Annotated in this window: 276 protein-coding genes, 12 tRNA genes, 5 rRNA genes, 2 other RNA genes, 11 pseudogenes, 1 CRISPR repeat array, 1 riboswitch and 1 other annotated feature (2 of these 309 only partly in view); of the genes and pseudogenes, 211 read left to right on the top strand and 95 right to left on the bottom strand. The window is 46.9% G+C overall.

Annotated features, from left to right (window positions below):
• The 12 genes from ACQ4MX_RS14485 to ACQ4MX_RS14430 all read left to right on the top strand — a co-directional run.
• Window positions 1–1,139 (top strand): 23S ribosomal RNA (locus ACQ4MX_RS14485); it begins 1,788 nt to the left of the window's first position.
• 134 nt (window positions 1,140–1,273) lie between these two features.
• A 5S ribosomal RNA gene (rrf, locus tag ACQ4MX_RS14480) occupies window positions 1,274–1,390 on the top strand.
• A 317-nt stretch (window positions 1,391–1,707) separates the two neighbouring features.
• On the top strand, window positions 1,708–3,165 hold the full coding sequence (guaB, locus tag ACQ4MX_RS14475; protein WP_431091340.1) for an IMP dehydrogenase: 1,458 nt from the start codon (window positions 1,708–1,710) through the stop codon (window positions 3,163–3,165).
• Between the two features lie 320 nt (window positions 3,166–3,485).
• A complete protein-coding gene (locus tag ACQ4MX_RS14470; protein ID WP_431085598.1) occupies window positions 3,486–4,874 on the top strand; it encodes a D-alanyl-D-alanine carboxypeptidase family protein in 1,389 nt (462 codons plus the stop codon).
• Between the two features lie 142 nt (window positions 4,875–5,016).
• Entirely contained in the window at window positions 5,017–5,898 is an 882-nt protein-coding gene (gene pdxS / locus ACQ4MX_RS14465; protein WP_134911705.1) for a pyridoxal 5'-phosphate synthase lyase subunit PdxS, read from the top strand.
• A 16-nt stretch (window positions 5,899–5,914) separates the two neighbouring features.
• Window positions 5,915–6,481 carry a pyridoxal 5'-phosphate synthase glutaminase subunit PdxT gene (gene pdxT / locus ACQ4MX_RS14460; RefSeq protein ID WP_431085597.1) on the top strand — a complete coding sequence of 189 codons (567 nt, stop codon included), beginning with the start codon at window positions 5,915–5,917 and terminating at the stop codon, window positions 6,479–6,481.
• Between the two features lie 36 nt (window positions 6,482–6,517).
• Window positions 6,518–7,801: a serine--tRNA ligase gene (serS, locus tag ACQ4MX_RS14455; RefSeq protein WP_149096305.1), complete on the top strand. Its 1,284-nt coding sequence runs from the start codon at window positions 6,518–6,520 to the stop codon at window positions 7,799–7,801.
• A 90-nt stretch (window positions 7,802–7,891) separates the two neighbouring features.
• Window positions 7,892–7,980, top strand: a tRNA-Ser gene (locus ACQ4MX_RS14450).
• A 143-nt stretch (window positions 7,981–8,123) separates the two neighbouring features.
• Window positions 8,124–8,465 carry a hypothetical protein gene (locus ACQ4MX_RS14445; protein WP_149096306.1) on the top strand — a complete coding sequence of 114 codons (342 nt, stop codon included), beginning with the start codon at window positions 8,124–8,126 and terminating at the stop codon, window positions 8,463–8,465.
• Between the two features lie 27 nt (window positions 8,466–8,492).
• Window positions 8,493–8,663: a hypothetical protein gene (locus tag ACQ4MX_RS14440; protein ID WP_187644973.1), complete on the top strand. Its 171-nt coding sequence runs from the start codon at window positions 8,493–8,495 to the stop codon at window positions 8,661–8,663.
• Window positions 8,664–8,735: 72 nt separating this feature from the next.
• Window positions 8,736–8,891: a small acid-soluble spore protein P gene (locus ACQ4MX_RS14435; RefSeq protein WP_134911701.1), complete on the top strand. Its 156-nt coding sequence runs from the start codon at window positions 8,736–8,738 to the stop codon at window positions 8,889–8,891.
• 200 nt (window positions 8,892–9,091) lie between these two features.
• On the top strand, window positions 9,092–10,168 hold the full coding sequence (locus tag ACQ4MX_RS14430; protein ID WP_431085596.1) for a hypothetical protein: 1,077 nt from the start codon (window positions 9,092–9,094) through the stop codon (window positions 10,166–10,168).
• Between the two features lie 90 nt (window positions 10,169–10,258).
• Here the strand turns inward: ACQ4MX_RS14430 and ACQ4MX_RS14425 are convergent, their stop codons facing one another.
• Both ACQ4MX_RS14425 and tadA read right to left on the bottom strand, forming a co-directional pair.
• Window positions 10,259–10,858, bottom strand: coding sequence for a GNAT family N-acetyltransferase (locus ACQ4MX_RS14425; RefSeq protein WP_431085595.1), 600 nt, complete (start codon window positions 10,856–10,858; stop codon window positions 10,259–10,261).
• Between the two features lie 93 nt (window positions 10,859–10,951).
• Window positions 10,952–11,452: a tRNA adenosine(34) deaminase TadA gene (gene tadA / locus ACQ4MX_RS14420; protein ID WP_431085594.1), complete on the bottom strand. Its 501-nt coding sequence runs from the start codon at window positions 11,450–11,452 to the stop codon at window positions 10,952–10,954.
• A 328-nt stretch (window positions 11,453–11,780) separates the two neighbouring features.
• On the opposite strand from tadA, the gene ACQ4MX_RS14415 reads away from it, so the two are divergent.
• Both ACQ4MX_RS14415 and rluF read left to right on the top strand, forming a co-directional pair.
• Entirely contained in the window at window positions 11,781–14,084 is a 2,304-nt protein-coding gene (locus ACQ4MX_RS14415; RefSeq protein WP_431085593.1) for a PAS domain S-box protein, read from the top strand.
• 24 nt (window positions 14,085–14,108) lie between these two features.
• Entirely contained in the window at window positions 14,109–14,810 is a 702-nt protein-coding gene (rluF, locus tag ACQ4MX_RS14410; protein WP_149096309.1) for a 23S rRNA pseudouridine(2604) synthase RluF, read from the top strand.
• 134 nt (window positions 14,811–14,944) lie between these two features.
• On the opposite strand, the gene motB is transcribed toward rluF, so the two are convergent.
• Window positions 14,945–15,772: a flagellar motor protein MotB gene (gene motB, locus ACQ4MX_RS14405; RefSeq protein ID WP_044646837.1), complete on the bottom strand. Its 828-nt coding sequence runs from the start codon at window positions 15,770–15,772 to the stop codon at window positions 14,945–14,947.
• Entirely contained in the window at window positions 15,765–16,559 is a 795-nt protein-coding gene (gene motA / locus ACQ4MX_RS14400; RefSeq protein ID WP_431085592.1) for a flagellar motor stator protein MotA, read from the bottom strand. The genes motB and motA overlap by 8 nt, the downstream gene beginning before the upstream one ends.
• 187 nt (window positions 16,560–16,746) lie before the next feature.
• Between motA and ACQ4MX_RS14395 the strand changes: the two genes are divergently transcribed.
• Window positions 16,747–17,040 carry a hypothetical protein gene (locus ACQ4MX_RS14395; protein ID WP_431091339.1) on the top strand — a complete coding sequence of 98 codons (294 nt, stop codon included), beginning with the start codon at window positions 16,747–16,749 and terminating at the stop codon, window positions 17,038–17,040.
• 119 nt (window positions 17,041–17,159) lie between these two features.
• Window positions 17,160–17,459: a 4a-hydroxytetrahydrobiopterin dehydratase gene (locus ACQ4MX_RS14390; protein ID WP_007428083.1), complete on the top strand. Its 300-nt coding sequence runs from the start codon at window positions 17,160–17,162 to the stop codon at window positions 17,457–17,459.
• 75 nt (window positions 17,460–17,534) lie between these two features.
• Here ACQ4MX_RS14390 and ACQ4MX_RS14385 read toward each other — a convergent pair whose 3' ends face one another.
• The 4 genes from ACQ4MX_RS14385 to ACQ4MX_RS14370 all read right to left on the bottom strand — a co-directional run bounded on the left by ACQ4MX_RS14385 (window position 17,535) and on the right by ACQ4MX_RS14370 (window position 22,127).
• Complete coding sequence (locus tag ACQ4MX_RS14385) at window positions 17,535–18,041, bottom strand: GNAT family N-acetyltransferase (protein ID WP_431085591.1); 507 nt, start codon at window positions 18,039–18,041, stop codon at window positions 17,535–17,537.
• A gap of 305 nt (window positions 18,042–18,346) precedes the next feature.
• Entirely contained in the window at window positions 18,347–18,847 is a 501-nt protein-coding gene (locus ACQ4MX_RS14380) for a C40 family peptidase (RefSeq protein ID WP_431085590.1), read from the bottom strand.
• A gap of 5 nt (window positions 18,848–18,852) precedes the next feature.
• Window positions 18,853–18,990: riboswitch (cyclic di-AMP (ydaO/yuaA leader) on the bottom strand.
• Window positions 18,991–19,275: 285 nt separating this feature from the next.
• Complete coding sequence (locus ACQ4MX_RS14375; RefSeq protein ID WP_431085589.1) at window positions 19,276–20,103, bottom strand: hypothetical protein; 828 nt, start codon at window positions 20,101–20,103, stop codon at window positions 19,276–19,278.
• An 11-nt stretch (window positions 20,104–20,114) separates the two neighbouring features.
• Window positions 20,115–22,127 carry a M1 family metallopeptidase gene (locus tag ACQ4MX_RS14370; protein ID WP_431085588.1) on the bottom strand — a complete coding sequence of 671 codons (2,013 nt, stop codon included), beginning with the start codon at window positions 22,125–22,127 and terminating at the stop codon, window positions 20,115–20,117.
• A gap of 124 nt (window positions 22,128–22,251) precedes the next feature.
• On the opposite strand from ACQ4MX_RS14370, the gene ACQ4MX_RS14365 reads away from it, so the two are divergent.
• The 3 genes from ACQ4MX_RS14365 (at window position 22,252) to ACQ4MX_RS14355 (ending at window position 25,546) form a co-directional block, all read left to right on the top strand.
• Window positions 22,252–22,758: a YwhD family protein gene (locus ACQ4MX_RS14365; RefSeq protein ID WP_431085587.1), complete on the top strand. Its 507-nt coding sequence runs from the start codon at window positions 22,252–22,254 to the stop codon at window positions 22,756–22,758.
• Between the two features lie 415 nt (window positions 22,759–23,173).
• Window positions 23,174–24,427 carry an RNA-binding domain-containing protein gene (locus ACQ4MX_RS14360; protein ID WP_431085586.1) on the top strand — a complete coding sequence of 418 codons (1,254 nt, stop codon included), beginning with the start codon at window positions 23,174–23,176 and terminating at the stop codon, window positions 24,425–24,427.
• 84 nt (window positions 24,428–24,511) lie between these two features.
• Window positions 24,512–25,546, top strand: a complete 1,035-nt coding sequence (locus ACQ4MX_RS14355; RefSeq protein ID WP_431085585.1) for an IS630 family transposase — start codon at window positions 24,512–24,514, stop codon at window positions 25,544–25,546.
• Window positions 25,547–25,958: 412 nt separating this feature from the next.
• On the opposite strand, the gene ACQ4MX_RS14350 is transcribed toward ACQ4MX_RS14355, so the two are convergent.
• Window positions 25,959–26,246: a hypothetical protein gene (locus tag ACQ4MX_RS14350; protein ID WP_431085584.1), complete on the bottom strand. Its 288-nt coding sequence runs from the start codon at window positions 26,244–26,246 to the stop codon at window positions 25,959–25,961.
• Window positions 26,247–26,401: 155 nt separating this feature from the next.
• On the opposite strand from ACQ4MX_RS14350, the gene ACQ4MX_RS14345 reads away from it, so the two are divergent.
• Window positions 26,402–26,614, top strand: a complete 213-nt coding sequence (locus ACQ4MX_RS14345; RefSeq protein WP_431085583.1) for a helix-turn-helix domain-containing protein — start codon at window positions 26,402–26,404, stop codon at window positions 26,612–26,614.
• Between the two features lie 234 nt (window positions 26,615–26,848).
• Here ACQ4MX_RS14345 and ACQ4MX_RS14340 read toward each other — a convergent pair whose 3' ends face one another.
• Window positions 26,849–27,598 carry an MBL fold metallo-hydrolase gene (locus tag ACQ4MX_RS14340; protein WP_431085582.1) on the bottom strand — a complete coding sequence of 250 codons (750 nt, stop codon included), beginning with the start codon at window positions 27,596–27,598 and terminating at the stop codon, window positions 26,849–26,851.
• Window positions 27,599–27,771: 173 nt separating this feature from the next.
• Here ACQ4MX_RS14340 and ACQ4MX_RS14335 point away from each other — a divergent pair, with 173 nt between their 5' ends.
• Entirely contained in the window at window positions 27,772–27,837 is a 66-nt protein-coding gene (locus ACQ4MX_RS14335) for a helix-turn-helix domain-containing protein (protein ID WP_431091338.1), read from the top strand.
• A gap of 271 nt (window positions 27,838–28,108) precedes the next feature.
• Window positions 28,109–28,615 carry a PTS sugar transporter subunit IIA gene (locus ACQ4MX_RS14330; RefSeq protein ID WP_431085581.1) on the top strand — a complete coding sequence of 169 codons (507 nt, stop codon included), beginning with the start codon at window positions 28,109–28,111 and terminating at the stop codon, window positions 28,613–28,615.
• Between the two features lie 163 nt (window positions 28,616–28,778).
• On the opposite strand, the gene ACQ4MX_RS14325 is transcribed toward ACQ4MX_RS14330, so the two are convergent.
• Window positions 28,779–29,720 carry a helix-turn-helix transcriptional regulator gene (locus ACQ4MX_RS14325; protein WP_431085580.1) on the bottom strand — a complete coding sequence of 314 codons (942 nt, stop codon included), beginning with the start codon at window positions 29,718–29,720 and terminating at the stop codon, window positions 28,779–28,781.
• 187 nt (window positions 29,721–29,907) lie between these two features.
• Here ACQ4MX_RS14325 and ACQ4MX_RS14320 point away from each other — a divergent pair, with 187 nt between their 5' ends.
• Both ACQ4MX_RS14320 and ACQ4MX_RS14315 read left to right on the top strand, forming a co-directional pair.
• Window positions 29,908–30,225: a hypothetical protein gene (locus ACQ4MX_RS14320; protein WP_431085579.1), complete on the top strand. Its 318-nt coding sequence runs from the start codon at window positions 29,908–29,910 to the stop codon at window positions 30,223–30,225.
• A 28-nt stretch (window positions 30,226–30,253) separates the two neighbouring features.
• Window positions 30,254–31,117: an NAD(P)-dependent oxidoreductase gene (locus ACQ4MX_RS14315; RefSeq protein ID WP_044646849.1), complete on the top strand. Its 864-nt coding sequence runs from the start codon at window positions 30,254–30,256 to the stop codon at window positions 31,115–31,117.
• Window positions 31,118–31,194: 77 nt separating this feature from the next.
• Here ACQ4MX_RS14315 and ACQ4MX_RS14310 read toward each other — a convergent pair whose 3' ends face one another.
• The 3 genes from ACQ4MX_RS14310 to ACQ4MX_RS14300 form a co-directional block, all read right to left on the bottom strand.
• Window positions 31,195–32,043, bottom strand: coding sequence for a pentapeptide repeat-containing protein (locus tag ACQ4MX_RS14310; protein ID WP_431085578.1), 849 nt, complete (start codon window positions 32,041–32,043; stop codon window positions 31,195–31,197).
• Window positions 32,044–32,393: 350 nt separating this feature from the next.
• Window positions 32,394–32,468: a putative holin-like toxin gene (locus tag ACQ4MX_RS14305; protein ID WP_431091337.1), complete on the bottom strand. Its 75-nt coding sequence runs from the start codon at window positions 32,466–32,468 to the stop codon at window positions 32,394–32,396.
• 81 nt (window positions 32,469–32,549) lie between these two features.
• Window positions 32,550–32,957, bottom strand: a complete 408-nt coding sequence (locus ACQ4MX_RS14300) for a VOC family protein (protein ID WP_431085577.1) — start codon at window positions 32,955–32,957, stop codon at window positions 32,550–32,552.
• A 252-nt stretch (window positions 32,958–33,209) separates the two neighbouring features.
• Here ACQ4MX_RS14300 and ACQ4MX_RS14295 point away from each other — a divergent pair, with 252 nt between their 5' ends.
• Entirely contained in the window at window positions 33,210–33,656 is a 447-nt protein-coding gene (locus ACQ4MX_RS14295; protein WP_431085576.1) for a transporter, read from the top strand.
• Window positions 33,657–33,737: 81 nt separating this feature from the next.
• On the opposite strand, the gene ACQ4MX_RS14290 is transcribed toward ACQ4MX_RS14295, so the two are convergent.
• Window positions 33,738–35,795 carry a transglycosylase domain-containing protein gene (locus tag ACQ4MX_RS14290; protein ID WP_431091336.1) on the bottom strand — a complete coding sequence of 686 codons (2,058 nt, stop codon included), beginning with the start codon at window positions 35,793–35,795 and terminating at the stop codon, window positions 33,738–33,740.
• Between the two features lie 332 nt (window positions 35,796–36,127).
• Here ACQ4MX_RS14290 and speE point away from each other — a divergent pair, with 332 nt between their 5' ends.
• Both speE and ACQ4MX_RS14280 read left to right on the top strand, forming a co-directional pair.
• The gene (speE, locus tag ACQ4MX_RS14285; RefSeq protein ID WP_431091335.1) at window positions 36,128–36,955 is read left to right on the top strand and encodes a polyamine aminopropyltransferase; all 828 of its coding nucleotides are present in this window, start codon (window positions 36,128–36,130) and stop codon (window positions 36,953–36,955) included.
• A 272-nt stretch (window positions 36,956–37,227) separates the two neighbouring features.
• Window positions 37,228–38,520 carry an MFS transporter gene (locus ACQ4MX_RS14280; protein WP_431085575.1) on the top strand — a complete coding sequence of 431 codons (1,293 nt, stop codon included), beginning with the start codon at window positions 37,228–37,230 and terminating at the stop codon, window positions 38,518–38,520.
• A gap of 495 nt (window positions 38,521–39,015) precedes the next feature.
• On the opposite strand, the gene ACQ4MX_RS14275 is transcribed toward ACQ4MX_RS14280, so the two are convergent.
• Together ACQ4MX_RS14275 and ACQ4MX_RS14270 are read right to left on the bottom strand one after the other, a co-directional pair.
• Window positions 39,016–40,755, bottom strand: a complete 1,740-nt coding sequence (locus tag ACQ4MX_RS14275) for an ABC transporter ATP-binding protein (protein WP_431085574.1) — start codon at window positions 40,753–40,755, stop codon at window positions 39,016–39,018.
• Window positions 40,752–42,497: an ABC transporter ATP-binding protein gene (locus ACQ4MX_RS14270; protein WP_431085573.1), complete on the bottom strand. Its 1,746-nt coding sequence runs from the start codon at window positions 42,495–42,497 to the stop codon at window positions 40,752–40,754. Before ACQ4MX_RS14270 ends, ACQ4MX_RS14275 begins: the two co-directional genes overlap by 4 nt.
• A 150-nt stretch (window positions 42,498–42,647) precedes the next feature.
• Between ACQ4MX_RS14270 and ACQ4MX_RS14265 the strand changes: the two genes are divergently transcribed.
• The 3 genes from ACQ4MX_RS14265 to argS all read left to right on the top strand — a co-directional run bounded on the left by ACQ4MX_RS14265 (window position 42,648) and on the right by argS (window position 45,749).
• Complete coding sequence (locus ACQ4MX_RS14265) at window positions 42,648–43,538, top strand: LysR family transcriptional regulator (protein WP_431091334.1); 891 nt, start codon at window positions 42,648–42,650, stop codon at window positions 43,536–43,538.
• Between the two features lie 94 nt (window positions 43,539–43,632).
• Window positions 43,633–44,073: a DUF1934 domain-containing protein gene (locus tag ACQ4MX_RS14260; protein ID WP_134911674.1), complete on the top strand. Its 441-nt coding sequence runs from the start codon at window positions 43,633–43,635 to the stop codon at window positions 44,071–44,073.
• The gene (gene argS, locus ACQ4MX_RS14255; protein ID WP_431085572.1) at window positions 44,070–45,749 is read left to right on the top strand and encodes an arginine--tRNA ligase; all 1,680 of its coding nucleotides are present in this window, start codon (window positions 44,070–44,072) and stop codon (window positions 45,747–45,749) included. The genes ACQ4MX_RS14260 and argS overlap by 4 nt, the downstream gene beginning before the upstream one ends.
• Before the next feature lie 84 nt (window positions 45,750–45,833).
• Here argS and ACQ4MX_RS14250 read toward each other — a convergent pair whose 3' ends face one another.
• Complete coding sequence (locus tag ACQ4MX_RS14250) at window positions 45,834–46,694, bottom strand: hypothetical protein (protein ID WP_431085571.1); 861 nt, start codon at window positions 46,692–46,694, stop codon at window positions 45,834–45,836.
• 127 nt (window positions 46,695–46,821) lie between these two features.
• A complete protein-coding gene (locus tag ACQ4MX_RS14245) occupies window positions 46,822–47,715 on the bottom strand; it encodes a LysR family transcriptional regulator (protein WP_431085570.1) in 894 nt (297 codons plus the stop codon).
• A 201-nt stretch (window positions 47,716–47,916) separates the two neighbouring features.
• Between ACQ4MX_RS14245 and ACQ4MX_RS14240 the strand changes: the two genes are divergently transcribed.
• The 4 genes from ACQ4MX_RS14240 to ACQ4MX_RS14225 are packed head-to-tail and all read left to right on the top strand — an operon-like array spanning window position 47,917 to window position 53,025.
• On the top strand, window positions 47,917–48,921 hold the full coding sequence (locus tag ACQ4MX_RS14240; RefSeq protein ID WP_431085569.1) for an ABC transporter ATP-binding protein: 1,005 nt from the start codon (window positions 47,917–47,919) through the stop codon (window positions 48,919–48,921).
• Window positions 48,922–48,942: 21 nt separating this feature from the next.
• Window positions 48,943–50,013 carry an ABC transporter substrate-binding protein gene (locus ACQ4MX_RS14235; RefSeq protein ID WP_044646869.1) on the top strand — a complete coding sequence of 357 codons (1,071 nt, stop codon included), beginning with the start codon at window positions 48,943–48,945 and terminating at the stop codon, window positions 50,011–50,013.
• 4 nt (window positions 50,014–50,017) lie between these two features.
• Window positions 50,018–51,688: an ABC transporter permease gene (locus ACQ4MX_RS14230; RefSeq protein ID WP_431085568.1), complete on the top strand. Its 1,671-nt coding sequence runs from the start codon at window positions 50,018–50,020 to the stop codon at window positions 51,686–51,688.
• Entirely contained in the window at window positions 51,685–53,025 is a 1,341-nt protein-coding gene (locus ACQ4MX_RS14225) for an MBL fold metallo-hydrolase (protein ID WP_431085567.1), read from the top strand. The genes ACQ4MX_RS14230 and ACQ4MX_RS14225 overlap by 4 nt, the downstream gene beginning before the upstream one ends.
• Window positions 53,026–53,046: 21 nt before the next feature.
• Here the strand turns inward: ACQ4MX_RS14225 and ACQ4MX_RS14220 are convergent, their stop codons facing one another.
• Complete coding sequence (locus tag ACQ4MX_RS14220; protein WP_431085566.1) at window positions 53,047–54,207, bottom strand: S8 family peptidase; 1,161 nt, start codon at window positions 54,205–54,207, stop codon at window positions 53,047–53,049.
• A gap of 405 nt (window positions 54,208–54,612) precedes the next feature.
• On the opposite strand from ACQ4MX_RS14220, the gene rpoE reads away from it, so the two are divergent.
• The 52 genes from rpoE (at window position 54,613) to ACQ4MX_RS13960 (ending at window position 99,509) form a co-directional block, all read left to right on the top strand.
• Entirely contained in the window at window positions 54,613–55,161 is a 549-nt protein-coding gene (gene rpoE, locus ACQ4MX_RS14215) for a DNA-directed RNA polymerase subunit delta (protein WP_431085565.1), read from the top strand.
• A 402-nt stretch (window positions 55,162–55,563) separates the two neighbouring features.
• On the top strand, window positions 55,564–57,165 hold the full coding sequence (locus ACQ4MX_RS14210; RefSeq protein WP_431085563.1) for a CTP synthase: 1,602 nt from the start codon (window positions 55,564–55,566) through the stop codon (window positions 57,163–57,165).
• A 213-nt stretch (window positions 57,166–57,378) separates the two neighbouring features.
• Window positions 57,379–57,747: a response regulator gene (locus tag ACQ4MX_RS14205; RefSeq protein ID WP_431085562.1), complete on the top strand. Its 369-nt coding sequence runs from the start codon at window positions 57,379–57,381 to the stop codon at window positions 57,745–57,747.
• A 246-nt stretch (window positions 57,748–57,993) separates the two neighbouring features.
• A complete protein-coding gene (gene fba, locus ACQ4MX_RS14200; RefSeq protein ID WP_431085561.1) occupies window positions 57,994–58,848 on the top strand; it encodes a class II fructose-1,6-bisphosphate aldolase in 855 nt (284 codons plus the stop codon).
• A 208-nt stretch (window positions 58,849–59,056) separates the two neighbouring features.
• Window positions 59,057–60,310: a UDP-N-acetylglucosamine 1-carboxyvinyltransferase gene (locus ACQ4MX_RS14195; protein WP_431085559.1), complete on the top strand. Its 1,254-nt coding sequence runs from the start codon at window positions 59,057–59,059 to the stop codon at window positions 60,308–60,310.
• A gap of 257 nt (window positions 60,311–60,567) precedes the next feature.
• Window positions 60,568–61,902: a transcription termination factor Rho gene (gene rho / locus ACQ4MX_RS14190; RefSeq protein ID WP_431085557.1), complete on the top strand. Its 1,335-nt coding sequence runs from the start codon at window positions 60,568–60,570 to the stop codon at window positions 61,900–61,902.
• 156 nt (window positions 61,903–62,058) lie between these two features.
• Window positions 62,059–63,330, top strand: a complete 1,272-nt coding sequence (locus ACQ4MX_RS14185) for a radical SAM protein (protein WP_431085555.1) — start codon at window positions 62,059–62,061, stop codon at window positions 63,328–63,330.
• 157 nt (window positions 63,331–63,487) lie between these two features.
• Window positions 63,488–63,685 carry a 50S ribosomal protein L31 gene (rpmE, locus tag ACQ4MX_RS14180; protein ID WP_134911660.1) on the top strand — a complete coding sequence of 66 codons (198 nt, stop codon included), beginning with the start codon at window positions 63,488–63,490 and terminating at the stop codon, window positions 63,683–63,685.
• A 107-nt stretch (window positions 63,686–63,792) separates the two neighbouring features.
• Window positions 63,793–64,059: signal recognition particle sRNA large type (ffs, locus tag ACQ4MX_RS14175), an RNA gene on the top strand.
• A 157-nt stretch (window positions 64,060–64,216) separates the two neighbouring features.
• Window positions 64,217–65,971, top strand: a complete 1,755-nt coding sequence (gene dnaX / locus ACQ4MX_RS14170) for a DNA polymerase III subunit gamma/tau (RefSeq protein WP_431085552.1) — start codon at window positions 64,217–64,219, stop codon at window positions 65,969–65,971.
• 45 nt (window positions 65,972–66,016) lie between these two features.
• Window positions 66,017–66,328 carry a YbaB/EbfC family nucleoid-associated protein gene (locus tag ACQ4MX_RS14165; RefSeq protein WP_013308226.1) on the top strand — a complete coding sequence of 104 codons (312 nt, stop codon included), beginning with the start codon at window positions 66,017–66,019 and terminating at the stop codon, window positions 66,326–66,328.
• 26 nt (window positions 66,329–66,354) lie between these two features.
• Complete coding sequence (gene recR, locus ACQ4MX_RS14160) at window positions 66,355–66,954, top strand: recombination mediator RecR (RefSeq protein ID WP_025683200.1); 600 nt, start codon at window positions 66,355–66,357, stop codon at window positions 66,952–66,954.
• Window positions 66,955–67,167: 213 nt separating this feature from the next.
• Window positions 67,168–67,479 (top strand): DUF2508 family protein, encoded by a 312-nt coding sequence (locus ACQ4MX_RS14155; RefSeq protein WP_025683201.1) that lies wholly within the window; start codon window positions 67,168–67,170, stop codon window positions 67,477–67,479.
• A complete protein-coding gene (locus ACQ4MX_RS14150) occupies window positions 67,476–67,751 on the top strand; it encodes a pro-sigmaK processing inhibitor BofA family protein (protein WP_431085551.1) in 276 nt (91 codons plus the stop codon). Before ACQ4MX_RS14155 ends, ACQ4MX_RS14150 begins: the two co-directional genes overlap by 4 nt.
• 440 nt (window positions 67,752–68,191) lie before the next feature.
• Window positions 68,192–69,749, top strand: a 16S ribosomal RNA gene (locus ACQ4MX_RS14145).
• Window positions 69,750–69,867: 118 nt separating this feature from the next.
• Window positions 69,868–69,984 (top strand): 5S ribosomal RNA (gene rrf, locus ACQ4MX_RS14140).
• Between the two features lie 38 nt (window positions 69,985–70,022).
• Window positions 70,023–70,099 (top strand) — tRNA-Ile (locus ACQ4MX_RS14135).
• A 21-nt stretch (window positions 70,100–70,120) separates the two neighbouring features.
• Window positions 70,121–70,196, top strand: a tRNA-Ala gene (locus tag ACQ4MX_RS14130).
• Window positions 70,197–70,452: 256 nt separating this feature from the next.
• Window positions 70,453–73,379: ribosomal RNA gene (locus tag ACQ4MX_RS14125) — 23S ribosomal RNA — on the top strand.
• The 16S, 23S and 5S rRNA genes sit together here with 10 tRNA genes alongside, the layout of an rRNA operon.
• Window positions 73,380–73,512: 133 nt before the next feature.
• Window positions 73,513–73,604: transfer RNA gene (locus ACQ4MX_RS14120), tRNA-Ser, on the top strand.
• A gap of 31 nt (window positions 73,605–73,635) precedes the next feature.
• Window positions 73,636–73,712 (top strand) — tRNA-Met (locus ACQ4MX_RS14115).
• 10 nt (window positions 73,713–73,722) lie between these two features.
• Window positions 73,723–73,798: transfer RNA gene (locus ACQ4MX_RS14110), tRNA-Val, on the top strand.
• A gap of 4 nt (window positions 73,799–73,802) precedes the next feature.
• Window positions 73,803–73,878, top strand: a tRNA-Thr gene (locus tag ACQ4MX_RS14105).
• A 16-nt stretch (window positions 73,879–73,894) separates the two neighbouring features.
• A tRNA-Asp gene (locus tag ACQ4MX_RS14100) sits at window positions 73,895–73,971 on the top strand.
• Between the two features lie 77 nt (window positions 73,972–74,048).
• A tRNA-Phe gene (locus tag ACQ4MX_RS14095) sits at window positions 74,049–74,121 on the top strand.
• A gap of 9 nt (window positions 74,122–74,130) precedes the next feature.
• Window positions 74,131–74,216 (top strand) — tRNA-Tyr (locus tag ACQ4MX_RS14090).
• A 7-nt stretch (window positions 74,217–74,223) separates the two neighbouring features.
• Window positions 74,224–74,296 (top strand) — tRNA-Lys (locus ACQ4MX_RS14085).
• Between the two features lie 164 nt (window positions 74,297–74,460).
• Window positions 74,461–75,609: a PucR family transcriptional regulator gene (locus ACQ4MX_RS14080; protein ID WP_431091211.1), complete on the top strand. Its 1,149-nt coding sequence runs from the start codon at window positions 74,461–74,463 to the stop codon at window positions 75,607–75,609.
• A 103-nt stretch (window positions 75,610–75,712) separates the two neighbouring features.
• A complete protein-coding gene (locus ACQ4MX_RS14075) occupies window positions 75,713–76,837 on the top strand; it encodes an ABC transporter ATP-binding protein (RefSeq protein WP_431091210.1) in 1,125 nt (374 codons plus the stop codon).
• A gap of 347 nt (window positions 76,838–77,184) precedes the next feature.
• On the top strand, window positions 77,185–78,123 hold the full coding sequence (gene hprK / locus ACQ4MX_RS14070) for an HPr(Ser) kinase/phosphatase (RefSeq protein WP_134911655.1): 939 nt from the start codon (window positions 77,185–77,187) through the stop codon (window positions 78,121–78,123).
• A gap of 43 nt (window positions 78,124–78,166) precedes the next feature.
• A complete protein-coding gene (gene lgt, locus ACQ4MX_RS14065) occupies window positions 78,167–79,225 on the top strand; it encodes a prolipoprotein diacylglyceryl transferase (protein ID WP_431091209.1) in 1,059 nt (352 codons plus the stop codon).
• Window positions 79,222–79,875 carry a pyrophosphatase PpaX gene (ppaX, locus tag ACQ4MX_RS14060; RefSeq protein WP_192512684.1) on the top strand — a complete coding sequence of 218 codons (654 nt, stop codon included), beginning with the start codon at window positions 79,222–79,224 and terminating at the stop codon, window positions 79,873–79,875. The genes lgt and ppaX overlap by 4 nt, the downstream gene beginning before the upstream one ends.
• Complete coding sequence (locus tag ACQ4MX_RS14055; protein WP_431091208.1) at window positions 79,872–80,366, top strand: acyltransferase; 495 nt, start codon at window positions 79,872–79,874, stop codon at window positions 80,364–80,366. Before ppaX ends, ACQ4MX_RS14055 begins: the two co-directional genes overlap by 4 nt.
• A 148-nt stretch (window positions 80,367–80,514) precedes the next feature.
• Complete coding sequence (locus tag ACQ4MX_RS14050) at window positions 80,515–81,657, top strand: acyltransferase (RefSeq protein WP_431091207.1); 1,143 nt, start codon at window positions 80,515–80,517, stop codon at window positions 81,655–81,657.
• Window positions 81,658–82,002: 345 nt separating this feature from the next.
• Window positions 82,003–83,208 carry an ATP phosphoribosyltransferase regulatory subunit gene (locus ACQ4MX_RS14045; RefSeq protein ID WP_431091206.1) on the top strand — a complete coding sequence of 402 codons (1,206 nt, stop codon included), beginning with the start codon at window positions 82,003–82,005 and terminating at the stop codon, window positions 83,206–83,208.
• On the top strand, window positions 83,205–83,849 hold the full coding sequence (hisG, locus tag ACQ4MX_RS14040) for an ATP phosphoribosyltransferase (RefSeq protein ID WP_025683469.1): 645 nt from the start codon (window positions 83,205–83,207) through the stop codon (window positions 83,847–83,849). Before ACQ4MX_RS14045 ends, hisG begins: the two co-directional genes overlap by 4 nt.
• Before the next feature lie 59 nt (window positions 83,850–83,908).
• Window positions 83,909–85,216 (top strand): histidinol dehydrogenase, encoded by a 1,308-nt coding sequence (gene hisD / locus ACQ4MX_RS14035; RefSeq protein ID WP_431091205.1) that lies wholly within the window; start codon window positions 83,909–83,911, stop codon window positions 85,214–85,216.
• The gene (gene hisB, locus ACQ4MX_RS14030) at window positions 85,206–85,814 is read left to right on the top strand and encodes an imidazoleglycerol-phosphate dehydratase HisB (protein ID WP_431091204.1); all 609 of its coding nucleotides are present in this window, start codon (window positions 85,206–85,208) and stop codon (window positions 85,812–85,814) included. Before hisD ends, hisB begins: the two co-directional genes overlap by 11 nt.
• Window positions 85,815–85,817: 3 nt before the next feature.
• Window positions 85,818–86,447 carry an imidazole glycerol phosphate synthase subunit HisH gene (gene hisH, locus ACQ4MX_RS14025; RefSeq protein ID WP_431091203.1) on the top strand — a complete coding sequence of 210 codons (630 nt, stop codon included), beginning with the start codon at window positions 85,818–85,820 and terminating at the stop codon, window positions 86,445–86,447.
• Between the two features lie 43 nt (window positions 86,448–86,490).
• Entirely contained in the window at window positions 86,491–87,222 is a 732-nt protein-coding gene (hisA, locus tag ACQ4MX_RS14020) for a 1-(5-phosphoribosyl)-5-[(5-phosphoribosylamino)methylideneamino]imidazole-4-carboxamide isomerase (protein ID WP_044645048.1), read from the top strand.
• An 11-nt stretch (window positions 87,223–87,233) separates the two neighbouring features.
• Entirely contained in the window at window positions 87,234–87,992 is a 759-nt protein-coding gene (hisF, locus tag ACQ4MX_RS14015) for an imidazole glycerol phosphate synthase subunit HisF (protein WP_025684761.1), read from the top strand.
• Complete coding sequence (gene hisIE, locus ACQ4MX_RS14010; protein WP_431091201.1) at window positions 87,989–88,729, top strand: bifunctional phosphoribosyl-AMP cyclohydrolase/phosphoribosyl-ATP diphosphatase HisIE; 741 nt, start codon at window positions 87,989–87,991, stop codon at window positions 88,727–88,729. Before hisF ends, hisIE begins: the two co-directional genes overlap by 4 nt.
• A 36-nt stretch (window positions 88,730–88,765) precedes the next feature.
• A complete protein-coding gene (gene hisJ, locus ACQ4MX_RS14005; protein WP_431091199.1) occupies window positions 88,766–89,590 on the top strand; it encodes a histidinol-phosphatase HisJ in 825 nt (274 codons plus the stop codon).
• 231 nt (window positions 89,591–89,821) lie between these two features.
• Entirely contained in the window at window positions 89,822–91,600 is a 1,779-nt protein-coding gene (locus ACQ4MX_RS14000) for a tetratricopeptide repeat protein (RefSeq protein WP_431091198.1), read from the top strand.
• 39 nt (window positions 91,601–91,639) lie between these two features.
• Window positions 91,640–92,593 (top strand): thioredoxin-disulfide reductase, encoded by a 954-nt coding sequence (gene trxB, locus ACQ4MX_RS13995; protein WP_431091196.1) that lies wholly within the window; start codon window positions 91,640–91,642, stop codon window positions 92,591–92,593.
• 290 nt (window positions 92,594–92,883) lie between these two features.
• Window positions 92,884–93,834: an ROK family glucokinase gene (locus ACQ4MX_RS13990; protein WP_431091195.1), complete on the top strand. Its 951-nt coding sequence runs from the start codon at window positions 92,884–92,886 to the stop codon at window positions 93,832–93,834.
• 51 nt (window positions 93,835–93,885) lie between these two features.
• Complete coding sequence (rapZ, locus tag ACQ4MX_RS13985) at window positions 93,886–94,785, top strand: RNase adapter RapZ (RefSeq protein ID WP_013308254.1); 900 nt, start codon at window positions 93,886–93,888, stop codon at window positions 94,783–94,785.
• Between the two features lie 12 nt (window positions 94,786–94,797).
• Window positions 94,798–95,784: a gluconeogenesis factor YvcK family protein gene (locus tag ACQ4MX_RS13980; RefSeq protein ID WP_134911640.1), complete on the top strand. Its 987-nt coding sequence runs from the start codon at window positions 94,798–94,800 to the stop codon at window positions 95,782–95,784.
• Between the two features lie 5 nt (window positions 95,785–95,789).
• Window positions 95,790–96,734, top strand: a complete 945-nt coding sequence (gene whiA, locus ACQ4MX_RS13975) for a DNA-binding protein WhiA (protein WP_431091194.1) — start codon at window positions 95,790–95,792, stop codon at window positions 96,732–96,734.
• Window positions 96,735–96,869: 135 nt separating this feature from the next.
• A complete protein-coding gene (locus ACQ4MX_RS13970) occupies window positions 96,870–97,139 on the top strand; it encodes an HPr family phosphocarrier protein (protein WP_013368811.1) in 270 nt (89 codons plus the stop codon).
• 269 nt (window positions 97,140–97,408) lie between these two features.
• Window positions 97,409–98,167 carry an SIMPL domain-containing protein gene (locus tag ACQ4MX_RS13965; RefSeq protein ID WP_431091333.1) on the top strand — a complete coding sequence of 253 codons (759 nt, stop codon included), beginning with the start codon at window positions 97,409–97,411 and terminating at the stop codon, window positions 98,165–98,167.
• A 229-nt stretch (window positions 98,168–98,396) separates the two neighbouring features.
• On the top strand, window positions 98,397–99,509 hold the full coding sequence (locus tag ACQ4MX_RS13960) for a PdaC/SigV domain-containing protein (protein ID WP_431091192.1): 1,113 nt from the start codon (window positions 98,397–98,399) through the stop codon (window positions 99,507–99,509).
• A gap of 130 nt (window positions 99,510–99,639) precedes the next feature.
• Here ACQ4MX_RS13960 and clpP read toward each other — a convergent pair whose 3' ends face one another.
• Complete coding sequence (gene clpP, locus ACQ4MX_RS13955; protein WP_025686039.1) at window positions 99,640–100,236, bottom strand: ATP-dependent Clp endopeptidase proteolytic subunit ClpP; 597 nt, start codon at window positions 100,234–100,236, stop codon at window positions 99,640–99,642.
• A 209-nt stretch (window positions 100,237–100,445) separates the two neighbouring features.
• Window positions 100,446–100,520, bottom strand: a tRNA-Arg gene (locus tag ACQ4MX_RS13950).
• Between the two features lie 235 nt (window positions 100,521–100,755).
• Here ACQ4MX_RS13950 and ACQ4MX_RS13945 point away from each other — a divergent pair.
• From ACQ4MX_RS13945 to ACQ4MX_RS13855, 19 genes and pseudogenes are all read left to right on the top strand, one after another.
• Complete coding sequence (locus tag ACQ4MX_RS13945; protein WP_134911637.1) at window positions 100,756–101,793, top strand: sugar-binding transcriptional regulator; 1,038 nt, start codon at window positions 100,756–100,758, stop codon at window positions 101,791–101,793.
• Window positions 101,794–101,882: 89 nt separating this feature from the next.
• On the top strand, window positions 101,883–102,893 hold the full coding sequence (gene gap / locus ACQ4MX_RS13940; RefSeq protein WP_134911636.1) for a type I glyceraldehyde-3-phosphate dehydrogenase: 1,011 nt from the start codon (window positions 101,883–101,885) through the stop codon (window positions 102,891–102,893).
• 121 nt (window positions 102,894–103,014) lie between these two features.
• On the top strand, window positions 103,015–104,196 hold the full coding sequence (locus ACQ4MX_RS13935; RefSeq protein WP_431091191.1) for a phosphoglycerate kinase: 1,182 nt from the start codon (window positions 103,015–103,017) through the stop codon (window positions 104,194–104,196).
• A 59-nt stretch (window positions 104,197–104,255) separates the two neighbouring features.
• The gene (tpiA, locus tag ACQ4MX_RS13930; RefSeq protein WP_044645033.1) at window positions 104,256–105,008 is read left to right on the top strand and encodes a triose-phosphate isomerase; all 753 of its coding nucleotides are present in this window, start codon (window positions 104,256–104,258) and stop codon (window positions 105,006–105,008) included.
• 1 nt (window position 105,009) lies between these two features.
• Window positions 105,010–106,554 carry a 2,3-bisphosphoglycerate-independent phosphoglycerate mutase gene (gpmI, locus tag ACQ4MX_RS13925; protein ID WP_431091190.1) on the top strand — a complete coding sequence of 515 codons (1,545 nt, stop codon included), beginning with the start codon at window positions 105,010–105,012 and terminating at the stop codon, window positions 106,552–106,554.
• A 63-nt stretch (window positions 106,555–106,617) separates the two neighbouring features.
• A complete protein-coding gene (gene eno / locus ACQ4MX_RS13920) occupies window positions 106,618–107,904 on the top strand; it encodes a phosphopyruvate hydratase (protein WP_044645031.1) in 1,287 nt (428 codons plus the stop codon).
• A gap of 337 nt (window positions 107,905–108,241) precedes the next feature.
• Window positions 108,242–108,475, top strand: coding sequence for a preprotein translocase subunit SecG (gene secG, locus ACQ4MX_RS13915; protein ID WP_013368823.1), 234 nt, complete (start codon window positions 108,242–108,244; stop codon window positions 108,473–108,475).
• Between the two features lie 187 nt (window positions 108,476–108,662).
• Window positions 108,663–111,290, top strand: a complete 2,628-nt coding sequence (gene rnr, locus ACQ4MX_RS13910; RefSeq protein ID WP_431091189.1) for a ribonuclease R — start codon at window positions 108,663–108,665, stop codon at window positions 111,288–111,290.
• A 204-nt stretch (window positions 111,291–111,494) separates the two neighbouring features.
• Entirely contained in the window at window positions 111,495–111,974 is a 480-nt protein-coding gene (smpB, locus tag ACQ4MX_RS13905) for an SsrA-binding protein SmpB (protein ID WP_134911630.1), read from the top strand.
• A 345-nt stretch (window positions 111,975–112,319) separates the two neighbouring features.
• Window positions 112,320–112,684, top strand: a transfer-messenger RNA (tmRNA) gene (gene ssrA, locus ACQ4MX_RS13900).
• 628 nt (window positions 112,685–113,312) lie between these two features.
• A complete protein-coding gene (locus tag ACQ4MX_RS13895) occupies window positions 113,313–113,987 on the top strand; it encodes a hypothetical protein (protein WP_431091188.1) in 675 nt (224 codons plus the stop codon).
• Window positions 113,984–115,399, top strand: coding sequence for a phage baseplate assembly protein V (locus ACQ4MX_RS13890; RefSeq protein WP_431091186.1), 1,416 nt, complete (start codon window positions 113,984–113,986; stop codon window positions 115,397–115,399). The genes ACQ4MX_RS13895 and ACQ4MX_RS13890 overlap by 4 nt, the downstream gene beginning before the upstream one ends.
• A 76-nt stretch (window positions 115,400–115,475) precedes the next feature.
• Window positions 115,476–116,771, top strand: a complete 1,296-nt coding sequence (locus ACQ4MX_RS13885) for a pentapeptide repeat-containing protein (RefSeq protein ID WP_431091185.1) — start codon at window positions 115,476–115,478, stop codon at window positions 116,769–116,771.
• 14 nt (window positions 116,772–116,785) lie between these two features.
• Complete coding sequence (locus tag ACQ4MX_RS13880; protein ID WP_431091332.1) at window positions 116,786–117,292, top strand: hypothetical protein; 507 nt, start codon at window positions 116,786–116,788, stop codon at window positions 117,290–117,292.
• Window positions 117,293–117,307: 15 nt separating this feature from the next.
• Complete coding sequence (locus tag ACQ4MX_RS13875; protein ID WP_431091183.1) at window positions 117,308–117,724, top strand: DUF4280 domain-containing protein; 417 nt, start codon at window positions 117,308–117,310, stop codon at window positions 117,722–117,724.
• 76 nt (window positions 117,725–117,800) lie between these two features.
• Window positions 117,801–118,426: pseudogene (locus ACQ4MX_RS13870) on the top strand (contractile injection system protein, VgrG/Pvc8 family); the annotation flags it as partial.
• A 661-nt stretch (window positions 118,427–119,087) separates the two neighbouring features.
• Window positions 119,088–121,427, top strand: a complete 2,340-nt coding sequence (locus ACQ4MX_RS13865) for an S-layer homology domain-containing protein (protein WP_431091182.1) — start codon at window positions 119,088–119,090, stop codon at window positions 121,425–121,427.
• Window positions 121,428–121,762: 335 nt separating this feature from the next.
• A complete protein-coding gene (locus tag ACQ4MX_RS13860) occupies window positions 121,763–121,990 on the top strand; it encodes a DUF896 domain-containing protein (protein ID WP_134911621.1) in 228 nt (75 codons plus the stop codon).
• Between the two features lie 70 nt (window positions 121,991–122,060).
• On the top strand, window positions 122,061–122,459 hold the full coding sequence (locus tag ACQ4MX_RS13855; protein WP_431091181.1) for a DoxX family protein: 399 nt from the start codon (window positions 122,061–122,063) through the stop codon (window positions 122,457–122,459).
• 90 nt (window positions 122,460–122,549) lie between these two features.
• On the opposite strand, the gene ACQ4MX_RS13850 is transcribed toward ACQ4MX_RS13855, so the two are convergent.
• Window positions 122,550–123,776 (bottom strand): MFS transporter, encoded by a 1,227-nt coding sequence (locus ACQ4MX_RS13850; RefSeq protein WP_431091179.1) that lies wholly within the window; start codon window positions 123,774–123,776, stop codon window positions 122,550–122,552.
• A gap of 228 nt (window positions 123,777–124,004) precedes the next feature.
• Here ACQ4MX_RS13850 and ACQ4MX_RS13845 point away from each other — a divergent pair, with 228 nt between their 5' ends.
• The 7 genes and pseudogenes from ACQ4MX_RS13845 to ACQ4MX_RS13815 all read left to right on the top strand — a co-directional run bounded on the left by ACQ4MX_RS13845 (window position 124,005) and on the right by ACQ4MX_RS13815 (window position 132,632).
• Window positions 124,005–124,583 carry a TetR/AcrR family transcriptional regulator gene (locus ACQ4MX_RS13845; protein WP_431091177.1) on the top strand — a complete coding sequence of 193 codons (579 nt, stop codon included), beginning with the start codon at window positions 124,005–124,007 and terminating at the stop codon, window positions 124,581–124,583.
• Window positions 124,579–124,862: pseudogene (locus ACQ4MX_RS13840) on the top strand (aldo/keto reductase); the annotation flags it as partial. The gene ACQ4MX_RS13845 and the pseudogene ACQ4MX_RS13840, both read left to right, overlap by 5 nt.
• Window positions 124,863–125,043: 181 nt before the next feature.
• Window positions 125,044–125,700: a PspA/IM30 family protein gene (locus ACQ4MX_RS13835; RefSeq protein WP_431091331.1), complete on the top strand. Its 657-nt coding sequence runs from the start codon at window positions 125,044–125,046 to the stop codon at window positions 125,698–125,700.
• Window positions 125,701–125,726: 26 nt separating this feature from the next.
• On the top strand, window positions 125,727–126,758 hold the full coding sequence (locus tag ACQ4MX_RS13830) for a TFIIB-type zinc ribbon-containing protein (RefSeq protein WP_431091176.1): 1,032 nt from the start codon (window positions 125,727–125,729) through the stop codon (window positions 126,756–126,758).
• Window positions 126,758–127,549 carry a TPM domain-containing protein gene (locus ACQ4MX_RS13825; RefSeq protein ID WP_431091174.1) on the top strand — a complete coding sequence of 264 codons (792 nt, stop codon included), beginning with the start codon at window positions 126,758–126,760 and terminating at the stop codon, window positions 127,547–127,549. Before ACQ4MX_RS13830 ends, ACQ4MX_RS13825 begins: the two co-directional genes overlap by 1 nt.
• 18 nt (window positions 127,550–127,567) lie before the next feature.
• Window positions 127,568–128,560: an SPFH domain-containing protein gene (locus ACQ4MX_RS13820; protein ID WP_431091172.1), complete on the top strand. Its 993-nt coding sequence runs from the start codon at window positions 127,568–127,570 to the stop codon at window positions 128,558–128,560.
• Window positions 128,561–128,891: 331 nt separating this feature from the next.
• Window positions 128,892–132,632 carry an alpha-L-arabinofuranosidase C-terminal domain-containing protein gene (locus ACQ4MX_RS13815; RefSeq protein WP_431091171.1) on the top strand — a complete coding sequence of 1,247 codons (3,741 nt, stop codon included), beginning with the start codon at window positions 128,892–128,894 and terminating at the stop codon, window positions 132,630–132,632.
• A 148-nt stretch (window positions 132,633–132,780) separates the two neighbouring features.
• Here the strand turns inward: ACQ4MX_RS13815 and ACQ4MX_RS13810 are convergent, their stop codons facing one another.
• From ACQ4MX_RS13810 to ACQ4MX_RS13785, 6 genes are all read right to left on the bottom strand, one after another.
• Window positions 132,781–133,146: a cupin domain-containing protein gene (locus tag ACQ4MX_RS13810; protein ID WP_431091330.1), complete on the bottom strand. Its 366-nt coding sequence runs from the start codon at window positions 133,144–133,146 to the stop codon at window positions 132,781–132,783.
• Window positions 133,147–133,476: 330 nt separating this feature from the next.
• Window positions 133,477–133,695, bottom strand: coding sequence for a helix-turn-helix domain-containing protein (locus ACQ4MX_RS13805; protein ID WP_431091170.1), 219 nt, complete (start codon window positions 133,693–133,695; stop codon window positions 133,477–133,479).
• Window positions 133,696–133,705: 10 nt separating this feature from the next.
• Complete coding sequence (locus tag ACQ4MX_RS13800) at window positions 133,706–134,188, bottom strand: DUF2975 domain-containing protein (RefSeq protein ID WP_192512734.1); 483 nt, start codon at window positions 134,186–134,188, stop codon at window positions 133,706–133,708.
• Window positions 134,189–134,766: 578 nt separating this feature from the next.
• Complete coding sequence (locus ACQ4MX_RS13795) at window positions 134,767–135,219, bottom strand: VOC family protein (protein ID WP_047679368.1); 453 nt, start codon at window positions 135,217–135,219, stop codon at window positions 134,767–134,769.
• 475 nt (window positions 135,220–135,694) lie between these two features.
• Window positions 135,695–137,095: a phytase gene (locus ACQ4MX_RS13790; protein ID WP_431091169.1), complete on the bottom strand. Its 1,401-nt coding sequence runs from the start codon at window positions 137,093–137,095 to the stop codon at window positions 135,695–135,697.
• Window positions 137,096–137,208: 113 nt separating this feature from the next.
• Window positions 137,209–138,084, bottom strand: coding sequence for a helix-turn-helix transcriptional regulator (locus ACQ4MX_RS13785; RefSeq protein ID WP_134911611.1), 876 nt, complete (start codon window positions 138,082–138,084; stop codon window positions 137,209–137,211).
• A gap of 197 nt (window positions 138,085–138,281) precedes the next feature.
• On the opposite strand from ACQ4MX_RS13785, the gene ACQ4MX_RS13780 reads away from it, so the two are divergent.
• The 3 genes from ACQ4MX_RS13780 (at window position 138,282) to ACQ4MX_RS13770 (ending at window position 143,288) form a co-directional block, all read left to right on the top strand.
• A complete protein-coding gene (locus ACQ4MX_RS13780) occupies window positions 138,282–140,225 on the top strand; it encodes a glycoside hydrolase family 127 protein (RefSeq protein WP_431091168.1) in 1,944 nt (647 codons plus the stop codon).
• A 27-nt stretch (window positions 140,226–140,252) separates the two neighbouring features.
• Window positions 140,253–141,620: a glycoside-pentoside-hexuronide (GPH):cation symporter gene (locus tag ACQ4MX_RS13775; protein WP_431091167.1), complete on the top strand. Its 1,368-nt coding sequence runs from the start codon at window positions 140,253–140,255 to the stop codon at window positions 141,618–141,620.
• A 276-nt stretch (window positions 141,621–141,896) separates the two neighbouring features.
• The gene (locus tag ACQ4MX_RS13770; protein WP_431091166.1) at window positions 141,897–143,288 is read left to right on the top strand and encodes an MATE family efflux transporter; all 1,392 of its coding nucleotides are present in this window, start codon (window positions 141,897–141,899) and stop codon (window positions 143,286–143,288) included.
• Window positions 143,289–143,373: 85 nt separating this feature from the next.
• On the opposite strand, the gene ACQ4MX_RS13765 is transcribed toward ACQ4MX_RS13770, so the two are convergent.
• Window positions 143,374–144,363, bottom strand: coding sequence for a zinc-binding dehydrogenase (locus ACQ4MX_RS13765; protein ID WP_431091164.1), 990 nt, complete (start codon window positions 144,361–144,363; stop codon window positions 143,374–143,376).
• A 135-nt stretch (window positions 144,364–144,498) separates the two neighbouring features.
• On the opposite strand from ACQ4MX_RS13765, the gene ACQ4MX_RS13760 reads away from it, so the two are divergent.
• Complete coding sequence (locus ACQ4MX_RS13760; RefSeq protein ID WP_431091163.1) at window positions 144,499–145,371, top strand: LysR family transcriptional regulator; 873 nt, start codon at window positions 144,499–144,501, stop codon at window positions 145,369–145,371.
• Window positions 145,349–146,477: pseudogene (locus ACQ4MX_RS13755) on the top strand (RDD family protein). Before ACQ4MX_RS13760 ends, ACQ4MX_RS13755 begins: the two are co-directional and overlap by 23 nt.
• Window positions 146,478–146,634: 157 nt before the next feature.
• On the opposite strand, the gene ACQ4MX_RS13750 reads toward ACQ4MX_RS13755, so the two are convergent.
• The gene (locus ACQ4MX_RS13750) at window positions 146,635–148,836 is read right to left on the bottom strand and encodes a beta-L-arabinofuranosidase domain-containing protein (RefSeq protein ID WP_431091329.1); all 2,202 of its coding nucleotides are present in this window, start codon (window positions 148,834–148,836) and stop codon (window positions 146,635–146,637) included.
• A 191-nt stretch (window positions 148,837–149,027) separates the two neighbouring features.
• Between ACQ4MX_RS13750 and ACQ4MX_RS13745 the strand changes: the two genes are divergently transcribed.
• From ACQ4MX_RS13745 to ACQ4MX_RS13720, 6 genes are all read left to right on the top strand, one after another.
• Complete coding sequence (locus ACQ4MX_RS13745; RefSeq protein WP_431091162.1) at window positions 149,028–149,921, top strand: AraC family transcriptional regulator; 894 nt, start codon at window positions 149,028–149,030, stop codon at window positions 149,919–149,921.
• 172 nt (window positions 149,922–150,093) lie between these two features.
• Window positions 150,094–150,549 (top strand): PTS sugar transporter subunit IIA, encoded by a 456-nt coding sequence (locus ACQ4MX_RS13740; RefSeq protein ID WP_431091161.1) that lies wholly within the window; start codon window positions 150,094–150,096, stop codon window positions 150,547–150,549.
• Between the two features lies 1 nt (window position 150,550).
• Window positions 150,551–150,868: a PTS fructose transporter subunit IIB gene (locus ACQ4MX_RS13735; protein ID WP_137061234.1), complete on the top strand. Its 318-nt coding sequence runs from the start codon at window positions 150,551–150,553 to the stop codon at window positions 150,866–150,868.
• A gap of 119 nt (window positions 150,869–150,987) precedes the next feature.
• On the top strand, window positions 150,988–152,103 hold the full coding sequence (locus ACQ4MX_RS13730) for a PTS fructose transporter subunit IIC (protein ID WP_431091328.1): 1,116 nt from the start codon (window positions 150,988–150,990) through the stop codon (window positions 152,101–152,103).
• A gap of 55 nt (window positions 152,104–152,158) precedes the next feature.
• Window positions 152,159–154,834 (top strand): mannosylglycerate hydrolase, encoded by a 2,676-nt coding sequence (gene mngB / locus ACQ4MX_RS13725; protein WP_431091160.1) that lies wholly within the window; start codon window positions 152,159–152,161, stop codon window positions 154,832–154,834.
• Window positions 154,835–154,880: 46 nt separating this feature from the next.
• Complete coding sequence (locus ACQ4MX_RS13720) at window positions 154,881–156,848, top strand: BglG family transcription antiterminator (protein ID WP_431091159.1); 1,968 nt, start codon at window positions 154,881–154,883, stop codon at window positions 156,846–156,848.
• Window positions 156,849–156,920: 72 nt separating this feature from the next.
• Here ACQ4MX_RS13720 and ACQ4MX_RS13715 read toward each other — a convergent pair whose 3' ends face one another.
• Window positions 156,921–157,325: a type II toxin-antitoxin system death-on-curing family toxin gene (locus ACQ4MX_RS13715; protein ID WP_431091158.1), complete on the bottom strand. Its 405-nt coding sequence runs from the start codon at window positions 157,323–157,325 to the stop codon at window positions 156,921–156,923.
• On the bottom strand, window positions 157,322–157,585 hold the full coding sequence (locus ACQ4MX_RS13710; RefSeq protein WP_013308294.1) for an AbrB/MazE/SpoVT family DNA-binding domain-containing protein: 264 nt from the start codon (window positions 157,583–157,585) through the stop codon (window positions 157,322–157,324). The genes ACQ4MX_RS13715 and ACQ4MX_RS13710 overlap by 4 nt, the downstream gene beginning before the upstream one ends.
• A 195-nt stretch (window positions 157,586–157,780) precedes the next feature.
• Between ACQ4MX_RS13710 and ACQ4MX_RS13705 the strand changes: the two genes are divergently transcribed.
• The 3 genes from ACQ4MX_RS13705 to ACQ4MX_RS13695 all read left to right on the top strand — a co-directional run bounded on the left by ACQ4MX_RS13705 (window position 157,781) and on the right by ACQ4MX_RS13695 (window position 161,083).
• On the top strand, window positions 157,781–158,719 hold the full coding sequence (locus ACQ4MX_RS13705) for a YwqG family protein (protein ID WP_431091157.1): 939 nt from the start codon (window positions 157,781–157,783) through the stop codon (window positions 158,717–158,719).
• Window positions 158,720–158,964: 245 nt separating this feature from the next.
• On the top strand, window positions 158,965–159,483 hold the full coding sequence (locus tag ACQ4MX_RS13700; protein WP_431091155.1) for an RNA polymerase sigma factor: 519 nt from the start codon (window positions 158,965–158,967) through the stop codon (window positions 159,481–159,483).
• Complete coding sequence (locus ACQ4MX_RS13695) at window positions 159,467–161,083, top strand: DUF4179 domain-containing protein (protein WP_431091154.1); 1,617 nt, start codon at window positions 159,467–159,469, stop codon at window positions 161,081–161,083. The genes ACQ4MX_RS13700 and ACQ4MX_RS13695 overlap by 17 nt, the downstream gene beginning before the upstream one ends.
• Before the next feature lie 127 nt (window positions 161,084–161,210).
• On the opposite strand, the gene ACQ4MX_RS13690 is transcribed toward ACQ4MX_RS13695, so the two are convergent.
• The 8 genes from ACQ4MX_RS13690 to ACQ4MX_RS13655 all read right to left on the bottom strand — a co-directional run bounded on the left by ACQ4MX_RS13690 (window position 161,211) and on the right by ACQ4MX_RS13655 (window position 172,666).
• Window positions 161,211–164,255, bottom strand: a complete 3,045-nt coding sequence (locus ACQ4MX_RS13690) for a glycoside hydrolase family 2 TIM barrel-domain containing protein (protein WP_431091153.1) — start codon at window positions 164,253–164,255, stop codon at window positions 161,211–161,213.
• Between the two features lie 54 nt (window positions 164,256–164,309).
• Entirely contained in the window at window positions 164,310–165,134 is an 825-nt protein-coding gene (locus ACQ4MX_RS13685; protein ID WP_342416306.1) for a carbohydrate ABC transporter permease, read from the bottom strand.
• Window positions 165,131–166,027, bottom strand: a complete 897-nt coding sequence (locus tag ACQ4MX_RS13680) for a carbohydrate ABC transporter permease (protein ID WP_025686098.1) — start codon at window positions 166,025–166,027, stop codon at window positions 165,131–165,133. Before ACQ4MX_RS13680 ends, ACQ4MX_RS13685 begins: the two co-directional genes overlap by 4 nt.
• Before the next feature lie 101 nt (window positions 166,028–166,128).
• The gene (locus tag ACQ4MX_RS13675) at window positions 166,129–167,418 is read right to left on the bottom strand and encodes an ABC transporter substrate-binding protein (protein ID WP_431091152.1); all 1,290 of its coding nucleotides are present in this window, start codon (window positions 167,416–167,418) and stop codon (window positions 166,129–166,131) included.
• 385 nt (window positions 167,419–167,803) lie between these two features.
• Window positions 167,804–169,594 carry a cache domain-containing sensor histidine kinase gene (locus ACQ4MX_RS13670; protein WP_431091150.1) on the bottom strand — a complete coding sequence of 597 codons (1,791 nt, stop codon included), beginning with the start codon at window positions 169,592–169,594 and terminating at the stop codon, window positions 167,804–167,806.
• A gap of 38 nt (window positions 169,595–169,632) precedes the next feature.
• Complete coding sequence (locus ACQ4MX_RS13665; protein ID WP_431091148.1) at window positions 169,633–171,192, bottom strand: response regulator transcription factor; 1,560 nt, start codon at window positions 171,190–171,192, stop codon at window positions 169,633–169,635.
• Window positions 171,193–171,433: 241 nt separating this feature from the next.
• Window positions 171,434–172,069, bottom strand: coding sequence for a uridine kinase (gene udk, locus ACQ4MX_RS13660; RefSeq protein ID WP_192511796.1), 636 nt, complete (start codon window positions 172,067–172,069; stop codon window positions 171,434–171,436).
• A 75-nt stretch (window positions 172,070–172,144) separates the two neighbouring features.
• Entirely contained in the window at window positions 172,145–172,666 is a 522-nt protein-coding gene (locus tag ACQ4MX_RS13655) for a ClbS/DfsB family four-helix bundle protein (RefSeq protein ID WP_431091147.1), read from the bottom strand.
• Window positions 172,667–172,991: 325 nt separating this feature from the next.
• Here ACQ4MX_RS13655 and ACQ4MX_RS13650 point away from each other — a divergent pair, with 325 nt between their 5' ends.
• The gene (locus ACQ4MX_RS13650; protein WP_431091145.1) at window positions 172,992–175,085 is read left to right on the top strand and encodes a family 16 glycoside hydrolase; all 2,094 of its coding nucleotides are present in this window, start codon (window positions 172,992–172,994) and stop codon (window positions 175,083–175,085) included.
• A gap of 105 nt (window positions 175,086–175,190) precedes the next feature.
• Here ACQ4MX_RS13650 and ACQ4MX_RS13645 read toward each other — a convergent pair whose 3' ends face one another.
• From ACQ4MX_RS13645 to ACQ4MX_RS13635, 3 genes are all read right to left on the bottom strand, one after another.
• The gene (locus ACQ4MX_RS13645) at window positions 175,191–175,535 is read right to left on the bottom strand and encodes a hypothetical protein (RefSeq protein ID WP_431091143.1); all 345 of its coding nucleotides are present in this window, start codon (window positions 175,533–175,535) and stop codon (window positions 175,191–175,193) included.
• A gap of 101 nt (window positions 175,536–175,636) precedes the next feature.
• Window positions 175,637–178,654, bottom strand: a complete 3,018-nt coding sequence (locus tag ACQ4MX_RS13640; RefSeq protein WP_431091142.1) for a DEAD/DEAH box helicase — start codon at window positions 178,652–178,654, stop codon at window positions 175,637–175,639.
• Window positions 178,651–180,315, bottom strand: a complete 1,665-nt coding sequence (locus ACQ4MX_RS13635) for an SWIM zinc finger family protein (protein ID WP_431091141.1) — start codon at window positions 180,313–180,315, stop codon at window positions 178,651–178,653. Before ACQ4MX_RS13635 ends, ACQ4MX_RS13640 begins: the two co-directional genes overlap by 4 nt.
• Window positions 180,316–181,219: 904 nt before the next feature.
• Here ACQ4MX_RS13635 and ACQ4MX_RS13630 point away from each other — a divergent pair.
• Window positions 181,220–181,399 carry a hypothetical protein gene (locus tag ACQ4MX_RS13630; RefSeq protein ID WP_431091140.1) on the top strand — a complete coding sequence of 60 codons (180 nt, stop codon included), beginning with the start codon at window positions 181,220–181,222 and terminating at the stop codon, window positions 181,397–181,399.
• Window positions 181,400–181,442: 43 nt separating this feature from the next.
• Here ACQ4MX_RS13630 and pgmB read toward each other — a convergent pair whose 3' ends face one another.
• From pgmB to ACQ4MX_RS13615, 3 genes are all read right to left on the bottom strand, one after another.
• Window positions 181,443–182,102: a beta-phosphoglucomutase gene (pgmB, locus tag ACQ4MX_RS13625; protein WP_431091138.1), complete on the bottom strand. Its 660-nt coding sequence runs from the start codon at window positions 182,100–182,102 to the stop codon at window positions 181,443–181,445.
• A 24-nt stretch (window positions 182,103–182,126) separates the two neighbouring features.
• Entirely contained in the window at window positions 182,127–184,409 is a 2,283-nt protein-coding gene (locus ACQ4MX_RS13620; protein WP_431091136.1) for a glycoside hydrolase family 65 protein, read from the bottom strand.
• Between the two features lie 139 nt (window positions 184,410–184,548).
• On the bottom strand, window positions 184,549–185,571 hold the full coding sequence (locus ACQ4MX_RS13615) for a LacI family DNA-binding transcriptional regulator (protein ID WP_431091135.1): 1,023 nt from the start codon (window positions 185,569–185,571) through the stop codon (window positions 184,549–184,551).
• Window positions 185,572–185,814: 243 nt separating this feature from the next.
• On the opposite strand from ACQ4MX_RS13615, the gene ACQ4MX_RS13610 reads away from it, so the two are divergent.
• Both ACQ4MX_RS13610 and ACQ4MX_RS13605 read left to right on the top strand, forming a co-directional pair.
• Entirely contained in the window at window positions 185,815–187,479 is a 1,665-nt protein-coding gene (locus ACQ4MX_RS13610; RefSeq protein WP_134911585.1) for a PTS transporter subunit IIBC, read from the top strand.
• A 5-nt stretch (window positions 187,480–187,484) separates the two neighbouring features.
• The gene (locus tag ACQ4MX_RS13605; protein WP_431091134.1) at window positions 187,485–188,306 is read left to right on the top strand and encodes an endonuclease/exonuclease/phosphatase family protein; all 822 of its coding nucleotides are present in this window, start codon (window positions 187,485–187,487) and stop codon (window positions 188,304–188,306) included.
• Window positions 188,307–188,333: 27 nt separating this feature from the next.
• Here ACQ4MX_RS13605 and ACQ4MX_RS13600 read toward each other — a convergent pair whose 3' ends face one another.
• Entirely contained in the window at window positions 188,334–189,533 is a 1,200-nt protein-coding gene (locus ACQ4MX_RS13600) for an MFS transporter (RefSeq protein ID WP_431091133.1), read from the bottom strand.
• Window positions 189,534–189,712: 179 nt separating this feature from the next.
• Window positions 189,713–190,210 (bottom strand): DinB family protein, encoded by a 498-nt coding sequence (locus tag ACQ4MX_RS13595; RefSeq protein WP_431091131.1) that lies wholly within the window; start codon window positions 190,208–190,210, stop codon window positions 189,713–189,715.
• A gap of 244 nt (window positions 190,211–190,454) precedes the next feature.
• Between ACQ4MX_RS13595 and ACQ4MX_RS13590 the strand changes: the two genes are divergently transcribed.
• On the top strand, window positions 190,455–190,955 hold the full coding sequence (locus tag ACQ4MX_RS13590; protein WP_431091129.1) for a hypothetical protein: 501 nt from the start codon (window positions 190,455–190,457) through the stop codon (window positions 190,953–190,955).
• 110 nt (window positions 190,956–191,065) lie between these two features.
• On the opposite strand, the gene ACQ4MX_RS13585 is transcribed toward ACQ4MX_RS13590, so the two are convergent.
• Entirely contained in the window at window positions 191,066–191,518 is a 453-nt protein-coding gene (locus ACQ4MX_RS13585) for an AbrB/MazE/SpoVT family DNA-binding domain-containing protein (protein ID WP_431091127.1), read from the bottom strand.
• Window positions 191,519–191,743: 225 nt separating this feature from the next.
• Between ACQ4MX_RS13585 and ACQ4MX_RS13580 the strand changes: the two are divergent.
• Both ACQ4MX_RS13580 and ACQ4MX_RS13575 read left to right on the top strand, forming a co-directional pair.
• A pseudogene (locus ACQ4MX_RS13580) lies at window positions 191,744–193,033 on the top strand (helix-turn-helix domain-containing protein).
• A 212-nt stretch (window positions 193,034–193,245) separates the two neighbouring features.
• Complete coding sequence (locus tag ACQ4MX_RS13575; protein WP_431091126.1) at window positions 193,246–193,473, top strand: Spo0E family sporulation regulatory protein-aspartic acid phosphatase; 228 nt, start codon at window positions 193,246–193,248, stop codon at window positions 193,471–193,473.
• A gap of 404 nt (window positions 193,474–193,877) precedes the next feature.
• On the opposite strand, the gene ACQ4MX_RS13570 is transcribed toward ACQ4MX_RS13575, so the two are convergent.
• A complete protein-coding gene (locus tag ACQ4MX_RS13570) occupies window positions 193,878–194,807 on the bottom strand; it encodes a response regulator (protein WP_149095457.1) in 930 nt (309 codons plus the stop codon).
• A 5-nt stretch (window positions 194,808–194,812) separates the two neighbouring features.
• On the bottom strand, window positions 194,813–196,114 hold the full coding sequence (locus ACQ4MX_RS13565; protein ID WP_431091124.1) for a sensor histidine kinase: 1,302 nt from the start codon (window positions 196,112–196,114) through the stop codon (window positions 194,813–194,815).
• 207 nt (window positions 196,115–196,321) lie between these two features.
• Between ACQ4MX_RS13565 and ACQ4MX_RS13560 the strand changes: the two genes are divergently transcribed.
• The 9 genes from ACQ4MX_RS13560 to ACQ4MX_RS13520 all read left to right on the top strand — a co-directional run bounded on the left by ACQ4MX_RS13560 (window position 196,322) and on the right by ACQ4MX_RS13520 (window position 206,056).
• Window positions 196,322–197,575, top strand: coding sequence for a cation:dicarboxylate symporter family transporter (locus tag ACQ4MX_RS13560; RefSeq protein ID WP_014279281.1), 1,254 nt, complete (start codon window positions 196,322–196,324; stop codon window positions 197,573–197,575).
• A gap of 259 nt (window positions 197,576–197,834) precedes the next feature.
• Window positions 197,835–199,346, top strand: a complete 1,512-nt coding sequence (locus ACQ4MX_RS13555) for a methyl-accepting chemotaxis protein (protein ID WP_431091122.1) — start codon at window positions 197,835–197,837, stop codon at window positions 199,344–199,346.
• Window positions 199,347–199,476: 130 nt separating this feature from the next.
• Window positions 199,477–199,839, top strand: coding sequence for a DUF1304 domain-containing protein (locus tag ACQ4MX_RS13550; RefSeq protein ID WP_431091121.1), 363 nt, complete (start codon window positions 199,477–199,479; stop codon window positions 199,837–199,839).
• A 159-nt stretch (window positions 199,840–199,998) separates the two neighbouring features.
• Window positions 199,999–201,618 carry an ABC transporter substrate-binding protein gene (locus tag ACQ4MX_RS13545; RefSeq protein WP_431091119.1) on the top strand — a complete coding sequence of 540 codons (1,620 nt, stop codon included), beginning with the start codon at window positions 199,999–200,001 and terminating at the stop codon, window positions 201,616–201,618.
• A 73-nt stretch (window positions 201,619–201,691) separates the two neighbouring features.
• Window positions 201,692–202,642, top strand: coding sequence for an ABC transporter permease (locus ACQ4MX_RS13540; protein ID WP_149095462.1), 951 nt, complete (start codon window positions 201,692–201,694; stop codon window positions 202,640–202,642).
• Between the two features lie 4 nt (window positions 202,643–202,646).
• A complete protein-coding gene (locus tag ACQ4MX_RS13535) occupies window positions 202,647–203,492 on the top strand; it encodes an ABC transporter permease (protein WP_431091118.1) in 846 nt (281 codons plus the stop codon).
• A 65-nt stretch (window positions 203,493–203,557) separates the two neighbouring features.
• Window positions 203,558–204,586 (top strand): ABC transporter ATP-binding protein, encoded by a 1,029-nt coding sequence (locus ACQ4MX_RS13530; RefSeq protein ID WP_431091116.1) that lies wholly within the window; start codon window positions 203,558–203,560, stop codon window positions 204,584–204,586.
• Entirely contained in the window at window positions 204,567–205,550 is a 984-nt protein-coding gene (locus tag ACQ4MX_RS13525) for an ABC transporter ATP-binding protein (protein ID WP_431091115.1), read from the top strand. The genes ACQ4MX_RS13530 and ACQ4MX_RS13525 overlap by 20 nt, the downstream gene beginning before the upstream one ends.
• Window positions 205,551–205,600: 50 nt before the next feature.
• Window positions 205,601–206,056: a hypothetical protein gene (locus tag ACQ4MX_RS13520; protein ID WP_431091114.1), complete on the top strand. Its 456-nt coding sequence runs from the start codon at window positions 205,601–205,603 to the stop codon at window positions 206,054–206,056.
• A gap of 69 nt (window positions 206,057–206,125) precedes the next feature.
• Here the strand turns inward: ACQ4MX_RS13520 and ACQ4MX_RS13515 are convergent, their stop codons facing one another.
• Window positions 206,126–206,740 carry a hypothetical protein gene (locus ACQ4MX_RS13515; protein ID WP_431091113.1) on the bottom strand — a complete coding sequence of 205 codons (615 nt, stop codon included), beginning with the start codon at window positions 206,738–206,740 and terminating at the stop codon, window positions 206,126–206,128.
• A complete protein-coding gene (locus tag ACQ4MX_RS13510; protein WP_431091112.1) occupies window positions 206,733–207,608 on the bottom strand; it encodes a hypothetical protein in 876 nt (291 codons plus the stop codon). The genes ACQ4MX_RS13515 and ACQ4MX_RS13510 overlap by 8 nt, the downstream gene beginning before the upstream one ends.
• Window positions 207,609–207,726: 118 nt before the next feature.
• On the opposite strand from ACQ4MX_RS13510, the gene ACQ4MX_RS13505 reads away from it, so the two are divergent.
• From ACQ4MX_RS13505 to ACQ4MX_RS13480, 6 genes are all read left to right on the top strand, one after another.
• Window positions 207,727–208,761, top strand: a complete 1,035-nt coding sequence (locus ACQ4MX_RS13505) for an iron chelate uptake ABC transporter family permease subunit (protein ID WP_431091111.1) — start codon at window positions 207,727–207,729, stop codon at window positions 208,759–208,761.
• Window positions 208,762–208,880: 119 nt separating this feature from the next.
• Window positions 208,881–209,435, top strand: a complete 555-nt coding sequence (locus tag ACQ4MX_RS13500) for a GNAT family N-acetyltransferase (protein ID WP_431091110.1) — start codon at window positions 208,881–208,883, stop codon at window positions 209,433–209,435.
• 317 nt (window positions 209,436–209,752) lie between these two features.
• Window positions 209,753–212,425, top strand: a complete 2,673-nt coding sequence (ppdK, locus tag ACQ4MX_RS13495) for a pyruvate, phosphate dikinase (protein WP_431091109.1) — start codon at window positions 209,753–209,755, stop codon at window positions 212,423–212,425.
• Between the two features lie 241 nt (window positions 212,426–212,666).
• On the top strand, window positions 212,667–213,965 hold the full coding sequence (locus tag ACQ4MX_RS13490) for an ABC transporter substrate-binding protein (RefSeq protein ID WP_431091108.1): 1,299 nt from the start codon (window positions 212,667–212,669) through the stop codon (window positions 213,963–213,965).
• A gap of 414 nt (window positions 213,966–214,379) precedes the next feature.
• Window positions 214,380–214,787, top strand: coding sequence for a LytR/AlgR family response regulator transcription factor (locus ACQ4MX_RS13485; protein ID WP_431091106.1), 408 nt, complete (start codon window positions 214,380–214,382; stop codon window positions 214,785–214,787).
• Between the two features lie 60 nt (window positions 214,788–214,847).
• Window positions 214,848–215,018: a hypothetical protein gene (locus tag ACQ4MX_RS13480; protein WP_431091327.1), complete on the top strand. Its 171-nt coding sequence runs from the start codon at window positions 214,848–214,850 to the stop codon at window positions 215,016–215,018.
• A gap of 282 nt (window positions 215,019–215,300) precedes the next feature.
• On the opposite strand, the gene ACQ4MX_RS13475 is transcribed toward ACQ4MX_RS13480, so the two are convergent.
• The 4 genes from ACQ4MX_RS13475 to ACQ4MX_RS13460 all read right to left on the bottom strand — a co-directional run bounded on the left by ACQ4MX_RS13475 (window position 215,301) and on the right by ACQ4MX_RS13460 (window position 219,007).
• Window positions 215,301–216,461 (bottom strand): alpha/beta hydrolase family protein, encoded by a 1,161-nt coding sequence (locus ACQ4MX_RS13475; RefSeq protein WP_165149242.1) that lies wholly within the window; start codon window positions 216,459–216,461, stop codon window positions 215,301–215,303.
• Window positions 216,462–216,683: 222 nt separating this feature from the next.
• A complete protein-coding gene (locus ACQ4MX_RS13470; RefSeq protein WP_431091105.1) occupies window positions 216,684–217,739 on the bottom strand; it encodes a HAMP domain-containing sensor histidine kinase in 1,056 nt (351 codons plus the stop codon).
• Between the two features lies 1 nt (window position 217,740).
• Window positions 217,741–218,436: a response regulator transcription factor gene (locus tag ACQ4MX_RS13465; protein ID WP_431091103.1), complete on the bottom strand. Its 696-nt coding sequence runs from the start codon at window positions 218,434–218,436 to the stop codon at window positions 217,741–217,743.
• A 415-nt stretch (window positions 218,437–218,851) separates the two neighbouring features.
• A complete protein-coding gene (locus ACQ4MX_RS13460; protein ID WP_431091101.1) occupies window positions 218,852–219,007 on the bottom strand; it encodes a hypothetical protein in 156 nt (51 codons plus the stop codon).
• Window positions 219,008–219,222: 215 nt separating this feature from the next.
• On the opposite strand from ACQ4MX_RS13460, the gene ACQ4MX_RS13455 reads away from it, so the two are divergent.
• Both ACQ4MX_RS13455 and ACQ4MX_RS13450 read left to right on the top strand, forming a co-directional pair.
• Entirely contained in the window at window positions 219,223–219,576 is a 354-nt protein-coding gene (locus ACQ4MX_RS13455; protein WP_431091099.1) for a hypothetical protein, read from the top strand.
• Between the two features lie 358 nt (window positions 219,577–219,934).
• Window positions 219,935–220,228 (top strand): annotated as a pseudogene (locus ACQ4MX_RS13450) (helix-turn-helix domain-containing protein); the annotation flags it as partial.
• A gap of 516 nt (window positions 220,229–220,744) precedes the next feature.
• Here the strand turns inward: ACQ4MX_RS13450 and ACQ4MX_RS13445 are convergent.
• Window positions 220,745–221,581 carry an AraC family transcriptional regulator gene (locus ACQ4MX_RS13445; protein ID WP_431091098.1) on the bottom strand — a complete coding sequence of 279 codons (837 nt, stop codon included), beginning with the start codon at window positions 221,579–221,581 and terminating at the stop codon, window positions 220,745–220,747.
• A gap of 140 nt (window positions 221,582–221,721) precedes the next feature.
• Between ACQ4MX_RS13445 and ACQ4MX_RS13440 the strand changes: the two genes are divergently transcribed.
• On the top strand, window positions 221,722–223,008 hold the full coding sequence (locus tag ACQ4MX_RS13440) for a Gfo/Idh/MocA family protein (RefSeq protein WP_431091096.1): 1,287 nt from the start codon (window positions 221,722–221,724) through the stop codon (window positions 223,006–223,008).
• A 112-nt stretch (window positions 223,009–223,120) separates the two neighbouring features.
• On the opposite strand, the gene ACQ4MX_RS13435 is transcribed toward ACQ4MX_RS13440, so the two are convergent.
• Window positions 223,121–223,957, bottom strand: coding sequence for a carbonic anhydrase (locus ACQ4MX_RS13435; protein WP_431091094.1), 837 nt, complete (start codon window positions 223,955–223,957; stop codon window positions 223,121–223,123).
• A gap of 217 nt (window positions 223,958–224,174) precedes the next feature.
• Between ACQ4MX_RS13435 and adhP the strand changes: the two genes are divergently transcribed.
• Window positions 224,175–225,191 carry an alcohol dehydrogenase AdhP gene (adhP, locus tag ACQ4MX_RS13430; RefSeq protein WP_431091093.1) on the top strand — a complete coding sequence of 339 codons (1,017 nt, stop codon included), beginning with the start codon at window positions 224,175–224,177 and terminating at the stop codon, window positions 225,189–225,191.
• 80 nt (window positions 225,192–225,271) lie between these two features.
• On the opposite strand, the gene ACQ4MX_RS13425 is transcribed toward adhP, so the two are convergent.
• Window positions 225,272–225,637, bottom strand: a complete 366-nt coding sequence (locus tag ACQ4MX_RS13425) for a winged helix-turn-helix transcriptional regulator (protein WP_013308345.1) — start codon at window positions 225,635–225,637, stop codon at window positions 225,272–225,274.
• A gap of 188 nt (window positions 225,638–225,825) precedes the next feature.
• Between ACQ4MX_RS13425 and ACQ4MX_RS13420 the strand changes: the two genes are divergently transcribed.
• The 5 genes from ACQ4MX_RS13420 to ACQ4MX_RS13400 all read left to right on the top strand — a co-directional run bounded on the left by ACQ4MX_RS13420 (window position 225,826) and on the right by ACQ4MX_RS13400 (window position 232,241).
• Window positions 225,826–227,022 carry an MFS transporter gene (locus ACQ4MX_RS13420; RefSeq protein ID WP_431091091.1) on the top strand — a complete coding sequence of 399 codons (1,197 nt, stop codon included), beginning with the start codon at window positions 225,826–225,828 and terminating at the stop codon, window positions 227,020–227,022.
• Window positions 227,023–227,053: 31 nt separating this feature from the next.
• Window positions 227,054–227,896 carry an aldo/keto reductase gene (locus ACQ4MX_RS13415; RefSeq protein ID WP_431091089.1) on the top strand — a complete coding sequence of 281 codons (843 nt, stop codon included), beginning with the start codon at window positions 227,054–227,056 and terminating at the stop codon, window positions 227,894–227,896.
• A gap of 169 nt (window positions 227,897–228,065) precedes the next feature.
• On the top strand, window positions 228,066–229,097 hold the full coding sequence (locus ACQ4MX_RS13410; RefSeq protein ID WP_431091088.1) for a LacI family DNA-binding transcriptional regulator: 1,032 nt from the start codon (window positions 228,066–228,068) through the stop codon (window positions 229,095–229,097).
• 181 nt (window positions 229,098–229,278) lie between these two features.
• Window positions 229,279–230,754, top strand: a complete 1,476-nt coding sequence (locus ACQ4MX_RS13405; protein ID WP_431091086.1) for a glycoside hydrolase family 32 protein — start codon at window positions 229,279–229,281, stop codon at window positions 230,752–230,754.
• 68 nt (window positions 230,755–230,822) lie between these two features.
• Complete coding sequence (locus ACQ4MX_RS13400) at window positions 230,823–232,241, top strand: sucrose-specific PTS transporter subunit IIBC (protein ID WP_431091084.1); 1,419 nt, start codon at window positions 230,823–230,825, stop codon at window positions 232,239–232,241.
• Between the two features lie 729 nt (window positions 232,242–232,970).
• Here the strand turns inward: ACQ4MX_RS13400 and ACQ4MX_RS13395 are convergent.
• Together ACQ4MX_RS13395 and ACQ4MX_RS13390 are read right to left on the bottom strand one after the other, a co-directional pair.
• Window positions 232,971–234,389: a transcriptional regulator gene (locus ACQ4MX_RS13395; protein WP_431091083.1), complete on the bottom strand. Its 1,419-nt coding sequence runs from the start codon at window positions 234,387–234,389 to the stop codon at window positions 232,971–232,973.
• 303 nt (window positions 234,390–234,692) lie between these two features.
• Window positions 234,693–235,463: a CRISPR direct-repeat array (repeat unit 32 nt; unit sequence ATTTCAATCCACGCACTCATATAGAGTGCGAC).
• Between the two features lie 297 nt (window positions 235,464–235,760).
• On the bottom strand, window positions 235,761–236,549 hold the full coding sequence (locus tag ACQ4MX_RS13390) for a helix-turn-helix transcriptional regulator (RefSeq protein WP_431091081.1): 789 nt from the start codon (window positions 236,547–236,549) through the stop codon (window positions 235,761–235,763).
• Window positions 236,550–236,751: 202 nt separating this feature from the next.
• Here ACQ4MX_RS13390 and pyk point away from each other — a divergent pair, with 202 nt between their 5' ends.
• Entirely contained in the window at window positions 236,752–238,167 is a 1,416-nt protein-coding gene (gene pyk / locus ACQ4MX_RS13385) for a pyruvate kinase (RefSeq protein WP_283654221.1), read from the top strand.
• Between the two features lie 68 nt (window positions 238,168–238,235).
• On the opposite strand, the gene ACQ4MX_RS13380 is transcribed toward pyk, so the two are convergent.
• The 7 genes from ACQ4MX_RS13380 to ACQ4MX_RS13350 form a co-directional block, all read right to left on the bottom strand.
• Window positions 238,236–238,634, bottom strand: a complete 399-nt coding sequence (locus ACQ4MX_RS13380; RefSeq protein WP_431091079.1) for a hypothetical protein — start codon at window positions 238,632–238,634, stop codon at window positions 238,236–238,238.
• Window positions 238,635–238,890: 256 nt separating this feature from the next.
• Entirely contained in the window at window positions 238,891–240,012 is a 1,122-nt protein-coding gene (locus tag ACQ4MX_RS13375; RefSeq protein ID WP_431091078.1) for a GerAB/ArcD/ProY family transporter, read from the bottom strand.
• A complete protein-coding gene (locus ACQ4MX_RS13370; protein WP_431091077.1) occupies window positions 240,002–241,153 on the bottom strand; it encodes a GerAB/ArcD/ProY family transporter in 1,152 nt (383 codons plus the stop codon). Before ACQ4MX_RS13370 ends, ACQ4MX_RS13375 begins: the two co-directional genes overlap by 11 nt.
• Window positions 241,154–241,168: 15 nt before the next feature.
• Entirely contained in the window at window positions 241,169–241,420 is a 252-nt protein-coding gene (locus ACQ4MX_RS13365) for a hypothetical protein (RefSeq protein ID WP_431091076.1), read from the bottom strand.
• Between the two features lie 23 nt (window positions 241,421–241,443).
• Window positions 241,444–242,649, bottom strand: coding sequence for a Ger(x)C family spore germination protein (locus ACQ4MX_RS13360; protein WP_431091074.1), 1,206 nt, complete (start codon window positions 242,647–242,649; stop codon window positions 241,444–241,446).
• Window positions 242,650–242,689: 40 nt separating this feature from the next.
• On the bottom strand, window positions 242,690–244,285 hold the full coding sequence (locus ACQ4MX_RS13355; protein ID WP_431091072.1) for a spore germination protein: 1,596 nt from the start codon (window positions 244,283–244,285) through the stop codon (window positions 242,690–242,692).
• A 153-nt stretch (window positions 244,286–244,438) separates the two neighbouring features.
• The gene (locus ACQ4MX_RS13350; RefSeq protein ID WP_431091070.1) at window positions 244,439–244,783 is read right to left on the bottom strand and encodes a DUF805 domain-containing protein; all 345 of its coding nucleotides are present in this window, start codon (window positions 244,781–244,783) and stop codon (window positions 244,439–244,441) included.
• A 212-nt stretch (window positions 244,784–244,995) separates the two neighbouring features.
• On the opposite strand from ACQ4MX_RS13350, the gene ACQ4MX_RS13345 reads away from it, so the two are divergent.
• The 5 genes from ACQ4MX_RS13345 (at window position 244,996) to ACQ4MX_RS13325 (ending at window position 250,477) form a co-directional block, all read left to right on the top strand.
• Complete coding sequence (locus ACQ4MX_RS13345; protein WP_431091068.1) at window positions 244,996–245,952, top strand: helix-turn-helix transcriptional regulator; 957 nt, start codon at window positions 244,996–244,998, stop codon at window positions 245,950–245,952.
• Window positions 245,953–246,063: 111 nt separating this feature from the next.
• Window positions 246,064–246,522 carry an SRPBCC domain-containing protein gene (locus ACQ4MX_RS13340; RefSeq protein WP_431091066.1) on the top strand — a complete coding sequence of 153 codons (459 nt, stop codon included), beginning with the start codon at window positions 246,064–246,066 and terminating at the stop codon, window positions 246,520–246,522.
• Window positions 246,523–247,091: 569 nt separating this feature from the next.
• A complete protein-coding gene (locus tag ACQ4MX_RS13335; protein ID WP_431091064.1) occupies window positions 247,092–249,530 on the top strand; it encodes a LamG-like jellyroll fold domain-containing protein in 2,439 nt (812 codons plus the stop codon).
• Between the two features lie 399 nt (window positions 249,531–249,929).
• The gene (gene cspD / locus ACQ4MX_RS13330; RefSeq protein WP_013308356.1) at window positions 249,930–250,130 is read left to right on the top strand and encodes a cold-shock protein CspD; all 201 of its coding nucleotides are present in this window, start codon (window positions 249,930–249,932) and stop codon (window positions 250,128–250,130) included.
• Between the two features lie 131 nt (window positions 250,131–250,261).
• The gene (locus ACQ4MX_RS13325; RefSeq protein WP_013308357.1) at window positions 250,262–250,477 is read left to right on the top strand and encodes a cold-shock protein; all 216 of its coding nucleotides are present in this window, start codon (window positions 250,262–250,264) and stop codon (window positions 250,475–250,477) included.
• Window positions 250,478–250,605: 128 nt separating this feature from the next.
• Here ACQ4MX_RS13325 and ACQ4MX_RS13320 read toward each other — a convergent pair whose 3' ends face one another.
• On the bottom strand, window positions 250,606–251,427 hold the full coding sequence (locus ACQ4MX_RS13320) for an alpha/beta fold hydrolase (protein ID WP_431091061.1): 822 nt from the start codon (window positions 251,425–251,427) through the stop codon (window positions 250,606–250,608).
• Window positions 251,428–251,614: 187 nt separating this feature from the next.
• Here ACQ4MX_RS13320 and ACQ4MX_RS13315 point away from each other — a divergent pair, with 187 nt between their 5' ends.
• Window positions 251,615–251,929 (top strand): hypothetical protein, encoded by a 315-nt coding sequence (locus ACQ4MX_RS13315; RefSeq protein ID WP_431091059.1) that lies wholly within the window; start codon window positions 251,615–251,617, stop codon window positions 251,927–251,929.
• On the opposite strand, the pseudogene ACQ4MX_RS13310 reads toward ACQ4MX_RS13315, so the two are convergent.
• Both ACQ4MX_RS13310 and ACQ4MX_RS13305 read right to left on the bottom strand, forming a co-directional pair.
• Window positions 251,861–252,446: pseudogene (locus ACQ4MX_RS13310) on the bottom strand (GNAT family N-acetyltransferase). The gene ACQ4MX_RS13315 and the pseudogene ACQ4MX_RS13310 sit on opposite strands and share 69 nt — an antisense overlap.
• A gap of 225 nt (window positions 252,447–252,671) precedes the next feature.
• Window positions 252,672–253,256: a hypothetical protein gene (locus ACQ4MX_RS13305; protein ID WP_431091057.1), complete on the bottom strand. Its 585-nt coding sequence runs from the start codon at window positions 253,254–253,256 to the stop codon at window positions 252,672–252,674.
• A gap of 214 nt (window positions 253,257–253,470) precedes the next feature.
• Here ACQ4MX_RS13305 and ACQ4MX_RS13300 point away from each other — a divergent pair, with 214 nt between their 5' ends.
• From ACQ4MX_RS13300 to ACQ4MX_RS13275, 6 genes are all read left to right on the top strand, one after another.
• Complete coding sequence (locus tag ACQ4MX_RS13300; protein WP_431091056.1) at window positions 253,471–253,884, top strand: GntR family transcriptional regulator; 414 nt, start codon at window positions 253,471–253,473, stop codon at window positions 253,882–253,884.
• Window positions 253,881–254,594 carry an ABC transporter ATP-binding protein gene (locus ACQ4MX_RS13295; protein WP_431091054.1) on the top strand — a complete coding sequence of 238 codons (714 nt, stop codon included), beginning with the start codon at window positions 253,881–253,883 and terminating at the stop codon, window positions 254,592–254,594. Before ACQ4MX_RS13300 ends, ACQ4MX_RS13295 begins: the two co-directional genes overlap by 4 nt.
• Window positions 254,591–255,358 (top strand): ABC-2 transporter permease, encoded by a 768-nt coding sequence (locus tag ACQ4MX_RS13290; RefSeq protein ID WP_431091053.1) that lies wholly within the window; start codon window positions 254,591–254,593, stop codon window positions 255,356–255,358. Before ACQ4MX_RS13295 ends, ACQ4MX_RS13290 begins: the two co-directional genes overlap by 4 nt.
• 39 nt (window positions 255,359–255,397) lie before the next feature.
• Window positions 255,398–255,883 carry a cytochrome c biogenesis protein CcdC gene (locus ACQ4MX_RS13285; RefSeq protein ID WP_431091052.1) on the top strand — a complete coding sequence of 162 codons (486 nt, stop codon included), beginning with the start codon at window positions 255,398–255,400 and terminating at the stop codon, window positions 255,881–255,883.
• A gap of 354 nt (window positions 255,884–256,237) precedes the next feature.
• Window positions 256,238–257,461: a stalk domain-containing protein gene (locus tag ACQ4MX_RS13280; protein WP_431091051.1), complete on the top strand. Its 1,224-nt coding sequence runs from the start codon at window positions 256,238–256,240 to the stop codon at window positions 257,459–257,461.
• 95 nt (window positions 257,462–257,556) lie between these two features.
• Window positions 257,557–258,234, top strand: coding sequence for a hypothetical protein (locus ACQ4MX_RS13275; RefSeq protein ID WP_431091326.1), 678 nt, complete (start codon window positions 257,557–257,559; stop codon window positions 258,232–258,234).
• A 98-nt stretch (window positions 258,235–258,332) separates the two neighbouring features.
• Here ACQ4MX_RS13275 and ACQ4MX_RS13270 read toward each other — a convergent pair whose 3' ends face one another.
• The 3 genes from ACQ4MX_RS13270 to ACQ4MX_RS13260 form a co-directional block, all read right to left on the bottom strand.
• Complete coding sequence (locus ACQ4MX_RS13270) at window positions 258,333–259,337, bottom strand: LacI family DNA-binding transcriptional regulator (protein WP_431091325.1); 1,005 nt, start codon at window positions 259,335–259,337, stop codon at window positions 258,333–258,335.
• Between the two features lie 79 nt (window positions 259,338–259,416).
• Window positions 259,417–262,857 (bottom strand): GH36-type glycosyl hydrolase domain-containing protein, encoded by a 3,441-nt coding sequence (locus tag ACQ4MX_RS13265; RefSeq protein WP_431091324.1) that lies wholly within the window; start codon window positions 262,855–262,857, stop codon window positions 259,417–259,419.
• 13 nt (window positions 262,858–262,870) lie between these two features.
• On the bottom strand, window positions 262,871–265,045 hold the full coding sequence (locus tag ACQ4MX_RS13260) for a glycoside hydrolase family 3 N-terminal domain-containing protein (protein ID WP_431091323.1): 2,175 nt from the start codon (window positions 265,043–265,045) through the stop codon (window positions 262,871–262,873).
• Between the two features lie 490 nt (window positions 265,046–265,535).
• Here ACQ4MX_RS13260 and ACQ4MX_RS13255 point away from each other — a divergent pair, with 490 nt between their 5' ends.
• The 10 genes from ACQ4MX_RS13255 (at window position 265,536) to ACQ4MX_RS13210 (ending at window position 277,545) form a co-directional block, all read left to right on the top strand.
• The gene (locus ACQ4MX_RS13255) at window positions 265,536–266,789 is read left to right on the top strand and encodes an extracellular solute-binding protein (protein ID WP_431091050.1); all 1,254 of its coding nucleotides are present in this window, start codon (window positions 265,536–265,538) and stop codon (window positions 266,787–266,789) included.
• Window positions 266,790–266,825: 36 nt separating this feature from the next.
• Window positions 266,826–267,710 carry a carbohydrate ABC transporter permease gene (locus tag ACQ4MX_RS13250; RefSeq protein ID WP_137061145.1) on the top strand — a complete coding sequence of 295 codons (885 nt, stop codon included), beginning with the start codon at window positions 266,826–266,828 and terminating at the stop codon, window positions 267,708–267,710.
• Window positions 267,711–267,722: 12 nt separating this feature from the next.
• The gene (locus ACQ4MX_RS13245) at window positions 267,723–268,583 is read left to right on the top strand and encodes a carbohydrate ABC transporter permease (protein WP_431091049.1); all 861 of its coding nucleotides are present in this window, start codon (window positions 267,723–267,725) and stop codon (window positions 268,581–268,583) included.
• Window positions 268,584–269,191: 608 nt separating this feature from the next.
• On the top strand, window positions 269,192–270,613 hold the full coding sequence (gene papB / locus ACQ4MX_RS13240) for a PapB family radical SAM/SPASM ranthipeptide maturase (protein WP_431091048.1): 1,422 nt from the start codon (window positions 269,192–269,194) through the stop codon (window positions 270,611–270,613).
• Window positions 270,603–271,481, top strand: coding sequence for an ABC transporter ATP-binding protein (locus ACQ4MX_RS13235; protein WP_431091046.1), 879 nt, complete (start codon window positions 270,603–270,605; stop codon window positions 271,479–271,481). The genes papB and ACQ4MX_RS13235 overlap by 11 nt, the downstream gene beginning before the upstream one ends.
• A gap of 4 nt (window positions 271,482–271,485) precedes the next feature.
• Entirely contained in the window at window positions 271,486–272,175 is a 690-nt protein-coding gene (locus ACQ4MX_RS13230; RefSeq protein WP_431091045.1) for an ABC transporter permease, read from the top strand.
• Entirely contained in the window at window positions 272,172–273,317 is a 1,146-nt protein-coding gene (locus tag ACQ4MX_RS13225; RefSeq protein ID WP_431091044.1) for a hypothetical protein, read from the top strand. The genes ACQ4MX_RS13230 and ACQ4MX_RS13225 overlap by 4 nt, the downstream gene beginning before the upstream one ends.
• A gap of 66 nt (window positions 273,318–273,383) precedes the next feature.
• A complete protein-coding gene (locus tag ACQ4MX_RS13220; RefSeq protein WP_431091043.1) occupies window positions 273,384–275,231 on the top strand; it encodes an ABC transporter ATP-binding protein in 1,848 nt (615 codons plus the stop codon).
• A 264-nt stretch (window positions 275,232–275,495) separates the two neighbouring features.
• Window positions 275,496–276,746: an ISL3 family transposase gene (locus ACQ4MX_RS13215; protein ID WP_431091042.1), complete on the top strand. Its 1,251-nt coding sequence runs from the start codon at window positions 275,496–275,498 to the stop codon at window positions 276,744–276,746.
• Window positions 276,747–276,903: 157 nt separating this feature from the next.
• Window positions 276,904–277,545, top strand: a complete 642-nt coding sequence (locus ACQ4MX_RS13210; RefSeq protein ID WP_431091041.1) for a hypothetical protein — start codon at window positions 276,904–276,906, stop codon at window positions 277,543–277,545.
• Between the two features lie 129 nt (window positions 277,546–277,674).
• On the opposite strand, the gene ACQ4MX_RS13205 is transcribed toward ACQ4MX_RS13210, so the two are convergent.
• The gene (locus ACQ4MX_RS13205) at window positions 277,675–278,541 is read right to left on the bottom strand and encodes an Rpn family recombination-promoting nuclease/putative transposase (protein ID WP_431091040.1); all 867 of its coding nucleotides are present in this window, start codon (window positions 278,539–278,541) and stop codon (window positions 277,675–277,677) included.
• A 138-nt stretch (window positions 278,542–278,679) separates the two neighbouring features.
• Here ACQ4MX_RS13205 and ACQ4MX_RS13200 point away from each other — a divergent pair, with 138 nt between their 5' ends.
• The 5 genes from ACQ4MX_RS13200 to ACQ4MX_RS13180 all read left to right on the top strand — a co-directional run bounded on the left by ACQ4MX_RS13200 (window position 278,680) and on the right by ACQ4MX_RS13180 (window position 286,351).
• Complete coding sequence (locus tag ACQ4MX_RS13200) at window positions 278,680–280,443, top strand: sulfatase-like hydrolase/transferase (RefSeq protein WP_431091039.1); 1,764 nt, start codon at window positions 278,680–278,682, stop codon at window positions 280,441–280,443.
• 217 nt (window positions 280,444–280,660) lie between these two features.
• Complete coding sequence (locus ACQ4MX_RS13195; RefSeq protein ID WP_431091038.1) at window positions 280,661–282,175, top strand: alpha-N-arabinofuranosidase; 1,515 nt, start codon at window positions 280,661–280,663, stop codon at window positions 282,173–282,175.
• Between the two features lie 420 nt (window positions 282,176–282,595).
• A complete protein-coding gene (locus ACQ4MX_RS13190; protein WP_431091036.1) occupies window positions 282,596–284,428 on the top strand; it encodes an HSP90 family protein in 1,833 nt (610 codons plus the stop codon).
• A 26-nt stretch (window positions 284,429–284,454) separates the two neighbouring features.
• Window positions 284,455–285,516 carry a hypothetical protein gene (locus tag ACQ4MX_RS13185; protein ID WP_431091035.1) on the top strand — a complete coding sequence of 354 codons (1,062 nt, stop codon included), beginning with the start codon at window positions 284,455–284,457 and terminating at the stop codon, window positions 285,514–285,516.
• An 88-nt stretch (window positions 285,517–285,604) separates the two neighbouring features.
• Entirely contained in the window at window positions 285,605–286,351 is a 747-nt protein-coding gene (locus ACQ4MX_RS13180) for a glycerophosphodiester phosphodiesterase (RefSeq protein ID WP_431091034.1), read from the top strand.
• Window positions 286,352–286,528: 177 nt separating this feature from the next.
• Here ACQ4MX_RS13180 and ACQ4MX_RS13175 read toward each other — a convergent pair whose 3' ends face one another.
• From ACQ4MX_RS13175 to ACQ4MX_RS13155, 5 genes are all read right to left on the bottom strand, one after another.
• Window positions 286,529–287,356 (bottom strand): class I SAM-dependent methyltransferase, encoded by an 828-nt coding sequence (locus ACQ4MX_RS13175; RefSeq protein ID WP_431091033.1) that lies wholly within the window; start codon window positions 287,354–287,356, stop codon window positions 286,529–286,531.
• A gap of 174 nt (window positions 287,357–287,530) precedes the next feature.
• A complete protein-coding gene (galU, locus tag ACQ4MX_RS13170; RefSeq protein WP_431091032.1) occupies window positions 287,531–288,406 on the bottom strand; it encodes a UTP--glucose-1-phosphate uridylyltransferase GalU in 876 nt (291 codons plus the stop codon).
• On the bottom strand, window positions 288,403–288,825 hold the full coding sequence (locus ACQ4MX_RS13165) for a GtrA family protein (RefSeq protein WP_431091030.1): 423 nt from the start codon (window positions 288,823–288,825) through the stop codon (window positions 288,403–288,405). Before ACQ4MX_RS13165 ends, galU begins: the two co-directional genes overlap by 4 nt.
• Window positions 288,826–288,828: 3 nt before the next feature.
• Window positions 288,829–289,920 carry a glycosyltransferase family 2 protein gene (locus tag ACQ4MX_RS13160; RefSeq protein WP_404521647.1) on the bottom strand — a complete coding sequence of 364 codons (1,092 nt, stop codon included), beginning with the start codon at window positions 289,918–289,920 and terminating at the stop codon, window positions 288,829–288,831.
• Between the two features lie 17 nt (window positions 289,921–289,937).
• Window positions 289,938–292,241, bottom strand: coding sequence for a glycosyltransferase family 39 protein (locus ACQ4MX_RS13155; protein ID WP_431091029.1), 2,304 nt, complete (start codon window positions 292,239–292,241; stop codon window positions 289,938–289,940).
• 289 nt (window positions 292,242–292,530) lie between these two features.
• Between ACQ4MX_RS13155 and ACQ4MX_RS13150 the strand changes: the two genes are divergently transcribed.
• The gene (locus ACQ4MX_RS13150) at window positions 292,531–293,217 is read left to right on the top strand and encodes a response regulator transcription factor (RefSeq protein ID WP_431091028.1); all 687 of its coding nucleotides are present in this window, start codon (window positions 292,531–292,533) and stop codon (window positions 293,215–293,217) included.
• Entirely contained in the window at window positions 293,214–294,704 is a 1,491-nt protein-coding gene (locus tag ACQ4MX_RS13145; RefSeq protein ID WP_431091026.1) for a sensor histidine kinase, read from the top strand. The genes ACQ4MX_RS13150 and ACQ4MX_RS13145 overlap by 4 nt, the downstream gene beginning before the upstream one ends.
• Window positions 294,705–294,785: 81 nt before the next feature.
• On the opposite strand, the gene ACQ4MX_RS13140 is transcribed toward ACQ4MX_RS13145, so the two are convergent.
• Window positions 294,786–299,078 carry a S8 family serine peptidase gene (locus ACQ4MX_RS13140; RefSeq protein ID WP_431091025.1) on the bottom strand — a complete coding sequence of 1,431 codons (4,293 nt, stop codon included), beginning with the start codon at window positions 299,076–299,078 and terminating at the stop codon, window positions 294,786–294,788.
• Window positions 299,079–299,439: 361 nt separating this feature from the next.
• Here ACQ4MX_RS13140 and ACQ4MX_RS13135 point away from each other — a divergent pair, with 361 nt between their 5' ends.
• Window positions 299,440–300,375 (top strand): manganese-dependent inorganic pyrophosphatase, encoded by a 936-nt coding sequence (locus ACQ4MX_RS13135; protein WP_431091024.1) that lies wholly within the window; start codon window positions 299,440–299,442, stop codon window positions 300,373–300,375.
• A gap of 80 nt (window positions 300,376–300,455) precedes the next feature.
• Here the strand turns inward: ACQ4MX_RS13135 and ACQ4MX_RS13130 are convergent, their stop codons facing one another.
• From ACQ4MX_RS13130 to ACQ4MX_RS13110, 5 genes and pseudogenes are all read right to left on the bottom strand, one after another.
• The gene (locus tag ACQ4MX_RS13130; RefSeq protein ID WP_431091023.1) at window positions 300,456–301,379 is read right to left on the bottom strand and encodes an alpha/beta hydrolase; all 924 of its coding nucleotides are present in this window, start codon (window positions 301,377–301,379) and stop codon (window positions 300,456–300,458) included.
• Window positions 301,364–301,906 (bottom strand): MarR family winged helix-turn-helix transcriptional regulator, encoded by a 543-nt coding sequence (locus ACQ4MX_RS13125; protein WP_431091022.1) that lies wholly within the window; start codon window positions 301,904–301,906, stop codon window positions 301,364–301,366. The genes ACQ4MX_RS13130 and ACQ4MX_RS13125 overlap by 16 nt, the downstream gene beginning before the upstream one ends.
• A 111-nt stretch (window positions 301,907–302,017) precedes the next feature.
• Window positions 302,018–302,452: pseudogene (locus tag ACQ4MX_RS13120) on the bottom strand (DNA ligase); the annotation flags it as partial.
• Between the two features lie 131 nt (window positions 302,453–302,583).
• Window positions 302,584–303,534 (bottom strand): DNA ligase, encoded by a 951-nt coding sequence (locus ACQ4MX_RS13115; protein WP_431091021.1) that lies wholly within the window; start codon window positions 303,532–303,534, stop codon window positions 302,584–302,586.
• A 170-nt stretch (window positions 303,535–303,704) separates the two neighbouring features.
• The gene (locus ACQ4MX_RS13110; protein WP_431091020.1) at window positions 303,705–304,367 is read right to left on the bottom strand and encodes a DGQHR domain-containing protein; all 663 of its coding nucleotides are present in this window, start codon (window positions 304,365–304,367) and stop codon (window positions 303,705–303,707) included.
• Window positions 304,368–304,521: 154 nt separating this feature from the next.
• Between ACQ4MX_RS13110 and ACQ4MX_RS13105 the strand changes: the two genes are divergently transcribed.
• From ACQ4MX_RS13105 to ACQ4MX_RS13095, 3 genes and pseudogenes are all read left to right on the top strand, one after another.
• Window positions 304,522–304,947 carry a MaoC family dehydratase gene (locus tag ACQ4MX_RS13105; protein ID WP_431091019.1) on the top strand — a complete coding sequence of 142 codons (426 nt, stop codon included), beginning with the start codon at window positions 304,522–304,524 and terminating at the stop codon, window positions 304,945–304,947.
• Window positions 304,948–304,997: 50 nt separating this feature from the next.
• Window positions 304,998–305,286 (top strand): annotated as a pseudogene (locus tag ACQ4MX_RS13100) (MmcQ/YjbR family DNA-binding protein).
• A 276-nt stretch (window positions 305,287–305,562) separates the two neighbouring features.
• Window positions 305,563–305,863: a sequence feature (16S ribosomal RNA rRNA prediction is too short), on the bottom strand.
• Window positions 305,864–305,906: 43 nt separating this feature from the next.
• Window positions 305,907–306,035, top strand: a pseudogene (locus tag ACQ4MX_RS13095) (hypothetical protein); the annotation flags it as partial.
• Window positions 306,036–306,074: 39 nt separating this feature from the next.
• Here the strand turns inward: ACQ4MX_RS13095 and ACQ4MX_RS13090 are convergent.
• The gene (locus ACQ4MX_RS13090) at window positions 306,075–307,490 is read right to left on the bottom strand and encodes a carboxylesterase family protein (protein ID WP_431091018.1); all 1,416 of its coding nucleotides are present in this window, start codon (window positions 307,488–307,490) and stop codon (window positions 306,075–306,077) included.
• Window positions 307,491–308,519: 1,029 nt separating this feature from the next.
• Here ACQ4MX_RS13090 and fecE point away from each other — a divergent pair.
• Window positions 308,520–308,721 (top strand): annotated as a pseudogene (fecE, locus tag ACQ4MX_RS13085) (Fe(3+) dicitrate ABC transporter ATP-binding protein FecE); the annotation flags it as partial.
• A 33-nt stretch (window positions 308,722–308,754) separates the two neighbouring features.
• Here the strand turns inward: fecE and ACQ4MX_RS13080 are convergent.
• A complete protein-coding gene (locus tag ACQ4MX_RS13080) occupies window positions 308,755–309,675 on the bottom strand; it encodes an AraC family transcriptional regulator (RefSeq protein WP_431091017.1) in 921 nt (306 codons plus the stop codon).
• Between the two features lie 226 nt (window positions 309,676–309,901).
• Here ACQ4MX_RS13080 and ACQ4MX_RS13075 point away from each other — a divergent pair, with 226 nt between their 5' ends.
• The gene (locus ACQ4MX_RS13075) at window positions 309,902–312,199 is read left to right on the top strand and encodes an ATP-binding cassette domain-containing protein (RefSeq protein ID WP_431091016.1); all 2,298 of its coding nucleotides are present in this window, start codon (window positions 309,902–309,904) and stop codon (window positions 312,197–312,199) included.
• A 23-nt stretch (window positions 312,200–312,222) separates the two neighbouring features.
• Window positions 312,223–312,870, top strand: a complete 648-nt coding sequence (locus ACQ4MX_RS13070) for a sugar O-acetyltransferase (RefSeq protein ID WP_431091015.1) — start codon at window positions 312,223–312,225, stop codon at window positions 312,868–312,870.
• Between the two features lie 581 nt (window positions 312,871–313,451).
• On the opposite strand, the gene ACQ4MX_RS13065 is transcribed toward ACQ4MX_RS13070, so the two are convergent.
• Both ACQ4MX_RS13065 and ACQ4MX_RS13060 read right to left on the bottom strand, forming a co-directional pair.
• On the bottom strand, window positions 313,452–314,069 hold the full coding sequence (locus tag ACQ4MX_RS13065; RefSeq protein ID WP_431091014.1) for a 3'-5' exonuclease: 618 nt from the start codon (window positions 314,067–314,069) through the stop codon (window positions 313,452–313,454).
• 51 nt (window positions 314,070–314,120) lie between these two features.
• Complete coding sequence (locus tag ACQ4MX_RS13060) at window positions 314,121–314,966, bottom strand: radical SAM protein (RefSeq protein ID WP_431091012.1); 846 nt, start codon at window positions 314,964–314,966, stop codon at window positions 314,121–314,123.
• Window positions 314,967–315,475: 509 nt separating this feature from the next.
• Here ACQ4MX_RS13060 and ACQ4MX_RS13055 point away from each other — a divergent pair.
• From ACQ4MX_RS13055 to ACQ4MX_RS13025, 7 genes and pseudogenes are all read left to right on the top strand, one after another.
• Window positions 315,476–316,237, top strand: coding sequence for an AraC family transcriptional regulator (locus ACQ4MX_RS13055; protein WP_431091011.1), 762 nt, complete (start codon window positions 315,476–315,478; stop codon window positions 316,235–316,237).
• A gap of 118 nt (window positions 316,238–316,355) precedes the next feature.
• Window positions 316,356–317,681, top strand: coding sequence for a replication-associated recombination protein A (locus ACQ4MX_RS13050; RefSeq protein WP_431091009.1), 1,326 nt, complete (start codon window positions 316,356–316,358; stop codon window positions 317,679–317,681).
• Between the two features lie 27 nt (window positions 317,682–317,708).
• Window positions 317,709–318,050 (top strand): MmcQ/YjbR family DNA-binding protein, encoded by a 342-nt coding sequence (locus ACQ4MX_RS13045; protein WP_431091007.1) that lies wholly within the window; start codon window positions 317,709–317,711, stop codon window positions 318,048–318,050.
• Window positions 318,051–318,329: 279 nt separating this feature from the next.
• Window positions 318,330–319,486 (top strand): annotated as a pseudogene (locus ACQ4MX_RS13040) (IS3 family transposase).
• Window positions 319,487–319,786: 300 nt separating this feature from the next.
• Window positions 319,787–320,521, top strand: coding sequence for an SDR family NAD(P)-dependent oxidoreductase (locus tag ACQ4MX_RS13035; RefSeq protein WP_014277674.1), 735 nt, complete (start codon window positions 319,787–319,789; stop codon window positions 320,519–320,521).
• Window positions 320,522–320,596: 75 nt separating this feature from the next.
• Window positions 320,597–321,196, top strand: coding sequence for an NADPH-dependent F420 reductase (locus ACQ4MX_RS13030; protein WP_431091005.1), 600 nt, complete (start codon window positions 320,597–320,599; stop codon window positions 321,194–321,196).
• Between the two features lie 972 nt (window positions 321,197–322,168).
• Window positions 322,169–322,723 carry a TetR/AcrR family transcriptional regulator gene (locus ACQ4MX_RS13025; RefSeq protein ID WP_431091004.1) on the top strand — a complete coding sequence of 185 codons (555 nt, stop codon included), beginning with the start codon at window positions 322,169–322,171 and terminating at the stop codon, window positions 322,721–322,723.
• Between the two features lie 184 nt (window positions 322,724–322,907).
• Here ACQ4MX_RS13025 and ACQ4MX_RS13020 read toward each other — a convergent pair whose 3' ends face one another.
• The 3 genes from ACQ4MX_RS13020 to ACQ4MX_RS13010 all read right to left on the bottom strand — a co-directional run bounded on the left by ACQ4MX_RS13020 (window position 322,908) and on the right by ACQ4MX_RS13010 (window position 324,790).
• On the bottom strand, window positions 322,908–323,180 hold the full coding sequence (locus ACQ4MX_RS13020; RefSeq protein ID WP_431091003.1) for a hypothetical protein: 273 nt from the start codon (window positions 323,178–323,180) through the stop codon (window positions 322,908–322,910).
• 614 nt (window positions 323,181–323,794) lie between these two features.
• Window positions 323,795–324,061 (bottom strand): hypothetical protein, encoded by a 267-nt coding sequence (locus ACQ4MX_RS13015; RefSeq protein ID WP_431091002.1) that lies wholly within the window; start codon window positions 324,059–324,061, stop codon window positions 323,795–323,797.
• Between the two features lie 297 nt (window positions 324,062–324,358).
• Entirely contained in the window at window positions 324,359–324,790 is a 432-nt protein-coding gene (locus ACQ4MX_RS13010; RefSeq protein WP_431091001.1) for a hypothetical protein, read from the bottom strand.
• A 255-nt stretch (window positions 324,791–325,045) separates the two neighbouring features.
• Between ACQ4MX_RS13010 and ACQ4MX_RS13005 the strand changes: the two genes are divergently transcribed.
• The 10 genes from ACQ4MX_RS13005 to ACQ4MX_RS12960 all read left to right on the top strand — a co-directional run.
• On the top strand, window positions 325,046–325,321 hold the full coding sequence (locus ACQ4MX_RS13005) for a GNAT family N-acetyltransferase (protein ID WP_134911509.1): 276 nt from the start codon (window positions 325,046–325,048) through the stop codon (window positions 325,319–325,321).
• A gap of 295 nt (window positions 325,322–325,616) precedes the next feature.
• Complete coding sequence (locus ACQ4MX_RS13000) at window positions 325,617–326,180, top strand: DUF420 domain-containing protein (RefSeq protein WP_044646496.1); 564 nt, start codon at window positions 325,617–325,619, stop codon at window positions 326,178–326,180.
• Window positions 326,181–326,365: 185 nt separating this feature from the next.
• Entirely contained in the window at window positions 326,366–327,640 is a 1,275-nt protein-coding gene (locus ACQ4MX_RS12995; protein ID WP_431090999.1) for an ABC transporter substrate-binding protein, read from the top strand.
• Between the two features lie 64 nt (window positions 327,641–327,704).
• Window positions 327,705–328,586, top strand: a complete 882-nt coding sequence (locus ACQ4MX_RS12990) for a carbohydrate ABC transporter permease (protein WP_431090998.1) — start codon at window positions 327,705–327,707, stop codon at window positions 328,584–328,586.
• Entirely contained in the window at window positions 328,586–329,476 is an 891-nt protein-coding gene (locus tag ACQ4MX_RS12985; protein ID WP_431091322.1) for a carbohydrate ABC transporter permease, read from the top strand. The genes ACQ4MX_RS12990 and ACQ4MX_RS12985 overlap by 1 nt, the downstream gene beginning before the upstream one ends.
• A gap of 52 nt (window positions 329,477–329,528) precedes the next feature.
• Window positions 329,529–331,355 carry a beta-N-acetylglucosaminidase domain-containing protein gene (locus tag ACQ4MX_RS12980; RefSeq protein WP_431090997.1) on the top strand — a complete coding sequence of 609 codons (1,827 nt, stop codon included), beginning with the start codon at window positions 329,529–329,531 and terminating at the stop codon, window positions 331,353–331,355.
• Window positions 331,356–331,455: 100 nt separating this feature from the next.
• Entirely contained in the window at window positions 331,456–332,997 is a 1,542-nt protein-coding gene (locus tag ACQ4MX_RS12975) for a DUF4127 family protein (protein WP_431090996.1), read from the top strand.
• A gap of 5 nt (window positions 332,998–333,002) precedes the next feature.
• Window positions 333,003–333,722: an N-acetylmannosamine-6-phosphate 2-epimerase gene (locus ACQ4MX_RS12970; RefSeq protein WP_431090995.1), complete on the top strand. Its 720-nt coding sequence runs from the start codon at window positions 333,003–333,005 to the stop codon at window positions 333,720–333,722.
• On the top strand, window positions 333,700–334,539 hold the full coding sequence (locus tag ACQ4MX_RS12965) for a MurR/RpiR family transcriptional regulator (protein ID WP_431091321.1): 840 nt from the start codon (window positions 333,700–333,702) through the stop codon (window positions 334,537–334,539). Before ACQ4MX_RS12970 ends, ACQ4MX_RS12965 begins: the two co-directional genes overlap by 23 nt.
• A 137-nt stretch (window positions 334,540–334,676) precedes the next feature.
• Window positions 334,677–335,000, top strand: partial view of an ROK family protein gene (locus ACQ4MX_RS12960; protein ID WP_431090993.1) — the 5' end (the start) only. It continues 612 nt past the right edge of the window; only the first 324 of its 936 coding nucleotides appear in the window; the start codon lies at window positions 334,677–334,679; its stop codon lies off the right edge, out of view.

The following is a 335,000-nucleotide window of genomic DNA, read 5'->3' as shown; positions in this document are numbered from 1 at the left end:
TGAAAAGGCCCAAGCGACTGTTTAGCAAAAACACAGGTCTGTGCGAAGCCGCAAGGCGAAGTATACGGGCTGACGCCTGCCCGGTGCTGGAAGGTTAAGGGGAGTGGTAAGTCCTTCGGGGCGAAGCTATGAACCGAAGCCCCAGTAAACGGCGGCCGTAACTATAACGGTCCTAAGGTAGCGAAATTCCTTGTCAGGTAAATTCTGACCCGCACGAATGGCGTAACGACTTGGGCGCTGTCTCAACGAGAGATCCGGTGAAATTTTAATACCTGTGAAGATGCAGGTTACCCGCGACAAGACGGAAAGACCCCATGGAGCTTTACTGCAGCTTGATATTGAATTTGGGTACGATCTGTACAGGATAGGTGGGAGCCTAAGAGACTTGAGCGCCAGCTTGAGAGGAGGCATCCTTGGGATACCACCCTGATCGTATCTAGGTTCTAACTTGGTACCGTGATCCGGTACGAGGACAGTGTCAGGTGGGCAGTTTGACTGGGGCGGTCGCCTCCTAAAGAGTAACGGAGGCGCCCCAAGGTTCCCTCAGAATGGTTGGAAATCATTCGAAGAGTGCAAAGGCAGAAGGGAGCTTGACTGCGAGACCTACAAGTCGAGCAGGGACGAAAGTCGGGCTTAGTGATCCGGTGGTACCGCATGGAAGGGCCATCGCTCAACGGATAAAAGCTACCCTGGGGATAACAGGCTTATCTCCCCCAAGAGTCCACATCGACGGGGAGGTTTGGCACCTCGATGTCGGCTCATCGCATCCTGGGGCTGAAGTAGGTCCCAAGGGTTGGGCTGTTCGCCCATTAAAGCGGTACGCGAGCTGGGTTCAGAACGTCGTGAGACAGTTCGGTCCCTATCTGTCGTGGGCGTAGGAAATTTGAGAGGAGCTGTCCTTAGTACGAGAGGACCGGGATGGACGTACCGCTGGTGTACCAGTTGTTCCGCCAGGAGCACCGCTGGGTAGCTATGTACGGAAGGGATAAGCGCTGAAAGCATCTAAGCGTGAAGCCCCCCTCAAGATGAGATTTCCCAATTAGTAAGACCCCTTGAAGACGACGAGGTAGATAGGTTGGGGGTGGAAGTGCAGTAATGCATGGAGCTGACCAATACTAATCGGTCGAGGGCTTATCCTAAGGATAGAATGCAATGGAGTTTCGGATCCAGTTTTCAGGGTGTAACACCTTGAAGAAAAGCGCATGGCTATTCATTCACACGATTAGTGATGAACCGAATACCCATACGGTAGAATTTGTTTTACAAATTCATGTTTGGTGGCGATAGCGGAGGGGTTCCACACGTACCCATCCCGAACACGACCGTTAAGCCCTCCAGCGCCGATGGTACTTGGACCGCAGGGTCCTGGGAGAGTAGGACGTCGCCAAGCAAAAGGAAGAAGGACCATGATCTCCTTGAGATTGTGGTCCTTTTTTGTATATTACGTTTCAGAACCGTAGCGGATTATTTTTTATAAAAGGGTCGACTTTATCTTGGGAAACGCTTAATTATAAAGGATGTCCTTCCTGTGAGTACACTTGTTTGTACAGGGGAACACTAAAAGTTGTGGCTGCTGAGGAAGGCTTGACACCCCTATACCGCTTTGCTAAGATTGCAATAATATATTTTCAGAGAGCCTTGATTTGTCCATGTCGGACAGACAACAAGACCAATACAGACTAAACAATTTGAAGGAGGATCATCTTGGTGTGGGAAGATAAATTCGGTAAGGAAGGCCTTACCTTTGACGATGTTTTGCTGGTACCTCGCAAGTCGGTGGTTCTGCCGAAAGAAGTAAGCGTAGCGACCCGTTTGAGTGATAACGTGAAACTGAATATTCCTTTGATGAGTGCTGGTATGGATACTGTAACTGAGGCAGTTTTGGCAATTGCCATGGCTCGTGAAGGCGGTATCGGTATTATTCATAAAAATATGTCGATTGAACAGCAAGCAGTAGAGGTAGATCGGGTTAAACGTTCAGAGAGCGGTGTTATCACCAATCCATTTTCATTGACTCCAGATCACTTGGTATCTGATGCTGAAGCTGTTATGGGTAAATATCGTATTTCTGGCGTACCTGTTGTAAATGAAGAAAATAAGCTGGTGGGTATTATTACTAACCGCGATCTTCGTTTTATTCACGATTTTAATCTTAAAATCAGTGAAGTGATGACCAAGGAAAAGCTGGTAACTGCACCTGTAGGTACGACCTTGCAGGAAGCAGAAGGTATTCTGCAAAAGCATAAAATTGAAAAACTTCCTTTGGTCGATGATGAAAATTACCTCAAAGGGCTTATCACTATTAAAGATATTGAGAAGGCTATTCAATTTCCAAACGCAGCGAAAGATGCACAAGGGCGTCTTCTGGTCGGTGCGGCTGTCGGCATTTCCAAAGATACGTTTGATCGGACTGAAGCACTCGTATATGCAGGTGTGGATCTGATTGTCGTCGATTCTGCTCACGGTCATCATATTAACATCATTGAAGCGGTTCGCAAATTGCGTGATGCTTATCCTGATCTGACGATTGTAGCAGGTAATGTAGCTACTGGTGACGGAACGCGTGAACTGATTGAAGCCGGAGCTTCGGTTGTAAAAGTCGGCATTGGTCCAGGCTCTATCTGTACAACGCGCGTGATCGCCGGGATTGGTGTTCCGCAAGTAACAGCTATTTATGATTGTGCGACAGTAGCACGGGAATATAATATTCCGATTATTGCAGACGGTGGCATTAAATATTCCGGTGAAATTACGAAGGCCATTGCGGCAGGAGCTTCTGCGGTAATGTTGGGCAGTCTTTTTGCTGGCACGGAAGAAAGTCCAGGCGAATCCGAGATTTATCAAGGTCGTCGCTTTAAAGTATATCGTGGTATGGGTTCCATGGCTGCGATGAAGCAAGGAAGTAAGGATCGTTATTTCCAAGATGATGATAAGAAATTGGTACCGGAGGGCATTGAAGGACGTGTCGCTTATAAAGGGCCACTTTCCGATACGGTTCACCAGTTGTTGGGCGGTCTTCGTTCCGGTATGGGATATTGCGGCACTGCTAATATTGAGGAGCTTCGTAATGATACGAGCTTTATCCGTATTACGGGTGCAGGTCTGCGTGAAAGCCATCCGCATGATGTGCAAATTACAAAAGAAGCACCAAACTATTCATTATAAAGTTCGACTGTAGCAGACTTGACGACAGGCAGGGCGTATTTCGCTCTGCCTGTCTTTTTTTAGAGATACCCCTGTGATAGAATAGACAAGTGTCCGCTTTTTACAAAATGGGTTGATGAAGTAAGGACACGTTAGGATATAGGACTTACTTAGTACCTGCTCATTCCAAGATAAGAGCAGAGAACGTTGAATAATGGATCCAACTGAGGAAACAAAACCGAATTTTAAAACATTAATTTCATTGGCCTAGTAGAGGCTTTATCCACCGTCTCGTTATACATAACGGATCGGGTTGAGGTACGAGAGGAGTTTGTATTCATTTGAAAGCGAACAATCATAAACAAAATAAGAAACGCAGCATGATTAAAAAGAGCGTAACAGCAGTCATGGTGCTTAATATGATGTATATGTCAGCATTACCGGTTGTGGGCAATTTTGATCCGTCTGTGGCTACGTTTGCCGCCGGAGCGACAACAGAGGCGGTCAATATTACGGGGACAGGCTCTGTTAAACCGCCTAGTCTGGCGCTGCGCTCGGCTATCCTGATTGAGCCTTCCACAGGGCAGGTATTGCTGTCTATGAACCCGGATGAGCCACTCCCACCAGCAAGTATGACCAAAATGATGACAGAGTATCTCGTAGCGGAGCAGGTCAAGCAAGGGAAGCTCAAATGGACGGATAAGGTTACGGTTCAAGAGAATGCTGCCAAGAGCATCGGATCACGTATTTTTCTGGCTCAAGGTGATCAACATACGGTAGAAGAACTGTATATTGCCATGGCGGTAGGCTCTGCCAACGATGCAACGGTAGCTCTTGCCGAGCGTGTGTCTGGAACCGAGCAGGACTTTGTAAAATTGATGAATGAAACAGCTCAGAAAATGGGTATGAAAAATACGTATTTCATCAACTCTACAGGGTTAGACCGTAGCGACATGCCTAAAGGATACCAGCCGGATGCTGATCGGGAAACCGTAATGACAGCGAGAGATGCGGCTACACTGGCTAGTAACATTATTAAGGATCACCCAGACTATACACGGTTTACGACGATTCAATCGTATAAGTTCCGTCCGACGGACAAGGCGCCGATTATTAACTACAACTGGATGTTGGAAGCAAACAAGAATATAACTAACTTTAGAAAGTTCGCTTATCCTGGTCTGGATGGAATGAAAACCGGTCATACGAGCAATGCAGGTAACTGTTTTACGGGAACAGCCGAACGTAACGGAATGCGTCTTATCAGTGTAGTTATGGGGGCAGACTCGGAGCCGCACCGTTTTACGGAGACTGCTAAAGTATTGAACTATGGTTTTGATAATTTTGAAGTGAAGCAGGTTGTGGCTCCAAAGACGGTAGTTAAGGGTGCCGAAAATGTGCCTGTCTCCAAAGGCACGGAAACTGAAGTACCTGTTGTGACCAAAGACGCGGTAAGCTTTGTCGTACCTAAGGGTGCTGGCAATCCAAAAGTGACGTTTACAACCAATATTACACCGGAAAGCTCGCTCGTAGCGCCATTGAAGCAAGGGGCAAAAGTCGGAACGATTAGCTATACGTACAAAACGGATGGTGTGGAAAAAGGTCAGGTGAAAACCGTTGACCTGGTAACTACGACGGATGTAGAAGAGGCTGGCTGGTTCCGTATGCTTTTCCGGGCCATTGGCAATTTCTTTGGTGATTTGTTTCAGGGCATTAAAAACCTGTTCTAATCGTCTGGTTACCAGACAGATAGAGCCGAGGATTCTTGCTATGCCTTACGTATTTTGCTGATTGAAATGATTGTGTATTTGGCGTCTGTGCGGTAAAATATTAAGTTAGAATCTAAACGTAACCCTTACAGGAGGCAACGATATGGAAACGGGAACTTCGCGTGTTAAAAGAGGTATGGCAGAGATGCAAAAAGGCGGCGTAATCATGGATGTCATGAACGCTGAACAGGCTAAAATTGCAGAGGCGGCAGGTGCTACAGCGGTAATGGCTCTTGAACGGGTGCCATCAGACATCCGTGCAGCTGGCGGGGTTGCCCGTATGGCTGACCCAACGATTGTGGAAGAGGTCATGAAGGTGGTTTCTATTCCTGTTATGGCTAAGGCTCGCATCGGCCATTTTGTAGAGGCGAAGGTGCTGGAATCTCTCGGAGTTGACTATCTCGACGAGAGCGAAGTGCTGACACCTGCGGATGAAGTTTTCCATATCGATAAGAAAGAGTTTACCGTTCCATTCGTATGCGGAGCCAAGGATCTGGGAGAAGCACTGCGTCGCATCGGCGAAGGTGCATCCATGATTCGTACAAAGGGTGAGCCTGGAACCGGAAATATTGTCGAAGCTGTTCGTCATATGCGTTTTATCAACGGCCAAATTCGCAAGGTGAAAAACCTGTCGAAGGACGAGCTGTATGCAGAAGCGAAAAACCTTGGCGTTGCTTACGAATTGCTGCTGGAAGTGCATGAGCACGGCAAGCTGCCAGTGGTCAACTTTGCAGCGGGCGGCGTAGCAACACCTGCTGATGCCGCATTGATGATGCATTTGGGCGCTGATGGTGTATTCGTCGGTTCTGGTATATTCAAATCCGATAGCCCTGAGAAATTTGCACGTGCCATCGTGGAAGCGACTACTCATTATACGGACTACAAGCTGATTGCAGAAGTGTCCAAGAATTTGGGCGCTCCGATGAAGGGCATTGAAATTTCCAAACTGGCACCGCATGAACGCATGCAGGATCGTGGTTGGTAAGAAGGAAGGGACCGGCATGAAAATAGGAGTTCTGTCGCTGCAAGGCGCTGTGGCTGAGCATATACGAAGCGTTGAACTTGCGGGTGCGGAAGGTGTGGCGGTGAAGAAGACCGAACAGCTCAATGAGCTGTCCGGTCTTATCATTCCCGGTGGTGAAAGCACGACGATTGGCAAACTAATGCGCAAGTATGACTTTATAGATGCCATACGCCAGTTTTCCGATCAAGGCAAGCCTGTATTCGGCACTTGTGCGGGGTTGATCGTGCTGGCCAAAACGGTTCAAGGGCAGGAAGAAGCGCATCTGGGACTGATGGATATTACAGTGTCACGTAATGCTTTTGGTCGCCAGCGGGAAAGCTTTGAAACAGACTTGGACATTAAAGGGATTGAGGAACCGGTACGTGCTGTGTTTATACGCGCGCCATTAATACAGTCTGTTGGAACGGGAGTAGATGTGCTGTCTAAGTATAACGGCGAGATCGTGGCGGCCCGTCAGGGTCATTTGCTGGCTTCATCCTTCCATCCGGAATTAACGGACGATTACCGGTTGCATCAGTATTTTGTAGATATGGTCCGCGAATAGCGGAAAGTCAGGTTTGTAGTGTAGGAGGGATTACCTGTGTTAGATATAAAGATTTTACGTAATGAGCTTGGTCGGGTTGAAAAAGCTTTGCAAAATAGGGGCAAATCTCTGGATCTGATAAATGGCTTTACGGATCTGGATGTTCGTCGTCGTGAGTTGCTTCAGGAAAGTGAAGCGCTCAAAAATCGCCGGAATGTCGTATCCGGTGAAGTAGCCAAGTTGAAGAAGAATAAAGAAAATGCGGATGACCTTATTGCCGAGATGCGTCAGGTTTCTGACCGTATTAAAGAATTGGATGAGCAAGTGCGCGAGCTGGAGGTTCAGATCGACGAACTGGTGATGTCCATTCCGAATATCCCCAACGAGTCGGTGCCTGTAGGTGCTTCGGAGGAGGATAATGTAGAGATTCGCCGCTGGTCGGAGCCACGCGAGTTTTCTTTTACGCCTAAAGCACATTGGGAGCTGGCACAGGAGCTGGATATTCTCGATTTTGAGGCGGCAGCGAAGGTGACGGGTTCCCGTTTTACGTTCTACAAAGGATTGGGAGCACGTCTGGAGCGTGCGCTGATTAACTTTATGATGGATCTGCATAGCAGTGAGCATGGTTATGAAGAAATGCTGCCCCCATACATTGTGAACCGGGACAGTCTGTATGGAACAGGACAGCTTCCGAAGTTTGAAGAGGATTTGTTCAAGCTGCGTGATACCGAGTATTATCTCATTCCTACGGCTGAAGTTCCGGTAACGAACTATCACCGCGAAGAGATTATGAACGCGGATCAGCTTCCAAAAAATTATGTAGCATACAGCTCTTGTTTCCGCTCTGAGGCAGGATCGGCAGGACGGGATACACGTGGTTTGATCCGTCAGCATCAGTTCAATAAGGTAGAGATGCTTAAGCTGGTTCACCCGGACACCTCCTATGAGGAACTGGAGAAAATGACGAATAATGCAGAGCGTGTTTTGCAACTGCTTGGACTTCCATATCGTGTGCTGGCACTTTGCACCGGGGATATGGGTTTCACGTCTGCCAAAACGTATGATCTGGAAGTGTGGCTGCCTGAGAGTGGCATGTACCGTGAGATTTCTTCTTGTTCGAATACAGAAGATTTCCAAGCGCGTCGTGCAAACATCCGGTTTCGGCCGGAGCCGAAAGCAAAGCCTGAATTTGTACATACACTGAACGGTTCAGGATTGGCTGTAGGACGCACAGTGGCTGCTATTTTGGAGAACTATCAGCAAGAGGACGGAAGCGTTGTGATCCCGGAAGTGCTGCGTTCATACATGCGAGGCGCTGAAGTTATTGCTCCCAAACAGTAATCATTGCATTCGTTTAAAGTCTGTGGTAAAATAATTTTGTTGCGCCCGAGATTATTTTAAATGGGAAGCAACTTTATCCAATTACCACCTGGAGAGGTACCGAAGCGGTCATAACGGGGCGGTCTTGAAAACCGTTAGAGTGCAAGCTCACATGGGTTCGAATCCCATCCTCTCCGCCATATTATAAATGAACCAAGCCATTCGATACGATAGCTGATACATTGGCCTTTACGCGCTGATGATTAGAGATCGTAAAGAATGGCTTTTTTGTTGTATAAAAAGCCTGTTTTTTTCACACGTTATCAGATGTGGAGGTGCTGGCATGAATCGAGAAATGACAGTAGATCAGCAAAAGCTAGTAGAAGCCTGGCAGGAACAACTGGCGAGACTTTTGAATTCAGGGGATAAATCACACGTACAAGCAGATGAAGCAGACAACCGCACTATACGCATCCATATCGAGGTAGAGGGCAGACAAATGTACTCCTTTGATTTTGCATGTACTTATGTAGATTCTCGGGAAGTGAAGGTTAGCTTGGTCGATGTAGAACGGGACGGACAGTCTGTGGATGAACGAACAGATATCATTCAACAGCTGGTGTCCGACTATACTCGGCATATTCATCAGTGTGCTCAGACGTTACAGTCATTGACACATTCGTAGTCATGAAGGTATGAGGGGGGAAGCTACATGACAAAAGCCAAAAACGGACTGGATAAAAACCTGTCTAACATTGTGGATGACTTGGAGCAGCGTCCGGTTAACAGTCATCAGGCACAACAAGTACAGCAGGACCGTAATGACCGCCGTCATCAGGATGCACTTAACCATGATAAAACGGAAGACCTGCACCATCTATAGTCCTATTTTAAATGGTAATAAACGGATTTTGCCGATGTATCAAAATATAGTCTGAGAACGGAGGATGCATAAATGAGCAAGCCTAAAGCCATTCCTGTTCCCGAGGCACAGGACGCCGGTGGAGGAAATGAAAAGCGTGAGCGCAATCATCAGCAGGAGCCATTGTCTGGTTCCAAAAAGGTGAAGCAGCGGAATCACGTAGACCACCACAACAGAGAAGGATCATAAGCAGTTAGACTTTTTGCCTAAAAATTATGGTAAAGTACAGGACACCCTGGTTAAAGAGCCGGGGTGTCTTTGTGCTTATTGTAAGAAAATTTTCCAATAAGTGTTTCATTGCCTGTGAGTATGCGGTAAAATAGGGGGGTGTGTATTTTTTTGTTAGCATTATAAAAAGGGGTTAATTATGAGAGGAGAGAATCTACACAATGAGTAAAAAGTTATCCGTCTTGGTACTCACTATGGTGTTGCTTTTGACGGTAGCCCTAGTAGGTTGTAGCAAGAAGTTAGAACCGAAGGAAGCTGTTACGAACGGTACCGCTAATGCAATGAAACTGACTTCTTATGAATCCAAAAGCCAATTCACGGTTAAGGATTTGACGATTACGTCTGCTTCCGTCCCAAGCGAGCAAAGTGCAATGGTGACGAGCATGCTGAAAAATGCGGACATTACGCTGGATGGTGTATACCAAAAAGAACCTTTACAATCTGAAATGACGCTGGGCATTCATTTGAAAGGTGACCTTTCCACCAGCTTCACGATTCCAATGGTTATGACCAAGGATAAATTGTACGTTAAAATTCCGAACATTCCATTTTACCCGCTTCCACAGGAAGTTGTAGGCAAATTCCTGATTATTGATCCGCAGGAGCTGGCTAAACAGTCCGGACAAGAATTTAACCCTGCATCAATGGATCAGGAAAAATCGCAGAAATTTGCGAATGAAGTAATTGCTGCTATTTTGGGTGAGTATGATCAAGCTACGTACTTCTTTGATATTGATCCTAAGGATGCTAAATTGCCACAAGGCATTAAAGCTAAACAAGTAGTACAATTTAAAGTGACAAATGACAACGTGAAGCCAGCTGTCGATACTTTTGTTACTAAGGCAATCCCTAAAGCGATTGATGTGATGTCAAAAGATGAGTACATCAGCTTGTTCCAATTGAAAAAAGAAGATCTCACCGCAGCAAAACTTGCGGTGGAAACCAACACCAGCGATTTCAGAAAAAAGCTGGATGAGTTGAAAAACTATTTGACGGTGAAACAGTTCGACATTAACACAGCCTTGAACAAGGATGATATTCCTGTGTATCAAGATCTGAATGCGAACGTAGAAATGAATGATCCGACCACAAAAGATAACGTAAAATTGTCTGTAACTGGCTACACGCAATACAGCAAAATCAATGAAAAAGCAACATTTAAAGTGGGTATTCCAACAGGGGACCAAGTCCTGACGATCGAACAATTTCAACAAAAAATGCAAACTGTTGCTCCTTAAATAAAGGAAAGACGCGATTGTAAAGGCATTATCCATAATATGATGTAATGCGAGAAAAACCGCTTGGCTTAGAGCCAGGCGGTTTTTTTGTCATATATGGCTCTGAGCAGATGGTGTACCTGTCCAGGTCTGCCACACGTGATCCTCGGCTAAAAGCCCGAACATCCGATGATCCTGCCATGTCCCTTGAATTTGTACCAGCTTGCGGGCAATACCTTCAGGCTGAAAGCCGCACTTTTGCAGTACACGCTGTGAGCGCTCATTATGCAGCAGGGTTCCGGCTTGTAGACGGTGAAGCGATAGGGCGCGGAAGGCAAATTGTATGGCCAGCTTCAAAGCTGCGGTCATATGCCCTTTGCCTTGTTCATGCTGATCCATCATGTAGCCGATATCGGCGAATTGTCCCATGCCGCGCACAAGATTAGAAATGGAGACATAGCCGATCAGACGCTCGTCCTCCAAGAGAAAGATACCGAACGAATATCCCCGATCCTCCTCTGCTTGACTTAATTTCTGACGGATATACTCCTCCTGTTCTTCCAGCGTGAAAAATGAATCGCCGTGAAGTGGCTCGTACGGCGCATGGGACTCCCTATTTGTAAGCCTGAGGGCAAGTAGAGCTTCACTATCCGCCAGGCTAAATGGCCGTAACAAGATACCTTGAGGCGTATTATACAAGCTCATAGGCATGGGCTGATCTCCTTCCATGGGAAATTAGCAATGAGACGTCAATAACGGCTGCATTACGGTTGTGTATAAGTAAGCGATCCTAACTACCCATCCTCAGGATGAAGATGGTGGGGAAGACAACTTGGCAGCGGTCCTTTTTTGCCGGAGCTGACGGAAAAAATCTGTCAGCAGCGAGGCGCATTCCTCTTGAAGAACGCCGCTGATCACCTCAGTGCAATGATTGAATCGAGGCTCCTGTAGTAAATTCATCAGCGTACCCGCACAGCCTGCCTTCGGATCGGTGGTGCCATAGATCAAATAGGGAACCCGTGATTGTACAATCGCTCCGGCGCACATGGGACACGGCTCCAGAGTGACATACAGCCTGCAATCCAGCAGGCGCCAGGCTCCCAGATGCTCGCTGGCCTGACGAATGGCGACCATTTCGGCATGTGCTGTCGGGTCAGCGTCCGTCTCGCGCAAGTTGTAGCCGCGTCCTATGATTTCATTATCTTTTACGATGACAGCTCCGATGGGCACTTCACCCAACGCTTCTGCCTTAAACGCTTCTTGAATAGCTTCTTTCATCCAATAAGCGTGATCTATTGTGGTCACTGGTAAAAATGCCCCTTTCAAATGCGAATTATCCAACGAACAAATATTCCGTTGTTAACATGATGTGAATAATTTTGTGGATAACACGACACTTGTCCACAGGTTTATCCACAGTTTATAATAAAAGCTGTGTATTTGTGGACGACTTGTGGATGATTATCTTATTATATTGTAGGCAAACGTTCGCATATTGACAACTGTATACAAGCTGTGTGTATTTATGTTTATCCGGGAAATGTAAATGCTGGTATCACAGGCGCTATTACGGTATCATTGAATTAGCAATTGCCAGTAATCGCCAGCATACGGCAAGAGGTGAGAAATCAGTGTGTCGATAAAAATCAAAATTACGATCATTTTGTCGGGGTCCGTTCTGTTTATCCTTTTGTTAAATATTGCACTCAACTATTACACGACCCACGAAAATTTAAGAAGTGACAGCGAAACGAAAATGGTTCTGACGGCCAAGATTATTGGAGGAGCCATTGAACAAACTCAGCAAAGCTGGGTGGCCGTCGACAAGCAGCTTGGATATAAGTTGTGGCTATCTGCCATGCTGGCTGCCAGCCAGCTTGATCCTGATATCGATCATGTTACGCAGGAACAACTCGAACAGCTGACCAAGCGCAGCGGGGATATTGATATTTCCCTGATGGTGCGTGATGGGAAGGGGTACAAAGTTGCCAAATCGTCCAATCCGAAAGAGATCTTGTCGGGCGATCCATTGACAGGCTATTGGAAAAATGCAGTTGATCAATTATATGAGCATGGACAGGCTGGAATGGTACATGGTCAAAATCTGGATCATTTTTGGACTGGAGCATTTGACTATACAGGCTCAGATGCCACCCATATTAACAAATGGGGATTTTATTATGACCAAAAGCGTAACTACATGATCCGAATCTCCTTTCAGGACAGTGAAGTGCAAAATTTTATACCGATCCTCAACCCCGATGAAATCGTAAAGCAAACCCAACAAGTGGATTACCGCATCATGGAGATAACGGGAATTAACCCTACAACCTTCGGTGGCTCTACGATGGACAACCATGGAAACGACCGAAAATATTATTACATGTACAATAAACCTATCCGATTCGGCACTTATCAACTAGCGAGGGTACAGGAGGATCGTTTGGCTGTTTCCAAGGCCATGTTCTCCGGGGAGAGTATTGTACAAGATTGCTATATTAAAGGCGAACGGGTCCTCGTCAGTTACATACCATTTTATCCGGCTAACCGTGACGCCTATGTCATTCGTATTGTTATGAATTATGATACGATCTCTTCCGTTATTTATAAGCAATTAATCAGTCTGATTGCCATCTCTATTGTCTTACTGGAGGTTGTGATCATTGGCAGCTATGTGCTAGCAAGTTTGTTTGTCCGCCCAATTCAGTCGATATTGGGAAAAGTGAACGAGATGGCTGACGGCCATTTTGACACACGACTACAGATTAAGGGTGGTCATGAGCTTGCTCAGCTTGGTGAACGCATCAATGCGATGGCCTACAATCTCGGGATGTATACACGGAGACTCGAACAGATGTATGAGGAGAACCGTTCTGTAAAAGAACATCTGGAGTCTGTTATTAATCAGACCGCTGATGCGATTCATGTGACCGATCAGGATGAGCGTATCATCCGGGTCAATCATGCTTTTGAAGCCCTGTACGGCTGGACCAAAAAAGAGTTGGTCGGACGTAAACTCCAGTTCGTACCGCCACAGCAAGAGGAAGAGTACGAATTTCAGAAGGAAAGATTGCTTCAGGGAGAGAGTATGGTATCTATTGAGTCCATTCGAATGCGCAAGGATGGAAGTACGGTAGAGATTAGTATGAGCATGTCGCCCATTCTGGATGAAGAAGGCGAGATCCTGGGATTCATCAGCGTCTCGCGCGACATTACAGGCCGCAACCGGATGGAGGAATTGCTGCGCAGATCGGAGAAACTGACGACGGTAGGGCAACTGGCGGCAGGAGTTGCGCACGAAATTCGTAATCCGCTGACCACGCTGCGCGGATTCCTCCAGTTACAGCAGCAAAATAAAGTGCTGAATCTGAAGCATAATGATATTATGCTGTCCGAGCTGGATCGTATTAATCTGATCGTCAGCGAATTTTTAATATTGGCAAAGCCGCAGGCTGTACATTTTCAGAAAAAAGATGTGCGTTATATTGTAAGTGACGTCATTTCCTTGCTTGATAGTCAGGCGCATCTGCTAGGCATTGTGTTCAATCTACAGGTAACGGAGGAGCCTGCCCTCGTATACGCCGAAGAAAATCAGTTAAAACAGGTATTCATTAATTTGCTTAAAAATAGTATGGAGGCCATGAGCAAGGGTGGTACGATAACGATTCATTTGTTCTTGGAGGGAGAAAGCGTTAAAATCTTCATACGGGACCAAGGGACGGGTATTCCGGCAGAAATGCTGTCCAAGCTGGGGGAACCTTTTTTCACAAACAAGGAAACAGGTACAGGACTCGGACTTATGGTCAGCCAGCGTATTATACAGAGTCATAAAGGCACACTGGATATTGATAGCATAGAGGGAGAAGGAACAACAGCCCTTGTGCAGCTTCCAACTGCCGAGCCTGAGCCATTGGATGGGCAGCAGAAGGAAGCGTGACAGTAGAAATGGAGGGTACACAGGTTGCGCATTAACAAGTTTATCAGCGAAACCGGTTTTTGCTCGCGCCGGGAGGCGGACAAGCTGGTAGAGAGCGGCCGCGTGACGATTAACGGCGAGGTGGCGGTGCTGGGCAGTCAGGCGGAGGAGGGCGACGACGTCCGTGTGAACGGCAAGCCACTCCGTGAAAAGTCCGGTCACGTATATATTGCATTGAACAAGCCGGTGGGGATTACAAGCACGACAGAAAGCCACATTCGAGGGAATGTTGTCGACTTTGTGGGGCATCCGCAACGGATTTTTCCCATCGGACGTCTGGATAAAGATTCGGAAGGCCTCATTTTACTTACGAATGATGGAGACATTGTGAATAAGATTTTACGGGCGGAAGGCAAGCATGAGAAGGAGTATATCGTAACGGTGGATCGACCCGTCACACCATCTTTCGTGCAGGGGATGTCCACAGGTGTAAAAATACTCGGTCAGCTGACGCTCCCCTGCGAAGTGACGCGTGTATCTGAGTACGTATTCCGCATCATCTTGACGGAAGGGAAAAACCGTCAGATCCGGCGCATGTGTGCTGCCTTTGGCTATGAAGTGAAGAAGCTGCAACGTCTGCGGATTATGAATATTCGTTTGGGGTCGCTTCAGAGAGGCGCCTGGCGTGACCTGACAGAGACGGAGAAGCAGGAACTAGGTGAGATGCTGAATTATACACTCAGCTAAGCCTGAGGGCTTCTCATGGCTGTTAGATGGCAGAGCAATGGATAGGACAAGAGGCAGAGTGGAATAGCACAATGAAAAGGCACCAGCTGCATAAAAAATGCGGCGGTGCCTTTGTCTATATAACATATACATAATCAACCTTCATTCGAGCTTGAGGTAGGACTGATAACTTGTGTGCCGTTCTGATATTTACGTAGTACGGAAATTTCGACACGGCGGTTTTTGGAGCGTCCTTGACCATCCTGATTGCTTGCTAGTGGACGATACTCACCATAACCGATGGATACAAATTTGGTTGGATCAAGCTGCGGATTGAGCAGCAAAATGCGCAGGAAATTCAGAGATCTTTTGGCACTCAAATCAAAGTTGGACGGAAACTGACTATTGGAAATCGGCACATTATCTGTATGGCCTGATACGATGACATCATATCCGGGAAATTGCTGGAGCATGCTGGAGATGGACTTGGCCAGCTTTCGTGCTTCCGGTTTTACCTCAGCCTGACCCGATGAAAACAAGGCGTTATCGCTAATGGTGATCATGAGCTGGGATTGGTTCAGCTTCGTATTGAGCAGCGGAGTCAGACCATTATTTTCAATATACTGATCCATCTGCTTTTTGAGCTTTTTCAAATCTTCTTCTTCCCGCTGGGCGAGTTGCTTTTGCAGTTCAGCCGTAGAAGTGGCTTTAGACTTTATAGGTTGTGTTACCTGTTCTTTATTTTTGCCCATATCTGCGGATTGTGACGATGGATTGGCGGCAGAGTGATCCAGTATGCCAGTGCCGCCACTAAAAGCCGCACTCATGGATTGAGCCATAGTTTCAAATTTTTTGGCGTCGATCGCACTCATCCCGAATAAGACGATGAAAAGAGCTAGCAGAAGGGTCATCAAGTCGGAATATGGCAACAGCCAGCTTTCGTCGGCATGCTCCTCGTGCGGTTCATGTCTTTTTTTACTCACCGGAATCCCCATCCTTCTTGGTCAGGGTAGCCCGTTCGGTTGGAGTCAGGAATATCGTCAGCTTCTGGCTGATCGCAATGGTGGATATACCTGATTGAATTGAGAGCAGGCCTTCGACCATCATCAATTTAAGCTCCACTTCTTTTTTGGATAACCGTTTCAGCTTATTGGACATTGGATGCCACAGGACATAACCTGTAAAAATACCAAGCAACGTCGCAATAAAGGCTGCCGCGATGGCATGAGACAGCTTGGCCATGTCACTAAGATCGGCCAGAGCGGCAATCAGACCTACGACGGCACCGAGTACCCCAAGCGTTGGAGCGTACATACCAGCCTGAGAGAAAATCAGCGCGCCGGAGCGGTGTCGATCTTCAGTAGCATTAATGTCCTCCATCAGAACGTCACGTACGAATTCCTGATCATTACCATCAATAATCATACGCATACCGCCACGCATAAAGGGATCGTCGATCTCCTCTACCTTGGATTCCAGCGCTAACAGGCCTTCGCGACGGGTAATGGATGCCCATTCGGTAAATGTGCCGATGAGCTCTTTACGGTCCAAAAGCTTTTGTTCCGTGAAAATAACCTTGAACAGCTTCGGAATCCGTTTGATTTCTTCCATCGGAAAGGCCATAAAAATACTTGCTGCTGTTCCGACAAAAATAATCATGTAAGCAGCGGGATTGTTGACCAAGTTGATCACTGGCGCGCCTTTGAGAATCATCCCGACGACCAATGACATAATCCCGAGTACAAGTCCGATAATGGTTGAAATTTGCATGATACACCTCATCCATGAGAATAGATTTTGAATCCTTTCATGCCGCCGGGGTCGTCCTTGCCCCAGGCACGTCATTACAAGACGGATTATAGTATTTATCGACAAAACTCTCTTTTTTGTTAAGTACGAATTTCCGGTATAATAAGGTGATTATCTAATGAATGGTGGAAGAATTGGAGGAAATGGCATGGGAGTGAAGCACGGACGGGAGTATGAACAAATTTTGAACGATTTGACAGAGGCTGTGGGACACATTCCGGATAGCTATGAATTTTTCGAAATGGAAGCAGAAGATTGGGACAGGCTGGACCCGGCAGGGCGTCAGGAAGTCAGTGAAGCGCTGGCTGAAGACCTGTTTTATGCGCTGGGTACAGAGCCCGTTATCGCTGTGGGCAGCGGCGTTGTCATCTATGAACCGGAGCAGCACCGTATCTATGTGCTCATTGGGGATGAGGAGCTAACGTCGGTACCTTTGATTTGAACAGGTCCGTCTTATGGATTTATCAACGGGGCCGTGGTAATATGGACACCACTATATCGTAGTTTTGGTCGCATTCAAGCGGCTGAAAGGCTTCCGTATAAACGGGGAGGAGTCGTAACATGCCTTTTACACAAGAAGAGATTGAAGCACATCTGGAGAAGTTGGAGGGCTGGGAACTGGAGGAAGGACGCTGGATTGTCCGCAAATATAATTTTTCCAGTTTTATGAAAGGGATTGCATTCGTGGATGAAGTTGCTGCTATATCGGAAGCATTTAATCATCATCCATTTATTACGATTGATTATAAGACCGTGACCCTGCGCTTAACCTCCTGGGATGACGGTGGCATTATGGCCGTAGATATTAAGGAAGCCCAACAATATAATGAAGCTTTTGAGAAAATGCGTAGCAGTCATTGAGCTGATCATGGTCTGCCATATGATAAAAGCGCCTTCGATATACAACAATGCCGTTGTATGCCGAAGGCGCTTTTATCATTGAACACGAGGCTGGGGGTCAGGATGATATACCATACAATGAAACGGCTTTTTGCCATCAGGGGTCTGACGTTCATAGGTATCCGTAATCTCAAATCCGGCTGCCTTGTAAGCCCGAATGGCGCGCCCATTCCAGGTCAGTACCTCCAGATCAATTTCATTCTCCGGGTTGCGTCGTCTGGCTTCCTCAGCAATGGCACGGACAAAATCGGTGCCTCTGCCATGTCCACATAATTGGGGGTGCATTCCCAGACCCAGCCGGGTCACTCCAATCATCGGGAAATATTGAGCAAATCCGGTTAGCGTGTTCTCGTCATCCAGCACAGCAACATATTGCTCTTGGCGAAGCGTGGGGCTTCCAAATTCGACTTCAAGTGCCTTCATTTGTTCCCAAGGTAGCCAGCCGTATATGTTGTAGGGTGGATCATAGCGCCACTCACATATCGCAGCCGCCTGCTGCTCGTCCATCGGTACGATCCGGTAGTTAGATATTGAGGCCGGCATGTCTTCCCATCCTCCTTTTACAAGTACTTAAACCATTAACAACAGATTGTAGACAAGTTGCAGGGGATTGGCAAGCGGTGTTTATTTCGTACCCAAGTCGGGTATACATTCAATAAGAAGGCTTTACTGCTCATATGCTCCCCCAGCCGTGACGGTAAAACCGACGATGTTCGCAAAATCTGAAACCTTTTGAGGTGTCAGTTCGTCAGTAACGATAACGTTTCTGATGTTGTGGACATAAAAAACCGCAATTCGATTCCGGCCAGAATCAAATTGCGGCTCAGGGTTAGCTTGCTGTTCGTTAGTTATTCTACGTTGTCGTCATCAGGAGTTTCAGAAGCTACAGCGTGGTAAGCGTCTGTGCTCATAATTCTTTTTGCACCGACATAGCGGTTAGCGTAATAGTTTTCGTTCAGTGAGCTAACAACTACACCACGTGAAGATGAGGAGTGGGCAAATTTCCCTTCACCTACGAAGATACCTACATGGGAAATGCCTCTTCCTGTGGTGTTGAAGAACACCAAGTCACCAGGTCTCATTTCGTCGCGGGATACGGAAGATCCCATTTTGAATTGTGATCCGGATTGATGGGGCAGATTAATTCCCAGTTTGTGATATACATACATTGTGAAGCCGGAGCAATCGAACCCGTCGAGTGTAGTGCCTCCGCTTCTGTAGTTCGTTCCTTTGGCATCTTGGATGACCTGGTCCATCTTAGAGTCTGCAAATGCACTTCCTCCACCGAATGTAAAAGATGTAAAGGCAATGGCGAGACCCATGGCTGCGATCGTTAGCTTCTTCTTCAAAAAAAATATACCCCTTCCAATGCCTGCGAGGTTAGCTTAAGGATTCGGTAGAAGGTTCCCCTATGACCACTCTGTTGCGAGATCAATTCACCCAAACTGGTTCCCCCGCTTCCCAGGTGCCAGGAATTAGGCTTAACTTAAGATGTGCACCTTGGAGAGCAGTATTCACGATAACGATGTTTTTAAGGTAAAGGTTACAATAAAGATTACAAAGTTGTTACTATCAGTTCACTGCGATTATTGTAACAAAGTCGGCTGGCTTTGGCAAATGTTTCATCGCAAAAAGTTACAAAAAAATCTGCTCCCTTTATCGCGGGAACAGATTTTGTTAAGAGTATTCAGTTATGTGCCGTTTGCCTGGATATGAATGGAGATGGATAGTTGACTTTGGACAGCCAGAAATTGTTCGGGAGGAACGGAGTGAAGGTTCAACCTCTGCCGGAGATATCGGTATGCCATAGTCGGTACTGTGAACTGATGTGCCATAGCCTGACCAGACTGGTAACAAAATGATACGTTTGCTGGAGAATGAGTGCCAGCATACCAGTCCAAATTATCGCCATCGTGCCGAATAGACCAAGGACGAGCAGTACACCTGCACCGAGCAGAAGCGAAATACCGATAGCCGGGAGGATTTGCCGAAAGAAGGCAAGCAGCGACGATAGTATGGCGTGACCACCTACGGTGCCTAGCTGCATGTACAGGATGCACTGGCGGATGAACCAGCCATAAGCAATCCAACCGATGGCATAGGGCAGCACATGTAGGAGATAGGCGGGAGATTGCAGCGCCCCTGCCACGATAGGGTAGAGCTTAGGAGCCATCCAGAAAGCAGGGAGCAGCAGGAGTCCAAGCTCGATGACGTAATAGATCAGCGATGACAAGCCATGACGTTTCATTCCGCGGAAAAAGGACAGACTCTGTGGCTCGGTCGCATGGGTGTGCAGACTTTGGTATATTCCCGCCCGGATGAAGGGGGTAATCAGTGTACGCAGCACCGTTGCCCCCAGTAGTATCCACAGATACATATGAACCTCTCGGTTGTCCGTCAGGGCAATCTGGCTCTCCATCCAAAACAACGTCTGTCCCAGTTCATTTTGACCCTGATCGGGGTAGCGCAGCAGCAGGGGAGTAACGGCGGATTGTACCAGCCGATAGAGAAAAACGCCCCATAGCAGTCGATACAGAAATAGAATGATGACAATATAAAATTGTATGCGCACAAGCGCCCAGCCTTCTTTTATAACAGTACGCATCTATAGACACCTCACCATGACAGACTTCCAAGCAGTGTCTCCAGCAGCTTGGTAACACTTATGCTCCAACGGGTCTGGGTTTTTTCGTTCAGTTCGGCCTTCAGGCTGTTGTTGATATGCTTGTTCTCCAGCGCAATCGTGTACAGCGGATCAACAATCACATGGGAGACCGGAGATGCACTTTTTAGTCGATAGGTGGTGCTTTTGCCCGTTCCGTCCCATGCCTTGAATATCGTTGTGCCGTCCTTGAAGGTAAATTGAACAGGGACCTTGGGATAATCCGCCCCTTTTTTGCTGAGTGTAATGGTTGCTTCGTATCCGTTGGCCAGCTTGCGGTTCGTAATGCGATCCACTGAAAAATCCGCCATCTGGCCGTCGTATACATATTGTTCAAAATAGTGGCTCCACGAACGTCCGGTGACTCTTTCGACGATACGCTGAAAATTCTGCGAGGATGGATGCTTGAATCGGTAGGTCTGGACGTAGGTACGCATAATGCGATCCATTTTTTTCGCGCCGACCTGTCGTTCAATGCCACGCAGCACCAGCTTGCCCCGAGAATAGGCATTTTGTGCATATTTAGCAGCCGAGCCGTACTTCCAAGACTCACGGTTTAACGGCTGAGGGGATGATACCTGTCCAGACTGTAACGGAAAGTTAGGGATGAGCCCATATTCCTGCTCCATGAGTCGTTCCTCTGCATAAGAGGTAAAGCCTTCATCCAGCCATGGTTCCTCGAATTCGTTGTTTGCCACCATTCCATAGAAATATTGATGCCCAATCTCATGAACGACCGTCCGCTCCAGACTATAGCCGGGATTCGGATTATCCGCCGCTGCAGCCGTAATGAGTGTGGGATACTCCATGCCACCCGCGCCGCTGCCTGCTTTGGGTGGTACAACGATGGACAGGGTCGAGTATGGATAAGGCCCGTACCACTTGCTGTAATAGGAAAGGGCGGCCTTGGCTGCGCTCATATAGCGTCCCTTGAGCTCCTTGTGCGATGGGTCGAGATACAGCTTGATTTTGACACCCGGCACCTCGGCAGAAGAAAATGGCTCTTCTGCGGCTACAAAATTCGGTGAAGCGGCCCATGCAAAGTCGTGCACGTCATCGGCATAGAATTGATATATTTTTTGTCCATTTTGCCGGACGGCTCCACGGGTGGGAAATCCGGTTGCAGCCACGATGTGTGTTTCAGGCACTCTAATCCGCACACTGTAAATTCCGAAATCTGCGTAAAACTCGGAGTTTCCATGATACTGATGCAGATTCCAGCCTTCCTCGGCGCGTCCGCGCTGTCCTGCGGTTTCGTAGACGCTGAGTTTGGGAAACCACTGACCTGCCATGACAAAATCATCTGTTGCGCCCATACGTGCGAAGATGGCGGGTAGCTTTACCTCAAACTTCATATATAATGTAATGCTTTCACCGCCTCGGACCGGCTTGGGGAGACGTACCTTCATGAGCGAGCGGTCGTTCACGTTACCGTCATCCGGCTGTACGTATTGAGTCCGGTGCAGGAGGGATAAACCGTCTTCCGTTTTAAGTTCAGTTAGTGTCATGGAGCCAAAGCCGTTCTTGGGCATGGTGTCGCCGCGCAGCTTGCCCCCGGATTCCTTCATGAAGGTGGTTTCCATGGAAGAGAAGGCATTGGGGTACAGGTGCAGATACAGATCATTCACGGTTTTGGTGCCCGGATGCTTCCATGTAAGCGTCTCGGTGCCCCGCAAAACCTGTCCTTCTTCCAGGGACACGTCAATGTGGTATTCCACCGCACGCTTGCTGAGAATTTCCGAAGCGAGCTGTGGAGGACTTTGGGGCACGTCAGGCAGGATGTTTGCCCCCAGGGGCTTGCCCATGTTTGGCGCAAGCGCAGACTCCGACTGGGAATCGTACGACGGTTTGCCCAAGGATTGCGGATCGGACTTAGATTCAGGCTGCCAGGCAAACCATAACGTCCCTGCGAGGAGACCGAGGGCTAGTGTAGACAATAAAACGATTTTGGTGCGTGCTGGGGTCATACAATGGATACCTCCCGTTGACAAGCATCTACAGCATGTATATGTTTGCTTTCGGGAGATTATTAGTTAAAATATTTATAGTGTAGAATGAATGTCAAGACGGAAAATGGAGGCCTAGTGACGCATGAGCGAAAATCAGCCGGACGGCAAAAAACAGATTGCACTGAACATTGTCAGTGGCAAGAGTAAACATAAGGGCTTCGGCGCAGGTTCAATCGACCTGAACAGCATGTCCCCGGTCATCATTGACCACGGCGAGGCAAAAATTGATGTCGGTGCCATGCATGCTAAAAGTAAAGTAGAACGTGGAATCAAGTTCTCTACGAATAAAGAGGATGTACCGAACGGACGCCAGGTATGGCTGGTATGGGTAGCCGTGGATCGCACGCCCGAAGGACGTATGTACGGCGGCGCGACTGCCTGTGAGATGCTGATTGACAACAAAGCCAAACGCGGCTGGAAAATCCTCGCCGATCACGTCAACCGTATGGATTACGCGCTCAAGCGTCGTTTCATGCTGGAGGATCTCGGCAGTGAGGACAAAGCAGCACTCAAAAGCCTGCTGATTTCCCATAACGAGGAATGGTGGGACGCTTCGCCTGAGAAATTGAAGCAGGCGCTGGAAGGGTAATAGTGAATATAGCGTAGTTAATATAAAAAAAGCAGCAGCTTTGTTGAGGCCACTGAAAAACTGTTGATTTCCGAAAATACAAAGATTCTAGGGGTACAAATATGTCTCCCTGAACGCGAAACGAGCCTTAGAAGCGATTCTAGAGGCTCGTTTTTCTTTGGATATTCTCTTACTCTCAACAATGGGGACTTTTTCAGTGGCCTCGCTTTGTTGGCTGCTTTTTTTATTGGGAATAGATGAGAGCTTGTGTATCTTGAAAACACCTTAATTGGGAGTTGGATGTACGTCTTTTATAATTAAGATAAAATGAAATAAATGTTGTTAATAAAAAGTTATTTGAAATTAGAACGAAATAAATGGTATATATAAGGTTAGCTAATACACATAAAAAATAAGTTTTCAAGGAGGATTTTTTATGAATACAAGAGCTTTTGAAAAAGGTGAGAAAAGAAAATTACTTACTTTAAAGGAGGACCATTTCAATGATTTAAAGAGCTCTAGAATAAAACCATCTAATTTACAAGAAGCCTTTGTTTCTTTTGCAAATACAGATGGAGGTGACTTGTATATTGGTATAGAAGATATGAAGGTAGAAGGAGAAAGAGTTGTTGGCTTTGAAAAGCAGGAAGATGCTAATGATATTATCCATACTTTGTTAGAAGAAACAAATCCTTCTGTGGAGAATGTTTTAATGGAATTTATAGATTTTGATTCTGAAGGTCTAGTATTACATATTTCAATCCCAAAGAGTCCTAAAGTACATTACACAGCTCAAGGTAAATGCTTTATTCGTGTCAATGCCAGAAAAAAGGAGATAAAAGGGGAGCGAATTACATCCCTTAGTTATACTAAGGGTGCTTTTTCTTATGAGAAGCAACCAATTGATTATATTGAGGTCGAGGATATTGAAGATAGTTCTTACCTCATTGACTATATGTCCAGAATAGATTCAGGTTTGCCTCGCAAATCATTTCTTAGAAAGCAGAGGCTTCTTTCTAAAAAAGAGGATAAGTTTTATCCAAATGCAGGCGGTGTTTTACTATTTGATGAAGAGCCTCAAGCTACCCTTGATAATAGATGTGCAATAAAAGTGTACAGACTTAGAACTTCGGGAGCAGAGTACAGAAGGGAGCAACTGGATGGAAGGCCAGAAACAATTAAAGGCCCCTTAGAGCAGCAGGTTTATGAGGCTTTAGAAAGAATTGGTGAAATTTTAACTGATTCTAGTTACTATGTTGCTGGTAAGCTTGAAAAACTTGTATACCCAACAGAGGCTATTAAAGAAATAGTAGTTAATGCTGTAATTCATAGAGATTACAGCTTAAATGATGATATACACATTAGAATTTATGACAACAGAATTGAAATTCAAAGTCCGGGTAAATTACCGGGATTTATGACAGTCGATAATATCTATGATGAAAGATATTCTAGAAATCCAAACGTGGTAAGAATGTTGCATAATTTGCCCGATCCTTTAAATCATGATATAGGTGAAGGACTGGATACTGCTAGGAATGAACTGAGAAAAATTGGATTAGTCGCTCCTGAATTTAAAGAATTAGACAATGCCTTATTAGTGACAATTAAACATCAAAAATTGGCTACACTTGAAGACATTATTGTTGACTACCTGAAAGGTAATCCTGGTGTATTTATTACTATATAAACCGCAATTAAGAAACCAACAGCATCACACCCATCGCCTAATCGGGTAATGAATAGAAAGATCAAACCCAAGGTGGCGATAAAAATGAAGAGCGAAGAAATCGAGCAACTGAATAAAGCCATGAAAGAAACAGCCGATAAACGACTTTACGAAAGATACCTGGCCGTTCGTCTTCGTCTGGAAGGACACACGTTTTCGGAGATCGGTGATCTACTCGGTCGCATGCGTCAAACCGTCAGTATCTATTGGCAGAGCTACCAAGAGCAGGGCCTTACCGGACTGGAAATAGGACACTCCCCTGGACAACCGCCTAAGCTTACGGAAGAGCAACGCATCCAATTAGCCGCTATGCTGGAGCAGCAACAGCCAGCCGATGTAGGCTTTGAAGCTCGCTATACCTGGACCCTACCGCTCGTAGCGGAATGGATCAAGCAAAAGTTTGGCGTTACGATGAGTGTGCGCGGAATCAGCGCCATGCTTAGACGCATGAACTTCAGCTTCACTAAAGCAACCTATACACTGGCCAAAGCTGATGAGGAGACCCAAGCGGTTTTCCGTAAGCACACCTTCGCCCAGCTTAAAAAGCAGGTGGAAGCCGAAGAAATCGATCATCTGCTGTTTGAAGACGAATCGATGATTCGTTCCTATCAGGCGCTGCAATATAACTGGTTTCCGCGCGGCAAGCAGCGTAAAGTACCAACGTATGGGAAGCATGAAGGAGCCAAGTTATTCGCCGCGATTAACTATGAAACCGGACAGGTGCATCACCGTGAAGAAGAAAAGGCCGATGTGGACGCTTTTATTCGCTTCCTCCAGGATCTTCTGTCGGCGTACCCTAATGGAACAATGGCTATCATTCTGGACAACAGCCGGATTCATCATGCCACCGGGTTACAACCTTTTCTGAAAGAACATCCGCGCCTTCATTTGGTCTTTCTACCGCCCTATAGTCCCAACCTGAATCCGGTCGAGGGACTATGGCTGTGGCTTAAATCCGACGTAGTCAATAACGTCTTTTTTGAAAAGTTCTACAAGATTAAGCTTCATGTCGGCCAGTTTATGAAGCGAATCAATAAGCGGCCGTTGGAAACGATTGATCGCCTGTTGGTCAGGTTATAATCTTAATTGCGGTTTATATAATAAAGATGTTCGCAAAATTAGTGGTGAAGAAGATGTAAATAAAGTTAAAAAGGCATTCCAAAAGTTAAGGAAACAAAACATAATTGAGCCTGAGGATGAAAAGGCCAGAACTTTTGATTTTAAATATAAACTAATAGAGCAATAATTTTATTTACTAACACTCTAGGTCGAGAGATGTTTTACTTAACCTACCAAAACTAGTGACCCGTCCTCAGTTAATTCCTATCTGCGGTCGGGTCGCTATTTGAATGTAAGGATATGCCTGTAAAATAAGATAAGTAATAAGATTCTATATTTGCGATATAAAACAAGTTGTATTCAAATAGTAAAAGAAGCCGTGCGCTAACACGACTTCGATGTATACCCAACTGATTATATAAAAGGCGCAATCCTAATTTAAATTGTGATTTACTTCATCAAGGAGTTGGAGAGCATCTTTAAAACCTTGTAAGTATATGCTATTCTCAAGAATGGCTTGTAATGAAATTTGTGTATCTTCATAAAGAAATATGATGTGCTGCAAATTGTCGGGCACGGACTCACGAATTTGTTTGAAGTATTGGTCACATGAAGTAGATAAATCTATGTAGTCTGTTTTTGATTCTAGAAGATTGGCGTATAATAATTCTAACCGTGTGCGGATAAGCGGTTCAATTAAAACGTCTAAAGAATAGAGCATAATGTACATAACTCCTTTGAATTAACTTTATAGAGTTATTATAAAACCCTTTAAAGGAATTGTAAAGTTGTTTTTTAACTCTTGAAGGTTAGTGAATGATTTTTTAAAACCATCTTATATAAATTGAATATAGTAAATATGGGAGGGGAGATAAAGTGCTAAAGTGTAATATCAGAACGCTTATGGCGGAGCATCGGATTGATGATATCACTGAGTTGATGAGTCTATCCGGTTTGAGTCGTAATTCGATCAATAAGCTATACCGCGAAACAAATATAGAGACAACCAAGCTGGAAACCTTATTCAAGCTTTGTGATGCATTTGATTGCAAGCTTTCGGATTTAATAGAATATGTACCTGACAAATAAAGATAAGCGTAAGGGCGACAAAATTGGTGAGAAAAACTGTATTGACGTTTTAAAATGAGCTATACAGAGGTAAGAGATAGTAAAGGAGTCGTGCGTCTACACGACTCCAGTGTAAAGCCACTGCTTAAAGAGCAGTCGGCAGTAGCTTGTAAAAATGGACCGTTTCCTTGTTGGGGACGGTCCATTTTTTTCGCGTAGGTGGGTAAATACTAGAATGATCATGTTAATCAAAAGCTAGGATTTAGATACTTCAGCTATGCGCTGATTACAATTATCTTCGTAAAGCCCTCCGTGAAAACAAATCACTTTTTTAATATCGTATGTTAACAAATTTCTAAGAGATTCTTTCGCCATATTGAAATCACAGCAGTATTGTGGGTCTGGAGCCAGTAACTCGCCGCTTACTACGCGCAGAGCATCTCCTGCAATCAGGATTTGGCTTGGCTTATGGTAAAAACTTAGGTGTCCCGGTGTATGACCAGGAGTATCTATAGCCACGATCCCTCCACAGAAGGGCAATTCCTCTCCAGCAACGATGATGGAATTGACTACAGCTCTTGGGGGATTTTCAAGCGTACGCTGAAATGCATTTTTCCACTCTAACGGAACAGATTCAGGCATAGAGTTTACAGCTTGAGCTATCGCCTCGGGCGTCAGTTTTATAAGTTGCTTTTCACCCTGTATGTAGGGCTTTTCAATAGAGCCGGCAAGCACTTGAATTGCGGATGAGCAAGCTTGTATCACATCTGGTAAGCTGCCGATATGATCAAGATCTTGATGTGTAATTAATATCAAGGTAAGTTTATCGATTGTAAATCCGATTTTTAAAATAGCCTCTTGTAAAAGTGGCAGTTGCCCGGGGTAAGCTGTGTCTACTAGAATGACGTTATCTGTGTCCCAAATCAAAGTGGGGTAAATGCTCTCCGTCTTTCCCATAATAGTAGAAGAAAGCTGAAGCATGTGTATTCCCTTGTCCAAATGCATCGAATCCCTCCAGAAAGAGTTGATGTAATCCAAGGGAGATCGTATCATGAAAACAAAATTTGTAAACCTACATTATAACACAAAAATAATTATTAGTAAATATGTGATATTTTAAATTTGTGTGACAATATCAGTGATATAAATCTTTTAGCTAACCATCCAAGATTTGATAGATATGTACCGTGTTGGATTGCCAGCCGGGTGATTTGTTGGAGCATATAAAAGTAACGAAATCATAATTCAAATCAAAAACGTGATTTTTCTTTATGTGACAGGAAAAATCGCGTTTTGTACTTCTTAATTATGGGTAGGAATAAGTTGTTGAACTGTGTGATTATTTGACTGATAGCGCCTTGACATCATAGAAAGGCATTCACTATAATTCAGGTAGAAATCTGTTCCAATTAGGTTTTAATTTTCTCTTTTGTGGAACCGGTTCCTATAATGAGGGAAGTTAAGTCTTATTCACTGTTTATGAATGTAATCTGTAAATAAGGTGGTGTTAGTAGAATGTTTAAATGGTTGAAAAAGAAAGCAACTCCACGTGTTGAAGAATTCGACATTGTAGTACCGATTAAAGGACAAATTGTTTCCCTTGAAGAGGTTCCAGATCCTGCGTTCTCTACGAAGGCAATGGGGGACGGTATCGCTATTCATCCGTCTGAAGGAAAGGTTACGGCTCCTTTTACGGGCAAAGTGGTTCATGTGATGGAGAAAAGTAAGCACGCCCTGATACTTGAGCATGAATGCGGTGTACAAGTTTTGATACATGTCGGGATTAATACGGTCTCTCTCAAAGGAAAGGGCTTTAACCCTTATGTCCAAACAGGAGACAACGTTAAAGCAGGGCAATTATTGATGGAATTTGATATGGATTCTATCCAACAGGCCGAATTGTCTCTAATTACTCCGGTCATCATTCCAGACGGGCAAGAGATGATCAGCCATGTGGAAATATTGCAAAATTCGTCTGTTTCTCCAGATGCACCTGTGTTAAGAGTCCATTTGAAAGGCTAGTCAGCATTTAAGTACCTGTTATGCAGGATTATCGGATGAATTTACAGGGTCTAACAGAAGAATGTTTGGGATAAGGCTAACCGGGACTTCTGGTTGGTCTTTTCTTTTTTATGAGCAATACCATTCGACGGGGCAGTAAGTATATATAACTTGTAAGCTCTGGCTAAACATATTGGTTCAGCAGATCATGGAGTTTATTTTTTATTTGTTCACGTACTACTTGGGGTTGCTTTACGTTTGCTTCCATACCAAGCCCAAGAAAAAAATGTACCGCCCATGTCGTAAATGATGAACTCATTTTTGTACGAATCGTGCCTGAGCCATTTTCATGCAATTCGATGGACGGTGCTAACCACAAGTCTGACTGACATCGTCTTATACCTTCGGGTGTTAAATCTACTTCCAATTCCAGCATATCACTTTCATCCATGCGCATAACCCATTGCTCAATATGATCCTCGTTCATATCGATTTGCTTACTTTGGTCCCCTTCATCAGAGAAATCTTTCACTCGGTCCATGCGAAACACTCGATAATCCTCTGCAAGAAAACAATAAGCCTGGCAATACCATAATCCGTTCATTGTATAAATACCGAGTGGCTGGATCATCCTTTCTCGACGCGTGGCTGCTTCGTAAACAATCGTAACGACGCGTTGTTCCAGCGCACCTTCCAGTAAATCTCTCAAAAAAGGCACTTCTATGTCATGTGGAGGTATCCAGAAGATGAGCCGTTGCTGCATTTGCTCAATTTTTTGCTTAAGTTCACTAGATAGATAATGAAAAAACTTGTGCAGGGCCATGTCCACTTCGTTTGTGAAGGGGAGGGATTTGTAATTGCGTAATGATTGGCAGGCAAAAAACAATGCCATCGTTTCATGCTCAGTGAAACTGATTGGTGGTAGGACCTTCTCGCGCAGCACACGATAGCCACCTCCAGGCCCTGTCTGAGAATATAGAGGCACTCCGAGTTCACTTAGCTCCATCAGATCACGAATCATGGTTCGACGTGAAACGCCACATTCGTCGGCTAACTCCTGTATGGTGAATTTTTTGCGTTCATTTACTAACATGATGAGCTGAACGAGCCGTTGTGCTTTGTGCATGTTTTGCTCCTTTTTAAGCAAATAAATATTAGTGACAGTAGTTGGCACTATTATCACGTATGCTTAACCTCGAAGTCAAGGTACACACAGCTGGAATAATAGTGATTCAAACTTATTTCGCATTAAATGACTGTGATATAAGGTGTGATAATGTTTTTTGAATGAAGAGGATGAGGAGAGTTTTAAGATGAAGAATGAGAAATATGTAATGGAGTTAGTACTATTCAAGTTAAAGGAGGGGACGGATAAGGACTCTTTTCGTAAAGCTGCCAATGAATTGAGTGGCGTGCTACAAACCCAATTGCCGGGATTTAAAGAGCGTCAACTGCTACATACCTCTGACGAAACACAATGGACAGACATTGTATATTGGTCTGATATGCAAATGGCAGTGGCGGCGATGGAAAAGCTCAAATCTGTGTCTGCTTTCCAAACGTTTGCCTCTATGATTGATTCTAAAGACATTCATTTACTACATCTGATTCCAGTGAATCTGGAAACGTAAAGAAAAGAGAATGGAGAATGTGAATAATATGAACAGCGTATCTGTAATAGGTTTGGGCTCTATGGGCGTTGCAATCGCTCAATCGTTACTTCAAAGTGGTTATAGAGTTACGGTATGGAATCGGACAAGTGAGAAGGCTGAACTGATTGTGAAGGCAGGCGCGGTTTTGGCCCCTAATGCAGCAGCAGCAATAAGCGCGAGCGCAGTGTCCATTATCTGTGTATCTGATTATGCAGCTTCGTATGATATTCTGGACACGGACGAAGTGAAAGTGGATATGGCAGGACGGATTCTCATCCAGTTAAGCACTGGAAGCCCACAGCAGGCCCGAGATTACGAAGCGTGGACTCAAAAGCACCATGCTGAATATATAGACGGAGCTATAGTAGCTTCTCCTACCCAGATGGGACAGCCAGAAGCTACGATTTTTTCATCCGGTTCTCCTGCTGCATTTCAGAAGTGTGAGCCGCTACTTAAAAGCTTGGCTGGAAATGTATTGTACTTGGGAGGGCAGGTTAGCGCAGCTTCTACGACTGACTTAGCATTTCTTTCGTATCTATTTGGTTCGTATCTCGGTTTTTTCCACGCTGCACGTATTCTTGAATCAGATGATCTTCGTGTGGATACCTTTGGGGCGATGATTGCCCAGATATCTCCCGTTATTGGCGGGGTAATAAAGTATGAGAGTGAGTTAATTCAGAGCGGAGCTTACGATAAGCCACAGAGTTCTGTGAATATGAGTATGGTTACCGTGGATCTTCTCATGGAACAGGCTCGTGAAGCAGGGATGAATAATGAATTCCCCGTATTTGCCCAAGGTCTCTTTAAAAAGGCTTTGGATGCAGGGTACGGTGAAGAGGAAGTGTGTGCTCTAATCAAGGTGATGCGTTAGGATCACGAACAGTCGGGAGTTAGGTTCAACAATAGACCACTATCATAGGTAGCGGTCTATTGCCTTTTGTATAAACTCTAATTTAACCAATGGTCTGGAATGCTTAGAGAAGGGGGTAATTTGGTTTTACAATTGCCTTTAGCCGAATTTAATTGTGCTTGTGTAAGAAAAATACTTCCTTCGAGATTAGCTCCACTTAAATCAGCGTCTCTGAAATCTGCACCGATAAGGTCGGTCATTCTCATATCAGCTTCTCGGAGGTCAGCAGCAATAAGTAAAACTCCTCTCAAATTGGCACCTCTAAGATTAGCCCCTCTTAAATTTGCACCGATAAGGTCTCTTTGCTTAATTTTTTTACTATATTTACTGTGTTCCATGTTTTTCTTAACTTTTTCACGCACTAACTCACTTGTTTGTAAAAGTAAATCATTAACAAGTGCCCTATGGGTTGGTACATGAAGATCTATGAGGGATTTTGGAGTTTGATCCGTAAGTTGCTCGGTTTTCGCCATAGCTTTTTGTAAGTCTGTATAGATGGGTTGAGTTTCTTCTAAGCTAAGGGCTTCATTTAAGTAATAAAGCATTTCGTAAAGCTGTTGCATGATGGGAAATACATTGAACATTTCCTTAGCTATTGCCGGGTTGTCTCGCCAACTTTTTCCGTTGTACATAACTTGAGAAATCTTTTGACCTGCCCCAAAGCAATCATATACAGTACAGCCTCGCAAGCCGTTATTTCTTAGGTTCTTATGAATACCACAACGATAATCCGCTTGCAAGTTTTGACAAGGAGTCCCTCCATCCTTGTTAAAAGCAAAATCAGCAGATTTTGCATAAGGTAAAGCTACACAGCATAAACCAAAACATTTTTCACAATCTGCACTAAAATTTTTTTGAATATTGTTATTGCTTAATTTATTAGACAATTTCACACATCCTTCAACTAACAAATATAAAATTTAATATTATAATCAAAAAAAGATGGATATTGTTTTGATTATACCCGTTCGTATTTAGGAAGAAAAAGATAACCGTAAAAGTTTGGTGTTGTCTCGCTTATTGTAAACAGACAGGAATTGACCAGTATGTTTTTTATTCAATATAACATGCTGTAATTTGTTTGGAACGGAATCGCGAATTTGTTGAAAGTATTGATCGCATGAAGTAGATAATTCTATGTAGTCTGTTTTTGATTCTAGGAGATTAGCGTATAATAATTCTAATTGTGTACGGCAGTAGGGTCGAATGGTAGACTGATACCTTGGTTGGGGGCGGTCTACTTCTTTTTCATGTAGGTAAGAAATGTCAGAATAAACATGCCAAACATGATCATCAAGGTAAAGGTCAGCATGTGATCATGAATACACTTCAACAATAAATAACCCGGCTGAGATCAAAGTTATCTTAGTCGGGTTATTTTGCAATCGGGATATTAGGACATCGTAGGTTGCCCTTTTGCCAAATTTAATTGCCATGAAATTCCGTACTTATCTTGAACCCAGCCAAATAGCTGGCTTACGGGCGAGGTTTCGAGCGACATTAGAACTTGTCCTTCCTGCGATAGCTGATCAAACACGCGGTGAATTTCTTCTTCCGAGTCACAGGTGACGAACAGCGATAGAGCCGGAGTAAAAGGGTGCTTGTCCTGATGGTTCTGGTCAATAGCCATGAAGGTTTGACCTTTTAGAGCGAATACAGCATGTAACACGCTTCCATCCTCTTGATAGAATACGCTAACGATGTTGGACGGCTCAAAAACGGAGGTATAAAATTGCATGGCTTCTTCCGCTTGACCGGAGAACATGAAAAATGTTGTAATTTTTGGACTGGAATCTTGCATAAGGTCAACTCCTTGGACTGATGTTAGATATTAACATCTTCCCTCTTTTTTAATGGAAATATTCAACGATAAAAGAAGCACGTCATGAAGAAAATCATACTCTCGTACAGGGAGTTAATGGGTCAGGATATAAGAATTTTTGATGTAAAAGGACGAAATAGCAAAATGCAATGACAATATGGGGATTCGCCCAGTCCACGGGCTGATGTCCCGCATAGGATACATCAGCCTAGAACACAAGGAGTGAACCGAATGTCTTTAATGCCACAGGGTCCTTTCGGACCGCAAACGGGGTTTCCGGGTCCATCCATGCCGCCAGGAACAGGCCCTTCGAGTCCACAATTTCCTGGTACAACACAGGGGCCTTTTGGCCCGTCAACAGGGCAAGGGTCGTTTTCGCCGCCGCCGGGATCATTCGGTCCGCAAGGAGGACCACAAGGCGTTCAGGCGCCGACTGCTCCACCACCGCAATTTACACCACCGAAGCCGCTGGTCTCGGCCTATGCTATTGATCCCGGAGCCATTTCCGGCTGCTTGTTCCGCAACACGTTTATATGGCTGACGAATGGAGAGCGCTTCTGGCTGTATCCGGTCTTTGTAGGCAGAACATCAGTGGCGGGATTCCGGTGGAACGGCCGTTTCTGGACATATTTTGGGATAGACACCAACCGCATTGAGTCGTTTAGCTGCTATTGGTAAGCATGATGTCGCGGTTGATGTAAAAAGAAAACAAAAAGACTGAGGGAGCGCTGATAGCGTTCCTTCAGTCTTTTTTTGTGATTAATCCATCCACCATCGCTTGAAATTGCTCCACCATGACTTCTTCTCTGCCTGCTGCTCCGCTTGGTCATTGTGCGTTGCTTCCGGAGGGTTGTTCTGCCCCGACAGTGTTTCCTTCGGCTCTGTTCCGCTTACGAACACTTCCAGCCGCTTGTCGGGACTGTCCGGTGCAGCCAGCTTGCCGCTGGCCGGATCAATGTAGGCGCTGACGACGCCGTCAGGAATGGGAAAGATTTTGGGCGGCACATTCTCCAGTGCTTTCTCCGTATACTGTGCGAAAATCGGTGCCGCCCGCCGGGCATCCTGCGTGCTGATGGCCTTACCCTTGTCGTAGCCGACCCAGACGGCGGTGGACAGCTCGGGTGTGAAGCCGACCATCCACGCATCGGTGTTGGTCGTGCCGCTCTTGCCGGCAACCGGTCGCTTGATCAGCTTCGCGACCCGGTTGCCGGTGCCGCCTTCCTCGAACACGCCTTCCATGAGGCGTGTGAGGACGTAGGCGGAGGCGGGCTTCACCACCTGCTCGGGCGCGGCCTGCGGCGCTTCATAGAGCGACCGCCCGGCCGCATCGGTGACGCGCAGCACCGCCACCGGAGCGACCCTTTGCCCGCCGCTGCCGATGACGGAGAAGGCCGAGGCCATCTCGAACGGGCTGACGGGCGACACGCCCAGCGCCAGCGAAGGCACGGGTTTCAGCTCGCTCGTGATACCCATTTTGCGGGCAAGGTCCATGACCTTATCCGTTCCCACCTTCAAAATGGTGCTTACGGCATAAATATTATCGGACGCTGCAATCGCGCGTCGCAGATCAATTTCGCCCAAATATTTGTCTCCAAAATTTTTGGGCTTATAGGTTTTGCGGTTGTTGTCGTAGTGAAACAACGTCGGTTGGCTGTCGAACTTGGACGTACTCGTCAATTCGCCGGAATCAAGTGCGCTCAGATACATAATCGGCTTGAAGGACGATCCAGGCTGCCGGGTCGTGGCGAGCGCATGGTTGTACTGGTTGGCGACATAGTTGGCTCCGCCAACCATCGCTTTGACGTGTCCGCTACGCGGGTCGATAGAGATCAGCGCCGTCTCCAGACCGTTGCTGCTCTTCATGCCTTCGCTTACTGCGGCCTCGGCTGCCTGCTGCATGTGCATGTCCAGCGTGGTATAAATACTCAGGCCGCCATGCTCTAGCACGCCCTCGCTAATCCCAAGCTGATGAATCACGAGCTGGCGAACGTAATCGCGGAACCAGGGCGCGGCTTCGACCGTCCTGCGCTGGCTCTCGGGCCGCAGGGCAAGCATTTCCCCATAGGCCTTGGTGGCTTCGGCCTGAGTGATCTTGCCAGTAAGTGCCATGGAATCAAGTACAACCTTTTGCCGATCCTTGGCGTTTTTCATATGATTATACGGCGAATAGTAGGTTGGTCCTTTCGGAATACCTGCCAGCAGTGCGCTTTCAGCCAGATCGAGATCCTTGGCGGATTTGCCAAAATACATCTGGGAAGCCGCCTCAATGCCGTAGGCACCGTGACCATAGTAGATTTCGTTCAAATACATTTGCAGCAGCTCGTCCTTGGTGTACTTCATTTCCAACTGCGCCGTGTAGATGGCTTCCTTGGCCTTGCGTGTCCAGGTTTTTTCATGGGACAGATACAGATTACGTGCAAGCTGCTGTGTCAGCGTGCTGGCCCCTTGCGACATGTCCCAACGGGTCACATTGACGAGCACCGCCCGGCCCAGACCTTTGAAATCAAACCCGAAATGATCATAAAACTTCCGGTCTTCTACAGCCAGTGTAGCCGCAATCAGATCGGGTGAAATGTGATCCAGTTGGACAGGGATAGACTCCTTGCCTCCGGCAGAGAAGGTGGCAATGACTTTCCCCTGACTGTCGAGCAGCCGTGAATTCCGATCCGTATCCGCGAGCGGAAGACTGGTCGTATATAAATAGGCGAGCAGAATGCAGGCGGCGATGACCGTCAGAATGGTGAGTGACATCAGTCCCTGAAACCATCGAACCCAGAGCGGTTTGCGCTTGGGGGAATGCTTAGTTGTACCGGCCATCATGCCACCTCCTTCCTTGGTTGATGTTCTCAGTATTGTCAATCCGAAAGCGTCTATTCATCAGATGCGCGTACGTGTACATTTTATACGAGATCCAATCTAAAAAGGCTTTTGCAGGCTATCCGGGTATCGCTTATAATGCAAAAAAGTGTGAAAGTGCAGTGTGTTTGGTTACAATAAATATAACAAACCCGGCGGGTTGCAGATATCGTGTTATAGATATAATGAAGTCGCTGTTTATATTGTCATGACCAGAAAGAACTGCGAGGGCGCGGCCTGGATGATAAAGGAATTGTCGGACACATACTTTAATGAGAAAGAAGGTTGAAATGATGGATTTGTGGTTTACGGAGAAGCAAACTTCCTCTTTCGGCATTACGGCAAAAATCAAACAAACCTATGTCTCCGAGAAAACGGATTTTCAGGATCTGGCGATGATGGAGACGGAGGAATTCGGCAATATGCTCATACTGGACGGCATGGTGATGACGACCGTGAAGGATGAGTTCGTTTATCATGAAATGGTAGCGCATCCCGCTCTGAACACACACCCGAATCCAAAGAGGGTTTTGGTGGTGGGCGGCGGCGATGGCGGCGTTATTCGTGAGGTCATCAAGCACCCTGAGGTTGAAAAGGCCGTACTGGTTGAAATCGACGGTAAGGTGATCGAATATTCCAAACAATATTTGCCCGAAATTGCCGGAAAGCTGGACGAGCCTAATGTGGAAGTGCTGGTCAATGATGGCTACATGCATATTTTGGAGCACAAAAATGAATACGACGTCATTATGGTCGATTCCACGGAACCCGTTGGCCCGGCAGCACCGCTGTTCGAACGCGGTTTTTACCAAGGTATCTTTGAAGCGTTGAAGGAAGATGGCATTTTTGTGGCGCAAACAGATAACCCTTGGTTCAAAGCCGATCTGATTCAGAAGGTCAACAAAGATGTGAAGGAGATTTTCCCGATTGTACGTGTGTACGGGGCTAATATTCCGACCTATCCGAGCGGTCTGTGGACATTCACATTGGGCAGCAAAAAGTATGATCCGCTCGAAGTCGACGAGGCACAGATCCCCGAAATGGACACCCGATATTACAGTCCGCGTCTGCACAAAGCAGCGTTCGTGCTGCCTAAATTTGTGGAGGATTTGACGAAGTAGCCCTTGTTAGTAAGCGTCTAGGCATTCTTTGAAACCTGTTTTTGGGTGAAAAAGAGCGCTATAGGCGCTTTTTTGATATTTAATAAAAGGGGCAAATGAGCGTGAGAGCATACTGGACAGCGGATTTCCTTTTAAGATAAAAGAAGGAAATTTAAGGGTGAGTGTAGAATATACAAAAAACCAAACATTTGACAGAATTGAAATATCATCTAGGGGAGGTTTGGTTATGTAAACAAACCAATCGGCAATGTGCGAAAGAGGGGGAAGTTGTTTTGATCAGACGTTCTTTTTATTATCTGTGGGGGTCTCAGACGATCTCCAACGTAGCAGATATCATCTACATGTTGAGTGTAGTGGTATTGGTGTTCAGCTCCAGTAATTCTTTAATGACGACCATTTTAATTCCGTTGTTCCGCTTGTCTGCGCAGGTGCTTAGTGGACTGGTGGCTCCCGTGGTTCTCAGTCGTTTCCGTCTAACGAGGGTGTTGCTGTTTTCCCAATTTGGGCAGTTTGTTATTTTTACATTACTCCTGCTTTACCTGTGGATCACACCTGAGCAGAGGTCGTTTCTGTTCATTTTTGTGATGGTGTTCGGCATGTCATTTTTGGATGGCTGGACCAACCCGGCACGTAATGCGCTTGTACCCCGATTGGCAACTGGCGAGGGGCTGATGCGTGCGAACGGCATGGTGGCGGTCAGTGATCAAGTGGTTAAATGTGCAGGCTGGGCGTTGAGCGGGATTATTGTGGCCTGGCTCGGTTCCCTGAATACGCTTGTGATCGCATCCTGTTGTTATTTGGTGGCTGTAACGGTTACGTCCTTCATTCGTGATCCGCTGGATCAAAAGCAATTAAGCCCCGAATCCTCAGAATCCTCGAACAATTCAACAGAAACAGCAAAGTCAAAGGAAAAAGGCTCTCACTGGAAGGAGCTTGGTGAAGGATGGCAAATCATTTGGCATAACCGCCGCATCCGGTCTCTGATGATCGTGGATAGTGTGGATACCATTGGAGGAACCTCCTGGCTGGGTGTGTTTATTTTGGCGTATGTTACTCAGGTGCTACATCAGGATGCAAGCTGGTGGGGCTTTATGAATGCTTCCTTTTTCTCCGGAACAATTCTGGGCGGGTTGCTTGTCGTTGGCTTGGTTAAGCGGCTGCAAAAGAACAGCTTCCTGTACATGCTCGGAGCGTTGCTTGTGTATGTGCTGATTACGATAGTGTTTGCACTCAATACGATCCCGGTCGCTGCGCTTGTTCTTTTTGCTGTATCCGGCTTACCGGTTCAAATGGCTGGCATCATTCGCCGCACCTTGCTGCAAACGAGTGCCCCGGCCGCTCAGCTTCCCAAAGTGATGGCGGGTATCGATGTGCTTACGAATCTCGCTTTCGGCCTATCTTTGCTGTTCCTGGGCTGGTATGCAGACCGCTTTGGTATGGTGCAGGTGTACCTGCTGGCTGCGGCTATGACGACCATTGCTGTCCTGATCGGCTGGTTCTATCGCCGAGATTTTCAGGAAAGTGAGCAAGTGGACCATCCAACCGCTACGGGCGCAGGGGTTTGAAGCTAAGGCATTCGTGGGACGGGTCAACTGGTATTGATGGACTACATAATAGTTCTACTATTTTCTAGCTTAGGGTAAGAAAATAAGCCAAGCCTGTCATTTCCAAGGCTTGGCTTATGTGTTATATAATTTAAATTAGATTTACACATTATCATATACATATTCTTTTCGTAGATATCTTTCTCAGAAAGGGTTGTTCATTTTGAAAAATCTTGTAATCAACTTAACCCTTACATTTTTCACCGGACTCTTCGCTATATATTTACTTATCGGAAAAGTAGAGGTAAGCGGTTTGATAGTTTGCTTTATAAGCACAGGTTTATTAGCACTAGGATATCTCGCTGTGTATTCAATAAAGAAAGTGCGTAAATGAAACCGCATTTCTAACACCGACTCGATTCCGGAGTTGTTAACGAAGTACCCTCTGTTTTAGCGTACATCACAAAAAAAGCCGATTGCATAAGAGCAATCGGCTTATCCCCTCAACCCCCTATGCTAGGCCGTAGTGAACTGGCTGTTATAGAGCGAGGCGTAATGCCCCCCGCTTGCAAGCAGACCCTCATGGGTTCCGCTTTCGACCACATCGCCGTTTTTCATGTATAAAATCAGATCCGCTTCGCGGATGGTCGATAGTCTGTGGGCGATCACAAAGCTGGTGCGTCCGGCAATCATTTTCATAAACGCCTTCTGAATACGCGCTTCTGTCAAGGTGTCAATACTGCTGGTCGCTTCATCCAGAATGAGCATAGGTGGATCGACGAGAATCACCCGCGCGATGGTGAGCAACTGCTTTTGACCTTGCGACAGGCTGTCGCCTGAACCGCTGATGACCGTATCGTAGCCATGAGGCAGCCGCTTGATGAAGCTATGTGCATTGGCAGCCGTTGCAGCCGCAATAATCTCTTCTTCCGTCGCTTCCGGCTTTCCGTAAGCGATATTGTCCCGAATCGTACCGCTGAACAGCCATGTATCCTGAAGCACCATGCCAAAGTTCGTCCGCAGACTGTCCCGGCTCATGTCATTGATATTGACCCCGTCGATAGATATCGAGCCGCTATCTACATCATAGAACCGCATGAGCAGGTTAACTAGCGTGGTTTTACCAGCTCCGGTCTGCCCGACAATCGCAACACGGGTACCCGGCTTAACCTCCAGACTAAAGTCCGTAATGAGCGTACGGTCCGGGTTATAGGAGAATTTCACATGATCAAAAAGAATCGTGCCCTTGCTGCGTTCCAAATGTACAGCGTTCGATTTTTCCGGCTGCTCAGGCGGTGAGTCCAAAATAGCGAATATGCGCTGGGCAGATGCCGTAGCCGCTTGGAACTGAGTCAGTACCCCTGTGATTTCATTAAAGGGCTTGGCGAACAGGTTAGTATAAATCAGAAAGCTTGACAATCCGCCTACCGAGATGACGCCCAGAATGATGGATATACAGCCGATCATCGCAGTGACCGAGAACGTCATGTTGTTCACCAGACGGGTGGAGGGATTGGACAATGATCCATAAAACTGTGATTTTACCCCTGCTTGATACAATTGGTCATTTTTGGCGGCGAATTCCTCAAACGAACGGTTTTCATAATGAAAGGCTGTAACCACCCGCTGCCCGCCAATCATTTCCTCCACATAACCATTTAGACTCCCTAAAATTTGGGCCTGTTCGCGGAACATGCGTTGGGATCGTGTGGTAATAAACCGTGCTACGCCATACGTAACCGGGGCTGACACCAGCACGACCAACGTCATCAGCGGACTGATATACAGCATGAGCACAACCGAGCCTATAATCGTAATAATCCCGGTAATCAAGGTGGAAAAACCTTGAAGTAATCCATCCGACACGGCATCCATATCGTTCACAAAACGGCTGATGCTGTCACCTTGTGGGTGATTGTCATGAAAGCTTAACGGCAGGATATTAAAATGATCAAATAACTCTCGCCGCATATCATTGACCGTCTGAAAAGCAATACGGTTCGTCAAATAGGTGAGCAGCCAGCTAAACAGGCTGCCTACGGCGTACACAATGCCCAATCCGGCAAGAATCTGCGCGATCCCCCTAAAATCCACCACTCCCTTATCCACCATATGGTCGATGGCCTGACCGATCATATAGGGACCGATCAGACTGGCTAGTACGCTGAGAGTTGCACTGACCATGACCCAAAATGCTGTTTTTTTATATTGACCCACATAGGTTAACAATCTTCTCCAGGTTTCCTTACCGCTCATTGGTCTACCTCCTGCGTTGAGAGCTGGGAATGATTAATCTCCTGATATACATCTGAGGTGCTCATCAACTGTTCGTGTGTGCCGACACCGACAATCCGCCCTTCATCAAACACAATAATTTTATCAGCATGCTGTACACTGCTGACCCGTTGCGAGACAAGCAGGACGGTCATGCTGCTGCTGTTTTCCCGTAACGATTTACGCAAGGCGGCATCGGTTGCAAAATCGAGTGCACTTGAGGAATCATCCAAAATAAGGATTTGCGGATTCCCTACAATAGCTCTGGCGATGGTTAGACGTTGCTTTTGACCTCCCGACAGATTAAGGCCCCCTCGGGCAATCGGAGCATCGTATTTTTCGGGCAGATTGGAAATGAACTCATCCGCTTGCGCGATGGCTGCAGCCCGGGCGACTTCCTTATCGGTGGCGTGTTCATGACCCCAGCGAATATTATCCGCTATGGTGCCGGTGAACAGCAGCGCCTTCTGTGGAACAATCCCGATTTTTTGCCGCAATGGCTCAAGCTTATATTGGCGAACGTCAATGCCATCGACCTGCACATGCCCCTCCACCGCATCATAGAACCGGGGAATGAGATTCACAAATGTTGATTTCCCCGAACCCGTTCCTCCGATGATGCCGACCGTTTCACCAGGGTAGATGTTTACGGTAACATCGTTAAGCGCCAATTGCCCCGTTTTATTGTATCCGAAGGAGACGTGGTCAAAAGCGATAGTCGGTACGGTGTCCTGTTCATTTGATTCAGACTGATTTGTAGTCGTAGTCACATCGGAAATCGAGGCTTGTGTATCCAGAACTTCCTGAATCCGTGCTGCCGAGGTTGCGGCCTTGGTGAACAGAATGATTAAATTGGTCACCACGATCAGAGCCAGCAAAATCTGCGTGATATAATTAATAAAAGCAATAATCTCCCCTTGCGTAAGAGATCCGTATTGAATATGAATGCCGCCGATCCACAGGATCGCAATAATGGCTCCGTTAACCACTAACAAGGTGGCCGGGCTGAGCAAAGCGGAAATACGCCCGACACGAATGGCGGTTTGGGTCAGGTCATCCGATGCTGTGTTGAACTTGACTCGTTCGGCCCCTCTTTTGGCAAAGGCCCGTATGACCCTTACCCCTGTAAGATTTTCGCTTAGCACAAGAGCGATGTTGTCCAGCTTTTTCTGATACATTCGGTACAGCGGTGAAGCCTTCGTAATAACCAGATACAGGATCAAAGCCAGGATCGGCGTTGCTGCCAATAGAACCAAAGCAAGGCGAAAGTCCAAGACCATCGACATGATAATAGCCCCAATACAAATAAAAGGAGCGCGAATGACCAGACGAATCAGCATCGCCACAGCCGTCTGGAGCTGATTCACATCGTTCGTGATCCGATTAATGAGTGAGGGCGTACCAAACTTATCGAGATCGGCATAAGAGAACGATGAAATGTGCTTAAACATCGTATTGCGCAGCGTGGTTCCGAATCCCTGAGAGGCACGGGCTGCGTAGAACTGGCACACCATTGAGCTGCCAAAGCCCAGCATGGTCATAAGCAGCATCAATAGACCCATTTGCCAAATATAATGGGTATCTCCTTTCCCCACGCCATGATTGATCATTAGAGCTACCATGGTAGGCAGCAACAATTCCAGAATCGCCTCAATCAGTTTAAACAGAGGCCCAAGAATGCTTTCCTTTTTATAGGGTTTCAAAAAAACAGCAAATTTCAGCAAATAAACCATCACCTAACCTGAATAATGTATAAAGCCCGTTGACCCAACCTGATAACTGAATATGATTATGGCATATCCCAAACCATATGAATAATATTTAATATATATTAGAGGTATATGTATTACATATATCAGTACCGGAGGTTCATGATGGAATTGAGACATCTCAAGTATTTTTTGGCGATTGCAGAGGCGGGACAAATCACAGCGGCAGCTAAAAAGCTGCAAATCGCACAGCCTCCCCTCAGTCAGCAGCTCATGCAGCTGGAAGAAGAGCTGGGTGTAAAGCTCGTGCATCGAGGCCCGCGAAGCATTCATCTGACAGAGGCCGGAATCATTTTGCAGAACAGGGCCAAGCAGATTTTGGAGCTGACCGATGCCACGACGAGGGAGATAAACGATTTTGCCAAGGGTATGAAGGGAACGCTCACGATTGGAACCGTCTCTTCTTCCGGCGCAGCCCTGATGAAAGACAGGCTTTCCGAATTTCACAAAACCTATGCGGGCGTAAAATTTGAAATTCATGAGGGAAACACGTTCATGATCCTCGATCTGTTGAACAAGGGGATTGTAGAGGTCGGTATCGTCAGAACGCCGTTTAACACCACCGGTCTGGGGTGCAGATATGCAGCCTCCGAGCCGATGGTCGCGGTGATGACAGAAGAGCATGACTGGAACTCTGACCAGAAGACGATTCCGCTGTCTGATTTGAAAGATAGACCCCTTATCGTATACCGCCGCTTTGAGCAATTGATCCACGATGCCTGCATGAAGCATGGCTTTGAGCCGAATTTCTTTTGCAAAAACGATGATGCCCGCACTACGCTTCATTGGGCCAATGAAGGATTGGGGATCGGTATGATTTCACGGTCCGCGCTGTCTCTGGGCAGTAATAACCAGTTAATCGTGAAGGAAATTATGTGTGAAGAATTGCATACTCGTGTGGCGGCTGTCTGGCTCAAGGATAGATACATGTCTTCTCTGGCTTCCCGATTTATCGAAAGCTTTAGCCAGGCATCCGATGAAGTCACTCCGCGGTAGCTGTTTTTTTTGTGGATGAAAGCATCTTTTTGTAAAATCTCATTTGAATTGCAAACGGGAACTGGATATAGTAGTACAGTAGGATAGCGATAGAATGGAGTTTGAACACATGCCACACAATGCAAAGGTCCAAATCCGTCTTCATAGTCATCACGACGGAGAAGATGTGGTACAGGAACTTCCCGGAGAAGCGATCATGCGTGGGAAGCATCTATATATAAGGTACGATGAACCCCAAGAGGGACCTGAGGGCGGAACGACACGGAACACGGTCAAAATCGGACCGGATGAGCTTAAGCTGATTCGCCACGGTGAGGTGCAGTCGGAGCAGTCATTTGCGCTGGGACGAAGATTGCCGGGATTTTACCGATCGCCTTATTTAAGCCTGAACATGTCTGCGCATACGCAGAAGCTCGATATTCGAATGGACGGGTTTACCGGACAGGTGAGCTGGACTTATGATCTGTACGTTTTTGAGGATTTCTCGGGGCACTTTGCCATCAGTTTGCATATACAGGAGGAGCAACAATCATGACAAGCAATCCACTGGAACTCATTAATCAAAAGGTGACCTCAGCTATCGAGGCAGCGGTACTGGCTGCCGGAATCGTGAGCCGCGAAGAGCTGCCGACGATTACGCTGGAGGTGCCGAAGGACAAGTCGCACGGTGATTTGGCTACAAACGCTGCGATGCAGCTCACCCGCATTGCGAAGAAAAACCCGCGTCAAATTGCAGAAGATTTGATCGCAAATATGGACTTGGCTGCCGCCTCGATTGAAAGCGCGGAAATTGCCGGACCGGGCTTTATTAACTTCCGCCTGAACAAGAGCTACCTCTATGCAGTTATTCAGCAAGTGCAGGAACAGGGAGCAGATTACGGACGTGTGCAGGAAGGTGCAGGCAAAAAGGTACAAATCGAGTTTGTCAGTGCGAACCCGACAGGTAGCCTTCACTTGGGCCATGCGCGCGGTGCGGCAGTAGGGGATGCCCTCTGCAACGTGCTTGATTTTGCCGGATACAAAGTAACTCGTGAATACTACATTAATGATGCGGGTAACCAGATTTACAACATGAGCCGCTCAATTGAGGCGCGTTATTTGCAAGAGCTGGGACAGCCTGCGGAGATGCCGGAGGACGGTTATCACGGTGAGGACATCGTCGGGTTTGCCAAGGAGCTGGTGGCTGAGAAGGGTGATTCCCTGCTGTCTTTGACACCGGGCGACCGCGCTGCCTATTTCCGTGACTACGGTCTGGAAAAGGAACTGAACAAGATCAAGCGCGATCTGGAGCTGTTCCGTGTACCTTTTGACTCCTGGTTCAGCGAAACATCGCTGTATGAAAACGGTGAAGTGCTTAAAGCGCTGAACGAGCTGCGTGACCGTGAGGAGATTTACGAGAAGGACGGAGCCACATGGCTGAACACAACCAAGTACGGTGACGATAAAGACCGTGTCTTGATCAAAAATGACGGTACATACACGTACCTGACCCCGGATATCGCGTACCATCGCGACAAATACGCCCGTGGGTATGACACGATCATCAACATTTGGGGAGCGGATCACCACGGCTACATTCCACGGATGAAAGCAGCTATGGAAGCACTGGGTAACGACCCGGATAAGCTCAAAGTGCTGATTGCCCAAATGGTCAGCCTGTTCCAAAACGGAGAAAAGGTGAAAATGTCCAAGCGTACCGGCAAGGCCGTGACGATGGAAGACCTGATGGAAGAAGTGGGCGTGGACGCGATCCGCTACTTCTTCACGATGCGCAGCATGGATTCGCATCTGGATTTTGACATGGATTTGGCGATTTCCACTTCCAATGAAAATCCGGTATTCTACGTGCAATATGCCCACGCTCGCGCGTGCAGCGTATACCGTCAAGCCGAGGAGCAAGGAATTGCCGTACTGCCGTTGGCAGAGGTTGATCTGTCCAAACTGACGGCTGAGCATGAATACGACCTGTTGCGCAAGATCGGCGAGCTGCCGGAGGAAGTATCGGTAGCGGCTGCGAGCTTTGCGCCACACCGTATGATTCGCTACGTCTACGAGCTGGCATCGCTGTTCCACAGCTACTATAAAGCAGAGCGCGTTATCACTGAGGATGCCGCTCAAACGCAGACCCGTTTGGCGCTGTTTGGCGCGGTGCGCACCACCATTGCCAACGTGTTGAAGCTGGTAGGCGTGTCTGCACCGGAACGCATGTAAGCAAACCACTTTAACGATAAAAGGAACCGTCCGTACCATCCCCGGCAGGGTGGCACGTGCGGTTCCTTTTTTGTTCGAATAGGCTTAGTAGCGTTCCAGCACCAAATTCGTTTTCAGGGAATCGGCGGGAACCAGCCATCCTTTGGATTGCAGCAGATTGATCAGCTTGGTGCGATTGCTGGAGGCAACGCTGTAGTCCGAGGTTTTAAAGGAGATTTCAATGATGGTATCTGTACCTGATCCGTTGGCACTGCGGATAGGCCAGACTTCAACATCGGTATCTAATCCTTGGAAGCTGCCTCCATATTTGCTGACCTGTACAGGACCGTGTACTCTGGAGTCTGCCAGGGCTTGTTTGCCCCAGTTGCTGCTTTTCCAGTTTTGCAGCTTGCCCGGAAGATTGTCCAAAAGCTGCTTTAACGCCTGATCCGGAGAAGGAAGGGTTAATCCTTTGGAAGCGTTCGTTTTTTTATCATTGGAGAAGCTCAGCGTCTGTTTGCTATAACCCCAATCCACCTCGGCATCGTAGTTATCGTCGGATGCGCTGAAACCTTCTTTATTGGCTTGGGTGAGAGCTGCGTCGATATTTCCGTTTGTGACCGTGTACCGCTTCTTGTAAGTTAATTCATAATTCTTTTTATCTTCTTTTTTGCGAAATCTGACATTCCAGCCCTCATTGTTCAATTGCAGTTGATCCGTGTCAAAATATTCGACGCTCAATCGTTGCGCATCTTCGCTAATTTGAAACTCGTTGGCTACGCTGCTTTTCAAAGAGCCGTCGGCATTGAGGACCTGAGCTGTATCCAGCAGCAGCTTTACCTCATAGCTTGGTGTTGCATTGGCGGCAGCCTGTGCGGGTTCGGCACCTTTCCATCCCGTTACAAGCAGCACTGCACTTAGGGTTAATACCGACAAAGCCTTTGTGATACGAAGACCAGTTTTCATTCAATCATCTCCTATTCGTCCGAATGGGGGTACACGCTATACTTTACGGGTGTAATGTCAGTCGTATGTCAAGGCAAGCTGGTACTCCGGTTAAAAAATAACATAATTTCTATATGACAGGTAAGATTTACTCTTGGTTCCCTGACAAATATTCAGCAAATTGGCGGATTAGGGCCGAGCGGTGGCGGTCCTTATTGCTAACCATATAAATGTACCGCTCCACACGGTGGCCCGGAATGGGCCGTATGACCAGCATCCCGCGTTCAACCTCGGATTGCACAGCTATGCGGGAGACGAAAGAGACGTGTTCTCCCAGCATGACCGCCTGTTTGATCGCCTCCAGCGAATCTAGCTCCAAATAGGAGGGGAGGCGGCGTCCGCCATGCTCCAGCCATTTGTCAGTCATTTGGCGTGTGCTGGAATCCTTGCCATGCAGCACGAAAGAGGAAGAAGCGATTCGCTCAGGTGTTAAATCGGTTTCGCTTGCGAGTGGGTGACCAGGTGCGCAGATCAGCACCAGCTCATCCTCGCCCAAGGATTCCGACACCAGCGTCGGCACTTGAAATGGCTCTGCTGAGATAACGCCAAGGTCGATTTCGTGCCGAGTCAGCATGTCCTTGATCACCGGAGCTGTTTTCACGGACAGGGCAATATGAATCCCTGGATGTTCACGGGCAAAACGGTGCAGCACTGCAGGAAGCACATAGGTAGCCGGTACATAGCTTGCGCCGATTCGAATACTTCCCCGCTGGAGTGTGTCGAACTCGCAGACGACCCGCTCCGCCTCGGCGGCGAGCGCATTAATCTTGCCGGCATAGTGGAGCAGTGCGTGCCCGGCATCCGTCAGGATGATTTTGCCCATACGCGTGTCGAACAGCTTCACCCCCAAATCCCGCTCCAGATTTCTCATATGAAAGGTAATGGTCGGTTGTTTCAGGCCGAGGAGCTCGGCTACTGTGGTAATTTTATGGTGCTTGTCCAGCAACTCTACAATATGCAGCTTCAGAAGACTTAAATTCACTTGGAATGCCTCGCTTTCAGGTTGATCGGAAACTCATGCCCGCTTCCTGCGCGGCGGTATCAATCCCCTCTATATAGATTAAATCTATGAGTGTTAACACAATTCATTGAAATAATTAATTTTGTTTTAACTTTCCAATAACACAGGCTACGAATTCAAGCTTTACACTGGGGTCAGTCATAAGAACAGGCAGGTAATGCGATGAATCAGGATCTATATATTCACGGGTTGAGTAAAACCTTCGGCCATATGACCGCATTGCACGAGACGAATCTGATCGTACGGCGGGGACAATTCACGACACTGCTCGGTCCGTCCGGCTGCGGGAAAACAACGCTTCTGCGTATGATCGCTGGGCTGGAGACGCCGGATACCGGCACGATCACGATGGGGGAGGAGGTTCTTTTTTCGGCTGAACGAAAAAAGGATGTTCCCGCGCATCTTCGTCATTTTGGCATGGTGTTTCAGGATTTTGCGCTGTGGCCGCATATGACGGTGTTTGAAAATGTGGCCTTCGGCCTACGTGCGGGCAAGCAGGGAAAAGGCCCCGGTTTCGGTAACGGGCGTGGCAAGGAGCTGCGAACAGCAGTATTGGAGGCGCTGGACAAAGTCAGACTGTCGGGGATGGAGGATCGGTATCCTCATCAGCTGTCCGGTGGTCAGCAGCAGCGGGTCGCTTTTGCCCGGTCGGTCGCCATCCGTCCTAGGCTTGTCTTGTTTGATGAGCCGCTCAGTGCGCTGGACGCGGTACTCCGAGAAGAGATGCGCATCGAAATGCTGTCGCTGGTGCGTGATCTGGGGCTGACTGCCTTGTACGTCACCCATGATCAGATCGAGGCCATGTCGATGTCCGATGAAGTGGTCGTCATGAGAAGCGGACATATTTTGCAGACCGGAACACCGGAGATGATCTACGGTCGTCCATCTCATCCAGAGGTGGCTAGGTTCATCGGCAAATCGAACTGGCTGGAGCCGGAACGGACGCTATTCCGGCCCGAGCATGTCCGCTGGGAACAGGATCAAGTGGATCAGTATTCTTTTACAGTGGAGATTCGGCATGTCAGCTATGTTGGGGACCGTTATGAAATCCGCATACGGGCAGAGAACGGCGAGCTATGGACTGCATATCATTCCACCCGCTTGCCTATCGGGGAACAAAAGCAAATTTGGGTATCACCGCAACACATCCACCAACTCGATTCATAGGGAAAAGGGGTATAACACAAGATGATGAACAAGCACGTTTTTCGTACAGGTTGGAAAAAGGGCGCGATGCTCGCATTAACATTGACCTTTGGACTGGCTGTCGCAGGCTGTGGAACGGCTACACCATCCAAGGATGGAGCGCAAGCCACCGGGTCAGCAGGACAAGCCGGGGCGGCATCGACCGATCAGAAGCTGGTTGTCTACAGCGCAGGCCCTGACGGGCTGGCAAAAAAGCTGGTAGCGGGGTATGAGGCGCAAAGTGGAGTGAAGGTCGAGCTGTTCCAGGGAACGACAGGTAAAATTTTGGCCCGGATGGAAGCCGAGAAGGCGAATCCGGTAGCAGACGTGGTAGTGCTGGCATCTCTTCCGTCCGTGCAAGGCTTGAAAAAAGACGGCCTCACGCTGCCCTACCCGGATGCCAAAAACGCGGACAAGCTGAATCCCGATTGGTCCGACAAAGAAGGCAACTACTTCAGCACCAGTGCTTCCGCATTAGGCATCGCGTACAACACGAAGCTGGTGAAGACACCGCCGACTTCATGGGCCGATCTCGCGAAGCCGGAGTACAAGGACCAAATTAACATTCCTGATCCGTCGCTGTCTGGTTCGGCGCTGGATTTTATGACAGGCTACCTAAGTGCGAATGGCGATGGGGGCTGGACGTTGTTCGAGCAGTACAAGGCTAACGGCGTAGCGATGGCTGGAGCCAATCAGGAAGCGCTGGACCCGGTCATTACCGGAGCCAAAAGCATGGTCGCTGCTGCGGTTGATTACATGACTTACAAGGCCAAAGCCAAAGGCGAGCCAATCGACATTGTTTATCCGAAGGAAGGAACAGTCATCAGCCCGCGCCCTGCGGCGATTCTCAAATCGACACAGCATGAGCAGAATGCCAAGGCATTCATTGACTATCTGCTGTCGGACGAGGCACAGAAGCTGGTAGCGGACGCTTCCTTGCTTCCGGGCCGCACGGATGTCAAAGCAGATAAGCGCGCCAATTTGGATGAGATTCCGTTGCTGAAAACCAATTGGGAATGGATGGGCGAGCACGGGCCTGACGTGACGGAGAAGTTCACGCAAATGTTCAAGTAAGCGGATGGGGGTCTTATCCGTCAAACAGATCAGAGCGTGGAGTCTAATACTCGCTCTGATCGCGCTTGCTTTACTGATCGTGCTGCCGTTACTACAAATTTTCATCCAAAGTGTGTATGTAGACGGACAATTACAATGGTCTGCGCCTTTCCAGACGTTGGCTGCATCCCGATTTGCGGGTGTGCTGTTCGGCTCGATCTGGCTGGGCATCTGTGTTATTGCTGGAACGACGGTGCTTGCACTTCCGCTCGCGTGGATCATGTCCAACACGCGTCTCGCTAGCTGGCGCTGGTTGGACGTGGTGCTATTGATTCCGTTTATGACCCCGCCCTATATCGGGTCGATGGGCTGGATTTTGTTTATGCAAAAAAACGGGTATCTGGAGCAGTTGTTTCCGAGCCTGCATTTCTTGACCCCGTTTTTTTTCAGCTTTGGCGGTATGGTGATGATCATGAGTCTGCATCTGTTTCCGTTCCTGTACCTGCTGCTGCGCGGTGCGCTGGTTAGGATTGGCGGTAGTCTGGAAGAGGCCGGAGCCGTTATGGGTGGCGGCTTTCTGTACAGATTCCGCCGAATCATTTTACCGCTGCTGCTGTCGGCTTATGGGATGGGCGCGCTGCTTATTTTCGTCAAAACGATTGCCGAGTTTGGAACCCCCGCCACCTTTGGACGACGTATCGGGTATGAGGTCATGACATCGGAAATTCACAAATACATTTCCAGTTGGCCGATTGATTTCGGCAAGGCGACATCAATGGCCTCGGTGCTTTTAACCGCCTGTCTGCTCGTGTGGTATGTGCAATCGGTAATCAACCGTAAGTATACATACAGGCTGGTAGGTGGTAAAGGCTCTCGTCCTTCCCGTCTTCGTGTATCCGACTGGACTACGGGACTGAGTATCGCATTCATTCTATTGTTGCTAATGGCGTCCATTGGTATCCCTTATTTTTCAATTATCGCCGCTTCCACCATGAAGCTGCGGGGGATCGGCTTGGCTTGGGATAACTTTACGCTCGATTATTACAAGGAACTGCTGTCTTGGGGCTCAGAGAGCATGGAGGCGCTGCTGAACAGCGTATTTCTCTCTTTGGGTGCATCGACGATTGCCGTTGTGCTGGGCACTTGGTTTGCGCTCGTTATTGGCGGCTCACGTACGAAGCTCCAGCGGACAGTGGATGCCTTCAGCTTGCTTCCGAACACGGTTCCGGGGATTGTTATGGTAGTCGGCCTTATTTTATGGTGGAACTCGCCGTGGATGCCGATTCCGTTGTATAACACGTACGGTATGGTCATTCTGACGTATGTTGTCTTGTTTGTTCCTTATACAGTCCAGTATGTCAAAAGCGCCTTTACGCAGGTAGACACCGCTCTTTTTCAGGCAGGACAGGTGTTTGGCGGTCGCCCGTCTTATATATTCCGCCGGATTGTGCTGCCGCTGATTTTACCGGGGATGCTGGCAGGCTGGATGATGACCTTTACCATTGCTTCGCGCGAACTGGTCGGCTCATTGCTGATTTTGCCGCCATCCGTCCAGACGTCTGCAACCTACATATTTGCCCAGTTCGAACAGGGGCAGGTGTCGCTTGGTATGGCAATGGCGGTCATATCGGTCGGATTGACCACGCTGCTGCTGATCTTAATGGAAAGCTTAAACTCGCAAAGAAAGTGGAAATGATGATGACCAAGCTTCGAATTTGGGGCGGTGCGGGCGAACACGGCCGCTCCTGCTATGTTTTGGAAGGAAAGCAGCATCGTATCATGCTGGATTGTGGCGTGAAAAAGGAAGGAACCGGGCAGTATCCGGTTTTTCCGCCGCAGGAGGCGGAGAGGCTGACCGCTGTATTGCTGTCTCATGCACATGAGGATCATTCAATGGCGCTCCCCTTACTGTATAAGTATGGATACCGGGGAGAGGTTTGGACGACAAAGGCCACCGCCGAGCAGTTGGGTTCCTATTTTCGCTCCTGGCATACTTATGTAGAATCGAGAGGCGGCAAATTGCCATACGACGAACGGGATATCGAATCCATCGCTTACCGCTATCTGGAGGATGAGGCGCCGTCAGGGATATGGCAGGAGGCTTGTCCGGGTGTACGGATCATGTGGGGACGCAGTGGACATTTGGCTGGCGCAGTGTGGTACATGGTAGATATGGAAGGAAAGCGGTTGTTCTTTTCGGGAGATTACAGCCGTGAATCCGAGCTGCTCGCTGCCGATGCACCGGAACCTAATCTAGCCGATATCTCCATTATGGATAATGCCTATGGCATGGATATAGATCCGCAGCCTGTGAAGCTGGAGCGGCTGCGGACCGGGATGGGACAGATATTGTCTTCTGGTGGTCATGTGCTGCTTCCGGTACCCGCCTTTGGCCGGGGACAGGAGTTGATTGTGTGGGCCAGCGAGCAGTTCCCTGAACAAGCAATGATTGTAGAGCCGGACATATGGCAGGGATTGCAGCGCTTGAGCCGTTTGAAAGAATGGTTACGCATGGAAGTACCTGCGCGGATAGAACGTGTGCTGCACAGTGGCCGGATCTTTGTGCCTCGTGATGCTGCGGAGCGAGTGCAGCTGCTGGAACAGAATGCTGCGGCTATGATCGTAACCGGGGACGGCATGATGGATTCGCCACGGGCGCGCTGGTACTATCAGTATTTATCAGATCATCCGCCGAGTACGGGGGATGGCGAAGGTAGCGGAAAAAGTAATCATAACGGAGTTATTTTAACGGGACATACTTCAAGCGGTTCTTTTGGTAAACATCTGCTGGAGTATGCAGATCAGAATGACCGTTGTATGGTTCGGCATTTGATTTACAAGGTGCATCAGGGGATATCGGATGTGAGACTAATGTTGAAGGAGTTGCCTGGTAAACAAGTTGTGCTCGTTCATGCGCCCAAGCCGCAGACTGATCTTGTGCGTGACGAGCTGATGAGAGAAGGTTGGACCGAACACGAAAGCTCTGTAAAAGTCATTCACTCTTTGGAGCCGGGCGCAACGTTAAACGTTTAGATGATTCATTTACTCCATCCGTTATTTCGTACCCTCCTGCATTAGTCGGAAGGCATCGATTTCCCCAAGTTTCGTGGATATAGAGTTGCGCCCGATGCTTTTACGAAGGCGCAGCGGTGTAGCGGTACGCTTGAGCAGTGCTTTGATTTCTCTAGGCTCCATCTCCGGTCTCAGTGAAAGGAGCAGGGCAATGCTTCCGGTCACGTGGGAAGTAGCCATAGACGTACCGCTCATTTCGTGATGCTTGCCGTGTATCCATGAGGAAATGATCTTTTCACCCGGTGCGTACACGTCTACGAATTGTCCCCGGTTGCTGAAAGGCGCGATGCGTCTGTATTTATCGGTAGCTCCGACTGAAATGGTTTGGGAATAGCGTGCCGGGTAGTCAATACTCCGGCGCTTGCCCTCGTTTCCCGAGGAAGCTACGATCACGATACCGTTTTGATACGCTTTGTTCACCATATCAAGCAGCGCCTTGCTGCGTGATTTCATACCGAAGCTCATATTGATGATATCGATACGATTCAATACGCACCAATCGATGCCGAGAATAATATCGGAGACGTAGGCGGCTCCGTTATGGTCAAATGCTTTTACAGGATGAATCAGCGCCTGAGGTGCTACGCCAACCATACCCTCATCATAGTTGGATGCCGCGATGGTACCGGCAATATGAGTGCCGTGACCGTTATCGTCATAGGGCAGCATGGTCCGATTAAGCAAATTGATGCCTCTGGCGAGAGAATGCCGCAGATCAGGATGTTGAAAATCCGCTCCTGTGTCGATCACGCCAATCCTGATTCGGTTTCCTGTAGAGGAAGGCCAAGCCTTGTGTGCGCGCACCTGTTTAACCCCCCACGGCATGGGCAGGTTTTTCTCCGCCTTCGGCATCTGGGCTGTTCCTCCATGTACCCTCATGCGAGTATCTTCTTCAACGGTAACACCGTTGTGATATTTGCCCAGCCTGTCTCCCCCTGGAAGCGGGGCGATCAGAGCGCGAATCAGTCGGGCCGGTTGTACTTGCCGCAATCCCGCAAGCTCGGGCTTCAGCTTCCTGAGATAGGACAGGCATTCCCGGTATTGGTGAGGCTTATCGAACGTAATGATCTGTTTGTGCCGTCCACTGCTGGACGGCTCCGAAATGCCCTCGTGCAAACGCTGCAAAAAACCCGGATAGTCCATTTGAGACAGTCCCCCTCCGATGAGCCATGCTGAGGTATTGTATGAGCAAGCATCAGCAGCGGCATGGGAAACCTGCCCCTTTTTTATGGAAATAGGCCTGCTCGTCGTGTCAAAGTGATCGTGGACACATACGATACATGGAGGGCAAAAGCTCTTGTGCAACAACTTTGGGGGACTTCTCCCGGAGCGGGTACAGTCGGAGACGGGGGGGACCCCGTCTTTTTAACGTGCGCCGCCTTGTTCAAGGCATACTACTGCAAATTGTACGGATACCCATGTTTAACTTGCAATTTGCTTCCAAATAGGTTTTACTTAGTTTTGATAATGGATATGTTAGTATTGCATGTATCGTGTATGCTCTGAAACATGTTCTTGTGAATTACGTGTGAGAGGAAGTGTCCCTAGGTGAGTACCCCACTCAACTTGAAGATTGACCCGGAGAAAGTCCACGAGACTCCAATGGTGGATTTGGCATTTATGGTATTGAAAGCGGCCAATACTCCATATTATTACCGTGACCTGATGAATGAAGTCGCCAAATTGCGCGGCATGTCCGACGAAGAAATTAATGACGTTATCGCTCAGCTATATACTGAAATCAACATTGACGGGCGTTTCGCCTGTGTCGGTACGAATCTGTGGGGCTTGAAACGTTGGTATCCAGTGGATAAATCCGAAGATACTCTGACAGGCGCCAAGCGTCCTCGTATCATTAATGACGAAGACGATGACGACGAAGAGGAATATCATGAGGAAGAAGAAACTTACAGCGCCGATGACGACTTCGATGCAGACAGTGAAGACGAGGATGGCGAAGAAGAGCTGTTCGACGGTGAAGATGATGATAGTGATGAAGACGTGGTTATAGACGATGAAGACCTCAGTGATGAGGAAGATACAGAAGATGAAAATGACGACGAGTCGACGGAAGACGACGATGATTCGCTTCGTTAGGATCAGGCTGTAAGGGGAGATGTATTCTCCCCTTTTTCATGACCATTTTATTGAAACTGCCTTCTGATTTGAAGCATTCAGATGGATTCCCTCCAATCTTGTTCAATGGGCAAATTAACACAGATAACTTCCTTGACAGCGGATTGGACACGGGGTAAACTATTGCTTGGGCTTATGATTGATTCACTTATATGTTTGCTTTTTGTATAAAAGTGCCCCGTACTACGGGAGTGCTTTTTTGTTTTTTTATAGGGTGTTTGCACTCATGAAAGAGGGCTAAGGGCGGCGGGCATGGAAAATGATTCCGCTGCCTTCTTCATGGATGATAATCCGTGTAAACGGGTTACGATAACATCATAATGTCGCCTGAATTTTGGACTTTATTTAGGAGGGTTTTAAACAGTGACAAAGTATATTTTTGTGACAGGCGGGGTTGTGTCTTCCTTGGGCAAAGGGATTACGGCAGCTTCACTGGGAAGGCTTCTGAAGAACAGGGGACTGAAGGTAACGATTCAAAAATTCGATCCTTACCTTAATGTCGATCCAGGGACGATGAGCCCTTACCAGCACGGTGAAGTGTTTGTAACGGATGACGGTGCGGAAACGGATCTCGACTTGGGACACTATGAGCGCTTTATTGATATTAATCTGTCCAAGAACAGCAATGTCACGACAGGCAAGGTATACTCCAGCGTAATCAGCAAAGAGCGTCGTGGGGAGTATTTGGGCGGTACGGTGCAGGTTATTCCTCATATTACGAACGAAATCAAGGAGCGCGTATATCGTGCAGGCCGTGAAGCGGGTTCGGACGTAATTATCACAGAAATCGGCGGTACCGTGGGCGATATTGAGAGCTTGCCATTTTTGGAAGCTATCCGTCAGCTCAAAAGTGAGGTTGGACGGGAGAATGTAATGTACATTCACGTAACCCTCATTCCTTATATTAAAGCTGCTGGTGAGGTTAAAACCAAACCAACTCAGCACAGTGTAAAAGAACTGCGCAGCATCGGCATTCAGCCGAATGTCATTGTTTGCCGTACAGAGCATGAACTTTCTTCCGATATGAAGGCCAAAATCGCGCTGTTCTGCGATATTGATGCTAACGCAGTAGTAGAATGCCGCGATGCGTCGACTTTGTACGAGGTTCCATTGAACCTGCGTGAAGAAGGCTTGGACGAGATCGTAGTCAACCACCTCAAGCTGACAACACCTGCACCGGATATGACGGAGTGGGAAGGGCTTGTTGAACGGATCAGAAAGCTGGATAAAACGGTTGAAATCGCCATTGTTGGTAAATATGTTGCACTGCATGATGCTTATTTAAGTGTGGTTGAATCCCTTTCACACGCCGGATTTGATGCCAATGCGGATGTGAAAATCCGTTGGGTGAACGCAGAAGAAGTAACGGACGAGAACGTAGCGGACATGCTGGGCGGCATTGGCGGTATTCTCGTACCGGGCGGCTTCGGTGATCGCGGAATTGAAGGTAAAATCAGCACCATTCGTTATGCACGCGAACAGAAAATCCCGTTCTTCGGTATTTGTCTTGGCATGCAGGTATCTGTCATTGAGGTTGCCCGTTCTCTGGCTGGTCTCGAAGGAGCCAACAGCTCGGAAATCAATCCGGCTACGGATTACCCGGTCATCGACTTGCTGCCTGACCAAAAGGACATCGAAGATATGGGCGGCACCATGCGTCTCGGATTGTATCCGTGCAAACTGACGGAAGGTTCGCTGGCTGCGGCTTGCTACAACGATGAGCTGGTATATGAAAGACACCGTCATCGGTATGAATTCAATAACGAATATCGTGAAGTTATTGAAAAAGCAGGCCTTCGCATTTCCGGTACTTCACCGGACGGACGTTTGGTGGAAATTGTGGAACTGCCTGAGCATCCATGGTTCCTGGCGGTACAATTCCATCCGGAATTTACTTCCCGTCCGAACCGTCCACAGCCGTTGTTCCGTGAATTTGTCAAGGCGGCATTGCAGCTTCAAGGCTAATGCTACAGCCTGTTAGACCTCCTCTGGGAGGTCTTTTTTTATTCCACGCTTCCTGATTATGAAAGAATATTCCACAATTATGTATATGAGAAGGATTTTCTTTTTGCAGGAGCGAATATAGTTTAGGGTATGGGACGGATATTGTACGTCATCGGACGCTGTTATGGCAATAGCTGCATGATCCTCGTTTTAAGATCTTAGGAGGTTAAAACATTGGAAAAGAAAAAAGTATTAATCGTCGATGACCAGAATGGAATACGAATTTTGCTGATGGAAGTGTTCGGAAGTGAGGGTTACGAGACCTTTCAGGCAGCAAACGGAAAAATTGCACTTGAAATTGTTGAAAAGGAACCGCCTGATCTGGTTCTGCTCGATATGAAAATTCCGGGTATGGACGGACTTGAAATCTTGAAGCATCTAAAGACCATGAATCCCGATATCAAGGTTATTATGATGACAGCTTATGGTGAATTGGACATGATCAAAGAGGCGACGGAGCTGGGAGCACTCATGCATTTTACCAAGCCCTTTGATATTGACGAAATGCGGATTGCTGTGAACAAACAACTCAGAGGTAACTAGGTGAGTCACTTTGGTTGAGAACTCTGTTAACACAACAGGGTTTTTTGTTTGTGTTTATGGGAAATACTGAAAGTAAATCCTCTCCTTATACAATTCTATGAAAAAACGGCGTCCTGGGCGTGATTTCGTATGTGTTGATGTGCAAAAGCTTGTTTAGTATTTAACATGGGTTGTGGTATAATAAGCCCGTATGTGATGTCGGCTAAAATATAGACAAACCCAAACACCCTTAGGAGGACTGTAACCATGCCATTGGTATCTATGACAGACATGTTGAACAAAGCACTTGAAGGAAAATACGCGGTAGGTCAGTACAACATTAACAACCTGGAGTGGACTCAAGCTATTCTGGGCGCTGCTGAAGAAGAAAAATCCCCGGTAATCCTGGGCGTATCTGAAGGCGCAGCACGTCACATGGGCGGTTTCTACACTGTTGTTAAAATGGTAGAAGGTCTTATTCATGACATGAAAATTACGGTTCCGGTTGCGATCCATTTGGACCACGGTTCCAGCTTTGAAAAATGTAAAGAAGCCATTGATGCTGGTTTCACATCTGTTATGATTGACGATTCCCACAGCCCAATCGACAAAAACATCGAAACAACGAAAAAAGTTGTTGAATATGCACATTCCAAAGGCGTTTCCGTTGAAGCTGAAGTTGGAATGGTTGGCGGTCAAGAGGATGATGTTGTAGGTGACGTAATGTACGCTAAGCTTGACGATTGTCTGCGTATCGTTAACGAAACAGGTATCGACACATTGGCTCCTGCACTGGGTTCCGTTCACGGACCTTACAAAGGCGAGCCAAACCTCGGATTCAAAGAAATGGAAGAGATCTGCGCTGCAATCAAACTTCCACTCGTTCTGCATGGTGGTACTGGTATCCCAACGCATGATATCAAAAAAGCAATCTCGCTGGGAACTTCCAAAATCAATGTAAACACAGAGAACCAAATCGTGTTCGCGAAAGTAGTTCGTGAAGTGCTTGCTGAGAAACCGGATGCTTATGACCCACGTACATTTATCGCTCCAGGTCGTGAAGCGATTAAACAAACCGTTATCGGTAAAATCCGTGAGTTCGGTTCCAACAACCAAGCGTAAGAATAAGTTGATTGACCGTGCATCTGCATGGTTCAATGTATCTCTTGATTGTAATTGTAGTTCTGCACAGAAGATTTGAATCTGTTCAGTTGAATAGTTTGACTTGGAAAGCACACCGCTTAGCCGGTGTCTTTCCATTTTAACCACCAAAAAGTTGGGATTTTATTATTTGACCGACTGCAAAACAAGTAGGGGGACCCTCAAGCTTATGGAAAAATTGATGATCACCGGTGGACGGCCGCTTCAAGGTACAGTTTCCATCAGCGGTGCCAAAAACAGTGCCATCGCCTTGATTCCCGCCGCCATTCTGGCAGAATCGGAAGTCATTTTGGACAATTTGCCGCTGTTGAGTGATGTGGCGGTGTATTCCGAAATACTGGAGGAACTTGGTGCAAGCGTTGCCTGGGAAGGCAGCCAGATGAGAATAGATCCTTCCTCCATTAAATCCATTCCTATGCCGAATGGACCTGTTAAGAAATTACGAGCATCCTATTATATGATGGGAGCCATGTTAGGCAGATTCAAGGAAGCGATCATCGGTTTGCCAGGAGGGTGTAATTTTGAACCTCGGCCCATTGATCAGCATATCAAAGGTTTTGAAGCACTGGGTGCTACGGTTACGAACGAGCACGGTGCTATTCATTTGCATGCCAAAGAGCTGCGCGGTACCAAGATTTATTTGGATGTCAGCAGTGTAGGAGCTACGATTAACATTATGCTGGCGGCCGCACGTGCCAAAGGCGCCACAATTATCGAAAATGCGGCTAAAGAGCCTGAGATTATAGATGTAGCAACCTTGTTAAACTCCATGGGGGCCATTATTAAGGGGGCCGGAACGGAAACGATCCGGATTGAAGGTGTGTCCGAGCTGCATGGCTGCCGTCACTCCATCATACCTGACCGCATACAAGCGGGCACATATATGATTGCTGCTGCGGCTACTCGTGGTAATGTTTTGATTGACAACGTAATTCCCAAGCATATGGAGGCTCTGACTGCAAAAATGCAGGAAATGGGTATTGGTATAGAGGAATATGACGAAAGTATTCGTGTTCTGGGTTCATCTTCATATGAGCACGTTGATGTTAAAGCCTTAGTTTACCCCGGATTCGCCACGGACTTGCAATCTCCTATGACCAGTTTGCTTACTCAGGCGCAAGGGGTTAGTGTGCTGAGCGATTTTGTTTATAGCAATCGTTTTAAACACGTCCCGGAACTTGTACGAATGGGGGCTAAAATCCGCGTGGAAGGTCGTTCGGCTATTATTGAGGGTGGCAAGCTGAATGCGGCTAAAGTCAAAGCGGCCGATCTGCGTGCTGGTGCAGCGCTTGTCATTGCCGGACTTACAGTAAGTGAAGGCGTAACCGAGGTGTCAGGTGTCGAATACATCGACCGTGGTTATGACCATCTCGTCTCCAATCTGCGTCTTTTGGGCGCGGACGTATGGCGGCAGACAGAATAACAAACTTCGTACATTTTGGGACTCCCGGAACGGATGAACAATAGAATGGATAGGCTCTATGCAGCCGCTGCATGATACAAGATATAGGTCCATACCTAACAATCTTTTATCGGAAAACCGGAATAATTCGGTATAATCCAAGCAGATGGCTGCATAACTTTATTTGTTTTGGTTAAAATTATGTTGATGGCGTTTATGATATCATTGTCTATCATTTAGTTTTGAATGGACTTAATAATTGAATAGGTGGTTATTATATGGATCTGCAAATTTCCGATCTGGAAGAAATGAAGCTGACCGATCTGTACAAGCTGGCCAAGCAATACCAGATCCCGTACTACGGAACGCTCAAGAAAAAAGAATTAATTTTTGCTATCCTGCGTGCACAAGCCGAGAAGAGCGGATTGATGTTTATGCAGGGGGTTCTGGAAATACTTCCTGAAGGTTACGGCTTTCTGAGGCCGATCAATTACCTCCCGAGTACCGAAGATATTTACATCTCTGCTTCACAAATCCGCAAGTTTGACTTGAGAACAGGCGATCTAGTATCCGGTAAATGCCGGACTCCGAAAGAGAATGAACGATATTTTGGATTGCTTCAAGTTAACGCTGTCAATGGAAGAAGTCCTGAACAAGCTGCTGAGCGGCTACACTTTCCTGCACTGACTCCACTGTATCCGCAAACTAAATTAGTCCTTGAAACTACCCCCAATAATTTGTCTACGAGAATAATGGATATACTGGCCCCTGTCGGACTTGGACAGCGTGGACTCATTGTGGCACCTCCCAAAGCTGGTAAAACACTTCTCCTCAAAGAAATTGCCAATAGCATTTCTACCAACAATCCCGAGATTGAGCTGTTTGTCTTGCTGATTGATGAACGTCCGGAAGAAGTGACTGACATGCAGCGTTCTGTTAAAGGTGAAGTTGTTGCTTCCACTTTTGATGAACTGCCTGAGAACCATATCAAGGTAGTGGAATTGGTTCTAGAGCGTGCCCTTCGCCTCGTAGAGCATAAAAAAGACGTGGTTATCCTGCTGGATAGCATTACTCGTCTTGCACGTGCCTACAACTTGGTTATTCCAGCATCCGGTCGTACGCTTAGTGGAGGGATTGATCCAGGGGCCTTCCACCGTCCGAAACGCTTTTTTGGTGCGGCGCGGAATGTGGAAGAGGGCGGAAGTCTTACCATTTTGGCCACAGCGCTCATTGATACAGGATCGCGGATGGATGACATTATCTATGAAGAGTTTAAAAGTACAGGCAATATGGAGCTTCATTTGGACCGCAAGCTTGCGGAACGCCGCATATTCCCGGCTATTGATATTCGTCGCTCCGGTACCCGGCGTGAGGAAATGTTGTTAGGCAAGGAAGAATTGGATACCATTTGGGCCATTCGTAAAAATATGACGGAAAGTCACGATTTTGTGGAGGGCTTCCTAAAGAAATTGCGGAACAGCAGCAATAACGCAGAGTTTTTGGCCTCGTTTGATACAACGGCACCGTCTAGCGGATCACAAAGCAGCTCAAGCACTCCGCAACGGAGAACCACGCGTTCCACCGCAGCATCGGTTCCAGCTTCAACCAACTAAATCCAGCAATATAGCTACAGCTACCCTCAATAACAATGATCAGCCTATGGATAATCGTCATTTCCATGATAGGTATTTATCTGTTCCTCAAGCACGCACCCGTTACGGTTCTGTTTGTTTCAGGCGTGCGCTTGGTGGAACGAAAGGAGCTCCACAATGTATTTGGTGTATGCCGACGAAAAAGGCAATGTATATGATCATGCTTCTTTGTATGGGCTTGCCCGCAGTGCAGACATGATTGTCGAAATCATGGAAGATGAGCTTATTCCGCTACCAGAAGGAGCTACGCTGGTAAGTCTGCCCAACACACGCCCGGTCGGTATGAACCCTGAATCCGGGGAAATGGTTTCCTTGCCAGGCGATATGCAGGCAGTCGGGGCCTTGTTGCCTCAAGGCTTTACACGCTTATGCCTGCCAGGGTATGTGAAGACAGATAAAGAGTATAAGCTCCCCCTTTTTGGCTATTCAGCCGTGGTCTGGAAGGATGGAGCCTTTTATGTAACGGCCGAGCGGAGTGATAATCCGTCCAAATGGAATCCGGAAAATTGTGACCGCCAAGAGGTAAAACAGGGTGTGCAAAGGATGACAGAGCAGTACCCGGAAAATCGGCTGTACCAGCATTTGTCCAACTGTGCCTTAGGCTATGAGTGTCTTACCTCCTCGAACACGTTCCTGAATCGCTGGGAGGGTGGAGTTCCGGTATCTTACTCTTGTAATGCCGGATGCTTTGGCTGCATCTCGGAACAGCCGGATGACAGCGGTTTTGTATCCCCTCAGACGAGAATGAACTTCCGCCCTCGTGTCGAGGAGATTGTGGAAGTCATGCTGGAGCATTTGAAAACACCGGAGTCCATTATTAGCTTTGGCCAAGGGTGTGAAGGGGAGCCTTCTACTCAGGCCAAGTTGATTATAGATTCGATCAAAGAGGTCCGTTCCGTTACAGATATGGGATACATCAATATTAATACGAATGCAGGCTTGAACGATCATATCCGGGGAATCGTAGATGCTGGACTTGATCTGATGCGGGTCAGCACGATTAGCGCACTTGACGACCATTACAATGCGTACTACAAGCCGCGTGGTTACACGTTAGCCAATGTGGAAAAATCACTTCGTTATGCTTCCGAGCAGGGTGTATATACGTCGATTAACTATTTGATTTTTCCGGGTGTGACAGACCGCGAGGAAGAAATCGAAGCGATGATTGAGTTTGCCAAACGCACCAAGCTCAAGCTTATTCAGATGCGCAACCTGAACATTGATCCTGAAAGCTATTTGGAGCTGATTCCACCTGCCCAGGGAGAGATTCTTGGCATGAAGCAAATGCTTGAGATTTACCGGGAGGAACTGCCTGATGTTGTTATCGGGTCTTACACCCACGTACCGCCTCAAGGGCTGGCGCGTCCCAAATTTGCCAAGGCCTAAAATGGTCAATATCAAGTTGAACTACACCTGTTTCACGCCATTTTTGGATACACAAAAGAGTTGTTGAAACGCTCATATTCAGGTGCTATAATGTGAACATGTGTTCATATAACTCTGGGCTGATAGGACGTTCAGGGCGGAAAGAGGTGAAAGTTCAATGCAACAAGCTATTCAACCGAAATTTAACGTAACTAATGTCACTTGTGCTTGCGGAAATACGTTCGAAACCGGTTCTGTGAAAGGTTCTCTGCGCGTGGAGATTTGCTCCGCTTGCCACCCATTCTTCACAGGGAAGCAGAAATTCCTTGATGCTGGCGGCCGTGTGGATCGTTTCAAGAAGAAATACGGTATCTAATCGATTACCGCAGGTTATAAAGTTATTAGAGCCTTCTGCTATTGCAGAGGGCTCTTTTTGTTGTGGATGTTTGCTTTTTGTGCGGCCTTGAGATATACTTATTTTCACCGTGCTAGATGGGGAGGTAGCGGTGCCCTGTAACTCGCAATCCGCTATAGCGAGGTTGAATTCCTGTTAGAGGTGTTGTTGATGTGAGGCTGGTCCCTGCGCACAATGTTGACGGTTGGGTCCTCCGCAATGAGTACTTGTGAACCTGGTCAGGTCCGGAAGGAAGCAGCCATAAGCAGGTCCACTCTTGTGCCGGAGGGTGGCCTAGCCCGAGTTGTTGTTCAGGATTGCCGCTCGGATCACAACGATCAATAACAGGTGCACGGTATATATTGGGAATTAGAACATCTTGGCAGTCATTGCGAAGATGTTTTTTTGTGTTTATAAATTGGAAGGTGTCCGGTTTAGATTCGGACGGGAGTATAGTATAATGAAGTGAACATTAATGTTCATGAAAGTGAATGGGAAAGAGGGTAACGCGCATTGGAACATATAGCGTTGTACCGTGCTTGGCGGCCTCAGTCGTTCAAGGACATGGTAGGACAACAGCATATTATCCAGACATTGCAGAATGCCATCCGCGAAAATCGCACGTCCCATGCCTACCTGTTCAGCGGTCCGCGAGGAACGGGTAAGACGAGTGCGGCCAAAATTTTGGCCAAGGCAATTAACTGTGAGCATGGACCGGCGCCGGAGCCTTGCAACGAATGCGAAGCCTGTAAACGGATCACAGCCGGAGCGGTCATGGATGTACAGGAGATTGATGCAGCCTCCAACCGGGGCGTTGAAGAGATTCGTGATTTGCGCGATAAAGTCAAATATGCGCCGACGGAAGTACGGCACAAGGTTTATATCATCGATGAAGTGCACATGCTGACGACGGAAGCGTTCAATGCGTTGCTTAAGACGCTGGAAGAACCGCCGCCACACGTGATGTTCATATTGGCTACCACAGAACCGCACCGGATTCCGGCGACGATCATTTCGCGTTGTCAGCGTTTTGACTTTCGGCGGGTATCGCTAGAGGAGCAGACGGAGCGGCTTGACCTTATATGTCGACAGGAGAACATAGAGGCTGATTCAGACGCATTACAGTACATTGCGCGTCTGTCAGATGGCGGAATGCGGGATGCACTTAGCGTTCTGGATCAGATATCTTCGTTTACAGACGGTCGGGTTACTTATCAGCAGGTGCTGGATATGACGGGAGGTATTGCGTCTGAACAATTCGGCAAGCTTGCCTTGGCATTGCTGAAAGAAGATGTCGGCACAGTACTTCAAATGATTGAGAACTTTATGCAAGAAGGTAAAAGCGCAGATAAATGCATGGAAAATCTGCTGTACTATTTCAGAGATCTGCTTATGATTAAGATGGTACCGCAGGCAACTAAAATGACAGAGCGCGTGCTGGAGCCGGAGCAGTTCAAGGAAGTGGCAGAAGCTTTTACCAAGGAGCAACTCTTTAGCATGATCGACACGCTTAATCGCTATCAGAGCGAGATGAAGTATGCCGTTCAGCCGCAAACCTTATTTGAGGTAGCTCTATTGAAGCTGAGCAGCATTCCTGGGGAAGCTGGAGCTGCTGCTCAGTCGACCGCGCAGCATTCCGGCGCTGCCACTGCCAATCAGGAAGATGTAGCTGTTTTGAAGCGTCAGCTTGCCGAGCTGGAGAAGAAGCTTGAACGTGCGTTGCAAGGCGGATTGGCTGCCGGGACAGGGCAGGATGCATCGTCGGGGAGCCGTCAGGCCCCCGGAGGGCGCGCTCCCGCTCCGCGGATTTCTGCGCCAGCCAAGCTCCCTTCCCAGTTGGATCGCTATATCGCCGAGAAGTCGGGAGAGGCATTTGCGGCTGCGGGGCGTAAGTGGAGCCAAATTTTGCAGGGAGTCAAAGAAGCGAAAGTCACAGTTCATGCATGGTTTATGGATGGCGAGCCTGTGTCTGTATTAGAGGATAGCGTGCTCGTGGCGTTTAAGAATAACATTCACCGTGAAACTACTGAAAAGCCTGCCAACAAGCAGGTCATTGAGAAGGTTCTGCACGAACAGTTGGGCCATCCCTATCGTTTGGTGACGATGATGCAAAAGGATTGGAATGCTGCGATTGAAGGAGTTCCCGACCAGCCTGCCGAAGAATTCCAACTGGAGCAGGAGCATGACGCGCCGGGAAAGTCCAAGGAGCCCTGGATTGATGAGGCTATTGAACTTTTCGGGGAAGATCTGGTAGTTATAAAGGATTAAAATCAAAGTGTCTGGATGTATACTTCATTAAAGGAGATGATTGAAATGAACAATATGAACCAAATGATGAAGCAAGTGAAAAAGATGCAGGAGCAAATGCTGAAAGCCCAAGAGGAGCTTGGCGGAAAAGTAATTGAAGGTACTTCCGGCGGCGGTGTTGTGACTGTAGAGGTAAACGGACATAAAAAAGTGCTTTCCATCACCATCAAACCGGAGGCTGTAGATCCTGATGATGTGGAAATGCTGCAAGATCTCGTGTTGACTGCGGTCAACGATGCTTTGTCCAAAGCAGATGAACTGGCTAATGATGATATGGGTAAATTTACAGGCGGTATGAAAATTCCAGGCTTGTTCTAGACTGTGCATAAAGGAGAAACACACTATTGTATTATCCGGAGCCGATTGCAAAGCTGATTGATGCATTTACGCGCCTGCCGGGAGTGGGGCCGAAGACGGCTGCCCGGTTGGCTTTTCACGTACTGAAAATGAAGGAAGACGATGTGATTGATTTTGCCAAAGCACTGGTCAATGTGAAACGCAATCTTCACTTCTGTTCCGTCTGCGGCAATATTACGGACACGGACCCTTGTCGGATCTGTCAGGATAAGACGAGGGATGCTTCCGTCATTTGTGTTGTTCAGGATTCCAAGGATCTGGTAGCTATGGAGCGCACCAAGGAGTTTAATGGCTTTTATCATGTGCTTCATGGGGCAATCTCTCCTATGGAGGGAATTGGTCCTGAGGATATCAAGCTCAAGGAATTATTGAACAGACTTAGTGATGAACGCATCAAAGAGCTGATTTTGGCTACGAATCCGAACATTGAAGGAGAAGCGACGGCCATGTACATTTCCAGGCTGGTGCGTCCTTTTGAAATCAAGGTTACTCGTATTGCCCACGGATTGCCAGTAGGCGGGGATTTGGAGTATGCCGATGAGGTAACACTGTCCAAAGCGCTGGAAGGCCGCAGAGAGCTGAACTAATAAGTACATGTATATGTTATAGATATTTTTAGTGTCGATAAATCGTATGGATTGTCTCGACACAATGGGGAGCCGTTATGGCTCCTTTTTATTTTGTGATGATAGGGCTGGTATGGGCAGTTCTTGTTCTAAGTTTGTCCTCTGTTAAATAAGTATGAATAAGGTAGTCTTACAGACTGTGCACATAAATCAGCTTGTGAGGAGGATGAATGGATGTGGGAACGGGTGAAGCAAAATTTTCGTCGACAAGAGCACGGCAAATCGGAAGCAGAGTATCGTCAGGAGTTGTTTGCCCAGATTCGGGCTTCGCACGCAGAATGGTTAAGAGCGCATCGGTTATTTCATGAAGCTACAGGCGAGGACGAAATCGACTATGCCATTTTTGTTCTGGAAGCTGCGGAGCGTAAATATCAGATACATTTAAAATGTGCCAAACAGCAAGGGTTACATCGTTTCCACCTGCCCGCAGACGAACCGGGGTATGCCAATGACGCAGATCGTGTTCATAAACGGAGGGCCGAATGAGAAGTGCTGTCTGGCTTGTTCTGATTGCCTGTGTTGTGGTGCTGTCATATCTTATCCTCAAAAAACGTCTGGGTATCGGCTGGCTTACTGTGTTTGGAGCACATATGGCTCTGGCGGCAATTGCGCTGTATGTCATTAATTATTCGGGGTGGGTCACGCAGGTGTATATCCCGATTAATCCGGTGACGATGGGAGCTGTAACGACTTTGGGAGTGCCAGGAATCGCGCTTTTACTGGGATTGAAAATGATATTGTTTGGACAGGCTATGTGAGTGTGTACAGAGTTTAATCAAGGAAAAGGATTGAATGTATGTGACTTTTCGCGTAAGGGCAAAGCGAAATATGCTTTTGTTTTAAAATATAGTTGACGACCAATTCAATTATATGATACATTAATTCTCGGCCCTTAAAGCCCGGGAATTTTTTTTGTGAGAACAACGCTGAAATGAAATTGAAAAATAATTTTAAAAAAGTGTTGACTTAAATCCCGAATGTATGTTATATTAATCAAGTCGCCGCTGAGATGCGGTGGCGAAACAAAGCAAGAGAATATGAAGGTTTGATCTTTGAAAACTGAACAACGAGTGAGTGAATCGTGAAGGTTTCGGACATGCTGCAAGGCTGAACGGAGCTGGAGCAAAAAGAGATATTTTATCTCGTCAGTTTCAAAATGAGCACATCGCTCTTTCTATATACCAACTTCGGTTGGTCTTTAATGGAGAGTTTGATCCTGGCTCAGGACGAACGCTGGCGGCGTGCCTAATACATGCAAGTCGAGCGGGGTTGTTGTAGAAGCTTGCTTCTACAACAACCTAGCGGCGGACGGGTGAGTAACACGTAGGCAACCTGCCCATCAGGCTGGGATAACTACCGGAAACGGTAGCTAATACCGGATACATCCTTTCCCTGCATGGGGAGGGGAGGAAAGACGGAGTAATCTGTCACTGATGGATGGGCCTGCGGCGCATTAGCTAGTTGGTGGGGTAAAGGCCTACCAAGGCGACGATGCGTAGCCGACCTGAGAGGGTGATCGGCCACACTGGGACTGAGACACGGCCCAGACTCCTACGGGAGGCAGCAGTAGGGAATCTTCCGCAATGGGCGAAAGCCTGACGGAGCAACGCCGCGTGAGTGATGAAGGTTTTCGGATCGTAAAGCTCTGTTGCCAGGGAAGAACGTCTTGTAGAGTAACTGCTATAAGAGTGACGGTACCTGAGAAGAAAGCCCCGGCTAACTACGTGCCAGCAGCCGCGGTAATACGTAGGGGGCAAGCGTTGTCCGGAATTATTGGGCGTAAAGCGCGCGCAGGCGGCTCTTTAAGTCTGGTGTTTAATCCCGAGGCTCAACTTCGGGTCGCACTGGAAACTGGGGAGCTTGAGTGCAGAAGAGGAGAGTGGAATTCCACGTGTAGCGGTGAAATGCGTAGATATGTGGAGGAACACCAGTGGCGAAGGCGACTCTCTGGGCTGTAACTGACGCTGAGGCGCGAAAGCGTGGGGAGCAAACAGGATTAGATACCCTGGTAGTCCACGCCGTAAACGATGAATGCTAGGTGTTAGGGGTTTCGATACCCTTGGTGCCGAAGTTAACACATTAAGCATTCCGCCTGGGGAGTACGGTCGCAAGACTGAAACTCAAAGGAATTGACGGGGACCCGCACAAGCAGTGGAGTATGTGGTTTAATTCGAAGCAACGCGAAGAACCTTACCAGGTCTTGACATCCCCCTGATCGGTCTAGAGATAGACCTTTCCTTCGGGACAGGGGAGACAGGTGGTGCATGGTTGTCGTCAGCTCGTGTCGTGAGATGTTGGGTTAAGTCCCGCAACGAGCGCAACCCTTATGCTTAGTTGCCAGCAGGTCAAGCTGGGCACTCTAAGCAGACTGCCGGTGACAAACCGGAGGAAGGTGGGGATGACGTCAAATCATCATGCCCCTTATGACCTGGGCTACACACGTACTACAATGGCCGGTACAACGGGAAGCGAAAGAGCGATCTGGAGCGAATCCTAGAAAAGCCGGTCTCAGTTCGGATTGCAGGCTGCAACTCGCCTGCATGAAGTCGGAATTGCTAGTAATCGCGGATCAGCATGCCGCGGTGAATACGTTCCCGGGTCTTGTACACACCGCCCGTCACACCACGAGAGTTTACAACACCCGAAGTCGGTGGGGTAACCCGCAAGGGAGCCAGCCGCCGAAGGTGGGGTAGATGATTGGGGTGAAGTCGTAACAAGGTAGCCGTATCGGAAGGTGCGGCTGGATCACCTCCTTTCTATGGAGAATCGTTTCCTGCAACGGAAACATTCAAATATGAAGCGTAAGCTTCAAAACTCAGGTTTAGGCCTGTTACTCACTCGTTGCTCAGTTTTGAGAGCTCAAACTCTCAAACGTTTGGTGGCGATAGCGGAGGGGTTCCACACGTACCCATCCCGAACACGACCGTTAAGCCCTCCAGCGCCGATGGTACTTGGACCGCAGGGTCCTGGGAGAGTAGGACGTCGCCAAGCGCAACCACTAAAGAAGAACTTCTTTGGTGGTTTATTATGGGCCCTTAGCTCAGCTGGTTAGAGCGCACCCCTGATAAGGGTGAGGTCGGTGGTTCGAGTCCACTAGGGCCCACCATATAACTTTATATCACCTTTTGGGGCCATAGCTCAGCTGGGAGAGCGCCTGCCTTGCAAGCAGGAGGTCAGCGGTTCGATCCCGCTTGGCTCCACCAATTACAACTTCATCAAAAAAACTGCATGATGATCATCCACTCTTCGGAGTTGGGCTGATAATCACACAGGTCACTGTTTCCTTGAAACAGTATTGCACCTTGAAAACTGGATACCGAAACGAAATTGCGTTTTAGAATATTCCTTTACGCTGATCTTGTGTAAACAAGTGAAATAAAGGTAGCTGTCTTGAATTTCATTCACACTTCGGTGATGAACCGAAATCCAAAACAAATCGCATTTACTTTGTAAATGCTAGGTTAAGCTACAAAGAGCACACGGAGGATGCCTAGGCGCCAGGAGCCGACGAAGGACGTGGCGAACAACGATAAAGCCTCGGGGAGCTGTAAGCAAGCTTTGATCCGGGGATGTCCGAATGGGGAAACCCGGCTGTCTTCATCGACAGTCACTTTCTGCTGAATACATAGGCAGAACAGAGGCATACCAGGGGAACTGAAACATCTAAGTACCCTGAGGAAGAGAAAACAATAGTGATTCCGTCAGTAGCGGCGAGCGAACGCGGATTAGCCCAAACCAAGGAGCTTGCTCCTTGGGGTTGTGGGACGTCTCACATGGAGTTACAAAGGAACCGGTTAGATGAAGAGGTCTGGAAAGGCCCGCCAGAGAAGGTAAAAGCCCTGTAATTCAAAACTTGTTCCCTCCGAGACGGATCCCGAGTAGTGCGGGGCACGTGAAACCCCGTATGAATCCGGCAGGACCATCTGCCAAGGCTAAATACTCCCTGGCGACCGATAGTGAAGCAGTACCGTGAGGGAAAGGTGAAAAGCACCCCGGAAGGGGAGTGAAATAGATCCTGAAACCGTGTGCTTACAAGAAGTCAGAGCCCTATTAATGGGTGATGGCGTGCCTTTTGTAGAATGAACCGGCGAGTTACGTTCCCGTGCAAGGTTAAGGTGAAGAGCTGAAGCCGCAGCGAAAGCGAGTCTGAATAGGGCGACTTAGTACGTGGACGTAGACCCGAAACCGGGTGATCTACCCCTGTCCAGGGTGAAGGTGCGGTAACACGCACTGGAGGCCCGAACCCACGCATGTTGAAAAATGCGGGGATGAGGTGGGGGTAGCGGAGAAATTCCAATCGAACCCGGAGATAGCTGGTTCTCCCCGAAATAGCTTTAGGGCTAGCCTCGGAATAAGAGTCGTGGAGGTAGAGCACTGATTGGGTGCGGGGCCCGCAAGGGTTACCAAGCTCAGTCAAACTCCGAATGCCATAGACTTAGTTCCGGGAGTCAGACAGTGAGTGCTAAGATCCATTGTCGAAAGGGAAACAGCCCAGACCATCAGCTAAGGTCCCCAAGTGTGTGTTAAGTGGGAAAGGATGTGGAGTTGCACAGACAACCAGGATGTTGGCTTAGAAGCAGCCACCATTGAAAGAGTGCGTAATAGCTCACTGGTCGAGTGACTCTGCGCCGAAAATGTAACGGGGCTAAACACGCCACCGAAGCTATGGCTTGATGCTTTGCATCAGGGGTAGGGGAGCGTTGAATGCGGGTTGAAGGTGTACCGTAAGGAGCGCTGGACTGCATTCAAGTGAGAATGCCGGTATGAGTAACGAAAAGATCTGTGAGAATCAGATCCGCCGAAAGCCTAAGGGTTCCTGAGGAAGGTTCGTCCGCTCAGGGTAAGTCGGGACCTAAGGCGAGGCCGATAGGCGTAGTCGAAGGACAACAGGTCGAAATTCCTGTACCACCGTAATCCGTTATGAGCAATGGGGTGACGCAGTAGGGTAGTGACGCGGACTGATGGATGTCCGTCTAAGCAGTGAGGCTGGTGTGTAGGCAAATCCGCACATCGTAAGGCTGGGCTGTGATGGGGAGCGAAAATTGTAGTAGCGAAGGTCATGATCTCAGACTGCCAAGAAAAGCCTCTAGCCAGGAGAAGGTGCCCGTACCGCAAACCGACACAGGTAGGCGAGAAGAGAATTCTAAGGCGCGCGGAAGAACTCTCGTTAAGGAACTCGGCAAAATGACCCCGTAACTTCGGGAGAAGGGGTGCCTCGGTAGGGTGAATAGCCCGAGGGGGCCGCAGTGAAAAGGCCCAAGCGACTGTTTAGCAAAAACACAGGTCTGTGCGAAGCCGCAAGGCGAAGTATACGGGCTGACGCCTGCCCGGTGCTGGAAGGTTAAGGGGAGTGGTAAGTCCTTCGGGGCGAAGCTATGAACCGAAGCCCCAGTAAACGGCGGCCGTAACTATAACGGTCCTAAGGTAGCGAAATTCCTTGTCAGGTAAATTCTGACCCGCACGAATGGCGTAACGACTTGGGCGCTGTCTCAACGAGAGATCCGGTGAAATTTTAATACCTGTGAAGATGCAGGTTACCCGCGACAAGACGGAAAGACCCCATGGAGCTTTACTGCAGCTTGATATTGAATTTGGGTACGATCTGTACAGGATAGGTGGGAGCCTAAGAGACTTGAGCGCCAGCTTGAGAGGAGGCATCCTTGGGATACCACCCTGATCGTATCTAGGTTCTAACTTGGTACCGTGATCCGGTACGAGGACAGTGTCAGGTGGGCAGTTTGACTGGGGCGGTCGCCTCCTAAAGAGTAACGGAGGCGCCCCAAGGTTCCCTCAGAATGGTTGGAAATCATTCGAAGAGTGCAAAGGCAGAAGGGAGCTTGACTGCGAGACCTACAAGTCGAGCAGGGACGAAAGTCGGGCTTAGTGATCCGGTGGTACCGCATGGAAGGGCCATCGCTCAACGGATAAAAGCTACCCTGGGGATAACAGGCTTATCTCCCCCAAGAGTCCACATCGACGGGGAGGTTTGGCACCTCGATGTCGGCTCATCGCATCCTGGGGCTGAAGTAGGTCCCAAGGGTTGGGCTGTTCGCCCATTAAAGCGGTACGCGAGCTGGGTTCAGAACGTCGTGAGACAGTTCGGTCCCTATCTGTCGTGGGCGTAGGAAATTTGAGAGGAGCTGTCCTTAGTACGAGAGGACCGGGATGGACGTACCGCTGGTGTACCAGTTGTTCCGCCAGGAGCACCGCTGGGTAGCTATGTACGGAAGGGATAAGCGCTGAAAGCATCTAAGCGTGAAGCCCCCCTCAAGATGAGATTTCCCAATTAGTAAGACCCCTTGAAGACGACGAGGTAGATAGGTTGGGGGTGGAAGTGCAGTAATGCATGGAGCTGACCAATACTAATCGGTCGAGGGCTTATCCTAAGGATAGGACGCAATGGAGTTTCGGATCCAGTTTTCAGGGTGTAACACCTTGAAATTACGCTTGGTATTCTAATTCACTATGGTGATATATAGAATAACGCGCGGAATTTTTGCTAAGTGAGTCCATTTATATGGAGAGATACCCAAGTGGCTATAAGGGGACCCTCTGCTAAGGGGTTAGACTGCGAAAGTGGTGCGAGGGTTCGAATCCCTCTCTCTCCGCCATTTAGGACAAGCTGGCGAAATATTATGTTATGGCGGTGTAGCTCAGCTGGCTAGAGCGTACGGTTCATACCCGTGAGGTCGGGGGTTCGATCCCCTCCGCCGCTACCATACATACCCAGGAGGCTTAGCTCAGCTGGGAGAGCATCTGCCTTACAAGCAGAGGGTCGGGGGTTCGATCCCCTCAGCCTCCACCATTGTGCCGGTGTAGCTCAACTGGTAGAGCAACTGACTTGTAATCAGTAGGTTGGGGGTTCAAGTCCTCTCGCCGGCACCATTTTTGAGAAATTCAGGGAACTGTGGTGTAGAGGCCTAACATGCCTGCCTGTCACGCAGGAGATCGCGGGTTCGAATCCCGTCAGTTCCGCCATTTTTCAATATGATAGTTTTACGCACTAAAGTGGGAAGGGGTATCCCTCCGCACTTTATTTTTTTGTTAATGGATATGGCTCGGTAGCTCAGTCGGTAGAGCAGAGGACTGAAAATCCTCGTGTCGGCGGTTCGATTCCGTCCCGAGCCACCTTTATATGGAGGATTAGCGAAGTGGCCAAACGCATCAGACTGTAAATCTGCTCCCTTACGGGTTCGGTGGTTCGAATCCATCATCCTCCACCAGTTTTATGAGCCATTAGCTCAGTTGGTAGAGCACCTGACTTTTAATCAGGGTGTCGAAGGTTCGAGCCCTTCATGGCTCATCGAAAGTCATCAACTTATAGTTGATGACTTTTTTTGTATGCTTTTTTGCATGGATTTAGGTTATGTTTCTTACTAGCTTTTTTATTTTAAGGTATCGACAGGTTATAATAGGTTCATTATGTTCGCTTAGAGGTTATTCTAAAAAAAGTGAAGTGGTGATCGCGTGGCTTTGGATACGGAATGGATACAGCAACAGCTTCAGAATATTATTCAAGCACCTTTTACTATACTGCCTTGGTGTCCGGAAATGATTGCAGAAGGTCAGCCAGCAGAATCAGCTGTACCGGATAAGTCATTTGTACGTGATAGCAAAATATATTTTCCGTTCCGTGCGGTAGCAGGAGAATTGGCTGCCTTTGCGGTAGAGGCAAAGCATTTGACGGATCGTGAACGGAAGCTGGTTGAGGCGCTACTCTGGAACATGGAGCAATTCTGGCAGGATGGGACGGGGACGCAACGACCCGATAATCCGGTATATGCTGAGGAAGAACAAATGAGGCGTTTTGGACAGTGGCTCATACAGCAGGCTGGCAACCTACAGAATGAAGAAGAGGTTCCTGATGAGTTTGGGCTTCGGGATTCGCTGTCGGCGTGTATGGTTCCCATTGTACTGACTGGTGAAGGAACACAGGGAGGCGCTATTGCCTACACGCAGCTACATCGATTGTTAGCCAGTTATTTTGGCGGGAATGTGCTGCTTACTCCACTGGATGAACAGTCTTGGCTGATTATGGCTAAAAAGGAACTACTGTTGGGAACTGACGACGACCGGGATAAGGATGTCGAAACCAGGGATGCGGATTTTGCGGAATCGCTGGAGGAGGTTCTTACGGCTTTCAGCCTGGGTTTATACGAGCTTATCGCAAATGAGTGGGTAGGTGTATTTCATTTGGCGGTATCCAAGCCGTCTATACCATTGCAAAGTCTTCCCAAAGAGCTGAATTTGTTGTGGGAGACGATCCATCTTGGCAAAATTTTTCATGTAACAGAGCACATCCACTTTTCATGGGAGTTGCATTTGGAGAGGTTATTAAACCGTATTCCGAAGGAGCAACGTGTGCAATTTCTGGAGCAGGTGATGCGGTCGTCCGTCATATTGGAGGACACTGAAACGATGGCCACATTGGATATCTTTTTTCAACTGGATTGTAATGTGAGTGAGACGGCTAAGCGCCTATATGTGCACCGGAATACGTTGATCTACCGTTTGGACAAAATTAAACAGGAGACCGGATTGGATGTGCGGACGTTTAATGATGCGGTTTTGGTCAAGCTTTTTCTACTATTGTACAAAGTGACAAAAAGGAAATAGCATTTTTGTGCAGTTTGCGAATAGCCACGCAGTGGGTACTAGGGTAAGATACAAGTAAGAAATGTATTCGATTTCAAAACTTGATCTTGGGGAGGCAAAAGCTATGGCTGGTGTACGCTTAGAGCATATTTTCAAAAAATACCCGGGTGCAGATAAAGCTACGGTTGTTGATGTCAATTTGGACATTCAAGATAAAGAATTCCTCGTATTGGTCGGTCCTTCCGGTTGTGGTAAATCTACTACGCTCCGTATGATCGCTGGTCTGGAAGAAATCTCGGACGGCAAATTGTACATTGGAGATCGTGTCGTGAATGACGTAGCTCCAAAGGATCGCGATATTGCGATGGTTTTCCAATCCTATGCCTTGTATCCGCATATGAACGTATACCAAAACATGGCTTTTGGTCTGAAGCTCCGCAAGGTGAAGAAAGACGAAATTGATAAGCGTGTACGTGAGGCGGCTAAAATCCTGGATATCGAGCATCTGCTGGATCGCAAGCCGAAAGCGCTGTCAGGTGGTCAACGTCAGCGTGTTGCCTTGGGACGTGCGATTGTACGTGACCCACAAGTGTTCTTGATGGATGAGCCATTGTCCAATCTGGATGCCAAACTGCGTGGTCAGATGCGTGCGGAAATCACGAAGCTGGCTAAACGTCTGGAAACGACTGTTATCTACGTAACGCATGACCAGGTCGAAGCGATGACGATGGGTGACCGGATTGTTGTTATGAAGGATGGCATTATTCAACAAGCTGCATCCCCGGATGAACTGTACAACCGTCCAGTAAATCTGTTCGTAGCTGGTTTTATCGGCTCTCCTACGATGAACTTCATCACAGGCAAGCTGGCTGAGAAGGACGGCGCAATGCATTTTTCTGCACCAGGTCTGGATCTGTTCGTGCCTGAAGGTAAGGGACAGATTTTGAAAGCCAAGGGTTATGTCGGTAAAGAAGTTATCCTGGGTATCCGTCCTGAGGATATTCATGAAGAACCTGTATTTTTGGAGGCTTCTCCGAATACGATCTTTATGTCCACTGTGGATGTTACCGAGAATCTCGGTCATGAAATGTTGTTGTACCTGAGTGGTGCGGGAAATGATACGATTATTGCCCGTGTAGACGGACGTTCCAATACTCGTGATGGTGTCAAAGCGAAGTTGGCTGTCGATATGAACAAGGTTCATATTTTTGATAAGGAATCAGAATTGAGCATTCTGGTTGGTGAATAAGATCAACCGATGAAAGAGAGTCGCAGTTTCCCGGCCGGGGGAAGGCGGCTCTTTTTGTATATCCCATACAGCTTCCAGCTTCGGCATTGCATTCATTGGAAAATTCCGATACGATGGGTACATTGGTATGGGTCTGGGCTCAGGTATGGATTGTTGGCTGGATTATTGAAGGCGAACATTGGACAAGTCCAACTGCATGAGCAGAGGTAACCCGAAATCATGTTGAAAAGGTGAGGCTTGAGCTGGCACAGGATGGGCTGGCGATGGGCTGTATGGTTGATAGGGTGACGCTACATAAATAAGATCACGTATAGAATCCGGTCATGCAGGATGAAGGGGAGAATACGATGGCTAAAAAGGTAAAGGTATCTGAGCTTGTACAGCAATTTCAAATGGAGGTTATTTCTGGTGAGAAAGGTCTGCGCAGGCTGATCACGGTGGATGATTTGAATCGTCCAGGGCTGGAGATGGCCGGGTATTTTGAATACCACACACAGGAGCGGGTGCAGCTTTTGGGAAGGTCTGAGCTGGCTTTTCTCGGTATGCTTCCTCCTGAGGAAAGAAAGGATCGGATGCAGCGTCTATGTACGGAGCTGACTCCGTGTATCATCATAACACGGGGTCTGGAAGTACCCGCAGAACTAGTGGAGGCAAGCGCTGAGCGGGATGTCCCTGTATTGCGAACTAATATGGCCACGACGATTTTATCAAGCCGCATTACGGGTTTTCTTGAAAGAAAGCTGGCTCCTACGGCCACCATCCATGGTGTATTGTGTGATGTGTACGGTGTAGGTATGCTCATTACGGGCAGTAGCGGCATTGGTAAAAGTGAAACAGCACTGGAGCTGGTTAAACGCGGTCATCGTCTGGTAGCAGATGATGCAGTGGAAATTCGGCAAACGTCCGATTTTCAGTTGCATGGTACGGCGCCGGAGCTGATTCGTCACCTGTTGGAAATTCGCGGCGTGGGCATCATTAATGTGATGACGCTGTTTGGTGCAGGTGCAGTTCGTAACAACAAGCGGATTACGCTGGTTGTCCGTCTGGAGGCATGGCAGCAGGATAAGCAGTATGACCGTCTTGGTTTGGATGAAGAAACGACACGTATTATTGACACGGATGTTCCGCTCGTTACGATTCCAGTTCGTCCGGGCCGAAATTTGGCTGTTATTATTGAGGTGGCGGCAATGAACTATCGTTTGAAGCAGATGGGCGTGAACGCGGCTCTGCAATTTACGAACAAGCTGACTGCTACAATTTCTGAAGATATGGAAGATATGGATTAAGGTTGAGTCGTTTGTAAGGAAGAACAAGGAGTGAGAGAAACATATGTCAACGGCAACATTACTGCTGAATCCGATTGCTTTTTCAATTGGGGCAATTAAGGTCCATTGGTACGGGCTTATTTTGGGGCTGGCGGCGCTTGTGGGTTTATATCTCGCCATTCGTGAAGGTAGAAGATTTGGCATTCCGCAGGAATTTTTTATGGATATGCTGCTGTTGGGTGTTCCCTCGGCTATTATTGGAGCGCGTATTTATTATGTAGCCTTCAAATGGGAAGATTATCGAGATAATCTATGGGATGTTTTCAAAATCTGGAATGGCGGTATTGCGATATACGGTGCATTGATCGGCGCGATTATATGTGCAGTCATCTATTTCCGCTATAAGGGTTATAATTTCTGGCGGATTGCCGATATTTGTGCGCCGGGTCTGCTGATCGGTCAAGCGATTGGGCGCTGGGGTAACTTTGTCAATCAGGAAGCCTACGGTGGACCGACAGAAGAAGCGTTTTTGCGGAATCAACTGCATCTGCCGGATTTCATTGTAAATCAGATGAACGTTAACGGGGTGTTTCACCATCCTACATTTCTGTATGAATCCCTGTGGAGTATTGTAGGTGTGATTCTGCTACTCGTCATTCGACGTATGAAATTTGTACGTGCAGGCGAAATGTTTGCGTTTTACTTCATTTGGTACTCAATTGGCCGTTTTTTCATCGAACGTGTACGGACGGACAGTTTGGCTTTTCAGGGACCAGACTGGCTGGCTTCCTTTGTGAATGCTTTGTGGTCTCCTATGGTATGGCTGGGGTTTGAACCAGGGCATCTGGACCCGAGTTACGGTAATGTACGGATCTCGCAACTGCTCCCTATTTTCATTGTTGTAGCTGCTGTGATTTTCATCGTGGTTCGTCGTCGTAAGGGTGCATCTGTTCCTAAATATAGCGATCCGATTGTCTCCAGCAAGGTAGGAGTCGATCAGGTACCTGACGTCACGCCGGAACAGGCTTCCCGCCCGGGTCAAGATACGATTCCTCCGACAACGGCTGCGCCGGATAAGCTACACAAGGAAGACATGGACGAGGACAAGAAGGAGCATCTATGATAAATACGGTTTTATTCGACTTGGACGGTACGATTATGGATACGAATGAGCTGATTATCAACTCATTTCTGCACATTTTGAATCACCCGGACGCTGACCCACTGACACGGGAGCATATTATCCCTCATATGGGCGGAACCCTGGATGACCAACTCCGTACCTTCTCGGGATTAAAGGATGTGTCTGAGCTGGTTAAAGGCTATCGTGCTTATAACTTGCTCCATCACGATCAAATGGTGAAGCCATTTCCGTATGTCATCGAGGTTATTCAGGAGTTGCGTGCGCGGGGAATCAAGCTGGGGGTTGTGACGACTAAAATACGTCCTTCTACGATTCGTGTGCTTGATCTGTTCGATATGACCTCCTCTATGGATTATATCGTGACGGTAGACGACGTAGAGCACCCGAAGCCGCACGCAGAACCTGTGCTTAAGGCGCTGGCTGGCTTGAACGCCAAAGCGGAGCATACGTTGATGGTTGGAGACAGTTCCTTTGATATTCTATCGGCTCAAGCCGCAGGTGTGAAATCGGCGGGTGTAGCCTGGTCGCTCAAGGGTGAGGAAACTCTACGGGGCTATGGACCGGATTACATTTTGCATGATATGCGGGATTTACTGAAGCTGGTGCTTCAAGGTGTCGATGTATCGTGAGGAAGGTTAACCGCTATCCTGTGGAAGGCCCCAATGCGCTGTGGCAGATTTACCGGACGGTAAGCCGCTGGAAAGGGATTAAAAACTTTGTTTTTATACAGATCGCCCGGTATTGTCCCATGCTATCCTGGAAGAATGTCATTTACCGCAGAGTGCTTGGGATGAAGGTAGGGCAGCATGCGGCCTTCGGCCTGATGGTGATGGTAGATGTTTTTTTCCCGGAGCATATTACCATAGGGGACAATTCGGTGATTGGATATAACACGACCATTCTGGCTCATGAATACCTTATACGGGAGTATCGTATTGGTAAAGTGAAGATCGGGAATAATGTGTTAATCGGCGCCAATACGACCATTCTGCCCGGTGTTACTATAGGTGATGGAGCTACAGTAGCCGCCGGGGCGGTTGTGCATAAAGACGTGCCGGCCGGAGCATTTGTAGGTGGTAATCCACTGCGCGAATTAAGACGATCGGGTACGGATGTATAGTAAATAGCATAGCAACAAAGGTCCCTTAAGGATTAAGGGGCCTATTTGTGTTGTTTTTTTGTATAATAAGTAAGGGAAACCGTGTTGGTTATAGTTAAAAATAGAAAATAGACATAGTAGTAGCCAGGCGATATAGGAGCGTGTTGATTTGGTCAAAAAGGAACGTATACCAGAGCTTGATATCTACCGGGGAATATTGATCGCAGCCGTGGTTACGATTCATGCGACTTCAATGGCATTGATTGATGCACGTCACTCCCTGTTGTTTTATCCATTTTTATTTTTAAATGTGTTTAGTAGCTTTGCGGTGCCAGCATTCATTTTTGTGAGCGGGTTTGTTCTATTTTACAATTATGTGGATAGGCCGCTTCGTGGCAGCAATATGCTGGTGTTTTTTCGGAAAAGGTTGATGTTTATTGTGTTGCCATATGTTTTGTTCTCTCTTATTTATTATTTGACCTTGGTAACACGCGGGTTGATGCCGATTAGTGATCTTCCGCTTGTGCTGTTAACGGGAAAGGCGTACACGCATCTGTATTATGTCATTATTATTATCCAATTTTATTTGGTCTTCCCGCTGTTGCTGTGGGGAGTACAGCGTTTGCGGCAATGGATATCTAGTCCACGGAGAACGGCTATTATTATTTTGTCAGCAGGGCTGGTTATTCAATGGGGCTTTGTATTGCTGAATAAGTACGTTTGGCAGGTGGAAAGAGGGGGCCTGGCGATTACGTATATCAGTTATTTTGCTCTGGGGGCAGCGGTAGCGATTGGATATGAAGAGTTTAAAAAGTGGCTTCTTCCATCATCAGGCACGTCAATCGGTCGCGGACAGCTAATCAGCTGGTATGTTTTGTGGGCGGCTTGGCTGTTGCTGGGCATAGTCTATGTGCAGATATGGTTTGTAGCGTATCGGGAAGCGATCTATACAGATTCGTTGATCTATGAGCTGTTACGTAATGCACATGCTCTTGTATCTGCGCTGGTGCTGTTTCAGTTCTCGGCTTTCTTATACCGTCACGCTAACTATACGTTGCGAACTTGGGTCAGTTGGCTGGGTGCCTGTTCCTTCGGTATTTATTTGCTCCATCCGGCGCTCTTGCGAGTGTATCGTAAGCTGAATTTGCATGGAACGCCGATAGAGTATATCTTTTCTATTGCCGGAGGTTGGCTGTTAGCGCTGTTTGGCTCATGGCTGATTGTGACACTGTGTTTCCGTTATGTACCTTATTCCTGGGTCGGCCTGGGCACAGTTCCAAAGTTTCCGTCCCGGGGAAAGGTGAACAGGTGAGTGGTTGAATATGTTGATATGACTGTTGGCTGAAAGGCTGACAGTCTTTTTTTTAGATTATAGCGTTTATAAATTTTCAGCGGAGCTGAACAATTCTATAATCGCAAGAAAAACTTCCACTAAGCGCGGTCTTGCTTCCGTGACGATAGATGTTTTTCTTATAGGATTCATGAATTCGGCAATGGATAAAATAAGAGAGGGGGACCGTTTCGCAATACGGCTCTAAAAATGGGCTGACCCGTTCGGTTGACGTTCACAGGCAGGGCATGATAATATATCGAATATACTTTAGTTTATTAGCACTTTACCATGATAAAGATATTGCGAAATCATGAGGTGATAGAGATGACCAAGCCAAAAGGATTTGAAATCCCTGTAGGGGTTCGGGATTACCTTCCGCGTGCGGTGTCGAAGCTGCGGGCGATTGAATTGAATGTACTCGAATGCATGAAGCGTTGGGGCTACCGTCAGATTATGACGCCTACGATGGAATACTACGATACGGTGGGTGTGGCTAGTTCTACTTCGGATCGGAAGTTGTTCAAGCTGCTCAATAACCGGGGAACCACGCTGGTGCTGCGATCTGATATGACTGCGCCGATTGCGCGTGTGGTATCGTCGCTCTTGAAGGAAGAGGAAGTACCGCTTAGGCTCTCCTATCACGCAAATGTATTTCGGGCGATTGAGGAAGAGGCGGGAAGAGAAGCGGAATTCTTCCAGACGGGTGTGGAGCTGGTGGGCGATGACTCGCCCGAGGCTGACGCGGAGGTCGTGGCGCTGGCGATTGCATCATTGCAGGCGGCAGGGGTGTCCTCTTTTAAAATTGCCATGGGGCATGTGGGATTCCTGAACGGTCTGTTCGAGGAAATCATTCCGGGTCGTCAGGCTGAACAGCAAGCGCTAAAGGAGCTGTTATTGAACCGTGATGTGGTGGGCTACCGGACAGCAATTGAAGCCTTGGGGTTGGCTACTGAACATCGGGATAAGCTGGAGGCTATTCTTCGGCTTCGCGGTGGGAAAGAAATTTGCGAACAGGCTACCCGTCTTAGCGTCGATCAGCAGACGATCCAATCCATTGCGCATCTGTGCGAGGTATGGGAAGTGCTGGAGAGTTACGGCGTGTCTGAGCATGTGCTAATTGACCTTACTATGATCGGAGACTTTTCATATTATACAGGAATGACTTTTGAGGGGTATGCGGCGGAAATCGGATTCCCCGTATGTAATGGAGGGCGCTATGACAATCTGCTACAGCAGTTTGGTCGTTCCGTTCCTGCCACAGGATTCGCGTTGAAGACGAACCGAATCGTTGATGGTGTGGACGGTATTCAGATCGAGGCGAAACGCCCAGTGCTCATTCGTTATGACGAGCAGGGACGCAGAGAGGCATTATCCGCCGCGGCACAGCTTCGTGGAGCAGGACGGACTGTGGTGACAGGGCTGAGTGGTGGGCCTGAGGATCGCCGCCGCGAGCAACAGGACTTGTACGCAGAGGTTTACAGCTACACAGTCGAAGAAAGACAACCGGTACAAGGGAGGGAATTGCCATGACGGAGACGCTGAAGGTAGCCATGCCGAAGGGACGGATTTATAAGCAGGCTTCTGAGCTTTTTCGTCGAGCGGGGGTTCCTATTCCAGTAGATGTAGATGATACACGCAGGCTGGTTATTCCGCTGCCTGAACTGGGAATGGAGTTTATTATGGCGAAGCCGGTCGACGTTCCCACGTATGTGGAGTACGGAGCTGCGGATATCGGCATTGTAGGCAAGGATGTTTTGCTGGAAGAAAACAAGGATGTGTATGAGCTGCTTGATCTGGGGATTGCCCGTTGCCGAATGTCAGTCATTGCTTTGCCGGATTGGCAGCCGGGTATTCGTCAGCGGGTGGCTACGAAGTATCCGAATGTGGCTTCCCAGTATTTTCGGGAGCAAGGCCAGCAGGTGGAGGTTATCAAGCTGAATGGTTCTATCGAGCTGGCACCGCTAATCGGATTGGCAGACCGGATTGTCGATATGGTGGAAACAGGACAGACCTTGAGAGAGAACGGATTGGTCGAGCAGATCAGTATTTTGGATATTACGAGTCGGCTGATTGCCAATCGGGTCAGCTACCGGATGAAAAATGGTCCGATTCAGGCGTTGTGTGACCGACTACATCAGGTAATTCCGACTACGGTGGCACCCAGGGACTAAGGTAAAGGTCAAAGGTTAGGAGAACATTCTGCAAGCTGCAAGTAAGGGGGAAGGGACAAATGAAGATCGTATCAGCCCGTGATTTCAATCTCCAGCGGGAGGTAGATTACGGTACACCTGAGCAAAATGAAGCCGTTCGTGCGATTATCCGTTCGGTACGGCAGGAGGGAGATGCGGCTGTCCTGCGGTATACGGAATCGTTCGATGGTGTATCGCTGACGGCGGAGCAGCTCCGTGTGACGGAGGAAGAATTGAAGGCGGCATATGACAAGGTTGAGCCTTCTTTTTTGCAGGCGATTCGGGAGGCGGCGGACAATATCCGTACTTTTCATACGAAGCAAAAACGTAATTCGTGGATGGATTTACAACCGGATGGCAGCTTACTGGGTCAGATTATCCGACCGTTGAAGCGGGTAGGCGTGTATGTTCCGGGCGGTAAAGCAGCTTATCCGTCCTCGGTGCTGATGAATGTGATTCCGGCTCAGGTGGCTGGTGTACCGGAGATCGTCATGGTGACACCCCCGGCAACAGGCGGCAAGGCGGGAATTGATTCATATACACTGGTAGCTGCGGCAGAGGCGGGTGTGACAGAAATGTACCGGGTTGGCGGAGCACAGGCGATTGCGTCTCTCGCTTACGGGACAGATAGTATTGAACCGGTCGATAAAATTTGCGGTCCCGGCAACATTTATGTAGCGCTGGCGAAGCGTGAGGTGTACGGTGCAGTGGATATCGACAGTATTGCAGGACCAAGTGAAATTGTCGTGCTGGCTGACGATACGGCGAACGCCTCTTATGTAGCGGCTGACCTGCTCTCGCAGGCAGAACATGACGAAATGGCCTCGGCCATTCTGGTTACGCCCTCGCAACGCTTGGCAGAGGAAGTTTCAGCCGAGGTGCAGCGCCAATTAGCAGAGCTGCCGCGCAGAGATATTGCTGCTGCATCGGTTGATGCCTATGGAGCGATTATTGTCGTGGACACTTTGCATGAGGGGATCCAGATTGTGAACAAACTTGCCCCGGAGCATTTGGAAATCATGACAGAGAATCCGATGGAGCATGTGGGTCTGATTGAAAATGCGGGAGCGATTTTCCTGGGAGCGTACAGCTCGGAGCCGGTAGGCGATTATTTTGCCGGGCCTAACCACATTATTCCGACCAATGGAACTGCGCGGTTCTCTTCTCCGGTCGATATTGATGATTTTATCAAGAAGTCGAGTATGATCTATTACAGCAAGGAAGCGCTGTTACGCAATGGAGAGACAATTATGCAGCTTGCCCGCCATGAAGGACTGGAAGGTCACGCACGGGCGATACAAGTTCGATTGGACAATGAGAAGAAGGCGGTGGATGGCGATGGGGAATGAAAATAACGGTGCAGGACGTACAGGCAGCGTCAGCCGGAAGACGAACGAAACGGATATTCAGCTATCTTTTGCGGTAGACGGCACAGGGCAAACCGAAATCGAGACAGATGTCCCTTTTCTGAATCATATGCTGGATTTGTTCACCAAGCACGGACAGTTTGACCTGAACGTACAGGCCAGAGGGGATGTTGACATCGACGATCACCATACCGTGGAGGACATTGGTATCTGTCTGGGGCAATCCTTACTCGAATCGTTAGGTGATAAAAAAGGAATCAAGCGCTATGCCAGCGTCTTTGTACCGATGGATGAGGCGCTCGCGCAGGTCGTCATTGATCTTAGTAACCGACCGCATTTTGAGTATCGTGCGGAGTATCCGTCACAGCAGGTAGGGAGCTTTTCGACGGAGCTGGTGCATGAATTTCTGTGGAAATTCGCGCTGGAGGCTCGTATGACGCTGCACGTCATTGTTCACTACGGGCAAAATACCCACCATATGATCGAGGCGGTGTTCAAGGCACTGGGACGTGCACTGGATGAAGCGACATCCATTGACCCGCGGGTGACGGGAGTGCCTTCGACGAAGGGAGTGCTGTAGTCCATGTCCATTGCTATTGTGGATTACGGCAGAGGCAATCTGCATAGTGTGAGCAAGGCGGTTGAGCGTCTTGGCTATGAGGCTGTAGTAACAGGAGATGCGAAAGTGATACGTTCCGCCAGCGGTGTAATTTTGCCGGGTGTGGGGGCGTTCGGAGACGCTATGGACCATTTGCGTTCCAGTGGCTTGGATCGGGTCATTCAGGAGGTCGCGAGCGCTGGACAGCCGTTGCTCGGCGTTTGCCTGGGGATGCAGTTGTTGTTCACTCGTGGCGAAGAATATGGCAGCCATGAGGGGCTGAATATTTTGCCGGGAGAGGTCGTGCGCTTTGCTCCTGATCTGGGTGTGAAGGTGCCTCATATGGGCTGGAATCGTCTGCGCATGACGCAGCCGGAACATCCGTTGGTGCAAGGCTTGGAGGAAGGGCATGTGTATTTTGTGCATTCTTATCATGCCAAGCCGGAGGTGGAAAGCGATTTGTTGGCGGTGACCGATTACGGCGGGCCGGTAACAGCTATCGTGGGCAGAGGCCATGTATACGGTATGCAGTTCCATCCAGAGAAGAGTGGGGAAATGGGAATGCGACTGCTTCGCCAGTTTTTGGAAATGGCGGAGGCGGAAAAGCGAGCGTAATTACACTTAGGTTTTTTTGAATAGCTCACAAGGGGGTCATACTTTGTTCACGATATATCCGGCGATTGATATTCGCGATGGCAAATGTGTACGGCTGGTGCAGGGTGATTATAACCAGGAGACGATATACAACGAAAATCCGGTGGAGGTCGCCCGGGAATGGGAACGCTTGGGCGGCTCCTACATTCATCTTGTCGATTTGGACGGTGCGAAAGCGGGTCAACCCGTGAACGATGAGCTGATCGGACGCATCGCGTCTGCGGTACAGGTACCTGTACAGGTAGGTGGCGGCTTGCGTACGCGCGAGCATGTGGAGCGGCTGTTGTCACTGGGCGTGAGCCGCGTGATTTTGGGCACGGCGGCGATTGAGGACCGTGCTTTTACGGAAGCGGTGCTGGGCACCTACGGTGACCGGATCGCGATCGGTCTGGATGCGCGAAATGGCTATGTAGCGACACGAGGGTGGCTCGAAACCTCGGAGGTGCGGGCGGATGAACTCGCGGCTGAGCTGGCCTCCAAGGGCGCGGAAACGTTCATTTTTACGGACATTTCCCGCGATGGAATGATGCAGGGTCCGAATGTGGAGGCTATCGTGGCACTTGCGAAAAGCAGTGGACGAACCGTAATTGCTTCCGGTGGTGTCAGCAAGATGGACGATCTGATTACGTTAAGTGCCTATGCACAAAAAGGTGTAGGCGGCGCTATTGTGGGTAAGGCATTGTATACAGGCAGCATTGATTTACAGGTCGCCGTACAAGCTGTAGCAAAGGCATAGGGGGAGTAGGCATGCTGGCTAAACGTATTATTCCCTGCCTGGACGTAAAGGATGGCAGGGTAGTTAAGGGCGTCAATTTTGTGAATTTACGCGATGCAGGCGATCCGGTAGAGCTGGCGGCGCTTTATGACCGGGAAGGGGCGGACGAAATCGTATTTCTGGATATTTCCGCTTCGGTTGAAGGTCGGGCCACTATGGAAGAGGTGGTTCGTCAGACAGCGGGGGAAATTGCCATTCCCTTCACCGTGGGCGGCGGGATATCCCATGTCGATGATATGAAGCGCATCCTGCGTGCAGGGGCGGATAAAATCGGCATTAATACGGCGGCTGTTCGTAACCCTCAGCTGATTGCGGAGGGTGCGCGCAGCTTTGGCTCACAATGCATCGTGGTTGCGATTGATGCCAAGTACAATGAGGCGTGGGGCGAGTGGGAAGTATATACGCACGGAGGCCGCACGCCATCCGGTATCCGTGCCTTGGCATGGGCCAAGGAGGCTGAACGGCTGGGGGCAGGCGAAATTCTGTTGACCAGCATGAATGCGGACGGAACCAAGGATGGTTTTGACCTGCCGCTGACCTCTGCGGTGTCGGATACCGTGGGTATTCCGGTCATTGCTTCCGGTGGAGCGGGCAAGCAGGAGCATTTTTATGACGTGTTTACGGCGGGTAAAGCGGACGCTGGCTTAGCGGCAACCATTTTTCACTATAAAGAAATAGGAATTCCCGAGCTAAAACGGGATTTGAAGCGCAGAGGAGTGGAGATACGATGAGCAACGAATTGAACCAGCAGCTATCTCTGGAACAGGTATTGGATAATATCCGCTGGAATGAAGCGGGACTTGTCTCAGCGATTGTGCAGGATGATGCCACGCTTCAAGTATTGACGCTGGCCTATATGAATCGAGAATCGCTGAAGCTTTCTCTGGAATCGGGAGAGACGTGGTTTTGGTCCCGTTCCAGACAGGAGCTGTGGCACAAGGGGGCAACCTCGGGGAATACGCAAAAAATCACCTCTATCCAGTTGGATTGTGACGGTGACGCTCTGCTCATCCGTGTCATTCCGAATGGTCCTGCCTGCCATACCGGAGCAACGAGCTGCTTTTTCCGTGATATTTCCGCGCCAGGAACGGCTGTAGCTCCTGCTTCGGAAAATGCCGGGGGCCAAGCGTCGGTGGCGACTCAAACGGGCACGACTCGTGCTGCAACAGACCGCTTTGAGGTGCTTGCCCAGCTGGAAGCAATCATTAAGGAGCGGGAAGTGACACGACCTGAAGGGGCCTATACGACCTACCTTTTTGACAAAGGTGTGGATAAGATTCTGAAAAAGGTTGGCGAAGAAGCATCCGAGACGATCATTGCCGCCAAGAATAAGGATAATGAGGAGCTTCGTCTGGAGGTCAGCGATCTGATTTATCACTTGCTGGTACTGTTACAGGAGCGCAAACTACCGCTGGATGATGTGCTGGCTGAGCTGAACCGCCGTCATGAGCGTCCTCGTCGTGATTAAAATGGGTGATGTAGCGCTGAAAGAGGGGAGAGCCGCATGAAAATTGACTATCATACGCATCATGCCCGCTGCGGACATGCGATAGGAAATCTGGAAGAGTATGTGCAGCAGGGTATTCGGCTGGGGCTGGATCAGCTCGGCTTGTCTGATCACATGCCGCTATTGCATGTTAACCCGGCCGACTATTACCCGGAGATGGCGATGCCTATGGAAGAGCTGCCCCGATATGTGGAAGAATGTCTGGAATTAAAGGAACGCTATAAGGGACAGATTGACATTCGTGTCGGCTTGGAAGGCGACTACATCGAGGGCTGGGAACAGGAAATCGAAGACATCATCACCGCATATCCGTGGGATTATGTGATTGGCTCCGTACATTTTCTCGGGGAGTGGGATGTAACGGATTTTCGTCAGGTACACCATTGGGAAGGCAAAAATGTGCTGGAGGTGTACCGGACTTATTACGATGCGGTTTCCAAAGCGGTAGCTACCGGGTTGTATGACATCATGGGCCATCTGGATGTCATTAAGCGTTTCGGCCACTATCCGAAGCCGGAGGAAGCGGAGGAGCTGCGTGAGCTGGAGCGCTCTACACTCTCGGCCGTTGCCCGCAGCGGGCGGGCGATGGAACTGAATGCATCGGGGCTATCCAAGCCCTGTGCAGAGATGTTCCCGAGCCGCCGCATGCTGGAGGAGGCGTTGGCGCTAGGCATCCCGCTGACCGTAGGCTCGGATGCCCATGATCCGGCGAAGCTGTCCGAGCATTTGGAGAAGGCGCGCGCGCTTCTGCATGAGGTCGGATACCGTGAGCTTGCCGTATTCCGGCAGCGTGAGCGCTCGTCCGTACTGTTGACGTTTTGAGGTCTATGTTCTGCCTAATATATAGCCCGATAATCAGCCGAACGTTGCCTTTTTACACATGAAGGCGCGTGCGGCTATTTGGCTTATCCACTCATTTTCCAGCGGATGGGTCAGGACAGGGTTCCGTTTTTTGGAATGAGGTATACCCTACTGTCAAGTCGTTTTAAAGTTGTGGTATACTGAAGGGTATGAACATGCCAGTTACAGTTAAAGGAGGTGCCTTTGTTATTTATGAAAGGGAAACATCTGCGAGCTTCGGGACCTAGCCCTAAGATTATTGTTTTGCGTTTCGACGCATCTTTCTTTTTTGAGAAAGCTGTGCGCTCGCTTGATCGCAATCATTATGACAAGGCATTGAAATATTTTCGCAAAGCCGTTGAATATGAACCGGATAATCCGGTGAATCATTGCAATATGGCGGGTATATTATCAGAGATGGGGGATTATGCAGGTTCGAATGAGATCCTGTCCTCTGTTCTGAGCGACGTAGACCCGTCGATGACAGAGTGTTACTTCTATATGGCGAATAATTACGCCAATATGGAGCAGTTTGAAGAAGCGGAGAAAGCCTTGGTCACGTATTTGGAGGAGGACGAAGAAGGACAGTTTCTCGATGAAGCCGAGGAAATGATGGAGCTGCTCTATTATGAGCTGGACCGTCCAACTAAGCTGAACCGCATTAAGGCCCGGCAGGGAGTGGTCGAGCATGATCAGGCCCGTGTCCTGCTGGAGGAAGGGAAGTTTGCTCAGGCGGCCCAATTACTTAAGCAAATTTCAGAGGAACAGCCGGACATGTTCGCTGCGCGGAACAATCTGGCGCTGGCGTATTACTACATGGGACTGTTTCAAAATGCGAAGACAACCGTTCTTCGGGTGCTGGAGGATGAACCAGGTAATTTGCATGCGCTGTGCAACCTGGCGATCTTTTATCAGCATGAGGGCGGCGGCCCGGAATTGGATCGTCTGATTCAAACGTTGACGGTCACCATACCATTTCAGGAGGAGCAGGTATTCAAGCTGGCTACTACGATGGGGATTCTTGGACGTCATGAGGAGGCCTACAGACATTTTCGCAGGTTGCTTCAAGGTGACGGAGAGAATAATGATGATGCCTCCCTGTACCATTATACGGCGGTGGCTGCCAGCAATACGGGAAGATATGCGGAAGCCCGGCGGTTGTGGGGTCATTTGCAAAAGCAGGATGCTTCCTCGGAAGTTCCACGGTTTTTCCTGTCCCGGCTGGAGGAGCTCCAGCAGGAGGGTACACCGCTGCAAGTACTCAGCTACCATTACCATCTCCCCTTTGAGGAGCAATTCCGCATGTGGGAGAAGTTCGGAGCTGACCAGGTGCCTGACAGTATGAAGCGAGATCCGCTAATCCGGTCTTCCTTCTTCTGGGCGTTGCGCCACGGCGATCGAGCGACCCAGCTTCAAGTCATTCAGGCGCTAAGCCTGATCGGTGACGATGAGGTGCGACAGGCATTGGAGTCCTTCGTAGAAGACCCGGATCAGGAAGACGAGTTGAAACGGCGCGCCTTGCAGGTGCTGCAAGAGCTGACGGAGCCGTCAGTTAAGGACATACAAGAGACAAATCAGGAAACGGAACGACTTTTGCGACCAGAGTCAGAGAAGGTTCACCACGTATCCGAAGATGAGGTGTCTGTCCATTCAACTGTCCATCCGGAATGGCAGGCAGTGCTGGATAAGGTACTTGCCGTTATGAGCAAGTCTGATCCGGTCATGCAGCGCGATTTGAGGTCACTTTGGCTGGAATATCTGGATCGGCTTGCCCCGGAAGTCCCAATTGTTCTGCATACTGAGGGATGGGCAGCGGCGCTGGAATACTTGACAGCCAAAATGCACCATCATCCGGTGACCTATCAGGAAGTAGCTGACCGTTATGGTATTTCCGTATCGACCGTAAGTCGCTATGCACGCCAGATTGACAGCGTGTGCGGTATCAAACAGAAGATGAAACAGCCGCTCTCCACGTTTAAAAAGCGGGTCTGAGACCTGCTCCAAACACCACTTAAAGGAGGCAACAAACGTATGTATAAATCCATAATTATTGGTACAGGTCCTGCAGGCTACACAGCCGCTATTTATTTGGCGCGCGCGAACATGAATCCACTGATCATTGAGGGAATGCAGCCCGGCGGGCAGCTTACCACAACGACCGAAATTGAAAATTTCCCGGGTTTTGAGCAAGGCATCCTCGGACCTGAGTTGATGGATAACATGCGCAAGCAGGCCGAACGCTTTGGCGCTGAATTTACTTCCGGCTGGGTAGAGGAAGTGGATTTCAGCAAGCGCCCTTTTAAAGTGAAGGTAGAGGGAAAAGGCATCATTGAGGCGGAGTCAGTGATTATTGCTACAGGCGCGTCCGCCAGATATCTCGGTATTCCGGGTGAGCAGGACAATGTTGGACGCGGAGTCAGCACTTGTGCGACCTGCGACGGCTTCTTTTTCCGTGAGAAAAAGATCGTTGTAGTAGGCGGAGGCGATTCAGCCATGGAGGAAGCGAGCTTCCTGACCCGGTTTGCTTCCAGTGTAACCTTGGTTCACCGTCGTGATGAGCTGCGGGCGTCTAAAATTATGCAGGATCGCGCACGGGAAAATGAAAAAGTACATTGGGCGTTAAATCGGACTCCTTTGGAGGTCGTAACGGGAGAAACGGGTTTAAAGGGCTTGAAGGTACACAATAATGAGACGAACCAGGATGAGCTGATCGAGGCAGACGGTGTGTTCGTGGCCATCGGACATACGCCTAATACGGGCTTCCTGAACGGTCAAATCAGTACAGACGATCATGGTTATATTCAAGTGAAGCCAGGAACGACAGAAACGAACATTCCCGGGGTATTTGCCTGCGGGGACGTGCAGGATAACCGTTATCGTCAAGCCATTACGGCTGCGGGAACGGGCTGCATGGCGGCTATGGATTGCGAGAAATACCTCGAAGGCAGCTCTGTTCATGACTGGAGCGAAACACTGGATCAATAAAGAAAGCTACAGGATACAATTATGGCTAAGGTGAGGGCGATTGATAGGCCCAGTTAAGCCGTGCCTTAGATTCAGGAAGAGAAAGCCTGCTGCATCTGCACAGGCTTTCTCCTTTTTATGGATGATGAGACCTGAAGTTCCGCTAATTCTGCGCTTTCCAACAGGGAAGTGTCCTTGACCGTAACCGGGGCTTCAATTATAGTTGGAACGTAGGTAACTATTATGAAGTCAAGATTTTAATCATATATTTCATACACAGTTTTTAAGTAAACATAAAGGTGGCTTGGAACATGTCTGAAAGTATCTATGTGGGTGTCGATTTGGGCGGTACAGCAATCAAGGTGGGCATTTGTAATGAAGACGGACAGCTTTTGCACACATATGAAGGACCAACGGAAACAGCTAAGGGCGTAGACGTTGTGATCAGCAATATCGAAAAATATGTGCGGCACATTGTTGAGCAATCTCCCTATGAATGGGATCAACTGAAGGGTGTCGGAGCGGGCGTTGCTGGTTTTACGAATGTTCGCAAAGGTATTATAGTCCTCGCTCCCAATATTGGCTTTCGTGACGTACCGATCCGTGCGCTGTTGGAGGAACGGATTGGCAAGCCTGTAAAAATAGACAATGATGCTAACGTCGCTGCACTTGGCGAGGCTTGGGCCGGGGCGGGCAAAGGCATAGAAAACTGCGTATGTTATACCCTGGGTACGGGTGTAGGCGGTGGTATTATTATTAATGGTAAAATATATCAAGGTTTCTCAGGCATGGCTGGAGAAATTGGCCATATGAGCGTCGTACCGGATCTGGAGGCCATTCAGTGCGGATGCGGCAAAATGGGTTGTCTGGAAACCGTATCTTCTGCAACGGGCATTATCCGTATGGCAAATGACGCTGTGGAACGTGGAGATCGGACTTCTCTGGCGCTGGAAGCTCAAATCGCCGCCAAGGAAGTATTTGATGCGGCCAAGGCCGGGGATGAGGTCGCGCTGCGTATTGTGAAGCGGGCTGCCTTTTATTTGGGAAAATCTATGGCAGCGGTTGCCACCGTGTTAAACCCGGAGCTGTTTATTGTAGGCGGGGGTGTTTCCAAAGCGGGTGATTTCTTGTTCGAAGAGATGCGTCTGGTATTTGCCAAACTGGCACCTGAGCCGCTCCAGCAAGGGGTATCTATTGTTCCGGCATCGCTTGGCAATGACGCAGGTATCGTAGGAGCAGCCGGTTTGCTGCTGCGCTCCTGATCCATAGGTTACTGACATAGAGCGAAGAAGCAAAAGGAGAGGGAAGTCCATATGACAGACAACTTAAAAAACGCTGCGCCGTGGGCAACACTCATTATTATTACGGGAATGTCAGGCGCAGGGAAGACCATTGCAGTGCAAAGCCTGGAAGATTTGGGCTTCTTCTGCGTTGATAATTTACCGCCTGTGCTGATTCCCAAGTTTGCTGAATTAATTGAGCAGTCCAACGGTAAGATAGGCAAAGTGGCGCTGGTAATTGACTTGCGTGGGCGAGAATTTTTTACGGCTTTGTCGGAATCATTGAACTATATTAAGGATCATTTTACGATTCATTGTGAAATTTTGTTCCTGAATGCCAATGACGGTGTTCTCGTACAACGATACAAGGAAAGTCGCCGCCGCCACCCGCTTGCTCCGGATGGTATGCCTTTGGACGGAATACGACTGGAGCGCAAAATGCTGGAAGAGCTGAAAAGCTCGGCAACACAAGTCATTGATACAAGTGTGATGAAGCCTGCAACCTTAAAGGCGCGAATTATTTCCCGATTTTCTCATCTGGAGAGCAGTATGCTTTCCGTAAACATTACCTCGTTCGGCTTCAAATATGGTATTCCCATTGATGCCGATCTTATATTCGACGTGCGTTTCCTGCCCAATCCTCACTATGTGGACCAATTGCGACCACACACCGGACAGGACAGCGATGTGTATGATTATGTTATGAAATGGCCTGAGACTCAGGCATTTCTGACCAAACTGTTGGATATGTTACATTTTTTGATTCCGCAATACCGCAAGGAAGGCAAGAGCCAGGTCATTATCGGTATCGGCTGTACCGGCGGTAAGCATCGTTCTGTCGCGATATCTGAATATTTAGGAAAAATGCTGGGTGCCAGTGAAACAGAATCGGTTTCTGTTTCACATCGGGATGCTGATCGCGACCGGCATTAAAGAGGTGAAAACATGAAAGAGACCGGATCACAACGGGAGCGCCCTCGTATTGTTGTTATGGGCGGCGGAACCGGCTTGTCCGTCATGCTGCGGGGGTTGAAACAAAAGCCGCTGGATATTACGGCTATTGTTACAGTCGCTGACGATGGTGGAAGCTCCGGGATATTGCGCAGTGAGCTACAAATGCCCCCTCCGGGGGATATTCGTAATGTGCTGACTGCACTGGCTGATGTAGAGCCGGTGATGTCCGATATGCTGAAATACCGTTTCGGTGCAGGATCAGGATTGGCAGGCCATAGTCTGGGCAACCTGATTTTGGCGGCGATGACCGATATATCAGGAGATTTTGTGACGGCGGTGCGTGAGCTTAGCCGTGTATTTGCTGTACGGGGGCGTGTGCTGCCGGCGGCTGAAGAAGGCGTTGTGCTGAGTGCCGAAATGGAGGATGGCACGGTGGTTACCGGTGAATCCAAAATCCCGGAAGCGGGCGGCAGAATCAAACGTGTTTTTCTTGAACCGACTCACGTGGAGCCGTTGCCTGAGGCTGTAGAGGCCATTAATGAGGCCGATGCGATCCTGATTGGTCCTGGCAGTCTGTACACCAGCATTTTGCCGAATCTGCTCGTACCGAAGCTTGCAGAGGCTGTGGTGAAATCAGACGCTATCAAGATATTCGTCTGCAACGTTATGACTCAGCCGGGCGAAACGGATGGATATACAGTGGGGGACCACTTGCAGGCTATTTATGAGCATGTAGGGCATCATCTGTTTGATTATGTGATCGTCAATAATGGTGAAATTCCGCCTCAGGTACAGGAAATGTATGCCGAGCAGGGTGCCAAGCCAGTTCAAGTAGACATGGGAGAGCTGACTGAGCGGGGGTATAAAGTGGTGGCAGATACGCTTGTTCTGTTCCGCACCTATTTACGGCATGATGCCGACAAACTGAGCCAGCACATTTACCAATTGGTACAAAACTGGATATTAAGAAGGAGGTGAGTCCCTTGTCCTTTGCGGCACAAACAAAAAAAGAGCTTACGATGATTGAAAGCCAGCCCTGCTGTGAAAAAGCGGAACTATCTGCGCTCATACGTATGCTCGGGTCCGTACAACTGTCCAACAAAAGGGTGATATTGGACGTGTCCACAGAAAATGCCGCGATTGCAAGGCGGATTTACTCCTTAATCAAAAAGCATTTTCAAGTTCATATTGAACTGCTTGTACGGAAAAAAATGCGCCTGAAAAAAAATAACGTGTACATTGTCCGCATTCCAAGCGGTGTACAAGAGCTGTTGAAGGATCTTTACATCGTATCAGAAGGGTTCTTGTTCACGGTCGGGATTAATCGGGATATCATTCGGAAAAACTGTTGTAAGCGGGCTTATTTGCGTGGCGCTTTTATGGCAGGCGGCTCTGTGAACAATCCGGAGGGATCGTCTTACCATCTGGAGATTTCCTCGATGTATGAGGAGCATTGCCAGGCGCTGGTCGATCTGGCGAATGAGTTTCATCTGAATGCCCGCTGCATTGAGCGAAAAAAAGGCTTTATTCTCTACATCAAGGAAGGCGAAAAGATCATTGAGCTACTCAGCATCATTGGTGCGCATCAGGCTTTGTTCAAATTCGAGGATGTCCGCATCATGCGCGATATGCGAAATTCCGTGAACCGGATTGTTAATTGCGAAACGGCTAATCTGAATAAGACGATTGGAGCTGCTGTCCGGCAAATTGAGAATATCAAGTTGCTGGAGAGGGAAGTCGGGCTGGATACGCTGCCAGATAAGCTGCGGGAGGTGGCGGAAATACGTCTCGCTCATCCTGATTTGAATTTGAAAGAAGTCGGGGAAATGCTCAAAGGGGTCGTGAGTAAATCGGGTGTAAATCATCGTCTTCGCAAAATTGACGAGATGGCTGACAAAATCAGGGGAGAAAACGGCCTGATTCCATAAAAGGAGTGTCTGTGGGGCTTCTGCTCCGGTTTTTTTAGTTTTTTTTCTAGTGTCTGTCCCGGGTTAATGTTATAATGTGATAAATAAAATGGAGTAAGTAGTGTCCAGATTTATTTGATGAGGGGGTAAGCTGACATGTCAAAACATCCGGTAGTCGTACGCTTGAAAACAGGACTGCACGCCAGACCTGCTGCGTTGTTCGTACAGGAAGCGAATAAATATTCATCTGAGATTTTTGTGGAAAAAGAAGACAAAAAGGTTAATGCCAAGAGTATTATGGGTATTATGAGCCTTGCCATCAGTACAGGTACTGAAATTAACATTAGTGCTGAAGGTGCGGACGCCGAGCAGGCTGTAAACGCTTTAGTAAGTCTGGTTAGTAAAGTAGAGCTAGAAAATCAATAAACAAACATCTGCTTTGTGATATGGTAAAGCTCTTAGTGAAAAGCCCCTTTGGGGGCTTTTTTTGTATCCGGAAAAACAGAGTGGTCAATCCCCTGCTGGGCTGCTCCAATGGGGGTCTCTTTAATACCACTGCTGTGTTTGGCCCAAGCTACAAGTGATTTACATCCTGTGGTGGTACTCTGTTCGGAAATATGGTGCCTAACTGCAACCTTTTCCCTTTGTTTCCGTCTGGAAGGTACACACATCATCAAGAAAAGAGGGCGAATATGATGAAACATTGGACAAAAGCTGCAAATACAGCAGTTCTGGCAGGAGCATTATTGGCAGGAGTAGTAGCGGGAGGATTATGGACAGGAGCAGATCGCGCCTATGCCGCGTCAACATCTACGACGGTAAGCAGTGTAATTAATGTGAGTGGCAGCGGGGAAGTATTGGTTAAACCCGATATTGCCTATCTATCCATTGGCGTACAATCTGAAGGAAATACAGCAGCCGCTGCCCAAAAAGCCAACGCCGCTAAAATAAGTAAGGTCACACAACTGCTGAAAGAAAAGTGGAGCATCAGTGCGGACGACATTCAGACGAGCCAGTTCTACGTGCAGCCTAACTATACCTACGACGAAAAAGCTGGACAGAAGCTTAAAGGCTATATTGCCAACCATACACTTTCCGTTAAATACCGTGATTTGGATAAAATCGGTCAATTGCTGGATGGGGCCACACAGTCTGGAGCGAACAACGTGGATAACGTGCGTTTTTCAGTAGAGAACTCTTCAGCTTATGAAGAAGAAGCCATTGCAAAGGCGTTGGGAAATGCTCAATCCAAAGCGAATGCTGTAGCGAAGGCAACCAAACGAGGGCTTGGAACTCTCCTGAACGTAACAGTAGATGGGGGAGATGCCCAAATCTTCACACAACGTGAGGCTGCTATGAGTAAAGCGCTCTTGGATACAGGCGGCGGAACAGAAATACAATCCGGTCAAGTGACTGTGAAGGTCCAAGTATCGGCACAATACGAATTGAACTAGTACAGATTATAACGAAGCTACAAGCGTCCTGCTTTATTTGCAGGATGACTTGCTGGCTTTTTTATATGTCGAAACTATTTTGTAATGAGTCTGTAATAGCTGGGCCCCCTAGATGTACAGATTGAAATCGGAGAGTGTACAGATTGTAAACAACGAACATTGGGGTATAGATATAATAAGTAAAGTAATCAATACACAGTACACATCTAAAACAGGAGGAATACTACATATGAACAAGCATACAAAAAAATGGGGCTCCGCACTGCTAGCAGCGGGAATTTTAGTAGGAGTCGTAGTTGTTCCTGTTTCCTATATCGAGGCAGCTTCATCCAAACAACAGACTACAGTACAGCAACCAGGTGTTTCTATCCAATGGAATGGTAAAACGTTGGTCACCAAAGGGATTCAGGTGAACGGAAGCACATTGATTCCCGTAGCAGCTTTGCGCGACAGCCTGGGGATTCCGGTGAGTTATGATGCCAAAACAGCGACTTATACCGTAGGCAGCGGGTACAACAAGCTTTACATCATGTCCTCTTCCTCTGATGGTCCCTATGTCAATGTTAACGGAATCAGCACGCGTAGTATGATCGCCAAACAGATCGCCGGGAAGCTGTACATTCCTATGAGTTTGCTGAAAGACTATCTGGGTATCGATGCTCAGTGGAATGCAGCTCAGAAAACAGTAACATTGAGTAAAAGTCAGCTAAATCCGATCACGATTACGTCCCAATCTCTTCCGGTTTCGAGTGATGCAAAGGTTTCCTACAAGGTTAAGTACCCGCAAATCAGCGGTGGCCAGCTAAACCCTGAAGCTCAGCAGGCCATTAATAGCGTGCTCAAAAAGCAAGCGGAGGGAATACTGGCAGCAGGCAAAAAGCAAGTAGCAGAGGGTGAACCTACAGTAGAAAGACCGTACACTTTCAGTAATGATTTTGCTATTGCCTATAACCAACAAGGGATTTTGAGCATCATTATGGAGGATTACTCCGATACGGCTGGTGCTCATGGTATGACGGCCCGTAAAGGATATACGTTCTCACTCGCTGATGGGAAATTGCTGCAATTGTCTGACGTGCTGAAGGCTAATCCTAATTACAAACAGTTTCTTAATAGCGACCTGAAGAAAAAAATTAATGGTCCAATGGTGAATGAAGGCGGTTTTGGTGGCTTCAAGGATATTGCGGCTAATCCGAATTTTTATGTAACGAATAGCGGTGTGACGATTGTGTTTGACTTGTATGAGTATGGGCCTTATGCGTATGGTATTCCTGAGTTCACTTATTCGTTTGGTCAATTGTTGCCTCAAGGCAGCAAGCCTTTTGCTGGACAGAATGAATAGTACAAATGAATCATTTGGATTATTTATACCCAAAAGAACAGTAAACCCAAAAAAAAGCTGCCTACCGGATACAATCATCCGGGGCAGCTTTTTTGGTTTACCAGCTATTCAGAGGCAATAATTCGTTCTCTTATACACCTTCTGGAGAGGAGCTAGTTAGCACTTTATCAATAATACCGTATTCCTTGGCATCATCTGCGGACATAAAATAGTCACGGTCTGTGTCTTTTTCAATGCGCTCCAGTGGTTGGCCTGTGCGATCTGCGAGAATGCGGTTCAATTTGTCGCGCATTTTCAGAATGCGGCGGGCGCGGATTTCAATATCCGTTGCTTGACCTTGTGCGCCACCCAGCGGTTGGTGAATCATAATCTCGCTGTTTGGCAAAGCAAAACGTTTGCCCTTGGCACCTGCGTTCAGCAAGAACGCACCCATGGAAGCCGCCATACCTACACAAATCGTAGACACGTCAGGTTTAATATATTGCATCGTATCGAAAATGGCCATACCGGCTGTGATCGAACCGCCAGGGCTGTTAACATACAAGTGAATGTCTTTTTCAGGATCTTCGGCAGCCAAAAACAGCATTTGCGCAATAATAGAGTTGGCTACAACGTCATTGACGTCCGAGCCCAACAAAATAATGCGATCCTTCAACAGTCTGGAATAAATGTCATAGGCGCGTTCGCCGCGGTTACTTTGTTCTACTACCATAGGAACATAGCTCACGTCAAAAAACCTCCCTTTAATATCGTTAATGGATTTGGTGGACATGCCGATTACACGTCCCTATTTATAAACTGTTACCGTATTAACCACATGATAAACAATTTCAAACAAAAAGTCAAAGAAAGTCAAACTAATGGTCAAAAAAAAGAGCCCTCTGCGCTCTAGTTGGTTAAAATAGTATATAGAAGCATTTAAACACTCATTGAAAATGGCGCGCCCGCGAGGAATCGAACCTCGATCTCAGGCTCCGGAGGCCTACGTCATATCCGTTGGACCACGGGCGCACAGCTAATTGGAAACAAAGTTGATTATATGATATACAGCATTGAATTGCAAGCTTTTATTACGTGCGCATATTCACATAAAAAGTTGAGAAATATAGGTTCAGATAGACTTGCATGTAGAGCAAATATTGGTTAAGATATACGTGGGACTTAAAAAGTTAACCCGGGACGTTTTAAGACCAGTTAGTGATATAGCATTAGAGACAGAACTTAGAAGTGTGCGGGAGTGGAAAGCATGCGAAAGATATTAGAAATACAGAAGCAGCTTCTGCCCGACCTCATGGATGTTTTGAAAAAAAGGTACACAATCCTGCATCAGATTATGCTGTCCGATGTTATTGGACGCAGAACGCTGGCGGCTTCACTAAACATGACCGAGCGCGTGTTGCGCGCCGAAACCGATCTTCTTAAAGCCCAAGGGCTGATTGAGATTGAGAGTGTGGGCATGAAGGTGAGCAAAGCAGGACTGGATCTGCTGGAACAGCTGGAGCCGATTGCGAACAACTTGTTCGGCCTGTCCCAATTGGAGGATCAGATTCGCCAAGCCTATGGTTTGAGGAAGGTGGTTGTCGTTCCAGGGGATTCGGATGCTTCTCCTTTAACGAAGCAGGAGCTGGGCCGTGCTGGGGCAAAAGCGCTGCTGGGCGTTATGGACGACGAGGATGTGGTCGCCGTAACAGGTGGCACGACGATTGCCGACGTGGCGGACCAACTGACACTACCTGCTAATGGCCCACTTAAGGGCGGATGGTTCGTACCGGCACGTGGGGGTTTGGGAGAAAGCATGGAAATGCAGGCGAACACAATTGCTTCCACAATGGCTCGTAAGGTCGGCTCACAATACCGTCTGCTCCATGTACCGGATTTGCTCAGCAATCATGCTTACAACTCCCTGCTTGAAGATACGAATATTCAGGATATATTGAGCCTGATTCGAGAGAGTCGGATCATCATTCACGGGATAGGCAACGCCATAGCGATGGCACGCAGACGCAAGCTTGACCCCGAAACCTTTGCCCAGATCAGCAGTGAGGGCGCGGTTGCCGAATCGTTTGGCTATTATTTTAACGAAGACGGCGTCGTTGTTCACAAAATGCTGACGCTTGGACTCCGTTTGGAGGATATCAGGCGTACCGAGACGGTTCTAGGCGTAGCTGGAGGTAAGAGCAAGGCGGCCGCTATTCATGCAGTGCTGCGTTTCGGGCAGGAAGATATTCTTGTCACCGACGAAGGCGCTGCTGCTGAAATTGTAAGCCATTATTTGAATGGTTAAAGATTTATGAATTGTGTTGTCTTGACGGGCTTTCGGGTCTGTCTTGAATATATAAACTAAACTAAACGAACTTTGGGAGGAACTCACTCATGACAGTTAAAGTTGGTATTAACGGTTTCGGACGTATTGGACGCCTTGCTTTCCGCCGGATTCAAAACGTGGAAGGTATTGAAGTAGTAGCAATCAATGACTTGACAGATTCCAAAATGTTGGCACATCTGTTGAAATATGATACAACACAAGGTACTTTCCAAGGAGAAGTAGAAGTACACGATGGCTTCTTCAAAGTTAACGGTAAAGAAGTTAAAGTTTTGGCTAACCGCAACCCTGAAGAACTGCCTTGGGGAGACCTGGGCGTAGATATCGTTCTGGAATGCACAGGTTTCTTCACAACTAAAGAAGCTGCTGAGAAACATTTGAAAGGCGGCGCTAAAAAAGTTGTTATCTCCGCTCCAGCTACTGGCGACATGAAAACTGTCGTTTACAACGTAAACCATGAAATTCTGGACGGTACTGAAACTGTAATCTCCGGTGCTTCTTGCACAACGAACTGCCTGGCTCCTATGGCCAAAACACTGCAAGACAAATTTGGTATCGTTGAAGGCCTGATGACTACAATTCATGCTTACACTGGCGACCAAAACACTTTGGATGCTCCACATGCTAAAGGTGACTTCCGTCGTGCTCGCGCAGCAGCTGAAAACATCATTCCTAACACAACTGGTGCTGCTAAAGCCATCGGTCTGGTAATTCCTGAACTGAAGGGTAAACTGGATGGTGCGGCTCAACGTGTACCAGTAGCAACTGGTTCCCTGACTGAGCTGGTAACTGTTCTGGAGAAAAACGTAACTGTTGAAGAAATCAACGCTGCGATGAAAGAAGCTTCCGATGCTGAAACTTACGGCTACACTGAAGATCAAATCGTTTCTTCCGACATCAAAGGTATCACTTTCGGTTCTTTGTTTGATGCAACTCAAACTAAAGTCCTGACTGTTGGCGACAAACAACTGGTGAAAACTGTAGCTTGGTATGACAATGAAATGTCCTACACTGCACAATTGATCCGTACGTTGGAATACTTCGCTAAATTGGCTAAATAAGAACAGTCTTATCGCGCAACATCATAGAGCGGAAACAGGTCATTGTTTCCGCTCTTTATATATCAAAATGTGCCTTAAATTCCTGTTTCGTAAAATTAAAAGGGTGCGGAGGAATATGGAGATGAACAAAAAGAGCGTACGTGATATAGAACTGAATGGAAAACGGGTGTTTGTTCGTGTAGATTTTAACGTTCCGGTTGAGGACGGTAAAATTACGGATGACAAGCGTATTCGTGAAACCTTGCCAACGATTAACTACCTGATTGAAAAAGGTGCAAAAGTTATTTTGGCAAGTCACTTTGGACGTCCAAAAGGTCAGGTTGTTGAATCCATGCGTCTGACTCCTGCTGGCGTGCGTTTGTCTGAACTGCTCAAAAAGCCTGTTGTTAAAGTGGACGAAGCAGTTGGTGAGGCTGTTAAAGCGAAAGTGGCTGAACTGCAAAACGGCGACGTGCTGTTGCTTGAAAATGTACGTTTCTATCCAGGAGAAGAGAAAAATGATCCTGAACTGGCAAAGCAATTTGCTGAACTGGCTGACATTTTCGTGAATGATGCATTTGGTGCAGCGCACCGTGCTCATGCTTCCACAGAAGGTATCGCGCATCTTCTTCCGGCTGTTTCCGGCTTGCTGATGGAGAAAGAATTGTCTGTAATCGGTAAAGCTCTTTCAAACCCAGATCGTCCTTTTACAGCCATTATCGGCGGTTCCAAAGTAAAAGACAAAATCGACGTGATTGACAACCTGCTGAACATTGCAGATAACGTAATCATTGGCGGCGGTTTGGCTTATACATTTTTTAAAGCTCAAGGTCATGAAGTGGGTCAATCCCTACTGGATGAATCCAAACTGGACGTAGCTCTTGGATTTATCGAAAAAGCGAAGAAACTCGGCAAAAACTTCTACCTTCCGGTTGATATTGTTGTATCTGACGATTTCAGCGCTACGGCGAACACGAACATTGTGGACATCGACGGCATTCCTGCAGATTGGGAAGGCGTGGACATCGGACCGAAAACTCGTAAAATCTATGCAGATGTTATCAAAAACTCCAAATTGGTTGTTTGGAATGGACCAATGGGTGTATTTGAAATGGAGCCTTTCGCTGGCGGTACGCGTGAAGTAGCGGAAGCTTGCGCAACAACAGAAGCATACACCATCATTGGTGGCGGTGATTCTGCGGCAGCGGCTGAGAAGTTCCATCTGGCTGACAAAATGGATCATATCTCTACTGGCGGCGGCGCATCCCTTGAATTTATGGAAGGCAAAGCACTTCCGGGTGTTGTTGCACTCAACGATAAGTAATCAAACGCACTGCGCGTAATAAACGCTTTAGGGCACCTAATAGTTAGGAGTTGAAACCATTGAGAACACCGATTATCGCGGGTAACTGGAAGATGTTTAAAACCGTACCAGAAGCTAAAACTTTCATCGAAGAGATCAAAGGCAAAGCAGAGGTTGCAGGAGTGGAAAGCGTGATTTGCGCACCATTTACGAATCTTCCTGCTCTGGTTGAAGCAGTAAAAGGTACATCTATCAAAATCGGCGCACAAAACCTGCACTTTGCAGAAGACGGCGCATTTACAGGTGAAATCAGCGGCGGGATGCTGAAAGATCTGGGCGTAGACTACGTTGTGATCGGACACTCCGAGCGTCGTGAATATTTTAACGAAACAGACGAAACCGTGAATAAAAAGGTTCATGCGGCATTCCGCCACGGCCTGACTCCGATCGTATGTGTAGGCGAAAAGCTGGAAGACCGTGAAGCCGGTCAAACCAAAGAGGTTGTAAAAGTGCAAACTGTAGCGGCTTTTGCTGGTTTGGCTAAGGATCAGGCTGCACAAGTGGTTGTTGCTTATGAACCAATTTGGGCCATCGGAACAGGTAAATCCTCCACTTCGCAGGATGCGAATGAAGTCATTTCCTATATCCGTAGTTTGTTGAAAGAACTGTACGATGAAAATACAGCGAATGCTGTACGGATTCAGTATGGTGGCAGCGTGAAACCTGAAAATGTGGCTGAATATCTGGGCCAAAGCGACATCGACGGCGCACTTGTAGGTGGCGCTAGTCTTCAACCAGCGTCTTACATCGCGCTTGTTGAGGGGGCGAAGTAAGATGACAGTACCAAAACCGGTAGCCTTAATTATTATGGATGGATTCGGACTGCGCGAAACTGTGGAAGGCAATGCGGTTGCACAGGCGAACAAGCCGAACTACGACAAATACTTAAGACAATACCCTCATTCAACGCTTACAGCGTCTGGTGAAGCGGTAGGTCTGCCGGAAGGGCAAATGGGTAACTCCGAAGTAGGTCACCTGAACATCGGCGCAGGCCGGATTGTATATCAGAGTTTGACCCGCATTTCGAAGTCCATTCGCGAAGGCGAGTTCTTCCAGAATGAAACTTTGCTTAAAGCAGTACAGCATGCCAAAAAGAACAACACGAAGCTTCATCTGTACGGACTTTTGTCCGATGGTGGCGTGCATAGCCATATTAGCCATCTGTTTGCTATGCTGGATCTGGCGAAAAAAGAAGGTTTAACAGAAGTATACATTCATGCATTTATGGATGGACGCGATGTTATGTCTGACAGCGGCGTGGACTTCATGCAGCAGCTGATCGCCAAAATTCAGGAAGTGGGTATTGGTAAAATCGCGACTGTACAAGGACGCTATTATGCCATGGACCGCGACAAACGTTGGGAGCGTGTAGAGAAATCTTACCGTGCAATCGTGTACGGCGAAGGTCCTCAATATACAGATCCAATGGAAGCATTGAAAGAATCGTATGAAAAATCGGTGTTCGACGAATTTGTGGAGCCGACGGTTATTGTGAAGGCTGACGGAAGCCCTGTAGGGCTGGTCGAAAGCAATGACTCAGTAATCTTCCTGAATTTCCGTCCTGACCGTGCGATTCAATTGTCTCAGGTATTTACGAATAAGGATTTCCGTGGCTTTGATCGCGGACCGAAATTGCCTAAAGATTTGCACTTTGTTTGTCTGACATTGTTCAGTGAAACGGTTGAAGGCTTCGTAGCCTACGAACCGAAAAACCTGGATAACACATTCGGTGAAGTATTGGTGCAGAACAATAAAAAGCAATTGCGTATTGCCGAGACCGAAAAATATCCGCACGTTACCTTCTTTTTCAGTGGCGGTCGTGATGTAGAACTGCCTGGCGAAACTCGTGTTTTGATTAACTCGCCTAAAGTGGCTACATATGACTTGCAGCCTGAAATGAGCGCGTACGAGGTTGCGGATGCTGCTGTTAAGGAGATCGAAGCCGACAAGCATGATGCGATCATCCTGAACTTTGCCAATCCGGATATGGTTGGGCACTCCGGCATGCTGGAGCCAACGATCAAGGCGGTAGAGACGACGGATGAATGTGTTGGACGTGTTGTAGATGCGGTTAAAGCCAAAGGTGGCACTGTTATCATCATTGCCGACCATGGTAATGCGGATATGGAAATTGACGAGCAGGGACGTCCGTTCACAGCTCACACAACTAACCCGGTTCCGTTCATTTTGACTGATGAAAATATCGTTTTGCGTGAGCATGGAATACTGGCTGACGTAGCTCCGACGCTTCTGGATTTAATGCAGCTTCCGCAGCCTGCGGAAATGACAGGAAAATCTATGATTGCATCCCGCAAGTAAGCTTGATTTAATAAGTATAGGCTTGACCAATAAATCATGATCGACAAAGGAGATTAAGTACAAATGACTATTATTTCTGACGTGTACGCTCGCGAAGTCCTCGACTCCCGTGGTAACCCAACTGTTGAAGTGGAAGTATATCTGGAATCCGGTGCTATCGGTAGTGCCATCGTTCCTTCTGGTGCCTCTACAGGCGCTCACGAAGCTGTAGAGCTTCGCGATAACGACAAATCCCGCTACCTGGGTAAAGGCGTTCTGCAAGCTGTTAAAAACGTGAATGAAATCATCGCTCCTGAAGTTATCGGCTTGGACGCTGTAAACCAAGTGGAAATTGACACATTGATGATCAAGCTTGATGGTACACATAACAAAGGTAAATTGGGTGCAAACGCAATTCTGGCGGTATCTATGGCTGTAGCTCGCGCTGCTGCTGAAGCTCTGGGTCTGCCACTGTACACTTACCTGGGCGGATTTAACGCTAAACAACTGCCAGTACCAATGATGAACATCGTTAACGGTGGCGCACATGCGGACAACAACGTTGACGTACAAGAGTTCATGGTTCTGCCTGTAGGAGCTCCTACTTTCAAAGAAGCTTTGCGTATTGGTGCGGAAATCTTCCACAACCTCAAATCCGTACTGAACTCTAAAGGTTTGAACACAGCTGTTGGCGATGAAGGCGGTTTTGCTCCTAACTTCAAATCCAACGAAGAAGCTCTGTCCACTATTATCGAAGCGATCGAAAAAGCTGGTTACAAACCAGGCGTTGACGTATTCCTCGGTATGGACGTTGCTTCCACTGAGTTCTACAAAGATGGAAAATACACACTGGAAGGCGAAGGCAAATCCTTCACTTCTGCTGAATTCGTTGACCTGCTTGCTTCTTGGGTTGATAAATATCCAATCATCACCATCGAAGATGGTTGCTCCGAAGATGACTGGGAAGGTTGGAAATTGCTCACTGAAAAACTGGGCAACAAAATCCAATTGGTTGGTGACGACCTGTTCGTAACCAATACAGAGCGTCTGGGTAAAGGTATCGAAGAAAACATCGGTAACTCCATCCTGATCAAAGTAAACCAAATCGGTACGCTGACTGAAACATTTGATGCTATCGAGTTGGCTAAACGTGCAGGATACACAGCTGTAATCTCTCACCGTTCCGGTGAATCCGAAGACAGCACAATTGCTGATATCGCTGTTGCAACAAATGCAGGCCAAATTAAAACAGGTGCGCCTTCCCGTACTGACCGTATCGCGAAGTACAACCAATTGCTCCGCATTGAGGATCAACTGGGTGAACTGGCTCAATACCACGGCCTGAAATCTTTCTACAACCTGAAAAAATAATATTGCGCAATGATGCTAACGGTGCCAGGCAGCTGTGATTCAAGAACACGGAGTCTGAGCGCTCAAAGCCATTTACGTAATTACAAAACAGACCTGTTCGCTAACGTGAGCAGGTCTGTTTTTTTGTTTTTTCTTATGTGATGTCGGTTATACTCTTTTAAGACTTAATGAAGTGGCTCGGTATAGCTGGTTGTTATCTACTGGAAGCTGTGGTAGAATGAAAATAGTGTTTTGCGTTAATTTCCGGCTATTCATAACATGATATGATCATGTTTTCATAAAAAAGGCTGTGTTGTTTTGCAAAACAGATGTATTAGCTCAGGAGGTGGGATTTTTCATGGAAATCTTTTTGAAAGTGCTGCTCGTTGTATTCTCGATTGCTGTTATTGCAGTTGTTTTACTGCAAAAGGGGAAAAGTGCAGGTTTGTCCGGTGCCATCTCTGGCGGTGCTGAGCATCTGTTCGGCAAGACAAAAGCTCGCGGTATGGATTTGATTTTGCAGCGCGTGACTGCTGTTTTGGGTGCGTGCTTTATGATCGTTTCCGTTTTAGTTGCATTTTTTGCAAAATAAGCTAAATAATAACCTTAAGCCTTCGTTTCACGGGAAACGAGGGCTTTTTTGGATTTTAGATAGGCAGGGATGCCTTCGATTAAATTCGTGTATACTAGGGTATGAGTATATAAAGAGCCTTGTATCAGGAACAAGGAACATGCGGATTATTACTGAAAATTAAAGGTCACCCGAGGTGGACGATATTATGATAACAGAGCAACAATTACTTGATTTTATGCGCGAGACCGCATACAAACCTATGACTTACCAGGAACTTGAGCAGCATTTTGAAATTAAGGATGCGGCGGATTTTCGCGAATTCCTTAAGCTTTTAAATGCGCTAGAAGAAGATGGGAAAATTTTGCTGACCCGCACGAACCGCTATGGTGTGCCGGAACGAATGGATTTGCAGCGCGGGCGTTTGCAGGCTCATGCTAAGGGATTTGCTTTTCTGATCCCGGAAGACCGGGAGCACCCGGATGTGTACATTCATGCTAATGACTTAAAGAGTGCAATGAATGGAGACACAGTACTGGTAAGAGTGACGTCGAGGGGACCTTCGGGTGGCCGATTGGAAGGCGAAGTCGTGCGGATCGTGAAGCGCGCAGTGCTTCAGGTGGTAGGCGTGTTCCAGAGCCACGAAGCATACGGTTTTGTTTTGCCGGATGATAAGCGGATTAACAGGGATATTTTTATTCCAAAAGCCAGCTCCAACGGAGCCGTAAACGGTCAAAAGGTTGTTGTGCGTATTGTGAGCTATCCGGAAGGACGAGCTGCGGCGGAAGGCGAAGTGTTGGAGGTGCTTGGTCACAAGGATGATCCGGGTGTCGATATTTTGTCGGTCATTCGCAAGCATCAGCTACCGGAAGCTTTCCCCGATGAGGTGACAGAGGAAGCAGAGAAGGCTCCCGATGCGATTACCGAAGAGGAAATTGTACGTCAGGGGCGGCGCGATCTGCGCGATAAAACGATTGTTACGATTGATGGCGAGGATGCCAAGGATCTGGATGATGCGGTTAATGTAGAGCGTCTGCCGAACGGTAACTACCGTTTGGGCGTTCATATTGCCGACGTAGGGTATTATGTGCGTGAGAGTTCCAAGCTGGATCAGGAGGCGTATAACCGCGGTTGTAGCGTGTATTTGGTCGACCGTGTTATTCCTATGCTTCCGCATCGGCTTTCGAACGGGATTTGTTCCTTGAATCCGCAGGTGGATCGGCTGACTTTGTCCTGTGAGATGGAATTCAATGAGCATATGAAGGTCGTAAAACATGATGTTTTCACCAGTGTCATTAAAACGAAGGAACGAATGACGTACACCAACGTTCGCAAAATCCTCGAAGAGGAAGATGCTAAACTGATGGAACGGTACAAGGATCTGGTGGAAGACTTCCGCACGATGAAGGAACTGGCGTTAAAGCTGCGGGCTAACCGGATGCGCCGGGGCGCAGTTGATTTTGATTTTGATGAAGCAAAAGTGATTGTGAATGATGAAGGCAAGGCCGTGGATATTGTTAAAAGAGAGCGCACCATTGCCGAGCAGATCATTGAAGAGTTCATGCTGGCAGCCAATGAGACGGTAGCCGAGCATTTTCACTGGCTCAAAGTGCCGTTCCTGTATCGGATTCATGAGGACCCGGACCCGGAAAAGCTGCAAAACTTTATGGCTTTTGCCGCCAATTTTGGACACCAGATCAAAGGTCGGGGGAATTCTATTCACCCGCGTGCGCTGCAAACGTTGCTGGAAGATATCCAGGGCACGAAGGAGCAGACGGTGCTTAGCACCATGATGCTACGTTCGATGAAGCAGGCAAAGTACGATGCGGAGTCGACAGGACATTTTGGACTGGCTGCGGAGTATTATTCTCATTTTACATCGCCGATTCGTCGTTATCCTGACTTGGTGATTCATCGTGTCATTCGTGAGGTATTGGAGAATGGCGGGGCTTTAACGGCCGAGCGTCAGGAGTATTTGACTGCACGGATGCCAGATATTGCGCAGCAATCTTCCGAGCGGGAACGTGTGGCTGTGGATGCAGAGCGTGATACGGAGCAAATGAAAAAGGCTGAATACATGCTGGACAAGGTCGGCGAAGAATTCGAGGGGATTATCAGCAGCGTAACCAGCTTTGGTATGTTCATTGAGCTGGACAATACGGTGGAAGGCCTGACGCGTCTGAGTGCGCTTACGGACGATTATTATCATTTTGACGAGCAGCATATGGCGTTGATCGGTGAACGTACCTCCAAGGTGTTCCGCATCGGAGATGAGGTTAAGGTTCGCGTCGCGCGCGTGAATATGGAAGATTACACGATTGATTTTGAACTCGTCGATATGAAGCAGCAGCAACGCCGTGAGCGCACGGGTGGTTCAAAGCCAGGCGCTGGCTTTACGCGTGGCGGTGAGGGCCGAGGTAAGGGAAAGCCCCATGAGGGGCGCGACCGTAAGGGCGGCAAGGACAAGGCTGGCAGAGAGCGTAAAGGCGGTCGTGATGCTGCCGGGAAGCCTAAAGAAGCTGGTTCAGGCGTAGGCGGCGGGGGTATTAGTACCGCAGGTCGTACGGGCCGTAGCGGCGGAAACGGCGCAGGAGCTGGCTCAGCCAGCGGCTTCGGTTTTGGCAGCGGCAAGGGCGGTTACAACTCGCCAGCATCTGGTGCGGGTAAACGTAAGAAGAAGACGTCAGCCAGTGGTATTTTTATCGGTGGAGCAGCTACACCAGGCAGTGATGCCAGCCCAAGCGGCGACGGCGCTGCACGTCGTAAGCGGAAGAGCAAAGGCAGTGGTGGTGGCGGTAATAGCACCGCTGGATTTGTCCGGAAAAAGAAGAAGTAAGTGGCAGTGGCTTGGGCTTAGGGCGGTTTCTGTCTGATGTTCTGGACGGAGGCCGCTTCGTTTTTAAGACTTGACCTTTCTTGCTTTTACCGTCTGAATTTTGTTACAATATATTTCTAAGCCGCTCATTTGCAGTTATTTAGTGAACGGGCTGGAGATTTCCTTTTACAGAATAGATTACATTAGGAACAAGGAGTGGTATTCATGGGTAAGAAGGCAGACGGGAAAGTGCTCGCCCAGAACAAAAAAGCTTCCCATGACTATTTTATCGAGGACACTTACGAGGCGGGCATGGTGTTAACGGGAACGGAAATTAAGTCTTTGCGTAATGGTCGCTCTAATATCAGTGATGCGTTTGCCACTATTCGTAATGCTGAAATTCACATCCACAACATGCATATTAGTCCTTTTGAACAAGGCAATCGTAACAATCCGACCGATCCGACGCGTACTCGTAAGCTGCTGCTGCACAAAGAGCAGATTCGTAAGCTTATTGGTCTGTCCAAACAGGAAGGCTACACGATTGTGCCGTTAAAGATTTATGTTCGCAATGGCTATGCCAAGTTGTTGCTTGGACTCGGTAGAGGTAAAAAGCAGTACGACAAACGTGATGCTGCGGCTAAACGTGATGCACAGCGTGATATCCAACGTGTTTTGCGTGAGAAGCAGAAAATTGCGAGATAACCTAGCGTAGCTTGAGTCGGAAAACGAAGTGAAGCCAGCGTGTTATTAGGCTGGAGCTAGTTTTTTAGGAACTGCTTCGTTGTTACTTGAATTATTAGGCATGGTACAAATTACGTAAATAAGCTACTTGTTCCTGTAATGGTGCTATTTTATAGAGCTTAAATGGCTTCATTCCGTTTCGTTATGAAGTGTAATATGGTATACTAATGAAGTAGTAAGTTTTCATGTTTTTGTACTTCTGAGTTTGTTCGATTGTTGGATCTCAGGATTCAGCTTCCGATATAGTATCATGCATGCTTATGCTCCGGTATTTCCGGATTTATCCGTGGAGCCCTTTTATAATAAGGGGGCGTTTATGGATTCGACGGGGGTAGTTCGAGCATGGGTAGCGGGTAGTGGGGACGCGTCCGCTTCATCAACGCTAAAGCCTATTAAACGGCAAACAACAAAACAACTACGCTTTCGCAGCCTAAGAAACTGTGTGCGTGCTTCTACCCAGCATCGTCCATGTGACTGGGATAGGGGCTAACAAATAGTGGAATACGCTGTCTCATCTCCGCCTGCGGTGAGCTGAAGAAGATAATCAGGCTGACCCGAAGGGAATCCGGTGACAGGGAGTTTCTAGGGTGACATCAAAACTGTCACTACACCCGTAGAAGCTTATGTGTCGTTATCTTCGGACAGGGGTTCGACTCCCCTCGCCTCCATCTAAAAAACCCGCTCACTGAGCGGGTTTTTGCTTTTTATAGAGTTAGATTGTAGACCACATGTAGACATGAAATTATTAAGGCTCAAATTGTACTGGGGCTTGTAGACATCATGTCTACAACTTGGTTTATAAATTTTTATGCACTGCATACAACTCATTGGTATTGAGTTTTCATTTGCATAAGCTGAATTTGAAGGGGAATAGAGCAGGTAGAAAGAATGCTTGACAAGCAGGCTGACATGGAATTTGCTCCATTTCTATAGAAAAATAGCGACGGTACCGACGTTGGCGTGGAATGACGCTTTCGTCGGTACTGTCGTTTTTTAGGTTCAAAGGGGGTGATTATTTGCCCTTATAAAGAAAAGGAGCATCTGGTGTGTGCTCTACATGATGATTTCTTTCTTGGCTAAGACGGATTTAGTTTGAACGGTAGTCCGTTCCTATTCATCCTCTTTTCCATATTAATTTCAGAAATATGCATTGAAAATAACGCATGTGATGGTTCTTTCTGTAAACATAATCTCTATTCTGGCCGATACATACATAAGATGGGCTATTGTTAAATATCCCCTCTTACTTTTGTATTTTGAAGTAAACTCTCATCTTTTGAAGTAGAAGGGACTACCTCTATGAACTATATGGACGAGCATATCCTAAGTTTCAAAAATAAGCTTAATCATGATGTAGCATCTAATAACGTAAATACGAATCGATCTCAAGCTGATGTACCCGATCAGGACAACTCCGCTGCTGAACAAAACAGGGTGCTGCGGATGGGTGATGAACTGATCCCGTTGGAATGGAAAACGATTTTGGATGGACAAATGGGGGTTAGCGTCCCCAAATTTTTTAGCCTAATGCCATTGGAGCAAGCCCGATTTAAATATCCTTCAGAACATCGTCCTCAGATTATTTACACCTCTTTGGATGGCGGGGTAAACATCACCTTTAATCCGACAGAATCGGTTTTGGAAGTGGACGAGCTTCCCGAGTTTGTAGAACAAATGGCGGATGTATTGCGGTCTGTACAACCCGTTCGTAACTGGATCGGTACGGAAATGATCGTGAATCCTTCCGGGCTGTCCATCGGGCTGGTCCGTTTTGTGGCAGCAGGTGTAGATGTTAATCTGTACAACGAAATGCTGCTATTTGTCCATGAGGGACAGGTGACGATGGGTACGTTTAACTGTATGGAATCGGACATGGAAGCGTGGTTGCCTGTGGCAGAAAATACAGTGCAATCGCTCCATATTGTTCCGTTTCCTTCGAATTCCACATTTGAGAAAGGGGTGGCTTTCCTATGAGCCTTGGTTACGATCAAATTCAAATCTATCCATATGTCATGGTCGATCTGGAGCAGCTTACCCTCACGAAAAAAATCAACGAGCATACCCGGCTCTATTTTACAGGAATCATCTCCGAGGATATGCAGGACAGCTATGTGGAAACGACGGAAAAGAACACCGTCATCCAGGTGAGCCAGCGGGATGAATCGGGCGAAAGTAAGCCGCTGTTCAGCGGGATTGCCTTATCGGTCGAAGTAAAGGTCGTGCGGGACGTGTACTATCTGGAGGTGGAGGCGATTTCCCATACCTACCGGATGGATATCCAGCAGCGTACCCGTTCTTTTCAATATACGAAAATGACCATTCCTCAGATGCTGGAGCAGATCGGCAAGGACTACGAAGGGCTGGATGTGATTGATGGAGCGACAGGTGGAGAGCAAATCGGAAGGCTTGCCATCCAGTATCAGGAGACGGACTGGGCGTTCTTGAGACGTATGGCCTCCCGGTATCATACGAGCCTGATGCCTGTGGCTCGTTTTGACAGCCCTAAATTTTATTTTGGCATTGAGGATAGTCCTGCACAGGTGGTGCTGGATCATACTCGTTATACTGTGCGCAAGCAGATGCTGCCTTTCCGTTATTTTCAGGAAAATGAGCAGGCGAAGGTGACAGAAAATGACTTTATTTTCTATGAGGTAGAAACGGACGAGGTACTGGATTTGGGAGCTCAAATGACCTTTCAGGGACACAGCTTGTATGTAGTTGAAGCCTATACCGAAATGAGGCAAGGGCTGCTGCGGCATCAATATATGCTTGCCTCGTACAAAGGCTTACGGCAGAAAGGCTACTACCAGGAAAAGCTGGCGGGCGTTTCGTTAGGTGGGGTGGTTGTGGACGTGCGTCAGGATCAGGTGCGAATCCATCTGGATTGCGATGAGAAGCAAGATGTGGATAAGGCGCATTGGTTCAACTATTCGACGGTGTATAGTGCGGGAGGTCACACAGGCTGGTACGTCATGCCGGAAAAAGGAGACCCCGTATCGCTGTATTTTCCGGGCAGTCGTGAAGAAGATGGGATCGCGGGGAGTGCGATTAGACGTGCAGGCAGAGGGAGCGGACACAACAAGTTCTCCAATCCGCAGATGAAAATATGGCGAACGCCCCATGGCAAGGAGATTCGTTTGGGGCCGGATGAGCTGGTCGTGACGGGTAAAGACGGTGCTATTTTTATCAAGCTGGATGACAAGGAAGGTATTCATATCATAAGCAGCAAGCAGGTAAATATCTCGGCGGGTGGCAACTTGAGTCTATCTGCTGGTAAAACGATGAGTCTGTCCGCAGGGAGTGAGCTGCGTATGGATTGCAACGGTAGTCATATTCAATTGAGTGGATCAGCGGACATGAAGGGCAGTGAAGTGAAGTCGAATTAGGCTGTGGAGTGGCGGCTGAATGGTGGCAACATGATGATATGAAATATGAAGAGTTTTAGGTGGTGGATGAAGGCAGATGGAGAGGCCCATAGATGAGCTGGACACGCAGCAACAACAAGTCATCTTGAAACAGGCGTGGTTTCTGATCCGTAGAGACTGGGCGCTGAAGTTCAAGGCGACGCAAGAACCACGGATTCAAGCGTGTGTCGAAGCGTTCCGAGGATACTGTCAGAAGATTCGCCAAGAGCAGCAGGAAGGAAGAAAAGGAAAGATCGGTTATATCACGTACTCCATGCTACGTACCACATGGTTGGAGGAGAGGCCTGCTTATCTTGTGGAGGCTTCGGATGCTTTATGGATGCTTGATCCTGAACCGATTCGATTCGAATATGATGCAGAGTGGACGTTCTCTTACTGGAGCGATTTGCAGCGGCAATTGCGAACGGAGGTAGAAAAGCAGCAGGTTTCTCTATCGGAGCTTGAATGGGAGCAGATCATGCTGGAAGCAGCGATACATATTCATGAGCTAGTGATGAATATGATGCGTTTGGCGATGAAACAGGCGGTGCGTTTACCTGAATTTCAGGAGTTGGAGCGGGAAGAAACATTTGAGATTCGTGTTGGAGAGTACCTGGATCAGAGTGTGTCTGTGTATAAAGAAGACCGCAGACCGATGGATGCGAACGTAATCAAGTCCTGGCTGGAGGAAAAAGAAGAACAAGCCTACAGCTATCAGGCGTTGGAGGGCATCCAGCTATCGGACGGGGATTATAGCCAGTTGGATTTTCGGTATACGGCCTTTCGCCAGATCGAGATGGGACATAGTCGCTTGCATGGCTGTGTCTTGGTTGGAACGATGTGGGAGGAAAGTCAACTCGATGGAATCGACTTAACGTACAGCTTGCTTCATGGAGCCGATTTTAGCGGTTGTTCCATGAGAGGGGCGATATTGGATGTTGTTATGGGCAACGCCGGATATGGCTCGGATGCTTCTTTAGATTGGGAACCATTGGGGTTTGCTGGCGTAGATTTCACAGGGACGAGCTTGCAGGGAGCTCATTTTCAAGATGCACAGTTGCGAGGAGCTGTATTTCAAGATGCCCTGCTGCAAAGAGCGTCCTTGAATGGAGCAGATCTAACGGATGCCTATTTTGCGGGAGCGGATGTGTCAGGTGCTTCCTTTGAGGGAGCTTGTTTGCTCCGGGCCGATTTTACAGGCGCAAATGTGCAAGGGGTCATTTTTACCGATGAACAGCGCAGGGAGGCCATTGGATTGAAATTTGTATCCCCTGAGGTATCCCATTCATGGGAAGAGCCTTCTACATCTGCACAGGCGAGGGATGGCGTTAGGAAAAAGGGGTGGTTGCATTGAGATATTTCCGACTAATGATGGACGAACGTGTGAAACATCGGGTAAAACCTGCTGCGCTGTCTCCCTTGCAGGTGGAGGCCATCCTGTCGAATACCCCGATGGAGGAACCGCAGGATGCTCCTCTTTTTTTAGATGTACATACTGATCAACGAACGATATACCCAGATTTTTTGGAATTTCCAATGCCGCTGGTGTCGGATCGGCTGAAAGCATTATTGGAGAAATATATGCCAGGACTGGAATGGGAAGCGGCCATCCTTACCGATTTTCAGCAAGCTAGACAGGACGTGTATTGGATGCTTCGTCCACCGATAGTGGATTGCGTGTCCGCACAAACGGAGTGGTATCCCAATGATGTGTTGAAGCATTTGGTGCTCAAACAGGGGGATATCCCATCGCCTGTTTTTCGGATTGCGGGACTGATCGAACCCCATATCTATATCCATCTGTCGGTGGCAGAAAGTCTGCTGCGTCGATCTTTTACAGGCATTCGAGTACAACGAATCGAGATGGAGCACTAAGGAGGATGGAGTAAGGTGGGAGAAGCCCAAGTGAAACCGGGAACGGGTGCGAAAAAGAGCTATGTCGTGGCAGGAGCAATTTTAAGCTGTAGTTATGGCACGCAGCCTACCCGTTTAAAACGGTCTTTTAGCCATGGGGTCTACGTTAAGAACAAAGCACAAATGAACATTGGAGATTATGTACCGGGTGTGAACATCAAGTCCTTTGGGAACTGCTCCAGTCCATTAAACCCGGCTGTGCAAGCCAGTGACATGGTGGACATCTATGGTGTGAAGAAAGCCCCGTGTGTTCCTGTTTTGACCATGCCGTGGCTGAACGGGAAAAGCGACATGAGGATTGAGGGCCAACCTGCCTTGACACAGAACTGTACCCATCAGTGTCTGTATTGTGGTCATATCCAAATTGAAAATGATGGGCAGGAGCTGGATTAAGGGTCTGTTTCAAAGCCGCTAGGTTTCGGAAGCGACCTCGCGGCTTTAAGCCGCCCGAAAGGAGACATGAACTCACTTGAGTGTATTACAAAACGGAATCGGGTATGAAAGCCTGCGTTTTTACGGTTCCTTTCAGCCTCAACATATAGAGAAGCTTCAAATTACAAGAGCCATCAACGATCATGCTTATTTGATGGTGAGCGGTATGCTGTCGGAAGAACAGGGAGCCGTATGTATTGGACAGAACATGGAGGATGAACCGATCGTCATCCGCCAATTGGATGAGCAGGGACAATCGCTAAGACGATTGTTCCATGGCATCGTTACACGCATGTCGGTGCATTGCACGCGGGGGGTGTATACCTTTGAACTGGAGGCGGCTTCGCATTCGTATCAGATGGATATCAAGCTAAAAAAGCGATCCTATCAAGATATTCCCCGCACCTATGATGATCTGGTCACAACGATGGTTCGAAAATACCAGTATGGAGATGCCATTGATACCGTCACGAACTATGCCAAACTGGACACTTTTGTTTTACAATATGAGGAAACGGATTGGGCGTTTTAAAGCGCCTCACTGCTCGCTTTGGGTCGGTACTTGTGCCGGAGGTCACCGCAGCTTCGCCCAAAGTTTTTTTCGGGATGCCAGAAGGTAAAACGTACAAGGTGGAACGGGATGTATTTTACCGGGAAAGGAGAAAATCGTCAGGCATTACGCGCAGTTCGAGGCTACTTATCGCAAGGAGCTGGGGCTGGAGCCGCCGCAGGAGCTGAGAAGCCAAAAGGCGTCATATTTGGAGTAATCTTGTCCGACCGTTTTTACCGAAAACTGAATACTGGATTAATAAGAAAGTGATTATTCCCAATTGAAGAGTCTATTAGGGAATAGTCTCTTTTTTTCGACATTATTCGTGGTTTTGTGAGAATTTTGTGAGAACAGTTTGATAGAATGTATTGCAATGGGGGGAGGCAATATGGGGCGAGTGAATCAAGCGATACTGTTGGGAGTTTTGGCCAATCGAGCGTTGCAATCCCGATTTATAATCAGGACGAGCAGAAACACGTAAGTAGCGACAGTAGATAGCACTAGAGATATATAGAAGATTATGAAAACTATTAAATGTGGAAAGCGGGAGCATCCCCATTCCGCAATGATGACGGTATTGTTCAGCCGATACATGAATCAGGTGTTAGCAAACAGAGATCCTGCAACGGAAAGACCAGAAGGGGACGTTAGGCATATGGGAAAGTAGTCGGTCTCTGGTCCTCTTGGCGTTGCAGATCGCAGAAGAGTTGAGGCGATTGAAGACTCGTGTGAAGTTCATCATCAAGTATAACGAGAGGCGAGTGAAAGTAGCAGATGATTAGACGGTGTATTTCTTCGTTATTGGTATTATTTCTTATTGCAGGAGTGACCCCTGTACATGCAGCCGCTACTAACTTGGCGTTAAATAAAACTGCAACAGCTAGCAGTATATGGCCCGGTTCTCTTCCAAGTTATGCAGTCGACGGTAATCCACGTAGTGAGTGGGGACCTTCAACCGCAAGCGGTTCTCCTTGGCTTAAGGTTGACTTAGGCTCGGTAACACAATTTAATAGTTATATGGTACAGACATTGTCAGATCGGTACAACAGTGCGATCACATTAGAAACAAGCAATGATGATTCAACTTGGACTGTATTGGATACAGTATCTGGAAATACTAATGTGACTATCAATAAAACATTGCCTCGAGTTGTCAGTGCAAGATATGTGAAGGTTACGATTAATTCGTGGTCTTTTTATCCTGACATTACAGAATTCCAACTATACAATACCACGCTGGGGGCGCCAACCGACGTTGCAGCTACAGCAAGTGATGAGCAAGTAACGTTAAACTGGAGCAGCGGGTTGAATGCAACGAGCTATAAAGTGTATCAAGGAACATCGGCAGGTATATACGATGCAGCTCCGGTAGCGACAGTCAACGGCACAAATGCAACAGTAACAGGGCTGACCAATGGTACAACTTATTACTTTGCGGTTAAGTCTAATAACGAACACGGGGAAAGCTCTTTCTCGAATGAAGTGAGTGCAAAGCCACATATTAACCCGCCTGCGGCACCAACAGGACTCACAGCGACAGCAAGTAACGGACAAGTAGAGTTAAGCTGGAACAGTGTTGCCGGAGCTGTCACCTACGATGTTTACAAGGGAACAACATTGGGGTCCTACGAGTCAACCCCGGTTGCGACCGTGAGCGGGGCGACTTATAGCTACACGGAAACAGGTTTAACGAACGGTGTGACGTATTTTTTTGTAGTCAAGGCAAGCAACGCAGGAGGCAACAGCGACAGCTCCAATGAAGCGAGTGCAACGCCTCAAGTTCCAGTACCTGGAGTGCCGGTGCTGCTACCCGCCACATCGGGAGATTCGCGAGTAAGTCTTACTTGGAATCCGATGATCGATTCTACGGGGTACAAAATATTCAAAAGTACGACTTCTGGGGCTTATGGGTCAGAAGAAACCACGGTAAGTGGCTCGGTATACAGCTATGATGTAACAGGATTGGCGAATGGCACCACATACTATTTTGTCGTCCAAGCAACGAATCCAGCAGGAGAAAGCGCTGCTTCCAATGAAGTGAGCGAAACGCCCAAAACCGTTCCGTCATCGCCAACGGATGTAACTGTAACAGCAGGTGATAAACAAACAACCGTCAGCTTCAATACCCCTGTCGAAGATGGAGGAAGCCCAATAAAACGCTACGAGGTCACAGCCTCACCAGGGAATATCACCGCAATAGGGACGGCAAGCCCGATCACCGTAACGGGGCTGTCAAATGGCACCACGTATACGTTTACGGTGAAAGCTGAAAATGGTGCAGGTAGCAGTGCAGCTTCCGCTGTCTCCAAGGGAGTCACGCCAACAGCGCCATCCAGAAACAGAGATAAATCAGTAACGGATACATCATCTGGATATTCTACATCGACTATATCGTCAACACAGACCACGTCGCCTGCTCCGGCACCAACTCCTGAACCTGTGCAGCCTACTGTTGATGTATTCAAGAGCAGCATTGTTAATGTAGCAAGCTCAGTTAAGGCTATTGAGTCCAAGGTAGCGGAAGCAAAGCAAGCTAATGTCAAGATTGAACTAGCTGACATTAAAGGGCACTGGGCTGAAAAGGCGATCAATACGTTCGTGAAACTGCAGTTTATCAAAGGTTATGGGGATGGACAGTTCAAACCTAATGGCAATATTACACGTGCGGAGTTCGCAATGCTTGTCTCTCGCGTATTCGATATTAGCGGCGATGCTGACCATTCTGCTGCTATGAGCGATATCAGCAGTCACTGGGCTAAGGAAGCTATTGAGAAGCTCGCCAGCGCAGGGGTAATTGGTGGATATGGCGACGGAACCTTCAAACCGAACCAAACGATTAGCCGTGAAGAAATAGTTATCATCCTATCCCGTATTGTGAACTTGAGTAGTGTGAATAAAGATGATTCCAAAGGTAACTTTACAGATTTATCGAGTGCGAGTTCCTATGCAACGAACGCAATTAAGGATGTCGCAGAAGCAGGTATAATCACTGGCAAGAGCGATGGCGTATTTGATCCACAGGGCAATGCCACTCGCGCTGAGGCTCTAACAATTATTCTGAGTGCATTGAGCCTTCATCCACAAGTTAAGAATCTCGTGGGTTCCTTGGACTAATGTCTTACCTGATATAATTCATATGTAACAGCGGAGCTATATGACAAAGGTTATCCCGCAACAGTTGGAAAGGGCTGTTGCAGGATAACCTTTTGTTTTAGCTGCTGATATGATGTTGCCTATGATACCTCATAAATGGATCGGGGGTCCATACTACCTCCCTAAATAGGCTAAGTATTGCGGCGGTGGATTTTATCTCTGGAAGCAACCCAAGGGTTGATCATCTTTTCTTTTGAATAAGTATTGACACGGATAAAAAAATGTTATATCTTTATATCAAGATAAATAAATCAAAGATATAACCGATCAAAAAAATTGAATATGGAGGTATAAATATGATTACAATTTTAAAAAGAATTAATCAGCTTGCAAAAAAAGAAAAAGAAGTCGGGTTAACTGAAATTGAAAAAATTGAACAAACTGATCTTCGCAAAGAATACCTTCAAATATTTCGGGGTTCTATAAAAAGCATTCTCCTGAATGCTACTATTTATGATCCGCATGGAGACGATATTACTCCTGAAAAACTAAAAAAAGAACAGGCTCAAATAGTACAGCAATGAACTTAATTGTATCCAATATCTTTAATTGAATAATCTTAAAATAAATAATATGATATGGAGAGTGATTTTTATGTTGGCAAGTGGATTGTTACTGGTACGTTTGGTGGTTGGATTGTTGTTGGTCGGGCACGGAGCTCAGAAACTTTTTGGCTGGTTTGGCGGCTATGGTCCAAAAGGTACTGGCGGTTGGATGGAATCGGTCGGAATTAAACCGGGAGTATTCATGGCCGTGTCCGCTGGGTTGATGGAATTGCTGGGAGGAGTCCTATTTGCTTTGGGACTACTCACTCCATTGGCTGCATTGTTCATTACGCTGACTATGCTCGGAGCGATTTTCAAAGTACATGGCCAAAACGGAATTTGGGCAACAGCTAATGGCTATGAATATCCGCTAGTTCTGATTGCAGTCGTAGTCGGTATCGCGTTGACAGGGGCAGGCTCATATTCCATCGATGCAATACTTAAATAAAAGTTATGAACCTTTAGAACACAACATCCCCTATTCGTCCTATGTATCTCTAACTACTTAGACGAATAGGGGTAATTTTTTGTTGTATGGTTATTCCGCCGAAGGTTTCTTTTGTACGTCTCCACTCGCTTCTTTCTCAGTGAAAAAGTAAAGCAAAGCTAGCAACGGCAGCGCGACTCCAATGAGAGCACTGAAATTCCAACCTCCTTGCGCATAAGACCAACCGCCTAACGATGATCCAATGGCACCGCCTACGAAAAAAATAGACATGAAGAGTCCGTTCAGACGCCCCCTCGCTTCACTTCCCAAGGAGTAAATCACACGCTGCCCAAGTACAAGATTTCCCGATACGGCCATATCCAGTGTAATCGCTGAAACAAAGAGTAGTACGAGAGCTACGGTTGAATGGTTTTGAAAAAGATAGATTAGCAAAAAAGACAAGGCGGCAATGATCATGGCTAGCCCGGTTAAGAATTTGCTCCAGCCTTTATCAGCCAATCTCCCGGCTATTGGAGCTGCTACTGCGCCGCCCACGCCTACTAAAGCAAACAATGCAATACCTTGCTGGGACATTCCGAAATCATCTGCCAATCGTAGAGGAACAACAGTCCAAAATAGGCTAAAGGCTCCAAATAGACAGGCTTGATATAGGGCACGGCGGCGCAATACGGGCGTTTGTTTTAAAAGAGTGCCTAGAGAGAAAATTAATTTGCCGTAAGATACCGTAGGCGCTGGCTTACGTTCAGGAAGAGCTCGCGAGAGTAGAACCGTCAACAGCGTCACAACAATCGCTGACAAAATAAATATGGCTTGCCATCCCCAAATACTGGTTATAAAGCTTGCCACTGGTCGTGCGAACATAATGCCTAGCAACAGTCCACTCATTACATTCCCGACAACGCGGCCGCGCTGCTCTTCAGATGCTAAGTACGTGGCATATGGCACCAGTATTTGGGCTACCACCGATCCAATTCCAATGAACAGAGATGCGGTCAGGAACAACGGCGCATTGGGGGCGAATGCGGCTGCGAGCAATGCAACGACTGTAATGATTAGCGATACGACCATGAGGCGTCGATTTTCAATAATGTCACTGAGCGGTACGATAAACAGCAATCCCACGACATAACCGATTTGAGTTAAAGTAACAATGAATCCCGCTGCTGTGGAAGAAAGGCCCATAGCAACATGGATCGGCCCTACCAGGGTTTGAGCATAATAAAGATTGGCAACGATAAGGCCGCATGCGGCTGCCAACAGAAACATCATCCCATTTGAAATACGGTTACTTCCTATTGCTTGTTGTTCTCTTTGCATGATAATCCTCCTTATGATTGTTTGGTGATTGTGCAACAACTTCTTAATTCAATACTACCGGAAAATAAATACTGAACGTATAGTTCATTAATTCGATAATCAAATAATATACTGAACGTTTTGTTTTGTAAATAGGTAAATTCGTTTTATTTTTACTTGTCATTTGATATACTGAACGTACAGTTTATTTTTATAGTTATTTATACCTATCAGGAAGGTGGCATTCCAGTGCAGACTAAAAGAGGACGCCCGCGTAATGTCGAGACGCAAAAGTCTATCCTTAACGCTTCATATGATTTACTGTTGGAGCATGGCTTTGGAGCGGTTACGGTAGAAAAAATTGCTGAACGAGCTAAAGTTAGCAAAGCGACCATTTATAAATGGTGGCCTAACAAGGCTGCCGTGGTGATGGACGGCTTTCTGTCAGCTACCATAGCGAGATTGCCTGTGCCGGACACGGGTTGTGTATTAGATGATATTCTCATTCATGCCACGAATTTAGTACGGTTCTTAATAAGTCGAGAGGGTAAAATCATTACGGAGTTAATAGGTGAAGGGCAGCTTGATTCAGGATTATCGGAGGCATACCGGACCCGATATTTTCATCCTCGGCGGCTCGAGGCCAGGCTCCTTTTGGAGCGGGGGATGGAGCGCGGGGAATTGAAGAAAAATCTCGATATTGAATTAAGTATAGATCTCATTTACGGACCGATTTTTTATCGATTGCTGGTAACCGGTTATCCATTAGACGATTCCTATGTGCAACAATTAGTCATGAATGCGTTCGAAGGAATTCGCTCGGACTGAATCGCGGAGTCCTCTGGGCCGTGGTCATAGCATGCTGGAGAATGAAGAGATTGGGAAAATTGCTGCCGCCCATAGCAAAACCATTACACAAACGATTTTACGTTGGCATATCCAACTGGGCGCGATCCCAATCCCGAAGGCATCTTCTTTAAAGCACCAAACTGAGAATTTGGAGATTTTTGATTTTGAGTTGTCGGAAGAGGAAATGAATGTGATTTCGGCGTTCAGCAGTGAGGACGGATATGGGGGCAGGACCCCAAAACCTATGAAGAATTATAAAGCGGAAGGATAGACTCTTCTCCATTTGATGAACCCACTCAGCGAGTGGGCTTTTTATGTTTCATGAGTTAGATTGTAGATGGATTGTAGATCAAACACTCAAATGTCAGGGAAATGAACCCTTTTTCCCAGATTTGATGTATTATATGGTGGAATGTAATCTTTTCGAAGGGAGACCATGATGGGGATTCTGTCGAGATTTAGGGATATTATGAAAATGAATGTTAACGCCTTATTGGATAAGGTGGAGGATCCGGAGAAGACGATTGATGATTATATGCGGAACCTGAACATCGACCTGGGCAGGGTGAAGGCGGAGACAGCTTCAGTGTTGGCGGATGAGCGAAGAGCGAAAAGAGCTTTGGATGAATGCAGAGCCGAGATCAAAAAGCTTCGGAATTATGCTATGAAGGCAGTGGAAGCTGGCAATGACGAGAACGCTCGAAAGTTTCTGGAGAGAAAGGCAACGCAGGTGGAGAAACTGGAACAATTCGAAACCGCTTATGACTTGGCTTCCTCAAACGCCGAAAATATGAAACAAATGCAGAATAAACTGGCGTCCGATATGGACCAATTGGAAGCACGGCGCATCAAACTAAAAGGGAAAATGGCGGTTGCCAAAGTACAGCAATCATTGAACGCCATGGGCGGCCAGGATTCCGTATTCGAAGCTATGGAAGAGAAGGTTAACAGAGCATATGATGAAGCAATGGCTATAGCCGAGCTTAGAGCAGGGACGCAGGACGATCTGGATGATTTATTCGCACAAGTTGAGAAAAGCACGAACGCAGAGGACGAATTGGCTGCAATCAAAGAAAAATTGAAAGATCAGAAATAACAGTTCTTTATGATAGAGGTGAGCAGATGCCGGTTATCGAATATAAATGCCCAAACTGCGGCAGTGGCATGGTCTTTGACAGTGAAACAGGAATGTTATCCTGTCACAGTTGCGGAAGAAAGGACAATATCGAGTATTTTCCAGATCCTCTGACGAATCATGTTTTTCTAGAAGACGAGGCTCAGGAGTACCATTGTACCAGCTGCGGAGCAGTTATTATGACCGAAGTAGAGACAAGCGCGACAGTTTGCAGCTTTTGCGGATCAGCGGTTGTGCTTGGCGAACGACTGACAGGGGAGCTGGCCCCGGCGCAGGTCATTCCTTTTTCGATCAGTAAGGAAGAAGCTATGCAAGCTTTCCGAAAATGGTGCAAGAATGGCCGTCTGACGCCGAATCGATTCATGACAGCAGATCGAATCAAGGGAATCACCGGGATGTATGTGCCCTTCTGGTTATATGATCTACATAATAAAATTGAGGTACATGGTCAGGGTACCAAGGTAAGAACCTATACGAGCGGCGACTATGAGTATACGGAAACACAGCATTTTGATGTATACCGGAAAATCCGTCTGAATTATGTAAAGGTTCCGATTGATGCCGCGGAGAAAATGAATGACGAGCTGATGGATAAATTGGAGCCTTTTCCTTACGAACAGCTAAAAAGCTTTAAAACCCCGTATCTCGCCGGCTACATTGCGGAGAAATACAGTTATAACGACGAGGAGCTTTTCCCGCGAGTGAAAGAAAAAGTGAAGGAATATATTGATGCTTACATTCAGTCTGCGGTGTCAGAGTACACGGCCGTGAACTACACGGAAAAGCAAATTGATACTACATTAAAACAAGCAGATTATGTCCTGCTCCCGGTATGGGTAATACACTATGACTACAATAGATTGGAGCATACGTTTGCCATGAACGGTCAGACAGGTAAGGTAGTCGGCAAGCCTCCGATTAGCAAGGTCAAAGTGACTGCCTGGTTTGCAGGCATTTTCGGTGTCTCTTTCCTTTCATTGAAGCTAATCACTTGGATGATCATGGGGGGGATGTTTTAATGAAAAGGGTTGGACTGATCCTGGCATTCTTGTTTTTCTTCGCTGCTTTTCTAGCCGTTCCCATGGAAGTGAAGGGCGAAGCGGCTACAACGGAATGGAAGTCATTGATTTATGATGAAGCGGGTCTGCTTAATCAGACAGAGTATGATGAGCTGAACACGATGGCTAATCAATACGGGGCCGAAAGAGAAACGGACATTATTATTCTTACCTCCAACAATCCTGACAATATGGATGTTATGAAAATGACGCAGGACTTTTATGATGATCATGGACCTGGATATGACAGGTCTCATGGAAATGCGGTCATTTTAACGATGGATATGAGAAATAGAGAGATTTATTTGGCCGGATTTTACAAAGCGGAGCGGTATCTGGATGACGACAGACTGGATAAAATACGTGACGAGATTAGTCCGTATCTGACGAGCGGTAACTATGAGCTTGCATTCCAAAAATATATTTTAAGTGCACACAGGTATTTGGGAATCCGTCCAGGAGTGAACCCGGACAGTATATTTTATAGTATCGCGTTCCAATTGGTGGTTTCACTGGTATTGGCGGGGGTTATCGTGGGGAAGATGGTTTCCAATTCCGGTGGCCGAGTTACGGTAAATCGGCAGACCTACGAGGATGCGGGCAATTCAGGGATTCTGGAGCATCGGGACCAGTACCTTCACACCACGACAACGAAACGGAAGATTGAAAAGAGCAGCAGCAGTAGCGGCTCAAGCGGGGGCGGAACCACCAGTGGCGGTCATTCGCATAGCGGCAGCAGAGGTTCATTTTAACTGAGGGGATGGGAACGAATGTCGTTCTTTAGAAATCAATTTGCGAATGTTGTAGAGTGGGAAGAATTTAGAGATGATATGATTTTTTGGAAATGGAGCAATCGGGAGATCAAAAAAGGAAGCAAGTTAATGATCCGCTCCGGTCAAGACGCGATTTTCGTTAATAACGGCAAGATTGAAGGGATTTTCGAGAATGAAGGATCTTACAATATAGATTCTGAGATTATCCCGTTTCTGTCCACATTAAAAGGGTTTAAATTCGGCTTTAACAGTGGTATGAGGGTGGAAGTTTTATTCGTCAATACGAAGGAGTTTACCGTCAAATGGGGGACGCAAAATCCGGTTTTGATCCCGACTCCCCAGCTTCCGGGCGGTATGCCCATTCGTGCGAATGGCACGTTTAATTTTAAGGTGGACGATTATGTTACGCTCATAGATAAGGTTGCCGGGATGAAAGACAGTTATCTGGTGGAGGATGTTAAAATCCGGATTACTTCTGTGCTGGATCAGTTGTTAATGAAGTGGATCAGCAAAGAAGGGAAGGACATGTTTAATCTGCAAGCGAATGCTTCCGATATTTCCAAAGGCATTCAAGAAGATCTGGATATGCAAGTGATGGACAACGGGATGACGATTACAGGCTTTCATGTGATGAGCTTCAATTATCCTCAAGAAATTCAGGATATGATTACGAAGACAGCCTCTCATGAAATGATCGGTAATTTGCAAAAGTATCAACAGGTCACGATGACGGACGGTATTGCATCTGGCAACGTAAAAGGCGGCGGCGCTGCTTCGGACATGGCGAGTATGATGATGGGGATGAATATAGCAAATGAAATGATGAAAAATTTGAATCCCAACCAAAATCCTCCGGCCGAGCCTCAAGCTGAATCTGCTGCTGCTGCTCCTTCTCCTTCTGGAGACCATAAAAAGCCTAATTTCTGTCCTAACTGCGGTGTGAAAAACGAAGGAGCTAACTTCTGTCCGAATTGTGGTCAGAAACTCTGAACGTGTAACCCATGAGGTCGGTTTATTTACGAGCTGAAAATAAATTTGTTTAATACTGAATAAGTAGTTAGTCCCAAGGAGTGAATATTGACTAAATCTTTGGGGCAAAAAGTTGTTTCCAATAGAGAATTAAAGCAGTTCATCTAATTGAGCGAAAAATTTACCTTTACAAGGGATGGCCCATCTAAAAAACCGCTCATTGAGCGGTTTTTTTGTCACTATAAAGGATTGAAAAATGTGGGCAGGATAAGGTACTATAGTTATATAGTATATATTTATATTAATTAATTAGTTATTACATTAACAAAATATATGTATAGGAGCAACGAAGATGACCAAATTCCAAGATCAAATCATTGCGCGGTACAAGTTTGATGATGCTGGGAACGTCGGCAAAGATAGCTCAGGGCAAGGTAATGACGGGGTTGCTTCTGGCACAGTAGCACCAACAATCTCCAATGCCAGCGGCAGAATGGCTTTAACGCTTGAGGGAGGTTCTAATGGTACATCGTATATACAGCTTCCTTCCAATTTGCTTAAAGATGTAAGCGATAACACGGGTGTCACGGTGACTGCTTGGGTCAACTTCGGTAGATTCACGGATATGTGGGAACGTGTTTTTGACTTTGGCAAAGCCCATACAGGGCCTTATATGTTCATGACACGGAATCTGCGCGGGACTCTTTTCGCCGAGGCAGATCTGGCTGTAGATCCGGGGAGAGGTTTTGTCCGGGATGAGTGGATGCACATAGCCATGTCCGTGATCGGCACAAAAGGCGGCACATTAAGCAGTGCGGGTCCGGTTGTGTATGTGAACGGCGAAGTCGTAGCGGACGGCTCCATCAGCCAAACCTCCAGCGGCAGCTATGCCAAGCTGCGCAAATGGTTTGAAACGTTTACAGACTCGTCCAACTACAGCAACAATTTTATCGGTCGTTCCCAGCATGCAGCGGATGTGGATTTTTCCGGTTCCCTATCGGACTTCCGCATTTATAAAGCAGGCTTGTCAGCGGACGAAGTCATTGAGGTCATGTGCGAATCGTTGACGGACGAAGAGATTGTGAAGCTCGCCAAAGATAAATACTTGTCCTTCCCAACGACGATTGTAACCAAGGACTTGTCCCTGCCAACGGTCCTCATGGGCGGTAGAGTAGAAGTGACCTGGAAATCCAGCCACCCTGAGATACTCTCTGACAACGGTCAGGTCCAGACAATTACCTCTTCACAGGGGGTAACCGTGACAGCCTTCTTGACGAAGGGCCCAAGCTGTATTGAAAAAAGTTTTGAAGTATCCGTCCTGCCGGAACAGCTACCTCCTTACACTTTGACCATTCATGGAAATAGGGAAGTCATGGATATCAGCGAAGTGATGTACGGCTTGTTCTACGAAGATATCAATAACGCAGCGGATGGCGGAATTTATGCGGAGCTTGTTCAGAATCGTTCCTTCGAGTCCTTCGTGTTCGATACTTATTCCCATGCTTCCGGCGAATGCGGTTGCTCTACGGGGCGTAACCGTAACCCTTTGTTTGCCTGGTCCGGTGATACGGACAAGATGACTCCGCAAAACAGCGGCGGATTAAATGAATTTTTAGGTGCTAAAGACAAAGATGTGAACTCTTATTATGTGACGGTAGCGGATGGTGCGACTATTCGGAATAAGGGCTTTTCGGATTCTAACCAGAATTGTGCCATGTCTATCCAAGCAGGTGACAAGTATAATTTCACCATCTGGGCGAAGGCCGAATCGGCAGGCACAATCACGCTCCAACTGCAAGACGCGAATGAGAAGGGGATTAGTGATTCGGTAGCAGTACAGGTGGAAGGCGGCAACACGTGGAAAAAGTTCGGTATAGATTCCAAACTGGTGCTGACAGGATCGGCTACGGTTCTGGGGCAACTGGTGATGACGTTTGACGGTGAGATTTCGATAGATATGGTTTCCTTGTTTCCACGGGATGTGTGGGGTGCAGGGGAGGAAGCCCGATCCCCATCGGCACACGCCAACTTCCAAGGGAATCCCAACTATAGACTGAGAAAAGATCTGGTGAACGCGCTGGTCGATATGCATCCGAAGTTCCTGCGTTTTCCGGGCGGTTGTATCTCTGAGGGTTCGTTTATTTGGGAAAACGTATACGACTGGAAGGAATCTATTGGCGATATTGAGCTGCGCAAGGAAAATTTTAATGTATGGGGCTATATGATGACCATGGGCCTTGGTTATATGGAGTATTTCCAGTTGGCCGAAGACCTGAATGCAGCTCCGCTTCCCGTTATGGCCTGTGGCGTTCTCTGCCAAGCCCGTTCGGATTACGCTCATCCGGCTGGTGGCGCATTAAGAGAATACTATATCAAGAATTTTACGGACCTGATCGACTTTGCGATTAGTGTGGATTTTGAGAACAATGAATGGGCTGCCATGCGTAAAAAAATGGGCCATGAAGCTCCGTTCGATCTGCATTATTTGGGAGTAGGGAACGAAAACTGGGGTACAGAATTCTTTGCCAACTTTGAAGTGTTCAAAACGTCTATTGATGCGTATATGGAGGAAAACTATCCAGGCTATGAGTTGCATATCATCTCTACGGTTGGCGCTCAAGCAGACGACGATGCATATCAGCAGGGCTGGAAGTTCCTGAGCGGTAATCTATCGGGTTCGGCTAAGGTCGCTTTTGCAGACGGCACCCAAGTGACCGAGGAAACCGTGACATGGTATGAGAAGCAAGAAAACTACATGGACACCATTGCAGATGAGCACTACTACCGTTCCAACGAGTACCTGCTTAATAACGCAGACCGATATAACTATTACTATAGAGCGTATAATACAGACGGCAGCATAAACTGGAAGGAAACGTCCAAGGTGTTCGTGGGTGAGTATGCGTCTACGGATAAAAATACACTGGCAGGCGCAGTAGCAGAGGCAGCGGTGATGACGGGCTTTGAAAATAACGCCGATGTCGTTCTGTTAGCTGCCTATGCGCCCTTGTTCAACAAGGTGCTGACGGACGGAACCTACAGATGGACGCCGGATTGCATCTGGTTCGATGACGAAACCGTGTGGTTCACGCCGAACTACTATGTACAGCAAATGTATGCCAAATATTTGGGCAATAAAGTATTGGCGACCTCATTTTCCACTTACAAAAACGGCAAGTCGATAGACCTCATTCCTCAGGGTGGAATTGAGATTGCGACAGGCAACGCCGAGGTGATCGTTAAGCGTGTGACGGTCACGTCCAACAAGGACGGCTGCGTGCTGCTGGAACAGGATTTTACCCAGGAATGGAATCCGGCTTGGCAGGTCATTCCGGGTTCCGTGGGGTGTGCTGTGGAAGCAGGTAAGGGACTTGTCCTCCAAGCTCAAGACAGCGGTCTGAACGGTCTGTACATTTTGAACGACCAATGGACGAATTACAAGGTGGAGGTCGTCGCTTCCCGTGTTTCTGGCACGGACGGTTTTTATGTGGGCGCAGGTCTTACGGATATTTCCGCAGAGAAAAAGGACGTCTTGGAATATGCCATCGGCTATGGCGGCAAGGCAACGGGCGTGAAGGTTTACAAGCAAGGGGTGGAAGGCTACACCTTGGGCGACTATTCTTCCAGTACAGCGGCAGGCAACCTGAGAGCGGCCAGCTATGAAGAGCTTGCTGACAACACGGATTACACCATCACGGTGAATTACGGCGGTGAAACGGGCAACAGCCTGATCTGTTCTTACACCGACGGAGTGATAACCAGCAAAGTGCTGGACTACAAGCTGGAAGCTTACAACAGAGACGTGTTCAATTCGGTGACCAAAGATGCGGAGCATGTATATGTGAAGCTTGTGAATGCCGACAACGTGGATAAGGCAATGCAGTTGAACCTTCAGGAATTGAGTGTGGAGTCTATCGCCAAGCTGATTACACTAACCGGAGATACTTCGCTAGTTCATGTTCCTAACGTGAATAAGAAGAATGATGAGAAGGTAGTGCCTACCGAGCAGCAGGTTTCGCTCAGTAATAACGCGATCCTTCTGCAATTACCCGCTAATTCGGTGAATGTACTGATGCTGGATCTTAAAGCATAGGCAAACTGAGGCACGTAATCATGTGTAGAAAATTTGAAAAACCCGCTCACTGAGCGGGTTTTCCTTGGATGAAACTAGTGTTCGAGGGAAGTAGAGTATCAGGCTAATCCCAATAGGAATGAAAGCGGTAGCCTGGGGGAAAAAGACGCTATATCCAAATATCATTGGTTGCTGTTAACTTGGATTCAGTCCCGCCAGTGTTAACTACCCCTCTAGGCTCCACCAGCATGATATGGCATTCCTTTTCGGCGAAAGGCTTGTGCTCGACGCCCCTTGGGACAATAAACATCTCGCCCTGGGAAATTTTCACCTGACCATCGCGGAAATCAATGAACATCTCCCCTTCGATCACGATAAACACCTCGTCGGTATCTTGATGGTCGTGCCATACAAAATCCCCAACAATCTTGACGAGCTTAAATTGATAGTCATTCATTTCCCCAATAACTTTCGGAGACCAATGATCTTTGAACTTAGATAATTTATCATTCAGGTTAATAGCTTGGTAATGGATACTAATCCCTCCGATTCTTTTACCTCCATTATACCATTAACGAGGTTTAGGTATTATGAAGATAATACTCATCAGTCGGCATGGGTAACCTGACAATATTTTATTATAAAGTTAGGGTGTTGATGTTCTGTTAAAATAAAGTATTAGACTGGAGTCGTTGATTTAACACGGTTTTTGGATTAAAGAACCGTCAGCTTTTGATAAATAAGTTCTATACTGATCCATTAAAAGAAGCAGCGGCGGACCAAGACTTGATAAATAAAGTATTAGACTGCCGCTGTTCTCATTGAACTAACGTCTCCGTTAGTTCAATAAATTTGTTGTCTGTTTTTATTGAGTGTCTTCGTCGCTTTTGTACTCCAAAATATCACCTGGCTGACAACCCAAATTCTTACATATCGCTTCTAATGTTGAAAAACGAACCGCTTTTGCTTTCCCATTTTTCAGAATGGAAAGATTCGCCATAGTAATTCCAACCCTCTCCGCAAGCTCCGTTACGCTCATTTTTCGTTTTGCTAACATCACATCAATATTGATGATAATCGCCATGTTATTCACCTCAGATCGTTAAATCATTTTCTGATTTTATATTTATAGCTTCCTGTAAAAGTCTTTGGAGAACAGCAGCAAAAACGGCGATCACCATAGAAGCGAAAATAATGACCAATCCGGTGACTGTGATAACTGGAGGGTCAACTCTCCTCGCCATGAGATAGTAGAGTGGCATACCTAGCAGGTACAAGGTACTGATTGTGATGGCACAGTATTTTATATTCTTTAAAGCCTTTACAGATAATTCCGAGAACGCTTTGTTCTTATCAATATAGCTTAAAAGTTTAAAAGCTTGATACAGAGCAAAGTAAAAAGGTATCGCTGCCGCGTACATATCGATTAAAACGAGAGATTTCATATAAGCGATATCTGGATACAATTCTCCAGCAAAATTCCCGATCTTAGGCACTAAAAATATGCACAAAGCAAGAATTGGGATTCCAATAAGAATAACAGCCATCTTCAAAAAGAGTGTTGTTCTCCGTTTCATTAAGAGCACCTCGCTAATTTAATTGTAAAACGACTTTAACACATAATTTATTGTTTTACAATAAATTAATATCGTTTTTTATTATATTGTTATTGTTAATTGAATATCCTTTTTATTTTAAGCAAAAAAATAATAAGCATTTCTCATTACAAAGAAATGCTCTTACTTTAAAATGTTAAATTTACAACTTGTTCAACAAAACTGCCCGTTAGCTTAATGAAAAATAGAGCAGCTGCCGGATCGCAACTGCCCCTTGATTCATTGAACTAAAGTTCCTCGTTAGTTGAGTCCCTTTAATTTGGTTTTGCATTGATTTCCGTTAAAGTTCATGCATCACGAAGTCCCACCGAGTTAAGGCAGCTTGCTGCCGGCCGCGATGCGGTTAGTCGGTGCGGATGTGTCCCGGCAATTACTTCCTCGTTCCTTGTTTCCGGGACCGAGGATCGCCCAGACCCGGAACGTGAATGTGGTGCTTATATGATGCACCCGACTTCTTCGAGATACTTTCACACTGCTTTTCTGTTTCTATTTTTACTCTAGTAATGTATATTTCAGTTAAGTCTTCTTTTAAACGTCACTTATTTATTACCGAGTTGTTCCGCCAAACCGATTAGAAGTCCTTCATTTCCACGAATGTAGCAGAGCCGATACGAGTCCTCGTACTGAACCACTTCGCCAACGAGCTGAGCACCATACTTAGTGAGTCTGGATACCATTTCGTCAATGTCTTCAACGGTGAACATGACGCGTAGATAACCGAGGGCATTTACAGGAGCAGTTCGGTGATCTGATATAGTAGGTGGGGTGAGAAATCGCGAAAGTTCAAGTCGGCTGTGGCCATCTGGGGTAACCATCATAGCAATCTCTACACACTGTGAACCCAGCCCGGTTACGCGACCAGCCCATTCACCTTCGACAGTAGCTCGCCCTTCGAGCTTCAAGCCAATCTCCTCGAAGAAAGAGATTGCGTCATCAAGGGATTCTACAACGATGCCAACATTGTCCATTCTTAGTAATTTGTTTTTTGCCATAGTTTTATCTCCTTATGTGTACAATTTTATTGCCTGATCATCTTCATATTTATTCTATCAAGAATTACTAATTCCTTCCAAACGATTAACATCTGGTCACAGTTCATGATAACAAAGATAAGTCACAGTATAGTGAAATGTGAAATTTGGTTTTCGGATATGTCATATTAACTTTTATTCTACGAAATTCAATTCGTAATTACCGTAATAAGATCGTTTTACGTAATAAAATTACGTAGATACCCCTTTTCTAAACTCCTAATATTTTTATACTTTAACAATTCGGAGTTACGATATTATCTCCTGCTTATTATTTTTGATCATTGAACTAACCTGCCTGTTAGCTTAATGAAGCATCGTCAGTATAATACTATATTTTCTCAGTCTACAACTTTATTTGCCTAGTCTTACACTTTATTTTTCAGTCTAGAATTTTATTTTCTTCTGATAGTTGAGCGGATTTCCCTGACAGGCATTACTTCGTGTCTCTGTTCACCAATTCACGCGGGTTGATGCCATCGTCTATTGTTAGCGGGATGCGTGCACCCTTGGCGATCTGCTCCCAAGGCACCATTTTAAAATTCTGATTCAGCTTTTTGCCGTTTTGAAGATTTTCATCATCTTGTACAACGAAGATACCGTGCGGGAAGTTCTTGCCTAATCCATAGCCAAGAACATCAATACCGTCTGTAACAGAGGTACCGTCGACCGTAGGGCTGGCGTTGATCGTAAAGTTGCTAATATAAGCGTTGTCGCTTTGTCGTTCATAGATCGCATAGCTGCTGTTTCCTTGGCTGGAGGCGATGAGATACCCCTTGCCGTCTTTGCCGTAATACAATGTAAGTCCCTCTATATCATCCTGAAGTCTGCGCCCGTCTGCAACATCTACACGTCGTAGCGGCTCGGAGGAACCGTCTGGCTCGGCATCATATTTCCAAATGGCGTGATCCTCTTCGGCAATGTAAACCGTGCCATATTCATCATCAGCCACCATTCCTTCAGATTGCGTAGCAAGCTTGAACTGGCGGACCAGCTTACCAGCTATTTTGCCATTTCCGTTGTCCGTCAGCTCATATTGTTCAAATTCACCCTCTTTGCCCAAAACGAGTGCGTAAAACTTATCTGTCTTGAGGCTATGGTACAAGCTAAATCCGTACACTTCTTTCATAGATGATTTAATAGGCTGGTCAACCACGTTTGTTAACGTTCCTGATACTCCGTCAATGGCAAAGATATCAACGGTGTTGTTGGTGCGATTGGTTGCTCCTGCAATATCAATCTTTTTGCCGCCCAGTGTAAAACCGTAACGGATATCCACGTTGTTCATTTTGCCGACCTTATAGTTCTGTAATTGCTTGCCTTGCAGATCATAGACCAGAATCCCGCCGCCTTTATTGGTCGCTACAAGTCTGCTTTTCTCCGGGTCCGCCGGATTGAGCCAGATAGCAGGGTCGTCGGCCGCGTCATCTCCATCCTCCACTGCTTCTGTCTCAGCAGTAGGAGTAACCTTGTAGGTAGGAACTGCGTCTTTGGGATCAGTATATTTGCTGTTTTCTGTCTCAAGCGTGGCAAGCAGCTTTGCCGGAAGATATAAATTCCCGCTGACCATCTTGATTTCACGATCTGCTTCTCCGGTTTGGCCTGCCAGACGATAGGTCTTCTCACCGACGGTAAAGGTGCCGACAATGCCGTTTTTCAGCTTGACCGCAGCAGACTTGTCGTCACTGTCCCATGTAATGACCGCTCCCATTTTTTCCGCCTGTGTTCGCAGCGGTGCATACCCGGATGACTGAACGTCTGCCGCCTTGGTTATTTCAGCAGGTGATATCAAAGCCCCGGCCAAGACTGTCAACAGGGCTAGTTTGGTTGTCTTCATATGTATACCCCTTTTCACGATGTAAAATCTATAGCTGACTCAGTATAAAGGGGCAATATAACGGGAGTATGTTAAAAATGTAAAGGAGATGTAATGCCTGTACATTTTTCGATTCAATGAGCCGGCTTCCAATATTGTTGCCTATAGTTTTTCGGGGACATACCGAATTTTTGTTTAAAGCATTTGGAAAAATAGCTGGCTTGGGAGAACCCTGTTTCTTCCGTGATTTGTTGGACGGACCAGTCGGTTTGCAGCAGGAGACTGCGTCCTTGATCCAGACGGTAATCCATTAAATATTCAAGCGGCGTACGGTGGAAAGCGGTCTTCATGCATCTGGCGAGATAGTTTTGATGTACGTGAAAATGGGCCTCCAGGTCTTTGTTGGTGATCGCATTTTTGTAATTCTGTTTCAGGTAAATTTCGATCTGTTCCGCTAACTTAGAGGAGCTGTCTTTATTATTCTGATCATGCTCCAAACTTTGAAAAATATTCACAAACGTCTGTTGGGCCTCCCATAGTGCCAGCTTTCGAGGTTTTAAAGTAGAAGATAGCAAGTAGTCCAGCTTGGAAAATAGCTCATGTGGATTCACTACTTTTTGAATTTTGGGCAAATGAATGGTCGTATGTTCTGAATGAAAATGCAGCTCGGGAATGGGGGTGCTAGGTACAATAAGATCGGGCGAGGATTGTGCGCACCATGTGCTATTGGTTTGAAAGTGGAACCAGTAAAAGGAGGTTTGTTCTGTACATGCCTCAATGGGAAAATGGTGTTTATCCGGCTCAAGAATGAGAGCGTAATTTTCAGTTACCTTCCACGCTTCATCCTCCTCGCCTATGTGCAACAGACCTTCCTTGACAATAATAACGTCAAAATAGCCCAGATTATAACGATTCGGGTGCCAATCCCCTTTTTGGTATGTAGTAATATTCCCCTCAATGAAATAAGGTAGTGGAGGGACGAGAAAGGACAAAAAGTCGGTTTTGCTCATGGAAGCCAGCTCCTTTATGTGTGTGAAATCGTATAACTTTTAGTTAAAGATTGCGATTTTTTTTATAAATTCAGGTTGATAAAATAAGGACTGTAGCAAGGGAAGCACAGGTTAGCTTGGCCGGGTATTTATCTTTACTTTATCCTTATTTTTTCAAAAATGAAAGCGTTCTATTTTCGGGAAGGGATGTTTATCCAATGAAAACAGCAAAGCCAGTAAAACATGTCGTCGTTGAGGATTCATTTTGGAAAAAGTATAAGCAGGTTGTGGCGGAAGAGGTCATTCCTTATCAGTGGAAAGCATTAAATGATGAATTACCAGATACAGAACCCAGTCATGCGATTGAAAACTTTAAAATTGCGGCTGGTGAATCCAGCGGGGAGTATTATGGAACCGTTTTCCAAGATAGTGATATTGCCAAATGGCTGGAAACGGTGGCGTTTAGTTTAAGGGATCATCCGAACCCTGAACTTGAAGAACGGGCGGATGAAGTGATTGCGCTGCTAGGAAGAGCTCAAGCTGAAGATGGATATTTGAATACGTATTATTTGCTGAAAGAGCCCAACAATCGTTGGACCAACTTACGCGATAACCATGAGCTATATTGTGCGGGACATTTTATAGAAGCGGCGGTCGCCTATTACGAAACGACAGGCAAAACGAAGTTTCTTCACATTATGGAGAAATACGTGGACCTGATCCAGCAGATTTTTGGTACGGAAGAGGGCAAACGAAAAGGCTACCCTGGGCATGAAGAAATCGAGCTGGCTTTGATCAAATTATATGATGTGACTGAAAATGATAAGTATTTAAAATTAGCACAATATTTTATCGAACAGCGTGGGCAGCACCCGATTTATTTTGAAGAGGAACGAGAGAACAGAAAACAAATTCAAACAGAGCCCACCTGGAATGATGATAACAATATTAATTTTGGCTTAGGCTTTGAATACCAGCAGGCACACAAGCCTGTTCGGAAACAAACAGAGGCCGTCGGTCATGCCGTAAGAGCGGTGTATCTGTATATTGCAATGGCAGATTTGGCTGCGAAAACAGGAGATGCCTCCCTTTTAAAAGCCTGTGAAACCCTGTGGGACGATGTTACGAACCGAAAAATGTACATTACCGCCGGCATAGGCTCTTCTGTAAATGCAGAAGCGTTCACTTGCAATCATGATCTCCCGAATGACAGCATGTACTGCGAAACCTGTGCCTCTGTAGGGCTGGCTTTTTGGGCCAATCGTATGCTGCGCTTAGCGCCAGACCGGAAATATGCCGATGTGCTGGAACGTGCGCTGTACAATGGAACGATTAGTGGGATGGATCTGGATGGAAAACGATTTTTCTACGTAAACCCACTGGAAGTAAATCCTTTTCAAAAATCCAGAAAAGATCAGGAGCACGTAAAAACAGAACGGCAAAAATGGTTCTTCTGTGCGTGCTGTCCACCCAATTTAGCGCGCATGATCGCTTCGGTCGAAGATAATATGTATACCCAAACCGAGGATACTCTGTATACGCACCTGTATATTGCAAGCAAGGTAAACATGGTTTTATCTGGTCAAAAGGTGGAAATTACACAAACTCATCATTATCCATGGGATGCGGACCTGACCTTTTCGATTCATGCAGCAGAGCCGACTTCCTTTACATGGGGACTTCGGATTCCGGGGTGGTGCAAGCAGGCAGAGGTGAAGGTGAATGGAGAAACCATTTCATTACACCATCTGGAAAAAGGCTATGTAGAAATTCAACGCACCTGGAATGACGGTGATGTGGTAACTCTGCATTTGGCTATGCCCGTTGAACGGATTCGGAGCAATCCTCTTGTCTCCATGAATCAGCAGCAAGTTGCTCTCCAACGCGGCCCAATCGTGTTTTGTCTGGAAGAAGTGGATAACGGGGAGAACCTGGCGGGATTAAGATTGCCCAAGGACAGTCTCATTACCGAAGAGTTTAGCGAAAACCTGCTTGGTGGCATTGTAAAGCTGACCACGGAGGGGTATCGGGTGAAAGGTTCACCGACATTATATAGCTCGGAGCCCCCTGAATTGGTTTCTCAACAAATCACAGCTATTCCTTACTACGCCTGGTGCAATCGGGATAAAGGAGAAATGCGTGTGTGGGTTTATGAATCATAATTCATTCGTATGGGGAGAGAAGAGATCATGAGCACGAGAATTGTGAGTACGGAACCACCCGAGAAAGCAGACAGTACCGTTCCTTTTCATCGTAAAATCAGTTATTCATTAACAGATACGGCGGGCAACCTTTTATACTGTGTCATTTCCAGCTATCTATTATATTTTTATACCGATGTGTTCGGTCTTTCTATTGGGATTGCCGGGACGTTACTATTTATCACCCGCTTCATTGATGCCATTGATGCCCCGATTTGGGGCATCCTGATTGACCGAACCAAGTCAAAATATGGGCAGAGTAGACCTTATTTTCTATGGTTATGTATCCCGTTTGCGGTGTTCATGTTTCTTACGTTCACAACACCCAACTGGAGTGAGTCCGGAAAAATTGCGTATGCTGCGATCACTTATATCATAGCCGGTATCCTGTATACAGGAATCAGTACGCCAATTACGTCCATTCTGCCTAACCTGAGTACCAACTCTAACGAGCGCGTCGTATTGAACTCCTTCCGTATGGTCGGGGGGAATGTGGGCTTCTTCATAGCTACGACGTTTACATTGCCTCTGGTTGCCTTCTTTGGACAGGGGAATGATCAAAAAGGTTTTTCCTTAACGCTCGTTTTATTTGGAATCATGGCTATTATCATGTTTTTGATAGCATTTGCTGATTTGCGAGAAAATGCAGGGGTTAAAACCAAGTCGATTCCCATTGCCAAGAGCTTTACAGCTATCAAACGAAACTGGCCCTGGATGCTCGTCGTAGCTGCTAACCTGTGCTATTGGATTGGCTTGAATATCCGTTCAGCCACGCTTATCTTTTATCTGCAATACAATCTGGACAGCAAAGACCTGGTCCCTTTAATCAACGGACTGACCTCATTACAATTGATCTCGATGGTTCTCATTCCGTTTTTCGCCAGAAAATTAAGTAAAAATAGTATCATGATTATTGGATTGATTTTGGCTGCACTGGGTCAGGTCGTGATTTTAATGGGCAGTACAGACTTAACCCTCATTATTATCGGTTGGATTATTGGTGCGTTAGGATCAGGCTTTGCATGTTCTATGCCGTTTGCGATGTTATCAGATACAGTCGATTACGGGGAATGGAAAAATGGTATTCGGGCAAGTGGATTCCTGACCTCCATTGGAAGCGCATTCTGTATTAAAGCAGGTAGCGGAATCGGCGGATTATTGCCAGCATGGATCATGGGCAGCACCGGTTACATCGCTGGGAAAGTTCAAACCCCTACTGCGTTGTCTGGAATTCAGTTCAGCTTTATCTGGCTACCGTTTATCATCTTCCTGATCGGCATCATTCCTATGTTTTTGTATAAAAAATTCGAAAAGAATGAAGTATCCATTCAACAGGATTTAATTGCGAGAAGGTAATTGTAATTCGTTTAACAAGGATTTAATCATATCGTAAAACATTAATGCTACTTCAAAACCTGTTCACTGAGCTGAGCAGGTTTTTATGTTTTTTTCTATTCAAATGTGAGTAAAACCATTGACAGGATTTTCTTTTGGAGTGATACTTCTATGTAGAGAAAAGTGTACAGAATCAAGAACTAGATACATCTAGCCTTGCAACTTTATACATTTTTTCGCCATGGAAGCTCTTCTGTTGAAGGGTTTTTTTCAATTTGATAAAAAGAATGTGATGATATGAGTCAACTGAGTGTAAGAGTGAGAACACATGGCTTTCTGAATAAGCATTTTTCGGGAGCATCTATTGATTATCGACAGATTATTGCTCTGTTTATCCCGCTTCTGATTGATCAGGCTTTTATCGTGGGTCTTAATTTGGTGAATACGGCAATGATCAGTTCATCGGGTATGGCGGCGGTCAGCGCGGTGAATATGATTGATTCCCTGAATATTTTCTTGATTAATGTATTTGTCGCTGTGTCTACCGGGGGGACGGTTGTCGTGGCACAGTATAAGGGGAGCGGTAACGACCTTATGGTCTCTAAAGCCGCATCCGGCACCATTTCCTCCGTTTCCTTGCTGGCCTTGGCTATCAGTCTGTTTATGATCGTGTTGTACAATCCGATCTTAAGTGTTCTGTTTGGTTCCGCCTCGGCTGATGTATTAGCTAACGGTAAGGTGTATCTGCTGGGAAGCTGTATGTCTTTCGTGGGGATTGCGATCGTTGAGGCGGTGTGTGGAGCGCTGAGGGGGATCGGGAAGACGAGGGCATCGCTGGCTCTTTCTCTCATCATGAACCTCTCGTACGTGTTTCTAAATGTAGTATTCATTAATGTATTGGATATGGGTGTGCTGGGCATGACGATTGCCGTAAACGTGTCCAGATATGCAGGGGCAGTCTGTGCGTTGATCTATTTGGTCAGGGTAGATGACGACTTGCGTGTTCAGCTTAGAGATATGCTTTATTTTAATCTAGCCATGCTTAAAAAGATTCTGTTCATCGGACTTCCATTTGCAGCAGAGCAGATGTTTTTCAATGGGGGTAAAATTTTAACCCAAATTTTCATTGTGAGCCTGGGGACCAATGCGTTGGCGACGAATGCCATTTGCTCATCACTGGCTAACGTGTTCCAAATTCCTGCGAATGCCTTGGCTCTTACGATTGTGACTGTAGTCGGTCAATGTATGGGTCGTCGAAATGTCGAGGATGCCAGAAAGTTTACCAAATCATTTATTTGGCTATCGTCTTCTTCTTTTATTGTAATGGGACTAATCCTGATGCCTTTGTTCAAGCCAATGGTGGGTCTGTTTCATCCTCCTGCTGAAATCGTAGATGACATTTTCATTGTCATACTGATTAATACGTTGGCCCAGATTCCGCTCTGGTCCATTGCCTTTATTACACCCTCTGCGCTTAGGGCAGCAGGTGATTCGAAATTTACGTCCCTCACCTCGATGCTGTCCATGTGGTTGTGCAGGGTGGTGCTTGGGTATATTTTGGGCATTGTGTTCAATCTGGGGATTGTTGGTGTCTGGCTGGCTATGGATATTGAATGGGGCGTGCGGGGGGGCGTTTTCCTTTGGCGCTTCCGTGGCAACAAATGGGTCCAGCATCGTTTGATCGACTGAATAGGTCCACTACCATAAAATTTACTTCTGGATGAAGGCATTTTATAGTAGTGGATTTTTTTCTTCCTGTACTTCGTTCAGGCTCTTACTTCATCCTGATCCCTATATTACCCAACTGTGCTCCCTGCTGCATACGGTGGAAGGCTTGTGCCGTGTCTTGTAAAGGGAATACGCTATCTATAATTGGATGGAGTGCATGGCGCTCCATGAATTGAAGCATATCTGCGAATTCCTCGCCGCTGCCCATGGAGGTGCCGATGATGCTGATTTGAGGGAAAAATATAGACCGCAGCGGAATCTCTATTCGATCTCCTGAGCTTGCGCCAAATGTAACGATTCGACCGTTCGGTTTGAGGATTTCCATGTATTTGTCGAACGTAGCAGGGCCGATACTGTCAAGGATCAGATCCACGGCGTCTCCGTTTACACTTTCTTTCCAATCGCCATGGCTGTCAAATGCATGATTTGCGCCATGGGCGAGGGCAGCTTGTCTTTTCGCTTCGCTACGTGATGTGACGCTGACCCGTGCGCCCGCCGCTAAAGCCATAAGCATGGCATACGTGGCTACACCGCCGCCAATACCGGGAATGAGGACATGCTCACCCTGCTGTAATTGGCCTCTGGTAAAGAGAGCGCGGTAAGCGGTCAAGGCAGACAAAGGTAGCACCCCTGCTTCGTCCCAAGATAGGTAAGCTGGCTTGCGGACGGCATTTTGGACGGGGATGATAACCGATTCAGCGAATGTCCCGTCTGAAGGTCCGCCCAGAATGGCTGGAACCAAGGGAATGTGGTGCGTATGCTCCCATCCGATACATGGATTAATGATTACATCGGTGCCTACCAGCGAGATTGGGACGCCATCGCCCACAGCCTCGATCACGCCTGCGCCATCCGACCCGAGAATGAGTGGAGCATCGTTGGCGGTTCGATCCGCCATGAGGAATAGATCTCGATGATTCAATCCTGCGGTTTGGAGCCTTACCTTCACTTCGTCGTGCCCCGGCTGTCTGTCCGTAACTTCTTTATACATAAGGCCCTCAAGGCCGTTTTTGCTGGCATGTATTATGGCTTTCATTGTAAAACCTCCCGTGGTTCGAATTGAGATGCATTTGCATGTATATTGAATTGTACAGAGCGATAAGCATCCGGTAAAATGAACAAAATCGAACGTGAGTATCATAAATGATCATACCAAGCAGGTGACGTATATATGGAAAGCAGTGATTTGAAAATATTTCAGGCTGTTGCTCGCGAGGGCAGTATCACGAAGGCTGCGCAGGTTTTGAACTATGTACAGTCCAATGTGACCTCCCGGATTCAGCAGCTTGAGGCACAATTGAACGTACCGCTTTTTCGTCGATCTAATCGGGGAATGACGCTAACGCCGGCAGGAGAGAATCTGCTGGAATATGCGGATACAATCCTGACCTTGCTGGACGAGGCTGTAAAGTCCACTCAATATTCGGACCATCCTACGGGACCTTTGCGATTGGGCTCGATTGAGACAGCGGCGGTTACGCATCTGACTTCTTTATTGACGGAATATCACGCTCAATATCCTGATGTCCATCTATCGCTTATGACAGGCAGCACCCATGATCTCGTACAAAAGGTATTGAATTACGAATTAGATGGAGCGTTCGTCTATGGCCCCGTCGATGATCCGCATATGGACCATGTTGCGGCCTATGAAGAGGAATTGGTGCTTATCTCGGAACCTGGGAACAAGAACATGGGCGAGCTGCTTGCCAAGCCTATGCTGTTCTTCGACGTAGGCTGCACGCATCCTACAAGAGCGGAAAGCTTTCTGAGCGAAACAGGTATTAATACCTATCAGATTATGGAATTTGGAACATTGGAAGTTATTTTGGGTGGTGTAGCCTCTGGTCTGGGGGTGTCCATGCTACCACAATCGTCGATTGCAAAGGCAGAGGAGGCGGGAAGTATTGCTTCTCATCGTTTACCTGAAGAATATCGCAAATTAGAGGTGTGGTTTGTTCATCGGCGGGATTCCGTTTGCTCCAGTGCACTGTCAGGCTTGCTTCACTGGATGAAAAAGGATGCTATACTTAACCGGGATTAAATTGACAACAGAGGTGTATCATTTGGAAGAACATGATGTAACGAACAATCCATCTACAGTAGCTTCGGGACCATATACGACGAAGGGCGGCTATCAGAGACGAGAACCGGATAAGATGGCAGTATTATCAGAAACATACGGTGTCTCAATTTTTTTCAGAAGATGGGCCGCCTGGATGATCGACTTCATTCTTATCGTCTTCGGGTATGGAGGGCTGGTTTATTTTACAGCGAAAAAAGTAGCTGAAGCGGAGAGCCCAAATATGGGCATGGTAGTGATGCTCTTCCTGATTGGCTCCTTCTGCTATTATCTGTTACTGGAAGGACTTACAGGCTATACACTGGGCAAGTTTGTACTTCGTATTCAGGTCGTGAATGGAGAAGGAAGGCCGCCAGGCATGGTTAAATCCTTGATCCGCACCCTCATATATCTGGTGGATACGAATCCGCTGCTTTTTTGGGGGCTGCCCGCCGGTATATGTGTGCTGGCGACACCCAAAAAACAGCGGCTTGGCGATATGGCTGCGAATACATATGTGGTTAAGGTACGGGATTTGGGGACAGTGAGCAGAAAAAAACCGGAATTTTTACCGGGGTAATCATCCTGATGACGATCATTTCGGCCATCTTTGCTGTATCCCTTATTTCTTCTCTCATCACACAAGTAACCAAGCCCGACGTTTTTGCCAGTAAGGACGATCAGTTTGAAGTTACGGCTCCGTGGAGCTGGTCACGGGATTATACGATTAATGAGGATGCGGATATCTCCATTAAAAATGAATTTACAGAAAGATACTTGATTGTATTGTCTGAACCGAAAAGCGATTTCGACAGCAGTATGACTCTTCAAGAGTATAAACAGATCATTCAGGGCCATATAGAATCAGGGCTTCCAACATCATGGTAAACGGCTATCCTGCTATTGAATTTACATTAAAAGGAGAAGTGGAAGATACTCCAGTTATGTATAACGTGACTACGATAGAGACTCCTTCGCATTATCATCAAGTGCTTACCTGGACGTACGCCTCCCGATATGGTCGATCACAGCAAGAGTTGCGCAAGATTAGAGACAGCTTCCGCGAAATGAACATTAAAACGGAGTAGGCGGAATGGTGCTGTACAAGCGAAGCGGTCGCTTTCAAAGCCTTCTGTAGGAAAGCTCGCTTCGGAAGCATCACCACCCCCGGATTTCCAACGATGAAGGGCTTTGTTCCAGAAATCCGGTGGGCGATGGGAAGCACTATCCGACTGCGTAGTGGCGCTATAGGTAACTTTTGATTATCCGCAATCCGGCGACTTTCGCCACCTTGCCTTGCTGGTGAGCTGTGAATCGAATCGTAACTTCATTTTTTTGATTCGTTACGGACTGAGGAAGCTCATAGGCGAACGTTTCAAATTTATTCATTTCCTCCGACTCCAGCTTGCCTTCTCCTAACATCTGACCATCTGCGGTGATGTCGAAGTCGTGATGAGAGCTCTTGAAGCGGCTCGAGTCCTTCAGATAGGTTACCGCTAATTGGACAGGCTCATCCGGGAGAACCTTCATCACAAAAGAGAACCAGCCCCCAGGCCATGTATCGCGATATTTGCGATTATAGATGGACCCTAGACTTACATGCTCGCCCGTAAAGGCATGATCCCGTTCCGGCTGCATTTCAGCAGGCTGCACAACATCCACCGTACGTCGTTCCAGCTCCAGCTGGTACGCTAACGCGGCACGGTATTCTGCCTCTGTTGACGCCCATTCCTCCTGGGAAAAGAGATCCCAATAGACGGTATAAGAACGATCATACATCTGATAAAACGGACGAAGCTGCAAGTCTCCGACATAGCCCAAGTCACTCATACGGAATGTATTAGGCTCGTTCCCGTCAGCAATCAGCTTCGTTGTCAAAGAATCGGCCGATCCGATCAGTACAGATGCCAGCAGGCGCTCCTCATTGGACTCCTGTATGACAGGGCCAAGGTCTCCAGCCAGCACAAGCGGACCGTACATAAAGGCAATCCGGCGCGGATTATCCGGCATTTCCTCCACTCTTACTGTCATAGGAATGTCGTACTCGATCGTATCCCCATCGTTCCATTCCCGTTCGATTACAACGTAGCTGGTAGGACAAGCCTCTGTAGCATACTCTTCCCCGTTGATTTTAATCATCATCCCTTGCTCCGCCCAATGCGGGCATCTCAGCTTGATCGTAAAGAGTTTTGACTCCTTGCTGATGACGCGCAGCGTTCCCCGACCATTTTGCGGAAAGAGAGTCTCTTGTTTGAGCTGTACGCCCATCTCATCCCAGGTCACGGTCGAAGGGACATATTGATTGACATAGATCGTTTTTGGCGTGTGAAAGTAGATTGCAGTACCGTACATGGAGTGGCTTTCCATCCCGGACCCGACACAGCATGTAAAATCCTCATATTGAGAATTGAAGGACTTGTGCCCTCCCATTTCCAGCGATACAAAATAGCATACACGTCCATCGACAGGCTGCTGTGAAGCCAGAATATGATTGAACATTGCTCGTTCATAGTAGTCTGCGTACGCTGCATATGCGTCCCATTCGAACATATGCCTCGTTAATTTCAGCATGTTGTAGGTGTTACAGGTTTCACAGGTGCCTTCGCCCAGACGGTCATTCAGCTTCCCCGGCTCCCCAAAATGCTCATTATAGCTATTGCCGCCAATGACATAGGAATGCTTGTGAACAACCCGATCCCAAAAAAAGCGGGAGAGATCCGCATACTGCGGTTTTCCAGTCATTTCATATTGCCGTGCAGCGCCAATGATTTTGGGAATTTGGGTATTGGCATGCCGTCCTGCCAGCGTATCGTGGTTTTCTGCCAGATCGTTCAGCACTTCCCCATGATAAAAGCGTTCTGCCAGCTTCAAGAAGCGCTCTTCCCCGGAATGTTCGGCCAGATCCGTCAGCACCTCGTTCATGCCGCCAAACTCGCAATGAAGCACCTGCTGCACCTGATCATCGTTCAGCCCTTGGAATACATCCTCCAGCCAGTTGCCGAGTTTGATTTCCATCGGCAGAGCCTTGGGATGATGCGCGAGTAGATGAGCGTCCCGCAAGCCTGCGAAGAGCTTATGCATGGTGTATAGCGGTACCCAGCCTCCGTTCAGATCAAAGCCCTGAGAGCGTATATCGCCAGTCTTCACTTCCTCGAAAAGCTCTTTCCCGCGCGGAATCCCGGAAATGTATCCGTTTCCATGGCTGTTTTGGCATATTTCCAGCTCGTCGATGACATAATGTACTCGTGCAAGCAGCTTTTCGTCACCTGTTGAGGCAAACATCAGCGAGCAGCCGGACAGATAGTGTCCGAGAGTATGCCCACTGATGCCGCGGGATTCCCAGCCTTCATAGTGAGCCGCTTTGGGCTCCAGTCCTGCATATTCACGAAAGCGCGATAATAAACGGTCGGGTTCCAAACTCAACAGATAGGCCGCGTTCAGTTCCATAGCATGTAAAAGTGGGCCGGAATCAATGCTTACGTTATGCAAGTCAAGCTTCTGCTTTCAAAATCATCGCTCCTTAGCTAAGATGAAAGTGTATATTTCTCCACTACATTAGCATTGCCATCGCGGTATGTCAGTAGCTTAACCATACAATGGGTGGACAAATCCGAACATGAAGCTAAAGAGGCGATAACATGACCTATCTGAAAGTCAATGTAGATGCTCCCATTCAACTAATCTCGGCAGGCGAGTTTGTTTCCGAGGTGCCCTGGAAGCATATGAGCCGTTCCATTGAGAACTTTGAGCTGATCCTTGGTGTGCGGGAGACGGTATATATACGGGAGGAACAAGAGCATTTTGAGATCGGGGAAGGAGATATTATGTTGCTTTATCCCGGTCGCACACATGGAGGATATCAAGAATCGTTGCCGGGAGTTACATTTTACTGGTTTCACTTTGATGTTCCCACGACCCCAAATGTATTATCTAATGAAGAAATGAAGCAGGAGACCCGTGTTATGGATGCTCATTTGCAGCGCCATGGCTTTGTACGGGATATCTATATACCGCAATGTGTACGCGCAGGCAATGGAGACCGGATTCATATAATCGTCAATCAGATTTTGCATGTAGCCAACTCACATTACCTTACGCATCACAGTGCCAATTATCTGTTCACCTCGCTGCTGATTGAGATATCCGAGCTGGCTCTCAGCCGCTTGACCTCCAGTCCCGCCAGCCCACAGGGGAATATGAGCTTTAACAAGATTATCGAGTGGACCCGTATTCATGCGGAAGAACCGATAACCGTGACGGATTTAGCCCGAAAATTCAATTACAACAAGGATTATATATCCCGTTTGTTCAAGCAAAATACAGGTATGCGCCCCTTGGAGTTCATTCACAGCATCCGTATCAATAAAGCCAAGGAACTGATTTCCCGTACAGATATGAGCATTAGGCAGGTTGCGGAAGAAGCGGGATATACGGATGAGAAGTACTTTATGCGTATGTTTAAAAAAATAGTGAATATGACCCCTTCGCAGTACCGGAATGCCTATCACAAAACATTTATGAACAAAGTCTGACGGCAAGCCAAAGCGCCTAGTGCGCTTTTTTTCTTTTCCATTCCCAAAAATTAACTCTAATGCATTTCCGCTTGGATAGGGAAATTTTATAGGTAAAACATTAGCGGGGAGTCGACTAGAATGGACTTGTAAGCGTTTCACTTATAGATAGAAGGGAGGAGAGACATCCACCATGATTACTAGAGAACAGATTTATCTGGATGAGAAGCTGGAGACAAAATCGGCTGTATTTGAATTTATTGCCCAAGAGGCTGAGAAGTTGGGTGTCACCGTCCATAGAGAGCAGCTGGTGCAGGATTTGTGGGAAAGGGAGAAGGTATATTCGACGGGCCTTCAGGATCAGTTTGCCATACCTCATACGCAGAGCGAAGCAGTCACAAGACCAGCAGTTCTAATTATCCGATTGCAAGATAGTATTGATTGGGCATCTCATGATGGTAAGCCTGTCCAGTATATTTTCAGTATTTTGGTGCCAAAAGGTTCCGTGGATGTATCTCATTTGCAAATTATTTCCTCACTCGCAACCCTTCTATTGGAGGATTCCTTCAAAGAGGCAGTAGCGGGTGCCAAGAGCAGCGACGATGTGTATCATTTGCTCGAACAATATACAGAAGGGTTGGTGTCATAAAATGAAAATTGTAGGCGTTACATCATGTATAGCAGGTTTGGCTCATACCCCCATGGCGGCAAAAGCACTGGAAAAAGCAGCAGCACAGCTCGGTCACAACATTAAAGTGGAACAGCAGGGTGCGCTAGGCCAGGTGAACAAGCTTACGGAGGAAGAGATTGCAGCAGCGGATTTTGTACTGATTGCCTCGGACCAGACGGTAAAGGATGCGGAGCGTTTTGAGGATAAACGGATCGTTCGCGTCAAAATCGGTCATGCGGTCAACAATGCGGAAGCGGTTCTCACCAAAGCGGTGGAAGCCATATCTGCTCAAAAATAAGGCTAAGGCTACAGGGAACAGCGACATGTAGTAAAAAAGAAAAGCAGCAGCGTAGCTGCCTTGAATAACAACCGATTAGCCTTTGGATAACAGTAGTATTCAAGATAGGAGAGAACATGATGAAAAAATGGCTGAGTGAAGTTAGAAAGCATCTAATGACAGGCATTTCCTACCTCCTGCCAGTTATTATTGCAGGTTCCCTGATTGTTGCGGTGTGTAAGATTATTGGACTGACGATGGGGGTCACGGACTTTGGCCCCTATGCCGATAAAAGCGGATTTCTTCATATTTTATACTTGATGGAAAATGTCGGCTGGCGCGGAATCGGGCTGCTGAACATGGTGCTGGCCGGATATATCGCCTACTCGATTGCCGATAAGCCTGCGCTTGCTGCGGGGCTGATTGGTGGCGTACTGGCACAGGAAACGAACGCTGGTTTTCTGGGCGCGCTCGTTGCCGGGTTCTTTGCCGGATACCTCACCCTGTGGGTGAAAAATAAAGTGAAAATCACAGGCCCAGCCGCGGGTTCTGTTCCACTGATTATTCTACCGCTCATTACCGTAGGCTTAACGGGGATTCTCATGTCCGTCATCCTGGGGGGACCGCTCAGTGCGATTAACGAAGGACTGGTTAACTGGATCAAGCATATGAGTGAAAGCGGAACCAGCACCCTCGTGCTTGCCCTGATTTTGGGCGCCATGATCGGGTTCGACCTTGGCGGACCTGTCAATAAAGCAGCCTGGATGGCGGGAAATGCGTTATTCCTGTCAGGTGTGTATTTGCCTAATATTTTCGTAAACATTGCTATCTGTATTCCACCCTTGGGCTATGGGCTTGCGACTCTGATTCTGAAACGTCGTTTTTCCAAAACGTATCGGGAAGCTGGAAAAGGCTCGGTCATCATGGGCGTTATTGGAATCACCGAAGGGGCTATTCCTTTTACGTTGCGCAACCCTGCCAAGCTGATTCCGTTGAACATGATTGCCTGCGCAGCAGGTGCGGCATTGACAGCTTTGTTGGGCGCACATGTCATCATGCCTCCAATCGGCGGCCTGTATGGCGCGATATCTGTAGGTACTCCGTTTGCTTATCTCGCAGGAGGGATTACGGGAGCTTTAATCATTGTAGCGGGAACCCTGCTCGTCAACTTCCGTGAGGAAGAAAAGCAGCATGTAGATACAAAGGAAGCGTCCGTCAAGAAAAATGGAGAAGACATCGAACTGGTATTTGACTAAATTATTCCTGAACTTCACTAGATAGAAGATAGACAACACGGAGGGAGATAGAGATATGAACCGTACGAAAGTGCATGTCATTCCACATACTCACTGGGATCGGGAGTGGTACTTTACCACTTCCAGATCCAAAGTTTACTTGGTAAAGCATGTGAAAGAAGTGCTGGATGCATTAGAAAATGTGGACGAATTCAAATATTACCTGCTGGATGCCCAAGGGTCCTTACTGGATGATTACATCAAATGGTGTCCCGAAGACGAGGAACGCATTCGCAGCCTTGTGACGGACAAGCGCCTGATGACCGGGCCGTGGTATACGCAGACGGATCAGCTAGTCATTTCCGGTGAATCCATGGTTCGCAATCTGTACTATGGCATGGAGACAGCGCAGAAATATGGTCATGCGATGAAGGTCGGTTATGTGCCGGATGCTTTCGGTCAGTCGGCGCAGATGCCGCAAATTTATCAGGAGTTCGGCATTCGCCACTTTCTGTTCTGGCGCGGTGTAGCAGACAATACGAACCCGAAAACCGAATTTTTGTGGAAGGGCTCGGATGGGAGTCAGGTGTTTGCGGTTCAAATCCCGTTCGGGTACTACTATGGCGGCAATATTCCGGAGGAACCGGGAGAACTTGAGGCATATCTGGACAGTCAAATCGGCGCGCTGGAGGAAAAGGCGTCCACTCGCCATGTTTATCTTCCGAACGGCTTCGATCAAGCGCCTGTCCGCCTGAATCTGCCGGAGCTGATCCGCAAGTTCAACGAGCTTGACCCGGAACGAGAATATGTGATGAATGAGCCGGAGCGTTTCCTTGAAGAAATTGAAAAGGACAGCAGTGATCTTCCTGTGCTGGAAGGAGAGCTTATGGAAGCGAAGCATATGCGTATCCATAAGTCGATCTTTTCTACGCGAGCTGACCTCAAGCAGCAAAATAACTATATTGAAAATTTAATCGTAAATACGCTGGAGCCAGTCCTGTCCATCAGTCATGCGCTGGGACATGAATATCCGCATCATATCGTGAAGGATATCTGGAAGCTGATGTTTGAAAATGCTGCCCATGACAGCATCGGTGGCTGCAACAGTGACACGACGAACCGGGATGTGGCTTTTCGCTACAAGCAGGCGCGGGATATCGCGGAAAATCTGCTGGATCTGCATAAGCGCCTGATTGCTTCAAAGATTAAACAGGAGGAGACTTTTGCCTTCACCATCTTTAACACATTGCCTTATCCGCGTAAGGGCGTTACAGAGATTGATGCTTATTTACCGGAGGGAAGCTTTGTAATTCGGGATATGAACGGACAGCAGCTTCCGTATACGATTACCAAAAAAGTGGAACAGACGGACTATGTGCTTGGTCAGCATATTTACCTGAATCCGAGCAAAAAAGTGTATCTGCCTGAACGTGTATTCTGTGCAAAGCTTCTGGTAGAGCTTCAGGAAGTACCTGCTATGGGATATACGCAGATTGTATTTGATTTCAGTTCGACCGGGGATGCCACGGCAGAACGCAGTAATGGAAACTGTATTGAAAACGAATTTTATAGCGTAGCTGTACAGGAGAACGGGGCATTAAGCATTACGGATAAAATCTCGGGACGTGTGTACGCGGATCAGATGGTGTTTGAGGAAAATGGGGATGACGGAGATTCCTATAACTATTCTCCGCCGGAACGTGACCTTACGGTTTCTTCGCTCGGTGCGGATGTAGAGACTATCACCTCTAAAAGTCCGGTAGCCGAGGAGCTGTCCCTCCGTATGAAGCTAAAGGTTCCGTACGATTTGAATGAACGCGCCGCTGCCATAACCTCTGCGGAACTGCCGCTACAGGCATCCGTCTCCCTGCGTAAAGGCGAGCGTCTGATCCGTTTCTCGGTAGATGTGGACAATCGTGTGCTGAGTCACCGTCTGCGGGTGCTATTTGACACCGGAATTGCTTCCAAGCTTTCTATTGCGGATCAACCCTTCGGAGTCATTGCCCGTCCAACAACGCTGGAAGAAGTAGAGGTGTGGGAACGTGAGCAATGGACAGAAAAACCGATCACGATTGAGGCTCTGCAAAGCTATGCTGCGCTGAACGATGGTTCCCGTGGAGTAGCGGTGCTGACCGGAGGCGTACGGGAATATGAAATCATAGGCTCAGAGCATGATACAATAGCGCTGACGTTATTCCGTACTTTCGGGTTTATGGGCAAGGAAAATCTGTTGTACCGCCCGGGACGCGCTTCGGGAGAAAAGATCGTAGAAACGCCGGATGCGCAGCTCATTGGCGAGCTTTCATTCACTTTTGCCCTGCATGTGCATGAGTCCGGTTTTGATGAAGCCAATATAGCTCAAGCTTCCAAGGAATATTTAACGCCGTTGACCAGCTACCAGTTGTCTGACTTCCTGAATGGTCGTTTAATTTTCGCCTTCCGTGACGAAGAAAGAATATTTGAGCAAAACTACAGCCTGCTATCCTTTAGCGAGGATTCGAATGTGATCCTGAGTGCATTCAAGAAAGCAGAGCATACGGATGGATATATTGTGCGTGTATTTAATCCTTATTTGGAGAAGAATGCAATCGGACGGATCGCTTTTGGTGAATCGGCTTACTACGAGCTGGCTTCACTGGATGAGCGCTCCAAGGGAGAAACGTTGACCTCATCGAATGCCGAAGGTGCATCTTTACCGGAGTTGGGGCATTGCAAGCTGTTGACGGTACTGGTGACGCCTGAGTCGAAGTAACGCGGAAACAAAACATGGTTTATCGGAAAGGAGGTCTTGAATCTACATGATTTTTCCCTACAAACGCTTAAAAAAGCTGTACCAGCTCGTCAGTGGAAACGATCAAGGCTGGTCTTGGACCACCAAAGCGCTGTCCGAGCGGCTGGAGGTCACGGAGCGAACGGTCCGCGATGATCTCAAAAAACTGGGCGGCATTCTGAATGAATATGGAGCACGTCTGGAATCCAAGAGGGGCAGCGGCTATACAATCATGGTCGTTGATCCTGAAAGATACCGTTTTTTCGCTGAGGAAGGTCAGGAAGAAACGGAGGTAAACGGGCGGCTACCAGGAGCACCGGAAGAACGCATAAGGTATGAGCTATTCAAGCTGCTGAATACGGGAGAATACGTGAAGATGGAAGACCTCGCCGATGAGCTGTATATTAGCCGGGCGACCATGAATAATGATTTTAAAATCATTCGGCGGATTCTGGATGATTATACGCTCACCCTGCGCACTAAGCCGGGATATGGCGTGAAGGTGGTCGGGGAAGAGAAAAGTATCCGTTACTGTCTCGCTGAGTATGCCGATGTACGCGATGAAGAAGGACAACGCAGCGGTATGCCTTTGGAACAGCAACAGCTGTTTCAGGGGCTGGATTTACCGCGAATCCGTGCAATTATTTTGAAGCATCTGCGTCCCAACGGCATCAAGATGGCGGATTTGGCGCTGAAGGACCTGATCACCCATCTGGCGGTTATGGTACTGCGAGTGAAGGAAGGGCATGGATTGGAGCGCTTTGAAAAGGTGGCAGGCGGTCAGCGAGATATTGAACTGGCTACTACCATTCTGAGTGAGATGGAAGAGGCTTTTGACATCACCTGTCCTTCAGGGGAAATGGATTATGTCCTGCTGCATATCGTCAGCAAAAAGATGGCCGAAACCGAGTGGGAGCGTCTCCAGTCTGACCGTCTTTTCTTGGCTGTGCGCGAGATGCTGACCTTTGTCTATGAGCGCTTCACCTATGATTTGCGTGACGATGAACGGCTGTCCAGGGACTTGTTTGTGCATCTGAAACCGATGCTGACCCGGCTGGAGCATGGCATGAACATGCGTAATCCGTTGCTTGGGCATATTCGCAAATATTACCCGCTTGCTTATGAAATCACGGTCGGTGCGGTAAAAGAACTGCAAAAAGCGTTCCCGTATGAAATCAACGATAACGAAATCGGTTATTTGGCGCTTCATATCGGAGCCGCGTTGGAACGAAAATACAATATTCCGCATCGGCGTCGCAAAACGGTACTGCTGGTGTGCGGCTCCGGTTATGGAACCGCGCGAATATTGGAATCCAGGTTGCGTTCGCTGTTCGCCGAGCTGGATGTATCGCGGGTGGTTTCACTTCGAGAATACGAGGAAATGCCTACTGTCGACGAGGATTTGATCGTATCCACGATCCACTTGCAGCAGCGTAAGGATAAACCGTCGGCGGTGATTAGCCCGATTCCTTCGGAACGGGATATGGAGACGATCACGCGGATGGTGCGTGCCAGCGATGAGGAGCAGGAAATTTCGCTGCTGCGGTATTTTGACCAGGACTTATTTATGACCCGATCCGATCGGCCGAATAAAGATGCTCTGATTGAAGAAATGAGCGGTATTTTGAAGCAAAAAGGAGTTGTGACCGACAAGTTTCTGCCAGCAGTCAAGGAGAGGGAGAAGCTGGGATCTACGGCACTGGATCGAGGTATGGCCATTCCCCATCCCCTGGAGCTAAGCTCTAACCGGACGGTCGTAAGCGTATGTCTGCTGGAAAAGCCGATCCAATGGGATGCCAACCATGAGGTTCATGTTGTATTCCTGCTTTCGATCTGCAAAGAGGACTACGAGCAGGCGATGGGGATTTACGATCTGTTTGTAGAGCTGATTCGCCAGGAAGAGACGCTGGAACGATTAAAGCATTGCCACTCCTTTGATGCCTTTATGCTAATCGCCCGTCAGGTGCTTGCAGTCAAGAGCAATGATTACCATTGAGGAATGACCAGTCTGTAGTCCCACTATATGAGGCAATAAAAAAAGAGATCATTCGCGATCTCTTTTTTCGGTTCACACATGTAGTTTGGATGCATGGAGCTCGATTAATAAAGCTAGCTGATCCAACGAAAATTTATGATTAACCATATCTACAGTAAAGTCTTCGGCTGCTTTCTGATCCATTTTAAACTGAAAGCCATTGTAGCGCAAAAAAATGAGTAATGCAGTAAAAGCTGTTCGCTTGTTTGCATTATGAAAAGGATGGTTTTGCCCTAGGGATTCGAATAATGCAGCGGCTTTGCTGAATATTGTGGGGTACGTATCTTCACTAAAAGCTGATGATTGAGAACGTAGAACAGCAGACTCAAGTAGACTGGTATCTTTGACGCCGATTTGTTCGCCTTTACTGTATCTTTCAACCATAGCGACATTAATAGCTATAACTTCTTGAATGGTTAAGAAACGAATGCTGCTCATCTATCCTTAAGTCCTTTAAGGGTTTCGTCATATGAATCCATTACTTGAGAAAGATTTTCAAGAAAATCATCACTTAACCCTGAGGGCAGAGTTATTTTGTTCGATTTTTGTATAATGATTTGTCCGCTCTTGTGATCTACTTCAACCTGAACTGTATCTCCTTGGCCCAGTCCGAGCTGCTTAATGGCTTCTGTCATAGTAATCCCTAAGCTATTTCCGAATTTAGTAATTTTACGTTCCATTCCAATCACCTTACCCATCTCTTTATCCTCCTTATTATACTATTCAACTGTTATAACAATTATACATGGTTTCATGGTATATAAACATATACTTTTTAATTCAACTTATATCTGCTAGAGAAATAGCTTGTCAGGCTGTGATTTGGTACTCTGAGGTAAGGGTTTAACTGGTTGCAGGCTATGTTATTACTTCATGAAAAAGGGGCGAGCGAGATGCTACAACCACCATTAAGGGATGAACTGACTCGAATACTGGAAGGGCATTCACTGGATGAAGAATTAAAAGAAGAGATTCATCAGGAAGCCCAAGCTGCTATACAATTTCATGTGGAGCATGAGGAAAACTACGAACACATTGGAAATAGTCGGATCGCCGGCTATCCAGATCTGCCACCCACGATAGAGTGGCCTTGTGATTCAGATGGGGAGTATTATACGTTTATTGCTCAAATTAATTTGGGCGAGCTACCTTTTTCACCATTTGAGGGATTGCCTCATCAGGGCATACTTTACTTTTTTCTTGGGCTGGATGAGCCCGCCTATGATATTGACCATAAAATCTTTTACTATAATGGCGACAGTAGCGTTTTGCAGAAAACATTGCCACCGACCGGGAAGGTTGAAGTATGTGCTGAGAACAGGGGTTTCACATCTTATGCAATTTCTTTTCAGCCGATTGTTACCCTTCGGTCGGAGGGTGAGCTAGGAGATGTTCTTGTAGATCAGTATGAAGAGCTGTATGAGCTTGTTTGTGAACAAAGTGACACGGTGTGGGGTCAGCATCAATCTTTTGCCGGGAACACCCTGCGGGATGCTTATCTACGCCGAAACGGGCTAGAGGGTCTTCTGTTTAACTGGCATAAGAGTGAGAGTCAGATTCATAAGGAAATCGAGCAAGCTATGCATAGGGGAAGTACGGATTATGCGGAGCATTTACGATCCGAAGTGCTGCCTCAGCTGCAAGAATATCAGACGAATCGAGAGAAGCACGATCAAGCTTCGGAAAATTGGCATGTTCTGCTCTCGGTATCCTCTTTGGACGAGGTTGGTATGTGCTGGTGGGACGCAGGGTATTTGGAATTTTTGATCGATCAAAGAGACTTGAAGAACCTTGATTTCTCGAACACATATGTCAATCTTGCTACGAGCTAGCCCGGTGCGGCAGACTCATGCTGATTTAGGGCAAATGATGGGGGTTAGAGCAGGGTGTTTTTTTGATTGATAAAAGCAGTGAATTGAGCATGTGGCACAGTAGGTTTGTTTTGCCCGAGTGTCGGAAATCGAACGATCAATAATAGGTGGTCCTATATAGGGCCGCCTTTTTTCGATGTAAATGAACGATTGTACTCCGTTATTAGTCTTAATAAATGAGACCACAACAAGGGAGGTGCACGTATATGACTGATCGAGAGCTGTTTGAACTATATAAGGAGCAGATATATTATTTTTGTTATTATCTAATGCAAAATCAAGCAGATGCAGAAGATGTTTGCCAGGAAGTGTTTGTCAAAGCACTTTTGGCCGACAGGTCCAAAGTACAAGATCTCAAATCATGGATTTTACGAATTGCTTCTAATGAGTGCAGCAATGTGCTTAGAAGGCGGAAAACTGGACTGATGAAGGAAATACGAACTTTTTTATTGTCACGCCCTCATTCATTTAATCCGGTGGAAGAGAGCTTATATCATCAAGAAACTAAGACAGAGCTACAGAAGCTATATAACAAGCTTCCAGATAAAATTCGAATGGTCGTGGTCCTTCGTTATGTAAACGAATTGACTGTGCCGGAGATCTCTAGAGTTATAAATATACCCGAAGGAACAGCTAAATCTAGATTAAATCGGGGGCTTAAACTGCTAAAAAAAATGGTGATATCCCAAGTAAAGGAGATGAGTAGCAGTGAGTCGATATTTTGAAAAAGAACAGAACATTCCTCAACCTGAATATGATGCAATGTGGGTAAATATAGAACAGGAAGCAACCAAACGAAAAGCAACTCTGCAACAGTCACAGGAAGCACCTATGCATAGAGCAAAAGTTGTTCCAGCGAGTATCGTATTCTCATGTTTTCTGCTCGTCGCCATCCCTGTATTCGCTAGTGTGACTATCAATTGGGATAGAATAGGCGGACGTAGTGTAACCAATGCGCTAAATAATGGTATTGGCCAACGGTATGACCTAAAAGCATCCAATGCAGGCATTACGATGAATTTGAATGGTGTTGTAACGGATGGCGAAAAAATGAAAATGCTTATTTCTCTGGATCCAGGAATTGATCCAACCAGTTATATTGGGTTTGCTATAGAGAAAACTACGGTAACTAGCAATTCTGATACCAAGGAACAAGCGCACGGATATTTAAATTACGATCCTAAAAGCCAGAAACTCCTTGGCATTTATGAAACTATTGATACTTTAAAGGAGCGTAAAAAAGATTACACACTTGAGGCACAGAATCTAATTTTTTATCGTAATCAGGATACTCCTTTAAAGACGGATCATCAAGCCGGGGATACCCTCGTTACCGGGATCAAGCAGTATCCTAACATTTATATAGAATCCGTTCGACAAACCAACAACAAGACTGTTGTCCGCTTTAGAGTTGCTGCAGCTCCATCCGATTTAGGACGTGGGAACCCGCATTTGGTAATGAAAGTGGGCGACAAAGAGATAGACGCAATCCCAACCATTCTACCTAGCGACAGCTCAGACTTGCATATTGAGCAGGTATTCAACATGACTGCACAAGATTGGAAAAAGGCAAACCTTCATTTTTGTTATATTGAGGAAGCAAAAAGAATTGAAGGTACTTGGAAGTTCGAATTTGAAGCGGATGGAAAAAAAGCAAGTGAAGCGATTTATTCCAAGAAGCTGCATAGCAGCGCTGAATTCCAAGAAGATACGGGTACTACCTTAGACCAACTGATTATTACCCCCTTGGATATTGAAATTCTAGTAACAGAGCGTGATTCACTTAAAAAAGGAATTGTTCATTATAAAACAGCTCAGCTGGTTATAGGTGATAAAAAAATTAACGGAGGGTGGAATATTAAAGGAGCTGGTCCTGAAAATTATCAACACTTATATCAATTTGAATCTCCAGAGTGGTATAAGGACTGGTCTGATGTTCCAATGAAACTTATATTGAAAGATGCTGTCATTGAGAAACGTGATACGTCTAAGAATTGGATCACTCTTCATAAACCTAAAGAAGAAAAACAGTTCGCTGAGCTTAATGCGGACGGTTATCAAATTGATTTCACATACTATACAGAGGGAAAAGATTTGATTGTCGAATCGAAATCCGGTTCCCCTGGCTTCAAAGGCGTCAACCAAACAACGATGCGAATTAACGGCAAAGAAGTAGTGCCTGAGATCATTGCGAAGGGTATGGTATCCACAGGAGTTAATGTTGACCGTTACAAAGACATTGAATTAGACGGAAAATTGGAACTAAATCCTGGCATCTACAAGTACAGCGATCCTGGACGTGATATTGAAGTTATTTTGAAATAGATATAGCCATCGCTGCCTATTCTGAAGATACGTAAATACAAAAGCCCTTCCAGCTTTAGCTTCTCATGAGGGAAGCAGCGGAAGGGCTTTTGTTATATCTACTTGTCTATACAGTGAGCGTGCTTATTTATACTCGTTGCACGTTAAATTCGAATTCCAGCTTTTGATCGGCTGTAATTTGGTATTCTTCATGTACCGGAGCTCCCCAGCTATCGTCGCCGCCTACGCCCATTTGTTTACCGGCTATGGTGACAACGGTGTAATACACGTTGGGTAGCTCATACAGATGGTAGGCACTTTCCAGCTCAAACGCTGTATATGGCGAAATATTGCATTCCACAGGTGCGGTGGCAGGAGCAGTAATGCGAATACCATGCTGAGAATCGTCGGTAATATCGACACGGCGCACGCCTGTACGGTTGCCGGATTCCTGCGGTACGACATACCCGGATACGTTATCCGCAGCTTCGTTACGGAATACGCCTAGTCTCGCTCCAAAGGCACGGTCGATGTAATTCTCTTCCGGTCCCATCGCGTACCAGTCCAGATGGCGGTAGTCTGCCGGAACCTTGAACGAAAGGGCAAAGATCGGCAGATTAGGCAGTCCTGAGACGCCTTCATAAGTCGATTTTACGTTCAGACTGCCATCCGCCAGGACGGTGTAGGCTACTGTTACCTGTACATCTGCATGGATGCTCAGCGTGTAGCGGAATGTAACGGTTACACGGTCTGTCTGCTCTTCCGTGACCTCAATGTCCACGCATTTACGTGTCAGACTTGCAGCGAACCAGCCACCGGCTTCAAAGCCTAGTGCGGTTCCCCGATCATTGTCTGTGGTCGCCCGCCAGAACAATGGGGCAGGAGGCATGGCGATCATCTCACGTCCGGCGTAGCGAAGTGAAGTCAGGCTGCCTGCTCCTTTGGAGAACATCATACTGAAATCTGCACCGTGAACGCCAATGTTAACATCACCATGCACCACTCGTAAGGCACCGCCCGTAGGGATCTTCAGCGGGTTTGGATCTTCCACGATGAAAATATGCTGTCCGAAGGCCACTTCGTGTCCAGCCTCAGCCCAGAGCGTGGATTCTTTCAGAACTAGAGCGGTGTGAATGACGTACTCACCGGGCTTTCCGTCCGTAATGGGGAACGTCAGTGGAATATAGACTTCGGTCTGAGCCGCCACATCTACATGAATGGCATTACGTACGATTTCTTGGCCTTCATGCAGTAGACTGTATACTAGCTCATAGTCGCCCGTTCCCTCGAACAGGTTTTCATTGCGAAGGGTTACACCGCTGCGATCCGGGGTGAGCTTCAGATTTTGATACAGGAATTTGACCTCCTGCATCTTCGGTGAAACCTTCCGATCCGCATAGACAATTCCGTCCGTACAGAAGCCATAGTCTGTGGCACGGTCGTCAAAGTCGCCGCCGATCGCGAGGTACTCGCGTCCGTAGCGATCTTTTTTCATAACAGCCTGATCAATATAATCCCAAATAAAACCACCCTGATACAGCTCGTATTTGTTCTCCAGCTCTGTATACTTGTGCATGCCGCCTACGGAATTACCCATCGCATGCATGTATTCGCAACTGATATACGGCTTTTGCGGATTGTCGTTCAGATATTGCTCGATATCTGCGGGTTTGGCGTACATCCGGCTCTCCATATCGCTGGTATCATCGTACGTACGGTTGTGAAACACGCCTTCGTAGTGTACCAAACGGCTCGGGTCGGTGGCTCGGAAATAGTTGGCTACATTCCGCAGCACTTCGCCTGCATAGGACTCATTGCCGCAGGACCAGATTAGAATGGACGCATGGTTTTTGTCCCGCTCCAGCATGGAAATGGCGCGGTCCATAACGATATCCTGCCACTCCGGCAGATTGCCGGGAATGTTCCACGAAGGCTCGACTGCGCCAAGCTTTTGCCAGGAGCCGTGTGTTTCCAGATTCATTTCGTCAATCACATACACCCCGTACTCATCGCACAGCTCATACCACAGAGTCTGGTTAGGATAGTGAGAGGTGCGGACCGCGTTCATGTTGTTTTGCTTGAGGGTGCGAATATCCCACAGCATATCTTCACGCGAAATCGCACGTCCAGTGCGGGCGTTGAATTCATGGCGGTTCACACCTTTAAAGACGATGCGTTTGCCGTTCAAGTGCATGACCTTGTTGATCAACTCAAATTTACGGAAGCCAATTTTTTGTGGAATGACTTCCACGAGCGATCCACTGGCATCATAAATTTGAATGAACAACGTGTACAAATAAGGTTTCTCCGCGCTCCAGCGCTGTACTTGCTCCAAGGATGCTGACAGCGAAGCTGTGCCATCCGTAAAGTCAGCTTTCAAAGAAGCTACGACATGGCCGGCAGCATCTTTCACAACGACAGTTGCATAGGCCGTTGCCGGCTTTTCCAAGGTCAATTTCAGCTCCAGAAGGCCCTGTGTGTAGGAAGCATCCAGATCCGCCTTGGCATGCAGGTCACGAACGTGAACCGTAGGGATGGTATAGAGATATACGTCTCTGAAAATACCGGAAAAACGCCAAAAGTCCTGATCCTCCAGCCACGCTCCCGTACTTCTTTGATATACCTCTACCGCCAGCTTGTTTTCGCCTGCTTGCAGGAACGGTGTCAGTTCAAAATCAGACGGTGTAAAGCTGTCCTCGCTGTAACCGACAAATTGTCCGTTCAGCCATACATAGAAAGCCGACTCGACGCCTTGAAAAGAAATGAACACAGGCTGCGCGTCGGAAGCCATATTTTCCGGCAAAACAAAGCTTTTGATATAGCTCCCGACCGGGTTGTGATCCTCCGGAATATGGGGTGGACGAACGTCCGAATGTCCGTCCCACGGATACATCGTATTGACGTACTGCATTTGGCCAAAGCCCTGCGTCTGAATGTGACCCGGCACCTGAATATCGCTCCAGCCACGATACTCAAAGTCGGGGGCATAGAACTCTACTGGGCGGCTGGCTGGATTCGTCGCATAGTTAAACTTCCAGCTCCCATTCAGGCTATGGCGCCAAGCCATATCAGCTTGCTGCTCCGCTTCCTGAAGCGTAGCGTAATATTTGTGATCGGAATAGGCAGGCAGACGATGTACTGCAAACTTGGTTACGTCGGTCAGCCAATCCAGGCTGGGGGTGTGGATGGTCAAGGCGAACACTCCTTATTTTTAAAAATAAAATGAAGGTATTTCACAGCAAGTCTGTTATTTTACCGAGCCTACCATACCTGCTACAAAATGCTTCTGCATCAGGAAGAATACCAGTGCAGTCGGCAACGTGGACAGGACGATGGCAATCATAATCACGCCGTAATCGGGTGCATAGCCAGAGCCGAGGTTCGAGATCAACAGCGGAATCGTTTGATTTTCCGGCGTTTGCAACACGATCAGAGGCCAGAGATAGTTATTCCAGCTCGACATGAACGTGATGATAGCGGCAGCGGCATAAGTTGTTTTCATCGTAGGCATATACACCCGGAAGAACAGACCCAGCTCGGACAATCCGTCCATACGACCGGCTTCCAGCAAGTCCTTCGGAAACATCTTGGTGCTTTGACGGAAAAAGAAGATCAGAAACGCCGTGGTCACCGTCGGAATGACGACAGACGAAAGGGTATCAATGCCGATCCAAGGCAGCGTATTGGAGATACTGCCGAACATCCGATAGAGCGGGATCATGATCGCCGCAAACGGAATCATCATAGACATCAGCAGGATATTGAAGACAACGTCCTTGGCTTTACTTCTGTAAATTTCAAAGCCATAGCCTGCCAGTGAGGCAATGAGCATTGCCAGCAGTGTCGTGGAAATCGAGATTTTCGCCGAATTACTCAGCGCGGTAACGATATCCACTTTTTCCAGCAGATTGTGCATATTATCCATCAGATGAGAGCCAGGCAGGAGTCTGCCCTTCGTCACATCAACCGACAGGTTGGTGGCGCTGGATAGCATCCACAGGAACGGGAAAATCGAAACGAACGATATAATGATCAGAAAGGCATACGTAAATAATCTTTTCGTTTTCATCATTTCTTCTCACCTGCCACTTTGAACTGGATGATCGACAAGATAATGATCATAATGACGATGGAGTAGGATACGGTCGCCGCATAACCAAAGTCGGATGAATACTTGAAGGACAGGTTATAAATATATTGCGAAATGGAAGAAGTCGCGTTCCCCGGTCCGCCTTTGGTGATGTTCATAATCTCATCGAAGAGCTGGAGTGTACCAATCGTCGATGTGATGGAGGTGAACAGGATAATCGGTTTGAGCAGTGGAACCGTAATGCTGAAAAATTGTCGAATGGAGGAAGCTCCATCAATGCGGGCCGCTTCGTAGATCGAGTTGTCGATGTTCTGGAGACCGGACAAGTAAAAGATCATATTGTAGCCGGTCCAGCGCCATGTGATTGCAATAATAATCGTAACCTTGGCCCAGAAGGGATCAGTAATCCATTGAATCGGCGTGCCAATCACGTGCAGATTCAGCAATAAGGAGTTTACCAGACCATCAGCCGAGAACAGATATTTGAATACAACCGAATAGGCTACAAGGGATGTAATACAAGGTAAGAAGATCGCTGTGCGGAAAAAGCCTTTGAATTTCAGGTTTTTATCATTCAGTAGTACGGAAATGAACAGGGCCAGAATCACCATCAATGGCACCTGGAAAATCAAATAGATAAACGTGTTCTTTACGGCGGTTATAAACATGCTGTCGGTGAACAGACGTTTGTAGTTATCAATGCCGTTGAAGGTCAGATTAGACCCTGTACCTGTCTTGAAGGACAAGATGAGCGCCTGGATCATCGGATAGAAATAAAAAGCCACAATCATGATCACTGCGATGGATATGAACAACCATCCTGTCATACCTGCCTTGAAACGTGATGTCGTCATTTTGGGCGCGGCTGTCTTCATACCATGTCAACTCCCCATGCAGCAATAAAACCTTGAACTCGAAAGCCCAAGGTTTTAAGTGCTTATCGTTTTATTGTTTAGCCTTGGCTAGATGGACTGTTTTATTTAAGCTGTGCTTCTGCTTGTCCTTGAGCATCTTTCAGAACTGCATCTACATCTTTGCCGTTCAGGTAGTTTTGAATTTCAACGGTCATAATATCCTCAATGGCGTAAGTGTGCATGCCATAATTGACTTTTGGAACTTGTTTGGTCCATTCTGCGAATTTCTTGTAGACTTTGTCGCCACCGAAGTACGGATCTGTCTCGTCATAAGCTTTACCGCTGGAAGCAGCGTTCAATGAACCGACAATTCCAATTTTGCTCAGCATATCTTGATATAGATCTTGATCTGAACCGAATGTTTCTTTCAGGAAATCAGCAGCGGTATCTTGACCGTCTGTGTTCAGCACATACCAGGAGCTGCCGCCGAGGCTGGAAGCATTCACGGACTCAGGTACATTTTTCAATTTAGGGAAAGGAACAACGGCCCATTTACCCGATTGCGAAGCTTCTGCTTTGATCGATGGTGTAATCCAGTTACCTGTAGGTACGGAAGCGACAGCACCGCTGTTGAAGGCGGCCAGGAATTGGCTCCAGTCGGCATTCATTTTAACAATGTTGGCATCGAACAAGGATTTGTACGTCAAGAGCGCTTCTTTCAGAGCTGTATTGCCAGCCAGGTTTGGTGTTTTACCGTCTTCTTTCAGGTACCATGAACCTGCGGATTGGATCATACCGCGGATCAGACCGAGGTCATTCGGATCTTGAGTGAGCATTTCTTTACCTGTTTTTTGCTTCACGGCTTTACCGATTTCAATGAATTTGTCCCAATCAATGTTGGTCAGGTCAGCTACTTTGTAGCCGGCTTGTTCCAAATAATCCGTTCTTACATACAGACCCATAACACCGGAGTCGAATGGAACACCGTATTGCTTGCCGTTGTAGCTTGTTGGTCCGATTTTGTAATCCGCGAAGTCGGATGCTTTGATCGAGCTGCTCATATCATGGAAGGAATCAGGATAGGCTTGCAGAAAGTTTTGTGCCCGATAATCCTCGATCAGGACCACGTTAGGCAATCCTTTGGTGGAACCGGAGTTGAGACCGGCATTCATTTTTTGTACGATATCATTTTGAGCATATTCTACAATGTTTACGGTTACATCAGGATGTTTGGCAACGTAGCGATCTTTCGCCAGCTTTAGGGCCGCGATATTGAAGTTCGGGTCCCAAGCCCAGACCGTGATTTCTTTCTTGCCGGAATCCGTGGTGGTCGCGGCTTTCTCGGAATTGCTGGAACATGCAGATAGCAAGATCAAGCTTGCGATCAGCAGAAGGAAAGTCATTTTTTTCATTTCGTTCAACCCCTACTCTTTTTTAATGTTGCTTATTCGTGCTAAACCTTTTTAATGAAAGCGGTTACCTTGTTTATAAATCTAGTTTATCATCCTTGTTTTGCAGGCGTTAGGAATATCTTTATACGGATTTGTCTTATTATTATGATTTATCAAAAAAGGCACCGCTTACATTTGCACTTTTTTTGGATTTAGGTACTTTTTATAGGTTGAATTAAAAATGAAAAAAGTGGAACAAGAACGAAGTGGGCGGAATGGTGCTGTACAAGCGCTAGCGGTCGCCTTTGCACCCGGATTTCTACCTTTATAACTTGAATAAAGAAATCTGGGTACAACAGCGATGGGAGGCACCATCCGACCGCGTAGTGGCACTTCGTGTACATCTTTAGTTCAGTGGCAGGGTCATTCTTACTTTGGTACCCTCGCCTTTCTTACTGGAAATGGTCACGCCATATTCTTCTCCATATAAAAGGGTAATGCGGTTGTGTACGTTCTGAATGCCGATGCCCGTGAACAGTTGGCGCTTGCTCTTGGGGTTCGGAAGTCCGTCTTGCACAGCATGTCCGTCCATATCCATACCGTCCCCGTCGTCGACTACCTCGCAGATGAGAGTGTCGTCCGTTTTGGACACCAATATATAGATGTGTCCTGTATTTTTTTCATTAAATGCATGAAAAAATGAATTTTCGATAAAAGGCTGGATAATCAGCTTGGGCACATGGTACTCCAGACAATCCGGCGACACAAAATAATTCACCTGTACCCGCTGCCCATAGCGCACGTGGTTAATAAACACGTAATTTTGCATATTGGCCATTTCCTGCTCGATGGTGATCGTTTCACTTACATTGCTGATCGTATTTTGCAGTAGGGAAATGAGCGCGTTGATCGTCTCGGCGGCGGTCTCCTTGTTTCCTTTGAGCACCAGCATTTTGATCGAAGCCAGTGTATTGTACAGAAAATGCGGATTGATCTGCCGCTGCAGCGCAGCCAATTCTGCATTTCGTTGTCCTTTTTGCGTCTCTAGAAGCTTCTGGATATAGTCATTCAGTTCATCCAGCATGTAGTTGTAGGCATGACTTAACTGTCTAACCTCATAGCTACCCGTTACCGGGAGATAGTTATCAAAATTTTTCTCGCGGACGGTCGACATTTGCTTGACCAGCCGGGTCAGAGAACGAATCAGGCGACGGGAAATCAGAAAAACAATTAACAAAGCAATCAACACGATGCCAATGCAGATCAGTACAACGGATTTGACGTCAATAATCTGTCCGATCGCGGTTTGTCTGTCGATCATGTTCACCAGATAAAAATCATAAGAAGGAATGTAGTTGGAAAGAAGAATGCTCTCCTTGTTCATCACTTCGGCATTGATGTAATTAAGTCCCTGTTCATTAATTTTTGTGGCATAGCCTAGCAGCTCATTGGAACGTTGTCCGATCAGATCCTGACGGTTGCTCGATACAATCAGTCCTGACTTGTCCAAAATGAGTACATCATTGCCGTGGCTTGTGAAGTTATTATAGAAGCGGCGGAATTCCGGCTCGCGAATGGCAATGTAGATCATGCCATACAACGTACCGCTAGTTCGCTCCATAAAAGCCTTGGAGGCGATAATATAGGGTGTCGGTTTCTGCCCGGTATAATTCATTTGCTGACGAAATAGATCCGTATCCAATTGATACATGAGCTGTGTAGGCTGTGCCGCGCTGCGGGCTGTAATCAAACTGTTCTTGAGCTCCTCCGCAGTTACCGGCCAGTAGGACGAGTCGGAATAGAAGCTCCGGCCGTTCATGCCCGTTACGGCGACACTGACATCATAGGCGTCGACATTTGACTTAATCTGCTTCATCTGCTGTGCCATACCGAAGTAGATTCGCGCTGAGTTAATGGAGTCGGATTGCCCTCCTGTCAGGTAGTTTTTGACCGTTCCATTTTCCGAAGCATGGGTTACGGCATTCACGATAGAATCATTGAAGGACTCAAAGCTGGATTGAATCTGACTGAGTACCTTGGCATTCGTAATGCTGAATGTTTCGGCGAACAGTCGTTCAGACATCCGAATCGTCACCAAAGAGGTCAGCAAGGACACCGCAGTGATGCTGACCACCATAACGACAAATATTTTAAAGAACAGACCTTGATATTTGATTTTATGGATATACCTTTTCATATCAATCTCTTTTCTGCTGGCAGATATGCTCTTGCTCTCTAATGGAGATGCTCCCTGCGATATTGGCTGGGTGAGTAACCCGTTACCTTTTTGAACACTTTGGTAAAATAGCTGGGGTCCGAATAGCCGACGGTGCTGCTAATATCCGAAATGGACATCGTCCCCGACCGCAGCAGCTCAGCAGCCTTTTCAACCCGAATTTTGTTCAGATACTCGCTGAAGCCCTCTGTATGGTGTGCTGTAAAATAACTGGACAAGTAAGAGGGATTAAAATGAAAATATTGACCGAGTGTCGTTAAATTGAGCGTTTCCGCGTGATGTTCCTCGATATATTCCAGCAGCTTCTTCATGCTCGTACTGCTTCCTTGCTGTGTTTTGGCCAGAATCTGCATGTTCGCTTCTTCTAAAAAGGTCTCCAGCAATCGCACTGCCTCATGTACGTGAGGGGCATCATTAATTGTTTTGAAATAGGAGTATTTTGCCGCATCCAGTTCCTTCATATCATACCCCTGATTCCCGAGCAAAATCGTAATGTTGAATACGATGTTCCCGAGAAGGGATTTGAATTCAAAAGCGGTGGAGGTATAGTTGCCGGACATAGCGGCTACATAAGACCTCAAATCCTGAAAAGCCGTTTCAAAATGCTCACGCTTCATCTCTTCCGTGAACTGCTTTAAGTTAAACGAGCTGTTCACCTGAACAGGCTTGGGGAGTTCGTCTTCCATCAGGAGCGCGGTTCCCGGGAAGTAAAAGCGATAGCTGAGCAGTTTGGGCAGTTCATCCTGATAGATCTCGCTCATTTGATTAAAATCATCAAACAAACGGCTGATCGCCCAGCCTGTCTGTGGCTCGACTTGCTTCGTCTCCTGAGCTACTTCTCGGACCGCAGCTATCCAGGAGTGTAATTCACGCGGATCAAGATTAGCTAAAAAAACAGCCGCGTTTGCATCAGACGGCAGTTGTCGCAACACGATTTGTTCACAGGCAGATGTCACTCGATCGGTGAGCCTGGAAAATAGGTCCAAGGCAGGGTGGGAGTTGCCTTTCCCCTGTGGTTCCGCCTGCTCCACGCCTATGAGTGTAAAACGGGCATACGGAAATTCCTGCTTCAGCAGTTCTGTGTCATAGTCGATGCTATAGCCGGAAACGAGCTTTTCTATCACATGATCCATCGTAATTTGGTTATTCCCAGCATCCGCCTGATACTGAATGGACGGAATTTTGCGGGCTGTTCTCTGGAGCACTTGAAGCAGCTCATCCGTGTCCAGCTTGGGCTTCAAAATATAGTCAGCAACACCTTGCTGGAAGGTGGATCGCACGTAATTAAACTCGCCGTAGCTACTGAGCACAATGACCTCAATATCAGGATAATTCTGTCTGACAATGCGCGTCAGTTCTTCACCGTCCATGATAGGCATCACGATATCCGTAATGACAATATGGGGGCGCAAAGTCTCAATCAGCGCCAACGCTTCTTTTCCATTAGAAGCCTCGCCTACAATGCGAAATCCATACTGTTCCCACGATAAATGATGCTTGATCCCTTGCCGTACCAATATCTCATCATCTACAATCAAAATATTGCATAGCTCTTTCATGGCAGCACTCTCCGTAATTATACCTATTCAAAAAAAGACCTCCATAAGGCGGACGTCACATCATTGAGACACATAGTTGATAACGCTTCCAACTTAGCTTAAATATAAAGCATTTAATCCTTACATGCTAACATAAACCTCTGTCTAATCCAAAGGTAATTTAGTTCAAATGGCATGTAAAACGACAAAAAAGGCCGCCGAGAAGATCTCGACAGCCTGAGTAAACCGGGCTACCTTTACCTTAAACGGTACCCCATGTCCGATCACCTGCCAAATATTTTTCAGTCAAAATAGACAGCAGTTGAATACCAACCTCATTGTGGCCCCCTTCAGGGAGGATCAGGTCAGCGTATTTCTTGGAAGGCTCAATAAATGCCTCGTGCATGGGCTTAACCGTACTCAAATAGTGATCGTGGATCGACTGAATGGTGCGGCCTCGCTCCTCAATATCCCGAAGTACCCGGCGAAGTATACGCACATCCGGATCGGTGTCGACAAATACCTTGATGTCGAGCAGTTGACGGAGCTTTTCGTCAGACAGTACGTGCAATCCTTCCAGCATGACGATATGATTCGGCAGAAGCTCTACCGTCTCGTCAGTGGAACGGGCATGAACTGTAAAGTCATATACTGGCGCTTGAGTCGCTTGTCCTTTTTTCAGACATTGGAGATGCTCGATAAGCAATTCGTTGTCAAAGGCAAACGGATGATCATAATTGACCAAAGCACGTTCAGCATGGCTCAGATGTGAATGGTCTTTATAGTAGTTATCCTGAGATATGAAAGTCACTTTGTTTGATCCCAGACGTTCAACGACAGCGCGTGCTACCGTTGATTTACCGGAACCCGTACCGCCGGCAATACCAATAATAAGCATGGCGTTTCACTTACCCTTCCCTGAATATATCCCGATACAACTCAAGTATTGTAGCACAACACGCCCTTTTTTTCATCAATGTAGAGCATTGTATTTCTTCCATTTTCGTATCTTGGCTCTGAATGTTTTAAAGGGTGCCACGGAGTTGATGTGAATCCATCTAGCCATGGGCCACTTCGGATTACTGCCTGTCCACTTGTGAACGCCCTGCGTAAAGAGTTCTTCATGACTTAGCGTGTCAATCCAATCCAGCCAATTTTGCTCTGACAGCTTGAATAGTTGGCGCAATTCACTTAAAGAGTGATGGGAGTGGGTCTTGTAGAATGACTGATACAACTCGCCTAATCTATTCCATTTATAATTCGGTGCAGGCATAATGACGTCTTTTCCTTCCTTTTCGTCCCTGTCCCATGACATGACAAGATGAAGCCATCCAAGCTGGTAGGCAATGATTTCCGCAGGTGTTTTATCTACTTCGGGTATCCGGTTATCCTTTTGGTTCTCGTCAACCTCCTTGTATTCACCATCTAACAGTAAGTAGGAGGCATGAATCGCTTCTTTTAACTCGGCTTTGGAAGCGTAGTGGTAGCTGGGCATCTAATCACTCCTATAGGTTCTTTTCATTATACCGACCTCTCTAAATGTATCACTTTAAACATGACAACCTTATGGCTTATTCAAAAAAATGTTTTTTGTGGTTTTATGAAAGGGCAATTGGTATATTCACGAAAAAGGATGCAAAATTAATAGAGAATTTAAACCAAAAGATAAGTAATTCGACATATTTTAATGTTATTTTATAAGTCTATAATTATTAGTGTATTGCGCTAGCGTATATTGTTTGGAAAGGCCGTATGGCACAAACAGCCGTACAGTTATGTTGGTTGGTTCTTATCAATTTATCTAAAAAGGAGACTGTTACATGAAGTCGAGTTTGTTGAAAAAATGTGCAAGTGTAATGTTGAGCAGTACGATGGCTCTGTCTTTGTCGTTACCGTTACTAGGTCATGCACATGCAGATGGGAATTTACAGGTAAGTGATGATTTTGAACAAGGGGAAGCTCAAGGCTGGACAGCAGGTTCAGGGAACTGGTCTGTTGTCTCGAACGGGAATGGCTCTACATACCAGCAATCTAGTCAAAGCGAAAGCCATTCGGTTAAAGGTAATGCATCATGGACGAACTATAGCGTACAAGCGGATGTATATGTAGATGATTTTAATGGCTCCAATCGGGTATATGTTGCAGGCAGATACACAGATTCCAAAAACTTTTATGCTGCATCTTTGTACAACAAGAAGGGTGGAGCACTTGAAATTCGCAAAAAGGTAAACGGTTCTATGAAGACACTGGCTACCAATAACAAATACAAACTGGACACCAATACCTGGTACAGAGTGAAGCTGGAGCTGTCCGGTTCGGAAATTAAGATGTATGTCAATGATCAGCTGGAGCTGACCGCAACAGATTCCAGCCTTGCTTCCGGAGCCATTGGTTTGGTAACCTCCAAGGCGGTTGCCCAGTTCGATAATGTTATCGTATCCGGCGCTTCAACCGAAACAGATCCAGGTACAACACCTGTGAATCCAACACCAGGTACAGATAAACCAACTCCTGGGGTAGATAAAAACGCAACCTCAAATATTAACTATAATCTGGCCGGTTTCTCCTATGGTAATACAGGTGGCGGGGAAATTAAGGAAACCGATACCAATTACAAAAAGGTTTACAACGCTGTAGATCTCAACGAGGCACTTAAAAAAGGTACTAAAGTCAAAGTTATTGAGATCATGAACGATCTCGACCTCGGCTGGAATGAACTCCCTAGTGCTGCCAAGGTAATGCCTTTTAGTGCCAACAACCCTGTGCTGACAAATCCTGTTCTGAAGAAAACAGGTGTGAGCAAAATCTATATAGAAAACTTGAGTGGAATCACGATTTTCTCGGCAAATGGTGCTAAAATCAAACATGCTGGCTTTGTTATCAAAAGAAGCTCTAATTTGATTTTCCGTAACCTCGAATTTGATGAGCTATGGGAGTGGGATGAAGCAACCAAAGGGAACTATGACAAAAATGACTGGGATTATATGACCATCGAAGGTACAAGTTCCAAGGTATGGATCGACCATTGTACATTTAACAAAGCATATGACGGTTTGATAGATGTGAAAAAAGGCAGCAACGGTGTTACAATTTCCTGGTCCTTGTTCAAAGGAGATGACCGCAGCTCCAATAGCTGGGTGACCCAACAGGTTAACGCTATGGAAGCAGACAAATCTTCCTACCCTATGTATGCTTATCTGAGAAGCAGTGCAGTAGGCTTGAGTAAAGAAGATATCATTGATATCGCAGCAGGACAAAAGAAAGCGCATCTGATCGGTGCTACTGAGATGGCCGCTGATAATGCAGATTTGGAAGTTACGTTGCACCATAACTATTACAAGGATATTCAAGACCGTATGCCTCGTTTGCGTGCTGGTAATGCCCATGCCTATAACATCGTTATGGACGATGCCGGATTGGCTAGAGCCAAAAAAAGAATTACATCCGACATGGCTAAAGCGATTGCTGCAAAAGGATACCATTTTGACGTAGTGGGTAACGGTGCGATTTCAACTGAAAATGGCGCAGTACTGCTTGAAAAATCGTATTTAATTGATGTATTTTCACCAGTTCGTAATAATCAAAAAGACCCTAAAAAAGATGACTACACTGGTAAAATCAAAGCAGAAGATGTTATCTTCTCTGACAACGGTAAAGTATTCAGAGGGGGCAGCGACGATGCAAACAGCCCGTTAGCCCCTTATCCTGTAAAAGGCAAGAGCTTCTCGTGGAATGGATTCACAACGTTGCCATACAGCTACACAGCCGAAAATCCTGAAAACCTGGTTGCTCAATTGACAGCCAAGGACGGAGCGGGTGCAGGCAAGCTGAACTGGTCGAGTGAAAACTGGCTTAAAACAGCATACAAGACAGTCGCTTCAAAGGGTGCACAAACGGTGGAAGATTCCGAATAAGTATATTGGAAAAATAGCATTGGAATAAGAAGCAGCCAGGACAGATATACTCTGTTCCTGGCTGCTTCTTTTCGTATACACTTTCAGGACGCGTTCGGCAAGCACTTAACCGATAACAACAAATGAGGATACGCCAGCAGGTACTGATCTAACCTGGAACAACGTTCCATCGTCTCTAAAGGTACGCAGAACAAAAGGCTGGTTCGTGGGTGTGCGTACATTGTTGAATCGGACGGTGCCGAAACTATCGAAATTGGCAGCTTGCACAAAGCTTCCGTCTGTACGCCGGAGGACTGCAAAAAATCCCGTTGTGATAAAAGGTACTCCGTCATTACGAGCCCAGATAACCGTAAACCGACTAAAGGTTTGTGTAGGACTCACATTGCGGTATTTCGTAACAGGAACCTTTCTGCCCGTAGACTTCAAGGTTTGAGGAGGACGAATGGCCACTACCTATCAACTCCTTTGTTGTGATGTGATAGTAGATGCACACAAAGGAGTTTCGGACCGTGCTATAAACTACTTCTTCAAAAATAGGTTTATAGACCTCATCATGCCCAATCGCGTCGTAGCGTAAAGAGTTCTTTCAACGCATCCGTCGACAGCTCGGTAATCCAGCCCTCGGTGCTGGAAATGATCTGGTCACTAAGCTGCTGCTTGCTCTCCAACATTTCGTCAATGCGTTCCTCTAGCGTGCCCAGCGAGATGAACTTGTGTACCTGTACGTCCTTCGTTTGTCCCATCCGGTAGGCGCGGTCCGTGGCCTGATTTTCAACAGCCGGATTCCACCATCGGTCGAAGTGAAAGACGTGGTTGGCGGCTGTCAGATTCAGACCTACACCCCCGGCTTTGAGTGACAAAATAAATACGGATGGCTGCTCGTCAGGTGGCAATGTGTGAGATTGGAACTGGTCAATCATCCGGTCACGAGCGGTTTTGGATGTGCTACCGTTGAGATAGAGCACCGGCTCTTGCAGCTCTTGAGCAAGTACCTGCTGGAGCATACGTCCCATGCCAATATACTGTGTGAAAATAAGGCAGCGCTCGCCTTCTTCTCGCAGCTCCTTGACCATGGCTAAAATACGCTCCAGCTTGGATGAGCGGCTGATGACCGCTTCAAAATCGGACTGACTATAACCGGAAGCCGTGGTATCCGGGGCCGCTTCCTTGGTTAAGAGCGCAGGATGGTCACAAAGCTGCTTTAACTGGGTCAGGGCGGATAAAATGGCTCCCTTTCGCTCAATCCCCTCCAGCTTCTGCATCCGTTCCATGAGTTCTTTAACAATTTGGTCATAGAGCGCACCTTGCTCGGAAGTGAGGTGAATGTACGTTTTCATCTCATTTTTCTCGGGCAAATCAAGCTGTATAGCCGGGTCCTTCTTCTTGCGTCGCAGCATGAAGGGCTGAACCAGTTTTTGCAGGTCTATCGTTCGTTGTTCGTTATGTTCCTTCTCGATAGCATTGATGAACCGATTGCTAAAGGCGCGTGCGCTGCCCAGATAACCGGGATTGATAAAATCGTAAATCGACCATAGCTCGGACAGCCGATTTTCAATAGGCGTCCCGGTCAGCGCAATACGATGCCGTGCAGGGAAGCTGCGAACGGCAGTGGATTGCTTGGTTTGCGCATTTTTAATATTCTGCGCTTCATCCAGGCAAACCGAGTCCCAGGTCATACTTTGCAACAGCTCCTGATCCAGGGTTGCTGTTGCAAAGGAGGTCAGAATAACATCGGCTTGCTCGACTTCCTCACGGAATAAGTCGCCCTGATCCCGCTTGCTTCCATAGTGGAGCATGACCTTTAATGAAGGGGCGAATCGGCTGAGTTCCTTTTGCCAGTTGCCCAGCACTGAAGTTGGGCAGATCAGCAGCGAACTGGAGCGGATGCCCGTCTCTGCTGCGATATTCTGTAGATGCAGCAAATAGGCAATAAACTGCACCGTTTTGCCAAGCCCCATATCATCGGCAAGGCAGGCACCCAGCCCAAAGCGCCGTAAAAAGGCAAGCCACGCGTATCCGTCCTGTTGATACGTCCGCAGCTCGGCTTGCAGTCCATCCGGCACGTCCAGTGCGGGCCATTCCGACTGTCGCCCGAGCTGGCTGATCAGCTTCAGCAGATGCCCGTTCAGCTCGACCTCCAGCCGGAAGCGTGCCGCATCCTCTTGCTGCTCACCCGTAGCGTCGCTCTCCGCCTCATCAGCGTTGCCGAGCAGGTGCAGCTGCAGGATGTCCTGAAAGGACAATCCCTGAGCACTGTCGATCCCGGCCATCGCCCGGCGAATTTGCGCCAGCAGCGCGGGATCAAGCGCGATCCATTGCCCGCGGAAGCGCACCAGCCGCTCGTTGCGGGCCACCAGCTCGGCGAACTCGGACTCGCTCAGATCGGCATCGCCAATGGCAACACGCCAATCGAACTGGACAATCGAGTCCAGTCCGAACAGCGAGCTGCCCTTCGCGCGCTCGCCTCCGCCTTCGCCCGGGCGGACCTTGGCCCGCAGCTTCGGCTTCTTGCGGGTGGCTGCTTCCCACCAAGCGGGCAGCAGCACCTGCCAACCGCCCTCCAGCAAGCGCTGGCTGTCGGTCGTCAGGAATTGCCACGCCGCCTCGTCGGAGAGCGGGCGATCCAGCACGTCATCGCGGCTTCCGCTACGCTGCCCGGCGGGCAAAATCGCGGTCAAGCGTTCCAGCCAGCCGGCTGATCGCTCACGCACATGGGTTGTCCACGCATCAGGCCATGGACCGGATGCATGCCCATCATCGGCGAGCTGTACAGACACCAGCAGCACAGGGTCCTGCTTGTCCTGCAACACAAGCTTGAGCTGCCACGACGGATCGTCGTCCTCCAGCTCTGGCTCCAGCAGTTGCAGGAGCGGGCGGAAGGGCGCGGTATCGGCCTTCCAGCCGATAGCGATAAGCCATGCCCGCGCATCCAGACCTGTCGCGGCCGGGCGGTTTTGGGAGAAGAGAATGGGATATTCTCTTCGCAAATCGGCAGCTTCCGCCTCGGTGCCGTACCAGCGTTGAAACACGGCGGCCGAGAACGCCGCCGCCAGCCCTTCGTGCTCGTCCTTTTCCAAGCTGTCAAGCAGAGCAAGCTCTGCCGCTTCGATGCTTTCAAACCTTTTCCCCGATTCTAGCCCCTCTAACGCCTCTAACGTCTCTCGCGCCTCCAGTACTTCCGCATCCCAAATCCATTGTAGCTTCCCTGTCTGAAATGCCGTGAAGCTGGGCGCGTAGGCTTTTGCTTCAATACAATGGGCAAGTAGAGGGATCAGCCGAAGCCACGGGGCATTGCCCTCGTCCCAGATCCATTCGATATGCTCCAGTAATTGGCGTTCCGCCAGAAAGGGAATCACTTGTTCCGAGGGCAGGAGGATAATATCCGTGTCCTGAACGTGCTGAATCTCCAGCTCGGTGCCATAGAAAGAAGCCTCGTGCCAGGCAAACAAACGCTGCTTCAACATCTGACCGGAAATGCTGTAATTCATGGAGGAATCGCCATAAATCAGCGCGTCTCCATAGGTAGTTAACTGGATGTGTACCGTAATCGTCTCCGTGTATTGGCTCATGATACCAATTTCCCTTTCCGCAATTCCTCCTGTAGCGCCCGCAGGCGGCTATGACGGCTGGTGAAGGTCGCGAAGAACAGCTCCCAACGCGGTTCTTGCTTCATTTTTTTGTATAGCTTGAACAGTCGCTTCAACAGCTTGACCGCTGCTTTATAGCTGGATCTATTTTTTTCCAGCACATATCGTTCCACCGCCTGATGGTAAAAGGGCAACAGCAGCTCTGGTGCGTTCTTTTCAATGGGTTGTAACACGCTCACCCGAAAACTCAAAGGCTCGCTGCGTATACTTAGCTGATAGTCAATCCATTGCCGCCATTTGTCGTGGGCAAGCAGCGCTTCTTCATACATTCCCCCGGCAAAAGGAAGCATACCGACCAGTGTATTCCACATTTCCTGCTCCGCTTCTGGAAGGTGCTGCAAAACCATATCCCAACCATTCATATAATCGTGTAAATGATCGTCCCGATGGCTGTGAAGCAAGGGTCCGATATGCCGTAGTCCATCCTTGAGACGTGGCCATTCCTCGGCTTCACGCAACGCATGCAAGAACAAAAGCAACTGACTCGAAGAGATTTTTAGTGGAAAGGCTTTTTCGGCCTCCTGAAGCAGCGACCAGGCTTGATCATCCTGCGACTGGTAAAAATACATCCAGCTTTGGGCCAGCATCCAGGGAAGCCGGGCCAAAGCTGTACCAAGCTCATCCTCAGCCGCCCGTAAATGCTGTAATTCCTCCGCATATATGCTGGAAGTGGAATCTTTCTGCTGGGGACGCATCCAATTTAGCCAAAATCGGTAGTACGCGTCTGAAAAATAAGTGCCGTTACGCGATTCTGTCAGCATTTTTCGGCGTAAATAGGCCAAGGTCTCTGCCATGCGTGCTTCTTGCATCGGTTCATCGGTTAGGGCAAGCTGGCTCTCAAAATCACGCTCGATAGCTTCTTTAAGCTCATCTGCGGCGATTTGCGTGTAATATCCCATATAGGAATGGGGGGGATAGCCCGGCATAGGTGACTGAGGCACCAGCTTTTCCAGCACACGCAGATGAGCGTGCAGTCCATACAACTGTTGCATGCCGGGTGAAAGCGGCGGCTTCACAGCATATATCGAGGCTAGGGCGCTTTGGACATATTGAGAATTTTGCGTGTTTACATGGTTGAGCGCGATGCACTGATCGAACAGGTCATGCCATTCCGATATGGGCAAATTCAGTATGCGGCTTGCTGTTTTGCTGAGCGTGTTCCTTGCAGTTTCCTTGCGATCCGGTGAAGGAGTGGACCGGGAAGTTGGCGCGGTGGTGCGCACGTCAGATTGGGCAGCCAACCGGGTGAAGCTCGCTGAATGGGCGTTCACCAACGCATGTACGGAACGTTCCTGCTCTTTCGCATAATTCAGCAGTGCAGCAATCATGTGCTTGCAGTTCTTATGAACCGGGCATGTGCATCGGCTGGCAGCAAAAGCGCTCAAGTGCAGATCCACCTCGTAAAGATCGCTTCCATCTACGACAGCCGCGATATGGTCGGCATCAGGCATTGTAAATTCTTTTACCTTTCCTTGCTTAAAATATTGAAAGCCGCGTTTAATCGTCACGTCATTAAAATGGTCAGCCACGTTCTGGATAAGCTGCTGCCATTGTATATCATCCATAAGATAGGTTGGTTTCATATGCATTAGTCTCCTAAGAGAGAATAGTCAATCGATGAAAGCTTAACTCTTCCATTATATCAGTTCATGACCGTAAATTGAGGTGGAGGGAGCAGATGGAAAGTTTTCATGCGGGTTGACATGCGTTCTTTTAGAGAGTGAATTTGTATTATGAATATAAAATAAATATTACTAATATCTTAGTGCTGATGATCCTGTTTAGGATTGTATGAGGAGGAAAAGAAGATGTCATCTTTATATAGCTATGATATTCACCTGCCCAGCCAGCTTGATCCCAACCGCACGTATTCGTATTTATTTCCCACGGCGAATACGATTCCGTATTTCCAGTGAGGATCGGTCATGAGACAGCAGCGTATTTCCAGGTCGGACTTCTTACTGCACTTTTAAAATATATCCAACAGATCATGGCGTTTCCCCCGACAACCAGTGGGATGTGCTCCAATGGCTGCGTGAGGATGCGGGAACCCCGTATTGATGGCAGTACGTATAAATAGTAATATATTTTCAGAGGGTGTAGTAAGCACTCCGGAAAGGAGAACCTAAGACGATGGGGACCGCGATTGTACTTCTACTCACGGCACTGGTTAATCTCGCAGCCGCTTGGATGAACTTCCAAACAGCTACGAAAAACAACCGCCGGGTAAAGTAAAAAGCCCCTTACGCTGCAACGTAAGAAGGCTTGAATCATCAGCAAGGTTGGGGAGTAATCCCCTTCCTGCACCCTATCATCTTATGCTTATCTTACCCTCTTCATTCTCTGTTGTAAAATATATTTTACAAATTCGAGAAACCATAAAGGAGGCATCAGTATGCAAACTGTTACCCTTATCATCGCTTTGGTCGGTCTGGTTATTTCACTGGCTGCTCTATCGCAAGCTATTAAGAATAGGAGGTAATCGCTTTGGCAAGGAATGCGCTATCTTTTAGATTTCCGGAAGAGTTCGCTGCGATGCTGCGTACCTGGTCATTTGTTACCGAAAAGGATCAAAGAACCATTTTGCAAGAAGCCTTCACAGAATATGCAAATAATCACCCGGACACCAAAGAGAAAGTCCTTCAAGTCATAAACACGCTAAAATGACCTGTCACAGAGACAGGCCATTTTTTTATATTTTTTCCCTTTTTCATCCTCTGATAAAATGCGCCTCCAACATGCTCAAAGACAGCTCGGCGGTTGTAGCCACCACGATATCCGCACCTTGCATTTGCGAGGGCGTTCCTACGCCGACCGCGAACATCCCGGCACCCTTGATCGCCTGAATTCCCGCCTGTGCGTCCTCTATACCGATACAGTCGGCAGGCTGAACGCCCAGATTGGAAGCTCCGGTGAGGAAGATTTCCGGGTCGGGTTTGCCATGCCGAATGGCTGTGACATCCACCACACTGTCAAAATAGTGCGTCAGCTCCAGCCTATCCAGTATAAACGCTGCATTTTTGCTCGCAGAGGCCAGCGCGATACCGATTCTGGCGTCACGTAACTCCGTTAGGAGCGCGCGGATTCCCGGTAATACATCTACCGGGGTCAAAGCCGAGATGAGCCGCTGATATTCGGTATTTTTCTGTGCGGCCAGTTGCTGCTTGTCATCGGCTGAATACGCGCTGGACCGATCACCACGCGCCAATATTTTGTCGAGTGACTCTGTACGGCTGATTCCTTTTAACTGCTCATTAAATTCCCGGTCGAAAGGAATACCCAACGTTGCCGCCAAGCTGCCCCATGCCTGAAAATGATATTCGGCGGTATCTGTAATGACTCCGTCCAAGTCAAAAATCACTGCCTTCATTTGGTTTCCCCCTGTCTGTCCGGTTTATGAAACACTGTTTGTCAGTAACGGCTGCCCATGGGTAATGTGCGTTGGCTGTCCATACAGCTCCAGCGTCAGGGGTTCTCCGTCCAACAGCGTAATGATCACTTCATTTTCCTGTACGAGAATGCTTAGCAAGCGACCACGATAGTTGATTTTAAACGTATATTTGCTCCAGCCCTGCGGCAGGAAGGGGGAAAAGCTCAACGTTTCGTTATACGTTCTCATTCCGGCAAAGCCCTGCACAATCGCCAGCCAGCTTCCCGACATGGAGGTAATATGCAGTCCGTCCTCGGTGTCGTTATTATAATTATCCAGATCCAGACGAGCTGTTCGTTTATACATCTCGACTGCTTTTTCCTCCATTTTGAGCTCGGCAGCCAGCACAGCGTGAATGGATGGGGACAGACTGGATTCATGAACGGTCATCGGCTCATAAAATGCAAAATGGCGTGCTTTTTCCTCCAGCGTGAACCGATCTCCGAAGAAATACAGACCTTGCAGCACATCCGCCTGCTTGATGAAGCAGGAACGGAGGATTTTATCCCATGACCATTTCTGATTTAGTGGCAGATGGCTTGGATCAAGGGAGGATACAGGCTGTAAATCCTTATCCAGAAAGGTATCATGCTGTACGAATATGCCGCGTTTCTCATCGTAAGGATAGTACATGCGGTTGATGATATCCTGCCAATGCGCAAGCTCATCCTCGGTAACAGCCAGCTTCTCTGATTTCTCTGAAGAAATTTGAGGCAAGACCGATAACGTATATTTTAAAACCCATGCAGCCAGCGTGTTGGTATACCAGTTGTTATTGACGTTATTCTCATATTCGTTCGGTCCGGTAACCCCGTGGATCATATACTGCTGATGGCGATGGGAAAAATGAACTCGATCCGCCCAGAAGCGGCTAATTTCGACTAGTACATCTATTCCATATTCCCGTAAATAGGCCAAGTCGCCCGTATAGTTGGTGTAATTGTAAATGGCATACGCGATGGCTCCGTTACGGTGAATCTCCTCGAAGGTAATTTCCCATTCATTATGGCACTCCACACCCGTAAAGGTGACCATAGGATACAGTGCTCCACGAAGACCTTGCTGCGTCGCGTTATGCTTGGCACCCTCCAGTTGATGGTAACGGTATAGCAGCAGGTTTTTAGTCACGTCAGGATCTGCCAGCGCCAAATACATCGGTACAGCGTACGCTTCCGTATCCCAATACGTGGCACCGCCATATTTCTCACCCGTAAAGCCTTTCGGTCCGATATTCAGGCGGGCGTCTTCACCGTAGTACGTAGAGAATAGCTGGAAAATGTTAAAACGTATTCCCTGCTGAGCTTCCGTATCCCCTTCGATTTCAACATCCGCTTTGTCCCAACGTCCGGCCCAAGCCGCGATATGCTCATGCTTAAGCAGAGCGTATCCTTTGTTCACAGCTTCCACGGCGAGACGTTCAGCTTGTGGAATCAACGCATCCATTTCTATGTCGCGTGAGGTGGTGACCGCCACGATTTTTTGCAAATGAGCACTGTCACCCGGGGCGACGGTATATTGATAGTGGCGTGCAGCATACAAAAAGCCTTCTTCTGTCGTCTGATGATCCTGTCCCTCGGTCACAATACCCATGGTAGCGTTTACGGTAAAACGCGGAACACCAAATGGATTATCTATCGTCGTTGTGGATAGGCTGATGAATTGTTCCTGAACCTCGCGTGCTTCCTCTAGCCAGAACACCTCATCATAGTTGGTGTCCTCATTTCTCGTATTACCGTCCAGATAAGGAACAAGCTCAATCGTTAGAGGCTGCTCGCTTATATTGGTTGCTTGGTAATCAATCAGGCATAGTTCACGAGTGGTGATGCTTAGAAAACGTTCCGTGGTGATACGAACCTGACCGTTCACGGTACAGGCACGCCGCAGAATACCTTGCTTCATGTCCAGTTCCTGCACAAAATCACTGATGTGTGCCGTAAATAAGTCCACTTCCTGCTGGTTCACGATCAGACCGATGCCGATAAAATTCATGGCGTTGATGACCTTGCCAAAATATTCAGGATAGCCATTTTTCCACCAGCCGACCTTTGTTTTGTCGGGGAACCAGACACCGGAGATATAAGTTCCTTGATGATGATCACCTGAATAGGCTTCTTCAAAATTGCCGCGCATGCCCATATAACCGTTGCCTATGGACATTATGCTTTCTTGTAATCGCATGTGTGTTGTATGTAGAGTGTGGGTTGTCAGTTTCCAGTTATCTACGTCAAATAATCGGTTATAAACCATGATTGCGTACCCCTCTCGGAAAATGAATTCGTTGTTTTAACGAAATCAGTATATGAGCGAGTTCAGTATATAGTGCAACCGATTGCCCTGTCAACGCAAAAAAACTGATTTTATGGATGTCCACAAAATCAGTTTTTGTTCATTCCTTGGAAGATAACAGCGCCTGACTGGATTTGCGTTCTACGATCCGGTGGGGAACAATGATATGTTTGGTCAGCTCCTTGGGGTCTTCGATTTTTTCGATCAGACTTTTGGCCGCCTGATAACCCAGGGTGAAGATATCAATATCTACGGAAGTAAGAGGGGGGTTCATCAGCTCAGCCAGCATCAGATTGTTGAAGCTCACCATGGAAAGCTGTTCCGGCATGGACACGCCCAGTTGGGACAGTGATTTTTGTACCGCCATCGCAACAAGGTCATCATTGACGATCATAGCGGTAGGCGGCGGGGAAACCTGCAATAGCCTCCGCATGTCCTCCAGGGTAAAAGGCTCCCTGACAACATATTCGCCTGGTAGAGGCAGATGGGCCTCCCGTAGCGCATCCTGATAGCCCCTGAGTCTTTCAATATTCACAGTGCGTTCATGATCTCCGCCAACATAAGCAATACGCTGATGATTCAGACGGATCAAATAAGTGACCACGTCCTTGGCGGCCTGGTAGTTATCGTTGTCCACATGGGTGGTTTCACTGATAAATTGCTGAGGCTTACCGATTACGGTATAAGGTATTTTTTCTTTATGGAAATACTCCACGATTTTATCCTCTTGCTTGGAGTACAGGACAATGTAGCCGTCAACACGTCCGGTTCGCGTCATCAGCTTCACGCGAGATAGTAATTCATCGCTCGTTTTTCCTGTGACAATCGACAGTGTATAGTTATGCTCATTCACCCATTCACTAATCCCGCGGAGGCTTTCCGGAAAGAACGGGTTTTGAAAGATTGCCACATCCGATTCTGGCATAATAATGCCAATCGACTGTGTGACACGGTTAGCCAGACTTTGGGCCGAATAATTGGGCTCGTAGCCGAGCGCCTTCATTTCTTTACGGACACGCGCCTTGGTGGCCTCGCTGATTTTAGGGCTGTCTTGAATGACGCGGGACACGGTGGAAGTAGCAACATTGGCACGTTTTGCGACATCTTTGATGGTTACTGCCATCGTCTTCTTCTCCTTTTGCTATCTCAAGCAGGAAATATTATGTTCTATCATACGATATTGCTCGAAAATCAACAAATTCGCGGCTTTTTTCGAGCTTTTACATCGTCATTAACCAAGATATTTACAATCAGGGTATTGCTAATAGAAAGCGATATCATTATAATAATTGTGCAACCGATTGCATATATTTACGAGGTAACAAACAACGCTGTACATACTATATGGATGGAGATTGATGGAGAAATGAAAAAACTTCTATCATTTGATTTTTGGCAAAAGCTTGGGAAAGCACTGCTTGTGGTAGTCGCCGTCATGCCAGCGGCCGGAATTATGATTTCGCTCGGTAAAGTGGTGGCAATGCTGGCTGGTGATGTTCATGTCTGGTTGACCGTCGGTGGGGTCATGGAAAATTTGGGTTGGGGCATCATTAACAATTTACACATTCTGTTTGCGGTGGCAATCGGCGGTTCCTGGGCCAAGGAACGGGCTGGCGGGGCTTTTGCTGCCTTAATTGCTTTTATCCTTATTAATATTTCAACAGGAACGATTTTGGGTGTATCCTCGAAGATGCTAACGCAGGAGGGGGCAACCACCCATACTCTCTTTGGTGCATCCATTCCGGTCAGTGGCTATTTTACTTCTGTATTAGGAGCACCTGCACTCAATATGGGCGTGTTTGTCGGTATCATTTCCGGGTTCGTCGGGGCAGTGGTATTTAACAAATACTACAATTACCGCAAGCTACCGGATGCTTTAGCCTTTTTTAACGGTAAACGATTTGTTCCTTTTGTCGTGATTTTATGGTCTGTCATCGTTAGTTTGATCATGTCTGCCATCTGGCCATTTATCCAGGGAGGGATTAACCAGTTTGGTGTTTGGTTGGCGACCTCTGGGGAATCGGCTCCTTTTGTAGCGCCATTTGTCTATGGTACACTGGAAAGACTATTAATTCCCTTCGGGCTTCACCATATGCTGACGGTTCCTATTAACTATACTCAACTTGGTGGCGTTTACACGACGCTTACGGGTTCCGGGGCGGGCAGCGTCGTTGCTGGACAGGACCCGCTGTGGCTGGCTTGGGCAAGCGACCTGAGTGCGCTTCGTGGTACCGATCCGGCTGCCTACAATAGCTTGTTGGAAGGCGTGACGCCTGCTCGTTTTAAGGTAGGACAAATGATCGGCGGAGCGGGAATCCTTATGGGACTGGCGGTGGCTATGTATCGCCGTGTAGACAAGGATAAGCGAAGCAAGTACAAGTCGATGATTTTTTCAGCCGCCGCTGCTGTCTTTTTGACAGGGGTAACGGAGCCGCTGGAATTTATGTTTATGTTCGTAGCGCCTGTACTGTACGTAGTTTATGCTATTCTTACCGGAATTGCGTTCGGAATGGCGGACATCATACATTTGCGTTTACATTCGTTTGGTATGATTGAACTGCTGACCCGATTGCCGTTGTCTATAAATGCGGGTTTGGTGCAGGATATTATTAACTTCGTGCTGACTTGTGTTGTATTTGCGGTAGCAACCTACTTTATCGCTTATTTTATGATCGGCAAATTCCAAATGGCTACGCCGGGAAGACTGGGAAACTATACGGATGAGGAGCCTCAGGGGACTTCCGAGGTGGGGAGTACGAAGGCAGATGGTGTGGCGGCTGTTTCCCCGCAAAATCAACTGGCTACCGATATCATCAAAACTCTTGGGGGTGAGCAGAACATTGTCGAGGTCGATGCCTGCATGACCCGTCTACGTGTGACGGTGAAGGATACAGATGCCGTCGGGGACGAAAAGACATGGAAAGCGCTAGGCGCTCTGGGCTTGATTAAAGTAGATAATGGGGTACAGGCTGTTTACGGACCGAAGGCCGATGTGCTCAAATCAGATATACAAGACATACTCAACAGGTGATTACTTTGAAATTGTTAACCTTAAATGTACATGCTTGGATGGAAGAAAATCAGCTTGAAAAGCTAAAACAACTGGCCGCTTTTATTCATGAGCAGCAGTTCGATGTCATTGCTTTGCAGGAAGTGAACCAGTCCATAGACGAGGCTCCTTTATCGCCGGACGATTTGGGAGCTTACTATAGTGCTGATCCCGAGGTGGTCATTAAGCGTGATAATTACGCTTATGTGCTGAACGGATTATTGTCCGATACCTATTATTGGACGTGGGCCCCCGCACATATTGGCTTTGCCAAATACGATGAGGGCTTGGCGATTTTGTCCAAAACACCGATTGCAAACACGGTGAGCGAATATGTTTCCTCGCTACGGGACTATGACAACTACCGATCCCGCAAAATTGTGGGCGTGCAAACTACGGTGGATGGAGTATCGGCATGGTTTGTGAGCGGGCACTACAACTGGTGGAATGATGAGGAATCCTTCCGTGGACTATGGGACCGTACAACGGAGGTATTGAATCCTTTTGCACCGACGCCTGTCTTTATGATGGGGGATTTCAACAATGCGGCTGAAGTGCGCGGGGAAGGGTATGACTATGTGCTGCAATCCGGCTGGTCGGACACCTATCCGAACGCAACGGTACGTGATGAAGGCCATACGGTCATCAAAGCCATTGCAGGCTGGGAAAGTAACGCCGAACCGCTGCGGATTGACTATATTTTTTCCAACAAACCCGTACAGGTTCAATCTTCAACCGTCGTGCTGAACGGAAAAACGGGATCAGTCGTATCCGATCATTTCGGGGTTGCAGTTGAATTGGAGCTGTAATTATAGGTAAAGGAACGGGCTGCCTGCTTATGCAAGTGGCCTTTTTCTTGAGGTTTTCGACTTTAACCGAATGAAGTATTGGATAGCGATAGCCATAAGCACTAATATCATATTGTAATAAAAAGGGGCATTTATGTTAAAACGTTCAATGAGTACGCCAGCGATGATTGGAGAAACAATAGCCCCTAATTCCGAGAGGGATACAACGTTGCCGATAAATGAACTTCTGTTTTCCTCAGGAATGACATCCCCCAGTTGCGAGTAAAAAGAATCCAGATAGCTGGCTCCGCCAATGCCCCCGATGAACATCCCCAAGTATACGATCCATGGTTCCTTGAACCAAAGAAACAAGGCTATTTCCACCATGATCAGCAACAGGCCAATAATACTGAGCATTAAGCGATCTTTGAGCAGGTCCGATACCTTGCCGATAAAAGGTGCTGATACAAACGTCGATATCCCGATGATGGTAAAAGCCAGGCTGATTTCTACAGGGCTCCAGTGAAACTTGTAGGTTGCATACACAGAGAAGTACGTTAAAAATATGGCGAAGGCACTCATTTCAAGGAAATGAACGGTGGAATAGAGCAGTAGCTGCTTTGTTAAAGTGGTTTTTCTTTTCGGCTCATGAAGGAGCTCGCGCTGTGGCTGAGGTTTGGAAGGAGGACTGGGGAATGTCATTCTAGAAACGGCGACGAACGATACCAATGAAAACATAGCAACGAAATAGAATGGAACAGATAAAGTAAAATAGGAAACAATCACTCCGCTCATGATAGGTCCCAAAATCGTACCTGCCCCTTCGCTGCTGCTGATATATCCATTGAGGATACCTCTATTCTCCGTGGTACTGATCTGGTTGATGGTGACTCTTACAAAGACGGTTAATCCTATCGCCACCAAGCCTTGAAGGAGTCTAAGGATGGATAGAATGATGAAGCTTTCTGCAATCGGGAACAAGAGCATACAAATAATCTCAGCCAAGAGTAAGCTCAGCCCCAAGCGCTTTGCGCCAATCTTTTCATAAATTCGTCCTGCCAAGCCTCCACCCAGAAATCTTCCCACATAAAATAGAGAAAATAAAATACTCATATTGAGTGCAGATATGCCGAACTGTTCTACATAAATAGCAAAGAGCGGGAGGATCATACTCCCACTCATGTTAGCAATAAGACTGATGACAATCATATAGATGATATTACGGTTTAAATATAAACGCCTCTTCATATCCTCGAAACCTCTCTTTGATTATGCATCATGGGAACCGTTTTTCTGATTGCTCCTGATTACGCATGAAGGACTTCAAATCAAGGTAGGATGAATATGAAGTAAGCAGGGCACAAGGGGAGTGAGTTCTCTCATAGGATACGCAGATGTGTTCCTTGCTGTGCCTAATTCTGTACCCTTTAAGCGGGAAATCCCCCTCCTGGCGGCGGCCAAGCTCCATAGATACGGCGCAGCAGCACGATTTCGCCCAAATGATATGAGTTGTGGGAAGCGATATTCCGCAGCAGTCCCGCTTTTGTTTCACCGGGGAAATGGGCCAGCGAATCATCCAACTGTGCCGTTTCGGCAATCTTTACAGCCTGATCTACGCCCTGTAAAAATTCGTTGATGACAGCTTGCCATGCTTCTTCACTTTGCGGTCCGGCTTCTTCGAGCCAGCTTTCCATCACATTGCCTGGAAGCTGGGGCTTCCGGCCTTCCAAATGCTCCAGCATAAATTGCTGCCAGTAGCTCATATGCTTCAACAGTTGATAAATGCTGTAGGGCATTTCTGCATTTTTCTTCCCTGCCAGTTCGACATCGATGTCCGGCAAAGCCCGAGCCACTCGGATATGTCCACGTTCACCGACCAGCGATTTAACCAGTGCTTGACCAAATAATTGGTTTGCATCTGACATGAATTGATCATCCCTTCTATGGAGAGTATGTTCCTAGCTTGTTCTTATTTTACGATTATACAATTAAATTTTTGGAAATGAAAATTATAGCATGGCAGCTAAGAGATGCGGAAACGCTGTAGTTGTAAAGGTGAAAATAACCCAATACATTCACAAAGTTGCCTAAATATGCATACAACTTTTTTGGGAATTTCATGTAAATATTGATATGTAATCTATTATTATTAGATAGGAGGAACAATTTTTGAAGAAAAAACATGTTATTGCGTCAGCCTTGTCTCTAGGTCTACTAGGCGGAGCTATTGCCGTGCCGAGTGCGATCTTTGCGGATTCAGGTGTAACTGATTCTGCAAGTACATCGACTTACGCGACCCAAAATGAGGTGACAACACCTGTTAATCATGACGGAGTGAGTCTTTTTAGAACAAAAGATCTTTTTAATGTGAACCTTGACGGCAAGTCGCCATTAACAGAGTTCTCCATATCTCCTGGATATGGTCATGTTAAGCTACGTGTAAAAAACAACACCAGGGCGACGCTTACTTTTACCTTAAAGCATGTCGACAGTGGGAAAGATTATTTTACCAAGTATGTGGGTGCTGGTGATACATTTAATTGGTACAGCACGGATGGGTTTTCAAGCGGATTGCGCTCAGGAAACTATGAAATACAGTGGCGCGCTGGCGGAGCTTATGTAGACGCCTCAGCATGGGCTATATCAGCCACTAACCCAGATGAACTCTAATTTTAAGAGATAAGGTTAACGACTCCTAACAAAACAAGAGCTCCAGGCCGGTGAAAGGTCTGGAGCTCTCTTTGTTTATCAAGGTCACATCGTAAGATCACAGAACCGACCTATAATAATTTTTTTATCTGAGATATTCGGGCTTGTGATACGCCAAGCCATTCGGCATATTCGCTCTGCTTGGCTTTGGGATGTTCACGCATTAATTTCCGTAGACTTTTAAGCAATTGTAAAGTAGACCGATGGAGCTTGTGTTCTTTAGACGCAGGTTCCTCCTTAACAGCAGGAACAGGAATGGAAGTAACACCTACGTTTCCTTTCAGGTCGAGTATACATTGCTTACATAAAAGAGAGCTTTTGAAATAGCTTAAATCCTGAGCCGAGCTGCACAATTTACAGGAAGTCCCGTTACTATACTTTCCTAAGCCTATAAAACCGGGTTCAGTATCCACATAAAATTCTAAAGGTTCGTTAATTTCAATCCCCATAGTGTTCCTGATTTCCATAGGGATAACAATCCGGCCTAACGAATCTAAGGGACGTGTCATACCTGTTCTCTTCAATTGAAATCTCTCCTAAATCAGAATTATAGAATCCATCTAAATGATCCTCTAAATCCATTTTGTAATTTTTACATATATAATCCAACGATCTCCTAAAAGAGTATTTATTGTTGTGTTAGAAAATGGTATATTGTAAACAGGCAAACATTTAATTGTATAATAGATTTTCCAATTTTTATTTATGTTTAAATTTTGCACAATTTTACGTGAAGGGTGGTTTTATTCATGGAAGAAATCACACCTATGATTCGCACAGAAATTGAAAAATACCTAAAACAGAACGGCATAACTCTGACCGAGTTTAGTCACATCATTGATTTGAATGTAGGTACATTTAGCAGTATCGTCACAGGCAATCGCTCTGTATCGGTTAACCATTTAGACCGCATTACGGCTGGGATGGAATTACCACCAGACTATTTTTATGAACGTTACATTGAAGAGTGCATCATAGAGTCATCATCTCTGAATTGGCGAAAAATAAGCCCATTTTTATATCGTTGTGCGGAGCTCGGTCGGTTGGATTTCATACAGCGAGTTATGAGTCCGTTGTTAGATACTTCAATGTACCTCCCGTTACTTTTTGAAATGGCTGAGGACTTGTTTCAAAAAGGAATATACCAGGACGCGGCGGCCTGTCTTTATGAAAACGTGGCTGAGAGTGAAAAAAAGCAACATTCAGAACGACTTGCGATCTGCCAATATCGGTTGTTTAGCCTCGGGATCGGAAAAGATCAGGCTCAAAATCTTCAAACGGCTGCCAGGTTTGAACCTTTTGTCGACCGTTTAGACGAAATTGACCAACGTGTATAGGTCATTAAGTATGTGGGATAAGGTCTATAAATTTTCATGTCAAATGTATAAATTAGGACAGATTCAATATGATTTGGTTCATAACTCCAAGCGAGAATTTAAATCGGAAAAGAAACTTAGCAGGCCTCTTTTTGTATACATAGCTTACGCCGATCTGTTGTGTGCTAATGCCTGCGATGCAAAGGGAGATCATAAACAAGCGATAGAGCATCTTCGCGGCTATGCTGATCTAAACTGGGTAAAGGAAAGTGATCCAGACACACTCCAGTGGATGAAGAAATTTCAGCATTGGGCAAAAATTAATACTTACGTGAACAGGCTTATGTCTGGAGATGTGAGTGTCCTGCCGGATTACGTAGAGCATATGACGGGCGAGCAGTATATTTTTAGCGAACTCTTGAATGTTATTGAAGCAGCCAATCAGTACAATCTGGATGTGGATTATATCCTTCAGCGATTTGAACCCCAAATTACAGCCTGAATAAAAGCAGATATTCATATGGCTTTAAATATTTATTAAACGCTTTGGAAAAAGCTGCTACAATAAATAATGTACTGCTAACTTCCAACTGTTCAGGTTTATTTGACCGTTTTAGAGCACATGCCGCTCCTGAAACGCTGGATCAGTACGAAAAATTGTCTCAGGAGGTGTGGGAAAAACATGATAAAAAAGATGGTTTTCTCCTTGACCGTAGTAACTAGCTTGTTACTGGTATTCACAGTACCAGTTCAAGTTGTGAATCAAAACCCCGGAACAATCCAAACTCAGGGACACATTGGTGCAGCTTAATCAAATTGTTAGCATTGGGCCAGCCCTTTGGCTGGTCTTTTTTTTGCTTTTTTTGATAAAAAACGTTCATGATGTAATTGGTCATTTACCCCTAAAATGAAAATAAATAGGGGGGAATGAAGATATGAACATAGATGAATCCTTGAATAAACAGATAGAAAGTGCCAGACAACGATTGAATGATCTTTACGAAGAGTGTGGCTTCGGACATGCATGCGTACTTGAGCAATCTATGATTTTGGACGAACTCATTAATCAGCACAATCGTATGTATCAGACTAAGAAGTTACATCACTATGTTCAGTCAGACCCCCAATCCTTTTTATGCAAAACTATTACTCTTCCCACATAACAATCATAATTATGCTATAAAATGACTTCGGTGATATTTATATACATTTCATCAAGTCAAAAATTGTAAATAATCTGGCGTGGAATTTGGATCAAGCTCCAGACTGTCTTGATAAAGTACCTATAGCAGCACCGGAGGATTGACCGCCGCGGCAAAGTAAAAAAGCAACTCCTTGCATCACCTGAAGGAGCTACTTTTTTACTGAGATTTCTTTCGTGAGAATCTTTGAAGTTCGTAGTGGAAAAGGTATGATGCACACAAGCAGGGTGTAATAAGATGATTAAAACAGAAGGAGTTTAGCCGATAGCCACAACTCATGATCGTCGTGAGAAAGTCGAAAAATCCGCGGAAATCCTGCATGGCTTGCCCTCATATCTAAGCGTTGGCGTTAGGTGGAGGAAAGTTCAATGTAGCAGCCTTTTGGCCTCCATATAGAACACCTGTACAAATTTTTTCGTATTAATACGGGCTTGCGACAGCGAGGGCTCCACATTGTTTTGCAGCTCCAGCATTTTTTTGCGAATTTCTGTAAAATCAAAAAATTTGGACGCATAATTTTCAAATTTTGGGTGGGTGTAATCCGTCAATCCGAGCGACACGATATGGCTTAGCGTCTGGAAAATGGCGCGGCGGACGCGCTGCTCAGATGCCTTGATTTCCTTGCTCAGCTCTGCCGCAGAAGCCGAGCTTCCCAGCCGTTTCAAGGCTACATTCGCGAAGATATCCTTCAGCGGCGGGAACATGTAGGGGGACAGGTTACCCGTTTCCTCCTCATACTGATCCAGATATTCCAGCATGTCCAGCAGATCCATACTCCCCGCTTCGCCGATCATTCCCATTTCGGAGAGCAGAAACTGTCCGGAAGTTGTGATGCTTTTGGTCGGTTCTACCGTTGTCGATGGTCCTGTCGATGCGAACATCGATAGTCCCTGTAGCGTGCGCTGGATATCTGTGATAGATTGCTGCATACGCAAACGTTCGGACACCTTATGAATCACCGCAATAATCTCCAGCCGATTCAAGGGCTTGGCAATGTAGTATTCAATACCGAGTGAGTATGCCTCGCCGATCATATTTTTGGATTCAATGCGGGAAATCATAATGATTTTGCCGCTGAATTGATCACCGAGCGCGCGTACCGTCTGAATGCCATCACGAATCGGCATCAGCAGGTCAATGAGTAATATATCAATCCGGTTAAGCTCCAGTAGATCGCTGCTCACATAGGAACCGTCCTCCGCTTCACCGATAACCTCCCCGAGACCTTCATCTTCAATAATGTCTGCCAGCATAGAACGAATTCCCTGATCGTCATCCACAATATAAAAACGCATCCGGGCTATCTTCCTTTCTCCGTCAGTTTCCGTAAAGGCAATGTGACTGTAAAAGTGGTCCGTACCCTGTCTGTGTGTTCTTCTTCCTGTTGCAGCACAATCGTTCCTCCGAGGCTCTCCGCGACCTCGCGCACATAAAACAATCCCATACCGGTCGAAGGCTGTCCTTCATCATCATACTTGGTTGTATACCCCGGTGTGAAGACCATTTCCCGTTTGCGCTGAGGAATCCCCGGGCCGTTATCCGTGACGCTAAAGGTTACGGTATCCTCTTTTCCCGGTAGAAACCGAATGGAAACGTCAATCCTTCCGTTGTCCTTCATCGCTTCAACCGCATTGGCTGTCAGATTATTAATGAGTGTCAAAACCGTATAAACATGCAACTTCGGCAGTAAAGAGTCAACATGCAGGGTGAAATGAATGGGCTTGTCCAGCGCTTGGGCATATTTGCGGTTCGTTCGGACGATCAGCTCCCCAAGCTCCCGAGAAGGCATGTAATGCACTCCGCTTTCCGCATCAATCAGCTTGGACAGCCCGGCATAAATCCGCTGACTGTCTTTTTTGATCTCATGAACCTGTCCGGAAATACGCAGCGCCTGTCTGGCGTAGTGGTCCCTGTCTTCCAAGGATTCAGCCTGCTGCAACTCCCGATATAGCTCGTAGCTTTCACGGGTGATCTGCTCTGTATGCGACAGGGTTTTGCCGAGCTGGACGGACTCCTCGTACAGATCCGATACCAGAAGCAGAATCCGTTCGGTCTGCTCTCTTTGCGCCTCTTCATGCTGAACGGACTGCTTCAGGCGAATGATATTGTAGAACCCGAGCACGAAGAAGCTACGGATCATGGCGATGAGCACCACCTTGCCCATCTTGAAGATGTCCCAGAATTCCCCGTCAATGCTCCGTCGGACGCTAAGTTCCGCCACGCTTGCCGCAACCTCTATACCCACGGAGAGGATGCCCACCCGGAGAGCGCGGTAAGGCTCGGCATTAATGTTAAGGACCTGAAAGAGCAGGCCGTAGACCATGTAATAAAAAAAGGTAGGCCCGTGCAGGGTCACCAGCTCTTCGAAGGAAGGACCGGGATGGGTGAAATAACTGAGTGAGATGCGAAAGGCCACCACGGCTAAGCCAGTAAGCAGTCCCGATACAGCAGGCGGAATATGACGAATGGATAACAGAAAGAAAAAAAATACAGGCGTGCCGAAGCTGAGACGAAATGTATTAGAGAACGGGTGAATATTTAGCTCGCCCGCCAACGGTACGAACACAAGCATAAGCAGGAAAAGGAGGATATTCAGCTTCATAATTATTCACCTCCTGTGTATTCGAAAAAAAGGCAATGTGAGATAAATTCACAATCTAACATTAAAGTGGTGAATTTATTGAAAAAAAAACAAATACAGGTGTAGATAATTGTCGGTTTTTATAGATCAGACTGTAGTATAAATAACACCATTTGAATATTAAGTACAGCATACTGAAAAAATATACAAATAGGGGGGAGACACAAAGTGAAAAAGATTAATTTGACGATCCAAATCTTTATCGGACTGGCATTAGGTATTATTATTGGTGCCTTATTTTACGGCAATTCAGGGGTGGAAGTCTACTTAAAGCCGATCGGCGATATTTTTATCCGGTTGATTAAGATGATTGTCGTGCCTATTGTGATCTCAACTCTCATTATCGGCGTAGCTGGCGTCGGAGATATGAAAAAATTGGGTAAACTCGGTGGAAAGTCTATTCTTTACTTTGAAATTGTAACGACGATTGCCATCCTTTTCGGACTGCTCGTTGCCAATCTGGTTCGGCCCGGAGACGGCGTGGATATGTCTCATCTGGCCAAGACCGATATTCATAACTATGTGGAGACAGCAGAAAAGACAGGCCACAGCTTTATGGATACGATTGTGCATATTGTACCTACTAATATTATTCAGTCGTTGGGCGAAGGGGATATGCTGGCCATTATCTTCTTCTCCGTATTGTTCGGACTAGGGGTGGCGGCGATTGGTGACAAGGGCAAGCCTGTATTGGGTTTCTTCGAAGGTGTAGCCGACGCCATGTTCTGGGTAACCAATCAGGTGATGCGCCTGGCTCCTTTTGGTGTATTCGCACTGATCGGAACGACAGTAGCCAAGTTTGGACTGGCTTCGTTGTGGCCGTTGCTTAAGCTCGTCTTGTCCGTGTACGGCTCCATGCTGTTATTCATTGTGATTGTTTTTGGAATTATTGCAAAGCTTTGCGGTACCCGTCTTTGGACCATGGTTAAAATTTTGAAAAGCGAGCTGCTGCTGGCTTACTCGACCGCCAGTTCGGAAAGCGTCCTGCCCAAGATCATGGAGAAGATGGAGAAGTTCGGTTGTCCTAAAGGGATTACTTCCTTCGTCATTCCGATTGGATATTCCTTTAATCTGGACGGTTCCACCTTGTATCAGGCACTGGCTGCGGTTTTCATTGCCCAAATGTACGGCATTGACCTGCCAATCACTACACAAATCACACTGGTAATAGTGCTGATTATTTCTTCCAAGGGCATTGCAGGCGTGCCGGGCGCTTCCTTTGTAGTTTTGCTCGCTACACTGGGATCAGTGAACCTTCCGCTGGAAGGCTTGGCCTTTATCGCTGGTATTGATCGTATTCTCGATATGGCGCGTACGGTAGTCAATGTATTAGGCAACTCGCTTGCCGCCGTAGTCATGTCCAAATGGGAAGGCGAATACGATAAGGAAAAAGGCGAGGAATATGCTGCTTCTTTGAAATAAAATCGAATAAACCGAATATTTGCCGAAAAGAACACTCTTGCAGAGTAAGTGCAAGGGTGTTCTTTTCGTTTCCAGATCTGTGAGTTTTCTCTCTTATTCGACATTTTTCGATATTTTATCTATGAATATTTGGGCATATGGTCTTAAAAAATGGTTCTTTTTACCTAATTAATTTCAATTTTATTTATAATGATTATTGATAATATTCCGATATAAAATATACCGTTTCAAACATTGGTCCAGAAGGGAAGATCATATCATGTTTCTCAAAAAAAACGAGGCTCAATTACTTGCTCCTTTAGTGGAAGAAAGCCGCAAATTGTCGCAAAAAATACAGCAGAAAGACTACTCTGCCGCAATACAACTATCCTCTGCATCTTCTGAGGTTCAAGAAATCGCAAACAATGTCAACCAAGCGCTTGAATCCATCAAAAATGAGGCTCGACACACCGACATTCGACTGAAGCTCGTCACCAAGGCCATAGAAGTCGGCTTATGGGATATGGAAGTCATTGCAGGTGATCCCGTCAATCCAAGTAATACGTTCACATGGACAGATGAATTCCGTTCCATGCTGGGGTATCAGAGCGAAAAAGATTTCCCAAATGTATTGGATAGCTGGGCATCCCGGTTACATCCGGAGGATTATGACTGGGTATTGGCAGCGTTGGCGGATCATTTGCTGGATCATACCGGAAAAACTCCTTATGACATTCAGTATCGCGTAAAGCTGAAGCATGGCGAATACCGTTGGTTCCGTGCGACTGGAACAACGATTCGCGATCATCAGGGAGTACCGCTTCGGATTGCCGGTGCTTTGCTGGATGTGCATGATCAGAAGATCAAGTCCGAGGAGCTGGAGGCCATGGTTACAAGGTATGACCTTGTTAACCGTGTATTAATCGAAGCTCCATACGACATCATTCTGGTTGACGGAGATGTAGAGAATCCAAATAGTGAATTTTGGTGGTCACCGCAATTTCGCAAAACGATGGGCTTTAGTGATGAGAAAGACTTTCCGAGTGCGCTTAGCAGTTGGAGTTCACGCTTGCATCCAGATGACGTTGAAATAGCGTTAAAAGCGTTGAACGACCATTTGAATGATTTTTCAGATCGCACTCCCTATGAAGTAACTTGCCGCTTGCAGAATAAAAATGGCGAATACCGCTGGTATTATAATAGTGGTGGAAGCATACGTGACAGTAAGGGAGTGCCAATTCGCATGGCAGGTACTATCCGTGATGTAACGTTGGAAAAACAAAAGCAGTCTGTTGCGGACGAGCTCACGCTCAAAATACAACATCTCTCTGATTCCATTACGGAAATGGTGAATGGTGTCAACTCGGTTAGTAATCAGGCGCAGGAGCTGGCTACGGCACAAGAGCAATCGACTGAGGCGGCTAATCAGGCCAAAGTCAGCGCGGAAGAGACACAAAACATTTCCAACTTCATTAAAGAGATTGCCAACCAAACGAATTTGCTTGGGTTGAATGCGGCGATCGAGGCATCCCGTGCGGGTGAACAGGGACGCGGTTTTGCTGTAGTTGCGGATGAAGTAAGGAAGCTTGCCATTCACAGCGCCGATGCGACCGGAAATATTGAGACCAGTCTGGACGAAATGAAGACGCTCATCGAGCGGATTTTGCATAACATCGGCAATATGTCTACGTTGACGCAGACACAGGCTGCGCTCACGCAGCAGGTGAATGCATCTACGGACGAGATTAACAGCATGTCCAAAGCATTGCTTGATTTTGCGAGAACGATGTAAGGGTTTATGCAGGAATAAGGTCGGGCATTAGGCTCGGCCTCTTTACTGTTTTTGGAAGAACCATTATACTTTTCGGGAATAGATTTAAAAAGTTACCTCATCATAACTTGTGTGGAAAAGAGGAATATACTTGAGCTTGATCAGTTCAATATTGGTTGGGATTGTTGCTCTGGAGCATGTGTATATTTTAATATTGGAAATGTTTTTATGGACGACTCCACGGGCGATTCGCACGTTCGGCACCTCCAAGGAGCTGGCGGGAGTGACCAAGTCACTGGCTGCGAATCAAGGGCTGTACAACGGGTTTCTGGCTGCCGGGCTGGTATGGGGGCTGCTGTACCCGGATACTGCGGTAGGGCAACAGATTCAACTGTTCTTTGTGATTTGTGTTCTGGTGGCTGCGATTTATGGTGCATTGACGGCCAATAAATCCATTTTACTGAAACAAGGTTTACCTGCGTTGCTGGCATTAATCAGTTTGCTGGTCTTCTAAAAGACACCCTAATCGGGTGTTTTTTTGCTAATTTTGATCACATAATGTCTGAACTTCTAATGAAAAGGGGAATAGGTAGTTTTTAATTGATTGTAAATCCGATTATTCCGATTTATAATATTTTTTATTACACACTTAGAGAACTCGGAGGCTAGAGACATGCGTCGTAATTGGACTGGTGTATTTGTATTGATCATATTAATGTTGGTGGTAAGTGCCTGCTCTGGCGGGAATTCCGGTTCTTCGTCTGCGACAAACGAAAGTGCAGCGAATACGAGTGCTACAACAGCGGATAACGGGCAACCAAAGGATGGCGGCAGTCTGATCATCGGTGTACAAGCCGATCCGGTGGTGCTGAACCCGAACTATGCAGGTGACCGAGTGAGTCTGACGATAGATCAGGCGATATTCGCACCTTTGTTTCAGGTGAACAACGGCAAGAAGACATTCTATCTGGCAGATAGCCTGACTCCTTCGGCAGACAAGCTGACGTACACGCTGAAGCTGAAAAAGAATCTGACCTGGCATGATGGTCAAAAGCTGACGGCTGACGATGTGGTTTTCACGATTAATAAAATTTTGGACGAGAAGCAGCACAGCTTTTTGAGAAGTAATTTTATGATCAACGGCAAGCCGGTTCAGGTGAGCAAGGTTGATGATACAACGGTGGATTTCAAGCTTCCGCAGGCAGCTCCTGCTTTTGAAGCGGCGCTGGTACAGGTATCCCCGATTCCGAAGCATATTTTCGAGAACGAAGCGGATATTGAGAAAAGCACGAAAAACAACACTCCGGTTGGATCGGGGCCTTTCAAATTCAAAGAGTACAAGACTGGCGAGTACGTTTCGCTGGAACGGTTCGATAACTATTTTGGCGGCAAGCCTCATCTGGATTCTGTAACGTATCGGATTGTAAAAGATTCGAATGCGGCGAGCTTGGCGCTCCAGAATGGTGAGATCAATGTAAATTATGTCGATCCGCAAAACGTGGATACGATTAAGGCGACCGATAAGTTCGATATTTACCCTTACAGTGAAGGCCGCTTGGCTTACCTGATGTTTAATGAAAACAGTGACACCAAGCAGTTGAACAAAAAAGAAGTGCGTCAGGCGCTCTCTTATGCGCTGAATCAGGATGAGTTGATTCAAGTATCTTATGGCTCCAAGGATTATGCGGATACTGCGAAGTCTGCACTGACACAAGACGTGTTGTATCACACGAACGATGTTCCATTTTTCAATAATGATGTGAACAAGGCGAAAGAGCTGCTGAAATCGGCTGGAGCTGAAGGACTGAAGCTGCGCATTATTATTCCAGGCGGTAATAAGGTGCAAGAGGCACAAGCGCTGTACATTCAGCAGAAGTTGAAGGATATCGGCGTGCAGCTGGATGTAAACAGCATGGATTCCTCGGCTTGGTCGCAAAAATTCGTCGATACGAATGCCAAGGACTTCGATCTGGCGATCAGCGGCTACATTATGGGCTATGACCCGGACGCGTACCGTATTTTGTACAACACCGGATCTTCCTCCAACTATTCGCATTATTCCAACAAGGAAGTGGATAAGCTGCTGGAAGAGGGTGCGGGAGAGTCGGATACGACCAAACGTGGAGAAATCTATAAAAAGGTACAGGAGCTTTTGGCTGATGATGCAGTTATCTACCCGATTGCTTATACCAAAACGATTGTAGCGTTCGACAAGCAGTATGGCGGTATTGATCAGGCTGTGCTGAAACCAGTCGTAATTTTCGAAGATTTGTCCAAAATTTATCACAAATAAGACAGGGTTTTCAAAAAATAAGCTGGGAGAACCAGCTTATTTTTTTCGAGAACAGCAAGGGGAAGAGAAACGTATGAGACAACTCATCGCCAGAAGATTGCTGCAAGTTATACCGATGCTATTTTTCGTATCCATCGTCTGCTTCGGCTTGATCAAGCTGGCTCCAGGTGATCCGGTTCTCTCTTTTGTTACACCGAATATGCATCTGGAAGATATCGAACGTATGAGGCACAGCTTGGGGCTGGATCAGCCTGCCTATGTGCAGTACATGTTGTGGCTCAAAAAAAGCCTGACGGGTGATCTGGGCTATTCGCTCATTAATCACCAGCCGGTACTGGATCAGATTCTGGATCGCCTCCCGGCTACCGCCGGATTAATGGGTGCATCCATTGTACTGGCTGTCCTGATTGCGATTCCACTCGGCTTGACGGCTGCCGCCAATCGAAACCGCTGGATCGACAAGCTGATTAACCTGATGTCATACATCGGGATTTCTGTGCCGTTGTTTTGGCTTGGCATTTTACTTATTTATTTGTTTGCTATTTATCTGCATTGGCTTCCAAGTACAGGGATGCGTACCATTGGAACGGACTCGGCGCTGGATGTGATCAAGCATGGAATCTTACCGTGTTTTGTGCTGGCCTTCGGATTTTTATCTGTGTATGTGAGGTATATCCGTTCCAGTACAATAACGCAGCTCAAGGAAGAATACGTGCAGATTCAATATGCGTTCGGGTCTGGCAAACGACTGGTTTTATTTCGGCATGTGCTCAAGCATGTACTACTGCCTATCATTACGCTGCTTGGTATGTCGGTTGCGGATCTGGTAGCCGGAGCCATCGTAACCGAGACGGTATTTTCCTGGCCGGGTATTGGCTCGCTGGGCATGACGGCGGTAAAAGGGATGGATTATCCCGTTATTATGGGCATTACACTGTTTTCCGCCCTGCTGCTGATCCTGGGCAATCTGCTTGCGGATATTTTGTACAGCATCGCGGACCCGAGAATTAAATCAACGAGGTGAACTCATGAATCGGAGCAAATGGCGCAACATCGGGATCGAGCTGATGACGAGCAAAATGGGCGCCGCCGCCCTCATACTATTGATCGTATTCTCGCTGGGGGCAATCTTCGCTTTTCTGTCGCCGCAGGACCCGAACAAGCTGAACGTGCTGGAACGACTCCAACCGCCGGGAGCGGCACACTGGTTTGGCACGGACGATTACGGCCGGGATTATTTTACAAGGGCGCTGTACGGCGGTCGGGTATCGTTGCTGGTGGGCTTTGCGTCCATGACTATTGCGACCAGTATTGGCGCGATAGTAGGCATTGTGAGCGGCTATTTCGGCGGATGGATCGATAATTTGCTCATGCGGATTTTGGAGCTGATCATGTCGATTCCGTCTTTTTTGGTTATTTTGCTGTTGAGTGTGTTTTTGAAGCCGGGCGTCGGCAATATTATTGTCATTATCGCCCTGCTGATGTGGATGAATATTGCCCGGGTGGTCCGGGCAGAGACGATGACGCTGCGGGAACGGGAATATGTGCTGTATGCCAAAGCTTCGGGACAAAGCACATTCGGGATCATTCTGAAGCACATCGTCCCGAACCTGATTCCGGTAATTATCGTGGGGGCGACGAACAATATCGCTTCGGCGATTATGATGGAATCTTCACTGAGCTTCCTCGGCTTTGGTGTGCAACTGCCGAACGCGACATGGGGAAGTATGCTGAATAATGCTCAAGGGTATATTGCACAGGCTCCATATATGGCCTTATTCCCTGGGCTGCTTATTTTACTGACCGTGCTGAGCTTTAATGTCTTGGGGGACGTGCTGCGTGTAGGCTTTGAACCCAAGCTGGTGAAACGATGATTCGCAACCAGCTACAAGAACCATTACCAATGGCTCCAGGAGCGACAGAAAGGAGCGACAACACAATGACTGAACATCTGCTGTCCGTCGAACAGCTGGAGGTTTCCTTTTTCACTCGTGAGGGGGAGAATCAGGCGGTTCGGGGGGTTAGCTTTCATATTGATGCTGGAGAAACGGTAGGAATCGTAGGAGAATCCGGTAGCGGTAAAAGCGTTACAGCTAAAGCGATCATGTCCATGATTGCCCCGCCGGGCAAACGGCTGAATGGCGACATTCGTTACCGGGGAGAAAGTTTGACGGCTCTAACGGAAAAGCAATGGCGTAAAATACGCGGGAACCAGATTGCGATGGTCTTTCAGGACCCGATGACCTCGTTGAACCCGGTCAAGAAGGTCGGCTATCATCTGGTCGAGGTGATTCGCAGACACCGGGGACTGAGCAAGGAAGCGGCCACGAAAGCTGCTGTGGAGCTGCTGCGACAGGTGGGGATTACCGAGCCTGAACGCCGGATGAACCAATACCCGCATCAATTCAGCGGAGGGATGCGCCAGCGGGTGATGATCGCGATGGCGCTCTCGTGCAGCCCGGAGCTGCTGATTGCTGACGAGCCGACCACAGCGCTGGATGTGACGATCCAGGCGCAAATTCTGGAGCTGCTCAAGACGTTGAAGCAGCAATCCGACATGGCGATTGCCCTGATCACCCATGATCTGGGTGTCGTCGCCCAGGTGTGCAGCCGTGTCATCGTGATGTACGGCGGCATGGTGATGGAGGAGGGGCGCGTGGACGATATCTTTTATCGTCCGGCCCACCCGTATACGCAGGGCCTGCTGCGCTCTGTGCCGCAGCGCACGAACGGCTTCCGCGAGCGGCTGGTGCCGATTGAGGGCACGCCGCCGGATTTGCTGGACCCGCCGTCCGGCTGTCCGTTCATGGAACGGTGCCCGCACGCCTTTGCCCGCTGTGTAGAGCGGCCGCCGATGGTGGAGCTTCGCCCGGATCAACGGGCGGCCTGCTGGCTGAACGAGCCGGACGCTGTGCCTGCCGGAGTCTACGAGACGCCCGAAGTGGGTCATGCGGAAGGGAGGGTTTAACGTGAGTGAAGCGAGTAATGTATTGGGCGAAAGTCATCCCTTGGTGGAGGTACACCAGCTTAAGAAGCATTTTGTAACAGCCAAGGATCTGTTGGGACGCAGCTCCGAGGTACTCAAGGCGGTTGACGGCGTGAGCTTCCAGATCAAGCGTGGTGAGACGTTCGGACTGGTCGGCGAGTCGGGCAGCGGCAAATCGACGGTTGGACGCTGCCTGACGCGGTTATACGATTATACGGAAGGCACGGTGCGCTTTGACGGTCAGGATATTTCCAAACTGAACGATAAGCAGCTCAAGCCGCTGCGTCGGCGCATTCAGAGCATTTTTCAGGACCCGTATTCCTCGCTTAACCCCGGTATGAACGTGCTTGACCTGATCGGTGAACCGATGGATATTCATAGATTGCATCAGGGGAGTGAGCGTAAGGATGCTGTGGTGGCCTTGCTTGAAAAGGTAGGGCTGAAGCGGGAGCATCTGTATCGCTATTCGCACGAGTTCAGCGGCGGGCAGCGCCAACGGATTTCCATCGCTCGTGCTCTGTCCGTGAACCCCGAGTTCATCGTCTGTGACGAGCCGATTTCGGCACTGGATGTGTCCATCCAGGCGCAGGTCATTAACACGCTGGAGGATCTCCAGCAGGAGTTCGGGCTGACGTATCTGTTCATCGCCCATGACTTGTCGATGGTGCGGCATATTTCAGACCGGATCGGTGTGATGTATCATGGAAGATTGGTGGAGGTAGCCGACGCGGATGAGCTGTATGAGCAGCCAGCCCATCCGTATACACAGTCGTTGCTGTCCTCTATCCCGGTGCCTGATCCGAGAGCGGTCGGAGAGCGAGGGGGACTGGGAGAAGGCATGGCCCAACCAGACGGTTCATTAGTATGGGACAAGGATAACAACAGTGCAACCGAGCTGAGAGAAATCAGTCCCGGCCATTATGTAGCATACCCGGTTAACCGTTAGGGTTAAGATCGGTTGTATGATGTGTATGACCCAAAGGAGGTAAAAAAACGATGACTGAATCGACGAAAAGAGTACGTATTTCCCAATGGGACGCGCTCTTGCTGGAATCATTACGCTCTTTAGGCTGGTCCCAAGAGGAACTAATCCGTCGGGTGCAGCAAAATGAGCTGCCAACGAACGGACCATTCGATTTTGATTACACAGAGCTTGTCACCGGGCTGGCGTACAAAGAGCCGGAGGTATTTACCAGCGCAGTAGTGGATGGATATCAAATCAAGTACAATACGATCCGGGGCATTCGTTCGTGGATTGCCGTTGCGTTCGGGCGGGAGCCTGAGCTGTCCCTGGAGGAAGGAAGCGAAGCCGTTACATCCGAACTGACGAAGGCTGAGTATGATCGGCTGGAGAGAGTGCTGTCGTTAGGATGGTTCATCCAGGAAGTACGTCCTGCGGCTGGCGAGACTTCAGGATTATACCGAATTGTACCTGCTTCACAGACGAATTAAATCATGGGGATGGAGTAACACCATTCACCAGAAATGGAAACGAGCTGCCCGTGAAGGCCAGCTCGTTTTTTAATGCAATCCTTCTTCATCTTTTTTATTCAGCATAACCAGACTATTGTGAATGATCCGTGTCATGCAGTAAAAGAAGGCCATTCTGGTGGTTTGCATAATGGCTCCCAACAACATGGACATCGATTCCATATCGGAAAAGTGTCGGATAAGAATCCGGTTAATAATCCCTTCACCAAACCAGACAAAATATAGCGGAACAATCATCTTTTGAATATAACGAGCTTTGCGCTCCAATTCGGGGTGGAGCGCAAAGTACCTATAAATATGGATGAATGTATTAGAGAATCCCCACAAGTTAATAAAAGGAATCATGCGAGCAATGGCCCCCACGGTACGAATCGGATAATCGGAATGCTTTTGCCGGATGGCTTTATGTACTTGAACTAGCCAGATCAGATAGGTAACAAAACACATGTAGTACAGAACAAAGCTAAAAACTGTAAATTTTTGCTCCAGCTTGTATAGATGATCGTAATAAAAATCATTTGCGTAAATATACACTAACGTAAAAATAAGGATGAGAAATTCGCCTATAGTGCCCACCGCTAGCAGGGCTTGATGTACGCTGCCAGCTGTCTTTGATGGGAATGCTTTGGAATCTGAATCATTCAAGATGTACTTCCTCCCAGTCTAGTTGCTTCAAATATACGATAGCATCCTCCAGTGTTTCTACGGGGATAATGCGCAGCTTGAGTCCATGCTCCTTTTGAACTTGGGCAGCTTCTGCTTCGTTGCCTTTCTCACCATACCATTCATAATCTGCCGGTACGAAAAATAGATCAACCTTTGCGGCCTCGGCTCCCAGCAGCTTTTGCTCCAGCCCACCGACCGATCCGACATCTCCGCATTCTTCCATCGTGCCAGAGCCTGCGATTTTGTGACGTCCGCCATCTGAAAAGTCGATGTTATTGGCTTCCTCATACAGTCCGATGCCTGTCATCAGACCCAAGGAATTTCCCGAAAGATCCTGCAAGTGAGTCAATAGCTCCGCATAGCGAGCATCCTCCAATTGGCTAAGATTCGAGAAATTTGCCGTAGCCCCAGCTGTTTCGCTGTCTACGCTTAATTCCGTCGCTGCATGTACGGCTTGCATGGCAGAATATTTTAGCGTGTCCGTCTCTGTGAGGTCCTTCAAATACGAGTCCACTTCATCAGGGGCAAGGGGTTCAAATTTAATCGCTCCCCCGGATACATTTTCACTGGAATATACATTCCAACGCTCCAGGAGATTGTTAGCAATACCCGTTTGAACAGACGCAAAAAATACGCTTCCCTGAACGCCAAGGTCTTTGACCGGATGCATTTCTCCCTGCAAAATATACTGTGCAGGCATAGGCCTTGTTCCAATAAAGGCAGCGATAGCCGGGATCAGCAGCAGTGCGAAGATGAGTATACGTTCTTTGTTTATGCCAAATATCCTTTTGAGGAGATATGGATTACGGCTTGGCACCTCATTCACAACCTTTCCATCTTTTCTCATACGGATATCATCGGTTGAAATGATTAGAAAGGTTACATTTTTCACCATAAATGACCGATAAGAGTATAGTGGTATTCATATTTTATGGTAAATGAGGAAAGGGGATTTTTTAAATCTGATGAGTGAACAAGAAATACATGTGGGTGAATGTGGAGGTGGGACGATTGCTGGCGAACCGAATGCAGCTCCACCACGTCCACAAAGAATTGTTTTGACCTTGGTTACAGGATTTGCTTTATTGATCCTTGGTTTGTTTCTGTCGCTAATCACAGGTATATTTCCTATCAGCTGTGCAGAGATATTGGAAGTGTTTTTCTCTTCAAATCCCAATCCCACATTTGTGGAAGTTGTATACCATATTCGTATGCCATTTGCATTGGATATGTTGTTGCTTGGAGGATGTCTGGCCGTTTCAGGAACTCTTTTACAATTACGAACAGCTAATCGGTTTGCATCACCAACCTTAACCGGACTTATGCCTGGGGCAATGGTAGGGCTATGTGTTGTCCTTTTACTTGGGATGGACATGGACTCTTTTGGTAGTATGACTCTTTGTATTGCAGGAGCGGTGTTTGGGGGATTCATTGTATTTACATTGAATAAAATCCGTTTCATTCGAGGGCGGTCTGCGGGGATTCATTTATTCATGATTGGTTTCATTATTGATGTTGTCCTTCGTTCAGCGTCGGGAGTTATTATGCTACTTGGAGAAAATCAGCAAGAGTGGGCAATCTCTCAGGGAGGGTGGGGAATAAGAGAAGGATCATTCACGTTTTGGCTTGCAGTGCTTACAATTCTCGTTGCGGGCTCTGTCTTTGCATTCCCCAAGCAGCTTAGTCCTTTATACATTCCCTTCGCGATTGTGTTGACCGCCGTTACCGTATGGGCATGTGGTACCATCGGATATATAGGACTTATTGTGCCTTATTTCATGCGTTGTATGATAGGAAACCGTCCACGGCTTCTCATTTTGGGCTCCGTCTTTTGGGGGGGAGGTCTGTTAATGCTGGCCAAAGTCATTTCCGCTAAAATTAACGAGCCGGTTGGGTTTCCCGTAACCCCGGTGCTGGCCTGTATCGGCATACCCTTTTTGATCTTTATGGTGTGGATAGAATGGAAAAGAAGCTCTCTGCTTGAAAGCAGTAGATTTTGAACGAGAAAACTTTTTCCAGATCACTGGACTGTTATCATAGGTGCTCTGCTAGATCATCAGACGCTCTTTTTTTATGCTATATTTTATACATAAGGAAAATCAGAGAGTTGAGGTGCAGCATGACAACACTACAAATTGTCGATCCATTCGTCAATCCGGAATTACTCGCGTTTCAGGCAGGCGCAGAGGATCAGGCTGAGGTTCAGGAATTAATTTTAAAGACGGCCAGATGGCTGCACAGCAAGGGTTCCACTCAATGGGGCAAGTTATTGAAAGGGAAGGATGATCATAATCTGGGAGGCGCTATTTCGCGCGGAGAAGTGATCATTTTCCGAAAGTCAGAGAGGCATTCCTTGGCAGGCTCCATGATTCTGCAACAGCAGCCCAGTGCATGGGACCGTAAGTTGTGGGAATTAAATGAAGCGGATTCCGAGCCGGGAACGGCAGTATACCTGCATCGTTTGGTTGTCGATCGCGATAGCACCGGGAAGGGGCTAGGCCGTGAGCTGATGCAATGGATTGAACAAGGCATCCACTTTACAGGCAAGGATCGAATCCGATTAGACTGTATTGCGGGAAATGACAAACTTAGCGAGTTTTACAGACAATGCGGTTATACGTATATAGGCGAAACGAACGGCTATAATATTTTTGAAAAGATGCTATCGAATTGAGCTGTAAGAAAAGAAAACTGAATTGAGCAAAAGGACGTCTGTACAAACAGACGTTTTTTTGTTTTTTGGAACCCGTCCTGAGTTGCAGGATGGATAGGTATGTTGGGATAGAATCACTCTATCCCAACATACGGCTAACCACGAATTAAAGTGTTTTATAAATGAGGTTTATCGCTATTTAAAACGTCATAAATAAATATAATAAATATATATTACGTGTTATATATTGAAATAACCACTTACTTTGTGTTACAACTTTAAGTAAACCTATAGATCAGTTCAGGCATGTATCTCGATAAGTGGAGGGAATGAATTCAATGCTGAAAAGAGTGTACTCATTTAACGAAGGTAAGTTGGGGATGAAAGCGCTACTAGGAGGAAAAGGCGCCAATCTCGCGGAAATGACGATACTGGGTCTCCCGATCCCTCCCGGCTTTACGGTGACTACCGAGGCATGTAAAGCCTATTTTGCTTCCGGCGGCAAGCTCCCGGAGGGTTTGTTGGGAGAAATCGTCATTGCCCTGCACGACGTTGAGGAAGCCCAGTCGGCTATATTCGGAGATACGGAGCGGCCTTTGCTGGTATCTGTTCGTTCAGGATCAGTAACCTCGATGCCCGGTATGATGGATACGATTCTGAACCTGGGTCTTAATGATGAAACCGTGCGTGGATTGGCCGAGCAGACGGGAAATGAGACTTTCGCCTATGATTGTTACCGCAGATTTATTCAAATGTTTGGCGAAGTGGTGCTGGGTATCGAATCCAATCATTTTGACCAGCTTCAGGAGCAGAGCAAGCAGACCCATGGGCGTGGCAGTGACCAGGAGGTTAGCGCGGAAGAATGGAAGGAACTGATCGGACATTATAAAGATCTTGTCGCAGAGCAGAACGGACAGCCGTTTCCACAGGATGTGTATCAGCAATTGCAAATGGCGGTAGAGGCTGTATTTCGCAGCTGGAACAATATGCGTGCCAAGGTGTACAGGAAGGCTTACGGTATTCCAGATGAACAAGGAACAGCAGTGAACATTCAGGCCATGGTATTTGGCAATCTCGGCAACGAAAGTGGAACCGGGGTGCTCTTCACCCGCAATCCCTCTACAGGTATGAATGAACTGTATGGCGAGTATATGGTAAATGCTCAGGGAGAGGACGTCGTGGCAGGAATAAGAACGCCTAACCCTATTCCTCAACTTTTGGAAGAGCAGCCGCTAGTCTATGGTCGTCTGGAAGAGCTGGCTTCCTTGTTAGAGCGTCATTATCGGGATATGCAGGATATCGAATTCACGATTGAAAAAGGAAATCTGTATCTGTTACAGACGCGCAGCGGCAAAAGAACGGCGCAGGCGGCTGTGAAAATAGCTGTGGATCTGGTGGAGGAAGGGATTATCAGCAAAGAAGAGGCTATCCAACGGATTGAGCCGTCCCACATGGATCAACTGCTGCATCGCTCCATTGATGTTTCCACACCGCTGGTTGCGATTGCCCAAGGTTTGCCTGCCTCGCCCGGCGCAGCGAGTGGGCGCATTGTATTCGACGCCGATACGGCAGAGAACTGGACGAAGGACGGGCAGAAAGTCATCCTGGTCAGTGTGGAGACCTCACCCGATGATGTTCACGGGATCATTGCCGCCGAAGGCGTGCTGACGAGTCGAGGTGGGATGACCAGCCATGCCGCTGTGGTTGCGAGAGGCATGGGTAAACCCTGCATTTGCGGCTGCGACGCGTTGAGCATTGACCTGTACAGCCGGAGCGTTAGCATCGGTAACCTGACTTTTCAGGAAGGGGAAAATATTTCGATCGATTCGACCTCCGGGCAGGTGTATCAAGGCAGTTTGTTGCTCAACGAGCCAGTCATTACACCGGAGCTGCTGAAGCTGCTGGAGATTGCGGATGAAATTCGGACGTTGAAGGTCTACACCAATGCGGACACGCCACTCGACGCCGCCAAAGCTCGGGAATTTGGAGCTGAGGGCATCGGGCTGTGCCGGACAGAGCATATGTTTTTCTCGGGCCAACGGCTGCCTATCGTTCAGGCGATGATTTTGGCCGAGGATCAGGAGGAGCGGGTTCTTCATTTGAATCGTCTGCTCCAAATGCAACAATCCGACTTTGAGGCTATGTTCAGTGCGATGGACGGTTTACCGATGACGATTCGCCTGCTGGACCCGCCATTACATGAGTTCCTGCCGAACCTTGAGCAGCTTCAGGAGCAACAGCGGGAGCTTGAGCTTTCCGGCGGCCTTGTGGAGGAGCTTCAACGTCTTAAAAGAACCATCTCCAAGGTGCACGACCTGCGTGAGATTAACCCTATGCTGGGATTGCGCGGTGTTCGGCTGGGTATTCTGTTTCCGGAGATATACGATATGCAGGTTGAAGCGATCTTTAAGGCCGCGGAAGCAGCACTGCGCAGGGGCGTGGATGTGAGACCAGGGATTATGATTCCGCTGGTCGGTCATTCGAATGAACTCAAGCAGATGAGAGAACTGGTCGATGAGGTGGCAGCTCAGGTGCTTAGCGAAGAGTTTAAGTGGTTCAGGTATCGGGTGGGCACCATGATTGAGGTTCCAAGAGCCGCTCTGCTGGCAGACAGCGTGGCCCAGTACGCCGACTTTTTCTCTTTTGGAACCAATGATCTCACACAAATGACCTTTGGTTACAGTCGGGATGATGCCGAAGGTAAATTCCTCGGCTCCTATATGGAAAAGAATATTCTGGATACGAACCCTTTTCAGGTGTTGGATCAGGATGGCGTAGGCAAATTGATCGAATGGGCTGTTATCAAGGGTAAGGAGAAAAAGCCTTTTCTGGAGACAGGTATCTGTGGTGAGCATGGCGGGGATAGTGAGTCTATTCTCTTTTGTCACCGCAGCGGACTGGACTATGTCAGTTGCTCACCGTACCGGGTGCCATTTGCCCGCATTGCCGCCGCCCAAGCAGCTTTGCTTGTCAGAGCGGAGCAACCTGAGGGAGCCTTGTCCGTTATGTAGCTGAAAGTAGTCTCTACAATTTCAATAACACATTTAAGGTAGCCTTGATCCAAAGGCTGCCTTGTTCATTTTGCACCACATTTTACATACACATATCTCGTCGGGAAGAAAAAAATTATATAAAATTGAAAATGGTGATATCGTGTTCCCTCCTCCTACATATGATGATAGGGAACATTTTTGTAAGCGCTTTAATTAAATAATGACATACAACCATGCGAAGCTACAGGAGGCGGATAAGGTGGACAGTTACATGAGCTGGATAAAAATTGGATTTTTTCTCATCGTTCTGTTTTTACTTGCAGCAGCATGCAGTACCTCTCCCAAGCTGGAAAACACGGAGGGGAAAAAAGTTCGGCTGACCATGCAAGTCTGGGGGAATCCTGCGGAGGTGAAGGTGTACCAGCGTGCGCTCGATGCCTTTGAGAAGGAAAACCCGAATATTGAGGTCAAGCTGGTGCCTGTACCAGGAGATCAGTATGAGCAAAAGCTGCTGACACAGCTTCAGGGAAGCCGCGGGCCGGACGTGTTTTATTCGTATGAACTGACGATTGCAAGTTTGATTGGAGAGAAGCAGGTGCAGCCATTGGGTGAATTTTTAAAAAGTGATGCCAGTGATGTGAAGGCCGAAGATTTTCCGGAGGGATTGTGGGGCCCAGCCAAACGTGATGGGGAAATTTACGGGGTCACTCCTGACTCGAATCCCATGATGATGTACTACAACAAGAAGGTCTTTAAGGATGCCGGTGTGAAGACACCGCAGGAATACTACGACGAAGGCAAGTGGAATTGGGATGCGTTTGAGGAAGTCACATCGAAGCTGAAAGCTGCCGGAAAACAGGGCTATATCGCAGAAAACTGGTGGGCGCACTGGTATTCATGGGTGTGGTCGAATGGCGGACAGATTTTTGATGAACAAGGCAAGTATGTGCTGGACCACAATGAAAAGGGCAAGGAAGCCTTTGGCTTCATGTACGATATGGTGAAAAAGGGAAATGCGGTATATCTCGGCTCACTTCCCAAGGGGCAAGGGGCTGACGCAATGTTTATGTCCAACCAGGTCGGTATGCTGGCGGCGGGAAGATGGCTGGAGCCCCTGTTTAGCCAGAATAAAAGCCTCGACTTTGATTATATTTACTGGCCTTCCAATACGGGCAAAAATGAACCTGTCGCCATTCCGGTCGCCTACGTAGCCGTAAACAAAAACAGTCCGCATCTGCAAGAGGCCATGAAGCTGGCGGCATTCTACGTCTCGGTGAAGGGGCAGGAGGCGCGGCTGGTTGAAGGCGGAAATGCCATAGGTACGCTTGCCGCCGCAGATGAGAGCATTATGAAAAAGGCGACCATTGAGCATTCAAGCTATTTGACCGAGGGACGTAATATAGGGCATGCTCATGGATCTGCATTGGCCTATGATGCTCAGGTGCTGGGGTTAAACTCGGATATCACGGAAACCATCGATCTGATGTTCCTGGGCAAGCAGGATGCTGCGGCAACCATTGAAAAGTTGAATCAAATCATATCCAAGGCGGTCAAGTAGGCACGGATAGGCCGTGACCGGGGAGGAAGGTGACCAGATGCAGAAAAAGCATCAAGCGCTGTGGGGCTGCCTTTTCATTGGCCCCCAGCTTCTTCGTCCGTTATGCTTTTGCTAAAAATTGTTTTCCAGGTTCTGATTAGTTACCCCTTAAAAGGTCAGAATTTCGCCTTAAAAACAAGCAAGGAATTCGAGTCGTCCATGTAGAAGTTGTTGTTGTCGAGGGAAAAAAAGCTTCCAAATAGGTCGTCTCCCGCTACGCCGTATTATGAAGGAAACCCGTCTGAAGATGAATTGCCCGTCCCCGTCATAGAATCACATATCAAGCAATTCGGCAAAGTACCGCAGGCTGTAGCCACCGACCGTAAATTTTCAACACTTGTAGCTTAACTGTACAAATGAAGGAAGTGGTATGCCGTGAAAGTCGTAATTTGTGAAGACGGATGTTTTTGGCGCGATGCGTTAAAAGCGTCTATATCTCGGTGGGCTTTAAATAAAAATATAGAGCTGCAATGTGCTCATTTTTATTCGTCCCAGAAATTAATTCAATATCTTAATGCTCACATAGATATAGACGTAGTTTTGCTCGATATTTCGCTAAGTAGTGAAGAAGATATTGATGGGATGACTACACCAAAGTATATCCGGAAAATGGGGAATCGGGTACCTATCATTTTTGTTACCGTTGATTCTGCTCGTGCTATTGACGGATATTTAGTGGAAGCAATGGGTTTCTTGAAAAAACCTATTGACGAGAAGCGACTTTCGCTATTTTTGGATAGAGTAGTGAAGCAAAAAAACCGGAGCGAGTGTTTACTATCATAGCAGAGTCCACGATAAATTGTGTTCGTCAAAGTGATTTAGTTATTAGGTTGTGACAATTTTATCCAGATACATAGGTCATATGTGATTGCAAAATCTAAAATCTACAGAGTAAAAATAACTTATCCATATTCCGTCGATATTTTTAATGGTCATGAGATTACCAATCTTCCCGTGAGCGGAAATTATATTAATAATCTGCTTGAGGTATACTCAGGTGATGTATTGCCGTGAATATTATGAATCACCAGAAAGGCATACCCAAATGAATGGAGGGTGCCGCGAAACAGCTAATTTACAGCTGATTTGCGACACCCTCTTTTAGTTGTCCGGACGGAAATGTACTCGTATTTCATGCTGTTTACGTCATCAACATACTATCTACGCCAGTCCATTGAAATTTCTTCTGTACTATTTGATAATCTAGACACAACAGAAGAAACGATTGACTCATATTCAAAACTACGAAAGGAGAATGCGAGTGAAATAGACTTTTACGTTATGACGTCTTGGCAATCACTCAGGGCGAGGTGCGGCTGGCCCAAGCCCAATTGAGCAGAGCCAATTCAGCGCTACCTCATGCAGCACGTTGATGTTGTCTACCTGACAGTGTTCTAATCCGCCAAGTCGTCTATCCTCTATCGGGAAGAACGTCTTGTTTTTCGAACCCGCTTGCTCATAATTTTTCAAGGCTTGTGTCAGCGGATTTGGCTGAACCAATATCTCTTCCGCTCCGTGCATTACAAGAAGCGGACATTCTATCTGGTGGAGCACGCCCTCAAGATCATAGGCAAAACGCGGATTACCCGCAAAGTCCTCCAAGCTTTTTGCCCCCAGAATTCTCATGCCATGTGCGGCCAGACTCGGTGGCATCCATTTAAGCATTGCATCCCAATCAAAGGCGTGCGTACCGCCGTCGGAGATGACGGCAGCAATCCTGTGATCGAACGAAGCGAATCGCAAAGAGTCGTAAGCCGCAAAACTCTCACCGTGCACGATAATCTTATCGGGATCGACTTCCGGCCGCGTTAGAAGAAAGTCGATTGCTCGGGAATGGAAAGCCTCACTGTCCGCTCGTCTTCCTTTTCCCTTTTCGTACAGCGAGAGGCCGGTGCCAGGCTGGTCATAGACCAGAAAGTTATATCCACACGAAATAAAAGCGGGACCTAGCCAGAAATAGTTTTCAATTGACCACTCGTCGCCACCGTTGAGAGCAAAAAGGGTCGGCTTCGGACCTTTTATCCAGGAAGGGGAGAAGAAGTAACCATCCAGCTTGACATCTTCGTAATCGACTTGGATCTTCTCCGGTTGGACATCGAAGTACTTTCCGGCAGCTTCGAAGAGTTCATTTACTTTCTTAAATACACGGATTTTCTCGGTGTCATCATCCATCACCGCATATTCCGCAATTCTGTAGTAATTGCAGGCACGAATGTAGCAGTTTCGTGCTGTATACCAGTTTCCAGCCGTTTCGGCCTCCTTGCCGTGTCTTTCCAATGCCTGAGCCGTTATGAGCCATTCCCTGTGCCACGTGTCCTTGTCATCGGGGTCGATTTTTTTGCAGGCCTCGTAGATCTCGGTGACGTCCGTAGCACCGAGGCTTGCCATACCTAAAGCTTTGGTGACTTGGTATGACATCATGTAGTGATTGGGCCAACGGCTGAACTCAATTGACATTGTAACATCCTCCTTTTCCAGTTCTAGTTATTGTAGTTTTTTTACTACAAGTAATTTTTACAACACAAAGATAAAGCTTCTTTAAAAGAAAAATAAATGTTTGTAAAGAGAATATAAAAAATTATAAAACACTGAAAAAAATAAAAATGACTGCTGCCTGGTTGTTCACAGCTGGCAGCAGCCTTTAACTCCTGTAGTAAAAGAAAATGCGCAAAAATAAAATCAGTGTTGTGCGGCCAAGGGAAGGCTGAATCTTATCCCCAAACCGCCATATTCGGAAGGGTAGGCACCAATTTCGCCCCTATGATGTTCAATAATGGATTTACAGCTTGCAAGCCCCAGCCCCAGCCCGCCCTTTTGGGTTTGCCGCGATTTATCCACAGTGAAAAATTTGAGGAACAGAGAAGATATATCCTTATCCGGCACTCCAATTCCATTATCCTCGATTTGAAAAAAGGCATACTGTCCTAGCGGGTATCCGGTCATATACACTTTCAGCTTATTTTTCCCTCCATATCTTACAGCATTGCTAAAGAGGTTGCCGAAAACCCGACGTATCATCGGTTCATTGACCATCAGCAATATATTTTCCGTGAATGAATGGCGGCAAGTAAGCTCGTTGTCAAGTCCCGCCAACTCATACTCATATTCAAGGGCAATGTTTTCAAATAATTTTGATGCTTTTACAGGTTTAGCTACCATAGATTCCAACTCCAGCTTTTCTTTGGTGAAGCTGGAGAAATCATTGATGAGTTCGACCATATATCCTGACTTCTTTTGAATCAAATCATAATATTCCTGCTTTTCAGTTTCTGGTAAATCCTTGTGCGTAGCCAGCAGTTCAGTAAAACCATTAATAGATGTCAAGGGTGTTTTCAAGTCGTGGGCAATTGCCGCGATCATATCGATCTGCTCTTTGTGCGCGAGTTGAAGCCGATGCTCCATCTTATTGAAGTGTTTATAAAGTTCTCCGATCTCGTCATTACTTCTCAGAGCTAGCGGAGGCAGTGGATGTACAATATTTACTTCTTCAAGCCTGGTATTCAGAAGCTGAATGGGTTTCTCTATGCAAAAATGAATATAGATAATCAGAATAATAAATATGAAACAGGCAATTGCAAATATGGGCAGGAGCAATGCTATATATCGCGAGTCCAGCAATGAACTGCGTATAGGGGAATATACTGCAAAGACAAGCTTCAGGTACATTCCAATCGAAAACATGAATATTATAAACATCAGCAGGAACAAAAGAGGAAGCTTTATTTTCAGTTTCATACTATTGCTCTCTTTCCGTGTATTTATATCCTATGCCCCATATTGTTTTAATAAAGTCATATTCAGGACCAAGTTTCTTACGGATATTTTTTATATGAACCGTTACGGTATTTATTTCTCCGTATTCGTCTCCCCAGACGCTTTCATATATCTGCTCACGAGTCAATACATTATTGGGGTGGCGCATGAGGATAGACAGAATCTGAAATTCCTTCGTTGATAAGTCGAGCTTCCTGCTATTCAGGAATGCTTCAAACGTCTTATCGTTCAAAATGAGCCGAGAATCCGCCTTTTCGTTACTGGGACTAAGTTCGTCCCACTCTTTAAAAAGCCTGTCCACTTTTCTGAAGTGAGCCTTTATCCTGGAGACAAGCTCCTGAATACTGAAAGGTTTGGTCATGTAATCGTCTGCTCCTATTTCGAGCCCGACGATTTTATCAATGTCCTTATCACGCGCACTTAAAAACAGAATTGGAACATTATAAGAATTTCGGATACTTCTGCAGACATCAAGTCCATCCATATCAGGCATCACTATATCAAGAACGATGAAATCAATGTGATTTTCTTCCAATGCAGATAAGGCTTCTTTCCCAGAATATGCCGAAAATATTGCAAATTGCTCGTACCTTAAACTCTTTGTGATGAGTTTTACGATTTCTTCATCGTCGTCTACAACTAATATCGTTTTTAGCATATTTATACCTCCCAGCCGCTTTAAATGGACTGAATTTATAAAACAAGAGCCGCATGGACTTCTCGCATTGAAAAAAGTCGCGCTCAAAGCGTCTCTCCAGTCCCGGATAAGCTGGAAAAAGAGCTTGAGCAACGACCTGGGCAATGCTGGCTTTAACAAACTGGCATGCTCTTCAATAGCGGTCGAGCTATGCACATATTCCAGCTTGAAGGCCTGCACATAGCTTTTGACGTAATGTCCGGGAGTGTGTCTAATCAAAAGACAGTGTGAAAAGGCTGAAAACCATCACAAGTTTTGGTTTTCAGCTAACCCCTATCCTCTAGGTACTGGTAGAAAAGACTTCTCTGATTCTCTAATGACGATTTTTGTTCTTCTTTATCTGTCGAAACACGAATATATACTGCACATCTCATAGTTACGCCACCTCTTCACTATGAGATGTATTGGCGTTGCCATCATTATATATTAAGCCTTCCTGATGTTCCATAATTCTGTCAATCTCAGCATCAATCAACGGCATAAAAAGTGTTAGGAAAGAATCTTTACCTATGTAGGTTCTTTCAATTTTCATATTGCATCGCCCCTACTCTTAGTAGTCGTTTTATGTAGGAAAAAAGGTGCGATGGTATTGATTTCCATAATATTCATGAAAGATGATATAATTAGGAAATCCTACTAACTCAAAATGGAGGAAGTACATGTCAAGAGATACCTTTTTAAGAAATGTAAATAGTCTTATTCAAATGCATTCTCAGGGACAACTTGGTGGCGATGTAATGCCTGAAGATGCTCTTAATTGGAATTGTCCCAAAAGAGGAATTACCAAATACATTGACTCTTGGAATGTCCCTAAACTATCAAAGGAACTCATATTCACTATGGGAGTCGATTGCACAAGCATATCTCGATAATGATTCAAGATGGGGATTTAATCCTGAAATTGTATCCGAACGGGGTTTAGATGAATTGCGTAATATCTTAGTTCGTTACCGTGTTGCTTTACAACCCAACCGTCATCCAGAAATTTGGCAACGTGTTTCAAAAGGAATAGCAAAGTCATCCCCTAAATATGAGGTTCTCGGGTTTTACTGGTTATATGTCATGGAATCTTATGCAGGGATAAAAATGGAAGTCGCGTGAACTCATTACGATAGCACCTGATACACACATATTAAAAGCCAGAGTAAAATTGGGGCTATGTTCCGCAGAGGTGTTAAACGGTTCGGATGAAGACCGACAAGCTGTGGCGGAAGCGTGGGAGAGTGCCTTAAAAGGTAGTGGACTTGCACCAATTGACGTTCATACTCCTTTGTGGTTGTGGAGTCGTGCAGGATTCCCTTAAACTATATAGAACGTCATTAAGAAACTAACAAAGTCTCTCCTATCGCCAAATCGGGTAATGGTTCGCCTTCGTCACGAAGAACACACCTTTGACGAAATCGGTGAGTTACTTAGCCGTGCGCGACAAACCATCAGTATGTATTGACAAGCCTACCAAACACAAGGACTGACGGGTCAGGAGATGGATCATTCTCCTGGACAACCGACAAAACTTACGGAAGAACAGCGTCATCGGTTAGCCGCGATGCTGGAGCAACATTCACCCGCCGATGTGGGTTTTGAGGCTCGTTATACCTGGACCCTGCCGCTGGTGGCAGAATGGATTAAACGGGAATTTGGCGTCACCATGAGCGTGCGTGGAATTAGCGCGATGCTGGGACGGCTGACCTTTCCAGAGTCGTATTGTATTATAATCTTTCAACAATCCGCAGCAATGGAAATAATATCTTGACGGACTCCAATGGGGAAATCATGAAACATGGTATACCCCAAATGGGTATTCCGCTAGAGATATGAGCATATCAGTAGTTGAAGCAAAGGGCGTATATTTGGGGTCATTCTCCAGCAATGTCCCCTATTCCGCTCCAAATGCATTACTGATTGAAATCAGTAAGGGATCATGGCTCTATAGTAACAGCTATTATCGTAATCTAAAGGGAGGTGTAACGCACATTTTGGATTACACCGACCCTTCTGGTCTTAAAACTCCGAGAACCTTTGGAACAGGGGATGCCGATTTTTCGTATGGTCTTAGTTACATCGTTATTAACTTGGACACATTCCAGGTTTGTGAGTTTTTAAATCCATTCAATTATTGTTATACTTCAGATAGTGGCCGCACCTATTCGCTTACCAAGCTACAAAAATTTCTTAAATCGAAATCTACATTATTGCCCAAAAGCAATTGCTCAAAAGCAAATTATTGAAGGCATCGCCTTGACGGGAATTAAGGAGTAGGGACATTTCTCTACTCCTTTTTGTATTTTTTTCGGTACTGTAGCGGGGTGTGCCCGGTAAGATGCTTGAATACACGACCAAAGTGAGCGATGCTGTCAAAGCCCGTTTTTTCAGCAATGGAAGTCACTTTCCAGCTCGTTTCCCTCAAATACGCACGAGCCTGCTGGACCCGCACATCCTGAAGATATTCTACTAAGGTAAAACCGGTTGTTTGCTTAAAAATACGGCACAAATATGTGCTGCTAATATAAAAATGCTCTGCCAGCTGATCTAGCGACAGCCTTTCGGCATAATGAGCATGCAGGTATGCAATGACCGAGTACACTCGCTGCTGCTTTTCACTACGTTCCGGTGCAATGGTATCGGCAGTAGCCGATTGTATGCGCCGGATGCGGATAAGGAGCTGGAGTAGCAAGCTTTGGAGATATAGTTGGCGGTAGGCATGTTCTTGGTGGTATTCATCCAGCATTTGCTGGAATAGATGCTCCAGCTCGTATTGTTCTTCCGCGGAGGGGCGAAGCAGAAAGCTTTTTTCTGGCAGAAGAAGCTGGTTCTGATCGCTGGAGGGAGAGACAGCCATTGACGAGGCTGCAAATTCTTCATCAAAGTTAATCAAAATCCGTTCATGGCTACCGCTACCCTTGTTACTCGTACGGTGAAAATCATGTTTGCTGATCCAAATCAGATCGCCCTTCTGAAGCGCGTATACCCGCTGATTAATGTAGTAGTAGCGTTCTCCTGCCAGCAAATAATAGATTTCGTGCGCCTGGTGGACATGGTCGGCGGACATGCTGAACGGCACCGTCCGCAGCGCTTGCTCGATGGCAAAACGGGGCGTAGCGATCACATCGATAGTCTCCTTTTATGAAAGAATACACAAGGATAATATATGTATACTTTATGGGTAAATTCATAATAAAAGCGAAGATTTCGCTCTTTATTATACTATAAAATAAAAGCAATTCATGTAAAGGGTGTGTGAATCAATTGGCTAAAATCAAATATGCACTTGTGGGTACCGGAGGAAGAGCCGAATTTTTTTACGGTGAAGTTGTTACTGTTTTCAAAGATACCTCGGAGCTGATCGCGTTCTGTGACGTCAATCAGACGAGAATGGATTATGCCAATCGGCTGTTGCAGGAGAAATACGAGCATGAGCCGATTCCGACCTATAAAGCTCACGAATTTGATCGGATGATCGCGGAGACGAAGCCGGATATCGTCATTGTCACGACCATTGACCGGGTGCATCATCGGTATATTATCCGGGCGATGGAGCTGGGCTGTGATGTCATTTCCGAGAAGCCGATGACGGTGGATGAGGACAAATGCCAAGACATTCTGGATGCCATAGAACGCACGGGACGAAAGCTGCGCGTCACCTTTAACTATCGTTATGCGCCGCATAATACGAGAATCCGCGAGATTATTATGGACGGAACGCTCGGAGAGGTGCTGTCAGTCAATTTCGAATGGCTGCTGAATACACAGCATGGCGCGGATTATTTCCGTCGGTGGCACCGGGACAAGCGCAATAGCGGCGGTCTGCTGGTGCATAAATCGACGCATCATTTTGATCTAATGAACTTCTGGCTCGGCTCGAAACCGGAGATGGTGTATGCGATGGGGGATCTGAAATTTTACGGCCGGGAAAATGCGGAGCAGCGTGGCGTGACGGAGTTTTATCAACGGGCTTACGGCAGCAAGGCAGCGGAAAATGACCCTTTTGCGCTACACCTGGACCGTAACGAACATCTAAAAAGCATGTATCTGGATGCTGAGCATGAGGATGGCTATGTGCGGGATCAAAGCGTATTTGGCGACAATATCAGCATTGAAGATACGCTGAGTGTCATGGTGAAGTATCAGAACAAGACGGTGATGAACTATTCGCTGAATGCTTACATGCCTTGGGAGGGATTTATCATCGTATTTAACGGCACGAAAGGACGGATGGAGGTTCGGGTATCCGAGCAATCCTATGTTAATTCCGGTGGCAGCAAGGCAGATGAGGGTGCGTTAAAAGAGAAGACCATCACCATCTATCCCCACTTTGCAGCACCTTATGAGGTTGAGGTAGAAGAAGGCGTAGGTGGTCATGGCGGAGGAGATCCAGTTATGCTGAGGGATATTTTCGATAAGCCGGCAGAGGATCGGTTTTATCGTGCGGCCTCACATATCGACGGTGCATGGTCGATTTTAACAGGCATCGCCGCTAACCGCTCTATTCGTACAGGTCAGCCGGTAAAGGTGGAGGAACTGGTGCGCTTGTAATGGACAGCAAATTTCATACCCAAAAGACCCCTCTAACTAGATTGAACAGAGGGGTCTTTTGGGTTGTATTTATATATAGAATGCACCTTATATCGTGCGGCACTTTATTTTATTATTTATCGGCAGTCAGCTCACGAGTTCCCAGTTGTTGTACAGGACGATGGTTATCGGGAAAAATGGCAGCAAACCGGTTGATTTGGTCTGCGGACATTTCAATAGGCTGCTCCAGCACTGTCCAATTTACATGTTCTGTACAGGGCGGGGTAGTCAGAGATCCGTTGTAGCGAACGGAGTGCAGGTCCTTCGGCAGCAGCGTAGCGAGATTTATTTCTTCATCCAGAGCCGCTTCTTGGGAAGTATCTTTCGGCAGTTTGGACCAAATGCGGTTGAAAGCCTTGTTTTCTTTACCACTTTGAATAAGGACCCCTAACACAGCTGTGCTTCCGTTATCGCTTTGATGGACAAAATGAAGCTCCATTTCAGCATTTTTACCATCTATTTGGTGTTCGCTCGGGTGATGAAAATGAAACTGCTTTAAAGTGAATTTAGTACCGTCCAGCATGATGTTATTGCTGGCATCGGCAACATTGATTTGCACCGTGTGCCCATTATTCAAAATGGCTGCTTTCGTATTGGTGTAATGAACCTGCAGCGGTTGCTGCGTTTGCGATGCTTCCAGATGGGTATGCTCTATATTGACAGGAGATTGTTCGTGGCCGTTACCACAAGCAACAAAATCCTTTTCCAGCTCTCCCCAATGTTCCGGTCCCTGGTCTCCTTCATAGGACCAGTGAGGGCCTTTCTGAACAACTGCATGAGCGTTGTTAGCTGATGAGGATGAAGTGTTAGTGGTGCTAGAAATGGTGGATTGTGGATTACATCCTGTTACCGACACAACTAAGATAATGGCCAATATGCTGAACAGGCGACCTCTCCAGTTTTTTTTCATGTTTCTTTATCCTTCTTCCAAAATAGAGTATGTGAAACTTTTTACATTGTAAATTATTGTACAAAGTTCCTACAAGGGTCCAAGGACTTAGAAAGAAGCGTTTTTGATTAAATAGTTTTAAATTAGATTTATATTTGTCCTTTTTGGGCAAAAATTACTATAATAATGGAGTGTTCATTACAAAATAATTCCATATCTATTTAAAGGAGAGATCTACATGAAAGCAGCAATTGTTACAAAAGACAAGAGAGTCAGTATAGAAGAGAGATCTTTACGCTCCCTGAAGCATGGAGAAGCGTTAGTCCAAGTCGAATACTGCGGAGTTTGCCACACAGATTTACATGTAAAAAATGCAGATTTCGGTGATGTCACAGGCAGAGTTCTGGGGCATGAAGGTATTGGAAAAGTCATTGAATTAGGTGAAGGAGTAACCAGTCTTAAGATTGGTGATCGCGTAAGTATTGCCTGGATGTTCGAAAGCTGCGGTCACTGCGAATATTGCCTAACCGGGCGGGAAACGCTGTGTCGTGAAGTTAAAAATGCCGGATATACGGTAGACGGTGCAATGGCAGAGCAATGTATTGTCACAGCTGACTACGCGGTCAAAGTACCAGATAGTCTTGACCCTGCCGCTGCAAGCAGTGTAACTTGCGCAGGGGTTACAACGTATAAAGCAGTTAAAGTAAGTGAAGTCAAACCAGGACAATGGATCGGCATCTTCGGCATTGGCGGCTTGGGTAACCTAGCTGTGCAATACGCCAAAAATGTATTCAATGCTAAAGTTGTAGCCTTTGACATTAGTGATGAAAAACTAGAACTGGCCAAACAAATTGGTGCTGACTATATTGTTAACAGCATGAAAGAAGATCCGGTCGCCCGAGCCAAGGAGTTAACAAACGGTGCTGGTCTGGATGCAACCGTGGTTACTGCTGTTGCCAAAACACCGTTCAACCAGGCCATCGATGTTGTAAAGGCTGGCGCGCGTGTTGTAGCTGTAGGTCTTCCAACCGATAAGATGGATCTGGACATTCCACGTCTGGTTCTGGACGGCATTCAAGTTATTGGCTCCTTGGTCGGCACTCGTGAAGACCTTAAAGAAGCGTTCCAGTTCGCTGCAGAAGGTAAAGTCGTCCCTCTTGTACAAAAACGTCCGCTCGAAGACATTAATGAAATCTTCAAGGAGATGGAGCATGGCAAAATCCAAGGGCGCATGGTCATTGATTTCACGAAATAAAATGATGTCCAATTCGTAACCCTTGAAATTCGGGGAGAGAGAAAGCGCCTGCTGATGTATCGCAGGCGCTTTTTTTTGCTTTACAACTTATTCAGAATGTTATCTTCCAAAACCGCGGATTTATCCCCGTATTCTTTAATAATATGTCTTTCTCCCCAGGCACAAAGAGAATCTAAAATGCCTTTCAGACTACATCCATATTCACTAAGCTCGTACTCCACTTTGGGTGGAACCTGATTATAGCTGATCCGATTGACAATGCCGTCTTCCTCTAATTCACGAAGCTGCTGGGTCAGCATTTTTTGTGTTATGGAAGGCATCATCCGTTTTAATTCACTTGTCCGCATCTTTCCATGTGTCAAATGACACAGAATCACGCACTTCCATTTCCCTCCGATCACCTCTAACGTCGCCTCAACAGAGATATTGTATTTTTTCTTCCCCAATGCTGATCCCCCCATGTGTGTCGCTTTCTGTTATACATACCTTACCAGCCTGTTTTGATTGAAAAGAACTTTATTTAGGGTACTTTTTAGTACCTATATCACTAAAAAGTACGTACTGTTCATATTCGCTTGAATAACTCATAATAACATCTGCTGGTCGAAGATTTCTATAGATAGGAGTGAAAAACATGTCGCCAGAATCAAAACGAAGCATCTGGCCATTACTGGCTTTAGCCATAAGCGCCTTTGCCATTGGGACCACTGAGTTCATCAGCGTGGGACTGCTTCCCCTGATCGCTGAAGACTTGCACATATCTGTAACGATGTCTGCACTAACCGTAACGCTGTATGCATTAGGGGTTACCGTCGGGGCACCTGTCTTGACCTCATTAACGTCAAGTGTTCCCCGTAAAACGTTGCTGCTGTGGATCATGATTATATTTATTGCAGGTAACAGCCTCGCTGCGGTTTCTAGCGGGATTGCCTTGCTGCTGATTGCACGTGTGATCTCGGCGTTCTCCCATGGGGTGTTCATGTCCATCGGTTCCACCATCGCGGCTGATCTTGTGCCGGATGATCGGCGAGCCAGTGCGATTTCCATCATGTTCTCGGGGTTGACCGTAGCCACGGTCACAGGTGTACCTTTGGGTACCTACATTGGGCAGCAATGGGGTTGGCGGGCTGCTTTTATGGCGATTGTGGTCGTCGGTGTAGTGGCACTCATCGCCAATCTGATTCTGCTGCCATCTACGCTGCGCAAAGGGAACAAGACTCTTTTCCGCGAGCAGGTCAAACTGGTTACCAATGGTCGCTTGCTACTCGCATTTATTATTACAGCTTTGGGGTATGGAGGCACATTTGTGGTGTTTACTTATTTATCTCCATTACTTCACGACATAACCGGATTCCAGCAAAGTACGGTAACGTTTATTCTTTTGCTGTATGGAATCGCGATTGCCATTGGGAATGTTATTGGTGGAAAAGCAGCAAACCGCAAGCCGCTTTCAGCTTTGTTTTACATGTTTCTGATTCAAGCAGTGATTCTGTTTCTCCTGTTGTTCACGGCACCTTTTAAAACGGCAGGACTGATTACGATCTTCTTTATGGGATTGCTTGCGTTTATGAATGTGCCCGGCTTACAGGTATATGTAGTCATGTTAGCCGAACGTTTTGTACCCAAAGCTGTAGATGTCGCCTCTGCCGTGAATATTGCAGCTTTCAATGCAGGGATAGCAATTGGAGCTTATGTAGGCGGGATTGTAACGGATTCACTAGGCCTCATTCATACGACTTGGATCGGGGGCATTATGGTTTTTGTTGCGGTTCTGCTCACAGGCTGGAGTCGTATGCTCGAAAAAAGGGATACAACCACCATTACAAGTTAAAGCTTTTAAAAAATAGAGAGGAAGATACAAAATGACACAAAACTTACAAAGCACAACATTGTTAAACAACGGAGTTCACATGCCTTGGTTCGGAATCGGGGTATTTAAAGTGGAGGAAGGCTCAGAGCTGGTCGATGCCATCAAAGCGGCTGTGAAGCATGGTTATCGCAGTATAGATACAGCCGCAGCTTATGCAAACGAAAACAGTGTAGGACAAGCCATCCGCGAGGCTCTTCAGGAAAATAGCCTGTCCAGAGAAGACCTTTTCGTAACGTCCAAAGTATGGAATGCCGATTTGGGGTATGAAGAGACACGGGCAGCCTATGAAGTAAGTCTGGACAAGCTGGGTCTGGACTATCTGGATCTGTATCTGATTCATTGGCCGGTTCAAGGCAAGTATAAAGAAGCCTGGAGAGCTCTGGAGTCCTTATATAAAGAAGGGCGGATCAGGGCTATCGGAGTCAGCAACTTCCAGATTCATCATTTGGAGGACCTTATGAAGGATGCTGAAATCACGCCAATGGTGAATCAGGTGGAATTTCATCCACAATTAACACAAGCCGAGCTGTTGCAATTCTGTCAAAAGAACAACATTCAAATGGAAGCCTGGTCCCCGTTAATGCAAGGCCAACTGCTCGATCATGCGGTACTGCAAGACATAGCGACCAAGTATGGCAAATCGGTGGCACAAGTGATTTTGCGCTGGGATGTGCAGCAGGGAGTTGTCACCATTCCCAAGTCTATCAAGGCGCATCGGATTGTCGAAAATGCCGACATTTTTGATTTTGAATTGACGCAAGAGGATATGGACCGAATTCAGGCGTTAAATGCGAATCATCGGGTAGGTCCTGATCCGGATAACTTTGATTTTTAAACTCTATTTCCATGATACGCTGTTCCTTTCTTCATTGAAGGGAGCGGCGTTTCTTGTCCATGATGGGTCTGGAGCTACAGCATTCCAATCCCGCCATATGGTATTATAGGGTTATGATAAAAGAGACGTTATGGAAGCTTGTGAAAATGAAGACAATCCGGGGGACCTCATGAATAAGACGATTGCAGATATAGCCCAAATGGCTGGCGTATCCAAGAGTACGGTATCCCGTTTTTTGAACGGCGGGGCTGTCAGTGTGGATACAAGACGTAAAATTGAAAAGGTGGTCAAGGCCACGGGTTATGTCCCTAATACCTTTGCCCAGAGCCTCAAAGCGAAGCGGACTAACATTATCGGAACCGTTGTGCCACGTCTGGATTCCTTCGCGACATCCCATACGCTGATGGGTATAGATCAAGAGTTGCGGGCCCAGCATTATCAGATGCTGATCTCGAATACAAGCCAGGATGTGAAGCGTGAAATCGAAGCCATTTACGAGCTGGGTCGGCAAAAGATTTCCGGTATTATTTTACTGGCTGCTGAAATTACCGATGAGCATCTGACCGCGATCCGCGACATTGCGATTCCGGTTTTGCTGGTGGGGCAGCAGCACACGCAGCTTCACAGCCTTATCCATGATGACTACCGGGCGGGATATGATATCGGCGCATATGTTCTGTCACAGGGCCACCGTGAAATTGCCTACGTCGGCGTTACGGAAAAGGATGTCGCTGTCGGTGTGCGGCGCAAGGAGGGCTTTAGGCAGGCTGTTCGGGATGCATTGACCGATCAAGCTCATATGGACGATGTGAAGCAACTAGAGCGATCCGCTGGGTACGATATCAGATACTATGAAACCGGATTTAAAATGTCCGATGCACGGGTGGCTGCGTCTGCGATTTTAGATGGATTCAAGCCATCCTTAATGGTGTGTGCTACGGATAATATTGCGCTTGGCGTGATCAACGCGGCGTATTCCAGAGGGATTACCATTCCATCGGAATTGTCGGTGACTGGCTTCGGGGGATACGATATTACAGAGGTGATTCATCCTGCGCTGACAACCGTGCAATATCCGTACATGGAAGCAGGACGCGTAGCGGCGCAAAATATTGTAAGGCTGGTAGAACACAAACCGGTAGAGAAAGTGACCGTTATGAATTATTCTCTGATAGAGAGAGAAAGCGTTGACAAACGCTGAACAGGTGGATTATAATTTCTTCGAAACCGGTTCCACGGCACTCGGGCACAAGTGGAATCGGTTTTAAATCCATGGATGAGTGTATTTTTTTAATCGTACAGGAACCGGTTCCTATATATTTTTTTCGTTAAATTGGAACCGGTTCCCGAGACAGAAGTTTTAATAAGAATGAGGTACACCTATGAAAATGACAAAAGAACAAAAGTATCGACTGATTGAGCAGGCAGAGCCCGGTGAAATAGCCAGCTTGGAGAAAAAGGTGGAGCAATGTCACTGGCGGCAGGAGTTTCATATTCAGCCACCGACAGGCTTGCTCAATGATCCCAATGGCTTTTCGTATTATCAGGGTGAATATCATTTGTTCTATCAGTGGTTCCCGTTTGGAACCGATCATGGAATGAAATACTGGTATCATTTGAAGTCCAGAGATTTGGTCACATGGGACGATGCAGGCATCGGTATCGCACCGGGAGATTATTTTGATTCACATGGTGCTTATTCAGGTAGCGCGATGGAGCATGAGGGCAAGCTGTATATGCTATATACGGGAAATACACGTGACGAGGACTGGATCAGACATCCTTATCAATGTATGGCCGTTATGGATGAGAGCGGTCTCATTACAAAATGGGAGCATCCCGTTATTCCGAACGTGCCAGAAGGATATACGGATCATTTTCGTGATCCCAAGCTGTGGAAAGACGGAGACAGCTTTTACTGTGTGATCGGTGCCCAGAGAGCGAATGCAACAGGCTGCGCCGTCCTTTATCGGTCAACCGACCTCCATACGTGGCAGTTTCAGGGGGAACTGCGGACAGGGCTGGAGACGTTTGGCTACATGTGGGAATGCCCGGATTATTTTGAACTGGACGGCTCGGGTGTATTGGTATTTTCTCCTCAGGGTCTGGAGCCTTCCGGGGATGAGTATCACAACATTTATCAGTCGGGCTATGTGATCGGCAAACCGCTGGATACCCAAACCAGAATATTGGAGCACGGTGTATTCCGCGAGCTGGACCGAGGCTTTGACTTTTATGCACCGCAGACGATGATCGACCCGCAGGGGCGGCGTATTATGGTGGCGTGGATGGGATTACCGGATATCGATTATCCGACAGATCCGAACGGATGGGCACATTGCCTGACGCTGCCGAGGGAACTTACGCTTCATGAGGGCAAACTCATACAAAGGCCAATACCTGAGCTAACTACGCTGCGTAGAAAGCGTGAGGAACGGGTAGCCGACACATTAACGTCGGAGAGCAAAACCTATACGGGCTTCAAGGGTACGGCTTATGAGCTGATTTGTGAGTATGATCTTTTGAGCGCCAAGGCATGCGGTATTGAATTCCGCGCAAGTGCGACCGAGAAAACGGTGATCCGATATGATACCGTCAGCCGCCAACTTGTGATGGACCGTTCGCAATCGGGGGAGCCTGTCGCTGCTTCGTATGGTGAGATAAGACAGTGCGCCATGAATGGGGACCGTATCAAGCTTCATCTGTTCGTGGATACGTCTTCGGTGGAAATTTTCGTCAATGATGGGGAAGAGGTGTTCACCAGTCGTATTTTTCCGCACCCAGAGAGTGACGAAATACGCTTTTTTGCCGACAAGGGAGAGGCTCTCTTCCAAGCGGTAAAATGGGATTTTACATGAATATTCAACATCATCAAGTGGATCGTTAATCATCAATAAATAACGGAATGAACGAGAGGATGAACATCATGGCGGAGAACCGGGAAATAGCCAAAGAAGTGATCCAAGCAATCGGTGGGAAGGATAATATTGCGTCCTTTGCTCACTGCGCGACACGCCTGCGGATTATGGTGCATGACAAGGAGAAGATTGATCAGAAAAAGGTCGAAGAAATCGACAAGGTCAAAGGAGCTTTTTTCAACTCGGGTCAGTATCAGGTTATTTTTGGTACAGGTACGGTCAATCGGATTTTTGAAGAGGTCGAGAAGCTCGGAGTAACCGGATCATCTAAAGAAGAAGTGAAGAGTCAGGCGAAAAAGGAAGGCAACGTTTTCCAACGCTCCATTCGTACCTTTGGCGACGTATTTGTACCGATCATTCCGGTGCTGGTTGCTACGGGGCTGTTCATGGGATTGCGGGGCTTGCTTACCCAGCCGCAAATTCTGGCCCTGTTCGGCATGACGCCGCAGGATATTTCACCGAATTTCCTATTGTTTACCCAAGTATTGACGGATACGGCTTTTGCTTTTCTACCTGCGCTGGTTGCGTGGTCAGCCTTTAGAGTATTCGGCGGTAGCCCGGTGCTCGGTATCGTTCTCGGTCTGATGCTGGTGAACCCGGCCTTGCCCAACGCCTATGGTGTTGCGGACGGCTCAGCTCATCCCTTGACGATGTTCGGCTTCATCCCTGTGGTGGGTTATCAGGGCTCGGTATTGCCAGCCTTCTTCGTGGGTTTGATCGGAGCCAAGCTGGAACGGGGGCTGCGCAAACGGGTACCCGAAGCGCTGGATCTGATTCTTACGCCATTTTTAACGCTGTTGATCATGATTATACTGGGATTGTTTGCCATCGGTCCGGTTTTCCATTCACTTGAAGAGTGGGTACTGCAAGGAACGACGTTTGTACTGGATTTGCCTTTCGGTATCGCAGGGATTGTCATCGGTTTTCTGCATCAGATTATCGTAGTTACGGGCGTGCATCATATATTTAATTTTCTGGAAATTCAACTGCTTGAAAAGAATGGCGTAAACGCCTTCAACGCGATTATTACTTGCGCTATGGCTGCCCAAGGTGCGGCTTGTCTGGCGGTTGGACTGAAAACGAAGAACGGCAAGCTGAAAGCGTTAGCGCTTCCTTCCTCGTTGTCTGCTTTTCTGGGGATTACGGAGCCGGCTATTTTCGGGGTCAACCTGAGATATATGAAGCCTTTTGTCATGGGCCTCATCGGTGGGGCAGTTGGTGGTTTTATCGCTTCGGTCTTCCATTTGGCGGCTACAGGTATGGCCATTACGGTCATTCCGGGTACATTGCTCTACATGAATCATCAGCTTCCGCTTTATATTTTGGCGAACGTGGCTGCTATGGCAGTAGCTTTTGTCCTGACATGGATGTTTGGCTATAACGATAAAATGCTGGAGGAAGTCAAAACAGCAGGTTCCTCCAATTAACATCACCCAGGTGGCAAGAGGAATGTGGGTAGAGTCCATAAATTCACATGAAGTTATTTAGTGAATTTTGATGATTTATCACGTATTTCACGCGATCTGCTCTAGGTGTTCTTAATAACATATAATGTCAAATTGTACAAAAAAGAAATTATTTATGTTAATAGCTAAACAAAAAAATCCCCACTGACCATTAGGTTAGTGGGGATTTAGATTTTATGTTTTTTTTTCGGAATTATGCTTTTTCTCAGCAATAAGTAAACCTAGCAGTCTATATCCTCTGTACAATGTTCCAATTAATAGTACTCCACCAGCAATAGAAAGTAGGATAATTAACATATTAAGTATAAACGGGATTAAATCAAAAGCCAAAAAAACACCTCACCTAAAAAATGCATTTGGATTGGAATCGCAAAGTAAACAGTCCCTATCAGCACAAGGGATTAACACCGCTCAAACTGACAAAGCCACTGAATTAAATGCGGAAACTTAGCAAGTGATGAATCTTGGAGTAAACGTATATCTTAAACAGGAATCTTATAAAGTGGTAATATGATGGAATAAGCTAGGTTGCTAAGTGTGGTTCAATTTAGTTCAACAGTAGAAACAATCCCCGGCGACCAGTTAAGGTTAGCAGGGAGTTCATTTTTCCTATCCGTTTAAGAACCTCCAACCTGTACTTGAGGGCGTATATCATGCGAGTGAACAGGTACAGTAACAATAAACCAAAAGCTAGCTGCGATGATCAGCAGTACCATTTTTTTTAACATTGTTCATCCACACCTTTTCAATAAGATTTAAGAATGCTGCTTTAGTTACTGGAACCGCATAATCTTGAAAGTGTAAAAATAGACCCATACAATTTATAAAATAAGTCTCATTATTTAGTGTATGATAACTTACCATTGAATACATCAAATGTTTAAAACCATCAATGTAAGAACCTCGATGTAAATAATAATTAGCTAACTCGTAACCAAACCACGCGATATAGTCCGGTATCACCTGTTGGGTATACATATCATCGGATGGAGGTTGTTCAGAAAACGAATTAATCTCCGTTTCAAACCGTTGAAGTATATCATCCACGTCCAATTCAAATCGGTTTGCTGCAATTATAACATTCAACAATTTGGAGATTTCCTCTTGTTCATTAGAGCTTGATGCTGCTGAAATATATTCAACATAATCTTGAAGCACACTTACATCTCCTGATAGGAGTTTATTAACGTAAGTATTACATTCCGCCCAATCTTTATACAGTTTGATCCAATGTAGAGTATCCTCGTCCGTCTCCTTGACCCAATCTAAATTAGCGTAGGCGTATGTATATTGTAGAGCTTGTTGATAATCGCCTTGGGCTTCGCAGACACTTGCACATAGTAAATCGGCATAGGTGATGTACACAAACATGGGACGACTTAACTTCTTAGTAGATTCATTACGCTCTCGGCTCTTCTGTTGGTGTTTCAAAGTATATTGGATTTCCGCTTTATCTCTCATTTTTCTCGCCATTTCATCGACCTTGTCCCATTTACGCAAAGACCTGTACACGTTAGCTAAATCCTTCAATGCGTCAAGCTGATCTATTTCATCTAGGCGCTCAACGAAAGCCTCAAATACCGCTGCTGCTCTGAGATTTTTGCTTTGATCGTCTCCAATCTGAATCGTGAATATACGGTATTGACAGATTGCCAAGCGTTCGGAGTGCTGGTATTTCTCCGCCTCTGCTACATTCTCATAGAGCAGCAACGCAGCAGCATGTCGTCCTTGTGCTAATAGCGTTTCTGCAATGTCAAATAGTTTAGGTGAATAGAGTAGATTGTCCATGATTTGTCTAACGATTCGACTGATCGCATCCAGCTTGTTCAGTTCTGCACAACGATATAGCAACCGCTCAATTCGACGCATATTGGGGGAGCGTTCGATGATGTAGTTTTCTACATATAAGTCGTAGAAGTAGCCTTCCGGTAAACCCATAGCCTCAGTGATTCGGTCAAGCTGGTTAACAGATATAGGACTATTACCAGTTACAATGCCACTTACTATCCCCCTATTAATGCCTGCAATATGCCCAAACTCGGTCATGCTTAAATCTTGTTGTTTTAGATGTTTTTCCAATTCAGCTCTTATCGTAGGTGTGATTTCCATACATAAACCACCCTTCACATAAAAATGCCATAATTTTATATTCTTGCATTCTATTGTTCCCCAAAATTAACCATCTGTCAATATATTATGCAACTAATGTATAAAGGTAAAGTTTGGAATATTAATGCATATGGAAATGGAAAGGAAGAGCGATGGAAGCGGAGAGTAAGAGGATGAAAAACGCACTCCATACAGAGCGCGACTTGTGAGTGAAGCGCTGGGGCATCGGTAATTGATTTCAATCCACGCACTCCACATGGAGTGCGACCTTGATCGTGAGCGTGAATTGCGTAAAGAAGGTTTATTTCAATCCACGCACTCACATGGAGTGCGACTCTCGGATATAAGCAAGGATTTTCGCCCGTATGTATTTCAATCCACGCACTCACATGGAGTGCGACTCCCGGATATAAGCAAGGATTTTCGCCCGTATGTATTTCAATCCACGCACTCATATAGAGTGCGACGTACAAATTTGGTACCTCCCCCCGAAGTTTTAGCGGCATTTCAATCCACGCACTCATATAGAGTGCGACTTCGTGGTTTGGTTGGTGCGCTGCATATGATCCATTTCAATCCACGCACTCATATAGAGTGCGACGTTGTTCATTTGTTCAAATGAAGGCAATACGATTTCAATTTCAATCCACGCACTCATATAGAGTGCGACGCTATTTGGCGCGTCTTTTATCACTACCGGACATTATTTCAATCCACGCACTCATATAGAGTGCGACCTGGTTTGTGTCTGACCGTCTGCATCGTGTTTTGAAATTTCAATCCACGCACTCATATAGAGTGCGACGGTTTTTACAACCTTGAGGCCGACAACCGGGCCATATTTCAATCCACGCACTCATATAGAGTGCGACTTCCGTCGTTTGCTCTACCACGTATCCGATGTAGGTATTTCAATCCACGCACTCATATAGAGTGCGACTAAGCATGCAGCAGACAGTCGATAAGTTGGCTGGAATTTCAATCCACGCACTCATATAGAGTGCGACTATAAATAATGTGAGTCAAGCAATGAATGCAGTTGATTTCAATCCACGCACTCATATAGAGTGCGACAGCGGAAATGTAGTGATTTATACCCTAATGGTATCAATATCATACATTTTCGCAATAAACGATGCCGAAAAGGCTTGAATCAAGCATTGACATTCACCCATTACAACCCATCCAAGCCTTTTTCGACAAATTTCGAGGTGCGAAGGAACCGGGGTTTTTATGTGAGCTTCACATTCGCACTTTATAAAATGAGGTATTTGTTGTCTATCCAGTTGAATCCAACATACATTTAAATACGGAGTTTCGCAACTTTTTCCAGTCTTTTTCTGCCTTCTCTTTCCACTGTACAAGTCACGCCTAAACGATCGAAGACCGTTCATCCAGAAACTCGGATGGGGAGCAGCCTGTCAGCCGTTTGAATATCCGATGAAAATAGGAAACATCACTATACCCCACATACTCTGAAATTTCACGGATCGTCAGTCGGGACTCGGTCAGCATGTAGATGGCGGTTTTAATACGCTGCGTATGTACATGCTCGCTGATGGTTTGGTGTGTTACCTCGCGCAGTAGGGTAGCTGCGTAGTTGGGTGTTTTACGGATCGCGTCTCCCAGCTCCTCCTTCGTCACCTTTTCCCGATAATGATTTTGAATATACTGCTTCATATGCTCTACATGCTTCTCTTTATCGCAAGAAACGGCACCTTTGTCCCATTCCTGATTGATATAAATCATCGCCTCGGTCAGTAAGCAGTCAGCCATCATTGCATAGTAGCTCGGGCGCTCAGTCCATTGGTAGTACACCGACTTGATCCGTTCATGCAGCATATCGTAGCATCCGAGCTTGATCAGCAACGGCTGGTTTGTATTCAGTAGGGGAAGTGTGTGGTTCGTACATGTTTTGTGGCAATGTATCACATACTTGGTATGAAAAAGTGTAGGAATGCTCTTGCCGTAGTAAGGCAAATGTCCGGGCAGAATCAGCGTTTCTCCCTTGCCGAGAATAAACTTGCAACCGTTCACCCAATATACACATTTTCCAAAGGTAACCAAAATGAACAGTAAGTCATCGTCGCTGCTATTCGGGCCAGCCTTTTCGTACCAGTCTATACCATGGTCCTGTCGCATGTCCGTCATTGTAATCACGAGGCCCACTCTCCGATGTCTTAAAAATGTATTGTACTATAGTACCTTCATCATACTATAGTTCATAGTCTTGACGCACGGGTACAAGTAAAATAGAACCATAGAAGTTTAATAGATAGAGAACTGAGGATTTTGCAAAAATTCTGAAGTGAAAGTGGAATAGAAACCAAACAGTAAAGACATTCAGGAGGATGACATTACTATGCTTAAAACGAAAATTATCTGTACTATGGGACCTGCCTGCGACTCCATTCATTTGTTAAAAGAAATGATCCAGGCCGGTATGACAGTAGCCCGCTTGAACATGGCTCACGGGGAGCTGGAAGATCACGTTAAACGTATTGAAAATGTGCGGCAGGCTGCGAAGGAACTGAACACCTTTATTCCCGTCATGATGGATATCAAGGGACCGGAAATTCGGATTGGCAAGCTGAAAGAAGCATCTTGTCTGCTGAAGCCAGGTAGCCAGCTTATTTTGACCACGGAAGAAATTTTGGGGGACGAGCACCGTATTTCGGTCAACTACCCGGATATGCCGAAGGATATCAAAGCAGGCGACCGTATTCTCATTGATGATGGTTTGGTCGATCTGACTGTAACCTCTATTGAGGGAACCGAAATGATCTGTACCATTGTAAGCGGCGGTATTTTGAAACCGAGAAAAGGTGTGAACCTGCCAGGGATTCATACGACCCTTCCGGGCGTAACAGAGCGCGATGTGAAGCACATCCAATTCGGAGTGGAGCAGCGTATCGAGCTTATTGCGGCTTCTTTTGTGCGTAAAGGCGATGATATTCGCGAAATTCGTGAGATTTTGAAGGGCCACAACGCCGAGCATGTACAAATTTATTCTAAAATTGAAAATGCCGAAGGTATGGAAAACCTCGATGACATTATCAAGGCTTCGGATGGAATCATGGTAGCCCGTGGTGATCTGGGTGTTGAAGTGCCGATTCAGGACGTACCTGTGATGCAAAAGGAAATGATCGACAAGTGTAATCTGGTTGGCAAGCCGGTGATCGTGGCTACACACATGCTGGAATCCATGCAGGTAAACCCGCGTCCGACGAGAGCCGAAGTTAGTGACGTGTTTAACGCTGTTATGCAAGGAGCCGATGTGGTTATGCTGTCGGGCGAATCCGCTGCGGGTAAATACCCTGTCGAGTCCGTGCGGACGATGGCTGCCGTAGCCGCCAGAGCTGAATCTCAATTTGATTATCAAGAGCAGTTCGATAAGCGCAGAGCACGCCAAAGCACGAACATTACCGAGGTCATCAGTCAAGGTGCGGTTAGTTCGTCCCTGGAGCTCGATGCCAAAGCGATTATTACTTCTACGGCCAGCGGCTTCACGGCCCGTATGGTGTCCAAATATCGTCCAAAGGCTCCAATTATTGCAGTTACCCCGAACAATACGGTGTTCGCTAAAATTTGTCTGTTATCCGGGGTATTCCCGGTCAAAGGCGATAAAGTAGTGACGACGGATGAAATGTTCGAATCCTCCATCCGCAACGCCCTGAATGCAGGGTATATTCAAAAAGGAGACACCGTTGTCGTGTCGGCAGGCGTTCCTGTTGCCGAGGCCGGTGCCACCAACCTGATTCGAGTACATCAAGTGTAAGTGTAGATACAGACAGCAGAAAGGCGCTGATCCCCAACGGGCTCAGCGCCTTTTTACATGGACTTTTTTTACAGTCCAAACACACTCTTGGCAACGACCTGCGTCAATTCTGCCTTATGGGCTTGGTACTGTTCAGGTGTAATACTCTTGTTGGCCAGCCGCTGATCTAACAGCTCTGTCAACTGAGCCACCTGCAAATCAACGACAGCTTGAGCGTCCCGTTCATTATATTGTGCAATATCTGCCAAGGTTTGACCGTTATACAACGCATCATACAATTGCTCATCCGAGGATACACCCAGTGTTTCCAGCAACTCATCATCCTTGGAAGCCTCACTATCCTGTAGCTGAAGGGCTCTCTCTGGAGCCAGTGCAGAAGCATTGGCCCGACTTCCCCATGTAGAGGACTGCCCAATAGACAACGCCAGTAACAAGGTGCAGATAACCATGATTCGTTTTCGATTCATAAGAGTAAAGTCTCCTTTTGATTTCTTTAAAATTCTGACAGGGTGGAACGGTATATGGATATCCAACGGGAGTAATATTCTTGCCTTTAGCCCATCCGGTTTTTATGTAGTTACCAGATTCTTAAATACATCATACACGCCCAATCTTAGCGCCAGCTTAATACTCGTTTAAAATAAACTAAAAGTGCACATTGTAAACAGGTTACAGCAAAAAAATTTCACTGAGGCTCATAATGGCTCACAGGATGAATAAGGTCTATCCTTCGGACCCTGTTTTTTTTCTGGACCAGAGTTTTCGTATCCCGTGAATACAGAGCAGCAGTAGAGGCAAAAAAAGGCCCATGGATAAGATAAAGGATGTCCATATTTTTGCATCCCAGGATTGCTGGTATGGGACATTTGGATATATGATCACCGACATAACGATCAGGATCATCCCGATAGGGAAGATCAGCGGACGCTCATCTTTTAGATTAAAGATTTGGCTAATGGCTATCATAATCGATTGCATATACAGAGCCAGCCTGAAAAAGAGCGAAATAAACCACATGGCGGCCATGATCGCTTCAATACGCTGAAGAAAATTTCCAATGTTTATTTTTTTGGCTAATGAATAGCTTGGATATATATTTCTTGCTGTTAAATCAGGGCCAAAAACTAAAACGGCCAATACAATGAGCACAACCAGAATCAACCCGCCAATCAGGCTTCCTGTTAAAAAGGCTCTACGGGCTTGATCGGGGCGATCTACAGACGGAAAAATCATGAGTAAAACAATATGGCTCAGAAATGCAATACTGATAAAGGATAAAGCAGCAGGCCAAATGGGTCCAACTCCCTTCTCCAGCATCGGTTGAGCGTTCTCCAGTTTGATATTGGATACTACCAAAACGACAAAAGCCGTGTACAGCAGAAGGAACAACGGAAACAATAGCTCAGCAGAACGGGCCAACGTTTCAAGTCCAAGGCGCACGCCCATCAATACAATAAGCGCGAAAAGGATGTTGACCGCTTGAATCGGCGTTTCCGGCATCATTTGAGTAGTCAAAAAATTCCCCAAATCATACAACACCGCAGCAGGGCCACTCAGAAAAAACGTAATCATAAACAGTAGAGCAATGGATTTCCCCAACCACTTGCCCAAAAGGGTCTCCATGATTTCGATCAGGGTCATCTGCGGATACAGGATGGTGATCGTGTTGTAAAGCCATATCAACAGCAGCCCAGCACCCACTCCGACGATTGCAGCGATCCATGCATCCTGTTTAGCGGTAGCGGCCATAACGGAAGGGATGACGAGAATTGCAGTGCCGATTGTAAATAATATCGTTAAGATCAACAATTGACGTGTGGAGATTTTGACTTGCTTATGCACCATCCTCACCTCTATTTTCACGTTTATCATCTGGCTTGTTATTCTTGTTTGTCCCCAGCCTTTTCAGGACATGTATACTGAGCAGCAGTAAGGGTAAAAACAACCCCAACGATAATACATAAGGAATCCACGTCTTGGTATCATAGGCTTGTTGATAAGGCACATTGGGATATACGATGGTCGACAAGGCGACTAAAAGAATGCCGAGAGGAAGCACTAGCTGGCGGTCATTTTTCAAGCGAAAGATTTGGGCTATGGCTGTCACAATGGAGTGCATATACAACGTGATCCTGAAAAAGAGCGAAATAAACCACATCGTAGCCATGATCGCTTCGATACGCTGTAGAAAATTGCCGATGCTAATTTTTTTGGCTAACGCATAGCTTGGATATATATTTCTTGCGGTTAGATCAGGACCTAGTACCAAAATAGCCAATGAAACGACCACGACCAACATTAATCCGCCAATCAGGCTTCCTGTGAAAATAGCTTTACGGGCTTGATCAAAACGATTGACAGAAGCCGGGAAAATCATGAGCAGAAGGATGTGAGGCAGAAACGCTGTGCTGACAAAGGACAGGGCAGCAGACCAAATAGGCCCCACTCCAGCCTCCAGTACAGGTTGAACATTTTCCAATTTAATATTGGACACTATCAAACCCGTAAAAGAAATATAAAGCAGAATAAATAACGGAAACATCAGTTCGGCAGAACGAGCTATCACTTCCAGTCCCAGCCGGACAGCCAACAATATAATAAGCGCAAAAAGGATGTTGACCGCTTGTATTGGTGTTTCCGGGATCATTTGAGTGGTCATAAAATTCCCCAGGTAAAATAAAACGGGAACAGGAGCATTGATGAAAAATGTGGCGAAAAACAGAAGACCGACAGCTTTGCCTAGCCACTTTCCGAGCAGGGCTTCCATAATTCCAATCAGGGTCTTTTGCGGATACAGCGACGCAAGCTTGATGTACAAATACAAGACGAGAAGCCCGGCCACGACCCCGACAAGCGCGGCCATCCACGCATCCTGCTTGGCTACCAGCGCCATGCCTGACGGGATGATGAGGATTGCGCTCCCGACCGTATATAAAGTCGTCAGGATCATAAGCTGACTTGCTGAGATTCTGATCTGCCCGGGCACTAATTTCACCTCGTCTTATTTTATTAGACCGATATGGGTCAGGAAATCGCTGAATGGCCTATACACGGCTGCGATCCAATCCAGAGGAGTAGGAATAAACCCACTTAATGCCTTGGCACTGCTGATTCCGACCCCAAGAAATAGCAGGATGTAAAACAGCCAAAGCTCTTTTTTTAAACCCTTTTTCCGCATGTAAGGGACCTCAAACATGCTGATTGCAACAGCGACCAGCAGTATGCCCAGCACGTTCATTAATTTAGGCAGCATCTTTTAACACCTTCTTTGGTAGGTTACTCCTTCATATCATTCAGGAATGAGCTGCCAATCGTGCCCAAGCGCCGAATTTTGAAATCGACCTTGATATCTACAGGCAATTCTGCAAAATGCTCACGATCCCAATTTTTTTTCAGTGCGTTCCAGGTCTTCGGATCAGCGCGGTGAATGGCTTCACCGAATCCGAAAATGTCAGATTTGTACGATTTTTGAGCTTTTCTGACGGCTGATTTCATAATCTCTTCGATCTTTTCTTCCAATTTCTTCTCCAGCTCATAAATCGTGCTCACTTTGGTTAAATCCAGGGCCTGACACTCAACTTCTCCCACGTTGGCCTCAACATGCATTTTAATATTGATCCGGGGCTCTCCCCTATGCACGCTTCCTTTTATGGCAGTTTGGGTTCGAATGATCTCTGTAACGACTTTTCCGCCTTCGGGGCAGGCCACAAAGCCGACAGAGCTTTGCACTTTGCCGAGAATGTAGTTGTAGCCCCTGCTTTCCGTTTCGTCTAACCATCCGATTAATTTGTCTTTTCTGAACACTGCAAGTCCCGAGTACTGTAAACGGACAGGTGGGTCGATTTTTTGGACATTGCTGTTCGATTCTCCCATTTCTGTATTGCCAACGATCCGAAGTCCTGTCAAGATAGGCTGCATTCCTTCGCTCGTGAGAGCTGCAATCAATTCATCCAAGGTTACCGTCATACTGGGCGACCAACTTTTCTCCGATGATTCCAGGGAGGAGAAAAGGTCATTCGCCGGAATCGGGTCCAGGGGCGTCATAATTTTCAATGTGTCCTCCGCACTGGTGCCCTTTGACACCACAATATAAAAATCGGTGCGGAACTCATGATCCCTGGAGAGTAAATCCAAAGCTTTTGCCATTCCTTCCGTTGCTATCGACTCACCGACTACGCATATGCGCAGGTGAGAAAAATACATTTTTCGGGGACTAAGCGTCGTAATTTTCCGAATGGCTTCTAACACAGTATCAGCTTCCGTGGTGTACAACGTGGCTGGAGCCCCACCGCCTGCTCCTTTTTTGGATGCTGCTTCTCCGGGGTCCACAACCTGGACGGAGACACGGAATTGATCTCCATGTTTATCGATCCCCATCCCGACGGCGATAGCAAGCTCATTCAGTTCCCTGCGGTTCCAACAGCCCGTTAGAAGCAAGACGAGTGTAAGCATCAGGAACAGAAATGCCGTCTTCTGTTTCATGCTTGTCTACCCCTTTCCGTCTGTTCCTGTCTTCTCCGCTTTATTCCCGTGGTTTCCGGGGCGGGGTGCTGTTTCGGCGATTCACATTCTTCTGATCAATGAGTCGGGGACGTGTAATCATCATCCAGTGAGGAAGCCGAAAGATGGTATCCTTGGTGTCCGACGGTATTAAAGGGGCAAAAGGAGCCATATAAGGAATGCCAAACGAACGAAGGCTGCACATATGCAGGATGAGAGCAATACCGCCGACGATAATCCCGAATAGTCCAAATGAAGCGGCAAGCCCCATCAAAGGGAATCGCAGCATACGGAAAGCAATGGACATATTATAGGCAGGCAGAACGAAGCTGGAAATCGCAGTAATGGATACGACAATGACCATCGCCGCTGATATGATCCCAGCCTGGACTGCCGCTTGTCCGATGACGAGCGTGCCTACGATGGAGACAGCTGCCCCGATATACTTCGGCATGCGGACGCCGGCTTCCCGTAATATTTCAAAAGTCAATTCCATCATGAGCGCTTCGATAAAGGCGGGAAAAGGAACGGACTCCCGCTGTGCCGCCAGACCGATCAGCAGTGAGGTTGGCAGCATTTCCTGATGAAACGTAGTGATGGCAACATATAAGGACGGACCAAGCAGGGAAATAAAGACTCCAGTGTAACGAAGAACCCGAATGAAGCTGCTGATATCGGCACGCTGATAATAATCCTCCGCCGCATGCAGGAAGGAAACAAACAGCGCGGGTACGACAAGCACAAACGGGGTTCCATCCACCAGGATCGCGATCTTTCCTTCCAACAGCTCGGCGGCGATGACATCCGGGCGTTCGGAGTTGTATACTGTTGGAAAAGGGGTAAATGTTTCGTCCTGAATTAACTCCTCGATATACCCGCTTTCAAGAATGCCGTCTACATCAATGCGATTCAGTCGTTCATGCACTTCTTCGACCAATTTATGGTCCGCGATTCCCTTGATATACATGACTGCGACATCGGTTTGGGTCACGCGGCCAATTTGTTTTGTTTCCAGCCACAGGTTCGGATCTTTAATCTTACGTCGGATCAAGGCCGTATTCGTGCGCAGTGTTTCAGAAAATCCCTCTCGCGGCCCACGGACGACATTTTCCGAAGCGGGCTCGGTGACCCCGCGATCTTTCCATCCTCGTGCGCTGGCCACGATTCCCTGCGTCTCACCGTCAACCAAAATGATTGCATCTCCGGACAACAGAGCGTTATATAAGGTTTCAAAGTCGGTTACATCCCGGATGTCCCCGATGGTCAGGGCGTAATCTTTTAAAATCTGCAGAACATGGGAGGAGGTTTGAATACTACTCTCCACGTCGCTGGACAAGCTGCTATCCAGCATCATCGACTCCATGATGAAGTCGGAGACTACGTTTTTATCCGCCAAACCGTCGGTATAGAGGATCGCAATGATTTGTTCACCATCCTTGCCGATACGAACTTCTCTTATGATGATGTCGGTGCTGTTACCGAGTGCTTGTCTGATCCGCTGAAGATTTGACCCGATATTTGCACTGAGCTGCGCCTCTGAATGTGCAGGCTTACTCTCGGTGTGCTGGACAGGTGGCTTTTTAAACTTGTTGTGGCTGCTTCTTTTCCGAAAATGCATGAATGTTCGCCCTCTCCTTGCGGATGCTTTTTAATCCAGTATGGACGCAGTGGGCTTCCCATAAACTTACTATTGGAATTTCGATGATTGGAGGGGGAAGATGAAAAAACCTCTTTCACAAGAGTGAAAGAGGTTCTCAGGCATCTGCACCAATTACAATTTAGGATTTTTTCCATATTTGTTCTCAGCGGGTTGACTGTCTTGGCATAAGAATACAATCAGAATAATTGAGCCAACTAAAGGAATCAAAATGAGTAGAATCCACCATCCGGTTCTGCCTGTGTCGTGCAGTCTACGGGCTATAACGGCCAGAGACGGCAACAGGACAGCCAAAGAATAAAGGTACGTCAAGATCGGAGTTAAGCCCACAAGACCATCGATCAAACCGATTATAAAAGTGGCGATCGTACTGAACAGAACAAACATCCAGTATTCTGTACGTCGTGCTCTACCTTGGAATCCTACATAGTTTTTTAATCCATTTAAATACCATTGCATATATTTTCACCTCCCCAAAAAATTTAAAGGTTTACTTTAAGGTAATTCAAAATTGTCCTTTTAGGTATATCGGCAGGAAAGGTAGGATATGTAATACATTTATTTCATACTATTTGCCATTACTTGCACTCCCTGCCGACACGTAAGTTGGCGATACAAAGTTTTCGCTGTACACTGCTTGTAATTGAACTGTTCAGGGAGGAGATTGTCTGATGTCCAAAGCAGACCATATGCTATCCATCCTCTGGATGTTAAAGCAGCGTAGACGAACCGCAGGCGAATTAGCGGAAGCGCTGGAAATCAGCGTTCGTTCGGTATACCGTTATATAGATGCGTTGTGCGTCAGTGGGGTTCCGGTTATTGCCGATGCCGGACCTGGTGGCGGCTACTGTCTGCCTGATAACTTCGTCGAAGCACCGTTGTTCTTCGACGCCGAAGAGCAGAAGGCGCTTGTCCAAGCAGCCGCCTTCGTCCGTGGGACGGGATATCCGTATGTCCAAGCGCTTGAACGGGCGCTGGATAAGCTGAAGCGATACAGCAACGTCCAACAAATCGAACGGATGGAGAGCCATGAGCGCGGGATTGAAACGCTCCATACGTCTAATGGGGCAATGGCAGAAATTATGCAAGAGCTTGAATCAGGCATAGCGAACGGAGACACTCTGGACATGGAGTACCGCAAGGGGAATGAAGAAACGGTCTCCTCACGTTCCATTGATCCTTATGGGCTTGTACTTTGGAAGGGGCAGTGGTACAGCATCGCGTATTGCCACCAGCGGCAGGAGATCCGTAACTTCCGTGTCGATAGAATTATCGGACTCCGGTGTAGTGGCGCGAGCTTCATACGTCCTGCCGATTTCTCTGCGCGCGATTTTCTCCTGCAGAGCTTGCTTCCTGCCCGGGAAAGAGCAGAGGAGTTGGTTGCCGTGGTAATTGAGTCATCCGAGATGATATTAAATGATCTTTGCGGTCATTGGCTATTCGGGCATACCTTGGATCAGCGGGAGGAGGGATGGGCCCGGTTTCTGCTGGACGAAAACTCATTGCTCACTTATGTCCCATATTTCTTGTTGCCTTATGGGAAAACGCTGTATATTCGGGAGCCAGCGGCGTTGAAGCAGCGGCTGGTGGTGGTTGCCTCGGAAATGGCTCGCCATTACGAAAATTAATTTTGTCTCTTTGGGAACACTGACTGTAGCTGTCAGTGTCCTTTTTGTATAGTGTAAACGAGTCTTAAGTATAAGAAAGTACAAGCACATATTATTAAGGAGGAACAAAACATGAAAGAACTGAAATATGAGGTCTACATTGGGGGGACGCCCGAACAGGTATGGGCATGTCTGGTCTCTCCGGAGTACGTTCAGCAAATCTATTACGGAAGCATAATCCGTTCCAGCTTCAAGGAGGGGGAATTGCTGGAGTATGTTGGACCGGGCGCTGAGGGCGAAGAAACCGTTCATGTGTACGGGACGCTGCTGGAGTATGCTCCCTTGAAGGCCCTGCGTTTTACGCATAAGGTAGGCCCCTCTTACCTGAAAGGGCGAGAGAACTATGAATCCCGGATTTCCTGGCTGATAGAGCCAGTGGGCGGATGCACGAAGTTGTCTCTTATCCATGATGAGTGGCATCCTGACGATCCTTCCTATGGACCGAGTGACAATGCTTGGTGGCATGTTCTAAGTAATACAAAAACGTTAGTAGAGACTGGAAACACGCTTGATTTCGAAGGCAACAAATAACAAAGACAACACGGAAAACAGGAATTGAAGCAGTCAGTACCGTTTGAATTTGGCTGGAATAACAGCGTATGGATTTCAATTGCCGGATTCATAAATACAATAGATTTATATAACAAAGGCAGGATGCGCTGAAGCACATCCTGCCTTTGTCGCTTTAACAGTTAGTTGAAATTAACTCATGTGGAACCATTGAATCTACAGGTGGGATAAGAGGAAGAAGAGACTACGCAAATAGATGAATTAATATAATTAATAATTTTATTAAATAATTCATAAAAATATAAAATTAAGTATTGAATTTTCCATATTGATTGCATAATATAGAGGTACGGTTCACCGTCAGGTTTGAACCTGCCTTCTTAAGAGAAGGGATTTTATTTTTTGAACAAATTGAAAGCGCTTTAATTTAAGAGAAGGGATTTTATTTTTTGAACAAATTGAAAGCGCTTTAATATTTGCCGGGGGTGATGATGAGTATCTATTTCAAGAGGAAAATAAACGAATCAAAATACATTAGAGGCCTGACCGCTGATTAACCAGGTTTGTTCAAATCGAGAGGAGATTAGTTAATGAAACGATTATTTTTCCGCAAAGTAACGACTGTTTCTCTGGCAGGTGCTTTGCTGTTACCTGCCTCTTTTGCAGGCGCGGAGCAAACGCTCCATCCGGGTACAGATGAAGTTCAAAACCCGGGACAGATTACACTTCAAGATCAGAGTCTGGAGAACGTTACAATTCAGAGCAGAAAGGTGACAGCTTCTTTCAAGGAAACCTCCGTGCATGATCCTTCCATTCTGAAGGTGAACGATACCTTTTATATATTTGGCTCTCATTTGGCGGCTGCCAAGTCCAAGGATCTCATGAATTGGGATACGATTGCTACAGGAGTGGCGAACGGTAACGTATTGATCCCGAACGTCAAAGAGGAACTAAAAGAGGCTCTCGATTGGGCACAGACGGACACGCTGTGGGCAGCGGATGTCATTCAACTGGCGGACGGCAAGTTTTATATGTACTATAATGCCTGCAAAGGTGACTCTCCGCGCTCTGCGATGGGTGTAGCGGTGGCTGACAAAATCGAAGGACCCTACAAGAACAAAGGGATTTTCCTGAAATCCGGCATGTGGGGACAACCGAGTGAGGACGGAGCCGTCTATGATGCGACCAAGCATCCGAATGCCGTGGACCCGGATACTTTTTATGATAAGAGCGGCAAGCTGTGGATGGTATACGGGTCCTATTCAGGAGGCATCTTTATTCTGGAAATGGATGAGAAAACAGGGAAGCCGCTGCCCGGACAAGGATATGGGAAAAAGCTGACAGGCGGTAACCATGCCCGTATAGAAGGGCCGTACATACAATACAGTCCGCAAACAGACTATTATTACTTGTTCCTGTCTTATGGCGGCTTGTCGGCGGATGGCGGATACAACCTTCGTGTGGCTCGCTCCAAAACACCGGATGGTCCTTTTTACGATGCTGAGGGCAACGACATGATCAAGGTCAAGGCGAACCCTGACAAACCTCTTTTTGATGACGCCTCCATTGAGCCGTACGGTGTCAAGCTGATAGGGAATTACCTGATCCCAAGGGAAGTCGGTGATCCGGGCACAGGACTGGGTACAGGCTATGTTTCTCCCGGACATAACTCGGCTTATTACGATCCCAAGACCAAGAAGCATTTTCTGATCTTCCATTCCCGTTTTCCGGGACGGGGCGAGCAATTTGAGGTACGCGTGCATGAAATATTCATGAACGTTGACGGTTGGCCCGTAGTTGCTCCTTATCGTTATTCGGGAGATGAGGATTCTCTTAAAAAGTTGTCGGAAAAGGATGTCCTTGGTCAATACTCGTATGTAAATCACGGAAAAGAAATTTCGGCCAATATTAAGCAAGCTCTGACCGTCAGTTTGGATAGCGGCGGCAAACTGTCCGGCGGAGCGAAAGGTACATGGAAGCTTGGCACAGGTAACCAACTGGAGATTATAGCGGATGGTACAAAGTACAAAGGTGTTTTCCTGCGGCACCTTGATCCAGATACGGGCACCAAGACGCTTGCTTTCACTGCGCTATCCTCCAAGGGTGTTGCGGTATGGGGTACGCTAAAGCCTGAACTGAAGGCCAGCAAGATTGTGGCTGCTGTGCAGAAGGATCTGAGTCTGGGCGATTTGAGCAACGTTTTTTATAATCTGACGCTGCCTACTCAAGCTACACAAGATACCACCATTTCGTGGGAGTCCTCACGTCCTGAGAACATTTCCGTGACAGGTGAAGTGTATCGTCCAGAAGCGGGTTCCCAGCCTGCAACGGTCACATTGACTGCGACCATTAAAAAAGGCAAAGCAACGGCGAAGAAAAACTTCCAGGCCATTGTTCCCGAACAGGCTCAAGGTCCGCAGCTCGCGCACTATTCATGGAGCGAGGATCAAGGGACAACGGTCGTGGACAGCACATACAACAACTATGATGGCAAGGCATTTGGGGGAGCCACATGGGACAAGGAAGGCAAATCCGGTGGTGCTCTTACTTTAAACGGCAAGGATGGCTATGTGCAGCTACCGGGTACGGTAACAGATGCGGAGGACTTTACTTTTTCCGCTTGGGTAAACTGGAAGGGCGGCGCAGCCTGGCAGCGAATTTTTGACTTCGGAAACGGACAGAGCCGCCATATGTTTCTGACCCCATCCCAAGGAAGCGATGTGCTACAGTTTACGATCCATGAAGGTACAGATCAAAGCTTGCTTTCCAAAGCACCGCTGCCCTTGAACCAGTGGACGCATGTAGCGGTTACACTGGAGGGGAATACAGGGAAGCTGTATGTAAACGGTGAAGAGGTAGCTGTTAATGACAGCGTTACCTTTAACCCGAGAGAGCTGCTGACGAGCGAGGCTTATCTCGGCAAAAGCCGCTTTGCCGCCGATGCTAACTTTAATGGAAGTCTGGATGAGGTTCAATTGTATGACAAAGCGCTGACAACAGATGAAATTAAGGCATTGGCAGGTTTTTGATGCTGGTTAAAAGGTAACGCAACAGAGTGGATGCAGAAGACGGCATATTTTAGAAAAAGTTCGTCTTCTGCATAATGTTTTGTATATTTATTTTTCATTTGCTGGTATAATAAGAAGCAGTTGCGGATATACTGTTTTAAGTAGGCGTTGATGATTGATTTTCGCCTGATGAATACAGCTTGGACACATAAATAGAGGACAAGAGCACTCTGCATAATTTAAATTCACCAGTGCTTGCGTTTTCAATACACTTATGGTAATATGAGTATATTGAAATTGTGACCTGAGATTCGCATATTGTAGAGGGCTATTGTTTTAGGTTGAAATAACCTTGTACAATATGTGAATTTTTATTTGTAAAAAATAAAGGTCATATAAATACATTTTGGAGGTAATTCCATGCAAACAGGTACAGTAAAATGGTTTAACGCAGAAAAAGGTTTTGGTTTCATCGAGGTTGAAGGTGGAAGCGACGTATTCGTACACTTCTCCGCAATCCAAGGCGACGGCTTCAAATCTTTGGACGAAGGCCAACGCGTAGAATTCAACGTAGTTGAAGGAAACCGTGGACCACAAGCTGAGAACGTTGTAAAACTGTAATTTAAAATTACAGCCTACTTCAGATGCCCCGAACATAGCGTTTGGGGCATTTGTTTTTATCTGTTCACAAGGCCGTTTTTGAACTGATTACATCTTATCGCTTTATAAATCATGAAGAAAGAGGGATGTTTATGTACAATTCACGGAAAAAGCCAATGGATGAGATTCCTGAGGAAATTACAACTGTCTGGAATTGCGCCAGCGATACGTGCAACGGATGGATGCGGGATAACTTCGCTTTTTCTGTCGAGCCGACATGCCCCATTTGCGGTTCTGCCATGGTGAAGGGCGAGAAAAAGCTGGCCGTTTTGAATAATACGAGCTTTAATCATACCAAACAATCCTAATTGGATATATGTTTGTAGTGAAGGATGCCCCATAGCCGCTAACGGCGCTGAGGCGTCTTTTTTGTTTTTTTGGAGAACGCACCGCAAGGTGCTATTTTTTTGCACATATGAATGTCCTGGTTCTCCGATTATGGCATGGGGGAAGGTTGAGATAGTATGCTCAGTAAGGTGGAATTAAATTCGGGGAGCGCATCGTAAAATACAGCATGACCGCTTCGTTCAAAAGGAATAAGCCTTGACCCAGCAATTCCTTTTTGGGTTTCTACAGCCAGTGGGAAAGGGCAGACCTGATCAAGCTTCCCGTGTAAAATCCAGGTAGGTACACGGATATGCGGAAGATCCAGGCGTAAATCAGAATCACGCAGCGAATATAAAGTGAAGGCCATGCTATGGACAGAGGCTGCAAAGCCCTGATCACGTATCCAGTCGCGAAAGCTCTGGCTGACGGGGTTGGCAAACAATAGCTCGCCAAATGAAGTGACCAGTTGCGGTCGATCTGTATAGGCTTGCTTGATGAGCTTATCCACTTCCGTGACCGGAGTGCCTTGAGGAAAGCCGCTGGATGGAGTGAAACGGGGCGTAGCCGCTCCCAGCAGAATAAGCTGATCGACGCCAAATCCCCGGTGCCTGCTCATATAGCGTACAACAATAGCTCCCCCCATGGAAAAACCAATCAGTCGTACCTGTCTTAGCTGGAGCGCCTGAATGACAGCCAACAGATCGTCTGCTAGTCGATCATAGTTGTAGCCTTGCCATGGTCGGTCGGACCTGCCGAACCCCCTAAGATCCACCTGAATACAGCGATACCCGTAGGAAGGCAGCAGAGCTACCTGATATTCGTACATTCGATGATCCAGTGGCCAGCCATGCACCATTAGAACGGGGATGCCGGCTCCTGTATCTTCCACATACAGATTGACACCTCGTTCCACCTCGATATAATATCCCAATGCGTTCACCCCTTTGGAGTCACAAAAATTCGTTCTTTCTCACATATATGTAGTCAGGGCTTAGCTCATTCGAAAAAGGGATAGCAGCAGTCACGATTTAAACATATTGATTGTTAAAAAATGTATGTCATCCCGCATAGCGATAAGATATAATGATGGGATGAAATAGCAACGGGAGAGTGGAACCATGGCACCATCAACAACTTTAAAATGGATTACAGGCGGTTTAGAGCTATTTTTAGCTATTCCTGTTTTGGGCGGACTCATCGTCGTAAACTCCGTGTATACCGTGTTGTTCTTTATGATGATTTTCCATATCGTTACATTAGTGCTATCTGTGGTAAACAAGGAGGCCTATTATGGATCTATCTTGGGCATTGTGACCTCTGTTGTCGGATGGATTCCGTTCGTGGGATGGTTGATGCATTTGCTTTCAGGTATATTTTTGATGGTTACAGCAGCTCAACAAGACCGTAACTCCTATGATGATTATCGCTACTAAGTTACACCCGGCAATGAAATGATAAAAGATCCTGATAATACAGGGTCTTTTTTTTAACTCCCTAAATCTCCCCATGATGATGGTGTTGTAGTATTTACCGTCAGCAAGAAATTTATCGTTTTTTAATATTCCTTCGATTTCGAAGCCAAACCTTTTATAGAGTTCAATAGCTTTATCATTGGTTTCTAAAACATGTATTCCTTTAGAACGCATACTCCAAATTCTACTTTATGAGAGGTTCTGCTCAGAGAATGTCCTTCACATCTTGAAAATCCAACGATTTTATCATGAACTACAGCGACTAAAAAAGATTTCGGCTATTCCGGGTATCTGTTTCAATGAGCCGTTCAAAACCGGGTGTATCTATGAAGGCCTCGCCTTGTTCTCTGTCTAAATTTTCAGTCTCTCCATCAATCTGCACCCGGATTTCAGACAAACTCTTCGCATCTTTATCCATGGCAGATCTAATAATATAGCTTATTCCCTTCACATCAAATTCCTGTTGGTTGGTTTTCATTACATACTCCTTTGGTTTGAAATTGGATTTAGAAATGCTACCTCTTGACCAAGCTAGTCTACCACATATTGTCTTGGTAAAAGAAAAATAAGCCTGTCTCCTTCTACCGTAAAGCAGCAGGGGGACAGGCTTATCTACTCCTCTATCCGTACAGGGAAGCCGGATGGGGATTTATTTAACATGGGGTGGCTATGTTTGATTAACAAATGGTTCTATGAATGTGAATTATTGAGCTAAAGCTTTTTGGAAAACTGGAGCCTTGTTAGCTTCAGCTTTAACAGGAGCTTTGGCTGCATCTGCTTTAGCAGGAGCTTTAGCTGCATCTGTTTTACCTGCTTCTACTGGTGGCTTGGACGGCTTAACGCCGTTTACCAAATCCGTAACCATTTTCTTCAGGTTGGAGACACGTTGGTCATATTCAGTTGCTGTAATTTTGCTGTTTTGTTTTTCAGTGGCCAGTTTCGCTTTCAGATCCGAAACAAGCACATCAATAACAGAATCTACGCTTACGCCTTGTGCTTTAGCAATTGCTGCGAGTGTCTTGCCTGATTTTAACTGTGTATTCAACTCGCTGGAGGACAATTTCAATACTTTCAGAAGAGCCTTGTTCTCAGCAAAATTTCCCCCTACGATGGCAGGACCGTTAGCGTCGCCAGGGTTACCTTTAGGTGCCTGAGTTTTGTCTACAATTGGAGCCTTCTCAGGTGTAGTTGAAGCAGCATGGGCTGCGCCAGTGGAGTACAGTGCTCCACCTCCTAAAAATGCCAATGCCATCGTTCCTGCCAAAATCGCTTTCTTGGTGTTCTTCATCTTCATTTTCCACCTTTCGGTTATGGTTTGTTTGGTACGAGACTTATCATAAGATATGAACTTGAATGCTGTCTGAGCGCAAGCTGAGCATTTGCTGAATAGGTTTTGAACGGCATGACTAAAATTTCAACTGAAAATATACTTGTGTTATGTGTATTAAGTGATATAATACACTACATGCACGATAGATGCAGCGGATTAGGGGGAAACACCCATGGAAGAGCAACGGGTTGGCTCGCTTCGGTTTTTAATTGATTTTAGCCAGCCATTATATGAACAGATATTAAATCAGGTACGAAGCTCCATTGCCAAAGGGGAGATTGAAATGGGAAGCAAAATGCCGTCCGTTCGTGATCTGGCACAGGAATTGCGTATGAATCCGAATACAGTGATGCGGGCTTATCAGGAGCTGGAGCGGGACGGACTGACCGAGAAGCGGCGCGGCTTGGGAACCTATGTTACGTCGTCCAGTGAGCGGGTAGACAATTTTCGGGAACAACTGGCCCTGACGTATATAGATCAGTTCCTGGGACAGATGAGCAGTCTGGGGCTGTCATGGAAGGATGTACAGCGGTATATAGCAAGCAAACAGAACGGGAATGATGAGGAAGGAGGCGAAGGGGCATGACAGAATCTATTGTGGTTGCGAACCATATCACGAAGCAATATGGCAGTAAAAAGGCGCTGGATCAATTGGATGTCGTCATTCCTGCGGGCCGCATTGTAGGGGTGCTTGGGCCCAATGGCTGCGGTAAGTCCAGCTTTTTTCGGGCGATCACCGGATTGATTCAGCCAGACGGAGGCAGTCTTGAGGTGCTGGGGCAAAAGCCCGGCTGGGAAACCAACCGTGGCATATCCTACCTGCCTGACCGGGCTCGCTGGTACCCCAATCATACGGTGCAGCAGACACTGGAGTGGGGACAGTCCTTTTTGCCCGGCTTTAATATGAAGGATGCGCATAAGCTGGCTGATCATATGGACGTGGAGCTGGAGTTGAAAATGGCCGGGTTGAGCCGCGGGCAGGAGGCACGTGTGCTGCTGATTCTGTGTCTGGCGCGTGAGGTTCCGCTTATGATTCTGGATGAACCGTTTGCCGGCATTGATGTCCTTTCCAGAGAAGCAATCGTGGCTGGTATTATTGATTATTTGGAGGATCGGCAGCAATCCATACTTATGAGTACGCATGATATTCAGGAAGTGGAAGGCTTATTTGATTACACGGTGATGATGGACCACGGGCGGGTGATATGGTCCGGTGATTCGGATGATCTACGTGGAGAGCATGGATCACTGAATCAGGTGTTCCGCAATTTGTACAAAAGGGAGTGGAAGGCGTGAATTCAACAGGGCTGTTCAAAGATTTGATACGCCATGAATTTCGAAATAAAGGAAGCTGGAGAAAGCAGAGCCGCAATCGACTGCCCAGATCGTGGAGACTTGTATATTTCTCACTATTTCTAATTGTGGCGTTCGTTATTTCCTTGTATTTCGCGCTTCACAACCAACTCGAATTGACAAGGCTGTGGTATGTCACCCTGGGCTTGCCGTACATGATCATTTTCATGGGTGTGGGAAGTCTGAGAAGAGAATGGGAGAATGACACCTACGGATGGTGGCTGACCCTGCCCTATCCGCGCATGTGGCTGATAAGCGCCAAATGGATTGCTACTATTTTACAAACTATTGTCGTGATATTGCTCCTGTTTGTGGTGGGTTCCCTGTACGCGCTGTTCATCTCGTCGACCATACAGCCTTACACGTTTGCGGATGCAGCGTCCTTTATCATAGCCGGATTGAACTGGTTTGTGATGATTATCGCTTTTACCCCGTTTGTTATTGCGCTTGGTCTGCTTACAGTTAGTACAAAATTCAGCACATGGAGACCGATTAGCCCGATTCTCTGGATTGTGTTGATGGGTGGCGGGAGTGTCTTTTATTGGTCAGGTGATCAGGGGCTTTATGAGCAGTTTGACCATGTTCAGACAGGGCAATGGTTTCCTTTTACTTGGCATTTCCCGGTTGCGGTGTTGATCAGTTGGGTTGCTGCATATGCAATAATCCGGCTGAACGCTTATTTGCTGGAGAAAAAACTGTCGATTTAGCATCGTCTCAAAAGATATATATAGGAAAGGAGTTTCACCATGACGACGATATTCATCTATGCATTGTTGGCTGTTTTGGTGGGGCTGATGATCTGGTTGAGAACCAAAAGACGAGGGGGACCGGTAAAAGGAAACGGAGTCCGTCTTTTGCTCCCGTTGTTTATCACATTCCCACTCATGATGATGTCTGTGTACCAATTGATGCATATTCCCGGTCAAACGCATGCGCTTCCCGCCTTTTGGGAGCTATTGGCTGCCGGGCTGTTAGGTGCGGTGTTTGGTTACGTCATTCTGATGCATACGGCATATGAGAGACGGGACGACGGCCATATTTATCCCAAGCCGAACAAATATTTTAAATACATTATTATTGCCATTATCTTGATTCGCATTATTTTGACCCAGTATCTCAGCAGCTTGGGTACGTCCGAGATTAGTGTATTGGCGATTACGATGGCGCTCGTCTATATCTCCATCTGGCGAATTGGGAGCTTCATTAAGTTTCGGAGAACGTTATCGGTCTAAAGGGTATATGTCGTGTAAAGAAGCGGGTTTTCTGTTCAAAAGCGTTCATTCGCTTGGTGATAGAACCGGCTTCTTTATGGCTTCATCATAAATTCATCTGTTAGCCCATAAACATACATTGTTATTAACCTCTGTATCCTTTATTCTAAGGTTGTAGCTTGCTGTTTTACCGGCTGCAAATATAAAAAATTTGAAAGGAGGGGGCATTGAGGTTTCAAAAGAATCCATCGGGGTTTAAAGGATAGGGTAGGATGTTGTAAATTCTTTTTTTTCGTGGTAAGTTGTAACTCGAATAGTTACATATAAGGAAATCGTTTTCTATAATATTTTACAAGATGAGAGGGGTTTACATTCATGAAAAAACATACGGTTACCGCTGCACTCGCTGGCTTGCTCGTGCTGTCTTCTGCTGTGCCTGCTTTAGCTGCCGAGGTAAAACCCGCTACAGGTATCCAGGTTTGGGTAGATGGCAAGAAAGAAGCTTACAAGATCGCTCCTATCGTGAGAAATAAGCAGGTCTTAATTCCTTTGAGACAATTGGCCTCCAGTTTGGGGATTCCGCTGGATTCCAAGCATATTACGTTCAATACGGCCCGTCAAAGCACGACCATTCGTTATGATCAGGCGACGGTTGTCCTGGTATCAGGAAGTCCGGAAGCGCAAATCAATGGAATTAAGGTGCCACTGTCCACTTCGACGATTTTAACCAAACAAGGGGTGACCTATGTTCCGGTGGATGTCGTTAAGGAGGCATGGGGCAAGCAAGTGACTTGGGACCCGACCAGCCAAACGGTGCAAATCGGGGTGAGCAATAAGGATAAGGTCGTTGAAATCCTGAAAAGCTTTGAAACCGGAGATACAAAAGCGGCTGAGACTTGGATCAGCAAAGATCAGTACATTCAGCACAATCTGAGCTTTGCCAGCGGGAGAGGCGCTTTGCTGCAAGGGATTAGCCAAATGAAAGGAGCCAATGTACAGGTTGAAATCCATCGAGTCATTCAGGATGGCAACTTTGTAGCGGTTCATTATAAAGAGTCCATTGCAGGGAAATCAAGCATTGTCTTTGATATTTTCCGCTTCGATAGCAATGGTAAAATCGTTGAGCATTGGGACAACATTCAAGACTCGGCTCCAGCCAATCCAAGCGGACGTACGATGATTGACGGAGCAACACAAATCACAGATCGCAACCAAACCGAGAAGAACAAAGAGTTGATCCGCAAGTTTGTGGATGATATCCTGGTGGGTAAGAACCGCGCCGCACTGGAAAGCTACTTTAACGGTGATCATTACATTCAGCATAATTCCTTTTTTGGCGACGGTGTTTCCGTTATTAAGCAATTATTCCCCGCAGCAAATGGAAACCAGGGAAATTCCTCTGGATACGATAAGGTGCATATGGTCATTGGAGAAGGGAACTTCGTACTGGCTGTGAGCGAAACCAAATCACCTGAGGGGAACACGACTGCTGTCTATGATATGTGGCGTGTAGAGAACGGCAAAGTGGCAGAGCATTGGGATGTACTCCAGAACGTTCCGCCTCAAGCAGAGTGGAAAAATACGAACGGCAAGTTTTAAAAACGACATTCACGGTATGACTGATACTTAAGGTGATTCCTCAACTACCCTTTCCCTGCTAAAATGATGGAAACATGATGAGTGGGGATGGGATGATGGGGAATTTTAAACAGAGGGTAGGCTGTCTGCATGCGCATCACTCGAACATTGCCTATGTGGAACGGGCTTTTGCCCTTTATGAGGTGGAACTGGAGCATTTTGTGGACCCTGCACTCATGTACAGAGTTTCATCTGATCCAGACTTCTCGGCGGCGGATGCCAGTCGGAAGGTAGAAGAGCAACTGGAATGGATGGCTCAAAGTGGCGTAGATGTAATTTTGATTACGTGCACAAATTATATAGTCTTCGCGGAAAAGGTTCAATTGACAATGCCCACACCTGTGATAACGCTGGATGAGCCCTTTTTCCATGAGATATGCGATGATCCGTTGCCACAAACCTTGGTATTTACGAATCAGGCTACGGTAGAGGGGACGATGAAACGTCTTTATCATATAGCGGCCCGGTTAGGTAAGCCAGATATCTCTTCGTTGGTAGAGGTCAAGGTGGTGGAGCACGCTTTTGAACTGATTATGCAAGGTCGCAAAGACGAATATATGGAAGTGCTGGTCCGTGCATTGCATGAACTGAGAGAGGCTGATCCAGACAGAACGCTGGCTGTGGCGCAGTTATCTATGGTTGATGCTGCATTGCAGGTGGAACTGGAGACGGGTCAGGCGATTGGCAATCCCTTACGGTCGTTGATGAATTTGCTTGAGGATTGGTTAGGTTGAAAAATAAGCATGACTAAAAGAACTTCCAACCCGTGTTCCGGGCAGTGGAAGTTCTTTTTTTGCAGGATAGCGTGTAAATGGGGCTTCTGCGGCGTTCATCAGGCATTCTGTTGATGTGGATTGCTAAATGCTACGCATGCGGATTCCCTTTGGACGAGTGTAACGTACAGCCGTTCATGCTCCACGTCTTCCCCGGCAATGATTTTAAGAACTTGTCCGGCAGCTACTGCGCCCCATTTACGTTTGGAGTAATCAATGGTTGTCAGACGGGGCTGAATATATTGTGCCAGCTCGATATTATCAAAGCCGACGATATGAATGTCCTTGCCGATGGTAAGCTCCGACTGAGCCATTCGATTGTAAAAGCCTACTGCCATCTCATCATTGAGACAGAATACTGCGACGGGTCCCGAATCCGGGCTGACATGTTGCTGCAAAATGATCTCGGCCGCCTGTTCGCCGCCCGATTTCTCAAAATCGCCGCCAATCTCGATCAATTCAGCGGTGCCGCTGCGCTCAATCGTCTGCTTGACCGCCTGCATACGCTGCCATGAATCATAAGAGCCGTCTGGTCCGGTGACAACATACAGCTTGCGGTGTCCCATTTCCAGCAGATGCTCCACCGCGAGAGCGGCACCAGCTTTGTTATCCAGCAGTACCTGGTTAATGTTAGGATGGTTTAACTCGCGGTCAAGTACGACAATTTTATGCCCACGCTCGGCGTAGTTTAGCAGTTCCTGACTATCGAACGTCTGATCCAGTATGATGGCTCCATCGATCATGCGCTCCGGCAGCATTCGGTGAGATTGCTTGCCGCTGCATACGATAAGGTCATAGTCTTTTCGGTTCAAAATCTCCTTGATGCCATACAGCAAATCTCCATAAACGTCTCCACGGAAATCGGTCAGGAAGACGCCAATAATTTTGGTTTCCCTTTTTTTAAGATTACGTGCGGCGGCATTCGGCACATAGTTAAGCTCTTTGGCAATGGCTAAAATACGTGCGCAGGTCTCTTCCGTTACCTTATCACTGCCGTTCAAAGCGTATGAAACGGTAGATATGGAAACGCCCGCCTGTTTGGCGATATCTTTAATGCTGACCACATCGTTTCCTCCTTCTTGACGGGCAAGCAGCAAAGGGCGATCCCGCAAGATCGCCATCGCTTTGTTGCCTATGCCTGATTTATAAAATAATCTCCAGACGGTGTACACCGTCATGTTCCGCTAGCGCCTGCTCGAAATTCTTGCGCTTGATGCGCAGGGCACCTGAACGGTAGCGATTGTCATCGGCTGGCTCGCTTTCCAGCGGTGTTCCGTTCAGTACCGCGCGGCCTTGCTCACTGCTGCTATGCTCTTGTGGCATGCGATAGATGAAGGTAACGGGTTTCCCGGCAAAGGAAAATTCAAATTCCAGTCCGTCAAGATCATCCGGAAGTACAGGGTCCAGGATCAGGTCTTCGCCCGACTGACGGATACCAAGGACATTTGAAATGAGCTGATTCATATAAATCCCTGGACCGCTGGAATAGATTCTCCAGCCGCCTTTGACAGGAACGGCTCCTTCACGCAGTTCACCAAACCGCTCTTGTGCTTCGTAGCGGGTATTAAATTTGCCGTCCGAGCTGCTGAAATACGCGTTGCTCTGACGCCATTCGGCGTTTGGTACGGACGCTCGAATGCCAACTGGGTTGATGAGCTTCAGGCTGTGCCAGGCGTCATCTTTGCGACCGAGCTTGGCCATGGCTTCCGCGAAGCGGATATGGGCATGCACATATTGCAGCCCGACCTCGCGTCCGAAGTTGGCCGCTTGCTCTGCGCGCTTGAAGTGCGAGCTCACGCCACCATCGTACTGTGCGGGGCGGTTCATCAGACGCACGCCATCCGGGCACAGGAATTGCTCGCGGATGAGCTGCTCATGAGCCAATGCTTGTTCCGGCGTGAGCAGCTGGCTGATCATGCTGCGTGTCATCGGCAGCAAGCGGTAGTGAATCCCCGTCTCCGTATCGGACGGATGGAGCATCAGCTTGGGCTGACCAGGCTCTTCCATATACACGAAGCCTGGGATAATACCGCTCTCCAGCATGTAGCGGTTGAAGTCCTTGCGGATGCCTTCGGCCATCTGTTGCAGCTCCTGTGCGATCTCGGCGGCTTCGCTTATGACGCCTGCCGGGGCTTGCTCCAGTGCAGTAGCAAAGTTGCGAACCACCTGATAGGTGAGTGCAACGGTCCAACTGCTCGCCATGTATTGCTTCAGTTGAGCGTTGGCTGGCTGGAGCGTGTCATCCCAATCGCCGTCGCCGTAGGCGGATAAATGTGTGTCATGAAGGAAATTCGCTCGAATATATTCGATTTCCTTCATCGCGTGTTCCATGAGGGTCGCGGTTTGTTTTGTATAATCAAAAGTATGTCGGTTGGTGTAGGGTACATTTTCTTCCAGAATACTGTAATCCCGGGTAGCGGTCAAATAATCTCCCAGTACCTTGAGCGGCCAGACGATAATATCACCGTGGCTCTCTTCTTGTTGAACGCGAGTATAGTTGTCGAACATAAACCATTGCGGCCAGTTTCCGCTATCCTCGTACTGATGGCTGAACACGGTCAGCAGAATGGAACGGACTTCGTCAAACTTTTGTACGGCTGAAAAATATTCCACCGGGCCCTGACATACATCGCGTGTTCCCCAAGCTGCACCACCGTATTGCTCCAGACCATGAGGCACAGAATAGTGGACGAGCATATTGTGGGTATACCACCAGGCTACCGCATTCACACGGAACAGCTCGCTGGTTTCATGTCCGCTATGCGTCAGATGGAAGCCGTTCATTAGTCCGGCAAAATATTGCCGATAGCGCTCGCGCCCAGCCTCAAAAGAGGCATTGCGTTCCGCGTGTGCTTGGCCCTTCCCGGCCGAATGTCCATGCAGCCAGCCTTGCACGGTGCAGGTCCATTCGCTGCTGTCACCCAGCTCCAGCACGACCAGAGATGCATCAGGGGAGGCTGTACCCTGTAGCAGTGCGTGAGCGTCGCTCACTTGCTGTAACGGAGCGCCTTGTACCTGCATCCGGTACAACAGGTCCGGATAGGCTTCGGCGCTCAGGGAGGATGGGTCTGCGCGGAAGAGCAGGGCCTCGCCATCCCGTTCCATATGGAACGGAAGCTCATATTCGTTCACATGCATGGACATTTGCTGAGTCACGAGGAACGGATAGGCTTTGCCGCTTGCCGAGCGCACGTGAAGCTGTACTTCAGGCGTATCGGCGTTAGTATGGTTCGTAATGATGAGCGTATCGTCAGCGGTTTTGTAATACCAGCGCACATAGTTAAAGCCGATCTCGAACAGGGAAGGCATCGTGAGCAGACGGTATTTCCCATCGATTCCGACATAGATACGCTGGCCGGATGTTTTTGGAATATTGAGCGCATTACGCGCGTTTGTGATCATTTTATTGAAATTCGTGTTGCCAATTACAAGCTGGGAGTTGAACACTCCGTACATATAGGAGGTGGTTGTAATGGTTTCTTCCTTACCTCCAGCGTAATGCCCGCCCATTAAAATATGTCCGTGGGGACGCTCTACACGAAGCTCTTTGGATTTGAGTACGACATGTTCATAGCTGTCCGTGAAAAAGGAAAGCAACGTGTCGCCGTCATGTTCTTCTTCCTGTCGTTTCGGGAAGAGCTGATCCAGCTCGGCTGCGGTCATATCCAGCGTGCGCAGCGGCTCCCCGATGTTCTGGGCTGGAGCTACACGCCCAGCCTGGAGACGGCTTGTGACGTGCACCGGGATGGCGGTGTCGGAAGCAGTCTCCAGAATAGTCGATACTTCTTCGCGTGCTTTCGTCACCAGTTCCTGGTACTCCAGCTTTGTAACGGCAGTCGGATGATTGGGTTGGAACAGGCCGTAAAAGGTAAAGCGTGCTTCCCCGGCGAGCTTTACCCGCTCGGATTGCAGCGCCGTATAGGCGAATTCGTACTGGTACACTTCATTGGCGAGCGAATCACGGCGCAGTGCTTCCGGCTCGTTTGTTTCTTTGTACGAAAGCCCAAAGAATTGAAATCCGTCCGTCGAATAACCGACGGTGCGGGTCAGCGAGCCTTGCTGGATGTAAGGGAATACCTGACTTTGCGGCTGGTTTTGACGGGAACAAACCGTATAGCCTCTTTGTTCGTCATGGTAGACGGTATGGTCGATATATTGAGACAGATAAGCTTCATTACTGCGTACAGCCGCTGTATCCGCAATGCCGATATCCTGACCGTACACGATATCAGCTTCCACGTCATCGCCCTGTAAAGTTACATCCCAAAACCATACCCCGAGACGGCTTAGCGTGAATGTCACCTGATAGCCGACACCTGACGTAATGCCTTCCCAAATAATCTGTTGATCCGTTTGTTGTACAACTCCGGGTGAACGGACTCCAAGCAGGGGAGTGATGCTGACGCCGGACGGACGGTACAGTCGCAAGTACAGGTTATTCAGGGAACCGTCGACGGAATTGGTCAGCAGTTGATTGATCATGGTTGAGCCGTGGGCAATTTTGTATACATCACCGCTGCTCAAGAAGGTGAATGACAGGTCTCCTGCCCGCAGCAAAATATTTTGATCCAGACTTGTATTCATCAAAGGTTACGCCTCACTTTCCTGTTTCTTTCACTAAACGAAAACGTCCTTCGGTAGTATCTCGGCTGTTAGGTCCTGTAAAGACGGCGAATTCACCGCTGTCACTATCAAAGCTCAGGTCTGCATGGTGATAGCGCAGTTGAGTCTCGATCAATGCAAATTCCACTTCCCGGCTTTCGCCCGGGGCAAGAAGAACCTTGCGGAAATCTTTCAGCTCTTTCATCGGGCGAACCGTATCTCCGCTGATATCACGGATATAGAATTGAACCGTTTCCTCGACAGGACGTGTTCCTGTGTTCGTTACCCGTACCTTCACGGTCAGTGCTTGACCGGGATTGAGGGTGTCGCTGGAAAGCTGTACGCTATCATAGGCTACTTTTGTATAACTCAAGCCATAGCCAAACGGGAATAAAGGTTCATTCGGTACGTCTAGGTATTGGGAGACGTAGCGTTCTTTTGTATTCGGGTCCAGCTGCGGACGACCTGTATTAAAATGATTGTAGTACACAGGCACCTGCCCCACCGATTGCGGAAAGGACATCGTCAGACGGCCCGTTGGTTCGGCATCGCCGTACAGCAGATCGGCAATCGCCGCGCCGCCTTCACCGCCGGGGAACCAGGCTTCCAGTACGGCATCGGCCTCTTCAATGACACCGTGCAAATCCAGTGGACGACCATTGAACAGCACGGCTACCATAGGCTTGTTCAGCGTCTTTAGGCGTTTTACCAGCTCCAGTTGGGCTTGTGGCAGGCGAATATCCGAGCGGCTGCCCGCTTCACCACTCATATCCGAACGCTCGCCGAGCGCCAGTACGATGACCTCTGCCTGGCTGGCAGCTTGCAGCGCTTCTGCATATTGTTCTTCGGATATTTCATCTATAGAGCATCCAGTCGCTACCGAGAGCAGCGAGGAGGATATTTTCGATTTGAACCCATCAATGACTTGAACAGCTTCTTCTTGCGAACCGCTCCACGACCAGGAGCCAAGAATATCACCGCTCTCTGCAAAAGGCCCGATCAGCGCGATATGCTGACCGCGATTCAATGGAAGAACGGAATCGTTTTTGAGCAGCACGCATGATTTGATCGCCAATTCCTTGGCAACTGCCCGGTGAGCTTCGCAGAACACGACTTCACGTTCCCGCTCAGGGTCTGCGCCACGTAGCGGATTGTCGAACAAGCCCAGCTTTTGCTTAAGCTTCAATACGCGCATGACCGCTTCATCAACGAGCGCTTCATCTAACTGTCCGCTACGAATCAGTTCAGGCAGATGCCCGTTATAGCAGGAGGTCATCATTTCAATATCTACGCCTGCCAGCAATGCTTTCTGTGCTGCCTCGCGCTCATCCTCGGCAATGCCGTGGGGAATAAGCTCCTTGATGGCGGCCCAATCCGAGATGAGCACACCGTCAAAGCCCCACTCGTCGCGAAGCAAATCGCGCATCAGGCGTTTGTTGCCCGTCGCAGCTACACCCTCTACGGTGTTGAAGGAAGTCATCACCATCTCGCAGCCTTCATCTAACGCAGCTTTGTAGGAAGGGAGATAATACTCGCGCAACTGCCATGCAGACAGATCGACGGTATTGTAATCCCGTCCGCCTTCGCCTGCGCCATATGCAGCAAAATGCTTCACGCACGCCGCCACCCGGTCCGTATCGTTTGTCAGGTCTTTGCCTTGAAAACCGCGTACGAAAGCACGGGCAAATACACTATTGAGGTAAGGGTCTTCCCCTGTAGATTCCATTACACGGCCCCAACGTGGGTCACGCACCAGGTCCACCATCGGGGCAAAGGTAACATGAACACCGGACACGGAAGCTTCTCTGGCAGCAATGGTAGCGCTCTCTTCTGCGAGCTGCACATTCCATGAACAGCCAATAGCCAGCGGTATGGGAAAAATCGTTTTGAAGCCGTGTACAATGTCTGCCATAATGAGAAGCGGAATGCCCAAACGATTTTTGCCCAAATGTGCCTGCTGAACACGAATAGCTTCCTCGGCTCCTGCGATGCCTAGCACCGATCCGACGTTACGGACCGTTTCTTCTGTGATCCCTAGAGATGCCATCGGTCCCGTAATTTGGCCGTCTGTTTCCGCATCTTCAAAAAAGGCTCCCACAAGTTGGAGCAATTGATCGACTTTTTCTTCAAGCGTCATATTTTGCAGGTAGGAATTCAGTTGTTGTTCCATCATAATCCTCCGTAAGCTGCTCTGGTAGCAGCTTTCTTTTTCAGATCCATGAGATTTTGTGTTAAGAATGATTCAAAGAAGCGACGAACAGGCTAATACTTTACATAGAAGCTTAATATCCTGTTGTATTATTAGTCGAAACGTTTCTATTGTTGAACTCAGTTGGATTATATACGCTTTCAAATAGAGAGTCAAATCGAAATGGAGGGTTATTTTACCTGAAAAACAACGATTTATAGATGAAATGAAAGAAAATGAGGCATGATTCTGGACGAATAAAAAATAATATCCCTATTGAATACGGTTTCAATTTGTTTTATAATGACTATCGAAACGTTTCTATTGATGAGTATGGTCCTTATTCTTTCCACATATTTTCTATAACGACAGGCTTTAATTGGCTTTAAACATTGTATGCTTTAATGTGTGTAATTGGATCCGCTATCATATTTGCATGATCGGTAAGCCGGTCATCTCGGGAGGAATTTCTATGATGAAAAGAACGTTAGGGATCATTTTGGCAAGCACCTTATTACTGGGGGGCGCGTTGGCAGGCTGTTCATCCAAGGATGAATCATCCGGTAAGGATGCGAATGGAAAAACGACGATTACACTATGGGGCATGGGGGCGGAAGGAAAGCTGCTGCCTGAGATTGCAAAGGATTTTGAAAAGGAAAATCCTGATATTCATGTAGATGTGCAGGCACTGCCTTGGGATAACGCTCACGATAAGCTACTGACAGCAGTTGCTTCCAAATCCGGTCCGGATGTGGTTCAGTTGGGTACATCATGGGTTCCGGAACTTGCGTCTGCGGGTGCATTGACAGACATCACCCCTTATATCAGCAAATATCCTGAGCTGGAATCGAAGAATTTCTTCCCGGGTGCTGTGGATACGGCAAAATTTGAGGGAAAACCTGTAGGCGTTCCCTGGTATACCGAAACGAAAATTTTATTCTACCGTTCAGATCTATTGAAGCAAGTTGGATATAAGGAAGCACCAAAAACGTGGGAAGAACTTTCTGACGCTGCTCAAAAGCTGGCAGCGCGTGGCAAAGGCAAGTATGGTATTGCCATTAATGCGAAAGAGCAGTCTCTGGGCTTTATGTTCGCTCTTCAGAACGGCTCCAAGCTGGTCGATGAGCAGGGCAATCCGCTGTTCAACCAGCCACCGTTTGTAGAAGCTGTGAAGTATTTGAACACCTTTTTCCAAAACGGCTCCAATGCCCTCGATCTTGGGATAGATTCCGTTCAGGGATTGCAAGGTGATGGTATCGTTCCTATGTTTATCAGCGGTCCTTTCATGATTAGAGAAATCAAGAGCAAAGCACCTGAGCTGGATGGAAAATGGAATGTAGCCGAGCTTCCTGGCAAATTAAACAACCTGTCTGTTTTAGGCGGATCGAATCTTTCGATTATGCAGTTTAGCAAGCATCCAGAGGAATCGGCCAAGTTCTTGGCTTTCATGAGTAAACCGGAAACGCAACTGAAATGGATGGAGCTGTCCAGTACCCTGCCTGCCGCTACCAAGTCATGGGAAGATGCAAGACTGAAGAATGATCCGATGCTGCAAACGATTCGTAAGCAGCTCGATCATTCCGCAGCATTACCGCAACTGGCAGCATGGGAAGAGGTTTCTCAGCAATTCATCAAGAGCTTCGAACGCATTTACCGTGGTCAAGCCGACGCACAGAAGGAAATGGATGACTTTAACCAGCAAGCTGCAAGTATTATGAAAAAATAATGATCCGTATCCGTCATTGTCAAAGGGAGTGAAGGCATGAAAGGAAGCTCGCAGAAGCTTGCGCCATACTTGTTTATCGGTCCCTCCATCATTCTGCTGACGCTATTTTCGTTGTTGCCGATTTTACTGGCACTCGTGATCAGCTTCACAGATATGGATCTGTCAGGACTAGTCAATTATGATAATATTCGCTTTATAGGACTGGAAAATTACAAGAATGTGCTAATAGACCCTTCTTTTCTGAAATCCATTGGGAATACTCTATTTTTCGTCATCATCGGGGTTCCTTTAGTGCTATTGTTTTCACTCAGCATTGCGATCCTGATTAACATGGGTAAATCACGTGCTTTCAAAGTTTTCCGCGTGGTGTTCTATCTGCCGTCCGTAACGAACGTGGTGGCAGTAGCGGTGGTCTGGAGTTATTTGTATAATCCGACCCTCGGGCTTTTCAACTATGTACTGGGCATGATGAATCTGGATCCTGTTCCATGGCTGACCGATCCTACGATGGCGAAAATTTCGCTTATTTTATTGGCTGTTTGGCGGGGAATAGGCTTAAATATGATTATTTTCATTGCTGCCATTAAAGGGATTCCGGGTTCTTACTATGAGGCGGCTCAGCTTGACGGGGCCAACACATGGCAACAAATTCGCTATATTACCCTTCCGCAGCTCCGCTACGCTATTTTCTTCGTGTCCATTACAACGATGATCGGCTGGCTGCAATTTTTCGAGGAACCGTTCGTCATGACCAAAGGGAAACCGCTTGACGGCACACTATCAGCATCCCTGTTTATATACAATAACGGTTTCCAATTTAGTAAATTCGGTTATGCCGCGGCGGGATCGTTCATTCTGTTCTTTGCGATCATCGCGGTGACGCTGATTCAGTTCCGTTTGCAAAATAAAGCGGAGTCCTGATAGAGAGAGGTGATGAACGTGAAAACAGCTGTTCAGCAAGCCCGCGCCAATTCGCGCAGTGGAGAAAAAACATTTCAATGGTTCGTGGCGATTCTCCTGACCGTGGGAGGTCTGTTGATGGTGCTGCCTTTTGCGTGGATGATTTTATCCTCCTTTAAGACGGAGAGCGAGGTAACCCAAATTCCTCCAACCATCTGGCCGCAGCATTTCACATTGGACAATTTTAAAACACTATTTGATAGCATGGCTTTTGGCACCTATCTGACTAATACACTAATGATTGTATTAGCTTCATTTTTCGGATTATTCCTTAACGCCATGGCAGGCTATGGCTTTGCCAAATTCAAATTTAAAGGTAAAGGTTTTCTGTTCTATTTGGTGCTGGCCACAATGATGGTTCCGGGGCAAGTAACGATGATTCCTGTGTATTTGATTTTGAACCAGATGGGATTAACCAACACCATGATGGGGATTGTACTTCCTGGCTTGGTAGGTGCCTTCGCCATCTTCCTGTTTCGACAGTTCATGTCCGATATTCCGGAAGAACTGCTGGAGGCAACGCGCCTTGATGGTGCAGGGGAGTTTCGTACTTTCCTGCAAATCGTACTGCCTATCTCAACACCGATTTTGGCAGTACAGGCCATTTTGACCTTTATCGGCGGTTGGAACAGCTTCTTGTGGCCGCTCATTATTGCGAATGATGAGAAGCTGTATACGTTGTCCGTGGGACTGTCGTTGCTCAAAGGCCAAAATGAGAGCCAGTTCGCGCTCCAGATGGCAGGCTCAACCTTCATGGTCGTACCGATCATGATCATATTCATTGTTTTCCAGAAGTATATTATCGAGAATTATACGATATCGGGTATTAAGTAGTAGTTGTAGCGGCGGATTGATAAAAAAGTAAAAAAACGGAGGACTTTCTGGTTTTAAGCCAAGAAGTCCTCCGTTTTTTTGTGTTATAGAAAAAGAGAAAATAATCCTGATCAGCTCATATTTATTCTTAGAGAGCTACATCAGGATGTTGTTTATATCAGGGGAACAGGGCCCGACAAATCATTTTATACTTTTATTATATTAAATTGAAAATATTTCAAAAACAATGTGTTCACAAATTTTATACAATTATTTCAAAAAAAGTATAGAAGTCCAATGGAAAACTAATTATATTGGAAAAGAAATGAAAAATATATAAAAAATGAGGTGAGTCAAATTGTTCGATCCTGTTAACCAAGCAGCTGAAGGTAGTGTTTCTCCTATGTCATGTGTTTTTTGTGATACACGTGATCGTTGTGTAGGTTGTGATGCTACCGATTGGTATTGTAGCAAAGAAAGTGGTCATTGGTGTACTAATAATGATAGCGATTAATTGAAGTAACACTCGCAACGATAGGGCTTTCAAACACAGGTAGTCAATTAGGAGGTCTGGGAACTAATTTTCTTGGACTTCCTCCTATTTTGTAACTTTGAGAGGATGATTAATAGTGATTAGTGCTCCATTTGAAAAAAATCCCGTCAAAATCATAGAACAAAATGAAAATTTATACTTATACAATATAAAAACAAATGGGCTTTTTCAGATTGATGATGTCGTAGTAGATATATGTAATAGCGAAGGTAAGGAAATTGAAGAAATATATGAATTACTTAAGCATCGTTCTAGTAGAGAAGAGGTAGATAGGTTATTAGCCAGTCTGGAGGAAGCATCGGTTATATATAATAAAGATTTGTCTATTCAAAAGGAATGTAAAAGTTGCAATGATGAGCAAGTAAGTCTATCATCTATAATCCTTATGCTGGTTCAAGAGTGTAATCTAAGATGCTCTTACTGTTATGGAGGAGACGGGGAATATAATGATCGAGGACGGATGGACACAGAGACCGCATTAAAAGCAGTTGATTATCTGTTTAATCATTCTGGCGAAGAAGAAGAACTGAATATTTGCTTTTTTGGAGGGGAGCCACTTCTGAACATTGAAGTTATTAAAGAAGTTGTGGCCTACACTAAGCTAAAACAAGAAAAATCAAATAAACGTGTTACATACAGTATGACAACGAACGGCACCTTGATTTCCAAAGAAATTGAAAACTTCTTATTAGATCATCATGTTTCTATTCAGATAAGTCTAGATGGTGATCAAATGACGCACGATTTCAATCGATATTATCAGAACAGAAAAGGTACCTATGAAATCATTTTAGATAGAACAGAAAGTTTAAGAAAAAAAGGTGTTATAACAGCAAGAGCTACGATTTCACCAGTACAATTGGATATAACACGTACACTTACACATTTAATGGGGATTGGTATTCGCCATGTTGCGATGTATCCTGCAGTCGAGATGCTTAGTGAGGAAGACTTTGAGAAGTATGCACAAGAATTCACCAAATTGGTTGTGCATTTTGAATCTTTGCTTCAGGCTAAAAAATATGGGGAAGCACGTCAAATATCGAACATTCTAAAATACTTGAAGATGATTCATTCTTCTTCTAAGCGAGATTATTTTTGTGGGGCGGTCTCGCATATGCTTGCCGTTGATGTGCATGGTAATCTTTATCCTTGTCAACGATTTGTTAATGAAAAGAATTATTCTTTAGGGAATGTAAGAGAAGGGGTGGATGTAAGAAAGAAGAGTGGCATGCTTAGTGAGATGCGTTTAGAGAAGAGAACTGTATGCGGAGAATGTTGGGCTAAGAATCTATGTGGTGGAGGTTGTCCTCAAGAAAATATGGTGCTTAGTGGTTCGATTAATGAGCCAGTGGATAGATATTGTAATTTTACTCGCAGTGCAATAATGGATTGTATGAAATTGTATTTACGATTAACTAAAGAAGACAAGAAAAACCTGTTCTCTGCTAAGCGGCAGCAAGAACAACTATTGGAGGATGTGTCATTTGACTATTGATATTCGAGGTTTATGTAAGTCATATGGTTCTCACCAAGTGCTTAACGAGCTTCATTTTCACATTGATAATGGTATATTCGGACTGCTCGGAGACAATGGGGCAGGTAAGACCACTTTAATGAAAATTCTTGCCACTTTACTTGGATTCGACCGAGGGGAAGTTGAAATATTCGGTCATTCTTTGAAAAAAGAACCGGATGCTATTCGTTCTTTACTGGGGTACTTGCCACAGCATTTTGATTTTTTTCCAAATGTAACGATTTTGGAATCTATGAACTATTTTGCGGCTTTAAAAGGTATTCAAGGTAAGCGTCATATTCAAGAGGAGACATCACAGCGATTAATTGAGGTGGGACTTATCGATCAAGTTCATAAAAAAATAAAACAGCTGTCTGGGGGAATGAAGCAGCGCTTAGGAATTGCCCAAGCTATGTTAGGACAGCCTAAGTTGTTAATTGTTGATGAGCCGACAGTTGGACTGGACCCCAAAGAACGAATTGCTTTTCGAAACTTGCTTCAGAATTATGGAGAAGACCGGATTATATTGTTATCTACTCATATTGTTCCTGACGTTTCGAGTACATGTGATAAACTACTCATTTTAAAGGAAGGCCGTTGTCTGTATCAAGGGGCTATAGACGATATGATTCGAACTGTTGAAGGTAAAGTATGGTTGGCTGATGTTGGTAAGCGTCAATTGGAACAATTAAGCCAACAAGCTCGAATTACCTCCATTGTGCGGAAGGAAGGAAGAATTCAGGCTCGCTTATTGTGTAACCGCCCTCCAGATTGCTGTACAGAAGTCACACCCGAAACGGCTAATCTTGAGGATGCGTATCTATACATTTCCGATCCGGAGGAGAGTTAACAGAATGGGACAAGTAATCAGAGCCCTGGTTCAATTTGAAGTTTTGCTTATGAAAAAAAGTGTAGTGTTTTTTATAGCACTAACGTTCTCTTGTTTTTTAATTCCTTTATTTTTATATCTAGGAGCAGGGGATAAGAATAACGAGTTATGGATATTTTTGCATCATGGACAAATGTTCTTTACCATATTACTAATGCCGTTAATGTATTCTGTTCTTTATGATGTCGAGAAGCAAAAAATGATCTCTTCTGTTATTATGCCTAAATTGCATAAAGGAGCCCAATATTTTTATTGTAAGAGTTGTGTATTATGGGGAGTGGTTTGCTTATTTCAGTTTGTCGCTTTAGCTATGATTTGCGTAGTTCAATGGACGACTCATGGTAAGGCTCCATTCTTGACACTGCTTCCTCTAACAGCAGCGAGTGTGGCAACTATAGGTTTTTCTGTTCAAGTCACCGTCATATTGAACCTGCTATTACGTAAACAACTGTATGTGAACATTATAATGCTCGTCTACCTTTTAACCAGTATTACTATCAATTTTCCCTACATTTCCATCTGGTTTAATCCAGATTGGATTATTTCCAATTTCTTTACACGGTCGTTTGCTTTCGGGCGAATATTCCTATTTTTGCTTATGTGGGTATTGATGAAAGTCAGTAATCAACTATGGATGGCGAGGGTACAAGAATGAATGGAATTATAGTTCGTTTCTGGCTACAGCTTTTACTCCGAAGAGAACAAGCAGTAACCTTGCTCGTTTCCTTAAGTGTGGTTATTTTATTCAATTTATTTATGCATGAAGGTATCGCAATAACTTATAGTGTTAATTTGTTGTTTGTGGCTTTTTTTTCTTTACAGATTGCGAGTATACATAATCGTAATCATACAGAGCCGTTTATATATATTTCTGTTTTTCCTAATTACCGTCTAATTACTTACCAGCTTTATGTTTCTTTAATTCTTTCGTTTCCTCTCTTGCTCATGATGGTAGGACTTTTATGGAAATCATTCGCTGATGTATCATTATGGAATTTGGTTATCATTGTATTTTTTTCTAGTGTTTTTTCGTCGATGTTGGGTCTCTTGTTGGGGCAGGTAGTAAAGCATTATGGGTTGGCTTTCACTTTTCTCATTGCTTTTTACCTTCCTATAGGTTTAGTTTCCTGGTCTTTTAATGAAAAGTTTCGTTACATATCTCCTGTGGTGAATATATTCAACCCCTATATGATCAACTGGCGAAATCTCTTTGGACTCTTAGGCTGTAGTTTATTATTTTACGGATTAGGCACATTCTTATCCAGTCGGCGCGGAGGCGGCAAAAAGTCTATAATCCCTTGGATCAGTACGGCCCTTGCTTGTAGTCTACTGATTGGCGTATGGGGATATGAGAGGCTATTTAATGAGAATGTACAGACATCGTCGTTTCAAAAAATAACAGTGGGACAAACACAAGTAGAGTATAAGGGGATTAGTTCGTACCAGGCGAAGCAATTTGCCACCCTCTTTGAAACGCTGTATCAAGTGGCTAAGAAAAAGGAGACACACCCGGTTCGCTATACCTTGGAAATCACCCGAATGCACTCCATGTCATCGTTCGAGCCGAAAATAATAGTGCAAAATCATAATAAACTTCAAATTAATATTTATTCAAATAAGCTTTTAGAGTTCAATTTCGGGATGGATTGGGCGAGTAAGTGGATTGATTACATTTTGCCGCAATCAACCCACTTGTCCAATGAGCAAGTTGACGCTTTTAAACACCTCAAAAGTGACATTGTTATGGAAGTTAGGAAAAAAAATCCAGGAAATGTCTATACACTTCAGGGTGACTGAGAGCTAAAATAGCGAGATTTCGTGAAGAACCGATAATAGTAGATATAAAAGAAAGGGATGGAATGCATGAAACGTGAGGCGGACCATTTGAATATAAGAGCTATATTTCATTCATTCCAATATTGGCCGAAGTTATCTAAATTATTATGGAGTACAGAACCTACCTATTTTATTATCATCATTATTGGTTACCTTCTAAAAGGAATACTCCCGATTGCCAACCTTCTTTCCATACAGTATTTGGTTTCTGAAATAGAGACTAGATCATTATCGCATACGCTTCAAATAAGCGCAGTGTTCCCCTTAATTCTCGTGATGTTTTGTGGTCTGCTCATTTCAAGTTTAATTGAGTATTCTGACAAACTATTCCAGATCGCTCTGATAAATCAATTACAAACATTAATAGTATTACAAACATCAACATTTAATCTTGCGGATTTTGAAAATCCGCAAGTACATAATCAGCTCAAAAGAGTACAGAACGACTCGATAGATAGGCCTATCCAGATCTATAAAGAACTCATTAATTTCTTAAGTTCCATGGTCACGTTATGCTCTAGCATTGCCATTTTAATAGCGTTCAGATGGTGGATTTTACTCATTCTCATCGTTTCCCCACTAGCATCCTTTTATTCTTTACTGAGGTTCACACAAATCCAATATGTAGCCAAGAAGAAACGGGCTCCTTTACAACGCAAATCCAGGTATATAAATTACTTGTTAACTAATGAAAAGTCTTTTAAAGAAATCGTATTGTATCAACTTAGTGATTACTTTACAGCAAAATATAAGAGCATTTTTGATATTTTCTATAAAGAGGATAAGTATTTAGCAAAAAAACGTATCAATTTATATTTGTCTTTTCAAGTAATAAGTACATTATTTATAGCCATTGCTTTGATAATGATCATACAAATATCATGGCAAGAAAAATTACTTGTTGGCAGTATTTATGCATTAGTTCAAGCAGTATTATTAACTAATCAAAATATAAATACGGTATCTCAAGGGTTGATTTCATTGTGTGATCATAATCTGTATCTAGATGAATTATTCGCTTTTTTTAACATAAATCATAAACAAGAGAATTCTGGTATGCTGCTAAAAGAATCAGGTGTACGAGCTGATGCAACAATAGAATGCATAGAATTTAAAAATGTTTCATTTGCCTACCCAGATCAAAAAGAATTAGCTCTCAAAGATGTAAGCTTTAAAATGAAGCGTGGAGAATCCCTTGCTCTAGTTGGCAGAAACGGGTCAGGAAAGACAACAGTAATAAAACTTTTAACGGGATTATATGAAGATTTTAAAGGAGATATTTTAATCAATTCTATCTCGATTCGGAATTATAACAAAGAAACGCTTTACGACAGAATAGGCGTTATATTTCAAGATTTTGTTCAATTCGATTTTTCAGTAAGAGAAAATATAGGCTTTGGCAGTATAGAACATCTTGAACTTGATACTAGGATATGGGAATCAGCACAACATACAGGAGTAGATAAGGTAATACGAGATTTGCCTAATCAATTGGAACAACAGCTAGGAAGGAATTTTGAAGGAGGCATACAGCTTTCTGGAGGGCAATGGCAAAAAATAGCGATATCCAGGGCGCTCTTCAAAGATGCTGACGTTTATGTATTAGATGAGCCTAGTTCATTTCTTGATCCAGAATCAGAAAAACAAGTATTTCGCCAATTTCAAAATTTTGTAAATGATAGACTGTGCCTCTACATTTCTCATCGCTATACCTCTGTTTTATATGCAGATAAAATTTTAGTTCTGGACAAGGGCCAGATTGTAGAAGAAGGAGCCCACCAAGAACTAATTAAAAGTCGAGGGCTTTACTATGACTTATTTTCTGATGAAATTAATACATTCCAAGAAGCGCTAGTTACTAATGATGCACGCTAACTGTGTATAGAGATTCCGCCAAACAGTTGGATTGCGAACAATAATGTTTTTACCTTACGAGAAGTATACTATGTAGAGTATCTCGTGAATACTAATCAAAGTCACAATAAAAACAGCGGAGCTTCTCTTTGAAAGAGGGGCTCCGCTGTTTTTGCTTTACATAGACATATTTAGCTTCTTCGCTAAAGTGAATGTTAGAGTGTCTGTTTAATAGAGAAAGTGTCCATACTGTCTAGTAATAATAGGAAGAGGACGGGATGGAACATGTGGACCCCATTAAGCAAAAAGGATAATCTAATGAATGATGTGTTCAAGTTCATGTTAGACCATGAAGAACCCTGGAAATTAGCTGATATTGAGTATGACCCGCAAGAAGAAGCTTGGCACTTATTTATTGATTTTGAACGAGGGGCCCTGTTTGCCTGTCCGCATTGTGGAGCACCTTGCAAGGCCTACGATGCAGAGAAAAAACAGTGGCGCCATCTCGATATTTGGAAATGGAAAACCTATTTACATGCCCGGGTTCCCCGAACAGACTGCAAACAATGTAATAAAATCACGTTGATTCCCGTGAAGTGGTCCCGGCCGTTGTCGCATTTCACCTTGGATTTTGAGGCCTGGGCCATGCGTTTAATGGCTGAAATGCCCGTCAACGCAGCAGCGCGTGAATTACGAGAGCATGACACACGCATGTGGCGAATTTTTCATCACTACGTCAATCGAGCCATGAACGAACTGGACGTCAGCTTAGTTCGGCGGATCGCCATCGACGAAACGTCCTCGCGTCGGGGTCACCGCTACATTACCTTGTTTGTGGATGTGGACACCAAAACGGTACTTTTTGCAACCGAAGGAAAAGGCAAAGATACCTTAGCGCGTTTCAACCAGTATTTACTACAAAAAGGGGTAGAATCAGCACAAATACAGGAAATCTGCTGCGATATGTCTCCCGCCTTTATTCGAGGTATTGAAGAGCAGTTCCCCACAGCCGAAATTACCTTTGATAAGTTCCACGTCATGAAGATGGTGAATGAAGCCGTGGATGAGGTGCGTAAAGCCGAGCAGAAAGAAGAACCTGGGCTCAAGCGAACCAAATATCTATGGTTAAAGAACAAAACGAACTTGAAGGCAGAGCAGCGAGATACCTTGGAAAGCCTGAAGGACAAAAACCTAAAAACAGTCAGAGCCTACCGCTTAAAATTAGCCATGCAGGAACTATGGACCACCCCCCACGTCTTTACTGACGTCTATTTACGGGAGTGGTTAGGCTGGGCTAGGCGCTCACAGTTGGGAGCGATGATGGATCTGGCGAAGACCGTGAAACAACATGAAGAAGGCATTCTGCGTTGGTTTCACAGCCGGATGACCAATGGTCTGCTTGAAGGCATAAATCGATTAGTGCAAGCAGCCAAACGAAAAGCACGTGGGTACAGAAACGTCCATAATCTAATAGCTATGGTCTACATGACCGCGAATAAATATCGGCTTCCAGCACTTGCAGCACACAGGCCCTAAACCCATCTTTACCCCGTTCCCTTTATACCATTTCTTTAAGAATCTACTGAAACAAGCTTGACTATGAACGCATGAGCAACAGCGGACAACCATAGAGGTTGGGAAATACATAGAGCAAACGGAGAGTATAACCGATACCCTCATTTTATTGGGGCACATGGATGCGGTTACCCTTCGGCAAGTGAGTCAATTGGCTATTCAGTACGGTAAGCATGTGGTTTATGCAGGTGAATGGCAGTGCGATATCCCCACGATGGGCTTTTTCTCCCGTCAATTGCGCTTATGGCATGGAGAGGTCGGCCTACAGAGAGAACTGGAGAAGTATAAGGAAGGAGAGTCTCTTGAAATTCCGTTTGTCGCTATTTATTATGACGGGGAAATGGACATATTTTATTTTCTGCATTTGCTGAAAATGTCTTTTGTCCGGGATGGATATCATTGTTGGGTTGCAATGGATCAGTCCAGAGCTGTATTGCATGATATGGAATACATTTGCTTTTCTCGTACTGTAAATAGAATGGAGGAGCTTGTATGCTGTTGTAATAAGACCGCCTCCATGGCTCATGCGGATGTTGTTATTCTTTGTCTGGAGGCCCGTCAGGGTTTGGATGGGTTGAGGAAACAGAACTCACCGGATACAGAGCTGGAGCTTTGGTTGCAAACAACTGAAGGATCAGAAGCTATCCGAATTTCTATAGTAAGTAATAATAAACTTCTGGAGAAAAGGACGCTCCAAGGTTTAAATGTGGAGGCTATAGACGCTCTGTATAAATATATAGAGTATGTGCTGGTCAATTAATATATTTTTATCAGAATTAAGGGGATGTTTAGTTCTCATATCAAAATAACTACAGGTTAAATAAAAAGAGAGCACCAGCCTAAAGGTACTCTCAGTCAATTAACATTCCTATTATTTGGGTAATATTTTCTATAATTGAATGGATTTAATTTCTTGTTCAGTTAATCCGGTAGCCTTTGCAATAGTTGCTATGTCCAGACCCATGGAAAGCATATTTTTGGCGATATTCTTTTTCTCATCTTCTTTACCTTTGGTTAAACCTTTCTCCAAACCTTTCGTCATACCGACGGATTCTGCTCTATCGAGCATGGACGCTTCATCGTGTAGGTATTTCTGCCGAGCTTCATACAAACGTCTTGCTTCCGAATCTTGACTCGAAAATTGCAGCGTGTCCATGGCTTTTTCCAATCCTGGTTCGTTCATTTTTAAAACCTCCCATTTGGATGGATCTGCGCCTTTGAGAAACAACAGCCAGTTGATAAGCCCTCCCTCTTCGAAGGATGCGGTTTGCTCATCCAGCTTGAGCAGTTCCAGAAAGTGTACTTCAATATCATCAATAAGTGATATCCCTGTGCGGTCCTCGCGTAAATGAAACACATTGTGGTATTCATCGTTAGGTAAAAAAGAATAGTTGAGGATGTTAATGGTCACACATTTTTTTAGTTCCTGATATTTTTCGCCCTCATGAAGCTGTCCCGCATATCGCTTACTCCAATAGAACAACGTCCGCTTCTCAATATCGTATTTGTTGAAAAGCTGCATTTCGATATCAATTAGTTTGCCCTCTGCGGTCTTGGCATAGACATCAAAAATGGATTGTTTGTCAAGCGGGTCATCTTTATCCGTATAGGGATTCATTAAAATAATTTCGGTTAATTCTTCTTCTCCGGCTTCCATGAATATACGATTGAGAAACGCCAGCAAAACGTCTTTATTATTCTCACTACCGAAAATCCTTTTAAACACAAAGTCTACTCGCGGATCAAGCAACTCCATGATGACCAGTTCCCGTTTAGTATTAATTATATCATCTTTTTTAAGATATCAGAATGTCTGAACTTCTTTTCCGAATGATACTGTTTTGGGGCTTCACAACATAATCTTAGGGTAAAAACCAACCTAGGATGTGTTTACATGAATGATAGCTCATTTTCACCCCGACCCTTTGAAAAACCTAATTTTCTGATACTCCTTGTGGATGAGGAACGGTATCCTGCGGTTTATGAAAACCCGGAAATCAAAGAATGGAGTAGACAAAATCTGGTTACACAAGGACTCTTGAGGTCTCACGGGCTGGAGTTTCACAGGCATTATATTGGAAGTGCTGCATGTAGCCCCAGCAGGACAACCTTGTTTACCGGCCATTACCCGTCACTCCATGGTGTCACTCAGACAGACGGGGTGGCCAAGGGAGCATTCGACTCCGATATGTTCTGGCTGGATAGAAACACAGTGCCTACGATGGGAGATTATTTTCGCGCAGCCGGATACCAAACTTATTATAAAGGGAAATGGCATATTTCCGATGAGGATATTATTATCCCGGGCACGCACAAAGCCCTCCCTAGCTATCATCCTCTGACGGGTGTACCCGACAGAAAACGGGAAGACATATATGATCGAGCTGACCGCTTGGACAACTTCGGCTTTTCCGGGTGGATCGGTCCGGAGCCTCATGGGAAAAATCCGCGAAATTCCGCTTCCTCTGCCGCTTTTGGTTTAAGTGGGAGAGACGAGGTATATGCTGCGGAAACCGTTGATCTGATCGACGCGCTTGACCGCCGGAAGGAACATGACAACCGAGCAAAGCCCTGGTTAGTCGTAGCTTCATTTGTGAATCCGCATGATATTGTTTTATATGGTGCTATTACTGCGCGGTTGCCCATGTTTCGATTTGAGGTGGAACCGATGCCAGAAATCACTCCCCCTCCGACCATTAACGAATGGCTGGCTACAAAGCCGCGCTGTCAGGCAAGCTATCGAGATATTTACCCTAGAGCGCTCCAGCCCATTATGGATCAGCCCTTTTACCGCAAGCTGTACTACCAGTTGCAAAAAAATGCAGACCGTCAGATGCTAAAGGTATTTGAAGCACTGACTCGTTCTTCTTTTTACGATAATACCATTGTGATTTTTACATCTGATCATGGAGACCTGCTAGGCGCCCACGGCAATCTTCATCAAAAATTTTACTGTGCCTATGAAGAGATTGTGCATGTGCCTTTGGTCATTCATAACAAACATCTGTTTCCTCAATATAAAAGCGAACATACCCTGACAAACCACGTAGATCTCCTGCCTACCATGCTTGGACTAGCGAATGTTGATATTACTGCGATCCAGAGCCGCCTGCAAAACAGCTTTAGCGAAGCCCGTCCCTTGGTCGGACGTGATCTTACCCCTGTTATTCGCGGACAGAACCACGGGGAGATAGCTGACCAGCCCGTTTATTTTATGACCGACGATGATGTGACCCGAGGACAGCGGCAGATCAATGTACTGGGAGAGGCATATCCATCGGTTATTCAGCCCAATCATGTCGAGACTGTCATTACGACCCTACAAAGAGATGGTGTGAAGGAGCTGTGGAAGTTTACCCGCTATTTTGACAGTACTTCATTCTGGAGTCAGCAGGGGGTGAAGGATGTTACTATGCGATCGGTGGGTGATCATACATGCGGACAATATAATCATTGGGTAACACAGGTCAAAACACAACCGGATCGTGACGAATTTGAATTGTATAACCTAACCCACGACCCTTTGGAAACATGTAACCTTGCTCATCCCGCATTTGCAACGCAGCAGACCAGAAGCGTTCAACAACGGATGATGCATGTACTGGAGGAACAACGTAAACAAAAACGTTTATATCCCGCTCAATCAGGCATGTGGTGAAAAACAAGCGTTTTCCCCCCTTCCGGGTCATCGAAAAAGGATTGGTTTCTAAAAAAAGGGGGATTCACCGTTATATAATTAACATTTATATTAAGTATTTAATATTATCATTGACTATAATTCTTTTTTTATGGTATAGTCGGATTGTGAACAACCACGATTTCGTAATCCTTATGTGAAGCAGACAACATTTTCGTATTCAGGGAGGATGGTTTGGATGGCAGCAGCTATAAAAGCAAAGATGATTGTAGACAAGTCTTTCCGTATTGCTGAAGTCGATAAACGCATTTATGGTTCTTTTGTAGAGCATCTGGGGCGTGCTGTATATGGCGGTATTTATGAACCTACTCATTCAACCAGTGATGAAAGCGGTTTCCGTAATGATGTAAAAGAGCTGGTGAAGCAGCTTGATGTTCCTATTATACGCTATCCGGGAGGTAACTTTGTGTCCGGTTACAATTGGGAAGACGGAGTTGGCCCTGTCGCATCCAGACCTAGACAGCTAGAGCTGGCGTGGAGAACGGTCGAGCCGAATGAAGTGGGTACGAACGAATTTTTCAAATGGGCAAAAGATATCGGCTCAGAGGTCATGATGGCAGTTAACCTGGGTACACGCGGTATTGATGCGGCACGTAATCTGGTGGAATATTGCAACCATCCAAGCGGCTCCTACTGGAGTGATCTGCGTCGCAGTCACGGTGTTGAGCAACCGCACAAGATTAAAACTTGGTGTCTCGGCAATGAAATGGATGGCCCGTGGCAGATCGGACACAAGACAGCGGAAGAGTATGGCCGTCTCGCGGTAGAGTCCGCAAAAGCGATGAAGCTGATTGACCCTGACATTGAGCTTGTAACCTGCGGTAGTTCCAGTTCGACAATGCCGACATTCCCTGAATGGGAAGCAACGACGCTGGATCATACCTATGAGGTAGCCGACTATATTTCTCTGCATCAATACTATGGCAACCACGACAATGATACGGCCAATTATTTGGCACGCTCCATGGATATGGATCATTTTATTCATACGGTTATTTCGACCTGTGACTATATCAAAGCAAAGAAGCGCAGCAAGAAAAAAATGATGCTCAGCTTCGACGAATGGAATGTGTGGTACCACTCCAACGATGCGGACAGCAAAATTGATCCGTGGTCTGTGGCGCCGCCGCAGCTTGAGGATATTTACAACTTCGAGGATGCACTACTGGTGGGAAGTATGCTTATTACGTTCCTGCGTCATGCTGACCGTGTGAAAATGGCTTGCCTTGCCCAATTGGTCAACGTTATTGCGCCAATCATGACTGAAAATAACGGAAAAGCGTGGAAACAGACTATTTTCTATCCGTATCTGCATGCATCCCGTTATGGCCGCGGTGTATCGTTGATGCCGGTAGTAGACTCGGAAAAATACGATTCCAAGGATTTCACAGACATTCCTTATCTGGATAGCGCTGTGGTTTATGATGAAGAGGGAGACGCTCTGACCGTCTTTGCAGTAAACCGCCACTTGTCCGAGTCGCTGGAGCTGACAGTGGATGTGCGTAGCTTCGAAGGCTATCGTATTGTGGAGCATACGGTGCTGGAGCATGACGATCTCAAAGCGACCAACAGCCCGGCAGGAGAAAAGGTTACGCCTCACAACGGCGGGAATGCCAAGCTCGACGATGGTATCGTCAAAGCTCATTTGGGCAAAGCCTCGTGGAACGTAATCCGTCTCGCCAAGTCTCATTAATCCTTTTTCTGCAAAAGGTACAGCCCCGGCTGTACCTGAAAAAGCCCGCATTCTCTCTTGTATGGGTATACAGGAGCAGCTATGCGGGCTTTTTGTATAAAATGAGCCATTTGTCCCTCAGCACTTATAGGGATACAAAAGCAGGCTCATTTTTAAATAAATATTATTTTAATTACTAAATTTAACTAAGCGAAGATGATGCTTATTAACTATACTCTCATATTATATACATTTTTATGAAGTTAATTAGACCCAGTTCCGATCACCCTAGGTGAAAAAAGACCCTGATATTGCGTTGTCAACGTATTGATATCGGAAATGCAGAGTGTGCAATCCGTCTGTAATCCACGTTATAATTTACATGATGGTTTATTCAAAAGCCAAGGATTTCCGTAACATTTATAGAAAGGAATGATCTGTATGAGTCAAACGGACGAATATCGTTTTCAGGTGAACTTGGGCGGTATGATTGATATTTTGGCCAATCATTTATATAGCAGTCCACGCGTATTTATACGTGAGGTACTGCAAAATGCAACAGACGCAATTACGGCTCGTAAGGAGCTAGGGGGGACTGCTGCTGAAGGCAAAGTAACCGTGGAGTTGTCCGGTTCCGGTGAGCAGCAGGTTTTGATGATTCAGGATAACGGCATTGGACTGACGGAAGAGGATATTCACCGCTTTCTGTCGATCATTGGCCAGTCTTCGAAAAAGGGGACGGATTTACTGGCCTCGGAGACATCATTTATCGGGCGATTTGGGATTGGCTTGCTGTCTTGCTTTATGGTGAGCGATGAAATTGTGGTGCTGACCCGCTCGGTGAAGGAAGGCGTTTCCATGGAATGGAGAGGGAAGCCGGACGGAACGTATACGATCCGTCGATTGGAGACGGAACTGCCTGTAGGGACGCAAATTTATTTGCGCTGCAAGCCGGGGAGCGAGTTTTATTACGAGCCAGCGCAGGTGGAGGAGTCTCTATTTTATTATGGGGCATTGCTGCCGTATCCGGTCATGCTGTCTGTAGACGGGGAGACCAAGCGCGTCAATCTTCCATCGACTAGCTGGATGCGGGACCCGGAACAATTGCGCAGTCGACGTGGTGAGGTACTGGAATTGGGCTATCGCCTGATGGGTGAGCGCTTTGGCGATTTTATTCCACTGCGGACGGCATCGGGCAGAACAGGCGGGATTGCATTCATTTTGCCGCGTAGCATTAATCTCAACAGCAAGCGGCTGCATCGGGTGTATCTGAAGCATATGCTGGTGTCCGACAAAGCAGAGAATGTATTGCCGGAGTGGGCTTTTTTCATTAAAAGTCTGATCTGGACAGATGAATTGCAGCCGACGGCATCACGTGAGTATTTTTATGAAAATGAGCAGCTTGACGCTGTTCGTTCTGAACTGGGAACCTGTATTCGGCAAGAGCTGCTACGCATGGCGGAGTATGAGCCGGACCGCTTGCAGCACTGGATTCGTTTGCATGAGCTGTCCATGAAGGCGCTCGCGGTAGAGGATGATGAATTTCTGCGGATTATGCACCGCTGGTTTTCCTTTGAAAGCACGTTTGGGCGGCGTGAGCTGAGTGAATTGATCCGCGAGGCGGGCGGGCGTCCGCTCCATTACACATCGACGGTTGATGAGTATCGCCAGATTACCCATGTGGCGGCGGCGCAATCCATGCTGGTGATCAATGGCGGCTATATTTACGATACGGAAATTTTGGAAAAGCTGCATTGGATCGACCCTGCTCTGCAAGCCGAGCGGCTTAGTCCCGAGGATGTATCTCTTTCATTTACCGGGCTGACGCAGGAAGAGCGCGAGCAGTATTACAGTGTGCTGCGCGTCATGGATGCTGCTTTGCAACCGATGCGCTGCCGTACGGAGTTGAAGCGTTTTGAGCCTGCGAGCCTGCCTGTGCTATATACCATTTCGCAGGATGCGCTAACCTTGCGTTCAATGGAAAACACCGTCGAAGAAACAACGGCGCTTTTTTCCAATGTACTCGATAGTCTGAAAGCCGGGGTCCAGCAGAATGCGGGCTACTCGACCTTATATTTTAATCTGAACAATCCGGTGGTGGCGCGTATTTTTGAGGCTACCGATCCACAGATGATTACGGCTGCAACGGAAATGATGTATGTGAACGCACTTATGATGGGCCATTATCCGATGAATCGCAATGAGTTGGGGCTGATGAATCGGAGCGTGCTGCATTTTATCAATTGGGGATTAGGGAACGGACAAAACACGTAATTGCGTAATTACAGGAGGCTAGTCGAATGGAAGATACGATATATGATTTGATGGAACAGGCGCAGGATCTGCCCGGAGGGGCGGCCAAGCTGGCGATTTTGGAGGAAGCGGCCCGCTTGGCGGATGCTTCTGGTTTGAAAGAAATCGCCTACGAAGTCCGGGGAGAAATTGTGGACTGCGCTATTTTTAATGGATATCCGTTGAAGGCGCTGATCGCTTTTTCGTGGCAACTGGGTCAATTTGATCAAAACCCGGAGGAGTATGAGCCGGATGAGCTGCTGTGGAATTATAAATGGATACTCGGCAAAGTGTGCAGCTTTCCTAATATACCGAAAACCCAGGTGGAGGATCTTGTGGAGGATATGCGCAAACGCTATGCCGAATACGGGTATAATGAGCGTCCATATCATTATTACAAGTTCCGTATCGCGATGGATATGGGAAGGCTGGAGGAAGCACGTCAGCATCTCGATACCTTCCGTTCGATTGAGCGGGATAGCATGAGTGATTGTGAAGCCTGCGAGCAGAGCCAGATCGTGCGGTTTTATTATTTGGCAGGAGAGGACGAGCAGGTGCTTGTGGTGGCGAAACCGATTTTGTCAGGACGAATGACTTGCGCTGAAGTCCCACATGTGACGCTCTCTCAGTTATTATTACCGCTTTATCGTCAGGGAGAAGTGGACAAGGCGAAGGAAAATCATCGTAAAGGATATCGTCTGATTCGGGATGACCGCGATTTTCTGAAAACGATAGCCGAGCATATCGAGTATTTGACAGTCGCGGACCCGGTTAAGGGTATTGAAGTGGCAGAGCGTCATTTGCATATGGCGTTGGACTATGAGAGCGGGCTGGAGCAAATGCATTTCTACGCTGCAATGGTGGGTCTGCTGCAAAAGCTGGATACTTCGGGAGAAAATCGGCTGATCCGTCTGCCTGCTTCTTTGGAGTGGGGCAAAGAGGAGCGTACGCTAACAGAAATCATTGGGTATTTCAGACCACTGGCAGAGTCGGCGGCGGATGCATTCGATCGACGGAACGGGAATACATTTTATACCGACTGGATCGGGAAGATTGTTCAAACGGCGTAGAAGAAGACGCACCAGTAACGAACATTTTATACAGCCCAAACAATGAGGCGGTATAATGTTCCTGTGAAATGACAGGAGGGGTTATGTAGTGACTGTAACCGAGAAAGTTATTAATTTTGCACATCGCGGTGCTTCGGGTGTATGCCCTGAAAATACGATGGCGGCGTTTCGCCACGCTTTGGAGCTGGGGGCCACCGGCATAGAGACGGATGTGCAGCGTACCCGGGATGGGCATTTGGTGCTTATTCACGATGAATCACTGGAACGCACGACAGGTTCCCCGCTGGATGTACGCGATATTACACTGGAAGAACTGAATGGGTTAGATGCAGGCGGCTGGTTTGATGAGAAATTCCGGGGTGAGCGTGTGCCGCTGCTGGATGAGCTGCTGGAGTTGGTACAGTCTTCGGATGCAATCATTAATCTGGAATTGAAAAATAGCATTTACCTCTATCCTGGTATGGAGGAGGAGGTGATTGCCGCTGTACGACGTTTCGGTTTAGAGGAGCGGGTGATTATCTCCAGCTTCAATCATGAATCGCTGGCGCTCTGTGCGCAATTGGCCCCTGAGATCAGGACGGGAGCGCTGTATATCGAGATTATGGTTCGCCCGGCGGAGTATGCAAGTCGATTCGGGGTCACAGCCCTGCATGCTTACAAGCATTCCGTCACACCGGAGGGAGTATCTGAGGCACTGGCAGCAGGTGTAGTCTATCACCCGTGGACAGTGAATGAGCCGGAAGAAATGAAGCGGCTGCTGGAGGCGGGGGTGAGCGGTATTATCACCGACTACCCTGATCGCTTGGCATCTCTATTGGCTGTCCGCTCTTCCTAAGCCGAAGCCGAAGCCGAAGATACCACGGAACTGCGACTAAGATACGCAGGGACGTGAGTGTGGCTATTTTTTGAAGCCAAAAGACTCTCCTGTACGCACTCGTTTTTACGAGGCGAAGGAGAGTCTTTTTTGGTCTTGAGCTGAAGAATATATCATCACAATGATCTTGTTTCCTTTCTATTTGACGCCGAGCCGCATACGATAGCTGAACAGGATATCCAGTGTTCTGTCCTGAAAATGATCTTCTACAAGCTTCACAAAACAGGCCAAATCTTCATTAAGCGTGCGATTGCCTAGTTTGAATAGGGTCTGAATACCGCCTTGGCTAAGAACAAGCCCAATATAACGAGCTGCGTCACACTGCTCACGGTTATGGAAGACAATCTCCCGGGTATATCGAAATTGTCCGCTGCGCTGTAGATTAGGCAAATGCTGATCCTTGCTCCATTTATGGGCTTGCTGCTCTACAGGTGCTTCCCGATTCAGAATCTCATCTGCTTTGGCGATCAGTTGTACATAAGCTTGGTCTATCTCCCATTGCAGCACTGGAGGCCAATCGCAGTCAAAGGCGGCGAATACCCCGCCTTGAGCCAAGACTCTGCCCGCTTCCCTGAGCGTGCTGTCGGGGTCCATCCAGTGAAAGGATTGAGAGCAGGTGATGACGTCTACAGTTCCATCCTCAAAGGGCAGGTTGTTGGAGAATCCGCTTTTAAAGGAGATGGTGCCTGCCGTTGTCGCTCCTGCTGTCTCCAGCTTGCGCTGCGCTTTTCCTCTCATGTCCGGGTTGGGCTCGATGCCGACTATCTGCCGGGCCACGTCTTTCCAAATGAAAGTCGAAAGCCCTGTTCCACAGCCAATATCAGCAACAAGCTCCACTTTTCGTTCCAGATAGCGGGTAATGATCTCGACAACGAGCGACGGTGCTTCCGGACGGTGTTGGTCGTAGTCATCGGCAAAGCCGTTGAAACGGTCTACATTACTTTGCAAATTCCCCTCAGGTATCATATGGACTTTTTCCTCCCTGATTTCGGCGGACAGCCGAGCCTATTCCCATGGTACTGTACTTTTACATTGTACAGGTTTATGTGTTTATCCATCTACTCTTGTGGTTCCACAACATGGATCAGATATCAGAATATGCACAGGAAGAGGGGATAGGTGCAATCCTATGTGCCTATTTTATCGTGAAGCCAGTGCCCACTCGTGCATCATGGAATCAAGTATTGGACGAAGATCCTCGCGCTGCATACCCATGTGGAGTACGGCTTCCAGGTATCCTGCTTTATCACCGATATCATAACGTGTGCCTTCCAGTTCTAGTGCCAGAAGTTGGTTCTGCAATGCTACCTGATGAAGGGCGTCAGTCAGTTGATATTCGCCGCCCGCACCCGTGGACAGATTCTCCAATATTGAGAAAATGGAAGGCTCCAATACATACCGCCCAATGACTGCCTGCCGTGAAGGGGCTTCCGCAGGAGATGGTTTTTCAACAAGTCCGCCAACTTCGTGAATAAGACCGTTCTGATGGATGGAGTCAATAATGCCGTATTTACTTACATCCTGTTCTTCCACTGTGCGTACGCCGACCACTTGCTTGCCAGTCGCTTCGTAGACATCCATCATTTGGCGAATCGCCGGAGTGGAGGAATTCATAATATCATCACCCAGCAACACAGCGAATGGCTCATCCCCAATAAACTGACGGGCACAACGTACCGCATGTCCCAAACCGAGGGGTTCTTTTTGGCGGATATAGTGAATGACCGCTTTGCCCCCGATGCTTTGAACCTCGCGCAGAAGATCATACTTGCCTTTGCTCTCCAGCACTTGTTCCAATTCCACGGACTTGTCAAAATGATCCTCGATGGCTTTTTTATTACGTCCAGTCACGATAATGATGCTTTCAATCCCGGATTTGATAGCCTCTTCTACAATATATTGAATAGCTGGCTTGTCGACAATCGGAAGCATTTCTTTAGGTAAAGCTTTAGTAGCAGGTAAAAAACGAGTTCCTAATCCGGCGGCTGGAATAACGGCTTTTGTAATTTTTCTCATAGAGATTCACTTTCCTTTCGAGATGGGGAACCGAATACCCAGTATCGGCTCCCGATATAGTTGATAATCATTCCGGCTGCGGTGGCGATCAGCTTGCATACGGCAAGCGGCAGCTCGGTTCCACTGTGAAGCATTTGTAATAATAAGGAGGTCAGTCCCAATACGATCAGGTTGATGACGATAAATTTAGGCAATTGACGTTTATGAGTATCGGGTGCTGGTTGTTTGTCGAATGTCCATCTGCTGTTCAAAATGTAACTGTTGGCTGTGCCGCAGCTGTATGAAATGATCTGCGACAACACAACCGGAACTCCGGCCCAAACCAGCAGCATGAAAATGATATAATCTACGCCCGTATTCACCAGTCCTACCATGCCAAAACGGATCATAGGGAGTAGCTGGGCCATGCGGCTTTTCATAGGTTACGCTCCGTGACCGGATTTAGGTCCGGTATATACCGCGCTGTTGCCGCGTACGGTGCGGCTGGCGGATATCAGGCTGTCACGGGAACCTTGCATGTACAGGGATTCACGTTGTTCAGGGGCCTTCATGGCATGGGTAGGGCCGTTTTCGTATTGTCCACCCAGATGTTCACGGACAATGTAGAGCGGGCGGGCTTTGGTTTCGTCATAAATCCGTCCAACATATTCACCCATAATACCGAGAATGATCAGGATCACTCCGTCAAAAATCAGGCTGATGCTAATCATGGACGACCAGCCCTTCATGACATAGGAATCGGTGAAAAAGTTGAGAAACAATACGTACATCAGATACAGGAAGCCGGACATGGACAGGAGTGCGCCGATATAACCTGCCAGCTTGAGCGGTTTAATGGAAAAGGATGTGATTCCGTCCAGACTGAGCTTGATCATGCGTTTCAGCGGATACTTGGTTTCACCCGCGAGCCGCTCATCGCGCTCATATTCAACAGCCGTCTGCTTGAAGCCAATCCAGCTAACGAGTCCACGGACAAACCGATTATTTTCCGGCAGCCGTTTCAATTCGTCTATTACCTTGCGATCCATCAGGCGGAAATCGCCGGTATCTACCGGGATATTAATATCCGTTGATGCTTTCAGTACACGGTAGAAGAGGCTGGCAGACCACTTTTTGAAGCGAGTTTCACCATTGCGTTTCAACCGCTTGGCGTAGACTACCTCATAGCCTTCCTTCCACTTGTTGGCCATCTCAACGATCAGTTCCGGCGGGTCCTGGAGGTCGGCGTCAATAACGACGACCGCCTCTCCCACCGCATAATCCATCCCGGCAGTAATCGCTAGCTGATGACCGAAATTACGGGAGAAATCAATCAATACTATGGTATCGTCTCTGAGACTAAATTCCTTGATCAACTGGACGCTGCGGTCCGAACTGCCGTCATTTACGAATATCAGCTCGTAGGGCTCGCCCATCGAGCCCATGACTTGCTTCAGCCGCCGATAGGTTTCGGTAATGACGGCTTCCTCGTTGTACATCGGAATAACTATGGAATAACGGATTTGTTCACTCATCAGTAGTTCCTCCTCGTTTATAATGTGATTTCGTATAAAGTACCGCTTCCGCCACGTTCGTCTCCGCCAGGTCCACCTTGACCATCCTGAGCGTTCGAGTTGCTATTCGTGATGTCGCTTCCGCTGTCGGATGCTTCGGCATGGTTACTGGTTTCGCCAGTTGTTGTTTTCCATTCATCTGTAGGAATCACTTTGCCATGTTCTTTGATCCATGCAGTGACTTCGGAGTTACCGCTGTCCGGTCCACCGCCGCCTCCACCGTTGATCATGAAGTATTTCACCTGACCGCTTTCTACCAGTGCCTTGATCTTATCGACGGTATACACCGGATCGGAGGATACAAAGCCGTTCATAATAATCACTTTTTGTCCAGCTTCAATCATGTAAGGAGCGGCTGTTGAATAATTGCTTGCTGCGAAAAGGTAGGTTTCACCTGTGTTATGCTTTTGCAAATAGCTCAACGTTTTTTGGTCTAAGCTTTGACTACCGTTTGGTCCACCCATTCCTCTGGAGCGGGTAGAAGATCTCTGTTCTCTGTCTGTGCTTGTTCCTGTGCTTGAAGTAATACCATCAGAGCTGGATTGCTCTGCATTATTGGTTTGGTTATTCGTTTGAGTTCCTTCAGCTTTTTGCCCATTTGCACCCTGGCCTCGGTTGCCAAAATTACCTCCCGGCATTCCGCCACCTCCACCGCCGCCAAATTGTGTTGGTCCGGCTTGTGGAATCATGCTGTTCCCCCCGTAGGTAATTGGTGTTAACGCCCAGTACACAGGGCCGATGAACATTGCGAGTACACTTGCAATGATGGCATATCTCGTGAACTTCTCGGATTTCAATCGTGCTACTACCAGTAGCGCCGTGCCGATGATACCGAGGATCAATACGGCGATGGACCAGCCACTGCCGATAGTGTCGTTGTAATTTTGCAGGACGAACCAGCTAAATACCGAGGTTGCCAGTACCGCTGCGGGTAACAGCCAGGAGAGCCAGCCGGAACGCTCACGATATTGCTCCCACAATTCCACGAATCCGGCTCCGAAGAGCGCTGCAATCGGTGGTGCGAGCATAATCAGGTAATAATGATGGAAGAAACCGGCTACGCTGAAAAATGCAGCTACGGGAATCAGCCAGGCCAGCCAGAAGATGACCTCTTTGTGTTTTTGCGTGATATTACGGCGTCGAATGCTTGCAAGCAGACCGATTGAAGCAATCAATGCGAATGGAAGCAACCAACTGGCTTGACCTGACAGTGCAGATTGGAACAACCGTAAAGGTCCTTTTTCACCCGTGCCGAACATGCCGCCACCGGAATTTCCACCTGGTCCACCCTGACCACCAGGACCGCCTTGACCGTTACCGCCGAATCCGCCCGGTGTCATTTGCCCCCCCGTGTCGTTGCCACCTGTTGTTGCAGTGCTATCCGATGAGGTAGCTTTTTGAGCTTGATCCGAATTGGTATCTCTATTGGTTGAAGCATTTTGTCTCCACTCCGAGCGTTGACCACCACCAGCGCCGCCGCCTGTTCCTCGGTCTCCCGTCAGACGGGAGAGGCCGTTATAGCCAAAGGCCAAATTCAGCACGGAGTTCGTACCGCTGCTTCCCATATAGGGGCGTTGGTCTGCCGGAGTGGAGTCCACCACGACTGCCCAGGAGAGCGACACAGCCATGAGCACGACTGCCGATGCTGCCAGTGTTATCGCTTTTCGCTTCCAGTTAAACTTGGAGCCCAGCAGGTAGAAGAGTCCCAAAGCGGGAACAATCATATAGGCTTGAAGCATTTTTTCGTTAAAGGCGATACCTACGACTGCGAAAGCCCAGAGGATCGGTCCCATTTTGTGGTTTCTAATGCCTCTGAACAGCAACCATGTTGCGAGCAGCAGTGTGAAAACCAGCATCGCATCAATGTTATTGGTGCGGCTGACCGCTACTGCAATTGGTGTAGTTGCCATAGCGAAGGCGGCCAATCGAGCGGCCATCGTACCGAAGCTCGGCTTGATGAGCAGGTAAACGAGCAATACCGACCCGACCTGAGCGAGCGCTTGCGGCAAAATAACGCTCCAGCCGTGAAGCCCGAATATATAGGCGCTCGCGGTCTGAATCCAGAACACGACGGGCGGTTTGTCTACCGTTACCGATCCGGCAGAATCGAGTGAGGCAAAGAAGAAGTTGTGAAAGTTCTCTAGCATGCTTGCTACGGCCGTCGTGTAGTAGGTGTTAACATATTTGTCTTGCCAGATGTTGTATCCGTTCAAAATCGCGGATATCAGCATGATGATGATGAGGGGGACGTCCGCCCTGTTCTTGAACCATTTCTTAATCATGTACATTCCACTCCCTGTGAAAATTCTTTGTATTTATTCCGTTGTTCTAGCCGCTATCTTCAGGACTGTGGAATGATCAGCCATTTCCGATCTTGGGCCCGGTGAACTACCGGCTTGCTTTTATCATGCCTGACGTAGCTGAAATGGTTATGAGCGCTCCCTGAATGTTAGCTGAAAGCTGGATAGGGGTGCTTTTTTTACGTAAATATTCAGGTATATTAGATACAAGTGAAAATGAATCGATCTTTTATTAAGAAAAAAAGTGGTGTCATGAAAGGGAAGATAAGCGATGAATCCGATACACGGGGTTAAAATTATGCTAGCGGACGATGAGCCGCACATTTTGCAATTTTTGGAGCTTGGGCTGATTAATGAAGGCTATGAGGTCAAAACAGCTGAGAACGGCAGTGATGCACTGGATTTAGCAAAAGAATTCCGCCCGCATGTTGCGGTGCTGGATGTTATGATGCCTGAAATGAATGGCTTTGAGGTATGTCAAAGTCTCAAGGAGACAGAGGATAACATTGCAGTCATTATGCTGACAGCCAAGGATGATGTGGATGATCGGGTAAAAGGATTAAAACTGGGCGCGGACGATTATGTCGTGAAGCCCTTTAGTTTTAATGAACTGCTGGCCCGGATTGAAGCACGTCTGCGTAATCAGTTCCCTGATCTGCTTGGAGAAGTGGTTCACGGGCCCTTTCAGGTGGATGATCGACGAAAGGAAATTCGCTACCAAAATCAAGTGCTGGAGCTGTCGCCTACCGAATATGAACTATTGAAATTTCTGGTATTGAATAACGGGATTGTTCTTAGTAAAAGTCGCATCCTGGATCGAGTATGGGGTTACGATTTTGGGGGCGAGGACAATATTGTCGAGGTGTATATTCGCTCCTTACGTGAAAAGCTCAAAGACAAGGAGCATCGGGTCATTCGTACGCTGCGTGGTGTTGGGTACCGGGTGGACTTGCTATGATGGCGGCGGGGAAAAGTCGGAGAAGAACTGCGCTCCGTTCTCTCCGCTCCCAGCTTTTAGCCAGAACGTTACTCATTTTGGCTCTGCTGCTCGTATTGATCGGCTTTCTGCAATATTTCCTTATGAAAGATTTTCTGTACCGCAGTCGGGCGGATGCGATGGGAACGCAATTAGGTTCAATTCCTGCCGATTTATTGATTAAGAATTCGCAAGAGAAGATCGGAGGCTCCACTCCCCAAGAAGGAACCAATCGGAGGGATGATCGACCGGGGCCGTTTCTATTTTGGCCGGATATGTCGCTCGCTTCCATAGGTAAAGACGGAACCTTCTTGAGCTTGTCCAGCGAAAATGGACTTACGCCACCGCGTCTCACCACTCAGCAGTATAATTCGATGCAGCAGAACAAGCGCATGCGTCATGGCTATCAATTGCTCACGGATGCACAAGGGAACGAGCAACTGGTCGTATTCCGTCCGCTCGGTCCACCTGACCGTTCGTCAGGTTTACTTCAAATGGGCGTATCCACAACTTCCATGCAGGAGCAACTGATTAACCAGCTACGTACCTTCATTTTGTTATCTCTGATTGCGCTCGCAATTGGTCTGGCGCTCATGCTTCCTGTGCTGCGGCGAACGTTGGTGCCCCTTTCGAGGATGGTCGAGGCGGTCAAACGCATTGATGCGGGCAATCTGGCCGAGCGCTTTGACGCAGAGCAGGGGCAGTATGAGGTGGACCGCTTGGCGGTATCCTTTAACGGGATGCTGGAACGGCTGGAGCATTCATTTGCTGCCGAGCGCGAGTTACAGATGCAGATGAGACGGTTTATTGCGGATGCTTCCCATGAATTGCGCACCCCGCTCACTTCGATTCACGGGTTCTTGGAAGTGCTGCTTCGTGGAGCCGCATCTAATCCAAAGCAGCTTCAATCTGCACTGGAGAGTATGCATGGAGAATCCAAACGGATGAACAAGCTTGTCTCCGATTTACTGTTGCTGGCTAAGCTGGACCGGACGCCGGAGCTGAAGCTGGAAGATATGTCGCTGGATGCGTTGCTGCTGGAAATGAAGCCGCAGCTTCTGATGTTGGCGGGTAAACGAAGAGTGATTTTTGATATGACGGCGGGTGTGCGAGTGCTGGCGGAAGGGGATAAAATCAAGCAGGTCATGCTCAACCTGTTCCATAATGCTGTTCAGCATACGGATATGGAAAGAGGTGTGATCCATGTAAACTTGTCTGCCGGGAAAAAGCTGGCGGATATTCAGATTCGTGATAACGGGCCAGGTATGAGCAAAGAGCAGTTGGAGCGGATTTTTGAACGCTTTTACCGTGGAGATGAGTCACGTACACGCAGCTCGGGGGGAGCCGGTCTCGGTCTGGCGATTACACAGTCCATTGTGGAAGCGCACGGCGGAAAAATCACCGCTGCAAGTACGCAGGGAGAAGGTAGTGTATTCAAGGTTACGCTGCCGTTAGCGGGGGCCGTATAACATTGTAAATTATGGTATAACATAAAAACAGCCCCCCGAACGGCAACGTTATTTATAACGCGGCTCGGGAGGCTGTTTGGATTAGTTAATCAATGCAGCCTTTTGTAAAAGCACATGCAGCACCTTGGCAGATGCTTCACGCGTTGTAGGCGCGTTCGGCTGGAAGTAGGAGGAGCCCTTGATGGTTGCCCCGTTGATAATGCCTGCTGCGCTCACTTTTTCAATGCTATCCTTGGCGTAGCCTGCGAAGGATGAAGCATCATGATACGGTGTGCGCGCAGGGCCATCTACAGATGCTTTGATCTGAAGCAGGTCTACTGCTTTGCTCAGCACGACTGCAATTTCCTGACGACTGATGTTAGCGTTCGGATCGAACTTGTCGCCGCTGCGACCTGTGACCAATCCGGCCTCGTAAGCGGCTGCCACATCGCCGGAATACCAGCTACCTGCTGGAATATCGCCGAATGGTGCGGCAGTACCCGGTGTCAGGCCAAGAGCCCGGGTTACCAAGGCTGCAAATTCCGCACGTGTCACGTTCTTCTTCGGTGAGAAGGCCGTGTCTGTGGTGCCGTTGATCAGCAGCTTGTTCGCAAGCGACTGAATCTCGGATTGAGCATACGACGATGAAATATCTTCAAAGCTAACGGGACGAGTCGCCGCTGCATACGTCGAGAAGCCCGGACGGCTTACCTTAACGACTGTTGATCCATCTGCCTGCTTGGTAAAGACGGATGGAACCGGGGAGACATTTCCGTTAGCTGTATAGAGAACACCGGCTGTATTCGACTCAATTTGGCCAGGTACGGTGAAGGAACGACTAATGAACTGTCCTGGCGCAACCTTAAGCGGTTCGCTCTTGCCGCCAGTGACCACATTAGCTTCAAACCCTACAGGGGTGCCAATCACAGTCGACCCTTTCAGCTTGCTCGTAAATGTGTTGCTTTCCTGTGCCTGGCTGCTGATTACTACTTCAATGCCTGCACCAGCAGGAGCGTTTTTCAATGCAGATATCGGCAAAGCCAGGGAAGATCCTGTGTTGCTCACGATCAGGCTGCTTCCTGCCGGAGCCTTGCCCAGCATTGTCAGTTGGGCGGAAGTCAGTGCTGCTTTGGTCGTTTGACCCGCTTGGCTGCTGGCCGACAGGACGATGGCTATTGGGCTGGAGCCTGCTGCCGTCACAGTAGCCTGCAAATCTGCATCGGTTACAGTCAGTGACTGTACGTTATTATTCACCGAGACAGTTGTAGCTACTGCTTTTACCGCCTGTCCTTGCTTCACTACGGATTGAAGTGAAGGTGCAGATGTAGCGACAGGGGTGGATGTGGTGGTTGAAGCGGAAGGTGTAGTATTACTTCTGCCGCCACCTCCACCTGCACTTCCACCTCCGCCACTGCTGGAGGCAGCGCTATTGTCGACGCGAATGGCCTTCATAGCGGTGAAAAATTTAGGGCCGTCAGTATTGGTCTCGACTTCGCCTTTCGCATTCAGTTCCGGCGAATTAACCTCCAGCTTATACACACCGTCCTTCAAATGCTGAATAACGGGCTGACCGCTGGCATCCAGAACAGGTTTTCCGTTGGCATCGTATTCGACATAGCTTCCGTCAATGCCTTTGAAAGCATACGCTCCTTGCTTGAGACGAGCGTTAACTCCTTGTTCCTTGGAAGTCGTAATTCCATTAATAAGACCAATTAATTTATCATCTATGCCATATACATAGAGAGCAATTTGGTTTGTTTTATCCGTGGTCAGGCGGAAAGCAAGATCTGTTGAGCGTTGAGCGCCTGTACGGTTTGGATAAATAATCGGGTTGGTTATACTCAGATCCTGCAAGCCGAAGCCTGTGGGCGGATTTTCCTTGCCGACATGAACGACGAATGGCAGATGCAATGTAGGCAGTCCGGCGCTTTTCAGGATAACTTCTCCCTCATATACGCCTGTAGCTGCACTTGAGCTTGGCTGTACGGACAGGAAGAACGGTTGGGATTTACCCGCTTCTGCCGAGAGCGCCCCATTCGTGCCAACACCTTGCAACTGAACAGCGATATTGCTCACGTTAGGCGTGGCAACGGGCTTGGCAGGATCAGAAGTTACATGATCATGCAAAATGTAGCTGGCTTCATACTGTACGCTGTTTGCGGACAGATTTTTAAGCTGCAATTGTATTTGCTTCGCATCACTGCCTGGTTTTAAGATCCCGAAGCTGGCGGAAGGATTGTAGTTCACGACCTCTTGCCGATTGAAGTTCTTATCGAGAATCGTAATTTTTTCAACAGTTTCCAGCAGGGCTGGGGTCTGAATCGCATTGGCGATGTTTACAAGTCCTGCACCTTGGGAATACACATCGTATTGGATTTGAGCCTCATCGTAAAGCGTATCCGACGTGTTCGCCAGAGCAGCACGGATATCGAACGGCGTCCAGTTTGGATGCTGCTGCTTCAGCAATACAGCAAGTCCGGCTACATGCGGAGAAGCCATACTGGTTCCGTTGCTACGTTTGTAAGCATGATCATAAGAGGCATCCGGATAGAACTTGGCGAAAGCAGGATAGGTTGACAAAATGCCGACCCCCGGTGCACTCACATCCGGCTTGATGCTAAGCAACTCGTCGCCGTTCGGCCCACGGGAGCTGAATCCAGCCATCGTATTGCCTGCATTATCTGTGCGAATAAACTTCTCTCCGAAGGAGACAGAGAACTTTTCTCCGGCGTTGTCGACGAGTTGTTTAGCCAGCGCGCGACCTTCCTTACCTTTCATATCAAAGGTTGGAATAAAATCAAAGCTGTCGCCCTGGTTAGCGTTTACGTTGCTATCTAGACTCGGAATGGAGTCTGTCAAATCAGCCTGCGTGATGTCAGTCGTTTTTGCTCTCCCGTTAAAAATGATTACGGCTTTTGCGCCGTTTTCTTTTGCATTTGCAATTTTATCCACGAATGTCAGGCTTCCACGTGACACGAGGACAATTTTTCCGGCTACATCTTTTCCTTCAAAATCATCAGGCTGCCCCAAATTTGCATATACCAGTTCATAAGGGGCAGTTCCCAGAATTGAAGCAAAATCCTCTTGGCCTGTCCCCCAGCCCATCAGATTAAACCCGTAATGCGCATAAGCATCGGCGGTTACTGTTTTCTTCAATTCACCATTCGCTTCCCAATAGGAATCACGGGTTACTGAAGCTGTGCCTGAGAAGCTTTTGCTCGGCGAGGTTGCCGCACCAACGGAAATGGCCAACTGGGATGAGGCAGGGGAACCCATTGAATAATAATAATTCCCGTCTTGTGCCGCATTACCATTCGCAATGACAGCAACTACACCGGAAAGCACCGCATTATTAATGGCAATGGAGTCCGGGGAGTTCGGGTCCTTCTCGGAGTCTGAGCCGAGGGACAGGTTAATCACGTTCATGCCATCCTTGACAGCGCGTTCAATACCGTCAATGACCTGTGCGGAGGAACCGGAGGAACGCCCGGTTTTGGTATTGCGTCCAAGCACTTTATATACGTATAAGTCCGATTTATAGGCAATACCCTTTTGTACAATATCTGCTGTTTTATTAGCGGCCTGGCCAGCAATCGTACCGGAGACGTGCGTACCGTGAGTTGTTCCGGCAAAACCTGTGCCGTACGGGTCATTCTCTTTTTCAAGGAAAGGCTCCTCGTATGGATCGTTGTCCTGCTCAAAAGAGTCATATCCACCCTTGTAAGCTGCTTTTAAATCCGGGTGCTCATAATCGATTCCGGTATCAATAACCCCGACCTTAATCCCTTCGCCTGTCCAACCTTTAGCCCAGGCTTCAGGAACGCCAATCTGATCCAGCGGTGCGTTATCATACGTTGCTTCGCTGGCGGTGAGTGTCGGCGGGTCCTGTACGGGGATGGAATAGTACGTCTTGTTTTCGTGGATGGATTTTACGCCTGGCAGTTTTGCCAGTTCCGGAATTTTATTGGCTGGAAGCGTAACCTCCAAACCGTTAAGTACCGTGTTGTACTGGTAATTCACCTGAAGGGGAATGCTGTGCTCTGCCGCTCTATCCACGAACGTTGTTTGCTCATTGACGATAGCGGATTCCGCTTTTTGTTCGGATCGAGCTGTGAAAGTCTGATTGCCCGACTGTGCCGCATATTTGTCCACGGCTAGTGGTTCGCCATCAAGCTGTACGATGACTCTGACCTGCTGGGGGGAAGTGGTACTCAGCTCTGGCGAAATGAACGCCGGTGTTGCTTCGGAAGTCAAAGTTTCCTGTGCTTCTAAAAATGAACGGGTTTGCAGGTCTACGGTAGCAGCAGAACTGACAGATGGAAGAGACAAGCTTACCGTCAAGGCAAGAGCGAGTGTTACGACAGGAATTTTTCTCAAAATGATAGGCTTTTTCAAAGATTTCCCTCTTTTCAATCAAAATATGATTTGTCTACATACTAGGATTTGAAGCCACTGTCGAAGTTCTCACGCCTCCCTCAAGATTCAAATGATAGAATTGACCACTGGTGACTAACTTGCCAGTTTTGAGGAATATCTTACCATGTTAGTGGGATATATTACTATATGTTTTTTATATTTTTAGAAAAAATAAGGTTAACTTCACGTGCATATTCCATGGAAATGTTATGAATTTACTAGATTAATTTTGAAATCATTCAAAGGGGAATGGGAGAATACGAGATTTAATGATATAATCTGCATTGGAATTGTTGATATTTTATGAGGATATAAAATGCTTAGTGCAAAGGAGTCGATTATGTTGGCAAAAACATTGATTTTCGGGCATAAAAATCCGGATACGGATACCATTTGCTCAGCTATTGCTTATGCAGACTTGAAAACCAAACTGGGTGCGGACGTGGAGCCGATTCGTCTGGGCGAGGTAAACGGGGAAACGCAGTATGCACTGGATTATTTCAAAGTGAGTGCGCCGCGTCTGGTTGAACAGGTTGCTGCGGAAACAGAGAGCGTTATTCTGGTCGATCATAATGAACGCCAGCAAAGTGCGGTTGACATTGACAAAGTGCGTGTAACTGAAGTCATCGACCATCACCGGATCGCTAACTTTGAAACAAGCCAGCCGTTGTACTTCCGCGCTGAGCCTGTAGGCTGCACAGCCACGATTTTGAACAAGCTTTACAAGGAAAACGGGATAGCGGTTCCGAAAGAAATCGCAGGTCTGATGCTGTCCGCGATCATTTCCGATTCCCTGTTGTTCAAATCCCCAACCTGCACCGACCAAGACGTAGCTGCTGCCCGTGAACTGGCTGAAATCGCTGGTGTGGATGCAGATAGCTATGGTTTCGATCTGCTGAAAGCAGGAGCTGATCTGAGCGGTCACACAATTGAACAGCTGGTGAGTCTGGATGCGAAGGAATTCCAGATGAACGGACGCAAAGTGGAAATTGCGCAAGTGAACGCGGTAGATGTGAACGACGTGCTGTCCCGTCAGTCCGAGCTGGAAGTAGCGCTGTCCCAAACAATTGCAGCTAAAAACCTGGACCTGTTCCTGTTCGTCGTAACAGATATTGTGAACAGTGATTCCATTGGTATTGCGCTGGGAAGCCAAGCACAAGCGGTCGAAAAAGCCTACAATGTGCAGCTTGACGACAATAAAGCCGTTCTGAAAGGTGTCGTATCCCGCAAATCGCAGATCGTACCTGTATTGACAGACGCTTTTAACAGTCTGTAATTCGGAAGCAGGCTACAATACAAAAGAAGCCACCTGAATCCAGCACTGCATTATAGCAGCGGAGGCAGGGGCTTCTTTTTTTATTTCTTTAGTTCCGACAGTACATCTCCGATGCGAAATTCAAAGGCCATTTTCAACTGATCACTCATCAAATGCCAGGCGCTCTCGGCTAGGGCGAGATCACCGCTATGTGTAAAGGCATGGGCAGCGCCCATATATTTTTTATAGGTCACGGGTACATCCGCTTCAATCAGCCGTTTGGCGTATAACTCGGCTTCGTCGGCCAAGGAGTCCAGCTCGGCGGTTATAATCAGTGCAGGTGGAAGATTATGTAGTGATTCTGCATAAACAGGCGAAACCAACGGGTTTCGTGCCTCATCCGGCGTGTGCAAATAGCTGTCATTAAAAATTTTTGCGATACGCGGCGGAATCGCCTGCTCGAATTGAGGCTTCAGCTTCGGATCGGTGGCGATATCCAGAGGAGGATAATCCAGCACCTGATATACGATGGGAAATTCCTTGCGATCCCGGGCCATTAGACAAATCGCTGCGGCAAGGTTTCCGCCCGCACTATGTCCTCCGACGGCAATGAGCTGGGGATTGACGTTCAGTACATCAGGATGCTTGTACAACCATTTGGTAACATCATAGCTCTCCTGTAACGGAATAGGGAATTTATGCTCCGGGGCCAAGCGGTAATCGACATTAACGACGACACAATTGGCACGTTCGGCAATGACCGGGCACCAGGCATCATCCATTTCTGCACTGCCCATCACAAAGCCGCTACCATGAAAATTGACGAATACAGGCAGTGGATCGCCAGTCCGGTTGGCAGGCTCATATACAAGTACCCTGGAGTCACCTACAGAAGTGGGGATGATTCGTTCTTCCCGGTGCACCTTCGGAGAATGAGATGGCTTGAAATCAGACGCCGCCACCATTCTGCCAGCGGATATACGCGCAAGCTTGACGAACAGCCTTTGTTTCAGTCTTCGCACCATTTTTCTCCTCCCTCCCCGGGATCAGTTAGACGCGAACCTTTCACATCTTCAAATGCAGACCGTACGCGTGACAGATAGGTTTCAAACTGGCAGATTTCCGACTCGCTAAAGTCCGACATCAGGCGTGAGGCCAGTCCTATGAAAAAAGGGTCCATTTGATTGATCTTGCCTCTTCCTTTATCGTTCAGAGAAACAAAGATGCCACGCTTGTCATTCGGATCATCGTATTTGTTAATGTAGCCATCTTGTTCAAGGGAAATGACCATGGAACTGATCGCTGCCCGGCTTACACCCATCTTCTCAGCCAATGCAGAAGGGGATGACATTTCGTCTCTTTGCGCAGAAAGCACACAAAGCGCTATATATTGCCCATAGGAGAGCCCGAATTCACGTGAACGTTTCTCCATGCCTTTACGAATTTCATACGTTATAGAAAATAGCTCTACCAAAACACCAACCGGTTTATTGCCACCTGGAAACAGATTATAGGCCAGTTGACGAATTTCGGAGTCCAAGAAAAAGAACATGCGATCCACCTCGATGTAGTTAATTAGTTAACTGTAATTTAATTAACCACTGGTTGCAATGATTTATACAAACTTTATTCCGCTTTTTTTAAAATATATTTGCCCAACTTATCATGACCAAGGTCCAATGCACTGCCCTGCGTCCTGATTTACAAAAGCCTGTATAGAGGGCTGACGGAGGGTACGCCCTTCCTGCCATCGCCACTCACTGTATTGAACCTTGGCGGTATACATAGGTTGTACCCATATTGCATCCCGATGACGTTCCGGCTCATTGACAAAAGGCCGCACTGAAATGGTATGCGGTCTTAGTCGCTCCGTAAGCTGACGCCAGTCCTCTCGCGTAAGCTTCCCTGTGCCTGCATGTCCAATGTAGCGCAGCCCTCCTTGCTTGTCGTACAGCCCCAGCAACACAGCATTGATGACACCTCCGTTTAAAGTGTAGCCTCCAATGACAGCGATGCTATCGCCGTAATTCTTGACCTTAACCCATCGCCCATCCTTCCCGCCAAATGTGTAAGGACTGTCCAAACGTTTGATTAGTATCTACATAAAAGTTATGAACATTAATCGTAAAAATTTATATCTTTTCTTGTTTTATAAGGGTAACGAGGATTAGTAAATACATGTACATAAATAACGCGTTGTACATTAAGGCATGAATTATGTACACTAACTTACTTGAGTATTTGATTTATTGTGCATTCATTTTTATCAACATCAATAATAGTTTGAATACTGGGATGTCTCATAGTTCCACCGGAAGTAAACTCAAGATATTCAACCTTCACGGTTAACTCTGGTTTTACCCAGATAACATCTTTGGATTTCTCGGGATCATTTGAGAATGGACGTTTTGCTGAAACAATCTTATTCGTTTTTTCAGTAATGAACGCCCAATCATGACGTGTTAATTTCCCTGTACCTGCACTACCGATATAGATAAAGTCGCCTTTATCGGTATACAGACCTAATAAAAGTGAATTTACAATATGGTTACTTCGCGTTATTCCACCTACAACAGCAAAAAGATCATTCACAATTTTATGCTTTCTCCATCGAGCATCTTTACCATTTATTCTGTATTTACTGGATATATCCTTATAGACTACACCTTCCATTTGATATTGACCCATAAGATTAAAAAGAGCTGTTCCATCGCTGAAGTTTTGTACAATTTGTATATTATTTCTCGGTACGATAATTTGATCGAGCAGTTGTTGTCTAAACTCTAATGATTTATCAGTAACCCAGGTACCGTTGTAAAACAAGATGTCAAAAATCATATAGGTCACAGGGGTTATGTTTAAGGAATGCTTTATACTTTGTTCTTGTTTCAAACGATCCCTTTTCATAACTTCATGAAAGGAAGGCTTAGTGTTGTCAAAGGCAATGACCTCTCCATCAAGAATGACAGAACCAGCTTTGCAGAAGGAGTTAGTGTCAAGTAATTCAGGATACTGCAGCGTACGTTCATTCAATTTACGATTGAATAATCGAGATTCATTCCCATCACAGTAGTGTAAAATTCTTACCCCATCCCATTTTACTTGGGCTACCCAGTTGGTTCCTGATGGAGGATTCTGCATCCTGGTTGGTTCAAATGGAATGATTGGCTCTAGTTCCATATCTTATCCCGCCCCCTTATATCCTAGATTTCATTCTTTCCATTTTCAGAAATTTTAGTGTGAGCATTGTTATATTTTTATGGCTAAGGCCATTGAGTCTCAAAGAAATATTAAAAAGAAATAAAATAAAGGACTACCACTTCAGTGGAATAGTCCTTCTGTATTTCAAGTTAGGAAGAAGGTAATATTAGATCGATTAGATCTATTGCTAAAGATTTTGACCCACTCACGCCTTTTATATATTTTAAAGGTCCTTCTGAAGACCAGTTTAATGATGTAAGTCTGTTCACGTACTTATGCATCAAATCATAATTCATTCTTCCACGATCATTAACACATTTGGTTAGAACTTTTGCTCCAGCAATTGAAAGAGCATCCAAACAAACAATATGTGTTATGCGGTAATCCCCATAATTGATCCATTCATTCGCAAAAACATCTTTGATATACCGATAATAATTTAAAGCTATTTGATATTTCTCTTCATTCGTCATACCTAAAAATTTTTGTTCTTTGAATAGATGTTGGAGTGTTCTATACAGATTTTGAAGAGTAACATGCCTTCCTCGAGTACGTTTACCGATGATACTCCCAATATTGTGGAAAGGACTTTCAGGACGCGTTACTAGCTCAGTCGCTATCCAGCTATAATTATCGTCATTACGTCGCAAATACTTACTCAAAGAGGTTCCAATGCCTTTCGCTTTGGTATTAATGGTATCAAAAAAATGTATTTCCTCATCTTCATCAAGGTAATGGAAAGCTAGAAATGGAACATTTATCTCGGTATTTGTTTCTTTTATATATCGCTCAATACCACCAAGACGATGCACGGGCAGGTACGTTCGACCAGGCTATCTTAATCCTCTATGCAAATGAAAAAAGGATCAACCAGAAAGAACTGGTTGATCTCATAATACGAACGGGCAGGTTAGTTTCATAAATGATAAACTATGCATAGAAAAAATGAAAAAGAAGGTGTAATAAATGCGGTTTGAAGAATTTTATATTGGACAAGAATTTAAAACCAAGTCATTGAGATTGTCCAAGGATGATATCATCAGATTTGCGTCTGAATTCGATCCCCAATATATGCACTTAAACGAGGACAAAGCGAAACAGGGAAGATTTAATGGAATCATTGCGTCAGGAATTCAAACCCTAGCAGTTTCGTTTAAACTATGGGTTGAAACAGGTAATTATGGTGATGAGGTCATTGCAGGAACATCTATGAACAATATCAGATTTATAAAACCTGTATATCCGGGAGACGAATTATATATACTTGTGAAGGTCACCGAACTTAGGGAGAAACGCAATGAAACAGGATTAGTAACTGTTTTACTAACAACTTTTAATGAGAAAGAGGAGGTAGTTTTTGAAGGGGAATTGACAGTTTTAATAAGAAAATAATACAAACAGTTATTCTTAGCAAGGAGGAAAATAAAATATATTAGGAGGAAATAATCTCCTATTGCCTAACCTATTCTGATGTCTATGAAGACCAACCGTTTGATGAAAAATGGACTGTTATACCTCACAAAAAAAACTCTTTGCCTAAACCTCAAGTGTGAACCAAACAAAGTTGATTTCCTACGCAACATTTTTGAAGATGTTAAACCTGGTTATCACATGAACAAAACGCACTGGAATACAATTCTTTTGGATCGTAACATGAAAGAAGATGATATTTTTGAGATGGTTCATCATAGCTTTGAACTTACGAAACCTAAGTCAAAAAACTCCTTATGAAACCGTTAACGCTTCGCAGTGGATTGAAGCCAAGTTTTCAGCTAGGGGAAACTATAGTAATACGATAGCAGCTGTCCAAAACGACCGGCTGCTTTTTCTTTAAGGTAACGGCAGGTTAGCGTAGAGAAGCAAAAATAGGTTCATCAAAATTACTGGGAATCTCATAAAGGGTACAAGTTCTTGTCCCGAGTCAAGGACAAAAACTTGTACCGATTGCCGAATTGGACACCGACACGATAAATGTAGGTTTACTCCATACGTTTGCGCGTAGTGACACCTACGCTGGTATTTCTCCAATCATAGCGAAAGTCCCAGCGCTTATATCTCACATATTTATCCATCCATTTTGCCCTAGTGACAGAGACGCTGGTACTACCCCCAGCTAATGCGCCGCAGGCCCATCTGTAAGCCACAGATCGCTCCGTGTTTCATGATTCCCTCATGCGAGAAAACCAGCTATCCGGTCTTAGCTATCGTTTCCGATAGTTATCCCGATCTTACAGGCAGGTTGCCTACGTGTTACTCACCCGTCCACCACTATCCCCCCGAAGGGACCGCTCGACTTGCATGTATTAGGCACGCCGCCAGCGTTCGTCCTGAGCCTCTAGGCGACAGCCGGCTTCTTCAATTCCTGGCTGCGTCAACTGGCCAACTATTTCCTTATCCCGGTCCTGGTGGTCATGGTCAATTTCCTGGTCATGAAGCTGTTCTCACGTGCTGCCGGCGGGGCCGCTGGCGCTGCTAAGTGAGTTGGATTGGTGCGCGACCCCGTGCGCGTTTGGGGCAGCTTAGGTCCGTTCGATGCCCGCGAAGGTGCGCAGGACTTCGGCAGCATGGGCGGTGGGGTCGTATGGTGGGTTGCCGATGCCATGTGAGGTGGGTTCCGTGGTCACGGAGTTCCAAAGCCGGTCGTGGTTGCCTGCGGCGAAGTCGAGGAGGGCGTCGCGGACGAAGGTGTCCCGGATGGCTTGCTCGTCGCTATGTCGGGGGCGTTGCTGGCCGACAATGCCGTACATCTCCGTGCCGCCTGCGGCGGCGTGGGCGAGTGCCGCACGGGCGGCGGGTAGGGTAAAGAAGTAGTCGGTAAAGAGCGCCCCGCGGACCTCGACCGGAGTGCGTCCGTTGACGTCGTAGGCGGCGACGATGCGCCGAGCACGGCTTCGGGGGATCCGCGACTTCGTTACCAGCTCGTCAACGAGGTTATCGATGCTGCCCGGGTCGAACGTCTCGGTCGCGTTGATAACCCACCAGTCCGCCTCGTTCGTCGCCGTGCTAAAGAGAATGTCGATGTCACGGTGACGCCCCGATTCGAGGACACGCAGCGGCGTGTCTACGAGAATGGCCCCGGTCTGAGAGTGGTCGTTCACGATGCCTATAGTCGTGTTATCGATGCCGTTTTTGTCGCCGATGTCGCGCGGGCTAACCTTGATGAGCGTCTCGGCGAGGAGCTTCCCATCCAGGGTGAGCAGTTGTTCGGGATCGTCCGCGATGCCGAGTTCGGTGAGGAACGTGATCGCGAGCTCTTCGGCCCACCAAGCAGGCACAATGCGGGACGCACCGCCGGAGAAGGCCGCAAGGCGGTGGTACAGGCCGTCGGCCGCCGGGGCAGCGAGGAGCGCGATCGCTGAGTATGCTCCAGCGCTATGTCCAGTGACGGTAACATTCTGAGGATCGCCACCGAAGCGGGCTATGTTCTCCTGCACCCATCTGAGCGCGGTGATGATGTCCTGCAGGCCGAGGTTGGTGGCGTCCGCGAACGCGCCACCGTACTGGGAGAGCGAAAGCCAGCCGAACGGGCCGAGCCGGTAGTTCAGGGACACCCCGATGGCGCGGCCGGTCGCGGCAAGACCTGAGGCGTTCGAAGTGGTCTGGGTGTTCGCGCCGCGTTCGAAGCCGCCACCGTAGATATAGACGATCACGGGGAGCGGATCGTCGCCAGCGTCTTCGGGTGCCCAGACGTTGAGATTTAGGCAGTCCTCGCTGAATCCGTTGTCGGCCTCCAACCAGCTATTGTCGCCGGGTTGCAGCGGTGCGGGTCCCTTCTGGTCGTATGGCAGGGCCGGGTTGAACGGCAGCAAAATGGGGCGGCGGAAGCGTTCTGCACTGGCGTAGGGGATGCCTAGCCAGGAGCGGATCGCTCGGGCAGCGGTATCGGTATTGTTCATGTGTTCGGTCCTTCCGTTGAGGGTGTGGTCAGGTTTCATTTGTATTGCTCCTTTCATAGGTAAGGTTATATGATCATTTTAGGTCATTATTTATAATAATAAAAGGTGAAACCCAGACTATGACTGACATATTTCGGACATTTTGGTCAACCCCATCGGCCTTGGAGTGAAGGAGGATGCCGTGATGGTGCGCACGTCCAACAAGAGGGAAGATATCGAATGCCTCAGCTCCCGACCTTTGAACAGCAAGATTACGAAAACTTTTTCAAGAAGCAAATCTATTTAATTGTTAAACTATTTACATATTTCATGGAACATCCAATTATTTTCATAGGTTACAGTTTAAGCGGTGAAAATATAAAATCATTCTATACAATGTTAAACAGATTATTGATACAAAAGCAGAGCCAATGATTGGTAATATGTGGTTCATTGACTGGAGTAGGGAGGTAATAAACCCAGAGACTACACCACCTAGGGAAAAATCTATTCCAGTTGGTAATGAGGAATCAATAAGAGTCTATATGAAACTGCAAACATACGATAAGCTATACGAGGCTTTGTATCAAGATTCAGTTGATATAGAGTTCCTAAAGGAAATTGAAGAAATAGTTTATAACGTAGTAAAAAGCGACACTATTACCATATTGGAGTTGATATTGCGAGCTTACGATACCTGAAAGACAGAGAAAGTTTGTTAAATGCATTTACCCTGCATACGGCTAAAGATGAACAAGCTGCTACGAGAACTTTTGTTACTTTTGCCCATATTAATGACCCTAATCAACTTGCTGTGCAGTTTACACTTACTGCTACTGAACTTTGTGAAAGAGTATATGATGGAGGACGCCAATACTGGTCTTATGCTTACGATCTAATTAATTGTGTCTCTAGACAAATGGGGATTAATTTGAGAGTGGAAAATGTAAAAAAATAGCAATACATGGGGCGGAGGGATGCAAAAGATTTGTTGTAGATCTCTATATTCCGATCAACTAATCATCCGGGACAACAAAAAAGGCTTTTCCGCAGGCGGCCGCTGCCGGAAAAGCCTTTTCGTTTGAATAGGGCCAGCACCAGCGTGCATGGATCGCTATGGTGCTGCCCAGCAGACAACAATCTCTTCCTGGATGAGCACACCACCTTCCTGCATATGGGCCATCAGCTGGAGGTCCTGAAACTCCTGCAGAGGCTGAATGCCGAGGAAGAGAGGACCATCGTCAAAGTGGTCCTCGATCTGAACCACGCGACCCGGTATGGCCAGCAAATATGGTGGCGATCAACCAAGAGGTGTTCTTGACACTTAACGGCGACCATGAGCCTGTTCCCGATATTTTTTCGGCGATAGCCCGCACTGTTCCCGGAACAATTTGCAAAAGTAGCTGAGGGTGTTAAAGCCGCAGGAAGAAGCAATATCAGAAACTGTCCGGTTGGTACTGGCCAGCATCATCGTAGCCATAGATAAACGGTATTCTGTCACATATTCCATCGGGGATTTCCCTAAAATTGCCTGAAAGCAACGAAAGCACTCCGTCCGGCTGATTCTTGCGGATCTGGCCATATCATCAACGCTGATATGTTCGTTGAATTGTGCATGTATAAAAGTCACAACTTCTTTCAAACGCTGCGCCTGCACTTGATTGGCAGATGGCGTGCGCATTTCTTTTTTATCCCGTGAAATTCTAATGGTGAGGAGCCGCCAGATTTTGCAGACCATTTCAATACCGTGCAGTTCATATCCGATTTCCTGATCGGTAATGGAACAGAGCTCTTTCATACTGGATAGCAGTGGCTGGTCATTCAGATCCCCGGCATGCAGGATCATATTAGTAATTCCGGATTCTATGATCGGGCAAATACTTTGACTGTAGAGATTCTCAAAGGGCTTGATATCAAAAAATGTGATAGGAAACACAAAACCTGCTAAAACAGCACCAGGCTCCATTGCTTTTGCGCTGTGAAGGCAGCCGGTGCTGATATAGATGCCATCACCCTGATGCAGAAGAACTTTGGTGGCTACTTGTTCCTGACCATCATAAATTGTATATTCAATCGTTCCCTTTAAGACGACACCAAATTCAAATTCTTCATGCCAATGACAGCTCCATTCTCTTCGAAAGTAGTCATCGAAGTTATCAATACAAATGGACAGCGGAATGGAGTAGCTACTGTATGAAATACGTTCCCGTGAATCATCCCCTATCTGTAAGGTTTTGAATTGCATAATTTGACCTCCAATATTTTTGGTACTATCTTGATATAAAAATGCATGATAATTGCTTTTTAATAGTGTATTTCGGTTCTATAATCGTAATATGTGTTCGGGGTACTGTCAATGCTGGCTGTAATTATTGATGCCTGTTAAAAGACAAAATCATATTAAAAAATACAAAGAAATCCAGCGCATCTATAAAAGCATGAGACAGCTGGGAAGGTGGGAAGGTGCGTACGTGGAAAGGAATAATGGAACCGCTGATAATATTGAAATCATCGGTGCGTCTGAAAACAACCTGAAACACATTGATGTGACGATTCCGAAAGGAAAACTTGTAGTATTCGCGGGCGTCTCCGGATCCGGCAAGAGCTCTCTGGCATTTGACACAATTGCGGTAGAAAGCAGCAGACAATGGCAGGCTTCTTATCCGATGTTCCTCCGGAATAAAATGCCTCACTATGAGAGGCCGAAGGTATCTGCCATTAATAATATAACACCCGCAATTTTCGTAGATCAGAAAGCAATCGGGGGCAGCGCCCGTTCAACGGTGGGGACGGCTGTTGATGTAGCACCGCTTATCAGGCTTTTGTTCTCTCGTATCGGAAATCCCGGCGCAGGTGGTTCTATGGCTTATTCGTTTAATCATCCGATGGGGATGTGTCCAAGCTGCACCGGCCTCGGAGAGCGATTGGAGCTAAAGGAAGACAGCCTTTTTGATAAGGATACGACCTTGAGGGAAAGTGCTATATTGTTCAGCCAGTTTTCTGCCGGTTGGCAGAGCTACCTGTATTTAACCAATCCATTCCTTGATCCGGATAAAAAGTTAAGGGATTTTTCACCCGAAGAATGGGAAGTCTTGCGTTATGGTACAAAGGATACGGTAAAAATTGAAGTGCGTTCCAATAATACCGGGAGAATTGATCGGGTGGATTACGAAGGGGTGATTCCCCGTTTCCGCAGACTCTACCTCAATCGGGACATTTCCAAATTAAAGAAAGGCTTACAGGATGAGATCCTATCTCACGTTTACAAAGGACCCTGTAACGTTTGTGACTGCACAGGACTGAATCCAAAGGCTCTAGCCTCAAAAATTAATGGTCATAACATCGTTGACTATATGGAAATGTCCGTGTGCGACTTGTTGATCGTGCTGAAGGAAATCGATGACCCCATGGGTATTTCCTTAGCAAAGCAGATTTCATCTTTTTTAGTGCGCATGGTGGAGGTGGGAATCGGCTATCTGTCGCTTCTCCGCCAGACCAACACACTTTCCGGCGGAGAAGCCCAAAGAATCAAAATGGTACAGAATCTTGGCAGCAGTCTGAGCAATATCACCTATATTTTCGATGAGCCTACTGCCGGATTGCATCCTGCTGATGCTGAGCGGATTGGCAAGCTCCTTATGAATCTTCGTGACAAGCATAATAATGTCCTTGTGGTAGAGCACAGCCGTCAGATGCTTTCTCTGGCTGACCACATCATCGAGTTGGGACCTTTGGCTGGAACTCAGGGCGGTGAGATTGTCTACGAAGGGGACTTACCAGGACTTAGTCTAGCGAACAGATTAACTGCACAGGCTATGAAAAAGAAAATCGAAATCAATCCAACTCCCTTGCCATGGAAAGAGGGCTTTGAGATTAAGGATGCGCATAGTCATAACTTGAAACACGTTCATGTAACCATCCCCAAAGGTATACTGACGGCAATCACCGGTGTGGCCGGTTCTGGAAAAAGTTCGCTGGCATGCCGTGAATTTGCAGAGTATTATCCGGAGGCGGTCGTTATTGATCAAAAGCCTATCGGTACGTCCATCCGTTCTACTCCGGCTACATACACAGGAGTGATGGATGAGATACGTAAATTATTTGCCAAAGATAACGGCGTAGGAGCCGGATGGTTCAGCTTTAATTCCAAAGGTGCCTGTCCAGTTTGCAAAGGAACAGGAAAAATATCCTATGATATGGCTTTTGCAGAGCCTGTCGTCGTCTTATGCGAGGAATGTAGCGGTCATCGCTATAATCCGACCGCTCTAAGTTATACCTACCACGGAATGAATATCGAGAAGATTATAGATCTCACGATTGAGCAGGCGATGGAGTTCTTTGAGGAAGACAAGATACGTAAGCCTCTTCAGTGCATGTTGGACGTGGGCCTTGGGTATCTTACACTGGGACAGCCTACCAGCACTCTGTCCGGTGGGGAAATCCAGCGTGTCAAGCTGTCTAGTGAGCTATACAAGGAAGGTAATATTTACATTCTGGATGAACCTAGCATGGGCTTGCACAACCGGGACATAGAGAAATTACTCAACCTCCTCAGGCAGTTAGTTGCTAATCACAACACCGTGATCATCGTAGAGCACAGGTTGGAACTGATTTCTCAGGCTGACTGGGTGATTGACATGGGACCGGATGGCGGAAGTGAAGGCGGTGAGGTATTATTCTGCGGGACACCCGACAAATTGATGAGCTGCCCGGATTCAAAGACCGGCAGGTATTTGAAGATGGCGGTATTCGAAAGTATAGAATCTTGAATAGTTACAAATGGAGGAGAATTATGAATAGACAAAAAAACACAAAATATCATGAAATGCTGAATTCCGGAGAAATGTACGATAGTGTAGACGAAGAATTCATTGCTTACCAGCATACGCTTGTTCAAAAGCTGAATGAATTCAACAGCACACCGGAAACCAAAGAGGGGCTCGAAGAAAGAAAAAGGCTTTTACAAGAGGCTGTGGGTACCTATGGCGAAGGCTTATATATTATCCCGCCCATCTATGCAAACTGCGGACTTCGTCACGTCCATGTCGGAAGGAATGTCTTTATCAACTTCAATGTGAATTTAGTCGATGATGGAGATATCTTTATTGGCGATGATTGCATGATCGGCCCCAATGTCTCCATTGTTACGGCAATCCATCCCGTCTCTCCCAAATTGAGGATTCACAAGATCCAATATAATAAACCGGTTCATATCGGAAAAAATGTCTGGCTGGGAGCCGGGGCCATTGTCCTTCCGGGAGTTAGAATAGGTGACAATTCGATTGTCGGAGCGGGTAGCGTTGTTACACATGATGTAGAAGAAAATACAATTGTGGTCGGCTCACCGGCCCGTGTTTTAAGAAGAATCGAAGCAGATGATGATTGTATTTATGACCATGGAAAAAAGATTCCGCAGGAGATGATTGATAAGTATATGTAACACTCTAAAAGCATCGCCTCAATTTGATGGCGATGCTTTTTTTTGCTGGTACGCCAAGCATGGGCATCATCTTTAAGGTGTAAGTCATGAACGGGGGCTAGTGAACACCTACCGTTAGCCAAGGGCAAGGGTGTCTGTCGCGAGCAGAATCTGAGAGAAGCCGGAGACAAATAAATAGGCCAAGGGTACATGAAAAGATATATTGTATTGTTGAGGAACTATCGGCGGTTTTTTATATCAATTTCTTCAAGCGAAATAACTTATATATGGCAGACAAAGGGGTTGGTAGGACTGATGAATGACAAAGAATTCACTTCGTCCGAGGAAGATCTTAATGAATATGAAGTTTTAAATGTGTGGGTAGATCTAAATTTTATGAACCTACAGAAAAAAGTTGATAAATCAGACTAAGCTAACGGGGAACGATAGTTGAACATAAAGGGTTTCACATATTAGTCATGACTAATATGTGAAACCCTTTATTATATCTAACTTTCTTAAATTTAGGTCTTGATAAACCGAAATAATAAAGTTGTAGACTAAACGCTAGCGTAAACCTAACGGGAAACGTCCATTTAAATCTATTCCGCTTTATTTTTCACCTGTTTTTGATTGATTTTATGTTTCCTGAAAGGCGTATACCCACCTGAATACAGTGATCCCGCCTGAAATCCCAGGGATTTCGCAAAAAGCAGCGGATCACATTCCTTTTGCTGTTCCATTAAATTCAACATAATTTGGGCACACGCCCGAGCATCATCGAGTGCGTTATGGTGATTTAGACGAATTCCGAAATGGTTGGAGATGATGTTTAATTTATGGGAGGATAGCTCTTGTAGCAGCTTTTTGCCCATTCTGTACGTACATAAATATTGTATCTCTGGATAGCTTTTTTCAGCGGCATCTAAACAATACCTTAGCACGCTTATATCAAAAACAGCATTATGTGCAATAATAATTTCTCCGGAAAGTAGTGGTTCAATGGTTGCCCATAGTTCTCCAAATATAGGTTGCTCGTCAACCATGGAAGGTGTAATACCATGGATGGCAATATTCATTCGATTAAAAGGCTGTTGTGGATCAATTAGCCATTCATATTCACCTGTTACAATCCCATCTCTAACTTGAACTAAACCCAGAGAGCACGCACTCGATCGGTTTAAGTTTGCGGTTTCAAAATCAATTGCTGTAAAGTTCAACTGTTCATTCTCCTTTATCTTCCTATACCTTAAAAGAAGGATAGGCCCCGCCTATTCAAGTACTTTTCCTTTTAAGGGATAAACCTTATCGGAAGAAATGAATATCATTTCTTCCGGAAAAAATTTTTTAAAATACTTTTCCACTCTAAGATGAATATCCATTTGATACCATCCAGACAACTCGTTCTCTTTAAACAAAAATGGCATGCCTAGGCGATCGGAACGTTTCCCCCTTGTTCCATCTCCAATGTTAAGTGTGTCGATGTAGATCCGATCAACGATGGACTCCAGTGTTTTAGGAAAATCGGGTGTGAATGGAAGTACAGGCGAAATGGAAGCTTGGGTAGCGATGCCTACGTTATTCACTTCTTTTAATGCCTTCAAGCGCAACTTAATACCCGGAGCATGGGGAGCGAACAATCGTTTCATATCTTCCCGATCTGTTTCTATAGTCATGGAGACAAGGACCTCACATTTTTGATTTAGTTCAAGTAATAGATTAAGATCCCTTACGACAAGAGGACTTCGTGTTTGTATCTGAAGGAAATCTGGAGGGTGTTTGACCATTTCCTCTAAAATAGAGTGTGTTAGCTCCGTCTTCCGTTCCAGTGGTTGATAGGGATCTGTTGCAGTAGACATAAAAAGATTAATGGGTTTATTTCTTCGGCGGAGACTGACCATCTCATTCCGATAATTATCAGCCGCATTTGTTTTGATGCTTACCCATTCTCCCCAGGGAGTATCACTGTACCTTTGAATAGGCATTTCTCTAACGTAACAATACCTACATCCAAAAGCACAACCACTATAAGGATTTAATGAATGTGTGAAACCAACAGTGGAATCTCCTTTCATTTCAGTTAAGATTTTTTTTGCTGTTATGCTATTAACCTGCATGTTAGCCCCCCTTATTTTGGGTGTTGATACTCATTTAAATTAAAGAGCTATCGGATCAATCACTACGAGTAACGTAAAAATTTTATTTAGGGATCATATGTGCTGCTTTGCTGAGACACTAGCGTAACAGTTATTTTTTAATTGAACTAATTAAGTTAAGAACATACCACTAAAATCCCATAACCCTACTAATCATTGGCTTTAATGTATCTCACATTAGGATTACATGTTACTTCTACACACTACCGGTTTTGTTTCGTCCCAATATTATGATATGATCATTTTAGGTCATTTATCAGATTCGATGAAGGCAAAAACGGGAAATTTAATGACACTTTACGGACACTTCGATTCATCAAATACTCTTAAAGGAGGTTCGTGTAATCGTTCATCCATTCAAACAGGAAAATAATATAAGACCTCTTAAATATAAACCAGTGTTTTCTTACCCATACGATCTGGAGATTTTTAGTGTATCTTCTCTCAAAAAGCGAACACCAGAGGATAGTATGAAAATCACTTATCGTTATGAATTTTATATGCTCATTTGTGTCACGGAAGGAATGTGTACTCAATGGATCGATTTTGAACCCATCCCTTGTAAGGAAGGAACACTGATAGTAGTAACACCAGGACAAGTCCATAATTTTGGACACGATGAAAACTGGGACGGATGGGTTATTCTATTCCGTGAAGAATTCCTTCTTCCTGCTTCACTTACGTTGAGTGAACTGAATTTAACGTTTGATATTGGAAGAACGCCTAATAGTTTAACTTTAAATAATACAGAGCTGCATCGAGCAATCACTTTGATAGAGCAAATGGTTCAAGACTCTTTAATTCAAGTAGCCAAAGAGGATGTTCATATGTTGTTACGCTTTCAGCTTTATGCATTCGTAACTTGGCTCAACATTATTCATAAACAAAAAAAAATCCCTTCTACTTCTCAGGTCTCACAAAAGTTTTTAAAATTTCAAGAATTAGTGGAGAAAAATTATGCCAAATTAAATCATGTTAGTGACTATGCTGCCCTTTTAAATTGCACAGAAAAAACTTTAACACGGGTTACAGTCGCAGCTGTTGGAATAAGTGCTAAAGCTTTCATATCAGCTCGAATTAGTCTCGAAGCTAAGCGTTTATTAATGCATACAGATTACTTGATTAGCGACATTGCAGAAATGCTTAACTTTCAAGAAACTACTCACTTTAGTAAATTTTTCAAACGGGAAACTGGCTATACGCCTGTAGAATTCCGAAAGCAGAACCTTTAATTATATATATTTTTATCATGCCGAAAGTACATGGTTGGGGGACACATCTAAAAGGACTTGGTTTAACCATTATAGAGTTTTAAGGAAACACATTTCTTCTACAAAAGGGAGTGATACTGTGATACAAGGAACATTATTTGATAATGAACATGATCGACCGTTGGCTAATCGTGTGCGTCCTCAATCGTTGGAAGACTTTATAGGCCAGAAACATTTACTTGGCCCTGGAAAAGTTCTGCAAGATATGATCAAGAATGATCAAGTGTCTTCTATGATATTTTGGGGTCCTCCAGGTGTTGGCAAAACAACACTAGCTAAAATCATTGCCAATCAAACCAAGTCTAAGTTTATTGATTTTAGTGCTGTAACTAGCGGTATTAAAGATATCCGGAATGTAATGAAGGAAGCTGAGGGAAACAGGCAATTAGGGGAGAAAACCCTTCTATTCATCGATGAAATTCATCGCTTCAATAAAGCACAACAGGATGCTTTTCTTCCGTATGTGGAAAAAGGAAGCATTATTCTCATCGGCGCGACAACCGAAAATCCATCGTTTGAAGTTAACTCAGCCTTACTATCTCGGAGCAAAGTATTTGTCCTTCATCAATTAAGCAGTGAAGATATTGTTGAGTTGTTAGAAAAAGCGATTTTGGATCCTAAAGGATACGGAGATCAAAAGATCGGTTTTGAAGACGGCGTACTATCTGCTATTGCAGAATATTCAAATGGCGATGCCAGGGTGGCATTAAACACCTTAGAAATGGCTGTGCTAAATGGAGAGAAACAAGGTGAAGCTATTGAAATTAGCAAAGAAGGGCTGCTTCAAATTATTCATCGAAAATCACTATTGTATGACAAAGATGGAGAAGAACACTACAATATCATTTCTGCATTGCATAAATCCATGCGAAATAGTGATGTGAATGCATCTATTTATTGGTTGTCACGAATGTTGGAATCAGGTGAAGATCCTTTATTTATCGCTCGTAGGCTAGTTAGGTTTGCAAGTGAGGACGTGGGTTTGGCAGACAATAGGGCATTGGAAATCACTGTTTCGGTATTCCAGGCATGTCAATTTATAGGAATGCCTGAGTGTGATGTTCATCTAACACAAGCCGTTATTTATCTGACCCTGGCTCCCAAATCGAATTCAGCTTACTTGGCTTATCGCTATGCGAAAAAAGACGCCTTACACTCCATGAGTGAACCTGTTCCTTTGCAACTTCGGAACGCTCCAACGAAGCTTATGAAAGAGCTAAATTATGGCAAAGGGTATCAGTATGCCCATGACACAGAAGAAAAGCTAACAAGGATGCAGACCATGCCAGACTCCCTGATCGGACGCGAATATTACCATCCGACAACACAGGGATCTGAATCTAAAATTAAACAAAGGATGGAAGAAATTGCAGCATGGTACAAGCAGAACAACAATCAAAAATAATAACTTTATAAATAGGAGAAAATCAAAATGAAATTAGAAGAAATCGTAGAATACTGTTTGTCTTATCCAGCCTCATATGAGGATCATCCTTTTGGAGACGGTTGGACAGCCATACGCCACAAAGGAAACGAGAAGATCTTTGCGTTAATATTTGAAAAAGATGATCATCTTTGCATTAACTTGAAATGTGATCCTGATCGATCTGAATTCCTTCGAAACGCATTTGAAGAAGTTAAGCCCGGATATCATATGAGTAAAGAACATTGGAATACGATCATCTTAGATGGAAACCTTCCGGAGGATGATCTTCACGATATGCTAAAACATAGTTTTGACCTAACGAAACCCAAACGTAAAGTGAAAAAATAACTTATATAGATACGTAATTCAATGTAGGAACAATGGAATGTGTGTTTCTCTAGGTGGGAAATCAATAAAACAGCGACAGACAACACTTTGTAAACATATAAAAGTGTTGTCTGTCGCTGTTTGTATCAATAAAAACCTCTTTTATTTGGTTAGATAAGTATTTAATTAATTCTCTTTGGTCTTTTCATTAAGCTCCCTCAATATGATGCTAGACTAAAAAGTGGACACCGAGAATCGAGAATGCGAGAATAAAATCAAATTCATTCGAGGTGCGTCCCTATGAGTAAAAACTACGACAAGACTTTTAAAGTTCAAACCGTTCAAATGATTCAAGAAGAAGGTAAACCTGTCTCTCAAGGGCGAGAGAATTGGGCATCTCCGCGAACACGCTGTATCGTTGGGTAGCCGAACACAACCAAGATGGGAAACAGGCTTTCCCTGGCAGCGGGAACCTGAAGCCAGAGGAACAAGCCACAAGAGAACTCCACAAACGCATTCGTGATCTGGAAGAGGAGAACGATATTCTAAAAAAGGCGATGCACTACTTTGCCAAAGACCGACACTGATCTTTTCTTTTATATATGATCACCGCTTCCAGTGTCGTGTTGCAAAGATGTGTGCAGTGTTTGGCGTTTCACGAAGCGGCTATTACAAATGGGTACAAACTCGAACGATTCATAAAGAACGCCAAAAACAACGGGAAAAGCTCTTACAACGTATCCGCCGGATTTTTTTGGATTCACGCCGTTTGTATGGCAGCCGGAAGATTCATAAAGCTTTGGTTCAGCAAGGAGTTGCCGTGTCGGAAAAAACGGTAGTGCGAATCATGAAGGAGCTTGGTTTAAAGTCCAGAACCGTGAAAAAATACAAAGCAACTATGAACTCCAAACACCACCTGCCTGTTCATGAGAACCTTTTAAACCAGCAGTTTGTTGCGGGGGCCCCAAACGAGGTGTGGATGACGGATATTACGTATATTCCCACCGATGAAGGCTGGCTTTATTTGACGAGCGTGATGGACTTGTACAGCCGCAAAATCGTAGGATTCCACATGGATTCTCGGATGACTAAAGAGTTAGTCATTCAGTCCCTTGACCAAGCCTATCGTGTCCAACGACCGGGCAAAGGAGTTCTGCATCATTCTGATCAAGGGAGCCAATACGCATCTCATGAGTATCAAGCTAAGCTGGTTAAGTACCATATGAAAGGCAGCATGAGCCGCAAGGGGAACTGTTAATGACAACGCCTGTATCGAATCCTTTCACAGCATTCTAAAGAAGGAACTGATTTACTTAGACCACTACAAAACCCGTCATGAGGCAAAGAAGCAGATTTTCGAATATATTACATGCTTTTATAATGGAAAACGAATCCACTCTTCCCTAGGTTATGTATCTCCAAATCAGTATGAACGGTTGTACCGAAAACCCGCTTGAAATTCTCGATTTTGGGTGTCCATTCTATTGACAGTAGTCCATTGGCAAATGATCTAACGATAGCTGACACCACTAACCGGGTGGTGTCAGCTACGCTGGTATTACCCCAAGTAGATGACTGCAATTTTTTCTGGCGTCAGCTCGCATGGTTGCCTTGACAAACGGATCAGTGATCCATTATTATTGGATCACTGATCCGAATACAGTAATCGGTGACTGGATCAGTGAAATCCATAAGATACAGCAATCTGTGCAAATGGGCCAGAGATGCTGTCCAACACAACGAAAGGGTGAAAATTCATGGGAAAGCTTGAAGGTAAGGTTGCAGTCATCACGGGGGGCGCTACCGGCATCGGCCGCGCCGCAGCAAAGCGATTCATCGAGGAGGGCGCCTTCGTCTTCATCTTCGGCCGCAGGCAGGAAGCGCTCGACGCCGCTGTGGCCGACCTTGGGCCCAATGCCCGCGCGGTGAAGGGCTCGGTCTCTGATCTGGCCGACCTCGACCGACTCTACGCGGCGGTGAAGTCCGAGCGCGGAACTCTCGACATCGTCTTCGCCAATGCCGGGGCGGGAAGCCAGCTTCCGCTCGGCGAGATCACCGCTGAGCACATTGACGAAATCTTTGACACCAATGTGAAGGGTTCGATCCTCACGGTCCAGAAGGCGCTACCGCTGATGGGCCAGGGCGGTTCGATCATCCTAACGGGATCGAGCGCTGGCACCACGGGCGCCCCGGCAATGAGCGCCTACAGCGCGAGTAAGGCGGCAGTGCGCAACCTCGCGCGGACCTGGGCGGAGGACCTGAAGGGCACCGGCATCCGGGTAAACGTGCTGTCGCCCGGAGCGACGGCAACCGAGCTCGCGAAGGAATCGCTAGGCGAGGAGGGCCAAAAAGTCTTCGCCTCGATGACTCCGCTCCAGCGCATGGCTGATCCGGCGGAGATTGGGGCGGTGGCCGCCTTTCTCGCATCATCGGACAGCAGCTTCATGACCGCCAGCGAGGTCGCCGTCGACGGCGGTCTAGCGCAAATCTGACACGCTACGCCCGGCCGGTCACTCCATTCGATATTCGGAGCCCGTAGGGCGTGGTAAACCGAAGGAGAAAAATATATGAGCTACGCAATTATTGGCTTCGGCAAGATCGGCCAGGCTCTTGCTAAGGCGTTTGCCCGAAGCGGCATCGAAGTATCCGTTGCAACCACTCGCGACCCGGAAAGCTTTGCATCCGCTGCGGCCGCGATCGGACCAGAGATCATTCCCAAAAAATTGGCGGACGCCGTCAAGGCGGACATCATCTTTTTGGCTGTCCGTTTCGAGTCGCACCCGGATGTCGCGAAGGCGCTCCCCACCTGGCAGGGGAAGACCATCGTCGATGTGACCAATGCCTACGGTGTGCCCCCTGAGGAACTGGGAGGACAGCCTTCTTCCAAGTTCGTCGCGCAGTCCTTCACTGGTGGACGATTGGTCAAGGGCTTCAACCATTTGGTGGCTGCCGTCCTTGACCAAGATCCGGCCGTTCATGGTGGCAGGAGAGTCGTGTTCCTGGCGAGCGACGATGACGGCGCAGCAGCGGAGATTGGTGCGCTTGCGGAAAATCTCGGTTTCGCGCCGATCAAACTTGGCGGGCTTTCGGAAGGCGGACTGCTTGTGCAGGCGCGCGGAAATAGCTGGGGTCAACTGATCTTTAAGGATTTGGTCAAGCTCGACTGATGAATCGTGATCGCAAATTCCGATGCAATCCTGCCTCGTGGACAAAGGGCAGCCACGTTTGATTGAAGCGAGGGCGACGCCGGTAGACAGACGCTTGCCGATCATCTGGCGTGTGCGCGCTTGTGGGTCTGTCTGACGCCCTACTCGGGGAGCTGACGGGCCATGGCACTCCTGCTTGCGCACCTGATCGGGCGTGAGGGTCGGGCTAAGGCGCTGCGCAGCTCACGCCTGGACGGTTTGAACGCCGAGACGATGAAGCTTCGGTCGTGGCCTGCACCCGTCGCGCTTGCGGCTGGCTCGATGGTATGAAATCAAAAAATTCAAGCAGATCGTAGAATCGACGAAAAACCGCAACATACCTAGACCACCTATTACCAACGCATCTACTCCCAATACTGTTGGTGCATCTTTCGGGGTTTTTAAAACAAATTTACCTGCATCCGACTGGAACACCATCCGTGAACAAGTGCGAAATGATGTAATTGGACAAAAGTTGAAAGGCTATGACGACCAAGGAAGAAATGATGGAGATACTGACGAGGAAGATTGAATTTGATATAATGATAATGCAGCACATTGGAGTTGATATTGGATCATGGCTGGCTCCTTAGGGATTCGGCCTGCCCTCGATTCATAATAAAAGCCTGGCTTCTGGTTTACCACATGCTAGCCTTCGGTATTCTTAAGGGATAATGTTACGTAAGCAATACTAACGTTTCAATTTCGCTTGGCTGGGAAGAAATGAGAGGTCGCTGATCAATACCGATTAGAAGAACAGTTAAGATCCATTCTCTTTGATACTGAAAGACATATTAGCTTTCGATGGAATGTCCCAAAAACAAATCTTTTTGTGGTTTTTACAGATCAAGTTATAACTAGGCGTATGCCGAGAAAAGTCGCGTATCGGGAACGCAGGGAAAATCAACGCCTGATCGTGACAGTAAGCTTTCGCTATTTGAGTGGAGTGAAAACATGATGCGAGCCGACGCCAGAAAAAATTACAGTCATCTACTTGCAGTCGCGCGTGACGTCGTCGCCGAGCATGGTGTCGATGCGTCCATGCGAGATATTGCCCGCCGGGCCGACGTCGGGTTGGCCACATTGCTTCGTCATTTCCCGACGCGGGAAGCCTTGTTCGAAGCGTTGCTGCGTACGAATCTGGAGGAACTGACGCAGAAGGCAGGCGAACTCGAAACGTCGAAACCACCTGACGAAGCGCTCGTGTCCTGGGTTCGCGAAGAGGTGGCTTTCGTCCAAAGCTATAGCGGCGTTGTCGCCTTGATGGCGAGCGCCCACGCGGACCCGGACTCCGCGCTTTACGCTACATGCGCAGCGGTGCACTCAGCGGGCGAGCGACTATTGCTCCGAGCTCAGACCGAGGGAACGGCGCGCGCCGATATGAATGGGGACGACTTGTTCGCCCTGATATCGGCGCTCGGCTGGCTTGTCGGCCAACCTTCATTCGCGCCACGGACCGATCATCTCTTCAATGTTATCACGAGTGCCATCTATGCTACCGGAAAATAGCACCCTCCCTGGAGGCCTTAGAGTCTTTCATTGTCGAAATGAAAAGCAAATTTAAACCTGAATAATGTCCTGCAGTTGGGGGCATGCCTCCTTCAGATCGATGCATAAATAAAATCCCGCCAGTACTGGCGGGATTTTATTTTGCTAGGACGAAGCGCCATATTATTATAGCTGAATTGAATCTTTACTTGCGTAATTTTCGGTTGCGTCTGCGATACTTTGTGTTTCGCTTTAAACTTCTTCTTGATTGCATGTTTAAATCGGGTGGACACAGAGGCAGATGCGGCGGCTTCGGATCATTGTTATCGTCTTTAACAGCTTTTGCAAAGAGGATGAATTTCAGGCAACTGCAGGCGAATTCAACCGTTTCTTTCGCACCCTGGAAACCCTTGGACCAAGGAATCCCCTTTCCCCATTCGACTACGTGATTCACCATTTCCATCCATTGTTGTTGCATTTGTATTCCTCCTCATTATGATTTTGTTACAATATTCTTTTGTCAAAATCTTTAAAGACTCCTAACAGAGATGCGAGAATTCTAAATTTTTTGATGAATCATATCGTATCCTTCCTTATAAGCACCTCCGATTCTGTATATTCCAGGATTCCATCGCTACTGTGTCTAACCATTCAGGAGCCTGTTTTTCCCGTTATCTAAATAAAGCGAAAAGTTCAAAGTTTACTCCAAAAATCTCAAAAAATATGAGTACCGCAAAAAATTAGGCAGAACTGGCCAACGTGTTACGCGGGGAGCTCGCAGGCTTGGAGGCTTGATCGAGTCATTTTATGCCTATCGAGTGAACCGGTTGGATTATTTAGCTGCCTCTCGATTCGTCCAAGGCAGGTACGTGCACCTTCCCGGGTTAACCATTGCTCCACCAGGGACAATAGTTACTACAGGGTCTAAATTTTTTCTGGGAGGGATAAGTCCGGCAATCGTTTCGTTGTCTTTTCAAAAAGAAAAGGCCCTCTTCAATTCGAAGAGGGCCTCTTACCAGTATCAAAACGTTTCGTCTATTATCCATTCCTTGCTTACACTAATATATCAGCATTGGAGTACCTTCTATTGGTTTAATTAGTATTATCGATCAGCTGCTTGGCTGCATCTACCGTGGGAAGCTCAATAGAGCGCTTCGTACCAAAGTCTACCCTATAGCCATCCTCCATTCCATACTGCAAAATAGAGTAGCCCTTATGCTCCTCGATCTTCGTATAGGGATCCGGAGTAGCCAGGGAAAAGGAACGTAGCATCAGCAATTTTATCACCGCTGGCCAATTCCACGTCGGCCGTCCCGAGTTGAGACACTTCGTAAATGTTCCCCAGAAATTCAGACTCATCGGTAATTTCGCCTACTTCAGATAAAACGACTTTATCCTTTGGGGGATACTGCTGCAGTGGTTAATACGCGTTGTAGGGGTTTACGTGTTATGCATTTATCTAGGGATGGGAATCGCTGGCGTATGGCTTTCGGTTGCTATTGACTTACTCATGCGTGCCGTTTTCTTGCTGTTGCGTTTCAAACGAATATTTCGGAACCCCCCCTTGGATCAAACAATCACGGTTCGTGATTCATGATTTAACTTGGGATTCCTCGAATTTAACATTTTTATCCAAACGTTTGCGGGTGGTGCCAGCTACGCTGGTACTACCCCTACCAATGGTTTTCGGTGAACCCATTCGCCATTCAGATACACGATATCAAACAGCATGTACGTAGCAGGCACAGCTTCATAAGCCGCTTGAATCCGATCTGTTCGACGAATCAGGTCGCGGCGCATAATGTCATGAAACGAGGGCTTCCCATCGGCTCCCAGTGCGATCATTTCCCCGTCCAGAACTATCGATTCAGCCTGGCAATATGAGGGAAATGGAGCGAGTTCAGGATATAAAAGCGTTCGTTCATGCTGCTTCCGGTTAAACAGACGTGTGCTACCCTGATTGTGATATGTCAAAATTCTCGTGCCATCCCATTTTATTTCGTACCGCCACAGGCCCTCCGTAGGGATTTGTTCACTTTGCACAGGTTCAAACGGGATAACGGGTTTCATTTCCGAACGCAAATACAACACCTCGCCTCGCCTTTTTGGAATAAGGATAGTGTCGACGACAGGCTTCTTTTTATGTGAGGATTTTGCAAAAATCCACAAAGCGACGTGTAATCAGGAATAAATAGATCGAAATGATTTTATTCGTCTATATATTATACCTTGGAGTGACTGGAATCGAATTTTGCAAAATCCTGATGTATGAGATGTTTCGTTGGACCTCAAATCGGGGAATGATAAGGATATCTAATCATCGGCAGAAAGGGGCTCGGTTTCATGAGACAAATTCGTGAGGAGGACCATGCGGTAGTCATGGTGGATGATGGACAGGTGGTTGCGGAAGTAGGCTATAAATCCATAGATGACCATTCCTTGGTCATTGACCATACATTTGTATCCGAAAAGCTACGGGGGCAAAAGATCGGCAAGGAGCTGATTGACAAAGTCGTGCAAATGGCGAGGGATCAGCATAAAAAGGTCGTTCCCGCTTGCTCGTACGCACTGGCCCTGTTCAAGCGTCATCAAGAATATAGTGACGTCTGGCAGCAGTAAACAAGGGGAACGCTCGCGCCACAAGTGCATAAACACCACAACATCGGGATAGGTATTCAGGCCTCCCCGGTGTTTTTTTGCGTGTATAAAGCCCCTGAAATGGCCGTATTCTATTATTGATATGTTAAGAAAATGGTTATTCTAAGATGCTAAAGCACATTTTTAAATTGTCGGCTGTGAAATTGTTCATACTGTTGTCACTTCACAGGCCGTCCTCAGGTTCTATATAATATAGTATGGTTATTATCACAACCGAAAACGAAAAGTTTGAATTTAAACGAAGGAGACGCTCATTATGAATAAAGCGAGTGAGGACAAGCAGTACGTTCCAACGAGCAAACGTAATTTCACAGCCTTGATTATCACCGTTTCCATCATAGCCAACGTGATTATTTTGCTGCTGTTTTTTTCGCCGATTGGATACCAAGGTAGTGTTAGCTTCGATATCACCATTTTCCCGAGGTTGAATGCGATTTTTAACAGTTTCACGTTTATTTTTCTGGTGGCGGCGTTGGTTGCCATTATCAAGAAGAACGTCAAAGTGCATAAAACATTTGTTTTACTGGCCTTCGCCAGCACTGTTTTATTTTTGTTTTCCTACCTGACCTTCCACTATATTTCGCCGGACACTGCAAAATTTGGCGGGGTGGGTATTATTCGGCCGATTTACTTTACGTTGCTGATTTCACACAGCATACTGGCTGCCATTATCGTACCACTAGCCCTGTTCACAGTTGTGTGGGGATGGACGATGCAGGTGGCGAAACATCGTAAAATTGCACGCTGGACCATGCCGATCTGGTTGTATGTCAGCTTGACCGGGGTACTCGTGTACGTATTCATGGCCCCGTATTATTAAATAGACTTGAACCTTCAATAGGTTCAATGATCAAAAAGACGTCTCTGCTAACGGAGGCGTCTTTTTGATGCCTAATAAAAGAAAAATTATTCCTTCTAAATTTATTTTATTGAAAAAACGTTCCTTCTCTAACGGTATTTCTGCTATAATTTGCCTTAATCAACTAAGAATAAGGGGGTCACCATGTGACGAAGAAAGCGAAAGGCAGGTTACGGTTGCTTGTTTCCATGCTCGCGCTGGTTGTGCTGCTAAGCAGTTGCGGCGGCGGAGGCTCAAACCCGAACAACGTAAACGGAGGAAAAGTGACACTGCAATTTTGGACCATTGCGCTACAGCCTACATTCACCCCGTATTTCAATCGGGTGATTGCCGATTATGAGGAGAAGAATCCCAATGTCAAAATTGACTGGAAGGATTACCCTTATGACGCAGTGACCAACAAGCTGTTGACGAGTATCGCCAGCGGCAGCAGTCCGGATGTGGTAAATCTCAATACGGAATTTGCCAGCCAAATGGGCTCCAAGGGTGCTGTTGTGGATATGAATGAGCATCTGTCTCCGGAGGAAAAGGCTGCTTATTTCGACGGTATTTATAATTCTACAGTTATTAACGGCAAGGCTTATGCACTACCTTGGTATACCGGCACGGAAGTGCTCTATATGAATACGAAGCTGGTGAAGGAAGCCGGATTAGACCCTGCCCATCCGCCCAAAACGCGGGCGGAACTGTCTGAGTGGGGCCGCCAGATCAATAGAAAAATTGGCAAAGCAGGCTATGCGCAGCAGCTTGTATCCAAGCTTTTTGCCATAGACGGGATTCCGATTTTGAATAAAGAAAAGACAGCAGCGGCGTTCAATACACCAGAAGCGGTCACCATGATTGATAATCTTAAAAAGCAGATGGAAGATGGTGTCGTGCTCAAAGAGGACGCTGATTTTTCACAGCAAGTGAAATATTATGCGGGTGAACAGGTTGCTTTCGAGCTGGCAGGCCCGACGTTCATCAACTTTATCAAAACGGCTGCGCCGGACGTATACAAGAACACCATCGCCGTTCCTGTACCTACAGGTAAAGCCGATGTACGGTTATCCAACTCCATGGATCTGGTCGTACCGACCAAGTCTGCACATGTGAATGAAGCGGTGAAGTTTGCTGTTTTCCTGACAAATGCAGAGAGCCAGACGGCTTTTTCCAAAGCGGCCAATACGTTGCCTTCCACGAAGGATTCCATTAAAGACCCGTACTTCACACAGTCTGATCAATCACTGGAAGCACAAGCCAAAGTGGTATCCGCGCAAAGTTTGGATAAGGCGACAGACTACATGGTCGGTGTGCCTAATGCCAAGGACGTGAACAGCGCTGTCACGCGTGCTTTTCAAAATATTTTATTGAACGGAACGGACACGAAACAGACGCTTACTACCTTGGAGCAGGAAGTGAATGATATTTTAAAGCAATAGGTACAGCAGGGGAGTCATATCAAGACTCTCCTGTTCATTTATCAAAATCGGGTGGTGATGCAGCATGATCAAATGGTTGAGGTCGGAATCCTTTACGGCCTGGGCCTTTATGACGCCGGGACTGTTATTGCTTGCCGTCTTTGTATTTTGGCCTATTATTTACAGCATTCCGCTGGCATTGACGGATTACTCCGTCATATCGGATACCCATTATGTCGGTCTGGATAATTTCGAGGCAGCGTTTAAGGACCGCAATTTTCTCATTTCAATCTGGAACTCATTAGTGTACGTGCTCATTGTTCCCTTTCTCCAAATTTTCTCCATCCTGATGGCCGTGCTGGTGAACAGCCGTATACCCGGAATTAAAATATTTCGTACGACCTACTACATTCCTGTTGTAACTTCGATGGTAGCCGTGGCCTTGATTTGGAGCTGGTTGCTTGGCAATAACAGCGTTGTAAATTATTTGCTCATGCAGGCAGGCTTGATCAGTAAGGACATTCACTGGCTGTCAGACAGTTCTTTGGCCTTGTATGTACTCATGTTCATCACGATGTGGAAGGGACTCGGGTATTATATGATGCTCTATCTGGCCGGTTTGCAGAACATTCCACAAGACCTTTACGAAGCCGCCAGAGTGGATGGAGCAAGCCGCTGGCGGCTGATCGTCCATATTACCCTCCCGTTATTAAGACCCTACATTCTGTTCTGCACTCTCATATCGCTCATGGCGGCTATTCGTGTGTTCGATGAGGTGTATGTACTGACCAAGGGCGGGCCGGGAACAGCCACGCTGACCTCCAGTTTGTATATTTTCCAAAAAGGGATGGAGCAGTTTAACTTTGGTTATGCTTCGGCGCTTGGTTTAATTGTCGGCGCAGTGATTGGGGTGCTCAGTATTATCGTATTCCGATTCAATAGGAAAGGCGGTGTCAATCCCTATTGATGAATCTACAGGATGACAAAATGCTACAGTCGCCCCTTCCGAGAAATGAAAATAGCCGCATCATGCGCAACCTGGGGCGAGTTGTAAGGATGACGGTGATCTATGTACTGCTGGTGCTGCTCGCTCTCTTTTTAATGGGACCGTTCCTATGGCTGCTCAGCGTATCGCTCATGCCGGGCCGCAACATTTTCTCCACGCCGCCCGCCATTTTCCCGACCTTTATTGATTTTGATAATTATGTTCAGGTGTGGCAGTTTATGAACTTTCCGAAGTATATGCTGAACACGGTGATCATTACGGCGCTTGGCGTTATTTTCAATGTGGTGCTCGCCAGTCTGACGGGATATCCCTTGGCTGTATTTCGTTTTAAGGGTAAAAATCTGGTGTTCACGCTGCTGATTGCCACCATGATTATTCCTTCATATACGTCGTTCATCGTACATTACCTGACCATTCAGGGGCTTCATCTGGGCAATACGTATTTGGGTGTGGTGCTGCCTGGAGCTGTCTCTGTGTTCAACATTTTTCTGATGCGGCAGACGTTTATCCATATTCCTACCGATGTGCGTGATTCCGGTAAAATGGACGGCGCTTCGGAGTTCCGAATTTGGTGGCAGCTGGTGCTACCGCTGGTGAAGCCAGCGCTCGCCGTCATTTCTTTGCTGGAGGCTATGTCGTTCTGGAACAGTTTCCTGTGGCCTATCGTTATTCTGAACGACACGGAGTTATACCCGCTGGCGGCTGCGCTGACGTATCTCAATGGTCAATTTGCCTATAACTTTGGCTGGATTGCAGCGGGCACGATGATTTCGGTACTGCCGATCATTATCTTGTTCCTGTTCACACAGCGCTACTATATAGAAGGCTTGGCGGGTGCAGTAAAAGGATAGACCGGAAATATTGGATACGGACAATCCGTGAATGGAAGGGGAGACGGTTACGATGGAGCTGGCGAAAGGAACGCGGCCCAATTCCCGTGTGGGGCTAACAACGCAGGAGATTCAATATTATTTTCGTGATGTGTATGACAGCGGAGAAAAGCTGGTTATACCCGAACCGCGTTTGATTTGCGAGCTGTCCTCCCGCTTCGGGATGAATCAGGAATATGAAGGCGTTTTGGACCCTGACGGGCCGATCAAGCTGATCTTGCCTCCGGGACCGGGTGTACCGACCGAAACACGGGGAAGCGTGCAACTGGTACTGGAGTACGATGGAGCGCTCGTTGCAGACGGGTACCGTTTGGAGATTCACAAAGAAGGTCGAATTGAAATCTATGCTGCTAATAAAAGAGGGCTCAAATACGGCATGGATGCCCTGCATTTGCTGCTTCAAGTCGAACAAGAGCGATGTACACTTCCTGTAGTGTCCATTCGTGATGAGCCTTCTTTTCCGGTCAGAGGGATTATTGAAGGCTTTTACGGAGAACCATGGAGCTTGGCGGATCGGCTGGATGCCGTCCGTTTTATGGCTGCGCATCGGATGAACACCTTCATGTATGCTCCCAAGGATGATCCGTATCATCGTGAATTATGGCGAGATCCGTACCCGGAAGACACGTTTGCGCAGATTAGCGATTTAAAGGAAACCTGCGATCAGCATGAGGTGGATTTTCATTACTGCATCAGTCCGGGGAACGACCTGAGCTTTGGCAGCGATGAAGATTTCCTCAGTTTGACGGAAAAGCTGGCGGCTGTGATTGCCATTGGCGTGCGTCATTTTTCCATATTAATGGATGATATTGATTATGTGCTAAAAGGAGAAAATCGACATTTGCTGGGCCGCTCGGGCCACGCTCATGTCTTTTTGACGAACAAGGTGCATACATGGCTGACAGAGCGGCTACCTGAATTTACGCTGACAGTCTGTCCTTCGGAATATTGGTCGTATTGGGATACCGAATACAAAAAGGATTTCCGTGAGCGGCTGCACCCGGAGATTAAGGTGTTCTGGACCGGATATTTTGTGTTTGCTCCGCATATCGGTCGGAAGCACGCTGCCGATAATCATGCGTTCTTTGGGCATGAACTGTGGCTGTGGGATAACATTCCGGTGAATGATTGTGACCGTGACCGCTTATTCCTCGATCCACTGCGCGGGCGGTATTCCGGGCTTCCAGACTGCGGACATACCGGTATGGTAGCCAACCCGATGAATCAGTGGGAATGCTCCAAAGTGACGCTCATTACGATGTCCCACTATATGTGGAACAGTGAGCGGTACATGCCGCAACTCTCTTGGGATTGGGCTGTGCGGGAGTTAGCGGGAGCGCGCGCCGAGGAACTGATGTTTTTCTGCCGTCAAAACAGGAACAGCCGACTGGGTGGCAGCACGTATGAGGACGTGGACCTTGCTCTGCAATTGCGTGATATCCCGGCGCTGGATATATACTTTGAGCGGCTGCTCCAGGTCGTGAGCGTCCTGCGGCAAGTACCGGCCGATGACCTGGCGGCAGGCTTCGTAGCACAAGCCACGCCGTGGCTTGAACGCGCCGAGCTGGACGCTGCTCTGTGGCGTACGCTGCGCCGAGCTGTGGTCAGCAGCGAGCGACCGAGCGGTGCGCAGACAGAGGAGAGCATTACGCCGCCGGAAGTGGGTGGTGGGCAAGAGCCTGTGCCACTGGCGGACGAAGTCGTGGTGGAACTCCGGCGCTGTATCGCTGCCTGTCTGGAGACAGAGGCTCGGCTCGGCAGTGATCCGGCGATCCGCGCAGCCGAGCGGTGGGGCTACGTCGGTCAGGATGAACAAGGCAAGTATCGACTGATTCTGTGAGCATTTTGCCGATGGATTAAGAAACCAAGGCAGCATAGCTGCTCTGAAAATAACCATTTGCCGTTAGGATAACGGTAATTCTCAGGAGAGGTGGATGCGTGTGGTGAAGCCAAACACCCGTGTGCTTTTTGTGCCGCTGGATGAGCGGCCCTGTAATTATGAATTTCCTTATTTACTGGCGCAGGGCACAGATTTGGAAATCGAGCGTCCCCCGATGGAATGGATGGGACAAAAGAAAACCCCCGGTGATACGACCCAACTGTGGGCTTGGCTAGAAGAGCGTGCGGCGAGAGCCGATGGAGCCATTATTGCGATGGATACGCTGCTGTACGGCGGAATCGTTCCATCTCGTCTGCATGGAATGACAAGTGAGCAGGTCGGTGACAAGGTGAATCGACTTCGCAGGCTCAAGCAGCTTTATCCGCAGATGACCTTATATGCTTTTCAACTCATTATGCGCTGTCCGCAATATTCTTTGGCTGACGAAGAACCGGATTACTACGCCGATTGGGGACGCGAGATATTCAGGAAGGGATTTATTGAGCATCGTCAGGAACTGGGAATTGCTATCGCAGAGGAGCTTCTTGAATTATCTGATATCAACGAACGTCTGCCTGTAGAGATACTGGAGGATTATTTGGGCCGTCGCCGTGTGAATCTGGAAGCCAATGAAGCCGCACTGGAGCTGGTAGCAGAGGGTGTCATTGATTTTATGATCATCCCGCAAGATGATTCTGCCCCCTACGGCTATACCGCCAAGGATCAGCAGCGGCTAAGAAATCGTATTTCTAATCTTGGAGTGGATTTGAGCGTGTACATGTACCCGGGGGCAGACGAAGTCGGCTGTACGCTGCTGGCGCGGTGGGTTAACCAGTCAAAGAATGCTGTGCCACTTGTCTATCCAAGGCTGTCCGCTTTGCAGGGAGCATTCGTGATTCCGCTTTTTGAGGATCGTTATTTTTATGAAACGTTAAAATACCAGATTATGGCGGCAGGCGGATTGATCGCTTCTTCAGCGGCAGAAGCTGATTTGATTTTGTTGGCTAACACGCCCGGAGACACGATGGCAGAAGCATCATCTCAACAGCGTGCAATGGCCGGATATGATGTATACCGAAACGTGGTGGAGCTGGTCGAATACGGCGCCCATATGCTGCGACATACAGGTAAAAACATTGCAGTGGCTGATGTAGGCTATGCCAACGGAGCTGATCTTAAGCTGCTTAGACTTTTGAAGCAAAAAGGGCTTCTTTTTGAGCTGGCAGGTTATGCAGGCTGGAACACCAGCTCCAATACGCTGGGAACCGTCATTGCCCAGTCCATGCTGTATAGCCACTACGGGCCTACAACAGAGCATCTGGATTTTCTGGCGTTGCGTTACGCTGAAGATGCATGTTATTGCGCTGTGGTGCGTACCGCCATGAATAATGGAATTGTGGAACAAATGGGCTTCAGCAAGTTTATGCTCGATGGACAGAGAGGTTCGGTTGCTGCGGTCATTCGCGGACGACTGGAGCAGGCGCTCGACGAATATGTAAACGGGCCGGAGGGCCACGTGGAAATTACAGATTGCTATATGCCGTGGAACCGCACCTTTGAAGTCGGATTGACCGTACGGCATCATGTCGAAGAGAGAGGGTGATCCCAATGGGAATGGAAGCTGTATTATCAAAAGTTCAGCACGGCCTGATCGTATCCTGTCAGGCGTTACCCGATGAACCGCTGCACGGATCGGATTCCATGGTCAAAATGGCACGCGCCGCTCAGCAGGGCGGAGCCGTGGCCATTCGCGCCAATGGCGCAGCAGATGTGCGTGCGATCAAACAGGCGCTTTCCCTGCCAGTCATCGGTCTGATCAAGCGGGATTATAATGATTCCGATATTTACATTACGCCTACCCTCCGAGAGATGGAGGAACTGGTGACCGCGGGCGCGGATATCATCGCCCTGGATGCTACATCACGTCCGCGCCCGGGGGGATGCAAGCTGAAGCAGCTCATAGATTACGCCCATGGCCATGGAGTGGCTTCTATGGCGGATATATCCACACTGGAGGAGGCGCTTCATGCCGCTTCCCTCGGTATAAGCTGCGTATCCACAACGTTATCTGGTTATACGCCCTACTCTGCTCAGATCGATGGACCCGATCTGGAGTTGGTTCGGAGAGCGTCGGAGCTGGTTCCCGTGCCTTTAATTGCGGAGGGCAAAATCCATGAGCCTGCGCAGGTGGAGGAAGCATTCCGGCTGGGAGCATATGCAGTGGTTGTAGGCTCGGCGATTACCAGACCCCAATTGATTACGCAGCGGTTTGCCGATGCAGCAAGGAAGGCAGTGGAATGCATCTATGGAGATGAACGACCGAATTAATACGTACTTTCCTTCATTAACCAAATCGGAGCAAAAGGTCGCTTTGTGCGTACTGGAGCGCCCGGCAGATATCATATATTTCTCCGTGACGGAGTTAGCTGATTTTGCAGGTACAGGTGAGACGACCGTCATGCGCTTTTGCCGGAAAATCGGTTTTAAAGGTTATCAGGATTTCCGACTGTCCCTGGCGCAAAACCAGACTTATCGCAAAACCGATACGGGTGGAGAAAACACCGACCCGGACAACGAGCATGATATTACCCGCACGGTGTATCACAACATGCTCGATATTTTGCACTCCAGTATGGGACTGCTGGACCGTTCAGAGCTTGGACGTGCGATAACGTGTCTCGACCAGGCGGGCTATGTTCAATTTTTTGGTGTAGGTGCTTCGGGGATTTCTGCGCAGGATGCCAAAAACCGCTTCTTACGAATCGGGCGGCGCGCCGAAGCCGTGGCAGACGGACATATCCAGTCGATGATGGCGGTGTCCATGAAGCCCGGAGATGTGGCTATTGGTATCAGTGTATCGGGAAGTACGCTGGATACGAACGACATGCTGCACAAAGCCAAGCAAAACGGCGCGACCATTATCGCGATCACCAATTATGCAAAATCGCCCATCACCTCCATTGCGGATATCGTGCTGCTCACCGCAGGTAAGGAAGCTCCGATGGAGGGCGGTTCGATTGGAGTCAAAATCTCGCAGCTATTTGTCATTGACCTCCTCTGCGAAGGGCTTGCTCGTAAGCACACGAGTCATACCAAAGTGATGAAGGAAAAAACAGCGAGAGCGGTCATTGAACGAAGCTATTGAGATTTTAAAGCGGAGAACTGGTCTATTAGGCTGTGTCCTATCGTTAGTTATTGTTGGGTATATGACTTGCTATTATAGAAGCTTTACGTAAAAGAGTGTGTTTGTAGATATCGTTTGGCAACAAGGAGGACGCTGTAGTGGCAGATGCTGTGAACAGAGTCATAGGGATCGATATTGGAGGTACATCGGTGAAGGCAGCCGTAGTGGCACGGGATGGTGCGGTGCTGGATGAAATCCGGCTGGATACGGGTGCTTCTCGCGGGCGTGATTGGGTACTCTTACGGGTATCCGAAGCTGTGGAAGGACTGAAACGCTCCTTGAGAGACATCAGCACCATTGGCAATAACGACATCGGCGCTCTAGGGATTGCTACGGCTGGCAGAGTAAACGTGAAGAGCGGTGAAGTCGTGTATGCCACGGATAATCTCCCCGGCTGGCAAGGTACACACTTGGTAACATGG

This window comes from Paenibacillus sp. 8b26 (assembly GCF_050626875.1).
Lineage (GTDB): Bacteria > Bacillota > Bacilli > Paenibacillales > Paenibacillaceae > Paenibacillus.
This window is presented reverse-complemented; position numbering and strand designations above follow the sequence as displayed.

Bases quoted from the DNA above. Each gene is read 5' to 3' on its own strand.
- pdxS (WP_134911705.1), top strand. From the start codon at position 5,017: ATGGAAACGGGAACTTCGCGTGTTAAAAGAGGTATGGCAGAGATGCAA.
- pdxT (WP_431085597.1), top strand. From the start codon at position 5,915: ATGAAAATAGGAGTTCTGTCGCTGCAAGGCGCTGTGGCTGAGCATATA.
- ACQ4MX_RS14445 (WP_149096306.1), top strand. From the start codon at position 8,124: ATGAATCGAGAAATGACAGTAGATCAGCAAAAGCTAGTAGAAGCCTGG.
- ACQ4MX_RS14440 (WP_187644973.1), top strand. From the start codon at position 8,493: ATGACAAAAGCCAAAAACGGACTGGATAAAAACCTGTCTAACATTGTG.
- ACQ4MX_RS14435 (WP_134911701.1), top strand. From the start codon at position 8,736: ATGAGCAAGCCTAAAGCCATTCCTGTTCCCGAGGCACAGGACGCCGGT.
- ACQ4MX_RS14430 (WP_431085596.1), top strand. From the start codon at position 9,092: ATGAGTAAAAAGTTATCCGTCTTGGTACTCACTATGGTGTTGCTTTTG.
- ACQ4MX_RS14425 (WP_431085595.1), bottom strand. From the start codon at position 10,858: ATGCCTATGAGCTTGTATAATACGCCTCAAGGTATCTTGTTACGGCCA.
- motA (WP_431085592.1), bottom strand. From the start codon at position 16,559: ATGCAAATTTCAACCATTATCGGACTTGTACTCGGGATTATGTCATTG.
- ACQ4MX_RS14395 (WP_431091339.1), top strand. From the start codon at position 16,747: ATGGGAGTGAAGCACGGACGGGAGTATGAACAAATTTTGAACGATTTG.
- ACQ4MX_RS14390 (WP_007428083.1), top strand. From the start codon at position 17,160: ATGCCTTTTACACAAGAAGAGATTGAAGCACATCTGGAGAAGTTGGAG.
- ACQ4MX_RS14385 (WP_431085591.1), bottom strand. From the start codon at position 18,041: ATGCCGGCCTCAATATCTAACTACCGGATCGTACCGATGGACGAGCAG.
- ACQ4MX_RS14375 (WP_431085589.1), bottom strand. From the start codon at position 20,103: ATGCGTACTGTTATAAAAGAAGGCTGGGCGCTTGTGCGCATACAATTT.
- ACQ4MX_RS14370 (WP_431085588.1), bottom strand. From the start codon at position 22,127: ATGACCCCAGCACGCACCAAAATCGTTTTATTGTCTACACTAGCCCTC.
- ACQ4MX_RS14365 (WP_431085587.1), top strand. From the start codon at position 22,252: ATGAGCGAAAATCAGCCGGACGGCAAAAAACAGATTGCACTGAACATT.
- ACQ4MX_RS14360 (WP_431085586.1), top strand. From the start codon at position 23,174: ATGAATACAAGAGCTTTTGAAAAAGGTGAGAAAAGAAAATTACTTACT.
- ACQ4MX_RS14355 (WP_431085585.1), top strand. From the start codon at position 24,512: ATGAAGAGCGAAGAAATCGAGCAACTGAATAAAGCCATGAAAGAAACA.
- ACQ4MX_RS14350 (WP_431085584.1), bottom strand. From the start codon at position 26,246: ATGCTCTATTCTTTAGACGTTTTAATTGAACCGCTTATCCGCACACGG.
- ACQ4MX_RS14340 (WP_431085582.1), bottom strand. From the start codon at position 27,598: ATGCATTTGGACAAGGGAATACACATGCTTCAGCTTTCTTCTACTATT.
- ACQ4MX_RS14330 (WP_431085581.1), top strand. From the start codon at position 28,109: ATGTTTAAATGGTTGAAAAAGAAAGCAACTCCACGTGTTGAAGAATTC.
- ACQ4MX_RS14325 (WP_431085580.1), bottom strand. From the start codon at position 29,720: ATGCACAAAGCACAACGGCTCGTTCAGCTCATCATGTTAGTAAATGAA.
- ACQ4MX_RS14320 (WP_431085579.1), top strand. From the start codon at position 29,908: ATGAAGAATGAGAAATATGTAATGGAGTTAGTACTATTCAAGTTAAAG.
- ACQ4MX_RS14315 (WP_044646849.1), top strand. From the start codon at position 30,254: ATGAACAGCGTATCTGTAATAGGTTTGGGCTCTATGGGCGTTGCAATC.
- ACQ4MX_RS14300 (WP_431085577.1), bottom strand. From the start codon at position 32,957: ATGCAAGATTCCAGTCCAAAAATTACAACATTTTTCATGTTCTCCGGT.
- ACQ4MX_RS14295 (WP_431085576.1), top strand. From the start codon at position 33,210: ATGTCTTTAATGCCACAGGGTCCTTTCGGACCGCAAACGGGGTTTCCG.
- ACQ4MX_RS14290 (WP_431091336.1), bottom strand. From the start codon at position 35,795: ATGGCCGGTACAACTAAGCATTCCCCCAAGCGCAAACCGCTCTGGGTT.
- speE (WP_431091335.1), top strand. From the start codon at position 36,128: ATGGATTTGTGGTTTACGGAGAAGCAAACTTCCTCTTTCGGCATTACG.
- ACQ4MX_RS14275 (WP_431085574.1), bottom strand. From the start codon at position 40,755: ATGAGCGGTAAGGAAACCTGGAGAAGATTGTTAACCTATGTGGGTCAA.
- ACQ4MX_RS14265 (WP_431091334.1), top strand. From the start codon at position 42,648: ATGGAATTGAGACATCTCAAGTATTTTTTGGCGATTGCAGAGGCGGGA.
- ACQ4MX_RS14260 (WP_134911674.1), top strand. From the start codon at position 43,633: ATGGAGTTTGAACACATGCCACACAATGCAAAGGTCCAAATCCGTCTT.
- argS (WP_431085572.1), top strand. From the start codon at position 44,070: ATGACAAGCAATCCACTGGAACTCATTAATCAAAAGGTGACCTCAGCT.
- ACQ4MX_RS14250 (WP_431085571.1), bottom strand. From the start codon at position 46,694: ATGAAAACTGGTCTTCGTATCACAAAGGCTTTGTCGGTATTAACCCTA.
- ACQ4MX_RS14240 (WP_431085569.1), top strand. From the start codon at position 47,917: ATGAATCAGGATCTATATATTCACGGGTTGAGTAAAACCTTCGGCCAT.
- ACQ4MX_RS14235 (WP_044646869.1), top strand. From the start codon at position 48,943: ATGATGAACAAGCACGTTTTTCGTACAGGTTGGAAAAAGGGCGCGATG.
- ACQ4MX_RS14230 (WP_431085568.1), top strand. From the start codon at position 50,018: ATGGGGGTCTTATCCGTCAAACAGATCAGAGCGTGGAGTCTAATACTC.
- ACQ4MX_RS14225 (WP_431085567.1), top strand. From the start codon at position 51,685: ATGATGATGACCAAGCTTCGAATTTGGGGCGGTGCGGGCGAACACGGC.
- ACQ4MX_RS14220 (WP_431085566.1), bottom strand. From the start codon at position 54,207: ATGGACTATCCGGGTTTTTTGCAGCGTTTGCACGAGGGCATTTCGGAG.
- fba (WP_431085561.1), top strand. From the start codon at position 57,994: ATGCCATTGGTATCTATGACAGACATGTTGAACAAAGCACTTGAAGGA.
- ACQ4MX_RS14195 (WP_431085559.1), top strand. From the start codon at position 59,057: ATGGAAAAATTGATGATCACCGGTGGACGGCCGCTTCAAGGTACAGTT.
- rho (WP_431085557.1), top strand. From the start codon at position 60,568: ATGGATCTGCAAATTTCCGATCTGGAAGAAATGAAGCTGACCGATCTG.
- ACQ4MX_RS14185 (WP_431085555.1), top strand. From the start codon at position 62,059: ATGTATTTGGTGTATGCCGACGAAAAAGGCAATGTATATGATCATGCT.
- rpmE (WP_134911660.1), top strand. From the start codon at position 63,488: ATGCAACAAGCTATTCAACCGAAATTTAACGTAACTAATGTCACTTGT.
- ACQ4MX_RS14165 (WP_013308226.1), top strand. From the start codon at position 66,017: ATGAACAATATGAACCAAATGATGAAGCAAGTGAAAAAGATGCAGGAG.
- ACQ4MX_RS14155 (WP_025683201.1), top strand. From the start codon at position 67,168: ATGTGGGAACGGGTGAAGCAAAATTTTCGTCGACAAGAGCACGGCAAA.
- ACQ4MX_RS14150 (WP_431085551.1), top strand. From the start codon at position 67,476: ATGAGAAGTGCTGTCTGGCTTGTTCTGATTGCCTGTGTTGTGGTGCTG.
- ACQ4MX_RS14075 (WP_431091210.1), top strand. From the start codon at position 75,713: ATGGCTGGTGTACGCTTAGAGCATATTTTCAAAAAATACCCGGGTGCA.
- hprK (WP_134911655.1), top strand. From the start codon at position 77,185: ATGGCTAAAAAGGTAAAGGTATCTGAGCTTGTACAGCAATTTCAAATG.
- lgt (WP_431091209.1), top strand. From the start codon at position 78,167: ATGTCAACGGCAACATTACTGCTGAATCCGATTGCTTTTTCAATTGGG.
- ppaX (WP_192512684.1), top strand. From the start codon at position 79,222: ATGATAAATACGGTTTTATTCGACTTGGACGGTACGATTATGGATACG.
- ACQ4MX_RS14045 (WP_431091206.1), top strand. From the start codon at position 82,003: ATGACCAAGCCAAAAGGATTTGAAATCCCTGTAGGGGTTCGGGATTAC.
- hisG (WP_025683469.1), top strand. From the start codon at position 83,205: ATGACGGAGACGCTGAAGGTAGCCATGCCGAAGGGACGGATTTATAAG.
- hisD (WP_431091205.1), top strand. From the start codon at position 83,909: ATGAAGATCGTATCAGCCCGTGATTTCAATCTCCAGCGGGAGGTAGAT.
- hisB (WP_431091204.1), top strand. From the start codon at position 85,206: ATGGGGAATGAAAATAACGGTGCAGGACGTACAGGCAGCGTCAGCCGG.
- hisH (WP_431091203.1), top strand. From the start codon at position 85,818: ATGTCCATTGCTATTGTGGATTACGGCAGAGGCAATCTGCATAGTGTG.
- hisF (WP_025684761.1), top strand. From the start codon at position 87,234: ATGCTGGCTAAACGTATTATTCCCTGCCTGGACGTAAAGGATGGCAGG.
- hisIE (WP_431091201.1), top strand. From the start codon at position 87,989: ATGAGCAACGAATTGAACCAGCAGCTATCTCTGGAACAGGTATTGGAT.
- hisJ (WP_431091199.1), top strand. From the start codon at position 88,766: ATGAAAATTGACTATCATACGCATCATGCCCGCTGCGGACATGCGATA.
- ACQ4MX_RS14000 (WP_431091198.1), top strand. From the start codon at position 89,822: ATGAAAGGGAAACATCTGCGAGCTTCGGGACCTAGCCCTAAGATTATT.
- trxB (WP_431091196.1), top strand. From the start codon at position 91,640: ATGTATAAATCCATAATTATTGGTACAGGTCCTGCAGGCTACACAGCC.
- ACQ4MX_RS13990 (WP_431091195.1), top strand. From the start codon at position 92,884: ATGTCTGAAAGTATCTATGTGGGTGTCGATTTGGGCGGTACAGCAATC.
- rapZ (WP_013308254.1), top strand. From the start codon at position 93,886: ATGACAGACAACTTAAAAAACGCTGCGCCGTGGGCAACACTCATTATT.
- ACQ4MX_RS13980 (WP_134911640.1), top strand. From the start codon at position 94,798: ATGAAAGAGACCGGATCACAACGGGAGCGCCCTCGTATTGTTGTTATG.
- ACQ4MX_RS13970 (WP_013368811.1), top strand. From the start codon at position 96,870: ATGTCAAAACATCCGGTAGTCGTACGCTTGAAAACAGGACTGCACGCC.
- ACQ4MX_RS13965 (WP_431091333.1), top strand. From the start codon at position 97,409: ATGAAACATTGGACAAAAGCTGCAAATACAGCAGTTCTGGCAGGAGCA.
- ACQ4MX_RS13960 (WP_431091192.1), top strand. From the start codon at position 98,397: ATGAACAAGCATACAAAAAAATGGGGCTCCGCACTGCTAGCAGCGGGA.
- ACQ4MX_RS13945 (WP_134911637.1), top strand. From the start codon at position 100,756: ATGCGAAAGATATTAGAAATACAGAAGCAGCTTCTGCCCGACCTCATG.
- gap (WP_134911636.1), top strand. From the start codon at position 101,883: ATGACAGTTAAAGTTGGTATTAACGGTTTCGGACGTATTGGACGCCTT.
- ACQ4MX_RS13935 (WP_431091191.1), top strand. From the start codon at position 103,015: ATGAACAAAAAGAGCGTACGTGATATAGAACTGAATGGAAAACGGGTG.
- gpmI (WP_431091190.1), top strand. From the start codon at position 105,010: ATGACAGTACCAAAACCGGTAGCCTTAATTATTATGGATGGATTCGGA.
- eno (WP_044645031.1), top strand. From the start codon at position 106,618: ATGACTATTATTTCTGACGTGTACGCTCGCGAAGTCCTCGACTCCCGT.
- secG (WP_013368823.1), top strand. From the start codon at position 108,242: ATGGAAATCTTTTTGAAAGTGCTGCTCGTTGTATTCTCGATTGCTGTT.
- rnr (WP_431091189.1), top strand. From the start codon at position 108,663: ATGATAACAGAGCAACAATTACTTGATTTTATGCGCGAGACCGCATAC.
- smpB (WP_134911630.1), top strand. From the start codon at position 111,495: ATGGGTAAGAAGGCAGACGGGAAAGTGCTCGCCCAGAACAAAAAAGCT.
- ACQ4MX_RS13895 (WP_431091188.1), top strand. From the start codon at position 113,313: ATGAACTATATGGACGAGCATATCCTAAGTTTCAAAAATAAGCTTAAT.
- ACQ4MX_RS13890 (WP_431091186.1), top strand. From the start codon at position 113,984: ATGAGCCTTGGTTACGATCAAATTCAAATCTATCCATATGTCATGGTC.
- ACQ4MX_RS13885 (WP_431091185.1), top strand. From the start codon at position 115,476: ATGGAGAGGCCCATAGATGAGCTGGACACGCAGCAACAACAAGTCATC.
- ACQ4MX_RS13880 (WP_431091332.1), top strand. From the start codon at position 116,786: ATGATGGACGAACGTGTGAAACATCGGGTAAAACCTGCTGCGCTGTCT.
- ACQ4MX_RS13865 (WP_431091182.1), top strand. From the start codon at position 119,088: ATGATTAGACGGTGTATTTCTTCGTTATTGGTATTATTTCTTATTGCA.
- ACQ4MX_RS13860 (WP_134911621.1), top strand. From the start codon at position 121,763: ATGATTACAATTTTAAAAAGAATTAATCAGCTTGCAAAAAAAGAAAAA.
- ACQ4MX_RS13855 (WP_431091181.1), top strand. From the start codon at position 122,061: ATGTTGGCAAGTGGATTGTTACTGGTACGTTTGGTGGTTGGATTGTTG.
- ACQ4MX_RS13850 (WP_431091179.1), bottom strand. From the start codon at position 123,776: ATGCAAAGAGAACAACAAGCAATAGGAAGTAACCGTATTTCAAATGGG.
- ACQ4MX_RS13835 (WP_431091331.1), top strand. From the start codon at position 125,044: ATGGGGATTCTGTCGAGATTTAGGGATATTATGAAAATGAATGTTAAC.
- ACQ4MX_RS13830 (WP_431091176.1), top strand. From the start codon at position 125,727: ATGCCGGTTATCGAATATAAATGCCCAAACTGCGGCAGTGGCATGGTC.
- ACQ4MX_RS13825 (WP_431091174.1), top strand. From the start codon at position 126,758: ATGAAAAGGGTTGGACTGATCCTGGCATTCTTGTTTTTCTTCGCTGCT.
- ACQ4MX_RS13820 (WP_431091172.1), top strand. From the start codon at position 127,568: ATGTCGTTCTTTAGAAATCAATTTGCGAATGTTGTAGAGTGGGAAGAA.
- ACQ4MX_RS13815 (WP_431091171.1), top strand. From the start codon at position 128,892: ATGACCAAATTCCAAGATCAAATCATTGCGCGGTACAAGTTTGATGAT.
- ACQ4MX_RS13805 (WP_431091170.1), bottom strand. From the start codon at position 133,695: ATGGCGATTATCATCAATATTGATGTGATGTTAGCAAAACGAAAAATG.
- ACQ4MX_RS13800 (WP_192512734.1), bottom strand. From the start codon at position 134,188: ATGAAACGGAGAACAACACTCTTTTTGAAGATGGCTGTTATTCTTATT.
- ACQ4MX_RS13795 (WP_047679368.1), bottom strand. From the start codon at position 135,219: ATGGCAAAAAACAAATTACTAAGAATGGACAATGTTGGCATCGTTGTA.
- ACQ4MX_RS13790 (WP_431091169.1), bottom strand. From the start codon at position 137,095: ATGAAGACAACCAAACTAGCCCTGTTGACAGTCTTGGCCGGGGCTTTG.
- ACQ4MX_RS13785 (WP_134911611.1), bottom strand. From the start codon at position 138,084: ATGAGCAAAACCGACTTTTTGTCCTTTCTCGTCCCTCCACTACCTTAT.
- ACQ4MX_RS13780 (WP_431091168.1), top strand. From the start codon at position 138,282: ATGAAAACAGCAAAGCCAGTAAAACATGTCGTCGTTGAGGATTCATTT.
- ACQ4MX_RS13775 (WP_431091167.1), top strand. From the start codon at position 140,253: ATGAGCACGAGAATTGTGAGTACGGAACCACCCGAGAAAGCAGACAGT.
- ACQ4MX_RS13770 (WP_431091166.1), top strand. From the start codon at position 141,897: ATGAGTCAACTGAGTGTAAGAGTGAGAACACATGGCTTTCTGAATAAG.
- ACQ4MX_RS13765 (WP_431091164.1), bottom strand. From the start codon at position 144,363: ATGAAAGCCATAATACATGCCAGCAAAAACGGCCTTGAGGGCCTTATG.
- ACQ4MX_RS13760 (WP_431091163.1), top strand. From the start codon at position 144,499: ATGGAAAGCAGTGATTTGAAAATATTTCAGGCTGTTGCTCGCGAGGGC.
- ACQ4MX_RS13750 (WP_431091329.1), bottom strand. From the start codon at position 148,836: ATGGAACTGAACGCGGCCTATCTGTTGAGTTTGGAACCCGACCGTTTA.
- ACQ4MX_RS13745 (WP_431091162.1), top strand. From the start codon at position 149,028: ATGACCTATCTGAAAGTCAATGTAGATGCTCCCATTCAACTAATCTCG.
- ACQ4MX_RS13740 (WP_431091161.1), top strand. From the start codon at position 150,094: ATGATTACTAGAGAACAGATTTATCTGGATGAGAAGCTGGAGACAAAA.
- ACQ4MX_RS13735 (WP_137061234.1), top strand. From the start codon at position 150,551: ATGAAAATTGTAGGCGTTACATCATGTATAGCAGGTTTGGCTCATACC.
- ACQ4MX_RS13730 (WP_431091328.1), top strand. From the start codon at position 150,988: ATGAAAAAATGGCTGAGTGAAGTTAGAAAGCATCTAATGACAGGCATT.
- mngB (WP_431091160.1), top strand. From the start codon at position 152,159: ATGAACCGTACGAAAGTGCATGTCATTCCACATACTCACTGGGATCGG.
- ACQ4MX_RS13720 (WP_431091159.1), top strand. From the start codon at position 154,881: ATGATTTTTCCCTACAAACGCTTAAAAAAGCTGTACCAGCTCGTCAGT.
- ACQ4MX_RS13715 (WP_431091158.1), bottom strand. From the start codon at position 157,325: ATGAGCAGCATTCGTTTCTTAACCATTCAAGAAGTTATAGCTATTAAT.
- ACQ4MX_RS13710 (WP_013308294.1), bottom strand. From the start codon at position 157,585: ATGGGTAAGGTGATTGGAATGGAACGTAAAATTACTAAATTCGGAAAT.
- ACQ4MX_RS13705 (WP_431091157.1), top strand. From the start codon at position 157,781: ATGCTACAACCACCATTAAGGGATGAACTGACTCGAATACTGGAAGGG.
- ACQ4MX_RS13700 (WP_431091155.1), top strand. From the start codon at position 158,965: ATGACTGATCGAGAGCTGTTTGAACTATATAAGGAGCAGATATATTAT.
- ACQ4MX_RS13685 (WP_342416306.1), bottom strand. From the start codon at position 165,134: ATGATGAAAACGAAAAGATTATTTACGTATGCCTTTCTGATCATTATA.
- ACQ4MX_RS13680 (WP_025686098.1), bottom strand. From the start codon at position 166,027: ATGAAGACAGCCGCGCCCAAAATGACGACATCACGTTTCAAGGCAGGT.
- ACQ4MX_RS13675 (WP_431091152.1), bottom strand. From the start codon at position 167,418: ATGAAAAAAATGACTTTCCTTCTGCTGATCGCAAGCTTGATCTTGCTA.
- ACQ4MX_RS13670 (WP_431091150.1), bottom strand. From the start codon at position 169,594: ATGAAAAGGTATATCCATAAAATCAAATATCAAGGTCTGTTCTTTAAA.
- ACQ4MX_RS13665 (WP_431091148.1), bottom strand. From the start codon at position 171,192: ATGAAAGAGCTATGCAATATTTTGATTGTAGATGATGAGATATTGGTA.
- udk (WP_192511796.1), bottom strand. From the start codon at position 172,069: ATGCTTATTATTGGTATTGCCGGCGGTACGGGTTCCGGTAAATCAACG.
- ACQ4MX_RS13655 (WP_431091147.1), bottom strand. From the start codon at position 172,666: ATGCCCAGCTACCACTACGCTTCCAAAGCCGAGTTAAAAGAAGCGATT.
- ACQ4MX_RS13650 (WP_431091145.1), top strand. From the start codon at position 172,992: ATGAAGTCGAGTTTGTTGAAAAAATGTGCAAGTGTAATGTTGAGCAGT.
- ACQ4MX_RS13640 (WP_431091142.1), bottom strand. From the start codon at position 178,654: ATGAGCCAATACACGGAGACGATTACGGTACACATCCAGTTAACTACC.
- ACQ4MX_RS13635 (WP_431091141.1), bottom strand. From the start codon at position 180,315: ATGAAACCAACCTATCTTATGGATGATATACAATGGCAGCAGCTTATC.
- pgmB (WP_431091138.1), bottom strand. From the start codon at position 182,102: ATGAAGGCAGTGATTTTTGACTTGGACGGAGTCATTACAGATACCGCC.
- ACQ4MX_RS13620 (WP_431091136.1), bottom strand. From the start codon at position 184,409: ATGGTTTATAACCGATTATTTGACGTAGATAACTGGAAACTGACAACC.
- ACQ4MX_RS13615 (WP_431091135.1), bottom strand. From the start codon at position 185,571: ATGGCAGTAACCATCAAAGATGTCGCAAAACGTGCCAATGTTGCTACT.
- ACQ4MX_RS13610 (WP_134911585.1), top strand. From the start codon at position 185,815: ATGAAAAAACTTCTATCATTTGATTTTTGGCAAAAGCTTGGGAAAGCA.
- ACQ4MX_RS13600 (WP_431091133.1), bottom strand. From the start codon at position 189,533: ATGAAGAGGCGTTTATATTTAAACCGTAATATCATCTATATGATTGTC.
- ACQ4MX_RS13595 (WP_431091131.1), bottom strand. From the start codon at position 190,210: ATGTCAGATGCAAACCAATTATTTGGTCAAGCACTGGTTAAATCGCTG.
- ACQ4MX_RS13575 (WP_431091126.1), top strand. From the start codon at position 193,246: ATGAACATAGATGAATCCTTGAATAAACAGATAGAAAGTGCCAGACAA.
- ACQ4MX_RS13570 (WP_149095457.1), bottom strand. From the start codon at position 194,807: ATGCGTTTTTATATTGTGGATGACGATCAGGGAATTCGTTCTATGCTG.
- ACQ4MX_RS13565 (WP_431091124.1), bottom strand. From the start codon at position 196,114: ATGAAGCTGAATATCCTCCTTTTCCTGCTTATGCTTGTGTTCGTACCG.
- ACQ4MX_RS13555 (WP_431091122.1), top strand. From the start codon at position 197,835: ATGTTTCTCAAAAAAAACGAGGCTCAATTACTTGCTCCTTTAGTGGAA.
- ACQ4MX_RS13545 (WP_431091119.1), top strand. From the start codon at position 199,999: ATGCGTCGTAATTGGACTGGTGTATTTGTATTGATCATATTAATGTTG.
- ACQ4MX_RS13540 (WP_149095462.1), top strand. From the start codon at position 201,692: ATGAGACAACTCATCGCCAGAAGATTGCTGCAAGTTATACCGATGCTA.
- ACQ4MX_RS13535 (WP_431091118.1), top strand. From the start codon at position 202,647: ATGAATCGGAGCAAATGGCGCAACATCGGGATCGAGCTGATGACGAGC.
- ACQ4MX_RS13530 (WP_431091116.1), top strand. From the start codon at position 203,558: ATGACTGAACATCTGCTGTCCGTCGAACAGCTGGAGGTTTCCTTTTTC.
- ACQ4MX_RS13525 (WP_431091115.1), top strand. From the start codon at position 204,567: ATGCGGAAGGGAGGGTTTAACGTGAGTGAAGCGAGTAATGTATTGGGC.
- ACQ4MX_RS13520 (WP_431091114.1), top strand. From the start codon at position 205,601: ATGACTGAATCGACGAAAAGAGTACGTATTTCCCAATGGGACGCGCTC.
- ACQ4MX_RS13510 (WP_431091112.1), bottom strand. From the start codon at position 207,608: ATGAGAAAAGATGGAAAGGTTGTGAATGAGGTGCCAAGCCGTAATCCA.
- ACQ4MX_RS13505 (WP_431091111.1), top strand. From the start codon at position 207,727: ATGAGTGAACAAGAAATACATGTGGGTGAATGTGGAGGTGGGACGATT.
- ACQ4MX_RS13500 (WP_431091110.1), top strand. From the start codon at position 208,881: ATGACAACACTACAAATTGTCGATCCATTCGTCAATCCGGAATTACTC.
- ppdK (WP_431091109.1), top strand. From the start codon at position 209,753: ATGCTGAAAAGAGTGTACTCATTTAACGAAGGTAAGTTGGGGATGAAA.
- ACQ4MX_RS13475 (WP_165149242.1), bottom strand. From the start codon at position 216,461: ATGTCAATTGAGTTCAGCCGTTGGCCCAATCACTACATGATGTCATAC.
- ACQ4MX_RS13470 (WP_431091105.1), bottom strand. From the start codon at position 217,739: ATGAAACTGAAAATAAAGCTTCCTCTTTTGTTCCTGCTGATGTTTATA.
- ACQ4MX_RS13465 (WP_431091103.1), bottom strand. From the start codon at position 218,436: ATGCTAAAAACGATATTAGTTGTAGACGACGATGAAGAAATCGTAAAA.
- ACQ4MX_RS13460 (WP_431091101.1), bottom strand. From the start codon at position 219,007: ATGAAAATTGAAAGAACCTACATAGGTAAAGATTCTTTCCTAACACTT.
- ACQ4MX_RS13455 (WP_431091099.1), top strand. From the start codon at position 219,223: ATGCTCTTAATTGGAATTGTCCCAAAAGAGGAATTACCAAATACATTG.
- ACQ4MX_RS13435 (WP_431091094.1), bottom strand. From the start codon at position 223,957: ATGAAAAAAAACTGGAGAGGTCGCCTGTTCAGCATATTGGCCATTATC.
- adhP (WP_431091093.1), top strand. From the start codon at position 224,175: ATGAAAGCAGCAATTGTTACAAAAGACAAGAGAGTCAGTATAGAAGAG.
- ACQ4MX_RS13420 (WP_431091091.1), top strand. From the start codon at position 225,826: ATGTCGCCAGAATCAAAACGAAGCATCTGGCCATTACTGGCTTTAGCC.
- ACQ4MX_RS13415 (WP_431091089.1), top strand. From the start codon at position 227,054: ATGACACAAAACTTACAAAGCACAACATTGTTAAACAACGGAGTTCAC.
- ACQ4MX_RS13410 (WP_431091088.1), top strand. From the start codon at position 228,066: ATGAATAAGACGATTGCAGATATAGCCCAAATGGCTGGCGTATCCAAG.
- ACQ4MX_RS13405 (WP_431091086.1), top strand. From the start codon at position 229,279: ATGAAAATGACAAAAGAACAAAAGTATCGACTGATTGAGCAGGCAGAG.
- ACQ4MX_RS13400 (WP_431091084.1), top strand. From the start codon at position 230,823: ATGGCGGAGAACCGGGAAATAGCCAAAGAAGTGATCCAAGCAATCGGT.
- ACQ4MX_RS13395 (WP_431091083.1), bottom strand. From the start codon at position 234,389: ATGGAAATCACACCTACGATAAGAGCTGAATTGGAAAAACATCTAAAA.
- pyk (WP_283654221.1), top strand. From the start codon at position 236,752: ATGCTTAAAACGAAAATTATCTGTACTATGGGACCTGCCTGCGACTCC.
- ACQ4MX_RS13380 (WP_431091079.1), bottom strand. From the start codon at position 238,634: ATGAATCGAAAACGAATCATGGTTATCTGCACCTTGTTACTGGCGTTG.
- ACQ4MX_RS13375 (WP_431091078.1), bottom strand. From the start codon at position 240,012: ATGGTGCATAAGCAAGTCAAAATCTCCACACGTCAATTGTTGATCTTA.
- ACQ4MX_RS13365 (WP_431091076.1), bottom strand. From the start codon at position 241,420: ATGCTGCCTAAATTAATGAACGTGCTGGGCATACTGCTGGTCGCTGTT.
- ACQ4MX_RS13360 (WP_431091074.1), bottom strand. From the start codon at position 242,649: ATGAAACAGAAGACGGCATTTCTGTTCCTGATGCTTACACTCGTCTTG.
- ACQ4MX_RS13355 (WP_431091072.1), bottom strand. From the start codon at position 244,285: ATGCATTTTCGGAAAAGAAGCAGCCACAACAAGTTTAAAAAGCCACCT.
- ACQ4MX_RS13350 (WP_431091070.1), bottom strand. From the start codon at position 244,783: ATGCAATGGTATTTAAATGGATTAAAAAACTATGTAGGATTCCAAGGT.
- ACQ4MX_RS13345 (WP_431091068.1), top strand. From the start codon at position 244,996: ATGTCCAAAGCAGACCATATGCTATCCATCCTCTGGATGTTAAAGCAG.
- ACQ4MX_RS13340 (WP_431091066.1), top strand. From the start codon at position 246,064: ATGAAAGAACTGAAATATGAGGTCTACATTGGGGGGACGCCCGAACAG.
- ACQ4MX_RS13335 (WP_431091064.1), top strand. From the start codon at position 247,092: ATGAAACGATTATTTTTCCGCAAAGTAACGACTGTTTCTCTGGCAGGT.
- cspD (WP_013308356.1), top strand. From the start codon at position 249,930: ATGCAAACAGGTACAGTAAAATGGTTTAACGCAGAAAAAGGTTTTGGT.
- ACQ4MX_RS13325 (WP_013308357.1), top strand. From the start codon at position 250,262: ATGTACAATTCACGGAAAAAGCCAATGGATGAGATTCCTGAGGAAATT.
- ACQ4MX_RS13315 (WP_431091059.1), top strand. From the start codon at position 251,615: ATGGCACCATCAACAACTTTAAAATGGATTACAGGCGGTTTAGAGCTA.
- ACQ4MX_RS13305 (WP_431091057.1), bottom strand. From the start codon at position 253,256: ATGAAGAACACCAAGAAAGCGATTTTGGCAGGAACGATGGCATTGGCA.
- ACQ4MX_RS13300 (WP_431091056.1), top strand. From the start codon at position 253,471: ATGGAAGAGCAACGGGTTGGCTCGCTTCGGTTTTTAATTGATTTTAGC.
- ACQ4MX_RS13295 (WP_431091054.1), top strand. From the start codon at position 253,881: ATGACAGAATCTATTGTGGTTGCGAACCATATCACGAAGCAATATGGC.
- ACQ4MX_RS13285 (WP_431091052.1), top strand. From the start codon at position 255,398: ATGACGACGATATTCATCTATGCATTGTTGGCTGTTTTGGTGGGGCTG.
- ACQ4MX_RS13280 (WP_431091051.1), top strand. From the start codon at position 256,238: ATGAAAAAACATACGGTTACCGCTGCACTCGCTGGCTTGCTCGTGCTG.
- ACQ4MX_RS13275 (WP_431091326.1), top strand. From the start codon at position 257,557: ATGGGGAATTTTAAACAGAGGGTAGGCTGTCTGCATGCGCATCACTCG.
- ACQ4MX_RS13265 (WP_431091324.1), bottom strand. From the start codon at position 262,857: ATGAATACAAGTCTGGATCAAAATATTTTGCTGCGGGCAGGAGACCTG.
- ACQ4MX_RS13260 (WP_431091323.1), bottom strand. From the start codon at position 265,045: ATGGAACAACAACTGAATTCCTACCTGCAAAATATGACGCTTGAAGAA.
- ACQ4MX_RS13255 (WP_431091050.1), top strand. From the start codon at position 265,536: ATGATGAAAAGAACGTTAGGGATCATTTTGGCAAGCACCTTATTACTG.
- ACQ4MX_RS13250 (WP_137061145.1), top strand. From the start codon at position 266,826: ATGAAAGGAAGCTCGCAGAAGCTTGCGCCATACTTGTTTATCGGTCCC.
- ACQ4MX_RS13245 (WP_431091049.1), top strand. From the start codon at position 267,723: ATGAACGTGAAAACAGCTGTTCAGCAAGCCCGCGCCAATTCGCGCAGT.
- ACQ4MX_RS13230 (WP_431091045.1), top strand. From the start codon at position 271,486: ATGGGACAAGTAATCAGAGCCCTGGTTCAATTTGAAGTTTTGCTTATG.
- ACQ4MX_RS13225 (WP_431091044.1), top strand. From the start codon at position 272,172: ATGAATGGAATTATAGTTCGTTTCTGGCTACAGCTTTTACTCCGAAGA.
- ACQ4MX_RS13220 (WP_431091043.1), top strand. From the start codon at position 273,384: ATGAAACGTGAGGCGGACCATTTGAATATAAGAGCTATATTTCATTCA.
- ACQ4MX_RS13215 (WP_431091042.1), top strand. From the start codon at position 275,496: ATGTGGACCCCATTAAGCAAAAAGGATAATCTAATGAATGATGTGTTC.
- ACQ4MX_RS13210 (WP_431091041.1), top strand. From the start codon at position 276,904: ATGGATGCGGTTACCCTTCGGCAAGTGAGTCAATTGGCTATTCAGTAC.
- ACQ4MX_RS13205 (WP_431091040.1), bottom strand. From the start codon at position 278,541: ATGGAGTTGCTTGATCCGCGAGTAGACTTTGTGTTTAAAAGGATTTTC.
- ACQ4MX_RS13200 (WP_431091039.1), top strand. From the start codon at position 278,680: ATGAATGATAGCTCATTTTCACCCCGACCCTTTGAAAAACCTAATTTT.
- ACQ4MX_RS13195 (WP_431091038.1), top strand. From the start codon at position 280,661: ATGGCAGCAGCTATAAAAGCAAAGATGATTGTAGACAAGTCTTTCCGT.
- ACQ4MX_RS13190 (WP_431091036.1), top strand. From the start codon at position 282,596: ATGAGTCAAACGGACGAATATCGTTTTCAGGTGAACTTGGGCGGTATG.
- ACQ4MX_RS13185 (WP_431091035.1), top strand. From the start codon at position 284,455: ATGGAAGATACGATATATGATTTGATGGAACAGGCGCAGGATCTGCCC.
- ACQ4MX_RS13175 (WP_431091033.1), bottom strand. From the start codon at position 287,356: ATGATACCTGAGGGGAATTTGCAAAGTAATGTAGACCGTTTCAACGGC.
- galU (WP_431091032.1), bottom strand. From the start codon at position 288,406: ATGAGAAAAATTACAAAAGCCGTTATTCCAGCCGCCGGATTAGGAACT.
- ACQ4MX_RS13165 (WP_431091030.1), bottom strand. From the start codon at position 288,825: ATGAAAAGCCGCATGGCCCAGCTACTCCCTATGATCCGTTTTGGCATG.
- ACQ4MX_RS13160 (WP_404521647.1), bottom strand. From the start codon at position 289,920: ATGAGTGAACAAATCCGTTATTCCATAGTTATTCCGATGTACAACGAG.
- ACQ4MX_RS13155 (WP_431091029.1), bottom strand. From the start codon at position 292,241: ATGATTAAGAAATGGTTCAAGAACAGGGCGGACGTCCCCCTCATCATC.
- ACQ4MX_RS13150 (WP_431091028.1), top strand. From the start codon at position 292,531: ATGAATCCGATACACGGGGTTAAAATTATGCTAGCGGACGATGAGCCG.
- ACQ4MX_RS13145 (WP_431091026.1), top strand. From the start codon at position 293,214: ATGATGGCGGCGGGGAAAAGTCGGAGAAGAACTGCGCTCCGTTCTCTC.
- ACQ4MX_RS13135 (WP_431091024.1), top strand. From the start codon at position 299,440: ATGTTGGCAAAAACATTGATTTTCGGGCATAAAAATCCGGATACGGAT.
- ACQ4MX_RS13130 (WP_431091023.1), bottom strand. From the start codon at position 301,379: ATGGTGCGAAGACTGAAACAAAGGCTGTTCGTCAAGCTTGCGCGTATA.
- ACQ4MX_RS13125 (WP_431091022.1), bottom strand. From the start codon at position 301,906: ATGTTCTTTTTCTTGGACTCCGAAATTCGTCAACTGGCCTATAATCTG.
- ACQ4MX_RS13115 (WP_431091021.1), bottom strand. From the start codon at position 303,534: ATGGAACTAGAGCCAATCATTCCATTTGAACCAACCAGGATGCAGAAT.
- ACQ4MX_RS13105 (WP_431091019.1), top strand. From the start codon at position 304,522: ATGCGGTTTGAAGAATTTTATATTGGACAAGAATTTAAAACCAAGTCA.
- ACQ4MX_RS13090 (WP_431091018.1), bottom strand. From the start codon at position 307,490: ATGAAACCTGACCACACCCTCAACGGAAGGACCGAACACATGAACAAT.
- ACQ4MX_RS13080 (WP_431091017.1), bottom strand. From the start codon at position 309,675: ATGCAATTCAAAACCTTACAGATAGGGGATGATTCACGGGAACGTATT.
- ACQ4MX_RS13070 (WP_431091015.1), top strand. From the start codon at position 312,223: ATGAATAGACAAAAAAACACAAAATATCATGAAATGCTGAATTCCGGA.
- ACQ4MX_RS13060 (WP_431091012.1), bottom strand. From the start codon at position 314,966: ATGCAGGTTAATAGCATAACAGCAAAAAAAATCTTAACTGAAATGAAA.
- ACQ4MX_RS13055 (WP_431091011.1), top strand. From the start codon at position 315,476: ATGAAAATCACTTATCGTTATGAATTTTATATGCTCATTTGTGTCACG.
- ACQ4MX_RS13045 (WP_431091007.1), top strand. From the start codon at position 317,709: ATGAAATTAGAAGAAATCGTAGAATACTGTTTGTCTTATCCAGCCTCA.
- ACQ4MX_RS13035 (WP_014277674.1), top strand. From the start codon at position 319,787: ATGGGAAAGCTTGAAGGTAAGGTTGCAGTCATCACGGGGGGCGCTACC.
- ACQ4MX_RS13030 (WP_431091005.1), top strand. From the start codon at position 320,597: ATGAGCTACGCAATTATTGGCTTCGGCAAGATCGGCCAGGCTCTTGCT.
- ACQ4MX_RS13025 (WP_431091004.1), top strand. From the start codon at position 322,169: ATGATGCGAGCCGACGCCAGAAAAAATTACAGTCATCTACTTGCAGTC.
- ACQ4MX_RS13020 (WP_431091003.1), bottom strand. From the start codon at position 323,180: ATGCAACAACAATGGATGGAAATGGTGAATCACGTAGTCGAATGGGGA.
- ACQ4MX_RS13015 (WP_431091002.1), bottom strand. From the start codon at position 324,061: ATGAGTCTGAATTTCTGGGGAACATTTACGAAGTGTCTCAACTCGGGA.
- ACQ4MX_RS13005 (WP_134911509.1), top strand. From the start codon at position 325,046: ATGAGACAAATTCGTGAGGAGGACCATGCGGTAGTCATGGTGGATGAT.
- ACQ4MX_RS13000 (WP_044646496.1), top strand. From the start codon at position 325,617: ATGAATAAAGCGAGTGAGGACAAGCAGTACGTTCCAACGAGCAAACGT.
- ACQ4MX_RS12990 (WP_431090998.1), top strand. From the start codon at position 327,705: ATGATCAAATGGTTGAGGTCGGAATCCTTTACGGCCTGGGCCTTTATG.
- ACQ4MX_RS12985 (WP_431091322.1), top strand. From the start codon at position 328,586: ATGAATCTACAGGATGACAAAATGCTACAGTCGCCCCTTCCGAGAAAT.
- ACQ4MX_RS12980 (WP_431090997.1), top strand. From the start codon at position 329,529: ATGGAGCTGGCGAAAGGAACGCGGCCCAATTCCCGTGTGGGGCTAACA.
- ACQ4MX_RS12970 (WP_431090995.1), top strand. From the start codon at position 333,003: ATGGGAATGGAAGCTGTATTATCAAAAGTTCAGCACGGCCTGATCGTA.
- ACQ4MX_RS12965 (WP_431091321.1), top strand. From the start codon at position 333,700: ATGGAGATGAACGACCGAATTAATACGTACTTTCCTTCATTAACCAAA.